This window comes from Pseudorhodobacter wandonensis (assembly GCF_001202035.1).
In the GTDB taxonomy this organism is placed as follows: domain Bacteria; phylum Pseudomonadota; class Alphaproteobacteria; order Rhodobacterales; family Rhodobacteraceae; genus Pseudorhodobacter; species Pseudorhodobacter wandonensis.
This window is the reverse complement of the sequence record NZ_LGHT01000044.1, coordinates 170723-550524: the sequence shown is the minus strand read 5'-3', so window position 1 is coordinate 550524 and position 379802 is coordinate 170723. Positions and strand designations below refer to the sequence as shown.

Genomic DNA, 379802 nt, shown 5'->3' with positions numbered 1-379802 from the left:
GCCTATCACATGAAGGCGGCCCGCTTTCCGGCTTACAAGGACCTTTCCGGCTTCGACTTTGCCGCCAGCGAGATCCGTGAAGCATTAGTCAGACAACTCCATCGTTGTGAGTTCATGGACGCGGCCGAGAATGTGGTGCTGATCGGAGGTCCGGGAACAGGGAAATCGCATGTTGCAACCGCCCTTGGCATTCAGGCCATCGAGCATCACCGTAAGCGCGTCCGCTTCTTCTCGACGGTTGAACTGGTCAACGCACTGGAGCAGGAAAAGGCCCAAGGCAAGGCCGGGAAGATCGCTGAGGCGCTGGTCAAAACCGACTTGGTGATCCTGGATGAGCTGGGATATCTGCCGTTCAGCGCCTCCGGCGGCGCGTTGCTCTTCCATCTTCTGAGCAAGCTGTATGAACGCACCAGCGTCATCATCACCACCAACCTGAGCTTCAGTGAATGGGCCAGCGTCTTTGGCGATGCCAAAATGACCACAGCACTGCTCGATCGTCTCACACATCGCTGCCACATCCTCGAGACCGGCAATGACAGCTACCGCTTCAAGGCCAGCTCCGAAACAGCGAAGAAAAAGCGAAAGGAGGCAACAGCATTGACGCCATCATAACCAGCAGATCATAACGGCTGGGTGGGTCAGATCTCGATGAAAATGCCGGGTCAGTTCTCAATGACAATCAACAGCCTCGCATAGGTCTGCCATTTGTAAAGGGTCCTGTCATTGGCGAGATTGAGCTTTGGCACGCGCACAGCCGCTTCAATCCCAATAGCACCTGGGATTTGATTTTTCTCTTCGTCAGCTGGGTTCCAGAACATGGTTTTGTTGACCATTTCATCCAGCTTTCGGCCATTGAGGTTCGCCAAGAATCCAGTTTTCGTCGTTTTTCACGAAGCGCTGTTCCGCCGCCTAGGCAAGTTGCCCAATTACCGGTGGCGTTGACCCATCTTTGCAAATTTCCGAGCCTGCATTTCGTTTTGAGTGCCTGCATTTGAGGCAAGTTCGATCATCTCAAGTATGGCGTAAAATGTATATTTATTAATTACTTAATTCTGTTTTGAAGCTTGGCAAAGACTCCCTCGAAACCGAAACGAAATCGTTCTTCGAAACCTCGCAGAAATGAATTTTTGCGAGTAATCCCACCCTCACCTCGCCCCCTCCAGAAGGGACCCGATGTTTTCATGGGCCGGTGAGCGCGCCGGTTGAACAGGACCAGCGCCAACACGAGCACGGTGCATCACAAAGGCGAGCAGCACCATCATACAAAAATCCCAACGCTGCGCAGGTCGCATTTAGTCACCAAGCCCCGTCCAATCATTTCCCGAGCCATGTTTGCTTTGATGGCGCTGGCCGGAACCGACCGACCCGACTTGACCCAATCCGCGTAAAATTCGGCAGGCGTCGCGAATTTGGACGCTGGCGCGGGCAGCTTGGAAGCCCCTTCCTGTTCTGTCCAGCGCTGCTTTTCGAGCCAACTGTCAGAACCTGCGATGTAGCGCCTCTCCGTGCCGGAGACCTCATTTGCATAGGAGCGAGCCCCATCGAGAATCCGTGAAATATTAACACCACTCTCGACAGCCTCCAGGAACAACTTGCGGCTTCTGGCCTCATTTCGCTTCCTGGGAAACAAATTCCATAATTCAGAAAATCCATCCGTTATTTCTTTGGTTCCTTTAAGGTTCCTTACAGGTTCCTCTCCACTGGGGTGGAGTTTGTCCCCCTCAAGAGTGGAGTTAGCCCCTGCCGAAAGTGGTGTTTGCTTTTCACCTATCTCCACTGAGGTAGAGTTAGGGCTGTCTCCACTTAGTGAAGTTTGCCCAGTTTCGGCGTTGAAGTCGCAGGCCAAGATATAATAGGTGCGGCGCGTAGATGTTCCGGGGATCGTTGATCGCACGCGGTTAAAATGCCCCGCTTTTTCGAGGCTATTTAGGCATTTGTTTAATCCCGCATTTGATAGAGCCGTTTTTTCTATCAGTTTTTCTTGTGATGGATAGCAGGCCCGCCTCGGGGCTTTATTGGAATTGTGACAATCGCATAGATGGAATAGCACACGAAACTCACCTGCCTTCAAGAGTGGTGGATCAATCCCGGCAAACCACTTAGTCGCTTTGTGGCTCATAGCGCCGCCCCCCGTGTCACGGGTAAACAAAGGCTTGTGCGATCATTCAGTTTTTGATGGGTTTTCAGCACTTCCTCTACCCGTTCTGTAGATTTTCATCGACGCCTCGCCAAATCACAGTGGCGGGGCGCTATGCGTTTATTTGGATGTGGGGTCAGGCCGTTTGAGCCTTGCGCTCTCGTTGGTCTCAATCGCCGCATTCAACGCCCAAGCCTTCTCGATCACCAATTCGATTGTAGGGCTGCATGGCGTTTCGGGCGCTTCACAGATGCGCAATCCTCTGGCGCTTTGCTGGCCTCATGAATAACGTCGAGCCTTTCGGCCATTCTAGCTAGAGTGCAGGATTGGTCCCAAAGCTTTGAAAGGGATTTGTCGGCCATCACGATGCGCGCCCCTGTTCAGCTTGGGCGTTCAACCACGCGATGATGTCTGCCACACGCCAATAACGTCTTCTTCCGATGTAGATCGGACGAGGAAATGCTTTTCCCGGATCATTCAGCCAACGGTGCAGTGTCCTGTCAGACACGCCCCCGCACATATTGCGGACAATCGATGCTGGAATTCTAATGTGCGGTTCAAATAACCGAACGGCGCCGCAAGCCGTCTTGCCGAGCATTGTCTTAGAAGGCTCAACGTCCGCCTTTCGGCGCCCGTCCTGGCACAAGTAAGTACGATGAACCGCAAACCCGCCACTGCCTTCGATTCGCGCAGTTATTGCGGGCTGTCGCGTGCGAGTAGTACCGTGAAACGCTGACGGATGGAATCGGAATGAGTACCCTAAGTCGCAGGTGATGCCACGCCCGCGCAGATAAGCTTCTGCGGGCGAGTTAGTGACCGGCTCCGCAGCGTTCCACAATGCTTCCGCCAGATCGGCCCGCCTGCTTTGCATGTCGCGCTGGTAGAGGCTCCGCCGCCTCAGTTCGAATGGGTTCGGCTGGACGGAAGAGATTGGCCAAATGCCCGTAGCGATAAAGGTCGCATCGAAGGTGCAGTTTGCTCGTTTGAAGTGAAGCAATAGCCGCCCATCGCATCCGTTTGCGCTGGTCAATGCGTTCTGGTCACGGCGCCTATCCAGTTGACAAATTGGACACGCGGCAGTGCCATTGGAGCCGCGCCTGCAGCCCCCTAACGTGGCTGTAATCGCACGAGCATAGTTCGAGTTAGGATCGTTCATCGGGTTTCCTTTTGGGAATTGCCCGGTGCAACCATTGGTGCTAGAAATTGCAAGTCGCCCCCACAGCGTACTTGTTTTCCCCGTACGGTCGCAGCCGGGCGGAGTCATTTATTTTCGATAGAGGGTTCGATCATGCTGCATGCTGCCGCGAGCAAACACACCCTAAAGTCGATAAGTTTAAAAGCAGTTTTCTGAACGCTAAATTGTGAATTACTGGGTGCCATCATGGGGCCACCTCGCGTGCAGCAAGCCAAGCAAGTACGTCCGCTTCCCGAAAATAGCGACGGCGGCCAATGTAGATTGGTCGGGGAAACTTTAATGCCGAGTCATTGATCCAGCGCCACAAGGTCATATCGCTTATATCACCGCAAATTTTGCGAACGTATGCTGCATTTACTCGCCGTTCGCGGATTCTTACTTGTTCCATGGTTTAACTCCGTGTTGGACCATGAAAGTAACATGCCGCGAGCTAGGCCAGCCCGTCCACGGACAAACCCGGAAGCTATTTGTCCCCATGCGCGCGTTGTTTGCGCTTGACAATCTTGCGGACCGCCTCTGGGTCCATACCGTATACTTCAGCTAACTCATTCTCTAACTTCCCACTCGTCCATCCTCGCGCGGCGAAATCTTCCATGAGGCTCAAAATTTCCTGATCGCGCAAGAGGCGTTCCGACGGGGATGGACCTTTTAGCTTTTCACAATACGCGGCACGTAGAAGCGCCGCGATTGCAGGGCCGATCTTCGGTGCGCCTGGCCATTCGTGGCGTTCAGCCGCCTCTGCCAACAGCTCGACGTCGCCGTTCTTAGTGCGACCGTCGAAGGTTTTGGCGTAAGACCGCCACAGAAAATCGAGCAGCTCCGCAGGTGCACTCATTATTAATCTACCAGCGCAAGTAAGTTCTCCGGCGTCTCGACGACCGACAGCACGTGTGAGCTCCAAGCGTCTAACGCACGGCGTTTTTCCTCAGCGTAATTGTGGCGCTGATACACGGCTACGATCCCCCCTCCAGTTCCTGACACGTGGTTTAAAACCGCCTCAGTCACGCGCACGGGAGTACCGAGTCGCGCCATTCCGGTAGCGGCAGTGCGCCGCAGGTCGTGGAATGTCCAGTGCGCAATCTCCACCGGTTCTCCACGTTCCCTAAATGCTATCAAAGCCATGCGCTGGGCGATATGGCCTCGCCCTTTGGAGAATCCGCTTACCGGTGTGGTCCCGTTGGTAGTGAATAATAGCTCGGCGGTGCTAGGCACGCGCTCCTCGCCGGTCAAAATCGCAAGCGCTTTGGCACAAAGCGGCACAGTGTGTGCCAGTCCGTTTTTGGATCTCTGCGCAGGGAGATGCCACAAATCTCCAGAGATCTCGGTGGCCGAAATATGCGCCACCTCTCTAAGCCTTTGGCCGGTAAGGAGCAGCGCTTGTCCGAGGGTACCCCACGGTTGCCCGAGCTCAGCACAAGCTTTCCAGAACCACCTGACCTCAACATCTGAGAGAACGCGAGTACGAGATACCTCCGACAGGCGCTTCACTCCAATAACTGGATTATGGTCGAGCATGTCACGTTCGATACACCAATTGAAAAGGCCACTTAGACGCGTACGAATCCGGTTTGCTGTGATGAGTTTGCCTTCATCCATGATATCATCCATCAATTCTCGAATATCACGCCGTGTGATGGTTTTGATCTCGCGCTTTGCCCACCGGCTCACCACATAGCGATCAAGTGAGCTCTTAGTGTCGTGGCCGCGTTTAAGCCTTACAAGATGGCGCTTGTTATAGAGCTCAACGACCCCGGCCACGGTGTCATCCGGCGCTCCGGCGCTCTGTGCGTCCCTCTGAGCGCGCCTGACTTCTGCCGGGTCAACTCTCCTCTCGATCAATTGGAGCGCCTCGGTGGCCTCTCTGCGTGCGTCTGCCACACTTGTAACTGGCCATCGCCCAAGCGTGAGCTTCTTGGGCTTATGAGCGAATCGATAACGTAAGGCCCAGCTTTTCACCCCAGACGGCTGTACAACGAGATAAAGCCCAGACAATGCCGGATCTGGAATCTCTCGACGCTTGCAATCGGGCTTCAAGTTTTCGACGACCTTTGTGGTTAATGCTTTGGACATAATCAGCTCCGGGGTAACGTGCGGGTAACACAATCCACTGTCTTGGATAGTTACACCACGTTAGCCAAAAGGCCTAACGAATAGTACAAGCATTTGTTTTATTATGTATGAAATCATATTCAATGTGATCTTTTGTTTGCCCAAGATAAGAACAATAATCTGCTTCGGGAGCAGGGGGTCGGAGGTTCGAATCCTCTCGCTCCGACCAATTTCCCGTTTTTTGCGTTTGCAATTGTATGGGCCACGGCGTCTGTTACGGTGGTGCCATGACCCAAAAGACCCTTTCAAACCCGCTTGCACGCCGTCTGTTTTTGCATCGCCATGCCTTGGGCGAGGCCCCGACCGGCACGGGCAAAGGTGCCGATTTGGTTAGGGTGATCGAACAAATCGGCTTTGTGCAAGTTGACAGCATTCGCACGGTCGCCCGCGCGCATGACCTGATCTTATATTCGCGGCGACACAATTACCGCCCCCCCGCGCTGAAACGGCTGTTGGAAAAAGACCGCGCGATGTTCGAGCATTGGACACATGACGCCTCGATCATTCCGGCACAGTATTTTCCGCATTGGCAACATCGGTTTGACCGCGATGCCGAAAAACTGCGCAAGGGCTGGAAACGATGGTTTCGCGATGGATACGAGGAACAATTTGAAACCGTGTTGACCCATATTCGTGAGGGCGGCCCCGTGACCTGTTCGGATGTCGGCCAGGATGAACCGCGCAGCAAAGGCGGTTGGTGGGATTGGCATCCCTCGAAAACCGCCTTGGAATGGCTGTGGCGGACAGGGCAGCTTTCGATTTCCGGGCGCAATAATTTCCAGAAAATCTATGATCTGACCGAACGGGTCATTCCGGATACCCACCGCACAAAAGTGCCGACCCAAGCAGAGCATATTGACTGGGCCTGTACATCCGCGCTTGAACGGCTGGGATTTGCTACACCGAACGAGCTGGCAGCATTTTGGGCAGCTATTTCGATTGCCGATGCCCGCAATTGGTGTATGCGCGCGCTGCGCGAGGGCCGTATAACCCAAGTAGACATCGAAGGCGCCGACGGCACTCTGCGGCCCAGCTATGCATGGCCAAATGTGATTGAAGCCGCGCAGGATTTGCCCCCTGCCCCGGCCCGCATCCGGATTCTGTCGCCATTTGATCCGGCGCTGCGTGATAGAGCGCGGGCAGAGCGGCTATTTGGGTTTTTCTACCGGATAGAAGTGTTTGTGCCGCAGGCCAAGCGCCAATACGGCTATTACGTTTTTCCGGTACTGGAAGGGGAGAAAATCATCGGGCGCATTGATGCCAAGGCGTTTCGCGACGAAAACTGTTTGCGGGTCCAGGGGTTTTGGCCCGAAGCTGGTGTTACGATAGGCAAAGGGCGGATGGCGCGGCTGGAAGGTGCGCTGCAGCGTTTGGCGCAATTCGCGGACTGCGACAACGTGGCGTGGAATGACGGCTGGCTACGTTGCTGAGCATTGTTCCGTTGCCAAGCGCCGGGGGGCTAGCCCCCCGGACCCCCCAGGATATTTTGACCGAAAAGAAAGCATGTATCGGTTTTAGCCCTGCCCCCGCCTTGCATCTTGGGCTGTGGCATGGAACCAAGGATTCTGGCCTTTTGGAAACCATGCCTCGATGATTGCAATATTGTTAAAAACGCTGCCTTTCTTTGCGCTGATCGGGGTGGGTTATTGGGCGGGACGGGTGCGGTTTTTTACGCCCGAAGCAACGGCTTGGCTGACCAAATTTGTTTTCTACTTTGCGCTATCGGCGATGTTATTTCGCTTTGCCTCAAACCTGTCGGTTGCCGAAATCTGGGACGCGCGCTTTGTGGCGGCTTATTTATGGGGCTGTGGTGTCGTCTATGCGATTGCCATGGGGGTAGCGTTCTGGCGCGGGATCTCGGTTGAAGAGGCGGCGATCGAGGCGCAATGCGCGGTGATTGGCAACACCGGATTTCTGGGTGTGCCGATGTTGGTGGTACTGATGGGACCAGAGGCGGCGGGACCAATACTGATGGTGCTATCGATTGATTTGATTGTATTTTCTACGATTGTAACGCTGATTATTACTGGCGTGCGGCAAGGCCGGATGAGCCTTGGGATCATAAAGGCATTGGCGATTGGCCTGTTGAAAAACCCGATGATTGTGTCGATGGCGCTGGGGCTGGCATGGTCGGCCACGGGCTTTGCCGTGCCTGCGCCGGTCAATGATTTCATGGCACTGTTGGGCGGGGCTGCGACCCCCGGCGCGCTGTTTGCGATTGGCGCGTCACTGGCGACCAAATCGGCCGAACGGGTAGCCGTGGCGGGATGGCTTTCATTTTGTAAGCTGGTGCTGCACCCCAGTGCGGTGGCCTTTGCCGCGATTTACCTGTTCAATGTAGCGCCCGGTCCTGCCTCAGTCATGATTGCGGCGGCGGCCTTGCCTGTCGCGGGCAATGTCTACATTCTGGCCCAGCACTTCGGCGTGGCACCGCAACGGGTTTCGGCCTCGATCCTGATTTCGACGGCGCTAAGTATTCTGACTGTGACGATTGTGATGGCCCTTGTAACGGGTTGAAAAGGAACAAAAATGAAGACGATTTCTGAGAACCGCGCTTTTGGTGGCGTACAAGGTGTTTACAGCCACCCGTCCGAGGTGTGTGGATGTGACATGACCTTTGGCCTGTTTTTGCCTGCCGAGGCCGAGCATGAGGCTGTGCCGGTGATCTGGTATCTGTCGGGCCTGACCTGCACGCATGAAAACGCAATGGTAAAGGCCGGCGCGCAGGCTTGGGCAGCCGAGCATGGCGTGGCGCTCATTTTCCCCGATACCAGCCCGCGCGGCGCAGGCATAGCCAATGATGACGCCTATGATCTGGGCCAAGGCGCTGGTTTCTACGTCAACGCAACCGAGGCCCCGTGGGCCACGAACTACCAAATGTGGAGCTACCTGACCGAAGAACTACCGCATCTGCTGTTTAGCGCCTATCCCTTGGACGAGGGGCGGCAAGCGATTACCGGCCATTCGATGGGCGGCCATGGCGCACTGACGATTGCCATGTCTTTCCCCGGTCGGTTCCGCTCGGTCTCGGCTTTTGCGCCGATTGCCAACCCGTCTGCCAGTGAATGGGGCCGCAAACAATTCACCGCCTATCTGGGCAAGGATGAGAGCAAATGGGCACCGCATGATGCGACCCTGTTGATGAAAAAGCGCGGCTTTGACGGACCGATCTTGATTGACCAAGGTGCCTCGGACCAGTTTTTAGACAAGCTGATGCCCGAAGCATTGGCCGAGGCGATGATTGCGGGCCGGCAAAACGCGATGATGCGGATGCAAAAAGGCTATGATCACAGCTATTTCTTTGTGGCGACCTTTATGCAAGATCACATCGCCTTTCACGCGGATGCGCTTTATGACTAAGGCGTTGTTATGACAGTGATCTACATTGACGCCGACGCCTGCCCTGTTAAGGCCGAGGCCGAAAAAGTCGCCACGAGGCATGGGGTGCGGATGATGCTGGTATCGAACGGCGGTATCCGGCCTTCGGCCAACCCTTTGGTTGAAAGCGTATTTGTGGCCGATGGGCCGGATGTGGCGGATATGTGGATCGCCGAGCGTGCGGGTTCGGGCGATGTGGTTGTAACCAGTGACATCCCGCTGGCCGCGAAATGCGTCGAGGCTGGGGCCAAAGTGCTGAAACATAACGGTGAGGAACTGCACGCCCGCAACATCGGGCAGGTGCTGGCGACGCGCGATTTGATGCAGGATTTGCGCAGCGCCGACCCGTTTCGGCAAGGCGGCGGCAAACCGTTTTCCAAGATCGATCGCTCGCGGTTTCTTGATGCGCTAGAGCGGGTTTTGCAGGCGGCCAAACGCCTGTGATCGGGCACAAGATGTCGCCTGCAGAACAGACAAAGCCGGTTTTGGCGGGCCAATTTGACCAATGATAAACACGCTCCCCTTTGATCGCCGCGTTCTTTTGCTGGGCATTGCCTCAGCTCTGGGCGCATCCGTATTTTTCTCGATCAACGACAGTTCGATCAAATTTCTAAGCGGCGGCTATGCTTTGCATCAGATTGTGTTGATCCGGTCAGTGATCGGGATGGCCGTGATGCTGGCAATTGTGCTGCCTGCACGGGGTGGCTTGGCGGTGTTTCGCACGCAACGGCTGGGGATGCATCTGGTGCGGGGCGGTTTTGTTGTCACCTCGAATTTTTGCTTTTTTCTCGGGCTGGCAGCGATGCCGATTGCCGATGCGGTGGCGCTGTTTTTCATTGCCCCCTTGCTGATTACGGCATTGTCAGTGCCGATGCTGGGTGAAAAGGTGGGCGCAAGGCGCTGGATGGCGGTGGGGGTGGGGCTGATCGGGGTGATTGTAATGCTGCGGCCGGGGGCGGGCATTTTCAACCCGACGATGTTGCTGCCGCTATTTGCAGCATTTTGCTATGCGATGCTGCACATGCTGACCCGGCGAATGGGCGCGACAGAAAGTGCGCTGACGTTGACTGTCTATGTGCAACTGACCTTTATCGCGGTCAGCATTCTCAGCGGTCTTGTGCTGGGGCACGGCGGCTTTGCCAGTGACGACAACCTGTCGATCGGGTTTCTGACACGGGCCTGGGCCTGGCCAAAACCAGCAGATTGGCCAATTTTGGTGCTGATCGGCTGCGCCTCGGTTGCAGGGGCTTTGCTTATTACCCACGCCTATCGGTCTTGCGAGGCGGCTTTGGTGGCGCCTTTCGAATATATCTCGATGCCTTTGGCAATCATATTTGGCTTGGTGATTTTTGGTGAATGGCCGGATACGGCAGCATGGGTAGGGATTGCGCTGATTTGTGGCGCGGGGCTTTACACGGTTTGGCGTGAGACACGGGCAAACCCCGACACGCCTCCTCTTGCATCGGCGCCCGGAAATCTGCGATCTTCGGCTTTGGGTGCGGCGGAGGATGAGCATGTGGACCGTTGAGGCAGTGGTTTTTGACATCGGCAATGTGCTGATTGAATGGCAGCCCGAGCGATATTACGACGTCCGCATCGGCACGGCGCGGCGGCAGGCGTTGTTTGCCGCTGTCGATCTGCACGCCATGAACGAACGGATCGATGCAGGCGGGATGTTTCGCGACACAGTCTATGATTGCGCCGCCGCCAACCCCGATTGGGCGCAGGAAATCCGCTGGTGGTATGACCATTGGATCGGGCTGGCCTCGCCCCGTATCGAGCATTCGATCAGTTTGCTGCGTCAGTTGCGGGCCAAGGGTGTTCCGGTCTTTGCCCTGACCAATTTTGGCGATGATGCCTTTTCTTATGCGCAGACCCAGTATGAGTTCTTGAACGAGTTTGACCGAACCTATGTGTCGGGACGTTTGCAGGTGACCAAGCCCGCGCCGGCGATCTATGCCGCGGTTGAGGCTGATTGCGGCATCTTTCCCGAGGCGCTGTTATTCGTCGATGACCGCGCTGACAATATTCAGGCCGCAGCCTTGCGCGGCTGGCAAACCCATCACTTCACCGGCCCGCAAGGCTGGGCCGACCGGCTGGTTGAGGCCGGATTGCTGACCAAACAGGAGGCCATGCCATGACTATCGAAACCGTCCCATTTGAGGCCGAAGCCGTGTTGAAGTGGCACACCCTGACCGACGCGCTAGAGGCCGGGCACCGCCTGCCGCGGGCCGAAGTGGCGGATAGTTTTCTTTATCGTGGCAATGATACGCTGCTGAACCGCGCGGCCTGGATTGACGGGTTGGGGCAATTGGTGAAAACGGCCACGATCTTTCCGGGCAACGGGGCGCATGGCTTGGCCTCGATCAACGGGGCGGTGACATTGTTTTCCGACCAAACCGGCACGCTAGAGGCCTTGGTCGATTTTCATCTGGTGACCAAATGGAAGACGGCGGGTGATAGCCTGCTGGCGGCGAAAAAACTGGCCCGTAAAGACAGCAGAAAGATTTTGCTGGTCGGGGCGGGCGCTGTGGCGGGCACGATGATTGATGCCTATTCCAGTACCTTTGCAGGGGCGGAGTTCACGGTTTGGGGCCGCAATCCGGTGGCTGCGCAATCCTTTGCCGAAGGGCGGGGGATTCAGGCTGCGGCGGATCTGGAAACGGCGGTGCGGGGCGCGGATATTATCTGCACGGCCACCATGTCAAAAGAGCCGCTGATACGGGGCGAGTGGTTGCAGGCGGGCCAGCATCTGGACCTGATTGGTGCCTTCCGGCCGGATATGCGCGAGGTCGATGATGAGGCCATGAAACGGGCGCGGCTGTTTGTGGATTCGAGGGCGACGACGGTGCATCATATCGGAGAAATTATGATGCCGATTGCCAGCGGGGCGATCAGTGAGGGGCATATTGCGGCCGATTTTTATGACATGCCAAAAGGAAGCTATGCCCGCCGATCGGAGGATGAAATCACGATCGCGAAAAATGGCGGCGGGGCGCATCTGGATTTGATGACGGCAACCTATATTTTGCAGGCTTGGCGGGCGCGCTAGGCTGCGTGACCGCGCGCGGACAATTCTTTATCTTGTTGATATTGAAGTGTAATCGCTGCGTTGTTAACGTTTTTTTAACTGGTGAAATGTTGGCTGGGAGTGGGAGTCGGGGTGAACCCCGACCTACGGGGCGTTTATTCGCCTAAGCCTGCCTCGGCGGCGATCTGCGGGCGCGTTCGGTGGCCGATTTCAGCTGGCCACAAGCGGCCATGATATCCTCACCGCGCGGTTTGCGGATAGGCGAGGCATAGCCTGCCTCATGGATGATATCGGCAAAGGCGTGAATGCGGTTGCCCGAAGACCGTTTATACGGTGCACCCGGCCATTCGTTGAACGGGATCAGGTTGATCTTGGCCGGAATGCCTCGGATCAATTCAACCAGACGATACGCATCTTCCTTGCTGTCATTCACCCCGTCGAGCATCACATATTCAAAGGTGATGCGTTCGGAATTGGTCAGGCCCGGATAGGCGCGCAGAGCATCGAGCAGGGCCGCGATGTTCCACTTTTTGTTGATCGGCACCAATTGGTCGCGCACCTCATCGGTGGTGGCGTGGAAGGATACGGCCAGCAAACAACCGATTTCCTGCGCGGTGCGGGCGATTTCGGGCACGACACCGCTGGTGGACAGCGTAATGCGCGGCGGCCAAGGGCGATACCTTCGCCATCCATCACGATATTCATCGCATCACGGACGTTTTCAAAGTTATAAAGCGGCTCGCCCATGCCCATCAGCACGACGTTTGACACAAGGCGCGCTGCCGGATCGGCGTTGGACGCACCCTTGACCGGCCATTCGTTCAGATCATCACGGGCCAGCATTACCTGCCCGACGATTTCACCGGCTGTCAGGTTGCGCACCAGCTTTTGCGTGCCGGTATGGCAGAACGAACAGGTCAGGGTACAACCGACCTGCGACGAGATGCACAGCGTGCCGCGATCGGTTTCGGGGATATAGACCACCTCTACCTCATGCCCGCCCTGGATGCGAACAAGGTATTTGCGGGTGCCATCCTCGGACACTTGGCGGGTGACAACCTCGGGCAAGACCAGTTCAAACTTGTCGGCCAAGAGGGCGCGGAAATCCTTGGACAGGTTGGTCATTTCGTTAAAATCGCGCAGGCCAAAGAAATAGACCCATTGCCAGATTTGCCCGACCCGCATTTTTGCCTGCTTTTCCGGGCAGCCCGCCGCAATAAGCGCCGCACGCAACTGATCGCGCGTCAGACCGATGATATTGGTTTTGCCACCCTCGGGCAATTTGCGCGGGATGGTATGGACATCTTGCGTGATAGGGGCTTGGGCAGTTGGGGCGGTCATGGCGGGCATCCTGATTGGCAAGCGGTGTCTATAACGGATTCGCGGGCAAAAGAAAACGCCCCAGCGCGCATGGCACCGAGGCGTTTTCAAAAGGGATCAAGCGGCTTATTTGCAGCGCTGCTCGGCCTCGGTCATCGCGGCGGTAAAGCCGCTGAGCGAGAAGGTGTCTTTGGTTTGCGTACCACGGGCAGAGCGCGCGGTGACAACGGCCGAAGAACCGGCCTTCATCGCGGCCAAAAGCCCTGCGTCATCCGAGGTGCTTGCTGGCCAAGCCCATTCACCATCGCTGAACAGATCAAACGACTTGCCGTTGATATCGACGTTCACGGTGGACCCCGGCGCAAACGGGTAGCCGCCGGTAAAGGATACTTCGCCCTTGGCGCCCGTACCGGGGCGGAAGGTGACGAACATCAAGATATCGCCGCGGCGGGCCGAAACGGGTTTGCCATCGCGGCTGTTGACCGTTTCTTTGGGCTTGGAAACGCCCCAGCATTCTTTGGGCTGCTGCCAGACGCAGACGCTCCAATCGGTTTTGGCCGAGACGCACTCGGTTTCGGATTGAGCGAAGGCAGCGGAGGCCCCCATCCCGAGCGATGCGCCGATAAGCGCGCCGATGATGTGTGATTTCATGTCGTTCACAGCCTCCAGCTGTTTGATGCCTCTTTGACGGGGCCACCTAGCCTATTACCTTAAGCTTTTCCTGTGGCGCAGGTCGTTTCAACTCGATATTTCATGCATAACGCAAAAAGGGCAGTCCGTAAAAGCCCTATGCGCAGAAAATCGCGCATGTTTGGTAAGGAAACCGTGAAAAGGGGCAGAGAAATGACGGATCCGGTGGCTGTAGCCGAGTTATGGCGTGGTGGTCAGTTAGAAGGAAGGCATCTGGGGCATGCAGTGATTTGCGGCGCGGATGGCGGGATTGAGCAAGCTTGGGGCGATCCGGCGGCGGTGATTTTCCCGCGGTCGAGCTGCAAGATGGTGCAAGCCTTGCCCCTGATGGAAAGCGGGGCGGGCCGTGGGCTGACCGCGCGGCAGTTGGGGTTGGTCTGTGCCAGTCATAATGCAGCGGCGATCCACTCGCAGGCTGTGACGGCCTGGCTGGCCGATATGGGGCTGGGCGAGGTAGATTTGCGCTGTGGCCCGCAAGAGCCGAGGGACCGTGCCGAGCGTGACCGCCTGATCAAGACCGATAGCAGCCCGTGCCAGATCCACAACAATTGCTCGGGCAAGCATGCGGGTTTTCTGATGCTGAACAAGCATCTGGGTGGGCATGCCGAATATATCGAGGCTGACCATCCGGTGCAGCTGGCGGTTAAAGCGGCGCATGAGGAGGTAACAGGCGAGACGAGTGCGGGCTATGGCATCGACGGCTGTTCGGCGCCGAACTATTCGACCAGCCTGCATGGGCTGGCGCGGGCGATGGCGTTTTTTGCCACGGCGCAGGAAGGGGCCGATGCGCGGCAGGATGCGGCGTTCAAGCTGGCGCGTGGCATGATGGGATTTCCCGAGATGGTGGCAGGCGAGGGCCGCGCCTGCACCGAGCTGATGCGGGCCATGAACGGGCGCGTCGCCGTCAAGACCGGGGCCGAGGCGGTGTTTGTGGCGATCATCCCCGAGCTGAAAAAGGGGATTGCGGTGAAGATTGTTGATGGCGGCACGCGGGCGGCGGAGCTGGCGATTGCTGCTTTGTTGGTCAAGCTGGGCGTGCTGGCGGCGGAGCATCCGGCAACGCGCAAGGTGCTGAACACGGTAGAGCGGAACCGGCGCGGTATTGCCACGGGTTCGTTGCGGGTCGCGGATGGCTTTGCCTGAACGGGGCCGGGGCTGACCTTGGGGGAATAAGAAACGCCGTCAGCACCATTTGCGGAGCTGACGGCGTTCTTTTCGGTGTAACGGGTTGGCCCGTTGATCCGGCCTGGGTGGGGGCATTAAGTCCGTGTCACCGAGCCAACCTTGATCGCTACTGGAACCTGTATGGCGGGGGTTCGTGGCGGAATCTGGGCAAGATCGCGGCGTTCCTGAGGAAATTTCAAATTGTGTTTGCGTGCTTGGGTGTCTGGCACGCAGCCCTTTAGGTATTTGGGCCAAGATGAAGCCAAATTTTATTTAAATTTTAGAGGCTTAGGCCAGGTGTGATTAGTTTTTTGCGTTGAAGAAATCAGAGATCTTTTGGGCCAAGGGTTCGGAAATACCGCCGACCGCCATCAGATCGGGGATCGCGGCGCGGGAGACCGCCTTGGCCGAGCCGAAATGCGCCAGAAGCGCGCGTTTGCGGGCGGCGCCGACGCCGGGGATGTCATCCAGCGGGGTGGCCGAAACCGCTTTGGCGCGTTTGGCGCGGTGGGCACCGATGGCCCAGCGGTGTGCCTCATCGCGCAGGCGCTGCACGAAATAAAGCACGGGGTCGTTCATGCGCAGGGCAAAGGGGCGCTGGCCTGTACGGTGGAACTCTTCCTTGCCGTGATCGCGGTCTACGCCTTTGGCCACGCCGACCATGGCGATGTCTTCGACGCCAAGCTCGGCCATGATTTCAGCCACGGCTGACACCTGCCCTGCCCCGCCGTCGATCAGCAGGAGGTCTGGCCACGCATCGGATTTGCGCTCGGGGTCTTCTTTCAGCAGGCGTTCAAAGCGGCGGGTCAGCACCTCTTTCATCATGCCAAAGTCATCGGAATTGGCACCGGCGGCCGATTTGATGTTGAACTTGCGGTATTGCGATTTCAGGAACCCGTCCGCCCCCGCCACGATCATACCGCCAACGGCATTGGTGCCCTGAATATGCGAGTTGTCATAGACCTCTATCCGTTTGGGCGGTGCGTCGAGATCGAATGCCTCGGCCAAGCCTGCCAGCAATTTGTTTTGCGTCGCAGATTCCGACATTTTGCGTGCAAGGCTTTCGCGGGCGTTGCGGGCGGCGTTTTCGACCAGCTCGGCCTTTTCGCCGCGTTGAGGGACGACCACCTCGACCTTGCGGCCGGCGCGTTCGGCCAAGGCCTGCGAGACCAGATCTTCGTTATCGACGGCATGTGACAAGAGCAGCAGCGGCGGTGGCTCTTTATCATCATAGAACTGGGTGATGAACGCCTCGAGAATCTCGGATTCCTCGGCCCCGGCAGGGATGCGGGGATAAAAATCGCGGTTGCCCCAGGATTGGTTGGCGCGGATGAAAAACAGCTGCACGCAGGCCTGCCCGTTTTCCAGATGCAGCGCGATGACATCGGCCTCGGACACGCCGCGCGGGTTGATGCCTTGGGCGGATTGCACCTGCGTCAGCGCCTTGATGCGATCGCGCAGCGCGGCGGCGCGTTCAAATTCCAACGCATCCGAGGCGCTTGCCATTTCGGCCGCAAGATTGGCCTGCACGGCGGTGGTTTTGCCCTCTAGAAACCGTTTGGCATCGGCGACGAGGGTTGCGTAATCCCCAGCGCTGATTTTATCGACACAAGGGCCGGCGCAGCGTTTGATCTGATATTGCAGGCAGGGGCGGGTGCGGCCCGAAAACATCGAGTCGGTGCAGTTGCGCAGCAGGAACACGCGCTGCAACTGGTTCAGCGTGCGGTTCACAGCACCGGCCGAGGCGAAGGGGCCAAAGTAATGACCCTTTTCCGAGCGCTTGCCGCGATGCTTGCGGATCATCGGAAAGGGGTGGTCGGTGGGAATGACGATATAGGGAAAGGATTTGTCATCGCGCAGCAGCACGTTGTAGCGCGGCTTTAGCTGCTTGATGAGGTTCTGTTCCAGCAGCAGTGCCTCGGTTTCGGTGCGCGTGGTCAGGAACATCATCGAGGCGGTTTCGGTAATCATCCGCTGGATGCGCGCCGAATGGCCGGTGATACGCGAATAGTTTGACACGCGGTTGCGCAGGTTGCGGGCCTTGCCGACATACAGCACCTCGCTGGCGGCATTCAGCATCCGGTATACGCCGGGCGAGCCGTCAAGCGTTTTCAAATAGGCCTGAATGACCTCATGACCGGTCGCGATGCTTGGCCCGTCTTGTATCACGCTGAATCATCCTTTCTGCGTCATATCGATTCCCCTTCGTGCTGCAATGATATTGGAGCAAGGGCAAGGGCAAACCTATCCCCGTTTTCTGTGGATAACTCTGTTGAAACTAATCTGTGAAGGCTGTTTTACCCTTGTTTTTAGGCCTCTTCAGCGGTTCGCCTAAAAAATAGGCGATCCTGTAACCCACTGTTATTAAATGTAATTATTTTTTGACCGTGGCAAAGCCCTGATATGAAAGGACAAATCGTCACAAAATCGTAGTACTTGCAGGGGGAGTGCACAACTTGTCGCAGGGTAAGCCGGTGCGCCTATTCCACCCCAAGGATATCGGGCGTTTTCCACCCCAGATGCTGCCCGCCATCAACGCAAATAAGCTGCCCTGTGACCGCAGGTGCATCGAGGAAAAACCCAAGCGCCGCAGTCACATCGGCAGGATTTGCGCCGCGTTTCAGGATGGTACTGGCGCGTTGGCCAGAGAAATGCGCATCGGTTTGCCGCGCGCCTTTTAGCGTGGGTCCGGGGCCGATGGCATTGACGCGAATGGCAGGTGCAAGCGCCTGCGCGGTGGTTTGGGTTAGCGCCCAAAGCCCCATTTTCGCCAAAGTGTAGGTCATAAATTCGGGGGTCAGTTTGCGGACTCGTTGATCGACCATGTTGATGATCAGCGAAGGGGCGAGCGATTCGCCGTTTTCATCGGTCAAGGCGGGCAAGGCCTGCGCGGCAAAGGCCTGCGTCAGCAGGAACGGTGCCCGCAGGTTTGACCCGATATGCCTGTCCCAGCTGCGGCGCGTGGCGCTGGTGATGGTGTCATATTCAAAGATCGAGGCGTTATTGATTAGCACTGTCAACGGGCCACCCAATGCCGCTGTGGCGCGGGGGATCAGGGTTTCCGTTTGGGCATCATCCAGCAGGTCGGCCTGCACGGCGACGGCGTTCTGGCCCATGGCGGTGATCTCGGCCACGAGGCTGTCGGCCTCGGCCTGCGAGCTGGCGTAATGGACGGCGATGTCATGCCCCCGCCCTGCCAGATAAAGCGCCATCGCGCGGCCCAAGCGACGCCCTGCGCCGGTGATAAGTGCACGTGCCATTCAGACCACCAATGACAAAGTATAGGCGGCATAGGCCGCGACAAAGACGATACCCACCGTGCGGGTGATATGGTGACGCATCAGGATGAACGGCACCAGCAGCAAAGACACTGCCGCCATGACCCACAGGTCGTAGTGCAGCATTTGGTCGGGTACAGGGATTTCCCCGACAAAGCCCGCGACACCAATTATCCCCAGCAGGTTAAACACGTTCGAGCCGATCACATTGCCCATCGCCACATCGGCTTGTTTTTTGAACGCCGCGATGATCGATGTGGCCAGTTCGGGCAGCGATGTACCAATGGCAACCAGTGTAAGCCCGATCACGGTTTCCGATATGCCAAAGACGCGGGCGATGCTGGCGGCGCCTTCGACCAGATAATTCGCACCCAGCGGCAGGCCGATCAGGCCCACGACCAGAAACGCGATGATTTTCCACCACGGGGCAGATGGGTCTGCACCTTCAAGATCGTCGGCTTTGGCAGCAATGCGGGCGCTGCGGGCGGTGCGGATATTGTCAAAAATCATCAAGGCCAGACCGGCCAGCAAGATCAAACCGTGCCACCAGGTGATAGGGCCAAGAAAACACAGCGCGATGAACAGCGCGGCCGAGGCCAGCATGGTGATAAACCCGCGCGTGACCCCCAGATCGCTGGAATGGATGGTGGAAATGATCGCAGGAATGCCCAGCACCAGCAGGATATTGGCGATGTTGGACCCGACGACATTGCCCAGCGCAATGCCCGGCGCGTTATCCATAACAGCCTTGACCGACACCAGCAGCTCGGGCGCCGAGGTGCCAAAAGCCACAACCGTAAGCCCGACGATCAGCGGCGGAATGCCCAAGCGCAGGCTAAGGTTAACCGCGCCGCGCACCAGCGCATCACCCGCCAGCACCAGCAGGATAAGCCCTGCGACCACATACCCAATATCCATCAGCATCGACGGGACTATCCTTTTTTAGGGGGAAGACGGTCGCAATCGCAACCTTTGGAGCCGATGATATGACGGCCGCATTTCTTGCAGAGTTTGGGCTTGGCGCGGCGCAGGCCTTTGGGGGCAAGTGTGCCCAGCCAGCCCAATTTGCCGAACATCGCCAAAGTGACGATCACGATAAGGAATATTGTGACGACTTTGATCATTATAAGCCGTAACGCGCCCAGAGCGAGCGGTCTTCGACCTCGGCCAGTGCGCCGGATGCGAGCGAAGCGCCGACCCCGCCAAAGCTGACGCCAAAGCGTTGCAGCAGGGTTTTGCGTTCGCCAATCACGTTAAACACGACCTTGTCGCCGTAAAGCGCCTTCATCTTGGGCACCAGATGCGCCACGCCATCGGCCAGCCCGACATCGACAGCGCCCTGCCCCACCCAGATACCGGCGTTGAACAAGTCTGTCGTCGTAGACAGCCGCTGCCCGCGCCGCGATTTGACATGTTCGATAAAGGCCGCATGGATCGGTTCTTGCATGGCCTTTAGCCGCGCGACATCTTCGGGCTTTTCGGGCAGGAACGGATCGGCCAGCGATTTTGAGGTGCCGGCCGTATGCACGCGGCGTTCGACCCCGTGCTTTGCCATCAGGCCCGGAAAGCCAAAGCTGGCAAAGATGACGCCGATCGAGCCGACGATCGAGCTGTTATCGACCCAGATATTATCGGCGGCACAGGCCAGCCAATAGCCACCCGAGGCCGCGACATCCTCGACAAAAGCATGAACGGGGATGCCCTTTTCATCGGCCAGCCGCCGGATGCGGGCGGCAATCAGGCTGGATTGCACGGGTGACCCGCCGGGCGAATTGATGACCAAGGCCACCGCTGCCGGTTTGCCACGGCGAAAGGCCCGCTCTATTTGCTGTGCAAGGCCTGCGTCGGACAAAGCGGGGCTGAAACGACCGCCGCTTCCGATGCTGCCAGACAGCCGGATAACGGGGACAACGGGCGGTTTTTTCGTGAAGGGGATAAATTTGCGCATGGCCGTGATGTATGCCGCGCAGGCCCTTGCTACAAGAAGGCAACTGCGAATTCTTGCGCAGTGCTGCTTTTTTGCGGTTCGGGGGCGGCGGTTGTGTGGCCAATTGCGCCGCCCCCAGAGGTTAGTTGCCGCCGATGATTGCGCCGGCCAGCAGGGCCACGATGCCGGTTTGGTCGATATAACCGGTTACCTCTTGGCCGCGCGCCTTTTGAAAGCGGCGGATGGCGCGGCGGGATTTTTCATCAAACTCGCCATCGGCGGTACCGGGATCAAAGCCAAGACCGGCCAGACGTTCTTCGATCAGGCGGCGGGTCAGGGGGTTCAGGCCCAGCGCATCCTCGGCGGCTTGGGCTGCGGCGCGGGCCTCGCCTCGGTCACCAACGCCCTCGGCCTCTTGTGCGGCGGCAATGCGGGTTTGGGCCTCGGCAACGAATGCGCCTTGCGGAAATTGGGTCAGATATTCGGTGTAGCTGTCACTTGTGTTGGTCTGTTCGGCCTGTTGCCATGCCGCACGATCGGCTGCGGCGGCCTGATTTTGGCGGGCAAGATCAAAGGCGGCAAGGCGGTTGGTGGCGATATCGGCATAAAGCCCGTCAGGGTATTGGCGCAGATAGGTGCGCAAGCCATCCTCGGCGCCACTGGCCCCGCTGCGTTCCCAAAAACTGCGGTCCTCACGGTCAAGCTGGGCTTGGCGGGCGGCGGCTTCGGCCTCTAGCTCGGCCGCGCGGCGGTCGGCGGCGGCGGCAAGCCGGTCAAGTTCGAGCGCCGACAGATAGCCTGTCGCGGGGGTATTTTGCGCCTTTTGCCAAGCGGTTATGGCGGCGCGGCTGCCGCGGCCCAAGATGCCATCTACGCCGCGCGTATCAAACCCCAGCAGCGTAAGCTGGCGCTGAATGGCGCGGCGCTGGTCGCGGCTGAGGTTCATCGCTTCCTCGGCCGTTTGGGCCAAAAGCGTGGGGTCGTTGCGCAGGCGGGTCAGCTCGGTCATGGCCGCGCGGTAGTTGGGGCTGGCGGGATAGGTTTGCACAAAGGCCTGATAGGCCGCGATGGTACCTGCCTTTTGCGCAGCGGCCCATGCGGCGACCTCTTGGGCGCGGGTTTTCTCGGCATCAGCCGTTTTGGCCGGTGTCACAGGGTTTGCGCTGGCCTGCATCTCGCGGAAGGCGATGCCTTGGGGCAAAAACCCGCTGCCTGTCAGATTACGGGCGCCACGCAGCATTTGCGCAAGGCTTTGGCCGCGTGTTGTCAGCCCTGATTGCGCAAAGCGTGACAGATCGGCGGTGCCGCCCTGTACCACGGCCACGCCTTGCGGAATTGCCAGATCGCCAAGGCCGGCAGTCAGCCCGCGCCCCAGCGGCAGGCGATTGCCATCGGTGCCAAGCATCACCAGCGCCCGCCCCGGCGCAAGGGCCGCGATATCAAACACCGTCGCGAGGTTGATCGCTGTTGCGCCGATGGTGGCCAGCGTCAGCGGATCGGTGGGATCGGGTGACAGAAACCATGATTGGCGGTCGGAATGCGCAAAATCACCGGCCAACAGAATGACCAGCGTATCTGTTGGCCCCAGATCGCGCAAAACCTGCCCCATGCGGCCGCGCAGCGCGTCTGTATCCAGATTGCTGCCGTCCAGCGTGGTGAAACCTGCTGTGTTCAGCGCCCGCGAAATGCGAAACACCTCGCTTGCGACGGCAACTGTGCTGGTCGGATCAACCGGATCATTGCCGATGACAAGCGAGCGATCCTCCGCCCAAAGCGGAGCCGCGCCAAGGGCAAGCCCCATCAAGATTGCAACGGAAAATCTGCGCATAACACTTCCTCCTTTGGGCCGGATTGCGGGCCCTTGATCGTAAGCTTAGCGGTTTCGCGTCAGGTTCAAAGGCCTAACGCCATTCGGGTGGGCAGGGTATGGCGCTTGGGCGATATTTTGCCAAATTCGCGCCTTAGGGTTTGGTGATCGAGGACTGATAGTCCTGTTCCAGATGCGATCTGTCGGCGCGCGGGGGTGTTGGCGCATAGCCGCTTTCTTCGCTATAGCGCACCAGACGCAGATAGGCCCACATACCCAAGCCACCGCCAAGCGCTGCAAGAATAAAGGCGATGGTAACCTGGGCCGTATCGGTCCAATCGGCAGACAGGGCCAGGTAGCCAAAGGCCCAGAACCCCGCCCAAGCGATAACATTGGTGATGGCGATAGCCTTTTTCACAGCGGCTGATGACATATTAACCTCACTTTTACCTGCAACATGGCACGCTTTTGCTGTGATGCAAGGATAGGGGACGTTTTTGCCAACATATAGAAGAAATTGATTATGGGCGTGTCAGCCGGTCACTACGGTCAGGTAGTGGCCTTGGGTTTGCGCATATTGGCCGGTCAGCGTGTAACCTGCGGCAAAGCCGGGCACCGTTTGGGTGAAACGGGCGGTAAAATTGTTGGTGCCAAGGGTGATATGGATCACCTCAAACCCGAACAGGGTTTGAGAGCGGGGGTATTGCGCCTTATAGGCGGCCTCTTTGGCCGAAAAGATCAGCTTGGCGATACGTGCCGCGTCGGGCAAATGCATCAGCGCCGCGCGTTCGTCGGGCAGCAAAACCGTATCCCACAAATTGAAATCCAGCGGGGTTGCCGGTTCCAGATCGATGCCGATCAGGTGCGGTGCCGCAGTGACGGCCGCAAGGCAAAGGCTGGCGCTATGGGTGATCGAGCCGCTGATACCACACGGCCAGATGGGCGCGCGGTTGGCAGCGATAGGGATGGCCTGTTGCGGCAGGCCCAGTTGCGCCATTGCCACGCGGGCGGCTTGGCGGCCCGCTGCAAATTCGCGCTGGCGGGCATCAACGGCTTTGGGCAGCGCCTCGCCGCGCCAGAGCGGAGGCGCGGGTTGGGTCGGGTCGGTTGCGGCCACTGCAATGCTGGCGGGTAAAAGCCCCCTTGCCGTTGCCGTAAGGGCCGCAAGATCGGGCATCAGCCATTCACCCGCGCCCGCATGGCACGGCGGCGCGCCATCGCATCGGCCCGCGCATCTGCCCGTGTCTCTGGCTGTGTGATTTCACCAGCGTCAGTTGCGGACGAAGCAGCGGCGGGTTGCGGCGTTGTGTCTGCCTGTGATTGGGCGACAGGTTTTACGGCCGGATTGGCCGTTTTTTCGATATGCGCGGCAAGGGATTCGAGCACCGGAAAGCGGAAGATGTCGGTGATCGACAGCTTGGCCGCGCCCAATTCGGCCCTGATTTCGCGGTGGGCCTGAACGGCCAGCAACGAATGGCCGCCAATGGCAAAGAAGTTATCCTTGGCACCCACTTTCGGCACACCCAACACCCGCGACCAGATGGCGGCAAGCGCCTCGGCCACGCCGATAGGCGCGACATAGGTTTCCGTGGCAGGAGCAGCGGTGGCCGAAGGAACGGGCAGCGCCTTGCGGTCAACCTTGCGATTTGGCGTCAGCGGAAAAGCATCAAGCGCCACGAAATGCTGCGGCACCATATGGGCGGGCAGCGCGTCGGCAAGTGCGGGGCGCAACCTGCCCTCAGTCGCTGTGCCGCGCAGATAGGCCACAAGGCGCAGATCGCCGGGGGTATCTTCGCGGGCCATAACGACGGCTTGGTCAACGCCGGGTTGGGATTCGAGCACGGTTTCAATCTCGCCCAATTCAATCCGGTAGCCGCGCAGCTTGACCTGATGGTCGGCACGGCCAAGGAAATCGAGCTTGCCATCGGCCCGCCAGCGCACAAGGTCACCGGTGCGGTACATCCGGCCCGCGTGAAACGGGTTGGGCAGGAACCGTTCGGCCGTCAGGTCATCGCGCTGCCAATAGCCGCGCGTCACACCATCGCCGCCGATCCACAGCTCGCCCGCCACGCCCAGCGGCACGGGGGCTTGGGCCTCATCCAGCACATAGACCTGCGTGTTGGCGATGGGCGTGCCGATATTCACGACACCCTGCCCTGCTTGCGCGGCCTCGGTCGTGGACCAGATGGTGGTTTCCGTCGGGCCGTACATGTTTTCGATATGGGCCGACGTGGCCTTATTCAGATCGGCAACAAGGGCCGAGGGCAGCGCCTCGCCGCCCAGCATCAGGGTTTTCACGCCTGCCAGCGCGGCGCGGCTGTCATCGTTCATCGCAATCATCCGCGCCATTGACGGCGTGCATTGCAGATGTGTGACCTTATGGCGGACAAGCTGCGCCGCGATGGAAAAATCATGCGCCTCGGGGCCGGATTGGTTGGACCGGCGCAGCACCTCGGCCAGCGGATAAAGCCCCTCCATCACGGTTTCCGTCGCGATGCCGTAGTCGATCAGGCAGGCCACCTCGGTCACGCCGATTTTCTTCAGGGTTTCCACACGGGCAAGGCAATCATCGACCGTGCCGAACAGGCCCGAATCCTCAAAATACCGTTTGAAGGCAAAGTCGAGGATCGCCTCGTTTTCCTCATCCGACAGGGATTGCAGATCAATCTGCATCGGGTTTTCGACGCCTGCGGGCTTTTTGAACGCGGGAAAGGCCCAGGCGTATTGCTTGATCAGCCCGGCCGCCGAGCGCAGGTAATCCTTCATCGGTTCGCGGGATATTTCGCGCGCGAGTTCGCGGTCACGGGCGATATAGGTGTGCAGCATCAGGGTGACGGTGAAATCGGCAGGGTCATGGCCCGCGCCGCGCAGGGCATCGTGATAGATTTTGATTTTGTCGCCGACCTCATCAACCGATTGCCCAAGCAGGTGGGTCAGGACGTTCGCGCCAATCTCGCCCGCCTCGCGCCATGTGGCGGGGTTGCCGGCGGTGGTCACCCAGATCGGCAGTTCACGCGATACGGGGCGCGGCTGGGTGGCCACGCCGAATGTGCCACCCGAAGCCGTAGGAAAATCAACGGTTTCGCCGCGCCACAAACGGCGCACTTGGTCGATGGATTTGAACATCGCATCGCGGTTGTTGGGCGGCGTATTTTCGGGGCGCAGCACAAAATCATCAGGGTGCCAGCCGCTGGCAATCGCAAGGCCCGCGCGGCCGTTGGTCAGGTTGTCGATGACGCCCCATTCCTCGGCGATGCGGGCCGGATGGTGCAAGGGGGCCACGCAAGAGCCCGCGCGCACGCCGATGTTTTTGGTGACGGCCGCCACCGCAGCGCCCGTGACCGAGGGGTTCGGATAAGGGCCGCCAAAGGCGTGAAAGTGACGCTCGGGCGTCCAGACGGCGCAAAAGCCGTGGGCATCGGCAAATTTCGCGCCTTCCAGCAACATTTCGTATTTCTTGGGGCCGGCGCCATCGTCATTGCCCCAGTAGTAAATCGAAAACTCCATCCCCTTGGCCGAGGTGATGGTGCCGGATGATACCAAGGCGCGGTTTTCATCGGATGAGAGCACCAGCTTTAAGCCGCGCGCCAATGTCCAGAACAGTTCCAACACCGAAATATCGAATGACAGCGAGGTGACGGCCAACCAGACCGAGCCTGCGGCATGGTCAATCCGGTCATCCATGCCGGAGAAAAAATTGGCGACGTTGCGGTGTTCGACCATTACGCCTTTGGGCCGGCCGGTCGAACCAGAGGTATAGATCATATAGGCCAGATCGCCCGCAGTGACGCCGCTGCTGGGGTTATGGTCGGGGGCATCTGCGATGCGGGGATCACTGTCGATGCACAGGGTTTGGGCGGTGCCTGTGGGCAGGCTATCTGCCAGCGCCGATTGGGTGACAATCACCGGCGCGGCGCTATCCTCGATGAACAGCGCGATACGTTCGGCGGGATAGGCAGGGTCCATCGGCAAATAGGCGCCGCCGGCCTTTTGAATGGCCAGCGCCCCGATCAGCATATCAAGCGAGCGGGTAGCGCAAAGGCCCACGAGCGTACCGGGGGCCACGCCCATTGCCGCCAGAACATGTGCGGCGCGGTTGGCACGGCTGTTCAACTGGGCGTAGGTCAGGGTTTTGGCCTCAAACACCACAGCGGTGGCGTTGGGGGTTTTTTGCACCTGTGCTTCAAACGCCTGATGCACGGTTTGGCTGTGGTCATAATCTTTGGCGGTGGCGTTCCATTGGTTCAGGATCAGGTCACGTTCCTCTGCCGGAAGGATGGGCAGATCGGCGCACAGGATTTGCGGGGCGGCGGTTTGCAAGGCGGCGGCTAGGGTGGACAGGCGGGCGGCAAAGGCCGCGGCCTCGGCTGCGCTAATTTTGGCCGCGTCGAAATGCAGGGTGTCGGGCGTCAGCGTGATGGCGGTGCCGCGCACGGGGCCTGTATCCGACAGGCCAATGGCGGGGGTTTGCATGGTGGCAAGCGCAGGGTCACGGCGCGGCAGGTCTATGGCGAACCCGGCAGAGGCCTGCGCGGCGGTCAGTGCCGTGGCAAAGGCGGTTTGTGCCTGTTCAATGGTGCCATTGGCATCAAGGTGCAGCGGCGACCACCCCGACAAATAGGGCGATTGCTGCAAGGATTGCACAGCCAGATCAACCGCGCCCTGCCCCAAGGCCCGCGCAACGCCCAGCGCATTGGCAAAGGGGCTTGCGGCATGCGGCAGGCTTTGCCAATCGGGTGCGGTCGCACTGCGTTGCGGCAGATCAAGCGGCGTAAGGGCGGCCAAAGCGCGGCGCATCGCGCCCTCATTCGGGGCGGCGGCGGCGATGGCTGTGGTAATGGTTTCGCCATCTTCAGGGCTGGCGAGATGCGTGCCCCCCAAGGATTTCGGGCAAACCGCAGCGCCGTTCAGATCGGTCAGCCCCGACAGATGCACAGCCCCCGTGGCGCAAGTGACGATAAGGCCGGCCTCGCTTGCCTCGGTCACGGTGCCTGCTGCGCCACTGCCTGCGGGCAAGGCCTCGGCCTTGGTGACCAGCAGGATACGGCCTGCAACGTCGATTTTCGGTATGGCGAGCGGGTTGGCATAGGTGCCGTGATCCAAACCGCGGACCAATGCCGCAACCTGATCGGCGCTTTGGGTAAAGGTCAGTCGGGCGGCGGCGGCGGGGCGGTCAGCGCGGCGATATTCGATGCGTTGGGTCAGGTCTTGGGCGATGCCAATTGCGTTGGATTCGAGCGCATCCAGCACAGAAGGAAAGCTGTTGATCGCCGCCTCGAAGCACTTGGTGTTCAGCGTCAGCGCGGTGTCATTTGGCGCGATGTCAAACAGGGTTTGGGCAAGGATGGTGCCTTTATCGACGCCAGTAACCATGCGGTGCCATGTGATGCCATGCTGGGACTCATTATTCAAAATCGCCCAGACGGGGGCATTCAGGCCCGCATAGCGCGGCAACGGGCCATCGTGAAAGTTCACCGCTTGGTCAGCCAGCGCCAGTACCGGCGCGGGGATTACATTCAGGTTGGCGATCGAGAGCAGCCAGTCGACGTGCATCCCTGCCAACCGGTCCGCCAGATCTGCGCCTTGCGGCACCACCCGCAGCCCCTGGCCCTGCGCCCATGCCCGCACATCGGCGTTGCGCGTGACCAAGGCGGCGATGGAATGGCCGCGCGACAGCAGCGCCTGTGCGCATTGGATGGTCAGGGATTCATTGCCGATAATCAGGGCACGAGACATCATACTCTCCTTCCTCGCGCGGGGGCGAGGTTACTCATTTATCCGCCGGGGCGCGGGCGGCATTTTATGTTGCGTGCCGGCGGTAAACCAACGCACGGCATGGGCAATCAGATCACGAAGAAAGCGCGGGGGGTCGCCCTTGTCTTTGCGTTGGATCAACAGCCGCAACCGCCAAAGGATAGACCCGAAGATCAGCGATACTGTGGCCAAAACCGCATAGGCCCGGCCATGGGTTTTGCTGAAATAATGCAGCCTGCTGTCAAACCAGTAATCGGGCATTCGCGCCCAGGTGCGCATACCGGTGGAAACCGACCCGATATGCGTGACATGGCTGGTTTGAACATAGTCACAGGTATAGCCCGCAGAAATGACGCGGTGGCACAGCTCGGTCTCTTCGAAATACAGAAAGAACGTTTCGTCAAACAGGCCGATCTGGTCCAGCACATCTTGGCGCATCATCATGCTGGCACCGGCAAGCCAGTCAACCGAGGTTGTGCTATCCGGCAGCGGTTGGGCGACGATATAGCGGCGCAGCAGGCGGCTGATCGGGCCAAAGCGGACCGAGGATTCGAACTCCGCCAGAATAGATGGGAACCGAAAGGCGGTGCGATGGGGGATGCCATCGTCGCCAAGGGTATGGCTGCCGGCAAAGGCCGCAGCAGGATGGGTGTTCAGATGATCATACAGCGCGCGAATGGCGCCTGTATCGGGAAAGGCATCGGAGTTCAGGATATAAACATAATCGGGCCGCGCATGGTCTGGCAGGCCTGCGCGGATGCCCACGTTATTGCCCGCGCCAAAGCCGCCGTTATGCCCCGATTGGATAACACGCACCGGCGTTTGCGCCGTGTCCCAGCCGCGCGCCGCCACCTGCGCGGTAAGGGTTTCAAACGAGCCATCGCCGCTGTCATTGTCAACGATGGTCAAAGCGCCGGGGATGCCTTGCATCGCGCGCAAGGCGGCCTCGGCCGATTGCAGCGTCATATCAGGCGTGCGCCAGTTCAGAATGACGGTCAAAAGGGTTTTCATAGGTTATTCCGCAGCCGCCAAAGAGGATGATACAGGTGATGCTAGCGTATTGGTCTCGGCTTCGGCAATCGCACGGCGCAGGGCGCCTGCCAGCACGCGGACATTGGGTTCCAACACCATGGAATCGTGATCGCCCGGCACCTCGACCACCTGAAGTGCAGGGGCAAAACGGGTTAGGTCATTGTCGTGGAACACATATTCCTTGGCGGCGCTGACCCAGTTGCCACCTGTGACCTGCCAGTGCAGATCAAGCGGCGGGCGGAACAGGGCAGTGGCACCCTTGCGCAGCGGCAAGGGGTACAAAGGCAAGGCGGCGCGGAAGGCTGCCTCGATCGCGGCGTTGTGGAAGGCCCCTTCGGCATCAATCTTGGGGGCGTTCTTTGTGCGCTCCCATTCCCAGCGGGCGCGGGCCCAATCGACCAGATAGGCGGGGCCACGTTTGCGCAGCTCGGCCAGTTTGATGACGGCTTTGTCGGCGCGTGACAGGCCGGGGCGCAGCGGCAGAGGCGTATCAAGCAAGGTCAGCAGCGCCACCTCTTCGCCGGCCTGTTCCAGTTGATGCGCCATTTCCCATGCCGTCAGCCCGCCACCGGAAAAGCCGCCCAAAAGATAGGGGCCATGTGGTTGCACCTGTCGCAGCTCGGCGATGTAATCGGCTGCGGCCTCGGGGATGGTGGTATGGGGCGGCTGGTCGCCATAAAGGCCGCGGGCCTGCAAACCATAGAACGGACGGTCGCCGCCGATCAGCTGGGCAAGGTGGCGCAGGTTCAGCACGTTGCCAAACATGCCGGCAACAAGGAAGAACGGCGTTTTCGGCCCGCCATCGCGTTCATGCATGGCGACCAGATGGGTAAAGCGGCGCTTGGTTTTCGGGGCCTCGCCGCCCGCCTTGGTTGCAGCTTGGCTGTCTTGCGGGCCGATGCGGTCCTCGATCAATTCGGCACAGGCGGCGATGGTCGGTGCCTCAAACAGCACCGAGATCGGGAAATCGACACGGTAGGTTTTGCGCACCATGGCAAACAGCCGCACAGCGATCAGGGAATGGCCACCGAGGGCGAAGAAGTCATCCATCACGCCAACCTGGCCCACGCCCAGCAAGTCTTGCCAGAAGCCTGTCAAACTGCGCTCGATATCATTGCGCGGCGCGATATAGTCGCTGTCGAGGTCGGGGCGGGCAAAGCTTTGGCCTTGTTTCGGGGCTGCATCAACGCGCGCGGTTTGCGCGATCAGGGCGGGCAGATCCAATGAGGACACGATGATTTGCGGCATATCCAGCGCCAATGCACGGGCAAAAGCCTCGGCGCCTTGGGTAGGTTCGATGCCTTGCGACAAGGTATGGGCAAGCCGTTCCTCGGCAGGCGACAGTGGTTTGTCGCCTGTATCGTCAAAGGCCAGTTCGCGCGGATCGGGGGCAGCAAAGGACAGCGCGCCATCCAGTTTGCGGATGGTAAAGCCTGTGATTTCAACGCAAACCTTGCCCGAAGCATCGGCAAGCGTCACGTCGAACACGGCTGTGGCATCTGCGGCGCGGTTCGGTGCGGCATTGCGCACCCAAGAGGTGATGCGCGCGGGCAGCGGGCCGTAAACCCGCACACTGCCATAGGACATCGGCACCCAAAGGTGATCGGGCTGATAGCCCGAAATCAGCCCCATCGCCCAGCCGGTTGCCAGATCCATCAACGCGGGGTGCAGATGCCACGGGCCGGCCTCGGATTGAAAGGCGGCAGGCAGGGCCAGTTCGGCGATACCTTCGCCTGTGCCATAGGCGCGGCTGTTCAGCACCCGCCAGCGCGGGCCAAAGCTCAGATGCGCCTCTTGCGGCGAGGGCAGGCCTTGGCCTGTTTCCGCAGGCGCACAGCGGGCGGCGATGCCTGCGTCGAGGTGTGGCGCGGGATCAGTTAGCGGCAGCAGGCGGGCCTGAGCGTTCAACTGCCAGCCGGTACGGTTTTTATTGGTGATGCCCGAGCGCAGCTCGAACCCGAAGCCTTCATCTGTTGGGGTCAGCGTGGCGCGGATATCCGGCACATCCAGCGGGCGGAAAAAATAGAGATCGCGGATTTCAAAGGTGGTCAGACCTTGATGTGCCATCGCCTCGGCGGCGATTTCCAGATAGCCGGTGCCGGGGATCAGCGCATGGCCCGCCTTGGTGCGGTGGCCATCCAGCACCCAACGGTCCTGCCCCAGATGCGCGGTGAACAGCCGATGCCCTGCACCGTCGAAACTGGCATTATCCAACATCGGCAGGTTGAGGGGCAGCAGAGGGGCGGCGGCCCGTGTTCCCGTGCGTTCGGCCAGTGCCTCGGCCGCCATGCCAACATCGGCCCAAATGCCCCAGTTCAGCGCGGTGACACGGGTTTTGCCGCCTTTTCGCGACTGGGCATAGGCGTTCAGATATTCATTCGCCGCAACATAATCGACCTGCCCTGCAGGGCCGGTAACGGTTGACGTTGATGAAAACAGCACCAGCCGGTCAATCGACCCGTCGGGGAACAGCGCGTCCAGCACCCGCGTGCCATGCAGTTTCGGGGCAAAAACCTCCTCTATCGCGGCGGGGGATTTGCCCAGCAGCGGGCCGTCATCAATCACCCCTGCGGCGTGGATAACGGTATGCAGCGGCCCAAGGGCTTTGGTTGCAGCATCGACCGCTGCACGCATTTCTTGGGCGTTGGTCACATCGGCCGCCAGCACCAGAACCTCGCCGCCCAGACCCTCTAGGCGTTGCAGGGCAAGGATGCGGCGGCTGGTGGCATCCGAGGGGCTGTGTTTGGCCAGATAGGCGGGCCAATCGGCGCGGGTCGGCAAAGGCCGACGCGCGATCAGGGCGATTTTCGCGCCGTGGTCGGTGATCAGCTTTTCCGCCAGCGTCAGGCCGATACCGCCAAAGCCGCCCGTCAGCAGCACCGGCGCACCTTGCGGCATGGTCAGCGGGGTTTCGGGCAGAGCGGCGGGTTTTACGCCCTTCTCCAGCCGTTTTGCCCCGCGCAGGGCCGCCGTATGGTTGGCGGGCAGTGCCAGCAATTCATCCAGCACTTGCGGGACCAGCGCCGCAAAATCGGGTTTGCCACGGCGTGGGCGGGCGGGCAGTTGCAGATCAAGCGTGCTGCAGGTTGCCCCCGGCACCTCGCGCGGGATCACCATTGCGGGGCCTGCGATCATCGCCTTTTCGGGGTGTGGCAGTCCCTCGGCCCGCAGTTGCACCGCGCCATTGGTAAACACTGTAATATGTGGCGGTTGGGCAAGGTTTTCCTCGGCCAAGGCTTGGCCCAGGAACATCAGTGAATAGAACCCCTGTTCAATATTGCGATGGAAAAAGCTGGAACCGGGGCGGAAGGTTTCTCCGTTGGTCACCAGCCAGAAATGCGCGATACGGTCGGGCGTGTTCCCGTGCGCGATAAGGTCTTGCAGCAGCGCGTCATAGCCTTCGCGGCCGCGTTCGGGGGCAAGCCGGTAGCCGCCCTTGCCATCTGCACCGAACGCGTCACCGGGGCGTACGGGGATGACCCTATGGCCGGCTGCGGCCAGCGGGGCAAAGGCGGCCTCGGCCAGACCTGCGGCATCGATGAACACGAGCCATGTTTGCGGGGCGGTCTCATTCAAACCCGCCTCTATATCCACATCGGTTTCGACTGCGCGGGGCCGCCAATGGGTTTGCCAGCCCCATTGCGCCACATCCTGCACCCGCATTGGCAGGTCGGGGGTTGTTGCTGCCGCCTGCCCCGGTTCGATATAATATTGTTTGCGTTGAAAGGCATAGGTTGGCAGTGGCACGCGCTGGCGGGCAGCATCGCCCCAGATCGGCGTCCAATCGGCATCAATCCCGCAGGCCCAAAGCCGCCCGATGGTGGCGATATGCCATTGGTCATCGGGGATGATTTGTTCTGGGTGTCGCAGGGCCGCGATCACTTGGCCCGCAGGCACGCCATTGGCTTGGGCCAGTGATGACATCGTGCGGCCCGGCCCCATTTCCAGATAGACACGGTTGGGGGTTTTCAGCGTCTCCATACAGGCGGCAAAGTTGACAGTGTTGCGCAGATGGGCGACCCAGTATTCGGGGTCGGTGGCCTGTGCGGTGGTTAGCGCCAAACCTGTGCGGTTGGAAATGATTGGCAGTTGCGGGGCATGCAGAGGGATTGATCGCAGGTAATCGCCAAAGCGGGCAAGGATGGGTTCCAGCATTTTGGAATGGGCGGCGATGTCAATCGCGATGCGCTGGGTTTCCACCTCTTGCGCCGCCAATGTTTCGGCCAGCGCCTTTAGCGCCGCATCGGGGCCGGATACCACGCAAAGGCCCGGCGCGTTCACAGATGCCATATCCAGATCGGGTGCAAGCATCGGGCGCAGCTGCGCCGCATCCAGCGGGATTGACAGCATCCCACCCGCGGGCACTGTATCAAACAATGTGCCGCGCAGATGCACCAAGCCGATGCAATCCTGAAAGCTGATTACCCCTGCCAGACAGGCGGCGGTATTTTCACCCATTGAATGGCCGACCAAGGCCTGCGGTTCAACGCCCCAAGACTGGTACAGCTTTGCCAGCGCATATTCGGTGATCATAATCAGCGGCAGTTGCACAGACGGCTTTTTCAGCGCGTCATTTGCTGCACCCTCGGCCCCCTTTTCGGGCAGCCATAGATTGCGGATGTCGTAGTCGAGTTTGGGTTGCAGGATGTCCAAACCACGGTCCATCCAATCGGCAAACTCGGGCTCGGTTGCGTAAAGATCGCGCGCCATGCCTGCATATTGCGCACCACCACCGGGGAACATGAACACCACATCGGGGGCATCCAAGTGGTCATGGTTAAAGATGCGGCGCGGGTCTTTGCCCTCTAGCAGATCAGCGGCGGCGGTGTGGTTTTCGGCCACGATCACGCGGCGTTTTTCAAAGGCGCGGCGACCGTGTTTCAGCGTCCATGCCACATCGGCAAGCGGCTGTTCGGGGTGCGCGCGCAAATGGGCGGCAAGGTTTTTGGCCTGCCCGTCCAAGGCGGCCTTGGATTTGGCAGAAAGCACCAGCAGTTGAAACGGCCAATCGCTGTCGGCGCTCGGCGCGCGGGCGGGGGCTTCCTCAAGCACCACATGCGCATTGGTGCCGCCAACGCCCAGCGAGTTGACGCCCGCACGGCGCGGGCCTTTGCGGTGGGGCCAATCTGTCAGGCGGTCATTGACGCGAAAGGGGCTGGATTCAAAATCAATCGAGGGGTTTGGCGAGGTATAGTTCAGGCTGGGCGGCATTTGGCCGTGGTGCAGCGACAGGCTGGCCTTGATCAGGCTGGCGACACCGGCTGCTGTATCCAGATGGCCGATATTGGTTTTCACCGAACCGATGCGGCAAAACCCGACCTCGTCGGTAGTTTCGGCAAAGGCCTCGGTCAGGGCTGCAACCTCAATCGGGTCGCCAAGGAAGGTGCCGGTGCCGTGGCATTCGATATAGTCGATCGTGTCGGCCGTCACGCCAGCAATCGCCTGCGCCTCGGCAATCGCGCGGGCTTGGCCATCGACGGACGGGGCCAGATAGCCTGCCTTGGCAGAGCCATCGTTATTGACGGCCGAGCCTTTGATGATGGCCCAGATATGATCGCCATCGCGCACCGCATCCAGCGCGCGACGCAGCACAACCACACCCGCGCCCGAGCCGAAAACCGTGCCTTGGGCCGATGCGTCAAAGGCGTGGCAATGGCCGTCGGGCGACAGGATTTCGCCGTCGTTAAAGATGTAGCCCCTGCCTTGTGGCAGTTCTATCGTTACGCCGCCTGCCAGCGCCATGTCACATTCGCCCGTCAGCAAGGCTTGCGCCGCGTAATGCACGGCGACCAACGACGTCGAACACGCCGTTTGCACGTTGATGCTGGGGCCTTTCAGATCAAAGATATGGCTGACGCGGGTGGACAGGAAATCTTTGTCATTGCCGGTGTGGCGCAGCAAAAACATACCGGTGTTTTCAACCAGATCAGGGTTGGAACACAGGTTGAAATAGAAATAGCTGCCCATGCCGCAGCCGCCATAAACCCCGATAGTTCCGGCGAAGGATTCAGGCGGGTGGCCTGCATCCTCTAACGCCTCCCACGCCACCTCTAGGAATTGGCGGTGCTGGGGGTCAAGGATCGCGGCCTCTTTGGGGGAAAAGCCGAAAAACTCGGCGTCGAAATGGTCAAAATTATCCAATGGCGCGGCGGCGGGCACATAGTTGCGGTGGCGCATGCGGGCGGGGCTTTCGCCAGCGGCCAGCAGCTCGGCCTCGGACAACTGGCGGATGCTTTCGACACCGGCGGCAAGATTGGCCCAGTATTGCGAAACAGACCCTGCCCCCGGAAGATGCGCGGCCATGCCCACAATCGCGATATCGTTTTCACCCAGTTCCGTCCGGTTTGCCACGTTTGTCATAATGACCGCCTTGGCCCTTTCACATCGTCAAATACTCGGGGCCTTACGCTGACACCGCTACAACCACTTATTCAATTGTGCCAAATTTACCCCAAACAACGCTATTTGAATACCCGCAACACGCGCGCAGACCGATCATTGCACCAACAGCGACAATGCCGCGGTGATGCCATATTGATGCCGCCTTGGCCGCCTGCGGGGCATCAAAAAGGGGGGATACTGTCTTGAACTGGTTCATGGACAAGAACAGGCCACAGAGATTGGGTCGGTTTTGGAAACAATGCTTGGTGCTTGTCGGGCGGGCACGGGGCGAATCAAATGCGGGTTTGCTCATATAATGGTACGCGGTCTTGGCGATGGGACAGGGCTGGCAATGTGCTGCGCAACCGGGCCAAGCTTGCGTTGGATTGCCAAGGTTTCGGCATAGCCCATCAAGGCCCCCGCCATCAGCCATGTGAACGGGATCAGCGTGGCGTTGGGCAACAGATCGGCAAGATTGGCCGCATAGATCAGCGCAATCCCGCAGGCAAAGGGCGACAGCATTTGTGACCGCTGGGCAAGCGCCTCGCGGCCAAGATAGAGCAGCGGCAAGATCAGCAGGCCAAATTCGCAGATATAGCCCAGCCAGCCATAGGTTCCCAAAACGATGATCCACTGGCCGTCAGGGATGGTTAAGATGCCGCCGGTAATGGGATCAAGGATAAGGTTGCGGCCATATCCGCCCCAACCGAACCACGGCTTTTCCATCGCGCGGGCCAAAAGATCCTCTTCGTTCACGATGCGGAAATTCAGCGATTGGTGGCGTTCGGGATTGATCGACATCGCATAGTCAAGGATGGTATCAAGCGGGATAAGCTGGGCACCACGCAGCAGCGGATAGGTGATGACGATCACGCCCATCATTGCCGCCAATATCAGTTGCCAGCGCCGACCGACGAACAGGATAATCGGGCTGAGCGCCAAGGCATACACCATCGGCCCTACGCTTTTGCAGATATAAAGCAAAAACATCAGGTAGATAAAAACCGCTATGTCGCGCGGCTTGTTCTGGCCGGTTCCGTTGCGCAACATGATCAGCGCCGACATTGCTGCCATCAGCGCAAAGAACGCGACCCACAACCCGTGGGGCATGAACACCAGCGGGCGAAAGCCGTCACCACGCATCGCCTGCAAAAAGTTGTGCTGGAAAAAGCCATAGACCCAGACGTTCAGCTGCGGTGAAAGCCGCGCCTCTAGCAACATCGGCAAGGAATAGATCAGACCGGCCGTCACCAAGGCGCCGACCAACAGCTTCATCGCCAGTTCTGTTCGCAACAACTGCCGCGCCAGAAAGAACGGGATCAGGGCGATGAACTGATAACTGATCGTCGCGACAGAGTCGTACATCCGCAATGCAGGGACATCCTTTGCGACAATCGGAATAATGTCCGGGTTTGTCAAAGCGGTCGCAAACGGGCTGGCAATATACAGAACGATCAGAATCCGGCCAATCGGGCTGCGCGGGAAAAAGCTGACTTTTTCATGCAGCACCCAAATTGTCAGCACCAAGGCGCTAAGGTTGGCAATGGTGAATTTATCCATATCCGGCACGGCGGGCAGGTTGATATTCGCCAGCGGCGGCAACAGCATGTAAGCCGCCAGAATGGACCAGATCAGTGCTTTTTCACGGGGCAAACGATTGAAAAGCACCGCTGCGATAACGGGCCAGACAATCAGCATGATATAGGCAAGTGCGTTGGGCATCGCCGGTGCGTTCAATCTATAGATGCAAAAGCATAAAGCCTGCCGTGGGTTACAATTTTTACGTTAGCACGCGGTGGTATTCTACACTATCCAGCACGTGCCAAGGCGAAAAAGAGTGTTGCTATCTGACACGCCTCGGCGCCCGATTTTAGGGGGCAAAATCAAGGTAACCCATTTATACTTATATGTTTTATCCGTTTTTAGTCAAGTTTGACGCCAAATCCCTGTTTTCGAAACAAATTGTTGCCACTTGCGCGCCTCAGAATAGGCACTAAAGTTTCGCAACGTGGATGCTTGCGTGCTAGGAACGCACCATCGGGTTGAGGATTGCGATTTTGAAGTTTGTTTTTGGCGGTGCCGATATAGCTATCACCCACCCCGATGCAGGTTCGGTTTTGACCGAAGTGGCACAGAGATTGCGTGCCGGAAACGGATTTGCGCTGGCGACCATCAACCTTGACCACCTTGTAAAGCTGGGTGCCCATGCGGGCTTTCGCGCGGCATATGCTTTGCATGATATTGTGGTAGCCGATGGCAACCCGATTGTCTGGCTGTCACGGTTGGCGCGCCGCCCTGTGAGTTTGACCACAGGTTCTGATTTGATTTTACCTTTGGTGCGGGTAGCCACGCAAGAGCGTCGGCCCGTTGTGCTGTTTGGCAGCTCTTTGGCCGCGCTAGAGGGGGCTGCCCGTGCATTGCGCCAAGCAGTGCCCGAGGTGGTGATTGCACATACAATCGCGCCAGAGCTGGGCTTTGACCCAAAGGGAGAGGCCGCCAAAAGCGCGTTGCGGCGGATGGCCGAGGACGGGCCTTGCCTGTGTTTGGTGGCACTAGGCGCGCCCAAGCAAGAAGAATTTGCAGCACTTGGCCGCGAACTTGCACCACAAGTCGGCTTTGCTTCGGTGGGTGCGGGCGTTGATTTTCTGTCGGGGCAGCAAATTCGGGCGCCGATGTGGGCGCGGCGTCTGGCACTGGAATGGCTGTGGCGGGCGATGCAAAGCCCCAAGCGGATGGTGCCGCGCTATCTGAGCTGCGCTGCAATTTTGCCCGGACAAGGCTGGCGGGCGTGGCAGTTGCGCAAAGCCGGTCCGGATGCGGCTACTTATACTCTATCAGAGACGCGCGATTGCGCCGCAACCGTCCCCACCAATAGCCCAAGACACCCTGTGCCTCAGGCAGCTTTCCAAGAACAGAAAAGCCAGCCGCGGCAAACCCAAGACGTGGTGTAAGGCGCAATACCTGCAAAGGCCATGCCAATAGCAAGGCAAGGCCAGCTGGATGCAACAGCCCAAATAGCACAGCCGACACAGGCAAAACCGCCCCCCAAAGCAGGGCGCGGCGGGTTTCAACCACCCAATGGCGCTCGTCCGCGCGGCCGTAACGGGCGGCGCCTTCGGCAAAGGCATGGCCCGCGCGCCGACTGCGCTGCCACCATTGCGACAGCCGCGAAATTGCCGCGTCATGCAGGGTCATCTCGGCATCAATGCGCCAGATCTCGGCCCCGTTGCGGGCCAGCCGCAAGCAGAGATCAGGCTCTTCGCCCGCGATCAGGCTGGCATCAAAGCCGCCGACAGCCCGTAAGGGGGAAACCTGCATCAAGGCATCGCCGCCGCAGGCCAAGGCACGCCCAACGGGGGTATTCCACTCGGCATCAATCAGGCGGTTATAGACAGAGGCGTCGGGAAAACGCTCGCGGCGGCGACCGCAGATGACCACAGCCTGATTGTGGCTTGCCGCAAAGGCCAAAGCCGTCGCCACCCAATCGGCAGCAACCACGCAATCGCCATCGACAAATTGCACATAATCGGCACGCACAAGGGCCAAGCCCGCATTGCGCGCCCGTGCGGCTGTAAAGGGCTGGGCCAGATCAAGCGCCACAACCTCGGCCCCCAAAGCGCGGGCCACAGCGATGCTGCCATCCGTTGAGCCGCTATCAACATAGATCACCCGATCGACCTGCGGGATCAACGACGCGATGCAGGCCTGCAAACGCGCGCCTTCATTCCGGCCGATCACAACCGCCTCGACCCCTTTGGGCCGTGCGGTCGGCGGGCTGTGCTGGAAGGGCTGATCCTGCGGCATTGATTGCTTTCATCCTAATCGCTTTATGCGGTTATAGACCCATTTTGCCGGCCCTTCCAAGACCGCCGCAATATGCCCTGAAGTCTTTTATTTTAAACGGGTATCTGCTAAAGTTGTGCTTCCGGGCGGGGGCTTGGGCGAATCTGAATGCTGTGCATCTTTTGGGTGTCGCTGCTGAACTGGCCTAAGTTTACGCCTGCTTCAAAGCGGGTGCCTTTTTGTGTAACCGCCTGTGTCGGCCACCGTCGCACCGGGCAGCAGGAGCCCGATTTCGTATGGCCAACCACGATATCTTGACGTCATCTGCCAAATGGCAGACGGATTTGGGGCGGGCGCCGATGGATGACGATAACTTCCGCAAAATGGCCGAAGATGCAAAGCGACCGCCCTCGACAGGGGTTTCGGTATTTCGCGCCATAAACACGCCTGCTGCCGCCCCTGCCATCGTCGCTGAAAACGTGACGGCCCTGCCCGGCGCCGCGCTGAACCTGTCGCGGCCCAACCCCGAGCGGGTGTGGGAATCACTTAGTTCGGTGGCGCTGGATGAGGCAGTGCTGATTGGAAAAGGTCTGTTTACGAATCCGCAACAATCGAAATCGACGGGCTATTTTGACATTCTGCGCACGCGCTTGCTGCACGCGATGCAAGAGCGGGGATGGAAGCGGATCGCTATTACCTCGCCCACCCATGGCTGCGGCAAGACCTATATCGCCGCAAACCTGGCCCTGAGCCTGGCGCGCCGCCCGTCAAGCAAAACCGTGCTGCTGGATATGGAACTGCGCCAGCCCGGTTTGGCCAAGGCGTTGGGCCTGACCGATGTCGGCACTATCCGTGATTTTCTGAACGGTGACCAACCGCTGGAAAGCCATTTCAAACGGGTCGGCCGCACTTTGGCGCTGGGCTTGAATGATGCCCCACTTGCCGATGCCTCTGAAATGCTGCACGAACCTTCGACCCGCGCGTCACTTTCCGAAATGATTGCACAACTGGACCCCGAGATGGTGGTCTTTGACGCGCCGCCAACCTTGGTGAACGATGACGTGCTGGCGCTGCTGCCGCAGGTGGACGCGGTTTTGCTGGTGGTTGATGGCACCAAGACCACTGCCGAAGAGGTACGTGCCTGCGAACGGCTGTTTACCGATCAATGCCCTTTGATGGGCGTGGTTTTGAACCGTGCACAAGACCGCAGCCTGCGCCGCTATCGCTATGGCAACATGTAACAGGGTATAGGTATGGGCCAGATTCAAAGCATCGACGAACTTATCGGGCTGCTGCTGCGCCGTCGGCTGATTATCGGGTTGGTGACGGTTTTGGGCATTGTTGCAACCTTGTTTTACGTCATTTCAAAACCGGATGTGTTTGAAAGCACGTCGGTGATTCAGGTGCAAAGCCCGAATGTGGCTACCACGGATGAAACGACAACTGCCCCGCATGAAGGCTCGGCGCAGCGGTTGCAGACCATCCAGCAACAGCTGACAACACGCGATAACATGCTTGCGGTAATCAAACGCCATGACCTCTATGTCGGCTTGCCGCTATCCGACGACGAAAAGGTGCATTTGCTGCGCCTTGCCCTGCGGTTTGAACCGGTCGCAAGCGCTGCAACGGCAGCCTATGGCCAATCGGCCGAGGTTTCGGCCTTGTTGATCAGCGCGCAAGCCGCCACCCGTGCCCAGGCCGCCCGCGTTGCGAATGATTTTGCCCAAGGGATTTTGGATGCCGGCGCGGACAGCCAGGCCGAGCAACTTCGCCAGGCGCTCAGCTTTTTCCGCGAGGAGGCTGCTCGCCTGCAACAACAGATTTCGTCTGTTACCAAAGAGTTAGCGGTCTATCAGTCCCAAAACCTTGATGCCCTGCCCGCCCAACGCGATGCCTTGCGGACCGAGATGACGGGCATTGAAACCGAGTTGCGCAGTTTGGAGCAAGCGCTAGTCGCGGCACGCAATGACCGCGCGATAATCGAACGCAAGCAAGTTCTGCGCGCGACAGACCGCCGCCAGCTTGACAGTCTGATCGCCCAGATTGAGACCCAATCCGCACAGGCCGAGGCCTTGCAGGCGCGACGGACCGAGATATTGGCGATTTTGTCCAAGGCCCAAGACTTTGACCGCACGATCGACAGCTATCAGCGCAACCTGTCCCAACTGCAAAGCCAATATGCCGAGGTTACGCGCAAAAGTGTAAGTGCCGAAACCGACGCCAAGCTGCAGGACCGCCAGCAATCTGAAACCTTTACCCTGCTAGAGCGTGCCGCCGAACCGGATTACCCAATCACCGGCGGGCGGCGCAAGCTGGCGATGGCGGGGGCGATAGCCAGTTTGATGTTTGGCGTGTTTGTCGCCTTTTTGCTGGATCATCTCCGCCCGATTTTGCGCACCCGCACCCAGCTGGAGCGCGAGCTGGGTCTGCGGCCCATCGTGGCAATTCCGGAAATCAAGCAGGCTCGTACCGGCGGGCGCAAATGGTCTGGTGGGTAATCCGTCCGGCAATTCAGTTCTGTGCCAGAAAATCAGCCGCTGTCGCGGTGTTTGCCTTTGGGGCATCGCGACCGCAGCATTTGCCGCAACAGTCTATTTGTGAAAAGGCCCGCGCCATTGGCTTGGCACAGGCTTTTTGAACGCAGTATCGTAATTTTGGGCAGCTTGACAAATCAACGCCGAGCCATATGCCGGTTTGCACCCGACCGGTAATTGACCGGCTGCAAACCGCATTAGTAACCGGTGCAGTTCATCACCACGCCGAGGGTTCGGGACAAGATCTTTACGTCTGTCGCCAGAGATAGCTCGGCATCATAAGCTTCGTCGTAAACCGCGCGCGATTCAAATGTCGTGCCATTGCGACCACCGGTCTGCCAATAGCCGGTGATGCCCGGACGCAACCGGTAATAGGCCGAGCCAGGATACAGCGCTTGCTGGCTCAACATAATCGGGCGCGGGCCGACAAGGCTCATGTCTCCGATCAGAACGTTCCACAACTGGGGCAACTCATCCAGCGATGAGCGGCGCAAAAACCGGCCGAAACGCGTAATGCGCGGATCATTCTTCAGCTTTTGGGTTGTTTCCCATTCAATCCGTGCTTTCGGATTGGAACTCAGATACTCGGCCATCCGGTCATCTGCATCAGTCACCATGCTGCGCAGCTTCCACATGCGGAAATGACGCCCATCCATGCCTACGCGCATTTGGCTGTAAAACGCACCGCCACCATCGCGGCGCACACCCCAAGCCAATCCCAAAACAATCGGCGCAACAACAGGAGCAGCAAGAACGACCGCAGCAATATCCAACGCACGTTTGAACACATTGCGGTACACACCACGGCGCGGAGGATTTGCTTGAAATGCCTTAGGCGAAACTTCCGCCACACGGCCAAGATGCTCTACCCCGCCAGTAACACTGGCAGTTATGTCAGAAAAACTGATTGTCATTTTTTACGCCCCCAACTTCAACCGGAGGTCATTTGGCAGCACATTAACCACAGCCCGACGGTGCTGGCTGAAAGAAGCCAGAGATAAAAACACAGTCAGGCCACAAAGCAATTGAATAAAGCAGACCATAAAACATACTCGGCAGTTACGCCCCCAGTCACACTTTAGCCTAATTTGAGGGGCTTTGGCGAGTAATATTGTCGTAGTTGCGCCATGTTTAGGTCACATTTCAACAAATTCAGCGCGTCTTTTTGTCAATAATCTGGCGAATACAACCTGGGCGGGAAACTCAGGTTTGGAAAAATCAGACTAGACGTTGTAGTGATTCGCGGCTCGGGCACCAATACTGGCGTTGATAGAGCAATTTTTAGGGGAGTCGATCAGGCCGGGGATGGTATCATCACCTGGCCGAGTGTTTCCAATTACGGGAAAGTCTAATTCCAATTACGGCAAAGTCAGGCTGCGCTTATTTGTAGTAATCAACCGCAAAGCCGCGGGAACCGCTGTGTTCTGCCCCATCGGTACGCAGAAAAGACATTGCGATAAAGCCGACAGCGCCAAAAGCACCAAACATGGGATAGGCAATAACTGCCAACCACACTGGGGCACCCATCAACAAGGACGCCATTGAAGCAATCAGTCCAAAGAAGATACCCGAAAGTAGCACGCCGATAACCATTTCAAACCTTTCCCGCCAGATAGCTTTGGCTTTTGTTCGTGTTGCATGTCGGCAGCATGACTTCCCCTGCCTTCTGGTTACTGTGTATTCAGAATATGTCAAGACTCGGGCAATAATAAAGCTACTACACGGCAGCTTGAAATAGTGTGTTAATTTTCGGCCATTTCTCGCTTAATCCCTACGAAATACCGCCTATAGGCACTTACGCGCGGTTCGGGGTTTGCAACGGCGCGGCTGCGCTTTACACGTGAATAATATCAAATCGAGGCGAAATTGTGAAAATCGCTTATCTTATAAACACATATCCACGCGCCTCGCACACGTTCATCCGCCGCGAAGTGCAGGCGCTAGAGAGATTGGGGCATCATATCCACCGCTTTGCGATGCGATCCGAGCGGGAAAACCTGGTCGATCCTGCCGATTTGGCCGAAGATGACCGCACCGAGCATGTGTTGCAAAAAGGTTTGGCACCCGTTTTCTTGGCGGCCTTACGCTGGGCCACAGCGAATCCATCACGATTTGTCAAGGCATTTGCGGCAGCGATTCGCGCAGGAAAACGTGGGGCAGGGCAAACGCCGGGCACCGGTGGTCGGCTGCGCCAGATGATTTACCTGATCGAGGCGGCCTATGTCGCCCAGCGCTGCAAATCCTTGGGCATTCAGCATCTGCATGCCCATTTCGGCACAAACTCGGCTGCGGTTGCGATGCTGGCGTATTTGCTCGGCGGCCCGCGCTATAGCTTCACTGTGCACGGACCCGAGGAATTTGACGCGCCATTGGCCTTGATGCTGGGTGAAAAGGTCCATCACGCGGCGTTTGTTGTGGCGATCAGCAGTTTTGGCCGCAGCCAGCTGTGCCGTTGGGCCGCGCTATCGGATTGGGACAAGCTGCATGTCGTGCATTGCGGGATAGAGCCCGAGAAATTTGCTGTTACCAGCCCGCTGCCCGGCAATGGCCCGCATTTGGTGGCAATCGGGCGCTTGGCCGAACAAAAGGGCTTTTCCCTGCTGATCGAGGCCTTGGCACTGGCGCGGCCCAAGCACCCCGACTTGCGGCTGACATTGGTCGGTGACGGCCCGATGCGCCCTGAAATTGAGGCGCTGATTGCCGCCAAGGGCCTGTCGCAAAACGTGGTGATGGCCGGATGGCAAGACGAGGCAGGCGTGCAGGCGGCACTGGCAAATGCCCAAGCGCTGATCTTGCCATCCTTTGCCGAGGGGCTGCCGATGGTGGTGATGGAGGCGATGGCATCGGGGCGACCGGTGATTGCCACTGCGATTGCAGGGGTGCCGGAATTGGTGGTCGCGGGTAAAACCGGCTGGATTGTGCCCGCAGGCGACCCAAATGCGCTGGCCGAGGCGATTGCAGAGCTTGCGCACACGCCACAAGACAAGCTTGCCGCGATGGGCCAAGCCGCGCGTGAACGGGTGTTTGAACGCCATGATATAGATGTCGAGGCCAAAAAACTTTCGGCGCTGATCGCAGGCCAGCAGGCCTAGCGCCCACGCGTCCAATCCGAATTGCGGCGCCGCGCCTTTACTGCCACCGAAACCGCCGCATAGGTGGCAAAGCCCAGCGGATCGGCCAAAGCACGGCGCAACAGCCCCGACAGGCCAAGCCGCGCCTTGCCCTCTTTTGCCAGAATACCGGGAAAACGCTCGGCAAGCTGCGCCACACCTGCATCTTGCCTGCGCCGCACGCGTGCCAATGCGCCAAACCCTTCGATCATCGGCCAGTAATAGGACGCGGGCACGCCCACCCTTTCATCCGGCATGAATTGCAGCCGCACAAAGGTATCGTCTGAAATAATGTCAGGAAAGGCGCCCCAGCGATTGCGGCCTGCTGCATTCACCGCAAACAGCCCATAGCCCGGGGCCACCGATTGCGCGAAAGGCAAAGTTTGCCAAAACCGCGCATAGGCACGGGTGACCGCCGATTTGGCACGCGGAATAACCGCCCTGCCCGAACCATAGCGCGGCGCGGCAACCAAAAGCGCCTGTTCCAGCTGCACCATCAGATCGGGGCTGACCACCACATCAGCGTCAAGATAGACCCGAATATCACCCCGTGCCGCCGCATCGCCTGCGTTCAGTGCCCCGATCTTGCCGCCCGTTGGCAGGTTGATGACCTGTAAATCCCAGCCCTTTGCTGCGGCCGTTTCGGCAAACCCTTGGGCGCGGGCGGCGGTATCATCGTGGCAACCGTTGGCGACCACGATCACCTCGGCCGATGGCACGCCGTTTGACGCAAACAATGCGGTCAGGCAGGGGCCGATATAGGCTGCCTCGTTGCTGGCAGGGATAATGACGGTTAGCAAGTTGTGCACCCGCGGACGAGCACTTGCCAGCGCGGGTTGTCATCGCCCAGATGCCGCAAGCCGCCCCAGCTGCCCCATTTGCTTGGCGCATAGACATCGACAAAGGCATTGAACGGCGCCGGCGTCAGCTTGGCCCACCCCGCCAACAAGTGGTCATAAAGCGTGCCCATCTGCCGCGAATAGTTCAGATGCTGGAAAAACGCGGTGATCTCGGCATCGTCCAACAACCTGCCATTGGCGACAACATGTGTGCCGCCCTCATACATCATCAGCGTTAGCCCGCGTTGCTTTGCCACGGCGGCGTGATGCGGCAGAACCTCGGTGACAAGATTCGACAGGCTGCCGTCAACCTGTCCCGTGATGGAACCGTTTTCCAACTCGCTTGCGGCAAGGTTGGTTGCCAGATCAAACCGATTGGCTGTGACAAAGTCGGCCTTTGGCTGGCCTGTCAGCCCTTGTTTATCGGCGTTGGCGGCCGCAAATGCGCGGCTATCATCCAGCCAGCCGTGCAACAGCCCCGCCCTGTCATCGCTGCCCAATCCGGCCGAGAAATAGCCGGTCACGGCATAGGCATCAAAGCTGTCGACTGGTTTCTTATGCCCTTCGGCCACCGACAAAGGCGCGTCGAGGATTTGGTCCTCCAACCCTATCCAGCCGGTTTGCGTAGAGATAACGCGGGTCAGGCGGGTTTTGGCGCTGTCGCCAAACACGTCGGCCCAGATGTCAGCCACCTCGGCGGCGCGCATGCCGTAATATTGCACCCAGCAATCATTGGCTTTCCAGCGGGCGCGGCATTGCGCATCGGCCCATGCCGCCTGCGTGAACTGCCAATTCCAAACCTCGTTCGAGTATTCGACCTGCGCATGCAACCCCGGTGCCAAGCCATCGTGCACCACAGTCGCGTAATAGCGCACCAGCGCGTCACTGGCCAAATGCGGTAGCGTGAACCAAGCATCGCTGCGCAATTCATTGGCCAGCGCAACCATCACCTCGACCGGAACACCGTTGACGGCCCAACTAAAGTCGCCTGGCTTTGGGCGGTCCTGCACTTCGGCCAAAGTAGAGTTGTTGGTTGCCATCCAATCCATGAACCGCAGGCCTTTGACGCCGCGGATGCGGGCCAGCCAATCGGGGTTGAACAGCGCCCCGCCATCAAAGGCGGCCAGATGATCTGCACGAACCACCGATATATCGCGGATTGGGTCGGCGGCATCCAAGGCCGAAACCGTCACGACAACGCTTCCCGGCCCCGGCGTGTAGTCAAAACTGATTGCGCCGGGCGTGGCGGCGATGTTTTCTGCCCGCCCTGCCAGTTTTATCTGCCCCTTGCCGCTGTAGCGCAGCACGTAGCTGCCGGCGACCTTGCCCGCATCCGTCGGCAGATCGGTCAGCACCAGCGTAGAGATGCCGACCACATCGGGCGGGAATGCTTTGGGCCAGCCGTTGGCATCCAGATAGCCACCTGCCCGCAACGCATCATATTCCACCCCGCCCCACGCATCCGAAACCTGCCCTATCCACGGGCGTGCGGTTTTCATCACATCGAGAAAGGGCTGTTGGACGGACCAATCGACAACACTGGCCAGCCCCAAAGACAGGCGCGGATTGGTGATCGCGCCCGCCGGATTGGCTGTGCTGTCGGCCTGTTGGGCAAACACGGTGGGTGCGGGAGCGGGTTCCGTTGCGGGCTCTGCCGCAATTGCGGGCGCGGGAACAATCGGTGCGACCACTGTGGGCGCTGCCAATGCGGCGGGCTGGTTCGGCGCGGCAGCAAGTGCCAAGGCCTCTATTCGTGGCAGGTCATCGGCGCGATATTCATTGACAGCGGCCCAAGCGATACGTTGAAACGCTGCGGCCTGCGCGTCGCTGATGGCTGCGCTGCGGCTGATCCAATGGCGCGTCAGTTTGGCGGGCAGGCCCCTTGGGTCTTGCCCCGTAATCACCGCAATATGCACCATAGCAAGGAAATAGAGCGCGCGGTCATCCGGATGGATGTCATCATCAAACAAGGCATCAATGCTGGTAATTTCGGGCATCTCACCTGCCGCAATCGCATCGGCCAGCCGCCCCATTGCTTGCCCCGCAGGGATCAGCCGCACCAAAGGCGCGCCATCGGGGCGGGTGGCATTGGCGGCGGCGGTCGCACCTTCCCACAACGGCAGATCAGCCGTCAGCCGGTCACGCCACGGCATGGCTGCCCCGGCGTCACCTTCGGTCTTTTGCGCCGAGCCGCTGTTCAGGCTGGGCCATGTCTCATAGATATAGACCTGCGTATCGGGCCGCGTTTGCCACGCCAAACCTGCAAATTTCGCGACATATTCGGCTGTGTCGTTCCATTCCACCTGCGCGGCAATCGGGGTCGCCTCGGTCAATATCAGGATGTCTGTTGCGCCTCGGGGCAAGACGCTGCGTGCATCCGCGCGCTCTCCCTCGCGGCTGTTTTCCCAGCTAAAACGCAGCGGCGCGCCGTTTATCACTTGCGCCGAAACGGCTGCGGGCTGGCCCTGCTTGGCCAGACCTGCCTCGATCATTGGTGGCAACGAGGGGCCGACCAGGCTGTGCCCGACAAACAGGATATCCATTAACAGGGCCATCACAGACATCGGCACCCTTTCCTATATCATGCGCGAACCAACCGCCGCAAAACCAAATCAACATCGGGGGTTAGACTGAAACACCTGTCAAAGCATAACCCGAGACAACCTGCCAGACCAGCCGTTGCAGCGGCAAAACTGCCGCTTGTGGCAGTGCCGCGGCCAATTGCCCGTTTGCCAGTGACAAGTCATGCGGCAAGCCTTGGGGGCTGCGGTGGTACAGTACCGCAAAATGGGTCAAGGCGATGATATAGGCCCCAAGATCGTTCAGATGTATCGGGTCAACCGTGCCATCTGCAGCCTTGGCAAACAGATCCTCGCGGCGGGTCAGCCCCGGCACTGTGCCTGCCTCTATCGCGCGCACGGCAGCGGCCAAAACCTGCCCGCCTGGGATAAGGTAAATCGTACCGACCGCCGGATCAGCCATCGCGACGCGCATCAGCGCATCTTGCCACGCCTGCGCAAGATCACTGTCAATGCGGGCAAGCCAGCCCTCGGGATCATCCAGCCGGTGCCATGTTTCATATAGATACAGCCGCGCATCCGGGTTGCCCCGCCGCGCCAGCCGCGCCCAATGGGCAAGTGCGGCGCCGCTGTCGTGGTAGCGGATTGCATCGCGGATCTCGACCATTTCGGTAAAGATGACAGCATCATATCCGGCCTGCCCAAGGCTTTTGGCAGGTAGGTGCTTTGCATGGGCGTTTTCCTGTTCAAAGCCCGAAATGTCGCCGCTGCGGTGTTGGTCAAGGCTGGTCCCCCAGCCCAACTGGCTGGCGTGATGATGGGCCGCAAAGCCCGCCGCCTGCGCCAGTTGATCAAGCATCACCGGCATATCGCGCCCGACAAGGCTGTGGCCCAGATGATAAACCGACAGCCCCTTGCGCGGCGCCGTCAGCGGCACGGCGTAACGCGCGGCAAAGGCATCGGCCGACAACCGTTTCGGCCCTAACCAGCGCGACAGGCCAAACCCCGCAAGCGTACAGGCCGCCCCTGCCAAAACCGCCCGCCGCACCCGGCTGTGCCGTATAACTTTCCCCATCGTCTGGCAAATTTCCCTGTTGCTTTGGTCTAAATCTGGTATCTCTTGGTGCAGAAACCAAGCCTGGGGGGCCAAAAATGATCGGTTTCCATCTTTTGCGCAACCGCAAAGGCTGTACGCGCTACTACCGTGTCGATGTGGCCTATAACCTGTTTGGGGAATACTCGGTGCTGCGCGAATGGGGGCTGCGGGGCAGGCCCGGCGCTGGCACGGGCAACCGCCACGTGACGTGGTTTTCCAATCTGCGCGATGCCTGCCTTGCCGCCGAAACCTGGCAAAAACGTGCGATGCGCCGCGGATATGACCGCTTGATCAACGATTAGGGACAGCAAGACATGACACATATCTGGGTTCGCGCCGAACAGCGCCCGAATGAAGAGCGCGTAGGCATTACCCCCCAAGGCGTGGCCGCGATGCTGGCGGCGGGCTTTCAGGTCACGGTTGAGGAAAGCTCGGTTCGGGCTATTCCGATTGACGGCTACCGTGCCACAGGCTGTGCGATTGCGGCTGAGAACAGCTGGCCCGATGCGCCCCGCGATGCGATCATCTTTGGCCTAAAAGAGCTGCCCGAGGATGGCACGCCCCTGCCGCATCGCCACATCCTGTTTGGCCATGCCTACAAGGGCCAGCCCGATGGCCAAACCCTGCTGCGCCGGTTCAAGGCGGGCGGTGGCACCCTGTATGATATCGAATATCTGGTTGATGAGTCCGGCCGCCGTGTCGCGGCTTTTGGCTATTGGGCGGGCTATGCCGGCGCGGCCGTGGCGCTGAAATGCTGGGCCGCGCAGCAAAGGGGCGGCATCGCCGGCCCCGTGGCGAAATACACGGGCAAGCAGGCATTGCTGGCCGATCTGCACGCCGAACTTGCCGCATACCCCCGCCCCCGTGCGCTGGTGATCGGGGCTTTGGGCCGTGTTGGCACAGGTGCCGCCGATCTGTGCGAGGCTTTGGGTGTGGCTGTCACCAAATGGGACATGGCCGAAACCGCGCAGGGCGGCCCCTTTCCCGAAGTGTTGGCGCATGAGATCTTTTTGAACTGCATTCTGGCCCGCCCCGGTGCGCCGGTGTTTGCGCCAAAAACCGCGCTGACAGACCCGCGCGCGCTGTCGGTCATCGGCGATATTGCATGTGATCCGACATCCGACTTTTCACCGATCAAGGTCTATGACCGCGCGACCGATTGGGCCGCCCCTGCCCTGCGTGTGGCCGAAAACCCTGTGCTGGATGTGACGGCGATTGACAACCTGCCCTCACTTTTGCCCGTCGAAAGCAGCGAGGATTTTGCTGGCCTGTTGTTGCCGTCCTTGCTGGAGCTGGATGATCTGGCGGCAGGCGTTTGGGGCCGCGCGAAAACCCTGTTTGATACGCATATCGCGAAAATCTAGGGCCTTTGCCAAAAAAATATGCGTGGCGAGCGATCCAATACCGGCCTGCCCGCGTATTAGGGTTATGTTTGATTTCACAACGCCTGAAAAAATAGCTGCACAGCCTGCACCGCCGCCCTATGATGGGCGAGAGCCTAAGAATGTGTTGCGCCGGAAAGGGCAGCTTGTGTCGAATAAAGCTGTGCCAGATCAAACGATGACTGAACAAGACGACTGGGGCGCGATGATCCTGCGTGTCAGTGCCAACCAAGACAAAGAGGCCTTTGCGGCGCTGTTTCGGCATTTCGCCCCGCGCATCAAAGGCTTCTTGATGAAGTCCGGCGCCAATGCCGGGCTGGCCGAAGAATGCGCACAGGATGTGATGGCCACGCTATGGCATAAGGCGCATCTGTTTGATCCCACTCGCGCCTCGGCGGCAACATGGGTGTTTACCATTGCCCGCAACCGCCGCATCGACGCCTTGCGCAAATCGCGCAGGCCCGAGCCCGAAGATTTGCCTTGGGGGCCAGAACCCGAACCTGACCAGCACGATGTGCTGGAATTAAGCCAGGAAACCGCGCGTCTGGCCGAGGCGCTTGCCGATTTACCAAAGGCCCAGCGCGACCTGATTTCCCGCGCCTATTTTGGCGAGTTGTCACATAGCGAGATCGCAGCCGAAACCGGCCTGCCGCTGGGCACAATTAAGTCTCGTATACGTCTGGCGCTTGACCGCCTGCGCCATAAGTTAAGCTGAAAGAATGCAAATGCCGATCCGTCATCATATCTCTGACCAATTGCTCATGGCCTATTCTGCTGGCCAATTGCCCGAGGCGTTTAGTCTGGTCATGGCCGTTCACCTGTCGATGTGCGACGAATGCAAGGCGCGTCTGGGGGCGTTTGATGCTGTGGGCGGTGCAGTGATGGACCGTTGTGACGTGGTGGCGATGGACACGGGCAGCCTTGCCGCGACATTGGCCAAGCTTGATATGCCTGTTAAGGGCACGCCTTCGCAGGCCTTGCCCCATGTGCAAAGCAGCCTTCCGGCCCCTTTGGCAGATTACATCGGCGGAGATTTGTCAGCCGTGAAATGGCGCAGCCTTGGCGCAGGGGTACGTCAGGCGATACTGCCAACAGACAATACCGCAAGTGCGCGTTTGCTGTATATTCCGGCGGGAAAAGCGGTGCCAGATCATAGCCATCGCGGCACCGAACTGACCCTGGTTTTGCAAGGCGCGTTCCATGACGAAATTGACCGCTTTGGCCCCGGTGATCTGGAAATCTCCGATGAAGACATAAACCACCAACCGATTGCCGAGGCGGGCGAGGCTTGCATTTGTCTTGCCGCGACCGATGCGCCGTTGCGGTTCAACGCGCTGGTCCCACGCCTTTTGCAGCCGTTCTTTAGAATTTAGGCTTTCGCATTTAGCGGGTGTCGGTCAAGGGGTCAGAAATCGACCGCGATGCCCTTTTTCTCCCAATCGCCATAGCGAACGGCCTCGGGGCCGTTGCGGCCACCCAATTCGGTGGGCAGGGGTGGGGCGGCATCAGCGGCTTTGCGGCGCTCTTCAGCCTCGGCCAGCGCACGTTGGGCGGCAGGAGGAAGATTTGCAGGCGGCAGGTCGTTCATATCGCGGGTTTCATCGGGCATCACACAGCCTTCCTTGTCTGAACATCGGGTTTGATATAGGCCGCAATGAACAGGCAAACAACAGGAACAGCACAATGGCAGTCGATGGAGCAGCCGCGCGCGGCGCAGCAGTGGCCCTTTTGGGGGCGGTTCTGGATGAGGGCCAGCAGTTCAGCCAAGTGATTGACGCAGCAGATGGCCCGCTTGCCGGCCTGCCGCCATCGGAAAAGGCCCGCGCTCAACGGCTGGCCTTGACCACGTTGCGCCACATCGAACAGGCCGACCGCGTGCTGAAACCTTACTTGCGCAAAGCGCCGCCAGATCTGGTGATGAACGCGTTGCGTTTGGGCGTTGTGGAACTGGCGGTTGAAGGCGGGGCCGCGCATGGCGTGGTGAACGCGGTGGTTGATCTGGTCAGCCGTGGCAATCGCACCGGGCATATGAAGGGACTCGCCAACGCTGTGATGCGCAAAGTGGCCGATACGCCCGAACCCTTTGCCAAGCTGCCGCCGCAGCGCATGCCGCAATGGCTGCGCCAACCGCTGGTGCATCGCTGGGGGCGGGATGTGGTCACTGCGATTGAGGCGGTGCAAGGCCAGACCCCGCCGCTTGATCTGACTGCCAAAGGGCAGATGCCCGCGATTGATGGTGCCACAGCCCTGCCCATCGGCAGCACGCGGCTGGCACAGGCGACCCAAGTGTCAAACCTGCCCGGTTTTGCGACTGGCGACTGGTGGGTGCAGGATGCCGCCGCCAGCCTTGCCGCGCGCTTGCTGGAGGCAAAGGCGGGCGAGACAGTGCTGGACCTTTGCGCCGCACCGGGCGGCAAAACGCTGCAACTGGCCGCAGCGGGGGCAACTGTAACCGCGCTGGATATTTCTTCGCCCCGCCTGAACCGTTTGCGCGAAAACCTTGCCCGCACGGGGCTGACGGCAGAAATTATCGCCACCGATGCGCTGCATTGGCAGCCGCCCGCGCTGTTTGATGCGGTGCTGCTGGATGCGCCATGCTCGGCCACGGGCACCCTGCGCCGCCACCCCGACTTGCCGTTTATCAAGGATGACAGCGACATTCCGGCATTGGTCGCCCTGCAAGCGCAACTGATCGACAAGGCGCTGACCTTTCTGAAACACGGCGGGCGCTTGGTGTTTTGCACCTGCTCGCTGCTGCCGCAGGAAGGCGAGGACCAGCTGGCCGCCACTCTTGCCCGCCACCCCACGCTGAAGGTTGAGGCGCCTGCCCTGCAAGGCATTGCCCCCGAATGGATCACAGCCGAAGGCGGGCTGCGCCTGCGCCCCGATTACTGGGCCGAATCCGGCGGGATGGACGGGTTTTTCATGGCACGGCTGCGGCTTCCTGCGTAACGACGTTCAATTGACGGTGACAGCGCGGGCCTGCGCCGCTATGGTCGCCCATAAGCAGACCCCCGAACGGGCGCAGAATTGAGTGGCAGCTATGATGAGGCACCTTGGCTAACCCCGGTAAAAATGGGTTCGCGGCGCGGATGACGCGTTTGCAGAACAGGCTGGCAGCTTGGCGGGCACAGCGCAGCCGTGCCGCAACGGGATTCGCTATACAGCCCGAACCGCGCAGCATCGGCATGTTCGCACGTGGCAAGCAACTGACCGCCGGCAATTTCATGTTTGCAGGCCGTTTGGTTGAGGCACCGGGCCAATCGCTATGGGATGCCCCTACCAAATCGGCTGATTTCTGGGTCGAGGCGCATGGCTTTGCCTGGCTTGATGATCTTGCCGCCGTTGGTGACCCGATCGCCCGCGCGCGGGCGCAAAGCTGGACCTGGGTCTGGATTGCCCAATTCGGCAAGGGCAAGGGGCCGGGCTGGACGCCCGATCTAACCGGCCGTCGGGTGATCCGCTGGATCAACCACGCGGTTTTCTTGCTGCACGGCCGCGGGCCAGAGGACAGCGCGCTTTTCTTCAAGGCCTTGTCGGCGCAGACCGTGTTTCTGTCGCGCCGCTGGCAGGCCGCTGAAACCGGTTTGCCGCGGTTTGAGGCCCTGACCGGCTTGATTTGCGCAGGTGTTGCGCTGACCGGAATGGACCAATTGGTTGCCCCTGCCGTGATGGAATTGGCGCAGGAATGCGATTCGGAAATCGATGATCATGGCGGGCTGCCTACCCGCAACCCCGAAGAGCTGCTCGAGGTCTTCACCTTGCTGACTTGGGCTGCAAAAGCCCTTGGCGAGGCGGGTCAAACCGTGCCCCAGGCCCATCGCGCCGCGATTGAACGCATTGCCCCCACCCTACGCAGCCTGCGCCATGCAGATGGGTCGCTTGCGCGGTTTCACGGTGGCGGGCGCGGGTTGGAAGGGCGGCTGGATCACGCGCTTGCGGCGTCAAACATTCGCGCAGCGGCGGGCAATGGCCCTGCGATGGGGTATTTACGGCTGGCCGCGGCACGGACATCCATAATCATTGATGCCGCAGACCCGCCGGGCGCGGCGGCGGGTGCCTCGGCCCATGCCTCGACCCTTGCGTTCGAGATGACCTCGGGGCGCAGGCCGGTTATTGTGAACTGCGGGTCGGGCGCGCCCTTTGGTGCCGAATGGTACCGCGCGGGCCGTGCCACACCCAGCCATTCCACTTTGACGCTGCAGGGCTATTCCTCCAGCCGTCTGACCCTTGGCAAAACCGAAATCATGGCCGACCGCGCCCATGTTACCCAAACCCGCCCCAGCGAAACCGCCGAAGGCCATGCCTTGCGCCTTGCCCATGATGGCTGGGTTGCCACGCACGGGCTGACCCATTCACGCCTGCTGCTGCTGTCGCATGATGGCCGCCATATCGGCGGGCAGGATGAGCTGAGCGCCATCTCGGACCAAGACCGTGCGCGCGTCGCTGCGGTTATGCGGCGCAGTGCGAATGCACCGATTCGTTTCTCTATCCGCTTTCACCTGCACCCCGATGTTGATGCTGCAATCGACATGGGCGGAAATGCCGTGTCATTGGCGCTGAAAAGCGGCGAGATCTGGATTTTCCGCCATACAGGGGCAAAAGGCCTGTCGCTGGAACCCTCGGTTTACCTTGAAAAAGGCCGTTTGACCCCGCGCGCGTCGAAACAAATCGTCCTTTCTGGCGATGTTGCCGACTATGATGCCGTGATTGGCTGGACCTTGGCCAAAGCACAGGATACTCCGCTGGCCATCCGCGATCTGGAACAAGACGAGTTCCCGATTAAGTCCTGACCCCAAGCTGCCCAAAGGTATTTGCCCATGCCCGCCGATATGCCCGCCACAACTGCCCCCAATCTTGCCCCCGTTAAACGCGCGCTTTTGTCTGTTTCTGATAAGACAGGGCTGATTGATCTGGCCAAGGCGCTGGCGGCCCACGGGGTTGAATTGCTGTCTACCGGCGGCTCTGCCGCTGCGCTGCGCGATGCAGGTCTGGTGGTGCGCGATGTGGCCGATGTAACCGGCTTTCCCGAAATGATGGACGGGCGGGTGAAAACCCTGCACCCTATGGTTCACGGTGGCTTGCTTGCCCTGCGTGACAATGCCGACCACCAGGCGGCGATGGAAACCCATGGCATTGCGCCGATCGACCTGCTGGTTGTGAACCTGTATCCGTTTGAGGCGACAGTGGCCAAAGGTGCCGATTATGACACCTGTATCGAGAATATTGATATTGGCGGCCCAGCGATGATCCGCGCGGCGTCGAAAAACCATGCCTTTGTCAGCGTGGTCACCGACCCCGAAGATTACAGCGCCTTGCTGGCCGAACTGGATGCCAATAACGGCAACACCACCTATGCATTCCGTCAGCGCCTGTCGCAAATCGCCTATGGGCGCACGGCAGCCTATGATGCGGCTGTTTCCAACTGGATGGCCGGAGCTTTGGATATTGCAGCCCCCCGCCGCCGTGCCTTTGCAGGCACCTTGGCGCAAACCCTGCGCTACGGCGAAAACCCGCATCAGGCCGCGGCCTTTTACACCGATGGCACAGGCCGCGCCGGTGTGGCAACCGCCAAGCAATGGCAGGGCAAAGAGCTGTCCTATAACAACATCAACGATACAGACGCCGCGTTTGAACTGGTTGCCGAATTTGCGGGCAAAGGGCCAGCTTGCGCGATTATCAAACACGCGAACCCCTGCGGCGTGGCAATGGGTGCAACACTGGCTGAGGCCTATGCCCGCGCCTTTGATTGCGACCGCACCTCGGCCTTTGGCGGGATTATCGCGCTGAACCAGACGCTTGACGGCCCGACAGCCGAAAAGATTGTGGAAATATTCACCGAAGTCGTCATCGCCCCCGACGCGGATGAAGCTGCCCGCGCGGTGTTTGCGTCCAAGAAAAACCTGCGCTTGCTGACCACCGGCACTTTGCCGGATGCCTCGACCCTTGGCCTTGCCTATCGTCAGGTCGCTGGTGGGTTCTTGGTACAAGACCGTGACGCCGCCAATGTAACGCTGGATGATCTGCGCGTGGTGACAAAACGCGCGCCAACCGATGCCGAGATGCGCGATTTGCTGATGGCTTGGACTGTGGCAAAGCATGTCAAATCCAACGCGATTATCTATGTCAAAGACGGCGCGACCGTGGGCGTGGGCGCAGGCCAGATGAGCCGCGTTGACAGTACCCGCATCGCCGCCCGCAAGGCGCAAGATATGGCCGAGGCTATGGGCCTGCCCAACCCGCTGACCATCGGGTCGGTTGTGGCGTCGGATGCGTTTTTCCCCTTTGCCGACGGATTGATTACAGCAGCCGAGGCCGGGGCAACGGCGATTATCCAACCCGGCGGATCGATGCGCGATGATGAGGTGATTGCAGCAGCCGATGCAGCGGGCCTTGCGATGGTGTTCACCGGTCAGCGGCATTTCCGGCACTAAGATGCGGATGTTCTGGGCGGCCCTTATCGTTTTCGCTTTGGATCAGGCCAGCAAACTGGCCGTGGTCTTTGGCCTGAACCTGCGTGAAATCGGGCATCTGGATATTTGGCCGCCCTACCTGGCCTTTCGCATGGCGTGGAACACGGGCGTCAACTTTGGCCTGTTTTCGCATAATGCTGATGCGATGCGCTGGGTGCTGATCGCCGTGTCGCTGGCAATTACCGCTTGGGTCTGGCGGTGGATGGCGCGGGCAACGCAACCCAAACTGGCACAAATCTCGGCCGGGGTGCTGATTGGCGGGGCATTGGGCAATGTAATTGACCGCGTTGTTTACGGCGCAGTGGCCGATTTTCTGAATATGTCTTGCTGCGGCTTTGAAAACCCCTATGCATTCAATGTAGCCGACATTGCGATCTTTGCCGGCGCGGCGGGCTTGGTGTTTTTCGCGGCCGATGGCAAGACAAAGACGCGAAAGACCCCGTGACGTGCCGATAAGTTTCGGCTAAACAGGGTTCGAATGATTTGAAGGAGGCGGAAATGCTTGCAGGAAAAGGGGTATTGGCTCTCGCAACAGCGACGATGCTAACGCTTGCCGCCTGTTCTGGCGACACTCCGCAGCTGATGCATTTGCACGCTTCGGGTGACGGGCCAGATGAATTCGCGATTTTGCCCACAAAACCACTGCAAATGCCCACCGATTTGAAAGCTTTGCCAGAACCAACGCTTGGCGGCACCAACCTGACCGACCCAACCCCCGAGGCCGACATCGCCCTGGCGCTTGGTGGCCGTCTGCGTGATGGCACAGGTATTCCGGCAGGTGATTCTGCGCTTGTGAACCATGCCGCACGGTATGGCCGTTCGGCCTCGATCCGGCCAGAGCTGGCCGCCGACGATCTGCAATACCGCCGCGATAACGATGGCCGACTGCTGGAACGCCTGTTCAGCGTGAACGTCTATTTCAAAGCCTATGCAAAACAGTCGCTTGATCAGCATGCTGAACTGGAAAGATGGCGCAACCGCGGTGTGCGTACCGTTTCGGCCCCACCTGCCAAGGCGGATGAGTAAAACCTGCGTTAACAACGGCCCCCATTGTGCTTTGAAGGCTTGACCCTGCGGTTGCTGCGCTTAGGTGTAGGCCGGTACGCCGAACGGAGGATTGCCGATGCTGCGCAAACTGTTGATTCCCATTGTCTTGGGGGTGCTTTCTGTTTCCCCGGCACTTGCCGATAAGGTCACAACCTTTACCTTGCCAAACGGGCTAGAGGCCGTGGTCATCGAAGACCACCGCGCGCCCGTCGTGACGCATATGATGTGGTACAAGATCGGGTCAGCGGATGAACCGCGCGGCAAATCGGGCATCGCGCATTTTCTGGAACATCTGATGTTCAAAGGCACAAAAACTGTCGCCCCCGGCGCGTTTTCTGCCACGGTCGAGGCACAGGGCGGCGACGACAACGCCTTTACCTATTACGATTATACTGCCTATTTTCAACGTGTTGCCACCGACCGCCTTGATCTGATGATGACGATGGAGGCCGACCGTATGCGCGGGCTGATCCTATCCGAAGATAACGTCACAACCGAACGCGCCGTCATTATCGAGGAACGCGCCCAGCGCACCGACAGCGACCCAAGCGCGCTGTTTGGCGAACAGCGCCGCGCCGCGCAATATCTGAACCACCCCTACGGCACCCCCGTCATCGGCTGGAAGCATGAGGCCGAAGCCCTGACCCGCGAGGATGCGCTGTCGTTCTACCGCACCTATTATGCGCCCAATAATGCGGTGCTGGTGGTCGCGGGCGACGTGAACCCAGATGAAGTGCGCGCCATGGCCGAGGCCCATTACGGCCCCATCGCCCCCACCCCCGGCCTTGGCGAACGTCACCGCGTGACCGAGCCGCCGCAACTGGCCGAACGCAGGCTGGCCATGACCGACCCGCGCGTCGCACAACCCTATGTTATCCGCAGCTATCTTGCCCCCGAGCGCAACGCCGGCGCCCAAGAAAAAGCCGCGGCCCTGACCGTTCTGGCCGAGCTGCTGGGCGGCAATTCGACAACTTCGCTGCTGGCGCGTGCCTTGCAATTCGGCGACGCGCCCAAAGCGATTTACACCAGCGCCTATTATGATGGTTTGTCACTTGATATCAGCGACTTCGGCTTTGTTGCCATCCCCACCCCCGACACCTCGCTTGCCGATCTCGAGGCTGCTGTCGATGGCGTGTTGGCCGATTTTCTGAAAAACGGCGTTGACCAGACCGCCTTTGATCGCATCAAACGCCAGCTCCGCGCAGATGAGATTTATGCGCGCGACAATGTGGATGGATTGGCCCGCGACTATGGCAGCGCCTTGACCAGTGGCCTGACGGTCGCCGATGTGCAGGCCTGGCCCGATATATTACAGGCGGTCACACCCGAAGACGTCCTGCAAGCTGCGCGCGATGTCCTGAACCGCAACAACGCCGTCACCGGCTGGCTAGAACGCCCGGACGCGCCGAAAGTCGAGGTAACCCAATGATAAAACGCCTTTTCGTTGCTGCGCTGGTGGCCTTTGCCTTGCCCGCGCATGCAGAACTGCCGATCCAAAAGGTTACCTCGCCCGGTGGTATCACCGCCTGGCTGGTCGAAGACCATGAAATCCCGTTTACCGCGCTGGAAATCCAGTTTCGCGGCGGCACCTCGCTTGACCCGGCCGAGCAGCGCGGCGGCGTGAACCTGATGACCGCCTTGCTAGAGGAAGGCGCCGGCGATCTGGATGCGCAGGCCTTTGCCAACGCCCGCGATGCGCTTGCGGCCCATTTCGGCTTTAGCTCGGGCACCGATAGCGTCAGCATTTCGGCGCAGTTTCTAACCGAGAATCGCGATCAGGCGGTTGATTTGCTGCGCCTCGCGATCACCGAGCCGCGCTTTGACGCCGATGCGGTGGAACGTGTGCGCGGCCAGGTTTTGTCCGGCATCCGCGCCAATCTGAAAAGCCCCGAGGCGATTGCCGCCAACAGCTTTGACCAGCTTGCCTTTGGCAACCATCCCTATGGCAGCAACGGCGATGGCAATGAAATGAGCGTGGCCGGCCTGAGTCGCGCCGATATCGAGGAGGCCTTTAAAGGCGCGATCAGCCGTGACCGCGTGTATGTGGCGGCAACCGGCGATATTGACGCAGCCCAGCTTGGTGCCTTGCTTGATACGCTTTTGGGGGGCTTGCCCGCCAAAGGTGCGCCTTTGCCCAAACGGGCCGAATGGCACCTGAAACCCGGTGTTACCGTGGTTGATTTTCCCAGCCCGCAATCGGTCATTTACTTTGGCCATCAAGGCATTAAGCGCGACGACCCCGAGTTTTTCGCAGCCTATATCCTGAACGAAATTCTGGGCGGCGGGCGCTTTACAGCGCGTTTAATGACCGAAGTGCGCGACAAGCGCGGACTGACCTATGGCATCGGCAGCTATCTGGTGCCGCAAGATTACGCCGAACTGATGGTCGGTCAGTTTTCCAGCGCCAATGCCACCACAGCGCAAGCCATTGATATTGTGCGCGCCGAATGGAAGCGGCTCTATGACAATGGCGTCACAGCCGAGGAACTGGCCAAAACCAAAACCTATCTGACCGGCTCGTACCCGCTGCGGTTTGACGGCAACGCGCGGATTGCGCGGATTCTGGTTGGCATGCAGGCCGATGGCTTGCCGATTGACTACGCCCAAACCCGCAATGCCAAAATTGAGGCGGTAACACTGGAAGACATCGCCAAAATCGCGAAACGGTTGCTGAAGCCCGATGATTTGCATTTCGTCGTGGTCGGCCAGCCCGAAGGGTTGCCCAAGCCGTAGAGGCGTTCAAAACAGTGGATAACTGCGCTGGCATGGTGGCAAGACTGCCGCTGCCATGCTAGAAATGGTGGTATGAACACCGCCAGCCCCAACATACACGCCCCTGCGCGCCCGATCATCCGCCAGTTGGACGAATCCGCCATCAACCGCATTGCTGCGGGTGAAGTGGTTGAACGGCCTGCCTCGGCGGTGAAAGAGCTGGTTGAAAACGCGCTGGATGCAGGCGCTCGCCGGATCAGCATCGACTATGCCGATGGCGGCAAAACCCTGATTCGCGTGACAGATGATGGCTGCGGAATGACGGCCGAAGATCTGCCGCTGGCGCTTTCCCGCCATGCCACGTCAAAAATCGACGGCTCTGACCTGCTGAACATCCATTCCTTCGGCTTTCGCGGCGAGGCGCTGCCCTCGCTGGGTGCGGTCGGGCGGCTGACCATCAGTTCCCGCCCCGAAGGCGGTGACGGCATGATGATCGCGGTTTCCGGTGGCCGCATGGACCCCGTGCGCCCCAGCCCGCTGTCACAAGGCACCGTGGTCGAGCTGCGCGACCTGTTCTACGCCACCCCTGCGCGGCTGAAATTTATGCGCTCGGACCGTGCCGAATCGATGGCGATTGCCGAGGTGATCAAACGGCTGGCACTGGCCGAACCCGAGGTTGGCTTTACCCTGCGTGACGTCTCAAACGGCGACACGCGGGTGATGTTTCGCGCCGATCCCGTAACGGGCGACTTTTTTGATGCGCTGCACGGGCGTGTCACCTCGGTTCTTGGCCGCGATTTTGCTGATAACGCCTTGGCCATTGACCATCGCCGTGAGGGGTTGCGGCTGGTTGGCTATGCCGCCCTGCCCACCTATTCGCGCGGGTCATCGGCGGCGCAATATCTGTTTGTGAATGGCCGCCCCGTGCAAGATCGCGCGCTGTTTGGCGCCTTGCGCGCGGCCTATATGGATGTGCTCAGCCGTGATCGCCACCCCGCTGCGGTGCTGAACATCGAATGCGATCCGCAAAGCGTTGACGTGAACGTCCACCCAGCGAAATCCGAAGTGCGCTTTCGCGACCCCGCCCTTGCCCGCGCGCTGATTGTTTCCACCCTGCGCCATGCACTGGCCGAGGCCGGGCATCGTGCGTCCTCGACCGTTGGCGCCGAAACCTTGGGCGCGTTTCAGCCGGAACCCGGCCAACCGCCGCGCGTCTACCAAATGGACAGGCCATCGTCTGGTGCGATTTCCAGCGCCTATGCCTTTCAGGCCCCCACCCCGAACATGGGTTTCGCCGAGGCCCCGACCGCGCGGATAGAGGCGCAAGACATCGCGCAGGCCGACACCGCCCACCCTTTGGGGGCCGCCCGCGCACAGGTGCATGAAAACTATATCATCGCCCAAACCGCCGATGGCATGGTGATTGTAGACCAACACGCCGCGCATGAACGGCTGGTCTATGAGCGGCTGAAGGCCCAGCGCGATGCCAGTGGCATTACCGCCCAGGCCTTGCTTATCCCTGAAATCATTGAGCTTTCTGCCGCAGACACCGCCCACTTGCTGGACGCAGCCCCGGAACTTGCACAGCTTGGTCTGGTGATTGAGGCCTTTGGCGGCACAGCGATTGCGGTGCGCGAAACCCCGGCAATATTGGGCCGCGTGAATGCAACTGCCCTGTTGCGCGATATTCTGGATGACCTTGCCGACCTTGGCACATCCGACCGGCTGCAGGCCCGCATGGACGCGGTTTTGTCACGCATGGCCTGCCACGGGTCCATCCGATCAGGTCGCCAAATGCGGGCCGAGGAAATGAATGCGCTGCTGCGCGAGATGGAGGCGACGCCGCTTTCCGGTCAATGCAACCATGGCCGTCCGACCTATGTCGAGCTGAAACTGGCCGATATTGAAAAGCTGTTTGGCCGCCGATGATAGAGATTGCAGGACAGATTTATCACTGGAACGACCCGCTGGTGTTAGTCATCGCAGGGGTGGCACTTGTAGTTCTGGGGTTCTTCGTGCTGATTCTGCGCGCGACAGGGCAATCGGCACGCGCAACTGAACCTTTGCTGCGCGAAATGGGCTGGCTGGGCCAACGTGTGCAAAACCTGTCCGAAGGTCAGGAACGGCTGGCAGGTGGGCTGAACCATGTGTCGGAAACCCAGGCCCATTCGCAAACTGCCATGCTGCAACTGATGGAAAAACGGCTGGCCGAGGTGCAACGCGGCATGACGGAAAGCCTGCAAGGCACATCAACCCGCACCGCCCACAGCCTTGGCGAATTGCAGCAACGGCTGGCAACCATCGACAAAGCACAGGCCAATATTGAAAAGCTGTCAGGCAATGTCTTGGGGTTGCAGGACATCCTGTCCAACAAGCAAACCCGCGGCGCCTTTGGTGAAATTCAGCTGAATGACATCGTGCGCAAGGCGCTGCCATCTGATGCCTATACAATGCAGGCCACGCTTTCCAACGGCAAGCGTGCCGACTGCCTGATCCACCTGCCCAACCCGCCCGGCCCGATTGTTATCGACAGCAAATTCCCGCTGGAGGCCTATGAGGCACTGCGCCGCGCCGGCACATCGGCCGAACAGACCGAGGCTGCGCGCTTTATGCGCCTTTCCGTGCGTGCGCATATCAAGGCGATTTCGGAAAAATACATCCTTGAGGGCGAAACTGCCGATGGGGCGTTGCTGTTTTTGCCGTCCGAGGCGGTCTATGCCGAGCTGCACGCCAATTTCCCCGAACTGGTGCGCGACGGCTTTGCCGCCAAGGTTTGGATCGTATCACCGACCACTTGCATGGCCACGCTGAACACGATGCGCGCGGTGCTAAAGGATGCGCGGATGCGCGAACAGGCCGGCGCAATTCGCGCCACTTTGCGCCTGCTTCACCGCGATGTGGAACTGGTTGTCAGCCGCGTGGACAAACTGAACACCCATTTCCATCAGGCAAGAACCGACCTTGAAGGCATCAGCACTGCCGCCGAACGGGCCGGCAAACGCGCAGCAAAGCTGGATAATTTCGACTTTGAAGAACTGGCACCCGAGCCCGCACCCCCCGGCATCGGCAAGGCCGCCGCCGAATAACAGACCCTAATGCTTGGCCCCCCAGCTAAGGGACGCATGTTTGCGGGTAAAGTTTTCGGCGATCAAGCCGATGATAAGGATCACAAACGTCACCTTTAGCGGGTACATGTAATTGCTGTAATGCGGGTGATAATTCAAAAAGATAAACCCGCGCCCTTGGTCGATTGTGTGAAACAAAGGGTTCCAATCAAACAGTTTCAGCTTGGACGTCGGCATGGCATTGGCCAAAAACATCTTGCCGCTCGCGATCATATTGGCGCGTTGATACAGCTGGGTGACGATGCTCATGGTTTCGGGCTGCCAAGGCTTTAGCGCCAGAAAAAGCGTCCCGATTGCCGCACCGCTCGCCCAGGAAATTAGCAACATCCCGATAGCACCCGGAAGATCGTGAAATTCGATCGGCTGAATGGCCGCGTGATAGACATAGATCACCACCCCCGCCGACAGCACCTGAATGTAAAGCGAACTAAGCGCGGCCGAGGCAATGGCCACCAGCGTATTCATCGGGGCATGTTTCATCATCGCCGAGGTCGGCCCGCCACAGCCCGCCACCGCCCCCAAGGCCTTGATATGCGTCATATACATAAAAATGCCCGACATCACGTATAGTAAAAAGTCGCCGCGAATGGCATTGCGGCGCAGGCCAAGCACATGGAACATGATATAGAACACACCGACCAGCATGACCGTCTGAAAGATGTTCATCAACAGCCCGATTGCAGGGTTGCCGTGGTTCTTGCGGACGTTTCTGACCGTAGCATGAAAGATCAACTCCATCATGCCGAACGCCGTGCTTACCCGATTCTTTCGGGCCTCGCGCTGAAACATCCTAGATCCTACCTTTGCTCGTGGGCGGCCCTCGTGACTCGCTACTGTCGTTTTTATACCTTGGAATCTTGATGATTCCGTGGCGACAGAAGATAAAGGGCAACACGTGTTTTAACAATATTGTCAAAACCGGTCAAAAATATGGAGAGTATGATGGAATCCACCCCCTTTGTGGCGCTGATGCGGAAACTGGCGCTAGAGGCTGGTGACAAGATCATGGAAGTTTATGCTGCTCCTGATTTTGACGTGCGGGCCAAATCAGATGCCAGCCCGGTGACCGAGGCGGATGAAGCAGCCGATGCCATCATCTCGGCAGGTCTGCGTGCGGCCTATCCCGATGTGACCCTTATCACCGAAGAGCAGGCCGATAGCCATGCCCTGCAAGCCCATACCTTTCTGATCGTTGACCCGCTGGATGGCACCAAGGAATTCGTACAGCGGCGCGGTGATTTCACAGTGAATATCGCCTATGTCGAAAACGGCGTGCCAAAGCTGGGGGTCGTCTATGCCCCTGCCAAGGGCCGTCTGTTCTATACCCGCGCCGATGGGCAAGCCGTCGAAGAAACCGGCGCCTTTCTAAAAGATACGCCCGGCCCGACGCGCGAAATTCACGTATCTACCCCCGATAATGCTGCCTTGATGGTGGTTGCGTCAAAATCGCACCGCGATGCCGCGACCGATGCCTATATCGGCAAATATGCTGTGCGCGATATGACCTCGGCGGGCAGCAGCCTGAAATTCTGTCTTGTCGCCACGGGCGAGGCCGACCTCTACCCCCGTCTTGGCCGCACGATGGAATGGGATACCGCGGCCGGTGATGCGGTGTTGCGCGGCGCGGGCGGGCATGTTGTGCGCTTTGATACGCATGCGCCGCTGGCCTATGGTAAGGCGGGGTGGGATAACCCGTTCTTCATCGCCTATGCGCCGGGCGTGTCATTGAAAAAATGACGGCGCAGCCTGCCAGTCTTATTATTGTCAGCCGCCACCGGCCTGCGGCGCTGAAGTTGGCACTGGCAGGCGTGGCCCAGATGGATCACCCCTGCATTGAGGTGATCGTCGTCACCGATCCGGCCTCGGCAGCGATGGTGCGCGGGTTGGGGATGCAGGTAAAACTGGCTGAATATGACCAGCCCAACATCTCGGCCGCGCGCAATATCGGGCTGCAACTGGCTGCGGCCCCCGTTGTGGCCTTTCTCGATGATGATGCAGTCCCCGAGCCAAGCTGGCTGTCACGGCTGGCCGCACCCTTTGCCGACCCGCAGGTCACAGCGGCGGGCGGGTTTGTTCTGGGGCGCTCGGGCCTTGCGTGGCAATGGCGGGCGATGTGGGTCGATCGTGACGGCTTTGACCACCCGTTTGATGCGGGCACAGATACCAGCCTGCACCAGGGCACCCCCCAACGCGCAATCAAAACCCAAGGCACCAACTGCGCCTTTCGCCGCGATACGGTTCTGGCGCTGGGTGGCTTTGACCCGGCCTATGCCTTTTATCTTGATGAAACCGACCTGAACCTGCGCATAGCGGCCAAAGGCGGGGTAACGGCGGTTGTGCCGGGCGCGGTGGTGCACCACGGCTTTGCGGCCTCGGACCGACGGCGCAAAAACCGCGTGCCGACGGACCTGTTCCAAATCGGCCAGAGCCTCGCATATTTTACGGCCCGCCACGGCCAAGACCCTGCGGCGCTGCAAAAGCACGTGGCCGATCAGCGCGCCCGTCTGCGCCGCCTTGTGTTGCGCGGCAAGTTGGGGCCACATACGGCGCGCAGGCTTTGGGCAGGCCTACAACGCGGAATCGCCGCCGCACAGGGGCAGGCCCCAAACCTGCAGCCGCTTTGCCCGACAGAATCAGCTTTGCTACCCCTGCCCGGCACAGGCCCGCGCACAGGCTGCCTGCTATTTGGCACCTGCGCAGACCGCAGCCGTTTGGAACAACAGGCCAAAGCCGCCCGCGCCACAGGCCAAATTGTCACGCTGATCCTTTTATCACGCGGAATCCGCCCCCATACCCATCGATTTACCGAAAATGGCTGGTGGGAACAGACCGGAGGCCGCTTTGGCAGATCTTTTAGATTCGGTAAGCGCATTGCGTTTAGAAACATGCTAGAACGCCAACAGGAAGAATCTTGCCGCCTTGCGGGCTTGCGACCAGTTGGCACTATCAAAAGCGACTAAAAAAACTTAAGCAGCCGTTAATTGTTTCCAGTGCGTCAACTTTCTGCCGAAATTATACCCCAATTGAATGCGAAACCATGCTCACAGGTTTACAACACACCGAAACAAACTGGGTTAGGTCGAGTCCATGAACAATAGAAAAATTACCAAAGCAGTGTTTCCCGTCGCCGGCAAAGGGACACGCTTTTTGCCCGCAACCAAGTCCATCCCGAAAGAGATCATGACGCTTGTTGACCGGCCGTTGATCCAATACGCGATTGACGAGGCACGCGCGGCAGGCATCACTGAATTCATCTTTGTTACCTCGCGCGGCAAATCCGCGCTTGAGGATTACTTTGACATCGCCCCCGAGCTTGAAGCCACGCTGCGCGATGCTGGCAAAACCGAATTGCTGGAAGTTCTGAGCAAAACCAACATGGACAGCGGCGCTATTTCCTATGTCCGCCAGAACCAGGCCCTGGGTCTTGGCCATGCGGTCTGGTGCGCCCGCCGTTTGATCGGTGATGAACCCTTTGCGGTTTTGCTGCCAGACGATGTGATCGCGGCGGAAAAGCCCTGCCTGAAACAGATGGTTGAGGCCTATGCCGAAACCGGCGGCAACATGGTGGCAACCATGGAAGTACGCCCCGAAAAGGCCGGCTCTTACGGTGTTCTGGATGTTGCTGACGACATGGGCGATATTGTTCGCGCCAAAGGCATGGTTGAAAAGCCAAAGCTTGGCGAGGCCCCGTCCAATCTTGCCGTCATCGGTCGCTATATCCTCTCGCCGAACGTTCTGAACAATCTGAACGACATGAAACGCGGCGCAGGTGGTGAAATCCAATTGACCGACGCGATCGCCCAAGATCTGAACGACGGCGCACCTGTCTATGGCTTCCGCTTCCGCGGCCAGCGCTATGACTGCGGATCGAAAGCCGGCTTCTTGCAAGCAACCGTCGCCTTCGGCCTGTCCCGTCCTGACCTGCAAGACGAGTTTGCCGAATACCTGCATGACGTGATCGACGTGCAAAAGGCGGCTCAGTAAACTCATGGCCTCGACCGTTCGGCTGCTTGATCTTACGCGCTTGGTTCAGCGCTTGGGGAAAGGGCAGCCGACCGGCATTGACCGGGTTGAGGCGGCTTATCTTGCCCATTTCTTGCAGCTGGAAACGCCGGTTTACGGCCTTGTGCGCAGCAGACTGGGCTTTTTGTTGTTGAACAGGCAAGGCATGTCCAGTTTTCAACACCTTCTCTCAACGCGGCAACTTCCGCCCGCAGATCTGCGCTCGCGCCTGACAAGGCGCCGCGACCCGCAGCTTGCCCGCGCCGAAACCGCCACGCGCAAGCTGGCCTTTGCCCGTTGCAGCCCGTGGCGTCTGGCATCGGGCTTGCGGCAGCACCTGCCTGACGGCTTTGCCTATTTCAACGCAGGCCATGCCAATCTGACACTGAAAACCCTTGCCGGCATTAAGGCCGGGGGCGGGCGATTGGCCGTTCTGGTGCATGATACCATTCCCCTCGACCACCCCGAATTTACCCGCCCAGATACCATAGCCCGCTTTGGCGAAAAGCTGGCAGCCGTGGCCGCCAAGGCCGATCTGGTGATCCACACCGCACAGACCACCCGTGCCCTGACAGAGACGCATTTTGCCCGTCTTGGCCGCACGCCACCGGGTGTTGTGGCCCCTTTGGGCATCACGCCGCTTGAACCAGTCCCTGCGCCCCCCCGCCCCCACCCCTATTTCGTGACTTTGGGCACGATAGAGCCGCGTAAGAACCACGACTTTTTACTGGATATATGGCAAGAGATGCACCGCAGCCTTTCCCCCGCTGCGATCCCCCATCTCTTGATCCTCGGGCGGCGCGGCTGGTCGAACGAGGCTGTTTTTAAACGTCTTGATACGCTGCCATTCATCGGCCAGACCGTGTTTGAGCTGCCCGATCTGCCGGATGGCGATGTGGCAAACCTGCTGGCCCGTTCTTGCGGCTTGCTGTTTCCCAGCCATGTCGAGGGTTACGGCCTTCCGCCGCTAGAAGCTGCAAGTTTGGGCGTTGCGGTTATTGTGCCACCTTTGGCAATATATCGTGAAACGCTGGGCAATTACCCGGTTTACGCAAGCCTGGATGACCGTTACTCATGGAGGGATATAATAATCCGCCTGAAAAACAGGCATGAATTAAAAGAGGCGACAGAGCAGAGCAACGCTAAAAGGCCTAACCCTGCGGCCATTATTCCGCGCTGGGATCAGCATTTCAAGTTTGCTTTAAGCTCTTTTTGATAACGATTTAGGCGCAGGCTCATAGTCATCTGCGCAAGTTTAGCACGTCTGGGAAACAACGAGTGAGTATTTTTTCTGCATATAGGTTAAGGTTGGCACGCAAACGCTGGCTATTTCGCGCCTTCCGCAAGCGGCGCGAGATAAAGCCTGTTGTAGGCCGCACCAAGGCGATCAAACCGTCGGACATTTTGCTGTTTTCCACCCTGCGAAATGAGCGTGTGCGCCTGCCGTTTTTCCTGAAATACTACCGTGACCTTGGGGTTAACCACTTTCTGATCGTCGACAATGACAGCGATGATGGTTCGCGCGAATACCTGCAAGAACAGGATGACGTGTCGCTTTGGCACACTAAACACAGCTATAAAAAATCGCGTTTCGGGGTGGATTGGCTGAATTGGTTGCAAAGACGCTATGCCCATAATCATTGGGCGCTGGTTGTCGATCCGGATGAATTTTTCGTCTACCCGTTTTGCGATACCCGCCCCTTGCGCGCGCTGACCGACTGGCTTGACGCCTCGTCGATCAAATCCTTTTCCGCGATGCTGCTGGATATGTACCCCAAAGGCCCGATAGGCGCGCAGCCCTACCAAGAGGGGCAGGATCCGTTCGAAATCGCGCAATGGTTTGACAGTGGAAACTACACGATCAGCCGCAATGGCCAGTATGGCAACCTCTGGATTCAAGGTGGCCCGCGCGGGCGCATGTTCTTTGCCGACGCCCCCGAACGCGCGCCGGCGCTGAACAAGATTCCGCTGGTGAAATGGCAGCGCGACTATGCCTTTGCCTCCTCGACCCATATGCTGCTGCCGCGCGGTTTGAACCTTGTGTATGACGAATGGGGCGGCGAAAAAGCCAGTGGTTGCCTGCTGCACGCCAAATTCCTTGATACTTTTGCCACCAAGGCCGAGGAAGAGATGCAACGCGGCCAGCACTATGCCAACAGCCATGAGTACAAAGCCTATAAGGCCGCGCTGGATGACAGCCCCGATCTGTGGTGCAAGTGGTCTGAAAAATATATCAACTGGCGCCAGCTGGAAATTCTGGGCCTCATGTCAAAAGGAAACTGGGCATGAGTTTGGGTGTTGTCATGCTGTGTCATACCGCGCTGGACCGCGCAGCCCAAGTGGCGCGCCATTGGGTTTCGCGCGGTTGCCCCGTTGTCATCCATGTTGACAAGCGCGTGCCGAGAGCTGAATTCGACCGCTTGCAAGATGCCCTGGCCGATGTCGAGGATGTGCGCTTTTCGGCCCGTTACGCCTGTGAATGGGGCACATGGGGTATCGTCGCGGCAACCCAGGCGGCCGCTGCCACAATGCTGCGCGATTTTGCAAAGGTGCGGCATGTCTATCTGGCCTCGGGGTCGTGCCTGCCGCTGCGCCCCGTGCACGAACTTGTCACCTATCTGGATGAACGTCCGCGCACCGATTTCATCGAATCCGTTACCACCGCCGATGTCGGCTGGACGGTGGGCGGGCTTGATCTTGAACGCTTTACCCTGCGCTTTCCGTTTTCGTGGCGCAAACATCGCCGCCTGTTTGATGGCTATGTACGCCTGCAACGCCGCATCGGGTTTCATCGCAAAATTCCGGCCGATATCGTCCCGCATCTGGGCAGCCAATGGTGGTGCCTGACGCGCCAAACCCTGTCGGCCATTCTCGAAGCCCCCGAGCGTGAGGAAATTGACCGCTATTTCCGCCGCGTCTGGATACCTGACGAATCCTATTTTCAAACGCTGGTGCGGCGCTATTCGTCCCATATCGAAAGCCGTTCTCTGACCCTGTCGAAATTCGACTTTCAGGGCAAACCGCATATTTTCTATGATGACCATCTGCAGCTTTTGCGGCGGTCTGATTGCTTTGTCGCCCGCAAAATCTGGCCCCATGCCAATAAACTCTACCGCGTTTTCATGACCGAGGAAGGCGTGGGCCAAGCCGAAGCCGAGCCGAACCCCGGCAAAATCGACCGCTTGTTTTCCAAGGCGATCGAGCGCCGCACCAAGGGGCGTGCGGGCCTGTATATGCAAAGCCGCTTTCCGAACGAAAACTGGGAAAACGGCAAAAGCGCAGCACCCTATTCCGTGTTTGAAGGCTTTGCCGAGCTGTTTGAAAACTTTGAACCCTGGCTTGGCAAAGTGACCGGCGCGCGCGTGCATGGCCATCTTTTCGCCCACGACAAGGTTGAATTTGCAGGCGGTGAAAGTGTTTACAACGGCGCGTTGCCTTCATCCGCGGCGTTGCGTGACTATAATCACAAAAGCTTTCTTGCCAATTTGCTGTGGAACACGCGCGGCGAACGGCAGTGTTTCCAATTCGGCCCCGCCGACAATCAAGGTATCAACTGGCAACTTGCAGGCGATTCCAACGCGACAATCTCGGTCATTTCGGGTGCTTGGGCGATACCCTTGTTCAAGTCCAACCTGAATTTTTCCGAAATCCGGCAAGAGGCCGCGCGTCTGCAACGACAAGAGCAAGAGCATCTGAATGTGCTGCGCAGCCCGTGGACAAAGGCCCGCACCCGCATCTGGAACCTTGCCGAATTTGTCGAAAACCCGATGGAGCCGATTCAAACCATCGTCGATGAAATCAGCCCGCGTGCGCTGCGCCGCCTGACCGAGGCACCGCTTATGACCGACCTGACCGGTTTCGGCCAATTCCTGCAAAACCTGCGCAATCAGGGCATGCAACCCGTTCTGATGGGCGATTTCCCCTTGAACGACGATTTCCAGCAAAACGCCGTCCGCAGGGGACGGCCCTATTTGGTAAAGTAGCCCCTTGGAACGGAAATTTGATAGCTTTGTCTTGCTTGCCGAGATGCGCACCGGCAGCAACTTTCTTGAGGCCAACCTGAACACCCTGCCCGATACCGCCTGCTATGGTGAGGCGTTTAACCCGCATTTCATCGGCAAACTGAATCAGGAAGCGGCGTTTGGCGTCACCCTTGCACAACGCGAGGCTGACCCAACCCTGTTGTTGCGCCAAATGCGCGCGCAGGGCCCCGGCCTGACCGGCTTTCGCTATTTCCACGATCACGACCCCCGCGTTTTGCCGCTGGTTCTGGCCGACGAACGTTGTGCCAAAATCATCCTGACCCGCAATCCGGTCGAAAGCTATGTCAGCTTGAAAATCGCCCAAGCCACGGGCCAATGGAAGCTGACCCAAGCAAAACGCCTGAAAACCGCCAAGGCGCAGTTTGACGGGCCGGAATTCACCGCCCATTTGGCGCAGTTGCAGGAATTCCAGCTTGCCTTGATGCATGGGCTGCAAACCAGCGGCCAAACCGCGTTTTACATCGACTATGAAGACATCAACGACACCGATGTTCTGAACGGCCTCGCCCGGTTTTTGGGTGTTGATGCGACCTTTGCTGCGCCCGATGACACGCTGAAAAAGCAAAACCCCGAGGATATCTCGGAAAAGGTTGAAAATTTTGAAGAAATGGCTGCTGCCTTGTCGCAGCTTGATCGTTTCAACCTGTCGCGCACGCCAAATTTTGAACCGCGCCGCGCACCGGCCATTCCGTCTTTTCTGGCGGCAGGTTCGGCGCTCTATATGCCCCTGCGTGGTGGCCCCGAAGACGCCGTGACCCAATGGTTAACCGGCCTTGGCCCAATCACCGCCGAATTCAACCAAAAATCGCTGCGCCAATGGCTGCGCAAAAACCCCAATCACCGAAGCTTTACCGTGCTGCGCCACCCCGTGGCCCGCGCCCATGCCGGTTTTTGCAACCGCATCTTGGGCGGCGCTTTGCCACAGATCCGCGAAGGGCTGATCAAAACCTATAGGATTGCTTTGCCAAAGGTAGGTGAGGTGATGTCGCTGCATGATCACCGCCAAGCCTTCGTCGATTTTCTGCGCTTTCTAAAGCTGAACGTCGCAGGGCAATCGGGTTTGCGCATCGACCCGCATTTCGCCAGCCAAACCGCTGTTTTGCAGGGTTTCGCGCAGTTCCAAGGCCCCGACCTTGTATTGCGTGAAGATAGCCTGCCGATGGGCCTCGGCTTTCTCGCCGCTGAAATCGGGGCCACGTGTCCGGCGATCCCCGCCTTGCCCGACCCTTCGCGCGATCTGTTGGCCCAGATTTACGATGCCGAGATTGAGGCCGCGACGCGCGATGCCTATAGTCGCGATTACATGGGCTACGGCTTCAACGACTGGCGCAGTTCCTAAAAATCCAGATCGGCGTAATGCGATGGTGGCGGGAAACCCGGCACCTGATCGGCCAGCAACGGCCGGAACGATGGCCGCGATTTTATCTTGGCATACCAATCTTTTACATTGCTCGACCGGTTCCAGTCGACATCGGAAATATAGTCCAGACAGCTCAGATGCGCCGCAGCCGTAAAATCGGCCAGCGACATTTCATTCCCCGCCAGCCAGCGCCGCTGATCCAGCAACCAGGCCATATAATCCAGATGGTATTTGATCCGGCTCGCGCCTTGCTTCACCGCTTTGCTATCAGGATAGCCCAGCTTCATTACCTTTTTATTCACCCGCTCATACAGCAGGTTCGACGTCACCTCGGAATGGAATTTGTCGTCAAACCAAGCACATAGCCGCCGCACCTCAAACCGGCCGTCCACGTCACGCGGCATCAATGCCGGTGTCGGGAATTTTTCTTCCAGATACTCGCATATTGCCTGACTTTCGGTCAGCATCTTGGTGTCGGTTTTCAAAATCGGCACCTTGCCCGCGGGGTTCCGGCGCAGAAAATCGGCAGACGGTTCCCAATAACGCTCTTCCACCAGTTCCACTTCCTGCTTTTTCTCGGCCAGCGTCAACCTGACCTTGCGGCAGAACGGTGAGAGCGGGAAATGGTAAAGTCGGTTCATCGCGTCTAATCTTTCGGCAAAAAGGAATAGGCCACTTATCTGCCAATTTGCAGAGATTTCAATCCCACTTGCCGATTAAGGCTCAAAACAAGCGGCTCTTCCGTCACTTTGGATGGTGGCCGCGCCGTCAAAAATCGCGGCTGACCGTTTGCGCAGCGCCGCACTCGGCTTTTCGGCATTGCGGTCTTTCGGGTCAGGCAAAACAGCCGCAAGCCGTGCAGCATGTACCGCCGTCAGGTCTGCGGGCTCGACAGCAAAATAGCTGGCCGCAGCCGCCTTGACGCCAAACACGCCTTGGTCAAACTCGGCCACGTTCAGATAAACTTCCAAAATCCGGCGCTTGGACCAGATCATCTCGATCACAGGCGTAATAACCGCCTCTAACGCCTTGCGCGTATAGGTTCGGCCTTGCCACAAAAACACATTCTTAGCGACCTGCTGGGTCAGGGTGGACGCCCCGCGATTGCCACCCGCGTCAATCGCCGCGCGAATGGCTTGCATATCAAACCCCCAGTGCAGGCAAAAATTCGCATCCTCGGCCGCCACCACCGACCGCAGCATCACCGGCGCGATTTCATCCAGACTGGCCCATTCCTGCTTTACCTTGCCAAGGCGCTGCCCCTCTTGCCACATGTAAAACGTGGTTGGCGGGTTCACGACAGAAAACAGCAGCACCAGCGCCACCATTGCCAGCGCCGCGCCGACAATCAGCCGAAACACCCAGCGCATAAGCCATTTCAACAGGCGCGGGCGGGTCGGATTTGGTTTTTTCTGGGTGCGTTTTACCATGCCTTGTTAAGCCATGAAGCCCAGCCGCGATCAAGCGCGGACTGCCCCCCAAACGTAGCCGCAGAAAAGAAAAACCCGGCGAATTGCTCCGCCGGGTTTGAAATCATAGGTGCTTGCGCACTGGCTTACTCGGCCGGCACGGCCTCGCGTTCATCCGAAAGCGGATGCGGCAAATGCACCAGCATTTCTTTCGGGCAGGCTTGCAGGAAATTCGCCCGCTCTTCCGCCCAATCGTTCAGGATCGCCTTGGCCTTAAGGCTGCCGGTTTCGTCAGCATGACGCTGGATCAGGCCTTTCAGCTGCGCCTCCCAATGCGGATGGCTGACGGCACAGGTCACCAGCGTTTCCACGTTCATGAACTCTTCGGCCACGCCGTCGGGATCATAAAGATAGGCCATACCGCCCGACATACCGGCACCAAAGTTGGCCCCGATGCTGCCCAGAATAACTGCCACACCGCCGGTCATATACTCACAACCATTGGTGCCACAGCCCTCAACCACCACCGACGCGCCCGAGTTGCGCACAGCAAACCGCTCACCCGCGCGGCCACTGGCGAACAGATTCCCGGCAGTCGCACCATACAGCACCGTGTTGCCGATAATCGTGTTGGCAGATGCATCCAGCGGGCTGGACATATGCGGCCGCACCGTGATGGTCGCCCCCGACAGGCCCTTGCCGACATAGTCATTGGCGTCGCCATAGACTTCCAGCTTGATGCCCCGCACAGCGAACGCCCCCAGCGACTGCCCACAAGACCCCGACAGTTTCACTGTCAGGTGGTCTTCTTGCAGACTGTTGCGCATGCCAAACCGTTTTACGATATGGCTAGAGGCCCGTGTCCCGATAGTGCGCAGCGTGTTGCGCACGGCATAGGACAGCTGCATCTTTTCACCATCTTCAAAGAAGCGCGCGGCGTCGCGGATGATTTCGGCATCCAGCGTATCCGGCACCGCATTGCGCGGTTTGCTGCGGTCATAGGTGATCCGGTTCGCGCCATCGACGGTAATCAACAACGGGTTCAAATCAAGGTCATCCAGATGCGCCGAGCCGCGCGAAACCTGGCTCAGCAAATCCGCCCGCCCGATCACCTCATCCATTGACCGCGCGCCGATGCTTGCCAAAATCTCACGCACTTCTTGCGCATAGAAGGTGATCAGGTTGACCACTTTATCCGCATTGCCCGTGAACTTTTTGCGCAGCTCATCGCTTTGGGTACAGACGCCTACGGGGCAAGTGTTGCTTTGGCACTGACGCACCATGATGCAACCCATCGCGATCAAGGCAGCGGTACCGATGCCGTATTCCTCGGCCCCCATCATCGCGGCCATCACGATATCACGGCCCGTGCGCAAACCACCATCGGTGCGCAGGGTGACGCGTTCGCGCAGGTTGTTCATCGACAACACCTGATGCGCCTCGGTCAGGCCCATTTCCCATGGCAAACCAGCGTATTTGATGCTGGTCCCCGGGCTGGCACCCGTGCCGCCGTTATGGCCCGAAATCAGGATCACATCGGCCTTGGCCTTGGCCACGCCAGCCGCAATCGTCCCCACACCCGAAGATGACACCAACTTGACCGTCACTTTGGCCCGCGGGTTGATCTGCTTCAGGTCATAGATCAGCTGCGCCAAATCCTCGATCGAATAGATGTCGTGGTGCGGCGGCGGCGAAATCAGCGTCACGCCTTGGGTCGAATGGCGCAACCGCGCGATCAAGGCCGTAACCTTCATCCCCGGCAACTGCCCGCCTTCACCCGGTTTCGCCCCTTGGGCCACCTTGATTTCCAGCTCTTCACAGGCGTTCAGATATTCCGCCGTGACACCAAAGCGCCCCGAGGCCACCTGCTTGATTTTCGCAGACGGGTTGTCACCATTCGCCTCGGGCAGGAAATGCGCGGGGTCTTCACCGCCCTCACCCGAATCCGATTTCGCACCGATACGGTTCATCGCAACGTTCAGCGTTTTATGCGCCTCGGGCGACAGCGCCCCCAGTGACATCCCTGGCGTCACAAAGCGTTTGCGGATCGAGGTGATGCTTTCCACCTCTTCAATCGGCACCGGTTTGCCCAGCGATTTGATATCCAGCAAGTCGCGCAAATGGATCGGCGGGTTGGCCCGCATCGCGGCCGAATACTGTTTCCAGATGTCATAGCTGGTGCGGTCACAGGCCGATTGCAGCATGTGCATCGTCTGCGCTTCCCAAGCGTGCTTTTCACCCGAGCGCCGCGCCTTGTAGATACCGCCGATTGGCAGCACATCCGAACCGCCCAGCCAGCCGCGTGCGTGCACTTCTTCCAGCTTGCGCTGAATGCCCGACACGCCAATCCCGGAAATCCGGCTTTGCATACCTGGGAAATACTCGGCCACCATAGCGCGTGACAGGCCCACAGCTTCAAAGTTCAAGCCGCCACGATACGAGGAAATCACCGAAATCCCCATCTTGGCCATGATCTTCAACAGACCCGCATCGACGGCATCACGATAGCGCCGCGCGGCATCAGTCAGGCTGCCTTCCAGCAGGCCGCGGTCAATCCGGTCGGCAAGGCTGTCTTGCGCCAGATAAGCGTTTACCGTGGTCGCACCGCAACCGATCAACACCGCAAAATAATGCGGGTCAACACATTCCGCCGACCGCAGGTTGACCGAACAGAACGTCCGCAGCCCCTTGCGCGTCAGCCAGCTGTGCACAGCCGAGGTCGCCAAGATCATCGGCATGGCCACGCGGTCCGGCCCTTGGTGTTCATCCGTCAGCACCAAATGCCCGGCACCCGAGCGCACGGCATCCTCGGCATCGGCGCGAATACGCTCCAAGCACTGGCGCAAACGGTCAGGATGCGCGTCACGCGGGAAGGTACAGTCGATCACCGACACGGTATCGCCGAAATGCTCCATCATCGCGTGAAACTCGGCATTGGCGACAAACGGGCTTTCCAGCACCAGAATCTCGGTTTGGCTGCTGTTTTCGTCCAGCACGTTTTTCAGGTTCCCGAACCGCGTTTTCAGGCTCATCACGCGGCTTTCGCGCAAGCTGTCAATCGGCGGGTTGGTGACCTGGCTAAAGTTCTGGCGGAAGAAATGCGACAGCGGGCGGTAGATGCTGGACAGCACAGCCGCCGGCGTATCATCGCCCATCGACGCGATCATTTCCTTGCCGTCTTCGGCCATCGGGGCCAGCACCTGCTCCAGCTCTTCCAGCGAATAGCCCGCTGCAATCTGGCGCTTGCGCAACTCGGCCCCTTTGAATTCGGCAGCCTCTGGCACGTCATGCAGCAGGTTGTTCAGATCAACAACCTTTTCAATCCAGTCCCCAAACGGCTGCGCTGCGGCCAGTTTGTTTTTCAGCGGCGTGTCGTGGTACAGCTTGCCCTCGGCCAGATCGACAGCAATCATCTGCCCCGGCCCAAGCGCGCCTTTTTCACGCACGATATTTTCATCAACCGGTACCATGCCCGCCTCGGACCCTGCGATCAGCAGGCCGTCACCGGTCACAACATAGCGCATCGGGCGCAAACCGTTACGGTCAAGCCCGGCACACACCCAGCGCCCATCGGTCATGGCAAGCGCAGCAGGGCCGTCCCACGGCTCCATCACGGCATTGCAATAGGCATACATATCGGCCCAGGCTTTGGGCATATCGGTCGTGGCTTTGCTCCAGGCTTCCGGCACCAGCATCGTCTTGGTAAACGGCGCATTGCGGCCCGAGCGTACCATCACCTCAAACACCGCATCCAGCGCACCCGAATCGGACGTGCCTGCCGGAATGATCGGCTTGATATCCTCGGCCATGTCGCCGAACGTGTTGGACGCCATACGAATTTCATGGCTGCGCATCCAGTTCACGTTGCCTTTCAACGTGTTGATCTCGCCGTTATGGGCCAGCATGCGGAAAGGCTGGGCCAGCCACCACTGCGGGAACGTGTTGGTAGAATAGCGCTGGTGGTAAATCGCAAAGGCACTCTCAAACCGCTCATCCATCAGGTCAGGATAGAAAACGGCGACCTGTTCGGCCAACATCATGCCTTTGTAAATGATTGACCGGCACGACAGGCTGCACAGATAGAGGCCTGCAATATGCGCCTCGCTAGCCGCTTTTTCCACGCGACGGCGGATGATATACAGCTCACGCTCAAACTGGTCCTGGTCAATATCCTTGTCACAACGGATCAGGATCTGCTCAATTTCCGGCCGCGTTGCATTGGCCTTTTCGCCCAGCACCGTGGTTTCTACCGGCACATGCCGCCAGCCGTAAATGTAATGGCCCATCCGCAGAACTTCGGTTTCCATGATGGTCCGGCAGCGTTCTTGCGCGCCAAAATCGGTGCGTGGCAAAAACACCTGCCCCACCGCGATCAGCTTTTTGGTATCAGGCTCATGCCCCGTGCGCCGCACTTGGTCATAGAAAAACTTGACAGGAATCTGCACATGGATACCCGCGCCATCGCCGGTTTTGCCATCAGCATCAACCGCGCCACGGTGCCAGATCGCCTTTAGCGCGTTGATGCCGTTTTCAACCACTTTGCGCGTTGGTTTCCCTGAAATCGACGCGACAAGCCCAACCCCACAGGACGAATGCTCATCCTCGGATTTATAGAGGCTGTGCGTGTCCATATAGGCGCGCTTTGCTTCCTCTGCGGCCACCCAGGCTGCGTCATAAACCGGTGTCTTTGTCATTGGGTCACTCCTTCGGAAGGATCGAAATTTAAAACTTGGGCGGGCAATTTGCCCTGAAAAGCGCGGCTCATTCGTCCGCCTCTTCGAAATCAGACATCATCTTGGCGTAAACCTCATTGGGCGACATCGTCCAAGGAAAGGCCTCGCCCTGATCATAGGCACTGCGCCAAACGTGGTAGTTATCTTCGAAAACCGCCTCATCCACATAGAACGGGTCGGCCTCCATAAACTCGGCCGTCATGACAACACTTTGCCAGAACGGTGCCATTTCAATCACTTGGCTGCCCTCTTCCGGGCTGCGCACCATCAGGCTCAGCGTTGGTTCGGCTGCCACACCGCCCAGATCGTCGGGCAAATCGATACGGCCTACCCAGATCACAACAGGGTCAAACCCGTCTTGCTCGCTGGTGTAAAACTCGCCGATTTCCAGCTCAATTTCCATGCGCCGCCTCTTTGGAATAGCTGCTCAGGATCGCGTCGCATTCAAACAGTGGCTCGGTGCTGAAAAACCCTGGCTCACCCGGAAAGATGAACTGCAACGGGCTGCCATCCATCGGCACATAGCCGCTGCCATCATTCCATTCCGACGGGCCCGCGAAAAACAGCCGCCAATCCGCGTTGATATATTCATTCCCGCGCGACTTTACGACAGAACCATCCGTCTTGGTCTCGGCAAATTCGAACTGGGTTTCTTGCAGGGTAACCCCGTCAATCACAACCGTTCTACCCGTCAACCGGTCAAAACCCTGCACATCCGAGGCCCCGCCATCATCACGGCGCAGCGAAAAGGCAAAGGTATCCGCCCCGCCCAGCAGCTCGGTAAAAGACGCAGGGTCTGCGGCCCCCGGAACCAGTGTCTGGCGCACCATCGGGTTCATATCGATGCTTTCCACCCACTGCCCCTCCTTGTCGGTGCGGCTGGCAAAAAACAAACCCTCTTGGTCAAAATCGGTGCGCCACTGATCGCCCGGCGCATCCTGCGTGCATTTGTAAAAGTTCGAAACACGGCAGGCGCGCCCTTGCACCGTCAGCCACCCCGTACAGCCTGCGGGCGGCGTAAAACTGCCCGCATGGCCTGCCACGGGCAGCATTATCGCCCCCAAAACCACCGGCATGATGGAGCGGCAGAGCGACAAAATAGCATTGGTCATTGCAGCATCCTTTCCCACTTGGTGGTTGGTGTGGCCGCGCTTATTCAGCGGCAACCACGGCTTCCTGCGCCATATACTCCAACATCGCCTCGGCTGCCTCGCGCCCGTCGCGAATGGCCCAAACCACAAGGCTGGCCCCGCGCACAATGTCGCCGACAGCATAGACGCCTTGCATATTGGTCGCATGAGTTTTGAAATCGGCCTTGATCGTCCCCCAACGGGTCACGCCCAATTCAGGTTGGCCCCACAGCGTCGGCAAGTCTTCGGGCTCGAACCCCAGCGCCATGATGGCAAGATCGGCAGGCTCGACATAATCCGCGCCTTCAATCACTTCGGGCATCTGGCGGCCCGATGCATCCGGCGCGCCCAGACGCATCTTTTGCACCATCACACCTTCAACCCTATCGCCACCGGTAAAGCCCTTTGGCGCCGAAAGCCAAACAAACTCAACGCCTTCTTCCTCGGCATTCTGGGTTTCGCGCTGGCTGCCCGGCATGTTCGCCTTATCGCGGCGATAGAGGCATTTCACGCTTGTCGCCCCTTCGCGAATGGCCGTGCGCACACAGTCCATCGCGGTATCGCCACCGCCGATAACCACAACCCGCTTACCCGCCGCATTCAGCGTACCGTTGTCATAGTCTGGCACATCATCGCCAAAGCTTTTGCGGTTGCTGGCGGTCAAGAATTCCAACGCGGGCACAATGCCCTTGGCGCCAACACCGGGTGCTGCCAAATCGCGCGCCTTGTAAACGCCCGTCGCAATCAGCACGGCGTCATGCTGGCCGCGGATCGCATCAAAGGTCAGGTCTTTGCCAACTGTGCAGTTCAGCACAAATTGCACGCCGCCGGCCTCCAGCTGCTCAATCCGTTGCATCACAACATCTTTTTCCAGCTTGAAGCCGGGGATACCATAGGTCAGCAACCCGCCCGCGCGGTCATAGCTGTCATAAACAGTCACCTGCACACCTGCGCGGCGCAGCACATCAGCCGCCGACAGGCCACCCGGCCCCGCGCCGATAATCCCCACCGATTCCGCGCGCTCGCGTGCCGGTTTGATCGGCTTAACCCAGCCGTTTTCCCATGCCAGATCGGTCAGGTACTTCTCAACCGAGCCAATCGTAACAGTGCCGTGGCCCGACTGCTCAATCACGCAGTTGCCTTCGCACAAACGGTCTTGCGGGCAAATCCGGCCGCAGACTTCGGGAAAGGTATTCGTCGCCTGCGACAGTTCATAGGCCTCTTGCAAACGGCCCTCGGCGGTCAGGCGCAGCCAGTCGGGAATGTTGTTATGCAACGGGCAATGCGACTGGCAAAACGGCACGCCACATTGGCTGCACCGGCTGGCTTGCTCGGCGGCTTTTTCGGCGGCAAAATCACGATAGATTTCGTGGAAGTCCTTGGCGCGCAAGTTTGGCGGACGCTTTTCGGGCATCTCCCGAGAAACATTCACGAAGCGGAGCATCCGTTCCTTGGCCATTCTAAGCGCCTCCCTTTGGGTCTTTTGCTGGGTCGTATTGCGGGTCTTGGGCAATAGCGACTTCATACTTTGCGGCAAAACGGAATAAAAGTCAGCAAGACTGACCTAAATGACAGTATTTTATCGAAATACGTCGACGCCCGCACATTTATAGCAAATAATAGGTAAGCACAGCTTACCTAACCGCTCAATACCCCAATGAAAGCGCAGCCAGGGCCAGCCCGCCCACGATGATTCGCCACCAGCCAAACAGCGCATAGCCATGGCGGCTCACATAACCCAGCAACCAGCGCACAACCAAAACAGCCGCAATAAACGCCACGACAAAGCCTATCACGATTTCATTCACAGCGCTCGCATCCAGCACATCACGGTTCTTATACAGGTCATAGGCAAAAGCGCCCGCCATCGTCGGCATAGACAGAAAGAACGAAAACTCGGCCGCAGCGCGCTTGTTCGCGCCCAACATCAAGGCGCCGACAATCGTGGCGCCCGAACGCGACACCCCGGGAATCATCGCAAGGCATTGAATAAAGCCGATTTTCAACGCCATCCCAAGCGGCAGCTTCATCGCGTCATCATAGCGCGGTTCTGGCGCAAAGCGGTCCACGAACACCAAAACGATGCCGCCCAAAATCAACATGATGGAAATCAGTCGCGGGCTTTCAAACAGCACCGACTTGATAAAATCATGCGCAGCCACGCCGATAAACACCGCCGGCAAAAACGCAATCAGCACCGATAGAATCGTCCGCCGCGCCTCGGCGCTATGCGGGGCGGCGCTAAACACGCCCCACAGCTTTGCCGCGTAAACCGACAAAACCGCCAGCACCGCGCCCAGCTGGATAACCACCTCAAACGTCTTGCCCGAGCTTTCAAACCCGATGAAATGCCCCGCCAGCAAAATATGCCCGGTCGAAGAAACGGGTATAAACTCGGTCAGCCCCTCAAGAACCCCCAGAAAAAGGGCCGCCAGCGTGGTATCAGCCATAGCAGGCCCCTCTCAGGTTCAGATTTTGCGCAGGTTCTTGGCGCTGCCTTTAATCGCAGCATATTGGCCCGAGGGGCGGTAGGGCCAAAGATACTCGGGCAGCATCGAGTCCATCGTCACCGGCTTGATCCCAAGATCGGCAAAGCTTTTTGCCCCCTCATGCACCACATTGTCATGGCGCAGGCTTTTCACCTGATCGCGGGTCAAAATGCGGTTGGCAATCAGCCCACCGGTCACGGCCGACAGCACGTCAAACGACGCACCCATAATGGACGCAAACACAAATGGAATATTCACGATCAAGCGCCGACGCTGAATGACCGCCAACATCTGCTTCATCAAATCGCGGAACGTCGCCACATCCGGCCCGCCCAGCTCGTAAACGCCGGGCTTTGCAACACCTTCGGCGCCCATAGCCGCCGCTTTGGCAACATCATCCACAAAAACCGGCTGAAAACGTGTGTTCGCGCCAACGACTGGCAAAACCGGCCCCATGCCTGCCATGCCCGCAAAGCGGTTAAAGAACCCGTCTTCGGCACCGAAAATAACCGACGGGCGCAGAATAACCGCATTCGGAAACGCCGCCAGCACAGCCGCCTCACCTTGGCCCTTGGTACGGGCATAGGCGCTTTCGGCCGCTACATCCGCTCCGATGGCCGAGATTTGCACCAAATTGCCAACCGATTCTTCGGCTGCAATCCGTGCGATCCGGCCCGCGCCTTCGGCTTGCACGGCCTTAAAATTATTCTTGCCGCCTTTGTCAAAGGTGCCGACGCAGTTCACAACCGCATCCGCCCCCATCAACGCGCGACGCACCGAGGCATCGTCGCGGATATTGCACAAAACCGGCTCTACCTGGCCAACAGCCCCAATGGTCCGCACGAAAAGCGCTTCATTCGGCCTGCGCACGGCCACGCGCACGCGCCAACCGTCTTTTGCCATGCGCCGCGCGATATACCGCCCGACAAACCCCGAACCGCCATAAATTGTGACCAGTTTGCTCATCCGTCTCGCCTCCATCTGGAAAGCTTTCCATCCGATTGCCTGCATATCCCCACAAGGCTTTCCAAACAAGCAACAAAAGACCTGATGATTTTTGTTTAACCCCCGTTGACACCGCCACACGGTCCGGCTACATCGCCCTCACTACCTCCGGCCCAGATGGCGGAACTGGTAGACGCGCACGGTTCAGGTCCGTGTGCCGCAAGGCGTGGAGGTTCGAGTCCTCTTCTGGGCACCAATACTACCAAGAAAACCCAGCAACTTTAAACAGTTGCTGGGTTTCTTTGTTTTCAGACCGATGCAAGGCCCAAGGTCAGGCCCCGCATTTCTCTTTGGCTCAAATATCCTCGCCGAAGGCACGGTTTTTCCCCGAAAAACCGCCCCGCCTTACGGCGCAATCAACGCATCCAACATGGCGCGCGCATTCACCCCATCCCACTCGGCATCACCAATCAGCCGCGCAATTTCTTGCCCCTCGGGGTTCAAAATAACCGTCAGCGGCAGGCCAAGCACCCCCATCTGACGGGCCAGCGCCGATTTGGGGTCCAGCAGCACGGGCAGGCTCTCCACCCCGATTTCCTCAAAAAACCGCGTCACGGCGGCAGGCGGGTTGCGGCCCGTCGCAACAGTTACCACGGCCACATCTTCACCCACAGTCTGCGCCAACCGGTCAAGGCTTGGCATTTCCTTGCGGCACGGTGCGCACCATGTGGCCCAGAAATTCAGCACGACCCATTTGCCCTGCCAATCCGCCAACTCGTGTTCTACCCCGTCCAAATCGGCCAAAACCTCGTCCGGCACCGCTTTGGCCTCTTCATGAAACGACAGTTTGCGCATATCGCCCGCCAGCACGGCCTTGGCCGCAGTCACATCGGCCAAGGCCGGGTTTGCACCAAGCATCAAGGCGGTATAAAGGACGCAAAGACCTATTCGCAGCATTCTCATCTCCTCAGGGGCAAGCCCATGACCAATTCTTCCAAACCCGAAACACCAGCCGCCAACGCCATGTGGGGCGGCCGCTTTGAAGGCGGCAATGACGCCATCATGCAGGCCATCAACGCCTCCATCGGGTTTGACCGCCGCCTCGCGGCTCAGGATATTACCGGCTCTCGGGCCCATGCCGCCATGTTGGCCGCACAGGGTATCCTGACGTCTAGCGATGCCGAGGCGATCCGTGAAGGCCTGCTCACGGTGTTGTCAGAAATTGAAGGCGGAAAATTTCCGTTTCGCGTGGAACTCGAAGACATCCACATGAACGTCGAGGCGCGGCTGAAAGAAATCATCGGCGAACCTGCGGGCCGTTTGCACACAGGCCGCTCGCGCAATGATCAGGTCGCGCTGGATTTTCGGCTGTGGGTGCGTGACCAATGCGATGCCGCAATCACCGGGCTTGAGGCACTGATGAAAGCGTTTCTTGCGCAGGCCGAGGCAGGGGCCGATTGGGTGATGCCCGGCTTTACCCACCTGCAAACCGCGCAGCCTGTCACATGGGGCCACCATATGCTGGCCTATGTGGAAATGTTCGCGCGTGACCGGTCGCGCTTTGTCGATGCCCGCAAACGCATGAACGAATGCCCTCTGGGTGCGGCCGCCCTTGCCGGCACATCCTTCCCGATTGACCGCGACGCTACGGCGGCCGCTTTGGGCTTTGACCGCCCCACCGCCAACAGCCTCGATTCGGTATCCGACCGCGATTTCGCGCTCGAATTCCTGTCGGCCTCCTCAATCTGCGCCATGCACCTCTCCCGCTTTGCCGAAGAATTGGTCATCTGGTCCTCGTCGCAATTCCGTTTTGTCAAACTGTCCGACAAATGGACGACTGGCTCTTCGATCATGCCGCAAAAGAAAAACCCCGATGCGGCCGAATTGCTGCGCTCAAAACTCGGGCGTATTCTGGGGGCAACAGTGGCTCTGTTCACCATCATGAAGGGTCTTGCCCTGACCTATTCCAAGGACATGCAAGAGGACAAAGAGCAAACCTTTGACGCCGCCGACAGCCTGATGCTCGGCCTTGCCGCGATGACGGGCATGGTGGGCGATATGACCGCGCTGCGCGACAACCTGAAAACCGCCGCCGCATCCGGCTTTTCCACCGCGACTGACCTAGCCGACTGGCTGGTGCGCGAACTTGGAATGCCCTTCCGCGATGCCCACCATGTTACCGGTACGCTTGTGGCGATGGCCGAAAAGGCTGGCATTGATCTACCCGACCTGACGCTTGCACAGATGAAATCGGTGCATGACGGCATTCGCGCCGATGTGTTTGATGTTCTGGGCGTAGAAAACTCGGTGCGCAGCCGCATGTCCTATGGCGGCACGGCCCCTACCCAGGTACGCGCCCAAATCGCGCGCTGGAAAGAGGCCCTTGAATGAAACCCCAACCTTACCCGATTGCACCACACGCAGGGGGCGGCGCACCCGTGTTCGCATCTTGATGCGCCCCATCGCTATATTGGCCGCGCTTGTGCTGGCCGGGTGCTCCAGCCCCGGCCTAAGCACAAATATCGGTATTGGCCCCAATGGTATTTCCGTAACCCCGGTAGCAACGGCCAAGATTGCCGGCGCCCGGGTTTCCGTCAGACCCTAAGTCACCCTTTTGAAAAGGTAACCCAATGCGCCTGATTTTTGCTCTTCTCACCCTTTCTGCCCTTGTCGCCTGCGGCGCCGATGGCGAACCCACCGCCCCCGGCCTGCGCGTGTCCGGCACTACGGCGATAGGCGTCACAACCGGCAACTAAAGCGTTCCAAGGATAGCGCAGAACACCCCGATCTCTCGGCACACACCTTGCGAAACAAACCGCGGTTTGAACAAATCGCCGCAGTTTCGCCACAGGCCTTTCGCATTACCACTGCATTTGCGCGGCACCTTTCCCGAAAGGCAAACCGCGCAAACGCAAAGGCTGCATATGACGCACCCATTCGCCATTCTCGGGGCACAACACCCATCGACACAACTGACCCCGCAGCAAATCGTTGCGCGGAAATACAAGGTCAGCACCCTGCGCCAACTCGCCGATATCTATACGCTCAAACTCGGCCCGAATTACCTGACCGCCCGCGAATATTACGCGCATGAGGTGTACCGCCCCGACCTGACCCAAGCCGAAAAACACGCCTTTGTCGGTGAACTCGGGTCAACCAGACTGAATGCGGCGCTGCAAAAACCCAAAGCCGCCAGCCCGCCACTTGCGCCGCTTTGTTCGCGCGACACACTGACCCAACACCCTCAGGTCTCTACCCTAACCGGCAGCCAGACAGTCAGCCGGTTGCGGTTGGTCACCGTTTGGCAAGGCCGTTGCAGTCGCGTGCTTTACGCGCTCTGGACCATTCCGCGCGACCAGACAACGCCGCAAACCGTGCCCCATTCGGGCGGTATGATCGGCGAAATCGACATCGGCAGCGGCAAGGTCCGCAGCATGCGCAAAGGCGTCGGCACCGATACGCAATGGCCAACCAACCACCCTAGAACCGGTGTGCATCTGATGGGTGCAGCACTGCCACACTGGCAATCCGTGCTTGATACGGTGCGCGTCGCCCATAACAGCCAACGCGCCTATGCGCTGCTGGGTTGGGATCTGGCAATTTGCCCCGATGGCGCGCGGCTGATCGGCGGCACCGCAAACCCGCATCACGGGCTTTACCAATTCGCCACCGCACGCGGCATCTTGAACGAAACTTTCGCGCCGGTTTTTGAAGAAATCAAAGCCGCCCACTGAACCACCTGCCATTTCCCCCTTGCTCCGCATCGCGCCACGCCCCAGCATGGCCCGAATGCAAAAGCGGGGATTTCAGATGAACCAACACAGCTCAACCGGCCATAACCTGACCCACAAGGCCGAGCGCGTCGATATGGCCGCCGCCTTTCGCTGGACCGCCCGGCTGAACATGCACGAGGCCGTCGCCAACCACTTTTCGCTAGCCGTGTCAGATGATGGCAAGGATTTCCTGATCAACCCCAATCAGCGCCACTTTTCCCTTATTAAGGCCAGCGACCTGCTGCTGCTGAATGCCGATGATCCTGCCGCACTTGATCGCCCTGATGCCCCCGACCCGACGGCGTGGGGGCTGCACGGATCCATTCACCGCCATGTGCCACACGCCCGCTGCGTGATGCATGTGCATTCGATCTTTTCGACCGTTCTGGCCAGCTTGGCCGACAGCCGCCTGCCCCCGATTGACCAAAACACCGCCACCTTCTTCAACCGTGTGGTGATCGACGAAGGCTATGGCGGATTGGCGTTTGAAGACGAAGGCACCCGCTGCGCCGCCATGCTGCAAAACCCGCGCCATAAGGTCATGGTCATGGGCAATCACGGCGTTCTTGTGCTCGGCTCATCGGTCGCCGATGCCTTCAACCGGCTCTATTATTTTGAACGCTCGGCCGAAACCTATATCCGCGCGCTGCAAACCGGCCAAAAACTGCGGCTTTTGTCGGATGAGGTCGCCGAAGGCGTGGCAAATGCGATGGACCATTATGATGGCCAGGCAGACCGCTTTTTCGACGACATCAAAACCCTGCTAGACAAAAGCGAACCCGATTTTCGCAGCTAGGGCGGCCCTACTTGGCTGTGCGGCCGATACCATGTAAACGCAGGCCAAGGCAGATCGCACCAAAGGGATTATGATGGACCATTTTCAGTATAAATCCGGCAAACTTTACGCCGAAGACGTGGCCCTTGCTGACATCGCGGCCCAGGTTGGTACGCCGTTTTACTGCTATTCCACCGCCACCCTGACCCGCCATTACCAGCTGTTCACCGAGGCGCTGTCGCCGCTGCCACACCTTGTCTGCTTTGCGATCAAATCGCTGTCCAACGTGGCTGTGCTGAAAACCCTTGGCAATCTGGGCGCGGGCATGGATGTCGTCTCGGGCGGCGAGTATCTGCGCGCCAAGGCTGCCGGTGTTCCGGGCGACCGGATCGTGTTTTCCGGCGTTGGCAAAACGCGGCAGGAAATGCATCTCGCGCTGACCGGCGGCATCCGCCAGTTCAACATCGAATCAGAGCCCGAAATGCGCGTGCTGTCCGAGGTGGCGCATGGGCTTGGCATGGTCGCCCCCATCACCATCCGCGTGAACCCCGATGTTGACGCCAAAACCCACGAAAAAATCTCGACCGGTAAAAAGGGCGATAAATTCGGCATCCCGATTTCCCGCGCGCGTGAGGTTTATGCCGAGGCCGCAACCCTGCCCGGCCTGAAAGTTGTGGGCATCGACGTGCATATCGGCAGCCAGCTAACCGCGCTGGAACCGTTTGAAGCGGCCTACCTAAAGGTGGCCGAGCTAACCCACGCCCTGCGCGCCGATGGCCACACGATTGAGCGCCTCGATCTGGGCGGCGGGCTTGGCATCCCTTATACCCGCGACAATAACGCCCCACCCTTGCCGATGGATTACGGCGCGCTGATCAAACGCACCGTCGGCGATCTGGGCTGCGAGATCGAAATCGAACCCGGCCGCCTGATTTCCGGCAACGCAGGGATTCTGGTGTCCGAGGTGATCTATGTGAAAAACGGCGAAGACCGTGATTTCCTGATCGTCGATGCCGCGATGAACGACCTGATCCGCCCCGCCATGTATGGCTCGCACCATGATATCATCGCGCTGAATGAACCGGCTGCGGGGGCTGAACAACAGCCCTATGACATCGTCGGCCCGATTTGCGAATCGGGGGATACCTTTGCCAAGGCCCGCAATCTGCCCGCGTTGCAGGCAGGTGACCTGATTGCCCTGCGCTCGGCCGGTGCCTATGGCGCGGTGATGTCGTCCGAATACAACTCGCGCCCCTTGGTGCCTGAGGTTTTGGTGCATGGCGATCACTTTGCAGTCATCCGCGCCCGTCCAACGTTTGACGAAATGCTTTCTCGCGATACCATACCTGAATGGCTGTGACGCTTCACAGCGCAACAGGCCCAAATCGCCAAGGCAGGTAAATGACGCAATCCCCGCGCGACAGCATCAATGACCAGCTAAAACGCCCGGCTGCCCTAACGCAGGCGGGGCTTTGGGCTGAACGGCTGACGCGCAGTTTCTGGCCACTGTGGTCGGTGCTGATAACGGTTTTGGCTGTTCTGGCCTTTGGGTTGCAAGATTTCGCGCCTTTGCCTGCGGTGTGGGCAGGCTTGGCGGTGGCACTTGTTGCGATGATGGTCGCCCTGTGGCGCGGCTTTCGCAGCTTTACGCGCCCCAACCGCCAAGACGCGCTGAACCGGCTTGATGCCACCCTGCCCGGCCGCCCCATTGCCACGCTTGCCGATACCCAGGCCATTGGCGCCAGCGACCCTGCATCCCAGGCGGTTTGGGCGGCCCATCTGTCGCGCATGGCCCGCGCCGCATCAAACGCCCGCGCCGTCGCCCCCGACCTGCGGCTTGCCTCGCGCGACCGCTTTGGCCTGCGCTACATCGCGCTGACAGCGCTTGTCATGGCGCTGATGTTCGGCTCGCTCTGGCGCATCGCTTCGGTCACCGGCCTCGGCCCCACTCAGGCACAGGCGCTGAACGGCCCCAGCTGGGAAGGCTGGCTTCAGCCCCCGCCCTATACCGGCAAGCCCGCGCTTTACCTCAATGACATCACCCAACCCGCGCTAGAGGTGCCAACTGGCAGCCGCGTACAATTGCGTTTTTATGGCGAGGTAGGAGCGCTTTCGCTGACCCAAACCGTATCAAACCCCGCGCCACGTGATGCCAATGCCCCGCCCCCAACCGCGCATGATTTTGAAATCACCCAAAGCGGCGACATCACCATCAACGGCACAGGTGGCCGCACTTGGGCCATTACCACCAGCATCGACACCCCCCCCAGCATCCGCGCCAAAGCCGACCTGACGCGTGAGGCAAACGGCAGCCTGAAACTGCCCTTCGAGGCCGCAGACGACTTTGGCGTCACCGCGGGCAAAGCCGTCATCGCGCTGGATCTGGCCGCAATTGACCGTCGCTATGGCCTTGCCGCAGACCCCGAAACCACCGACCCGATCACGCTTGACCTGCCGCTGCCGATCAGCGGCCAACGCACCGATTTCACCGAAACCCTGCTGGATGATCTGTCACAACACGTCTATGCCAACCTGCCCGTCATCATCACCCTGTCTGCCAGTGATGCGCCCGGCCAAACCGGCACCGCTGCCCCGATGCATGTCACCCTGCCCGGCAAACGCTTTTTCGACCCGCTGGCAGCCGCCGTCATAGAAATGCGCCGCGATCTGCTCTGGTCGCGCAAAAACGCCCCGCGCAGCGTGCAAATTTTCAACGCCATCACCAACCGCCCCGACGGCCTGTTTTCCAATGAAAAGGCCTATCTGCGCCTGCGCGTCGCCCAACGCCGCCTCGAATCGCAGCAAAACGACCTGACGGTTGCGGCACGCGATGATCTGGCCGCCGCGCTATGGGATATCGCTGTGCTGATCGAGGAAGGCGACCTCAATTCCGCCCGCGAGCGTCTGAAACGCGCTCAAGACCGTTTGAACGAGGCGATCCGCAACGGCGCCGACCCGTCCGAGATTGACCAGCTGATGCAAGAGCTGCGGCAGGCGATGGATGACTACATGCGCCAGCTTGCCCAAGAGGCCGAGCGCAACCCGAATGGCCAAGCCGCCGATGAACAAAACTCGATGGAAATCACCGGCGACCAGCTGCAAGACATGCTGAAAGAACTGCAAAAACTGCTGGAAGAAGGCCGGATGGAAGAGGCCGCCGAGCTGATGGAAATGCTGCGCCAGTTGATGGAAAACATCCAGGTAACCCAAGGCGAAGGGGGCCAAGGCGGCCCCGGCCAGCAAGCCATGAAAAACCTCGGCAACACCCTGCGCGACCAACAAGACCTTTCGGATGACAGCTTTTCCGAATTGCAAAACCCCGACGGCCAAGATGGCCAGCAAGACGGGCAACAAGATGGGCAACAGGGCGAGCAAGGCCAACAACAAGACGGCCAGCAGGGCGAGGACGGTCAACAAGGCCAAGGCGAAAACGGCCAATCCCAACAGGGCCAGAACCAACAAGGCACTGGCGCCGACGGCACCGGCCAAGATCAACGCCAAAGCCTCGAACAGCGCCAACGCGACCTGCGCGACCGCCTGAACCGGCTGAATGGCAATATGCTGCCCGGTGCTGGCACCGAACAAGGCGAGGCAGGCCGCCGCTCGCTGGATGAAGCGGGCCGCGCGATGCAAGATGCCGAACGCGCCCTGCGCCAAGACGACTTGGCAGGCGCTTTGGACAAACAGGCCGATGCCATGCGGGCCATGCGCGAAGGCATGCGCAGCCTGAACGAATCTATGGCGCAAGAGCGCCGCGACAACGGCAACACCAACCAGGGCGAGGCCATAGGCCGCGCCGACCCCAATTCTGCACGTGACCCGCTGGGCCGCGAACCGGGCGAAGGCGCGCGCATCGGATCAGATCGCAATCTGCTGCAAGGCGATGATGTCTATCGCCGGGCGCAGGATTTGCTGGATGAAATCCGCCGCCGTCAGGGCGAGCAAACCCGCCCCGAAAGCGAACGCGACTATCTGAAACGCCTGCTGGAACTGTATTAAACCGTTTGAAAGCAACCGGATACGCGCGCTGCACCGTTGCGTGTACGGCATACCGAACCTTGGGGGCAGCGCACCCCGATCGCAGCAGGCGTTAGCTTTTTGCCCCGCTTGTCAGGTTTTGCAACGCGGCAATCGCATTGCGCATCGCATTGTCCAGCCACACCCGCGCCGCATCAACCCACGCGACATAGCTGGTCATCGCGCCCTCGGCTGCCGGAAATTGCGCAACAATCTTGGGCGCAGCGACATAGGCCGCAACCAGCACCACAGCGATCAGCAACATCAGTGAAAACCCGCTGCGAAAACCGGTGTCAGGGGGGGCGGCACTGTGATCTTTCCCCGAAACCTCTGTATCTTCGCGACGGCGGTTTTCCGAACTGGCGCGCAGGGTAGAGTTGATTTCTTCAATATCGGGCAACAAATCGCGCCGCGCCGTGGGCTTGTCGCTTGTATCCGGTGCGGCCTCTTCGCCTTGCAAACGGGCCAGACGGTCGCGCACGGCCTTGGCGGCACCTGCCGCGCCGGCGGTATCTTGCAACCCCAAATCGGGCTGCGTTTCCAACGGACGCGGGGTTTGCGACCGCCGAACCGCGGTTTCACGCTCGGCCTCTTCGCGCAACACGGCTTTCAGGCTATCGTCCAACGGCCGACGCGGTGCGACGGTTGGCTGGGGCGGGGCATTTCCCGCCGGATGATCCGATGCCGCAGACCCGCCTTGCGCCGCCGACTCTGATGAGGCGTTTCCAACATTTGCTGCCGCGTTGGTTTGCCTTTCGGCAGCCGCTGCCGATTTCCGCGCACTGGCTTCGGCAAGCTTGGCCGATGCCGCCGCCGCTGCGGTCTGCTTTTCGTCATCTGTCGGCTTGTCTGCGTCATGTCCGCTCAAAGGTCGCGACGCTTTGACATAGGCACCAAGCGGGTTCTTGTTGGACGTCCGGGCCGAGGGCTCATGCGCGACAGGCAAAGGGGCCACACGACGCACCGTCGGCACGGCTTTGGCAACCCTCTCCTCTTCCTCAGCCTCACGCTCGGCTTCGATTTCGGGCGGCAGCTGAAACCATGTATGGCCACAGTTCGAACATTGCACATCGCGGCCCTCTTCCGAGATAGCATCCTCGGCAAGCTCGTACTGTGCATCGCAATTCGGACAAACCAGCCTCATTTGCCACCTCTCCGTCCAAAAATTACAAGTTCACCTTAACTTTGTATCCTCGATATTCTGTATATCCAAGCCTTTGTCCTCAATCAGCAACGATTAGGGCGTTGAAACCGCCCCGACTCTGGGCAAAACTGCAACAAACACGCGGCACGCAGCCGCATGATCTGCTGCAAGACGGAGCAATGCGTGATAGCCTTTGAAAATGTTGCCTATTCCTATGGCGGGGGCGAGCTATTGTCCGAAGTCAGCTTGCGGTTGGCACCGGGGTCGTTTCATTTTCTGACGGGGCCATCAGGGGCGGGTAAATCCACGTTGCTCAAACTCTGCTATGCCGAACTTTTGCCCACGGCCGGCCATATCACCCTGTTTGACCGTGATGTCCGCAGCCTGAGCCGCGACGAAGTGGCCTTGATGCGGCGACGCATCGGCGTGGTGCATCAGGATTGCCAGTTCCTCGACCACTTGCCGCTGTCTGCCAATGTCACCTTGCCTGCAATGGTTTCCGGGCGGGATTCGGCAATAGCCGACCTTGACGATCTGCTAAACTGGGTCGGGCTGGCGAAACTGACGGCATCCCTGCCGCCGCAACTTTCGGGGGGCGAGCGTCAACGCGCAGCCCTTGCCCGCGCGGTAATCATGTCACCCGATGTGCTGCTGGCCGATGAACCCACTGGCAACCTCGACTGGGAAATGTCGCTGCGGCTGCTGACCCTGCTGGTCGAGCTGAACAAGATGGGCAAAACCATCCTGATCGCCACACATGACATGAACCTGATCCGCGCGGCAAAACAACAAGTGCCCGCCCGCGTGCTGCGCATTGCCAAACGCCGCGTGCAACTTGCGGGGGCCGATCTGTGAAGCTTTTGCTCCTTGCCGATATGCTGCGTGGCGACAAACATGCCGACCGCGTGGTGCCCCCTTCGGGCCATACAGCGTGGCTGACCAGCTTTACAGCGGCAGCAATGACCTTTCTGGCGGTGTTTGCACTGGCCCTGTCACTGGCTTCGGGCCGATTGGCCGACCGCTGGGGCGATGCGCTGGCCCGCAGCGCCACCATCCGTATCTCTGCGCCGACTGGCCAAATGGATGCGCAAACCCGCGCCGTGCTGGATGTGCTGGCCACGACGCCCGGCATTGCCCGCGCCCGCGCCATGACCGACGCCGAACAACGCGCCCTGCTGGAACCATGGTTCGGCCCAGACCTGCCCCTCGATGCCTTGCCGATTCCACGCTTGATCGAAATTACCGAGGACGACGCCGGCTATGACAGCGAAGGCCTGCGCCAACGCCTGACCGCCGAAGCCCCCGGTGCCGTGCTGGATGACCATTCCCGCTGGCGCAAACCGCTGGTCATGGCGGCCGAGCGGTTGCGGCTGCTGGGGTTGATGTCGATCCTTTTGATTGGGGCGACGATGGCGGCGATGATTATTTTAGCCGCCAATGCAGCACTTGCCGCAAATGCCCAAGTGATCCGCGTGCTGCGGCTGGTTGGCGCGCGTGACGCCTATATCGCCCGCGCCTTTGTACGCCGATTTACCCTGCGTACCCTGGCCGGATCGACCCTTGGCGCAATACTGGGTATGCTGGGCGCGGCCTTGCTGCCCTCGGCCGATGTGGCCGGCGGGTTTCTGACGGGCCTCAGTTTTCAAGGGGCGGGTTGGCTTTTACCGCTGATCCTGCCACCACTGGCGGCACTTGTGGCCTTTGCCGCCACCCGCTTTGCCGCCTTTCGCAAACTTAAGGAATTGACCTGATGCGCGCTGCCCTGACTTACGCACTCCAATGGCTGCTGTCGCTGATTTTCATCATACAGATGTATGTCGCGATGCTGGTGGTGGGCGTTTTGTACTTTCCTTACGCCTTGATCAAACGCGATGGCGCCTTGGCCGCCTGCCATGCCTATTGCGCTTGGGTGCTGTTCTCGCTGCGTATTCTGACAGGTATGAAAACCGAAGTACGCGGCACACCGCCCACCCATCCCGTTCTGATCGCAGCCAAACATCAAAGCTTTCTGGACATTCTGATGATCTTTAACGCCGTCCCGCGCGGACGGTTCATCATGAAAAAAGAGCTGACCTATGCCCCGATTCTGGGCTGGTTCGGCTTGCGCATCGGCTGCATCCCCGTAGATCGCGGCAAGCGCGGCGCGGCAATCACCAAAATGAAAGCCGATGTGAAATCAGGCCTGCTGCATCCGGGCCAGCTTATCATCTACAGCCAAGGCACGCGTGTCGCGCCCGGTGTCAAAGCCCCTTACAAGGCCGGAACTGCGGCGCTCTACCTGCAAATGGGTCAGGATTGCGTGCCTGTTGCCACCAATGTCGGCGTGCTCTGGCCCAAACGCGGTATCATGCGCAAACGCGGTACAGCGGTTGTGGAATTCTTGCCCACCATTGAACCGGGCCTGAAAGGCGCCGCTTTTATGGAGCGTTTGGAACGCGAGGTTGAAACCGCCTCAGACGCCTTGATGGCCGAAGCCGGATTCAAATTTCCCACCTGAAGGGGCCGCCACCTTGGGGGGCATCGAGCCCCCGCGCGGCGGCTTTGGCACCCGGAACCAAAGACAAATCAAGCAGGGATACGGATGCGCCCGTCGCCGATGCGCACCGCCGTTCCCGCCACCCGCACCGATTGCACGCCGCTGGCGTTACAAACCACCGTCAGGCCAATTTCACTGCGTCGCCCCATCTCGACACCTTGTAACAGGGCCAGATGCGTTTCGCCCTCGGCAACCGCCCCTGCAGCCCATAACTGCGCGGCCAAAATCGCACTGGCCGAACCTGTTGCCGGATCTTCGGGAATGCCTGCTGTCGGTGAAAACATCCGCGCCTGATAATCCGCGCCTGTGCCGGGTGTATAAAGATAGGCACTATCCACCCCGCCCGCCGCCATCAGCTGCGACCAGGCAGGCTCAATCGGGCGGGCTTTGGCAAGCACAGACAGGTCTTTGACCGGCACATAGAGAAAACGCGGGCCACCCTGCCACAGACCGGCCACATGCTTGCCAAAACCGATCTCATCCTTGGCAAGGCCCAGTGCTGCCGCCACCACATCAACCGCCACAGCGCCACTGGTTGCGGCATGTGGCGTCACAGGCGCGGTAAATTCGGCCACCGCCGCCCCACCCTGCCGCGAGATCACAACCGGCACCAATCCCGCCTCTTCCTCTAGGATAATCTGCACAGGCCCGTCGCCCTCGGCGCCTTCGGCCAGCAAAATTGCGCAGCCAATCGTCGGATGGCCGGCAAAAGGAATCTCGGCCGTTGGGAAAAAGATCCGCACCCGCGCTGTATGCGCCGGATTTTGCGGGCGCATGACAAAAATCGTCTCGGACAGATTGAACTCACGCGCGATGGTCTGCATCTGCGCATCTGTCAGACCATCGGCCCCCAGAACCACCGCCAAAGGGTTGCCCGCAAAGGGGGTATCCGTGAACACATCCAGCGTGTGAAATTCCAGCATATGCCCCCCGATACCGCGCGAACGCGGGTTAATAATTGGTAAAGAAGACCAATTATATCGTTATAAATCAATGCCTTGCGCAAATGACCGCGCGCGGACGTCAGCTCAGCATTCCGCCATCGCTATCATCCCCCGCCGCCTCTTGCAGGGCATCAAAATCTTCGATCGTGACATGCCGTTTGCCTTCAAGCGAGATCACCTTATCTTTGCGCAGCGCCGAAATCTGCCGCGACACGGTTTCCAGCGTCAGCCCCAGATAATCGGCCATTTCCTCACGCGTCAGCGGCAGGTCAAAAACCAGACGCTTGCTGCCCTGTTTCAAAGCAAGGCTGGCATCACGCCGCGCAATAATCGAAAGCAGGCTCGCAATCTTTTCCCGCGCCGTCTTGCGCCCCAAAAGCAGCATCCATTCCCGCGCAGAATCAAGCTCATCCAGCGTCATTTCCAGCAACCTCTGCCCCACATGCGGGGTCGAGAGCATCATGTCCTCGAACGGCTTTTTCCGGAAACAACACATCACAAGATCGGTCGTCGCCGTCACATCATAGGCCACCGAATCGCGCCCCGGCCGCCCGACGAAATCCGATGGCAACAAAAGCCCCACCATCTGCCGCCGCCCGTCCTCCATCGTCTGGCTTAAAGTGGCCACGCCGCTGACGACCGAGGCCACGAAATCCATGCGGTCCCCCGACCAAATCACCGTTTGGCCTGCCTGATAGCTGCGATAATACTTGATCTGCTCTAACCGCTCTAATTCATCTCCCTCACATCGGGCACAGACCGCGCGATACCGAATGGGGCAATCGCCGCATGCATGTGAAAAGGTGGGTGTGTCGAGCATCGCCATATCGCGTTTCCGATTTGATCTGTGTCAAGGTTTTCAATCTCATTATACGCCACAGATTCAAATATGAACACACACTCAGAACTCAAGCGCCTCGGTCTATTTGACGCGCGTGTCCCGCGATATACCAGCTACCCCACTGCCCCGCATTTCGCGGGCGGAGTTGACGCTGGCCAGTTTGCCAATTGGATCGAGGCCGTGCCTGCGGGCGCCGAAATCTCGCTCTATGTTCACGTGCCGTTTTGCCGCCGATTGTGCTGGTTCTGCGCCTGTCGGACCCAAGGCACCACCTCGGATGCGCCGGTCATTGCCTATGCTGAAATGCTGCGCGATGAGATCGCTTTGCTGCGCCGCCATCTGGCCCCTGGCGTCACTTTATCCCGCCTGCATTGGGGCGGCGGTACGCCAACCCTGTTGTCGCCTGACCTGATGCGCGGCCTGGCCGACCAGATTTTTGATGCCGTTCCGCTGGCCAAAGGCGGTGAGTTCTCGGTTGAAATTGACCCCAATGAAATTGACGCCGGGCGGCTGGATGCCCTGGTCGCCTCGGGTATGAACCGCGCATCGATTGGCGTGCAGGATTTCGACCCCGAGATCCAGAAAACCATCGGCCGAGAGCAGAGTTACGAACTGACCAAGCAAGTCGCTGACATGATCCGCGACCGTGGCGTGGCCAGCCTGAACGCCGATATTTTATATGGCCTGCCGCACCAGACCAACATTCGCATCGCTGATTCGGTGCAAAAACTGCTAACCTTGTCACCCGATCGCGTGGCGTTATACGGCTATGCCCATGTACCATGGATGAGCCGCCGCCAGCAGTTGATCCCGTCTGACAAGATCCCCGCCCCACAAGACCGTTTATCACTGTTTGAAACCGCACGTGAACTGTTCACCTTGGACGGCTATACCGAGATAGGCATCGACCACTTCGCCCTGCCCTCGGACGGTTTGGCCAAGGCCCAAGCTGCGGGTACGCTGCGCCGCAATTTCCAAGGCTATACCGATGATACGGCTGCGGCCCTGATCGGGCTTGGTGCCTCGTCCATCTCGCGCTTTCCACAAGGCTTTGCGCAAAATGCCAGCGCCACGGCGGCCCATACCAAAGCCATCCGCGACGGACATTTCTCGACCCACCGCGGCCATATCTTCACGGGCGAGGACTTGCTGCGCGCCCGGATGATTGAGGCCGTAATGTGCGATTTCCGTATTGATCGGGTTGAGCTGCTGCGCGATTTTGATGTGAGCGCCGAACGGCTTGAGACATTGCTGCAAGCCGCCAAAACCGCCTTTGGCGACATGGTCACACTGAATGACGACGGGCTGACCGTTCCGCCGCACGCAAGGCCATTGACGCGGATGATCGCGCGCAGTTTTGATGAATATGACCACGCCAAGGCACAGCATTCGGCCGCAGTCTAAGCCGTTGGTGCAAAGCCTTCGACAAACGCAACCATGCGCGGCATGCAGACATTCTGCAGGTCGTAATTGTCGACAATCGTTTGGCGCGCGGCACGGCGAAAGGGCAGGAACCGCTCAGGTTCGGCCAGCCCCTGCGCCAACGCATCGGCCCATGCCTTGATATCAAAGAAATCGACCAAGCGGCCATTAACGCCGTCCGTGATCACTTCCTCGACCGGCGCAGTGCGCGAGCCGACAACATAGGCCCCCGCTGACATCGCCTCTAGCATCGACCAAGACAGCACAAAGGGATAGGTCAGATAGGCATGCACGCGGCTGATCTGCATCAGCGCGACAAAATCGGAATAGGGCACTTTGCCCAGAAAATGCACGCGGCCTAGGTCGATCCTGTCCTTGACCTCATCCAGAAAAAACTGTTTCCAGCTTTGGCCTTCTGGTGCAGCCGCACCATAGCTCACGTCATCTCCGCCCACGATCACCACTTGCGCATTTGGCCGGGCGGCCAACACATCGGGCAAGGACCGCACAAAGGTATGATAGCCGCGATACGGTTCAAGATTGCGGTTCACAAAGGTCAGCACCTCATCACCCGTGCGCAACTGCAATCCATTCGGCAGGGTCAGGCTGGCCGCCGCATTCGGCGCCACCAAATCGGTATTCACACCGTCAAAGATCACGTTAATCATCGGGCGCAGGGCAGGCGGAAAGGTGCTTGCCTGCCAGTTCGTCGGCGCGATTGCGGCATCGGCGTGCAACAAGGATTGCCCCAGATGCGCCGCCCGCGACTGTGCGGTCATAACGCCGTCAAAGCCCCCTCGCGAAAACTCGGGGTCAAAACCAACATCGCGATCAACGCCGCGATAGTAAAACTCGGCATAGATGATCAGCTTTGCATCGGGCCATACCTCTTTCAGAAACAGCGTCTCACCCCAGCCGGAATGCCCGATGATTACGTCAGGCACATAGCCATGCTTGTCACGCATTTGCATGCAGGCGCGCGCGGCTGAAACGCCTCGGTCGGTCATCTGCGTAAAATTCCGCCCCAGTCGCGTGGACTTTGGATCAGGCAGCGGCACGTTATGGCGATAGCGCATGATGGGAATTTTGCTGTCGCGTTTGTTGCTGGCATCGGTCAGGGCGCGGCAATCATGCCCGCGGGCCTGCAAGGCGGGTGCCAAATGCAGGAACTGGCCCGGAAAGTTCTGGTGAACGAAGAGGATCTTCATCAAACCGCCTTATGCGCCGCCCTGCCCGAATGCGGCCGCCATCAATGCCTTGGTATAGTCGGTTTGCGGGTTGTCAAACACTTGTGCGCCGATGCCCTGTTCAACCACATCACCCTGTTTCATCACGATGACCTTATGCGCCAAGGCCCTGACAACCCGCAAATCATGGCTGATAAACAGATAGGCAAGCCCCTGTTTGCGCTGCAAATCACGCAGCAATTCCACGATTTGCACCTGCACCGTCATATCCAGCGCGCTGGTCGGTTCATCCAGCAGCACCAGTTTCGGCCGCAAGATCATCGCGCGCGCAATCGCCACGCGTTGGCGCTGGCCGCCCGAAAACTCATGCGGGTAACGCCCCATCGTTGCGGGGTCGAGCCCCACCTCGGTCATAATATCCGCCACCATCTGCCGATGGTCCATGCCTTTGGCGGTGCCATGTACACCCAAACCTTCGGCGATGATTTGTTCAATCGTCATACGGGGCGACAGGCTGCCATAAGGGTCTTGGAACACCACCTGCATCTGCTTGCGCAGGTCGCGCATTTGCTTTGCAGGCCAGTTTTGCACATTCTGGCCCATGAACACGATCGGCCCATCAGATGCGATCAGCCGCAATATCGCCAGTGCCAGCGTGGTTTTACCCGACCCGCTTTCGCCCACAATCCCCAGTGTTTCGCCTGCGTTGATGGAAATGCTGGCCGCGTTCACCGCCTTTACATGCCCCGTCACCTTGCGCAGAAAACCGCGATGAATGGGGAACCAGACGCGCAGGTTTTCGGTGCGCACGATTTCCGCCCCGCCCACAGGCGCGGGTTCGGGGCGGCCTTTGGGTTCGGCCTCTAGCAGCGTCTTGGTATAGGGATGCTGCGGGTTGGCAAAAATCTCGGCGGTCGCGCCTTGTTCAACTATCTCGCCGCCTTTCATCACACACACGCGGTCAGCGATGCGGCGCACAATGCCAAGGTCATGCGTAATGAACAAAAGGCTTAGCCCTTCGGCGCGTTTCAGTTCGGCCAGCAGTTCCAGAATTTGCGCCTGAATGGTTACATCCAGCGCGGTTGTCGGCTCATCCGCGATCAGCAGTTCCGGCCCGTTGGCCAGCGCCATCGCTATCATCACGCGCTGGCGTTGCCCGCCCGACAACTGATGCGGATACGCCCCAAGCCGACTTTCGGCGTCGCGAATGCCAACCTTATCCAGCAGCTCCAAAATCCGCGCGCGGGCGGCTTTGCCGTCAAGGCCTTGGTGCAGCTCAAGACTTTCGGCCAGCTGCTTTTCAATCGTGTGCAGCGGGTTCAGGCTGGTCATCGGCTCCTGGAAAATAAAGCTGATGTCATTGCCGCGCACACGGCGCAAATCGGCCTCAGGCGCGCCGATCATCTGGGTACCGTTATAGATAATCGACCCCGCAACCTGCGCCGAACTTGGCAACAGCGACACGGTGGAAAGGGCAGTCACCGATTTTCCAGACCCGCTTTCGCCCACCAAGGCCACGGTTTCCCCCTTGGCCACTGTAAAGGACACACCTTTGACGGCCTCAATCAGACGGCCGTCCTGACGAAAGCCGATAGTCAGGTTTTCAACGGCAAGAACGGTATCGGTCATTGGAAGGTCTTTCGCGGGTCAAAGGCATCGCGCACGCCTTCAAAGATGAACACCAGCAGCGACAGCATGATCGCAAACACCGAAAACGCGGTAAAGGCGAGCCACGGCGCTTGCAGGTTTTGCTTGGCTTGCAACGTCAGCTCGCCCAAAGACGGGGCCGAGGCAGGCAGGCCAAAGCCAAGGAAATCCAGCACCGCAAGCGAGCCGATGGTGCCAGTGATGATAAACGGCAGCATGGTCAGCGTGGCGACCATCGCATTCGGCAGCACATGGCGGAACATGATCACACGGTCGGAAACCCCCAGCGCACGCGCCGCGCGGACATACTCGAAATTGCGCGCGCGCAGAAATTCGGCCCGCACCACGCCCACCAGTGACGTCCAGCCAAACAGCACCATCAGGCCCACCAGCAGCCAGAAATTCATCCGCCAGATCGCCGCGACGATGATGATGATGTAAAGACTGGGGGTTGAGCCCCAAATTTCCAGCACCCGCTGGAAAATCAGGTCAACCCAGCCGCCGAAATAGCCCTGCACCGCCCCCGCAGCCACCCCGATCACCGAGGTGAGGAACGTCACAATCAGCGCAAATGACACGGACAGCCGGAAGCCATAAATCACCCGCGCCGTCACATCCCGCGCGGTATCATCGGTGCCAAGCCAGTGGTTCGCATCGGGCGGGCTGGGCGCTGCGCGGCCAATATCATTGATGGTGTTAAAGCTATAAGGAATGGGCGGCCACAGCACCCAGCCCTTTTGCGCGCCTTCCAACGTATCCGCATCAAGTGCGGCAAGCGAGGCGTCAGGGTCATCCAGACAGGCCTCAACCCCGCCGGAACGGATCAGGCAGCGCACCTCGGGGTCGCGGTATTTCGCTTCGGTCCGGAAATCGCCGCCAAAGGCGGTTTCGGGGTAAAATTGCAAAAATGGCGCGCGAATTTCACCGCGATAGCTGACCAGCAGCGGCTTGTCATTCGCCAGCACCTCGGCAAACATCGACAGCCCGTAGAGCACCAAAAGCAGCCAGAACGACCAGAACGCACGGCGGTTGGCTTTGAAATTGCGCCAGCGGCGCTGGTTTAGCGGGGAAAGAGCCATTATCCGCGCCCCTCAAAATCAATGCGTGGGTCGATCCAGACATACATCAGATCCGAGATAATCCCTACCAATAGCCCCATGATACCAAAGGCATAAAGCGTGCCAAACATCACAGGGTAATCACGTTCCACCACGGCCTTGAACCCCATTTGCCCCAAACCATCCAGCGAAAAGATCGTTTCAATAATCAGGCTTTGACCAAAGAAGATCGACACAAAGGCCGCCGGAAAGCCCGCAATCACAATCAGCATAGCGTTGCGGAATACATGACCATAGAGCACGCGGCTTTCTGATAGACCCTTGGCCTTGGCCGTCATCACATACTGCTTGCCTATTTCATCCAGAAAACTGTTTTTCGTCAGCAAGGTCAGCGTGGCAAAGCTGGCAATCGTCGAGGCGGTGATCGGCAGCGCCATGTGCCACATATAATCCAAGGCTTTCCCCATCAACGACAGGTCGGAAAACCCCTCGGACGTCAGGCCGCGCAGAGGGAAAATCTTGTAATACGACCCGCCGGCAAAAAGCACCAACAGCAAAATCGCGAACAAAAACCCAGGGATAGCATAGGCCACGATAATCGCGCCCGAGGTCCAGGTATCAAAGGCCGTACCATCGCGCACCGCCTTGCGAATGCCCAAAGGAATAGACACGAGATAGGCTATCAGCGTTGACCACAGGCCCAAACTGATCGACACAGGCATCTTTTCCAGCACCAGATCCGTGACGGAAATAGACCGGAAATAGCTTTCGCCAAAATCGAACCGCGCGTAATTCCACAGCATATCAAGGAAACGCTGCAACGGCGGCTTATCAAAACCGAACTGCTTTTCCAGCTCGGCGATAAACTCGGGCGGCAAACCGCGTGCGCCCAGATACTGGCTGTCACCTGCGGCCTCGGTTCCCGCATCACCGCTACCCGAGATCCCTTGTAGCGCATCACCGCCACCATCCAGCCGCGCCAGAACCTGCTCAATCGGGCCGCCCGGCACGAATTGGATCATCGCAAAGTTGATGATCATAATCCCAAGCAAGGTTGGAATGATCAGCAACAATCGCCGAAGGATATAGGCACCCATACTGCTTACCTGCCAGTTTTTTGTTATTTCAACACGCCTGCAGCCTTTAGCGCGGCGGCCTTTTCGGCGTTATACCACCAGAAGCTCAGCTCGCCCAGCGCATAGGGCGGCAGCGTGTCAGGATGTTCAAAAATGTCATAATAGGCAACGGTATGCTTAGCCTTGAACCATTGGAAAATGGCAAAACGCTCGGCCCGCATCACGCGGTCCAATGCCTTTGTTGCAGTGGTCAGGTTTTGCAACGTGTCGGCGGCCAGAACGATTTTGGTCATCCGGTCCACAGCCGCGCTTTTCAATCCCATGGCGTTAAAGCTGGACACATCCGCCGTTTGCGACCCGTAATACTGCTCTAGTTCGGAACCCGAAAAATAGTTGGTCCGCTGGAAATGGTTGGTAATGTCGAAATCATATTTCGGCGGGCGGGTGCGGTCTTCCATCTGGGCGTTATCGACGCGGGTTAGCACCGCATCCACGCCAAGGCTGCGCAGGTTCTCGACAAAGGGGTTGATGACGCGGTCAAAGCTGGGGCTGTCCTCAAGAAACTCGACCCGCAGCAATTCACCTTTGGCATTGCGGCGCATACCGTCATCGCCAACAATCCAGCCTGCATCTGCCAGCAACGCCGAAGCTTTGCGCAGATTGCCACGGTCCAGCTGCCTGTCCCCCGAAACCGGCGACATCACGGCCTCATCCGTCAGAATGGATGCATCCAGCAACCCGTCATCGACAAGCGGCTGCAACAACGCCACTTCCTCGGGCGATGGCGTTCCCGTTGCCTCCATAAAGCTGTTGTCCCAGAACGAATTGATCCGCGCATAAATTCCGTAAAACAGGGTTTTGTTTGACCATTCAAAGTTGAACATCAGGCCAATCGCCTCGCGCACGCGCGGATCTTGGAATTTCTCGCGGCGCAGGTTGAAAACGAACGACTGGCCGGTCGATTTAGAACCGTCTGCCAATTCGGCCTTGATGACCTGGCCATTTTTTACCGTCGGGAAATCATACCCCGTTGCCCATTTAATCGAGGATGCCTCATTGCGGAAGGTATAGCTGCCGCCTTTAAACCCTTCAAACGCCGCATCATAATCGGAAAAATACTCGATGCGGATTTTATCAAAGTTGTTGGTGCCAACACGCAGCGGATGGTTGGCCCCCCAATAATCGGGGTTACGCTTATAGGTAATCGATTCGCCAACCCGCATGGAATCAAGCACATAGGGGCCAGTGCCGACAAAAGGCGTCATGCTGCTTTCGGCAAGGTCCAGCCCCTTTGCCTCATACTGCGCTTTGGAAAGAATCGGCATTCCGCCCACATCTTGTGGCAAATCGCGCGTAGGGATGCCGGTTTTAAACGTGTATTTCACACGATGCGCGTCCAGCGCCTCGACAGATTCGACCTTGGTCGCAAGGATGGTACGAAAATCCGTCAGGCCTTTGGTCAGGAAAACATTGAAGGAAAAGACCACGTCATTTGCGGTCATTGGCGTGCCATCCGAAAACTTTACGTCATCGCGCAGGTTGAAAATCACCCAAGAGCGATCTTCGGGATATTCAAGACTTGAACAGAGCAGGCAATAACTGGCGCCGATTTCATCATCAGTGCCTTCCAAAATTGCTTCAAACGCTGCCGAAGACAGGGCCGCCGCGCGTCCTTTGATAGAATAGGGGTTCATGCTGTCAAACCCGCCCGAGGTCCATTCCGATATCTCGCCGCCTTTGGGCGCGTCGGGGTTCACATAGGCAAGATGCTTGAAATCCGCAGGGTAGTTTAGCTCGCCAAAGGTTGAAATTCCGTGTGCGGTAATGGTCTCGGACCGCGCTGCCACGGCCGTGGCCGCTAGGGCGAGGATAACAGCACCGCCCATCAGCCCCATTTTCACCAAACCTAGTTCCGCCTTTGCCACCGCCTGCCGTGCCTGCTTCATCGTCTTCCTCCTGCATGCCCCGATGGTTCCGGGGTCATGGCATAGGGCTGTGCCCTGCCAAATTAATCTCGCATCTGGGGATCATGCTAGAATGTAAGCACTAGGGGCAACAAGTTGCGATTGCGTGATAATGCCCGAGAAACGCAAAAGGCCGCCCAAACGGACGGCCCCTGCATAAAAATCGGGTCAGATTATGGCTGGGTAGCCAACCAAGCAATCAGGTTTGCGCGGTCGGTGTCTTTTGGCAAACCGGCAAAGCTCATCTTGGTGCCGGGCGCGTATTTCTTGGGGTTGGTCAAGAAGGCGTCAAGTTTGGCCGGTTCCCATTTTTCGGATGACATCGCCATCAGCGCGTCAGAATAACCAAAGCCTTCTACATGCGCCTTTTCGCGATTAACAACGCCGTTCAAATGCGGGCCGGTGCCGTTGGACCCGTCAACCTTGTGGCAAGCCTTGCATTTGGAAAACACTTTTTCGCCGGCAGCGGCATCAGCCGAGGCATAAAGCTCGTCGAATGTCGGGCCTGCGGCTGCGCCTGCTGCAGGTGCGGCTGCTGCGGTTTGAATTGTATAGGCTTGCGTTGCTTCGCCGCCATGGCCACCGCCTGTGGTATAGAGTGCAGATGCAGCCCAGCCCCCAAGCAGGAATACCAGAAGCGAGCCACAGCCGGCCCCAACTATTTTGGTCATTGTCATCGTGTCGAACATGTCGCGCCTCGCTTCAGCGTGTACTTTGTTCGCTTCTAACCGCTTCCCCTGCCAAGTTTCAAGGTATAGTAGCGCGACCAAACGCCCTGATATTAAATTATTCGACGGAGATTGCCTAAAATGACCGGACGCATTGCCTTTCAGGGGGAACTGGGCGCCTATTCGCACGAAGCGTGCCGTCAGGCCCGCCCCGCAATGGAGGCCGTTCCCTGCCGCACCTTTGAGGACGCGATCGAGGCCTGCCGGTCGGGTGAGGTTGATCTGGCGATGCTGCCGGTCGAAAACTCGACCTATGGGCGGGTGGCCGATATTCACACGCTTTTGCCCGGCTCGGGCCTGCGGATCATTGATGAGGCTTTTGTTCGGGTTCATATCAGCCTGCTGGCCGTTCGTGGCACCAGGATTTCCGAGGTGAAACGCGCGATGAGTCACACGGTTTTGCTGGGCCAGTGCCGCGAGTTTTTGAAAAGCCATGCGATTGCGGCGGTGACAGGGGCCGACACGGCAGGCTCGGCCAAGATCGTGGCCGAGAAAGGCGAGCCCTCGATGGGGGCGCTGGCCTCGGAACTGGCGGGCGAGATTTACGGGCTGGATGTTCTGGCCAGCAAAATTGAGGACCAGTCCAACAACACGACCCGTTTTCTGGTGATGTCGCGCGAGGCCGATCATTCGCGCCGCGCGGCCAAAATGATGACAACCTTTACCTTCCGGGTCCGCAATATTCCGGCAGCGCTTTACAAGGCCATGGGCGGGTTTGCCACCAATGGGGTGAACATGACCAAGCTGGAAAGCTATATGGTGGGCGGGTCGTTCACGGCGACTGAATTCTATGCCGATATTGAAGGCCACCCCGAGGACGCGAATGTAAAGCTGGCGCTGGACGAGCTGAAATATTTTACCTCGGAGCGGGATATCTTGGGGGTTTATCCGGCCGATGCGCGGCGGGACTAAGCGGGGGAAATGACCAAATGTCCGCGCGCGGGCGTTTGTTCAACCAATTGCTTTAAAACGATAAACCCTATTTCGTTAACCAAATATTAGGGTTTTGACCGCAGCGTTCGCAGGCGCTATCATCGGGGCCAGCCCAAGCCGCAGCCCCCTGCCCCGCGGCACGCTGTGAGAGGCCATTTGGATGGACTGGTTACGTCGCATATTACGGCCAAGCCTTGCTGCCGCCAAAGCGCCGCTTGCCGATGGGCAGGCGATGTGGCGCATGGCATCAAGCTGTACCGACCCCAAAGATTTTGCGCGTTTCGAGCAAAGCATCCGCCACAGGTTTCACCTGCATCGCAGGCTTGCCCCCCATGCAATACCCCCCCAAAACACACCGCGACGCCAAGATGAGATATCCTTGCTGGCAACCGACCCAAAGGTGGCTGCGGGCTTTGTGTTTCATGGCGATGGGGTCATTCGTGAAGCCGCGCTAAAGGCGTTGCAAGGGCCGATTGAACTGCCGGTCATAGCCTATGGAATGTTGCGCCGGTTGAACGATTGGTCGCCCGAAGTGCGCGCGGCGGCGGCGGTTGCGGTGCCGCGCTGCTTTGCCACGACAGATAAGGCGATTCTTGCGCCAACCGTTTGGCTGGTGTTGTCACAGGCCCAAAGCTGGGGGCGTTGGTCGGGCAGCCATTCACCCTATGAACGCCGCATCCACGAAAAGCAGGGCGACACGACCCTAAGGGCCGGCGGATATGCGGCCTTTGTGAATATGGTTATGGCCCGCACCGACCTGCTTGCGCTGTTGGTTGACCGGCTTTGCCAAACCCGCGAGGGCGGCACGACACAAGTGTTTCACGCGATGAGCCGAAACCCTGCCTTTGACCCTTTTTTGGTACGGATTGCGCAACAGGCGCGGCAGCCCCATTTGCGGGCCGCCGCAACCTATGGCCTGCTTGCGGGCAAGCTTAACTGGCCGCTGGGGCGCAAAAAACAGGTCTGGGTTGATAAATCTTTGGGTCAATCGCGGCTTGAGCCTGAATTTGGCACGCGGCCTTTGACCAACACTGTCGCGCCTGAACCGATTTTGCGGCACGCCTTTGCCGATAGATCGACGATGGTAAAGCGCGAGGCGTTTGACCGGCTGACTGCGCTGCGGCACCTGCCCGAGCTGGCGCCCCTGATCGACGACTGCCTGACTGCCTTTGCCGAAACCCCTGTTCCGGTTTTGCGCAGCAGGCGCGACTATTTGGCCAAAGTGACCGCGAACCCCGCTGGCGGCAGGGCAGAGGTTTAGGCCTTGGTCGCCTGACGGAAGCGGTCTTCGATATCGGCGGCGGATTGTGACAAGCGCAGTGCAAAGCGGCGGGTGACCTTGGCCTTGGCCAGCTTGAGCGATTGCAAAAACAAGCGCGCGGCCATGGTTCGGGGCTTTACCTCAAGATGCACAGAAACCCGCGTGCGGCGGGGGCCCATTTCGGCCAGCTCAATCCGCAGAACGGCCTCGGCGGGTTGAGCCATGCAGTCAAATTCCAAAACATGCTCGGGCTCTAGCTTTAGCAGCTTGAGTTCCAGATTGCGCTTTTTGGCATGATAGAGAAAGCCGATGCGCCATTCCATTCCGGCGCCGGGCTGTTGCAGGTGATCAAGGCGTTCCACCTCGGCCCCCCGCCGCATGGCCGAGCGTTCCCAAAAATCGAAATCTGTCAGATAGTTGTTCACAAAACCAACCGGGGCCTCAATGTTTTCATGCGCGGTTAGTTTCATGCCGGTTCCTTATGCTTTGGCCGTAATATGGCTTGGACGCTGGTTTTGTCTTGCTAAAACCCATTACCCGATTTTTCCGGCAAGCCAAAGCGTAATCAGATGATGCGCAATCGCGCCTTTGCGGGCGGGGCGAATGGTGGGGTGCTGACCGGCCATCACGTCCATCATGTCTTCGCGCGTGACCCAAAGCGCGGATTCGAGTTCATGCGGGTCGATGGTGATTGTGTCGCTGGTGGCATCGCCAATCAGGCCCAGCATCAAAGAGGCCGGAAAGGGCCATGGCTGGCTGGCGACATAGCGCACATCGCCCACGCTGACGCCGGTTTCTTCAAACACTTCGCGGCGCACGGCGGCCTCGACGGTTTCGCCCGGTTCAACGAATCCGGCCAAGCAGGAATACATGCCTTCGGGCCAGGCAGAATTGCGGCCGAGCAGCACCGAATTGCCGCGCTGAACCAGCATGATAACAACCGGATCGGTGCGCGGGAAATGTTGGGCGGCGCAGGTGCCGCAGGCGCGTTGCCAACCAGCGTTGATCGGTGCGGATTGTGCGCCACAGACGGCGCAAAAGCGGTGGCTGCGGTGCCAGTGCAACACCGCCTTGGCGCTGGCCACCAATTCCGCGGCGCGTGGCGAAAGCTGGGTCATCACGCCGCGCAGTTCCACAAAGGCATGGGTATCGGGCAAACTGGGGTGGAATTGGGCCGAGGCGTCAAAAAAGCCGGCCTCGACCGCTTCGGCACCTGCTTCGGGTGACCAATCTGAAATATCCTGGGCAAAGCGGGCGATGCCATCATCGAGGCCCAGAAACACCGGCTCGGCCCCATGCGCCAGAACCGGATGCCCCGCAGGCACCCAAGCGAGATCGGTGCCATTCAGCACCAGCGGTTTACCCCGCCAGACGGGCAGAACCTGACCGCCGACAGCCAAAAGCCGGGCCATTTTGTCGGGGTCGCCGCGCAATTCGGCAGCGCGGTTCAGACCCGAGTCTGCAAAAGCAATATCAATGGCTGCCTGCATCATATTTACGCCTTTTATCATCGATTTGGCCCTGAATGCCACGCGCGGGCTGTTTACGCAATCAATCGACTTTGGCAGTTGTTTGGTGCCCTTATCGACAAAAACAACCCAAGGAAGAACTATCGCCATGGAAACAACTTTTAGCGCTTGACTGGCTTTTGGCGAAGGTTAATAAATCCCCATCGATGTCAATGAGTAGCGCACCTCTCTGCCGAAAATTGGAAAACCAGTGCTGATTGCTTCGCCAGAACCAACGAAACCGAAAGCTTCTGGAATAGCGCAATTGCGCATTTTGCAGACAACCGATTTGCACGCCCAAATTCTGCCATATGATTATTATGGGGACCGTGTGGCAGATAGTTTTGGGTTGGCACGCACGGCGGCGCTGGTCGATAGTTTGCGCAGAGAGACGGCGAATACGTTGTTGTTTGACAATGGTGACTGGCTGCAAGGCAGCGCTTTGGCCGATTATATGGTCTATGATCGCGGGATGAAGGATGGCGATTTGCACCCTGTCATCGCGGCGATGAACGCGCTTGGATACGATGCGGCGGCGCTTGGAAATCATGAGTTCAACTATGGTCTGCCGTTTTTGATGGCTGCCCTTGGGCGCAGCAGGTTCCCTTTTGTCTGCGCCAATGCCTTGGTGAAAAAGGGCAGCAATGCCCTGCGCGACAAAAGACTTTTGCCGCCTTATGTCATTCTGGAACGTAAAATCCGTGACGGGGCCGGAGAGTTGCACCCTATTAAGGTTGGCGTATTGGGGCTGTTGCCGCCGCAGATTGTCACGTGGGATTCGTCGGTTTTTCGCGGGGCCATTCAGTCGCGCGACATGGTAGAGACAGCGGCGGCGCTAATCCCCGAGATGCGCGAAGCGGGGGCGGATATTATTGTGGCGCTGGCCCATACCGGCATTGGGGACGCACAACACCGTGACGGGATGGAGAACGCGGCCCGCCCGCTGGCACGTCTGCCCGGAGTTGACGCCTTGGTGACAGGGCATATCCATTTGCTGTTTCCATCGCCCAAATTTGCGGGCGTGGACGGCATAGATATTGTGCGCGGCACGATTGAGGGCACGCCAGCCGCGATGGCCGGTTATGGCGGCTCGCATCTTGGGGTGATTGATCTGACCTTGCAGCGCGACGGGCGGGCGTGGATGGTTCTGGACGGGCAATCGCAACTGTTGCCGATTGCCGAGATCAGTGCCCAAGGCTGCAAGCCATTGGTCAAATCGGTGCCACGTATTTTGAATGCCGTTAGCGCCGCCCATCAGGCCACTTTGGACTATATGCGCTTTGCCGTAGGCGAGACCCTCGCGCCGCTGCACAGCTATTTCTCGTTGATAAAGGATTGCCCGACGGTGCAGCTGATATGCACTGCGCAACGCCGGTTCATCGCGGACAAGTTGAAAGGCACCGAACATGCCGCGCTGCCACTACTTTCGGCGGCGGCACCGTTCAAGGCGGGGGGGTGGTCGGGGCCGCAAAACTATACGAATATAAATGCTGGCCCGTTATTCCAGCGTTCGATCGCTGATCTATATTGCTTTCCCAATACGATCTGCGCCTTGCGGGTGAATGGTGCCGATATTGTCGAGTGGTTGGAGCGGTCGGCGGCGCTGTTTCACCACGTTGTGCCGGGCAAACAAGACCAGCCGTTGCTGGACGATGCCTTTCCGGGCTATCAATTCGATGTCATCCTTGGCCTGACCTATGAAATCGACCCGACGCAACCCGCGCGCTATTACGCGAACGGCAAGATGAAAGACCCCAATGCGCAGCGCATTCGCAACTTGCGGTACAATGGCGCGCCCTTGGATTTGTCGGCTGAATTCATCGTCGCCACCAACAATTACCGCGCCAGTTTGAATGCCGAGTTAAGCGCATCACGCCCGCTGCGCGTTGTGTATGAACATTCGGTGACCATACGCAACATTCTGCTGAATGAACTTGCGAACATGTCGCCGCTTTACGCCAAACCAGTCCCAAACTGGCGGCTTGCGCAAATGCCCGACACCAGCTTTGTATTTGAAACCGCCCCCGAGGCCGCGCAGTTCCTGAAGGGTCTGGAAGGTCTTTCAATCGAACCTTTGGGTCTGACAGCAACCGGTTTTGGCCGCTTTCGTTTGCAGATGTGAACAGCAAAAAGCCCGGACATTGCGGCCCGGGCTTTGCAGATTTTATCGCAGGATCAGGCGCGGAATTCTGGGTAGGCTTCCAGGCCAAGCTCGGCTTTGTCCAAGCCCATGATCTCATCTTCTTCGCTTGGGCGCAGACCCATGGTCGCTTTCAGCACGGTCCAGACGATGGCCGAAACGATGAACATGAAACCGGCTACCGCTGCGAAACCAAGGGCTTGTGCGCCAAATGATGCGCCTTGGGTGTAGAACGGCACAGCCATTGTACCCCAGAAGCCGGCAACCAAGTGCACCGGAATAGCGCCAACCACGTCATCGATTTTGGCTTTGTCGAGCATTGGCACAACAACCACAGCGATGATACCGCCGATAGCACCAATCCAGAGCGCGCCGAACAGCGATGGGTCAAGCGGACCAGCCGTGATGGCAACCAAGCCAGCCAGAGCGCCGTTCAAGAGCATGGTCAGATCGACCTTTTTGTACAGTACCTGCGTCAGGACCATTGCAGCAAGCGCACCGGCAGCAGCTGCCATGTTGGTGTTTGCAAAGATGATCGCAACAGCGTTGGCATCGGCCTCGGTGCCCAAAGCAAGCTGGGACGCGCCGTTAAAGCCGAACCAACCCAGCCACAGCACGAATGTGCCCAAGGTAGCAAGTGTCAGGTTGGAACCGGGCATCGGGTGAACGCGGCCGTCTTTGCCGAATTTGCCAATACGTGGACCAAGGATCAAAGCACCTGCCAAAGCTGCGGCACCACCTGCGGCGTGAACCAGTGTCGAGCCTGCAAAGTCGTTAAAGCCTGCAGTCGACAACCAGCCGCCGCCCCACTGCCAAGACGCCTCAATCGGGTACATCAGGCCAGTCAGAATGACGGTAAACACCATGAAGGGCCATAGTTTGATACGCTCGGCCAAAGTGCCCGAAACGATCGACGCGGTTGTGCCGCAGAACATCAACTGAAAGAAGAAGTCCGAACCCGTGGCATAGGCTGCATCGGCAGGGATGTCGCCTTGGATGACGGCGGGGCTAAAGCCACCGATCAGACCGGCAATTGTCCAGGCGTCGCCCGGATACATCAGGTTGTAGCCAACCAACCAGTACATCAAGGATGCCACCGCAAAGAGCGCGATGTTTTTGGTCAGCTGCATGGTCACGTTTTTCGACCGTACAAGGCCGGCCTCGAGCATGGCAAAGCCTGCCGCCATCCAGAACACCAGAAAGCCGCCGATCAGGAACAGCAAGGTATTGAAGATAAAGGCGTTATTGACAGGCGCTGCTGCCTCTTGCGCCCAGGCGGGCAAGGCCGCAACAGCGCCAAGCACCGCCAGACCGAGAATTGATTTCGTGTTCATCATGATTTCCTTCCCCCGCAGCTTAAAGCGCGTCATCATTGGTTTCGCCGGTGCGCACGCGCAGGGCTTGGGCCACGTCCAGCACAAAGATTTTGCCATCGCCGATTTTGCCGGTTTTCGCGGTTGATGCGATGGTTTCCACGGCGGCATCGGCAAGGCTGTCTGGTACGACAATTTCAAGCCGCATCTTTGGCACGAAGTTCACGGCATATTCGGCGCCACGGTAAATCTCGGTATGGCCGGACTGCGAGCCAAAACCCTTGATTTCAGTTACCATCATGCCCCGAACGCCCAGAGTGGTCAGCGCCTCGCGGACCTCCTCAAGCTTGAACGGTTTGATTGCTGCGATAATCAGTTTCACGCGTTTCCCCTTTTCTTGTCCTACCCGGCTAGCGCCCGGCTCTCTGGTTCCAAGGGCATTGGTTTGCCGGTGCCGCACAAGGTTCGGGACGGCCTTTCACGGGGCGGAATCCCTATTGTTGCACAATTTTTGCACTTTTTGCCGCGCGCGCATAATAATTAGGCACAAAAGGAGTCGATTAGCAGGGCGTTAAGGCTTTCACAAACAGACTCGGGCAGGTTATTCTAGCGCCAATAAAACGTGAAAACGCGGAAGCAGTGCAGATGAGCAATTCAGGCAACAGGCCCCCTCCTTTGGTGGCAGATCGGCGTTACAAGACCCCTGCCGGGGGCAAGAAAACGCCACCTCCGCCGAAAGAAAAAGCTGCACGCAAGCCCACACCGCGCAAGAAACCGGTGCGCCGCGGGTTTTCGGGGCTGATCGCGGCATTCGTCGGGCTGATCTGGCGCATTGTCTGGGGCTTTGCCTGGCGGATTGGCGCGGTTGGTGCGCTGATCCTTGGCTTGGTCGTGTTTTATTTCTATGCGCAACTGCCACCGGTGAATGATTTGCTGGATGCGCGGGCGCGCGGCTCGGTGACGCTGCTGGACCGCAATGAAAAGGTGTTTGCTTGGCGCGGTGAAACCTTTGGCGGGTCGAGCTCGGCCGGAACCGTGTCGAAATACCTGCATGACGCGGTTGTCGCGACCGAGGACAAGCGGTTCTATTATCACTACGGTATCTCGCCGCGCGGTATTGCCTCGGCCATACGCATCAACATGCGCGAAGGGCGCGGGCCTTTGTCGGGGAACGGCGGCTCTACCATTACGCAGCAGGTGGCCAAATTGCTGTGCCTTGGTGTGCCATATGACCCGACCAAGTGGAAAACCGAAGGCGATTACGAATCTGACTGCCGCCAAGGGGGCATCGTGCGCAAGATCCGCGAAGTGCCCTTCGCGCTGGCGTTAGAGACGAAATATACCAAGGAAGAAATTTTGACGATCTACTTTAACCGCGCCTATCTGGGTGCGGGCGCGCGCGGGTTTGAGGCCGCAGCCCAGCGCTATTTCGGCAAATCCGCCAAATCGGTTGATGCCGCCGAGGCCGCGATGCTGGCGGGGCTTTTGAAAGCGCCGTCCACCTATGCGCCGACCAACAACCTGAAACGCGCGCAGGATCGGGCGGCCGTGGTGTTGGATTTGATGCAAGAGCAAGGCTATCTGACGATGGCCGAGCATGAGGCCGCGCTGCGCCACCCCGCGACCCTGTCAAAGGCCGCCGAGGCCCGCACGGGCGGGTATTTTGCCGATTGGGTGATGGGCGAAGGCCCGGATTTCCTGACCAAAGACACCACCGAAGACGTGATCATGCGCACCACGCTGGACCAAAAGCTGCAAGAGGCCGCGGAATCGGCGCTGCATGCGGTGCTGGACACCAAGCTGCGCGAAGGGTCGAAAACCGAAGCGGCTGTGATTGTGATGTCGGCGGATGGGGCGGTGCGGGCGATGGTTGGCGGGCGCCATGCGGCCCCCCCCGGCAGCTTTAACCGCGCGACAATGGCAAAGCGGCAGACCGGCTCGGCGTTCAAACCGTTTGTCTATGCCGCAGCAATGGACATGGGCTATAGCCCTGCCGATTACGTCGAAGACTCGCCTTTGACGATCAATATCAAAGGCTCCGGCCCGTATTCGCCGCAAAACTATACCAAGAAATACTTGGGCCTGATTACGCTGACCAAAGCGCTTGAGGAATCAGTCAACACAGCCGCCGTGCGGATATCCGAGGCCATGGGCCGCGATGTGGTGCGCAAAGTGGCGTCAGAGTTCGGGATTGAAAGCGACTTGGCGGCAGGCCCTGCCCTTGCCCTGGGCGCGTCGGAATCGAGCTTGCTAGAGATGACCGGCGCCTATGCCGGCATTTTGAACGGCGGGTCTTCGGTGCGGCCTTACGGGCTGGTTGATCTGCGGCTGAAGGGCGAAGATACGCCGCTGCTGGGTCAGGATGGCGGGATCGGGGAACGGGTGATTTCGCAGCAGGCGGCGGAATACCTGACCTATATGATGTATATGGTGGTACAAGAAGGCACGGGTGGGCGGGCCAAGCTGGGCACCCGCCAAGCTGCGGGCAAAACCGGTACGACCTCGGCCGCGCGGGATGCGTGGTTCATCGGATTTACCGCCGACTATGTGGCCGGTGTATGGATGGGCTATGATGATAACACGCCCTTGGCAGGTGTAACGGGGGGCGGTTTGCCTGCCGAGATCTGGCATGAGGTGATGCTGCGGGTTCATGAAGGCCTGCCCGAGCGTCCCTTGCCGATGCTGATCCCCGAGCCGCGCTTGCCCCCCGGCACGCCATCGCAGGCGCCTGAACCCACCTATCAGCAGCAAGCACCAGCCGCGCAAGCACCACAGGGCGACCCGCTTGCCGATCGCATTTTGCAAGAGGTTTTGGGCATTTTCAACGGAAACTAGGCGGCCGCGGCAGTAGTATGCCGCCGCTGGCCATTGCCTTGCAAAGACCTTGCGGCGTTAGGTCTTTGGAAAGCCTTTAGCGCTATTTTCAGAACTGGACCATCAACGGCACCACGCGTGCCCAGCGGAACCGGAACGCCATGACGCCCAAAGACAACCGCGCAGGCCAACAAGAGCTGTCCGAGGCCAGGCGTACCGGACGTGCGCTCTATGGGGTTATTTTCCTGTTCAGCTTTTTTGTGAACATGCTGATGCTGACGGGGCCGCTGTATATGCTGCAAGTCTATGACAGGGTTTTGACCAGCCGGTCCGAAGAAACCCTGCTGGCGCTTTCGCTATTGGTTGTGTTGATGTTTGTTGCGATGGGGGTTTTGGACCATGCCCGTAACCGGATCACGGCGCGGCTGGGTGCGCGGGTGCAAAACGCGCTGGACCGGCGGGTTTTTCAGGCCGCAATGCGCCGCCTTGCGCTGACGCCAAGTGACCCGAATGCGCTGGCGGCACAGCGCGATCTGGAAGCTGTGCAGCGGTTTTTGTCTTCGCCTGTGCATCTGGCATTCTTTGATATTCCGTGGTCGCCGCTGTTCTTTGGCGCGATTTTTATCTTTCATCCGGTTTTGGGCTGGCTTGCGCTGTTGGGCGGTGCGTGCCTGATCGGCGCAACCTTCCTGAACAAAAGCATTGCACGAGCGCCCCTGATGCTTGCCAATGCGACGCTTGGCCATGCCGAGCGATTGAGCGAGAACCTGAAAGCACAGTCTGAGACGGTGCAGGCGCTTGGCATGGCAGGTGCGACAATCGGCAGATGGGATGCAGCCCGCGGGGCCGCTTTGGCAGCCAGCATCAAGGCCAGTGACATTGGCGGCGCATTTACGGTTACATCCAGAACGTTTCGGCTGTTCTTGCAATCGGCAATGCTGGGAACTGGCGCCTTTCTGGTGCTGAAAGGAGAGCTGGGGGCCGGCGCTATGATTGCAAGCTCGATCCTGATGGGGCGTGCTTTGGCCCCCATTGAAATGGTGGTTGGCCAATGGGCGCTGGTGCAGCGATCGCAAGAGGGCTGGGACAGGCTGGCAGGATTACTGGCGCAACAGCCGGCCCTGCGCACAAAAACCAGCCTGCCACGCCCCCGCGCCATTCTGGACATATCGGCGCTTACCGTGCTGCCCCCCGAAGGCAGTCAACCTGTCTTGCGCGCGGTGGCTTTCACGGTGCTGCCGGGCCAGGCATTGGGTGTCATCGGGCCTTCCGGCGCGGGCAAGTCAAGCCTCGCACGGGCGCTGACGGGTATTTGGCCTGCTGCGGCTGGAAAGATCAGGCTTGATGGGGCAACGCTCGATCAATATGACCCCGACACATTGGGCAGCTTTATCGGCTATTTGCCCCAGAATGTATCGCTGTTTGACGGCACAATCGCCGAGAATATTGCCCGACTGGCGCCGAACCCTGACCCCACCCAAATCATTGATGCGGCACGGCGCGCCGCAGCCCATGATATGATTTTGCAACTGCCAGAAGGCTATGACACGCGCGTCGCAGCAATTGGCGGGCGGATGTCTGGTGGGCAAATTCAGCGCATCGGACTTGCACGCGCCTTGTTTGGCGATCCGATTCTGCTGGTGCTGGATGAGCCAAATTCAAATCTCGACAATGAAGGCTCGGTCGCGCTGAACCACGCGATCAAATCGATGAAGGCCGCTGGCAATGCGGTGCTGATAATGGCGCATCGCCCCCCCGCCATTCAGGAATGTGATATGCTTTTGGTGCTGGAGAATGGGATGCGCAGGGCCTTTGGCCCACGCAATCAAGTGCTGCGAGAGGTGGTGAAAAACCACGGCGACCTTATGCGCGCTTCGCCGCTTGGAGGGGTCGCATGACCAAGACACCATGGTGAAAGGCCCGCAAAAACCCAAGGAGGCACCAAATCCGGCACCTGACTTCTCGGCCCGAAACCCGATAATCGTGGGGTTTATCACATTGTTTTTGCTTGTGGTTTGCTTTGGCGGCTGGGGCGCGGCCACAACTATTTCGGGGGCAATCATTGCCACAGGCAAGATCGAGGTGGAACAAAACCGCCAAGTTGTACAACACCCCGATGGCGGCGTCGTGGCCTCGATCCATGTGGTTGAGGGGCAAGCCGTAAAAGCCGGCGATTTGCTGCTGCGGCTGGATGGTGCCGCCGTAAAGTCCGAGTTGGCCATCGTTGAGGGGCAATTTTTTGAAGCTCTGGCGCAACGTGCCCGGTTAGAGGCCGAGCGCGACGACAGGCCCCAAGTGACATTCATGCCGGAACTGCTTGCAGCCGCAAATCACAGCGCCGAAGTTGCAGGGTTTATCGACGGGCAGCGCAGGCTCTTTCATGCGCGACAAGAGAATTTCGCGCGGCAAATCGATCAGCAATCCAAACGCCGCACCCAAATCGTTAGCCAAATTACCGGAATTGACGCACAAGCCAAGGCGCTGACTTTGCAGCTTTCATTGATAAAGCAAGAGCTTACTTCGCAAAAACAGTTGCAATCCAAAGGTCTGACGCAAGCCGCCCGCGTGCTGGCACTGCAACGCGAAACGGCACAGATCGAAGGCCAGATGGGCGAATTGGCAGCCAATCGCGCACAATCACTAGGCCGCATGACCGAGATCGAGATTGAGAGTCTAAGGCTCGGTACCGCTCGGCGGGAAGAGGCGAACACCCAGTTGCGCGACATCGGCTTTCGCGCGCTAGAGCTTGCCGAACGGCGCCGCGCGCTAAACGAACGCGTGGCAAGGTTGGACATTGTGGCACCGGTATCGGGCATCGTGTTTGGCCTGCAGGTCACAACTCCGCGTGCGGTTTTGCGCGCCGCAGACACCGTGCTTTACGTGATACCACAAGACCGGCCCTTGGTCATTTCGGTGCAGATCAAACCGTTCCAGATTGACCAAATCCGAATCGGCCAGCCGGCACAACTAAGGTTCTCGGCATTTCCGGCCCGCACAACCCCCGAGATTATTGGCCATATTTCCGTGATCTCGGCCGATGTGCTAACTGATCAATACACCCAGATGCCCTATTATCGCGCCGAAATTGTGCCTGAAAAGGATGAGTTGAGCAAACTTGGCGGCCTGACCCTGCTTCCCGGCATGCCGGTCGAGGCGTTTATTCATACCGATATGCGCACGCCTCTGGCCTATCTTTTCAAACCATTCAGCGACTATTTCTCACGCGCCTTTCGCGAAAGCTGACGAGCGAAAATGTCTTGTCCAGCGCGGATGTTCATAATTCCGTCAGGCGGCGAAATCTCTAGAACCCAAGCCAAATGCCTGTGGAACCCGCAGCACACACCACGCTTGCCGCATTTTACATTTCACCAAGTAGAAAAAAACAGCTAGGTATGCACAAACACCGAAAGGACTCTGCATGAATATCTCGTCCCGCCTCGCCGAACGCGGCATCACCTTGCCAAACGCTCCGGCCCCTGCCGCGAATTACGTGCCTTATGTTTTGACCGGCAACACGCTCTATGTCTCGGGCCAAATCAGCCAGAATGCCGAGGGTCTGATCAAAGGCAAGCTGGGCGACACAATGTCCGCCGAAGAGGGCGCCGCCGCCGCGCAGCGCTGCGCAATCTCGTTGCTGGCTCAGGTAAACGCCGCCTGTGACGGCGATCTTTCGCGGCTCAAGCGGGTTGTAAAACTAACCGGCTTTGTCAATTCCACCGCCGACTTCACCGATCAGCCAAAGGTCATCAATGGCGCCTCAGATTTCCTTGTGGATATTTTGGGTGATGCTGGGCGGCACGCCAGATCTGCCGTTTCGGCGGTTTCTTTGCCTTTGGGTGTTGCTGTCGAAATCGAAGGTATCTTTGAGATCTCAGTCTGAGCCCCCAATATCATCTATCTAAAAATATCCTCGGGGGGGGAAGGTTTTGGCAACGCCAAAACCGGATTGGGGGGCAGACAGCCCCCCGCCCCTGCCGGCCAAATAGTGAAACATCATGTCAAACTCTCTGCACCCTGACTTTCTAATCAAGCCAATCGCGCACCGCGCTTTGCACGATGTCACCGACGGCCGCCCCGAAAACTCGCGTGCCGCAATCAAGGCCGCGATTGCAGCGGGCTATGCGATAGAGATTGATCTGCAACTTTCGCGCGACGGCCAAGCTATGGTGTTTCACGATGAAACGCTGGACCGTTTGACAATGGAGACCGGCCCGATCAACCAGCGCTCGTCAACCGAATTGTCCCACATCCCTTTGCGCGGCGGACGCGAGAACATTCCCAGCCTGAAGCAAGTGCTGAAACTGGTTGCAGGCAAGGTACCTTTGCTCATCGAACTGAAGGATCAGCAAGGAGAGCTTGGCCCGACCGATGGCAAGCTTGAACAGGCAACCGCACAAGCTTTGGCCGATTATGACGGGCCGGTTGCGCTCATGTCATTCAACCCCAATTCGGTGATTGTGATGGCGCGGCTGCTGCCAAACGTACCACGCGGCATCACCACTTCGTCTTTTGATCCGGCAGAATGGCAACCCATCGCCCCTGCAGTTTGTGACCGTTTGCGCGAAATACCCGATTATGACCACGCCAAAGCCTGCTTCATTTCGCATGAGGCGCAGGATTTGATGCGCCCGCGCGTGGCTGACTTGCGCAATCAAGGCGCCTCGATTCTGTGCTGGACAATCACTTCGCCCGACGCCGAGGCCAAAGCCCGCGAGCATGCGCATAACATTACCTTTGAGCAGTACCTCGCCCCCTTTCCGACTTGAAACCTGAACCCAGGGCCATAGCTTGATTTCAACGCAATGCCTGTTCAGGATATTCCATGGCCGAGATTGAAATAACTTTGCACAGCGCCTTTTCGGAAATCCCGGCGCAAGAATGGGATGCGCTGGCCTGCCCCGAGGCTGCAAACGGCCGGCCGGCCGACCCGTTTACCACGCATCGGTTCTTGGCGGCGCTGGAAAGCTCTGGGTCGATCGGCGGGCGTTCGGGGTGGCAAGCGCGGCCAATGATGGTGCGCAAAAACGGAAAATCTATTGCTGCTATGCCGATGTTCGTCAAATCGCACTCGCAAGGCGAGTATATTTTTGATCACGGCTGGGCACAGGCGTTTGAACGTGCAGGCGGCGACTACTACCCCAAACTTCAGGTTGCGGTGCCTTTTACCCCCGCAACGGGCCGCCGCTTTCTTGTGTTGGACGGGCATGAGACCGAAGGTACCGCCGCATTGATTTCGGGCGCGACCCAAGTGGCCAAGCAACATGGGCTGTCGTCACTGCACATCACGTTTTGCACCCAAGACGAGGCTACGCGCGGCGAAGAGTTGGGCTTGATGCACCGCATCACGCAGCAATATCACTGGCATAACAACGGCTATGCCGATTTTGACGAATTCCTGGCGGATCTGTCATCTCGCAAACGCAAAGCCATTCGCAAGGAACGCCAAACCGCAAATGGCGCAGGGCTTGCGATCAAATGCCTGACGGGTGACGAAATTCAGCCCGCGCATTGGCAAGCGTTTTGGCAGTTTTACCAAGACACGGGCGCGCGCAAATGGGGCACGCCCTATCTGACCCGTGCGGCCTTTGACGCGTTCCACGACAGCATGCGCGATGATATCTTGCTGGTGCTGGCCTATGACCAAGACACGCCCATTGCCGGCGCGCTGAATTTCATCGGGCGTAAAACGCTTTATGGCCGGTATTGGGGGTGCACCGCAGACTATCCCTGCCTGCATTTTGAGCTGTGCTATTACCGCGCCATCGATTGGGCCATCGCCCATGGGCTGGAACGGGTCGAGGCGGGCGCCCAGGGCGACCACAAACTCGCCCGCGGCTATTTGCCAGTGCCCGTGCATTCTTTGCATTGGGTGGCGAATGATGGTTTTGCCCGCGCCGTGGCAGAATTTCTTACGGCCGAGCGTAACGCGGTCACAGAAGATATCGAGGTGCTGACCAGTTACGGCCCCTTTCGGCATGTACAATCCGAACATCCATAACCGCAAGAGGCCACGATGACCCTGACCCCAAACAAGAAACCCGCCGAAAGGTTGCAAGATCGCAATACGCTTGCGCCGTTACTGGCAAATGGCTGGGCGCAATTGCCCAACCGTGACGCGATCACCAAAACATACCAGTTTCGCAACTTTATCGAGGCGTTTGGCTTTATGACGCGGGCAGCGCTTTGGGCGGAAAAATGGAACCACCACCCCGAATGGTCCAATGTCTATAAAACCGTGGTGGTTACACTTGTCACGCATGACGTGGACGGGCTGACCGAATTGGATATCAAACTTGCAACCAAGATGGACAGTCTTGCACAGGGCTAGCGCCCCATTTCATCTTGGCAAAAATACCTATTCTGCCGCCCGACATCACGCGCAACGCCCAACCGCCTATTCCTGAAGTGCGCGGTAAAATCGAGCCTTTAAAGCCGCACGACCTTGATGGAATTCCCTTTGGCCGAGAGCGCGATTTCCCCCCGACACAAACGCAAGGCATCTTCGCCAAAGGCCTGATTCCGCCAGCCTGCCAGCGCCGGGACCTTGCGCTGCCCGGCGGCAATCAGATCAAGATCCGAGGCCGAGGCGATCAGTTTCGCCGCGACGCCCAATTCCTCGGACTTTGCTTTCAACAATACGCGCAGCAAATCGGCCAAAGCGGGGTTTACCTGCACTTGGTCTTTCTTGGTATCCGGTTTGGGCTGGTCTTCGGGCTTGGCCTCAACCCCGGCCTTTACTGCGGCCAACAGACCATCAGCAATTTCTCCGCGCCGCGCCTCACGCAACAGCAGGCGCGAACGGCCCAATTCCTCGACATTGGTCGGCTTGGTCGAGGCCAGTTCCAACAGCGCGTCATCTTTGATAACCCGGCTGCGCGGCACGTTGTTGCCTTGGGCGTATTCTTCGCGAAACTTCGCCAGTTCTTTGACAATAGCCAGAAAGCGGCCCGAGTTGGTGCGGGTTTTGATCCGCTGCCATGCCTCATGCGGGCGAATGGTATAGGTTTCGGGGTCGGTCAGAACGCCCAACTCTTCTTCGACCCAAATCTGGCGACCGCTTTCGGCAAGTTGCTTGGCCAGAAATTCATAGATCACCCGCAAATGCGTCACATCGGCCAGCGCATAGGTCTTTTGCGCCTCGGTCAGCGGGCGGCGCGACCAATCGGTAAAGCGGCTGGTTTTATCCAAGGGTTGATGCGCGATTTTGCGAACCAGGGTTTCATAGCCGACTTGTTCACCAAAGCCACAAACCATCGCGGCAACTTGGGTATCGAACAGTGGTTTGGGAAAGCAGTTGCCCTCGACGAAAAAGATTTCCAGATCTTGCCGCGCGGCGTGGAATACTTTGACCGTTGCCTCATGCCGGAACAGGTCATAGAGCGGTTCCATTGACATATCCGGCCCTTCGATCGGGTCGATCAGGACGGCATCGCCCTTTTCGCCGGGCAGCGCCATTTGTATCAAACAAAGCTTGGACCAATAAGTGCGTTCGCGCAAAAACTCGGTGTCGATTGTCACATAGGGTTCACGTTTGGCGGCCTCACAAAAGGCGGCCAGGTCGTCTGTGGTGGTAATAGTGCGCATCGGTTTCCTGCTGAAAGCTATTGGCACGGGGTCATCCCGCAGCGTCGCTATAGGGGTGCAATGCGGTAAATGAAAGACCTGCAACGCAAAGTTGCAGGTCTATACCGGACTCATTTTGGTGTTTTAGCCTCAGATCGCGGCCAACAACGCCTCACCACCCGAGATTTCGCAGGCGCCAGGGCTTTCTTCGAGGTGCAGAACCTTGACCACGCCATTTTCAGCCAGCAGCGCATAGCGCTTTGAGCGGGCCATCAAACCAGCGGGCGGCGCGTCAAACGCCATGTTCAGCGCGGCAGTAAAGGCGCCGGTTCCGTCAGCCAACATGTTGATGCCTGCGTTGGCGGCACCTGTCGTTTCGCCCCATGCTTTCATCACAAAGGGGTCGTTAACCGACACACAGATCACCTCATCCACGCCTTTGGCGGCAAAGGCGTCTTTGGTGCGGATAAAGCTGGGAACATGGGCGGAATGGCAGGTGGGGGTATAGGCGCCCGGCACCGCGAAAATCACCACTTTACGGCCTTTGGTCAGGTCAGCCACGCTAACCTGTTCTGGCCCAGCTTCGCCCAGACGCTGCAAATTCACTTCTGGCAGTGTATCGCCTACAGAAATTGTCACGTTGTTCACCCTCATGCGTTGTGTTTCTATCACTGGCAGATATAGGCTGCCATCGGTTGCCCGACCAGTGTGTATATGGTCGTGCGAGGTGTAAAGGGCCAGAAATGAAGCACACTATTGTTATCGGGGCCGGTCAGTCCGGCGCGTCATTGGTCGCAAAGCTGCGGGCTTTGGGCGATACGGGCGCAATTACGTTGATCGGTGCGGAACGCTTGCCCCCTTATCAGCGTCCGCCTTTGTCCAAGGCCTATCTGCTGGGCGAAATGCCGTTAGAGCGGCTGTTCCTGCGCCCCGAGGCGTTTTATGCCGAGCAAAACATAGCGCTGCGCATGGGCCAAACGGTTGATGCGGTTGACACGGCGGCCAAGACGGTTCGGCTGGGCGATGAGGTGTTGGCCTATACCGATTTGGTGCTGACCACGGGGTCGGTGCCACGCCGCCTGCCCGCAAGCATTGGCGGCGCTTTGACCGGTGTGTTCACGCTGCGCGATCTGGCGGATGTCGATGCGATGCAGCCCTATTTTGTGGCGGGCAAGCGTGTGGTGATTGTTGGCGGCGGCTATATCGGGCTGGAAGGTGCGGCTGTTGCGGCCAAACTGGGGCTGGATGTAACAGTTGTCGAAATGGCACCGAGGATTTTGCAGCGAGTTGCCTCGGCTGAAACCTCGGATTTTTTCCGTGATTTGCACCGCGCGCATGGTGTCAAGATAATTGAGGCTACGGGGCTGGAGCGCCTGATCGGCGGCGACCATGTGACTGCTGCGCGCCTGACTGATGGCCGCGAATTGCCTGCCGATTTTGTGATTGTCGGCGTGGGGATTACGCCTGCCACCGATCTGGCGCAGGCCTCTGGCATTGCGCTGGATAACGGCATTGCGACCGATGCTTTGGGCCGCACCAGCGCGCCGCATGTCTGGGCGGCAGGCGATTGCGCCAGCTTTCCGACGCCTGCGGGGCGGATGCGGCTGGAATCGGTGCCCAATGCGATTGATCAGGCCGAATGTGTCGCCGCCAACTTGTTGGGCGCGAATAAGGATTATGTGCCCGAGCCGTGGTTCTGGTCGGACCAATACGATATCAAGCTGCAAATTGCGGGTTTGAATACGGGCTATGACCATATTGCCACGCGGCGGACTGAGGGCGCGGTGTCGTTCTGGTATTACAAAGGCCCGCAATTGCTGGCTGTGGATGCGATGAATGACCCGCGTGCGTTTATGGTGGCCAAGCGCTTGCTGGCGATGGGAAAATCGCCGGAACCAGCGCTGGTTGCCAACCCTGAAACCGAGTTGAAGGCGCTGTTGAAGTAATGCGGATTATCGGTGGCAGCAATCGCGGCACCCATTTGGCCGATATTGGCAAAGGGGACATGGCGGCGCATTTGCGCCCTACGTCCGACCGCGTGCGCGAGGCGGTGTTTAACCTGCTGATCAACGGGCGGCTGGATGGCGGGCCGAATCCGGTTACCGGCGCGCGGGTGCTGGATTTGTTTGCAGGCACCGGTGCGCTTGCGCTGGAGGCGCTGAGCCGGGGGGCAGCGCATGCGACATTGGTGGATGACGGCAAGGCGGCACTGGCCTTGATAAAGCGCAACCTTGAAATCACCCGCCTTACTGCAACGGTTTTGCACCAGAATGCCGTGCAGTTGCCCCCCAATACCGCAGCGCCCTTTACGCTGGTTTTCCTTGACCCACCCTATGGCAAGCAGCTGGGCGAGGCTGCCTTGGCCGCGGCATCCCGTGGCAACTGGATCGCCGCCGGCGCCGTTGTGGTGTGGGAAGAAAGCGCCGCCATTACGGTGCCACCCGAATTTGCCAAACTGGACGCGCGCAAATATGGCGACACCACGATCACCATTTTACGCGCCCCCCAATCCTGAGCCCGAAAGGCCGCATTATGACCCCCAAAGCCATACTTTTCGATTGCGACGGCGTGCTGGTTGACAGCGAGGCCACAGCCTTTGACCTGTTGGCCGAGGATCTGGCCGCGCATGGGCTGCAATTGACACGTGCCGAAATGGAGCAAAAGTTCCTTGGCGGCACGATTGGCGGGCTGTTTACGGTGGCGCGCGGGCTTGGGGCCGATTTGCCCGATACCTGGGTCGATGATTTTTACGCGCGGATGTATGCGCGGCTGGCGCAAGGGACGGCGCTGATCGATGGCGTGGCTGAGGTGCTGGATGCCTTGGACGCGGCGGGGATTACCTATGCCGTCGGGTCAAACGGGTCGGACCAAAAGATGCAGATCACATTGGGCCAGCACCCTGCGGTTATGGCACGGCTGGGCGGGCATTTGTATTCGGGCCAGAGCCTGGGCTGCCCGAAACCCGATCCGGGGCTTTGGCTTCATGCCGCCCGCGCCTTGGGTGTGGCACCCGCCGATTGTGTGGTGGTTGATGACAGCCCGACCGGCTGTACCGGGGCGGCCCGCGCCGGAATGCGCTGCCTTGGTTTGGCCGAGCATGATGACGGTGCGCGGCTGGCCGCCACCGGGGCCGAGGTGATCAGGTCTTTGCGCGACATTCCCGCCAAGATCGGATTGGTGTAAGGTGCCGGACCCGAGAGCACAAAGCCCTCGGGCCTGACCAACCCTTAGAAACCCGACAAAACGGCCGAGCTGAGCGCGTTATGCCGCGGGCTGATCGCTGCATCGGCAACGCTGTTCAACGGCACCGGGTTAGAGCCGACGCCGATTGGCACGCTAAGGCCAATCCGCAATGTGTTCATGTGGCCTGTGCCTGTGACATTGCTGCGCGCAATCTCAACCGATACATTGGTGCCTTCGCGCATGGCGTTCGACAGATCAAAGCTGGCGCCGAGACCAAAGGTCGTAACGCTGCCCAGCGAACTGAGGTTGCTATCGGTCAGACCGCCGAACAGCGTCCAGCTCGGGTCAACCTTGAAGGCGCCACCAAGGCCGACAAAATCCAGATCGGCCGAGGCACCGCCATTCGAAACGGTGCTGCGCACCAAGCTGCCGCCAATGGTGACCTGGTCAGACGCGCTGACACGGCCCGAGATGCCGTAATCCTTTACATCAGTCCCGGCAGGCAAAGAGGGGTTGGTTTTGGTTCTGCCGATAAAGCCCGAAATCTTGGCGGTTTCAACGTCGTAGCCACCCGTCAGGCCGATAGAATGGGCCGTACGATCCCCCCCGAGGCCAGTCACATCGACGCTGGCGCTTTCGCCATAAGCGCCGACATTGAGACCGTTGGAAAACTTGTAGCCGGCATTCAGACCACCCATAAAGGCGCTGACTTTGCCGTTCAGACCGTTGACGGTGCCCCGAAAGCCGGAAATATCGACCCCGTAATGCAAGCCGGTTCCGGTATCATAGTCGAACCGCCCGTCGATACTGGGGGTATGGATGTTCGACCCACCCATGACATTGCTATAGCCGTAGCCGACAGTCGCTGAACCATCCAGCGTTTGCGCCGCGACCACTGCAGGGAGGGCCGCCGCCAGAACGACGGCAGAGATTAAGATGCTCTTCATTTTTACGCGCCTCAAGATGTTATTCTTTTTATGCGATAACAATCTCATACAGCGTGATTTGAAACAAGAGTCGGCGCAGGGTTTTTGCTGCAAACAGGCCCAAAGTGCCTAATATAGCACTGGATTTGCCAGTTTATGGGCTGCGCAAGGCTGCGAAATCACCCCTCAAACGCGGATTTATACACGCCGCCCGGTGACAGGGTGAAAATATCGGCCCCTGTGGCGGTAACGCCAATCGAATGTTCATACTGGGCACTAAGCTTTCCATCGCGTGTGACCGCTGTCCACTCATCCGACAGAACTTCGGTTTCGGGGCGGCCCATGTTTATCATCGGCTCGATGGTGAAAAACATGCCCTCTTCCAGCACGGCTGTCCGATCCTCGATCGAGCGGCGCAGAGCCGAGACTTTGTTGCCCTGCGCGTCTTTGCGGAAATTGGCGTAATGCAGCACATTTGGCGGGGCATGGAACACGCGGCCAAGGCCGTGGCCGCAGAAATCGCGCACCACGGAAAGCCCGTTCTTTTCGGCATAGGATTGGATTGCATAGCCGATATCGCCAAAGGTTGCGCCCGGCTTTACCGCCTCAATCCCCAGCATCAGACTGTCATGCGTCACCTTCATCAGCCGTTGGGCAAAGGGTTTGGCAGTGCCTGCAACATACATCCGGCTGGTATCGCCAAACCAACCATCTTTGATAACTGTAACATCGACATTCAAAATATCGCCATCGCGCAGCACATCATTGGCCCGCTTTGGAATTTTTGCACCCGGAATGCCGTGGCAGACGACATGGTTTACCGAAATGCACGAAGCATGTTTATAGCCGCGATAGTCAATTGTGGCTGACGTAACGCCGCGGCGTTCGACCTCGGCGGTGATAAAGGCATCCAATGCGCCGGTGGTCGCACCGGGTACGACCAAGGGGCCGACCAGATCCAAAATCTCGGCAGCCACCTGACCTGCCGCGCGCATGCCTGCGAAATCGGCATCTTCATAGATGCGAATGCCGTCTTTTGTCATCCGTCCGCGTGTATCGTCCAAAACCTGGCCTCATCCTGATCTCTTTGCGCCAAAATAGGCTTATCAAGGCAAAATGGCCAGAGGCTGCGACAAACTGAGTTTGAAACCACCCTGCCCGCGCCCTATACCGATAAGGGAACAACGCTGAAGGAGCCACAAATGCCCAACCCGACTGCTGCGATGCTGGTCATTGGTGACGAGATTTTGTCAGGGCGAACCCGCGACAGCAACATGCATTTTTTGGCGGGCGAGCTGACGCGCCACGGGATTCCCCTGGCCGAAGTGCGGGTGGTATCGGATGATCGGGATGCGATTATTGCCGCGGTAAATGCGCTGCGGGCGGGGGTGGACCATGTGTTCACCTCGGGCGGTATTGGGCCGACACATGATGATATTACGGCCGAAGCAATTGCGGCAGCCTTTGGCGTGCCGATCAGCAAGCGGGCCGATGCGATGGCGCTGTTGGCCGCGCATTATGAGCGCGCAGGGATGCCATTTAATGACGCGCGACAGCGTATGGCACGTATTCCTGATGGTGCTACACTGATCGACAACCCGATCTCTATCGCGCCCGGTTTTACACTGGGCAATGTGCATGTGATGGCGGGGGTGCCGAATATTTTTCAGGCCATGGTTGCCAGCGTTTTGCCAAATCTGACAGGGGGGGCGCCATTGCTTAGCCAATCCCTGCGCGTCAATCGCGGCGAGGGCGAGGTGGCCGAACCGTTTGGCGCGCTTGCGGCCGAATATCCTGATCTGTCGATGGGGTCGTATCCTTTTACCCAAAACGGCGCGCATGGTACAAATTTGGTGATCCGTGGCACTGACGCCGGCCAGATTGATGCCGCGATGACACGTCTAGCTGCGCTGTTCCCCGCATGACGCCCGCGCAAATTTACGATGTGCTAGAGCATAGTTGGCCTGCAGCGGAATTGCTGCGCAAAGGGCCATGGATGATCCGCAAAGGTCTGGGCGGTGGGCAGCGCGTTTCGGCAGCAACGGCCGAGGCCGAGGTAACAGATGCCGATATTGCGATGGCCGAGGCCGCCATGCAGGCCCTAGGGCAAGAGCCGCTGTTCATGGTACGGCATAGCGATGCTGAATTGGACAAGTTGTTAGAAATGCGCGGCTATCTGCGGCACGACCCGGTGGTGGTTTATGCGACCCCTGTCGCGGCTTTGGCCCAGCCCGCGCCGATGTCGGCCTTTGCCACGTGGCCACCGCTTGGCATTGCGGCCCAGATTTGGGCCGATGCAGGTATTGGCCCCGGCAGGCTGGCCGTGATGGACCGCGCCAAAGGGGCCAAAACCACAATATTGGGGCGGGTGAATGACCGCGCCTCGGGGGTGGCCTTTGTGGCCTGCGTTGGCAAAATCGCGATGTTGCACGCGCTAGAGGTTTGCCCGAGCCAACGCAGACAAGGCGCGGCCAACAACATCATGCGGATGGCAGCCTCATGGGCACAAGATCAAGGGGCTGGGACGCTGTGCCTTGCGGTAACGCAGGCGAATGCGGGGGCGCGTGCGCTCTACGCTTCCCTTGGAATGGAAGTTGTGGGACAGTATCACTACCGGAAAAAACCAACCCATGAGGTGCCGGAGCAGTGACGCGCCATAAGGCCCTATCGAACGGATTTGCGCCCCGATGGCTGTGCCGAGCAGTCACCTGCTGGCTGCTTGGCAGTTCTGTCGCTGCGGCCTTTACGCTGGAATTTCCCGGCCCCGCCACGCCAACCGCAGGACCGACCCTGACGCGTGACAGCTATGCAATGCCAACAGGGGCATGGCGCCCCGAGGGTTTTCCAACGCAAATCATCGATGGGATGGTCGAGCGGGCAGCTTGGCAGGTTGATACACCCGGCCTGAGCAGTCTGGACCTTATGCAACCTTTGCGCGCCCAGTTGATAGCAGCCGGCTTTGAGCCGGTTTTCGAATGTGAAACGATGGCCTGTGGCGGGTTTGATTTTCGCTTTGCAATCGACGTGTTGCCCGAACCGCAGATGCATGTCGATCTGGGCGATTTCAGATTTCTGTCAGCCAAACGCAAAGTGGCGAATGATACCGAGGCCGTTGGTTTGATGGTCAGCCGGTCAGCCAGCAAAGGCTTTGTGCAGATCACGCGGGCGCTGGCCGATGCTGGCCCCCCGCTTTTTGCTGCGACGAATGGCGTGGGCGAAAACCTTGGTCCTTTGACAGGCAATAGTTTGATACTTGCTGCGCCGAACCAACCCCCGCTGTTGCCCGAGGCAGAAGCGATGTCGGACCAATCGCTGTTGATGACGAAAGGGGCCATGGTGCTGAAAGGGTTGGATTTCGGCAGCGGCGCCGCCGATCTGACCGAAGGGCGCTATGAATCACTGGCTGCCTTGGCCGAATGGTTGAAAGAAAATCCGGATAAGACGGTGGCTCTTGTCGGCCATACCGATGCCTCTGGTGGCTTGGATAGCAATCTGTTGATTTCAAAACGCCGCGCGGCCTCGGTTCGCCAAAGGTTGATTGAATCTTATGGCATTCCGCCCGCGCAAATTGAGGCGCAGGGCGTGGGCTACCTGTCGCCGATCGCAACCAACCAAACCGAGGAAGGCCGACGGATAAACCGAAGGGTCGAAGCCGTTTTGACCTCGGTCCAGTAAAGCCCCGCCGTAATTCTTTTGGCAACGCTTTCAATCCGGTTGCCCAGAAACAGACGGTCGCGTTGCGCGATGGCTGGCCGGAACAATCTGTTCTGGAAACAAGATTTTCTGATTGAACAGGCAATTGAGGCTGAGCCTTGGGGTGACCGAAGTAATGCGTACCCGAAAATACCGCGCGCCAAAACCGTTTTCTATTATGAGGACAGGCGTTTCGCGACCCTGTCGGCGGATTGCTGTATTGGGCAAAAATGTTCAAGAAAAGCTCCTGACCAAGGCGCTGGAAACCAAAGCCCAGCCATCGGCGACCACAAAGAACGCAAGCTTGAACGGCATCGAGACAACCGCTGGCGGAACCATCATCATCCCCATCGACATAAGGACGGCCGCGACAACGAGATCGATGATCAAAAAGGGCAAATAGATCAGAAAGCCGATTTCAAACGCCCTTTGAATTTCTGACAGCAGGAAGGATGGCACCAAAAGCGAAAGCGATGCATCGACCGGCGTCGACACTTGCCCCGGTCGCATCGCCTGCATGGTGGCAAAGGTATCGGGGTCCATTCTCGCCGCCATAAAGACGCGGAATGGGGCAATTGTTGACGTCATAGCCTCTTCAACAGGAAGCTTGTTTTCGGTGAGCGGTTGAATGCCCTTTACCCAAGCCTCGGTGAACACCGGCTCCATTACAAACCAGGTCAGAAACAAAGCAAGGCTGATGATCATCATGTTCGGCGGCGATTGTTGCAGGCCGATCGCTTGCCGCAAGATCGACAGGACCGTCACGATGAAAGGAAAACACGTCACCATCACAGCAATGCCCGGCACAAGGCTGAGAACAGTGACCAGTGAGAAAAGTTGTATCACACGCCCAGACAGGGTCGGCCCTTCGCCAAGATCTAAAGTGAATTGCTGGGCCAACGCCGGAGAGGCGAACAGCAATAGCGTCAGCGCCAAGCCCAACGCCTTTGTCATGACAAACCTCCGCGCAGGTTTGCCACCTCGGTCAGGCGAACAGCCAGACGGCCAGCATTTTCGCCTTCCATTTCCTCAAGCTCGCCACGGGCGATCAGGCGGTCACCAACCCAAAGCTCTACCGGGTCATCAACGCGGCGATCGAGGGCCAAAACCGCATCTTTTTGAAGCTTCAACAACTCTCGCACTTGTGGGCGGGCCCGACCAACCGAAATGGTAATTTCTATAGGTACTTGGCTAAACGGGTTTGTCTCTGAAAGATCATCCATTCTTTTTGTCCTTTGTCATTAGATCGAAAAAATCCTTTAGGGCCGCTTTGGTTTCAGCAATGGCGCCATCAAGGTCGATCCGGATTTCGGTTTCGCCGAGCAGCAAGAACACTTGCCCTTCGCCAAGTGTCGGCTCTTCGACAAGCGTAAGAGGAGGGCCATTTGCCTGTTGTAAGAATGGCTCGATCGCGCCGCGGCTTGCAGGATTGAACAGAATTTTGATCGGCAAATCGGCAGTGTTTTTGGCCAGCGGCAGCAATGTTTGCAGGACCGTAGCCCCAAGGGCAGATTTCGCGACTTCTGGTAAAAACTGGCCAACGAGTTCAGCCAATAGCGGTTCAAGCGCGCGCAGAACATGTACGCGTGCCTCATGGTAGGTAAACCCGAGCGATTGCAAATTATGCGCTAGATCGGCCGCTAGCTGGTTTTTCTCTTCGCCTTGCGCCGAAACCGCGTCGTCCCATCCGGCCGCATAACCCTGTTCGTATGACGCAAGCCTGGCTTCGTCGATTGCGTCCAGATCGGCGGGCTCTGCCGCAACCTTGGGGTCACCTGCGGCCACGAAAACTTCCAGCTGCAACGGGGGCATTAGACTTGCTCCTCTTCTTCGGTCTCCATCCAGCCGCGCAGAATCTCGACCGTCTCGCTCTGCCGTTCATCGATCAGACGGCGCAGGCGATCCATCGGATCTGACAGCTTGGCATCTGCATCAAAGTCTTTGGACACGATCGGCAGATCTGGCAAATCATGGTCATCTATTTCACCGGTCAAAACACGCGGAACACTGGCTTGCCGCGGCTCGGCCACATCTTCGTTTGCAGGCAAGGCCAAAGCACGATCGTTACCAATGTTGGCGCTGGCTGGTCTGGCGGTCGCCGTAAGCAGAGGGCGCAAGACGAACAGCCCCAAGATCAGCGCGACAAGCGCCAGAATTGCCACCTGAATGATCGACAACAGGTCAAGCGGGCCAAAAATAGACAACATACTGGCCTCGGCAACAGTCCCGGCGTCGGAAAGGGGCTCAAATTCCAGCGATTTCAAGACCAGTGCATCACCCCTTGCCTCATCCAGTCCCGCTGCCGTTTTCACCAACTCGCGCAAATCAGCAAGTTCTGCTTCGCTGCGTGGCTGCCATGAAACCGTGCCATCCGCCGCAGTTACCTGTGCACCGTCAACCAAGACAGCCACCGAAATCCGCCGCAGGGCACCCGGACTTTTCAAGATTTCCCGTTGGGTTTCCGAAACTTCAAAATTCACCCTTTCGCGCGTCTCGGTAGAGTTGCTTTTGCCTTGGCCGTTATTCGCTGCATCACCGGTCGGCAGGTTGGAGGCGACAGTAACATCTCCGGCGGGCTGGCTTGCAGAGTTGCTGCGCTGTTCCGAATCGGACGATATTGCGACCCGCCCCTGAGGATCAAACTTGCGCTCGGTTATTTGCTCGCGATCCGTCTCTACCTCGATCGAGACCTCAACCACAGCCTTGCCGGGGCCTACCCGGGCAACCAAAAGCCGTTCGATATTGCGCTTCAAATCTTCGGCGCGCGAATCCGCGCCAAAACCTGGGCTGGCCGCACCTTCACCAGAAGGGATAAACCCCGCAACGCTATCAATTACTGACACATCAGCGGGTTGCATCCCGGAAACTGCGGCTGCAACCAGATGACGAACCGCATTGGCCTGCGTTTCGGAAAGGGTGCCAGAGGCAGATGTAACCGTCACACTTGCCGTCGGATGGCGGTCGCGCTGAAAGGGTTGAGATTGCACCTGCGCAATATGAACCCGCGCGGCGCGAATCGCAGGGGCTGCAACGATAGTCCGCGCCAGCTCACCTTCTTTGGCGCGCCAATAGGCCGCGTCAAACATCTGGGACGTTGTCCCGAACCCCGTCAGCCCATCCAGCAACTCATACCCCGCGGCACCTGTTGCGGGCAGGCCTTCGGCGGCCAAAACCATGCGCAATGAATCCCTTTGGGTGGCATCAACCCGAATCGTATCGCCAACGACTTCATAGACAACGCCGCGCTGATCCAGCGCACGAATAACCTCGCCGGCAGCGCTGCTATCCAAACCCGCATAAAGCAACGCCATTCCCGGCGTCGCAGCCATACGGGAAAGGCCAAAAACGGCCAGAAACATCGCGACGGTGGCCCCGACAATAATGATACGGCGCCGCAGATTGAGGGATGACCAAAGCGAAATCAGGTTTTGCATACGAGTTATTTCCTTTCAGGGCTTCTGCCCCTCTCGCATTCAGGTTTCGCGGATTGGTCTTAACAATCGGTTAGTGAACATCGGTTTATATGGAATTTAGATTTAAATGACGGAGCGCCCGATGGCAGAGGCCGAAACCCCGAATGAAGATGAACCCCCTAAAAAGGCGTCAAAACTGCCGATACTGGTCGGTTTGGTATTGGCGCTTGTTCTTGGCGGCGGCGGATTCTATGCGACCTGGTCTGGTATGATCCTTGGCGGGTCGCATGCCGCGCCAGAGGTCGAAATCGCGGGCCCGCTGCCCAATATTGCCTTTGTTCCGGTTGATCCGATCGTGATTTCACTTGGCCCCAAGGCAAGCGCAAAACACCTTCGGTTCACGTCTCAACTTGAGGTAAATAAACCTGCCAGCGAGGAAGTTTCACTTCTTATGCCGCGGATTTTAGACGTATTGAACGGGTATCTCAGGGCCATAGACGTGGCCCAATTAGAAGACCCCTCCGCCTTGATTCGCATTCGCGCGCATATGTTGCGCCGCATTCAAATCGTAACCGGCGAAGGCCGGGTTCGCGATATTCTGATCACCGAATTCGTTTTGAACTAGTTTAGGGAAGACCATGCAACTTATCGCAGATATTCTGTTGGCATCAGGTGCCTTTGGGGCCGCTATCTACTGCTACGTTCTGGCGCAACGGCTTAAGAAACTTCAAACACTTGAAACCGGTATGGGCGGTGCCATCGCCGTGTTATCTGCCCAAGTGGATGACATGACGCGCGCGCTTGAAACTGCGCGCGAGGCCGCCGACCGGCAGGTCAAATCGCTGGAAACCTTGACGCAGCGAGGCGAAGATGTCGCCGGACGGCTGGAACTGTTGCTGGCGTCAATGCACGACCTGCCCGAAGAGCAAAAATCCCCCCCTCCTCCACCGCAGGCCGAGCCTGAAAAACGCTTGCGTTTTGTGCGCAGGAAAGCAGCGAGTGATACCCTGGAGGCGGCAGAATGACCCCGCAGGCAAATCCTAAAACTGCGCGTCGCGGTGGGCGGGGTACACTTGTAATCCTTGCGATGTTGCTGGCTTTTTCGGGGGCCCTGCGTCTGGGTGACGGGCTTGGCATAGCTATTGCACGGGCAACCACCCCTGAAAACGACGCGCATTCTCTGCCTGCATTGGATTGCCCCAAGCCACCGGCCGCGCTGGCCGAAGCCCTTTCCGAGCGGGAAGCACGTGTTTCAGCCAAGGAAACGGCTTTGGAAGATCGATTGGCGGCGCTTGCTTTGGCAGACCAAGCCATTGATATCAGGATGAAAGCGCTTGCCACAGCCGAAGATCAGTTAAACGAAACCCTGGCCCGCGCTGACGGGGCGTCTGAGGCGGATCTGACCCGACTTACAGACGTGTACCAATCGATGAAACCGAAAGATGCCGCAGCCCTGTTTTCAGCAATGGCACCGGAGTTTGCTGCCGGCTTTTTAGGCAGGATGCGGCCAGAAGCCTCGGCCGCAATCATGTCAGGAATGACGCCTGAAGACGCCTATGCGATCAGCGTCATTCTTGCAGGCCGAAACGCAAATGTGCCGAAGAACTAGCGCATCATCAGTCTTTGTTAACCCGACTCTGTCACCCTAATTGCAGATTGAAAACAGGAGCGTGCAATGTTTGGCGTTATCGGACTCGTTGTCATATTCGTGATGGTTTTTGGCGGGTATATGCTAGCCGGCGGTAAGCTGGGGATCATTTTAAAGGCTATGCCATTCGAGATGGTGATGATCGGCGGGGCCGCGCTCGGAACATTCTTGCTTTCGAATGATCTGGTATCGGTAAAACAAACTGCCAAGGATATTGGCAAAGTTTTCAAAGGCCCCAAGTGGAAACCTGCGGATTACAGAGACCTGCTTTGTTTGCTTTTTGAGCTGGTGCGCATCGCCAGAACCAACCCGGTTGCTCTGGAAGAACATATCGAAAACCCTTCAGAGTCTGCAGTCTTCGGTCGCTACCCGAGGATTCAACACGACCACGAATCTGTTGAACTGATCTGTGACACGCTGCGCGCAGCATCAATGAACTATGACGACCCACACCAAGTGGAGGAGGTCTTGGATAAAAGGATGGAAACAAATCAACATCACGCAATGCATTCAAGCCATGCGCTCCAGAGTGTTGCCGATGCCTTGCCCGCGCTGGGGATCGTGGCGGCCGTTCTTGGAATTATCAAAACCATGGGCGCCTTGGATCAACCACCGGAAATTCTTGGAAAAATGATCGGTGGCGCTTTGGTCGGAACGTTTTTGGGCGTTTTTCTTGCTTACGGAATTGTCGGCCCGTTCGCGACACGTGTGAAAACTGTGACCGAAGAAGACAATCACTTTTATCTCTTGATTCGCGAGGTACTGATCGCAAACCTATACAGTCACGCCCCGAATATATGCATAGAGGTAGGGCGTCAAAACACGCCACATCACGTGCGGCCCACGTTCAGCGATCTCGAAGAAGCGATGCGTGCTTTGAAGCAAGACGCGGCATGAAAGCTGTTCTGTTCTTATTGCTTGTGTGGTTTTCAACCGCATCCAATGCGCAAACCGTTGTTGTGCGCTCTGGCGAACACGAAGGGTTTACCAGACTGGTTGTTTCTTGGCCGAATAGTGAACCGTGGCGTTTGTATCGAACCCCTGAAGGTTATGATCTTGTCGTGGATGGCAAGGATGTACGATTTGATTTGACCGATGCCTTTAGGCGCATATCGAACCAGCGCATCGCAGACATGGTCGCAAAGGATGACACACTCCAGCTAGTCCTTTCCTGCGAATGCTTCGCGGCCCCATTTGCTTTGCAAGCAGGTGTTTTGGTCCTGGATATCAAGGATGGCGCGGCCCCAACAGGTTCGGTATTTGAACTGGACCAAGACGGTCGATCAATAGAGAAACAGACCCGCAGGCCGGAAGCGCCGCATCAAATTATCACGAACGCAGACACTGCAAGACCACAGCTGCCGTTTGAAGCCATCGGCGCAATCGCCCAAGCCTCGCGCCTTTCCCCTAGTATTGCTGCCCCCAATTCTTTCATGACTGCCCCTTCTTTGGCGGGTGTAAGGAACGAGTTGCAAATGCAGTTGAGTAAGGGAGCCGCGGCAGGAGTCGTAGAGACGGTTGTAAAAATGCCCGATGCAACGAAACCCAACACGGGGAAAGCATCGAATAGCAATATAAGAATTCAACGCGAAATGGGCGTCGTCGCCGGAACCCTTAGGCCAAACCAAGATGAGATGACTGCGGCAGGCTATGATTGCATTCCAAACGAACACCTGAATGTTGAAGACTGGGCCGACCCGACACAAGTGGTATCTGAATTTGCAAACAACACAACCGATCTTGTGGGAGAGTTTGACCACCCGGAGGTTGGTGCGATTGAACGGGCGATGCGTTATTTTCTAGCTCTTGGATTTGGCGCAGAAGCGCGCCAATTGACCAGCGCGTTCAAGACTTCCCCCGCCGATCGTGCAACGCTCGAAACGCTTTCTTATATTGTGGACCTTGAGCTTCCCCCAGGTTCAGCGTTCGCTGGGATGGAGAATTGTGACACCAATGCTGCCATGTGGGCCGTCCTTGAAAAACAAGAGGTAAAGCAACTTGGTCACATTGCAATCCCCGCAGTTCTGCGGGCTTTTTCGGCACTTCCGATCCATCTGCGGCGCCAACTTGGGCCGGGCTTGGCAGAACGGTTTTTAGCAGCTGAAGACTATTCAACTGCTGCTTCCGTTCGCGATGCCATAAACCGTACATCGCAAGAGCAAGACCCAGCCCAAGCGATGCTGGATGCTCGTTTGCAATTGACAAATGGAGATATAGCCTCTGCCGAAAACCAGCTTTCTCAGTTGGCAGGAACATCGAATCCGACCGGCATCATTGCAACAATCACACTAATCCAAACACAAGTTGAAAGTGGACAGGAAGTATCCCCGAACTTGACGACCACCGCAGAAGCCCAACTTCAGGAGGCGCAAGGCGGAACCAGTGAGGGCAATCTGCGTGAAGCCCTTGCGCTTGCCTATGCTTCACAAAATCGTTTCAGAGAAGCGTTCGAACAGGTTGACAGGTACGACCTGAAAGCCAAAAAAATCTGGGATGTTTTAGGCAGCCGTGGCTCGGATGATGCAGTTCTGACTATGGCGACCTTGGAAACGCGGGACGATAGGCCCGATGTTGCGGTGGAAACACGCCAAAAAATTGCCCGGCATTTGCTGGACTTGGGTTTCCCGGACAAAGCTGTTCTTTGGTTGGAACCAAGTTCAGAACAAGACGAAACAGGCTTGATCCTAGCAGCACGGGCACAGCTAATGCTTAACAATGATTTGGAAGTTCTAAATCTGCTTGAAAATTTGAAAACCCCAGACAGCGACAAACTTAGGGCGCGCGCCTTGGCAAAATTGCAGACAGGTGACGCGGTGGACAAGCTTATCCAGTCTGGCCAAGAAAATGAGGCGGGCATAGCCGCGCGGCAAAAGCGCGACTGGCCTGAGCTGATGCAATTTGACAAGAGCGGAATCTGGCAAGAGGCCGCGGCACTAACAAATACCTTTCAGGGTGTTACCGACAAGCAAGCCTCGGGACAGGCCGTGAAAGAGGGGAGTATTGACACCAAAGGTCCACTGGCCAGAACGCGCGACACATTGAAAGAAAGCGAAGCTGCACGTGCGGTTTTGAATCAACTTTTGGCATCACAGTCTTTGGCAAAACTCAAAACGCAATAGCTTTATGGCCTTGTCGGCGGCTCAAAACTGCAGGACGTCCTTGCCCCAAGGCCAGTGAAGTGCTGTTCTCGACGGTCGCCCATAGCACAGCCCTTGTGCAAGGCATCAGAATTGACTCTGATGACTGGTACAATTGTAGTAAACACAGACCGTTAGCAATTGCCGCAATGTCGCGCGTTCCAGGACTGCGCGCAAAGTCGCCACAGCCCAAAAACCGCTAATTGCAAGATTGGTAAACAGTTTCAGCCTCCGGGTTCTCATCTTTCACAGCACAGGCACGGAAGCTTGTTTCTTTCTTGGCCAAATCAGATTACCAAATCACTATCCGTGGCCCATTTCGATCAGAACACGCCCACTCCAAAATTCGCTACCCACATTGTTCCAAAAAGGAAGACCCTTGATGCCCGCAACCAACATTAGAAAATGGCTTCAGGATCGCCCTGAAATTGAATCCGTTTTTGCCTGTGTCTGCGACCTGAACGGCGCGATGCGCGGCAAGCGCCTTCCCATTGAAAAGGCCAAGGAAATCATGGATGGCGGGCTACGCATGCCGCTTTCTGTGCTGAGCGTGGATATTTGGGGCGAAGACATCGAAAACAACGAACTGGTGTTTGAAACGGGTGATGCCGATGGCATTTGCGAGTACACTGGGCGGCCGATTGTTATGGTTAATTGGACGAGCAGGCCGTCGGCGCTTGTGATGTTCTGGATGGACACCGAAAATGGCGAGCCGTTTCCCGGCGATCCGCGCCGTGCGTTGGCAAGTATTGTAGATCGCTACAAGGCGCTGGGGTTGACACCTGTCGTCGCCACCGAGCTGGAGTTCTATTTGTGCGACCCTTCTGAGGCGCAGCCGCAACCCCCCTGCTCGCCTGTAACCGGCAAAAGGCTGGATTCCGATGGCGCCCTATCGCTGGACGAATTGCAGCATTTTGACGAGTTTTTGAACGATGTCTATGATGCCTGCCATGAGCAGGGCATTCCAGCAGATGCAGCAATTTCCGAGAACGGCGCGGGTCAGTTTGAAATTAACATGGTGCATGTCGCCGATCCGTTGCAAGCGGCTGATGATGCGGTGCTCTTTAAGCGGCTGGTGCATGGTATCGCGCGCAAACACGGTATGGCTGCGACCTTTATGGCCAAACCCTATGGCGACCGGTCGGGCAGTGGATTTCATGTGCATTTCAGCCTGATTGACGAAAACGGCGTCAACATGTTTGACAATGGCGGCGAAGAAGGCACGCCTTTGATGATGAATGCCGTGGCCGGACTGCTGGAAACAATGCAGGAAAACACGCTGACTTTTGCTCCGCACCAAAATTCCTATCGCCGCCTGTTGCCAGGCGCCCATGCGCCGACAAGCGTGGCTTGGGGCTATGAAAACCGCACCGCCGCGATCCGTATTCCAGGCGGCAGCCACAAGGCGCGGCGCATCGAACATCGCGTGGCAGGGGCAGATGCGAACCCCTATCTGGTGCTTGGCAGTATTTTGGGCGGCGCCTTGGTCGGAATTGAGGGCAAAATGGAACCGGCCGCGCCCATTGTCGGCGATGCTTATAGCCAAAAGCTTGACCATTTGCCGCTGGATTGGGCGACTGCCATTCAGGCGTTTCGTCGCGGCCAACATGTGCAGGACGTATTTTCCAAGCGCCTGCAGACAATGCTGGTCGAATGCAAGATGCAGGAACTAAAGCGGTTTTCGCGCTATGTGACCGATTTCGAATATGACAGCTATCTGGAGACGGTGTGATGGCCATTGAAACCTTTGCCAGCACCGGCCAGACCAAACATACCGGCAGCTATTACGCCGCCAGTGCCAACCCTTCACCCGAACGCCCCGCGCTGACTGGCGATAACCAGATTGATATTTGCATTGTCGGGGCGGGGTATTCGGGCCTGTCAACGGGGCTGCATCTGGTCGAAAAGGGCTATAAGGTCGCGATTATTGAGGGCGCGCGCGTCGGTTGGGGCGCGTCGGGCCGCAATGGCGGGCAAATCGTTAACGGGCTGAACGCCAGCTTGCAGACGATCAAAGGCCGCTATGGGCAGGACACCGCGAATTTCGTGGCCGGGCTGGTCCAAGAAGGCGGTGAAATCATCCGAGAACGGGTGAAAACCTATGGCATCCAATGCGATCTGAAACCGGGCAACATTTTTACCGGCCTGACGTCCACCCATATGAAAGAGCTAGAGGCGCGGCGCGCGCTTTGGGCAAGCTATGGCATCAATAACCAAGAGATGCTGGACAAGGCGCAATTGCGTGAACACATCGGGTCGGATGTCTATGCAGGTGGGATGATTGACCACAGTGGCGGCCATATGCACCCGCTGAACCTGTGTCTGGGTGAGGCCGCGGCGTTCGAAAAGCTGGGCGGGGTGATTTATGAACAATCGCCGGTCATCCATACCGACACGGCGGCAGCCAGACCCGTGGTGAAAACCGCAGGCGGCACAATGACTTGCGACACGTTGGTACTGTGTGGCAACGCATATCTTGGCCATGTTGTGCCTGCGTTGACGGCGCGTGTCATGCCGGTTTCGACCCAGATGATGGCGACCGTGCCTTTGGGGGACGACCGTGCCAATGCCCTGTTGCCCACCGATAAATGCGTCGAAGATGTGCGCTATATCCTTGATTACTTTCGCCTTACCGCTGACAAACGGTTGATATTTGGCGGTGGCACGGTTTATGGCGGCACAGACCCGGCAGATGTCGAGGCAAAGCTGCGGCCCGCGATGGAAAAGGTTTATCCCAGCCTGAAAGGCGTCAAGATAGACTTTGCGTGGAGCGGGAATTTCGCACTGTCCTTTAGCCGTGTTCCGCAAATGGGGCGTCTTGGCGCGAATACCTATTTCGCGCATGGCTATTCGGGCCATGGTGTCACTGGCTCGCATACTTTTGGGAAAATACTTGCCCAAGCGATTGATGGCGACAAAACCCGCTTTGACGTGTTTGCAGCGGTGCCGTGGTACCCATTCCCCGGTGGGCGGATGCTGCGGGTTCCCTATTCCATGATCGGGTCGTGGTATTATGCGCTGCGTGACAGGTTGGGTGTCTGAGCCGCGGATTTCAAAGGGTCAGATGCCCCCGCCGGAAAGTTGAGCAATGGATATTTTAAAGCAATCCGAGCTAATCGAGACCCCGTGGAAAAACGGCGGCGGGGTGACGCGCAAGATTGCCAGCGGTATGTTGGCAGAGCGGGTGGTCTGGACGATCAGCCGCGCCGATGTGGCGCAAGATGGTCCTTTTTCAGATTTTGCGGGGTTTATGCGCGTGTTGACCGTGGTTTCGGGCGGGTCAATGACCTTGGAAACCCCGACTGAACAGCTAACCGCTAACCTATGGCAGCCCGTGCGCTTTGACGGTGGCCTGAAAATCCAGTCGCACCTGACGGGCGGGCCATTGACCGACCTGAACTTGATGTTTGACCCATTGTGTTGTGATGGAGAGGTTCGGACGCGTCAAGGCACCTTGGAACACGTGATAAATCGGCCAGAACACGGCCTGCTTGCCTTTCATGTTTTGGCAGGTGAGCCGGTGATAAATGCGACCCGCCTGACTGGGGGTGATACCGCATTCATGCAGCAATCAGCGGCGGCACTTGTGCTGGGGGATGGCGATGCGGTGTTGGAGATCAGGCTGACCTATAGCACGGACAAAACCATCAAGCTTTGCATTGCCAATCGGTAGGCGGCGGTTTCATTGCTTTGATGGGGCGGCCGGATGCACCCTTTGGCAACCGGCCAACCACAGATCGGGCATAGCGCAATGCCCTACAATCGTGCCGTGCCTGCCACTGCCACGCGCAGTAATCGGGCTATTGGCTGTTGGTCATGCCTGCAATCATGGCGCCAAGGGCAACAAGATGAATAAGCATCAAGGCCCTGTCATTCCACAAAACACCAACGGCAAACCAGCCCAGAACGCCAACCAGAAACAGATAGAGGTTCCATGGCGTCCAGCCGAAACCGGTCGCTGTATACCCCATGATCTGAATCGCCGAGGCACCCCATTTGACTGCAAAGACCAGACGTTCGCGTGATGCAGCTTGCAACGTGGCCTCAGACCGCACGGGTAAGCCCTCCATCAAGGCGAATGTTTTGGCCAGTCATATAGCCGCCGCCCGCAGACGCCAGAAATGAGATGAAGGACGACACTTCTTCGGCGCGTCCATAGCGACCCATGGGAATCCGCGCCTTGCGATCTTCGCTTTCTGGCAGGCTGTCGATGAACCCCGGCAAGACGTTGTTCATGCGGATGTTGTCGCGTGCATATTTGTCGGAAAACAGCTTGGTGAAAGCTGCAAGCCCTGCGCGAAATACACCGGATGTTGGAAAAAGCGGGTCGGGCTCGAATGCGGCAAAGGTCGAGATGTTGATGATGGCCCCGCCGCCTTGCGCCTGCATCAAAGGGGTGACGAGACGGGTCGGGCGGATCACGTTCATCAGATAGACTTCCATACCCTGATGCCAATCGTCGTCGCTGATTTCCAACACCGGGCCTTTGGGGCCATGACCCGCGGAATTGACCAAAACATCGACGCGCCCCCAACGGTCCTGCGCGCCTTGAACAAGTGCGGTCAGATCTTTGGCGTTCAGGTTTGATCCTGTCACGCCAAACCCACCAAGCTCGGCGCCGAGCGCCTCACCCTTCCCCGAAGAGGACAGAATACCGACCTTGAATCCGTCTGCCGCCAACCGACGGGCCGCATCAGCCCCCATCCCGCTGCCCCCTGCTGTAATTAGTGCCACTTTTTCTACTGACATTATGATCTCCAAAAATTCCCACTTTCCGTATATCAGGCATTTTTATAGCATACGAATAAGGTTTGATGTTTTGTGACGATAGAAATACTATCGAGGTATGACAAAGCTACCTTCTCTTAACGGGCTTCGCGCCTTTGACGTTGCCGGCCGCAGGCTCAGCTTTCGCGCGGCCGCGGACGAGATGGGGGTGACGCAAGGGGCGGTGGCCCAGCAGGTGCGCCAACTAGAGGCCGACCTGGGGATCGCGCTTTTTGATCGATTGCCCAAAGGCCTGGCGCTGACGACCGTTGGGCGCGGGTATCACAAGAGGATCGCAAGCGCGTTTTCCGATTTGCACGCGGCAACGGCGCAGCTAAAGCCCGAGGTTGGCACTGTGACAATCAGCGTCACGCCGACCTTTGCATCGAAGTGGCTCATCCCAAACCTGCCCGATTTTGCCGAGAAGTTCCCCGAAATAGACCTGCGCATTCTGGCCACCGAGAAAGTATCCAGCTTTCACAGCGATGGCATTGATCTGGCTGTTCGTCAGGGCGAACCGCCATTTGGCGCGACGTTGCACGCCTCTTTGCTGTTCAAACAAGACGTGATCGCCGTAGCCGCGCCGAAACTGATCGAAGGCGAGCAGTGGCCAATCAGTGGCGAAATGCTTTCGCGCATGCCGAAAATCCATGACAGCCACAATCTGTGGCCAAAGCTTCTGGCCGAATTGCATTTAACAGATCAAGGCAAGCGGGGGCTGCGGCTTAGCCAATCCGCGTTGGCTGTGGATGCGGCTCTTTCCGGACAAGGCGTCGCCTTGGTCAGCCGTTTTCTCGTCGCTGGTGAAATCGCAGCAGGCCGCCTTGTAGAAGTCATCGCTGCACCAAACATCGCAGCACAAGATTTTTACCTTCTGACTTTGCGAAGATCGACACCCAATGCAGCGATTGACGCTGTGATGACGTGGCTGACATCACGCGCCAAACATGTCGATTGGCGGTAGGGCGCCTTGCCACCAGTCAGGCACAACGCGGGGAGTGATCAGGTATCTTGGATAGGGGGAATATGTGTTTGGAACGGCTGCAAAACAAAAAAGCCGCCCGAAGGCGGCCTCTTGTAAGCCTTTGGCAAGGCTAAGAAATCTGGAGCGGGCGAGGCGATTCGAACGCCCGACCCTAACCTTGGCAAGGTTATGCTCTACCCCTGAGCTACGCCCGCACTCCGTTCGCGTCGTCTAATCGGTATTCGCAACAGGGGCAAGTGCTTTTCGACGACAACAATCATTAATTCAAGCAAGTAGGCCGCGCAAACCGGCCCGGCAAACCGCTGTTTCACGATATGAAACAAGGGCGTCGCGCCCTAATTAACAGGGGAAAGCAACGCCCCACCCGCGAAATACGCACGAACATTGGCGCATTGAAGGGCAGCCATATCTTTGCGGGTCTCAATCGTGGCCGAGCCCTGATGCGGTTGAAGCACCACGTTGGGCAATGCCAGAAAACGCGGATTAAGCTGCGGCTCGCATTCAAAAACATCCAGCGCCGCGCCGCGAATGCGGCCTGATTCAAGTGCTTCCAACATTGCCATTTCGTCTATAGTCGACCCACGCGAAATATTTGCGATGACCGAATCCGCGCCGAGCGCGGCAATCACGTCGCGCGAAACATAGTTCCGGGTTTCTGCCCCGCCGACAAGTGCGACAATCAAATAGTCGCAATGGGCAGCCAAGCCTTGCGGGGTGGCGTGCCAAACCCAGCCCTCGGGCGTGTCTTTGGGGCTGCGGCTGTGATAATGGATTTCCATCTTGAACGCGACCAACCGGTCAGCAATTTCGCGGCCGATGCGGCCGAGGCCCATAATGCCCGCGCGCCCCCCGCTGAACTTGCGGGCCAGCGGCGGATCGCCTTTGGTTGTCCAGTCACCCCGCGCCAGCCATTCGGCATTTGCCGCCATGTTGCGGTTCAACGAAAGCAACATTCCAATGGCTAGGTCTGCTACATCTTCGTTCAAAACATCAGGCGTATTGGTCACACGCACGCCGCGCGCACTGGCCGCCGCGACATCAATCGCATCATAGCCAACACCATAATTTGCAATGATTTTCAAACCCGGTAGCGCGTCCATTTCAGCGCTGCCAAAGGGGTGATGCCCACGATAAGCCACCGCAGCAATCGCCGCCCGGCGGGATGGTTCGATACTGCTGATGTCCGCAATACTTGCCAGCGCGATCAGATCAAAACCGGGCAATAAGGCAGTAATTTCGCCATCGCCATAGTTTCCAACGACAAGAATGACTGGCAAAGCCATCGCAGATTCTCCTTAAAATTTGGCGCAGATTTTGGCCCGTATGCATCGCAGCGCTCCACGCCCTACAAAGGGCTACGCCACTATAACAAGCAAGCACCTAATGCCAATGCCGACTTAGGTATGGTCAAAAAAGGCAGCTTTACGCCATTCAAACCGTGTTCGACTTTGTACCAAGCCCAGCTCAGCCGTTAACCATTAATCAACCGCAAGGTGAAAGGGTACACCAAGATGTCGCGCCCGTGCGCCAATCGTAATTTTCTACCGTGTAAGGAGATTCGTTTCCGTGATCAGGCAACACCTCTTTCTTTTTGTGGACAAGCTTTCCAGACAGGAAAAAAAGCTGCTCTTTGCTTTGATTGACATCCTGCTTGCGCCGATTGCGTTTCTGGCCTCTTGGATGTTGCTTTACGAGGCATTGCCAAACTCTGCGTTTTTTCAACAATTCTGGCCTGCGGCGATTGCTTTGCAGGCGCTGGCAGGGGCGGCGACTGTTGCTTTGAAATTGCCGAATATAAGGCTGAATAGCTATGAAATATGGGGTATTTTACGAACGGGCTTCATGGCTCTATTGGTCACGCTGGCCTTTGCCGCCTTTGTCGGGGCATCAACTTTGGTTTTTCCGCGATTGGGCATCATCCTGTTCGGCTTGATCTTTTTTCCTCTGGCTGTTGGCGCGCGCTTTGCTTTGTTGCACGTGCTGTTATGGATTCTAGGCGCGGGCAAGCAACGCCAGCGCGTTATTATCTATGGTGCGGGCCGCACTGGGATGCAGTTGCTTGCAGCATTGCGCAACCATCGCAGTATCAGGCCTGTTGCATTCATAGATGACAATCCGGAATTGCGGTCGATGTCGGTTGGCGGGCTGCCCGTTTGCCACTCTGATCGCATTGCCGAACTGGCACAACGCTATGAGGCCCGTCGGGTTTTGCTTGCAATGCCATCCGTCCCGGCAATGAAGCTGGCTCAGATCGCGCGCAAGCTTCAGGCGATGGGCATGACAGCGATGTCTGTTCCTTCGTTTGCGCAGCTGGTTGGGGTCGAAAAGCTGGTTGATACATTGGCCCCGATAGATCCGGACAAGTTTTTGGGCCGGGCGCAAATTGAAAAGTCGATCCCTGCCGCGGAGGAAACCTATCAAGGCAAGACAATTCTGATTTCGGGGGCCGGCGGATCTGTTGGGACGGCACTGTGCCAGCAGCTTTTGGCCCATAAACCCGCCTGTATTGTGCTCTTTGAAATAAGCGAGATTGCGCTTTATACGGTTGAACGCGCCTTGGCCAAACTTGCAAATGGCACTGACGTGCGCATCATTCCGGTGTTGGGCTCGGTTGGTGATGGCCGTTTGGCGCGAGCGATAATGTCAAAGTATAACGTCGACATCGTCTTTCACGCCGCGGCATATAAACACGTTCCTTTGGTCGAGGCGAACCCGATTGCCGGACTGGCCAACAATGTCTTGGGCACCCGCACGCTTGCAGATGCAGCGAACGCAGCAAGTGTCGAAAAATTTGTCCTGATTTCGACAGATAAGGCTGTGCGCCCAACCAACATAATGGGGGCGTCCAAGCGTCTTGCCGAACTGGTTATCCAGGATCTTGCCAAACGACCGAAGTCTACGGTTTTCTCGATCGTCAGGTTTGGCAACGTCTTGGGCTCTTCGGGGTCGGTGATTCCGCTATTCAAGGAACAGATTGCGAATGGCGAACCGGTCACACTGACACATGAAGACGTGACCCGCTTTTTCATGACGATACCCGAAGCGGCGAGGCTTGTTCTGCTGGCAGGAGCTTTTTCTGATGGCAACATGGGAGGTGGCGATGTTTTCGTGCTTGATATGGGCGCGCCTGTTAAAATTCGTGATCTGGCGCGGCAAATGATCGAAGCGGCCGGACTAACAGTGCGTGATGCAGAGCACCCTGAAGGCGACATCTCCATTTTGGTGACGGGTCTGCGCCCGGGTGAAAAGCTGCATGAAGAGCTGTTGATCGGAGCAAAGCTGATAACAACGCCACACCCGAAGATTTTGCGCGCTCACGAACAAAGCCTGACAGAACTGCAGATGGCTTCGGCCCTGCGGGCATTGCGGGCGGCCGTCTCGGTTGGGGATGCCGAGGCTGCGCGAAATGTCGTTGTGGCCTATGCCGATGGCTATCACAGCGAAGAACGACTTTCCGCCGCACAGTAAGATTGCCCTCCTGGGTCGGCGGGCGGTTCAAGACAACTTGACCGTTTTCGCACAACGACAATCCGCCGAGCGAGAGTAGGACATAGTACAATTCTCGCCCGCGTTTCCGGTGCCGGTTTGTGAGGCGCAGTTACCCAGCCGTAGGCCCGGTACGCAGTTCGACAAAGCTGTAGCCCGAGACCCATTTTCGGCAAAGCTTGGGTCAAGGCAGACGGACGGGTGTGTTAAGACCTGGTCGTTTTAAAGAAAATTGACGCCTACTGCGCGCCAAAGGGAGATTCAGGCACATGCGGATTTGGCTACAAATTACTGTTTGCCGCAAAATTTACGAACAGAGCCTAAGCGTCGGTCCATTCTCAGCGTTCGGGGGCGATAATGAACCCGGCTTACAAGCTTCGGGCGCAAGCCAAATGGCAGCTTGCCCACAATGAACACTGTGGCAGAACAAGGATAAGGAACATCGCGAAATCCAAAACTTTTCTGCAAAGTACCTGCGATTTCGAACACATGCGACCTGCGCACATGACACATAAATGAAAATTGCGCCAAGGTGACTGGATTGCCTCCGTTTTGGGAGGGTCATTTTGGTTTGATATGGTTGGCTTACAATGCTATTCCTGCCCGACTAAAGCAAAAGGCCCATGTAAGCATGACATTTTATCGACACTGCTTGGGGGTCTGGAACCGCGCTTCCAATGCCGAAATCGGACTCATTGCTGCAGGCATCGCGTTTTTCGGTTTTCTTGCCATTTTTCCGGCTTTGGTGGCAGTCATCACGATTTGGGGCTTTGTCGCTGATCCAAATGTTGTGCAAACCCAACTTGACCTTGCGGCAAATTATCTGCCGGACGAGGCGTTTGACCTGTTGTATGGTCAAGTGCAGCGCATTCTGGCCACCAATTCTCGAAACCTTGGGCTGGCGACGATATTTTCTACGCTCTTTGCTTTGTGGTCTGCGCGCGCGGGCGTAAGCGCCTTGATTAGTGGCATTAATGCCATTCACGGCCTGCCCAGCCGGAACGGCGTGCACCACGTGCTTCGTGCATTCATCGTCACGTTGGTGCTGGTTGGTCTGGTGCTTGCAGGCATGACATTGGCCGTGGTTATGCCGTTGGTTATGGATTATTTGCCGCTTGGTGCCGCCGCAACCAATACCCTGCGGGCGACAAACTTTCTTGTCGGCGTCATGTTGGTAATGCTTAGTATTGCAATTGCTTACCGGCTTGGCCCAAACCGCCCCCAGCGCGAAAGCAGGCCACCGTTTCTGACCATCGGGGCATTTTTGGCGCTGGCCCTCTGGGTCGCCGTTTCGCGCGGTTTGGTTTTCTATCTTGGCAACTTCACCAATTATAACCAAGTTTACGGGTCAATCGGGGCAGTTGTTGCTTTGCTTATGTGGTTCTATTTGTCGGCATTTGCCGTGCTGCTGGGCGCCGCCGTCGATGCCGAGATCGAAGACAGGCGCCACGTGGCACCTCAATAATCCTTTTGAACGAATATCCCGATTCCGGTTTCACCCGAAGCCGTAACCGAGCTGCGCACGGTCACATTCTTTTTCAGATCAAGGTTCAGGTTGATCTTGCTCTGTCCCTGCTGATCAACCTCAACTTCGGTATAAACCCGTTTGCTCAGGTACTTACCCGCCTTGACCGACACATTCCCATTGGAGTCGGTTGTGAGGTCAAGATCATCCAAGCCAAAGCTCTTGCGCAGGTTCCCGACGATACCGTCACCGCCTTTACCGGCAAGGCTGGCAACGGCTGATGCAAGCTGCGCCGCTTGCAAAGCCGAAATAGACGAAAGATCGCGGCCAAATAGCAGCTGCGCCAAGACTTCTTCTTGCGGCAGTTCGGGGCTTGAGGTGAAGGAAATTTCAGGGTCATCTGCGCGGCCCTTGATTACAACCGACGTGGTGACATCACTGCCTTCATTTGTTGCGTTGATGTTCAGGCTCGGGATCAAATCGCCCTGCAGCAGCATTTGGGCCTCGGTCAGTTCCAACCGCTTGCCCAGAATATCAAGCCGACCGCGGATCAGCTCAAAGGCTCCGCTGGGAATGGGCGCGTTGGTATCGCCGCGCAAAACCACATTGCCACCAAACTCGGCATCAATACCACGCCCGCGCAGATAGATGCTGCGAGGGGCGTCGATTGTCAGGTTCAGGCCAAAGGGCCGAGCAGTGCTGTTGGCCCCATCGCTTGGTCCTAGGTCAATAAGCCCCGCTTTATACCGTGTTCCCTTAACCTTAGCAGGTTCGTTCTTGTGCTTCAGGCCCGGTAGTGACCCGATAGACGAAAACCCCGTGGTCGGCACTTGCAGTTCGGCCTCGGAAATACGAAGCGTTCCGCCGATCACCGCGCCCCCTGTCAGTGGCCCTTTGACAGTCAAGTCGCCGCCAACAGAAACGGTGTAAAGGTTCGGGTCTTTCAACGCAGCATTGCGCAGCGCAACGCGCAGATCAGCCGTGTTCGGGGCCGACAGACCAATGCTGCCATCAACCGTCAAACTGCCGCCGGTGCTGGGGGCAGATGTCATGCTAAGTTGCACAGCATTGCCGCCAAGCGTGACTGTCGATGCGATGTCTTGCAGGCCGAACGGCAATTTCGGTGCCGAAAACCGCCCGCCGCTCAGGCTGCCACGCCCCGATAGCGACGACAGCGCGAACGGCCCGTTCAACCGCAAATCGAACTGGGCCTGTCCGGAAATCGAACGTGCGCCAAGAAATGCGTTGGCCAAGGCTGCTTGGGCCGACCCCGTGATCGCCAAATCCGCGCTGCGAAAGCCGGGGGCAATACGACCCGCTATCCTTGCATCAATGCCGCCCGGCCCCGTGCCTGCCAGATCAAGCGTAACGCCGTTGCCGTTTTCGCTGGCCGTGCCCGAAACGGTCACAGCACCGGGGAAATCAGCGACGATCAGCGCCAGATTGGCCAGCCGCGCCTCAAGCTGCACTTTGCGCTCGGTCTCGGTCACCGTGCCGGTGGCACTGGCCGAAAGCTGCGGGTTTGACAGAGCAGCCGTTTCAATTTCCAGCTTGCGGTCGCGGAAATTCACCGCCGCCTTTACCGTGCTTTGGCCGCGCAACAGCTTGTCGGCCTCGGGGTTGCCGATTGCAAGATTGTCGCCCTGGCCCGACAATTCAACGCGCCCCGCGTCAAGCGTGCCTTTGGCCGTAACCACCGCCTGCAACGCGCCACTATAGGCCGCGCCCATGGGTGAAAGGCTTGGCAAAGACAAATTGGCCGACAGGTCGCTGCCCTTTGGATCATAAAAACCGTCAATATTGGCGCTGATCTGGGGGTTCGAAAGCGTGGCCCTGTCAATCTCGATGTGGCCATCTTTGATGGTGATGGCCGTATCAAGAATGCTGGCGCCTTTCAGCATGCCGTCCGCCTGCGCAACACCAAGGGCAAGATCATTGCCCTGCCCTTGCAGGGTGACACGGCCATCTTTTACCGTGCCCTTGGCCGTCACCATCGCTTGCAGCGCGCCTCCATAGCCCGCACCCAAAGGCGACAGGTCAGGCAAAGACAGATTGGCCGACACGTCACTGCCCGCCGCATCCAGATAGCCGGTTGCGCGGGCATTGATTTGCGGGTTCTGGATGATCACCTTCTCCAGATTTAGCCGTTTGTTGACAATTCCTATTGCAACCGACAGGTTGCTTTCGCCCGCGATCAAAGCATCGGCCTGTTGCTGGCCGATTTGCAGATCAATCGCTTTGCCGTCCAATGTGATGCGGCCATCGGCGGGTGTACCGGTAAAGCTTGCCGAGGCGTTCAGGCTGCCGCCATATTGCGCCCCTAGCGCAGCAAGGTCGGCAAAATTCAGGCTGCCTTTTATATCGCTGTTATCAGTGGCCAATGTGCCCTTGGCACTGGCAACCAACTGCTGTGCCTTGATATTCAGGCTGCGCAGGAATGTCCCTTTTTTCGAGCGGGCAATCGCAAAATCAATCGTCGACCCACCGCGCAACAGGTTATCAACCTCATCAATGCCAACGGCAATATCGGTGCCTTTGACGGCTGCGGTTATGTCAAATTCGCCGCCCAATGGCACGACCTGACCACTAAGGCGAAACGCGCCCTTGCCCCCCAACGGGCGGCCCGCAAGCTCTGACAAGCGCGACAGATCCTGATACTCGGCATCGATAATACCGCGCGAGCGAAAGCCGTTTGCATACACGCCGAGGCGGGCCGACGTGGCGATTTTATAGCCGTCCTCGTTCAGCTCTAGCCGGCCGATGTGAAAGCCGAGCCCACCCTTTTGCCAATCAAAGATCAGCTTGCCTTTGATATTCTGGCCCAAGGCACGGGCAAGGGCCGCGTCTGCCAATTCCACGTCATTAGCGTCAAAATTCAGGGTACCGCCAACGATCGTACCACCGCTGCCTGAACGCCGGTTGATCCGGCCCGAGCCGATAATCTTGGCGTTGCCTATGACAATGTCGCTGCGGTTCATGCCGGTCAGGTTTACCGCCGCGCTCCAGCCTTCGCCTTTGCTTGCGTCAAAGTTCAGGCGCAAATCGGCAGCCGCTACGCGGGTTTCGGCCGCACCGCCAAAGGGTAGAAGCACCGGCTCGCCGCTGGGCAAACCCAGACGCCCCACCAATGTCAGCTTTTGCGGCAGGCCATCGGTGGCGATCACCGCGGCACCATCCAGTTGCAGCGCACGCGCATCAACCGACAAAGCGGTCAGGTCAAGCTGACCAATGGTACTGCGCTGACCCTCGGCCTTCAGGCTGACTTCGGGGCCGAAAAATTCTGCGTATTCAGGCACGAATAGCGGCGCGGCATCGCCGTTCAGGCTAACGGTAAACTTTTGTGCGCCATCTTGCTGGCCCTTCAGCATCACCTCGCCGGCCAGGCGTTTCTGGCCATCGGTTTGCAAATCCAGCGTTGCGGCAAAATCATCCAACGGGCCCGCACCGGCGACTTTCAGCACAAGTGACGGCTTTCCCGGCAGATTAAGCAAACTGCTGGCGATACCGTTGGCGCCTTCGGTCAGGTTCAGGTCAATATTCAGCTGTTTGTCGGTATTGGCATAGCTGGCTTTCAGGGTAAGCGCGCCATCCGGCCCGTCGCCGGTGCGCACTAGCGACAAATCGGTGCTACCTTGGCCGCCGTTCAATTCCAACGCCGCCGAAAGGCTGCCCTCTATTTCTTGGCCAAGCACTGTTGGCCCCAAAAGGATACGCCGCGCCGAAAGCTTTTTGACGCTTATCGAAACTGGAAGTTCGGGCAAGGTAAAGCCCGTTGCCTCGGGGCTGGGAATGGCATCCGGGTCTGGCAAAGGTTTGCGCGCGACGATCACCTCATCAGCGGTCAGTTCGTTCACACTGACCACGCCGCGTAGCAACGAGGCGCGGCTCCAATCCAGCACAACCTTGTTCAAGGTCAGCCAAACGCCTTCGCTGTCGGCAATCGTAAGGCTTTCGACCTGGGCCTGTGATGAAAACGCCCCCGTAAAGCCGGTAACCGTTACCTTGCGACCGCTGCTTGACAGATTATCCTCTAGAAACGCGGTCAGCGTATCACGACCATCGGATTGGGCCAGTGCCGCGAAGGGCAACAAAAGCAGGACTAGTAAAGAAATCAGAAACTTACGCATTAAAAAGATTGTCCTATGCCAACATAGACTTGGGCGCCGCTGCCCCCACCCGAAACCGGCACACCGACATCAAGCCGGATCGGCCCGAAGCCCGTGGCATAACGCAGCCCCAGCCCCGCGCCTGCTTGGCTTAGCGTGCTGCCGCCGAACATCCCTTCGCTGGCAATTTGGCCAAAATCGGCAAAGCCAACAACGCCTATATTCTTGGTCACCTTGGTCCGCAGTTCAAACGAGGCGCCCAAAAAGCCCGTACCACCGGTGCTGCCGCCTGTTGTGGCAGAGGTAAAGCCAAGCGATTGATATTTTTGTCCCCGCACCGTGCCACCGCCGCCTGAATAATACAGATAATCCGGCGACAAATTGTCGATCGACGCGCCAAACACGCCTTTGGCCTGCAACCGTGCCGCAAATGTAACGCGATCATTTTCACCAAAACCACGATAGGCGCGGGCATCCACCTCTAGCTTGACACCCGAGTCTGTGGTGCCGAACCCCAGAAATGGCGACACCTCGGCATCAATGTAAAACCCTTGGGTGGCATCGGTTTTAGAATTGCGCTTATCCCAGTTCGCACCGACAGGCAGCGCAATGTTGCTGTAGTCTTCGGTGACAGAGGTATAGTTGACCCGCGATTTTTCATATTCCAGCCCGACCCGCGCCGTGATTTCACGCGACAGATAATGGGTAAAACCAATGCCGGTTTGCACATAGTCCTGAACATAATCGGTCTCATCCTCATGGCCGAATTTCAGAAAGGCGGTGCCTGTCGTATCTGGGCTGAGGGTTGCCGGGCGATCGATGTTAAAGCCAAGCGCATAATCAACGCCGCTGTTTTGTGCACCAATCTGCGCGATTTCACCTTCGACCTTAAAGCGTTCGCCGCCGCCAAACAGATTGCGATGTAGCCAATAGCCGCTAAGTTTTGCACCCTCGCTGCTGCCAATTTCGGCCCCGAAACTATAGCGGCGGGGCTTTTCTTCGGCCACCTTAAGCGAAACCCCCAACAGATCGGGCGCGGTGATTTTGTCATCTTCGACCAGCGCGACCGAGCTGAACACACCGGTGCGGCGCAGACGCTCGGCGGCATCTTCCAGCTCTTTGGGGCTGAATTGTTCGCCGCTTGGCAGGCCCGCAATCTTGATGATCCGGTTCAGACGCATCCGCTCTTGCCCGCTGACACGCAGCTCGCCAAAGCGCAGCCTGGGACCAGCGGTTACTGCGAGATTTGCCGCCAGAGTATTGGCATTGTGGTCTGCCGTCAGGTCCTGGCCGGTCACATCAGCCAATGCATGCCCCGCATTGCGCCAGCCATCCACCGCCGCCGATGCCGCAGCCGATATGGTATCACTGGCAGCAACGCCTCCGATACGAAACTCCTCTGGCAGCTTGGTATCTGCCGCAAGCGGGGCCACATTTGCCTTTGAAAACGTGAACACAGGGCCAGGATCAATAGTCAGGACAATCGTGCCAATCGAACCCGGCGCCTCTAATGGCGGGATATCGGCCGCCTCACGCCCATCGACCCGAATGCTGACCACAGCAGAATACCGGCCCAAAGCATAAAGCGTGCCCACCAGCCGCCCGTATTCCGCCCTTGCCGAGGCCAAAAGGTCTTGGGGGTTTGCTGTGCCTTCTTCTTGGGCCGCCAACAGCAACGAAGCGCCGCGCAATGCGGATTCAACATCCTTGTCGCCGCCAGTGACGTTAAAATCCAGCTTATCCAATGCCTTGACAGGATCAGGAAATGCAAGCGTGGCGCCAAGCAAAAGCGTCGCCAAGCCCAACCCTTTGTGCCGAAACCACTGCATCCTGTCTCCTGCTCGACTTTATTAACATTCTTACCACATATATTGCATTTTTCGCATAGCGAGACAACGCAAGCAAATAGGGCGTTTTGCCAAATAGGCAAGTTTGGGCCAGATTTTGGGGTTTCTGTTTCAGATATTTCAGGCATATGCTGCGCCGAGGAGGGCCCTATGTACCAATATATATCCTTGTTAGCGCTATTGGCGACAACTTGTTTGCCTGCCCATGCTGAAATGCGCCCCGCACCGCTGAATGATGCCGATTTCAGGCAGCATACGGCGGAGGAGGTGGCTTTGGGGCAACTGCTGTTTTGGGACCCTCTGCTTTCAGGCAATCGTAACATTTCATGTGGCACATGCCACCACCCGCGTTTTGGCACAGGTGATGGCGTGTCGCTGGCCCTGGGCGAAGGCGGCATAGGCCTTGGCCCCGAGCGCAAACCCGACCCGAACGACATGCCCGAGCAGCGCATCCCCCGTAACGCGCCCGCCCTGTTCAACCTGGGCATACTGGACTTGAAAAGCGTGTTCTACGACGGCCGCATAGAAGCAGATGCGACCCGCCCGATCGGCTTTCGTACCCCGCTTGAGGATGAGATGGTCAGCGGTTTTGCCTCGCTATTATCAGCGCAGAGCATGTTTCCGGTACTGTCACCCGATGAAATGGCGGGGCATTATTCGGAAAACGAGATTTCGAAATCCGTGCGCACGGGTCAGTTGACCGGCCCGAATGGCGCATGGCACAAGATCGCGGCGCGCGTGGCCGCCATTCCGGCCTACCAGCAACAGTTTGCCGCAGTATATCCCGACATCGGCGCAGGGCGGGCGATTGATTTTACCGATATTTCCAACGCGATCGCCGCTTTTATCAGCGTAGAGTGGCGGTCGGATTCTGCGCCTTTTGATGCGTGGTTGCGGGGTCAGGCCCCCTTGCCCGCGCTGGCAGCTAAAGGGGCAGATTTGTTTTATGGATCAGCAGGTTGTGGCGCGTGCCACACGGGCCCGTTGCTGACTGACCAAGGTTTCCATGCGATGGGCACCCCCCAGCTTGGTCCGGGCAAAGCCGAACGGTTTGAAACCAACCAACGCGATTTAGGCCGTATTCGCGTAACGAACCGCCCCGAGGATGCCTATGCATTTCGCACGCCTTCTTTGCGCAATGTCACCAAAACCGCGCCCTATGGTCACGCGGGCAGCCATGCCGATTTGCGCGCATTCGTGATGTTTCACGCCGATCCGGCAACGGGATTGGACGCGTATCAACCCCAAGCCGTTCTGCCCGCGTTCACCCCCGCCAAGGATGATTGGGCCGCAACCAATGACCCGGCAGAGCGCCAAGCAATCAAGGCCGCAATCCGCCAGCCCGCGCATCCACTGACTGCGGATGAGACAACCGCAATCTTGGCGTTTCTGGACAGTTTGACCGATTCAACGGCGCTTGCAGGCCGCCTTGGTATTCCGGCCACCGTGCCCAGCGGCTTGCCAATCGACCGCTAATCGATCACGCCATCGGGGCCGAGCGTCACCACGCGGTCGGCCCCCACAGGCAGCCATGCGCCCACCGTGCCATCTGGCCAGATCACCCGAACCTCGGCGCTGTCATGCGCGCCAAGGCCGAAATGCTGCGGCCCCGCTTGGCCCGAGACATGGCCGCCGCCCACGGTTACCTCACGCGCATGGACCTTGTCACCGTACCGCAGTTCAACCCATGCGCCAACGGCTTGGGTGTTGCCCCTTGGCCCGCGCAGTGCCACGCCCAGCCAATGGCCCGTTTGTGCTGTGGTATTTTGCCAAATCTCAATCGGCGCACGGCGGTTGACGACAACAATATCCAGCAACCCATCTGCGTTCAGGTCTGCCAAACCAGCCCCGCGTGACCGGTCAGTCGTGCCAATCCCTGCCACGCCGCCTTTTTCGACAAACACGCCATCTGCACCTTGCATCAACAGGTTGTTCGGGTCGTGAATCGCGTTCGATGGCATCTGATCGACATTGCCTTTGGCGATGAACAGATCATCACGCCCGTCATTATCGACATCGCCAAACTCGGCATGCCAGCCGGTGCTGGGGCGGCCATCATCGCCGCTATAGGGTTGGTGGGCATAGGTGCCCAAGGTAAACGGTACATTTTCAAAGCCATTGCCGGTGTTGTACTGCAACAACTGGTCGCCCATCGAGGTCATCATCACTTCGGGCAAGCCGTCACCCGTAATGTCGCGGCTGGCAATGCCCATACCCCATAGTGAAAAGCGCGGCCATTCGGATTGCGCATAGGGTGCAAGCGGGTTCAGATGCCACATTTCCTCATACCCGCCACGCACGTAATAATGGCGGTCGTTCGAGATGCGCAGATCGGGCGTGCCATTGCGTTTCCAATCCGAAAAGAGCATCGACAAGGCGCAATAGCCGGGCGACAGGATTTCCGCTGCACCATAACCGCCGGATTGGGGGCGATAGAGGCTGTTGGTATCACATGCCTCAAACGGGCCATCGGGACGGCTGCGGTCAACGTAATGGCCAATGGCAAGCGTAGGCCAGCTTTGCCCCTTTTCCCAAGTGGCGGAAAATGCGGTAGACCATTGATCGCCGGTTTGCAGGCGCCATTCGGCAGTGGCGTCATGGAATTTACAATCGGGTTCGCCCTGCAAAAACACATCTGGCCCGACACGCATAACCGCCAGATCCATCATGCCATCACCGTTTATATCCAATGGATAGGCACCCGTTACATCGGTGATCGGGCTGATATCACCTGTGGCAAAGGTTATGTCGCCTTTGGGCGCTGTGGTATTGACCAGCAGCGCAGCAGGCGCTGTGCCCCCCGCCACGAATAAATCGGGCCGCGCATCAGCGTTGCAATCCAGTATTGCCACGCCACCGCCGACAAAATGCTCCCATTCGCCCGCGTAAATCACAGGGGCAGGCAAAGCACCCGCGCGGTTGATAAAACTGGGGTCTGCCAATGCTGGTGTGGCCAAAGCCAAGGAAAGGATGAATAGGGTTTTCATTGCGCCGCCACCTCACGTTGCCCATCACGATTGCCTGCCAGCAACCCTTCGGTTACCGCCGAAAGCGCCAGGGCCGCAGCACCCTGCGCCCACAGCAAATCGCCCCAGGCATGGATTTCTATCGGAGGAAGGGGGCGACCCGTAGCTATGGCAAGATTCTCCATTTCCGCTAAAGTATCGGCCGCATAAAGATAGTCATAGCGCATCCGTTCGCCGCTTAGAATAATCAAGGATGGATCAAACAGGTTGACGACATTCGACAAACCCACGGCCAGATAGCGGCCCGCGCGGCGAAAGATAGACCGCGCCGCCGCATTGCCCGCTTTGGCATGGTCATACAGGCTTTCCAACAAAACATTGATCGACTGGCCATCTTTGCCAACCCAGTTCAGCGCAGTCGATGCTTCACGCGCCAACGCGTAATCGGCGACATAGGCCTCAAGGCAGCCGCGCTGGCCACAGCGACACAATGCGCCGTCCAGCTGTACCTTTGTATGGCCCAGTTCCATGCCCAAGCCATGTGCGCCACGATAAATGCGATGGTTCACCACGACACCCATGCCGACGCCATGCTCAATCGTGACCACCGCAAAATCCGAAAGCCCACGCCCTGCACCGAACCACAGCTCGGCCAGCGTGACCAAATTCGCATCGTTATCAATATGCACTGCAAGACCTAAATGCGCAGTCGCCAAGGCTGCAAGGTTCAGTCCCCGCTCGGCCATGACTGACGACCACATCACCTGGCCCGCGCCGCTATCGACAAACCCCGGCACCCCAAGGCCCAGGGCCGTAAGCTCGGTACGGTTTATACCCGCCTTGGCGCATACTTTATCCAGCAAGGTTTCCATTGCCGCTAGCAGTTGCGGCAAGGCCATCGCACTGGGGGTGCGCTGCACCACCTCATTCGCGATTACATTGCCAGCGAAGTCGACGATAACGGCGGTATGCTCGCGGTCTGACAGCTTCATGCCGGCCACGTAATGGGCGCAGGCCCGCACACCCAAGGCAACGGCCGGCCGGCCACGACCTGCCTCACCTTCGCGCGGCGCGATCACTTCCTCCAGCAATCCCGCGTCGATCAGCTCTGAAACGCCGGTTGTAACCGAGGCGGGGCTGACCCCCAATTCCTTGGCAACCTGAACGCGCGCAATCTGGCCCGCCGCGCGCACGCGTTCAAAGATTTGCTGGCGCAACGGCCGCAACGCATCAGACAAAGCCGGAATGAGCGGACCGCAACCCGGCACAGCGTTTGGGGCAAAGCTATCGTGCAGTTGCGGCATAATTTATTCAATCCTCGAATTTAAAAAGGCAGTCTTTTGCCAGATGGAGCGATATTGTCGCCGCATCGCAGCAAAATCGACTATAAATCCAGCACAACACGCATAGTGACATCTATTTTTATTTTGACAACTGAATTTATTGTGGGATAGAAAGATTTTGTACCGGCGAATCCGTCGGGCCGATCCGCAAAGGGTCGATTCCACAGGGAGGAAACACATGCGTAACGCAATTTTGCTGGCCGTCATGGCTACGGTAGGCTTTTCGACGGCTGCACTGGCCGAAGGCAAGAAAATCGGCGTATCTTGGGCGAGCTTTCAAGAAGAGCGCTGGAAGATTGACGAAGCTGCAATGAAAGCTGCAATCGAAGCTGCTGGCGACACTTACATCTCGTCAGACGCGCAATCATCCTCGGCCAAGCAGTTGACCGATATTGAAGCGCTGATTGCCCAAGGCGCCAACGCACTGATCATCAACGCATGGGACAAAGACGCTATTGGCCCGGCGATTGATAAAGCTGCGGCTGAAGGTATTCCAATGATCGGCTACGACCGCCTGATCGAAGATGACCGCACCTTCTACCTGACATTCGACAACAAAGGCGTTGGCTCGATCATCGCTGAAACCATCAAAGGCGTTCTGCCCGAAGGCAACTATGCCATCATCAAGGGCGACCCCGGTGATCCGAACGCGGCTTTCTTGCTGGAAGGCATGATGGAAGTGATCGGCGCGGATGTTAAAGCCGGCAAGATCAAGATCGTTGGCGAAGCATTCTCGGACGGGTGGAAGCCTGAAAACGCGCAAAAGAACATGGAACAGATCCTGACCGCGAATAACAACGCGGTTGATGCGGTTCTGGCCGAAAACGATGGTATGGCTGGCGGCGTTATCGCAGCTTTGGCAGCGCAGGGTCTTGTTATCCCTGTTGGCGGTCAAGACGGTGACTTGGCGGCGATCAACCGTGTTGCACGCGGCTCTCAGACCGTTTCGGTTTGGAAAGACTCGCGTCAGCTGGGTAAAGCTGCGGGCGAAATTGCTGCGGCTTTGGCTGAAGGCACCGAAATGGGCGCAATCGACGGCGCGTCCAAGTTTAACGGTGGCGAAAAAGGCGTTGAGATGAACGCGATCCTGCTGAAGCCAACCCCGATCACCAAAGATACGCTGAACCTTGCGATTGACGCGGGCCACATCACTAAAGAGATGGCTTGTGAAGGCGCAATGGCAGGTGTTGCTGCTTGCGAGTAATCGCATAGGCCCTTTCCGGCACCAATACGTTGGTGCCGGAATCCCCCCTTTCCTGACATGGCGAATGGTTTGTGAATGGCACCTCGAGGCTCTCGTCTTGGGCAGTTGGCCTGCAACCCATCCCATCTATATCGTTGGACCCGGATATGACCGATACATCCACCCCCAAAACAGACCAAAACGTCTCGTTGTTGAACCGCTTTTTGCGCGCGACAGAAATTGACACGCGATTGCTGGGCATGGTCGGAGCGCTTTTGCTGATCTGGTTTGGCTTTCACTTTTATGGCGCGATTTTCGGCAATGGCGGGTTTTTCCTGACACCACGAAATCTGTGGAACCTGTCAGTGCAAACCTCATCCATCGGCATTATGGCCACGGGTATGGTTTTGGTAATTGTCACCCGCAATATCGACTTGTCGGTTGGCGCGGTGCTGGGCCTGACGGCGATGATCATGGGCCTGTTGCAGGTAAACGTCTTGCCGCCGCTGATCGGTCTTGGCAACCCGTTTATCTGGATTATTGCAGTGATCGTCGGCATGGCGGCGGGTGCCCTGATCGGGGTGTTCCAAGGTTGGCTGATCGCCTATCGCGGCATTCCGGCGTTTATTGTAACTTTGGGTGGTCTGTTGGTATGGCGCGGCTGTGCGTTCCTATCGGCAGGCGGCCGCACGATTTCGCCCGTGGATGAGAATTTTGCCCTGCTGGGCGGTGGCCCCTATGGCGCAGTAGGCGCGACGGGCAGCTGGATTGTCGGGCTTTTGGCCTGTGCTGGTGTAATCTGGATGCTGCATTCAGGCCGCAAACAACGCGTTATGCATGATTTCAAGCTGCGCCCGATGTGGGCCGAGGCATTCCTGGCCGTGGTCGGCTGCGGAGCGATCATTGGCGCGGTGCTGTTGGTGAACGCCTACCCCTGGCCCCGCGGTATTGTGAATGCCTATGCCAAGGCGAATAATATCACCGTGCCACCCGAAGGCCTGTTTATCAGCCATGGCTTTGCCATTCCGGTGCTGATTTTGGTCGCGGTTGGCATTTGCATGACCATTCTGATGACCCGCACGCGCTTTGGCCGCTATGTCTTTGCGATTGGCGGCAACCCCGAGGCTGCGGCGCTGGCAGGTATTAACGTAAAGTGGATGACGCTTAAGATTTTCGCGCTGATGGGTATGCTTGCAGGTCTTGCCGGTGTGGTTGCTTCGGCCCGACTGAACTCGGCCACCAATGCGTTGGGTGTCTTTGACGAGCTGTATGTAATTGCCGCAGCCGTAATTGGCGGCACGTCGCTGGCGGGGGGCTTGGGCACCATCTACGGTGCCATTCTGGGTGCGCTGGTGATGCAAAGCTTGCAAACCGGTATGGTGCTGATCGGGTTTGATACATCAGTCCAGCAAATCGTCGTTGGCTCGGTGCTTGTGTTCGCTGTCTATCTCGACAACCTCTACCGCAAAAAAGTGAAGTGAAGGGAAACGCCATGACCAATAAGGGAACTCCACTGGTCGAGATGCGCGATATCTCGATTTCCTTCGGCGGCATCAAAGCCGTTGATCACGTCACCATCGATCTGCATCCGGGCGAGGTTGTTGGCTTGTTGGGCCACAACGGCGCGGGCAAGTCGACGCTGATCAAATGCCTGTCGGGGGCTTATCAAGCCGATGCCGGCCAGATTTTGATCGACGGCAAGCCAGTGACGATCGGCAACCCACGCGATGCCCGTGCGCAGAATATTGAGACGATTTATCAAACTCTTGCGCTGGCCGATAACCTTGACGCGGCGTCCAACCTGTTCTTGGGCCGCGAAATTATCAGCCCGATGGGTTTCGTAAATGACAGCAAGATGGAGGCCGAAACCCGCAAGATCATGCAGCGGTTGAACCCGAACTTTAAAAAGTTCAACGTGCCGGTTTCGGCGCTTTCGGGTGGCCAGCGGCAATCGGTTGCCATCGCCCGCGCCGTGTATTTCAACGCGCGCATTCTGATCATGGATGAACCCACAGCAGCGCTTGGCCCGCAAGAAACCGAAATGGTTTCGGAACTGATCCAAGAGCTGAAGAAACAAGGGCTTGGCATTTTCCTGATCGAGCATGACATCCATAACGTGATGAAGCTGTGCGACCGCGCGTCTGTAATGAAAAACGGGCAACTGGTTGGAACGGTTGATGTGGATAAAGTGACAGATGAAGACATTCTGTCGATGATCATCCTTGGGAAGAAACCGGAAAAGGCCGCCTGATGTATATCGGCCTTGACCTTGGGACTTCCGGCCTGAAGGGCATCTTGATTGACGTCGATCAAAATGTTCTGGCCGAGGCATCGGCGCCGCTGATGGTGCAACGCCCGCATGAAGGGTGGTCGGAACAAAACCCTGCCGATTGGATTGCTGCGGCCGAAGCCGTGATGGACCAGCTTTCGCCGCACGGGTTAGATGCCGTGCGCGGCATCGGGCTATCCGGCCAGATGCACGGCGCCACCCTGATTGACGCAGCGGATGAGGTAATCCGCCCGTGCATTTTGTGGAATGATACCCGCAGCGCAGCCGAGGCCGCCGCGTTAGACGGCGATCCGATGTTTCGGCGCGTGACGGGCAATATTGTCTTTCCCGGATTTACGGCGCCGAAACTGGCCTGGATCCGCGCGCATGAGCCGCAGAACTGGGCGCGCGTGGCACGGGTTTTGCTGCCCAAGGACTACCTGCGCCTGTGGCTTTCGGGTGAATATGTCGCCGAAATGTCGGATGCCGCAGGCACCAGTTGGTTGGACACGCAAGCGCGCGATTGGTCAGATGACCTGCTGGCGGCAACCGGCCTTAGCCGCGAAAACATGCCACGGCTTGTCGAAGGATCGGCAGCTTCCGGCACGTTGCGACCGGCGTTGGCGGCCCGCTGGGGCCTGCCTGCAGGTGTCGTGATTGCAGGGGGCGGCGGCGACAATGCAGCATCAGGCGTCGGTGTGGGCGTTGTGCGCGCGGGCGAGGCATTTGTATCGCTTGGCACCTCTGGCGTTTTGTTTGCCGCGAATGACGGCTATCACCCCAACGCGGATTCGGCGGTCCATACGTTTTGCCACGCCCTGCCCGAGACCTGGCATCAGATGGGGGTTATATTGTCTGCCACCGATGCGCTGAACTGGTATGCGCGGTTGGTGGGCCAAACAGCTGCGGCCCTGACAGGTGGGCTTGGCACCCTGCAATCGCCCAGCAAGCCCTTGTTTTTGCCCTATCTGGGGGGCGAGCGCACGCCGCTGAACGATGCCCATATTCGTGGCGCGTTTCTAGGGCTAGAGCATGCGACCGATACCGCCGCCGGAACCCGCGCGGTGCTGGAAGGCGTGACCTTTGCCTTGCGCGACTGCCGTGATGCCCTTGCCAGTACGGGAACACGCCTTGAGAAATTGATCGCTGTTGGTGGTGGCTCTCGATCCGACTATTGGCTTGCAGCGATTGCTACAGCACTGAAAGTGCCGGTTCTGGTGCCACAGGCGGGTGACCTTGGCGGCGCTTTTGGCGCAGCACGACTGGCAATAATGGCCGCGACCGGCGCAGGGGCAGAGATTGCCACCCTGCCCCCGATCGCACGGCAAATCGACCCTATTCCATCCCTAACATCGGCATTTGATGCGGGCTATGCCCGTTATTCCGCCGCCCAATCTGCAATTAAGGCACTGAAATGACTGATTTTTTCAAATCCATCCCTGCGATCGCCTATGAAGGCGTTGATAGCCAGAACGAATTTGCCTTTCGCCATTACAACCCGGATGAGGTAATCATGGGCAAGCGGATGGAGGACCATCTGCGCTTTGCCGCGGCCTATTGGCATAGTTTTGCATGGCCGGGCGGTGACCCGTTTGGCGGCCAGACACTGGACCGGCCATGGTTTGGCGACACCATGGATTTGGCACGGCTAAAGGCTGACGTTGCATTTGAAATGTTCGACATTCTGAACATGCCGTTCTTTTGCTTTCACGATGCCGATGCGCGGCCCGAGGGCGCGAATTTTGCCGAAAGCCAGCGCAATCTGGAAGAGATCACCGATTATTTTGCGGCCAAGATGGAGACATCCAAAACCAAGCTGCTGTGGGGCACCGCCAATATGTTCAGCCACAAGCGCTGGATGTCAGGGGCCGCAACAAACCCTGACCCCGAGGTGTTTGCCTATGCCGCAGCGACCGTAAAGGGCTGCATGGACACGACACAACGGCTGGGCGGGCAGAACTATGTGCTTTGGGGCGGGCGCGAAGGCTATGAGACATTGCTGAACACCGACTTGGGGCTTGAGGCTGACCATATGGGGCGTTTCTTGCAAATGGTGGTCGAGTATAAGTACAAAATCGGCTTCAAGGGCGCGATTTTGATCGAGCCCAAGCCGCAAGAGCCATCGAAGCACCAGTATGACTATGACGTGGCAACTGTGTACGGTTTCCTCTGCCGCTATGGTTTGGAAAAAGAAGTGAAGGTGAATATCGAGCAAGGCCACGCGATTTTGGCGGGCCACAGCTTTGAGCATGAGATCGCGACAGCGGCGAGTCTCGGGATTTTCGGGTCGATTGATATGAACCGCAACGATTATCAATCAGGTTGGGATACCGACCAGTTCCCCAACAACCATGCCGAAAAAGCACTGGCGTTTTATGAGATTCTGCGCGCGGGTGGCTATACCACCGGCGGCACCAATTTTGATGCCAAGATCCGGCGGCAAAGCCTTGAGGCCGAAGACCTTATTTTGGCGCATGTCGGCGGGATGGATACCTGCGCGCGGGCGCTGAAATCGGCGGCGGCATTGTTGGAGGATGGCAGCCTAGAGGCGTTGCGCAAGACACGCTATGCAGGTTGGGAGACAGACACCGCGCAAGCGATGCTGAAGTCTGACCTCGCATCGATCTGCACCGATGTATTGGCGCGGGATGTGAACCCGCAACCTCGGTCAGGCAAACAAGAGCGGCTGGAAAACCTTTGGAATAAATTCGTATAGGGCACCTCGTGGCCCGCGACGGATAGGTATTTGGACCAAGATGAAATGCAAGAGGTTGCGTTTCATCCAAACATTGGCCAGAACTTCCATACCAGACAAAGGAGCATAAGATGCCGTATTCACCCGCAGAAGATCGCTATTCCCGCATGATCTATCGCCGCTGCGGCAAGTCGGGGTTGCAGCTGCCTGCGGTGTCTTTGGGGCTCTGGCATAATTTCGGCTATGACACGCCGCATCAAACCAAACGTGCGATTTGCCAGACTGCGTTTGACCATGGCATCACGCATTTCGATCTGGCCAACAACTATGGCCCGCCCCCCGGATCTGCCGAGGAGGCCTTTGGCGATATTCTAGCGACCGATTTCAAAGGGTATCGCGATGAACTGATCATCTCGTCCAAGGCCGGCTATAACATGTGGCCCGGCCCCTATGGCGAGATGGGCAGCCGCAAGTATTTGATCGCCTCTTGCGATCAATCGCTGAAGCGGATGGGGTTGGACTATGTTGATATCTTTTATTCGCACCGGTTTGACCCTGACACCCCGCTTGAGGAAACCATGGGGGCGCTGGACCATATCGTGCGGTCGGGTCGCGCGCTATATGTTGGGATTTCCAGCTATAACTCGCAGCGGACGCGTGAGGCGGTTGCGATTTTGAAAGAGCTAGGAACGCCATGTGTGATTCATCAGCCGAGCTATAACCTGCTGAACCGCTGGGTGGAAAAGGACGGGTTAAAGGACACGCTGGCCGAGCTGGGCGTGGGGTCGATTGCCTTTACACCACTGGCACAGGGAATTTTGACCAAAAAATACCTGGGCGGGATTCCCGAAGGTAGCCGCGCGGCGCAGGGTAAATCGCTCAACCCCGAAACGATCACCGCGCGGGCCCTGGCCTCGGTTAAGGCTTTGGATGCTATGGCACAGGCGCGCGGGCAAACCTTGGCGCAAATGGCGATTGCCTGGGTGTTGCGCGGAGGCGGCATCACGACGGCGCTGATCGGCGCGTCAAAGCCTGAACAGGTGATTGACTGCGCAGGTGCCGTTGGCAACCTTGAATTTACCGCAGCAGAGCTGGCCGAAATTGACCAGATTTCTTCTGAAGAAGACATTAACCTTTGGGCAAAGTCTTCGGCTGAATAATGCAAACGGGCGCGGCGGCTTATCGCGGCTGCGCCTGTAGTATCAATGTGTCGCCAACATAGAACCGCAACGTATTCTCGGCCATTTCATAGCGGGTGATGGCCGCAAGTGCGCGGGTAAACGCAGTTTCCAGATCCATCCGTGCAGGTGGGCAGGCTTTGCGCGTCATTGCGGTGGGGCCGAACGCCAGATCGTTATTTGTTTGGCTAAAGCTGCCGGTGTAGCGATTGCACCCTGAACTGCCCGACACGCTAGGCGCTGCAAAATCGATTGTCACACTAGCCGTTTCAGGCAGCGCTGTACCGCCAAGCGTCACCACCCGCCAATTTCCCGCAAGCGTTGCCACGTCTGCCCGTTGGGCCTGCGGCGCGATGCAGCCTGCCAAGCCAGTTAGTAAAAGGACAAAAGCACGTTTCATCTCGCCCCCTCCGTTATTATGCAATCACTCCAGCCTGTTTAACACGTCTAGGCTGGGGTAGCCATCAGGCACAATGCCCTTGGATTTCTGAAAGCCTTTCACAGCCGCAATCGTGTTCGGCCCCATCTTGCCATCCACGCCCAAAGTGTCAAAGCCGGCGCGGGTAAGGCGGGTTTGCAGATCTAACCGTTCATCCAATGTGAGCGCCCGCAAATCGCGTGGCCAATCTGATTTAAGCCGTGGCCCGCCCTTTAGCATATCAGCCAGATGCCCTACGGCGATCACATAGGCATCGGCGGTGTTATACCGCTCAATCACCTGGAAATTGGAAAAAATCAGAAATGCCGCGCCACGCGCACCACCTGGCAGCAAAACCGATCCTGCACCGTAATCGGGCAAGTCGCCACCATTCACAAGCCGCACGCCTAAGGCCTGCCACGCGGCCACCGGTTTTTTCACGCGCTCGCTGGTTTGGTCATAATCAAACGCGTTGGGCAATGTAATTTCTACGCCCCAAGGCATGTCTTTGGTCCAGCCAAAGCCTGCAAGATAGGCAGCGGTTGAGGCCAGCGCATCGGTCGGGTCATCGCCCCAAATGTCGCGCTTGCCATCGCCGTTGAAATCAACCGCATAGGCCAGAAAGGATGAGGGCATGAACTGCGTATGCCCCATCGCACCAGCCCACGAGCCTTGCATGTTTGCCGCCACTGTATCGCCTGCCTGCAAGATTTTCAGGGCGGCCAGCAGCTCGCCCTCAAAAAACGCCGCGCGCCTGCCGTCATAGGCCAAACTTGCCAAGGATTGGATCGTCGAAGACGAGCCTCGAAACGTGCCGTAAGCGCTTTCCAGCCCCCAAATCGCCGTAACCACCTCTTTATCAACGCCGTACTTCGCCTCGATCTGGTCTAGCACAGCGCGATGTTTTTCCAACGCCGCTTTGCCGTTTCTTACCCGTTCGTCGGATGTGGCGGTATCGAGGTAATCCCAAATGGTTTTGGTGAACTCCGATTGATTGCGGTCGCGGCGAATGACATCCGCATCATAGGAAAGGCCGGTTAGCGCCTGATCCATGACCTGATCGGATATCCCTGCCGCAGCCGCCCGCGCCCGAAACGCCGTCAGCCAGTTTTGCAGCCCTTGGGTATCGGCGACAGCGATTGTGCTTGGCATAGAGGTCTCTTTCTCGGCTGAAACAGGTATGGCGGTCGGGCCGGCGGCTGCAAGCCCTGCGCCCAGGCACCACGCCAAAAAGGGTTGTAACATCCGCATACCGCTGCCTCTTATTCTATTTTGGCAACAGTCTAGCGCCGCTGCCATATTTGGCAACGGCCACGGCCCCATGCGGGCAAGATCGGCAATTATTTGCGCCGCCGCGTCACTTTGCGTTTGATCGCTTTCGCCTTGGCCGCTGCTTTGCCGGGTTTGCGCGGGCCGCCACGGCCACGGGGGGCGCCGCCTTTGGGCAAGGCGCGGTCTTCGATTTCCAGCAGTTCCAGTATCAGACCGCCGGTAACGGGCACAGCCTCGGTCAGGCGCACAGTCACACGCTGGCCGATGCCAATGGTCAGGCCGGTATCGGCACCCATCAGAGTTTGCGTATCGGGATCAAAATGGAAAAACTCGCGCCCCACAGAGCGGATCGGAATAAGCCCATCTGCGCCGGACTCATCAAGTTTTACAAACAGGCCGAAACGCTGGACGCCCGAAACACGCCCCTTGAACGCAGCCCCCACACGGTCGGATAGATAGGCGGCCAGATAGCGGTCAGTCGTGTCACGTTCGGCGATCATCGAGCGGCGCTCGGTATCCGAGATCTGCTTGGCTGTGTCGGCCAGTTCCTCAATATCCTGCGCGGTCAGCCCGTCATCGCCCCAGCGGTGGCCCGCGATCAGCGCGCGATGCACGATCAGGTCGGAATAGCGGCGAATGGGCGAGGTGAAATGCGCATAGTTGCGCAGGGCCAGCCCAAAGTGGCCAAAGTTTTGCGGATTGTAATAGGCTTGGGTCATCGAGCGCAGCATGGTGATATTCATCAGCTCATCAAACTCGGTGTTTTGCGACTGCGACAACAGCTTGTTCAGATGTGCGGTTTTCAGAACCTGCCCCTTGGCAAGGGTAAAGCCCGAGGCCTCGGCCACCTCGCGCAGCGCCTCCAGCTTTTCGGGGCTGGGTTCTTCGTGCACGCGAAACAGCAGCGGGGTTTTCAGCTTTATCAACTCCTCAGCCGCCGCGACATTGGCGAGGATCATGAATTCCTCAATCACCTTATGCGCGTCAAACCGTTCATAATAATCGACCGAAAGCACCTTGCCCTCGTCCGACAAAACAATCTTGCGTTCGGGCAGATCCAAATCCAGCGGCTGACGCTCGGCTTTGGCATGTTTGGTCGTCTCATACGCCGCGTAAAGCGGGCGCAGCACAGGGTCAAGCAGCGGCTCGGTCACCGCATCGGGGTTGCCGTCAATCGCGCTTTGCACTTGGGCATAGTTAAGCGACGCCACCGAGCGCATCATGCCGCGGGTAAAACGGTGACTAAGCTTGCGGCCATGCGCATCCAGCACCATCCGCACGGCCAAACAGGCGCGGTCAACGTTTTCATGCAAGGAACACAGATCGCCCGACAAGGTGTCAGGCAGCATCGGCACCACGCGGTCGGGGAAATAGCTGGAATTGCCGCGCTTTTTCGCCTCACGGTCCAGCGCCGAGCCGGGGCGGACGTAATGCGCGACATCGGCAATCGCGACCCAGACAATATGCCCGCCGGGATTGGATTTATCGGGATCAGGCATCGCCAACACCGCATCGTCGCGGTCGCGGGCATCCACGGGGTCAATAGTCACCAGATCAAGGTCACGCAAATCTTCGCGTTTGCCCATAGGGGCGGGGTTGGCGGCATCGGCCTCGGCAATCACCTTATCGGGGAATTGGTCGGGGATGCCATGCTGGTGAATGGCGATCAGCGAAATCGCACGGGGGCCGGACGGGTCGCCCAAACGCGCGGTGATGCGGGCTTGCGGCAGGCCCATGCGTTTAGGGCCGGTTTGTTCAGCCTCGACCAGTTCGCCATCGCGGGCGTCCATTGTGCCGTCACGCAGCACGCGCCATTCTTTGTCGTTTTTCTTATCAACAGGCACCACGCGCCCGCCTTCGGATTCCGCGCGGAAAATGCCCAGCAGCTTCAGCGGGTTCGACCCGAGTTTGCGAATCAGTCGCGCCTCATAATCATGGTCTTTGCCACCAACAGGTTCCAGACGCGCCAGAATGCGGTCGCCCTGACCCAAGGCCGGATCGGATTTCTTGGTGATAATCAGAATGCGGGGCGCGTCGGCATCCTCGTTCCATTCCACCGCGCTGGCGAACAGGTCACCGTCGGCATCGGGCGCCTCAACCTTCAAAATCGACACCGGAGGCAACGCGTCAGGATCGCGGAAATGGCGCTGCTTTTTGACCAGCGTTCCCTCGGCCTCCAGCTCTTTGAGCATGCGCTTCAGCTCAATCCGCATATCGCCGCCTTTGATGCCAAAGGCCCGCGCGATATCGCGCTTGGAGGTCAGCGTGGGGTTATCAGTGAGCCACTGAACGATTTGCGATTTTGACGGTAATTGTTCCATACCCCAGCCCTAGCACGGCCAATTCGCCGCGTCACGCTGCTAAAGATCAAGCATCATGTCACGGTGCGCAATTCCGGCATCGTCATATTCGGGGCCATAGGCGGTAAAGCCCAGTTTCTCATAGAAACTGAGCGCATGGATTTGCGCGCCAAGTTTGACATGTTTGATGCCAGGCATGTGGCGAAACTCTTCAATCGCGGTGCCGATGATGGCTGCGCCAAGACCGGTGCCGCGCTGCGGTTTCAATACACAGACACGGCCAATTTTGCCCGTATCGCCCGCCACCAGCAACCGCGCCGAGCCGACTGGCTTGTCATCAACCCAAGCCAGCAGATGCACGGCTTCGGCATCGCGGCCGTCCAGTTCTTCGGCCTCGGGCACGCCTTGTTCTTCGATGAAAACAACGCGGCGCAAGGCGTGGCAGGCAGCGATATCTTGGGTTACCTCAATGCGGATGCTCATGCGAAATAATCCGTTAATATGCGGGTATAGATGGCCTTAAGCTGATGGATTTGCGCGACTTCGACACGCTCATCCACTTGGTGCATGGTTTTGCCAACAAGGCCGAATTCTACCACAGGGCAGTGGTTTTTCACAAACCGCGCGTCCGACGTGCCCCCCGAGGTCGAGGCGGCAGGTGTTACGCCAGTTTCGGCCTGCACCGATCTGGCAATCAAAGCCGAAAATTCGCCGGGCGGGGTCAGGAAACTTTCACCTGAGATTTTGATTTTCACGTCAAACTGCACATCGGTTGCGGCCTGCACGGCGGCAGCCTCGGCCCGCAGCCAATCGGAAATCGACGCGCCGGTGTGGCTGTCGTTGAACCGGATATTCACAGTGGCGCGGCAAGCGGCAGGGATCACATTGGTCGCAGGATTGCCGGTATCAATCGTGGTGATGGCAAGGGTTGACGGGTCAAAATGGTCGGTACCGCTATCCAACGGGTGATTTGCCAGCTTGTCCATCAAGCGCACCATTGCGTTCAGCGGGTTGTTTGCGCGGTGCGGATAGGCCGAATGGCCCTGAACGCCACGCGCCGCGAAATGCGCGGTCAGCGACCCACGGCGACCAACTTTCATCATCTCGCCCATCACATTCGGGCAGGTCGGTTCGCCCACAAGGCAAACGCTCATTTGCTCGTTATTGGCGGCCATCCAGTCCAACAGCGCCACTGTGCCATCGGTGGCCACGTCTTCCTCATCGCCGGTAATCGCAAGGATAATGGCCCCATCGGGCGGGGTCTGGCGCACAAAATCGATGGCAGCGGCAGCAAAGGCCGCAACACCCGATTTCATATCGGTGGCCCCGCGGCCATACATCCAGCCGTCAACCACCCCGGCGCCAAAGGGGTCATGCGTCCACGCCGCCACATCGCCAACAGGCACCACATCTGTATGGCCGTTAAAACCAAAGCTGCGGTTCGCCCCCGCGCGGCCCCAACGGGCAAAAAGATTGGCAATGCCACCGCGATCAACGCGGGTACATGTAAAACCGGCCCCGGTTAGCAGCTTTTCCAGCAACACCAACGCACCGCCTTCGGCAGGCGTAACGGAATTGCACCGGATCAGGCTGGCGGTAAGGGCAGCAGGATCAACGGGCAGGGCGGAATCGGGCATAAATGGCTTCCTTGTACGACTAGGCCAAAGACCTGTTGGTCAAGCGATACCGTTTCAGGCGCAGCCGTGCAACTCTCGCTGCAGGTGATCGGCCTGCTGCCCAGCGCGAAACATAGGTAGCGCGGCGGCTGAAGGCCCTTTCGACGGTCAGCCGCGTTTTGCGACCTAGTCGAAAAACGGCGTCATCTGCGCGACAATCACCGAGTTTTCCGACAGGGCGCGGTCCATCAACTCACGTTCGTCCTCGGCGATATCATCGCCCGCTTCCAGCCGCTCTTCGAGGGTGCCATAGCCGGATACGTCCAGCGGCGCCATGTCGGCCTGCTTCAAAATAGCCACGGTTTCGCGCACGGCCTCGGCCTCATCCACACCGCTGGCATAGACCATCAATGCCGCCCCCGTGGCCTTGGCGGGCAGGCCATCGCCTGGGTTGCGCCCCACCTCGATCACCAAAGTATAGACTTGCTGGCGAGACGGTTTCTTGGTTTTTTCTGTGTCATCCGACATTGCAACGCCCCTTTTTCAAACTTGGCCACGGCCTGAACTGGCCTTGCGTACTTGTCAAGCCTGAGCTTGGAACCCGCTTTGCCACAAGACCCGCGAAAGAAAGCACAGCATGATCCGTATTGCCACAAAGGCCGATTTTGATGCGCTTGGCCGCGTGATGTATGAGGCCATTCGGCACGGCCCCAGCGCCTACACCCAGGCACAGCGCGCCGCTTGGATAGACGCGCCGCCTTTGGGGCCCGCGTGGCATGCCAAACTTGCGGCGCAATTTGTGGTGGTGGGGTTTGACGCGGGCAAAGCGGCAGGGTTTATGTCGCTGCACCCTGATGGGTATTTGGACCTTGCCTATATTGTGCCTGCCGCACGCGGGGCAAATATGTTTCAAAGCCTTTATGCACAGATCGAACGACATGCCATCACGCAAGGCCTGCACAGGATTTGGGTAGATGCCAGCCTGATGGCGCAACCCGCCTTTACCGCCGTTGGCTTTGACATAATGCGGCATGACGTGGTCGAACGGGCGGGGCAACACTTGGCCCGCGCAGAAATGCAAAAGCGCCTTTCGGTTTGAAAAACGACGGCTCAGCAAGCGTGATGCATGGTTTGGACCGGCGGCATTAAACCTTGCCGCGACCGATCAGATAGAATTGCGACGCCCCAATATCGCCCGATCCCAGCAGCTCATGGCCCGATTCGGCACAGAAATGCGGGATGTCGATAACCGCAGCAGGATCTGTCGCCAGAACGCGCAAAACGGCACCGGTTTTCATGGCCTTCAAGCGCTTGCGCGCTTTCAGCACCGGCAGCGGGCAGAGCAGCCCCTGCGCATCTAATTCTTCATCCCATTCCATGCCGCTTTCCTTAGGTGAAATGCCGCAGTCTGTCCATTGCCTCGAGAGCCAAGGTGACAGAACATAGCATTTACGGCACTGCGTATGGGAGAGTGTAAACTGCCCCAGACAAAGTTCTGACATCGACCAAACCCCGACGCGGCTTGATACACCGCGCAAAGACCCGGACGCAAAGGACTTGGCAATGACATCGGACCCACAAGACGGCATCTGGAAATCGGGCAAGGGCAAAGGGCGGCGCGCCACAAAGGGCCGCCAGCTTGATGATGCCGCTTGGGATCAGGTCAAAGCCCTGCTTGGCAACCGCCCGCGCCGCCGGGATCTGCTGATCGAGTTTCTGCACCTGATCCAAGACGAATATGGCCAGCTTTCCGCCGCCCATTTGCGTGCCTTGGCCGAAGAAATGCGCCTTTCCATGGCCGAGGTGTGGGAGGTCGCGACCTTTTATGCCCATTTTGATCCCGTGCGCGAAGGCGAGGCCTCGCCACCAGATTTAACCATCCGTGTCTGTGAAAGCCTCTCGTGCGAACTTGCGGGTTCCGAGGCGCTGTTTGAGGCGCTGTCGCGCGGCCACGACCCGGCAAAAGTTCGGGTGTTGCGCGCACCTTGCATGGGCCGCTGCGATACTGCCCCGACAGTGGAAATCGGTCATAACCACATCGACCATGCCACCGTTGCCAAAATTGATGCCGCCATTGCAAACCAGGAATTTTCTCCGAAAATTCCACTGTATGAACCGTTCTCGGCCTATACGGCGGCTGGCGGTTATAAACACCTGACCCAACTGCGCACCAATGGCAATTGGGAGGCGGTGCAAGACCTTATCATGGCCTCGGGCCTGCGCGGGCTTGGCGGTGCGGGCTTTCCGTCGGGCAAGAAATGGGGCTTTGTGCGCGCCAACCCCGGCCCACGCTATCTGGCCGTGAATGGTGACGAAGGTGAACCCGGCACGTTCAAGGACCGCCATTACCTTGAGCGCACGCCACATCTGTTTCTCGAAGGTATGTTGATCGCAGCTTGGGCCGTCGAGGCCGAAAAATGCTTTATCTACATGCGCGATGAATACCCTGCTGTGCTGCACATTCTGGCGCATGAAATCGCCGCGCTCGAGGCAGCCGGCATCGTCCAACCCGGCTATATCGACCTGCGCCGCGGTGCCGGTGCCTATATCTGCGGCGAAGAATCGGCGATGATCGAAAGCATCGAGGGCAAACGCGGCATCCCGCGTCACCGCCCGCCCTTTGTGGCACAAGTGGGCATTTTCGACCGCCCGACCCTTGTGCATAACGTCGAAACGCTGAAATGGGTGGCGCGGATTGTGCGCGAAGGCCCCGAAATCCTTAGTCATACCACCCATAACGGCCGCACGGGATTGCGATCGTATTCCGTTTCGGGACGTGTGGCAAAGCCGGGGGTTTATTTGTTGCCTGCCGGTTCGACCATCACCGATGTCATCAAAGCGGCGGGCGGCATGGCGGCGGGCCATACTTTCAAGGCGTTCCAACCGGGTGGGCCCTCATCGGGCCTTTTGCCCGCCTCGATGCATGATGTGCCGCTGGACTTTGATACATTGCAACCGCATGGCACCTTTATCGGCTCGGCCGCTGTGGTGGTTTTGGGCGACCAAGACCGCGCCCGTGATGCGGCCCTTAACATGCTGAAATTCTTTGAAAGCGAATCCTGCGGTCAATGCACCCCCTGCCGCGTCGGCTGTGAAAAAGCGGTGAAACTGATGCAGGCCGACCGTTGGGACCAAGCACTGCTGACCGAGCTGTCTGCCGTCATGGTTGACGCCTCGATCTGCGGGCTTGGCCAGGCTGCGCCCAACCCGATCAAGCTGGTGATGAAACATTTTGCGGAGGAAATCTAATGTCGGTTACATTCACCCTTGATGGCCGCGAAGTGACCGCCGAAACCGGCCAGACCATTTGGGAGGTCGCCAACGGCCGCGGTCTGATTCTCCCGCATCTGTGCCACAAACCGGCACCCGGTTACCGCCCCGATGGCAACTGCCGCGCCTGCGTTGTTGAAGTCGAGGGCGAGCGGACCCTCGCTGCGTCCTGCATTCGCGAACCTGTGGCCGGTATGGTTGTGCATACCCAAAGCGCGCGTGCGCTTGCGGCCCGCAAGATGGTTGTGGAAATGCTGGTCACCGATCAGCCCGAAGTTGCGCATGACGCCTCATCGCACATGGCCGATATGGTCGCAGCGACAGGCGCCAGCGCCAACCGTTTGCCGAAACTGGAAAAACAACACATCCCGCTGCTGGATGACAGCCACGTCGCAATGCGCGTCAATCTGGATGCCTGCATTTCCTGCGGGCTGTGCGTGCGGGCCTGCCGTGAGGTGCAGGTGAATGACGTGATCGGCATGTCGGGGCGCGGCCAAGACAGCTATCCAACCTTTGACATGGCAGACCCGATGGGCGCCAGCACCTGTGTCGCCTGCGGTGAATGTGTACAGGCCTGCCCCACTGGCGCACTGATGCCCGCGAGCGTGCTGGATGATCAGCAACGTGGCGACAGCAAGGATTTTGACAAGGAAGTGAAATCCATCTGCCCCTTCTGCGGTGTCGGCTGTCAGGTCAGCCTGAAGGTCAAAGACGGCAAGGTAAAGTTCGTCGAGGGTATCAACGGCCCTGCGAATGAAGGCCGTCTTTGCGTCAAAGGCCGTTTCGGATATGACTACATCCACCACCCGCATCGCCTAACCAAACCCTTGATCCGCAAGCCGAATATGCCAAAAGGCCTGAACGTCGACCCCGGCAATCTGCTGACCCATTTCCGCGAGGCAACTTGGGATGAGGCGCTGGATTTTGCCGCCGGTGGCATGGCGCGCTTGCGCGATTCCGATGGTGGCCGCGCAATTGCGGGTTTTGGCTCGGCCAAATGCTCGAATGAAGAGGCTTATCTGTTTCAAAAGCTGATCCGCCAAGGCTTCCGCCACAATAACGTCGATCACTGCACCCGCCTGTGCCATGCGTCTTCGGTCGCGGCGCTGATGGAAAACGTCGGCTCGGCAGCCGTTACAGCCACCTTTAACCAAATCGAAAACTCTGACGTGGCGATTGTGATCGGCGCCAACCCGATTGAGAACCACCCTGTTGCGGCAACCTTTTTCAAACAGTTCACCAAGCGCGGCGGCAAGCTGATTGTCATGGACCCACGCGGCGTTGACCTGCGGCGTTTCGCCAGCCACATGCTGCAATTCCGCCCCGGTTCCGACGTGTCGATGCTGAACGCGATCATGCATGTGATCGTTGAAGAAAAGCTGTACGACAAACAATATATCGAGGCCTACACCGAGAACTGGGAAGCCGAGAAAGCCCATCTCGCGGATTTCTCACCCGAAAAGATGGAGGCCATCTGCGGCATCCCCGCGCAAACTCTGCGCGAAGTTGCCCGCACCTTTGCCACCGCCAAAGCCGCGATGATTTTCTGGGGCATGGGCGTGTCGCAGCATATCCATGGCACCGACAATTCCCGCTGCCTGATCTCTTTGGCACTGATGACAGGTCAGGTCGGCCGGCCCGGCGCAGGTCTCCACCCGCTGCGCGGCCAAAACAACGTGCAAGGCGCGTCTGATGCGGGTCTGATCCCGATGTTCCTGCCCGATTACCAAACCGTCACCAGCGACAATATCCGCCATGCCTTTACCGAGGTTTGGGGATCAGATGATTTCAGCGCCGAAAAAGGGCTGACCGTGACGGAAATCCTTGATGCGGTCCACGAAGGCCAGATCAAGAGCATGTATATTCTGGGTGAAAACCCCGCGATGTCCGACCCCGATGTCACCCACGCGCGCGAGGCGCTGGCAAAGCTTGAACATCTTGTCGTACAGGATATTTTCCTGACCGAAACCGCCAATTACGCCGATGTCATCCTGCCTGCCGCCGCGTTTTACGAAAAATCCGGCACCGTCACCAATACCAACCGTCAGGTGCAAATGGGCCGCCCCGCAGTAAAACCACCGGGCGAGGCACGCGAAGATTGGGCAATCACAACCGAGCTGGCAAAACGCCTCGGCCTCGGCTGGACATACACCCATCCAAGCCAAGTGTTCGCTGAAATGAAGCTGAACATGAAATCGCTGTCCAATATCACATGGGACCGGCTAGAGGCTGAAAGCTGCGTCACCTACCCCAGCCTGTCACCAACAGACCCGGGCCAACCGATTGTATTTACCGATGGCTTCCCCCGCGCCAATGGGCGGGCCAAATTCACCCCCGCCTCGGTGATTTCCCCGGACGAGGTGCCAGACACCGATTATCCGATGATCTTGACGACAGGTCGGCAGTTGGAACACTGGCACACCGGTTCGATGACACGCCGCTCAAAGGTGTTGGACGCGGTCGAGCCCGAGGCGAACTGCTCGCTCAACCCCAAAACCCTGCGCGCCTTGGGGGTAGAGCCGGGGGGGCATATTCGCCTGTCCACCCGCCGCGGCAGTATCACGATCATGGCCCGTGCAGACCGCGCTGTGGCCGAAGATATGGTCTTTTTGCCCTTTGCCTATGTCGAGGCAGCGGCGAATATTCTGACCAACCCTGCTGTGGACCCATATGGCAAAATCCCCGAGTTCAAATTCTCGGCGGTCAAAGTCGAAAAAGCCGATGTCATGGCTTGAATTGGGGGCGTAGGTCGGGGTTCACCCCGACTCTCCTCAGTGTTTCGGCGCGCTGGTTTCCAGCCGCCGAAACAGCAGTGACAGCCCGAAACACAGAATGAAATACAGGCAGGCCGTGGTAATCCACGCCTCAAATATCATTCGGGTCGAGGCGACAAGCTCGACCGTCTTATAGGTCAATTCCTGCACAGAGATCAGCGAGATGATCGAGCTGTCCTTGACCAAGGATATGAACTGATTGGACATTGGCGGCAAAACGCGGCGCAACGCCTGCGGCAACACGATAAACCGCATCTCATCGACCCATGTCATTCCAATTGATCGCGCGGCCTCGCGCTGACCGCGCCCAACCGATTGAATGCCTGCGCGCACAATCTCGCCGACAAAGGCGCTTTCAAACAACGCCAGCACAATCACGCCTGAAATCAGCGACGGAAAGCGCCGCATATCGCCAAAAAAGAATTCCCAGACCGCAATATCATCTTGCCGCGCAATCCCGCGCGCCCAAGACTCCATGTTCAATGCAGAAATAAGCTGCTCGGACAGAAAGAAAAAGAAGATAAACACTACGACCACTGGCGGGATATTGCGCAGCACTTCTAGATAGGTCCGCGCCAACATCCGTATCGCAAGGTTGTTGGCCGTGCGGGCAATGCCCAGAACGGTCCCCAAAACCAGCGCCAAGACACTGGAGTAAAGCGCAATTCTGATCGTGTTGATCAGCCCTTGCAACAACAGGTTGGCATACCAGCGCCCATCATCCGCATCCCAGCGCAGGATATAATTCGGTATACGGTCCCACTGCCACTTGTAATTCAGCGCACCGGAAATACGAAACCAGATCACCGCCGCAAAGGCGATAACCACGGCGGCGATTACATAATCCAGCCAGTGCAGTTTGAAACGTTTTTGCCGCATAGGCCCCCCGAAATGGCCCGGCGCTTCCGCCGGGCCAAACCCTTATTGATCAACCTGATCGGCCCAATCACGGCCTTTGAACCAATAATCGTTACGCTCTTTCAGCCAACCGTTCTTCCAGTTGATCGCGATCCAGTTATTGAAATAGTTGGTCGCATCCGGGTCACCCTTGCGATAGGCAAAGCCCTCACCCGTGGCCAAAAATGTCTGGTCAAACGGCACCGAGACTGTTTCAGGATTTTTGCGTGCCTCATCCGAAGGGCTCGGCTCGGCCATCATCGTTGCATGGGCATTGCCGTTCAGCACCTCTTGGGTCGCGGCCCCATCCTCATCAAACAGCAACAGGTTTGCCTCGGGGAACAATTGCGCGATTACGGTTGCAGGGGTTGCCCCACGCCGCGCGGCAAAGGTTATCTCGGGCTTGTTGTAATCTTCCAGCGCCATGCCTTTGGTCATCGCGGTATTGGCCAGAATGGTCAGGCCCGAATAGGCATAGGGGTCGGAAAAATTCACCGTCAGGTTCCGTTCAGGCGTGATCGACATTCCCGAAATGATCACGTCGAACTTGCCAGCGACCAGCGCCGGAATAATACCATCCCAAGCCGTCGGGATGAATTCGACTTCAACCCCCATATCAGCAGCCAGCTTGCGGCCCACGTCCAGCTCAAACCCGATCAGATCGCCCTTTTTGTCGCGCATAGACCACGGGTTGAACAGCGAAAGCCCGATCTTGATAACGCCGGACTCTTTGATGCTCTCAATCACGCTGGCCTTTGACAGGTCCGCGCGGGCATCTTGCGCAGCGGCCGGCAATGCAAGCCCAGTGGCCAGCGCCAACCCCATCATCATACGTCTTGTCAGTTTCATTGCGGTAACTCCTGTTGGTAGGCTTCATTCACGCACGGTATAGCGCCGTTCAAGGTAACTGGCCAAACTAGAGATGACCAATGTGACAGCCATATAGACCGCCGCAATCGTAAACCAAATTTCAAAGCTCAGATAAGTGTCGGAAATGATATTTCGGCCCACCGTCGTCAGCTCGACCACCGCGATTACACTGACAATTGCCGAAGATTTAATCATGTTTACCACCTCGCCCGTCATCGGCGGCAGCATGAATTTGATCGATTGCGGCAAAATGATATAGCGGTAAATCTGCGCTGTGGTCATCCCGATCGACTTTGCAGCCTCCCACTGGCCACGCGCTACGGCGTTTATGCCGCCACGAAAAATCTCGGAAATCAACGCCCCGTGAAAAACGGCTAGGCACAATACCGAGGCGGCATAGCGATCCAGCCCGAAAATCGGGCCAAAAACGTAGTAGAATACATAAAGCAGCACCAACAGAGGCATGTTTCGCACGATTTCCAGAAAACCGCGCGCCACCGCCCGCCCGACAATCAGATCCGACAGCCGCAACAACGCCACCAGTAACCCAATGGCCAGAGCAAGGCCAAAGGCCAGAGTCGATAGCGTTATCGTCCCGGCCAGCCCCCAAGGAATTTCGCCCAAGGTAATGCCGTCAGCATCACTGGTCAGAAAGTATTTGGGAATACGATACCACTGCCAGTTATACCCCATCGCCTCGGCACCTGTCAGCGCCAATTCGATCAGCCCCCACATGACAAAGAGGTAAATAGCGATCGACGCAGGCCGCGACGAAAGCCCGCGCATCACCCGCTTGCGCAGCGCGACACCCGCCACGCTAATGTTCCAATATCTGGTCAAGGAACATGCGTGCGCGGTTGCTTTTCGGGTTGGTAAAAAATTCCTCTGGCGGGGCGACCTCAACAATCCGCCCCCCTTCCATAAACACCATCGTATCTGCCACGCGGCGGGCAAAGCCCATTTCATGGGTCACGCAAACCATCGTCATCCCTGTGTTGGCAAGCTCGACCATCACCTCCAGCACCTCGCCGATCATCTCGGGGTCCAGCGCGCTTGTCGGTTCGTCAAACAGCATGATCCGGGGTTCCATACACAAAGAGCGCGCTATGGCCACGCGCTGCTGCTGCCCACCCGACAGCTGGCTGGGGTACTTATCGGCCTGTTCGGGAATATGCACCCGTTCCAAATAGTTACGCGCCAAGGCCTCGGCCGCAGCTTTACCCATCTTGCGCACGCGAATTGGGCCAATGGTCAGGTTTTCCAAAACGGTCAGATGCGGGAACAGGTTGAACTGCTGAAACACCATCCCCACCTCTTGCCGCACTGCGCGAATGTCGGAAGTATCATCGCCCAGCTCTATGCCATCGACGGTTATCGACCCTGCATCATGTGTTTCCAACTGGTTGATACAGCGAATCATCGTTGACTTGCCCGAACCTGACGGCCCGCAGACGACGACCCTCTCCCCCGGCCGAACGCTGAAATTGATATCGGTCAACGCCTGAAACGGACCAAAGCTTTTGTCCACATGGCGCAATTCGATGATGGGTTTGCTGTCTGACACAACCGATACTTTCTAATTCAGCGCGGGAGTTGAACATATAGGCAAAGCCGCGCAACTATCCAGTTTGTTTTGCGCAATTGTCAGATATGACATCTGATCGACAAATCGCTTTCCCCGCGTGGGCCGCCAAGCTAGGTTTAATGAATATCAGGGAATGCTGTCGTATTAATGGTAAACCAATCTATACCCTACGAGTTCTGGCGATCTTTCCGGCTGTTCGAAGCACTGGAAGATAGTGTTATAGACAAAATAGCCAAGGCGGCGCAGCGCAGCCAATGGCCCGCGGGTGTTACGTTGTTTCAACGCGGCGAGCCGGGTGAATATCTGGTCGCGCTGACCTCTGGCCGCGTTCGATTGGCTGTGGGATCGCCGCAAGGCAAAGAACTGGTGCTGCGCCACGCCGAGGCAGGCGATATATTTGGTGAAATGTCTTTATTCGATGGCGCCCCGCGCTCTGCCGAGGCAACCGCCTTGATAGACAGCCAAGGCTACAAACTGGCCAGACGCGATTTTGAACGGATCGCCAGGCAAGAACCCAGCCTGAGCATCGCCGCCATGCATTATCTGTGCCGGATGTTGCGCGACACCACCGAACAGCTCGAAAACCTCGCGCTCTATACCCTCGAGGCGCGTGTGGCGCGGTTTTTGTTGTTCACCCTGCGCCAAACGCATGGCGATGACCTGCCATCAAACCCGCTGTTGCTGCTGACAATCAACCAATCCGACATCGCAGCGGTTCTTGGCGCCAGTCGGCCAAAGGTAAACCGCACCCTGCAAGCTTTGCGCGACGCGAATATTATCAAGAAATCTGGTGACGCCTTGGAATGCAACGTCGCCTTGCTGCAAAACATCGCAAACCCGACGCTTGACTAACCCCGCCGCGACGTCGCCACTGCATCACGCGGCAGGGCGAAACCGCGCCGTTGCTGTCTCGCAGCAATAGGCATCTGCCATCGGATACGGATTGCGCGCCAAGGCATCGACCGCGGCAATCACCCGATCCGCCTTTGCATCGTCCATCAGGACCGAAAGGTTCAGCCTGGTCCAACCCGGCTTTTCCATTTCCTCGCCTCGCAAAATGGCCGCACGAATGGCATCTGATTCAGCTGACCCGATCCCAAGCAAACGATGGGCATAGGGGCCGGCACAGGCACAACCACCGCGCGCCTGAATGCCGTAAACATCCGACAGCAAACGCGTAAACAGTTGGTGATGCAAATAACCACCTTTTGCGCTGTCGCGCACCCGGAATGAAAAGATCGGCAACGCCTGCGCATCCATATTGCCCATCAGCACAATATTCGGATTGTCGCGCCAAACGCGCAACGCCCGCGCCCGCAAAGCCCTGTGGCGGGAATTCATCCGCGCCTGCCCGATCGCGGCCTTAACCAAAAATACCAGCGCGGCGCGAATATCGCCAACCACATTCGGCGTCCCTGCTTCCTCTCGCGTGGCGATATCACTGCTGTAATCATGCGCAGTGGGCGAGACAAACTTTACCGTACCGCCCCCGGGCTGAAACATCCGGCGCGAACAAACCGCCGCTTTGCGCACGATCATCACGCCCGATGCCCCCGGCCCGCCGACAAACTTATGCGCCGACACCACGACCGCATCTTTTTCGGCCTTGGTCCCCGCCCGCATATCAATCGGCAAATAGGGGCCGGCGCCGGCATAGTCCCACACTGCCAACGCGCCATAGCGCTTTAGCATCCGCGTCACCGCATCTGCATCGGTCACAATTCCAGTCACGTTCGACGCCGCAGAAAACGCCCCGACAATCAGCCGACCGCGCGCGGCCACCAACGCCGCCTTTAGCGCATCCATGTCCGGCCCGCCCAATGCAGCCTCGGCAATCTCAATGACCTCGGCCCCACTTTCGCGCCATGGCAAGATATTCGAATGGTGCTCATACGGGCCGATCAGAACCAGAGGGTTTTCCCCGCGCGCCGCAGCCTCGGAAACGCCCAGCAGGTGTACCAAGCGGTTCAAGCCTGCCGTTGCCCCCGCCCCAGCAAAGACTGTGGCAAACCCGTCATCCGCACCACATTGCGCAGCAATCACCGCCCGCGCCTCGCGCCGCATCCGCGTCATTGCACCACCGCAATAGGACGCCTCGGTATGGCTGTTGGCATAGAACGGCAGCACCTGTTCCATTACAAAAGTTTCCACCTGCCGCAGCGCCCGCCCCGACGCGACATAATCGGCATACAGCAGCTTTTGCACCCCGAACGGGCTTTCAAATTCGGCCCCTTCGCCAATAACCCCGCCGCGCAACTGCGCAATCACATCGGGTGCGGCAAGGCTGGTGGCGAAATTTTCAATGGCAGAAGGCATCGGCTGTCTCCAAATCAGGGCATTCCCTATCATATCGTCAAGCAGACGGGGTAAACTGCACCTTTTTACATTGCAAAAATCATAAAAATTGGGTCAAATGATCGAATGAATGCCAGTTCTTTAGATCAAATTGACCGCGCCATCCTTCGTGCCCTGCAACACGATGCCGCCCAATCGCAACGCGAATTGGCCGAAACCGTGGGGTTGTCGCAAAACGCCTGCTGGCGGCGACTTAAGATTTTGCAAGATAGCGGCCTGATTGCAGGCCAAACCCTGCGGCTGAACGCCCCGCAAATCGGCCTTGGCCTAACCGTCTTTGTCATGGTGCGCACCCGCCATCACAGCCGCGATTGGCTGGCAATCTTTCGACGCGAAGTGATGAACATCCCGCATGTCATCGATTTTTACCGTATCGCGGGCGACTATGACTACATGCTGAAAATCGTGGCCGAAGACATGAACGCCTTTGACCAGATTTATCAGCGCCTGACTGCCAAGGTCGAGCTGGAAACCGTTACCTCCTATATCACCATGGAGGCAATCGCCAATGCGCGCGACCTGCCGGTTTAGCGGAACCAGAAATACAGGTTAAACAACCCAATGATAACCGGTTGATGCACAAGATAAATGACCAACGAATGCCGCCCGATCCACGTGACCCGCGCCAATAGCGGTGACGCCACTTTGCGCACTAATGGGCCGCGAGACAGCATCAACTGCGCCGCCGACATGCCCAATAGAAACGCGCCAAACCAAGGGAACATCGGCTCATAATCCATGGTTTGCGGAAAGCCGGGTGCAAGCCCTACCCATAGCAGCCACGGTGCATCAAACGCCACATCGCGGTAAAGCTGCGGCACAGCCAGAACCGCAGCAGCCACAAGCAGCGTCACAGCCCAAGGCAGCCGCAAGAATGCCAATCCAAGCAACGAAGCCAGCGCGATGGAATGCAAAATACCAAAGAAAATGAACTGCTGCGGCATTGCAAAATAGGTAGCAAGGGTAATCAGCGCCGCACAGCCTACCAAAATGCCCATCCGCCGCCAGAACGCACCCCACTTTATGCCGCGCTGATGCGACAAAAACAGACTGAACCCCGCCAGCGCCACAAAACTGCCGGCCACACTGCGCGCAAAAACGGCCCAAAAGCCAGTCACGGGGGTGTTGCCGTCGATAAAGCCGAACATGCCAAGATCAAAGGTGAAATGGTAAATCACCATGCCGATGACAGCGACGGTCCGCGCCACATCCAGCCACAAAAGCCGCGTTTCTGTCCTGTTTTCTTTCACTGTCCCGCGCCTTTGCCTGCTGCCACCGCCTTAAACCATCCGATGACAAAAGCCGATCCGCAAAATGCAACACCGCTTGTCATTTCCGCGCTGCCGCGTCACCATCGCGACGAAATCACTTTGGGCAAAAGGCATTCCAATGGCGCAAATCATCCCCTTCGGCCAGCTTGCCGATGGCCGCATCGTGCATCAAATCACCCTGCAAGGTGGAGGGTTGACCGCCCACATGCTGACATATGGCGCCGTGGTGCGCGATTTGCGGCTAGCAGGTCATGCAACCCCGCTCGTCCTCGGGTTTGAAACCCTTGCGCCCTATATCGACTTTCCAGGTTACTTCGGCGCGACGGTTGGCCCCTGCGCCAATCGTATCGGGCAAGGCCGCTTTTCGCTGAACGGCACCGATTACCAACTGGAAACCAATAATGCGCCAAACCACCTTCACGGTGGCAGCAACGGCATTTCGCGCCAGATCTGGACAATCGCCGCGCATACAGACAGCAGCGCCACCTTCACCCTTACCTCGCATGCCAGGGATACCGGCTACCCGGGAACGTTGAATATCAGCCTGACATTTTCCCTCCTCGAAAACGGCGTGATGGATCTGCAAATGCAGGCAACCACGGATGCCCCTACACTGTGCAATCTGGCGCACCACAGTTACTTTAACCTTAACGGTGGCGATATTCGTACGCATAGCTTGCAAATCGATGCAGATCATTACCTGCCGACCGATGCAAACCTGACCTCAACCGGTGAAGTCGCCGAAACGGCTGGCACGCCCTTTGATCTGCACAGCGCCAAACCTTTGGCCGAGGTTTGCAACGCTGTGGCTATTGATACGAACGTCTGCCTGTCACATGGGCCGCAGCCGATGCGCAAGGTTGCTGTATTGGCAACCGAGGCCATCACGCTTCAGGTCAACACTGACCAACCCGGCCTGCAAATCTATGATACCGCACGGGTTAATGTGCCCGTCGCAGGGCTGGATGGCACCACCTACGGCCCCTATTGCGGCTTTGCGATGGAGCCGCAGTTTTGGCCAAACGCCATCAACAACCCCGACTGGGCGCAACCCGTGCTGAATCCGGGCGAGACCTATACCCAACACACGCAATACGTGTTTTCCAAAACTTAGGCTTTGTCCGCACCAAGCCGCCGCTTCTTCAGCGCTTCAAACCCGACAATCACATCCAAAAGTTCGGTTGTGATTTCGGTTTGCCGCAGCGCGCGGGTATCGGATAGCAGTGCATCCAACCTGTCATCAACCGATTGCTCGGCCTGTTGCATCAACGCAAGGCGAGCCGCGTTTTCGGTTACCAAAGCCTCGGCCGCCGCGCGAAACAGGCTGGCAAACAAATGCCCGCGCACCAGCGACATGAACAAGTCATCTGACGGCATCGAAAACTGCGGCAGGCTGCGCGATGCCCAGGGCTTGGCCTGAAAATCGGCAACCATTTCCGGATCAAGCGGCAACAGCCCCACGATCCGCGCCTCTTGCAACCCGTTCTCGTCTCGCGCGAAATAGGCCAATGACACGTCAAGCGGGTGCCCGCCCTGCTGCATCGCATCCAGTTTGCGGGTCAGCAGATTGGCAAGCCGCCCTATCCCATCAACCGAGGCAGGCGGAAAGAACGCTTTACGAACCCCAAGCCCTTGATCCGACAGCGCATCGGCCATTTGCGCGCCGACGCATAAAACCGTTGCGCCCGCAAAACCGCGCACGACATGCGCCGCCAGTGCCTCGTTATAGTTACCGCAGAGCCCGTGGTCCGAGCCGAACACGACCACGACACGCTGCGCATCTTTGCCGGTTGCAGAAAGGGGACCGGACTGCGATAGAAACGCGTGCAGACCGTCCAGCACTGTGGCGTGATAGGCCTCTATCGCGCGGGCGGCGTGCTCATAGGGCGCCGCGTTGATCACGGACAAGGTTTTCATTGTGTGCACAACGCTGCGGATGCCTTTCATGCTGGCACTGCGCCGCGCAAGGGCGTCAAGTGTTTGCGCCATTGCCTGCCTCCACCGTTTTGCGGGCCTGCACGCCTATCGCGACCATCTGCGCCCGCGCCGCATCACTCAACGGCACGTTCTGCGCAATTTGCTTGGCAACATCACCCAGTTCGCGCGCGCCCACCCTGATAGCTTCCATCACTGCAAAACTGTCGGCCTCGCCCAGCGCGTCAAGTTGGCCCTCCATCGCGGCGATCAAAACAGCCAATTGTTCGACTGCCGAAATCGGGTCACGCTCGGCTTGCCGCAAGGATGCACGCACCGCCGCCCCCCGCATCAGCCGCGCGCGGGTTGCATCATCCAGCCGCGTGCCAAAACGGGCGAAATCTTCCAACTCTTCGAATTGTGAAAGGGTCACGCGCAAATTGCCCGCCACCGACCGGAACGCGCGGTTTTGCGCCTTGCCACCCACGCGCGACACCGACACCCCCAGATCGACCGCCGGAAACTGGTTTTTGCGCACCAGACGCGGCGACAGGTAAATCTGCCCGTCGGTAATAGAAATCAGGTTGGTCGGGATATAGGCCGACAGATTTTCAGCCTGCGTTTCGACAATCGGCAAAACCGTGATTGATCCGCCCCCCGCAGCATCGGCAAACTGCCCCGCGCGTTCCAACAGCCTTGCATGAATATAGAAAATATCACCGGGAAACGCCTCGCGCCCCGGTGGCCGACGCAATAGCAGAGACAGCTCGCGATACGACCGCGCGTGATGGGTCAGGTCATCCAAGACCACCAATACATCACGCCCCTGCCCCGCAAAATGTTCGGCCATGGTGAGCGCCGCATAGGGTGCAACATAGGCCAGACCCGCCGCCTCTTCATCGCCTGCCGACATGATGATGGTTCGGGCCGTCATGCCGCCGTCATGCACCGCGCCGATCACCTTGGCCACCGCATCACCGCGCTGGCCAATGGCGCAATAAATGCAAATCACATCTGTCGTTTTCTGGTTCAGAATGGCATCAACCGCGAGCGAGGTCTTGCCCGTCTGCCTGTCACCAATCACCAGCTGCCGCTGGCCAAGACCAACTGGCACCGCCGCATCAATCGCCTTGATCCCAGTCGCCAACGGCCGCGAAATTGCGCTGCGATCCAGGATCTTTGGCGCCTCCGCCTCAACCGGCTGCATACTTTCGGCCTTGATCACCCCCTTGTCATCCAGCGGGTCGCCCAGTGCATCGACAACGCGGCCCAACAGTGCTGCACCCACTTTGGTTTTGACCACCTGATGCGTGCGCATCACAGCCTCGCCCACGGTCACACGGTCGGACGCGCCCAGCAAAACCACACCCAGCCGCCCCGGTTCAAGGTCCAGCACAATACCCTGAACGCCGCAGTCAAAACGCAGCAGTTCATCCGAAAGCGCACGCTCCAACCCTGTGACAATGGCGATGCCGTCGGCAACCTCGGCCACCTGCCCAATCGCGCTCAGGCTTGGCGCTGGTGGCGCGCTGTCCATCAACACCTTCAGCATTTCGTCAACGGCTTGGTCTGTGTGGCGGCTCATTTCGACTGCACTTTCTGCGCGGGTCCATGGGCTAGCTGCTCGGCAACCAAAACATCCAGCCCGTCGATATAGCTATCCACCGTCCACGCCACTTGCGCGCCACCCATGCGCAACATCAGGCCGGGCGCCTGTGCGGCATCAGTTTCAAAACGCACCTGAATATCAGGGAAATGCACCTGCAACGCGGCTGTCACAGCGGTTTCTGCCGCGGGTGACATCGGGTCACGACTGGTCAAAACCGCCGTTTTCGCGTGCCCGATGGCGCGGCCCATATCGGCAATCATCGGCTGGATTTTATGCATCAAATGCAGCGCCATGCGCGCCTCTAGCGTTTCATCCGCTAGGTCGGTCAGCACCCTGCGTGCCACCTGCAACAAGGCCGTGGCCCCCGCATTATGCAGGCTGGCCGCATAGGCGCGCGCCTCGTCAGCCTGATGCGCCTGCCAATTGGCGTGGTCTTTCTCCATCCGCTGCTGCGCCTCGGCCAACAACGCATCGCGCTGCGCCTCGGCCGCCTTGCGCATGTTTTCCTCGATTCCAGATTGCGCAACGTTCAGCGCCCGCGTCTTTTCAACAAACGCCGCCTCAACAGCTTCTGCTTTGGCTTTGGCGGCAACAGCACGGTCCATGCGCGCTGCAATCTCGGCCTCGCGCGCGTCAATGCCATCCAGAATGGGCCGGTACAAAAACCGTTTCAACAGCCAGACCAGCACCAAGAAATTAGCAATCTGGGCCGCAACGGTAATCCAGTCGATAGACATGATCTAGCTACCCGCAACCTTTGCCGCCTCAACCGCCGCCGTCCAGAACGGATTGGCAAAAATCAGGATCATCGCAACCACAAAGCAATAGATCGCCGTAGATTCGATCATCGCAAGGCTGACAAACAACGTGCGCGAAATGGTCGAGGCCGCATCCGGTTGCTGTGCAATCGCGCTTAGCGCTGTCGAGGCCGCACGCCCTTCGCCAAGGGCAGGCCCGATGGCGCCAAAGGCAACGGTCAGCCCCGCCGTGAAAATGGAAATAGCGGCAATAAGGCCAAGGTCAGTCATGGCAAGTCCTTTTCAGATTGGCTTGATGATGGGGTCGCAATGGCGCTGGAAATGTAAACTGTGGCCAAAATCGCAAAGATATAGGCCTGAATCAGGCCGGTCAGCAGCCCCAGCATATCCATCACCACCGGAAAGAAAAACGGCGCAACACCAAGCAAGATAGCGGCGATAACAGCCCCGCTCATCATGTTGCCATAAAGACGGATCGCCAGCGAAATACCGCGCGAGAACTCGGAAATAATGTTGAAGGGCAACATGATAAACGACGGCTCAAGATAGGTTTTCAAGTAACCGCCAAGCCCGCGACTGGCCACGCCAAACATCGGCACCGCAATCAGCACCGAAATCGCCAGTGCGGTCGTGGTGGAAAGCGATGATGTCGGCGGCTCAAACCCCGGTATCACCAGCAACAGGTTGGAAACGGCCACGAACAAAAACAGCGTGCCCGCGAAATACAGCAAATGGCGCGACGGGCCTTCGGTGATTTCCGCTATCTGGCCTTGGATGCCTTGGACGATCACCTCTAACATCGTGCGCCACCGGTTTGGCGGCACATCCGGGCGCAGGTTGCGGGTGATCAGCATCGACAAAACCGACAGCACCCCCGTCACAACCCAAGTGAAAAAGATCGTTGCGTTGATCGGAATACCCCAAAGGGTGAACATGACGATTGTGTCAGGTGAAAGCGTCATTTTGCCCCCCGCCCAGATGCCCCGACGCGCATGTAGGTGGTGGCAAGCAACCGCATAGCCATAAAGGCCAAGGCATATCCCATACCCGCCCAGGGCCCCGCTTGCACCACAACCACCCAGCCCAAGGCCAGCAGCGCCGCAATACGCAACACGGCACTTAGCGCCAAAACCTTAACCGGTGCGGCACTGCGCAAAGCAAGCCGCATTCCATGGGCCAAACCGGCAAAGAAAGCGCCACTTGCCACGCCGCCAATCGCCGCGCCGATCATCAAAACGGTCCAGTCAATCGCAATCATTTGCCGCCTCCTTCCTTGTTAATCCAGCCCGCCGCCAATATCGCCCCCAGCACCACACCGCCCAAGATCAAGGCGATGGTCCAGGAAAACCCCTGCGGTGCCACGCGGTCCAGCCAATGGCCCAAGAACGCACCGCCGACGGTTGGCACCACAATCGACCAACCAATCGCGCCAAACATGCCAATCCCGCGCAAAGGGCTAGGCCCCGGGTTATCGCGCTTGGCCTGCATCCGCGCAGCATGGCGGGCGATATCTTCGCTGGGTTTATCGGGCTTTGGCTTGTCAGTTTTTGGTGTCATGGCTGCGGCCGTTTCAATTCGGCAAAGCGCCTCACCATATCGGCCTCCAGCCGCGATAGGGCCGACCGCGCCTGACGTTCCTCTTCATCCATCTGGATAAACCGTGCCGCGACCGTGGCTTTCAGACTGGCCAAATCCTTGCCCCGCACCCCGCGCAGCGCGGCAATGCTGACCGAATGGCCCTTTTTAACCAGCGTCCCTTCGTCAATGCCAAAGATCTCTTCGCGTCCGTCCACCAATTGCAAGGTCATCACAGACGGCACTAGGGCGGTCACAAAATCCACGTGGTTCGGCAAAATCCCAAAGGCCCCATTGGGCGCCACGGCCGTCAACCGCAAGGCATTGCCTTCAAACAAGGTGGCTGTTGGCAACCGCAGGGTCACCGTCATTTCTGCGGCCATGCTCATATCGCGGCCCCAAGGTCGGCCAAACCGCCGATCATGTAATAGGCGCTTTCGGGCAAATCGAATACGGTCTGAGATAAAATCGTTTCGCAACCGTCCAGCGTGTCCGCAATCGGCACCATTTTGCCCGCGACCCCACTGAAAGAGCCTGTCGTCACAAAAGGTTGCGTCAAGAATCGTTCCAGCCGCCGCGCCCGCGCTACGGTGGCACGGTCAGCCGAAGACAGCTCTTCCAGCCCCAGCATGGCGATAATATCGCGCAGTTCTTCATACTCGGCCAGCGTACGTCGCACGGCGCGGGCAATATCATAATGCCGTTGCCCGACAACCGAAGGCGTCAACATCACCGAGGCTGACGCAAGCGGGTCCACCGCCGGATAAAGCCCCTCACTCGCGCGTTTGCGCGACAACACCACCGAGGCCGAGAGATGCGAAAAAATATGCGCCGCCGCCGGGTCGGTAAAATCATCGGCAGGCACATAGACCGCCTGAATCGACGTAATCGCCCCGCGCTTGGTTGAGGTAATCCGCTCCTCAAACCCCGCCAGTTCGGTGGCCAAGGTCGGCTGATAGCCCACACGGCTGGGCATCCGCCCCATCAGGCCAGACACCTCGGACCCCGCCTGCACAAAGCGGAAAACATTGTCGATCAACAACAACACATCCTGCCCTTTGTCATCGCGAAAATACTCGGCCATCGTCAATGCCGTGTTGCCGATCAGGAACCGCACGCCGGGGGCCTCATTCATCTGGCCAAACAGCATCACGGTTTTGTCGCGCACACCGGCCTCGCCCATCTCGCGGTACAGCTCCTCGGCCTCGCGTGAACGTTCGCCGATGCCGCAAAACAGGCTGACACCGTTGTGGTGCTGCACGGTGTTGTTGATCAACTCGGTGATCAACACGGTTTTGCCCACACCCGCGCCGCCAAACAGCCCCGTTTTGCCGCCCCGCTCAATCGGCGACAAAAGGTCAATCGCCTTGATCCCCGTTTCAAGCATCTGCGAATGCAGCACACGCTCGCTCAACTTCGGTGGCGCGCGGTGGATCGAGCGCCGCTCAACCGCCACAGGCGCAGGGCGGCCATCAATCGGCGCACCAAACACATCCAGCATCCGGCCCAACACGGCCTCGCCCACAGGTACCTTGATCGGCCCACCGGTGGCCGAGACCGCCATCCCCAGCCCCAATCCGCGCACCGGTGCCAAGGCCATTGCCCGCACCACGCCACGCCCGACCAAACCAGTCACCTCAAGTGCGACCTTTCCCGCAAATAGCAAATCATGGATGCGCGGCACCACGCCGTCAAAAGCCACATCCACAACGCCACCGCGAATGGCACAGATGCGGCCATCGGTGGTCCGGTCTAGCTCTGGCTGTGTTTGTGCGGTCATCAATTCCTCAGAACACGCAGGGCGTTGCAGGCCCACTTGCGCCAATTCTAAGGCCCTTGGCCGATGACAAAGTTGATTGAGATCAACCTCACAGATATTTCAACGCTCTATACTGCCCGCAGCACTGGAACACAGCAGAAAGAGCCGCAGGATGGCACATGAAACCAAAGCTGTCGAAAGCCTCAACCCGATACCCGACACCGTCTGGCCAAGCCCTTCGGCAATGCTTGTACCCAAGCGTCAGCCATCTATCAGCATCGAGCAAGGCTTGGACAAAAGGTTGAAAGCCATGCAAGCGCGGTTTACCGGCGGGCTGTCACCCATCGCACTTGCCTCTGCCTATTCAGATTGGGCACTTCACCTTACGGCCTCTCCCGGCAAACAACTGGAATTGCTGGAAAAGGCTGTCAAAAAAACCATGCGCTTCGCCAATTACGCATCGGGCTGTGCGCGCGATGCCAAATCTGGCGCGACCTGCATCACCCCCCTGCCCCAAGACAACCGCTTTCAGGGCGAACACTGGCAGAACTGGCCATTTAACGTGATGTCGCAGGCGTTTTTGCTGAACCAACAATGGTGGCACAATGCAACAACCGACGTCGAAGGCGTGACCCGCCAACACGAAGATGTCGTCACCTTTACCGCACGGCAGATACTTGATGTCTTTTCGCCCTCGAACTTCCCACTGACCAACCCCGAGGTGCTGGCCAAAACCATGGCCCAAGGCGGCATGAATCTGATGCGCGGCTGGCAAAATTTTATCGAGGATACAACCCGCGCCAATGCTGGCCAAAAACCCGTGGGCGCCGAGGCGTTTGCTGTGGGCCGCAATTTGGCAACCACGCCGGGCAAGGTGGTGTTTCGCAACCGGTTGATCGAGCTGATCCAATACGCGCCAACCACCGAAACCGTCCGGCCCGAACCAATCCTGATCGTGCCGGCATGGATCATGAAATACTACATCCTTGATCTCAGCCAACAAAACTCGCTGGTGCGCTATCTGACGGCGCAAGGGTTTACCGTTTTTATGATCTCGTGGAAAAACCCCGATGCAGAGGATCGCGATCTGGGGATGGACGATTATCTGTCCTATGGAATCAGGGACGCGGTCTCGGTTATCGACACGATCACCAAAGGTCAGAAAATTCACGCAATGGGCTATTGCCTTGGCGGGACATTGCTTTCAATTGCCGCCGCAACCATGGCCCGCGACGGCGATGCGCGCTTGAAAACCCTGACCCTGCTGGCCGCGCAAGTCGATTTCACCGAGGCGGGCGAGCTTACACTGTTCATCAATGACAGCCAGCTTGCCTATCTTGAGGATATGATGTGGGACAAAGGCTATCTGGACAGCACCCAAATGGCCGGCGCGTTCCAGCTTTTGCGCTCGAATGACCTGATTTGGTCGCGGGTGATTCACGACTACCTGATGGGCGAGCGGTCCGAGATGACCGACCTCATGGCGTGGAACACCGACGCAACACGTATGCCTTATCGCATGCACTCTGAATATCTGCGCAGCCTGTTCTTGAAAAATGATCTGGCCGAAGGGCGGTATTTGGTTGGCGACAGGCCTGTCGCCATTTCCGATATCCGCGTACCGGTGTTTATGGTCGGGACCGAGCGCGACCATGTTGCCCCATGGCATTCCGTCTATAAATTCAACCTGTTATCTGACACAGACGTCACTTTTGTGCTTACCAGCGGCGGCCATAACGCAGGCATCGTGTCAGAACCAGACCACCCGCACCGCCATTTCCGCCTGCACAGCAAATCCAAAGACGCCCCATACAAAGACCCGGATAGCTGGCTGGCGGAAACTGCCCCAATTGACGGCTCATGGTGGCCTGCACTTGCAGCATGGTTGGAAAAAATCTCGGGCAAGCCGGTCAAACCGCCGCAAATGGGTGCCACAGGCCACGCCCCTCTTTGCGATGCGCCCGGCACCTATGTCATGCAGCAATAATTCGCGGCGATTACAGCGTTATAACTTAGTGACGACCGGAAACCAGGCTCTGGCGCGTGCGCCCGACTGCATGGCGCAAGGGTCAAACAACCCAATTCATCACACTCATCGTGCAACCATACCAAAGTGAAAGTAACGGTGGGCACCATTTTATCCCGCCTTCTTGGCTACGCCACAGAAGCACAAAGATAAAATGGTGAGCCGGTCGGGATCCGAACCCGAGACCTACTGATTAAAAGTCAGTTGCTCTACCAGCTGAGCTACCGGCCCACGTTGGGTGCTAACTAGAAACTCTGGCGCTGGGGGTCAAGCGCTAAAAAGCAATATTTACGACTCTCTAGCAAAAACTTTCACAGGGGCGTATATGCGCGGAATGAAACAGAACACTTCTCCCCTCGGTCTCGCCTTTCTGAAAATGCACGGGCTTGGCAATGATTTCGTCGTAATCGACTCGCGCGGGCGCGGGGCGGTGGTCACACCTGCGCTTGCCCGCGCCTTGGGCGATCGCAATCGCGGCGTGGGTTTTGACCAGCTGGCCGAGATTCGCGATGCCGATGGGGCCGATTTCACCCTGGATTTCTGGAACTCTGATGGCAGCCGCGCCGGCGCCTGCGGCAACGCGACCCGCTGCGTTTCGGATCTGGTCATGCGCCAAACCGGGCAGGATGGCATCAGCTTGCTAACCACGCGCGGCAGCCTGTCGGCCCGCAAAGCAGATGGTATGGTCTCGGTAAATATGGGCCACCCCCAGTGCGACTGGGCCGATATTCCGCTATCGCATGCCGTTGATCCATTGCATCTGCCGCTTGATGGCGACCCTGCGGGCGTTGGCATGGGCAACCCGCATTGCATATTCTTCGTGCCCGATGCCGAGGCTGTACCGCTCACCACTCTCGGCCCCAAGTTTGAAACCGACCCGCTGTTCCCGCAAAAAACCAACGTCGAATTTGCGTCCCTTATCGCCCCGGATCACCTGCGCATGCGGGTGTGGGAACGTGGCGCAGGCATTACGCTGGCTTGCGGCTCAGGCGCTTGCGCAGTTGCCGTTGCCGCCCATTTGCGCGGCCTGACAGGGCGCAAAGTGCGGCTGGATGTTGATGGCGGCACCTTGGAAATAGACTGGCGCGACGATGGCGTCTGGATGACTGGGCCTGTGGCCTATGTGTTCGAAGGCGTGCTTTCATCTGAATTTCTGGCCGCCAACCAATGACAGCCCCCATCTTTTCCACCTTGGGCTGCCGTCTGAACGCCTATGAAACCGAGGCCATGAAAGAACTGGCCGCAAGCGCAGGCCTGTCCGGCGCGGTCGTGGTCAACACCTGCGCCGTCACAGCCGAGGCCGTGCGCAAAGCCAAACAGGAAATCCGCAAACTCGCACGTGAAAACCCGGGCGCTGCGGTTATCGTCACCGGCTGCGCGGCGCAAACCGAGCCCGAAACCTTCGCCACCATGCCCGAGGTAACGCGCGTCATCGGCAACACCGAAAAAATGCTGCCCGAAACCTGGGCCACCCTGCGCGCGCCAGACCTGATTGGCGAAACCGAAAAAGTGATGGTCGATGACATCATGTCGGTACGCGAAACCGCAGGCCACCTGATTGACGGGTTCGGCCGCCATCGCGCCTATGTGCAGGTGCAAAACGGCTGCGACCACCGCTGCACCTTTTGCATCATCCCCTACGGCCGCGGCAATTCCCGCTCGGTACCCGCCGGCGTGGTGATCGAACAGATCAAGCGTTTGGTCGATAAGGGCTTTCAAGAGGTCGTGCTCACCGGCGTCGATCTCACCTCTTGGGGCGCCGACCTGCCCGCCACCCCGCGCCTCGGCGATCTGGTCATGCGCATCCTGCGCCTCATCCCCGATTTGCCCCGCCTGCGCATCAGCTCGATTGATTCGATCGAGGCCGATGAAAACCTTATGCAAGCCATCGCAACCGAACCACGGCTGATGCCCCATCTCCACCTCAGCCTTCAGGCCGGCGATGACATGATTCTAAAGCGCATGAAACGGCGCCATCTGCGTGACGATGCCATCGCCTTTTGTGAAGAGGCCCGCAAACTGCGCCCCGACATGATCTTCGGTGCAGATATCATCGCCGGCTTCCCGACCGAGACTGAAGAGATGTTCGCCAATTCGCTGAAACTGGTCACCGATTGCGACCTGACGTTTCTGCACGTTTTCCCCTACAGCGCCCGCAAAGGCACCCCTGCCGCCCGCATGCCCGCCGTAAAAGGCCCCGAAATCAAATCCCGCGCGGCACGTCTGCGCGCCATGGGCGATGCAGCGCTACAAAAGCACCTTGCCGCGCAAATCGACAAAAAGCATCAAATTCTCATGGAAAGCCCACGCATGGGCCGCACCGAACAATTTACCGAGGTTCAGTTCACCACCGATCGCCCAGAAGGCCAAATCATCATGGCACAGATCACCGGCGTTTCGGCGACAACACTCTTGGCCTAACCCTATCATCTATCCAGAAATATCCTCGGGGGGGCGGAATTGGCAACGCCAATGCCGCGTCGGGGGGCAGACAGCCCCCCGCTTGCGCCGGCAGCAGGCCTTATTGGCGGACCGTATCGCCCAAATCAAGCTTTGGTGACAACTCAACGCGCTCGCCACCAACCAACCCACTCGGATGCAAGCCAGCAATAATTTGCGCTGCCGTCCGGCCAATTTCCAGGCGGCAGGCATCCATCGTCGCCAAACGCCGCGGCAATCCGTCCAACAGCTCAACCCCGTTAAAACCGGCAAGCCCCAACGCATTTGGCACATCAATGCCTTTTTCAAGACAATACAGCAGCCCGCCCGCCCCGATCATATCATTGGAATAATAAAGAAAATCCAAGTCAGGGCTGCGTTTCAAAATCGCCTCGGTCATTTCGCGCCCCTTCAGCAAGGCCGACCCGCCCGAGTAGAATTCGCGATCCGCAAGCTGCATACCCGCAGCAGCTAGGCCTTCCTCCAGCCCCTCCAACCGCTTTCTGGCGCGGTGGTCATAGGGCATCATCGTGCCCAAAAATCCGATCTTTTTGTAACCGGCCGCCAAAATGGCCTCAGCCATTTTCAAGCCCGCGCGGCGGTGCGAAATGCCGACAACGGAATCCACAGGATCGCCATCCACATCCATAACTTCAACAATCGGGATCCCCGCGTTCCCCAACATGGCACGCGCTGCATCGCTATGCTCCAGCCCGGCCAAAATAACCCCCGAAGGCCGCCAGGACAGCATTTCATACAACACAGATTCTTCGCGCTCGGGCAGATAATGCGTAACGCCGACAACAGGCTGCAGGCCCGTGTCCTCCAATACCGTGCTGATGCCGGTCATCACCTCAGGGTAAACCATGTTCGACAATGACGGAATAATGACCGCAACAAGGTTGACCCGCTGGCTCGCCAACGCGCCCGCAATCTTGTTCGGCACATAGCCCAACTGCCGCGCTGCTGCCAAAACCCTTTCGCGCGTGGCTGCCGATACATCGCCCCGACTGCGCAATACGCGGCTCACCGTCATTTCAGATACCCCCGACGCCTCAGAGACATCGCGAAGGGTTAGCGTACGGCGAATGTCGGGGCGGGTTGGATGGGTCACCAGCGATTTGCCTTTTCAGTTATGCGTTAAAGTCTTTGTTATCGCCAAAAGACTGCTTTGTCCAAGGCTCTATATGGGCCCGCAAGGTGCCAACCCTCTACGGTTTGGGCCAGCTGTCGATCACTGCAATAGCCTCTTCTGCTGTCTCGACGAACCGGAATAGTTTTAGATCATCTGCCGAAATCGTACCTGCCTCGGCCAACGCTTCCCAATTGATGATCTTTTCCCAAAATGCCTTGCCAAACAACAAGAACGGCACGGGCTTCATCCGGCCCGTCTGAATCAGCGTCAAGCTTTCAAACATCTCATCCAGCGTACCAAAACCGCCGGGAAACACACAAATCGCCGCCGCACGCATCAGGAAATGCATTTTGCGGATCGCAAAATAATGGAAATTAAAGCTCAGATCAGGCGTCACATATTCGTTTGGGGCTTGTTCATGCGGCAGCACGATGTTCAGGCCAATACTCTGCCCGCCTGCCTCATCTGCACCACGGTTTCCCGCTTCCATCACACCGGGGCCGCCGCCCGTCACAATCACGTTCTCGCGGCCATAGCTCGCCATCGACCGTTCAGTCATGACAAAGGCAAATTTCTGCGCCTCGGCATAATACTTCGACAAATTGGCCAGCGTTTTCGTGCGCGCCTTGTCTTTCTTGGCCGGGTCAGGAATCCGCGCCCCACCAAACAACACAATCGTGCTTTCAATCCCGCGTTCATCCATTACCAACTGCGGCTTTAGCAATTCCAACTGCAAACGCACGGGGCGCAGTTCTTCGCGGCACATGAAATCATTGTCGTTGAACGCCAGCCGATACGCGGGTGCCCGCGTTTGCGGCGTATCCGGAATATGGCGTGCGGCCTGCACATCTTGCTGGCTGTCACGAAACGGGTGTTTACGAGCATCGTCTTTCATCATGTTTCCCTGGTCTGGTCTTGGTCTGCAATTGCGTGACGTATGCACAACGTCTATAGCCTTGGGGCAAGCCTGACCACCGCAAAGGAATATGACATGAGCAATGCCGCCCTTGAGACCGCAATTGAAGCCGCCTGGGACGCACGCGACACGATCTCTCCCGCCACCAAAGGCGAGACCCGGGACGCAATTGAAACAACCTTGACTGCGCTGGATAGCGGCAGCTTGCGGGTTGCCGAAAAACGCGGGTCGGATTGGCATGTGAACCAATGGGCCAAGAAAGCCGTACTGTTGTCATTTCGTTTGACCGATATGCATGAAATTTCCGGCTCTAACGGCGGCAGCAACTGGTGGGATAAAGTGCCATCGAAATTCCAAGGCTGGACCGAGGCCGATTGGCGCCGCGCCGGTTTTCGCGCCGTGCCGGGGTCGATTGTGCGCCGCTCGGCTTATATCGCGCCGGGCGTGGTTCTGATGCCGTCCTTTGTAAATATCGGTGCCTATGTGGATGAAGGCTCTATGGTTGACGGATGGGCCACGGTTGGCTCTTGCGCCCAAATCGGTAAGAACGTGCATCTTTCGGGCGGCGTCGGCATTGGCGGCGTGCTGGAACCGATGCAGGCCGGTCCGACCATTATCGAGGACAATTGCTTTATCGGCGCGCGCTCCGAAGTGGTTGAAGGTTGTATCGTCCGCGAAGGTTCGGTGCTGGGGATGGGTGTGTTCATCGGCCAATCGACCAAGATCGTTGACCGTGAAACCGGCGAAGTGATGTATGGCGAAGTCCCCGCAGGTTCTGTCGTCGTGGCAGGGTCTATGCCATCGAAAAACGGGATCAACCTCTATTGCGCGGTGATCGTGAAAAAGGTTGACGCAAAGACCCGCTCCAAAACATCGATCAACGACTTGCTGCGCGACTAAGTTGACGCGCACCCGGAAACCGCTTTTTTCCGGGTGCGCCTTGGTTTTCCGCCTCCGACTTACCAACGACAGCAAGCGATCCAAGCACCATTTGGCGCCGTAAATCGCGGACCCGCTATCAGCACGCGTCCTGCCGCCAGCGTGAAATTGCTGACAATTTCGCCCTGCCAAAACAAGGCCGAGTCCGTAGAGTGGATGCGCCCGGCTACGGCCCATTGCTGGCGCCATCATTTTGCACATCAGCGGTCGACTTGGCGGTGCCAACCCGCCCCAAAAGGGTATGACAAACCGAAAGCGGTGGTTTTGGGTCACACATGGTTGGCAAGCTCCTGCTCCAACCCACTGCAAATAAACCCCCGCCCTGACAGATGCAAAAAGACATCAACACATCCGCGACCTTTCCGGATTTCTTGTCGTTTTCATCTTATCGGCTGTCTGGCCTCCTTGGAAAAACGTCAACAAACGGTGAATAACACCCAGCTTTATAGCCTCCAAGACATGCACAAAGCCCATCAAAATTGAGAGGCGGCGATCCAAAACAGCCACAGGCTTTTCACCCATCGATGCGGCCTCTGGCAGGGTATAGCTCGGGATCATGATAGAACGCCTCAAAGTTTCACGCCGGAGTTCCATAAACACCGATACCTAACTATCTTGCCGCGAAATGTCGGATATAAGCACATCTTTCACTTCAACGCCGATAATCTTTTGCGACACCTCCAAGAGGGCTTTCCGCAGAAACACCAGATTGGCGCCATCTGTGAACACGCCGTTAAATCCGCCTGCGTTCGCATGGTCAAACATAACCTGAAGCATTGCATCGCGTAGCTTAGGCTCGCGTGCATAAATGCTTTCAGAGGTGCCAATCGTCACCTCCAGGCTTAGCGACATAATGACCAAGGATGTCACGCGCCCTTGTTCGACAACAGGTATAACGAACTGATTGTTCAGCTTTAAAAACTCTGTGAGAATTGGCGCCTCGACCGTTTGGGCCATCTCTGACTCTGCAGTCTCGGCCGTTGGCTTCAAAAACATGCCGCCACCAATGCCCAGTGCAAGCCCAAGAATCGCAAGTATGATCGGAAGAATTTTGGCTTTCATGGCGGTCAAAACGGCAATACTGTTTCAGCGATTTGCTGGCCGTATCTTGGCTGCTGCACATCCGAGATCTGCCCCCTGCCGCCATAGGAAATGCGGGCGCCTGCGATCCGGTCATAGGTAATTTCATTCTGACGTGAAATGTCCGTCGGCCGAACATAGCCCGTCACAATCAGCTCTCTAAGCTCAAAATTCACACGCACCTCCTGCTGTCCCTCAATACGCAAAACGCCATTCGGCAACTCTTCAACAACGGTCGCGGCAACACGTAAGGTTAACTTTTCGTTGCGCTTTACCGAACCTTGCCCCGCAAACGCCGAATCCGACGACGTTGAAACGGCGTCATCCATGCTGGCCCCAGTCGGCAGCTTTTTGTTCAAACGTTGCGGAATGCCAAACAAGGACGGAATCGCCATTGATTGCGATCCGCTCCGGCTTCTGCCGGACGAATTGGAAATTTCCGCCTTGTCATTTATCTCGATGACAACTGTTAAAATATCCCCTCGTTGCCCCGCGCGCCGGTCACCGAATAAAGACCCGCTTTTCGCAGTCCACAGTGATGACGCTTCTGTTGGGCCTGTCGGCTCCGCGAATTCCGGCATAGGGGTCGTGTACATCGCGTGATGCTGATAGCTGCCTTCAACCTGCGAAAAAGAGGGTTCTTTTCCAACCTCGCTCAATTTCGAACAGGCCGACGTCAATAGCAAAGCCAATATAAAAACGCGCATAAATTCTTATCCTCTAAGGGTTTGGCCCGACATAAACAAAACCATCTTCGGCCAGTTGCCCTGTAACTGTTTTGCGGGAAGACAAGTTCATTACACCGACAACATCGCCTAGGCCGCCACGATCCAGCGCCCTTCCTTCGGTCGTAATTTCCAGACCACCCAGATTATAAACCAAGGTGACAATTTGGTTGCGATCTACCAATGCGGGTGGCCCGAGATCATTTCTGTGAATCGGTCGGCCAGGGTAAAGTGTCACCCGCGCCTCAAGCCCGACTGCCTCAACCGGATCAATCAGCGCCCCTGGAATGGCCGCCCCGATCACCGTAACATCTGTTTCTGTAAGCAGCGTCTGCGCACGAATGACGCGCGTGACGGTCAGGCTCTCGGCTAACATCGGCGAGCCCCAAAGTACTAATAGGGTGACAATCTTTAGCATCAGCGCAACTGCGTCGTTGCCGACAACATCTGATCGGCAGCCGTAATGACCTTGGCATTCAGCTCATACCCCCGCTGCGCCTTGATAAGCTCGGTAACCTCCCTGACTGCATCTACCGAGCTTTCCTCGAGATACCCTTGGCGCAAAGTCCCCAAACCAGCTTGGCCTGCAGTCCCCTGCAAAGGTGGACCCGAGGCCGGAGACTCCAGGAAGAGGTTGGAACCCATCGCCTCCAGCCCTTTGTCATTTGTGAAACCGGTCAGCGAAAACTGCCCCAAAAGCTGAGGTAGCACCTGATTGCTGAAATAAGCGTAAACTTCGCCATCCGCATTTATCGATACACTGGTTGCATCAGAGGGAATTGTGATACCGGGGTTCACTTGGTAACCGTCAGCGTTGACAATCAGGCCATCACCGGTGCGTTTCAGCCCCCCGTCGCGCGTATAAGCCGTTGCCCCGGATGGCAAGGTCACCTCAAGATAACCCTTCCCCTCGATCGCGACATCAAGATCACCCCCCGTTGCCGACAGCGGCCCTTGCGCAAGTACGACAGAAACCGAAGAAGCCCGAACACCAAGCCCCAACTGCACCCCGGTTGGCAGCATCGCCCCGTTCTGGGCAGAGACGGTGCCCGGCCGTGAAAGCTGTTGGTAATGTAGATCGGCGAACTCGGCGCGGCGCGTATTATAGCCTGTCGTCGACATATTCGCGAGATTGTTGGACACAACATCCACCCGCATTTGCTGCGCAGCCATGCCGCTTGCCGCGATTTGCAGTGCTTTCATCTTATTCTCCTATCGGCCAAGTGTTTGGATAAGACCGCGCATGCGTTCATCTTCTTTTTCAAGAAAGCCCTGCCCCATCTCATAGGCGCGCTGCACTTCGATCATCCGCGCGATTTCCGAGATTGGATTGACGTTGCTCTCCTCTAAAAAGCCCTGAAGGATTGTCGCGCCCTCTGTCGGGACCACGGAGCTACTGTTAAATATCGTGCCGCCCGCATGGGTCATTTGCAGCGGATCCCCTGGTTGCCAAAGACCCAGTTGCGCAATCGGCTGGCCATTCCCCGAAAGCGTTCCGTCTGTAGAAAGTGCGATGCCACTTACGTCCGGCGGCACGAAAACCGGTGCGCCGCCTGCATCAAGCAGACGGTAGCCATCAGCGTTCACAAGTTCGCCTTCAGCATTCGGTGTAAAACCGCCTGCGCGGGTCAGGGCTTGGCCTTGCGGCGTCTCAACCAAGAAAAATCCTTCACCTTGAATGGCAAAATCAAACGTGCCGCCAGTCTGGGTCAAACCCGCCTGGCGCAAATCCATATGCCGCGTGTCGCCTGTCGCCATCGAAAGCGATGGACCATCTTCAACACGTTGAACATACTCGGAAAAAATTACCCCCTCGCGCCGAAATCCGGTGGTCGAGATATTCGCGATATTATGAGCCACCACCTGCATTTCGCGCATCAGGCCCGATTGGCGCGTCAAGGCTGTGTAGATTCCGCCTTCCATCATTGCCCCCCTGCGATCAAAGGAATTATGCGGTCGGTAAAGAAACTCAGCAGGGTCGATGTCATATAGCTCATCAAGACCCAAAAAACGATCAGCATTGCCCCGACTTTCGGAACAAAGGTCAAAGTCATTTCCTGCACCGAGGTGAGGGCCTGAAACAGGCCAACAGTCACACCCGCAATCAAGGCAACCGTCAGCAGCGGCGCCGAAATCATCACTGCGATCCAGAGCGCCTGCCTCAGGGTATCAAAGATCAGGCTCTCGCTCATACGGGCATCCTCAGAATTTCCTGATAGGCCTCGACAACCTTGTCACGCACAGTCACCACCGTCTCGATCGCGGTTTCCGAGGCAGAAAGGGCCTGAACCAATGCATGCGGATCCGCATCCCCCACCATCGCGGCCTTGGCCGTGGCCTCACCCGCCGCCAAAGTATTGGCAAAGCTTTCGGCAAGTTTTGAAAACCCTGCCGCAGCATCGTCAGACTTGGGCTCAGGAGCCGCAGCCTGACGGGCCTGCGCGTAAGTTTGGGCGGCAATCGACGTTCTAATATCCATTCTGGATCTCCTTTATCTGCGCAAAATTTCGAACAGGCTCTGCGTCATTTGACGCGCCTGATCAAAGAGTCTGAGGTTCGCCTCATAGCTACGCTGCGCTTCGCGCGCGTCAGCAATTTCGATCACCAGATCGACATTCGAGCCGTCGTAGTGACCGGATTCATCTGCCAGCGGGTGGCCGGGATCATAGATTTGAGTCAACTCGCTGCGGTCAAGTCGCACAGGACCGGGGGTCACGCCGCCATCAACAGCATCCCGAAAGCTGATGGTTTTGCGGTGATATCCGGGGGTATCTACGTTCGCGATATTTTCGGATACATGCTGCAGTCGCTGCGCTTGCGCCTCCATTCCAGAGGCCGCGATAGCGAGGCTTTTGATCAGGTCGGTCATCGCTTACCGCCCCCGCCCAAGTGCCAATTTCACCATGTCAGCCGAGCTGCGGTAAATGGAAAGCGCCATATCATGTTGTTGGCGCACTTCTGCGGCCTTCACCATTTCTGCTTCCAGCGAAACCGAGTTGCCATTGGGTGCATCGCCGCCACGCTGAACAACGGCCTCTAGCGGTGCCGCGCCAGCTGCGCCAAGGTGACCGGCCCGCGTAATACGCAGGTTTTCGTCATATTGATCTGCATATGTCGTCGCAAAATCCGGCAGATCTCGGGCCTTATAGCCAGGGCTGTCAGCATGCGCCACATTCTGTGCGATGGCGCCCATACGCGTTCCTGCGTGGGTCGCCAAAGCTTGCGCCATTCTGATAATTTCCAGTTTTTCGAACATCGGGGCTTCTCCCTCGAGGACAGTTCACTAAGGCTTAACGGTGATTCCTTTAGAAAGAGTAAGCGTGAACAGAAAGGGAACCGAATGTCCGAAATTTTTGATAGCCTGCGCGCCCGTGTTTCGCAGATCCCGTTGACCAAACGTTTTGGTCGTATCGCTGAACTGACCGGCGGAACGCTGCGTGTTTCCGGCCTTTCTCAAGGGCTTAGCCTTGGTGACCGCGTCACGATCCATGGTAAATCCGCGACAATCGGGGGCGAGGTGCTGAGGCTGTCAAAAGACGGGACAACCATTTTGCCCGATGGGTCGAGCGATGGTTTGGCAATCAACGATTCCGTAGAAATGGCCGGTCGCGCAGAAATCTCGCCAGACAACAGCTGGATTGGGCGAATCATCGATCCCTTCGGTCAGCCCATCGATGGCCACCCACTTTTACCCGGGCCAACGGCCAAAGCACTGCGCGCAGCGCCGCCCCCACCCGCCGAAAGGCGCGCCTTGGGTGAGCGGCTCGAAACAGGAACCGCCGTGTTCAACACGCTTCTGCCATTGGTCCGTGGTCAGCGCATTGGCCTCTTTGCAGGCTCCGGTGTGGGCAAGTCATCATTGTTGGGAAAATTTGCACGCGGCGTGGCTGCTGACGTGGTTGTCATCGCCCTTGTTGGCGAACGTGGTCGGGAATTGCGAGAGTTTACCGAACGGGTCTTGGGCCCGCAGGGCATGGCACGCGCCGTGGTCGTAACTGCAACATCTGACCAATCGCCCTTGGTGCGTCGCCGCTGCATGTGGACAGCCATGGCCGTGGCAGAGCACTTTCGCGATCAAGGCCTGCACGTACTCTTGTTGGCTGACAGCATTACGCGATTTGCCGAAGCGCACCGAGAGGTAGCACTTGCCGCGGGTGAGCAGGGGAGCTTGCGTGGCTTCCCTCCCTCCACCTCGCATACCATCATGTCATTAGCCGAACGTGCTGGGCCCGGCGCCGACGGTAGCGGCGATATTACAGCTGTTTTTACCGTGCTCGTCGCCGGTTCTGACATGGATGAACCCGTTGCAGACATTCTGCGTGGTGTGCTTGACGGCCATGTAGTGATGGATCGCGCCATCGCCGAGCGTGGCCGATTTCCTGCGATAAATCTTCTACGTTCCGTATCGCGCAGTTTGCCCGATGCCGCAACCACAGCAGAAAATGCGCTCATAACCGAAGCGCGCCAATTGCTTGGCGCATATGAGCGCGCCGAAATGATGATCCAGGCAGGGCTTTATGCAAGTGGCTCAGACCCACTTGTAGACGCAGCAATCAAGGTATGGGCAGCCCTCGACGGCTTTCTTGCCGAAGATGGTACGGCGGGCATTGGAAATAGCTTTAAGCGTTTAGAAGCCTGCCTTGCGCTGGCAAAATAAAGATTTGCCAACGCGTTTCAGCCCGCATTTTGCAGTAAGGAAAGCGCGATTGAGGCTGGCGAAGTCGACGAAAAGCTGGCCAAAGCTTCTGCCCGCAACAAAAACTTGCGGACGAGGCCCTCGATCTTATCAGGATCGCTGAACTGCGAGACTTCATCGCTTCCAAAGACTTTGTTGGCCTTTTCTTTGAAAGTCGATAACTGCACATCAATATCCAGCGAAGAAAAGCTGCTCGGCAGTCCCAAGGCACCCTCAAAAACGCTGCGCAAAGGCTCACTTCCCATAACTGTATACCACTTGGCATCATTGCTAATGCTTCGCGCCGATAGAGTCGCCAGTTCACGTTCCGCATTCAAGCCAAGGCGCAGATTTTCGTCTTGATCACCCACAGCGGTCTCAAACTGCCGCGTGCGATAGGACTCTAGTGTTTTGTCCGCGAAATCAGAAAGCTTGTTGCGCGGAACCGAGTAATCGCCAAACCCAAAAGCCTTTGAAAACGCAAGGTATTGTTTGTCCGACAGCTTGTTCGCCAGCGAGGCACTGTCTATTGCCCCCTCCTCCAGAACCTTCTTGATAAAGAACCGGTTGTCGATGTCGTCATCCAAACCATAGGCACCAAGCGCCACCGACAGAAGCCGCCGGTCCGAAACCAACTCTTCAGCACTATTGATTGACCCGATATTGGCGCGGAAATAATCCTCATCCCGCACCAATTCTGCTGATTTCTTAAAGGCTTCTTGCTGGGCAGGCATTGTCCTTTTCAGGAATGCCCACCCGGAATAGCCACTAAACGGCACGATCGGAGTAAAACTCATGACGGGCAAGCGGCGAACAAACGCTCTTCACGCGGCAACAAACTACGCAGTGCCTTTAGGGCTTGATAATGGTTGTTCTCCAAAACACTCGCCGTCGCTTGGTTTAACTGCAAACGACTATCATGGTCAGTAAGAATCTGGCTCAATTGCTCGATTCCGCGCAGTAGCTGTAGCCTCGCCTGTTCTGGCACTGCATCGCCCGAAAGCACCAATTGCGCGATATAGCAAACCCTCCGCACCGGCGTGGTCACCTCTTCGGGGTGAATCGCATCGCGCAACCTCAGAATATTCGCATTTGGTGTCATGATCGCCAGCTTTGACCGGCGATCTCCATTTTCAATCACCGCACCGTTAATAAGCACCCGCTCATGTGGCCCCAGCTTAAGGACAAGCCCTGTCATACGCTTGCCCCGCCACCGCGAAGCCCGCGCATAACAGCCGTATTGATTTCCACCAAAACCTCTGCGCTTGCCGTTCCGTCCAACACCTTGCGGCTATGTTCTGTTGTAAATTCATAAAGATAGAACAACTGCGCCCGAAGCGCCGATGGAAGTTCATTCCCAATATCGGCAACGTCAACGGCCAATGTGCGCCACATTTTCCCATTGTCATAAAGCGCTGTGACAAGGGCCGAATGGTTCTGTTTGCGCTGCGCCCATGCGGCCGACAAGGCGCGAGTCATGCGCACAAATAATTCGTATTCAACGGCCCTTGCATTTCGGGCAGGGGCATCGGGGCGCGCATAGGCATCACGCGCAAGGGTATTCATCATATTCATAGCGGGTATCCTTCCGGGAATTGGGGGAAATCAGCGAAGCGGTCGGGGTACAAAATTCTCTGTGCCCCGACCGGAACTGCTATTACCGGAACAGTGATAGGATCGACTGTGGCGACTGGTTAGCAATCGACAAAGCCTGAACACCCAGCTGCTGCTGCACCTGCAAAGCCTGCAGGCGGGCCGATGTTTCCTCCATATCAGCGTCAACCATCGAACCAATTCCCGACTTCAAAGAATCCGAAAGATTGCTGATGAAGTCAGACTGAATATCAATCCGGTTTTGTGCCGAACCGAAAGAAGCTGCCGCGTCAATCGAGGTGCTGATCATGGTTTCGATGTTTGAAAGAGCCGCCTTTGCGCCATCTTCCGTTGTCACATCAATCGCATCCAGACCGAACAACCCCCCCGATGCCTCGCCGCCAGAGGTTACAGTAAGGCTCAGCGCACGACCGCCCGTTGCATCATCGACCGCCAATGACCATGCACCTGTTGTCGAGTTCTGCTGAACTTTCGTAGTAAGCCCGGTAACCGCTTCGGAATCGATGGCCGTTTTCAGGCCGCGCGCCACATCCTCCATGGTTTCGCCCTTGCCGGACGTATACGAATACGTTTTGCCAGCAATGCCAACCGTAAAGCTGTTACCATTGACCGGAACAGCCGTAGCGGAAAAGTCGATGGTTTCTGCGCGCTGCTCGACCTTGCTATTGGTCGTGGCGTTATAGGCAAAACCGTTCCTGTTGGTGTTTGTCAGCTGGGTGCCGCCGGTTGTCACGTCCATGCCTTCAAATGCATTGGCATTGAAAATCGTAAGCGTGCCGGTTGCCGCCGAAGCGGTAATGCCTTCCAGCCCCAATGCGTTGATCTGGCCTGCAAAGTTGTCTGCCATCGCCGTGTTCGTGACGATGCCATCAGTCGTATAGTTGATCGACGTGCCGTTGACGTTCAGCGAATAGTTGTTGCCGGTTGCTGTCGCGGCCGCAACGGTAATGACCGCAGATTTGCCTGCTGCTGCTGTGGTCGTTCCCGTAATTGCCGGTGTCGGCGAGGCTGCGGGGGCGGCAATCGAGCCATAGTTAATAGTGGCCGCTGCGGTCGTGCCAACTTTACCCGCGCTGGTCGTAAGATCCATCCGGTTTACACTGATTTGCGACGCGGCAACGCTACCATCGCCCGAACGGTCCAAGGACGACAGAATCGTGACATCATCTGTACCGCTGACCATATTCAAACCGTTGAATTGGGCAGCCCCCGTTACCGATTTGATCTGCGCCGACAATGCAGTAATATCAGCCTGAATCTTTTCACGGTCAACGTTACCTTCTTGTGCTGCAACGATTTTCCCCTTGATCTCGGTCAAAAGATCGGTCGTTGTTTCAGCGGCCTGGCGTGCAACAGAGATCGTGGAAGACCCCAGCGACAAGCTATCGGAAATACCCGAGAACCCCTTTACGTCGCTTTCCATCACTTTCGAAATCGCCCAAACGGCAGCGTTATCCTTGGCGCTGGAAACAGATTGGCCAGTCGAGATCTCATTCTGGATCTGGCTCATATTCTTGTTGATGCCTTTCAGTGTCTGCAAGGCTACCATTGCGCTATTGTTAGTAAGAATCGAAGACATGTTTGGTCCCTTCTAAGGGCCGGCGCTTTACGCTCGGCAATAAAAGCCATCGTCAAATGGCGAGAGGGGCATTTTGCCATTGCCGCAGGAATTTATCCCTAAGGCGCCACCCCGTTTGGGATGCAAGACCATTGATCACTGGAAACTGCTAACGGAGTCCTAAACTTTCAATTCTTGTTCGAAAACAATGGGTTGAATTTTACCTAAGCTTTCTAAAAACCTTCACAAACGGGCTTTGATTGCACCGGAAGGGCCGCCAATCCTTTGTTTTTTGCCTGCATTGTCATAGGTTTGCACGCCAGAGCGGGCCGACACAATCTCGGCCAAACGGCGGCGCGCTGCCCGCACGCCACGCCCGGCGGCCTCAAGCGCAAGCGCATTTTTCCGCGCCATGTCGCGCAAAGCCTCAATCCTTTCGCCTTCCGTTTCGCCGCCCAGATCCGCCAACGCGGCCTCTGTTTGCTTGGCCAACTCGCCAATCGCGGCCAATTCGCCACGCTTTAGCGCTTGTGCTGTATCACCGACCAACTTCTCCAACCGCTGCAATGCGCCCTTACCCATTTGCAGCCCCCCCTTTGGCCGCGCCATCCGACATCGCGCGAAACAACACTTCGGTCAGGCCAATGCCGCCAGCCGCGACCATTGCTTTTGCCTGCTCCTGTCGCAGAAAAGACGAGAACTGCTCCTCACCAATCCCTCCGCCAAAGCTTTCCATCGGCGCGCCAAGGCCTGCATAGCCCAGCATTTCCGTCAAAAAGGCTGTTTCCAGTTCGGCCGCTTTTTCACGCAGCGGATTCGGTTGCGATGTCAAAGCAGCCCGCGTTACGGGCAAATGCAAAGGTAGGGTCATCATCGTCTCCTAAATAAAACGTATTTTCTGCATTCTAGGCGATCGCGGTAAACAACCAGTAACCAGTTGCGTGGATTGTAGGGAAATAGAAAAAAGGAGGCGGCAAAAGCCGATGACCCTATGACCCAGACAGAGCTTTCCATCCTTGCGGCGGCAAAACCGCCCCTTTCCGGGTCAGCCAAAACCGGTGGTCTTGTTGAAGGTGACGGCGCTTTTTTGGCCTATCTAGGGCAGAAAGGCAGGCCTGCGCAGCCCGATAACGCGTGGCCCGCCAGTCAAGCGGCGAACCGCCCGGCACCGATGGCAACAGCCCCCCCAGATGACATGATCTCCCTTTCTACCTTGCCGCAGCAGCAGGACCAAATTGACCCGCACGCACCCATTTCAACTGCCACAAGACCGCTAATTGATGATCCGAATCGCGTTGCGCAGGAACTGGAAGCCGACACATTGACCGCAAATGAAATCACAACCCCTGCTCCTTCCCTGCTCGGCATGCCACTGCCAGCACTCGGGTCAACGGCCCCCACGGAAAATGAAGTCGTAACGACTCAGCAACCCTCGTCAGCAAACGCCTGGCAACGCACTCCCCTCTCTGATGTCAGTGGTACGAATGCCGCCCCTTTGGACGCTCTGGATTTGCCAAACACGCCCGACGTGGTTGTGAATTCTTCACCCAAAACCAGCCCGACTCAGGTGCCGCCCGCCCATAATGCCGGGCCTGCCGAAACAAGTTCACTGACCGCGCCCTTGGCCGATTTACACATGTTCAAAACCTCGGGTCAGGGCGCAGAAACCACTGCGCAAACCGGGGCAAAACAAACCCTGAATCTGCCAAACAACAGCGCCCAGGACATAACAAGCGATTTGGCAAACCTATCCTCCACCGGCCACACAAGCACAGTTGGCGCAAAACCCAATGGGGCAGGCGCAGCGCCTGATCCAGCCAAATTGGCGCAAACCGCTGCAATTCAAGGCCTAAAACTGCCACCTGAATCTGGCCTTTCCCTATCAGGCAGCGGGCAAATCGCCGCCACTCCCCGCGGCGAGGTGACTTTGCTTGCATCGCAACCAGTTCAGCAACCACTGGTAGAGCCGCCATTGCGGGCCCCACAAACGGCAAACTCTGATAGCAACCAGTTCCCTTCACTGCACCCGCAGCTCGCCTCCCCCCAAGTCACGCCCCCCTTGCCCGGCGTGGCCTCGACCTCTGCAATCGCTTTGATGCAGGGCCAGACCTCGCAGGTTCCGACACTCTCGCGGCCTTCATCCCAACCGCCCGAGGCTTTTCAGACAGCGCCGCCTAGCGCACAGGCCCAAACCATATCGAACAGCCCCGAGGCTGCATTGCGCAGCATGCTCTCTGCCGCCGAAACCAGCGTGCGCACGGCGAACACATCTGTTGATGATGCCACCGAACTGGCGTCGAACCCCGACAGAAAGTCTTTATACGCCGGTGTCTTTGCCCCAACTGGTTTCTCGGCACCCCCAGCCCACGCGGCCACGCAACCATCGGCTGCTCAACCCGCCGCGGTGCCTGTTGCGGCTATTGCCGAGCAAATAAAAACCCACTCGGCGGCGGGAAAACCCACGACAATTGAGCTCACGCTTACCCCCGAAGACCTTGGGAAAATCCGGCTGGTGATGGTTCCTGACGGAGACAAAATCCGCATCGTCATTCACGCTGACCGTCCCGAAACGATGGATCTGATTCGGCGCAGCACCGATTCCTTTTCGGCAGATTTGCGCCAGGCAGGTTACAGCAATGCCTCCTTCAGCTTTGGCAGCTCGAATGGCCGACAGCCCGACCAACAGGCCCAAGGCCCCACCTACGAGTCGCCCGCAGACACAGCACCCGTTTCACCTGCCATCACAAAACCACAAGCGAATCGGCCCAGTCACGGCGGCCTTGACCTTCGGGTCTAGGCGCCCACCGCAAGTTAGAAAGAATTACCATGGAAATCACTTCAGCCACAGCACAGGCCACAGCCGTTACTCAACCCAGTTCAAGCGCCTCAATTTCTTCCGATTTTGATACATTTCTAAAAATGTTGACCACACAGCTGCAAAATCAGGATCCACTGAACCCCGTTGATTCTGCCGATTATGCGGTTCAGCTCGCCACCTTTTCCAGTGTCGAACAGCAAACCCTTACCAACCAGAAACTGGACACACTGGCCGGGCTGATGGGCGTTCAGGGCATGACCCAACTCGCGCCGTGGGTCGGACAAGAGGCCCGCAGCACAGCACCCGTCTATATGGATGGCACACCGGTAACCTTGTCTCCCAACCCAAAAACCGGCGCCGATAGCGCGATTCTGGTGGTAAAAGACCAAAGCGGCACAACCGTTGCCCGCGAAACCGTCCCCGTTCAATCCGCGACCTATTCTTGGACGGGCCACGACATCACAGGGGCGAACCTGCCCAACGGCACCTATAGCCTTAGCTTGGAAAGCTATAGCGATGGCGTGCAAATCGCCAATGAGGCCATAGAAAACTATGCCCGGATTCAAGAGGTGCAATCCGGAACAACAGGGCCGCGCCTGATTCTAAAGGGCGGGGTCTCACTGGCGGCCGATCAAATCACCGCCCTGCGCAATGCCAGTTAGTGCCCCCTTGCTCCGCCCCATCCGGACAGGGTAACTTGACGCAACATGAACCTGCACAGCCCCCTCGCCCAGATCTCGGGCTCTGATTTGCGCGACGCTGTCATTCAGGCAGTGCCATCGCTGGATATACCTTGGCAAAAGCTGGCAGGCGGGCGCGTCAATCTTTTGTGGCGCGCTAATGATCTGGTCATCAAGCAATACCAACCCTGCAGCGCAAGCCCGCTTTTCCCCAATGATCCGCAGGCCGAGGCCAATGCGCTGACCTATTTGCAGCCCTTCGGCGCGGCCCCAAAACTGGTAGCGCAGGGACAGGCTTGGTTGGTCTATCAATATTGCCAAGGCGCCGCATGGCACCGAGGCCCCGATCAGGCCGCCAAGGCCTTGGCACAGCTGCATAAAATTCCTGCTCCGCAACAGATGTTTCGCAATGCACCAAACGGCAGCGCCCAGCTTTTGGCGCAGGCCAAAATGATGGCCGCACTCTGCGCATCCCCTTTGCCGCCTCCGCCGCAAGACCCGGGCCTCGCGCCTGGCCCTACCTGCCTTATTCACGGCGACGCGGTTCCCGGAAACTTTATCCAGCATCAGGGCCGGATAACCTTGATTGACTGGCAATGCCCCGCGATCGGCGATCCGGCCGAGGATATTGCGACTTTTCTGTCGCCCGCGATGCAGTGGCTCTATCGTGGCGCCCCCCTAACCGCACAAGAGATAAAGGATTTTCGTAGGGCCCTGCCCGCCCAAACCCTTGCACGCTATGACCAGCTTGCCGCGATATACCACTGGCGCATGGCCGCCCATTGCCTTTGGAAATCCGAGCGTAACGCGCCGGACTATCAGCATGCCCTGCAACTAGAACTGGCCGCTTTACAAGGCTTGGCCCAGCAAAACACCCGCTAAGGCGAGCCCCGCGCCCAACACCATCCAAACCGCCGGATGCATGCCACGGCTTTCTGGCACAGGCTCTTCCGGCTGCGATTGGCGCACCAGCTGCGCCTCGACCAGACGCGGCAGCTTTGGCCCGAACCGCGCCAGCACCATCGCCGTCTTTTGCAAATCGCGCAGCAAGGCCTTTGGCCCCACATTGTCCTTGATATAGCCTTCGACGATTGGCTGCGCGTCATGCCAGATGTTGGTCTGCGGGTTCAAACTGCGCGCAACCCCTTCGACTACAACCATCGTGCGTTGCAACAAAATCAGCTCGGTGCGGGTTTCCATACCAAATCGCTCGGTCACCTCGAACAGATAGGCCAACAACCGCGCCATCGAAATCCGCGTGGCATCCATCCCGAAAATAGGCTCGCCCACCACCCGCAAGGCACGGGCAAATTCATCAATATCGCGGTCGGCGGGCACATAGCCTGCCTCAAAATGCACCTCGGCCACGCGGCGATAATCACGGCGGATGAAACCGTATAAAATCTCGGCATAGACGCGGCGGGTATATTCATCCAGCCGCCCCATAATCCCGAAATCATAGGCAATAATATCGCCATTTGCCGCAACCTTCAGGTTTCCCTGATGCATATCGGCATGAAAATACCCGTCGCGCAGCGCATGTTGCAAAAACAGTTGCAGCACACGCGACGCCAATATCTTGCGGTCATGCCCCGCCGCATCAATCGCGGCATTGTCTGCCAGATTGACGCCCTCGGCCCAATCCATCATCAGAACCGTCCGCCCCGACAGGTTCCAAATCGGCCTTGGCACCTGAAAGCCTGCGTCCTTGGCGGTATTGGCCACAAATTCACCCGCCGCAGCCGATTCCAGCCGCAAATCCAGCTCGCCATGCACAACGCCGTCAAAATGTGCCACCACATCTTTGGGCCGCAAACGCCGCGACGCAGGCGACAAAAACTCGATCACCCCCGCAGCAAAGTAAAACGCGTCAATATCTTTGCGAAATGCCCGCTCAATCCCCGGCCGCAATACCTTTACCGCAACCTCTTGGCCCGTCTCGGTCAGGGTCGCACGATGCACCTGCGCGATCGATGCCGCCGCAACAGGGTCGGAAAACGCCGAAAAAATCTGGTCCACAGGCTCGGCCAGTTCTGCCGCAACCATTTCTTTCGCCACCGAAACCGGAAAGGGCGGCAACTTGTCTTGCAGATATTTCAGCTGAAGCGCCAAGTCATCGCCCACCACATCGGGCCGCGTGCTAAGGATTTGCCCGAACTTGATATAGGCCGGCCCCAGCGCGGTAAGCGCCCGCGTGGCAGGTGGCAAAGCGGGGTCGCCTTTTAACCCCAGCCACTTGAACGGCCAACCCAAAACCCGCGCAACAAAGCGCAAACGCGGCGGCGCCTCAAACGCCTCAAGCACCACACCAATCGCACCGGTGCGTTCAAAGGTGGCCAGCGTGCGCACCAGGCGGATAATATTGTGGGGCCCCCGCACTTACAGCTTCCATCCCGAATGCAGTGCCGCGACACCCATTGTCAGATTGCGGTATTTCACTTGGTCAAAACCGGCCTCGCGGATCATCGCAGCAAAGCTCTCCTGATCTGGAAATTTCCTAATACTTTCAACAAGATACTGATAGCTATCCCGATCATTCGCAATCACCTGCCCCATCACAGGAATCACGTTGAACGAATACAGGTCATAGGCCTTTTGCATCGCAGGGTTGGGCAACTGGCTGAATTCCAGCACCATCAACCGCCCGCCGGGGCGCAGCACGCGGTACGCCTCGCGCAGCGCATCACCAATCCGCGTCACGTTCCGAATGCCAAAGGAAATCGTGTAAACGTCAAAGCTGTTCGACGCAAACGGCAGCGCCATCGCATCGCCAACCACCCAGTTCAGGTCCTGCGCCATGCTTTCGGCCTCGGCCCTCTGGCGCCCTTCGACCAACATGCTTTCGGTCATATCGCACACGACAGCCTTTGCACCCGGCGCGCGTTTCAAAAACCGGAACGACACATCACCCGTGCCCCCCGCCACATCCAGCAGCTTTTGCCCCGGCCGCGGCGCAAGCCAATCCATCATCGCATCTTTCCAGATCCGGTGAATGCCAAACGACATCGCGTCATTCATCACATCGTATTTGCTGGCCACTTTCGTGAACACGCCATGCACCATTCCGGCCTTGGCGCCTTCATCTACGGTTTGAAAACCGAAATGCGTTGTTTTGTCATTGCGATCGGTCATGGCCTGCTCTTTGCACCCTTGCGATTGGTCTCTCAGCCCTCTTTATAGGGTGAAGGCACGGCGCTGCAATGCGCCCATCTGTCCGAAAGGCCGCGCAACATGCCCGAACTGCCCGAAGTTGAAACCGTCCGCCGCGGGTTGGCGCCTGTGATGACAGGCCAAACCATCACCGATGCTGCCGTAAACCGCCCGGATTTGCGCTGGCCTTTTCCAACGCGCATGGCCGAACGATTGACGGGCGCGCAGGTCACAGGTCTGCGGCGGCGCAGCAAATACATCCTCGCCGATCTTTCAACAGGGGAATCACTGCTGATTCACCTTGGCATGTCGGGTCGCATTCTGATTTCGGGCGTGATGCAGGGCGATTTTCATCACGATCACCCTGCGTCGGCCAAGCATGACCATGTTGTCCTGACCATGGGCAATGGCGCGCGGATCACCTTTAACGATGCCCGCCGCTTTGGTGCGATGGATCTGCTGGAAACCGCGCTTGGCGATGCCCACCCCTTGCTGGCCAAAATCGGGCCAGAGCCGTTTGGCAATACGTTCAATGAAACCTACCTGACCCGCGCCCTTGGCGGCCGAAAAACCCCGATCAAAACCGCGCTGCTGGATCAGCATGTCGTCGCCGGTTTGGGAAATATCTATGTGTGCGAGGCACTTTACCGTGCAGGCCTGCACCCTGCCCGCCCCGCCAACGCTTTGCCTGCCACGGCCGTCGCGGGCCTCGTTCCCATTATCCGCGACGTGTTGGCCGAGGCGATAGAGGCCGGCGGATCTTCCTTGCGCGACTACCGTCAAGCCGATGGCGAGCTGGGCTATTTCCAGCACCGCTTTCGCACCTATGGCCGTGAAAATGAACCCTGCACAACCCCCGGCTGCACCGCCACCATCGAACGCATCGTACAATCGGGCCGCTCGTCCTTCTTCTGCCCAAAATGCCAGAGATGACTTGAACCTGCCCCCAGCCCTGTTAGAGAGTCGCGTCCAGGGACAAAGCCAAAAGGACGCGCTAGATGGCCTATGAAACACTGATCGTCGAGATCGAGGATTACATCGCCCAAATCCGCCTTAACCGGCCCGACGCACTGAACGCACTGAACGCGAAAATGCTGACCGAGTTGGCAGCCGTTCTGCAAGCCGCCGATGCCAATGAAAAGGTGCGCTGCATCATCATCACGGGTTCCGAAAAGGCCTTTGCCGCCGGCGCCGACATCAAGGAAATGGCCGAGCAAAGCTTTGTCGATGCCTATACTGCCAATCTTTTCGGCGGCATCAGCGACACCATGCAAGAGATTCGCAAGCCCATCATCGCCGCTGTGTCCGGTTATGCGCTTGGCGGCGGGTGCGAGCTGGCAATGGCCTGCGACTTCATCATTGCCGCTGACACGGCCAAATTCGGCCAGCCCGAAATTAACCTTGGCGTGATCGCCGGATTCGGTGGCAGCCAACGCCTGACCCGTTTTGTCGGCAAGTCGAAATCGATGGATATGCACCTGACCGGCCGCAATATGGATGCCGCCGAGGCCGAACGTTGCGGCCTTGTTTCGCGCGTCGTTCCTGCCAAGTCCTTGATGGAAGAGGCAAAGAAAGCCGCCACCAAGATCGCCGAAAAGTCGCAGATCACCGCAATGGCCGCCAAAGAGGCGGTGAACCGCAGCTACGAATCCACACTGCGCGAAGGCCTGCTGTTCGAACGCCGCCTGTTCCATTCGCTTTTCGCGACCGAGGACCAAAAAGAAGGCATGGCCGCTTTCCTTGAAAAGCGCACCCCGCAATTTCGCGACCGCTAAGGCGCATCAGGGCCAAGTTATCGCGTTTTACCCTTTCCAAACGCGGTATATTGGCCTATACGCCGCGTTGAAATGCGCGTGGGCCCGCTTAAGGCAAGAATCATTTTCGCTGATATGGGCGGAAGTCTTGGGTCTATTGTGCATACCGAAACATAAACGATCCAGACGAATAGGAATTCTGTCCCATGGCTAACACATCCCAGTCCAAAAAACGCGCGCGTCAGGCCGAGGCCCGTTATGACGTAAACAAAGCACGTCGTTCGCGCATCCGCACTTTCCTGCGCAAAGTCGAAGAAGCCATCGCTTCGGGTGACCAAGCTGTTGCAGCAGAAGCCCTGCGCGCTGCACAGCCAGAACTGGCACGTGGCGTTACCAAAGGCGTTCTGCACAAAAACACCGTTGCTCGCAAAATCTCGCGCTTGTCATCGCGCGTCAAAGGTCTGGCAACCCCTGCGGCCTAAGCCAACCGGGAAAGCGACAGCTTCAAAACGTCGCAAAAACCCAATAAAACTTACTAAAAGGGCGCATGTTTCATGCGCCTTTTTTGTTTGCCCGCACCCAAAACATGCCAACACTCTGCGCCGAAAAAAGCGGGCCGTTGCCAAATTACCCACCCCCCTAGATTCGATTCAATCAAATCCCTGTCAACAGCGAAGATCGGTTGCCCTGCCTGCAGACGCGTTGGTAACTTGTCCATGCGATTCACTTCGTCCTGGGGGACAATACGTGGCCGCGTTCTACATGGGTCTGGCAACTTTGCCCCGCTTGCGCGGTGCCTAATCTATTGCGAACCGGTTCGCCTGATACTGGCAGTTGCACACCTGCAGCTCACCAAAATTGGGTAACTGCCGATACAGGCTTTCTGTACCGGTCGTGCGTTTTATGTTCTACGGCCTGCGATGCCTTTGGCGTCCATGCTCCATGACAGATTGTGTCGCTTAAAGATCCTTTCCGGCAACAGGAAAGGGTGGGGAAGATGAACTAGGTAGTGGCATGACGAACGACGGCTGGGTAGAAATTCGGGAAGATCTGCGTAAGCGGGTAGGCAAAGACAATTATGTTACATGGATCGAACCGCTTAAACTTTCCGGCCTAAAGAATGGCGTTGCCAGCTTTGCGGTTCCAACCACATTCTTTGGCGATTGGGTCAAACGCAATTTCGCCGAGCATATTCTGAACCACATGAACCGCGCCGGCACAGAAGTAGAGCGCGTTGAATTCGCCCCTGTGCGCAAGGCGCCATCCAAGCCAGCAAAGCCAACCGATTCGACCTCCGCTGCCCCTCGCAGCAAAACACCGGCCGAGGACAAAGAGGTCCCCGGTGCGCCGCTTGACAGCCGCTTTACCTTTGACAGCTTTGTCGTTGGCAAACCGAATGAACTGGCCCATGCCGCCGCACGGCGCATGGCCGAAGGCGGGCCTGTCACCTTTAACCCGCTGTTCCTGTACGGCGGCGTCGGCCTTGGCAAAACCCACCTCATGCATGCCATTGCCCACGAACTCCAAGCCCGCCAGCCGGGTCTGCGCGTGCTCTATCTATCGGCCGAACAATTCATGTATCGATTCGTTCAGGCCCTGCGCGAACGTCAGGTCATGGATTTCAAGGAACTGTTCCGCTCGGTTGATGTGTTGATGGTCGATGACGTGCAATTCATCGCCGGCAAAGACAGCACCCAAGAAGAGTTCTTCCACACCTTCAACGCGCTGGTCGATCAAAACAAACAAATCGTCATATCCGCCGATTGCGCCCCCGGCGAAATCAAAGGGCTTGAGGAACGGATCAAATCGCGCCTGCAATGCGGCCTTGTCGTCGATCTGCACCCGACCGATTATGAGCTCCGCCTTGGCATCCTTCAGCAAAAGGCCGAATTCTATCATACCCAGTACCGCGATCTGAAAATCGCGCCGGGCGTGCTGGAATTTCTGGCCCATCGCATTTCCACCAATGTCCGCGTGCTGGAAGGCGCCCTGACCCGCCTTTTCGCCTTTGCCAGCCTTGTTGGCCGCGAAATCACGCTCGATCTGACCCAGGATTGCCTTGCAGACATTCTGCGCGCCTCGGACCGCAAGGTTACGATCGAGGAAATCCAGCGCAAGGTGGCCGAGCATTACAACATCCGCCTGTCCGATATGATTGGGCCAAAGCGCGTGCGCACCATCGCGCGCCCCCGTCAAATCGCCATGTATCTGGCCAAGCAACTGACCAGCCGCAGCCTGCCCGATATTGGCCGCCGCTTTGGCGGGCGCGATCACACAACCATCATGCATGGCGTGCGCAAAATCGAAGAGTTGATGACGGCCGACAGCCAGTTGTCGGACGATTTGCAAATGCTCAAGCGCTTGCTGCAAGGCTAAATCGGCGGCAAATCCACACTATCGCATCGATTTGCGGCTTGAACCAAGGTTATCGGCAGCTTATCCCTTGTGGAACGGCAAAAACCCGCTAACTTTGGCCTCCCTGCGGCAGAAACCGCAGAGAGACGCGCCAGCATCAAGACGGGCAAAGGGACGAAACATGAAGATCAGCATCGAACGCGGCACGCTTTTGAAAGCCGTCAGCCAAGCCCAATCCGTGGTAGAGCGGCGCAACACAATTCCAATCCTCGCCAACGTCTTGATCGAGGCCGAAGGCGACAAGGTTTCCTTCCGCGCCACCGACCTTGATATCGAAGTGGTCGACAGTGCCCCCGCTGTGGTTGAACGCCCCGGCGCCACCACCGTTTCCGCCGTTATGCTGCATGAAATCGTGCGCAAACTGCCCGATGGCGCGCTGGTGAACCTGTCCGAAGACGCGGCCTCGGGCCGGTTGACGGTAACTGCGGGCCGCTCAAACTTTAACCTTGCGACCCTGCCGAAAGAAGATTTCCCGGTCATGGCCAGCTCGGAATATTCCAGCAATTTCTCGGCCCCTGCCCCGCAGCTGCGCCGCCTGTTTGACAAGGCGAAATTCGCCATTTCGACCGAGGAAACCCGCTATTACCTGAACGGCGTGTATATGCATGTCTCAACCGGCGAAGACGGCCCGGTTTTGCGCTGCGTTGCCACCGATGGCCACCGCCTTGCCCGCATCGATGCGCCTTTGCCCGAAGGCGCAAACGGGATGCCCGGCGTGATTGTGCCGCGCAAAACCGTGAACGAGCTGCGCAAATTGCTGGACGATGATGACGCCGTGATTGCGGTGTCGGTTTCTGAAACCAAAGTGCGTTTCGCGACCCCAGCCATTTCGCTGACCTCGAAAGTGATCGACGGCACCTTCCCCGATTACACCCGCGTTATTCCTGTGGGCAATACCAAACGGCTGGAAGTCGACGCCTCGGAATTCGCCAAGGCCGTAGACCGCGTGGCCACGGTTTCCTCCGAACGCTCACGCGCCGTGAAGCTGTCGCTGGATGAGGATCGCTTGGTGCTTTCTGTCAACGCCCCCGATTCGGGCGCGGCCGAAGAAGAACTTGCCGTAGCTTACGGCGATGAGCGTCTGGAAATTGGTTTCAACGCCAAATACCTGCTGGAAATCGCCAGTCAGGTTGACCGCGAAAATGCGGTGTTCTTGTTCAACTCTTCGGGCGATCCGACTTTGATGCGCGAAGGTAATGACACCAGCGCTATCTATGTCGTGATGCCGATGCGCGTTTAACGCGCGCAAGGCCCAAACCAAGCGCCGGGGGTTTCACACCCCCGGACCCAAACCAAACGCCGGGGGTTTCACACCCCCGGACCCCCGTGGGATATTTTCACCGAAAAGAAAGACGGGAATGGCAGGTTTTGCGATCACCGATCTGGGTCTGTCGCATTTTCGCAGCCACCGCATGGCGCGGCTGTCATTTGATGGGCGGCCCGTTGCGTTGATCGGGCCGAATGGGGCGGGCAAAACCAATATTCTTGAGGCTGTGTCGTTGTTGTCGCCGGGGCGAGGATTGCGGCGGGCCGGCGCGGATGATCTTTCGCGCAAACCCGAAAGCCTCGGCTGGAAAATTATGGCCGGTTTAACCGGCCCTAGCGCGGCGCATGAGGTGGAAACCGGTGCCGAGGCGGGGCAAACCCGGCAGGTTCGTATCGATGGCAAGCTTGCCACGCAAGTCAGTCTTGCCCGCATTACCCGCATTCTGTGGCTTGTGCCTGCGATGGACCGGCTGTGGATTGAAGCCGCCGAAGGCCGCCGCCGGTTTCTGGACCGGATGACCCTAAGCTTTACCCCGGACCATGCCGAGGCCGTACTGGGCTATGAAAAGGCCATGCGTGACCGCAACCGCTTATTGAGAGATCAGGTTCACGACGCCCATTGGTACCGCGCGCTTGAGGCGAGAATGGTTGAAACCGCCGCCCAGATCGATGCCAACCGCCAAGACACACTCGCGCGGCTTTGTGCTGCCCAGCAGGGTTGCGACACCAGCTTTCCCACCACCGCTCTGGCCATCACCAACCCCGAGGTGACCGAAGATTTCGCGCAGGCCCTGGCCGAGAACCGCCGCCGCGATATGGCTGCCGGTCGTACTTTGACCGGCCCGCACCGCGCCGATTTGCAGGGCGTCTTTGCCGACAAGGGCATACCGGCCGATCAATGCTCGACCGGCGAGCAAAAGGCCTTGTTGATCAGCCTTATCCTTGCCAACGCACGCGCTTTGGCTGCCGATATTGGGGCTGCCCCGATCTTGCTGCTGGATGAGGTAGCCGCCCATCTGGACACCCAGCGCCGCGCCGCGCTTTATGATGAAATCTGCGCTATGGGCGCACAAGCCATCATGACCGGTACCGAGGCCGCGCTGTTTGACAGTTTGGGCCCCCGTGCCCAAAGCTTTATGGTGACCGAAACCGACAACCAATCCTACACCGAGGAGACCCGGTTATGACCCTGCAGCGTGTGACTTTGATTACCCTGGGCGTGGCCGATCTTGCGGCCTCTCGTGCGTTTTATGCGCGGCTTGGCTGGCAAGAACATGGCGAAAGCCAGGAAGGTGTGGCTTTCTTTCAAATGCATGGCGCGGTTTTGGGCCTGTTTCCATTGACCGAACTGGCCAAGGACCAAGGCCGCCCCGATGCACCCCTTGGCACTGGCGCGATGACTTTGGCGCAGAACTTCGCCACCGAGGCCGAGGTTGACGCCGCTTTTGCCGCTGCCGTGGCGGCCGGTGGCGCCGCGCTGAAAGCCCCCGAAAAGGTGTTTTGGGGCGGTTATTCCGGCTATTGGGCCGACCCCGATGGCCACGTGTGGGAGCTGGCGATGAACCCGTTTTGGCCATTGCACGCCGATGGCAGCCTAACCCTGCCATAAACCGCTAAATCTTGTGTCTGGGGCGTGACAATCCTTACCAAAAAGCCTATAAATTGGGCCAGAATTCAAGGAAAGACCGCATGACCAATGACGCGAAAAAGCCGGCCGAGTATGGCGCCGATTCTATCAAAGTTCTCAAAGGCTTAGAGGCTGTTCGCAAACGCCCCGGCATGTATATCGGTGATACCGATGACGGCTCGGGCCTGCACCATATGGTTTATGAGGTGGTCGACAACGGGATTGATGAGGCGCTGGCCGGCCACGCCACTGCTGTTACGGTGAAAATCCACGCCGACAGCTCGGTTTCGGTGCGCGATAACGGGCGCGGCATTCCGGTCGATATGCACAAGGAAGAGGGTGTTTCCGCGGCCGAGGTCATCATGACCCAGTTGCACGCCGGCGGCAAATTCAACAACACCGATGATGATGGCAACGCCTATAAGGTCTCGGGCGGTTTGCACGGCGTTGGTGTTTCGGTTGTTAACGCCCTGTCCGATTGGCTGGAACTGCGCGTCTGGCGCAATGACAAGGAATATTTCGCCCGCTTTGAAAACGGCGATTGCGTCGAACACGTGCGCGAGGTTGGCCCCGCCCCCGGCGAGCGCGGGACCGAAGTGCGCTTTATGGCCTCGGCCAAAACCAACCGCCCCGATGGCACGTTTTCCAACCTCGACTACAGCTTTAAAACGCTGGAAAACCGCCTGCGCGAGTTGGCCTTCCTGAACTCGGGCGCGCGCATCATTGTGATCGATGAGCGCCCCGCCGAAACGCTGCATACAGAGCTGTTTTATGAAGGCGGCGTGCGTGAATATGTAAAATACCTCGACCGCTCGAAAACCTCGATCATGCCTGACCCGATTTATATCATCGGCGAAAAATCGGGCATCGTGGTGGAAATCGCGATGTGGTGGAATGACAGCTACCATGAAAACGTGCTGCCCTTTACCAACAACATCCCACAGCGCGACGGTGGCACCCACCTTGCCGGCCTGCGCGGTGCGCTGACCCGCACCATCAACAACTACGCCCAATCGACCGGTATCGCCAAAAAGGAAAAGGTTGATTTCACGGGCGATGACGCGCGTGAGGGGCTGACCTGCGTGCTGTCGGTCAAAGTGCCCGACCCGAAATTTTCCAGCCAGACCAAGGATAAGCTGGTCAGTTCCGAGGTCCGCGCCGCCGTTGAAGGTTTGGTCAACGAAAAACTGGCCGAGTGGTTTGAAGAAAACCCCGCCAATGCGAAAATCATCGTTGGCAAGATCATCGAGGCCGCTTTGGCCCGCGAAGCCGCCCGCAAGGCCCGCGATCTGACCCGCCGCAAATCGCCTTTGGATATTTCCAACCTGCCCGGCAAACTGGCCGATTGTCAGGAAAAAGACGCCTCCAAGGCCGAACTGTTCCTCGTCGAGGGTGACTCGGCTGGTGGTTCCGCCAAACAAGGCCGCAGCCGCCAGAACCAAGCCGTTCTGCCGTTGAAAGGTAAAATCCTGAACGTTGAACGCGCGCGGTTTGACCGGATGCTCGGCTCTCAGGAAATCGGCACGCTGATCACCGCAATGGGCACCGGCATTGGCCGCGATGAATTTAACCTCGCCAAGCTGCGCTACCACAAAATCGTCATCATGACCGACGCAGACGTTGATGGCGCGCATATTCGCACCCTGTTGCTCACCTTCTTCTTCCGGCAAATGCCGCAGTTGATCGAGGCGGGGCATCTCTACATCGCGCAGCCGCCGCTGTACAAAGTGGCGCGTGGCAAGTCCGAGGTTTACCTGAAAGATCAGGCGTCCCTGGACGACTATCTGATCGAACAAGGCATCGATGGCGCCGTTCTGCGCATGTCCTCGGGCGAGGAAATTGCGGGGTCAGATCTTGTCCGCGTCATTGAGGGCGCACGTCAGTTCCGCCGGATTCTGGATGCCTTTCCAACGCATTACCCGCGCAACATCCTTGAACAAGCCGCCCTTGCCGGCGCGTTTGATGCAGGTCAGGCCGATGCCGACCTTCAGGCCGTAGCCGACAAAGTCGCCCAACGTCTTGACGCTGTGGCCACAGAATACGAACGCGGTTGGACCGGCCGCATCACCCAAGATCACGGCATCCGCCTTGCCCGCGTACTGCGCGGGGTCGAAGAAATCCGCACCCTTGATGGCGCAGTTCTGCGCTCGGGCGAGGCGCGGCGCCTTAGTCAGGTGTCCGCCCCGCACCGCGAAGTCTATGCCGGCAACGAAGGGCATCTGGTGCGCAAAGACCGCAACACCACCATCAACGGCCCGATTGACCTGCTAAAGGCCATTCTGGCCGAGGGTGAAAAAGGCCTGTCGCTGCAACGCTACAAGGGTTTGGGCGAAATGAACCCCGAACAGCTATGGGAAACCACGCTCGACCCCGAGGCCCGCACCCTGCTGCAGGTAAAAGTCGATGACTTGGCCGATGCCGATGACATCTTTACCAAGCTGATGGGCGATGTGGTGGAGCCGCGCCGCGAATTCATCCAGCAAAACGCCCTTAGCGTCGAACATCTGGATTTCTAAACCTGAACGGGGCCGCAGTATTCTGCGGCCCTCGCTATAGGAGGCGACCATGCAGGTACTCACCCGCCCTTGGGGCCAAATGCATACCCGTATCGACGGGCCAGCCAATGGCCCGACCGTGGTGTTTTCCAACTCGCTCGGCACAGATTACCGCCTGTGGGATGATGTCTTGCCGCTGCTGCCTGCGGGCATTCGCACCCTGCGCTATGACAAACCGGGCCACGGACTGTCTGACTTTGCCGATGGTTACAGCCTCGACGACCTTGCCGATGATGCCGCCGCTTTCATCACCGCGCATAGCCAAACGCCGGTTCTGTTCATTGGCCTTTCGGTCGGCGGGTTGATCGGCCAAGCCGTCGCGGCCCGCCACCCCAACCTGATAAACGGCCTTGTCCTGTCCAATACCGCTGCCAAGATCGGCAATGACCAGATGTGGCAAACCCGCATCGACACGATCACCCAGCACGGCATGGCGGCTATCACCGACAGCACAATGCAACGCTGGTTCGCGCCAAGTTTCCAACAAAATCCGCAGCTTGCCCAATGGCGCAACATGCTCGAACGCACACCCGCGCGTGGATACATCGCCACCAGCAAAGCGATTTCCCGCGCTGATTACACCGCCAGCGCGCCGCAAATATCGGTGCCAACCCTGATGATCGCAGGCGAACATGACGGTGCCACACCCCCCGAATTGGTGCAGGCCACGGCAAACCTGATCCCCAATGCACAATACATTGAAATCAAAGGCGCGGGCCACCTGCCCTGCGCCGAACGGCCTGCCGATTACGCGGCCATTCTGACGCCCTTTATCCGGCGCTGCTTGGGCCTCTAACCTTCAACATGCCGCTTAAAGCGGTCTAAAATCGCCTGCCAACCGGCTTTTTGCATCTCAAGCGGATGCGTGTCTTCGGCGTCGAACTCTTCGGTCACGCGCACACCACCCGCGACTGGCACAAATTCCACCCGCAAGGCACGGCCACCAAAAACCGCCTCAATCAGCTTGGGCGCCTCAATCCGCGTGTATTCACCCGCGAAATCAAACCCCATGCTGCCATCCTTCGCCTCCATCCGCGATGTAAACTGCCCGCCCACCCGCAGATCAACCGCCGCCGCCGTGGTGTGCCAATCATCCGAAGCCGCGTTCCATTGCATAATATCCGCAGGCGTCGTCCAACATTCCCAAACCCGATTAATCGGCGCATTGACAGTCGTTTCCACCAGAATCTTCATACCGCACCCCCCAGAAAAACAAAAAGCCCCGCCAAAATACGCGGGGCCTTCTAAAACGCTAGCAGAAAACTTAGTCCTTGGCGCGTTCTACATAGGAATTGTCTTCGGTGTTAATCACGATCCGCGTGCCAACCCCGATATGCGGCGGCACCATCACGCGCACTTTCTCATCGCACAGCGCAGGCTTGTACGAAGAAGACGCCGTCTGTCCCTTTACCACTGGCTCGGTCTCCGTCACCTCTACCACCAGCTTTTGCGGCAATTCGATCGCGATGCAGACGCCGTTAAAGGTTTTCAAAAACACTTCCAGCCCGTCTTTCAAAAACACAGCCGTATCACCGATCACATCCTCGCCCACGGCAATCTGGTCATAGCTTTCCGGCTCCATAAAGTGGAAACCCTCGCCGTCCGCATAGAGGAAATTATACTTGCGCTCGTCCACATGCGCGCGCTCAACCTGTTCTGTCGTGCGCCAACGCTCGGTCACCTTCACACCGTCCGAAATGCCACGCATGTTCACCGAAGTGGTCGGCGTGCCTTTGCCGGGGTGGAAGTTTTCAGCGGTCAAAACAACATACAGCTTGTCGTTCATTTCAACGACATTGCCCTTGCGCAGCGAGGAAGCGATGACTTTCACACGAATTTCCTTGTACTTAAGTCGCCCGTCACCTAATGCGCGGGCCGTTGGCGCTAGGCAATAGCCTATCTTGGCCGAAATCTCCAGATGAAAGGCGCAAAACATGGCAATTCCTGCAAACTGGTGGCACCCCGCCGCACATGAGGGCCGCCGCCCCGCCCTGCTGGCCCGCAATCGCATTCAGTCTGCGCTACGCAGCTGGCTGGCCGAACAGGATTTCATCGAGGTAGACCCAAGCGCCCTCGCCATCAGCCCGGGAAACGAGGCGCATCTCCATGCGTTTCAAACCACCGCCATCGGTAATGACGGCACGCCGCAGCAGATGTATCTGCATACCTCGCCCGAATTTGCGATGAAAAAGCTGCTGGCAGCGGGTGAAAAACGCATCCACGCCTTTGCCCATGTCTGGCGCAACCGCGAACGCGGCGCCTTGCATTCCCCCGAATTTACGATGCTCGAATGGTACCGCGTGGGTCAGGATTACAGTGTGTTGATGGATGATTGCGCCACCTTCCTGCAACTGGCCACCCGCGCCGCAGGCAGCACGAAACTGCGCTATAAATCGCATGAATGCGACCCGAACTTGCCCTATCAGCGCCTCTCGGTCGCTGATGCCTTTGCCGAACACGCAGGCATCGACTTGCTGTCCACCATCCACCCCGATGGCACCACCGATGCGCCTGCTTTGGCCGCCCAGATGACCGCACAAAACCTGCGCCACGCCCCCGATGATACCTGGTCCGACATGCTATCGCGCATCCTGTCCGAGCGTGTCGAACCCCATCTCGGCCATGGCCGCATTACTATGCTTGATCGCTATCCGGTGCCCGAGGCCGCGCTTGCCCGCCCCACCCCCGATGACCCACGCTGCGCCGAGCGGTTTGAGGTTTATGCCTGCGGGGTCGAGCTCGCCAACGGTTTTGGCGAGCTGACCAACCCCACCGAACAGCGCAAACGTTTCACGGCGGAAATGGACGAAAAACAGCGCGTCTACGGCCACCGCTACCCGCTGGACGAAGATTTCCTGACCGCCCTGCCGCATATGCCCGATGCCTCGGGTATCGCGATGGGCTTTGACAGGCTTGTCATGCTGGCAACCGCCGCGCCCAGTATCGACCACGTGATCTGGGCGCCTGTCCCACAGGCTGTTACCAACCCTTAACGTAACACTCTTCGCCCTTGTGACAGCGCAAAGGCGATGCCCAACCAAAAACCTGACCGAAGCACCATTGCGCCAACTGTCCGCCATTCAAACGCAGTGCCAAACAGCACCAAAGCACCGAAAACCACAAATACGGTCAGGGTCGCAATGCCAATCACCCATGCCAACGGCACGGCCCAAGGTTTATGCAAAAACACCCCAACCGCCGCCAGAATATAGAAAAAACCCGCGCAAAAATTGAACCACAACACAATCGGAACAGCATTTCCGACGGCTGCTGCGGCCTGCTCGCCGCCAAACAGCGCCATGCCGCCCGAATAAACCGTCGCCAAACCAAACAATGCGGCAACTACCGCAATAACACTTACCCAGACAGGGTTCTTGCCCATCGGCATCTCCTTTTTGAATAAATGACGTCTGCGTCACTGACCCATTCTAAAGGCAGCGCCAGAAATGTCCTTGATTTCCGTCAACCCTACCAAACTGCAGCACACCACACTTTGCACAGAGGTCGCGCAATCCGGCCACTTACGCCGAAATGCCCCTTCCCCCCGCGCGCCGCCTAGTCTACCAATCATTGCATGAAGTGGACGTTGCCAAATACCCTGACTGTCCTGCGTCTGCTCGCTGCACCCGGCGTTGCGGTCATGTTTCTCTATTTCCACCGCCCTTGGGCCGATTGGTTTGCGCTCGGGCTGTTCATAACCGCCGCAATCACCGATTTCTTTGATGGCTACCTCGCGCGGCTCTGGAAACAGGAAAGCAAATTCGGCACCATGCTTGACCCGATTGCCGATAAGGCGATGGTCGTCATCGCAATCATGGTCATCACCGGCTATTCCGGCATGAACCCATGGCTGATTCTACCCGCCGCCGTGATCCTGTTCCGCGAGGTTTTCGTTTCCGGCCTGCGCGAATTTCTGGGCGACAAGGCCAGCCTGCTCAAGGTCACCAAACTTGCCAAATGGAAAACCACGGCGCAGATGGTCGCAATTGCCGTGCTGTTCCTCGGCACCGGCCTCGCCTTTATCGAAGATGGCCGCCCCCCCCGCGCCGGCGAGGGTGAACTGAAAGCAATTCTCTCGCCTGCTGCAATGGCCACCCATACCGGCATGGTGCTGATCTGGATCGCCGCTTTGCTAACCGCCATCACCGGCTGGGATTATTTCCGCAAGGCGCTGCCCTATCTAAAGGACGACACATGATCGACGTTGTCTATTTTGCATGGGTCCGCGAACGCATTGGTTTGCCGCGTGAACAGGTAGAAACCAGCGCCGCCACCGTCGCCGACCTTATCACCGAACTTTCCGCCCGCGAAGACCGCTACGCCATGGCCTTTGCCGACCTGTCGTCGCTGCGCGTGGCACTGGATCAGGAACTGGCCGAGTTTGACAGCCCGCTTGCAGGCATCCGCGAGGTCGCGATTTTCCCGCCGATGACCGGGGGCTGACCCGATGCGCATCACCATACAATCCGAACCGTTTGATATGGGCGCAGAATCCAACGCTTTCGCCACATCCGCAAAAGGTGCCGGCGCAATCGTCACCTTTACCGGCATCACCCGCGACAATGCGCAGGGCGACCTGCAGGTGATGGAAATCGAACATTACCCCGGTATGACCGAACGCGCCCTGACCGATATTGCCGAAACCGCGATGCAACGCTGGCAGCTTGATGATTGCCTTATCATCCACCGCTATGGCCGCCTTGCCCCCCAAGACCCGATCATGATGGTCGCCACCGCATCACGCCACCGCGCCGATGCTTTTGCCGCGGCCGAGTATCTGATGGATTACCTGAAATCCCGCGCGCCGTTCTGGAAAAAAGAAATCGCCAAATCCGGCGCCAGTTGGGTCGCTGCCCGCGATGTGGATGAGGCCGCGCTAAAACGCTGGTGATTCAGTCAATCGGATGGATCAGCTTGCGTTCCAGCACCCGCAGCACCATCGCCAAATCATGCCCGCGCCGCAGCACCTGCCCGTCCATCCCCACAACCGAATACATGCCTTGGCGGTTGCGCAGCTTGGGCCGCTTTTCAATCCGGTACAAAGGCGTTTCCGCAGTCCGGCGAAACACCGAGAAAACCGCAAACTCGCGCAGCGCCGAAATCCCGTAATCACGCCATTCTCCACAGGCGACCATCCGGCCATACAGCGATAAAATGACCCCCAGCTCGCGCCGGTCAAAGCTAACCTGCTCGGTGATATGCGGGTGGAATGGAATTGGCGGCTCTGCACTCATAGTTCCCAGCCTAGCTGCGTCGCTCTGCAAATCAAGTTAAAGCTGCACCACCGTGCCACCCGCCGCCTCGGCATCCGACGCATCATGCGTCACCATTAGCCCCGGAATGCCACGGCTGCGTAAATGCGCAAACACAAAGCTGCGGATGTCCGCCCGCAATTCGGCATCCAGCCGCGAAAACGGCTCATCCAGCAACAGCGCCTCCGGCTCGGCCAACAATGCGCGCATCAACGCCGCCCGCGCCCGCTGCCCGCCCGACAAGGTCGCAGGGTCACGGCCCGCAAACCCCGCCAAACCCGCTTGCTCCAACGCCTCATCGACCGCCTGCATCCGCGCCGCACCACGGACCGACCGCGCCAACCCAAAGGCCAGATTGTCACCCACCGACAAATGCGGAAACAGCAGCGCATCCTGAAACAAAACCCCGATGCGCCGCGCCTCGGCAGGCTGGGCCAACACATCGCGCCCATTCAGCCGCACCGCACCCGACACAACAAACCCATGCGCCAAATGCCCGCCAATCGCATCCAGCAGCGTCGATTTCCCGATACCCGAAGGCCCCATCAGCGTGCCAACCTCGCCCGCTGCCACTTGCAAGGAAATGGGCGCAAACAACGGCTTACCACCTTTTGGCCCGACCGATACATCTTTCAGCTCAAGGCTCATTCTGCCGCTCCCAACAATCCACGCCGGTTTCTGTACACAAGGGCCGGCACCAACAGCGCCGCGCCATAGGCCAGAAACGGCAACCCTGCCTGCAATACCGCATAAACGCCAACCACACGCCGGTCTGACCCCGACGCCAGCGTCACCGCCTCGGTTGTCAGCGTCGCTATCCGCCCCGCGCCCATGAACAAGGTTGGCAGATACTGCGCCACAGACACCGAAAATCCTATCGCCGCCGCAACCATCAACGGCCGTACCAGCATTGGCAGCTTTACCGAAAACAGCCGCCGCCACGGCCCCGCCCCCAATGCCGCCGCTGCCCGCACATGCTGGCAATCCATCGCGCGCCACGGGTCCGACAAGGCGATCATCACATAGGGAAACACAAACAGCATCTGCGCCCAGATCACCGCCAGCATTCCGCCGCTTATGCCGATGCGCAAGAACAGCACGTTCAACCCGTACAAAAACCCGATCTGCGGCACCAAAAGCGGCAGGTAAATCAACGCCTGCGCCCAGCCTGCACGCGTTCTACGCGCACGGTCCTCACCCTCAAGCCAGGCCACCGCCAACAGCAAAGAGGCAACGGTTGTCGCAACCCCGATACCCAAACTTGCCTGCAACGCCCGCCCCCAACCGACGCCCGGGCTCATCCAGCCCTTCAACGACCAGCTTTGCGGCAAAGCCTGCGGAAACGACCAGCGCCACGCAAACGACCACACCAGTAACGAGATCAGCGCCAGCCCCCCCAGCAGCATCAACCCCGCCACCACAACGCTTGCAGCCCACAGCCCCGGCCCCGCGCGATGCCCGCGCCCGCCGCGCCGCAACCACCAGCGGCCCCAGCGTTTAACCAATCGCTCGGCCATAATCCACGCCCCGACCGCCGCCGCCACGATCCCCGCTTGCAGCAATGCCGCCGCCGAAGCGGGCAAGATCAACGCAATATCCGGCGCCGAAAACCAGCGCACAATCGCCACGGCCAACGTCGGCGGGTTCGATGGCCCAAGGATAATCGCCATATCCACCACCGACAAAGCAAAGGCCAGCACAATGAAAACCGGCAAACGTATCATCGGATACACCTGCGGCATGATCACCTTGACCCAAACAACCCCGCGCCCGTAACCCAGCGCGCGCCCCGCCGCCAAATGCTGGCGCACCGGCAACTGCCCCAGCGCCGACCCAATCACCAGCAGCAAGAACGGCACCTCTTTGATCAGCAAGCCGACGATCAACGCCACGCCCCAACCGTCATTCACCGTCGCCAGATCGGGCGGCCGCACCCAGCCTGTCAGCACAGGCGAAACCATCCGCGCAATCCACCCCGAAGGCGCCAGCATAAACGCAAGCCCGATTGCAAGCGCGGCATGCGGTGCCGCCAGAAACGGCGTCAGCAACCGCCCCATCGCGGCGGGCTGCACACGCCCATGCATCAACGCACAAAACCCGAACGCCAGCGCCAGCGCCAACACGGTAGAGCCCACTCCCGTCACCAAACTCAGCCGCAAACTGGTGCCAAAGCCCGGCAAATGCATCAACTGCATCCACGGCGCGAATGACCATTCAACCGCACCAATCGCGGGCAAAACCCCAAAGGCCGCCCGCGCGGTTTGCGCAAAACCCGCCACAATCGGCAGCACCACACCGCCCAATAAAACAACGGCCACGACAGCCCTTAGCGCGCGGCCGTCACCCTTCATTTCGTATAACGCTCACCCCAGACGGCCACCAATTTGGTCATCCAGCTTGCATGGGGTTCCAAAACAGTCGGCCCCAAATCCTGCAAACTGGGCAAGGCAGGTGACGATGGCAGCGCGGCAAACACCGCCGCTTGCTCGGCACTTAGCTTTGCCGGATCAAGTACCGAGAAACTGCCCAATACCTCGATATTCTGCTGATGCGCCTGTGTGGCGGGGTCGAGCAAAAAATTTGCCACAACCTCGGCCCCTTCGCGGTTGGCCGCATTGTAAGGGATTGCCACGAATGAGATATTCCCGATGCTCCCATCGCGCGGCACAAACACCCGCGCGGTTTCGGGCAACAACCCTTCGGCAATCGCACCCGCTGCCGAAGCAGGGTCGAACGACACGCCAAAATCAACCTCGCCGTCGTTCAGCAACTGCTGCTGCACGGATTCGTTTTCGGGGAATGTCTTGCCCTCGCGCCACATGAAAGGGCGCATCGCATCATACCAAGCCCACAAAGGCGCGGTCGCCGCGTCAAACGCCGCGTCGGTGACAGGCTGCTGCAACGCCGCCTTGTCGGGCGCAAATTCCACCAAAGCCTGTTTCAGAAACGTGGCCCCCATAAAATTGCTGACATCCGGATGCGTCACCCGCCCCGGATGGGTCTGGGCATAATCCAGAAATCCGGCCATATCGCGCGGCAGGTCGGTGACCACCGCGCTGTCATAGGTGAACACAAACCGCGCCAAACGCCACGCAGATTCGTAGCCGTCAACCGGTACGGTAAAATCTACCGCCGCCGCCGCATCCGGCCCCAGATCGACATATTTCGCATTCGGCAGATCACCGGCGAACGGCCCATGCAGCAAACCTTGTTCCTTCATCGCCAGAAAATTCGGGCCGTTGATCCAGATCATATCAACCGAACCACCGCTATCCTTGCCCGCCGCCTTTTCCGAAATCACTTGCGTCACTGCGGTCGCGGTATCGGTCAGCTTCACCTGCTCAACCTTGACGCCGTATTTCGCCTCGGTCTGCGTGCCGACCCAAGCAATAAAGGCATTGGTGCGCGCGTCGCCGCCCCATGCGTTCCAATACACCGTCTGGCCCTTTGCGGCCTCAAGCGTTTGTTGCCAATCGGCCAGCGCCGGTGTGGCGAGGCCCAGCCCAAGGGCCGCAATCAATAGCGAACGCATTATCTATCCTCCATCATAGATCCGAAAAAGCACGCCAACCTTGCAGCCAGCGCAAAACCACCGTCACGCCGCAAGCCGCAGCAAAGCCCAGCGCAAGCGGCAAAAACCACGCAGGAAACAGACACATCAGGGTGAAAACGACGATGGTTTCGAACCCTTCGGTCAGCCCGCCCAAATAGAAAATACCTTTGGCAGGAAAGGCCTCGGCCCGCATGCCGCGCTTGGCCGCGATCACCGCAAAGGCCAGAAAGCTGGACCCCGTGCCGACAAAAGCGCAAATCAACACCGCCGCGGCCAAGGCGTTTTCGGGTGCCGCCAAAGCAAAACCCAAAGGCACCGTGGCATAGAAAAAGAAATCTAGCGCGATGTCGAGGAAAGCCCCGCGATCGGTGGCCCCCACCTGCCGCGCCATGATGCCATCCAGACCATCCGCCAAACGGTTGACCAGAATAAGGGCAAGCGCAAATTCGTACCACCCCATCCACAACGCAGGCAGCGCCAAAAGGCCAATCCCGAAACCCGCAAGCGTAACCTGATCGGCAACTATGCCCCGCGCCACCAATGCCCGTGCAGGCGCTGTCAGCACAGCGCGCAAAGGGGGAAGGAGGGCAGCATCAATCATCGGGCTTTGCCTTTTGCAGGTATCTTTATGGCCTAGCCCAGCGCCGCCCCGTTTGTCAGCCCCCGACAGTGTTACAATCGCGCACAATCCTGTCAGGGCCGCGTGTGCTCAAAGGCCGGAGCCTTCGGCGAGGATATTTGGAGATAGATGATAGGATCAGAGTTTCCCCAGAATCTCGTCCTGGTGTTGACCGAGTTTGGGGGCAGCGCGGTCCAGCGCCAGATCGGCGGCTGAAAAGGTCATCGGCGAGCGGACGCCTGTTAGCCCCTCAGGCTCAATTTTCAGGCCGCGCGCGATGACCTGCGGATCGGCGAACACCTCGGCCAGATCATTGATCGGGCCTGCGGGAACGCCTGCGGATTCGCAAGCGGCCAGCAGATCGGCCTTGCTGCGCTGTTTGGTAGCGCGGGTCAGCGCATCGGTCAGCGCCACGCGGTTGGCGATACGGTCGGCGTTGGTGGCAAATTCGGGCGCCGTGCCAAGGGCGGGCATGCCCAACAGTTCGCACAGGCGGCGGTATTGGCCGTCATTGCCGGTGGCGATGATGATCCAGCCATCGGCGCAATCGAACACGGCATAGGGGGCAAGATTGGGGTGGGCATTGCCCATTTTTTGCGGTGCCGTGCCGGTGGTCAGGTAGTTCATCGCCTGGTTCGCCATGATCGAGGTGGCGACATCCAGCAAAGCCATATCGATATGCTGGCCCGCGCCCGAAGTTGCCCGTTGATGCACTGCCGCCAGAATCGCGGTCGCTGCATAGATGCCGGTGAAAACATCGGTAACCGCAACGCCAACCTTTTGCGGCTGGCCATCAGGCTCGCCAGTGACGGACATCAGGCCAGACATGCCCTGGATGATGAAATCATAACCCGCGCGATGTGCATAAGGGCCGGTTTGGCCGAACCCTGTGATCGAGCAATAAATCAGCCGCGGGTTCACATCGGCAAGACTGGCGTAATCGAGCCCGTATTTCGCAAGACCGCCGACCTTGAAATTTTCAATCACTACATCGGCGTCGGCAATCAGGCGGCGCACGGTGTCCTGGCCTGCAGGTGTACGAAAATCAACCGTCACCGATTTTTTGCCACGGTTGGTCGCGTGGAAATAGGCGGCCGAACGTTCGCCCTCATGATCCACAAAGGGCGGGCCCCAGCGGCGCGTATCATCGCCTTCCGGGGCCTCTACCTTTATGACATCCGCGCCCAAATCGGCCAGCGTCTGGCCCGCCCATGGGCCAGCCAGAATCCGCGCCAGTTCGATGACCTTCAGACCTTTGAGCGGGGCATCCATAGTTTACTTTGCCAATTCAGCGTCAAGCAACGCCTTCAGATCGGCATAGTTCATATTGCTGTGCTTCACCCCGTTCAGAATGAAGGACGGAGTCGAATTGATGCCATCGGCCTCGGTGTCTTTCTGGAATTTTTCCACCATCGCCTGCGCCATCGCTGCATCGTTCAGGCACACGTCCATCGCCGCATCTTCCAAACCTGCGGTCCGGCCCAGGCGGCGCAGGTTTTCGATAATCGCGGCCGGGTCTTGCGATGCGGCCCATTCCTTTTGCGTGGAATAGATCATATCCTGGATCCCGAAATAGCGCAGATCGCCGCCGCAACGCGCAATCATCGCCGCCCAAAGCCCATAACGATCAAAGAACACCTCGCGATAAACGAACTTGATCTTGCCGGTGTCAATATAATCGCGCTTCAAATCCTTGAACACTTCGGAATGGAAATTCGCGCAATGCGGGCAGGTATAAGAGGCATATTCCGTCAGCACGACCTTTGACTCGGGGTTGCCCAGCACCATATCCGGCACTTCAGGCAGTACGGGCGCCGCAGCATCTTGGGCCCAAACAGGGACCGCAGCAACAGCCATTCCGGCGGCAAGGGCGATGGAAAATTCTCTACGGTTCATTGTCTGCCTTTCTTTGATTTCGCCCGAGATAAGAAGTTTTCCGTCAAACTTTCAAGTGCCTCTCTCAACGCATTGTCGTGAACACCCTCTGCCGACCGATGCGCTTCGGCCTTGATCGCGGGGTCCGGCGGCGCTGCTTTCTTGGGTGCATGGCCAAATTCGGCTTGCCCCTCGGCAAAGCCGCTCGGTGCGGTTTGCGTCACCATGATCCGCGAAATCGCGGCATAGCCGTAACAGGCGTTCACCTTTTCCTTGATCGCCGGCAGCTGCATCTGCAACATCGGCCCGTTGGCCGAGGTGGTCAGCAGCGTCAGCGTCGCCCCCATCCCGCCTTTGGCATAGCCCACCTTGACCGGCCGCGTCACCGCCGCCAGATCCTCGCCCACAATCTCGGCCCAGGCTGTCAGCAGCCGCGTCACCGCGAATCCCCGCGCCTCGCCTGCCGCACGAATACGCTCTTTCAACAGCCCCGAGGCCGCCTGAAACCCCCGCGACCTGCGGTCCCTGCCTTGAAATTTGCCGCCACTGGGCTGCTGCATCTGGTCATTTCCTCGCTTGCCCTTATCTTAGCGCAGATGGCCCCGCGTACCAGCAATAAACACCATAAAAAGGCAGTCAAAATGCAACAAGAGGCCGCAGCCCTGCTGCATTGGTACGATGCCAACGCGCGGCAAATGCCGTGGCGCAGCCCGCCAAACAGCGCCCAACGCCCCGATCCCTACCGCATCTGGTTGTCCGAGGTGATGCTACAACAAACTACAGTAGCCACCGTGCGCGACTATTTTAACCGCTTCACCACGCGCTGGCCAACTGTCAGCGCCCTTGCAATGGCCAAGGATGCCGATGTCATTGCCGAATGGGCGGGGCTTGGTTACTATGCCCGCGCCCGTAATTTGCTGAAATGCGCCCGCGCCGTGCACAACCTTGGCGGTTTTCCCGACAGCTGCGAACAGCTGCTGACCCTTCCGGGCATCGGCCCCTATACCGCCGCCGCCGTGGCCTCGATCGCGTTTAACCAGCCTGCCACCGTGGTCGATGGAAATGTCGAACGCGTCATGGCGCGCCTTTTCAACATCCACACCCCGCTGCCCGCAGCCAAGCCCGAACTTACCGCCCTTGCCGCCACGCTTACCCCGCAATCACGCCCCGGCGACTATGCGCAGGCGGTGATGGATCTTGGCGCAACCATCTGCACCCCGCGCAACCCTGCCTGTGGCATCTGCCCATTGCGCCCCTTTTGCGCAGCACAGGCCCAAGGCACGCAAACCGCCCTGCCCTTCAAAACCCCGAAACCCGAAAAGCCGACACGCCAAGGCACGCTTTGGCTGGCGCGCCACCCCAATGGCGACTGGCTGGTTGAACAGCGCCCCGCCAAGGGCCTGCTGGGTGGCACCATCGGTTTCCCCGGCAATGGTTGGGATAGCAAATCCCATCACACCGCCGCGCCCGTCATCGCCAATTGGCAAGAGTGTGGCGAAATCAAACACACTTTCACGCATTTTCACGCGGTGCTGCGCGTGTTGGCCGGCACCACTTCGGCCCAACCAGATCACGGTATGTTTCAGCCCGTTAACCCTGATAATCTGCCAACTTTGATGCGCAAAGCCTATGACCTGGCGTCGCCTGCACTTTTGCCGCGTTGACCAACCCTGTACCGCTGCGCATGATCCCGGCAAAAAAGGTGTAGTATGAAGACCATTCCAGCCGCTGACGTGACCCGCATCCATAATGCCCTGCCGTTCTGGCTCTCGCTGGCACTTGTGCCTGTGGCAATCATTGGCACGCTTTGGGGCGGTTGGTGGGTGGCGCTGATGCCCTTTACTGCTTGGGGCATGTTTTCGCTGCTTGACGTCATCACCGGCCGCAACACCGAAAACGCCGATCTTGAAACACCAGAATCGGGCCTGCAATGGTATCGCGCGATTACCCTGATCTGGTTTCCGGTACAGTTTTCGCTGCTGCTCTGGCTGCTCTATTACGTGCCGCGCGCCGAACACCTCGGCACGTTTGAATCCATCATGGTCTTTTTCGGCATGGGGGTAATTTCTGGTACGATTGGCATCAATTACGGCCACGAACTCATGCACCAGAAATCTGCTGTTGAACGCTGGCTGGCCGATCTATTGCTCGCCTCGGTCCTCTATTCGCATTTTCGGTCCGAGCATCTGCGCGTTCATCACCTCTATATCGGCACCCCGCGCGACCCCGTGACCGCCCGCTATAACGAGGGTTTTCACCGCTTTTTCCCGCGGGTTTTGCGCCAATCGCTGGCCTCTAGCTGGAAGGCCGAAAAGGCGATGCTTGCCCGCCGAAACCTGCCTGCCACCCATGCCAGCAACCCGTTCTGGCGTTATGGCGCGCTGCAAACGGCCATGCTGTTGCTGGCCTTTGCGGTTGGTGGTTGGGTCGGGTTGGCGCTGTTTGTCTTTCAGGCTTTCGTCGCGATCTGGCAGCTAGAGCTGGTCAATTATATCGAGCATTACGGCCTGACCCGCCGCCACCTCGGCGATGGCAAATACGAGCACGTCTTACCCCGTCATTCGTGGAACGCCGATCACCGCGCGACCAACTGGCTGCTGATCAACCTGCAGCGCCATTCCGACCACCATTACAAGCCCGACCGCCGTTTTCCCCTGCTGCAAACCTACGCAATCGATGACGCGCCACAACTGCCCTATGGCTATCCGATCATGACAACCGCCGCGCTGTTTCCACCGCTGTTCAAGCGCGTGATGAACCCCCGTGTGCGCGACTGGCGGCGTAAATATTACCCCGACATCACCGATTGGAACGTCTATAACAAGGCGCTGAACCCGGCGCCAAGGTGATGCGTAACCCGTTAATTTTTGGTTAACGCAAACGGTAGTATCGTTATATTTCAATAGCTTGCAAACATGTCCGCGCGCGGTCAAACACCTAAAAAGGCCCGCCATGCAAGCATAGCGGGCAAGTGGTGTCAGGGGCGGCCCCTGACACAGGCGGTAAACTTTGAAAATCCAGATAGGGGGGCGTTAGTTAGGCCGGCCCTCAGCCATCTCGGCCCGGATTTGCTGGCGCAGAATATCGATGGAAACCATCTTTCCTTCGCGCTTGAAATGCCAATAGGTCCAGCCATTACAGCTCGGCGCGCCCTCCATCGCGGCGCCAACCTGATGGATCGAGCCTTTCACATCATTGCCCACCAGCGTGCCATCGGCCCGAACCTTGGCCTTGAAGCGATTGCCGATCGAATACAATTCCTCGCCCGGGCGCAGCATCCCACGCTCGACAACCTGCCCGAACGGAACCCGAGGCTCCGCCCGTTTAGAGCCGGTAATTTCCAGCGCCGAGGCGTCAAATTTCCGGACCTTGCTGATGCGTTTTTCAGCGACTTTGCGATAGGCTTCCTCGCGCTCGATCCCGATGAAATCACGGCCGAGCATCTTGGCCACAGCCCCCGTCGTGCCCGTGCCAAAGAACGGGTCAAGCACCACATCACCCGGATTGGTCGTCGCAACCAAAATCCGGTGCAGCAGGCTTTCCGGTTTCTGCGTCGGGTGCGCCTTATCGCCGGCATCGTCCTTCAGCCGCTCATGCCCGGTACAAATCGGCAAGACCCAATCCGACCGCATTTGCACGCCTTCATTCAACGCCTTCAGCGCCTCATAGTTAAAGGTGTATTTCGCACCCTCATCACGGCTGGCCCAGATCAGGGTTTCATGCGCGTTTGTCAGGCGCTTGCCGCGAAAGTTCGGCATAGGGTTCGACTTGCGCCAAACCACATCATTCAGCACCCAATAGCCTTGATCCTGCAAAGTCGCACCCACACGAAAGATGTTGTGATACGACCCGATCACCCACAGCGCACCATTCGGTTTCAGCAAGCGTTTCGCCGCTGCCAGCCAGTCGCGCGTGAACTGGTCGTATTTGGCAAAGCTGGAAAACTGGTCCCAATGATCATCAACCGCATCGACCTTGGAATTATCCGGACGGTGCAAATCACCCTTTAGCTGCAAGTTATAGGGTGGATCTGCGAAAATCAGATCAACTGAACCCGCTGGCAGGCTGTTCATCAACTCAATGCAATCCCCCGCAAGGATCTGATTCAATGGCAGAACCTCTGCCTCTGGCGATTTGGTTGGTGTCTTGGTTTTAATCATCATCTTTGCCTCTGCCCCGCGCATTTTGCGTCGTTTTCTTGGGGTTAAAGATGAGTCATTACTGATTCGCCGTCAAATTCTTTATTGAATCAAGGGGTTATAGTTTTTTCTTGATACAAGATATTGTGTACAGGTTTGAACGAACGTCTATGATGCGCGGTGACCCCAAGATTTAGGAGCGCCAACTGATGCTCTTTTGTCGGATATCCGGCGTTTTTTTCCCATCCATAGCCCGGATGCTGTTGCGCCAAATCCACCATGATCCGATCGCGTGTCACTTTTGCCACAATCGAGGCCGCCGCAATCGACAACGACAGCGCATCACCTTTGATTATTGCTTCGGCCTTGCACGGCAGATCGCGGGGCAAGAGATTTCCGTCTATCAGCGCAAAGTCTGGTGGCGTAGGCAGGCCACGCAGCGCACGCTCCATCGCCAAATGGCTGGCGCGCAAGATGTTCAGTGTATCGATTTCCTCTACCGAGGCGTGGGCGATAGAAACTTCGCACATTTCCATGATCGCACCAAACAGGGCCTCGCGCCGCCGTGCTGTCAGCGCCTTGCTGTCGTTCAAACCGGGTGGAACCTGCCCCGGCAGCAGTCGCACAGCGGCGGCAGTCACAGGGCCGGCAAGCGGACCACGCCCCACCTCATCTACGCCGGCGATACACATGGCCCCCCGGTTTCGGGCGGCGGCTTCAAATTGGTCATCTGGGACTTGTTTTGTCATGACGCGACCAAAGCCGATCACGCGGCAAATGAAAAGGGGGCAGAGGCTGCATGCTTTGCGCAGTTCTAACCTCTGCCCCAAGATAGGGCGCGCATCCAAGGGGATCAGCTGCGCGCCCGGATGGCCGCCCTAACGGCGGCGGCCTTGTATGCGAAAACCCGAATTCAGCAGGCAGTTTTGATCATAGGCCGTGCGGCTCCATCCGCGGCCACCGCCAACCGAGATTTCGCACTGGCGTGGCAAGCGCTGATCAAAACCGGCGCGACGCAGGCAGCGCTCGGGATAGACGATGCTGATGTGGCGGCGATCACGCACTTCCATCGCGCACCAACTGGGCAACACCGCTTCACGGCGATGGCGTTGCGGCTCGGAATAGCCACGATGCGGGGTACGATGAACTGGTTGCGCTTGGGGGCGATGAGGGGCCGTGGCACGATGATCATCCTTTGTGTTGATCGCCGACCCCGCAATCGCGATCGCAGCGATGGCCGCCACGGCCTTGGCGAAGTCATCGCTTTGTTGATCAGCGCGGGCCGGAACAGCGGCGGCGGTCATCAATGCCAGAACTGTCGCTGTGGCGGCCAGGGTGGCGGTAAAACGGCGGGTGGCGGTTGTTTTCAGAAAAGCCATGGTGTGATCCTTTCAAATGAGCCAGCACTTGGAAGCGCCGGGGTTGATGGCCTCACACTCGCCCCAACTGATTTTGACAGGCAATGTCGGGGCCGTGTTATCCAATAGCGCCCCGTGTTTTGTGGGTTGATATTGAATAACGCGGCGGTTTCAGGGCAGGTTGGCGGCAGAGGAGATTACAAAACAAATCTCTGAGCAGGAGGATCGCGCGATGTACGTGAAACAAGGATGTGCCGCTTTGGTGATGGGCCTTTTGATGGCCAGCACTGCGCAGGCGGAATGCTATGCAGATTATAAGGCCAAGCAAGACGATCCTTTACGGCTGCATTACGGGGTGATGGCGCTGCCAGACAATGCCTGCAACAAAGAGGCGGCGGCGGGCGTGATTGCGCCGAAGCTGGCACAACAGGGCTGGACACTTTTGAACGTCGTCTCCATTTTCGGGCCTGAGGGTCTTGCCGAAAGGAAAGCCAGTGCGGGTGCCTATTTCCTCTCCTTCTGAAAGCTTGCGGGCGGGTAACCGGGTGGTTGCCGGCGGTATTGCTGCGATTGTTCTGATCTTGCTGGCGGCGGCGGTTTTTCTGTTTATCAACCTGCCCGATGCCAACGCCTTTAATGCGCGGGTTGAGCAGCTTTTCGTTGAGAATGATGGCCTGACGACAGGGGCCGAGATCAAGCTGCTGGAAATTCTGGCCCAGTCGGGCACCGCGTTTTCGGATGTTTTATCCAGCTATCGCGTGGTGATTTTCGTGTTGCTGGTGTTTGCCACGGCTTTGATGGTCGCTGCTTTGGTTTTTCTGGTGACAATCGTGGCGCTGAACCGCCGGATTTCCGCGATTCAGCGGTCGGGGATTCAGGTTTCTAGCCTGCTGATCAGCCGCGAAAGCAACGCGGTTTATATCAATGATCTGGAATTCAAGCTGACCGAGGCGGCGATTGAAACGCTGTCGGTTTTGGCCGAGGCAAGGATGGATGATGATGTGATGACCGGCGCCCAGATTGAGGGGGTGATCTCGGGCCGCGATTCCTCGGATTGTGAGGAGGCTGCGGGGGCGACGCGGGTGAAGCGGCTGCGCGATGCCTTGGGAAATCAGCTGGTTTCAGAATTGCTGGTCAAAACGATTGCCCGCAGGGGCTATGTTTTGGCGGTGGGCAAGGATGTGATCCGGATGATGTAGCGCTGCATGTCCGCGCGCGGCCAATATTGCAAGTACCTGTTATATAATGAATTTCATGTTTTTGTTAACCTTATATTAACCCGTACGCGGCTTGACGCGAACAGGGCCGGTCTATATATCATATAAATTGAATATGACGGGGCCATCATGAAACGCACATTGCTTTTGCTGACACTTACAGGCGCGGCTGTGCTTGGCGGGGTTGCCTATGCCAACCGCTATGCGCTGGAACATATGGTGATGCAGCGCATGCACGGGATGGGCATGGGCCATATGGGCGGCATGGGCATGGCGCATATGTTCAAAGGCGTCGATACCACCCCTGCGGAAGAAACCGAACTGCGCGCGATGTTTGACGGCCATACACAGATCACCCGCAGCGTGGAAAACCTGCCCAAGGGCATCCGCACGGTAACCGAAACCAGCAACCCGGCGCTGCGTGAGCAAATGGTAAGCCATGTGATCGGGATGATTGACCGCGTAGACCAAGGCCGCGACCCCAAGGTGACGATTCAAAGCCTGACACTGGATATTCTGTTCAAAAACCGCGCGTTGATCGTGACAGAAATGGAGCCCACGGAAACGGGGATTATCGTGACCCAAACCTCGGACGATGCCGAGACCGTGGCGGCGCTGCAAAAACACGCGGCCGAGGTATCGGATCTGGCAGCGCGGGGCATTGTTTCAGCGCAAGAGGCGATGATGGCACGCCACCACTAGGCGGCGCTTGCATGGGGGGCGGTTCGCGCCCAAACTCGGGCCAAAAGAGGAGCGCCCGATGAGTGACCAGATTCTGATCCGCCCGCTAACGGCCCAAGACCATGACGCATGGCGGCGGCTGTGGACGGATTACCTGAATTTCTACGAAACCACGGTTAGCGAAGAGGTATATGAAACCTCGTTTGCGCGGCTGCTATCGGGTGACGCGGGCGAGTATAAGGGGCTGGTAGCGGTGGTTGATGGCCGGATTGTCGGGCTGGCGCATTATCTGTTTCACCGCTTTATGTGGACGGTCGAAGATACCTGCTATTTGATGGACCTGTTCACCGCGCCCGAGCTGCGCGGCAAAGGCGTGGCCCGCGCCTTGATAAATGCCGTGCATGTCAGCGCCAAGGCGAGCGGCATCAAGATGACCTATTGGAACACGCAAGATAACAATTACAAAGGCCGGATGCTCTATGATCAGGTGGCGGTCAAGGTGCCGTTTGTCACCTATGAAAAGACCGATTAACCCTGTTCAACCAGCCGTTTCAGCACAGCCGTGCGGGTAAGCAGGCCCAAAAACCGTTCGCCCTCGAGCACCGGAAACACGCGGTAGGGATAGGTTTGAAAGGCCTGCGCGGCGGTCAGAATATCGCTGCTGGCGGCAAGGGTGGTGGGGTTTTCGGTCATGTAATCGGCAACCGTGCCTTTCCATTCCTGATAATAGCTGGCGTTCAGCGCAGGGCGAAAACAGTCTTTCTGGCTAAGGATGCCGCGCAATGCGCCGCTATCATCCAGCACGGCGGCGGCAGGCAGATTGTGTTGTACCAGCAAGGCCACGGCGCGGCGGATCGGCATGTCTGGCGTCAGGCTGGGCGTATTGGTTTGCAACAGGGAGTGCAGGGTTTGCGCGGTCATGGCTGGGGGCCTTTGCGATTGGGGCAGCCTTCGCAGGCGATGTCTTTCAGGCAGGCCATACCGCCGCACGACCCTTTGACAGGCCCGCGCCCGAATAGCGTACCAAGCGCAAGGCCAAGGACGGCGAGAAGGATGATGCCGAGGGCGAGCAGGATTTCCATTTCTCGCGACCCCTAAAGCAAGTGGCGGTCAAAGCCGCCGGTGGTTTGCATGTGCAACCCTGCCTGTGTTGTGAACAGAAACAGCGCGGTGATGCCGTTTGCCGTGGCAAGTTGCGGCGCGGATTCTTCGGCTGCGGCAAGGGCGGTGGCCCAACCATCGGCCAGCATCGCGCTGCTATGCAGCACCGAGACCGAGGCAAGCGTGCCGGTTGCGGGCTGGGCGGAATGCGGGTTGATGATATGGCCATAATCGCGGCCACCCAAGCCATAGCTTTGCGCCCGCAGCCCTGAGGTTGCCACCGACAGGCCTGTGGGCAAGCGCAAGGCCGCAGCGGGGGCGTTTTGGGTTGGGCGCGGATCTTCAATGGCGACATGCCAATCGCGGCCCGAGTGGTGTTGGCCCAGCGCTGCAAGCTCGCCCCCAAGGTCGATCAGGAAAGATTGCAGACCTGCGTCTTGCAAATGCGCGGCCATGCGGTCAAGCGCGTAGCCTTTGGCGATGCCGCACAGGTCCATCGTCAGGGTTGGGCTGGTTTTGTGCAAAGCGGTGTCTGTAGCCGCAAGCCCTTGCCACCCATTGGCCGCGCCCGTGATCGGGCCAAAGCCCCATTGCGCCACGAGCGGGCCAACGCTGGGGTCAAACCAGCCGTTACTGGATTGCGCAAGGGTCAGGGCGGCTTGGGCGACAGTGGTCAGTTGCGGTGAGGCGGGCGCGTCGTAGGGGGCGGTGTTAAAGCGGGTGATTTCGCTGTCATCCCGCCATGGCGACATTTGCCGGTCAATCTGGGCAAGCAGCGCGTCGATGGCGGGGCGATGGCGTTCAGCATCGGTCTGACTGGTGATGCGCCACGCGCTGGCAAAAGCGCGGCCCTGCAGGGTTTGCGTGGGGCTTGCGGCGCGGCTGGGGCCTGTCAGCAGCGTGGCACCGGTTAGGGCGATCATCTGGCGGCGGGTGGGGTGAAAGGGCATCGGGTCAGCCTCCGAAATCGTCGTTAAAGATGGACTGCGGTTCGACCCCCAGTTTCGCCAGCATATGCAGCACGGCAGAGATCATGACGGGGGGGCCGCAGAGGTAATACTCGCACTCCTCGGGCGCGGGGTGGTTTTGCAGCGCGGCGCGGACGGTATCGTGGATAAAGCCGGTCTCGCCCTGCCAGCGGTCGCCGGGGGCGGGGTCGGACAGCGCGGGGGTAAAGGTGAAACCGGGGTTTTGCTGCGCGATGGCTGTGAATTCATCGACATAAAACAGGTCAGCGGCGGTGCGGGCCCCGTAGAAAAAGCGCATCTTGCGGGGGGTGTTTATGCCGATCTGTTCATGGATCATCGCGCGCAGGGGGGCCATGCCCACGCCGCCGCCGATAAAGACCATCTCGCGCGTTGTGGGTTGAACATGGAAATCGCCAAAGGGGCCAGAGGCTGTAACCCTATCGCCGGCTTTCAGCGCAAACAGCCAGGACGACACCACGCCCGGCGGCAGGCTATGCTCGGCCCCTGCGGGCGGCACGGCGAGGCGGATGTTGAACACGGCGCGGCCTTTGTCGGCGGGTCTGTTGGCGATGGAATAGGCACGGGTCACGGCACTGGTTGAAGCCGACCGCAGGCCGGGCCAATCGGCCTGTTGCCAAATGGCGAGAAAGGCGGGGTCGATATCGATCTGGCGGAAATCCAAGGTATAGGGCGGCGCGGTCAGTTGCAAAAACCCGCCGGCGCGGAAATCAAAAGGTTGGTCTGCTGGCAGGTCCAGAACCAGCTCTCGGATTAAAGGGGCAAGCTGGCGGTTGGATACCACGGTGCATTCAAAACCGGTTGCCCCCAGAAACGCCGCTGGCACCGTAACAGCACAAGGCCCGCGCAAGGTGGTTTGGCAGGCGAGACGGATGTTTGCTTTACGCTCGGCCGCCGATAGCACCGCCTTTTCGGTGGCAATCGGTTGGCCCGCGCCCTCACCCGTCACCACCACACGGCAGAGCCCGCAAGTGCCAGAGCCACCGCAGGCCGCCGGAATGCCGATACTGGCCCCATGCAACACGCCCAGCAATTTATCACCCCGCGCGGCGGTGATGGTTTCGCTGCCGTTCACGGTAACGACCATCGCACCCGAGGGGATCAGCCTGCGACGCGTGGCAAGCAAGGCAAGCGTTAGGGCGAGGATAAGGCCAGTGATGATGCAGGCGCCAAGCAGGATTTCGGTCATGATGCCACCATTTGCGCAAAGGCGGAAAAGCCAAGCGACATCATACCCGCAAGGATAAAGGTGATGCCAAGCCCCCGCAGCCGTTGGGGCAGATCGGCATAGACCAGCCGCGCGCGAATGGCACCAAGCATGACCACCGCGACCGCAAAGCCAAAACCTGCGCCAAGGCCGAATACGGTGGATTGGGCAAGCGTATAGTCACGATCTACCATAAACAGGCTGCCTGCCAGAATGGCGCATTGCACCGTCAGCAGCGGCAAGAACACCCCGAATGAGGCGTAAATTGCGGGGAAAAACCGATCCAGCACCATTTCCAACAGCTGCACCGTGGCAGCGATGACGCCGATAAAGGCGATCAGTTTCAGATAGGACAGGTCAGCATCCAAACCCGCCCAAGCCCATGCACCGGGGGCCAGCAGGGTGGTATAGATCAGATGGTTCAGTGGCACGGTGACGCCCATTACCGCGACCATCGCGATGCCAAGGCCCAGCGCCGGTGCGGTTTTGCGCGACAGTGCGATAAAGGTGCACAGCCCCAGAAAAAACGTCAGCGGCATGTTTTCGACGAAAGCGGCGCGCAAGAACAGCGCCCAAAGCTCGGTCATTCCTTGCCCCCCTGTGCATCGGGGGCGAGGTATTCCAGCGGCTCGGACTGATCGGGTAACGCTGTGCGTATGGCCCAAACCAAGCCGCCCAGCAGGAAAAACGCCGAAGGTGCCAGCAGCATCAGGTTTAGCGGCGTGTACCAGCCGCCTTGGTCAATTGTTGGCAGCACTTGCCAACCCAGCAAGGCCCCTGCCCCGAAAAATTCGCGCACCGCGCCAATCACCGTTAGCACCAGCGAATAGCCCAGCCCGTTGCCCAGCGCATCGACCATAGATCGCAGGGGCGGGTTGTGGCGCGAAAAGGATTCCGTGCGCCCCAGCACAAGGCAGTTAGTGGTGATCAGGCTGACAAAAACTGATAGTTTCTGGCTGATGTCGAACAAATAGGCCTGCAAGACCTGATCGATTACAATCACCAATGACGCGACAATGACGATTTGCACGATCAGGCGGATGCTATCGGGGATATGGCGGCGGATCAGGCTGATCGTGCCCGCCGACATCACAAGCGTTGCTGTCAGCGCTGCCGACATGGTCAGCGCAGTCGCCATTGAGGTGGTGACTGCCAGCGCCGAACAAATGCCAAGGATTTGCAGCGTAACCGGATTTTGCCGGATTAGCGGGGCGGTAAGAACCTGCCAAAGGCTGGGGCTTGCGGGCATGACCTAAAACGCCCCCCGCCGGATTGCGGCCAGCAGCGGGCCGTAGCCGTCATCCCCCAGCCAGAACCGCATGATGCGGGTGATCGCGTTTGAGGTGCGGGTGGCACCGGTGATGCCGTCCACCTCATATTCGCTGCCTGCGGTGCCTTTGGCGACGGCAAAGCGCGGCGCGCCGCTGGCATCAAGCGCGGTTTTGCCGCCGAATTGCGACAGCCACGCGGGTTCTTCGATCCGCGCGCCAAGGCCGGGGGTTTCGGACTGGTTGGTGATAGCAAGGCCTGCGATGGTTTGCGTATCTGCACGCAGGGCCAGAATGGCATCAATCGGGCCGTTATAACCGTCACCCGTGATTGGCAGCAGGGCAAGTGACAGGTTGCCATCCGGCCCGCGCAGGAAATAGACCTGCGCGAAGTTAGGGCGCTGGCCAAGGCCTGCGGTATCTTGGGCAGCGGTCAGGCCGGTCCAGTTGCTGCTGTCTTGCAGCGCTGTGGTCAGGTCGGCGGGGGCAATTTCGGCAACTGCGCCTTTGGTAAGGTCGATCACCACGGTGGACAGTGTGCCCCCCGATTGGGCCAGAAGGTCGGACATGCCGGGGATACCTGCGATCAGGGTTTCCAGCCGCGCCTGTTGCTCGGCCGCGCGGTTGGCCGTTTGGATGGGCCGCAAGACGACCGTGGCACCGCTGACAAACAGCGCGCATATGGCCGATACGAGGAAAGCGATGGCAACCGTTTTGGTGCGGCTTTCATTCGGCAGGGCCAAAAGGCGGCGCCACGCGGCAAAGGGGTTCAGGTTAGCCATGACGTTTTCTCCTGCGCGACAGCCAGAATGCGATTGCGGCCTCATCCAGCAAGGGTGCTGCGAGTGAGGTAAGCAGTGCCGCCGAAACGGCGATTTGGGCGGGGGCGGCGCTGTGCCACTGCGTGGCAAACAGCGTAACAAGCGCGGCGAAAAGCGCACCGTTCAGCCAACTGCCGGCGCGGGTATGGGCGCTGGCGACCGGGTCGGTGACCAGCAGGGCGAAGACGATTGCGGTGCTGGGCAGCGCTGCGGTGACGGGCAAGTGGGCAGCAAGTGCCACGCCAAGCACCGCCAGCGCCCCAAGGATCAGCCGCCATGACATCACACCATAAAGTGCGCCGATCGCCAGTGCAGGGATGGCGGCCCAAGCCACGGGTAGCGCGAAATCATGCCAAGGGGCTGTGGGAAAACCAAAGCCGAGGAAGGCGAGCGTGACGGTGGCGGGGTTCAGCACATTGCGCCCCCAGCCGCCAAACACCAGCTCGGCCATGACAGAGCCAAAGCTGATGCCAAGCACGAGTTGCCAAAGCGTCAGATCGGCCGGGGCGAGCATGGCCACGGCGATGGCGGTCACGGCACCGGCAAAGGAGGGCGGTTGCGCACGGGCCAGCATAAAGACAAGGTGCCAGAGGCCCGAGGTTATAAGGGTAAAAGCAAGGCGGCCAGCGGCATCCAACCCGCCATAGGCCAGCCACGCCAGAACCATCGGCAGCATGGCAAGCAGCAACAGCAGGGCGATGATCTCGCGGTCCCAAAGACCTCGTTTCATAGCGCGTCCTCCTCGGCGGCAATTTTGTGCAGAATGGCGCGCAACTGGGTGGCAAGGCGCGGGCGTGCGCCGGTGGCGTAATCGGCAAGCGCGACGTCCTCGGCCAGTAGCGACAGGCCACCAAGGCGGGTGAACCCTTCAGTATCGGCGGTGGCGAGGGCACGGATGAGGGCGGCGGCGGGAACTGCACCGCCAAGCGATTGGTCTAGCGCCGCCGAGGGGATGATTGGCGCATGGCGGGCCGCGCGTTCAAGGGCCGCAGCAAACCAATGCGGGGGCTTGGTGGTGGCACGCAGAGTCGGGAATGTGGCTTGCCGGTCATGGACCCCAAGCCAATGCGCGGGCAGACCTGTCAGGATTGACCCCGAAAGCACCTCATGCGGGCCGGGGCGCAGCAGGGATTGGCCAAGACCGCGCAGATCGGCGCCTTTCTGACAATGCATCATGGCGGGCGCACGCAAAGCATCACCAGATAGGCTGACCAGACGCGTTGCGGGCAGATAACCGGTGGCAAGCAACCCGCCAATATCGGCGACATCTTCGGCGTGGATTTCCCACACCGGGGCGCTGGGGGTGGCGGGGAAATGACGGTGGATTTGCCAGCCGGCCAGACCTTGCGGATGGATGGGACGGATGGGCAGGCGCGTGAAGGTTGCGGGTGGCTGGATGGGGGATGGCTGATGCGCAGGCTCACACAAAAACAGCTTGGCGGGGAAAGCGGTCAGCGCGGCAAGGCCACGGCTGAAATCATCCTCTCGGCCCGCGATGGCGGCCCATGGGGGTGGGGCATCGGGGGTCGTATCAATGCCCATGACAAATATCGCGGCGGGGGATTCTGTGGCGCGGGGCATGCGGCCAAAGGGGCGGCTGCAAATGCTGCGCCACAGCCCCGAGGCCTGCAGCAAGGCAGGCAAAGCGGGGGATTTGGTGTCAAAGGCGTGGCGGTTGCAATGGTCATCCTGAAAGAACACAACCTGCGACAGCCTGCGGCCGGGCCGCAGATCAACCCGCGCGACCCGCCCTGCCATCGGGGCCACCAGCACAATATCAGGCGCAGACCGCAAGCGCAGCACCGGCTGGCCCTGAGCCACCTTTGCATCTTCGGCGACCAGCAGATCGACGCGCAGCTCTTCGTTCGGGGCGGGGGTCAGCGCGGCTTCGGCGGTCAGATTTTCGGTGGCCGTTGTCTGCGCAGGGGCAGCCCCCGAGGGGGGCAAGATCAGCCCGGAAGAAAGCGGCGAAAAGCGCATCACATATCCATCTGACAAAGCCGTGCGGCACAGGCTGCGGCGGCGAGATCGTTGCGAAATTTCGTCATTTCTGATACCATAGTTTTATTCGAAGGTGTACCCGCTGCAAAAAAGGAAGAAATATATGTCATTGAGAATAAAAGATTTATTTGGAATACATGTTTCTTTCGGCCTCGCACTGGCGGTACTGCCCGCAATTGGTGCAGCCCAAGCGCAAACCACCGGCACTTCGCCCGAAATTGAGGCAATCGCACAAGAGCTGGGGCAGTTTGTGAAGCCGCGCTCGGGGCCGTTCAAACCCGATGAGATCAAGATCGCGAACCAGACGGCCATCGCAAACTGGGCGCGGTCGGGCCATTCTGATTCGCATGCCGAGGCCTTTGCGCATTGGGATAGTGAGGGCGAGATTCCACCCGTTTGCGCGACCTGCCATTCGGGTGCGGGGTTTCGCAGCTTTCACGGGTTGGATGGCAGCGCGCCGGGGGTAAAGAAAGGCCCCACACCGGTTGGCGGCGTGGTTGATTGCGACACCTGCCACAACCCTGCCCTGAACAAAGTGACCGAGGTTAAATTCCCCAGCGGCCTGATGCACCCCGTTGCCACCACAGCCGAGGCATCTTGCATGACGTGCCACCAAGGTCGCGCGGCGGGTAATATGATTTCCAAAGCAGTTGCCACGCTGGAGCCCGACGCGCCGAACCCCGAGTTGAAGTTCATCAACCCGCATTATGCCGTTGCGGCGGCGACGTGGTTGGGCGGCTATGGCGGGTCGGGGTTTCAGTATCCGGATAAGGACTATAGCGGCCGCTTTTTCCACGCGCGGCCGGTGGAAACCTGCGTTTCCTGCCACGAACCGCACAGCCTGAAGGTGGCACAAGACGCGTGCAGCACCTGCCATGAGGATAGCAAGCTGGACAATATCCGCCTGTCGCGCATCAGCTATGACGGCAGCGGCGATCTGAAAAAAGGGTTGCGCGCCGATCTGGCCGCCAATGCAGAGCGGCTGCAGGGGTTGATTATCGACTATGCGACCAAGGTTGCGGGCGTGCCGATGGTGTTTGATGACCACCGCTTTCCCTATTTCTTTGCCGATGCCAATGGCGATGGCCGCATAGATGAGCAAAACGGCAATGCTGTTGCCTATAACGCCTGGACACCGCGCCTGCTGCAAGCCACCTATAACTGGAAATTCGTGACCTCGGACAAAGGCGCATTCGTGCATAACCCGCATTACGCGCTAGAGCTGGTGTATGATTCCGCGCAAGACTTGGCGGGGCCGATGGGTCTTGATTTTCAGGCGTGGAATATGATGCGCTAATGGCTTTGGCTGCATCGGCCTGACATCGCGTGCAGTTAAGCGTGCCGTGCTGCACGCCGGAATGTTGCAGCATTTTGGCGATGCTGTGGACGACCATGGTAACAAGCTGCGAAAGCCGGTGATCAGCTTTCCGGTGTGCCGTCGAAAACCCGTTTGCGGGCGTTTTCGATATGGGCGCGCATCGCCTCACGCGCGGCGATCTGATCGCCTGCGGCGATGGCGTTGTAAATGGCGTAATGCTCTTTCTGGACCAGTTGCAGGCGGTCTTTGGGCTTGGTCAGCGACAGGTTGCGGGTCAGGTTCAGGCCGGTCAGGATATTGGCCTTCATCGAATGCCGCGCCGCGGTGAAATACTGATTGCCCGAAGCGTCGCAAATCGCGGCGTGAAAATCCTCATCCGCGTCAGCGCCCAATTCGCCCTGCGCGATACAGGCATCAAGTGCCAGAAGCGCCGCCTTGATCGCGGCCAGCTCGGCATCACTGCGACGCTTGGCGGCGAAATAGGCGGCCTCGCCCTCAACCGCGACGCGAAATTCAAAGGTGCGCTGGATGTCGGCAATAGAGCCGATCGGCGCGAATTCCAGCACCTCGCCATCCGGTTTGCGCGTGACGTAAGAGCCCGACCCCTGACGCGACACGATCAGATCATCGTTGCGCAGATGTTGCAGGGCCTGACGCAGAACGGGGCGTGACATGCCAAAGCGCTGGCTGAGCGCATGTTCGGTCGGCAGCTTGGCACCAACCGCGATTTCGCCATGAATAATCATCGACAGGATTTGTTCATAGGCTTGGTCGGCCAAGGTCCGTGCGGCCTCATGCGCGGTCGGGTCTGTCTTTATGTGCCGCTCGCTGGGCGCCATTGCAAAAGATCCTCTATGGATTTGGGGTCGGTTGAAGGATTGGCGCCGAAGGGAGAAACGCGGCGGTGAAACATTGTGGGGGCATATCGCGCAAATCTGGCCTTCTCAACCGGTTCATGGGCGGTGGATGGTCTGATCCGGCGGACGACCGCCCGTTGACTGCCCAAGGCTTTGCGGCTTGTTGCTTGCCTGTCCGATGCATTTTTGATCTGCGCCCCCTACCCAATACTAGGTAGCAAGACGGAATTGATGCGTCAATATTTGTAATATTTTGCTTTGCAAATCTTGATGAAAAGGGGGTGTTTATGCCGTTTTTATAAAACAAACGTTCGTTTTTCGGCAAAAATCCTTGCCATGCAGGTTAATGAATTTGACAAAAATGACCAAATTATCCTTGACTCTTTACAATTGCATACAACTTAATGCCGCCAGTTTAGGGCCACCCAACTGGGAGCGGCCCGCTGTTAGGGAGGACAACCATGTCAATTTTCAAGAAAACCGTCACTTTGCTATCGGGCGCCGTTCTGGCGACAAGCGTGTTGGCAAGCACAGCCAGTGCGCAGGTCACGCTGCGCGGCGCCAGCATGTTTGACGAAAACCATGCCTATACCAAAACGCTGCGCAAATTTGCGGATCTGGTGAAAGAAAACTATGACGGCGATGTCACGTTCGATTTGCGCCTGAATGGCGAATTGGGCGTAGAGTCGGATTATGTGACCTATCTGAACCAAGGCGTGGCCGTGGATTACACGATCCTCGCGCCATCGAATATGGCGGTGTTCTCGCCGTCTATTCCGTTGATGGATATGCCGTTCCTGTTCCGCGATCTGGACCATTGGAACGCCGTTCTGTCCAGCGACGTTCTGGCCCCGCTTGAGGCAGAGTTGCTGGAAAAAGCCGATATCAAGATCATCGGTTATAACGGTGGCGGCGTGCGCAACATCCTTTCGGCCAAGCCGATCAAGGATATGGCCGAGTTGAACGGCTTTCGGATGCGCGTGATGGGTGCGCCGATTCAGGCACAAATCTTTGCGGCCCTGCATGCGGCCCCTTCGGCGATTGCCTATAACGAAGTGTATAACGCAATCCAGACCGGCGTTATCGAAGGGTTTGAAAACGAGGCTGCCAGCATTCAGAACCTGAAGTTTTATGAAGTGGCGCCGTATTTGACCCTGACCCAGCACGCGATCACCGTGCGTCCGATCGTGATGAGCGGCAAGACCTTCCGCGCATTGCCCGAGGCGCTGCAAGCGGCTGTGCTGAAAGCCGGCAAGGAAGCAGGCGAATTTGGCCGCGAGCTGGAATCGCGTGAAGACGGCGAAAAGCGTCAGGAAATGGCCGATGCCAAGCAGATCACACTGATCCCGTTTGAAGGCCGTGACGAAATGCTGAAAATGGTTGTCCCCGTGCAGGACGCCTATGCAGCCGAGTTGGGCGCGACCGAACTGCTGAACGCAATCCGCGCGAAGTAATTGCCGATACCCCGGGGCAGCGCAGGTTGCCTCGGGGTTTTTTCGTGTTTTGGGCACTAGATTTCGGGGGCGTAAATGGGCGTTGTCTTGGACAAGTTTGCGAATGTGTTGCGCGTTTTGCTGGCGATTTTGATGGGCTCGCTGGCCATACCCGTCGCGATGCAGGTGATTTCGCGGTATACGGGGATTATCCCGACCTATCTTTGGACCGAAGAGCTTTCGACCTTTATCTTTGTCTGGGTCGTGATGATCGGGTCGATGGTGGCGGTTTGGGATGGTATTCATTTTGATGTGCGCGTGACGCCCGATGCCAAACGGCCGTTGATGATTTTGCTGCAAAACGGGGTTGTGCTGGTGCTGATTCTGGTTTTTGCGATGCTTTTTGCATTTTACGGCATCGAATACGCCAAGTTCGGCAGCATCCAGAACTCGGTCATGATGCGGGCCAACCTGATGGTCACCTTTATTTCTGTTCCCATTGCTGGCGTGGTCTGGACCCTGTTTGCGGGGTACCGGCTGTATGAGGCGATTTCAATATACCGCAAATCGCGGGAGGATTTTGTATGATCGTTTCTACCGTTATGGCTTGTTCAATTTTGGTGGGCGGGTTTATTTTTCTGGTCGCAATTCGGGTTCCGGTGGCCTTTGCATTGGGGATTGCGACGATTCCGATTGTGATGATGGATATGCGGCTCACGCCGTTTATCATCATCGACCGGATGTTTCAGTCGTATAACTCGTTCATCCTGCTGGCGGTGCCGTTCTTTTTGCTGGCCGCGAACCTGATGAACTCGGGCAAGGTGACGGATAAGCTGATTGAATTGGCGCGTGTGCTGACGGGGTGGATGCCCGGCGGGCTGGGCCATGTGAACGTGGCCGTATCGATGCTGTTTGCCGGGATTTCGGGGTCTTCGACGGCCGATGCTGCGGGTTGCGGCAAGATTTTGATCCCTGCGATGGTGAAAGAGGGCTATGACACCCGCTTTTCCATTGCGATTACGGCCTGTTCATCGGTGATGGGGGTGATCATTCCGCCCAGCATCCTGATGGTCGTCTGGGGCGGCGTGATGCAAGTTTCAGTGGGCGCGCTGTTTCTGGGCGGAGCCATTCCGGGGATACTGATCGGGCTGGCGTTGATGGCAACGGTGTATGGCTATGCCAAGGTTTACAACTATCCGACCGCCGGCACCCCGACGTTTGCCGAATTCTGGCATGCGCTAAAGGGTGCGGCGCTGGCGATGTTTACCCCGATTTTGGTCATCGGCGGCATTGTTGGCGGTATCGTGACCCCCACCGAAAGCGCGATTATCGCCGCAGGTTATGCGCTGATTTTGGGGATGTTCGTCTATCGCACCGTCAGCGTCCGCGACTTGGGTGCAATTTTGTATGATACAGGCCGGTTCGCGTCGATTTCCTTGTTTGCGATTGGCACGGCCTCGGCCTTTGGTTGGATGCTGTCGTTTTACAACGTGCCACGGCTGATTGTGGCTGCGATGACGGCTACGCAATTCGGGCCATTGGGCACGGGCTTGTTGATCGCAGCGCTGTTCTTGTTTTTCGGCCTGTTCATCGATGCGATTCCGACGATCATCATCTTGGGCACGGTTTTGATGCCGGTCGCGCAAGCGGCGGGGATTGAGCCTGTCAGCTTTGCGATTATCGGGATTGTATCACTGGCCTTTGGATTGGTGACGCCGCCCTATGGGCTGTGTTTGCTGATATCGGCGGCAATTGGCGGGATGAATGTGATGCAGGTCATGCGGGACGTGGTGATCATCTTGATTCCCATGCTGCTGATATTGCTGCTAATTATCATATTCCCCGAGATCGTATTGTGGTTACCGAAACTGCTGATGCCCGGATCATTCCGCTAAGACGGCCTGTGGCACCTTCGGGTGCCACAGAGTTTTTTGGGCCAGAGCGCAATCAAGTCTATACGGCGCAGAATTCCGCCACTAGGCTGTTTGAACAGCGCAAACATACAAAAATAGCCGCTACGGAAATTCGTTATTTGACAATACTTGTCAATCTGGCATACTAGCATACTCGAGGATGGGGATCGATTCCCGCGGCAACAAACCCAAAACGAGGTTCGCCGGGCAATCGAGAGACATAGAACACAGAAGATCTGGGAGGATCGTATGACGTTTTTTAAAAAGATCAATGCAGTAGCAGCAGGTGCGGCGCTGGGTGTCAGCCTTGTTGCGACTGCATCGGGTGCAACCGACTTGCGTGGCTGGAACATCCACGTTGACGACTATCCGGTTTCGATCGCGATGGAATCGTTCATGAAGGAAGTGACCGAGAAAACTGGCGGCGCGATCACTGGCAAAATCTATAACAACGGCGTTTTGGGCGACCAGCCGGATGCGATTGAGCAAGTTCGTCTTGGCGCGATCGATTTCGGTGAATTCAGCCTTGGGCCAATGGGTCAGGCAATTCCTGAAACCAACGTGGTTTCCTTGCCTTTCATCTTTAAAAGCATCCCGCAGATGTACAAGCTGATGGATGGCGAAGTTGGTGAGAAGATCGGCGAAGGCATGATCGCCAAGGGCATGGTGCCATTGGGTTGGTATGATGCCGGCGCGCGCTCTTTCTACAACTCGCAGCACCCGATCAACACGCCTGACGACGTGAAAGGCCTGAAAATCCGCGTGATGAGCAACGATTTGTTCGTGATGATGGTTGAGGCCATGAAAGGCAACGCGACACCAATGGCCTTTGGTGAAGTGTATCAGTCGATCAAGACCGGCGTTGTGGACGGTGCGGAAAACAACCCGCCATCCTACGAGTCGACCAACCACTTTGAAGTGGCCAAGTACTATTCCTTGACCGAGCACCTGATCATCCCCGAGTGCCTGTGCATGAGCAAAGCGACATGGGACAAGCTGACACCTGAGCAGCAGACCATCGTGAAAGACGCCGGTCACGCAAGCGCCTTGTTGCAGCGTGAGCTGTGGCAGGCACGTGAAGCGGCCAGCATGGAAAAAGTAAAAGCTGGCGGCACCGAAGTGAACACGATTGCCGACAAAGCACCCTTCCAGGCGGCAATGGCACCAGTTTACGACAAGTTCATTGCTGACAATCCAGCGCTGACCGATCTGGTCAACATGATCCGTAACGCTGACTAAGCAAAAAAGATGTGTGAAAGGCCCGCTGTTTTAGCGGGCCTTTTGCCGCTTATGCGCAAGCCCCTTCATACATTCGGGTGCAATGATGACAAATACTTCGCCTACCGTTCAAAATATCAGGCTTTTCCTTGACCGGATTAGCGCCGCTTGTTTTTGGATAGCCTCTGTCGCCTTGGTCGTGCTGATCGTAACCTTTGGCTGGCTGGTTTTCGGACGCTATGTTCTGAACGTGACGCCCACTTGGGTAGAGCAGTTGGCCCTGCTGTTAATCTGCTACATCACCTTTTTGGGGGCTGCGGCAGGCGTACACGAAGATACGCATATCGGCGTGACCTTGTTTCGCGATATTGTTCCGTTGGGGCTGCAAAAGATCGTTATGATCGTGATCGATCTGATCGTTGCCGCCTTTGGGGCAAGCATGCTGATCGCCGGCATCGCGCTGATGAAATTTGGTTGGGCGACCCTGCTGCCGATGCTGAACATCCCTGAGAGTTTTCGCACGCTTGCCATCACGTCTTGCGGCGGGTTGGTGCTGTTGTTTGCAGGCACACGGGCGGTTCTGCGCATTCTGACATATCGGGACTGGGTTCCCTCGACCGACGAAAAGGAAGCTTGACTATGGGTTTGGCAATTTTGCTGTGCGTCTTCGGGGTTGGCGTTATCGTCGGCGCCCCGGTCGCATTTGCCATGGGCATCGCGGCGGCGGCGGCCTTTTGGTACGAAGGCTTTCCGATGCTGATCACGTTCCAGCGGGCAACCGCGGGCGTTTCGGTGTTTTCGCTGCTGGCGATTCCGTTCTTTGTTTTCGCCGGCGAGATCATGTTGCATGGCGGTATCGCCCAGCGGCTCGTCAAGCTGGCATCCGCCTTGGTTGGCCACTTCAAAGGTGGTCTGGCCATGGTCAATATCTTTTCCAGCATGTTGTTTGGTGGTATTTCGGGTTCGGCTGTGGCCGATATTTCGGCGCTGGGTTCGCTGTTGATTCCAGTGATGAAAGAGCGCGGCTATCGCCCCGATTTCGCGGTGAACGTGACCGTGACGTCATCGATCGCGGGGATCGTTATTCCGCCAAGCCATAACATGATCATCTTTGCGGTGGCTGCAGGTGGCGGTATCTCGGTTTCCAAGCTGTTTATGGCGGGGGTTATTCCGGGCATTCTGATGTGCGTCTGCCTTGCGGTTGCGGCCTATATTCTGTCGGTCAAGCATAAATACCCGGCCGAGCCCTTTCCCGGTTGGGGCGAAGTGGCGCGCAGCTCGGTTGATGCGCTGCCCGGCTTTATGACGGCTGTGATCATCGTGGGCGGCACCTTGTCGGGTGTGTTCACGGTAACCGAATCCGGTGCGTTTGGTGCGATTTACGCGGTGCTGCTGACCAAATTCTATTACCGCAGCCTGAGCTGGGATGCGTTCATGAAATCGGTCACCGGTGCTGTGCGGACCACATCGATGGTGATGATCCTGATCGCCTTTGCCAGCTCTTTCGCCTATTTGCTGGCGCTGTATCAGGTACCGGCCGAGCTAAGCAACTTGCTGGTGTCGATTTCGGACAATCCGATCATCATCTTGCTGATGATCAACCTGATCCTGCTCATCCTTGGCATGATCATGGACATGGCTGCGCTTATCCTGATCTGCACACCGATCTTTTTGCCGATCGCCAAAGGCCTTGGCATGGACCCGGTGCAGTTCGGCATCATGATGCTTGTCAATCTTGGCCTTGGGCTGTGCACACCGCCTGTAGGCACATGCCTGTTCGTGGGTTGCGCCGTGGGCAAGATTAAGATCGAGCAAGCACTCAAGACGATCTGGCCATTCTATCTGGCGATTTTGGCTGCCTTGTTGCTGGTGACATTTGTTCCCCAATTCTCGCTCTGGCTGCCTTCGCTGTATGAATAAGGCATAGCGATTGTTCTGGGCCTTCACTGGCCCAGAACCCCAAATGCCGGGAATTGCAAAATTTTCGCACTTAATAGGGGGAAATGCAGATTCATTTGGCACCAAAAAAACCCGCATTGCCAATTCAGGCAATATGCTTATCATAACAAACGATAGCCTACCAAGAGTTGGTTTCAGGGCCGTTTTGGTCTCATACCGCCAAGGCCACGATTACAACTGCAGGCTATATCGACCGAATCGCAGATCTCCGCCCAAGGATATCCTTTCTATATGACGTCACTGCAAAACAACCGCTTTTCTGCCACCAAAACGCGTTGTTTAGCCGTTGAACGAAGTCCTGAAATCATGCAGCCCCAATTGTCGGCCTTGCGATTCAGGGCAAACCGTTAGCCCCCACCCCCCTTTTTTACCTGACCATTCTGGAGATGACCCGAATGCCTGAACTGACCCCCGATATTGATGCGATTGAAACCCAGGAATGGCAGGATGCTATTGCGGATGTGATCGAAAAGGACGGCGCCAACCGTGCGCATTTCTTGCTGGACAAGGCCGTACAACAGGCCCGCGCGGCGGGGGCGACCCTGCCCTTTTCGGCGACTACGCCATATCAGAATACACTTGCCAGCGATGATCTGCCCGAATTTCCGGGCGATCTGGAAATGGAATGGCGCATTCGCACGATCAACCGTTGGAACGCGATGGCGACGGTTGTGCGGCGCAACAAGGAAAGCAGCGAATACGGCGGGCATATCGCGTCTTTTGCGTCCTCGGCAGTGATGTATGACATCGGGTTAAACCATTTCTGGCGCGCGAAATCGGCGATTCACGGCGGCGATCTGGTGTTTTTCCAAGGCCATGTGGTGCCGGGGATTTACGCACGGTCGTTTATGGAAGGCCGGATTGATGAGGAAACGCTGGTCAACTTCCGGTCGGAAGTGGATGGCAAAGGCCTGTCATCCTATCCGCACCCGTGGTTGATGCCCGATTATTGGCAGTTCCCGACGGTTTCGATGGGCCTTGGCCCGTTGATGGCGATCTATCAGGCGCGGTTCATGAAATACATGCACAACCGCGGCCATATCGACATGGCCGACCGCAAGGTCTGGTGCTTTCTCGGCGATGGCGAGATGGACGAGCCGGAGTCGCTGGGTGCGATTTCGCTGGCCGCGCGCGAAGGGTTGGACAACCTGATTTTCGTGGTCAACTGCAACTTGCAGCGGCTTGACGGCCCTGTGCGCGGCAATGGCAAAATTGTACAAGAGCTTGAGGGCGAGTTCCGCGGCGCGGGCTGGGAAGTTATCAAGCTGCTGTGGGGCAAAGGCTGGGACGAGCTGCTGGAAAAAGACTCTAGCGGCCGGTTGCGGCAGTTGATGGATGAAACGGTGGATGGTGATTACCAGACGTTCAAATCCAAAGACGGTGCCTATATCCGCAAGAATTTCTTTGGCAAATACCCCGAAACGGCGGCACTGGTGGCCGATTGGACCGACGATCAGATTTGGTCCTTGCGGCGCGGCGGGCATGACCCGGAAAAGGTTTATGCGACTTTCAAACGCGCGACCGAGGTTAAGGGCCAACCGACCTGTTTGCTGGTAAAAACCGTCAAAGGTTACGGCATGGGCACTGCTGGCGAAGGCCAGAACACCACGCACCAGCAAAAGAAACTGGCCGAAGACCAGTTGCGTGCCTTCCGTGACCGTTTCAAGATTCCGGTTAGCGACGAAGACCTGCCCAAGGCGCCGTTTGTCAAACTGAACAACGCGCAAAAGGCCTATCTGGCCGAACGCCGTGCGGCGCTTGGCGGTGCCTTCCCGCAACGGACGTGGAAAGACACGCCCAAGCTGGAAATTCCACCGCTGACTGCATTCAAGGCGCAGCTGGAATCGTCGGGCGAGCGTGAGATTTCAACCACAATGGCCTTTGTGCGCATTCTGACCACGCTGCTGCGTGACAAGAATATGGGCAAGAACGTTGTGCCGATTGTGCCGGATGAAAGCCGCACCTTTGGGATGGAGGGGCTGTTCCGCTCGGTTGGGATTTATAACCCGCTGGGTCAGCACTATACCCCCGAAGACGCCGACCAGATGATGTATTACCGCGAGTCTGAATCGGGCCAAGTTCTGCAGGAAGGCATTAACGAGGCCGGCGCGATGGCCGACTGGATTGCGGCGGCGACATCCTATGCCAACCACGGCGTGCAGATGGTGCCGTTTTTCATCTATTACTCGATGTTCGGGTTCCAGCGTATTGGTGACTTGGCCTGGGCGGCAGGCGACAGCCGTGCGCGCGGCTTTATGCTGGGCGGCACCGCAGGACGGACCACGCTGAACGGCGAAGGTTTGCAGCATGAAGATGGCCACAGCCATATTCTGGCGTCGACCATCCCGAACTGCATCACCTATGACCCGACTTTCCAGCATGAGGTGGCGGTTCTGATCCATCACGGGATGGAACGGATGTATGGCAAGGATCAGGAAGATGTGTATTTCTACCTGACTTTGATGAACGAAAACTATGCCCACCCCGAAATGCCTGCGGGGTCGGAAGAGGGTATTATCAAGGGCCTGTACCGGTTGAAGAAGGTGAAACCGGCCAAGGCGCATGTGAACCTGCTGGGTTCGGGCACCATTCTGGTGCAGGCGATGAAGGCGGCAGAGATGCTGTCGGCCGACTTTGGCGTGACCTCGGATATCTGGTCGGCGACCAGCTTGAACGAGCTGGCCCGCGATGGCCAGGACGCCGCGCGCCACAACCGTTTGAACCCGCTGGGCGACCAGAAGGTGCCATATGTGACGTCAGTGTTGGAGGGTGCGAAAGGCCCGATCATCGCGGCCACGGATTACATGAAGAACTATGCCGAGCAAATCCGCGCCTTTGTGCCGGGGCGGTTTACCGTGCTGGGCACCGATGGGTACGGGCGGTCGGACAGCCGCGTGAACCTGCGCCGGTTCTTTGAGGTGGATGCGAACCATATCGCCGCCGCCGCGATGGTTGATCTGTACCGTGACGGCACGATTGACGAGAAAACGCTGAAAGCCGCGCTAAAGAAATATGACATTGACGGCACCAAGCCGAACCCCCGTTTGGTTTGATCGGGACGCAAAGGAGAAAACAGAATGGCTATTGAAATCCAAGTCCCAGACATCGGTGACTTTAAAGATGTTCCCGTGATCACTGTTTTGGTCAGCGTTGGCGATGTTGTCGCCAAGGAAGACCCTCTGGTCGAACTTGAATCCGACAAGGCGACGCTGGAGGTGCCATCCTCGGCGGCCGGTAAAATCACCGAAATCCGCGTCAAGGAAGGCGATAAGGTTTCGATGGGGTCGGTTATTTTGATGCTGGAGGCATCGGGTGAGGCGGCAGCACCTGCGGCGGCTGCTCCTGCTCCGGCAGCGGCGGCCCCTGCTGCGGCCCCTGCCCCAGCGGCTGCGGCACCTGCTGCGGCGGTGGTGGATAGCGGCTTTGGCAAGGCGCATGCCTCGCCATCCATCCGCGCCTTTGCACGGCAATTGGGTGTTGATCTGGCGGCGATCAACGGGTCGGGCCGCAAAGGCCGTATCTTGCGCGAAGACATCACGGCGGGGTTCAAGAAAACGGCGGCACCTGCTGCTGCGGGCGCCTCGGCGGCTGGCGGCATGGGTATTCCACCGATGCCGGTTATTGATTTTTCCAAATTCGGCCCTGTCGAAGATGTGGAAATGCCACGCATCAAAAAACTGTCTGGCCCTGCCCTGCACCGCGCATGGCTGCACATCCCGCATGTGACCGTTTCGGAAGAGGCCGACATTACCGAGCTGGACGCCTATCGCAAGGAACTGGATACCGCCGCCAAGGCTGATGGTTATCGCGTGACCTTGCTGTCTTTCGTTATCAAAGCCTGCGTTTCGGCGTTGAAAGAGCATTGGGAGGTGAACTCGTCACTGCACCCCGATGGCGACAAGCTGATCAAAAAGAACTACTACAACATCGGTTTTGCGGCTGATACGCCCCAAGGCCTGATGGTTCCGGTGATCAAGGATGCGGACCGCAAGGGCATTGTGCAAATCTCCAAAGAACTGGGCAGCCTGTCGGCGCAAGCGCGTGATGGCAAGCTGAAAGGGCCGGATATGCAAGGCGCGACCTTTACGATTTCGTCATTGGGCGGGATTGGTGGCACCGGCTTTACCCCGATTGTGAACGCGCCAGAGGTGGCGATTTTGGGCCTGACACGGGCGAAAATGGCACCGGTCTGGAACGGCTCGGAATTTGTGCCACGCCTGATGCAGCCGTTGTCGCTGTCCTTCGACCACCGCGCGATTGACGGTGCTTTGGGCGCACGGTTCAACGCATCGCTGAAACATCTGCTCGGCGATGTGCGCCGGTTGATGTTGTAAGGGGGGCTGAACAGATGGAAATTCAAGTCCCTGATATTGGTGATTTCAAAGACGTTCCGGTGATCACCATTCTGGTCGCGGTGGGTGATACCGTGGCCAAGGAAGACCCGCTGCTTGAACTGGAATCCGATAAGGCCACGCTAGAGGTGCCTTCGCCTGCGGCGGGTAAGATTACCGCCATTCGGGTGAAGGTGGGTGATCGCGTGTCGCAAGGCACGGTGATTATCGACCTTGAATCCGCTGCGGGTGATGCGCCTGCCGCGGCCCCAGCGGCAGCTGCGGCCCCCGCTGCGCCGACGGCCGTTGCGCCAACCGGTGCGGCGACGGGTAAGGGTGAGATTCATGCCGAAGTGGTTGTTCTGGGCTCTGGCCCCGGCGGCTATACGGCGGCGTTTCGGGCGGCGGATTTGGGTAAATCCGTGGTGTTGATCGAAAAAGACGACAGCCTTGGCGGCGTTTGCCTGAATGTCGGTTGTATTCCGTCCAAGGCGTTATTGCACGCGGCCAAGGTGATTACCGAAGCCGAGGAAATGGGCGAACATGGCGTCACCTTCGCCAAGCCCAAGGTTGATATTGACAAGCTGCGCGGCTGGAAAGCCTCGGTCGTGACCAAGCTGACAGGCGGGCTTTCGGGCCTTGCCAAGGCGCGCAAGGTGACGGTGGTAAACGGCTATGGCAAGTTTACCGGCCCGAAGATGATCGAGGTTGACGGGCCGGATGGCAAGAAAACCGTCAGCTTTGACAATTGCATCATCGCTGCGGGCTCGGAGCCTGTGGCGCTGCCGTTCTTGCCCAAGGATGACCCGCGGGTGATCGACAGCACCGGCGCGCTGGAACTGGCCGATGTGCCAAAGCGGATGCTGGTGCTGGGTGGCGGGATTATCGGGCTTGAAATGGCCTGTGTCTATGACGCTTTGGGCAGCAAGATCACGGTTGTGGAATTGATGGACCAGATCATTCCGGGTGCCGATAAGGACATCGTGAAACCGCTGCACAACCGCATTGCCGGGCGCTATGAAAACATCCTTTTGAAAACCAAGGTCACGGCAGTTGAGGCGCAAAAATCGGGCCTGAAAGTGACGTTTGAGGATGACAAAGGCGCGGTTACAACCGACACGTTTGACAAGGTGCTGGTTGCTGTTGGCCGCCGCCCGAATGGCAAGCTGATCAATGCCGAGGCCGCTGGTGTGGCTGTGGATGAGCGTGGCTTTATCGCCGTTGATAAACAGCAACGCACCGGCCAGCCGCATATCTTTGCGATTGGCGATGTGGTCGGGCAGCCGATGCTCGCGCATAAAGCCGTGCATGAAGGCAAGGTTGCGGCCGAGGTTTGCGCGGGCCAGCCGCGTTTCTTTGACGCGAAAGTCATCCCCTCGGTCGCCTATACCGACCCCGAGGTGGCGTGGGTTGGCGTTACGGAAAACGAGGCCAAGGCCAAAGGCATGAAGATCGGCAAAGGCGTGTTTCCTTGGGCGGCTTCGGGCCGTGCGCTGTCGATCGGGCGGTCTGAAGGCATTACAAAGCTGATCTTTGACCCCGCAGATGACCGCGTGATTGGTGCAGGTATCGTTGGCCCCAACGCGGGCGAGTTGCTGTCCGAAATGGTGGTGGCGATTGAAATGGGGGCAGATGCGGTTGATCTGGGCCATTCCATTCACGCGCACCCGACGCTATCGGAAACCATCAACTTTGCGGCTGAAATGTTTGAAGGCACGATCACCGATTTGATCCCGCCAAAGAAAAAGCACTAAGCCGACCTGATTGAAGTGAAAAAGGCGCCCTCTTATCCGGGGCGCCTTTTTCATTGCCAACAATCGCTGGTTAAAGCCCGTTGCTTCATCACGCCGCTTTGTGATCGTTGGGGGTTTTGAGGCGCTCCACTTTTACACAAAAATAGGTCTTGCGGCTTTGATCGCATTCTCTGGCCAAGCCTTACCTCAACTTTGAGTGATCACTCAAATATATTGTTGAGCAATCGCTCAAATACGCCTATACCCGTTCTTGCAAAACACCTCTGAAACCCTGAAAGGGAAAATCATGGCGACCTTTAAAATTCACACGATCGAAACAGCGCCCGAGGCTGGCAAGCCGCTTTTGGAAACGTCTTTGAAAAACAATGGCCGCATTCCGGGCCTGCATGGCACGATGGCCGATGCGCCGCCTTTGCTGGCCGCCTATAGCTTTGCCCATCAGCAGTTCATGGCGACGACCCTGACCGACGAAGAGAAAACCGTTGTCTGGCAAACGATCAACGTTGAAAACAACTGCCATTACTGCGTGCCCGCCCATACCGGCATTGCGAAAATGATGAAGATCGATGACGCGATCACCGAGGCGCTGCGCAATGAAACACCGCTGCCGACAGCCAAGCTGGAAGCACTGCGCACGTTTACTTTGGCGATGGTTCGGGACCGTGGTTTTGTTGCCGAAGCCGAGACCCAAGCCTTTCTAGACGCAGGTTTCACCGAGGCGAACATCCTTGAGATCATTCTGGGCGCCGCGCAAAAACTGATGTCGAATTACACCAACCATTTTGCCAAGACGCCTGTCGATCAGGTCTTTCAGAAATTCGCGTGGGAAAAAGCGCCTGCCGAAGCTGCCAAGTGAGGCAAGAACGGATGGTCTGGCGCATGACGCCAGACCGTCTATATGAAACGGATGACCGCACGGTTAACCTAAGGAGCCGCCATGACAGACCCTCTTCGCATCGATATTATTTCTGACGTGATGTGCCCGTGGTGCATTATCGGGTATCGCCAGCTTGCCAAGGCTTTGGCGGCATCGGGAACGGCGCATGAAATCCACTGGCATCCGTTCGAGCTGAACCCGCAGATGCCACCCGAGGGGCAGAACACGCGCGAGCATATCATCGAGAAATACGGCAGCACCCCCGAGCAATCGGAACAATCCCGCCGACAGATGGCCGCTTTGGGCGAAAACCTTGGGTTCACCTTTGCGTGGACGGATGCATCACGGATGCACAACACGTTTAACACCCACCAGCTTTTGCACTGGGCCGAGACACAAGGGCGCAAGCATGATCTGAAAATGGCGCTGTTCACGGCACATTTCACCGATCAGCGGAACCTGTCGGATGATGCTGTTCTGGCCGATATTGCCGCAGAGATCGGGCTGGACCGCGACGAGGCGCTTGCGGTTCTGGATGACCAACGCTTTGCCAATGATGTCCGCAACGCCGAACGCTTTTGGCAGCAGCAGGGCATTTCGGGCGTGCCTGCCGTGGTTTTCAACCGCAAGCACCTTGTCACCGGTGCCCAAGGCGAAGAGAATTATGCCAGCATCTTGTCACAACTTGCCCAGATGAAGGACTAACCCATGGCCCGCGCCGCAAATTATGATCGTGACGCCGCACTTGATGCGGCCATGACCGTGTTTTGGCGCAAGGGCTATCACGCGACCTCGCTAAAGGATCTGGAAGGCGTGCTTGCGATGAAACCGGGCAGTATTTATGCCGCGTTTGACAGCAAGGAAAACCTCTATCTTTTGGCGATTGCGCGCTATTTCGATGCGTCACGCCAAGGGTTTCGCGCCCAGATAGCGAAATATGCGTCACCTTTGGCCGGTTTGGCGGCGCAATTTCAAAACTTCGTCGAACTTGCTGCGGCAGATCCGTCGCGTCAGGCCTGCATGTTGATGAAAACGCTGGTGGATACCCGTGCGACCGACCCGAACCTTGCCGAGGCCTCTCGCGCCTATCTGGACCAGATGTGTGGCGAATTCGCAGAGGTTTTCAGCGCCGCGCAGGATGCAGGTGAAATCGCCAAAGAGGCCGACCCAAAGCGGCTGGCGCGGCGGTATCAGGCCAATATTACGGCGCTGCGGGTCGAATTGCAGCGCGGAACAGCACAGGCCGATATTGCAGACCTTGCCGCGGATATGGCGCAGGAAACCATGCGGCTGGGCAGAGTGACGGGTTAACCGTCAGGGCCTGGGCCACGGTATCAGCGCGCCGCGCCGACAAGTCCTGATTGCAGGCGGCGCTGCCATCGGATTCCGTATACCCGGCGATCACTATCGACACGGACGGGCATCTGTCATAGCGCGAGGCAACCCTTCGCCAGTCCTTCAATCGCCCGAACATGATCTCGATGTGCCACTTGGCGGCGCATGTTTACATGCGCGAGAAGGCAGTTTCGGCGTTTGTAGCGTCGCTCGTCGTATTTCACGGGCTTAGTTCGGGACCCCCGACCAGGGATGCACGGTTTTATCCCCTTGTCTTTAAACGCATTTCTGAACCAATCAGCATCATAGCCACGGTCCGCTGCCCGGCAACGGATCATCGACACGCGGCCTGCCGTGGCTGTTCGGAAACTAGGGCCGCAGACGCTCCATTTGAACCTCTATCAGCCAGAAAAGTTGCCCATTATCAACGCCGTCATTTCGGGAGCTTGAATCACGCAGCGAAGAGAGCCTCAGGCCCAACAATAGGTCCTAACCCGAATGTGTATGGCGCACAGCTTAAAATCAGGTCGACGCGATTTGCTGCAATCATTGCCGAGCACAGAGAGCTGATTGAGGCGTTCCGCGCCAATGACGTAGAACGCGCATCCCGCGCCATCCGCATCCATCTTGAGGGTTCCTTTGCCCAGATGTCACAACAGATGCGGATGATCGGGTTGTCGGATTAAGGCTGGATCACCGGCCCATCCAGCCGCCATCAACAAGCATCACATGGCCATTCATGTAGGATGACGCGTCAGATGCCAAAAACACTGCTGGCCCGCCGAAATCCTCGGGCTTGCCCCAACGACCAGCTGGGATGCGCGATAGAATTGCCGCAGATCGGTCAGAATCATTGCGCAGGGCTTCGGTGTTGTCGGTGTTGATATAGCCGGGGGCAATCGCATTGACGTTCACACCTTTGGCGGCCCATTCATTGGCAAAAGCCATTGTCAGCTGCCCGATACCGCCTTTGGAGGCGGCATAGCCCGGCACCGTGATACCGCCCTGGAAGGTCAGCAATGACGCGGTAAAGATGATCTTGCCCGACCCGCGCTTTACCATCGTCGCGCCGATGTCGCGCGTGATGATGAATTGCGCGTTCAGGTTCACTTCGATCACCTTATCCCACATTTCATCCGGATGTTCAGCCGCAGGGGCCCGCAAGATCGTGCCTGCGTTGTTAATCAGAATATCGATCTGCGGATGGTCGGCCAGCACTTGCGCGACAAACGCCTTTACTGCCGCGCGGTCAGAAAAGTCGCAGGCATAGCCCCAGAATTTGCGGCCCTGAGCCTCGACTGCGCGCGCGACATCTGACCCTGACGGATCAAGTGATGCGCTGACCCCGATGATATCGGCGCCAGCTTCGGCCAGTGCCTCGGCCATACCGCGCCCGATGCCGCGTTTGGCACCTGTTACAAGTGCAATTTTGCCTTTCAGGCTAAAGCGGTCCATTACAGTCATTCTGCGCCCTCGGTCATACGGATCATGGATTTCATGGCATTGGGGTTTCGGGTCAACGTTTCAAAGGCAGATTGTATATCTTCCAGCCCCTGAATATCTGTAATGAAGCTGTCGCAATCGACGACACCTTTGGCCAGCAAGGCCATCGCGGCATCGTAATCTTCGGGCCGGTAGACCCGCGCGCCGATCAGGTCCAGTTCCCGCCAAAAGAACTGGAACATATCAATCACAGGTTTGCTGGCATGGATCGCCACCATAACGATGCGGCCCCGCGTGGCCGCCGCCGCTGTCATCAGGTCAACACCGGGCTGCGTGCCTGACACTTCGAACACGACATCCATGCCCTTACCGCCCGTGGCCGCATGCAAAGCCTTGGCGACATCGCCATCCTTGGGGTTCACAACCGCAAAACCGATATTGCGGGCAAACGCGAGACGGTTTTCATTGATCTCGGATATTGTGACATTGGCCCCGGCCTCGCGCGCAACCATCGCAACCAGCATGCCGATCGGGCCGCCGCCAATGACCAGAACATCCTCACCCGGCTGCACCTTGCCGCGCGCCACATCGTGGCATGCTACGGCAAGCGGTTCGATCAATGCCGCATGCGACAAATCCAGATCATCGGGCAAGACGTGGATTGTATGGGCGGGTACGTTCCATTTTTGTTGAAACGCGCCGGGGCTGTCGATGCCGATGAATTTCAGTTTGTGGCAGATGTGATTATGCCCCGCATTGCAGGCCGGACAATCACCGCAATGATCCAGTGGGCGGACCACGATATGCTGACCGGGCTTGAGCCCTGTCACACCTTCGCCGACCTCAGCGATGATGCCTGACATTTCATGACCGATAGTGCGTTCGAACCCGACGCGCGCATCCATATGGCCCAGATAAATATGCAAATCGGTGCCGCAAATGCCGCAATAGGCGACATCGATCTGCACCTCGCCTTTGCCCGGCGGCGGCGTGGTGACGCTTTCAACAGTAAACGTCTTGTTGCCGCGATAAACGGCTGCTTGGCTGGTCATTAGGTTAGTCCTTTAGCGACGGAGTTGGTTTACGGCCTCAAGTTTAGGCCAGTCGAAAGAGACCCCTGTTCCGGGGGTGTCAGGGGCGATGGCAAGGTGGTTTTCCACCACCAGCGGACGCGTTGTGTAGGCGTCAATCGGGAAGGAATGCACCTCGATCCAGCCGGCATTTTTCTGGGCCGCAACAAGGCTGACGTGCAATTCCTGCATGCCGTGGCTGCACACTGGTACACCTGCCTTTGCGGCCAAAGCGGCGACCTGCAGAAAGCCTGTGATGCCGCCACAGTTTGAGGCATCTGGCTGGATGAAGCTCAGCTTTGATTGCGCGAAGGCATATTCGAATTCATGAATCGTATGCAGGTTTTCGCCCATGGCCAAAGGCATGCCGGTGGCAGCCGCGATCTGGCCATAGCCTGCGTAATTGTCGGGGATGATCGGTTCCTCAAACCACAGCAGGTTGAAAGGTTTGAACGCCTCTGCCGCAGCAATCGCCTGCTCTAAACCCATCGAATAATTAGCATCGACCATGAAGGCCACATCCGGCCCGATCAGATCGCGGACCGCTTTGATGCGGGCGATATCCTCATCAAGGGTGGGCTGGCCGATCTTGATTTTGACGCCGTTGAAGCCCCGATCAATATACCCGCGGACGCTGTCCAAGAGTTTGGGCAGTGGAAAGCCCAGATCTATGCCGCCGCAATAGGCCTTGCATCTGTTGCTTGCCCCGCCGGCCATTTGCCACAGCGGCTGGCCAAGCTGTTTGCCGCGCAAATCCCACAGGGCAATATCGACCGCCGAAATCGCAAAGGATGCAATGCCGCCCCGCGCGACATAATGCACATGCCACTGCATCGCATCATAGAGCGCCTCTACTTCTGTAGCATCTTTGCCGATCAGAAAGGGCGTCAGATCATGCCGGATCATCGCGGCAATCGCATAGCCGCCTTTGCCGCCGGTATAGGTGTATCCCGTGCCTTCCGACCCATCCTCAAGCCGCACTGTCGCGGTGATCAACTCGAAGAAATGATGATCGCCATGCTTGGCATCCACCAACACCTCGGCCAAAGGAACGTGAAACAGCTTAACCTCAACGCTTGCAATTTTTCTCATGCAGTTGCCCCCTTGGCTTTGCGCCCTTTGGTCATGCGAGACTGGAACAGGATGACTGCGAACAGGAACCCGCCCCGGATGACCATTTGCCAATAGGCGCTGAAACTGATGGTCCCACGCCCGTTCTCAAAATTCAGAATGTTAAAGACCAGCCCCAGCAACAACGCACCCGCAACCGTGGCAGGGATAGAACCAAGCCCGCCGGTCAATAGTGTGCCGCCCACGACGACCGAGGCGATTGCCGAAAGCTCCCATGCGATGCCTTCCAAGGGTTGGCCCGCGCCAAACCCCGAGGCCAGAATGACACCCGCCAAACCCGCGCAACCACCCGAGATCAGATAGACCAAAGCCTTGGCGCGGTTCACCTTTAGCCCCATCAAGGTTGAGGCATCCTCGCCCCCGCCGATCGCCAGAATGGTGCGGCCAAGCGATGTCGTTTCCAGAATGATCCAGAGGAATACCCCCACGATTGCCACAATAACGATCGACCAGGGGAACAGGTTGAACACCTTTTCCATACCCATTCGGGTAAAGTTCGACCCCCAATCAACTGCAATTGTGGATGCGCCCGAAATGACCAGCGCCCCGCCTTTGGCCCCCAGCATCGTTGCCAGCGTGGCAATGAACGGCGGGATGCGCAGAACGATGATGCAAAAAGCGTTCAGCGCGCCAAAGGCCACCCCGACCAGCACCGCCAGCGGCAAGGCGACCTCTAGCCCATAGGGTGAAAGATAGGCCGCGACCACCGAGGTAAAGGCGGCAACAGACCCGACCGAAAGGTCAATGCCGCCGGTAATGATGACAAAACACATGCCCATTGAAATTACGATGAACATCGAGTTGTAGTTCAGAAAGGAGCTGACATTATAGGCCCCGCCGAAATTGTCATAGCGCAGCAGCCCAAAGGCGATCAGGGCAAACAAGGCGATCCAGACCGCCACCGATTGCGAGTTGCGCGAGACGTATTTCCGCAGATCGAATGCATCAGAATTCAGCATCTTTATTCCTTTCGTGTCTGCTGGACATAGACGGCAGCCAAAATGATCCCGGCTTTGGCAATCAAGGCGACTTCGTCCTCTACCCCGTTGGCAAGCAGCGTGTATTTGACCAGCTGGATGATGACCGCGCCCAGAATGGCGCCAAAGATTGGCGCGCGACCGCCTTGCAACAACGCCCCGCCAACCACGGCAGCCGCGATTGCATCCAGTTCCATCAGGTTGCCATTGCGGGCAGCATCCGAGGCCGAGTTGATCGCGACGACGATCAGACCCGCCAGACCGGCAAGCCCGGCGCAAATCATGTAAACGCCGATCTTTACCTTTGTCACCGGCCCACCAGCCAAGCGCGCGGCCCGCTCATTCCCGCCAATGGCAAGGACGTAGCGGCCGAAAATGGTGCGGGAAATCACAAGGAACAAGATCACTGCGATAGCAAGCGCCAGCCAGCCCTGAAATGGCAATCCGAGAACTTTTCCTGTGCCAAGATAACTGAAGGATTTGTTGCTGAAGGTTTGCAAATTGCCGTTGGTCAAAACCTGCGCGATGCCACGGCCTGAAATGAACAAGATCAGCGTCGCAATGATCGGCTGCACGTTCAACACGGCAACCATAACGCCATTGAACATCCCACAAGCGCCCGCCACCAGCAGAGGCACAACAAGCGCCGCTGCAATCCCCAAGGCCGGATAGTCCACGCCGAATTGCGATTGAAAGATAAGCGGCGCCAAGGCCCCGGCCAGCGCCATGACGGCACCGACCGACAAATCAATGCCTCCGGTCGCGATAACGAGCGTCATTCCCATTGCCACAATCGCAATGGTGGCGACCTGGCTGATATTTACGAACAGCGTTTGCAATTGCAGGAAATTGGGCGTGAACAGGATGTTGAAGGCCAAGATCACGATCAACGCCACCACACCGCCATGATCGCGCAGCAATGGGCCAATTTGCAAAGAAGTCTGGGTCGGGTTTGATTGGCTCATGCCGTCACCTCATCCGTATGGGCAAGCGCCTGCACCAATTTGTGTTCTGTTATGCCGGGGTTTTTCAGCTCGCCAATAGAGCGGCCTTCGTTCAAAACCACGATCCGGTCCGCGCCTTCTACCAGTTCTTCAAACTCTGAACTGATCAGCACAACACCAAAGCCACGGTCCACATAGTCGCGAATAATCATCTGGATTTCCCGTTTCGCGCCAACATCGACACCGCGCGTCGGCTCATCAAGGATCAGGATGTCCGGCTCATTCGCCAACCAGCGCGCGAGCAGAACCTTTTGCTGGTTGCCGCCCGAAAGCTCGCGGATCGGTTGTTCCATATCGGCGGTTTTGATGCCCAGCGCGTCAATGTATTTTTGCACCAGCTGCCGTTCACGGGCGCGGTCAATCTGGCCATTGCGCGTCAGCTTTGGCAGCAGGGCCAGCGTCAGGTTTTCGCGCACCGACATGCCAGGAATGATACCTTCTGCCTTGCGATCCTCGGTCAGAAACCCGAGACCCGCGCGGATCGCCTCGGCAGGACTATTTGGCGCGCCTGCCCCTTTCAGGGTAATTTTGCCGCGTGTCAGGGCATCCACGCCGAACAGCGCGCGGGCGGCCTCGGTCCGGCCTGCACCCAGCAGACCGCCAAGGCCGACGATTTCACCCCGGTGCAAAGTCATGTCAAATTTGGACAGGCGCGGACCAGTCGCAATATCTTGGGCGGTCAGCAAAACCTCGCCTTGCTTGGCCGCACCGCCACCGAATTCCGTCATCCCCGCTTGTGCGATCTCGTCAGGGTCACGCCCCAACATACCTGCGATCAACTCCAGTTTGGTTGTCTCGGCCAGTTTGACGCAGCCAACAGTCTGGCCATCGCGCATCGTTGTCACGCGGTCGCAAATCTCAAACAATTCGTCCAGAAAATGCGAGACATACAGCACCGAGACACCGGCATCGCGCAGCCCCCGCACTACGCCAAACAAAACCTTCACCTCTGACGCATCCAGCGACGAGGTCGGTTCATCCATAATCACCAGTTTTGCATCTAGCGAGACCGCACGGGCAATCGCCACCAGCTGCTGGATCGCCGTCGAATAACTGCCGAGCGGCATTTTCACATCAATATCAATGCCAAAACGCATCAGTATTTCACGCGTACGCCGATGCGCTTCGCGCCAGTTGATGAATGTGCCCAAGCGTTTAGGTTCATACCCCAGCATCACATTTTCGGTGACCGAACGCAGTGGGACCAAATTTAATTCCTGATAGATTGTTGCAATCCCGGTGGCTTGCGCCTCACGCGGGGTGGTCAAGACACTCTCGGCCCCATTGAACAGTATTGTTCCCCCGTCGCGGTGATAGACCCCGGTCAACACCTTGATCATGGTGGATTTACCCGCACCATTTTGCCCGATCAGGGCATGCACTTCGCCGCGCTCGATCGCGATTGATGCACCTGACAGTGCAGCAACACCGTTGAACGCCTTTCGAATGGCGTTCATTTCCAATAGGGTAGTCATGGCCAAAATCCTTTTGCGCAGGGAAGCGGAAGGATTGCGCAGGGAGCAGCACAATCCCTCCGAACGAGCGTATCTTAGTACGCTTCTGCGATGTGATCGGCCGCGTTCTCTTTGGTGAAGATGCGGTCTTTCACTTGAACCCAAGGTTCAATCTTCTCGCCGGCGGCGTAGCGCTTCATCACGTCACAGGCCAACGGGCCAAAAAATGGCGAGCTTTCAACCGTCACGCCCATTTTGCCGTCAATGATGGCCTGAAGCGCGTCGCGGGTGCCGTCGATGGAAACGATCAAAACATCTTCGCCCGGTTTGCGGCCAGCAAGTTCCAGCGCCTGAATAGCCCCAATCGCCATTTCATCGTTATGGGCATAAACCACATTCACATCAGGATGCGCCTGCAACAGGGTTTCCATGACCTGACGCCCCAGATCGCGGGCAAAGTCACCGGTTTGGCTGGCGACGATTTCAAAGCGTGCATCAGCCGCAAGTGCGTCATCAAAGCCTTTTTTGCGGTCATTGGCAGGGGAAGAGCCTGTAGTGCCTTCCAGTTCTACAACCACGGCCTTTTCGCCTTTGAAATTCGCGATGGTCCATTCTGCTGCACGTTTCCCTTGATCAATAAAGTCCGATCCAAGAAACGCAACGTAATCGACACCGGCGACAGCGGCTGCCGGGTCAACAGAACGGTCGACCAGGAAGGTCGGGATGCCGGCAGCTTTGGCCTTTTTAACTGCTGGGATCAGCGGCTTTTCTTCGCGCGGCGGCAGGAACAACACGTCGATGCCTTGCGCGATCATGCTATCCACGTCGGCGACCTGCTTGGCGGCCGAGCCTGCCGCGTCCGTTGCAATCAGATCCCAGCCGCAGCTTTCGGCGGTATCATGGAACGATTTGGTTTCGGCGATACGCCAAGGGTTATTGGATTCCATTTGGGAAAACCCGACCTTGTACCGCTCTTTTTGGGCAAGCGGCGGCAGGTCTTGGGCAAAGGCCGTAGCTGAAAGGCCAAGGGCAATGGCTGTAACGCCCAGGAACAGATTTCTGCGTTTCATGTGTAGTCCTCCACTAAATGCGCGGGTTCTCCTCCCTGCGCGATTGTCTGGGGTTATCCCCAATTCAAATAGGTAGTCTGCTTGCGCAGATACCCGTCGAACCCGTATTTGCCGTCTTCGCCGCCAAGGCCCGATTGGCCCCAACCGGTGTGAAAGCCTTGAACCGCCTCGCCATTGGCGCGGTTCAGATAAATTTCGCCAAATTTCAGCGCATAAGGTGCGCGGGCGATGTCTTTCAGCGAATTTGTGAATAGATAGGCCGACAGGCCAAAGCTGGTGTCATTGGCATGGGCAATCGCCTGATCAAGATCGTCCACCCGTAGGGCTGTTGCCACGGGGCCAAAAACTTCCTCTTGGATCAGAGGCGAGCTGTTGGACGGCACCTCTACCACAGTGGGCGCATACCAGTGGCCTTTGGCGTAAATGCCGTCTTTCAGCGGACCACCTTTCAGCAATACTTCGCCCCCGTCAGCCACGCCACGCGCGACGATCTCACAGACTTTTTCAACCTCGGGTCCGCTGACCTTTGGCCCCATGTCCACAGCGCTCAGCGGGTCGCCAATGGTCAGGGCCCGCGCTGCATCGGTGAACTTGGCCAAAAATTCATCCGCAATCGCGCGGTGCAGATACATCCGTTCATTGCAGGTGCAAATCTGGCCGCTGTTGGTGAAACGCGCGGTCACGGCAGCTTTGACGGCGGCGTCGATATCGGCATCTTGCATGACGATAAAGGGCGCTTTGCCGCCCAGTTCCAGCCGGATCACCTTGATCGCATCGGCGCCGGCCCGATAAATCTCGCGTCCGGCCCTTGTGCTGCCGGTCATGGTGATCAGACCCGACAGCGGGCTTTCAACCATCGCCTGCCCGACCACCCGGCCGCGGCCGGTTACAACGTTAAAGATACCCGGTGGAAAGCCAACCTGTTCGGCCAACTGCGCCAATGCCAAACCAGAGAAGGGCGTGATTTCATGGGCGAGCAGCACAAAGGTATTGCCGGTCACCAAGGCAGGGCCCAGTTTGCGGGCGGCAAGGGCGGCGGGGTAATTCCACGCGGTCAGGCCGACAACCACACCGTAAGGATGCCGACGAATGTGGATTTCCTCATCACGGTTGTCCGACGTGATGATATCGCCTTCGATGCGGCGGGCATTATTGGCGGCATAGGTCAAAAAGGTGACGACCGCCCCAATTTCGTCCCGCGCCTGCGCCAAGGGCTTGCCTTGTTCAAGCGTAACGATGCGGGCAAGGTCTTCGGCGCGTGCGGCCACGGCATGCGCTAATTTCTGGACAAGCGCTGCGCGCTCAATCGGGGGCAATGCCGCCCATGCGGGCTGGGCGCGATGGGCTGAATCCAGCGCTGCCCGTGCATCTTCGGCAGTGCCATCGGGAATGCTGCCCAACAGCGCCTCATTTGCAGGGTTTTCGACCGCAATTTCGCCCCGTCCGGTGGCATAAACCCAAGCGCCATCGATGAACATTCTGGCGCTGATCTGTTCGTGCGTCGGCATTGAAAGGTTAAACATAGCGCCCCCATTTGGTATGACCAAACTTATGACTAATCGTCAAATCCTGTCAATGAATTTCTCTTAATAATTCGATTTTCCTTATTTGATAGGTTTTTCTTGCGTTTGATGCATAGTTTTGGTCTAATCATACATATCGTTTAATCATCCAAACGCCGCGCCATGCTTGGAGGCTTCGTGCAGAATCAGCCCAATCCGACAAGAGATTCCCGCGCTGCCGATGTTGTCATCAGGCAGCTGGAAGAACAGATCGTCTCTGGTGCGCTTCCCAACGGCAAGCCTTTGCCCGCCGAGCGCGATTTGATGGAAAATTTTGGCGCCAGCCGGACGGTCATCCGCGAGGCAATCTCGACGCTGTCCAGCCGCGGGTTGATTGAGAGCAAGCCGCGCTTTCGCCCGATCGTACGCAAACCTGATTATGAAACGGTGCTGCATGCCACAGGCAACATCGTGCAGCATCTTTTGACCGAACCGGGGGGCGTGAAAAACCTATATGACAGCCGCGTGTTCGTTGAGCGGGCTTTGGTGCGCGATGCCGCCCTTTCCGCCACCAAGGACGATATTGCGGCCCTCAAGGCATCGCTTGCGGCCAATCAAGCCTCTATTCCGGACTCGCTGGCCTTTTATCAAACCGATGTCGCATTTCATGGGGTTTTGTACAGCATCCCTAAGAACCCGATTTTCCCGGCGATTCATGCAGGTTATACCGCTTGGCTGGCACCGCATTGGGTAAAGATGATCCGTTCGCCCGAGCGCAATGAAATGAACTACAAAGCCCATCAAGCTATTCTGACAGCCATACTCGAGCGCGACCCCGCAGCCGCCGAAGAGGCATTGAAATCGCATCTTGTTGACGCATGGGATCACGTGCGCACGACCTTTTCGTCATAGGATTTTGAACATGACATACGATTACATCGTTATCGGTGGCGGCTCTGCCGGCTGTGTGGCCGCAGCACGTTTGGCCGCCGAGAGCGGTGGGCGCGTGTTATTGCTAGAGGCGGGCCACTCGAACCGGCACCCATTGCTGGATATGCCGCCCGGCATTTTCAAAATGATCAACGGCTCCAAATTCATGCGCTACCACAAAACGACGCCGCAGGCGCATCTGGACGGGCGCGTGCATGACATCCCGCAAGGGAATGTGCTTGGCGGAGGCTCATCTGTGAACGCACAGGTCTATATGCGGGGGCGGCCCGATGATTATAACGCGTGGGACGCCATTTTGCGCGGCAACAATGACGGGATTGGCTGGGGCTGGAAAGATGTTTTGCCGCATTTCAGGGGAATGGAGGGCAACAACCGTCTTGCGAATGCGCTGCACGGAACAGAGGGGCCGTTGCAGGTTTCTGACCCCGGTCATATCGATGATATGTCGCGCTGGTTCGTGCAAGCGGTGCAGACCTTGGGTGAACCCTTCAACCCTGATTTCAACGGGCCAAACCAGCGCGGCGTTGGGTTCTACCAATTCACCAACCGCAAGGGAAAGCGCAGTTCCGCTGCCTATGCATTCATCTCGCCGCAGTTGAAGAACCCCAAGCTGACTGTGCGCTTGGGGGCAGAGGTTGACCGGATCTTGATTGAAAATGGCCGCGCCGTTGGGGTTGCGTTCCGCGACAAGCAGGGCCAGCACGTTGCAAAAGCAAGCAGAGAGATCGTGCTTGCTGCGGGCGCCTTGGTCACGCCCAAGATCCTGATGTTATCCGGCATTGACCCTGCCGACCATCTGGCCGAACATGGCATTGACGTGCAGGCCGATCTTGCAGGCGTAGGCCAAAACCTGATCGATCACCCGGAGGTTCCGATCACTGCCTATGCCAACGGTCCCTATGGCTATTATAGGCAGGGCGACGGTTGGCGGATGCTGCGCAATGGTTTGCAGTTCAAGCTGTTCGGCACTGGCCCTGTAACCTCGGCGGGCGTCGAGGCCGGGGCCTTTGTAAACCCGGTGACGCCAGAGGCCCCCCCGACCATTCAGGCCTTTTGCGTGCCGATTGTCTATCTGGACCGCGACGCCCAAGACGCGCTGAAAGATGGTTATGGCATTACGATTACCACGGTTGTTGTAAAGCCGAAATCGCGGGGCGAGGTGCGGCTTGCCTCTGCCGATGCGGCTGCGATGCCAATCGTTTCGCCCAACTTGCTAAAACATCCGGATGATATGAAAACCATGGTAGAGGGGCAGCGCTTTTTTCTGCGGGCAATGGCGGCGCAGCCCTTGGCGCAGCGGATAAAAAACGTCGCTGTTCCCAACCCGGATGACACGTCAGACGCCGCAATGATTGCCCATTGCAAGCGTTTTGTGAAAACCAACTACCATCCGGCAGGCACTGCCAGAATGGGGGCGGATGGGGACCCGATGGCGGTTCTGGATGCACGGATGCGGGTACGCGGGATCGACGGCTTACGCGTGTGCGATATGTCGGCAGTGCCCGACATAAACGCAGGCAACACGAATGCGCCCGCGATGATGCTCGGCGATAGATGCGCAAGTCTGATCATGGGTAAACTGGGTTAGGCGCGCCTGCCCCGTTACCCAATCGATATTCCTGCAGACAACCATTTCACGATGATATTCGTGCCGCAGCCTTTGTCAGACGTTGCTGTATCGCGCGGCCATCAGCCCAATACGCGCATTCGCAGTGGCGCGGCCGAAAGTTATCTTCAAGGCCACATGCCGCGACGCCACTCGAACCCAATCAGCAACCACACCCATCACAAATTTCATACATTATTTTGCGATTTTAATGTTCGATATAGATTTTTCATCTGATTGGCGGCATAGAGATATGGCAACAAAAAGAGGTGCCGGGATGCCATCCAGAAAAAATATGCTGCTGTTTGTGACGGATCAATGGCGCTGGGACACGCTAAACCAGCCGGGACACCCTGCGAAACTGCCAAACCTTCATGCCTTTGCACAGGAGTCCACGACTTTCATCAACGCCTTCACCCCGGTGCCGCTGTGTACGCCAGCACGCGGCAGCCTGTTCACCGGCAAACTGCCGCACCAACACGGCGCTGTGGACAATGTGCAGGGGCGGTCCTTCTATCCAAAGGGCAAGCTTCATCCAGCGCAGGTCACGTTTCTCGAACGGTTGCGCGATGACGGTTATGCGGTGTCCTTTATCGGCAAGTGGCATCTGGGGGATCGGACTTTGCTGGAAAGGGGGATTGCCGATACCGCGCTCAGTGATGGCGGCGATATGGACCTTATGCAAACTGCCGAAATTACCTTTGGCGCGCCGCGCAAATCCCCTTATTATGCGACAATTACCGATGGAATCGCATTGGACGAGGCAAGGGTGAACCTTGCCATCGACAAGCTTGCATCACTTGCGGCCTCGGAACGTCCTTTTTGCCTTGTCGTTTGCCTGCACGGACCGCATTTCCCGCACCACGTGCCGCAACAATACGTTGATCTTTACAATGATTTGCCTGCGGATTTCATGCCCGAGAACTGGTGCCCGCAATTCTCGGAACAAGGAAAGCCAGCGGCACAAGGGGCATTCTATTGGCCGTGCCAGGACACATCACACATGACGCAGGACGACTGGCGCCGCACTGCACAGCATTACTGGGGCTTTTGTTCGTGGATCGATGCGCTGTTCGGGCGGCTGCGCACAGCCGTCAGCCGAAATGGGCTGGATGACAACACACTGATAGCCTTTACAGCTGATCACGGCGAGATGCTCGGCGCGCATGGGTGGTTCGACAAAGGGCCGTTCTTTTATGATGAGGTTATCCGTATCCCCATGATCCTTCGCGATCCTTTGGCCGACCACGCGACTGTGCGCGAAAATTTCGTCAGTTTTCACGACTTGTTCCCTACGATGATCGACCGTGCCGGAAACGGCGCAATGCTGACCAAAGCCGAACGTTCGCGATCATTCTGGCGTTCGACGGCAGACCACGCCTTTCTGGAATACGATGCCTATCAAGGGCGACAGTTCCGGTTTCGAGGCATCCGCGATGTGCGCTATAAATATGTCTGGAGCCCGCATGACATTGCAGAGCTGTACGACCTTGAAACCGACCCACAAGAACGCAGCAACCGCGCAGGCGAACCCGCACTGACCAAGGTTCAACAGGCGTTGCATGACAAACTGTTCGACTGGATGCGGACAGAAGGCGATTGGCTGGCCGGCCCCGGCCATCACCCGCCGGTTGGCAGTTATATCGACGGCCGCGACGCGACCGAACAGCACGACCACGGCCCGATGTAATTACGGCGCGCGATCATAAACCACACGAAACCCCGTATGGCCGCTTGTGCTGTCCGGGGTATTTCCGGTTCGGGCTGCAATACGGTAACGGTAGCAATAGCTGCGATGGCACAGAAACGACCCACCCTTGAGCAATTTCTGCCCCTTTGCCTTGGCGTTGAGCTGCCTTGCCGCGCGCGAGGCGCCGCGCACCACGAACGGCTCGGCAGTCCATTCCCAAACATTGCCGACCATTTGGTGCAACCCGTAGCCGTTCGGTTCAAAGACCAAGACGGGCGCGGGGGCAGTAAAGCCATCGGCACCGGTATCACAGTTCGGGAAACGGCCCTGCCAGATGTTGACCAGATGCGCGTTCTCGTCCGAAGGCTCATCATCGCCCCACGGGAAAGGCACATCGCCAAGGCCGCCGCGGGCTGCATGCTCCCACTCGGCCTCTTTGGGCAAGCGCCCTTCTGCCCAAGTCGCGAAAGCGCAGGCATCTTGCCAGGACACATGCGTCACAGGCAACGCGTCTTGCGCGTCCATCCCTTGCGGTCCAGTTGGCCGCGCCCAATGCGCGCCGTCGATCCGCCGCCACCATTCCAGCCCTTCAATCCCAAGCGAGCCTTCGCCATTGTCCGGCAAATGGCTGTAAAACACGAAAGACCAGCCCCATCTTTCGGCGACAGTGCGATAGCCGGTCGCGGCCACGAATTGCCGAAACTGCGCGACGCTGGTTGCGCCCTTTTCCCACCATAAATCCCGGAGGCGTTTGCGAATCAACGGGCCTTCGCCGTCTGCGATGATCTGCGGCCGATCAGTTCCAACAAGGGCAACGCCCCCCGGCACAGGAACACAGTTGCGCAGATGCACGCCGGAATTGGCCGCCAGAAAAGGCGCCGCCAGACCTGCGCTGCGGCCCCGCGAAGGCGCGCAGCAGCCGATCTTACCCATTGCGACCGCGCCTGCGCATCTGGTCGATCCGCAACTGATCTACCACATGGCGGCCGGCGTCTTGAATATGTTGGTTCAGCACCGTCACGGCTTGTTTCACATCCTTCGCCTTGATGGCGTCAATTAGGGCGCGGTGCTCGTGGATGATAGCCTCTTGTCGCCCGATGGCAATCGGAACGCGCGTGCTGATGGAGCCCAAGATTTCGCGGTGTTGCTTCCAGACACCAAAGGCAACGCGGTTGTAGTGGCGCTCATACATGTATTCGTGGAACGCGTGATTTAACTCGGTATGCCGCGCCTTATCGGAAAAATTGAGCGTCTCAATTTCCGACTGGATGCGTTCCAACTCGGCAATATCCTCGGCGCTGGCCATCGTGGCAAACAGTTTCAGCAAATAGGGTTCCAACTGATAGCCTACTTCTGCCACGTCGCGCACGAACTCCATATCGATGGGCCGCACGCGCGCGCCCTGATTGGGAATGAACAGCACCAGCCCTTCGCCGCGCAACTGCTGCAGCGCCTCGCGGACAGGATTGGTCGAGGTGTTGTGCTGCTTCGCCAGATCCGAGATCTTTAGCCGCGCGTTTGCTTGCAGCGCGCCGGACAGGATGTCATGGCGGATCGCGTCATAGATCGAGCCTTGCGAAGCATCTACCTCGTCTGCGGCAAGGGCAATGGGACCGAATGTGCTCATAAGATCTTCAACCAAATATTCTGGGGCTTTAAGGCTGGCCACCTTATCGCGCATGATTTATATAGATTCGTACATTATTTTTACGAAAGTGCCAAGATGATCTTACCGATTTGCGCAGATGCCGCCAAGGCCGGATGCGGCGAGGGACTGATTTGGGATCCAGACCGTTCCCGCCTGTGGTGGGTCGATATCTCTGGCGAGGCTTTGCACTCTTATGACCCCGCGACAGGGCGGGCCACACGCCTTGCCTTGCCATACCTGATAAGCGCATTGGCACTGGATAAGCGCGGGGGGCTGCTGATTGCCACAAAGCACGGGCTGGGGCGGGTCAATCCCACGACCGGCGAGATCGTTGCTCTGCACGACCCTGAGCCCAATATCCCCGGCAACCGCCTGAACGATATGATCGCCGGACCGGATGGGGCGCTCTGGGTTGGCACGATGTCCGAAGGTGCAAAGGGCGCGACTGGCGCGCTTTATCGCTATCGGGGGGGCCGACCAGATGTGATGATGACCGGAACCACCATTTCAAACGGGCTTGCCTTTAGCCCGGATGGCAAGCGGATGTATTTCATCGACAGCGTGCCAGGCGTTTTGCACCTATACGAAAACGACAGGTGGCACGTACTTCGTCGCTTTGATGACAGTACTGGAAAAGCGGACGGAATGACCGTGGATTCACACGGAACGCTTTGGGTTGCGATTTGCGATCGCGGGCAGGTTCTGGGCATGACGCCAGAGGGCGAGGTCACGGCGCAGATTGACGTTCCTTGCCAGATCGAGACCAACTGCACCTTCGGCGGACCGGACCTGAAGACGCTGTTCATCACCACTGGCACCTTTAGCATGAGCGCAGCCGAAAAAGCCGCCAACCCGCAGGCTGGCGGCCTTTTTGCTGCACAGATGGAAGTAGCTGGTTTGCCACCCTACCGTGTAAACTGGCCGACCGAGTAAGCCATTCGCCCCGCCATTTCCAGTTTGGCGAGGCGAAATATCAGCGCATGCGCAGGCCGCTCTCTGCGTCAAACACAAGCGCTGCTGCAGGGTCGAACGCAATGCGCAACCGCCCGCCATCGGTCGGACGAGAGGTTCCGCGCAATTCTACCACTACAGGATGAGACTCGGTCTGGCCGTCGAACACTGCGAACAGAAGTCCGTGATGATCGACACAACCTACTTCAATGCCCACCGAACGGGGTCCAGCAAGGGCGTAAAAGGGGCGCGACCGCCTGATTGGCTGAACCAAAGACTGTATGAACACCTAGTTTCACGCCATCTGCGACAGCGAAGGACGCCCTGAAGGCGATGCCAATCAAGACGGACCGGCGGGATGCCGAGGGCATTGCGCGCCTGCTTCACCTTGGCTGGTTCCGGCCCGTTCACTGCAAATCCGTCTCGGCGCAAAAGGATCGTGCCGTGCTCGGGGCCTGAAAGGGCATCCAGCAGGCTATGATTGACCTGGAAATGTTTATGCGTGGGCTGTTGCGGAGCTTTAGGTTGAAAGCTGGTGCCATCTTTCGGGACCGCTATGAACACCGATTTCACGAGTTGGCGCATGGCAACTCAATGCTGGAAGCCGCGACAGGTCCTATGCTTCTGGCACGGGCATCCTTGCGAAAGGAGCTGGCGGGATTGGAACGCCTTGCCCGCCAGATGGCTCTGGATACCCCTGCATGTCGTCACCTTATGTCGATGCTCGCTCTCGGGCCATTTCTTTGCAATGCCCTGCCGGGCAACGGGAGTGGGAGCTGTTGTCGCGCTAACCTACAGATCAGCCGTCGATGATCCCAGCCGGTTTTCATCTTCTAAGAGTATTGGCCCGTGGGTCGGCATGACGCCATCACGCAACCAGTCGGGCGAACGCGATGTCTCAGGCAGCATCGTGTTGGCAGCCATCGCGCTGACCACGGACCGAAACATGCACCCCGAGGTGAACTCAGGCGAAGGCCGCGGAGAAAGCAGGACGGCTGAGAAACTAGCTGTGATAAAATCCGCAGTGACGCGGTCGGAAGCGTATATCCAAAGGCCCGCGATTGGGACGTCCCTGTTAAGGAAGTTTTGAGTTTAGACCTTTGCAGGATTGCAGCCCCAACGCCATTATCGATTTTCAGCCCGGAAGCGCTTGCGGGCAGATCTTTTGGGGCGACCACAAGAGGGCCAATCGCGCCGGTTTGGTCAAAGGTCTTGCCCGGCGTCCGTTGGTGGGTTTTACGTTGGCAGTCGCGCAAAGAGCCGTCGTTTAACACTTTATAGGCAAACACCTGGTCGAGCGCGTTTTCTTCAGTAATATAGCGCCCAATTTTACCAATGATGATCATCAGCGCGGCCGCATTAAGTTCGCCGGATTCTGAAACGTCGTAGCCGCCTATCCGAATGTGTACGATACAGCTCACGCTAGGGCATAGACTTTTTCCCGACGCTGCATCCGTCATGTTTTGGTCTTTGGCGTCCTTGATCAGGTAGACACCGTGTCGCCTGCAGTATTTGCCGATTTTTATTAACACGGACAAATAATATCGATTTTTATTGTCAAGAATTTCTGAATCTGTTTACATACGATAAAATAAATGTGCCCATGCGCATGAGACAGGGGTAGGCCCAATGCTTCAGTCCAACTTTCTGACGGACCTATTGGCGACAATAACCAACCGTGCGCAGCAGGCAACCACTGCCCGCGATACCCGCCCGATTGAACAGCTGTGCGAGGTATTACTGTCTGATATCGGTGATGTCTCGGCCACCAAGGTTGCGCGTGCGATTTTGCAGAAATACCGTGGCCTTGATGCCGGTCAGCGGGCCGACTTCTTTCGCCATTTGGCCGATGGCTTTGATATCGACCCCGAAACCGTAGTGGCCCTCGCGCAGCGTTACGGCAAAACCCGCGCGCCCCAAGATCTGGCCGCGCTGATCACACAGGCCGAACCGCGCCGTCAGGAAATATTGCGCCGCCTGAACCGGATTCAGGGGGCTACCGCCGATCTGGTTGCCATGCGCTGCGATCTGTTCGAAGCAATGCGCAACGAGCCGTCTTTGGCCCGCATCGATCTCGATTTCGCGCATCTGTTTGCGTCTTGGTTCAACCCCGGCTTTCTGGTGCTGCGGCGGATCAACTGGAACAGCCCGGCGAATATCCTTGAAAAGATTATCGCCTATGAGGCCGTTCATGCGATTGACAGCTGGGAGGCGTTGCGCCTGCGTTTGGTACCCGAAGATCGCCAGTGCTACGCCTATTTTCACCCCTGCATGCCCGAAGAACCGCTGATCTTTGTCGAAGTGGCGCTGACCAATGGCATCCCCGGGAATATCCAATCCTTGCTGGCCGAAGATCGCGCAGCCGCCTCGGCCCAGCAGATGGATACGGCGGTGTTCTACTCGATCTCGAACTGTCAGGCGGGCCTGCGCGGCATTTCCTTTGGCAACGCATTGATCAAACATGTGGTCGAGGATCTGTCGATCAGCCAACCGCAGCTGAAAACTTTTGTCACCCTCTCGCCGATACCCGGCTATCGCGCGTGGCTTGACGGCCAGCTGGAAACCCTGCCCGTGGCCGAGGCCAAGCCGCTGCGCGCGGCTCTGACGCACCCCGACGACAAAAGCACAGCCCTGCTGCGCCGCTATATCGCGCATTATCTGGTGCATGAGAAACGGCCCGATGGCAGCCCGGTCAATGCCGTGGCGCGGTTTCATCTTGGCAATGGCGCGATCGTGCAAGAGGTTCATCCCCACGGCGATACGTCCGAAAACGGGCAGCGCGGGTCTTATGGTGCGATGGTCAACTACCTCTATGACCCCGCCAAAATTGACCGTAATATCGAAGGGTTCACAACAACCGGCACTATCGCCACCTCGCGTGCCATCACAACCCTACTTAAATCCGCCCCTATCCAGACAAGCAAGGCTGACACATGACCAACGTTTTGTTCGACCCCCTTTTTGGCCGCCACACCGACAGCACCGCCCCCTTTATGTTTGTCGAAGGCGGGGGCACGCTGACCTATGGTGCGTTTGTCACATTGTCTGCCCAGCTTGCAAACGTCTTTGCGGGGCTTGGCTTGGCCAAGGGCGACCGGGTGGCGCTGCAGGTGGCCAAGTCGCCAATGGCGCTGGCGGTCTATGCTGCCTGTGTGCGCAGTGGTTTGGTGCTGTTGCCGCTGAACACGGCCTATACCACCAGCGAGCTGTCGTATTTTCTGGGCGACGCCGAACCGCGCTTGGTGATCTGCGCCGGCAAGGATGCCGCAGCGATGACCGAGATTCTGAACGGCGCAGCCTTGCTGACGCTAAATGCCAATGGCACTGGCAGCCTGTCAGATGCCGCCGCCATAGCCGCCGAAAACCATGATGTGGTGGCTTGCGCGGCAGGCGATTTGGCGGCAATTCTGTATACATCCGGTACCACTGGTCGGTCAAAAGGTGCGATGCTCAGCCACGCAAACCTGCTGTCAAACGCCACGGTGCTGGCCGATCTGTGGCAGTTTACCGACAAGGACGTCTTGCTGCATGCTTTGCCAATCTTTCACACGCACGGGCTGTTTGTTGCGGTGAATGTTGTCGCGCTGACCGGCGGCGCGATGATTTTCCACGCGGCTTTCAAACCCGAGGCCGTGCTGGCCGATCTGCCACGCGCCACGGCCCTGATGGGCGTGCCAACCTTTTACACGCGGCTGCTGGCCGAACCTGCGTTTACCCGCGATGCAGCCGCCCATATGCGGCTGTTTGTATCGGGCTCTGCCCCGCTTTTGGCCGATACCCATACGCAGTTTGAGGCCCGCACCGGTCACCGCATTCTTGAACGTTATGGCATGACCGAAACCAACATGAACGCATCCAACCCCTATACGGGTGAGCGCCGCTCCGGTACCGTTGGCTTTGCCTTGCCCGGCACCGAAATCAAGATCACCGACCCGAACACCGGCGCCGAATTGCCGCAAGGCGAAACCGGCATGATCGAGGTGCGCGGCCCTAACGTCTTTGGCGGCTATTGGCGGATGCCCGAAAAGACCGCCGAAGAACTGCGCGAAAACGGCTTTTTTATCACCGGTGATTTGGGGCAGATTGATCCAGACGGCTATTTGATGATCGTCGGGCGGCAAAAAGATCTGATCATTTCGGGCGGCTACAACATCTATCCCAAAGAAATCGAGGTTCTGCTTGATGCCTTGCCGGGGGTAAACGAATCCGCAGTGTTCGGCGTGCCGAATGCGGATTTTGGCGAAGAAACCATCGCCGTCGTCGTGCCGGAAACCGGCATCACGCTAGACCCGGCCGCGCTGCTGGCAGAAATCACGCCACATCTGGCACGGTTCAAACATCCTCGCAGATTAGAGATCGTCCGAGACCTACCGCGCAACACAATGGGCAAAGTGCAGAAAAACATCCTGCGAAAAACCTATTCCGGCTGAAAACCGGAGGAGGGTACCAAGCTGAAACCCAATCATTTTGAGTGGGAAAAGACGTAGCCCAACTTGAATCCACTCTTTGCAGCGGCCTGGCCTGCACGGCACTGCAATTACCGGCCATGGCGGCCAATACTGATGGCCCGCCGGTATTTTGGAAAGTTTCGCTGCTCGGAAACGCGCGTGCGTTGACTAATGGCATGGCGACCCTGTCAAATTGGGCGGCAGAGGAAACCGATGGTAAATTCCAGATTAAGATTCTCTGTGCGGATCATCTTGGGATCAAGACTTCGGTAACGGGGACGTCCCAGTCAAGGGCTTTTGGACCTACGCATCCGACCCCGTCACTGCGGATTTGATCACAGATTGTTTCCAGGGTCAGGACTCATTCATTCCCGTTTGTCGGCGCACTTCATCGCTGGAAAAGCGAGCAGTGACACGTCTGACCTCTTCTGGCTGAGCGACGCGCAGATGGCGCGCCTTGAGCCCTACTTTCCCAAGTCCCACGGCAAGCCTCGCGTTGATGACCGGTGTGTTTTGAATGGAATAATATTTATCAATCACAACGACTTACGATGGTACGATGCACCGAGTGCATACGGGCCGCACGAGACACTCTACAACCGTTGGAAGCGGTGGAGTGACAAAAGTATCTTCGCGCAGATCATGGTGGGTCTGGCCGCGGAGCACGGCGAGGAGAAGACGGTCATGATCGACACGACCTATCCGAAGGCACACCGGACCGCGACCAGCATGGGCATCAAAAAGGGGGGCGTGGCCGCCTGATCGGCCGGACGTAGGGCGGCATGAACACGAAGCTTCACGCAATTTGCGACAGTCAGGGCAGGCCTCACCACCTCTTCGTCACGGCGGGCCAGGTCAGCGATTATATCGGCGCGCGGGCTTTGTTGAGCAGCTTGCCGAATGTCGATTGGCTGCTCGGCGACCGGGGCTATGACGCGGATTGGTTCAGAGAAGCATTGAAAGGCAAAGGCATACGAGCCTGCATCTCTGGTCGGAAACAGCGGAAGAAGGCTGTGAAGTACGACAAGCGCTGATACAAACGGCGCAATCGGATCGAGATCATGTTCGGCAAACTGAAGGATTGGCGGCGTGTGGCGACCCGATACGATAGATGTCCGAAGGTCTTTCTGTCAGCAATCGCTGTCGCGGCCATTGTCATCTGCTGGCTTATAAACTCAATGAGTCCAGACCCTAGGCATTGATGATTGCGCTGTCGATCTCCGGCCTTGCGGCATGGTTTGGCGTGACGCATTTCTAAGGACTTGCGCTGTCTACACCTTGGTCAAGCCGTTCAACGGTTCCAAGAGCTTGGCAGAGACGAAAACGCAGGTGGCTGGTCAAAGGGCAGCGGTCTTTGGCGGAACTTCTGGCGTCTGCCTCGCTGCTACGAAGCCGTTGTTTCAACAGTCGCCGTTTACGTGGTTAATTTTTCAATGACGTTCTCATCTGTGCCTCTACATGTCTTTCTCGATTTTGAGGTTCGAAATGCGTCCCATTTTGGACGCGGCGTATCGCGGACTGCCCCCCGGTGCGGCACCCTTCGGAACCGCGCCGAGGGGGGCATCAGAGGCCTTTATTACGGCCTCCACTCGAACCCGACTTCCTGTTCGGAAAGCGCCCAAAGCCGCGTCATGACCGGCTTGTCATGGGCATGCGCGTGCAAAGTGCCTTTGCCAACCGGACCAACAAACTCCATGCGGCCGGTGGGGCCATATAGCGCCCGCTGCTGAAGGCCGGTTTCGGTTGCGCACATCACCTCAGGCCACGCGCCTTTTTCAGCCGATTGCACCATAGGCGACAGAGACATCAGGCCAAACAAAATTCGCGTCGCAAGGTTGCCGCTGGTTGCGATCAGCGAGGTCCGGGATGAGCCGGGGTGGCAAACATAGACCTGTACATCCGTCCGGCCCGCCGCGGCCAAGCGATCCTGCAGCTCATAAGCAAACATCATCTGCGCCAGCTTGCTTTGGGAATAGGTCTTGTTCTGATGGTAATTTTTGTCCCAGTTCATGTCGTCGAACTGTATCGTTTTGATACCCATATTGTAGCCAAGACTGCTAACGACCACAATTCGGCCCTTCGTTTCCGCGATCCGTTCGAACAGCAGGCCACACAGCAGAAAATGACCATAATGGTTGGTGCCCAGCATGCTTTCAAAGCCATCCACCGTAAGTTTCTGGGTCGGCACTTGCGCGATGGCAGCATTGCAGATCAGGGCGTCGATCCGGGGAACGGTCTTTAGCACTTCCGCTGCCGCATCGCGCACACTGGCAAGCGAAGCAAGGTCCATGCGGATGAAGCTGACATCGGACTTGGCACCAAACTCTTTTTTCAGGTCCACGACCGCTGCCTGCGATTTCGCGGCCGAGCGATTAAGCATCACCACTTTGGCACTTTTTTTGAGAAGCGTACGCGCGGCTTGAAAGCCTGCACCTGCATTCGCACCGGTGATAAGGTAGGTCTTGCCCGTAAGGTTGCCAAGGCGCTCTGGGGTCCAGCCATTCGGGCCGAATGTGTTGTCTGTCATTTTCGCTTTCCTGCCAGCCCTGCTGGCTATTTTGGTATCGCTATGTTCTACAAGGGCAAATAATGCTCGTAAGCGATCTGAAACAGGCGCATTTGTCGCTTATACTTGCCTGATTGTATCATCCCCGTTGCACAGCCTCACTTTCCTTGGCAACTTGGCGCCATGAGCAAAGCCCGGATAAAACACCTTATCGAACGCCGCCTGCCCAAGGCTGGCCTTGTGCAAACCGCGCTGAAAGGGGTGCAGCTGTTCCGCGTGACCGAACCCGTACCCTGCGTGCCTGCAGTGTATACGCCCACTGTCGTGGCAATCGTCAGCGGGACCAAAGAGGCCGTCCTGGACGGGCAACACCACCGCTATGACAGCAGCCGATACATGCTTTGCCCGATGACCCTGCCGGTCGAGGCGGGTTCGCCGCAAGCTTCGCCCGAAAACCCGCTCTTGGGTGCCATGATTGCATTAGAGCCGCACGTGATGCGGGACCTCGCCATTGAGATAGAGAGTGCAATCGGCACCGCCCGCAAGTCTGGCACTATGCCACCACAGTCACTGGCGTTGGCAGGCTGGGATACAGGCTTTACACAGGCACTGCTTCGGCTGCTGGAACTGCTCGACAATCCTTTGGATGCCAAAGTGCTGGGGCCCGGACGCCTGCGCGAGCTTTACTATGCCGTGCTGAATGGCGAGGCAGGGGCTGCTGCGCGCCGCGCCTTTGGCGTCGGCAACGAAATCGCACGTACCATCGACTACCTGTCCGCCCACCTGAACGAGCCTGTCACCATCGACGATATGGCCAACCACATCGGCATGAGCCGCGCAGTGTTTCACCGGCGGTTCAAAGAAGCTACGACGATGTCGCCGATCCAGTTCATCAAATCGATGCGATTGAACAACGCCGCGATGAGGATCGCCGAAGGCAAGACCGTGAACGAGGCGGCATGGGACGTGGGCTATGCCAGCACGTCGCAGTTCAGCCGCGAATTCAAGCGCCTGTATGGTCAGTCGCCACGCGAATGGGGCCATGCAGTCCAGGTTCCTGCCAGACTGCTGTAGGGCGCGGGCACTTAGCAGTCAAACGGGCCGCCCCTCAGCGTTCCCGTATCTTCTGCCTTACCCGTGCCCAGCCGCCGGGGCTGACGACGAATGACAGGAAAAACCCTGTAAAGAACCCTGCAAGTTCGGCGACCCAATCCCAGCCGCCGCCGAACAGCACGCCGAACAGCAATTGAATACCCATCAACATGCCGATCAGCGAGAAGGCGCGGTATTGGCTGCTGCCGGTGCCTGCGAGGTTGGTCCACAGCAAAAAGGTGAATGCGCCGATAAGCCCGTAGACGGGGGGGTAGCCGCCGATCAGGGGGATGTGGATGAAGGGCAAGGCGGTGTAGGTTAGGGCGCCTGCAAGCGATGCGCCGAAGAATACGACCAACACGGCCCAAGGTTTGAAAACCTCACCCACCATCTTGCCAAGTGCCAGCAGGAATACCACGACGAACAAAGCGTGGGTAAAGTTAAGGTGAACAATCGGGTAGCTGACAAGGCGCAGCAGATGCTCGGGCGGGTAATAGTTGGTTTCGATCATCTGGCGCATGAAATCGGGCGAGAAGGCAAAGCGCTGCACGGCGTCCTGACGCCAGCCGATACCTGTGGCACCACCGACAACGCCGGCCGAGGCAAGGCTGAGCACCAGTTCCATTGCAATGATTGGCAGGGCCAGCAGCCAGATGACGGCGGGCAGCGGGTTTAGCGGGGCGGCGTTATGATCAGTTTGCATCGTGCCTCTTATACTCGGGGTCTGATTGACGCCCCTTTGCGGCAAGGGTAAGCCAGTCGGAACGTAATTTCCAGATGGAGTATTCCTTATGGCCGAGCCGGTCCAAACGCCTCATGCCTTTCCGACACGCATTTTCTCGGGGATCCAGCCTTCGGGTGGGTTGACGCTGGGCAACTACCTTGGCGCGCTAAAACGGTTTGCAGAAAAGCAGGATGAGGGAATTGAAACGGTTTACTGCCTTGTCGATATGCATGCGATTACGGTGTGGCAAGACCCGGTAAAGCTGCGCCAGCAAACGCGTGAGGCGGCGGCAGGGTTTATTGCCTCGGGTGTGGACCCTGCACGATCGATCCTGTTCAACCAAAGCCAAGTGACGGCACATGCCGAACTGGCATGGATTTTCAACTGCGTGGCGCGGATGGGCTGGATGAGCCGGATGACGCAGTTCAAGGATAAGGCCGGCAAGAATTCGGAAAACGTGTCTTTGGGGCTGTTTGCTTACCCCGCGCTGATGGCGGCCGACATTCTGGCCTATAAGGCGACGCATGTACCGGTGGGTGAGGACCAAAAGCAGCATCTGGAACTGTGCCGCGACATTGCGGCCAAGTTTAACAATGATTTCGGCGTTGATTTTTTCCCGATCACCGAACCGGTGATTGAAGGCGCCGCAACGCGGGTGATGAGCCTGCGCGATGGCACCAAAAAGATGTCAAAATCCGATCCGTCTGACCAAAGCCGGATTAACCTGACCGATGACGCCGATATGATCGCGAAAAAGATCAAAAAGGCCAAGACGGATTCCGAGCCTTTGCCAAGCGACCTGGAGGGCCTGAAAGACCGGCCCGAAGCGCGAAATTTGGTGAATATCTACGCCGCGCTGGCGGGGATGAGCGCGGAAGATGTGATACGGGAACATGCCGGCGCGCAGTTTGGCAGCTTTAAGCCGGCGCTGGCCGATTTGGCCGTGTCGGTGATGGGGCCGATTACCACCGAAATGAACCGCCTGATGCAAGACACCGCCGAGATTGACCGGATTTTGGGCGAAGGTGCGGTGCGCGCCGATGCCATTGCCCGCCCGATTGTGGATGAGGTTTATGACATTGTAGGCATGATCCGGTCGCGCAAAGGCTGAATGCCAAAAATATTCTCTGCGCTGTAACCAAGGTAACAGCACAGGGGGCGCGGGGCTGACAGAATCGGGGTGCGGCAAATTTTGGGCCGTGTTGGCTCGGTCCCCCCTGCGCAAGCAGGTAGAGCTAACAATGTTTCGCCTCCGGGTCTGTCCTTGGGCCCGGAGGTAATTTTATGTTTGTCGCGATGTGATTTGGTTAGCACATTGCGAAGTGTACCTACGGCCAGTGTTGGCTCCCTTTTTTGGCACTACGGCTGTAGTTGTTGTTAATTTGGCGGCCTTATTCCCCAAGGAACCGGCCTATCCAGCCGGGTTTGCCAAATCTGGTTTTGCGCCCTTTTCCACTGTCATGGGAAAGGGCGTTTTTTTTGCAATTCTGCAGAGATGCTGTGCGCGGCACGGGGTTATTGCGGGCGGGTGGATCGGATAGAACAGGGTATCGATTGGTAGGAGTACCGAAATGCCCGATACAGGTTCCACCGCATTGCCGCCAAACACCATGATCGGCCATGTACACTTGAAGGTAGCAGACCTTGACCGCGCGCTGGCGTTTTACCGCGATGTTCTGGGGTTTGAAGTGCAGCAGCGTTATGGCGATCAAGCGGTGTTTTTGGGGGCGGGCGGGTATCATCACCATATCGCACTGAACACTTGGGAAAGCCTGGGGGGCCACCCTGCCCCGCGCGGCCATACGGGCCTGTACCACACCGCGATTTTGCTGCCCGATCGAGCCAGTCTTGCGGCGGTGTTGAAACGGGTTTTGGCGGCGGGGATTGCGTTGGACGGCGCAGCCGATCATGGGGTGTCAGAGGCGATCTATTTGCGTGACCCTGACGACAACGGCGTAGAGCTGTACCGCGACCGCCCGCGTGACGAATGGCCACGCGATGCCAAAGGCGCGTTGAAAATGGGCAATATGCGGCTGGATTTGCAGGCGCTTTTGGCCGAAGCGCCCTAAGGGTCAGACACCGCTTTACACGGGCGCGAATTGCCCGTAACTCGGGTGACTTTCATACGTCAGTGGGGCCCGGATGGCAAAAGCAGCGCAGGTTTGTGGCATCGATTTCGGGACGTCGAATTCGACCGTTTCCATTCTGGTTGACGGCGCGTCACGTTTGATCCCGCTAGAGGGGGCGGCCTTGACCATTCCCTCGGCGGTGTTTTGGGATAGCGAGGGCGCCCCGCCCGAGTTTGGCCGCGCCGCGATTGCCGCCTATACCGAGGGCTGGGACGGGCGCTTGATGCGCGGGTTGAAATCGACGCTGGGGTCGCAGTTGATCCATGAGAAAACCCGCGTCGGCAACCGTGCCTTGGCGTTTACCGATATCTTGGGGCGATTTTTCGGGCATTTGCGCGACAAGCTGGACGAGGTGCAACCCGGAACCCGCCATGCAGTGCTGGGGCGACCCGTGCATTTTGTCGATTATGACCCCGAGGGCGACCAAGCCGCGCAAGATGTGTTGGAACGCATCGCAATTTCCAATGGCTTTGTGCATGTCGATTTTCAATACGAGCCGATCGCCGCAGCCCTGCACTATGAGGCAAGCGTGCAAGCCGAGGAGTTGGTGCTGATTGTCGATATCGGCGGCGGGACCTCGGATTTTTCAATATTGAAAGTGTCGCCCGAGGGGCGCAACAAGCGAGACCGTGACGGTGATATTTTGGCAAGCCATGGTATCCGCGTAGGCGGGACCGATTTTGACCGGCTGTTGTCGCTGGCCCAAGTGATGCCTGCCCTTGGCCTTGGATCGATGATCAACAATGGCAAGACGCCGATGCCGCTGCATTATTACCATGATCTGGCGACCTGGCACCGGATCAACCAAGTCTATGCCGGACGGGCGCTGACCGACATGAAGGAAATCCGCTTTGACGCCGACCAACCCGAACTGATTGACCGCCTGATCCGCGTGATCGAGAATCGCAGCGGCCATTCCATTGCGATGGCCGTTGAAGCGGCCAAGATTGAGCTGACCGACACGCTGGCCACACCGATCAGGCTGGCCGAGTTTATTGGCGTGGACACCGGTGCAAGCCGCGGAATGCTGGATGCAGTGGTGCAAAAGCCGGTGACGCGGATTGTCGAAGCGATTGCCGTGGTGCTGGCGCAGGCCGGTATTGAGGCGGCGCAGATCGGGACCGTGTTTATGACAGGCGGGTCATCCAGCTTGCCAGTAGTGCAAAACGCAGTTTGCGATTGTTTGCCGGGGGTGCGCATTGCCACCGGCGATTTGCTGGGCAGCGTTGGTACGGGGCTTGCCTTGGATGCCGCACGACGTTTTGCATGATCGCACAGGTTGGAGGGGCAGAGCCTCCGGCGGGGATATTTAAGGATAGATGATGTGCGGAGCGTGAGCGCCGGTTAACCCCGTTTCAGGGCATTATTGCCAAGCCGTTCCGAATTGGCGCGGGTAGCGTTGCGGATGGGGGCGATTGCAGCGGCTGCGATTTCATCAGGAGAACCGCCACGCAGGGTGGCCTGACCAGCATCGGCTGTCGATCTAAAGATCGCTTCCAGCTTTTCGGTGACCATTTGGGCGTTCTCATTCGGGCTGACCGGCCACAGGCCTGCCATTCCCATAAGGCGCATTTGAATGACGCTGAAAGCCTCTATCGTCATTAATCCGACCTCTATCGCGTTGTCGAATGATGTGGTGCCTTTGGGCATTTTTTTCTCCTGCTCGTTAAGGGGAGCGTATACGAAGTTGAACACAGCAAAAGAGGAAGGCTTTAGAAATATCCGGGATGTTGCATTTAAGAGAAATGCACAGGTCGGACCGTGACAAAATGGCCTGCGGACCAGATGATTGCGAGAAAGGCTGGACCCTGAACAGGCGCAGGGGTTAACCTGCGGCGAAATGCAAGAAAGGCGATCCGATGGCGTTTGGGACCAATATCCGCACTTATTTTGACGGCAAATGGCATGACGGTGATGTGCCGGTAATGCGGGCCTCGGACCATGGAATCTGGCAAGGCTCGTCCGTCTTTGACGGCGCGCGGCAGTTTGATGGCGTGGTGCCGGATTTGGCCAAACATTGTGCGCGGGCCAATGCATCTGCCGAAGCGTTGATGATCACGCCGACGATGACTGCGGCCGAGATGGAGGCGATCGCACGCGACGGGTTGCGGGCCTATGGTGCAGGGCAAGCGGTCTATGTGCGGCCGATGTATTGGGCGCTGGACGGGTCGGATTTGGGGGTTGCGCCAAAGATCGGGGCGACAGGCTTTGCGATGGCACTGGAAGAGGTGGTTATGCCGGACCCAGAGGCCGCGACCACACTGACGCGCACGCGGTTTCGCAGGCCGGTATTGGAGGATAACGTTTGCAATGCCAAAGCAGGGTGCCTGTACCCCAATAACGCGCGGATGCTGGTTGAGGCAAAGTCCAAAGGTTTTGGCAATGCTTTGGTCGCTGACGCAATGGGCAATGTGGCTGAAACGGCAACTGCCAATGTGTTTATGGTACGCGATGGTGTGGTGTTCACCCCGATTGCCAATGGTACGTTCTTATCTGGCATCACGCGGGCACGGCACATTGCCAACCTGCGGGGTGACGGGGTTGAAGTGGTGGAAACCGTGCTGACATTTGACGATTTCCATGCTGCGGACGAGGTGTTTTTATCCGGCAACTTTGCCAAGGTAACGCCGGTTCGTGCCTTTGACGGCACAGAATACGGCATCGGCCCTGTGACACGGCGCGCGCGGAGTTTGTATTGGGATTGGGCGCATAGCACTGGCACATAACAAGGCGCTATCATGTCGCGATATAATTCAGTGGTGTGGTTTTCCCAACCTGCGGCGAATGCGCGCTAGTGACCGGACAATCCATCATGTTGGTGAGGCTTAAATGGGTGATCTCGGCTCGGCGCCAGAATGGCTGATGCGTATACTATTAGGATCGCGGTGGCGAATGTCTTTCGCACCTAAGCCGCAATTATAAATGATGCGGCGCAAGCGGATGGCATAAGTTTGCCGTTGTCTGGTTTCCCAAGGGTAAGGCTTGCCAGCAAGGGGGCAGATGCGCCATGATCTGCGCAGAAATGCGGGGGATATGATGCGCAAGTTTATGGTGGTGCTGGATGACAGCCGCGAATGTCTGAACGCAATGCGCTTTGCAGCGTTGCGGGCGGCACATACCGGGGCCGGGGTACAAATTTTGTCGGTTATCCCGCCAGAAGAGTATCAGCACTGGATGGGTGTCGCCGATCTTATGCGTGCCGAAGCGCGTGAGCGGATCGAGGCGCATTTTGAGGTATTCGCAAAATGGATGCGCGACAAGCAAGGGGTGAATCCCGAATTGGTGATCCGCGAGGGTGACCCCTTGACCGAGATTTTGGCGCAAGTGCGTGATGACCCCGAAGTCGGGATTCTGGTACTGGGCGCCGGAAATGATAAGTCCGGCCCCGGCCCGCTTGTCACCCAACTCAGCCGCAACTCCGGCGGTTTGCCCGTGCCGATTACAATTGTGCCGGGTGATATGTCAAAAGAGCGGCTGGAAAAGATCACCTGATCGCCGCCCCTTCAAGCCATGTCAAATCAGTTTGACCTGCGTGCCAACCTTGGCCAGTTCAAACAGCTGGGCGATATGTTCATTATACAGCCCGATGCAACCATCCGAAGACTCGCGCCCGATTTTGCGCGTGTCATGGGTGCCGTGAATACGGTAATACTGCCATGATAAGTACAGCGCATGTGTACCCAAGGGGTTGGTCGGACCTGCAGGTACAACCGCTGGATACTCCGGGAAACGCTCGCGCATCGACGGCGTGGGCGTCCATGTCGGGCCTTCGACACGCTTGATAACGCTCGTAGTGCCGCGGCGCGTCAACTCTTCGGAAATCGGAACGGATGAGGGCCAGAGCCGGTAGACGCTTTCATCTTCGGACCAGAAATGGACCGCGCGCGATGCGGTATCTGCCAGAATGACGCCGTTTTTGGTGGTGTCAAAATGGTCTTGCCAACGATAGGTACGAAAGGCCGAGGTGTTGTTGCGCGTCTGCGCCAAGGCAAGTCCGGGGGCTGCCAAGGTTAGCGCAGCGCCGGCAGCGCCAATCAGCACTTGGCGGCGGTTCGGGGTGCTCAGGCTCATAGGAAGCTTCCTTTTATTTGCGCAGCTTATTTGCTCTGCGCAACCTAAACAAACCCCTGGCACCTAATGCAAATAACAACTCGATAACACATGCGTGAAGTCGCATATATGCCACGGCCTCGTCTGGTTAGGCACATGCCTCGTCCTGCGCTTTCTGTTCGGCCCAAATATCCTCGCCGAAGGCTCCGCCCTTGGCGCCACTCACGCCCGTTCAAGATGTGGGCGGCCCTGATTAGGGCATGGCGGCAACTCTGAAACCACAATTTCCGGTCGAGCTGTCGGGGTCATTGCGGGTTCGGGAATGCACAAAATAACGGTCACAATAGCTTTCATGACAAAGATAAGACCCCCCACGCTGCACCCGTGCATACCCGCCTGATCCGCTGACGGGGTCCAAAGGCGGGGCGCGATCGGGTTGGGGCAACGGGCCAAAGCTGTCGTCCACCCATTCCCAGACATTGCCAGTCATGTTGAACACGCCGTAACCGTTTGGCTTGAACGCATCAACAGGTGCGGTGCCGATCCAGCCGTCCTCGGCGCTGTTATGTGACGGGAAAACCCCTTGAAAAGTGTTCATCTGATGCCGACCATTCGACGTTTTATCATTCCCCCAGGGAAATTTCTGATTGGCCAACCCGCCGCGTGCTGCACGTTCCCATTGTGCCTCGGACGGCAATGCCAAGCCGGCCCAATTGCAATAGGCCAAAGCATCATACCACGCGATATGGACAACCGGATGGTTTTCACGCCCATTGATACTGCTGCCCTTGCCTTCCGGCGCGGCCCAGCTTGCGCCATCAACGCGGCGCCACCATGGCAGGCCAGGTGGAGTAATCGGAAACTCGGCGGCATTAGGTAGCAGCAAATGAAAGACAAAGCTCCAGCCTTCGGTTTCGGCCACGCTGCGATAGCCGGTCGCCGCGACAAAATCGGCGAAATCGGCATTTGTTACGGCATGAGGGGATATAAGATAGGGGCTAAGCTTTACCTTACGCCTCGGGCTGTCGAGATCGGCGGCAAAGGTCGATTTACGCGTGCCCATTTCGAAAAAGCCACCGGGGATAGGAACCAGTCGGCCACGCAACTCGGCCGAGACTGACGTAGGCGCGCGGGCGATATTTTGTGCACGCTCGAAATAGATTTGGTCTGCGTTCACCGAGGCGTCAGGCTTCGATCCGACGCAACAGCCTTTTTTTATGTCCGAAGCTTCCACGGGCTGTCCTTGCAAATAATCGATTGGTGTTACGCATCCACTCTAGGCCAATTGGCGGCGCGGCGCAGCATCTCATACTGGCGCAGGCTCCTGAATTTAACAACTTGCCTCAGTTTGCGCCATGCCCTGCAACAGGCTTGTGCGTCACAACCGAGGGCCTACCCGAGACAGTGCCAAAAGCGCCAATCCTGTTGTCAAAAGGTTCAGCCCGAACAGCAAGCCAATCACCCAGGACGATGCCGAAGGCCAACCGATGAAAATCAGAAAACTTAGTGCCAAAGTCGCAATCGCGCTGAGCAAGGCCACACCCCAACCCGCATTATGCTGCCGCAAAGACAAGGCCATTGCTGTTCCCAACGCACCTTCGACAAGGAATATCGCCGCCATGACCATGGTCAATGTGCGCGCGCCTGCCATAGGTTGCACCAAGAAGATCAGGCCCAGAACCAGTGTCATCACAGCTGCTGCCAACCCCATCATGCTGATCTGCCCCGATTTGAACCGCAGCCAGAACAAGACACCCAAAGCACCCGATAAAACCAAAAACCACGCAATCAGCTGTTCGACAGCAATGGTTGCCACCTCGGGCCAGATGATACTTGCCACGCCAAGGCCAAGAAATACCCATGCCAAAGGCCGCAGCTTTTGAAGCGGCAAAACGGGGGGAAGTTTATTTACCATGGCCCTGTTCCTTTCGATCTGTCAGGCTTTGCTGCCAAGCATATAGGTTTTTCAAGGCGATACATAGCGCCCAAACCTGTCGCATGGCACCTTTCCAACATCAACAATAGTTAAGTTCGGCAGATCGGCCAAAAGCGGGCCACAAACGATATCCGACCGCGCCTATAACTTGGGAATTTAGTACTCAGGTTTTCAAGACCCGATAGATCGCGGGGATGACAAGCACCGTCAGCAAAGTAGACGACAGCAAGCCAAACAGCAGCGAAATCGCCAGCCCTTGGAAAATCGGGTCGGTCAAGATCACCACGGCCCCGATCATCGCTGCAACCGCTGTCAGCAAGATCGGCTTGAAGCGGATTGCGCCCGCCTCGATCAATATCTCGACATCCGATTTGCCTGCCGCATCGGCATGGCGAATGAAATCCACCAGCAAGATCGAGTTGCGCACGATAATCCCCGCCAGCGCGATAAACCCGATCATCGAGGTGGCCGAGAATGGCGCGCCAAACAGCCAATGCCCTGCGATAATCCCCAGAAACGTCAGCGGAATCGGCGTCAAAATGACAAGCGGCAGGCGGAAAGAGCCAAATTGCGCGACAACAAGAATATAAATCGCCAGTAAGGCCACGGCAAAGGCAGCACCCATATCGCGGAAGGTCACATAGGTTACCTCCCACTCGCCATCCCACAGCAAGGTTGTCGCCTTCTCATCATCGGGTTGGCCGTAAAAGCTGATCACAGGTTTGGTGCCGGGCGCCCATTCCATCGCGTCAAGCGCCTTGCTGACGGCGATCATCCCATAAAGCGGCGCCTCAAACTGGCCGGCCATTTCAGCGGTGACCATTTCAGCATCACGTCCGTTGTGGCGAAACACGGGGAAAGAGGCACGCTCTTCGGCCACGCGGATGACATCGCCCAACTCTACAACGCCCCGCGCGCCGGGCAGAACATTGGCGGGTATCGGCGTTGACAGGAACCGCGCGTCCAGCACTTTGTCACCTTTGGCGCGGGCAATTTCAATCGGGATGGGTTGGCGGCCCTCGGCGCGGTGCGAATAGCCGACCGTGCTGCCGCCGTTCAAGGTGGCGAGCGTATCGAACACATCGCTTTCCTCGACACTGAAAAATTCCAGATCATCGGTGCTGATCGTGGCCCGAGCGCGCCGTGGCTGAATGCCGAAACTGTCGTCCACGTCAACGATATAAGGCACGGATTCAAAGGCCTGCCGGATTTTGCGCGCAGCCTCGCGGCGGGCATCGGCGGTGGGGCCGTACACCTCGGCCAGCAAGGTCGCGATCACCGGCGGGCCTGGGGGTGGCTCGACCGTTTTCACGCTGCTGCCTGCGGGCATCGGCAAGTCGGCCAAACGCTGGCGGATTTCCAGCGCAATGGCATGGCTTGCGCGGTCACGGTCTGCCTTGGGTGACAGATTGATTTGCACATCGCCCAAGTTCGGCTGTGCGCGCAGATAGTAATGCCGCACCAAGCCGTTAAAGTTGAACGGCGCGGCGGTGCCTGCATGGGTTTGAACCGAGGTAACCTCGGGCAGTTGCAGCACCTCACGCGCCACATCTTGGGCCACGCGGTCTGTCGCCTCGAGTGACGCGCCCTCGGGCAGATCGATCACGACCGAGAGTTCGGATTTATTGTCAAACGGCAGCAGTTTGACGGTCACATCCTCGGTATAAAGCAAGCCAAGCGAGCCAAAAGACAGACCCGCCGTTATCAGCAGGAACAAACCGCTGCGCAGTTTGCTGCCCAAAAGCGGGCGGGCCACTGTGCAATAGATGCGGCCCAAAAACCCGCCGGGGTGCCCGCCATAGGTATCGTCATGGCCATGCGCGGCCATTGGTGCGCGGCCCGCCACCTTTACCATCAGCCAAGGCGTGATGATGACAGCGACAAAGAACGAAAAGATCATCGCCGCGCTGGCATTGGCGGGGATCGGGCTCATATACGGGCCCATCAGGCCCGATACAAACAGCATCGGCAGCAAGGCCGCCACAACGGTAAGAGTGGCGACAATCGTTGGGTTGCCCACTTCTGCCACGGCTTCGATCGCGCCATCCATCCGGCTGCGGCCATCTTTCATGCCCCAATGCCGCGCAATGTTTTCGATCACAACAATGGCGTCATCGACCAGAATACCGATGGAAAAGATCAGCGCGAACAGCGACACGCGGTTCAGCGTATAACCCATGATCCACGCGGCAAACAACGTGAGCAAAATGGTGACGGGAATGACAACGGCAACCACAATCGCCTCACGCCAGCCAATCGCGACCCAAACCAACGCAACGATTGAAATCGTGGCAAGCCCAAGGTGGAACAGCAACTCGTTAGCCTTTTCATTGGCCGTATCGCCGTAATCGCGCGTCACCATTACCGCAACCGTATCGGGGATAAGGTTGCCTTCCAGCGCCTCGACGCGATGCAAAATCGCCTCGGCCACCACCACCGCGTTTGCGCCTGCGCGTTTGGCCACGGCCAAGGTCACCGCCGGCGCGCGCGTCACACTGCCATCCTCGGCGCGGCTGACGTTGGAAACGATCATATCCTCGCTGGATGACACAAAGCTGACCTGCGCCACATCGGCAACATAGACGGGCCGCGCATCACGGGTGGTCAGCAGCAGATTGCCGATTTGTTCGGGCGCAACCAGCGTTTCACCGACCACCAGATTGATCTGCTCGCCTTTGTCCAACAATTTTCCGGTATTTTGCGACCGGTTGGCATTGGCAACTTTGGCCGCCAATTGCTGCAGGGTCACGCCATATAGCGCCAGCTTTTCAGGGTCGGGCGCAATGCGGATTTTCTCGGGCACTTCACCCACCAGATAGGTCAGGCCAACATCCTCGGTCTTGGCCACTTGGGTGCGCAACTCGCGGGCGATGCGGGTTAGATCATTGGCGCTGATCCCGGTTGCACCCGGTTTTGGCGCAAGCGTTAGCGACACGATTGCCACGTCATCAATCCCGCGCCCGACGATCAGGGGCTCGGGGATGCCAACAGGAATACGGTCCATATTGGCGCGGATTTTGTCATGCACCCGCAGTACTGCCGCATCGGCTGAGGTGCCAACCTTGAACCGCACTGTGACCATCGAATAGTCATCCTGGGTTTGCGAATAGACGTGTTCGACCCCGTCGATGCCTTTGACGATGCCTTCCATCGGCTCGGTCACCAGCTTTACCGCATCTTCGGCCCGCAGGCCCGGCGCTTGGATATGAATATCAACCAGCGGCACCGAGATTTGTGGCTCTTCCTCGCGCGGAAGGGATGTCAGCGCGACCAAGCCCACCGCAATCGCTGCCAGAATGAACAAGGGCGTCAGCGAAGAGGCGATAAACGCACGCGTCAGCCGCCCGGCGATGCCGAGTTTCGGGGTGTTTGGTGCCTCACTCATTTGCCGAAACCACACGATCCCCGACTGCAAGGCCGGACAGAATTTCGATCATCGGGGCGCCGTCAATGGTCTGGGGTTGGCCCACCACCACGTTGCGCAAGACAGGGCCATCTGCGCCCGCGACCCGCACAAAATCAAGGCCGGTCTGGGTGATAACCGCCGACGTGGGCACCATCAGCGCCATGCGCGTATCAACTGGCAACCGCACCAGAACCCGCGCATCGATAAAGCTTTCTGGCAGATCCTGCACCTCGACATCGGCCACCACACGGCCATTTTCGATCAAGGGATAAATCCGCGCCAGCGTACCTTGGCTTGGGCCTGTCGCTGTTTCAATTTCAATCGCGGCGCCTTGTTTCAAAAAGGCAGCATGCCGTTCGGGTACCGCGATGCGCAGGAAAATCCCGCCGCCGCCGATTGTCGCCACGGCCTCACCCGGCAAGATCACCGCACCTGCCGCAACCGGTACAGACAGCACGCGCCCGGCAATCGGTGCCAAGACAGCGCCTTCAAGCTGTTGTTGTTCAACCACCCGCCGATCCGCAACGACAGCCGCGATCTGACCGTTCAGCACATCTACTTGCGTGCGCAGTGCATCCAACCGCTGCGCCGTTGTGACGCCACGCGCCAGCAAATCCTCGCCGCGTGTCAGTTCGACCTTGGCGTTGTCCAGCTGAGCCGCAAGGGCCTGCTGCTGCGCGTCAATCGCGGCAAGCTGAAAATCGATCTTGGCATCGACAACCTGCGCCAAGACCTGCCCCGCCGTCACGACATCACCTTCGACCACCGCAAGCGATACAACCGTGCCACCCAAACGCGCCCGCGCCGGAATACGGCTGCGCGCCTCGACACGGCCATAGACGGCCTTCCAATCGGTTACAGACACTTCGGCCAGCGGCGTATCCTGCGCAAATACCGGTGCCGAGATTGAGGCCATAACGGCGACTATGGCGATCAAATTTCTCATGTCTGCTCCATTTTAACTAAGGTGGTTAAATCGCGCTTAAAATGCGGCCCCGGGCTTGACGCCCAACCGCTTAAACGCCGATGCCGCAGGGCAGAAACCGGTAAAGGCGGCCTGAATCTGGTTCACGCCGACAAAAACCGTCAGCCAAACGAAATACGGCGATACCCATACCGTCAGCGCCAGTGACAACAGTACCATGAAGCCTGCAAAGGCCATAACTATACGATCGAGTGACATATCATTTTCCTATCTTGGCCCGTTGCGGGTTTGCAACGGGCAGTTGGGGGTGTTTTGCCGCAGGGATGCGGCGCCTAGGCCTCTGGTTCGATCTTGACCTTTTTAAGCTTGTCAATTCCCAGCGCCTGCATGGCCAGCCGTTCATAAAATGGCTCGGACTCGCCACTGCGGATTTTGTGCAGGAAGTACTTTTCAAAGCCGATCTTGGCCAAATGCACCCATTTTCCCGACGACGACCAGTTCACATTGCGCGGCGGAATCTGTGGCTGCGCGACAAAGGCAATGCCACTATCGCCAAAATCGGCAAGGCAAACGGCGTTCCAGGTGGGTATTGCACTTGGCGTTTTGCCTTTGATCAACTGGTCGATGTTGTGCACGGTTGCCGTCACCATCGATTCAATCATAAAGCCGGTTTTCGGCACACCGACAGGCACCGGCGTTTTGCCCACTGGCGGAATGGCCACGCAAACGCCAATGGCAAACACTTCGGGGAATGACGGGTTGCGCTGATAGGGGTCGACAAGGATAAAGCCGCGCGGGTTGGTCAGGCCTTCGATGCCGCGCACCGCCTCGATGCCACGAAAAGCAGGAAGCATCATGGTGAAAGCCTGCGGGACCTCGTGCGATTTGAAAACCGAACCATCCTCGGCAATCTCGGATACCAACAGCTTGTCGGCCTCGACCTTATCGACACGGGCGTTGCAGATCCACTTGATGTGATGCTCGCGCAGCTCGCCTTCCAGCAAGCCTTTGGTATTGCCCACACCATCCAGACCCAAATGGCCGACATAGGGTTCCGAGGTCACAAAGGTCATCGGCACACGGTCGCGCACCTTGGCATCGCGCAGCGCTTTATCAAGGATAAAGGCGAACTCATAGGCAGGCCCATAGCACGAGGCACCTTGCACCGCGCCGATCACCACGGGGCCAGGACTCGCGATCAGCTTGTCCACCGCCTGTTTGGCCATAAGCGCGTGGTCAACATGGCAGACCGATTGGGTATGCGCCTCGGGTCCGAAACCTTCGATTTCGTCAAAGGCAAGCTCGGGGCCGGTCGCGATGACCATGTAATCATAGCTGATCGATTCGCCGTCCAATAGTTCGATCCGGCGTTCGGCGGGGTGCAACCGCTTGGCGCCCTGTGCGTGCAGTGCAATCTTGCGCTTGGCAAAGACCTTTTCCAGATCAACTTCAATCGCAGCACGGTCACGCCAACCAACGCCAACCCACGGATTGGACGGAACAAAGTGAAAGCGGCTGCCTTTGTTGACAACCGAAACCTTATGTTCGGACCCCAGCTTTTCGCGCAATTCATAGGCGGCAATCGTGCCTCCTAGCCCTGCACCAACAACAACGACATGTGCCATTTCAACCTCCCATGAATAGCCGCACCGAGCCCCGTTCAAGCTTGGGCGAATACGATGCATCTATACATTCATATAGTCGCATGTGTGTCGTTGATCTAGATCATATTTGCAGCAAACCATCACTTTTCACGAAATTTATCTATTATCGAAGCAATCGGCAGCGACACTGCGCTCATTGGGCTGTATCACCCGCAAATCGGTCGACTACATTTGAAAGCTCACATGCCCCGAATTCCGCATCACAAAGGCAAGCATACGTTTGTTACGCTTTGGGCTTGGCGCGTACTGGGCGGCGTTTCATTGCTGCTAGGCTTAATCGGGGTTGTTCTACCGCTGCTGCCGACCACGCCTTTTGTCATGTTGGCCGCATTTGCCTTTGCCAAAAGCGCCCCGAATTTGCACAAAAAGCTGCTGCAAAGCCGGACATTCGGCCCTTTGATCACCAAATGGGAGCAAAAAGGTGCCATTGCGCCACGGCACAAAGCGATGGCTGTTGGCATGATGGCGGCAGCTTTTGGTGCCGCAGTTCTGTTTGGCGCGCCGTTCTATGCGCTTGCCATTCAAGTGGTTTGCATGGGCGGCGCGGCTATCTATGTAGTCACGCGACCCAGCGGTTAGCAAAATAGGCGCGAGGTGAAGACCGCCCCGCGCGCACTGGCCTCACACGCTATCAAGCCGGACGGGCGCGCCGGTTTTCATCGAAAGTGTTGCCGCTTCGGCCATCGCAAGGGCTGCAATGCCATCAGCCAATGTGACCGGCATCGGCGTTTTGCCCTGTACTGCGGTTGCAAACGCATCCCATTCAGCCTTGTACGCGGCCATGTAGCGTTGCAGGAAGAAATAGGTAGGCTTTGCCCCGGTTACGCCAGAAGCATTTGATTTCACAACCAGATTTTCCAGCATATTCTGCGCCTGCAACAACCCCTCAGATCCGAGAAGTTCAAGCCGCTGATCATAGCCATAGGCCGCACGACGCGAATTCTTGATAACCGCAATCCGGCCATCGGCATAAGTCATTGTGACAACGGCAGTATCAACATCACCCGCCAACCCGATTTCGGGGTCAACGATCGATGTGCCAACAGCCGAAACCGTGACAGGTGGCGTACCCATGATGAAATTTGCCATGTCAAAGTCATGGATCATCATATCGCGAAACAAGCCGCCCGAGGTTTTGACATAAGAAACAGGTGGCGGCGCAGGGTCGAAAGACGTGATCGACAGCAGCTCGGATTTGCCAATCTCGCCCGCATCGGCAGCCGCTTTCAGCGCCGCAAAGCTTGGGTCAAAACGACGGTTAAAGCCAAGCATGATCGGCTGGCCATTGTCCGCCGTTGCCACAGCACAGGCGCGCGCGCGGGCCAAAGACAGATCGACCGGCTTTTCGCACAGGACAGCCTTGCCTGCCGCTGTCGCGGCCTCCATCAGGTCGGAATGGGTATCGGTAGGCGTCGCGATCAACACAGCGTCGATGTTCGGATCGGCGATGATTTCGTCGTTGCTGCGCACCTCGCACCCGAATTTTGTTGCAAGCCTCTGGGCATTTTCAGGTAGAAAATCCGAGACCGCGACCAATTTACTGGCGGGATGGGCTGAAATTGCGATGGCATGAACGTCAGCAATACGTCCGGCGCCGAGAAGGCCAACTCTGAGCATTTTGTGATCCTTGCTTTGCGGACGATTGGTCCGACGGGGGGGCATGATGGCCAGTATTGCCGCAGAGCCTCATCTTTTGCAAGCGGTTGCATATAGGTTCAACCCTTGACAGTTGGTCAATCAAAAGAAAGAAACAGGCAAGTTCGGACAGACTGCGCCGCTTTACGTGCCTACCCTCGTTTGTAACAGGCCACCATCCTATCTGCGGCGACCCCGCAAGGAGAACCTTCATGAAATTTCGCTTTCCTATCGTCATCATCGACGAAGACTTCCGGTCTGAAAACTCTTCGGGGCTTGGCATTCGAGCAATGGCCGAAGCGATCGAGAATGAGGGTTTTGAGGTGCTCGGCGTCACCAGCTATGGCGATCTGTCCAAGTTCGCGCAGCAGCAATCGCGCGCCTCGGCCTTTGTTTTGTCGATTGATGATGAAGAATTCAGTCCCGGCCCCGATCTTGACCCCGCGGTGGTAAACCTGCGCAGCTTTATCGAGGAAGTGCGCTGGAAAAACGCCGATGTGCCGATTTATGTGTATGGCGAAACCAAAACCAGCCGCCATTTGCCAAATGATATTTTGCGCGAATTGCACGGCTTTATCCACGCATTCGAAGACACGCCCGAATTTGTCGCCCGCCACATCGTGCGCGAGGCGAAAAGCTATCTTGAGGGCATCCAGCCGCCGTTTTTCAAGGCACTGCTCGATTATGCCGAGGATGGGTCGTATTCTTGGCACTGCCCCGGCCATTCCGGTGGTGTGGCGTTTTTGAAAAGCCCGATTGGCCAGATGTACCACCAGTTCTACGGTGAAAACATGCTGCGCGCCGATGTCTGCAACTCGGTTGAGGAACTGGGCCAGTTGCTGGACCATAACGGCGCGATTGGTGCGTCTGAGCGCAACGCCGCACGGATTTTCAACGCCGATCACTGTTTCTTTGTGACCAACGGCACCAGTACCTCGAACAAAATGGTTTGGCATCATACCGTTGCACCGGGTGACGTGGTTGTCGTCGATCGCAACTGCCATAAATCCATTCTGCACAGCATCATTATGACGGGTGCGATTCCGGTGTTTTTGAAACCGACCCGCAACCATTACGGCATCATCGGCCCAATTCCACGGGCCGAGTTTGAGATTGACTCGATCAAGGCCAAAATCCGCGCCAACCCATTGTTGCAAGGCGTTGATGCCGACACGGTTAAGCCGCGCATCATGACGCTGACGCAATCGACCTATGACGGGGTGCTGTACAACACCGAAACCATCAAAACCGTGCTGGATGGTTACGTTGACAACCTGCATTTCGATGAGGCATGGCTGCCCCATGCGGCGTTCCATCCGTTCTATGGCAGCTATCACGCGATGGGCCGCAACCGTGAACGGCCGCGCCATTCTGTGACCTATGCCACGCAATCCATTCACAAATTGCTGGCCGGTATTTCGCAGGCCAGCCATGTTCTAGTGCAAGACAGCCAGTCTGTCCCGTTGGACCGGCATTTGTTTAACGAAGCCTATCTGATGCACACCTCGACCAGCCCACAATACAGCATCATTGCCAGTTGCGATGTGGCGGCCGCGATGATGGAACCTCCGGGCGGAACCGCGCTGGTCGAAGAAAGCATCATGGAGGCGCTCGATTTCCGCCGCGCCATGCGTAAGGTCGATGCCGAGTTTGGCGACGATGAGTGGTGGTTTAAGGTCTGGGGGCCGGACCATCTGGAAGAAGAAGGCATTGGCCGCACCAAAGACTGGGTGCTGCGCCGCACCGATGCCGATGGCGTACAGCAAGCTGATGGCGAGGATTCTTGGCACGCTTTTGGCGATATGGCCCCCGGTTTCAACATGTTGGACCCGATTAAGGCGACCATTATCACCCCCGGCCTGAACATTGATGGCCGCTTTGAAGAAGACGGGATTCCAGCGTCTATTGTGACCAAGTATCTGGCCGAAAACGGTGTTGTGGTCGAAAAAACCGGCCTTTACAGCTTTTTCATCATGTTCACGATCGGCATTACCAAAGGCCGCTGGAACAGCCTGCTGACCGCGTTGCAGCAATTCAAGGATGATTGCGACAAAAACCAGCCGATGTGGCGGGTCATGCCCGAGTTTTGCGCCAAGCACCCGCGCTATGAAAAGATGGGCCTGCGCGATTTGTGCCAGCATGTGCACAAACTTTATGCCAAATATGATGTCGCAATTTTGTCGACTGAAATGTACCTCAGCGACCATACACCCGCGATGACGCCTACGGATGCCTTTGCCCATATCGCCAAACGCACAACCCAGCGCGTACCGATTGACGCATTGGAAGGTCGCATCACCACCAGCCTTGTGACGCCCTATCCACCCGGCATTCCGCTGTTGATTCCGGGCGAGGTGTTTAACAAAAAGATCGTCGAATATCTGAAGTTTAACCGCGAATTTGCCCGCGAATGCCCGGGGTTTGAAACCGACATTCACGGCTTGGTGCAAGAAACGGATGACAACGGCGCGGTGCATTACTTTGCCGATTGCGTGGCCGAATAACGCTAGGTCACGCACCCAAAGGCTTTCACTTGTCAACTGACTAGTGTATTTATTGCGGATGAGAGACAAGCAACGCGATTCCACGCGCGAAAAGATTGTGGAAGCAGCCCTTTCGGCGATGACCGAAACCGGATTTGATGCCGTCAGCACGCGGGCGATTGCCCAGCGGGCCGAGGTAAGCCAAGGGCTGCTGACCTATCATTTCGCAACCAAAGACGCGCTTTGGCGTGCGGCGGCTGACCGCCTGTTTGCGTTACAAGACGAAGCCGTAGGTGATGCGATGCAAGCCGTTGGCCCTGATGCCCCGCCCGAACAACGCCGCGAAGTGCTGCGCCGTTTGGTGCGGTTCAATGCCGAACACCCCGAGTTTTTCCGGTTCCTGATGCTTCAAGGCCCTGAAGATGACGAGCGGCGCACCTGGCTTATCGAAACCCACCTCATGCCGGTTTACACTTGGTTTTCCAATATGATGGGCAATCTTCCCCCCCAAGACATCCCACATGCCTTCTATGCCTTTGGCGGCGCCAGCAGTGTTATTTTCAGCGCGCAGGCCAAATGCAGCGGGCTTACCGGGATTGACCCGAAAGCCGAAGCCACAATTCAACGCCACGCAGATTATTTGACAAACCTTATGGTGCCAGAATGACGCCGAAATTCGTAAATACGGAGCCCCCCGTGAGAGTTTTTCATTCCCGCAGCAGAGCGTTTGCACTGGCAGCTATTGCCACGCTGACACTGCACGCACCCGCCACAGCGCAAACGCTTTTGCGCGTTGCAACCGTTACGGCCGAACGCATCGCCGCCGAAAGCACATTTTCCCTTACCGGTGAAATCGTTGCCCGAGATACGCTGACCGCGTCGTTCCCATTGAGCGGGCGCCTAACGGATGTTTTTGTGACGACCGGCAGCAAGGTGCAAAAGGGCGATGTCCTTGCCAAGATAGACCAAGTGCAACAAGTGCAATCTTTGCGCGCTGCCGAGGCTGGGTTGGTATCGGCCAAAGCCAGTCACCAGCAAGCACGCGAAGAAAGTGAACGCCAAGATGCGCTGCTAGAGCGCGGTGCAACCACCCGCAGCACACGTGACAGCGCCGCTGACCTGCTTCGCGCCGCCGAGGCCCAAGAGGCGCAGGCCCTGGCCGAACTTGACCGCGCCAAAAAGGCATTGGCCGATACAGTGCTGTTGGCCCCCACAGCCGCGACAGTGACTGACCGTCTGGCCGAACCCGGCCAAGTGATTGGCGCGGCGCAAAGCGTGGTCGAATTGGCACTGGGCAGCGATTTTGACGCGGTGTTCGAGGTGCCCGAGGCCTCGCTGACCTCGGCGCCGAAATCACCCGAAGTAGTGCTGTCCGTTCTGGCCACGCCTGAAAAAACCGGCCTTGGCGCTATGCGCGAGGTCTCGCCATTGGTTGATCCCGCCAAGGGAACGGTAAAAGTGACTGTATCAGTCGAATCCCTGCCCGCTGGCCTAAGCTATGGCGACCCTGTACGAGGGACGGTGATAGTTCAAGATGCCGACCGCGTGACCTTGCCGTGGTCATCCATCACGGCCCAAGCCACCGGCCCTGCGGTCTGGGTGATAGACCCAACATCGCATCAGGTCGCGCTGCGCGAAATTTCGGTTTTGCGGTATATCAATGGTCAGGTTGTGCTGAACTCCGGGATTGACGCGGGTGAGATTGTCGTCAGCAAAGGCGCGCAATTGCTGTACCCCGGCCAAACGGTCGACTTTGTGTCGGAGGTTAAGTGATGAAAAAGTCAGGCTTGCTTTTTGCCCTCTTGCTTTTGCCGCTTGCAGCCGCTGCCCAAGAGGCACCGCGGCCAGTCGTTTCAGAAATCATAACCCCGCAATCCGGTTTGCGCCAATCCTGGGTTGGCACTGTTACCGCAAGGATTGAAACCGATCTGGGCTTTCCACGCAGCGGCACCTTGGCCACGCGCCTTGCCAATTTGGGCGATGTCGTTGTCAAAGATCAGGTTTTGGCTTTGCAAGACCCGCAAGATCTGGATGCCGATCTGCGGACTGCACAAGCCGGCGTTACCGTTGCCGAAGCGCAGGCCAATTCGGCCCGCAACGCCGCTGAGAGGGTACAAGCACTGGTGACACGCGGGGTAGATAGCGAGGCTGCGTTGCAAAACGTCACTGCACAGCTTGCCGCCGCCGAGGCGAGCCTAGAGCAAACCAAAGCCACTCTGGTTGCCGCCGAAAATGCCCGCAACAACGCGGTTTTGCATGCCCCGCAAACCGGCATCGTGACCCAGGTTTTTGCCGAACCTGGGGCAACGTTGACAGCCGGCGCGCCGGTGTTGCGATTGGCGGGCACGCAGGACCGCGAGGTTCACATCGATCTTTCCGAAGCGGATGTCGCAGGGCTGACCACGGGCGCAATGTTTCGCGTCCGGCTAGAGGCGAACTTGGCACTGGAAACGACGACCCGCCTGACCTCGATTGATCCGGTTGCCACCCGTGAAACGCGCACCCGTCAATTGCGGCTTGCGCTGGATGAAAATGCAGCCATCGGGTTCCGCCTTGGTGCACTGGTACAAGTGGAACCGATGGCCGAAACGGCGGCCCAATTATCGGTGCCTTTGACTGCGATTGTCGCAGGCAGCGAACCGCCCGCAGTCTGGCGTATAGACCCCCAAACCCGCGTGGCCAGTTTGATTGCGGTGGAAACGGGCGCCACAGCTGGCACGCGCGTTTTGGTGCTGAACGGCCTTTCCTCTGGCGATGAGATCGTCGTCAAAGGTGTCAACTCTATTAAGGACGGGCAAATTGTCGGCCCGCGCGTGCAAGAATGAAGCGTTTCAACCTGTCAGACTGGGCGCTGGAACACCGCTCTTTTGTGTGGTTTCTGATGATCATCAGCGTCATCGCAGGCGTGTTGGCCTATGTGTCAATCGGACGCGAGGAAGACCCGAATTTTGCCATCAAGACCATGGTTATCACAGCGGCCATGCCGGGTGCATCGATAGAAGACACGCGCCAACAAGTCACTGATCGCATTGAGGAAAAGCTGGAAGAGCTAGACACGCTGGATTACACGCGCTCGATCACCCGCCCAGGATTTTCGATTGTTTACGTTAACCTGAAGCCAAGCGTACAAGGCGACGCCGTAGCACGCACATGGCTGACAGTGCGCAATATGATTAACGATATTGCAGGCGACATGCCCAACGAATTTGCGGGTTTCGGCTTTAACGACAATTTCGGCGATGTTTATGGCAACATCTACGCGTTCACCGCTGACGGGTTCACCCCGCGCGAATTGCGCGACAAGGTCGAGCTGATCAAGCGCAAGGTTCAAGCCCTTGACGATGCCGGGAAGGTTGAAATTTACGGCACGCAGGACGAGGTGGTTTATCTTGAGTTTTCGACCGAGCGCTTGGCGGCGCTTGGCCTGAACGAGCAAGCCGTGCAAGCAACGCTGCAGGCGCAAAACGCAATTTTGCCGTCAGGCATTATTGACTCCGGCCCTGAACGGATTTTGGTGCGCGTCGGTGGCCAATTCAAGGACGCGAGCAGCCTTGAAGACGTCAACTTTCACATTGACGACCGTTTCTTTCGCCTGACCGATGTGGCCGACATCAAACGTGGCTACCAAGACCCGCCGTCCGAGTTGTTTCGTTTCAATGGTCAGCCCGCGATTGGCCTAGCTGTTGGCATGCGCCAAGGCGCCAATATCGTGACCTTTGGCGAAGAGCTTTCCGCCGTGATGGATCAGGTGCAGGCCGAATTGCCAATTGGTATCGAAATCCACCAAGTCGCCGATCAACCACATGTGGTCGAGGAATCTGTAAACCACTTTTTGCAAGCTCTGCTTGAGGCGGTTCTGATCGTGCTGGCCGTCAGCTTTATCAGCCTCGGCATCCGTGCGGGGCTGGTGGTAACACTGACTATTCCGCTGGTTCTGGCGATTACCTTTGTGGTCATGGACTACGCTGGCTTTACCCTGCAACGGATTTCACTGGGCGCGTTGATCATCGCATTGGGCCTGTTGGTCGATGACGCGATGATTGCGATTGAAACCATGATTTCGCGGCTAGAGGCCGGTGAAAGCCTGCGCAAAGCCGCGTCATATGCGTGGACATCAATCGCGTTTCCGATGCTGTCGGGCACCTTGGTGACGGTGGCCGGGTTTATCCCGATCGGCTTGAACTCATCCTCGGCGGGCGAATTTACCTTTTCGCTATTCGTGGTGATTGCCGTCTCATTGTTGGTAAGCTGGGTTGTGGCCGTGCTGTTTGCGCCACTGCTGGGCGTTACCTTGCTGCCCGCCAAAATGGCCCATCACAACCCCAAGCCGGGGCGGATGCGCCGCGCCTTTCACGGCGTCTTGCGGGGGGCAATGCGGTTTCGTTGGCTGACAATTGGCGTCACGGTTGGGCTGTTTGCTATCTCGATCTATGGGATGCGTTTTGTCGAACAGCAGTTTTTCCCGAATTCTGACCGCCCCGAATTGGTGGTTGATTTTGCCTTGCCGCAAAACGCCTCTATCGCTGCAACACAGGCCGAGATGGACCGGTTTGAGGCGCTTTTGGCCAAGGATGAAGATGTATTGTTCTGGTCATCCTATGTCGGCCGGGGGGCGCCACGGTTCTTGCTGTCTTATGACACGATGGATCAGTTCGCCAATCTTGGACAGATTGTCATTCAAACGCCGTCAACCGATGCCCGCAACGCCTTGCGCAAACGTTTGGAAACAGCGGCAGCGACCGAGTTTCCGGGCACCGATGTTTATGTAAAGTTTCTGGAAATCGGGCCGCCGGTTGGCCGCCCATTGCAATACCGCATCAGCGGGCCCGATATTAACGTATTGCGCGACAAGGCGCGCGATTTGGCGGCGGTTATCGGGGCAGACACGCGCACCAGCTCTATCGTGTTGGATTGGAACGAACCGGCACGGGTGGTGCGGGTTGATATTGTGCAGGACAAGGCCCGCCAACTGGGGCTGACCTCGTCCGATATCGCATCGGGGCTGAACGCGATTTTCGCCGGACGCACGATTACCGAGCTGCGCGACAACACCTATCTGGTCGATATCATTGCACGCGGAAACGATTCTGACCGTGCCTCGCTTGAGGCACTTTACAGCCTTCAGCTTAGCCGGACTGGCGGCGATGCAATTCCGCTGTCTTCGGTGGCGGTGTTCCGGTTTGATACCGAGCAACCGATGGTCAGCCAACGCAACCGAATGCCGACGATCACGGTGAAAGCCGCGATAAACACCAAAGATCAGCCTGCAACGCTGGTGGCATCATTGGCCGATAAAATCGCGGCGTTCAATGCGGCCTTGCCTGAGGAATATGAGGTGGTCATCGGCGGCACCGTCGAATCCAGTGCCGAAAGTCAGGCACCGATTGCAGCTGTCGTGCCGTTGATGATGCTGATTATGGTGACGCTGGTTATGGTGCAAATGCAAGGGTTCCGGCTGGCGCTTGTTGTGCTTTGCGCGGCACCGCTTGGCCTGATCGGCGTTGTGGCAGCATTGGTCTTGTCGGGGGCACCTTTGGGCTTTGTCGCGATCTTGGGCATTCTGGCACTGGTCGGAATTTTGATCCGCAACTCGATCATTCTGGTGAACGAGATTGAGGTGCTGCGCCGCGCCGGCCGCACCGCTTGGGATGCGGTTTTTGAGGCATCAGACAGCCGCGCCCGCCCGATTCTGCTGACTGCGGCGGCGGCAAGTTTGGCGTTGATTCCAATTTCTCGGCAAATCTTTTGGGGCCCGATGGCCTTTGCAATGATGGGCGGGATTATCGTTGGAACGCTGGTTACGCTGGTCTTTGTGCCCGCACTCTATGTCGCTGTCTTTAAAGTTCCGGCAGAAAACGGCCCCAAGGGCTAGGGCAGCAGGAATAGTCACATCTAAGGCGCAACATTTCAAAATTGAAACAATAGAGCGAAGGGGCCGATGCAGGCCCCTTCAAAGTAATGCGCAAGTCCGGTAAACGGTGCCAATGGAAAACGCGGAACCAACACCGACCAGTATTGCATCCTCCGATCTTGCCGATCTGGTGGCTTGCCCTGTCTGCGACTCGCTCTACCACTTTCCGTCTATCCCGCAGGGCGGCCAGGGGCGGTGCAGCCGATGCCACCATCTGCTGATCGCACCGCGGGCCAATGCCATGACGCGAATAGTGATGCTGGCCGTAACAGCTACGATTTTGATGATCACTGCGATCAGCTTTCCGTTTCTGACGATTTCAACGCATGGGCTTAAACAACAAGCCTCGGTGATTGATACGATTCTGGCCTACTCCGACGGCTTGATGGTACCGCTTTCGCTGGCAATGGCAGGTTTGATCGTTGTTCTGCCATTAACACGGCTCAGCGCGATTTTATACGCTGTGGCGCCCATGGCCCTTGGGCACCGACCGGCGCGTGGCGCGGCACGGGCCTTTCGGGTGGCCGAGCAGCTGAAACCTTGGGCCATGGCCGAGGTGTTCATCGTCGGCGTGGCCGTTGCCTTGGTCAAGGTTGGCGGTTTGGCCACGCTTACAATAGGCCCCGCGTTTTGGGCATTCGCCGCATTGGTGGTCATCACCGTGCTGAAAGACAATTTTATGAGTAGTTTGATCATATGGAAAACGCTGGAAGCGCGCGGGGCTACCTGACCGCGCGAGAAGCGGGTCTGGTCAATTGCACAACATGCGGACGGGTTCATCCGGCTGCGGCGACGGTATGCCTGCGTTGCGGGGCACCTTTGGCCAGCCGTGACACCCAAAGCCTGCAAAAGGTTTGGGCATGGTGGGTCGCGGGGATTATCGCGTTTATCCCGGCCAACACCTATCCGATGCTGAAAACGGCCACTTTGGGCAAGGAATCGGCCAGTACACTGCTCGGCGGTATTCTGGAACTGGTTCATCATGGCTCGATTGGCATTGCAGCGATTGTTTTCTTTGCCAGCATCGTTATCCCGGCAAGCAAGTTTTTTGCCATCGCCTATTTGGCGCTTGGCATCGGGCGGCCTAGCAGGTTGTCGGCACACCGCCGCCACCAGGTTTATGAGGTGGTCGAATTTGTTGGCCGCTGGTCCATGATCGACGTTTTCGTCGTCGCCATTCTGACCGCGCTGGTCCAACTGGGATCAGCAGCAAGTATTCACCCCGGAATCGCAGCGGTTAGCTTTGCGCTTTCTGTGGCTTTCACAATGCTCTCGGCCCAAAGCTTTGATGCTAGGCAAATCTGGGATGCTGACAAGGAACACACTAAATGACCCAACCAACGCTTCCCGATATGGATATTCTACCTGCCAAGCACTCTCCTTGGCGCAACCTGTCTTTTGTGTGGCTCGTGCCGATTCTGGCGCTGCTGGTATCGCTTGGGGTGGCGTGGCAAAACTATAGCAACAAGGGCACGCTGATTACGATTGTATTTCAGGATGCGGCAGGGATTACACCCAAGGACACCACGATCAAATTTCGTGATGTGATCATTGGCGCTGTCGAGGACGTAAAGTTCACCAAAGACATGTCGCATGTCGAGGTAACTGCCCGCATCAACAAGGATGTAGCCGATACCCTAAGCCCCGAGACAATGTTTTGGGTTGTCCGCCCCGAAGTCAGTGCCCGCGGTATCAGCGGGCTTTCAACGGTTTTGTCAGGTGTATATCTTAACGCCGCCTGGACGCCGATCGAGGGCTCAACAGCCCGTGTCTTTGACGGCTTGAAAGAGGCGCCGCTTATCCGCCCCGGCCATGAAGGCACGCGCATCAAGATCCGGTCCAAGAACGGCACCAGCCTGACCCCCGGCGCACCCGTGTTTTTCCGCGGGATGGAGGTTGGTCAGTTGGACACGCCGCGCCTGTCGGAAACCGGCGATAGCACCGATGTTGAGGCGTTCATCAACGCACCCTATGATAAATTCCTGACCACAGACTCGCGGTTTTGGAACATGGCCGGCTTTTCCGTTACCCTTGGGCCTGCGGGGCTTGATTTGAACGTCGCCAGCCTTGGGTCGTTGCTGACCGGCGGTGTGGCATTTGAAAATATCGTTTCAGGTGGCCAACCGGTAACCAATGACACGCTGTTCCGCTTGTTCGCGAATGAAGCTGCGGCACGCGATAGTATCTTTACCCAACTTAGCGCCAATTCGATCAAGATGTCGGTCATTTTCACCGAGTCGGTTAGCGGTCTCGCCTCGGGCGCACCGGTCGAATATCGCGGTTTGCGGATTGGCCAAATCACCGGCATTGGTGCTTTCATTGCAAAAACAGCAACCGGCGGCAGCAAAGTACATATGCGGGCCCTGATTTCAATCGACCCGCAAACTTTGGGGCTAGAGGCCACTGCAGACGCGCAAGCCACGCATGATTTCATTGAAAAACTGGTAAAAGACGGTATGCGGGCGCGCCTTGCCACGACCAGCATTTTCAGTGCCGCATTGAAAATCGAGTTGGCTGATTTGCCCGACGCCGCGCCTGCCGAATTGGCAGATGATGCCGACGGCACGCCGATTATTCCGAGTGTCAAATCCGATCTTCCCGACTTTACCGCAACGGCCGAAGGCGTGTTGCAGCGCGTGAATAACCTGCCGATTGAAGAGGTTATGAACCAAGCTGTTTCGCTTATGGCCGCGATTGAAACCATCGCCAGCGCCCCCGGCACCCAACGCGCACCCGATGCGATCCTGGGCTTGATCGAGGATGCACGTGGGCTGGTCGGCAAGGAAGATACCCAAGCCATTCCGGGCGAATTGCGCGGTGTGATAGCCGATTTGCGCAGCATCGTAGCAGATCTGAAGGAACAAGGCGCAGCCGAACAACTGGCCAGCGCGCTTAAAAGCTTTGACAAAGCCTCGGCCGATATTGCAACCGCCTCGGGTGATCTGCCTGCTTTGATCACCGATTTGCGTGCGATTGCAACCAAAGTGAACGACCTTAAGGCCGAAGAGCTGATCGCCGCCGTAACCCGCGTGATGGACAGCACCGACGCCCTGATCGGCACCGAAGGCGCAAAAAGCATACCGCCTGCCTTGGCTTCGGCATTGACCGAGGTAGAGGCCGCGCTGAAAGAGCTGCGCGAAGGCGGGGCGATTACCAACACCAATGCGGCGCTGGCCTCGGCCCGTAATGCAGCGGATGCTGTGGCAAGTGCTGCAAAGAACTTCCCAGATGTCACGGCGCAACTCGACTCTGTGATATCCAAAGCCGATGCGCTATTGTCGACCTATGGCGCGAAATCCACCTTTAATTCCGAAACGCTTGATCTGCTGCGCGAGCTGAAAGCTGCCGCAAAATCTGTTAGCCAACTGGCCCGCACGATTGAGCGCAACCCCAACTCTCTTATCCTAGGACGCTGATGTGAATATTCGTATAGCTACCATCGCCCTCGCCGCCGCCCTGCCGCTCGCCTCTTGTGGCGACACCAATGCGCGGTTTCCCATTGCTGCCGAAACAGTGCCCTCTGTTGCGAAAACCAAAGTTGCGGTCGGAACTGTTGAAGTGCGTGAAGTTTCGCTGCCTGCCTATGCTGCGGCCTCGGAAATCGTGGTCGAGCAAGAAGGCGGCGCGCTGACAGTGGTGCCCAAGGCCGTGTGGGCCGATGATCCGGTGCGCGGTGTAACCGGCGCTTTGGCGCGGAGCCTTGATCTGCGCTCAACCGCATCCGTCGCAGCCGAGCCTTGGCCGCTGGCCCAATCGGCAGATGTGCAGGTCGAGGTGCGAATTGACCGCATGATCGCGAAACTGAATGGCGAATTTGAACTGAGCGGCCAATTCGCAATTGCCGCGCCGGATGGGGCCATACGCGAATCTGTACAGCGCTTTGCAGTAACTGCGCCTTTGGCCGATAACTCGCCCGCCTCCGTTGCCCAAGCCACGGGTGTGGCGATTGACGCACTGGCCAGCGACATTGTGAAAAAGCTGCGCCGCTAAGGCCCGAATTTGCAAATAAAAAGGCCCGCCTTGATCGGCGGGCCTTTTTCGTGTCGATTGGCCAAATTTAGCTGAAAAGCATGCCGCCGTTGATGTCGACATTCGCGCCAGTGATGAAGGCTGAATCTTCACAGGCCAAAAACAGCACCAAATTCGCAACATCCACGGGCAAACCCTGACGCCGAACCGGGGCCGAGGCTTCGAGATTGCGGCGCACTTCGTCCTTGGTGTGGATATTGTGGAAATCGGTGTCGATCATACCCGGGCAGAGGGCATTTACGCGGATATTCGGGCCAAGCTCTTTGGCCAGACCGCGCGTCATGGTCATAACGGCGCCCTTTGACGCAGCATAGGCCACCGAACCGCCGCCGCCGCCATCGCGCCCGGCTTGGCTGGCAAGGTTCACAATCGCGCCGGTCTTCATATGGGCAAGGCAGGCTTTGATCATCAAGAACGTGCTGGTCAGGTTCAGGTCCATAACCGCATGCCAATGTTCCAGCGACATTTCCGCAATCGTTTTGCGGGCAATCAAGCCGCCAGAGTTGTTGACCAGAATATCTAGGCCGCCAAATTCAGCCACAGTTTTCGCAACAAGCGCATCGACGCCAGCCTGCGAATTCAAGTCACCTTGCAAGGCGAACGCATTTCCACCAGCCGCTTTAATCTCGGCTACAGCGGCATCAGCACCTTCGCTGCTGGAAAAATAGTTGATAGCAACGTTTGCGCCCTCGGATGCCAGTTTGACAGCACAGGCGCGGCCGATATCACGGCCACCACCAGTGACAATTGCCGTTTTTCCCTTAAGTTTCATTGTTTTCCCTGTCCTTTATTATTTCATCACGCAACTGTCCGCGTGGTTTACTTGCCAAGTTTCAGGAAATAGTCAAATATTTCCGGTACGTTGCCTTCGCCCAACCCGGCGTCGACGGCAGCCTGAAGGTTGTGCGAGGTGCCTTCGGCGATTTCCGCGCGGGTACCCAGATCTTCGGCCATCGCAAGGAAATAGCCCAAATCCTTGTTGGCGTTATTGATCGAGAATCCCAGATTGCTGACACCATCAACCGCATAGTTTTTGCAGAACCCCATGAACGGAGAATTCGAAGGACCCGCCGACATGATGTCGTAAAGCTGCTGACGATCAACCCCGGCACGGTCGGCCACGGCAAAGGCCTGACTCATGGTGCAAACGGTCGTCATACCCATAAAGTTGTTGATAAGCTTGGTCGTATGACCAGCACCAAGCGCGCCAAGATAGAACACGTTTTCACCTTGCTCATCCAGCACAGGCTTCACCTTTTCAAAGGTGTCCTTATCGCCGCCGACCATGATATTCAGCAAGCCGTCTTTGGCATGTGCCGGGGTGCGGCCGAGAGGTGCATCAAGCATACCTGCGCCTTTGGCAGCTATGTCAGCACCGATCTTGCGCGTCGAGGCCGGGATGGATGTGCCGAAATCGATCAGAACCGCGCCTTTTTTGATACCTGCCAGAATGCCATCATCGCTATAGACGATCTTTTCAACAACTTCCGACTTGGTCAGGCAAAGCATCACGATATCGCTTGCTGCAGCCAGTTCCTTGGCCGAGGCGGCTTCGCGCGCGTTGCCACGGGCAATGACAGTGTTCACAACATCTTTGTTAAGGTCCATCACAACCAGTTCAAAACCCCGCTTTTGCAGGTTTTCCACCATATTGCCGCCCATAAGGCCGAGGCCGATAAATCCGATGACGGGTTTGGTCATACTGATGTACTCCATTCATTTATTCTTGAGGATTGAGCGTTCAAAGGAAGTCTTCGCGGTGCGGCGTAAAGATATCCAACAGTTTGCCTGCCTCCAGGCAGGTTGCGCCGTGAACAATATTGGGTTGTTTGTAAAGCGAGTCGCCGGCTGAAATCACATATGTCTCGTCACCGACCTTGAATTCAAAGCGGCCCGAAATAACATAGGTAATCTGCTCATGCGGGTGGCTATGAAGCGCCGCAACGGTGCCGGTTTCGAAATGGACTTCGACGCACATTACGTTGTCGTTATACGCGGCAACTTTTCGTGACAGCCCGCCGCCCGCATCAACAAGTTTGTTTTCCTTTGCCGGAAACAGGTTTTTAACAGTCATTCTACGTCTCCGTGAAATAATTTGCGTTTTGGCACTGGCCGTTCTGCGGCCAATGCTTTTGTCGTCGAATATCAGGTATTTGCCAGTTTCTTCATCACCACGCGGAATGTGTTTTCATCCGAGTCCGTGAAATAGAGGTCGGCGTCATAGCCTTGGTCATCAAGGAAGTTGAAAATCCGTTTGGGATCGCTGAGTTTGTAAGGCACCAGCAAGGTTGCAATCCGGTGGCGTGTAGACGCCGTGTAATGCGCCTTCAAGCAGGTGCTGACAGGCAGTCCTTCGTATTCGCTAGGGTCAACGCCAGGAAAGCCGGTTTCTTGGCTCATAACGGGTTTGCCCGCTTCGGACCAAACAACCTGCCCGTAAAAACCCGCTTTTTCGCCGGTGTTGCGGAAAGAAGATCCACCCAACTCGAACGGTTGGTTTGCATGCAGCAGCCAATCCAGCGTAACAGGCGTTTTCGCGTCAACCTTATCGACAATCACGAAATAGCTGTTGCGCACAAAGTAAACCTCGCGCTCGGCCAATGTGACCTCGGGCGACAGGCTTTGATAGGCCGCGGTGGCATCGCCTTTGATATAGATATGGTCTTCGCGCTGTTCGGCCGCCAGAATTTGGCCGGTTGCCGCCATCGCCTTGGATTTATCCTTATCGGCATATTGGCCTTTACCATTGATAAGAATAGCGTTTTTCGAAATCGTCTGGCGCCGCCATTTCTGGTGCATGGTCGAGTTGAAGGCGACGTAATAGCCAGACTGGATCGCCATATCCTCGCCATAAGCGCCCATACAAAAGGCGTTTTGATCGCCGTGGCTGTGGCTGATCGACCCAAAAGGCGACGATTTCATCACAAACTGGATATGGTTTTCGGGGTCGGCCATTGCATGCTGAATGCCAACCCAGCCGATCCCTTTGAACCACCGGAAGCCGCTTTCTGGCGCAGTTGCTTCGACTAACGGATAGTCGGTCAGATAGGTCAGTTCGTCAAAGTTCGTATCCCACCAACCCCAGTTGTAAAACGCCATTTCGGTGCCGGGGTTCAGGCGCGCCAGTTCCTCATTATACCACTGGTAGGCGCCATTGCCGGTAACACCTGCATATTGGCGCAGGTTGATGCCCGTTTTGATGCAGGGCAAATCGCCTTGCGTGCTGTCGTCACCAAAGAAAACGCGACGGCTGTTGGGCGCCTTGCAAAACAGTGGGAAATCACCGGTGTTGCGGAAGAATGGCCGCTTATAGAGGTCGATCCCGGTGTAGGATTTCAAACGGTTCGCGGCCTCGATCAGATAGGCCATGCCCATCATCCAATAGTTCGTACCTTCGGCCCAGCCGCCATCGCTGTCACCCCAAGGCGAGTAAACGGTGGCCAAGAACTCGATGCAATAATCCAGCCACTCACGGGCTTGATCGTCAGGTTCATCACCGCGCAGGGCAATCAGTGCCGGGATAAGCGTCAGGGAAACCGAGCGCACAGCGTGGCTGTCATAGGGGAACAAATGGATTTTCGCGCCGATGATCGCGTGTTCTGCGATGTCGCGGGTGCGCTCCATCAAAGATGCCCGCACCTTGGCGCGCTCTTCCTCGGTCAGGTCGTTGTAAAGCCAGTCATAACCCCATGTCAGCGCATTGGTGACGCGGTAGGCCCATTCATCGGTATAAGCACGTGAGGTGTTACCCATCGGGTCCCATTCTGCAACCGAGAGCAGCCATTCCTTTGCGCGGGCAATCATTTTCGGGTCTTGGGTAACTTGGCCGCCAATCGCCAGATGGCGGATGGCATACATGACCTCTTGCAACTCAATATAGGTCTTCCGCCAAACCGGCGCGGTGCGCTGGTGGTTCGGATAACCTGCGGGTTCGGGCAAGATATCACGGTCCATCCACGGCAAAACGGATTTTTCGTAGAAATTGGCCCAGGCGCAATGGTTCGGATCGGCCTTCACCGCTTTGCGGAAGTCTTCCAAGCGGTCGCCTGTCAACCACAGGCGCGGGTGGCTAAGGGTGGAATTGGCATAGCGGGTTTCGCGCGGTGGCAGCGCCGTTTCAGGAAGGCCAGCCGGAATGGTGAAACTACGGGTGCTGCTCCATGCGGTGGTGGGTTTGCCTGCGCTATCGCAAACAGCATAGGACCAATAGTGACTGCCTGCTTCCAACACCACATCCGGGGTAAAAAAGTTCAGCGGAATGCCTGCAAAAACTTTGGTCGTCTTGGCCGAAAAGCTTGGGTCCGCAGAAATGCGCAACACATAACGCGCGTCATCTTCGATCACTGGCAGCCACGTAAACCGCGGCGGGTTCTCGGTGATGTGGGTCTCGGCTGTCGGCGCGTATTGAATCGTCAAGCGGCCTGCTTTGGGTTCATCAAGTGCGGGGAATGTCTTGCCGGTCATGGGACGTGCTTTCTCGTAAATTCGGGGCGCGATTGGACAGGCGCGGCCAAAGATGGCCACGCCCCATTTCAGTTAGCCCAAGGGCCAATTAGCCGTACTGACGCTTGTAGGCCGAGTTCATAACCTCGATGACTTGGTCGTAACCCATTTTGTTCAGGGTCTCGATGTAAGACGCCCAATCAGCTTTCACGTCGCCTGTACCAAGAATCCAGGCTTGCTGACGCTCTAGCATATAGGTTTGCAGCGATGGCCAGTACTTGTCATAGACAGCCTGTTCGTCTTTGTTGAACGCGACGCCGAGGAACTGGTCAATCAGCAGGTCATTGGCATCATAAAGCTCGATACCTTTGCGGGCGGCTTCCGATGTCCACTGCCACTCATACCGGTAATCCTGGAAATAGCCGCGATAGATTTGCGCGCCTTCCAGATACATCTGGCTGTTCACTGGCGTGTCACTGTTCAGGACTTCTGGTTTATAGGTGGGTTCACCGTTGACCATATCCCAGGTTTTACCCTCAACACCAAAGTTGGCCAGGTTTCGGCCGGTTTCGGTGAACCAGAAATCAAAGTACTTGATTGTCTCAATCGGGTGCTTGTTCTGGTAGCTGATTGCCCAACCGTCTGGCTTGATCGGAATGCGGCGATGCTCTTCCATGCGCACGCCTTTGGCAGATGCCGGCGGCAAGAACGGGATAAAGTTAAAGCCTTCGATTTTGTCTTTCAACGCATCGTTATAGCCCGAAGTCGAGGCAAACCAGTCATGGGTAGACCCACCAAGGTTTTCCGACAACAGATAGTCGCGCGAGGATGACCCACGGGTGAAAATCTCGGGGTCGATCAGACCTTCTTTGTACCACGCGGCCAGATTCGCCATCGCATCGCGATACGCGTCTTGGGCATAGGGGTGCGCAATCTTGCCGTCTTTCACGTAAAAATCGTGGTAAGAGTCAGAACCCGAGGTGCGTGCATCCCAAAGGGTCAGCAAGCGCAGAACTTCTTCCCAATCGCGGGCAAAGTAGGGCACTTCGTCTTTCAAGCCGTTGCCGTTCGGGTCTTGGTCGCGGAACGCGGTCAGGACAGCATGATATTCTTCAACGTTCTGCGGCTGTTTCAAGCCCAGTTTGTCCAGCCAATCCTGACGGATGTACCAAGCGCGGCCAAATTTGCCATCTGGCAGGTACGGAATGTAGTAATACTTGCCGTCATAGGCCGAGATAGCCTGTTGCAGGCCAGGATGGGTATCCCAGAATGCCTGAATATGCGGCGCATATTCTTTGACCAAATCGTTCAAAGGAACGAACGCACCTTCTGGACCGTATTGGTTAACAGGCTGCTTGATTTTGTTACCGCCAACGATGTCCGGCAGATCGCCCGTTGCCAGCAACAGGTTCAAGCTTCGTTGTTGTCCTTGGTGTTCTTACCCGAGGTTTTGTCGATCAGGTAGATCCCGGTCATTTCGCGCGCAGCGGTTTCAACCGGATAGATTTTGGTTGTGTCGCCACCAACGCCATAACCTTGGGCGCGCGGCCAATGCATGTGGATCGTCAGCTCTAGCGGCTTGTCGACGATCTTCAGGTTCTCTTGGGCGAAGGCTGGCGCGGTGATTGCCGTCGTCCCTAGAATGGCGAGTGCCACTGAGAGTTTCTTCATAGTCTCCTCCTCTAAATAAACAGTTATTCTTTCACACCACCCAGCAAGATACCTTTGCTGAAGTACTTTTGCAGGAACGGGTAGATGAGCAGAATTGGAATAATCGAACACACGATGATCGCGGCGCTGACCGTCTCAAACGAATAGGCGGCACTCAGCAAGCTGTTGGCGAATTCTTCGTCGTCCGAAAGATCGGCGATAACCTGACGCAGATACACCTGCAGCGGGATTTTGCCGGTATCTTGCAGCAGCACCATGGCCCAGAAAAACCCGTTCCAGCGCGACACAATGCAAAACAGTGTGACAGTGGCGATGGCGGGCTTGGAAAGCGGCATATACACCTTCCAAAGCACCTGGAATTCATTGGCTCCGTCCATCCGCGCCGCTTCTTCAAACGACTGCGGGATGCCTTCAAAGAAGTTGCGCAGCAGGATGATGTTAAAGCCGCTAACCGCAAAGCCGATGATGATACCGAAATAGCTGTCCAGCAAACCAAGGTCACGCATGTTCAGAAAGAACGGGATCATCCCTGCGTGGAACCACATGGTAAACGCCACCATCAAGTTCCAGAACCGCCGACCGTAAAGTTGGGGCCGCGACAGCGCATAGGCGCCGGGGATGATGAACGCGAGGCTCATCAAGGTGCCGCCGATAGTATAGATGAACGTGTTTTTATACGAATTCCAAAAGGCTGGCTCCGACAAAACACGCTTATAGGCTTCTAGTGTAAACCCGACCGGCGTTAGCAAGACGTTGCCTGCGCGGGCCTCGAACCCTGTACTCATCGACAATGACGCGATGTAGATGAACGGGTACAGCGCCGAGAGGGTGAAGATCCCGATCAGGACCATGTTGAGGATGACGAAAAGTTTGTCACCACGCGAATAGAGGTTCATGTTGGTCATAATCCGTCCCTCCTCACCACAGCGATGTGCGCGAATAGCGCTTGGATATTGTGTTTGCGGTCATAACCAAGACAAAGGCGACAACAGCGTTGAACAGGCCCGCAGCAGCAGCAAGATCGTATTGGCCGCCCTGAATACCTTGACGATAGATGAAGGTGTTAACGACATCGGCGGTCTGGTAGGTCGCGGGCTGGTACAGCAGGATGATCATCTCAAACGACACTTCCAGCATGTTACCGATACGGATGATCAGCATGATGATGATGGTCGGCAAAATCGACGGAACGGTGATTTTCCACACCATTTGCCAACGGGACGCACCGTCAACAACAGCGCTTTCATACAAAGTCGGCGACACACCGGCGATAGCGGCCAGATAGACGATCGACTGGAACCCCGCCTCTTGCCAGATTCCGGTGCCGACAAAGATCGGGCGGAACCATTCGGGTTTGGTCAGGAAGTAAACAGCATCATAGCCAAACCAGCCCAGGACCGTGTTCACAATACCCGCCGAGGGCGAAAAGGCCGTAATCACGATACCTGCGATAATCACCGAAGAGATAAAGTGCGGCAGATAAACGATGGTCTGCGCCGTCTTTTTAAAGGTCTGGTGCAGAACTTCGTTGAACATCAGCGCCAGCAAGATCGGCATTGGAAAGCCAAAGATCAAACCGTAAAAGCTGAGGATAATGGTATTTTTCAGCGCGCGAAGGAATTGATCGTTGCCAAAAAGCGTTTGGAAATGCTCAAGTCCGACCCACGGGCTGCCCGCAACACCGCGAAATACGCTGAAATCCTTGAACGCGATCTGAAGGCCATACATCGGCTTGTACAGAAACACGAGCAACCAGATAATCGTTGGCAGCAGCATAACGTACAACTGCCATTCGCGCTTCAAGTGGTCTTTGACGCGCTGCAATTTGTCAGAGCCGCTGGCATCTTGGGCCTTATGGGCGGTGTCGCTTTTTTCTTGGGTCATTGCTCTATCACCTGACCCGGGAACGTCATGCCCGTTTTCGCATCAAACACGCGGATCAAATTTGGCTCGATCGTAAAGCCCGGAAAGCCGTTCAAGATGTGCATCTGACCAACGGTTTCGGTACGGATTACAAAGGGCTGGCCGGAAAGTGTGGCGTGGATAAGCGCCTCGGAGCCGAGCGTTTCGATCAAATCAAGCTCGATCTTGACACAATCAGGCGCATCTTCGGCGACAACTTTTACAAATTCGGGGCGGATACCCAATATGACATCACGACCGACCGCGTTTTGAAGCGAGGGAATAGCGGCAAGCTGGATCGACTGGCCCTCAAACTCGGCCACAGGGCCATTTTCACCCTTGGCGATCTTGGCCTTGACCATGTTCATCGGCGGCGAGCCAAGGAAACCTGCAACAAAGGTGTTGATCGGGTTCAGGAACAGCTCCATCGGGGTGCCGATCTGTTCAATCCGGCCATCATGCATAACCACGATACGATCAGCGAGTGTCATCGCCTCTACTTGGTCATGGGTCACATAGATGCTGGTCACGCCCAAACGCTTGTGCAACCGTTTGATTTCAGCGCGCATTTGCGTACGCAGCTTGGCGTCAAGGTTAGACAGCGGTTCGTCAAACAAAAACACCTTGGGGCGGCGCACAATTGCACGGCCCATGGCAACACGCTGACGCTGGCCACCCGACAGATCTGCTGGCCGACGTTCCAGATATTCGGTCAGGCCCAGAATGCCACTGACCTCTTCAACGGCTGCGGCAATATTCTCTTTGCTTTCCTTACGGATCCGCAAACCAAAGGCGATGTTTTCGGAAACGTTCAAATGCGGGTATAGCGCATAGTTTTGAAACACCATCGCGACATCGCGGTCTTTGGGTGCAACACGGTTCACGTGACGATCGTCAATAGTCAGATCGCCGCCCGAAATCTCTTCCAAACCGGCGATCATGCGCAAGGTTGTAGATTTACCGCAGCCGGATGGCCCGACAAGTACGACAAACTCTTTTTCCTGAACTTCCAAATCGATGCCGTGAACAACTTTCACCGCGCCATAGGCTTTTTCAATGCCCTTTAAACGAACCCCTGACATGCCGTCTCCCTTTGTCATGGCTCATTCTGGTACTCCTCCCAGTCCGAGCGTATCCGCATTCACCGCCACACTTAGGCTGCTTCCGAAAAACTATTGATTCGTAGTAAATTTAGACTAGCATACTAGTTTAGTATCTAGAATACTAGTATGAAATATTCGCTTGAAGCTGAGTCGCAGAATTTGTGAAAATGGCCATCCGATGGAAACCCGCGCTTCACTTATTCTGCGAATGCTTGCCCTCAATTCTGGTTTGGTCATCCAGAATAGAAAACCTGCCTTGTGACCCTCTGATCGCAGATCAGCGCAGTTCGATAAACGCCGCCAAAACAATAGAACGCTAGCTTTGACACCGATTTAACGTTATTCAATCGACGCTCTGGAGGAAGCCTACGTGATGCCCATGAACCAAATCCGCGATCGTCGCACAACCGTCGACGAGATATTTGAATATTTGAACGAAGAGATATCCTCTCTGCGCTTACGGCCTGGTGACAAAATATCCGAGGCCGACATTGCCGCGCAGTTTGGGGTCTCTCGCCAGCCGGTTCGTGATGCCTTCAGCCGTTTGGCCAACCTCGATCTGCTGTTGATTCGGCCGCAGCGCGCCACCGAAGTCAAACGGTTCTCAGCCCGCGAGATTGAGAAATCGCGTTTTGTGCGCGCGGCGGTTGAGGCAAAGGTGCTGCAGTTCGCCGCCGAGAAATGTGATCAAAGCGGTGCAGATACCCTAGAGGCAAATCTCGTACAGCAACGCAAAGTGATTGCCGAGGGCAATTATCACAAATTCGGCGCGCTTGATTATGCGTTTCACAAGGCGCTGTGCAACATTGCCGGCGTCGATTTTGCCTTTGAAGTCATTTCGCAAGAAAAGGCCAAGGTTGACCGTTTGTGCATTCTGGGATTGTTCAAGAATGAGCGGATGCCGGTTTTGCTGCAAGATCACGAAGATATTGCCAGCGCGGTGAAAAACCGCGACCCAGATGCAGCCGTTGCTGCGGGCATGCTGCATCTGACCCGGCTTGACGGTACGCTTTTGGACATTGCCGAAAACAATGCCGATTACTTTGAAAACGATGTCGACCAAACGTATTAATACGTCTGGTCGATACACCCTAATGAAACGAAATGTCTGCGTGGGTTAACGCTGCAATCACGCCGCGCATTTCTGCAAGCCCGCGCATCCGCCCGATCAACGGATAGCCGGGATGCGTGCCCGAACCGATATCGCTAAGCAATTCATGCCCGTGATCCGGTCGCCATGGCAGGTTGCAATCGGCGCGACCAGCCTCTTTGCGACGTTTTTCTTCGGCCAGCAATGCCGCCACCAAGGCCACCATATCTGTGTCGCCTTCCAAATGCGCCGCCTCTTCAAAGGAACCGTCGGGGTCTTTGCGCACGTTGCGCAGATGGACAAAGTGAATCCGGTCGGCAAACTGTTTAGCAATCAACGGCACGTCATTGCGCGGCCCAGCGCCAAGCGATCCAGAACACAATGTCAGCCCGTTTTCAACCGCGCCCTGTTGCGCCATCACCCAAGCAATATCTTCGGCACAGCTTACGATCCGCGGCAGGCCAAAAATATCGCGCGGCGGGTCATCGGGATGCACACAGAATTTCATCCCCAAATCTTGTGCCGCAGGGATAATTTCGGCCAAAAAGCGGGCGTAATTGGCCTTGATTTCGGCACGACCAATCCCGTCATACAGCTTCAGCGCTTCACGCAGCGCGGGCACGTCATAGCGGTCATAGGCGCCGGGCAGGCCGGCCATGATCGCATCTACCAGCGCATTTCTGTCCTCTTCGGACGAGGCGTCGAACCAAGCTTTCGCGCGGGTTTTCACCTCTTGTGAATACTCTTGCTCTGCGCCCTCCCGGCCCAGCATGTGAATTTCAAGCGCACAGATATGCACTTGGTCAAACCGCAGCGCATTGCCCCCATGCGGCAATGGTTGGCGCAACGCCGTGCGCGACCAATCGATCAGCGGCATAAAGTTGTAGCAAATGGTTTTTACCCCTTCCGCCGCCAAATTCGCCATGGATTGCCGATAATTGGCAAATAGCCCCGTCAAATCACCATCGCCGCGTTTGATCCGCTCATGGATGGGCAGGCTTTCCACGACCAGCCATTCTTGGCCGTGCCCCGCATCTGCCAAAAGCTTTTTGCGCGCGGCAATTGCATCAATCGACCACACCTCGCCATATGGAATTTCATGCAGTGATGTCACAATGCCTTGCGCACCTGTTTGCGCAATCTGGTTCAGTTCGATTTTGTCCAATGGACCGTACCAGCGCCAGCTTTCCTGCATGAATTTGCTCCGTGATGTGTGCCGCTTTGTCCTGCAGCCACTTGGCAACGCGGGATTCGGAGGCAGTAATAGCACGCCAAACTCTTGCATGCTAGTATGCAAGTATGGCAAGCTGATGTGCGAGGAGAATCAATTTGGCACAAATGGACAGCATTGCAGGACTTGATCCCTTGCGGCCAATTACCCCGCAGATAACACAGTTATTGCGCGCGCGTATCATTAAAAACCATCTCGCACCGGGAAACCGCATTTCTGAAACCGAGATCGCCAGCACCTATAACGTCAGCCGCCAACCTGTGCGCGAGGCGTTTATAAAGCTGCAAGAACAAGGCCTGCTCACGGTGCTGCCGCAGCGCGGAACCTTTGTCTCTAAAATCGCCTATCAAGCCGTTCTGGATGCCCAATTCCTGCGCGAAGCGATTGAGGCCGATATATTGCTGATCCTCGCATCGGCACCGCCCAAGGGCCTTGTGGCAAATCTGCGCCAACAGCTGGAAACCCAGCGAGCACTTGGCCCCAATGATGCGGAAACCTTCATCCAGCTTGATGAAACCTTTCACCGCACGCTGGCCGAGGCCGCAGGCAAAGGCGGCGCGTGGAAACAAATTGAGGGTTTGAAATCGCAGATGGATCGGGTCAGGTTCCTGGCCATGAAACAATTTCCGGTAGACAAGCTAATTCGTCAGCACGGCCAGATGGTTGATGCGCTAGAGCAGCAAAACCCGACCCTTGCACAGCGCACCCTTCGTCAGCATCTGCGTGAAGTGCTTAGCGACCTTCCGATCATTATCAAAGCTCTACCCGATCTTTTTGATCTGCCGGATGGCAAAATGCCTGCCCCGCTTAACACGCCCTTACCGGGTTCACGGCCCACATCCAAAGGAAAAAGCAATGACGCTGCTTGATGAAAACCGCCTGTTTCCCACGGACCCTGCCCTGCGCGACATGGCACGCGCCCTATATGATGGCGTGCGCGATCTGCCCATCATCAGCCCGCATGGCCACACTGACCCGCGCTGGTTTGCCGAAAACAAGGCCTTTCCCGACCCCGCGCAGCTGTTCGTCACACCCGATCACTATGTGTTTCGTATGCTCCATTCCCAAGGCATTCCTCTCGAGGCAATGGGCGTGCCGCGCGTTGATGGCGGCGCGACAGAGCAAGACCCGCGCAAGATCTGGCGTTTGTTTGCTGAAAACTTCCATTTGTTCCGTGGCACGCCCTCGCGCATCTGGGTCGATCACGCGTTCCAAGAGGTGTTTGGCGTCACCCAGCGCCTGTCAGCCACCACCGCCGACGCGATTTATGACCATATCGCCGAATGCCTTTCCCGCCCCGAATTCCGCCCCCGCGCCCTGTTTGAACGGTTCAGGATCGAGGCGATTTCGACCACCGAAAGCGCGCTGGACGATCTGCGCTGGCATAAGATGATCCAAGACAGCGGCTGGTCAGGCAAAGTGGTGACAGCCTATCGCCCTGATGCTGTCGTCGACCCCGAGTTTGACGGCTTTGCCGCGAATGTTGAACAATTGGGCGCCTTGACGGGCGAAAACACCGCGACATGGGCAGGTTACCTTGCCGCCCACCGCACCCGCCGCGCCTTTTTCCAAAGCTTTGGCGCCACATCCTCGGATCACGGTCACGCCACTGCCCGCACCGAAGACCTGTCGCAAGACGTGGCCGCCAAGCTGTTTGACCGTGCGCTGCAAGGCAAATGCACGGCGGATGAGGCCGATATGTTCCGCGGCCAGATGCTGACCGAAATGGCAAGGATGAGCCTGGATGACGGGCTGGTTTTGCAAATTCATCCCGGCTCTTCGCGCAACCACTCTGCCGATATCATGGCACGTTTCGGCCGCGACAAAGGCTATGACATCCCGACCCGCACCGATTATGTTCACGCGCTAAGGCCGCTTTTGAACGCTGTAGGGGGCCGGCCGGACCTGACGATTATCGTCTTTACCCTAGATGAAACCAGCATCCCGCGCGAATTGGCACCACTGGCCGGCGTCTACCCCGCGCTAAAACTCGGGCCTCCGTGGTGGTTCCACGACAGCGCCGAAGGGATGCGCCGCTTTCGTGAAACCGCGACCGAAACGGCGGGGTTTTACAACACCGTCGGCTTTAACGATGACACCCGCGCCTTCTGCTCGATCCCTGCCCGCCATGATGTTGCCCGCCGCGTCGATTGTGCGTTCTTGGCAACCTTGGTGGCCACAGGCAGGCTGGCCGCGGATGAGGCGCCCGAGGTCGCACATGATCTGGCCTACCGTTTGGCAAAACGAGCCTATAAATTGTAAGGCTTCAGCTTCCCATTGATCAGGAACCCCCCAAAACTTCGCCGTCGTACAGGTCATGCTTTAGCAACCCGCCACGACAGTTTAAATAACCGAAAGGCCCCGATATGCTAACCGTTGAAACCCGCCACGCAATTCACCAAGACCACGCCAAGGGCATGGATACCGCTGCACTGCGCAAGAATTTTCTGACTGAAGGGATGTTCGCCGATGGTGAAATCCGGCTGGTCTATACCCATTACGACCGCTTTGTGATGGGGGGGGCAGTGCCTGCGGGCGGCAGCCTGACGCTTGATAAAGTTGTGGAATCCGGCACGCCCTCATTCCTTGACCGGCGCGAAATGGGCATCGTGAACATTGGCGGCACTGGCACTGTGCAAGCCGGTGGCGAAACCTATACGATGAACAAAGGCGATGTGCTGTACCTTGGCATGGGCACGGGTGCGGTAACATTTGCAGGCGCAGGCCGGTATTACATCACCTCGGCCCCCGCCCATCGCGCCTGCCCCGCGCGGCTGGTCACTGTGGCGCAGGCCAAAGAGGTCAACCTCGGCGCGCCCGAAACCTCTAACCAGCGCACAATCCGGCAGTTTATTCACCCGCAGATCATGGATAGTTGCCAGCTGCTTGTGGGCTATACTTCCTTGCTGAATGGCAGCGTGTGGAACACCATGCCCGCCCACACCCATGACCGCCGGATGGAGGCCTATCTTTACCACGACATGGCGCCAGATGCGCGCGTTTTGCACCTGATGGGCGAACCAACTGAAACCCGCCATATGTTCATCGCCAATGAACAAGGCGCATTGTCGCCACCGTGGTCTATCCATTCGGGCGCGGGCATCGGGGCCTATACGTTCATCTGGGCGATGGCCGGCGATAACGTCGATTTCACCGATATGGACATGCTGGCACCGGGGGATTTGAAATGAGCAATCCGTTTTCCCTGAACGGTCGCCGCGCCTTGGTGACGGGCGCGAATACCGGCATCGGCCAGGCCATTGCAATTGGTCTGGCGGCGGCTGGTGCCGAAGTAATCTGTGCAGGCCGTCGTGCCTGTGATGAAACCGTGGGTTTGATCGCGGATGCAGGCGGCAAGGCATCATCGCTGCTGGTCGATTTCACTGATCCAATGGCGGGCCAATCCCTGTTCGCAGGCCAGGGTTTCGATATCTTGATCAACAATGCCGGAATAATCCGCCGCAACGATGCCGTTGATTTTGCCGAGGCCGATTGGGATGACGTGATGGACGTCAACCTCAAGGCGCTGTTTTTCACAACGCAGGCATTCGGGCGTGAAATTCTGGCCACGGGCGGCACAGGCCGCGTTGTCAATATCGCGTCGCTCTTGTCGTTCCAAGGCGGCATCCGCGTACCGTCCTACACTGCGTCCAAACATGGCGTGGCGGGGCTGACCAAGTTGCTGGCAAATGAATGGGCGGCGCGCGGCATCAACGTGAACGCGGTTGCCCCCGGCTATATTGAAACCAACAACACCGAGGCCCTTCGTGCCGACCCTGTTCGCAACAAGGCAATCCTTGATCGAATTCCGGCCGGCCGCTGGGGCAATGCTGCCGATATTGCGGGTGCTGTGACCTATCTTTGCTCGCCTGCATCGGCCTATATCCACGGCGCGGTCTTGAATGTTGATGGAGGCTGGCTTGCCCGCTGACCGGTTGACCCGCAGCCCCGCCCCGCGCTCCGGCGTTGGCATCATACACCTTGGCCTTGGCGCATTTTACCGCGCCTTTGGTGCCATTTATGTGGACGAGGCTATGGCCGCCAAAGGCGGTGATTGGGGCATCATCGGCGTCTCCTTAAAAAGCCCGACCACACGTGACGCGCTTGCCCCGCAAGATTGGGCCTATACCTCGGTCACGCTCAGCCCCGAGGGTGAGCAGACAAAGGTCATCGACGTGCTGCAAGATGTGCTTGTCGCACCTGAAAACCCTGCCGCTGTCATCGCGGCCATGGCGGATGCGGCGGTCAAAATTGTCTCGTTGACCGTCACCGAAAAGGGGTATTGCCACAACCCTGCGACCGGCGCGTTGAACCCCGATCATCCGGATATTCAGCATGATCTGGTCAATGCCCTGCCCGTCTCGGCCCCCGGCTTTCTGGTCCGCGCACTGGCTGCCCGCCGTGCCGCAGGCCTTGCGCCGTTCACGATTTTGACCTGTGACAACCTGCCCGAAAACGGCAAACTGGTGCGCGGTGTGGTGCTGCAACTCGCCCGCCTGATCGACCCTGCATTGGCCGATTGGATTGCTGAAAACGCACGCTTTCCGGCGACGATGGTCGACCGTATCACCCCCGCGACAACAGATGCCAATATCGCCCGCGTGACCGAACTGACAGGCAAATATGACGCGGCGCCCGTGCTGCACGAACCCTTCCGCCAATGGGTCATCGAGGATGATTTTGTGGGCGGCCTGCGCCCCGATTTCGCCTCGGTTGGCGTGCAAATGGTTCAGGATGTTACGGCCTTTGAGCATATGAAACTGCGGATGCTGAATGGCACGCATTCCTCTCTTGCGTATCTTGGCTATCTTGCGGGGCATGAAACCATCGCCGATACGATGGCGAACCCCGCCTTTTCCACCTTTGTCGAGCAGCTGTGGGATGAGATAATGCCCGCCGTTGCCACCCCGCCCGGCGTTAACCTGCCCGACTATGCGCGCGCCCTAAAGGCCCGCTATGCCAACCCCGCAATCCGCCACCGCACGTGGCAGATCGCAATGGATGGCAGCCAAAAATTGCCGCAACGGCTGTTGGGCACCTTGGCGCAAAACCTGCAAGCCGGCCGCGCTTGCCCCGGCCTTTGCCTCGCCGTGGCGGCGTGGATGCGCTATGTCGGCGGGGTTGACGAGGCAGGCAATCCGATCGATGTCAAAGACCCGTTGGCCGAAAAGTTGCGCACAATTTCCGCTGCTGCCTCGACACCGACAGAAAAGGTTGCAGCCCTTTTGGCCGTAGATGAGGTATTTCCGCCTGCTTTGGCAGACCGGTTGCGCACCCCCGTCACGGCTGCGGCGTCGCTGCTATGGGCCGTTGGCGCCCAAGCGGCCGTCGCAAAAACCACGGCCTCTCGCCAAACCGGGGGCGCATAACGCGCCCGCTTGCCTAAGGCGCCACTGCATCAATTGATGCGGTGGCGGTATTCCTGCAAATATGCCCAAGAGACATAACCATTAAGCACACTTGGTTGTTTCAACGCAACTTTGCACCAACGGGTACTGCCTGTTTGCTCGCAGCGATTGACCTGCAACACCGTTCCATTCGGAAGGCCTGCGATAACGCGAAAGCCAATCCCGGGGCCTGCGCGCAGTTTCAGCAAATCGCCTTCTTCTACGCCCGCCACAACATAATATCTGCTGAGTCGTCCGTCCGAGGGAACACAGCCGGACATGGCGCCCAACATGATTGCTGCCAATGCGGCAAAGATGGCTTTGTGCATCGTCTTCTCCTGTTTACTGCATTTTTTGTTTTCTGTGTTTTAGGCTGTCGCACCGATCGCTTGCAACACGTGTTTGGGAAAATTCAGCCTGCCGAACAGAACGGCACAAATTTCGGCAATCGCAGCCCCGCCAAAGCTGCCCCTGTCCGGCGCAGCCCTAGGCCGTTTCAGATGCAATAGGGATTTGCAATTCGAACACCGCGCCGCAATCGCTATCAGCAAGGCGCACTTGCCCACCATGGGCCAGCGCCACATCGCGCACAATGGCAAGGCCCAGCCCGCAGCCACCCGAAGCATCGTCTTGGACCCGATAAAAGCGATCAAAGATCCGGTCACGTGCACCAACAGGAATACCGGGTCCCGAATCCTGTACGCGAATTATCGCGCGGCTTTGGGCATAGGTAAGGCGCACTGCAATCTCGCCGCCGTCACGGCAACCATAGCGCAGGGCGTTATCCAACAGATTTTCAATCGCCTCTGACATCATGATCGCGTCAATTGAAACCAAAACCGGTGCACCAACCACCTCAAAGGAAAACTCACATCCTTTGCGCATGCAGTTTTCAGCAAGGGTCAAACACTTCTCTTTCAAAAGCCCAACCAAATCACTTGCCACTCTTGTCTGCAATCCTTTGCGCCCCTGCGCCTTTTCCATCGATAACAGCTGTTGGGTCAGGCGGCCTGTCGCGCGCGCGGTTTCGGCAAGGGCTGCGACCCGTGCGCGCAGTTCGCCTTCATTCGGGGCTGTTTTGGCAGCCTCGGCCTGGGCCTGAATCGCCGCAATCGGGTTGCGCAATTGATGGGCCGCATCGGAAATAAACGCGTCACGCAGGGCAAATGCCTCGGCCAAACGCGCAAAAAGCGCATTCATCGAACTTACCAGATTGCGTACCTCTTTGGGCACTTTGCGGCGGATCGGCCCCAAATCATTAGGCGAACGCAGGGCCACCGCCTCGCGCAATTGCAAAAGCGGGCGCAGGCCAAGGTTGATGCCGAACCACACCAGCAACCCTGCTGAAACCAAGACCGCAGTCAAAAGCGCAATGGATTGCAAAAGCAGCTCCAAACTCAGCGCATCACGTTGATTTACCGTTTGCCAAACATCAACTGTGACCCATCCTCCGAATTGCGGCTCGGCAATGAATTCGCGCAATGTCACCCCGCGCACGCGGCGCCCAAAGCTGAACGAGTCAAAAAAGTAAGGCACGCCTGACAATACCTCGGCATTCGCGGGCAGTGGCGGGGCCTCGGAATAGCCTGTCACAAAACGCCCTTCCGGCCCCTCGATGCGGTAATAAACGGGGTCGCCCAGCGCGTTGGTCAGGGATTCAAGCAGTTTTTCGGTAAGAACGTCCCCTTCGCTTAAAACAACATCCCGTGAAATTGTCAGGGCAACCGCAAGCAGCGTATTATCATAAAGTCGCTGCGACATACGTTCGGCCAAAACAAAACGCATGGCCCCCGCAAGGCACGCCACAATGACCAAGGGAAAGATGATAAGCGCGAAAAGTCGGCTGCGCAGCGACCAATGTTTCATTCGGCCTCGTCATCCATCAAATAGCCCAAACCGCGCGCCGTGCGGATAGACACCCCCGCCCCCGCAAGTTTGCGACGCAAGCGCGAGATCAGCAATTCCACAGCATTCGCCTCAACATCCGAACCGACACCATAAAGCGTGTCAGCAATGCGATCTTTTGAGACGATGCGCCCAGAGTGATCAAGCAAACATTCGAACAACGCCAATTCCCGGCGCGGCAAATCAATCGGGCCATTCGGTCCGGTCAGAATCCGCGCTGTGCGGTCAAAACGCAAAGCGCCAAGCTCGACATAGCCTTTTTGCAGATTGGGGCGACGACGGGCAAGGGCGCGTATGCGGGCCGCAAGTTCATCCAGCTCAAATGGCTTGACCAAGTAATCATCGGCGCCTGCGTCCAGGCCTTCGACCCGATCTGCAAGCTCGCCTCTTGCGGTCAGCATCAAAACGGGAATCGCCTGTCCCAATGCGCGAATTCGGCGCACAATATCAAAGCCTGACAGGTTTGGCAGGTTGACATCAATGATCGCAAGGTCGGCGCTTTCAACAGCCAGAAACGCCGCAGCCTCGTCCCCGTCAGACAACCAGTCGACAGCATGACCTTGATCTTGCAAGGCATTTTTTACCCCTTTGGCAAGGCTGATATTATCTTCGACTAGAACGATGCGCATTGTTTGGCCTGACAGGTTTTCGACAGGATGCACCTTTATTGTGCAGTTCATCAAGTCGTATGACCGGGAGGGTCGTATTACGGCGGATGCCATAAGACGAAAAGGGCTTTGCGCCCTTTGAAATGAAGGTCAGGGAGGACCATTATGACAGGACTTTTGAAAACCACCCGCCGGGGTGCGCTGGGTTTGGCACTGGGCGCGGCAGCAGCCGTTAGCTTTGCAGTACCTGCCGCTGCCGAAGTATCATTTGAAGGCAAGACCATCGAATGGATCATCCCGTTTTCGGCTGGTGGCGGCTCGGACACTTGGGCACGGTTTAACGCACCACTGTTGGGCAAATACCTGCCCGGCAACCCGACAGTTGTAGTGGTGAACGAGCCCGGCGGCGGCTCGACCAAAGGGTCGAACCTGTTTGCAGCCCGCGCCAAGCCTGATGGCTTGACCATTCTGGGCACCTCGGGTTCCACGCAGTTCCCTTACCTTCTGGGCGACCCGCGTGTGCGCTATGAATATGCCGATTGGAAAATCGTTATGGCGGCCCCCACGGGCGGTGTGGTCTACACCTCGCCATCAACCGGCGTGACCAAGACGGATGAGATCGCGAAACTGGTCGGCCAAAAGCTGATTTATGCCAGCCAAGGTGCGACCTCGCTGGATCTGGTGCCATTGCTTGGCTTCAAGATGATGGGCCTTGATGTGCAGCACGTGTTCGGCTTCAAAGGCCGCGGCGATGGCCGTCTGGCGTTTGAGCGTGGCGAGACAAACATCGACTACCAAACCTCGTCTGCCTATATCAAAAACGTGCAGCCTTTGGTTGACGCCGGCACCGCTGTTCCACTGTTCAGCTGGGGCGTGTTGGATGACGACGGCAACTTGGTCCGCGACCCAACCTTCCCCGACCTGCCCGATTTTGGCGAAGCCTATAAGACCATGACTGGCAACGCACCGACAGGTGCCGAGTATGACGCCTATTTTGCCTTCTTTACCGCAGGTTTCCCTGCGCAGAAAATGGTGTTCCTGCCAAAAGATACATCGCAAGAAATTGTGGATGCTTATCAGGCTGCTGTAACCGCTATGAAAGCCGACCCTGATTATCAGGCCAATAAAGAGGCCGTTCTGGGTACATATGAGCAAGTTACCGGCAAAGCCGCCGATGCTTTGTTCAAAAAAGGCACCGTCATTTCGCCAGAACTGCGTAAGCAAGTGGTTGACATGTTGGCCGCTGACTACGGTGTGAAACTGGGCGACGACTAAGTTTATCACCATAAGCGCAGGCCTTTAGCAGCCTGCGCTTTTTTGTTCGGCATCCAGTACGCCAAAGCCCCCCGAAATTTTTTTCCGAAACCCACCCCAATTTATGGGGAAGAGGGAGTCATGCCGTGATCGATACCCTATTGTCTGCCCTTGCCGCGCTGATGACGTTTCAGCATCTGGCCTATATGTTGCTTGGCGTTTCTGTCGGGCTTGTGATTGGTGTTATTCCCGGCCTTGGCGGTATCGCTGGGCTGTCGCTGCTGGTGCCGTTCCTTTACGGCATGGACCCGATTTCGGCGCTGGGAATGTTGATCGGCCTTGTTGCCGTTATTCCCACCTCTGACACCTTTGCCTCGGTGCTGATGGGCATACCGGGCTCAAGCGCCAGTCAGGCCACCGTGCTGGACGGCTTTCCTCTGGCCAAGCAGGGCCAAGCGGCGCGGGCACTTTCGGCGGCGTTTATTTCATCCCTGTTCGGCGGGATTGTTGGCGCAGTGATCCTGACAGGCTTCGTTCTGATCGCGCGGCCGCTTATCCTGATGTTCGGCTCGGCTGAATTGTTCATGCTGGCGCTGTTCGGGCTGTCGATGGTGGCCGTTCTGGCGGGGCGCAGCTTGCCCAAGGGGTTGGCGGCTGCGGCAATCGGTTTGCTTATCGGGTCAATCGGGGCGGCACCTGCCACGGGTGAGTTCCGGATGATTTTCGGCACAGAATACCTGTACGATGGTATCCCGCTGGTCATCATCGGCCTTGGCCTGTTCGCTATTCCCGAAATTTCCGACCTGCTGCGCAAAAACAGCTCGATCGCCGAAGGCAACGCACTTGGCAGCGGCTGGCTGCTAGGCCTGCGCGATTGGTGGGCCAACCTGTTTCTGTCAATTCGCTGCTCGGGTTTCGGCTGCCTGATCGGTGCCATTCCGGGCCTTGGCGGCTCGGTCGTCGATTGGATCGCCTATGGCCATGCCGTGCAAACCACCAAAGACAATCCGCATTTCGGCAAAGGTGATATTCGCGGCGTCATCGCGCCCGAAAGCGCCAATAACGCCATGCAGGGTGGCGCGCTGCTGCCGACAATGCTCTTCGGTATTCCGGGTTCGGGATCTATGGCCGTGTTTCTGGGCGGCATGGTCCTAATCGGGATAGAGCCGGGGCCGTCGATGGTAGGCGCCGATCTGAACATCACCTATTCGATCATCTGGTCGCTGGCGCTTGCCAACATCATGGGTGCAGGCATCTGCATGATGCTGGCGCAACCGATTTCCAACCTGACGCGCATTCCGTTTCACTATCTTGCGCCTTGCATGATCGCATTGATCTGCTTTGCCGCCTTCCAAGCAACACGCGATCTGTCGGACTTGGTGGCCCTGATGGGTATCGGTTTGGTCGGCATCTTGATGAAGCGCTTTGGCTGGCCGCGCCCCGCACTGCTGATCGGTTTTGTGCTGGCACCTCAGGCCGAAACCTTTTTCTACCAAGCGCTGCAGTTCAACGGCTGGGGTTTTCTTATCCGCCCGGGTGTGTTGATCATCGGCGCGATGACCCTTCTCTCGGTTTACTTCGGGCTAAAGAACCGCATCGACGATGTAGGGGCCGAAGGCGAGGTTGTTGTGACCTCGCATTCCAGCCGCAATATCCAGATCGTCTTTGCGCTGGCCGCCATGGTGTTCTTTGGTATGGCGCTTTGGGATGCCGCAGGGCAAAGCACTTTGGGCGGCGTATTCCCCTTGGGTGTGGGCGTCGTTGGTGCCGTATTTGGCGCGATTTTGCTGGTTCACCTGTGGCGCGGGCATTCCGACCACCCGGCCTTCTACGACTATGAGATCGTTGGCGACCATGTCGGCAATGAAGGTAACGGTTGGTTCTGGACCGGTCCCGCATGGATTGGCGGGCTGGTCGTGGCCACGGCGCTGGTAGGGTTTTACATCGCGATGATCGGCTTTTTCATCGCCTTCCTGCGGGTGCGGGCCAAGGCGTCATGGCTGCGCACGATTGTCATCACCGCCTCGGCTGCCGCGTTCATCCTTGGGCTCGCTTATATGCTGTCGCTGAACTTCCCTTCGGGTTGGTTGCAGGACGCTTATGACCTGCCTTGGCCAATCCGATAAGCGGGGGGCAAGCAATGACACAAACAGCAATCCCCTTTCACCTCTTTCGTGGTGGCACCTCTCGCGGGCCGTACTTCAACCGCGCCGATTTGCCCCAAGATCGCGAGACTTTGGCGCAGGTGCTTTTGTCGGTGCTTGGCTCTGGCCATGCGTTAAACATCGACGGGCTGGGCGGCGGGGCAGCAGTGACCACCAAGGTCGCCATGCTGTCGCGCTCGGATGATCCGGATGCCGATGTCGATTACTTCTTTGCCCAAGTGTCGGTGCTGGACCGCACGGTCGATTTCAAACCGACCTGCGGCAATATCCTCTCGGCTGTTGGCCCCGCGGCGATTGAAATGGGGCTGGTGAAACCGGCAGGCGATGAAACCCGCATTCGCGTGCTATCGACCAATACCGGCGCGCGGGTAGAGGCTGTGGTTCAAACCCCCGACGGGGCGGTGAAATACGACGGCGATGCCGCGATTGATGGCGCCCCCGGCACGGCGGCACCGATCTATCTGAACTTTATGGATGTGGTCGGGTCTACCTGCGGCGCGCTTTTACCCACCGGAAACCTGCGTGATGTCATCGACGGGATAGCGGTAACCTGCATGGATGTCGCCATGCCGATGGTTATCGCACGCGCCGCCGATTTCGGGCTGACGGGCTATGAAACGGTCGAAGAACTCGACGCCAACCGCGCCTTTTACGACCGGATGGAACCCATCCGCGTTGAGGCAGGCAAGCGGATGGGAATGGGTGATGTTTCGGGGTCGGTCACGCCGAAATTCGGCCTGCTTGCCCCGCCGCGCGATGGTGGCACGGTGACAGCACGGTATTTCATGCCGAAAAACTGTCATCCGACAATGGCGGTCACGGGGTCGCAATGCCTTGCCTCTTGCGTGCTGACCCCCGACACGGTGGCCGAGGGGTTGTTTGTACCGCCCCAAGGCGTGCCTGCACTGGTGGTCATTGAACATCCGTCAGGGTCCATCGACGTAACGGTTGACTATGAAAACGGCGCAGATGGCTTTGCCCTGCGGTCTGCAGGCTTGTTGCGCACGGCGCGGCTGTTGGCGCGGGGCGAGGTTTTCGTGCCACAATCCGTCTGGCAAGGCCACTAGGTTAAGCCGGTACCCAACGGCGGCCGTTTGCACAGCACGCGGCCGCCGTTTTCATTTCTTGCCCGCCCCAAACAGCTTTGCAGCAAGTGGCGCACCGGTAATCACCAGAATAATTCGCGTCAGATGATGTGTGATGACAAACCCCAAATCCGCACCTGCAACAATCGCCAGCACAGTCATTTCCGCCTGTCCGCCGGGGGCATAGGCCAGAAACGCCTCAACCTTGGGGGCAAAACCGGTCAGAATAACCAGCTCGGCAAAAGCTGCGGCTAGAAATGCGAGCAGGAAAACAAAGGCGACCCCGGAAAAGACCACTTGGCGCAATTCACGCAAAGTAACGCCGACATAATAGACCCCAATAGCCATGCCGATAAAATACTGCGCAGCAAGGATAGCCTCGGCAGGCGGCCGCATATGTATCCAACCCATCAGCGAAAACACTGCCGCCACGATCATGGGGCCAAGGATCGATGCACCGAACAACCCCAGCCGTTCGCCCCCCTTCCAACCAATCAACGCCGCAACCGCCATCAAGGCCAACTCTTGCAAGGGAATGGTAGAGGCAGGCGCACCAATTGGATTGCTCAGCGACACACCATAAAGATTGACCAACAAAATCGGCGCAAGGGTCACAATGATTAGCACGCGCGTGGCGTGAACCAGCGACAGAATGCGCACATTCCCGCCGGCTTCGGCCCCGAATATCACCATATCTTGCAGGCCGCCGGGCATCGCCGCGTAAAAGGCCGTCACCGGATCAAATTTGCATACGCGGGTAAAGAACGGCACACCGATGGCTGCAATCAGCGCGATGTAAATCGGAACCAGCGCTAGGGACGCCGCCATCAGCGGCAGTTGATGCAACAGCGCCGGCGTAATCGACGCGCCAACTGCTACGCCAAGTATGGTGCGCGCCGCGACTGAAATCTGGCCAAGCCCTTTTAGGTGCGCCCCGGCAAGCGCGGCGATCAGACAGGCCGCCATCGGTCCAAACAAAAACGGCAAGGGCAGCCCCACTAGCGTAAAGACAAAGGCCCCCAGCGCAGCAATCGTTACCGTCATCAGGCGTGGGCGCAGGGCATTCAGGCGGTGCATTTATGTGTCCTTTTTCGGCAGGTAGAAACGGGCTTGACGCATATTGTATCCACTTGTATACATCTGGGTACAAAATGCAAGCCGGAGTTTCCATGACCCAACCAGAGCCGAAAATCGAAGATGATGGCCCACAAGGAAACGGGGCCTATCGCCAAATTCTGGCAGACATCCGCGACGGCGTGCTAATGCCCGGCGCACGGCTTCGCGAAACGGATTTGGCAGAACGCTTTGGCATCAGCCGCACCCCCGTGCGCGAGGCTATTCGCCAGCTTGAGGCTGACGGCCTTGTCGCCCATGTACCGCGCCAAGGGGCCACGATCCGCGAGCTGGACTATACCGAGGTGATGGAGCTCTATGAGATGCGCGCCGTGCTGGAAGGCACCGCCGCCCGCCTTGCCGCCCGCGCCGCTTCGGATATGGAGCTGGACGAATTGACCGCGCTGAACGCCGAAATGGCGGGCACCAAAGACACGGCCACAGCATATGAGCTGAACCGCCAGTTCCACATGACTTTGCTGGATGCCGCCAAGAACCGGTATTTGGTCAAATCTGTGAATGCATTGCAAAAAACGCTGCTGATTCTGGGGCCGACCACATTGATCGAACCCATCCGCGCAACCCAGGCCGTGCAAGAGCATGAGATCGTCTTGGCCGCCTTGCGCGACCGTGATGGCCAGTGTGCCGAGGCCGCGATGCGGGCGCATATCGAGGCCGCCCATCGCGTACGCTTGCGCGCTTTGCGGGGCCGTGAACGGCCATTAGAGGGGATGTAAGGATGGCAGCGGCATTGCAAAACCAAGTCTGGGATATCCTTGTTGTTGGCGGCGGCAATGCGGCGCTTTGTGCCGCCATTACCGCCGCCGAAGCAGGGGCCAAGGTTTTGATCCTTGAATCCGCCCCTAAAACCTATCGCGGGGGCAACAGTCGCCATACCCGCAACTTTCGCTGCATGCACCGCGGCCCGCTGTCAGTACTGACCGACAGCTATGACGAGGATGAGTATTTCGACGATCTGATGCGCGTCACCAAAGGCAAAACAGACGAGCCTATGGCCCGCATGGCGATCAGGCAGTCCGAGGATTGCTTGCCGTGGATGGAAGCGCATGGCGTGCGGTTTCAGCCGTCTTTGTCTGGTACTTTATCGCTTAGCCGGACCAATGCGTTTTTCCTTGGCGGCGGCAAGGCATTGGTGAATGCCTATTACAACACCGCCGCCGACCTGGGTGTCACCGTCGCCTATGACGCCGAGGTAACGCATGTGCATATCGAAGGCGACCGCTTTACCCATGTCGATGTGCGGATTGCAGGCGAGATGCAGAAAATCCAGGGCCGCGCGATTGTGCTGGCCTCGGGCGGGTTTCAGTCTGATCTAGAGTGGTTGACGCGGGCTTGGGGGCCTGCGGCGGCGAATTTCCTGATCCGTGGCACCCCTTATAATCGCGGTGTTGTCCTGCGCGATATGCTGGACCAAGGCGCCGAAAGTGTCGGCGACCCGACCCAATGCCACGCCGTTGCCATCGACGGCCGCGCGCCGAAATACGATGGCGGAATCGTCACGCGGCTGGATTGCGTGCCGTTTTCGGTGGTGGTGAACCGCGATGCCGAGCGGTTCTATGATGAGGGCGAGGATGTCTGGCCCAAACGCTATGCAATTTGGGGCCGGCTGGTCGCGGCGCAGCCCGATCAGGTGGGCTATGCGATCATCGATTCCAAATCGATTGATCTGTTCATGCCCTCGGTGTTCCCGCCGATCAAAGCCGACACGATAGAGGACTTAGGCCGCCAGATGGGGCTTGATGGGGCAAAACTGGCGCAAACCGTGGGCGCGTTCAACGCCGCCTGCCAGCCCGGAACTTTTCACCCGACCGAATTGGACGGCGTGGCAACCAATGGCCTGACGCCAGCCAAAACCAATTGGGCCCGCCCAATCAACCAGCCCCCCTTCTACGGCTATCAACTGCGCCCCGGCGTAACCTTTACCTATCTCGGCCTGAAAATTGACAGCCACGCGCAGGTGCATACCGCGCAAGGCCCGCTGGCAAACGTGTTTGCAGCAGGGGAAATCATGGCCGGGTCAATCCTTGGCCAAGGGTATCTGGCCGGTTTCGGCATGACCATCGGAACCGTATTTGGACGCATCGCCGGCGCGGAGGCCGCAAAACATGTCAACTGATCTTATCCAAGAGGCCCGCCGTCAAACCGAGATTTGCAACGCCTGCCGCTATTGCGAGGGGTTTTGTTCGGTCTTTCCGGCGCTGACCCGTCAAAAGGCCTTTGCCGATGGCGATATCAGCCATTTGGCCAACCTGTGCCACAACTGCCGCGGCTGCTATTATTCCTGCCAATACACCGAGCCGCATGAATTTGCGCTGAACTTTCCCGCCGCCTTGGCCGAGGTGCGCCAAGACAGCTGGGAGCGTCTGGCCTGGCCACAACCACTTGCGCGACGATTCCATGAAAACGGGGTTGCGCTGGGTTTGATCGCAGCACTTGCCTTTGCTTTGGTTTTCGCGCTGATCCAGATGCTGCAGCCCGCAAGCGGCGAGGGTTTCTACGCCTATGTCGCCCATAATGCGCTTGTTGCACTGTTTGTACCGGCATTTTTGCTGCCATTGGTGGCGGTCGGGGTCAGTTTGCGGCGCTATTGGCAGGAAACAGGTGGCACCCGCCTGCGCTGGCGCAATGTGCTTGGCGGATTTCGGGCCGCTGCCAATATGAAAAACCTGAACGGTGGCCAAGGACAAGGCTGTAATTTTGAGAACGATGACCGCTATAGCGACACGCGGCGGTGGATGCATCAGGCCGTAATGTACGGCTTCTTGCTGTGCTTTGCCGCAACGTCAAGCGGCACGGTTTTGCACTATGTTTTTGACATGCAAGCGCCCTACGGCTTTTTCAGCCTGCCCAAACTGCTGGGCATTCCAGGTGGCATCTTGCTGACAATCGGCACCATCGGCCTTGCATGGCTGAAAACCAAGGCCGACCCAAAACTCGGCGCTGTGCGTGTCTGGGGTGGAGAGATGGGGTTTATCCTGCTGCTGGGGGCTACAGGTGCCTCGGGGCTTGCCCTTTATGCGGCGACGGGCACGGCGGCTGTGCCGATGCTGCTGGCAATTCACCTTGGCTGCGTTTTGGCGTTCTTTTTACTGCTGCCCTACAGCAAAATGGTGCACGGATTCTATCGCTTGGCCGCGCTTATCATAGAAGATCAAAAACAAAACGCGAAAGCATAGGCGTGGGGCCGGCCCAACATACTATCTCAACGGCAGTTCATATTTAAGAACAAGTACTTAGCAGGGCAAACTCAGGCATCAAGCACGGTGCAATGAAATGTTCAACGCACGCAGCGCCGACAGCCCTTTCTCGGTCAGATCGTCAATGCCCTCGGTTGCCTGGTGAAGCTGTTCAAGGACGGCCTTTGCGCTCTCTATTTCGTGCTGCTCTATTTTCCGCGACGCATGCGAAAAAAAGCCAAACGTCCGAGACTGGCTTTCGCCAATAGAAACAGCTTTACCGAATTTCAGGCCATAGTCAGCGGCGCGGCCCAGCACATTCCCTGAATCCTGATCTGCAAGGTCTGACCAATCACAAATGCCGACGTTCGCGATTGCCCATCTGACAGTCGGATCAATAAAAACCAGACCTTCTTTATTGTAGTAATCGATCCAAACCTGCGGATAGGTTTGATACAATAGGGTCGGATTGGCAAAACGAATACGCACGCCAACAGCGAATCGCCAATCGGTGATTTCACTCAGACGTTGCAAAAGACGACGTATTGTGTCCAATTCGGTCATAGATAGCCAACTTTATTTCTTTGCAAGAACCCACACGACGCCTGATTGCGCCAGCCCAGAGCCTAAGGTCGAAATCGTCAAATTGGAACAGCCTACCGTTATGCGTCTTGAAAATTTCCGAAACCAGTTTGCAAATCTCTCTCCTGCCGGTTGCTACGTTGCACTGCGGGTCGGCTTTTATGCCCCGGAAGATGAGATAAACTTGTTCCCAACGAAATGGATCGACCATTACACGCTTTCAGGTTTGGCACTGATAGACCCGTTTCTGCGATGGTGCCAAATGAACCAAGGTTATGCGCGTTGGGGCGATATTGAAGGCGTGCAGACGCTAACGGATTATCAGACCTTTGGTTTCAATTTTGGCTGCGTTGTCTCTATCTTTGGTACGCCATCCCAGCCAAAGCGCAGCCTTGGCATCTTTGCGCGCAAAGACCGGGATCCGGATAGGGCTGAAATGGCCGAATTGAACAGGCTGCTTCAGGGGCTGCACACCCATGAAACCAGAAAACCGACCAAAGCCCAGCTGGCCGCGCTGCGGTTGTTCGCGCAAGGCTTGCCCCAAAAAGTGATCGCGAATGAACTTGGAATTTCGATCGGTGCCGTAAAAGGGCGCCTGCGCGGTGGCGCCGAAAGGTTAGAGGTTCGAACGCCTGTAGAAGCGGCGTTTTTGGCAGACCGCAGGGGGCTTTTATGATTTACGACCCGTGGCAAGGCATAGCGCCAGAACCTGGTGCCAAGACAAAACAGCCTCTGATCTATATGATGAAATGCACCGCCGAATGAATGACGTTGTTCAATACTTGCCACCAATCGTCAGGAATCTCCCGCCAAGAAAGGATTTGGCATGGAAATCATAGATCTAGGGACGGTGCCGTCGAGCTCGGAAAACTATCTCACGTTCATCGATCAAATGTGCGACACGCTTGAACTCGATTTTGCGTCTTATGCAACCGTAAACCCCGTAACAGGGGTGGTTCATGGCTATGCCAATTATCCGGATTCATGGAAAATGCACTACATGAACCGAAATTTGCACAGGGTTGATCCAACGCTGCACAAGGCCAGTCTAAGCATCGCACCGGTGGATTGGCAGCGCTTTGAACGGGATCAAAAGTTTCAGTCCGTTTTCAAGGCCGCAGGTGATTTCGGCATCACGCCGCAGGGCCTGACTGTGCCCATAAGGGGCCCCTATGGCGACCGTGGTTTGCTGAATGTGACGCGCTCTTGCTCGGTTGAAGAGTGGGACAAACTAAAGCGGCATATTATGGGAAACCTTCAGACCGCTGCCGTTCACTTGCACGATTCCGTCATGCGCACGAACGGATTGGTAAGCGCGCTGGGGTATTCTGCGCTTTCCACGCGCGAGAAAGAAGTTCTGCAATGGACTGCGGCAGGCAAGCTGCAACAGGAAATTGGTGATATTCTGTCCATATCGCACCGCACCGTTGAAATCCATTTACGCTCGGCTCGTGAAAAGCTCGGGGCGTTAACAACTGTGCAAGCAGTCGGGCGGGCAATCGGCATGGGCCTTATCCATCCGCGTTAATGCAGTTATAAGGGATTCCCCGTATTTTCACTGACGGCTTGGTCGTTGATACATCTCCTAGTAGCAAAACAGGAGCATGTATCATGATCTACGTAGTTGATTCGCTTAATGCACATGAATTTTCAGACCTTTTGATCGAAATGCACCAGTTGCGCGCGCGGGTCTTCAGTGACCGGCTCGGCTGGGAGGTCGAGGTGAAAAACGGCATGGAACGCGATGCCTTTGATGATCTGAACCCCGCGCATGTTATCAGCGTTGATGAAACCGGTCGCGTCGTTGGCTGTATGCGTCTTTTGCCGACAACCGGCCCGCATATGCTCTCGGATGTGTTCAGTTGCTTGCTGGATGACGAACCACCGATCCGTTCCGCCCGCGTCTGGGAGGCTACGCGCTTTTGCGTTGATACGAACCTGCCGGGCCGCGGCGTTGCCCGCAATTCCATTTCTTATGTCACAAGCGAGGTGATGATCGGCGCGTTCGAATATGGCATCGCTGCGGGTATTTCAGATGCTGTTGCAGTGATTGATCCTGTCATGAACCGCGTGATGATGCGCTCTGGCAATGCGCCATATGGCTATCTCGGCTCGCCGCATCCAATGGGCAAAGTGACCGCGCTTGCCGCATTGATGGATTGCTCGGAAGAGCGGATCGCGCGCATTCGCGATTTCGCCGGAATTCGTCATGATGTGTTCAAGGAATTTGTACCCGAGGCAGTCCAGTAATGACAGTACACACGCAGCCAACCGAAAACGATTGGGCCGAAAAGCAGCCGCCTGCCCCGTCACATCGCTGGATTGTCCACCTGCTTGCCGAGATGGTCTATTATTCCGAGTCGAATGAACTCCACGACATTGTGGGCCCGTTGACGGATGCTATTGAACAGATAGCTCCGTCGCTGGCGGGCACCGCTCCGACAAACCGTGGCGAAAACAGCATTGCCGCAGGTCAAACCGGTGCTGAACCAAGCAATGTTCTGGATTTCATGAAACGCGCGGCGCGTTAGGGCCGGGATCAACTGGTTTTGCCCGCTCTGGATCACTCAACCCGCAATGCACCGAGGCTAGGGCGACCTATCGCAAAGCCTATCGGCCGCCTGTGGCACGGATTTTTGCAGACTGCCCCGACTTTGGGCAGCAAAACTGGCATTGACCTCCAGATCGCCCTTGCTTGGCTACAGGCCAGACGTCACGAAAACGGCATAAAGGCCGGATAGCATCTTTGGGACAAAACAGGCGGCATGGTGCCGAAACAGATGGAATATGCGCGTTGTGCAACCTTGGTTGGGATGGCCCGGCCACCGGAATAGTTCAAAATCGCAATCGCATGTTGTATTTTTCTCTTGAAGAATCCTTCGGCTCATCTAGGTATTCGCAGATTGAATGAACGTTCATTCTGGTGGTAGACGTGACGCAAAATCAAGAAAAAACCATTTCTTTGGTCGACCAGCGTGTTGCAGGCATCCTTGCCAGTGCGCGTGCGGCCTTTGTGGAAAAGGGTTTTGACGGCGCGTCGATGCAAGATGTCGCCCGCAAAGCCGATATGAGTGTCGGAAACTTTTACCGCTATTTCCCGTCAAAGGCGGCGATCGTCGAAGCCTTGATAATGGCCGATATCGCCGAAATGGAACAAGATTTCGCAGCGATATTGGAACACGCCGATCCGCTGCTGGCCTTACGTTCCGCCATTGCCCAGCGCATTACATCGGCCTGTTGCAACAACGACTCGCAGCTTTGGGCCGAAATTGACGCGGCCGCCCAGCGCAAACCCGAAATCGGAATGGCCTGCGCCCGCATGGAAGACGCCATTGTGGCGCATCTGACCACGCTTTTTGCCCGTGCCACCGGGCAGTCTTTATCCGCCGCGAAACAGCTTTGGACGGCCCATGCCCGGTTTTTGGTAATTCTTGTCAAAGCGGGCTCTTCGCAAGGCCGCGATCTTCCTGAAACCGATGATGTCACGCGGCTTGTCCTGCGCAACATCAACCTGACCCTTGATGAAATTTCTATGACGGCCCAGAAAGGCTGAGTGTATGCAATTCCTGTTTCCCTTTTTTCTAGCCCTTTCGATGCTTGGTTTGGCCCTGCCCGCAGCGGCACAAACGCCCGAGGCAACACCGGCAACGGCAATTGTTTTGCCTGCAATCACTGTATCGACAGTTGAAAACCGCATCTTGCGCGACCGCGCCATCGTTACCGGACTGATCGCACCCGTTGAATCCGTGCAGGTGGCCCCATTGATCGAAGGCCAACCGATAGAGGCACTTTTGGCAGATGTCGGGGATGTTGTGCACGAAGGGCAGACCCTTGCGGTTTTGTCCAAAACCACGCTCGAATTGCAAAAAAGTCAGTTTGTGGCGTCGCTCGCCTCGGCCCGTGCAACGGTCGCGCAGGCCGAAGCACAAATGCTAGAGGCCCGCACCGCCGCAGATGAGGCGCAGCGCATCAACCTCCGCACCGCCGCTTTGCGCAAACAGGGCTCTGCCTCACAGGCCGCGGCTGATACGGCCTCGTCCAACGCTATTTCCGCGACGGCACGCATGACTGTGGCGGCCCAATCGCTGGAAGGCGCAAGGGCGCAAGTTACCCTCGTCAGTGCACAAGCCGACAATATTGATCTGCAATTGCGCCGCACCGAGGTAAAGTCACCGGTCAATGGTGAAATCACACAGCGCAACGCCATTCTAGGCTCTATTGCTTCGGCCGCAGGTGCGCCGATGTTTACGCTGATCCGCGATGGCGCGTTGGAAATGGATGCCGATATCGCCGAATCCGATATTTTGCGCATCGCAGCGGGGCAAAAGGTTGTGCTGTCTCTGGTTGGCACCGATGCCCCCTTGACCGGAACTGTGCGGTTGGTGGAACCAACGATTGATGCCGTAACAAGGTTGGGCCGCGCCCGCATTTCGCTGGATCAACCCAGCCAGTTGCGGTCGGGCATGTTTATTGACGCCGAGGTTCTGGTTGCCGAACGTCAGGCCCTTGCAGTGCCTGTCACCGCGGTCGGACGCAGCGCAGACGGCGCAACAGTCAAACAGGTGCGGGACGGCCTTGTAACACAGGTGCCTGTGCAAACCGGCATCCGCGATTCCGGCTGGGTTGAAATTTTGTCAGGGCTAAAGGCAGGCGATAGTATCGTCACCAAAGCCGGGGCTTTTGTGCGCGATGGCGACCGGATCAATCCGGTTCCCGCCACGAATTAAGGGGGTCTGAAATGAACTTTTCAGCATGGTCCATCCGCAACCCAGTTGCGCCGCTGCTCGCCTTCTTTTTGCTCATGATGCTGGGTTGGCAAAGCTTTAACGCGCTGCCGATCACCCGCTTTCCCAACATTGACGTGCCCCTTGTCGCCGTGACAGTCACGCAGCCGGGCGCGGCCCCTGCTGAAATGGAAAACCAAGTCACCAAAAAGATCGAAGATGCGGTTGCCGGCATCAATGGCGTGAAGAACGTACGTTCGACGGTGAATGACGGTATTTCGACCACTGTGGTCGAATACAACATGGAAACCCCGACCGACAAAGCGGTGCAGGACACCAAGGACGGCATAGACCAGATCCGTGGCGACTTGCCCGGTTCGATTGAAACGCCAATTGTCACGCGCATCGACGTCGAAGGTCAGGCGATTATGACCTTTGCTGTCAGCGCGCCGAATATGTCCTTGGCCGAGCTGTCGTGGTTTGTGGATGATGTGATCACCCGGTCGCTTCAGGGCAGGCCCGGTATCGGCCGTGTCGATCGTTACGGCGGCGCAAATCGTGAAATACGGGTCGAGCTGGACCCGACACGATTGAACAGCTTTGGCATTACAGCCGCACAGGTGAACCAGCAGTTGCGCCTGACAAATGCCAACACCGGTTCGGGGCGGGCCGAGTTGGGGACAGGCGAGCAGGCAATCCGCACCTTGGGCGATGCTGCCACCGTGCAACGCTTGGCCGCGACAAACATCGCCCTGCCCTCGGGTCAGCATGTGCGCCTGTCTGATCTGGGCAATGTCGTTGACACGAATGAGGAATTGCGCAGCTTTTCCAACCTGAATGGCAATCAGGTTGTCAGCTTTGCCGTGTTCCGTGCCAAAGGCGCATCCGAGGTATCGGTCGCCGAGGTGGTGAATAAGCAGCTTGTGTCCCTGCGGGCAAATAACCCCGACGTCACAATCACGCTTGTCGATGAAACGGTATTTTACACCTACGGCAACTATGAGGCTGCGATTCACACCTTGCTAGAAGGGGCACTGCTGGCCATTCTGGTGGTCTTGGCGTTTCTGCGTAACTGGCGGGCAACCTTGATTGCAGCGGTTGCGCTGCCCTTGTCTGCCGTGCCGACTTTTTGGGTCATGGACATGCTGGGGTTCTCGCTGAACCTTGTATCCTTTTTGGCGCTGACGCTGGCCACGGGTATCCTGGTCGATGACGCGATTGTGGAAATCGAAAACATAGCCCGCCACATCCGCATGGGTAAAACCCCGTTTCGCGCCGCGATCGAGGCGGCTGATGAAATCGGGCTGGCGGTTATTGCCACCACCTTTACCATTATCGCGGTCTTCGTGCCTGTATCGTTCATGCCCGGTATCCCCGGCCAGTATTTCCGACAATTCGGCCTGACTGTAGCCATTGCCGTTGCGTTTTCGCTGCTGGTCGCACGGCTTATCACGCCGATGATGGCGGCCTATCTGATGCGCGACAAAGATGCCCATGCCGAAGGCCAAGAAGACGGCCCAATCATGCGCGGCTATCTGCGGATGATCCGGCAAACCCTGCGTTTTCGCTATTTGACCTTGGTCGGCGCCATCGGGGTGTTGGCAGTTTCCATCTACTTCATGGTGCAAATCCCCGGCTCGTTTATTCCGCCAGAAGATGTCAGCCGCATTCCGATTTCGGTCGAACTGCCGCCGGGCAGCACCTTGGAGCAGACTGATAAAACGACACGAGCGATGGTCGATGAAATCAAGGCCATTGACTGGGTGGATAATGTGTTCGTGCTGGGCGGGTCTTCGCCCACTGGCGACCTCGACATTCGCCGTGCCTCTGTCACCGTGCTGCTGGCGCGGCTTGACCATTCGCTTTTGTACAAGCTGTCACAAATTGCATCGAAAACCCCGCTGATCGGCCCCTATATCCCGAAAGTTGAAAGCACAGGCCGAACAGTACCGCAAAACGAAATAGAGGCCGAGATTTTCAAACGTCTGGCCAAAATCCCCGATATTCGCGCCTTTAAGCTGAATGACCGGGGCGAGCGGGATCTGTCTTTCTCTATCCTGTCAACCAATGAGGCCGATCTGAATGAAGCGGTCGGGCGGTTGGAAAAGGCGCTTTCGGGCGAACCGCTTTTGGCCAGTGTTGCATCTTCCGGTGCTTTGCCACGGCCCGAAATCCAAATCAGCCCACGGGCGGATGAGGCAGCACGGCTGGGCATTACCTCGGCGCAAATCGCCGAAGTGGTCCGCGTGGGCACGATTGGCGACGTTGATGCGGCGCTTGCAAAACTGTCCATCGACAACCGGCTAATTCCGGTGCGCGTGCGCCTGAACGATGCAGCCCGCGAAGATCTGACCCGGCTGGGCGCGTTGAAACTGACAACCTCAACCGGCGCCGTCGTACCGCTGTCTACCGTGGCCGATATTGCGATTTCCGAAGGCCCGTCAACCGTGAACCGGCTGAACCGTGAACGCTTGGCGACCATCGGGGCGAACCTGCCAGTAGGTGTTGCGCTTGGCACAGCGACGACGCGGTTCAATGACATCATCGCCTCGGTGCAACTGCCGCCCTCTGTACGCGTCGCCCCCGCCGGCGATGCCGAGGTGCAAAATGAGCTGCTAGCATCTTTTGGCAACGCAATGCTGATGGGCCTGTTTCTGGTGCTGACCGTGCTGATCTTGTTGTTCAGATCGGTGATTCAGCCCTTTACCATTCTTTTGTCATTGCCTTTGGCGATTGGTGGCGTTGCTGCGGCGCTAATCCTGACCGGATCGGCAGTATCAATGCCGGTCTTGATCGGGATATTGATGCTGATGGGGATCGTCACAAAGAACGCGATTCTGCTGGTCGATTTTGCCGTCGAAATGCGGGCGCAAGGCATGGAGCGCGTCAAAGCTGTGATGGAAGCGGGCCATAAACGCGCGCGTCCCATCGTGATGACCTCAATCGCCATGTCTGCGGGCATGTTGCCCTCGGCTTTGGGCGTAGGCGAAGGCGGATCGTTCCGTGCACCAATGGCTACAGCGGTGATTGGCGGGATCATTGTGTCAACTGTGCTGTCACTGGTGATCGTGCCGTCCTTCTATCTGATCATGGACGATCTTAGCCGCCTGTTGGGCCGTCTGTTCGGGCGTCTTATTGGCAAGGCGGATGTTGAAGAAACAATTCCTTCATCCGAAATCCTTGCTGAACGCATCGCCCTGCTGAACGCCGAACAACAATCATTGCGCGACAGGCTGGATGCAATCAGCCGCCCAAAAGCGCTTGAGGCGGCAGAATAAAATAACGCCGCTGCGGTTACCCACCCGCAGCGGCTTTGCACCCTTGGGCGCGGGGTTGCACCCTACTGGCGCGTGTTCGTCGCGATCAGGTGTTTGCTGCCTCACTTCTTTCCGGGGCTGCCGTCAAACTTCTTTTCAAGCGATGCCCAGCAATCGATATAATCTTCTTGCAGGGGTGCCTCATTGGCCGCAAAGCCCGTCAGATGCTGCGGAAAGCGCGTTTCAAACATGAAAGACATGGTTTCACTTAGCCGCTCTGGCGCCAGTTCTGCATTCGACGCCTTCTCGAACGCCTCACGGTCCGGCCCATGTGGCAACATCATGTTGTGGAGGCTCAGACCACCCGCCACAAAACCCTGTGGTTTCGCATCATATTGCCCGTAAATATTGCCCATCAATTCCGACATGACATTCTTATGATACCACGGCGGGCGGAAGGTATCTTCCATCACCATCCAACGTTCGCGGAACAGCACGAAATCGATATTGGCCGTACCGGGGTTGCCCGATGGCGCGGTTAAAACCGTAAAGATCGAAGGGTCGGGATGATCAAACAGAATAGAGCCAACAGGGCAATAGTGGCGCAGGTCATATTTCACCGGTGCGTAATTGCCATGCCACGCCACCACATCCAACGGCGAATGCCCGATTTGGGTTTCATGGAATTGGCCACACCATTTGATCGTAACGGTTGACGCAACTTCACGATCCTCAAAGGCGGCCACTGGGGTTTTGAAATCACGCCGGTTTGCCATGCAATTTGCGCCAATCGGGCCTCGGCCGGGCAATTCAAACTTCTGACCATAGTTTTCGCAAACAAAACCGCGGCACGGGCCCTCCAGCACCTCTACCCGATACACCAAGCCGCGCGGCAGAATTGCGATCTCTTTGGGGGCAAGATCAATGATACCCAACTCGGTGCAAAAGCGCAGGCGTCCTTCTTGCGGCACAACCAACAGCTCGCTGTCAGCCGAGTAGAAATAGGCGTCAACCATGCTTTCGGTGACAAGATAGACATGGCTGGCCATGCCCACCTGTATGTTCACATCACCCGCCGTGGTCATGCTGCGCATACCTGTCAGCCAGGTCAAACCGGCATCTGAATGCGGCACAGGGTCCCAACGATATTGGCCCAGGCTCGTCACATCTGGCACCACATGCGGCGCAGATTTCCAATACGGCAAATCGATGCGCGTATAACGGCCTGAATGCTTTACCGAAGGACGTATGCGATAGCACCAGGTCCGCTCATTCTGGTGGCTGGGTGCCGTAAATGCTGTACCGGAAAGCTGTTCTCCATACAGGCCATAATTGCATTTCTGTGGGCTGTTCATACCTTGGGGCAAGGCATCCGGCAGTGCTTCGGTTTCAAAGTCATTACCAAAGCCCGGCATATAGCCTTGATGCGGGCCGGGCAGTGACGGCGCGATAATCATGTTCGGGGATTTCTGGGTCATTGGAACCTCAACCTATCGGAAAATGAGAATATGGCAGGCATAACGATCGGCAATGCCCGTCACAGTCGACCGGCAATCCAGAACGGCAAATGCCTTTCAAGATACCGCGCAGTGGACCATCGGTCAGCACTTTGCGCAAGCCACACTGTTCCAAACTGATGCCGCCCATTGGCACGATCTGACCAACTCGGCGCAATATATGACTTGCGCTTTGGTTCGGTTCCCCGTGTCGCCGGATGGGCGGTATTTGCCCACGAACTAGGCGTGCAGGTTGAACAGCTGTTCCTCTTGGTCTATCGAACTGAATGTCGTAAACGACGACAACTGGCTGAATGCATCGCAGGCGGCCCGGTGCATCATTGCGTTGGGTATGCTCGAAAGATTGGCACGGCTATTGGGGCTAAAACGAGATGAATATGAAAAACAGGCGTTTTAACTTTCTGAGCCGCCTCACGGATGACAGCTTGCTGTGGCGTTTGCTTTCCGAAAGCTTGCCCGAGCACAAAGGAAAATATGGGGCCGCCATCTTCGCAATGGTTTTGGTCGCTGGTACCACAGCGCTGTCCGCCTGGATAATGGGCGAAATTGTCGATGCCATGACAGACTCCGACAATACGTCGCGGGTCTATATGGTCGCCGCCGGTGTCTTCCTGATTTTCGCGGCAAAAGGCTTTGCCAGCTTTGCACAAACCGTTTTGATGGCCCGCGCCGGCAACCGGATCGTGGCCGAGAAACAAACCTTGCTGTTCAAGCGTCTGCTGCGCCAAGGGATCGGCTTTTTCAACACGACGGAATCCTCTGATCTGCTGCTGCGCGTGACGCAAAGCGCGCAAATGGCACGCAACGTGATTGACGTTGTGGTAACCGGCTTTATCCGCGATTCACTGACTTTGTTTGGGCTGGTCGCCGTAATGTTCTATCAGCAACCCATCTTGTCACTTATCAGCCTTGTGGTTGGCCCGGCGGCGGTATTGGGCGTGCGCATGATCCTGACCAAAGTCCGTGCCATCATGGCGCAAGAAATGGCCGGTCTGGCCGAGATCATCAAAGTCGTACAAGAAACCTCGACCGGCGCGCGGGTTATCAAGACCTTGGCACTGGAAGATCTGATGCAAAACCGTATGGCTAAAGCTGTACGAGAAGTCGAAAAGCGCTCGAACAAGATGGTTCGTCTTGAATCGGCAACCTCGCCCCTGATGGATTCGCTTACCGGTGCAGCCATTGCCTCAATTGTTATCCTCAGCAGCACCAGTATTGCCGGGCAAGCGGCCGGTTCGGCAGGGCAGTTGATGTCATTCGTTACGGCGTTCTTGATGGCGTATGAACCGGCAAAGCGGCTGTCGCGGATGCGGGTTACCATCGAAGGCGGCATGATCGGTGTCCGCATGATGTACAGCCTGCTGGACATGCCTTTGACCCTTATCGAGGCCCCTGATGCGAAAGAACTGGCCACAGGGCCGGGTGAAGTGACGTTGGAAAATGTGTCCTTTGGCTATGTTGACGGCCCATCGGTCATCAAAAACCTTAGCCTGACCTTTGAGGCCGGCAAGACAACCGCGCTGGTTGGCCCTTCGGGTGGTGGCAAATCTACCGTTCTGAACCTGCTCTTGCGACTCTATGATCCGGTCGAAGGCGTGGTCCGCATTGATGGCAGTGACATCCGGCAGGCAACCTTTGCGTCGCTCCGGAAAAAAATTGCCTTTGTGGGGCAGGATACATTCCTGTTTTCCAACACTGTGATCGGAAACCTGCGTGTTGCCCGCCCCGATGCCACCGATGCAGAAATCATCGAGGCCGCCCGCGTGGCCCACGCCCATGATTTCATCGAAAGCCTGCCCAAAGGCTACCAAACGCAGATCGGTGAAAACGGCGCGTTCCTGTCTGGCGGCCAACGGCAACGGCTGTCGATCACCCGTGCGGTTCTGCGCCGCGCACCGATCCTTTTGCTGGATGAGGCCACCAGCGCGCTCGACAGTCAGTCCGAGGCTTATATCCGCGACGCATTAGAGCGCGTCAGTCTGGGCGTAACCACAGTTGTCATCGCACACCGGTTTGCGACCATCATGAACGCAGATAAAATCTGCTATCTAGAGGCAGGTCAGGTAACCGAACAAGGAAGCCTGAAAGAGCTTCTCGCAATGAACGGCGCGTTCAAAAAACTATATGACGCCCAGTTCCGCGAAGAATCCTAAGATCGCAATCCGCAACAATCCACGTGGCGGGCTGCGCCGGTAAAATCGTTCCACCAATCGGGGGCATAATTGCCCCTTTTGAAAAACCCCGAACCTTGGGCCAATTGAAAACAAGGTATTCCGGCGTTGCTATGTTGCCCAGCCCCCCAAGGCCACCCAGCAATGCAGATCGCCCCTGTTCGGAATGCACCCATTGCCCCAAAGCGATTATTGGCGGTTTACCCCGGTATGATGGGCTTCAGTTCCCCGAATTTTCTGAAACTCGAATACCGCCGCAACGCGATTGGTCACGCCAAACTTCTGCATGATATTCGTCATGTATTGCTTTACGGTCTTTTCGCTAATTGCCAGACTTTCGGCAATCTCACGGTTGGTTAGACCGGTTTCCAGCGCCTTGAGAACCTGAATCTCTCTGGACGTAAGAATTGACAAACTATTGCTCAGCGCCTTTTCGCGATGCGGGGTTTGCGCAGCTTGCAGCAATCTTGCCGCAAACGTAGGCGAGACAAAGGTACCCTCTGCCATAATAGTCTCAATCGCGCTAACCAGTTCGGCCGCCCCAACGCCTTTCAGAATATAGCCTCGTGCACCTTCGTTTAGCGCCTGAATTGCCGTGTCAGCACTATCACAGACCGTCAGCATGACACATCTGACCTCTGGCGCGACCTTTGTGATCTCTTTCAGCGCATTCATTCCGCCACCGGGCATATCCATGTCCAGAATCAAAAGATCGGGCCCGTGCTTTATCGCAAGCGCGACTGCATCATTGGCACAACTGCCTTCGTAAACGGCCTTGAACTTCATGTTGTTGGCAAAAACACTTACCAAGCCCTGACGAAAGATCGGGTGATCGTCGACAACTGCTACAGTCAGAAAACCCATGCCAATAACATTCCCGAAACTTCAAAACTCCCATTTCTGGAAGGTCACAAAACAAATAACTTTTTCAATTTGGGTCAAAGAAAGCAAACGATTTACGCCTGCCCCTAGGTTTCGATACGTCACCAAGTATCGACATGTTTAGGCCATCCAATCAAGATAATAATACGATTGTTTCCAAAGCTTTAACAATTACCCATATTTTGAAACATTGTTTCCAAAACGGGATCAATTCACTCGAAATTCGGTTGCAAGCGCTGCTGTTGAAAAGACACATGTAACGGCGGTTCCCGATGGCTCGCGCGCCTCTATTGAGAAACGACCATCCAGTGATTCTGTCCGAAACCGCATGCCCTGCAGCCCGAGGCGAACAGACTTCCGAGATGGGTTTTCCGTATACGGCCCCGGTCCTTCGTCCAATATACGCAGCGTCAGCCTATCATCTTGGCCGGTGACAACCACCTCTTGCATTTTGGCCTCACCATGCTTGAAGGCGTTGCTCAACGCCTCTTGCACAATGCGGCAAAGCGTGTGCGTTGACGTTTCGGAAATTGTCGGGTCTTCGATCTCATATCGGAATGCAACGCGTGTGCCGGTTCTGTTTTCATGCATTCTGATAACCGCGCGCAACGCCGTCTCCAGTGATTGACCGCTTTCAAGGTAAGGCGCGACCAAACCTTCAGAAACCGCGCGGATCTCGGTCATCGCCTGGTTCGCCGAGTCGCGGATATCGGCCAAAAGCTCGACTGCAAGTGCCTTATCCTTGCTGCGCGCCGTCCGCAGATATGTATCCAATTGATCAAGCCGCAGCAGCAGAAAACCGATCAACTGGGCGGCACCATCATGTAGATCAGACCCGAGCCTTCTTTGCAATTTACTGTCGTTTCTGGTCACGTTCATCATCGCATCCTTGATGCGATTGTTCAGGCTCTGATTGGTTTGGTTCAACGTTTCCATTTCGGCCAGACGCGCCTGAAGATCGTCACGCTGTCGGTCGATCGTGCGGCTGCCGGTGCGCACAATCGTCGCCAGAATTGCGAACAATATCATCCCGACAACAGCAAAGATCAGCGCGTTATCCTTTGCCGCGCCCAGCAAGGCCTGCCCCACGTAATCGGCATTCTGATAAAATTCGCCGATGGCTATGATGTTACCCGTCTCAAGATCATAAAGAGGGGCGTAGATCTCATAAAGCCGCTGGCCAAGCATACGTTCCTTTGCGTGCTCGTCCTGCTCTAGGTCGCTAAGCCGCCCCATCACCTTACCCGCAAGCGCGTCTTTCACCTCTTCGGATGAATGCTCCAGGTTCATCTGTTCCTGATCTTCGGCAAAGGCCAGCGTCCCATCCGTGCGCCAGATTTTTACGGTCATGAAATTTCCATGCTCGGAAAAATCATCGCGCAGCCCACGAATGGCCTTGGTTTCTGCGGCAGAAAGATCTGATTCTCTTGCCAGGGATTGAACATGGGGCTGTAAAAGGCTTTGCAGATAGAACGCATGGGTTCCGACCGTCGCATCCAGTATCCGGATTGTTGCCAAACTGTTAACCCAAATCGTTAGCGCAACCATCGAGACCGCAAGCACCCCGCCCAGCGCAAAAAGGAATTGGTTGATTAGACTTACGGCCAAAAACTGGTCTTTGATTTTTCTCGGCGTTGCAATTGTATCTGTCATTTTTTTCCCGCGCGTATGAGACCAACGGAGAGTGCTATCAGACTAAAGTCCTATACAACTATAGGTTTTGCTACAGACCAAAATCCTTAATATCCGGTTAATTTGCCAGACCTAAGATACTTACCCTTATTCGCGCAACTTGCCAAACTTGATGAACAGTGAGGCAAGGATTGCGTGGGGTATATCTTTGCAGGTTGGCAACTCAGTTGCTACGTAGACCTGCTTTCCTATTCAATAAATCTTTGTCTATTTGCATTTCTTCACTGCTGAAGAGGATGTGAATTGCGATGTATTTGTAAAGGCAGTTCGCCAAAGCGCATTTGATGCGCAGATTGAATAATTTTTTTGAACATCATTGCTGGGGGGCAAAATGATTCAAATCGCATTTCCGAAATTCTTAACCCGCTATGAAAGCGCACTGCGCCGCTCGGTTTTGCGCAGCCAACACTTTTTGGCAGCAATAGGGACCAAATTCTTTGGAAATTACCGTGTGATGCAGGCCATTCCCTGCACGGCCCGCCAAAACAGCGTGCCGTTTTTCCGACGGGGCTAAAGTCTTAAAATGGCGCAAGATCGATGCCTTGGCTCGATCAAGCGTCTCAACTCGACTGAATATTTGCCAATTCCGAAGCCACTTTATTACCGCGCATCGTTTTTGGCCTGACCTGAATTCAAGTGTTTAGCGCGTCTGGCTCATTTCGGGGCCGGTGGGCGGCTGGAAATTAATCAGAACTCAAGCTTGGCAGTCTGCGGACTCGGCTACATCGGGAGACAGTAAAATGCCTATCAATACATCCTTGAAGCCCTTTAACTTTAACCTAAGCGATATCGAGTTTGTTCTCGCCCAGGTGAATTTTCTGCCGCTGTTTGATGCCGGCGGCAATGCCATCATTGACTGGAACGGAACGGGCGCGATCTACAACCAAAGCGGCGCCTTGATCTGGGATGGCACCGGCCTTACCCCCCAGCAAGCGCAGAGCAACTGGGGAACCTCTTACGCGCATATCACCGCATCGCAAGGGATCAGAACCAATAGCGGCATTGATAACAATTTGCTGCTGGTCAATCATACTTGGGGCGCAGCCGATGCAGAATTTGTGCGCAAACTGGGTCTGAACTATACCTTTGTCGAACAGGCTTTTGATCCGCTTGCCGTGCGCAACCCTGCCACTGTTGCGTCAGTAACGGCCGGAACCCCGCAGCCAGATCTCTCCGCTGCGCTGGATCTGGTTACACCAACCTCGACCACGACAACTTCGACTGTATCCGACTCTGCCCCTACAACAGCCGGAAGTTACACATCCCCGATCAGCGGCGTCACCTATACGATTCAGTATTTTTCGCGCACCACCCAAGATGTCATCACCGCGACACATGTTATCGAGGGCGGACGCGAGTTTGTGACCTGGAACAAAATCGACATTCAAACCCAGGAACAGACGCAACTCATTATTCTCGATTCCACGGGCGAGCATATCGATTCCACCACCTCGGGCCCGCTGTCGCCTATGACCTCCCACATCTTTATGTCGGGCGGCGAGCTGGATTTGCAGTACCACGGCTTTGCATCGGTCGGCGTAAACAACGCGGCCGATCTTGCAGCTGTAATCGCCCAAGGCTATGCGCCAACTTCGATCAACGGAACCGCGACCGATGCGGCCGTCTGGGAAAGCGGCGCAATTCCTGCCGCCGAAACCGCCGACATCCGTCTTGGCAATGTGATCGACTATACGCCGCGCATGATCACCCAAACAATCACAACCGCCGGCGTTGATATGCTGACGGTTGGCGACTTGTTCGCCGCAGATGCAATTCCCGCAGGGCTTAACCCCAATCACATCGTCTACAACACGATGTACCTGAACGATGGCATCACGCTCAACCCCGCCTACACCCAAGGCAAAGACCCAAGTCTGGCGAATTTCAAACTTGGTGCCGTCGAAGGCGTTGCGATCGTGCAAGACTATGGTATGCTGGCCACGCTTGGCATTGATGATCACCAAAACGCCAACAACACCGAAAGCTTCATCGGATCAACCAATCCGGGCGTGGCGCCAACGAATGGCTTTTTCGCCATTTTTGGCCAGTTCTTTGACCATGGCCTCGATTTCATCGCCAAAAATGGCCAGACCGATGCAGGCACCACCGCCAAGATCAAAATCGCCTTGGCGGTGGATGATCCGCTCTATGGCGTGATCGGCCCTGACGGAAGGCCAACGACTGAAATCACCATTACCCGCGCCACACCACAAGGTGTCGATGAAAATGGCGCACCAACCTATATCAACCACACCTCTCCTTTCGTCGATCAAAGCCAAAGCTACGGTTCGGTTGAACAAATCGGCGCGTTGCTGCGCGAATGGGTCGAAGACCCCAACAACCCCGGCACCTATGTACCGGGTGTCGGGCTTATTGACAGCAACACGCTTGCCAACACGTGGACACGTTGGGATGGCGTCGAGACAAACCAAACACTCGTCACAGTCAACGCGCTGCGCGATCACCTGATTGAAACAGGCCGCGATGACCTGACGTGGGAAGATATCGGCGACGTTCGCAACCGTGACGCAAGCGGCCATATCGACGGTTCCGGCACCTCGGGCCATGCCCTGCTGCTTGATATGAATCCGCGGTTTGACGGCGCGCGCATGGATGCGGCCGATGTGGCGGCAGTCGTCGATACGTCCATCGCAACGCTCAATGCCATTCTTCAGACCGCCGGCCCCGGATCAACCTCACTGGGCGTCTTTTCTCAGGCGGTCAACGGCGACCTGCAGCTGGATCTTGTTGCCGGTGCCATGGGCCCCGGCAGCCCTGCCGCAACTTTCACCGGTGCAAGCGCACTGGCACCCTTTGTGAATTTCGCTGATTTCAGCATCTATTCAACCTTGTTCGGCATGGTTGGCATGGCGGCTGTCGATCATACTGCCGTCAGTGAAATCCTGCTTGCTTCGGTTGGCGATCACTATCTTTCGGGCGATGGCCGGGTGAATGAAAACGTCGGCCTAACCACCATCCACCACGTCTTCCACGAAGAGCACAACTTTCAGATCCAGAATATCGAAACATGGGTTCTGCGGCAGGACGACCACAAGTCAGGTGCAGACCACTCTATCGCTGACGAATGGATGACAGCCGTTACCCATATCAGCACGCCTATTGTTAATCCTGCGCTTGTTGGCGTGGTCGGTGGTCATTTTGAGGCCATCTCGGGCCTGCTGGCCAGCGACATCAATGGCGACATCTATGTCGTTCCAGCCGGTACAACGACGGCGACGGATCCGAACTTTGTCGATTTCATTCGCACGCCACCTATCGTTGACGCCCAAGGCAACCAGCAAAACGGCACACCGATCAGCGCAGTCGGCCTGATGACGCGTGCAGATGGCTATCTGTCCTGGAACTTGGAAAAGGTGTTTGAAGGCACCAGATTGATCGTCGAGACCGAGTATAACCACGTGGCGACCGACCAGTTCGCAGGGGCCGTCACCCCCGATATCGGCGAGTTTGTCGGCTATAACTCTGGCCGCGACTCTTCGATTACACTGGAATTTGCCCAGAACGCCTATCGCTATGGCCATTCGACCCTGCGTGAGACGATCGATGTCATCGACCCCGATGGCGGCCTGACCAGCAAGATCATGAGCTATGCGCTTGAGGCAGCCTTTCTAAAACCCGAGCTTTACGCCGAGCTGGGACCAGACGCGATTACATTGGGCCAGACGCGCCAACAAATGAACGAAATTGACGAATTCATCACGCCTGCCCTCAATCAGGGTCTGCTTGGCATGCCGCTCGACCTTGCCGCAATCAACATCGCGCGGGGCCGTGACATCGGCTTGCCAACCTTCAACGAAATGCGCGTGGCGCTTGATCTCGGTGCCTATACCTCTTGGTCCGATTTCGGCAACAATATGCAGCATAGCGAGTCGCTGGTGAATTTCATTGCCGCCTATGCGCTTGATGGCAATGTCGATCTTGCCCAAGCAATCATTGACGCGTCCAATGGTGACAGCGCTGCCGCCGCTATTGTCGTGACAGAGCTTGGCGGAACCAATGGTGTCGCCGAGGCGATCACTTTCCTGAACGGTGGCAACCAGGACTTCAATCTGATCGACGCATGGCTGGGCGGTTTGGCCGAGGTTCACGTGAATGGCGGCCTGTTGGGCGCAACCTTCAACACCATCTTTGTTGACCAGATTTCCGCGCTGAAAGACGGCGACAGGTTCTACTATCTCTATCGCCTGTTTGGGCAGGAAATGGACGAGCAAGTCAAAGCAGAACAGTTCAAGGATATCGTCGAGCGCACGACAGGTACATCCCATCTGAACGGCAACGTCTTTGGCTATTCCGAGGTGTATCACGATTTTGGCCTGAACGCGACGTGGCCATCCGCAGTAGATCTCTACGGCGCGAATGGCATGGTTCTGGTGCTTGCAGGCAATACGTTTGATCCGGGCGTGACCTATTACAACCAATTGAACGTTGCCTATGCCGGCATTCCGACCGCTGTTAACCTTTACGCCTCAAATGGCACAACGCTTTTGGCAGCGGCAGGCACAGTGCCACCGACCGGCGCGGCCTTTTATGACTCGACAGGCAAGTTTATCGGCGCGTCCCAGCACCGCTATGGTCAGGTGGTTGCCCAACATGCAAATGATGCAAACGGGCTGAACCATGATGGCTCGGTAAACTACGGTGTCGGCATCTATTCCGACGCAGGCGGCACCACCGCCAGCAACGGCCAGTTGTTGACCTTTGCAGGGATCATGGCAGCAGGGGCGCAAAAATTCATTGTGGATATGCGTGTCGCCCTTTCTGTCAGCGATCAGCTTGATGGCGAACCGGGCAGCGGCGCCGACGCGCATGAGGTCATCGTCGGCACAGATTTTGACGATGTCATTTACGCCCGCGCCGGCGATGATGCGGTTTACGGCGATGCCGGTAACGATCTGATTTTTGGCGGCAACGGCGGCGACTATCTGAACGGCGGCGACGGGCATGACACGATCTATGGCGGTGATGGCCCCGAAGTGGCCGATGGCGGCGCGGGTGATGACCTCATCTATGGCGACAGCTCGGAATCGGCTGCAGGTGGCACCGATCTGCTGATTGGCGGCGACGGCAATGACACCATTTATGGCGGGACCGGCATCGACGAATTGATCGGCAATGGCGGTGACGATGTGCTGTTTGGCGGCGACGACACCGACCCCTTCACCCGCGCTGGCGACGGCAATGACTATATCGATGGCGGCGCTTCTGGTGACATTCTGAATGGTGACGGCGGCGACGATCTTATCGTCGGCGGCGATGACCAGGATATTGTCGCAGGTGGTGACGGCGACGACATCTTGCGTCCGGGCCGCCTGTCTCAGGCACTTGGCGGTGGACCAGACGAAGTTTTGGGCGGCGACGGCAAAACGGATACCGGCTTTGACCTGCTTGAACTGAATGATTTTGATGCCTCACCGCTCGGCCAGACTATCGACCTGAACAATCAGGCCAACCCACTGCTTGCCGTGGACGGCATCACGCCAAACGCGGCCATGACACAGGTAGAAGGCGTTATCGGGTCACAAAACGATGACACCTTCATCGGGAACGCGGCGCAAAACGCAGTCGCCATTACAACCGACAACTGGTTCATTGGCGGCAGTGGCAGCGACACCTTTAACGGCAACGATGGCAACGATGTCATCATTGGCGGGTCTATCCGGCTGGACTGGCTGATTGGTCAATACGAAACCACAGCGGGGTCCAGAGCGGCCTATAACAGCTATGACGCCTATCTTGGCGCCTCGCACCGAGTAGACCCGAATGCTGTGCTCAGCGATGGTCTTTTGGGGAACGCGGCGATTGGAACAGAAATGTTCAGCCTGCATTTCACAGAATTCCTGAAATCCAACATGTTCAAGGATTACGTCCTCGGCAATGCCACCCAAGCATTCGATCCGCTGAATCCCGAAGCCTCTGGCACCACGGCAACCGATATCGGCAGCGTAGACCGGGCACTCTATTCCGGCAACCGTGACGACTATACCGTCGAGGTGATCCACTACATGGCGGCTGGCGGCAATGCCGTCGTTGCCTACAAGGTCAGCGACAACCGTACCGCAGCCGACTTCCTGGATGGCAACGGCGCGCCGCTTCTTGACGCGAATGGAAATCTGCTGGCCAACGAGGGCACAGACCTTTTGGTCGGGGTTCAGCAACTGGTGTTTGCAGATGAAACACTGGACTTCGCGCCGCAGTTGGCACTGGTGGGGCAAGCAACGACCCTTGGCCCGCGCGACAATTTCAGCACCCAAAGCTATGCCAATAATGATCCTATCACCACCAATGGGTCGGTAACGCCTTGGGCCTCGGATTGGCAAGAAACCGCAGATGACGCCAATGGTAGTCCTACCGGCGGCCAAATCCAGATTTCAAACAACCATCTGGTATTTGGCCAAGGCAATGGCGCAACGATCGACCGCCAAGTCAACCTTGCCGGCGCCACATCCGCGACCCTGAACTTCAGCTACGACACCAACAGTTTGGACGGAAACGCCAACAGCGGCGAGCGTGTCGATGTCTACTTCGCCGCAGATGGGGTCAACTTTGGTTCACGGATTGGGGTTATCCATTCGGGCAACAGCAATGGAACCTCGATCAATCTGGGCGGTACTTTCACGGATCACGGTGTGTTGCGTTTCGTCGCCAGCGATATCAGCAGCTCTAATGAATACGCATGGGTCGACAACGTGCGCATCGAATACCAAGGCCTTATCGCGCAAAGCGTCAACTTCTCTGATACCTACCTGACAGGGGCCGGGCCAAAGCCGATTGCAAACATGGCCGTGATCACGGACTTTGACGGAACCACCCTTGAATCCGCGCGGGTCGTTCTGACCAATGCGGTCGTTTCCCAAGATCACCTGTCGATCAGCGGCTTTGCCGGCACAAGCGGTACTTTGGCAAGCGGCATTGCCTTTAACATCGTCACCGTAGGCAACCAAATCCGCGTTGATCTTAGCGGAACCGCCGATCATGCCGCCTATCAGAACGCCATCGATCTGGTGCGTTATGACAACAGCGTTTCGGGGCCAAACGTATCACCCGACGGCACGCCGCGCGTGATTGAGGTGACTGTGTTTGATGGCGCCTTCTACAGTGCGATTGCCACAGCCACCATCGACGTGGTTGCAGTCGACTTCCCTGTTGCTGTGGCCGATCATGTCATCACCAACATCACCGGTGGTTCACTTGCTATCGCCAAGGCAGCGCTACTGGCAAATGACACCGATGCCAGCGGTGATCCGCTAACCGTGGACACAATTGGAAATGCCGTCGGTGGCACAGTCTCGCAAAATGCCAATGACGTTGTGTTCACGCCGCCCGCTGGCCCGACCGTTCTAAGCGCCAATTTCGCCAGCAACACCAACGGGTTCACCTATCAAGACAACTACTTTGGCGGCACTGGCCAAAATGCCAACGGTATCCGCGTCACTGCCGGAAATGGCGGCAATAACGGCGCGCTGCATCTTGATCTTGGCGGCGGGAACGGTAGCGCGAATATGAACGGCGCCTTTACCCGCGTGATCAACGTGGCAACGGCGGGCACCTATACGCTAAACTTTGATTACCGCAACCGACTAAGCGGCGACACAGAGACAGGCGAAAACAGCCAGGTCATCGTCTCGGTCAACGGAAATGCCATCGGCAGCAATGGCGTCGTGAATACGCTGCTGGGCCCCAATAACAACGGACCCGATCTTGATACCGGCTGGCAAAGCGTTTCGGTAACCGTCAATCTGCTAGCAGGCAACAACACGCTGGCACTTGGCGGCAATATGACCGCCAACACATATTTCACCGAAGTCGCCGATATTGATTTCGACAACATCCAGATCAGCCAGCCAAGCACACTGACATCCGGTTCCTTCACCTACACGGTTCTGGATCATCCACCGGTTGGCCCCTCAAACGCCAGCATCAGTGCCGCACCGGTTGACATACAGGTACAGGCCGGTCCCACCCTTACAGGGACGGCCGCCAATGAAATCCTGATTGCCCGCGACGAAGCACCAACAGCGGTGCGTGAGGTAGTGGCCCAAGTCGCCTCGAACTCAAACTTCAGCAACAACGCAAACAACAGTTTCTCGTTCGCATTCACAGGCAACGCTTCGGAAACTGAATCCATCACCGAAATCAGAATCAATCTTGGTTCTCTCGGCTTCTTTGATCAATCCGGCGCAGGCTCCAAGGCGTTCAGTGTCGGCAACACCTCTGACGTTGCCGCCTCTGCAATCACTGTAACCTCTGGCGATACGTCGGAACTGGTGCTGACCTTTGCACCGGGTACGTTCCAACAAGGCGATGTTTTGCGGTTCGGCATCGATACCGATAGCGGAACGGCTAACATGGAAAATGGTGAAAACCTTGGGCAGAACAATATTCCATTCAGCGTCAAATTCAGTGATGCAACCACACTAAGCGGCACCTACACCGCAGGCGGTCCGGGAAGCACCGGAACCGTTACGGCGGCCACTGGCCCCAATCCCGGAACAACCATTACCGGCGCAGGGGGCAACGATCAGATCATCGGTGGAAATGCAAACGATACCATCATCTGGAATGTTGGCGACGGAACCGACACCGTTGATGGCGGCGCAGGAAACAAAGACACCTTTGTTGTCAACGGCAATGCCCAAACCGAAACCTACAACGTCATCGCCCCCAATGCGGCACCACCCTATGCGGCCTATGCCCAGGCCGGCCGCGTGGTCATTACCCGCACCGTGGGCGGAATTACGGCAGTCGTTGCCTCGCTGATCAATATCGAAGAACTGGTCTTTAACCTAAGCAGCACAGGCGGCGGCGATGCGACTGTGGCAACGCGCGGCACTTTCACCGGGTTGATTTCCCAAAACACGATTACGATCAACGCCGGCGAAGGCCATGTAATGGTTGACCTGTCGCAAATGACCTCTGACGAACACGTCGTCGTTAACAGCGGCGGAACATATCAGATTGTGGATGGCGACGGCCGCAACCTGACAGTCAATGGTGGCACGCCATCCAACGATAACGCGGCACCCTCCGGCACCGAAACAGGCACCACAAATGAAACCGCGCAGCAAGGCGATGCTTCGCCCGACAGCACGCCTGATGCACCAGCAGACGCCGGCACCACAGACAATCCGGTACCGGCAACAGACACAGCAGATGCCAACCACATCGGGCTAACGCTAACCGGCGACAGCAACGCCAATACGCTGATCGGCAGCGAAGACTCTGACCTTATGTTTGGGGGGGATGGTGCAGATAACATCGTTGGCGCTGGCGGGTCGGACATGTTGTTCGGTGACGGCGGAAATGATCGTATTTTCGGCGGCGAGGGCCATGACGTTATCGACGGCGGTGCGGGCAACGACATTGTCTTTGCCGGTGACGGAAATGACCTGATCATTGCCGAAGCCAATGACGGCAGTGACACCTATTGGGGCGAGGCCGGCACCGATACGCTCGACTATGCCGCAGTATCGGCAAATATCGAAGTCGATCTTGGCAGCGGTTTGCTGGGGCGCGGTCAGGTCGTCATAGGGGCCGAAACCGACACGATCTATGGCTTTGAAAACGTCATTACCGGCGCGGGCAATGACAGGATTATCGCCAACGCTTCGGTAAACGCGATGGATGGCGGCGCCGGAAACGATACCTTTGTCTTCGGCTCGGTCGAGGCGGCAAATGGCGACACGATCTTCAACTTTGCACCTGGCGATAAGATCGATCTAAGCGGCATCGATGCGGATCATGGGGCCGCAGGGCAACAGTCTTTCGTCCTGTTTGCAACAGGCAGCTTCAGTGCTGCAGGTCAGTTGATGGTCACCTTCGAAACCCACGAAGACGGAGAGCATACAATCATTTCCGGCAACGTGGATGATGATACCGAGGCCGATTTCTCAATAGACCTTGTTGGCCGTCATCTCCTTACAGGGTCCGATTTCAGCGGTGTGAACTAATCCGTCAGGGCCGGGCAGTTGGCTGATCAACTGCCCGGCCTACCCAACCTTCAAAAGCTTCCGAACGGTTTTCAAGATTGGATTTCAAGATGAACAACAAGCGCCGCCGCACAATAGCCAGCTCTGAAAAAGTGTCAGAGCGCCTTGGCCAATATCGCAGCCTGATCATTTTCCTGCTTTTTTTATCTAGCCTTATCAATATTTTGGCGCTTACGGGTGCCTTTTACATGCTGCAAATCTATGATCGCGCCTTGACCAGTGGCAGCGTTCCGACGCTGGTGGCCCTGTCTGTTCTTGCCGTTGGGCTGTACCTTTTTCAAGGTATGTTTGACGTGCTGCGCAGCCAGATACTGGTTCGCGTTGGCGCAAGATTTGATGCGCGTCTGGCACCTATTGCCCACCGCGTTTCCATTGAAATGCCGCGCTATGGCTATTCATCTGCCGAGGCGCTGGAACGTGGGCGCGATGTAGACACGATCCGCACCTTTCTGACCAGCGCCGGAACGATTGCATTGCTCGACCTGCCGTGGATGCCGTTGTTTCTGGCTTTCGTCTATCTGCTGCATCCGCTGCTTGGGTTTTTGACCCTCGGCGGCGCTTTCGTTCTGATCTGCCTGACGCTTGCAACGGAAATCATGTCGCGCCGGGCCAGCATGGAAATGCAAAAGGCAACCATCTCGCGCAACAATGTCGCGGATTCCAATGCCCGCAACGCCGATATTATCAAGGCGATGGGTTTTGAACATCGCGCCATCTCGCGGTTTGAAGAGGCAAACGCGCGCCACCTAAACCTGCAAACCCGCACCAGTGATATTGCGGGCACCTTTGGCGGGTTTTCCAAAGTCCTCAGGATGATGCTGCAATCTGCTCTTTTGGGCCTGGGCGCATTTCTGACGATCAAAGGCGAATTGTCAGCCGGTGCAATCATCGCCTGTTCCGTTGCCTCTTCGCGCGCTTTGGCCCCGATTGATATGGCCATCGGCAACTGGAAAGGCTTTGCCGCCGCACGCCGGTCACTCGGCCGGTTGAAAGATACGCTGTCAACAATCGACGATGACGAGTCCACAGTCACACTGCCCGCACCAACCAAAAGCCTGAAAATCGAAGGCGCCACAGTCGTCGCCCCCGGCAGCGGCGCCGTTTTGGTCAGCGACGTAACAATGTCGCTGGCGGCAGGCGATTCCGTCGGCTTGATTGGGCCAAGTGGCGGTGGCAAGACCTCGCTGGTCAAAGGAATTGTCGGTGTCTGGCCGCTTTTGCGCGGGGCAATCCGGCTGGACAATGCCGAACTCAGCCAATGGCGCACCGAACAGCTTGGCAAGCACATTGGCTACTTGCCGCAGGATGTTTCGCTGATCGAAGGCACCGTAGCCGAGAATATTTCGCGCTTTGATCCCGATGCGAGTGACGATGACATCGTCGCCGCCGCACGGGCCGCAGGTGTCCACGATCTGATCGTCAGACTGCCCGACGGCTATCAGACAGGGCTTGGCCCGAATGGCACCGCCCTGTCAGCCGGTCAACGTCAGCGCATTGGTCTGGCCCGCGCGCTCTACAAAGAGCCGTTTCTTGTCGTGCTGGACGAGCCAAACTCGAATCTGGATGCCGAAGGCGAAACTGCCCTGAACGAGGCATTGCGCACTGTACGGGCACGCGGCGGCATTTCTATCGTCATCGCTCACCGTCCAAGCGCCTTGGTCGCAGTCGGGCTGATCGGTGTGGTGCAAGGCGGCAAACTTACCGCTTTCGGCACCAAGCAAGAAATCCTTCAGGACGGCGCCACCGTAACGCCTTTGCCAAAGACCGAGAAAGGCGCTCAAGAGGCAAGAACCGCCCTGCCCAAATCCAGGGGGGAGCAACATGG

Annotated in this window: 340 protein-coding genes, 3 tRNA genes and 7 pseudogenes (2 of these 350 running past the window's edge); 175 read left to right on the top strand and 175 right to left on the bottom strand. The window is 57.8% G+C overall.

The genetic code is table 11. The features are described 5' to 3' along the window. The coding region (istB, locus tag AKU79_RS17540) for an IS21-like element helper ATPase IstB (protein ID WP_050524897.1) at nucleotides 1-612 on the top strand (612 nt) is incomplete at its 5' end. 50 nt (nucleotides 613-662) lie between these two features. Here istB and AKU79_RS17535 read toward each other — a convergent pair. The 6 genes from AKU79_RS17535 to AKU79_RS17520 form a co-directional block, all read right to left on the bottom strand. Next, the gene (locus AKU79_RS17535; RefSeq protein ID WP_156209857.1) at nucleotides 663-833 is read right to left on the bottom strand and encodes a hypothetical protein; all 171 of its coding nucleotides are present in this window, start codon (nucleotides 831-833) and stop codon (nucleotides 663-665) included. A 425-nt stretch (nucleotides 834-1258) separates the two neighbouring features. Further along, nucleotides 1259-2119, bottom strand: coding sequence for a helix-turn-helix domain-containing protein (locus AKU79_RS19390; RefSeq protein WP_156209855.1), 861 nt, complete (start codon nucleotides 2117-2119; stop codon nucleotides 1259-1261). A gap of 379 nt (nucleotides 2120-2498) precedes the next feature. Then, nucleotides 2499-3008, bottom strand: a complete 510-nt coding sequence (locus tag AKU79_RS20070; protein WP_456238888.1) for a DUF7146 domain-containing protein — start codon at nucleotides 3006-3008, stop codon at nucleotides 2499-2501. A 508-nt stretch (nucleotides 3009-3516) separates the two neighbouring features. Then, nucleotides 3517-3645, bottom strand: coding sequence for a helix-turn-helix transcriptional regulator (locus tag AKU79_RS19080; protein WP_231580229.1), 129 nt, complete (start codon nucleotides 3643-3645; stop codon nucleotides 3517-3519). A gap of 150 nt (nucleotides 3646-3795) precedes the next feature. Beyond that, the gene (locus AKU79_RS17525) at nucleotides 3796-4167 is read right to left on the bottom strand and encodes a hypothetical protein (protein ID WP_050524826.1); all 372 of its coding nucleotides are present in this window, start codon (nucleotides 4165-4167) and stop codon (nucleotides 3796-3798) included. 2 nt (nucleotides 4168-4169) lie between these two features. Next, a complete protein-coding gene (locus AKU79_RS17520; RefSeq protein WP_050524896.1) occupies nucleotides 4170-5402 on the bottom strand; it encodes a tyrosine-type recombinase/integrase in 1233 nt (410 codons plus the stop codon). Nucleotides 5403-5668: 266 nt separating this feature from the next. On the opposite strand from AKU79_RS17520, the gene AKU79_RS17515 reads away from it, so the two are divergent. The 7 genes from AKU79_RS17515 to AKU79_RS17485 all read left to right on the top strand — a co-directional run bounded on the left by AKU79_RS17515 (nucleotide 5669) and on the right by AKU79_RS17485 (nucleotide 11871). Next, a complete protein-coding gene (locus AKU79_RS17515) occupies nucleotides 5669-6871 on the top strand; it encodes a winged helix-turn-helix domain-containing protein (RefSeq protein ID WP_050524825.1) in 1203 nt (400 codons plus the stop codon). A 160-nt stretch (nucleotides 6872-7031) separates the two neighbouring features. Next, nucleotides 7032-7958 (top strand): AEC family transporter, encoded by a 927-nt coding sequence (locus tag AKU79_RS17510; RefSeq protein WP_050524824.1) that lies wholly within the window; start codon nucleotides 7032-7034, stop codon nucleotides 7956-7958. A gap of 12 nt (nucleotides 7959-7970) precedes the next feature. Further along, nucleotides 7971-8801 (top strand): S-formylglutathione hydrolase, encoded by an 831-nt coding sequence (gene fghA, locus AKU79_RS17505; protein WP_050524823.1) that lies wholly within the window; start codon nucleotides 7971-7973, stop codon nucleotides 8799-8801. Between the two features lie 9 nt (nucleotides 8802-8810). Then, nucleotides 8811-9263: a YaiI/YqxD family protein gene (locus AKU79_RS17500; protein WP_050524822.1), complete on the top strand. Its 453-nt coding sequence runs from the start codon at nucleotides 8811-8813 to the stop codon at nucleotides 9261-9263. A 61-nt stretch (nucleotides 9264-9324) separates the two neighbouring features. Beyond that, nucleotides 9325-10347, top strand: coding sequence for a DMT family transporter (locus tag AKU79_RS17495; protein WP_082224089.1), 1023 nt, complete (start codon nucleotides 9325-9327; stop codon nucleotides 10345-10347). Then, nucleotides 10334-10960, top strand: a complete 627-nt coding sequence (locus AKU79_RS17490; RefSeq protein WP_050524895.1) for an HAD family hydrolase — start codon at nucleotides 10334-10336, stop codon at nucleotides 10958-10960. The genes AKU79_RS17495 and AKU79_RS17490 overlap by 14 nt, the downstream gene beginning before the upstream one ends. Next, complete coding sequence (locus AKU79_RS17485; RefSeq protein ID WP_050524821.1) at nucleotides 10957-11871, top strand: ornithine cyclodeaminase family protein; 915 nt, start codon at nucleotides 10957-10959, stop codon at nucleotides 11869-11871. Before AKU79_RS17490 ends, AKU79_RS17485 begins: the two co-directional genes overlap by 4 nt. 142 nt (nucleotides 11872-12013) lie before the next feature. On the opposite strand, the pseudogene rlmN reads toward AKU79_RS17485, so the two are convergent. Both rlmN and AKU79_RS17475 read right to left on the bottom strand, forming a co-directional pair. Beyond that, a pseudogene (gene rlmN, locus AKU79_RS17480) lies at nucleotides 12014-13191 on the bottom strand (23S rRNA (adenine(2503)-C(2))-methyltransferase RlmN). Between the two features lie 105 nt (nucleotides 13192-13296). Continuing rightward, a complete protein-coding gene (locus AKU79_RS17475; protein WP_050524820.1) occupies nucleotides 13297-13821 on the bottom strand; it encodes an invasion associated locus B family protein in 525 nt (174 codons plus the stop codon). Nucleotides 13822-14013: 192 nt separating this feature from the next. On the opposite strand from AKU79_RS17475, the gene AKU79_RS17470 reads away from it, so the two are divergent. Beyond that, nucleotides 14014-15003, top strand: a complete 990-nt coding sequence (locus tag AKU79_RS17470; protein WP_050524894.1) for an asparaginase — start codon at nucleotides 14014-14016, stop codon at nucleotides 15001-15003. A 324-nt stretch (nucleotides 15004-15327) separates the two neighbouring features. On the opposite strand, the gene uvrC is transcribed toward AKU79_RS17470, so the two are convergent. The 12 genes from uvrC to AKU79_RS17405 all read right to left on the bottom strand — a co-directional run bounded on the left by uvrC (nucleotide 15328) and on the right by AKU79_RS17405 (nucleotide 36925). After that, complete coding sequence (uvrC, locus tag AKU79_RS17465; RefSeq protein ID WP_156209853.1) at nucleotides 15328-17193, bottom strand: excinuclease ABC subunit UvrC; 1866 nt, start codon at nucleotides 17191-17193, stop codon at nucleotides 15328-15330. A 311-nt stretch (nucleotides 17194-17504) separates the two neighbouring features. Beyond that, nucleotides 17505-18284, bottom strand: coding sequence for an SDR family oxidoreductase (locus tag AKU79_RS17460; protein WP_050524819.1), 780 nt, complete (start codon nucleotides 18282-18284; stop codon nucleotides 17505-17507). After that, nucleotides 18285-19226: a calcium/sodium antiporter gene (locus tag AKU79_RS17455; RefSeq protein WP_050524818.1), complete on the bottom strand. Its 942-nt coding sequence runs from the start codon at nucleotides 19224-19226 to the stop codon at nucleotides 18285-18287. It lies immediately after the preceding gene. Between the two features lie 8 nt (nucleotides 19227-19234). After that, entirely contained in the window at nucleotides 19235-19426 is a 192-nt protein-coding gene (locus tag AKU79_RS19580; protein ID WP_050524817.1) for a hypothetical protein, read from the bottom strand. Continuing rightward, nucleotides 19426-20250 (bottom strand): S49 family peptidase, encoded by an 825-nt coding sequence (locus tag AKU79_RS17445; RefSeq protein ID WP_050524816.1) that lies wholly within the window; start codon nucleotides 20248-20250, stop codon nucleotides 19426-19428. Before AKU79_RS17445 ends, AKU79_RS19580 begins: the two co-directional genes overlap by 1 nt. A gap of 121 nt (nucleotides 20251-20371) precedes the next feature. Next, nucleotides 20372-22057, bottom strand: a complete 1686-nt coding sequence (locus AKU79_RS17440) for a peptidoglycan-binding domain-containing protein (RefSeq protein WP_050524815.1) — start codon at nucleotides 22055-22057, stop codon at nucleotides 20372-20374. Between the two features lie 133 nt (nucleotides 22058-22190). Next, nucleotides 22191-22454: a hypothetical protein gene (locus AKU79_RS17435; RefSeq protein ID WP_050524892.1), complete on the bottom strand. Its 264-nt coding sequence runs from the start codon at nucleotides 22452-22454 to the stop codon at nucleotides 22191-22193. Nucleotides 22455-22568: 114 nt separating this feature from the next. Beyond that, nucleotides 22569-23213 (bottom strand): 4'-phosphopantetheinyl transferase family protein, encoded by a 645-nt coding sequence (locus tag AKU79_RS17430; protein WP_050524814.1) that lies wholly within the window; start codon nucleotides 23211-23213, stop codon nucleotides 22569-22571. Continuing rightward, the gene (locus tag AKU79_RS17425; RefSeq protein ID WP_082224088.1) at nucleotides 23213-27775 is read right to left on the bottom strand and encodes a MupA/Atu3671 family FMN-dependent luciferase-like monooxygenase; all 4563 of its coding nucleotides are present in this window, start codon (nucleotides 27773-27775) and stop codon (nucleotides 23213-23215) included. Before AKU79_RS17425 ends, AKU79_RS17430 begins: the two co-directional genes overlap by 1 nt. 27 nt (nucleotides 27776-27802) lie before the next feature. Beyond that, nucleotides 27803-28801, bottom strand: coding sequence for a glycosyltransferase family 2 protein (locus tag AKU79_RS17420; protein WP_050524813.1), 999 nt, complete (start codon nucleotides 28799-28801; stop codon nucleotides 27803-27805). A gap of 3 nt (nucleotides 28802-28804) precedes the next feature. Beyond that, nucleotides 28805-35182 carry a type I polyketide synthase gene (locus tag AKU79_RS17415; RefSeq protein ID WP_050524812.1) on the bottom strand — a complete coding sequence of 2126 codons (6378 nt, stop codon included), beginning with the start codon at nucleotides 35180-35182 and terminating at the stop codon, nucleotides 28805-28807. 330 nt (nucleotides 35183-35512) lie between these two features. Next, on the bottom strand, nucleotides 35513-36925 hold the full coding sequence (locus AKU79_RS17405; protein WP_050524810.1) for a hypothetical protein: 1413 nt from the start codon (nucleotides 36923-36925) through the stop codon (nucleotides 35513-35515). 404 nt (nucleotides 36926-37329) lie between these two features. Between AKU79_RS17405 and AKU79_RS19075 the strand changes: the two are divergent. Next, a pseudogene (locus AKU79_RS19075) lies at nucleotides 37330-37938 on the top strand (WecB/TagA/CpsF family glycosyltransferase); the annotation flags it as partial. Nucleotides 37939-38023: 85 nt separating this feature from the next. Here AKU79_RS19075 and AKU79_RS17395 read toward each other — a convergent pair. Next, a complete protein-coding gene (locus AKU79_RS17395; protein WP_050524808.1) occupies nucleotides 38024-39007 on the bottom strand; it encodes a glycosyltransferase family 2 protein in 984 nt (327 codons plus the stop codon). A gap of 275 nt (nucleotides 39008-39282) precedes the next feature. On the opposite strand from AKU79_RS17395, the gene AKU79_RS17390 reads away from it, so the two are divergent. Both AKU79_RS17390 and AKU79_RS17385 read left to right on the top strand, forming a co-directional pair. Then, the gene (locus AKU79_RS17390) at nucleotides 39283-40227 is read left to right on the top strand and encodes a CpsD/CapB family tyrosine-protein kinase (protein WP_050524807.1); all 945 of its coding nucleotides are present in this window, start codon (nucleotides 39283-39285) and stop codon (nucleotides 40225-40227) included. A 12-nt stretch (nucleotides 40228-40239) separates the two neighbouring features. Then, nucleotides 40240-41484: a Wzz/FepE/Etk N-terminal domain-containing protein gene (locus AKU79_RS17385; RefSeq protein WP_050524806.1), complete on the top strand. Its 1245-nt coding sequence runs from the start codon at nucleotides 40240-40242 to the stop codon at nucleotides 41482-41484. 233 nt (nucleotides 41485-41717) lie between these two features. Here the strand turns inward: AKU79_RS17385 and AKU79_RS17380 are convergent, their stop codons facing one another. Together AKU79_RS17380 and AKU79_RS17375 are read right to left on the bottom strand one after the other, a co-directional pair. Beyond that, a complete protein-coding gene (locus AKU79_RS17380) occupies nucleotides 41718-42434 on the bottom strand; it encodes a sugar transferase (RefSeq protein ID WP_050524805.1) in 717 nt (238 codons plus the stop codon). 466 nt (nucleotides 42435-42900) lie between these two features. Beyond that, on the bottom strand, nucleotides 42901-43113 hold the full coding sequence (locus AKU79_RS17375; protein ID WP_050524804.1) for a hypothetical protein: 213 nt from the start codon (nucleotides 43111-43113) through the stop codon (nucleotides 42901-42903). Nucleotides 43114-43388: 275 nt separating this feature from the next. Between AKU79_RS17375 and AKU79_RS17370 the strand changes: the two genes are divergently transcribed. Beyond that, on the top strand, nucleotides 43389-44612 hold the full coding sequence (locus AKU79_RS17370) for a glycosyltransferase family 4 protein (RefSeq protein ID WP_050524803.1): 1224 nt from the start codon (nucleotides 43389-43391) through the stop codon (nucleotides 44610-44612). Here AKU79_RS17370 and AKU79_RS17365 read toward each other — a convergent pair. From AKU79_RS17365 to AKU79_RS17355, 3 genes are all read right to left on the bottom strand, one after another. After that, a complete protein-coding gene (locus tag AKU79_RS17365; protein WP_050524890.1) occupies nucleotides 44609-45430 on the bottom strand; it encodes a glycosyltransferase family 2 protein in 822 nt (273 codons plus the stop codon). The two genes, AKU79_RS17370 and AKU79_RS17365, sit on opposite strands and share 4 nt — an antisense overlap. Next, nucleotides 45424-48024, bottom strand: coding sequence for a hypothetical protein (locus AKU79_RS17360; RefSeq protein ID WP_231580218.1), 2601 nt, complete (start codon nucleotides 48022-48024; stop codon nucleotides 45424-45426). The genes AKU79_RS17365 and AKU79_RS17360 overlap by 7 nt, the downstream gene beginning before the upstream one ends. Nucleotides 48025-48094: 70 nt before the next feature. Beyond that, nucleotides 48095-49063, bottom strand: a complete 969-nt coding sequence (locus tag AKU79_RS17355) for a hypothetical protein (RefSeq protein WP_082224087.1) — start codon at nucleotides 49061-49063, stop codon at nucleotides 48095-48097. 77 nt (nucleotides 49064-49140) lie between these two features. Here AKU79_RS17355 and AKU79_RS17350 point away from each other — a divergent pair, with 77 nt between their 5' ends. The 4 genes from AKU79_RS17350 to AKU79_RS17335 all read left to right on the top strand — a co-directional run bounded on the left by AKU79_RS17350 (nucleotide 49141) and on the right by AKU79_RS17335 (nucleotide 51839). Further along, complete coding sequence (locus tag AKU79_RS17350) at nucleotides 49141-49386, top strand: WGR domain-containing protein (protein WP_050524801.1); 246 nt, start codon at nucleotides 49141-49143, stop codon at nucleotides 49384-49386. 12 nt (nucleotides 49387-49398) lie between these two features. After that, nucleotides 49399-50448, top strand: a complete 1050-nt coding sequence (locus AKU79_RS17345; protein ID WP_050524800.1) for a saccharopine dehydrogenase — start codon at nucleotides 49399-49401, stop codon at nucleotides 50446-50448. A 196-nt stretch (nucleotides 50449-50644) separates the two neighbouring features. Continuing rightward, on the top strand, nucleotides 50645-51181 hold the full coding sequence (locus AKU79_RS17340; protein ID WP_050524888.1) for a sigma-70 family RNA polymerase sigma factor: 537 nt from the start codon (nucleotides 50645-50647) through the stop codon (nucleotides 51179-51181). 10 nt (nucleotides 51182-51191) lie between these two features. After that, nucleotides 51192-51839, top strand: coding sequence for a ChrR family anti-sigma-E factor (locus AKU79_RS17335; RefSeq protein ID WP_050524887.1), 648 nt, complete (start codon nucleotides 51192-51194; stop codon nucleotides 51837-51839). Between the two features lie 32 nt (nucleotides 51840-51871). On the opposite strand, the gene AKU79_RS17330 is transcribed toward AKU79_RS17335, so the two are convergent. After that, nucleotides 51872-52054 (bottom strand): DUF1674 domain-containing protein, encoded by a 183-nt coding sequence (locus AKU79_RS17330; protein ID WP_050524886.1) that lies wholly within the window; start codon nucleotides 52052-52054, stop codon nucleotides 51872-51874. A 95-nt stretch (nucleotides 52055-52149) separates the two neighbouring features. Between AKU79_RS17330 and AKU79_RS17325 the strand changes: the two genes are divergently transcribed. From AKU79_RS17325 to AKU79_RS17285, 9 genes are all read left to right on the top strand, one after another. Then, the gene (locus tag AKU79_RS17325) at nucleotides 52150-53418 is read left to right on the top strand and encodes an RsmB/NOP family class I SAM-dependent RNA methyltransferase (RefSeq protein WP_050524799.1); all 1269 of its coding nucleotides are present in this window, start codon (nucleotides 52150-52152) and stop codon (nucleotides 53416-53418) included. Nucleotides 53419-53558: 140 nt separating this feature from the next. Next, nucleotides 53559-55259: a heparinase II/III family protein gene (locus tag AKU79_RS17320; protein ID WP_050524798.1), complete on the top strand. Its 1701-nt coding sequence runs from the start codon at nucleotides 53559-53561 to the stop codon at nucleotides 55257-55259. A gap of 27 nt (nucleotides 55260-55286) precedes the next feature. After that, complete coding sequence (gene purH, locus AKU79_RS17315; protein WP_408002849.1) at nucleotides 55287-56900, top strand: bifunctional phosphoribosylaminoimidazolecarboxamide formyltransferase/IMP cyclohydrolase; 1614 nt, start codon at nucleotides 55287-55289, stop codon at nucleotides 56898-56900. A gap of 1 nt (nucleotide 56901) precedes the next feature. Then, nucleotides 56902-57384, top strand: coding sequence for a signal peptidase II (gene lspA / locus AKU79_RS17310; RefSeq protein ID WP_050524797.1), 483 nt, complete (start codon nucleotides 56902-56904; stop codon nucleotides 57382-57384). 53 nt (nucleotides 57385-57437) lie between these two features. Further along, entirely contained in the window at nucleotides 57438-57965 is a 528-nt protein-coding gene (locus AKU79_RS17305) for a DUF3035 domain-containing protein (RefSeq protein WP_050524796.1), read from the top strand. 97 nt (nucleotides 57966-58062) lie between these two features. Then, nucleotides 58063-59415 (top strand): M16 family metallopeptidase, encoded by a 1353-nt coding sequence (locus tag AKU79_RS17300; protein ID WP_050524795.1) that lies wholly within the window; start codon nucleotides 58063-58065, stop codon nucleotides 59413-59415. Next, nucleotides 59412-60719: a M16 family metallopeptidase gene (locus tag AKU79_RS17295; RefSeq protein ID WP_050524794.1), complete on the top strand. Its 1308-nt coding sequence runs from the start codon at nucleotides 59412-59414 to the stop codon at nucleotides 60717-60719. The genes AKU79_RS17300 and AKU79_RS17295 overlap by 4 nt, the downstream gene beginning before the upstream one ends. A gap of 72 nt (nucleotides 60720-60791) precedes the next feature. Then, complete coding sequence (gene mutL, locus AKU79_RS17290; protein WP_050524793.1) at nucleotides 60792-62627, top strand: DNA mismatch repair endonuclease MutL; 1836 nt, start codon at nucleotides 60792-60794, stop codon at nucleotides 62625-62627. Next, nucleotides 62624-63784: a DNA recombination protein RmuC gene (locus AKU79_RS17285; protein WP_050524792.1), complete on the top strand. Its 1161-nt coding sequence runs from the start codon at nucleotides 62624-62626 to the stop codon at nucleotides 63782-63784. The genes mutL and AKU79_RS17285 overlap by 4 nt, the downstream gene beginning before the upstream one ends. Nucleotides 63785-63790: 6 nt before the next feature. Here AKU79_RS17285 and AKU79_RS17280 read toward each other — a convergent pair whose 3' ends face one another. Continuing rightward, entirely contained in the window at nucleotides 63791-64564 is a 774-nt protein-coding gene (locus AKU79_RS17280; protein ID WP_331458396.1) for an ABC transporter permease, read from the bottom strand. Between the two features lie 201 nt (nucleotides 64565-64765). Between AKU79_RS17280 and cysQ the strand changes: the two genes are divergently transcribed. The 7 genes from cysQ (at nucleotide 64766) to AKU79_RS17245 (ending at nucleotide 73207) form a co-directional block, all read left to right on the top strand. Beyond that, nucleotides 64766-65560 (top strand): 3'(2'),5'-bisphosphate nucleotidase CysQ, encoded by a 795-nt coding sequence (cysQ, locus tag AKU79_RS17275; RefSeq protein WP_050524884.1) that lies wholly within the window; start codon nucleotides 64766-64768, stop codon nucleotides 65558-65560. Next, nucleotides 65557-66783, top strand: coding sequence for a glycosyltransferase family 2 protein (locus tag AKU79_RS17270; protein ID WP_050524790.1), 1227 nt, complete (start codon nucleotides 65557-65559; stop codon nucleotides 66781-66783). The genes cysQ and AKU79_RS17270 overlap by 4 nt, the downstream gene beginning before the upstream one ends. Nucleotides 66784-66910: 127 nt before the next feature. Continuing rightward, the gene (galU, locus tag AKU79_RS17265; protein WP_050524789.1) at nucleotides 66911-67807 is read left to right on the top strand and encodes a UTP--glucose-1-phosphate uridylyltransferase GalU; all 897 of its coding nucleotides are present in this window, start codon (nucleotides 66911-66913) and stop codon (nucleotides 67805-67807) included. 4 nt (nucleotides 67808-67811) lie between these two features. Continuing rightward, the gene (locus AKU79_RS17260; protein WP_050524788.1) at nucleotides 67812-69041 is read left to right on the top strand and encodes a glycosyltransferase; all 1230 of its coding nucleotides are present in this window, start codon (nucleotides 67812-67814) and stop codon (nucleotides 69039-69041) included. Nucleotides 69042-69103: 62 nt separating this feature from the next. Then, complete coding sequence (locus tag AKU79_RS17255; RefSeq protein WP_050524787.1) at nucleotides 69104-70114, top strand: glycosyltransferase family 2 protein; 1011 nt, start codon at nucleotides 69104-69106, stop codon at nucleotides 70112-70114. Further along, nucleotides 70111-71808, top strand: a complete 1698-nt coding sequence (locus AKU79_RS17250; RefSeq protein ID WP_050524786.1) for a DUF5927 domain-containing protein — start codon at nucleotides 70111-70113, stop codon at nucleotides 71806-71808. Before AKU79_RS17255 ends, AKU79_RS17250 begins: the two co-directional genes overlap by 4 nt. A gap of 4 nt (nucleotides 71809-71812) precedes the next feature. After that, on the top strand, nucleotides 71813-73207 hold the full coding sequence (locus AKU79_RS17245; RefSeq protein ID WP_156209851.1) for a nodulation protein NodH: 1395 nt from the start codon (nucleotides 71813-71815) through the stop codon (nucleotides 73205-73207). On the opposite strand, the gene fzlA is transcribed toward AKU79_RS17245, so the two are convergent. The 8 genes from fzlA to AKU79_RS17205 all read right to left on the bottom strand — a co-directional run bounded on the left by fzlA (nucleotide 73204) and on the right by AKU79_RS17205 (nucleotide 83955). Next, complete coding sequence (fzlA, locus tag AKU79_RS17240; RefSeq protein ID WP_050524784.1) at nucleotides 73204-73869, bottom strand: FtsZ-binding protein FzlA; 666 nt, start codon at nucleotides 73867-73869, stop codon at nucleotides 73204-73206. The two genes, AKU79_RS17245 and fzlA, sit on opposite strands and share 4 nt — an antisense overlap. 75 nt (nucleotides 73870-73944) lie before the next feature. Next, a complete protein-coding gene (gene mtgA, locus AKU79_RS17235) occupies nucleotides 73945-74658 on the bottom strand; it encodes a monofunctional biosynthetic peptidoglycan transglycosylase (RefSeq protein WP_050524783.1) in 714 nt (237 codons plus the stop codon). Nucleotides 74659-74783: 125 nt separating this feature from the next. Next, entirely contained in the window at nucleotides 74784-79331 is a 4548-nt protein-coding gene (gltB, locus tag AKU79_RS17230) for a glutamate synthase large subunit (RefSeq protein ID WP_050524782.1), read from the bottom strand. A gap of 67 nt (nucleotides 79332-79398) precedes the next feature. Then, nucleotides 79399-79773, bottom strand: coding sequence for a hypothetical protein (locus AKU79_RS17225; RefSeq protein ID WP_050524781.1), 375 nt, complete (start codon nucleotides 79771-79773; stop codon nucleotides 79399-79401). Continuing rightward, nucleotides 79763-80482, bottom strand: coding sequence for a hypothetical protein (locus AKU79_RS17220; protein WP_231580217.1), 720 nt, complete (start codon nucleotides 80480-80482; stop codon nucleotides 79763-79765). The genes AKU79_RS17225 and AKU79_RS17220 overlap by 11 nt, the downstream gene beginning before the upstream one ends. Nucleotides 80483-80522: 40 nt before the next feature. Then, a complete protein-coding gene (locus AKU79_RS17215; RefSeq protein ID WP_050524780.1) occupies nucleotides 80523-81959 on the bottom strand; it encodes an NAD(P)-dependent oxidoreductase in 1437 nt (478 codons plus the stop codon). 187 nt (nucleotides 81960-82146) lie between these two features. After that, nucleotides 82147-82950: an undecaprenyl-diphosphate phosphatase gene (locus AKU79_RS17210; RefSeq protein ID WP_050524779.1), complete on the bottom strand. Its 804-nt coding sequence runs from the start codon at nucleotides 82948-82950 to the stop codon at nucleotides 82147-82149. A gap of 18 nt (nucleotides 82951-82968) precedes the next feature. Beyond that, complete coding sequence (locus AKU79_RS17205) at nucleotides 82969-83955, bottom strand: complex I NDUFA9 subunit family protein (protein WP_050524778.1); 987 nt, start codon at nucleotides 83953-83955, stop codon at nucleotides 82969-82971. A gap of 150 nt (nucleotides 83956-84105) precedes the next feature. On the opposite strand from AKU79_RS17205, the gene AKU79_RS17200 reads away from it, so the two are divergent. Then, a tRNA-Leu gene (locus tag AKU79_RS17200) sits at nucleotides 84106-84190 on the top strand. A gap of 149 nt (nucleotides 84191-84339) precedes the next feature. Here AKU79_RS17200 and AKU79_RS17195 read toward each other — a convergent pair. Further along, a complete protein-coding gene (locus tag AKU79_RS17195; protein WP_050524777.1) occupies nucleotides 84340-84891 on the bottom strand; it encodes a TlpA family protein disulfide reductase in 552 nt (183 codons plus the stop codon). Nucleotides 84892-84915: 24 nt separating this feature from the next. Between AKU79_RS17195 and argH the strand changes: the two genes are divergently transcribed. From argH to AKU79_RS17170, 6 genes are all read left to right on the top strand, one after another. Then, a complete protein-coding gene (gene argH, locus AKU79_RS17190; RefSeq protein ID WP_050524776.1) occupies nucleotides 84916-86325 on the top strand; it encodes an argininosuccinate lyase in 1410 nt (469 codons plus the stop codon). 239 nt (nucleotides 86326-86564) lie between these two features. Beyond that, nucleotides 86565-86690 (top strand): argininosuccinate lyase, encoded by a 126-nt coding sequence (locus AKU79_RS19385; RefSeq protein WP_156209849.1) that lies wholly within the window; start codon nucleotides 86565-86567, stop codon nucleotides 86688-86690. 168 nt (nucleotides 86691-86858) lie between these two features. Then, entirely contained in the window at nucleotides 86859-87668 is an 810-nt protein-coding gene (locus tag AKU79_RS17185) for a sugar-transfer associated ATP-grasp domain-containing protein (protein WP_156209847.1), read from the top strand. Between the two features lie 76 nt (nucleotides 87669-87744). Beyond that, complete coding sequence (locus AKU79_RS17180) at nucleotides 87745-88503, top strand: class II aldolase and adducin N-terminal domain-containing protein (protein WP_050524774.1); 759 nt, start codon at nucleotides 87745-87747, stop codon at nucleotides 88501-88503. 73 nt (nucleotides 88504-88576) lie between these two features. After that, nucleotides 88577-89842, top strand: a complete 1266-nt coding sequence (lysA, locus tag AKU79_RS17175; RefSeq protein WP_050524773.1) for a diaminopimelate decarboxylase — start codon at nucleotides 88577-88579, stop codon at nucleotides 89840-89842. Nucleotides 89843-89883: 41 nt separating this feature from the next. Further along, nucleotides 89884-92481 carry a TIGR02302 family protein gene (locus AKU79_RS17170; protein ID WP_050524772.1) on the top strand — a complete coding sequence of 866 codons (2598 nt, stop codon included), beginning with the start codon at nucleotides 89884-89886 and terminating at the stop codon, nucleotides 92479-92481. Nucleotides 92482-92572: 91 nt separating this feature from the next. Here AKU79_RS17170 and AKU79_RS17165 read toward each other — a convergent pair whose 3' ends face one another. After that, nucleotides 92573-93643 carry a zinc-ribbon domain-containing protein gene (locus AKU79_RS17165; protein ID WP_050524771.1) on the bottom strand — a complete coding sequence of 357 codons (1071 nt, stop codon included), beginning with the start codon at nucleotides 93641-93643 and terminating at the stop codon, nucleotides 92573-92575. Nucleotides 93644-93826: 183 nt separating this feature from the next. Here AKU79_RS17165 and AKU79_RS17160 point away from each other — a divergent pair, with 183 nt between their 5' ends. From AKU79_RS17160 to AKU79_RS17150, 3 genes are read left to right on the top strand one after another with little or no spacing between them, the layout of a single operon-like run. Beyond that, complete coding sequence (locus tag AKU79_RS17160) at nucleotides 93827-94498, top strand: cell division ATP-binding protein FtsE (protein WP_050524882.1); 672 nt, start codon at nucleotides 93827-93829, stop codon at nucleotides 94496-94498. Between the two features lie 20 nt (nucleotides 94499-94518). Next, nucleotides 94519-95394, top strand: coding sequence for a cell division protein FtsX (locus tag AKU79_RS17155; RefSeq protein WP_050524881.1), 876 nt, complete (start codon nucleotides 94519-94521; stop codon nucleotides 95392-95394). An 11-nt stretch (nucleotides 95395-95405) separates the two neighbouring features. Further along, on the top strand, nucleotides 95406-96140 hold the full coding sequence (locus tag AKU79_RS17150; RefSeq protein ID WP_050524880.1) for a lysophospholipid acyltransferase family protein: 735 nt from the start codon (nucleotides 95406-95408) through the stop codon (nucleotides 96138-96140). A 68-nt stretch (nucleotides 96141-96208) separates the two neighbouring features. On the opposite strand, the gene AKU79_RS17145 is transcribed toward AKU79_RS17150, so the two are convergent. Together AKU79_RS17145 and fnrL are read right to left on the bottom strand one after the other, a co-directional pair. Continuing rightward, nucleotides 96209-97102 (bottom strand): PhzF family phenazine biosynthesis protein, encoded by an 894-nt coding sequence (locus AKU79_RS17145; protein WP_050524770.1) that lies wholly within the window; start codon nucleotides 97100-97102, stop codon nucleotides 96209-96211. 100 nt (nucleotides 97103-97202) lie between these two features. Continuing rightward, the gene (gene fnrL, locus AKU79_RS17140) at nucleotides 97203-97949 is read right to left on the bottom strand and encodes a transcriptional regulator FnrL (protein ID WP_156209845.1); all 747 of its coding nucleotides are present in this window, start codon (nucleotides 97947-97949) and stop codon (nucleotides 97203-97205) included. A 63-nt stretch (nucleotides 97950-98012) separates the two neighbouring features. On the opposite strand from fnrL, the gene hemN reads away from it, so the two are divergent. Then, nucleotides 98013-99368, top strand: coding sequence for an oxygen-independent coproporphyrinogen III oxidase (gene hemN / locus AKU79_RS17135; protein WP_050524769.1), 1356 nt, complete (start codon nucleotides 98013-98015; stop codon nucleotides 99366-99368). On the opposite strand, the gene AKU79_RS17130 is transcribed toward hemN, so the two are convergent. The 6 genes from AKU79_RS17130 to AKU79_RS17105 all read right to left on the bottom strand — a co-directional run bounded on the left by AKU79_RS17130 (nucleotide 99365) and on the right by AKU79_RS17105 (nucleotide 107007). After that, nucleotides 99365-100594, bottom strand: a complete 1230-nt coding sequence (locus AKU79_RS17130) for a glycosyltransferase (RefSeq protein ID WP_050524768.1) — start codon at nucleotides 100592-100594, stop codon at nucleotides 99365-99367. The genes hemN and AKU79_RS17130 overlap by 4 nt on opposite strands. A 9-nt stretch (nucleotides 100595-100603) precedes the next feature. Next, the gene (locus tag AKU79_RS17125; protein WP_050524767.1) at nucleotides 100604-102202 is read right to left on the bottom strand and encodes an ABC transporter ATP-binding protein; all 1599 of its coding nucleotides are present in this window, start codon (nucleotides 102200-102202) and stop codon (nucleotides 100604-100606) included. After that, nucleotides 102199-103299, bottom strand: coding sequence for an ABC transporter permease (locus tag AKU79_RS17120; protein ID WP_050524766.1), 1101 nt, complete (start codon nucleotides 103297-103299; stop codon nucleotides 102199-102201). Before AKU79_RS17120 ends, AKU79_RS17125 begins: the two co-directional genes overlap by 4 nt. Then, on the bottom strand, nucleotides 103299-104375 hold the full coding sequence (locus AKU79_RS17115) for a microcin C ABC transporter permease YejB (protein WP_050524765.1): 1077 nt from the start codon (nucleotides 104373-104375) through the stop codon (nucleotides 103299-103301). The genes AKU79_RS17120 and AKU79_RS17115 overlap by 1 nt, the downstream gene beginning before the upstream one ends. A 23-nt stretch (nucleotides 104376-104398) precedes the next feature. Then, on the bottom strand, nucleotides 104399-106300 hold the full coding sequence (locus tag AKU79_RS17110; protein WP_050524764.1) for an extracellular solute-binding protein: 1902 nt from the start codon (nucleotides 106298-106300) through the stop codon (nucleotides 104399-104401). Nucleotides 106301-106491: 191 nt separating this feature from the next. Further along, the gene (locus AKU79_RS17105) at nucleotides 106492-107007 is read right to left on the bottom strand and encodes a c-type cytochrome (protein ID WP_050524763.1); all 516 of its coding nucleotides are present in this window, start codon (nucleotides 107005-107007) and stop codon (nucleotides 106492-106494) included. A gap of 120 nt (nucleotides 107008-107127) precedes the next feature. Between AKU79_RS17105 and AKU79_RS17100 the strand changes: the two genes are divergently transcribed. Together AKU79_RS17100 and AKU79_RS17095 are read left to right on the top strand one after the other, a co-directional pair. Next, the gene (locus AKU79_RS17100; protein ID WP_050524762.1) at nucleotides 107128-107958 is read left to right on the top strand and encodes a prephenate dehydratase; all 831 of its coding nucleotides are present in this window, start codon (nucleotides 107128-107130) and stop codon (nucleotides 107956-107958) included. 181 nt (nucleotides 107959-108139) lie between these two features. Continuing rightward, entirely contained in the window at nucleotides 108140-109240 is a 1101-nt protein-coding gene (locus AKU79_RS17095) for a hypothetical protein (RefSeq protein ID WP_156209843.1), read from the top strand. On the opposite strand, the gene AKU79_RS17090 is transcribed toward AKU79_RS17095, so the two are convergent. Beyond that, nucleotides 109237-109710 (bottom strand): hypothetical protein, encoded by a 474-nt coding sequence (locus AKU79_RS17090; protein ID WP_050524760.1) that lies wholly within the window; start codon nucleotides 109708-109710, stop codon nucleotides 109237-109239. The two genes, AKU79_RS17095 and AKU79_RS17090, sit on opposite strands and share 4 nt — an antisense overlap. A gap of 63 nt (nucleotides 109711-109773) precedes the next feature. After that, a complete protein-coding gene (gene nudC / locus AKU79_RS17085; RefSeq protein WP_050524878.1) occupies nucleotides 109774-110730 on the bottom strand; it encodes an NAD(+) diphosphatase in 957 nt (318 codons plus the stop codon). A 229-nt stretch (nucleotides 110731-110959) separates the two neighbouring features. On the opposite strand from nudC, the gene AKU79_RS17080 reads away from it, so the two are divergent. Further along, the gene (locus AKU79_RS17080; RefSeq protein ID WP_050524759.1) at nucleotides 110960-112870 is read left to right on the top strand and encodes a bifunctional 2',3'-cyclic-nucleotide 2'-phosphodiesterase/3'-nucleotidase; all 1911 of its coding nucleotides are present in this window, start codon (nucleotides 110960-110962) and stop codon (nucleotides 112868-112870) included. 53 nt (nucleotides 112871-112923) lie between these two features. Here the strand turns inward: AKU79_RS17080 and amt are convergent, their stop codons facing one another. Further along, entirely contained in the window at nucleotides 112924-114222 is a 1299-nt protein-coding gene (gene amt / locus AKU79_RS17075) for an ammonium transporter (RefSeq protein ID WP_082224101.1), read from the bottom strand. A gap of 22 nt (nucleotides 114223-114244) precedes the next feature. Next, nucleotides 114245-114583, bottom strand: coding sequence for a P-II family nitrogen regulator (locus AKU79_RS17070; protein WP_050524758.1), 339 nt, complete (start codon nucleotides 114581-114583; stop codon nucleotides 114245-114247). A 263-nt stretch (nucleotides 114584-114846) separates the two neighbouring features. Here AKU79_RS17070 and AKU79_RS17065 point away from each other — a divergent pair, with 263 nt between their 5' ends. The 7 genes from AKU79_RS17065 to AKU79_RS17035 all read left to right on the top strand — a co-directional run bounded on the left by AKU79_RS17065 (nucleotide 114847) and on the right by AKU79_RS17035 (nucleotide 123343). Next, nucleotides 114847-117036 carry a transglycosylase domain-containing protein gene (locus AKU79_RS17065; RefSeq protein WP_050524757.1) on the top strand — a complete coding sequence of 730 codons (2190 nt, stop codon included), beginning with the start codon at nucleotides 114847-114849 and terminating at the stop codon, nucleotides 117034-117036. Nucleotides 117037-117176: 140 nt separating this feature from the next. Then, on the top strand, nucleotides 117177-118913 hold the full coding sequence (locus AKU79_RS17060) for a type I secretion system permease/ATPase (protein ID WP_050524756.1): 1737 nt from the start codon (nucleotides 117177-117179) through the stop codon (nucleotides 118911-118913). A gap of 10 nt (nucleotides 118914-118923) precedes the next feature. Beyond that, nucleotides 118924-120258, top strand: a complete 1335-nt coding sequence (locus AKU79_RS17055; RefSeq protein ID WP_050524876.1) for an HlyD family type I secretion periplasmic adaptor subunit — start codon at nucleotides 118924-118926, stop codon at nucleotides 120256-120258. Nucleotides 120259-120433: 175 nt separating this feature from the next. After that, complete coding sequence (locus tag AKU79_RS17050) at nucleotides 120434-120895, top strand: RidA family protein (RefSeq protein ID WP_050524755.1); 462 nt, start codon at nucleotides 120434-120436, stop codon at nucleotides 120893-120895. A 115-nt stretch (nucleotides 120896-121010) separates the two neighbouring features. Further along, entirely contained in the window at nucleotides 121011-121781 is a 771-nt protein-coding gene (locus tag AKU79_RS17045; RefSeq protein WP_050524754.1) for a glycerophosphodiester phosphodiesterase family protein, read from the top strand. Between the two features lie 56 nt (nucleotides 121782-121837). Next, nucleotides 121838-123013 (top strand): GNAT family N-acetyltransferase, encoded by a 1176-nt coding sequence (locus tag AKU79_RS17040; RefSeq protein WP_050524753.1) that lies wholly within the window; start codon nucleotides 121838-121840, stop codon nucleotides 123011-123013. Between the two features lie 15 nt (nucleotides 123014-123028). Continuing rightward, on the top strand, nucleotides 123029-123343 hold the full coding sequence (locus tag AKU79_RS17035; protein ID WP_050524752.1) for a 4a-hydroxytetrahydrobiopterin dehydratase: 315 nt from the start codon (nucleotides 123029-123031) through the stop codon (nucleotides 123341-123343). Between the two features lie 98 nt (nucleotides 123344-123441). Here AKU79_RS17035 and rnd read toward each other — a convergent pair whose 3' ends face one another. Then, the gene (gene rnd / locus AKU79_RS17030) at nucleotides 123442-124599 is read right to left on the bottom strand and encodes a ribonuclease D (RefSeq protein WP_050524751.1); all 1158 of its coding nucleotides are present in this window, start codon (nucleotides 124597-124599) and stop codon (nucleotides 123442-123444) included. A gap of 129 nt (nucleotides 124600-124728) precedes the next feature. After that, nucleotides 124729-125217, bottom strand: coding sequence for a peroxiredoxin (locus tag AKU79_RS17025; RefSeq protein ID WP_050524875.1), 489 nt, complete (start codon nucleotides 125215-125217; stop codon nucleotides 124729-124731). 104 nt (nucleotides 125218-125321) lie between these two features. Between AKU79_RS17025 and AKU79_RS17020 the strand changes: the two genes are divergently transcribed. From AKU79_RS17020 to AKU79_RS17010, 3 genes are read left to right on the top strand one after another with little or no spacing between them, the layout of a single operon-like run. Continuing rightward, the gene (locus AKU79_RS17020) at nucleotides 125322-126524 is read left to right on the top strand and encodes an NAD(P)/FAD-dependent oxidoreductase (protein ID WP_050524750.1); all 1203 of its coding nucleotides are present in this window, start codon (nucleotides 125322-125324) and stop codon (nucleotides 126522-126524) included. After that, the gene (locus AKU79_RS17015) at nucleotides 126524-127093 is read left to right on the top strand and encodes an RsmD family RNA methyltransferase (RefSeq protein ID WP_050524749.1); all 570 of its coding nucleotides are present in this window, start codon (nucleotides 126524-126526) and stop codon (nucleotides 127091-127093) included. Before AKU79_RS17020 ends, AKU79_RS17015 begins: the two co-directional genes overlap by 1 nt. 17 nt (nucleotides 127094-127110) lie before the next feature. Beyond that, nucleotides 127111-127761, top strand: a complete 651-nt coding sequence (locus AKU79_RS17010; RefSeq protein ID WP_050524748.1) for an HAD family hydrolase — start codon at nucleotides 127111-127113, stop codon at nucleotides 127759-127761. A gap of 44 nt (nucleotides 127762-127805) precedes the next feature. On the opposite strand, the gene AKU79_RS17005 is transcribed toward AKU79_RS17010, so the two are convergent. Continuing rightward, nucleotides 127806-128708, bottom strand: a complete 903-nt coding sequence (locus AKU79_RS17005; protein WP_050524747.1) for a hypothetical protein — start codon at nucleotides 128706-128708, stop codon at nucleotides 127806-127808. A gap of 158 nt (nucleotides 128709-128866) precedes the next feature. Next, on the bottom strand, nucleotides 128867-129751 hold the full coding sequence (gene map / locus AKU79_RS17000) for a type I methionyl aminopeptidase (RefSeq protein WP_050524746.1): 885 nt from the start codon (nucleotides 129749-129751) through the stop codon (nucleotides 128867-128869). Between the two features lie 138 nt (nucleotides 129752-129889). Between map and AKU79_RS16995 the strand changes: the two genes are divergently transcribed. From AKU79_RS16995 to AKU79_RS16985, 3 genes are read left to right on the top strand one after another with little or no spacing between them, the layout of a single operon-like run. After that, nucleotides 129890-130612 carry a competence/damage-inducible protein A gene (locus AKU79_RS16995; protein ID WP_050524745.1) on the top strand — a complete coding sequence of 241 codons (723 nt, stop codon included), beginning with the start codon at nucleotides 129890-129892 and terminating at the stop codon, nucleotides 130610-130612. Continuing rightward, entirely contained in the window at nucleotides 130609-131337 is a 729-nt protein-coding gene (locus AKU79_RS16990) for a GNAT family N-acetyltransferase (protein WP_050524744.1), read from the top strand. Before AKU79_RS16995 ends, AKU79_RS16990 begins: the two co-directional genes overlap by 4 nt. Beyond that, complete coding sequence (locus AKU79_RS16985) at nucleotides 131334-132362, top strand: OmpA family protein (RefSeq protein ID WP_050524743.1); 1029 nt, start codon at nucleotides 131334-131336, stop codon at nucleotides 132360-132362. The genes AKU79_RS16990 and AKU79_RS16985 overlap by 4 nt, the downstream gene beginning before the upstream one ends. Before the next feature lie 252 nt (nucleotides 132363-132614). Here AKU79_RS16985 and fliP read toward each other — a convergent pair whose 3' ends face one another. From fliP to fliF, 4 genes are read right to left on the bottom strand one after another with little or no spacing between them, the layout of a single operon-like run. Beyond that, nucleotides 132615-133334 carry a flagellar type III secretion system pore protein FliP gene (gene fliP, locus AKU79_RS16980; RefSeq protein WP_050524742.1) on the bottom strand — a complete coding sequence of 240 codons (720 nt, stop codon included), beginning with the start codon at nucleotides 133332-133334 and terminating at the stop codon, nucleotides 132615-132617. Beyond that, the gene (locus AKU79_RS16975; RefSeq protein ID WP_050524741.1) at nucleotides 133331-133603 is read right to left on the bottom strand and encodes a FliM/FliN family flagellar motor switch protein; all 273 of its coding nucleotides are present in this window, start codon (nucleotides 133601-133603) and stop codon (nucleotides 133331-133333) included. Before AKU79_RS16975 ends, fliP begins: the two co-directional genes overlap by 4 nt. Further along, the gene (locus tag AKU79_RS16970; protein ID WP_050524740.1) at nucleotides 133596-134192 is read right to left on the bottom strand and encodes a FliH/SctL family protein; all 597 of its coding nucleotides are present in this window, start codon (nucleotides 134190-134192) and stop codon (nucleotides 133596-133598) included. The genes AKU79_RS16975 and AKU79_RS16970 overlap by 8 nt, the downstream gene beginning before the upstream one ends. Beyond that, on the bottom strand, nucleotides 134192-135814 hold the full coding sequence (gene fliF, locus AKU79_RS16965; protein ID WP_050524739.1) for a flagellar basal-body MS-ring/collar protein FliF: 1623 nt from the start codon (nucleotides 135812-135814) through the stop codon (nucleotides 134192-134194). The genes AKU79_RS16970 and fliF overlap by 1 nt, the downstream gene beginning before the upstream one ends. Before the next feature lie 121 nt (nucleotides 135815-135935). Here fliF and AKU79_RS16960 point away from each other — a divergent pair, with 121 nt between their 5' ends. From AKU79_RS16960 to AKU79_RS16925, 8 genes are all read left to right on the top strand, one after another. Then, entirely contained in the window at nucleotides 135936-136418 is a 483-nt protein-coding gene (locus tag AKU79_RS16960) for a flagellar basal body-associated FliL family protein (RefSeq protein WP_050524874.1), read from the top strand. 13 nt (nucleotides 136419-136431) lie between these two features. Then, a complete protein-coding gene (locus AKU79_RS16955; protein WP_050524738.1) occupies nucleotides 136432-136818 on the top strand; it encodes a hypothetical protein in 387 nt (128 codons plus the stop codon). Continuing rightward, on the top strand, nucleotides 136815-137402 hold the full coding sequence (locus AKU79_RS16950; protein ID WP_050524737.1) for a MotE family protein: 588 nt from the start codon (nucleotides 136815-136817) through the stop codon (nucleotides 137400-137402). Before AKU79_RS16955 ends, AKU79_RS16950 begins: the two co-directional genes overlap by 4 nt. 66 nt (nucleotides 137403-137468) lie before the next feature. Then, a complete protein-coding gene (motA, locus tag AKU79_RS16945; RefSeq protein ID WP_050524736.1) occupies nucleotides 137469-138338 on the top strand; it encodes a flagellar motor stator protein MotA in 870 nt (289 codons plus the stop codon). Next, the gene (locus tag AKU79_RS16940; RefSeq protein ID WP_050524735.1) at nucleotides 138335-140560 is read left to right on the top strand and encodes a hypothetical protein; all 2226 of its coding nucleotides are present in this window, start codon (nucleotides 138335-138337) and stop codon (nucleotides 140558-140560) included. Before motA ends, AKU79_RS16940 begins: the two co-directional genes overlap by 4 nt. Before the next feature lie 400 nt (nucleotides 140561-140960). Next, on the top strand, nucleotides 140961-142310 hold the full coding sequence (locus AKU79_RS16935) for a glutamine synthetase family protein (protein ID WP_050524734.1): 1350 nt from the start codon (nucleotides 140961-140963) through the stop codon (nucleotides 142308-142310). Next, nucleotides 142310-143620, top strand: a complete 1311-nt coding sequence (locus tag AKU79_RS16930; protein WP_050524733.1) for an NAD(P)/FAD-dependent oxidoreductase — start codon at nucleotides 142310-142312, stop codon at nucleotides 143618-143620. The genes AKU79_RS16935 and AKU79_RS16930 overlap by 1 nt, the downstream gene beginning before the upstream one ends. 46 nt (nucleotides 143621-143666) lie before the next feature. Continuing rightward, entirely contained in the window at nucleotides 143667-144251 is a 585-nt protein-coding gene (locus tag AKU79_RS16925; RefSeq protein WP_050524732.1) for a HutD/Ves family protein, read from the top strand. A gap of 127 nt (nucleotides 144252-144378) precedes the next feature. On the opposite strand, the gene AKU79_RS16920 is transcribed toward AKU79_RS16925, so the two are convergent. Both AKU79_RS16920 and AKU79_RS16915 read right to left on the bottom strand, forming a co-directional pair. After that, nucleotides 144379-144648, bottom strand: coding sequence for a DUF6552 family protein (locus AKU79_RS16920; protein WP_050524731.1), 270 nt, complete (start codon nucleotides 144646-144648; stop codon nucleotides 144379-144381). Beyond that, nucleotides 144623-145327, bottom strand: a complete 705-nt coding sequence (locus AKU79_RS16915) for an SDR family oxidoreductase (RefSeq protein ID WP_050524730.1) — start codon at nucleotides 145325-145327, stop codon at nucleotides 144623-144625. The genes AKU79_RS16920 and AKU79_RS16915 overlap by 26 nt, the downstream gene beginning before the upstream one ends. Nucleotides 145328-145424: 97 nt before the next feature. Between AKU79_RS16915 and AKU79_RS16910 the strand changes: the two genes are divergently transcribed. Further along, nucleotides 145425-146309 (top strand): LysR substrate-binding domain-containing protein, encoded by an 885-nt coding sequence (locus tag AKU79_RS16910; protein WP_050524729.1) that lies wholly within the window; start codon nucleotides 145425-145427, stop codon nucleotides 146307-146309. Between the two features lie 140 nt (nucleotides 146310-146449). Here AKU79_RS16910 and AKU79_RS16905 read toward each other — a convergent pair. Together AKU79_RS16905 and AKU79_RS16900 are read right to left on the bottom strand one after the other, a co-directional pair. After that, nucleotides 146450-146524, bottom strand: a tRNA-Gly gene (locus AKU79_RS16905). A gap of 141 nt (nucleotides 146525-146665) precedes the next feature. After that, nucleotides 146666-147613: a 2-hydroxyacid dehydrogenase gene (locus AKU79_RS16900; protein WP_050524728.1), complete on the bottom strand. Its 948-nt coding sequence runs from the start codon at nucleotides 147611-147613 to the stop codon at nucleotides 146666-146668. A 286-nt stretch (nucleotides 147614-147899) separates the two neighbouring features. Here AKU79_RS16900 and AKU79_RS16895 point away from each other — a divergent pair, with 286 nt between their 5' ends. After that, on the top strand, nucleotides 147900-149798 hold the full coding sequence (locus AKU79_RS16895; protein WP_050524873.1) for a polysaccharide biosynthesis protein: 1899 nt from the start codon (nucleotides 147900-147902) through the stop codon (nucleotides 149796-149798). Nucleotides 149799-150447: 649 nt separating this feature from the next. Next, a complete protein-coding gene (locus AKU79_RS16890; protein WP_050524727.1) occupies nucleotides 150448-151281 on the top strand; it encodes a YihY/virulence factor BrkB family protein in 834 nt (277 codons plus the stop codon). Here the strand turns inward: AKU79_RS16890 and AKU79_RS16885 are convergent. Together AKU79_RS16885 and AKU79_RS16880 are read right to left on the bottom strand one after the other, a co-directional pair. Further along, on the bottom strand, nucleotides 151275-155408 hold the full coding sequence (locus AKU79_RS16885; RefSeq protein ID WP_050524726.1) for a translocation/assembly module TamB domain-containing protein: 4134 nt from the start codon (nucleotides 155406-155408) through the stop codon (nucleotides 151275-151277). The two genes, AKU79_RS16890 and AKU79_RS16885, sit on opposite strands and share 7 nt — an antisense overlap. Next, complete coding sequence (locus AKU79_RS16880) at nucleotides 155408-157216, bottom strand: autotransporter assembly complex protein TamA (RefSeq protein WP_050524725.1); 1809 nt, start codon at nucleotides 157214-157216, stop codon at nucleotides 155408-155410. Before AKU79_RS16880 ends, AKU79_RS16885 begins: the two co-directional genes overlap by 1 nt. Nucleotides 157217-157384: 168 nt before the next feature. Between AKU79_RS16880 and AKU79_RS16875 the strand changes: the two genes are divergently transcribed. After that, nucleotides 157385-158710, top strand: coding sequence for a cytochrome-c peroxidase (locus AKU79_RS16875; RefSeq protein ID WP_050524724.1), 1326 nt, complete (start codon nucleotides 157385-157387; stop codon nucleotides 158708-158710). On the opposite strand, the gene AKU79_RS16870 is transcribed toward AKU79_RS16875, so the two are convergent. Next, nucleotides 158707-160221, bottom strand: coding sequence for a CRTAC1 family protein (locus AKU79_RS16870; RefSeq protein WP_050524723.1), 1515 nt, complete (start codon nucleotides 160219-160221; stop codon nucleotides 158707-158709). The genes AKU79_RS16875 and AKU79_RS16870 overlap by 4 nt on opposite strands. Further along, nucleotides 160218-161507, bottom strand: a complete 1290-nt coding sequence (locus AKU79_RS16865; protein ID WP_408002851.1) for an ROK family transcriptional regulator — start codon at nucleotides 161505-161507, stop codon at nucleotides 160218-160220. Before AKU79_RS16865 ends, AKU79_RS16870 begins: the two co-directional genes overlap by 4 nt. Nucleotides 161508-161721: 214 nt before the next feature. On the opposite strand from AKU79_RS16865, the gene AKU79_RS16860 reads away from it, so the two are divergent. From AKU79_RS16860 to mgrA, 6 genes are all read left to right on the top strand, one after another. Continuing rightward, nucleotides 161722-162747 carry a substrate-binding domain-containing protein gene (locus AKU79_RS16860; protein WP_050524721.1) on the top strand — a complete coding sequence of 342 codons (1026 nt, stop codon included), beginning with the start codon at nucleotides 161722-161724 and terminating at the stop codon, nucleotides 162745-162747. Between the two features lie 146 nt (nucleotides 162748-162893). Beyond that, nucleotides 162894-164207 carry a sugar ABC transporter permease gene (locus AKU79_RS16855; RefSeq protein ID WP_050524720.1) on the top strand — a complete coding sequence of 438 codons (1314 nt, stop codon included), beginning with the start codon at nucleotides 162894-162896 and terminating at the stop codon, nucleotides 164205-164207. Nucleotides 164208-164218: 11 nt separating this feature from the next. Continuing rightward, nucleotides 164219-164977, top strand: coding sequence for an ATP-binding cassette domain-containing protein (locus AKU79_RS16850; protein ID WP_050524719.1), 759 nt, complete (start codon nucleotides 164219-164221; stop codon nucleotides 164975-164977). Further along, entirely contained in the window at nucleotides 164977-166413 is a 1437-nt protein-coding gene (gene xylB / locus AKU79_RS16845; protein WP_050524718.1) for a xylulokinase, read from the top strand. Before AKU79_RS16850 ends, xylB begins: the two co-directional genes overlap by 1 nt. Further along, nucleotides 166410-167711: a xylose isomerase gene (xylA, locus tag AKU79_RS16840; RefSeq protein ID WP_050524717.1), complete on the top strand. Its 1302-nt coding sequence runs from the start codon at nucleotides 166410-166412 to the stop codon at nucleotides 167709-167711. The genes xylB and xylA overlap by 4 nt, the downstream gene beginning before the upstream one ends. A gap of 110 nt (nucleotides 167712-167821) precedes the next feature. Then, entirely contained in the window at nucleotides 167822-168850 is a 1029-nt protein-coding gene (gene mgrA / locus AKU79_RS16835; RefSeq protein ID WP_050524716.1) for an L-glyceraldehyde 3-phosphate reductase, read from the top strand. 19 nt (nucleotides 168851-168869) lie between these two features. On the opposite strand, the gene AKU79_RS16830 is transcribed toward mgrA, so the two are convergent. From AKU79_RS16830 to AKU79_RS16805, 6 genes are all read right to left on the bottom strand, one after another. Continuing rightward, on the bottom strand, nucleotides 168870-169268 hold the full coding sequence (locus AKU79_RS16830) for an META domain-containing protein (protein WP_050524715.1): 399 nt from the start codon (nucleotides 169266-169268) through the stop codon (nucleotides 168870-168872). Between the two features lie 24 nt (nucleotides 169269-169292). After that, nucleotides 169293-170531 carry a lytic murein transglycosylase gene (locus AKU79_RS16825; protein WP_050524714.1) on the bottom strand — a complete coding sequence of 413 codons (1239 nt, stop codon included), beginning with the start codon at nucleotides 170529-170531 and terminating at the stop codon, nucleotides 169293-169295. A 95-nt stretch (nucleotides 170532-170626) separates the two neighbouring features. Further along, a complete protein-coding gene (gene rnr / locus AKU79_RS16820) occupies nucleotides 170627-172879 on the bottom strand; it encodes a ribonuclease R (RefSeq protein WP_050524713.1) in 2253 nt (750 codons plus the stop codon). 39 nt (nucleotides 172880-172918) lie between these two features. Next, nucleotides 172919-173341 carry a GNAT family N-acetyltransferase gene (locus AKU79_RS16815; protein WP_156209838.1) on the bottom strand — a complete coding sequence of 141 codons (423 nt, stop codon included), beginning with the start codon at nucleotides 173339-173341 and terminating at the stop codon, nucleotides 172919-172921. After that, nucleotides 173338-174480, bottom strand: coding sequence for a succinyl-diaminopimelate desuccinylase (gene dapE / locus AKU79_RS16810; protein ID WP_156209880.1), 1143 nt, complete (start codon nucleotides 174478-174480; stop codon nucleotides 173338-173340). Before dapE ends, AKU79_RS16815 begins: the two co-directional genes overlap by 4 nt. A gap of 180 nt (nucleotides 174481-174660) precedes the next feature. Next, entirely contained in the window at nucleotides 174661-175002 is a 342-nt protein-coding gene (locus AKU79_RS16805; RefSeq protein ID WP_050524711.1) for a hypothetical protein, read from the bottom strand. Nucleotides 175003-175111: 109 nt separating this feature from the next. On the opposite strand from AKU79_RS16805, the gene AKU79_RS16800 reads away from it, so the two are divergent. Next, complete coding sequence (locus AKU79_RS16800; RefSeq protein WP_050524710.1) at nucleotides 175112-175573, top strand: GNAT family N-acetyltransferase; 462 nt, start codon at nucleotides 175112-175114, stop codon at nucleotides 175571-175573. Nucleotides 175574-175619: 46 nt separating this feature from the next. Here the strand turns inward: AKU79_RS16800 and AKU79_RS16795 are convergent, their stop codons facing one another. Beyond that, nucleotides 175620-175853 (bottom strand): sulfurtransferase TusA family protein, encoded by a 234-nt coding sequence (locus AKU79_RS16795; RefSeq protein WP_050524709.1) that lies wholly within the window; start codon nucleotides 175851-175853, stop codon nucleotides 175620-175622. A gap of 184 nt (nucleotides 175854-176037) precedes the next feature. Here AKU79_RS16795 and AKU79_RS16790 point away from each other — a divergent pair, with 184 nt between their 5' ends. Both AKU79_RS16790 and fdhF read left to right on the top strand, forming a co-directional pair. Continuing rightward, nucleotides 176038-177723: an NAD(P)H-dependent oxidoreductase subunit E gene (locus AKU79_RS16790; protein WP_050524708.1), complete on the top strand. Its 1686-nt coding sequence runs from the start codon at nucleotides 176038-176040 to the stop codon at nucleotides 177721-177723. Beyond that, nucleotides 177723-180479: a formate dehydrogenase subunit alpha gene (fdhF, locus tag AKU79_RS16785; RefSeq protein ID WP_050524707.1), complete on the top strand. Its 2757-nt coding sequence runs from the start codon at nucleotides 177723-177725 to the stop codon at nucleotides 180477-180479. Before AKU79_RS16790 ends, fdhF begins: the two co-directional genes overlap by 1 nt. Before the next feature lie 36 nt (nucleotides 180480-180515). Here the strand turns inward: fdhF and AKU79_RS16780 are convergent, their stop codons facing one another. The 4 genes from AKU79_RS16780 to AKU79_RS16765 are packed head-to-tail and all read right to left on the bottom strand — an operon-like array spanning nucleotide 180516 to nucleotide 183849. Then, entirely contained in the window at nucleotides 180516-181397 is an 882-nt protein-coding gene (locus AKU79_RS16780; RefSeq protein ID WP_050524706.1) for an amino acid ABC transporter permease, read from the bottom strand. Nucleotides 181398-181439: 42 nt separating this feature from the next. Then, complete coding sequence (locus AKU79_RS16775; protein ID WP_082224085.1) at nucleotides 181440-182264, bottom strand: transporter substrate-binding domain-containing protein; 825 nt, start codon at nucleotides 182262-182264, stop codon at nucleotides 181440-181442. A 24-nt stretch (nucleotides 182265-182288) separates the two neighbouring features. Continuing rightward, the gene (locus AKU79_RS16770) at nucleotides 182289-183125 is read right to left on the bottom strand and encodes an amino acid ABC transporter permease (protein WP_231580215.1); all 837 of its coding nucleotides are present in this window, start codon (nucleotides 183123-183125) and stop codon (nucleotides 182289-182291) included. Beyond that, nucleotides 183103-183849 carry an amino acid ABC transporter ATP-binding protein gene (locus AKU79_RS16765; RefSeq protein ID WP_050524704.1) on the bottom strand — a complete coding sequence of 249 codons (747 nt, stop codon included), beginning with the start codon at nucleotides 183847-183849 and terminating at the stop codon, nucleotides 183103-183105. The genes AKU79_RS16770 and AKU79_RS16765 overlap by 23 nt, the downstream gene beginning before the upstream one ends. 168 nt (nucleotides 183850-184017) lie before the next feature. On the opposite strand from AKU79_RS16765, the gene AKU79_RS16760 reads away from it, so the two are divergent. Next, a complete protein-coding gene (locus tag AKU79_RS16760; protein ID WP_050524703.1) occupies nucleotides 184018-184722 on the top strand; it encodes a Crp/Fnr family transcriptional regulator in 705 nt (234 codons plus the stop codon). Nucleotides 184723-184746: 24 nt separating this feature from the next. Here the strand turns inward: AKU79_RS16760 and AKU79_RS16755 are convergent, their stop codons facing one another. Then, on the bottom strand, nucleotides 184747-186186 hold the full coding sequence (locus AKU79_RS16755; RefSeq protein WP_050524702.1) for an aminotransferase class V-fold PLP-dependent enzyme: 1440 nt from the start codon (nucleotides 186184-186186) through the stop codon (nucleotides 184747-184749). Nucleotides 186187-186291: 105 nt separating this feature from the next. Between AKU79_RS16755 and AKU79_RS16750 the strand changes: the two genes are divergently transcribed. Next, nucleotides 186292-186756, top strand: coding sequence for an Lrp/AsnC family transcriptional regulator (locus AKU79_RS16750; RefSeq protein WP_050524701.1), 465 nt, complete (start codon nucleotides 186292-186294; stop codon nucleotides 186754-186756). Here AKU79_RS16750 and AKU79_RS16745 read toward each other — a convergent pair. After that, on the bottom strand, nucleotides 186753-187475 hold the full coding sequence (locus tag AKU79_RS16745; protein WP_050524700.1) for a heparan-alpha-glucosaminide N-acetyltransferase: 723 nt from the start codon (nucleotides 187473-187475) through the stop codon (nucleotides 186753-186755). The genes AKU79_RS16750 and AKU79_RS16745 overlap by 4 nt on opposite strands. 64 nt (nucleotides 187476-187539) lie before the next feature. Between AKU79_RS16745 and AKU79_RS16740 the strand changes: the two genes are divergently transcribed. Next, the gene (locus tag AKU79_RS16740) at nucleotides 187540-188610 is read left to right on the top strand and encodes an aldose epimerase family protein (protein ID WP_050524699.1); all 1071 of its coding nucleotides are present in this window, start codon (nucleotides 187540-187542) and stop codon (nucleotides 188608-188610) included. On the opposite strand, the gene AKU79_RS16735 is transcribed toward AKU79_RS16740, so the two are convergent. The 9 genes from AKU79_RS16735 to atpD are packed head-to-tail and all read right to left on the bottom strand — an operon-like array spanning nucleotide 188607 to nucleotide 195132. Then, nucleotides 188607-189485 (bottom strand): F0F1 ATP synthase subunit gamma, encoded by an 879-nt coding sequence (locus tag AKU79_RS16735; RefSeq protein ID WP_050524698.1) that lies wholly within the window; start codon nucleotides 189483-189485, stop codon nucleotides 188607-188609. The genes AKU79_RS16740 and AKU79_RS16735 overlap by 4 nt on opposite strands. Beyond that, nucleotides 189469-190995 carry a F0F1 ATP synthase subunit alpha gene (locus tag AKU79_RS16730; RefSeq protein WP_050524697.1) on the bottom strand — a complete coding sequence of 509 codons (1527 nt, stop codon included), beginning with the start codon at nucleotides 190993-190995 and terminating at the stop codon, nucleotides 189469-189471. The genes AKU79_RS16735 and AKU79_RS16730 overlap by 17 nt, the downstream gene beginning before the upstream one ends. Beyond that, nucleotides 190992-191756, bottom strand: coding sequence for an ATP synthase subunit B (locus AKU79_RS16725; RefSeq protein ID WP_050524696.1), 765 nt, complete (start codon nucleotides 191754-191756; stop codon nucleotides 190992-190994). Before AKU79_RS16725 ends, AKU79_RS16730 begins: the two co-directional genes overlap by 4 nt. A gap of 3 nt (nucleotides 191757-191759) precedes the next feature. Then, on the bottom strand, nucleotides 191760-192047 hold the full coding sequence (locus AKU79_RS16720) for a F0F1 ATP synthase subunit C (protein ID WP_050524695.1): 288 nt from the start codon (nucleotides 192045-192047) through the stop codon (nucleotides 191760-191762). Further along, a complete protein-coding gene (locus AKU79_RS16715) occupies nucleotides 192044-192739 on the bottom strand; it encodes a F0F1 ATP synthase subunit A (protein WP_050524694.1) in 696 nt (231 codons plus the stop codon). The genes AKU79_RS16720 and AKU79_RS16715 overlap by 4 nt, the downstream gene beginning before the upstream one ends. Beyond that, nucleotides 192736-193035, bottom strand: coding sequence for a hypothetical protein (locus tag AKU79_RS16710; RefSeq protein ID WP_050524693.1), 300 nt, complete (start codon nucleotides 193033-193035; stop codon nucleotides 192736-192738). The genes AKU79_RS16715 and AKU79_RS16710 overlap by 4 nt, the downstream gene beginning before the upstream one ends. Next, the gene (locus tag AKU79_RS16705; protein WP_050524692.1) at nucleotides 193032-193334 is read right to left on the bottom strand and encodes an AtpZ/AtpI family protein; all 303 of its coding nucleotides are present in this window, start codon (nucleotides 193332-193334) and stop codon (nucleotides 193032-193034) included. Before AKU79_RS16705 ends, AKU79_RS16710 begins: the two co-directional genes overlap by 4 nt. Beyond that, the gene (locus AKU79_RS16700; protein ID WP_050524691.1) at nucleotides 193331-193741 is read right to left on the bottom strand and encodes an ATPase; all 411 of its coding nucleotides are present in this window, start codon (nucleotides 193739-193741) and stop codon (nucleotides 193331-193333) included. Before AKU79_RS16700 ends, AKU79_RS16705 begins: the two co-directional genes overlap by 4 nt. Continuing rightward, the gene (atpD, locus tag AKU79_RS16695; RefSeq protein WP_050524870.1) at nucleotides 193738-195132 is read right to left on the bottom strand and encodes a F0F1 ATP synthase subunit beta; all 1395 of its coding nucleotides are present in this window, start codon (nucleotides 195130-195132) and stop codon (nucleotides 193738-193740) included. The genes AKU79_RS16700 and atpD overlap by 4 nt, the downstream gene beginning before the upstream one ends. Before the next feature lie 223 nt (nucleotides 195133-195355). On the opposite strand from atpD, the gene AKU79_RS16690 reads away from it, so the two are divergent. Then, nucleotides 195356-197098 (top strand): alpha/beta fold hydrolase, encoded by a 1743-nt coding sequence (locus AKU79_RS16690; RefSeq protein WP_050524869.1) that lies wholly within the window; start codon nucleotides 195356-195358, stop codon nucleotides 197096-197098. Nucleotides 197099-197292: 194 nt separating this feature from the next. On the opposite strand, the gene AKU79_RS16685 is transcribed toward AKU79_RS16690, so the two are convergent. After that, nucleotides 197293-197368: transfer RNA gene (locus AKU79_RS16685), tRNA-Lys, on the bottom strand. Between the two features lie 103 nt (nucleotides 197369-197471). On the opposite strand from AKU79_RS16685, the gene dapF reads away from it, so the two are divergent. Continuing rightward, the gene (gene dapF, locus AKU79_RS16680; protein ID WP_050524690.1) at nucleotides 197472-198308 is read left to right on the top strand and encodes a diaminopimelate epimerase; all 837 of its coding nucleotides are present in this window, start codon (nucleotides 197472-197474) and stop codon (nucleotides 198306-198308) included. Then, a complete protein-coding gene (gene mtaB / locus AKU79_RS16675) occupies nucleotides 198305-199558 on the top strand; it encodes a tRNA (N(6)-L-threonylcarbamoyladenosine(37)-C(2))-methylthiotransferase MtaB (RefSeq protein ID WP_050524689.1) in 1254 nt (417 codons plus the stop codon). The genes dapF and mtaB overlap by 4 nt, the downstream gene beginning before the upstream one ends. Before the next feature lie 100 nt (nucleotides 199559-199658). Here the strand turns inward: mtaB and AKU79_RS16670 are convergent, their stop codons facing one another. Both AKU79_RS16670 and AKU79_RS16665 read right to left on the bottom strand, forming a co-directional pair. Next, on the bottom strand, nucleotides 199659-200690 hold the full coding sequence (locus AKU79_RS16670; RefSeq protein WP_050524688.1) for a LacI family DNA-binding transcriptional regulator: 1032 nt from the start codon (nucleotides 200688-200690) through the stop codon (nucleotides 199659-199661). Nucleotides 200691-200787: 97 nt separating this feature from the next. Further along, nucleotides 200788-201606 carry an LOG family protein gene (locus tag AKU79_RS16665; RefSeq protein WP_050524868.1) on the bottom strand — a complete coding sequence of 273 codons (819 nt, stop codon included), beginning with the start codon at nucleotides 201604-201606 and terminating at the stop codon, nucleotides 200788-200790. A gap of 96 nt (nucleotides 201607-201702) precedes the next feature. Between AKU79_RS16665 and dapD the strand changes: the two genes are divergently transcribed. Continuing rightward, entirely contained in the window at nucleotides 201703-202527 is an 825-nt protein-coding gene (gene dapD / locus AKU79_RS16660; protein ID WP_050524867.1) for a 2,3,4,5-tetrahydropyridine-2,6-dicarboxylate N-succinyltransferase, read from the top strand. A gap of 381 nt (nucleotides 202528-202908) precedes the next feature. Here dapD and AKU79_RS16655 read toward each other — a convergent pair whose 3' ends face one another. Genes AKU79_RS16655 through AKU79_RS16610 form a run of 10 tightly spaced genes read right to left on the bottom strand, consistent with a single transcriptional unit; the run spans nucleotide 202909 to nucleotide 207600 of the window. Next, nucleotides 202909-203124, bottom strand: coding sequence for a hypothetical protein (locus tag AKU79_RS16655; RefSeq protein WP_050524687.1), 216 nt, complete (start codon nucleotides 203122-203124; stop codon nucleotides 202909-202911). A 48-nt stretch (nucleotides 203125-203172) separates the two neighbouring features. Next, a complete protein-coding gene (locus AKU79_RS16650; protein ID WP_050524686.1) occupies nucleotides 203173-203628 on the bottom strand; it encodes a flagellar basal body-associated FliL family protein in 456 nt (151 codons plus the stop codon). A gap of 5 nt (nucleotides 203629-203633) precedes the next feature. Continuing rightward, nucleotides 203634-204353, bottom strand: a complete 720-nt coding sequence (gene flgH, locus AKU79_RS16645; RefSeq protein ID WP_050524685.1) for a flagellar basal body L-ring protein FlgH — start codon at nucleotides 204351-204353, stop codon at nucleotides 203634-203636. Nucleotides 204354-204366: 13 nt separating this feature from the next. Continuing rightward, entirely contained in the window at nucleotides 204367-204747 is a 381-nt protein-coding gene (gene flgA / locus AKU79_RS16640; protein ID WP_231580214.1) for a flagellar basal body P-ring formation chaperone FlgA, read from the bottom strand. A 41-nt stretch (nucleotides 204748-204788) separates the two neighbouring features. Then, nucleotides 204789-205574 (bottom strand): flagellar basal-body rod protein FlgG, encoded by a 786-nt coding sequence (gene flgG, locus AKU79_RS16635; protein WP_050524683.1) that lies wholly within the window; start codon nucleotides 205572-205574, stop codon nucleotides 204789-204791. 9 nt (nucleotides 205575-205583) lie between these two features. Then, nucleotides 205584-206294: a flagellar hook-basal body complex protein gene (locus tag AKU79_RS16630; RefSeq protein ID WP_050524682.1), complete on the bottom strand. Its 711-nt coding sequence runs from the start codon at nucleotides 206292-206294 to the stop codon at nucleotides 205584-205586. Continuing rightward, the gene (locus tag AKU79_RS16625) at nucleotides 206294-206563 is read right to left on the bottom strand and encodes a flagellar biosynthetic protein FliQ (RefSeq protein WP_050524681.1); all 270 of its coding nucleotides are present in this window, start codon (nucleotides 206561-206563) and stop codon (nucleotides 206294-206296) included. Before AKU79_RS16625 ends, AKU79_RS16630 begins: the two co-directional genes overlap by 1 nt. Then, nucleotides 206560-206850, bottom strand: a complete 291-nt coding sequence (fliE, locus tag AKU79_RS16620; protein WP_050524680.1) for a flagellar hook-basal body complex protein FliE — start codon at nucleotides 206848-206850, stop codon at nucleotides 206560-206562. The genes AKU79_RS16625 and fliE overlap by 4 nt, the downstream gene beginning before the upstream one ends. A gap of 12 nt (nucleotides 206851-206862) precedes the next feature. Beyond that, entirely contained in the window at nucleotides 206863-207240 is a 378-nt protein-coding gene (flgC, locus tag AKU79_RS16615) for a flagellar basal body rod protein FlgC (protein ID WP_050524679.1), read from the bottom strand. Between the two features lie 3 nt (nucleotides 207241-207243). Further along, nucleotides 207244-207600 carry a FlgB family protein gene (locus AKU79_RS16610; protein ID WP_331458394.1) on the bottom strand — a complete coding sequence of 119 codons (357 nt, stop codon included), beginning with the start codon at nucleotides 207598-207600 and terminating at the stop codon, nucleotides 207244-207246. 111 nt (nucleotides 207601-207711) lie between these two features. On the opposite strand from AKU79_RS16610, the gene AKU79_RS16605 reads away from it, so the two are divergent. Continuing rightward, entirely contained in the window at nucleotides 207712-209028 is a 1317-nt protein-coding gene (locus AKU79_RS16605; RefSeq protein ID WP_050524677.1) for a FliI/YscN family ATPase, read from the top strand. A gap of 17 nt (nucleotides 209029-209045) precedes the next feature. Here AKU79_RS16605 and AKU79_RS16600 read toward each other — a convergent pair whose 3' ends face one another. From AKU79_RS16600 to AKU79_RS16575, 6 genes are all read right to left on the bottom strand, one after another. After that, nucleotides 209046-209843 carry a DUF1217 domain-containing protein gene (locus tag AKU79_RS16600; protein ID WP_050524676.1) on the bottom strand — a complete coding sequence of 266 codons (798 nt, stop codon included), beginning with the start codon at nucleotides 209841-209843 and terminating at the stop codon, nucleotides 209046-209048. Continuing rightward, entirely contained in the window at nucleotides 209840-210244 is a 405-nt protein-coding gene (flbT, locus tag AKU79_RS16595) for a flagellar biosynthesis repressor FlbT (protein WP_050524675.1), read from the bottom strand. The genes AKU79_RS16600 and flbT overlap by 4 nt, the downstream gene beginning before the upstream one ends. Continuing rightward, complete coding sequence (flaF, locus tag AKU79_RS16590) at nucleotides 210241-210621, bottom strand: flagellar biosynthesis regulator FlaF (RefSeq protein WP_050524674.1); 381 nt, start codon at nucleotides 210619-210621, stop codon at nucleotides 210241-210243. Before flaF ends, flbT begins: the two co-directional genes overlap by 4 nt. A gap of 82 nt (nucleotides 210622-210703) precedes the next feature. Beyond that, entirely contained in the window at nucleotides 210704-212239 is a 1536-nt protein-coding gene (locus AKU79_RS16585; RefSeq protein WP_050524673.1) for a flagellin N-terminal helical domain-containing protein, read from the bottom strand. Nucleotides 212240-212461: 222 nt separating this feature from the next. Beyond that, entirely contained in the window at nucleotides 212462-212800 is a 339-nt protein-coding gene (locus AKU79_RS16580; protein WP_050524672.1) for a hypothetical protein, read from the bottom strand. Then, complete coding sequence (locus tag AKU79_RS16575) at nucleotides 212793-213089, bottom strand: rod-binding protein (protein WP_082224099.1); 297 nt, start codon at nucleotides 213087-213089, stop codon at nucleotides 212793-212795. Before AKU79_RS16575 ends, AKU79_RS16580 begins: the two co-directional genes overlap by 8 nt. 663 nt (nucleotides 213090-213752) lie before the next feature. Here AKU79_RS16575 and AKU79_RS16570 point away from each other — a divergent pair. Genes AKU79_RS16570 through AKU79_RS16560 form a run of 3 tightly spaced genes read left to right on the top strand, consistent with a single transcriptional unit; the run spans nucleotide 213753 to nucleotide 216598 of the window. Continuing rightward, complete coding sequence (locus tag AKU79_RS16570; protein WP_197087383.1) at nucleotides 213753-215015, top strand: flagellar hook-length control protein FliK; 1263 nt, start codon at nucleotides 213753-213755, stop codon at nucleotides 215013-215015. A gap of 29 nt (nucleotides 215016-215044) precedes the next feature. Beyond that, on the top strand, nucleotides 215045-215698 hold the full coding sequence (locus AKU79_RS16565) for a flagellar hook capping FlgD N-terminal domain-containing protein (protein WP_050524670.1): 654 nt from the start codon (nucleotides 215045-215047) through the stop codon (nucleotides 215696-215698). Nucleotides 215699-215743: 45 nt separating this feature from the next. Next, nucleotides 215744-216598 carry a phosphotransferase family protein gene (locus tag AKU79_RS16560; protein ID WP_050524669.1) on the top strand — a complete coding sequence of 285 codons (855 nt, stop codon included), beginning with the start codon at nucleotides 215744-215746 and terminating at the stop codon, nucleotides 216596-216598. Here AKU79_RS16560 and ubiB read toward each other — a convergent pair. Together ubiB and ubiE are read right to left on the bottom strand one after the other, a co-directional pair. Next, nucleotides 216566-218095, bottom strand: a complete 1530-nt coding sequence (ubiB, locus tag AKU79_RS16555) for a 2-polyprenylphenol 6-hydroxylase (protein ID WP_050524668.1) — start codon at nucleotides 218093-218095, stop codon at nucleotides 216566-216568. The two genes, AKU79_RS16560 and ubiB, sit on opposite strands and share 33 nt — an antisense overlap. Further along, nucleotides 218096-218848 (bottom strand): bifunctional demethylmenaquinone methyltransferase/2-methoxy-6-polyprenyl-1,4-benzoquinol methylase UbiE, encoded by a 753-nt coding sequence (gene ubiE / locus AKU79_RS16550; protein WP_050524667.1) that lies wholly within the window; start codon nucleotides 218846-218848, stop codon nucleotides 218096-218098. It abuts the gene before it with no gap. Nucleotides 218849-218947: 99 nt separating this feature from the next. On the opposite strand from ubiE, the gene mutM reads away from it, so the two are divergent. The 9 genes from mutM to pcaD all read left to right on the top strand — a co-directional run bounded on the left by mutM (nucleotide 218948) and on the right by pcaD (nucleotide 229279). Continuing rightward, the gene (mutM, locus tag AKU79_RS16545) at nucleotides 218948-219799 is read left to right on the top strand and encodes a bifunctional DNA-formamidopyrimidine glycosylase/DNA-(apurinic or apyrimidinic site) lyase (RefSeq protein WP_050524666.1); all 852 of its coding nucleotides are present in this window, start codon (nucleotides 218948-218950) and stop codon (nucleotides 219797-219799) included. A gap of 65 nt (nucleotides 219800-219864) precedes the next feature. Beyond that, nucleotides 219865-220641, top strand: a complete 777-nt coding sequence (locus AKU79_RS16540; protein ID WP_050524665.1) for an enoyl-CoA hydratase — start codon at nucleotides 219865-219867, stop codon at nucleotides 220639-220641. Nucleotides 220642-220826: 185 nt separating this feature from the next. Continuing rightward, nucleotides 220827-221102, top strand: a complete 276-nt coding sequence (rpsT, locus tag AKU79_RS16535) for a 30S ribosomal protein S20 (protein ID WP_050524664.1) — start codon at nucleotides 220827-220829, stop codon at nucleotides 221100-221102. A 532-nt stretch (nucleotides 221103-221634) separates the two neighbouring features. Next, entirely contained in the window at nucleotides 221635-222996 is a 1362-nt protein-coding gene (dnaA, locus tag AKU79_RS16525) for a chromosomal replication initiator protein DnaA (protein WP_050524662.1), read from the top strand. 160 nt (nucleotides 222997-223156) lie between these two features. Continuing rightward, complete coding sequence (gene dnaN, locus AKU79_RS16520) at nucleotides 223157-224275, top strand: DNA polymerase III subunit beta (protein ID WP_050524661.1); 1119 nt, start codon at nucleotides 223157-223159, stop codon at nucleotides 224273-224275. Between the two features lie 118 nt (nucleotides 224276-224393). Further along, nucleotides 224394-225488, top strand: a complete 1095-nt coding sequence (gene recF, locus AKU79_RS16515; protein ID WP_050524660.1) for a DNA replication/repair protein RecF — start codon at nucleotides 224394-224396, stop codon at nucleotides 225486-225488. Then, nucleotides 225485-225910: a VOC family protein gene (locus AKU79_RS16510; protein WP_050524659.1), complete on the top strand. Its 426-nt coding sequence runs from the start codon at nucleotides 225485-225487 to the stop codon at nucleotides 225908-225910. The genes recF and AKU79_RS16510 overlap by 4 nt, the downstream gene beginning before the upstream one ends. 80 nt (nucleotides 225911-225990) lie before the next feature. Then, entirely contained in the window at nucleotides 225991-228444 is a 2454-nt protein-coding gene (gene gyrB / locus AKU79_RS16505) for a DNA topoisomerase (ATP-hydrolyzing) subunit B (RefSeq protein WP_050524658.1), read from the top strand. A gap of 49 nt (nucleotides 228445-228493) precedes the next feature. After that, nucleotides 228494-229279: a 3-oxoadipate enol-lactonase gene (pcaD, locus tag AKU79_RS16500; RefSeq protein ID WP_050524657.1), complete on the top strand. Its 786-nt coding sequence runs from the start codon at nucleotides 228494-228496 to the stop codon at nucleotides 229277-229279. Here the strand turns inward: pcaD and AKU79_RS16495 are convergent. Both AKU79_RS16495 and efp read right to left on the bottom strand, forming a co-directional pair. Beyond that, the gene (locus tag AKU79_RS16495; RefSeq protein ID WP_050524656.1) at nucleotides 229276-229677 is read right to left on the bottom strand and encodes an SRPBCC family protein; all 402 of its coding nucleotides are present in this window, start codon (nucleotides 229675-229677) and stop codon (nucleotides 229276-229278) included. The genes pcaD and AKU79_RS16495 overlap by 4 nt on opposite strands. Nucleotides 229678-229747: 70 nt before the next feature. Then, on the bottom strand, nucleotides 229748-230314 hold the full coding sequence (gene efp, locus AKU79_RS16490; protein WP_050524865.1) for an elongation factor P: 567 nt from the start codon (nucleotides 230312-230314) through the stop codon (nucleotides 229748-229750). A 103-nt stretch (nucleotides 230315-230417) separates the two neighbouring features. On the opposite strand from efp, the gene epmA reads away from it, so the two are divergent. Next, complete coding sequence (epmA, locus tag AKU79_RS16485) at nucleotides 230418-231476, top strand: EF-P lysine aminoacylase EpmA (RefSeq protein ID WP_050524655.1); 1059 nt, start codon at nucleotides 230418-230420, stop codon at nucleotides 231474-231476. On the opposite strand, the gene AKU79_RS16480 is transcribed toward epmA, so the two are convergent. Beyond that, on the bottom strand, nucleotides 231473-231865 hold the full coding sequence (locus AKU79_RS16480) for a hypothetical protein (protein WP_050524654.1): 393 nt from the start codon (nucleotides 231863-231865) through the stop codon (nucleotides 231473-231475). The two genes, epmA and AKU79_RS16480, sit on opposite strands and share 4 nt — an antisense overlap. A 192-nt stretch (nucleotides 231866-232057) precedes the next feature. Between AKU79_RS16480 and pgsA the strand changes: the two genes are divergently transcribed. Genes pgsA through AKU79_RS16465 form a run of 3 tightly spaced genes read left to right on the top strand, consistent with a single transcriptional unit; the run spans nucleotide 232058 to nucleotide 233374 of the window. Then, on the top strand, nucleotides 232058-232681 hold the full coding sequence (gene pgsA / locus AKU79_RS16475) for a CDP-diacylglycerol--glycerol-3-phosphate 3-phosphatidyltransferase (protein WP_050524653.1): 624 nt from the start codon (nucleotides 232058-232060) through the stop codon (nucleotides 232679-232681). Next, nucleotides 232678-232926, top strand: coding sequence for a molybdopterin converting factor subunit 1 (gene moaD, locus AKU79_RS16470; RefSeq protein WP_156209836.1), 249 nt, complete (start codon nucleotides 232678-232680; stop codon nucleotides 232924-232926). Before pgsA ends, moaD begins: the two co-directional genes overlap by 4 nt. 4 nt (nucleotides 232927-232930) lie before the next feature. Continuing rightward, nucleotides 232931-233374 (top strand): molybdenum cofactor biosynthesis protein MoaE, encoded by a 444-nt coding sequence (locus AKU79_RS16465; RefSeq protein WP_050524652.1) that lies wholly within the window; start codon nucleotides 232931-232933, stop codon nucleotides 233372-233374. Nucleotide 233375: 1 nt separating this feature from the next. Here AKU79_RS16465 and AKU79_RS16460 read toward each other — a convergent pair whose 3' ends face one another. The 8 genes from AKU79_RS16460 to AKU79_RS16425 all read right to left on the bottom strand — a co-directional run bounded on the left by AKU79_RS16460 (nucleotide 233376) and on the right by AKU79_RS16425 (nucleotide 240342). Next, complete coding sequence (locus AKU79_RS16460; protein ID WP_050524651.1) at nucleotides 233376-233717, bottom strand: DUF2794 domain-containing protein; 342 nt, start codon at nucleotides 233715-233717, stop codon at nucleotides 233376-233378. A gap of 36 nt (nucleotides 233718-233753) precedes the next feature. Then, the gene (locus AKU79_RS16455; RefSeq protein ID WP_050524650.1) at nucleotides 233754-234383 is read right to left on the bottom strand and encodes an ATP-binding cassette domain-containing protein; all 630 of its coding nucleotides are present in this window, start codon (nucleotides 234381-234383) and stop codon (nucleotides 233754-233756) included. Continuing rightward, on the bottom strand, nucleotides 234380-236053 hold the full coding sequence (locus AKU79_RS16450) for an ABC transporter permease (protein ID WP_231580213.1): 1674 nt from the start codon (nucleotides 236051-236053) through the stop codon (nucleotides 234380-234382). The genes AKU79_RS16455 and AKU79_RS16450 overlap by 4 nt, the downstream gene beginning before the upstream one ends. Before the next feature lie 29 nt (nucleotides 236054-236082). Continuing rightward, nucleotides 236083-237267, bottom strand: coding sequence for an ABC transporter substrate-binding protein (locus AKU79_RS16445; RefSeq protein ID WP_050524648.1), 1185 nt, complete (start codon nucleotides 237265-237267; stop codon nucleotides 236083-236085). A 13-nt stretch (nucleotides 237268-237280) separates the two neighbouring features. Continuing rightward, the gene (locus AKU79_RS16440) at nucleotides 237281-237889 is read right to left on the bottom strand and encodes a CDP-alcohol phosphatidyltransferase family protein (RefSeq protein WP_050524647.1); all 609 of its coding nucleotides are present in this window, start codon (nucleotides 237887-237889) and stop codon (nucleotides 237281-237283) included. A gap of 156 nt (nucleotides 237890-238045) precedes the next feature. Then, the gene (locus AKU79_RS16435; protein ID WP_050524646.1) at nucleotides 238046-239179 is read right to left on the bottom strand and encodes a CaiB/BaiF CoA transferase family protein; all 1134 of its coding nucleotides are present in this window, start codon (nucleotides 239177-239179) and stop codon (nucleotides 238046-238048) included. Between the two features lie 3 nt (nucleotides 239180-239182). Beyond that, nucleotides 239183-239803 carry a DsbA family protein gene (locus AKU79_RS16430; protein ID WP_050524645.1) on the bottom strand — a complete coding sequence of 207 codons (621 nt, stop codon included), beginning with the start codon at nucleotides 239801-239803 and terminating at the stop codon, nucleotides 239183-239185. Further along, nucleotides 239800-240342, bottom strand: a complete 543-nt coding sequence (locus AKU79_RS16425) for a DUF721 domain-containing protein (RefSeq protein WP_050524644.1) — start codon at nucleotides 240340-240342, stop codon at nucleotides 239800-239802. Before AKU79_RS16425 ends, AKU79_RS16430 begins: the two co-directional genes overlap by 4 nt. Before the next feature lie 81 nt (nucleotides 240343-240423). On the opposite strand from AKU79_RS16425, the gene mutY reads away from it, so the two are divergent. Together mutY and AKU79_RS16415 are read left to right on the top strand one after the other, a co-directional pair. Beyond that, the gene (mutY, locus tag AKU79_RS16420; RefSeq protein ID WP_050524643.1) at nucleotides 240424-241446 is read left to right on the top strand and encodes an A/G-specific adenine glycosylase; all 1023 of its coding nucleotides are present in this window, start codon (nucleotides 240424-240426) and stop codon (nucleotides 241444-241446) included. A 45-nt stretch (nucleotides 241447-241491) separates the two neighbouring features. After that, on the top strand, nucleotides 241492-242631 hold the full coding sequence (locus AKU79_RS16415; protein ID WP_050524642.1) for an alkane 1-monooxygenase: 1140 nt from the start codon (nucleotides 241492-241494) through the stop codon (nucleotides 242629-242631). A 183-nt stretch (nucleotides 242632-242814) separates the two neighbouring features. Here AKU79_RS16415 and AKU79_RS16410 read toward each other — a convergent pair whose 3' ends face one another. The 3 genes from AKU79_RS16410 to AKU79_RS16400 form a co-directional block, all read right to left on the bottom strand. After that, nucleotides 242815-243945: a site-specific DNA-methyltransferase gene (locus AKU79_RS16410; RefSeq protein WP_050524863.1), complete on the bottom strand. Its 1131-nt coding sequence runs from the start codon at nucleotides 243943-243945 to the stop codon at nucleotides 242815-242817. An 86-nt stretch (nucleotides 243946-244031) separates the two neighbouring features. Continuing rightward, the gene (locus AKU79_RS16405; RefSeq protein ID WP_050524862.1) at nucleotides 244032-244670 is read right to left on the bottom strand and encodes a ribonuclease HII; all 639 of its coding nucleotides are present in this window, start codon (nucleotides 244668-244670) and stop codon (nucleotides 244032-244034) included. Nucleotides 244671-244799: 129 nt separating this feature from the next. Further along, nucleotides 244800-245300 (bottom strand): hypothetical protein, encoded by a 501-nt coding sequence (locus AKU79_RS16400; protein WP_050524641.1) that lies wholly within the window; start codon nucleotides 245298-245300, stop codon nucleotides 244800-244802. Nucleotides 245301-245511: 211 nt separating this feature from the next. Here AKU79_RS16400 and AKU79_RS16395 point away from each other — a divergent pair, with 211 nt between their 5' ends. From AKU79_RS16395 to AKU79_RS16380, 4 genes are all read left to right on the top strand, one after another. Next, nucleotides 245512-245802, top strand: coding sequence for a hypothetical protein (locus AKU79_RS16395; protein ID WP_050524640.1), 291 nt, complete (start codon nucleotides 245512-245514; stop codon nucleotides 245800-245802). Next, nucleotides 245774-246478, top strand: a complete 705-nt coding sequence (locus tag AKU79_RS16390; protein ID WP_156209833.1) for a winged helix-turn-helix domain-containing protein — start codon at nucleotides 245774-245776, stop codon at nucleotides 246476-246478. The genes AKU79_RS16395 and AKU79_RS16390 overlap by 29 nt, the downstream gene beginning before the upstream one ends. A gap of 147 nt (nucleotides 246479-246625) precedes the next feature. Next, entirely contained in the window at nucleotides 246626-247198 is a 573-nt protein-coding gene (locus AKU79_RS16385) for a hypothetical protein (RefSeq protein ID WP_156209831.1), read from the top strand. 58 nt (nucleotides 247199-247256) lie between these two features. Continuing rightward, on the top strand, nucleotides 247257-247709 hold the full coding sequence (locus AKU79_RS16380; RefSeq protein WP_050524638.1) for a GNAT family N-acetyltransferase: 453 nt from the start codon (nucleotides 247257-247259) through the stop codon (nucleotides 247707-247709). On the opposite strand, the gene AKU79_RS16375 is transcribed toward AKU79_RS16380, so the two are convergent. From AKU79_RS16375 to AKU79_RS16340, 9 genes are read right to left on the bottom strand one after another with little or no spacing between them, the layout of a single operon-like run. Next, nucleotides 247706-248098, bottom strand: coding sequence for a CBS domain-containing protein (locus tag AKU79_RS16375; protein ID WP_050524637.1), 393 nt, complete (start codon nucleotides 248096-248098; stop codon nucleotides 247706-247708). The two genes, AKU79_RS16380 and AKU79_RS16375, sit on opposite strands and share 4 nt — an antisense overlap. Continuing rightward, nucleotides 248095-248259 (bottom strand): (Na+)-NQR maturation NqrM, encoded by a 165-nt coding sequence (gene nqrM / locus AKU79_RS19380; protein WP_156209829.1) that lies wholly within the window; start codon nucleotides 248257-248259, stop codon nucleotides 248095-248097. The genes AKU79_RS16375 and nqrM overlap by 4 nt, the downstream gene beginning before the upstream one ends. 12 nt (nucleotides 248260-248271) lie before the next feature. Then, a complete protein-coding gene (locus AKU79_RS16370; RefSeq protein ID WP_050524636.1) occupies nucleotides 248272-249228 on the bottom strand; it encodes an FAD:protein FMN transferase in 957 nt (318 codons plus the stop codon). Between the two features lie 4 nt (nucleotides 249229-249232). Continuing rightward, nucleotides 249233-250453 carry an NADH:ubiquinone reductase (Na(+)-transporting) subunit F gene (gene nqrF / locus AKU79_RS16365; RefSeq protein WP_050524635.1) on the bottom strand — a complete coding sequence of 407 codons (1221 nt, stop codon included), beginning with the start codon at nucleotides 250451-250453 and terminating at the stop codon, nucleotides 249233-249235. Beyond that, the gene (gene nqrE, locus AKU79_RS16360; protein WP_050524634.1) at nucleotides 250450-251058 is read right to left on the bottom strand and encodes an NADH:ubiquinone reductase (Na(+)-transporting) subunit E; all 609 of its coding nucleotides are present in this window, start codon (nucleotides 251056-251058) and stop codon (nucleotides 250450-250452) included. The genes nqrF and nqrE overlap by 4 nt, the downstream gene beginning before the upstream one ends. Then, nucleotides 251055-251720: an NADH:ubiquinone reductase (Na(+)-transporting) subunit D gene (locus tag AKU79_RS16355; protein WP_050524633.1), complete on the bottom strand. Its 666-nt coding sequence runs from the start codon at nucleotides 251718-251720 to the stop codon at nucleotides 251055-251057. Before AKU79_RS16355 ends, nqrE begins: the two co-directional genes overlap by 4 nt. A gap of 3 nt (nucleotides 251721-251723) precedes the next feature. Further along, nucleotides 251724-252521, bottom strand: coding sequence for an FMN-binding protein (locus AKU79_RS16350; RefSeq protein WP_050524632.1), 798 nt, complete (start codon nucleotides 252519-252521; stop codon nucleotides 251724-251726). Next, nucleotides 252514-253290: an RnfABCDGE type electron transport complex subunit D gene (locus AKU79_RS16345; RefSeq protein ID WP_050524631.1), complete on the bottom strand. Its 777-nt coding sequence runs from the start codon at nucleotides 253288-253290 to the stop codon at nucleotides 252514-252516. The genes AKU79_RS16350 and AKU79_RS16345 overlap by 8 nt, the downstream gene beginning before the upstream one ends. Next, nucleotides 253287-254540: a hypothetical protein gene (locus AKU79_RS16340; protein WP_082224083.1), complete on the bottom strand. Its 1254-nt coding sequence runs from the start codon at nucleotides 254538-254540 to the stop codon at nucleotides 253287-253289. Before AKU79_RS16340 ends, AKU79_RS16345 begins: the two co-directional genes overlap by 4 nt. Before the next feature lie 124 nt (nucleotides 254541-254664). Between AKU79_RS16340 and AKU79_RS16335 the strand changes: the two genes are divergently transcribed. Next, on the top strand, nucleotides 254665-255858 hold the full coding sequence (locus AKU79_RS16335) for a cytochrome c3 family protein (RefSeq protein ID WP_050524630.1): 1194 nt from the start codon (nucleotides 254665-254667) through the stop codon (nucleotides 255856-255858). Between the two features lie 122 nt (nucleotides 255859-255980). Here the strand turns inward: AKU79_RS16335 and AKU79_RS16330 are convergent, their stop codons facing one another. Further along, complete coding sequence (locus tag AKU79_RS16330) at nucleotides 255981-256718, bottom strand: FadR/GntR family transcriptional regulator (RefSeq protein WP_050524629.1); 738 nt, start codon at nucleotides 256716-256718, stop codon at nucleotides 255981-255983. A 479-nt stretch (nucleotides 256719-257197) separates the two neighbouring features. Between AKU79_RS16330 and AKU79_RS16325 the strand changes: the two genes are divergently transcribed. From AKU79_RS16325 to AKU79_RS16270, 12 genes are all read left to right on the top strand, one after another. Next, nucleotides 257198-258190, top strand: coding sequence for a TRAP transporter substrate-binding protein (locus tag AKU79_RS16325; protein WP_050524628.1), 993 nt, complete (start codon nucleotides 257198-257200; stop codon nucleotides 258188-258190). Between the two features lie 75 nt (nucleotides 258191-258265). Next, nucleotides 258266-258757, top strand: a complete 492-nt coding sequence (locus AKU79_RS16320; protein WP_050524627.1) for a TRAP transporter small permease — start codon at nucleotides 258266-258268, stop codon at nucleotides 258755-258757. Then, nucleotides 258754-260064: a TRAP transporter large permease gene (locus AKU79_RS16315; RefSeq protein ID WP_050524626.1), complete on the top strand. Its 1311-nt coding sequence runs from the start codon at nucleotides 258754-258756 to the stop codon at nucleotides 260062-260064. Before AKU79_RS16320 ends, AKU79_RS16315 begins: the two co-directional genes overlap by 4 nt. Before the next feature lie 267 nt (nucleotides 260065-260331). Continuing rightward, nucleotides 260332-261321 (top strand): TRAP transporter substrate-binding protein, encoded by a 990-nt coding sequence (locus tag AKU79_RS16310; RefSeq protein ID WP_050524625.1) that lies wholly within the window; start codon nucleotides 260332-260334, stop codon nucleotides 261319-261321. Between the two features lie 178 nt (nucleotides 261322-261499). Next, nucleotides 261500-261937: a TRAP transporter small permease gene (locus tag AKU79_RS16305; protein ID WP_231580212.1), complete on the top strand. Its 438-nt coding sequence runs from the start codon at nucleotides 261500-261502 to the stop codon at nucleotides 261935-261937. A gap of 2 nt (nucleotides 261938-261939) precedes the next feature. Then, nucleotides 261940-263220, top strand: coding sequence for a TRAP transporter large permease (locus tag AKU79_RS16300; protein ID WP_050524624.1), 1281 nt, complete (start codon nucleotides 261940-261942; stop codon nucleotides 263218-263220). Between the two features lie 434 nt (nucleotides 263221-263654). Continuing rightward, nucleotides 263655-266312: a pyruvate dehydrogenase (acetyl-transferring), homodimeric type gene (gene aceE / locus AKU79_RS16295; RefSeq protein ID WP_050524623.1), complete on the top strand. Its 2658-nt coding sequence runs from the start codon at nucleotides 263655-263657 to the stop codon at nucleotides 266310-266312. A 24-nt stretch (nucleotides 266313-266336) separates the two neighbouring features. Continuing rightward, nucleotides 266337-267593, top strand: coding sequence for a 2-oxo acid dehydrogenase subunit E2 (locus tag AKU79_RS16290; RefSeq protein ID WP_050524622.1), 1257 nt, complete (start codon nucleotides 266337-266339; stop codon nucleotides 267591-267593). Nucleotides 267594-267607: 14 nt separating this feature from the next. Further along, nucleotides 267608-269344, top strand: coding sequence for a dihydrolipoyl dehydrogenase (gene lpdA / locus AKU79_RS16285; protein WP_050524621.1), 1737 nt, complete (start codon nucleotides 267608-267610; stop codon nucleotides 269342-269344). A gap of 286 nt (nucleotides 269345-269630) precedes the next feature. After that, complete coding sequence (locus AKU79_RS16280; protein WP_050524858.1) at nucleotides 269631-270200, top strand: carboxymuconolactone decarboxylase family protein; 570 nt, start codon at nucleotides 269631-269633, stop codon at nucleotides 270198-270200. Nucleotides 270201-270281: 81 nt separating this feature from the next. Beyond that, nucleotides 270282-270926 carry a DsbA family oxidoreductase gene (locus AKU79_RS16275; protein ID WP_050524620.1) on the top strand — a complete coding sequence of 215 codons (645 nt, stop codon included), beginning with the start codon at nucleotides 270282-270284 and terminating at the stop codon, nucleotides 270924-270926. Between the two features lie 3 nt (nucleotides 270927-270929). Continuing rightward, on the top strand, nucleotides 270930-271532 hold the full coding sequence (locus AKU79_RS16270; protein ID WP_050524619.1) for a TetR/AcrR family transcriptional regulator: 603 nt from the start codon (nucleotides 270930-270932) through the stop codon (nucleotides 271530-271532). A 49-nt stretch (nucleotides 271533-271581) separates the two neighbouring features. Here the strand turns inward: AKU79_RS16270 and AKU79_RS20045 are convergent. Further along, nucleotides 271582-271626 (bottom strand): annotated as a pseudogene (locus tag AKU79_RS20045) (hypothetical protein); the annotation flags it as partial. A gap of 6 nt (nucleotides 271627-271632) precedes the next feature. Further along, nucleotides 271633-271876: pseudogene (locus AKU79_RS19820) on the bottom strand (transposase); the annotation flags it as partial. Nucleotides 271877-272056: 180 nt separating this feature from the next. Here AKU79_RS19820 and AKU79_RS19575 point away from each other — a divergent pair. Continuing rightward, nucleotides 272057-272242 carry an FCD domain-containing protein gene (locus AKU79_RS19575; RefSeq protein ID WP_050524618.1) on the top strand — a complete coding sequence of 62 codons (186 nt, stop codon included), beginning with the start codon at nucleotides 272057-272059 and terminating at the stop codon, nucleotides 272240-272242. Nucleotides 272243-272249: 7 nt separating this feature from the next. Here AKU79_RS19575 and AKU79_RS16260 read toward each other — a convergent pair whose 3' ends face one another. The 8 genes from AKU79_RS16260 to AKU79_RS16225 all read right to left on the bottom strand — a co-directional run bounded on the left by AKU79_RS16260 (nucleotide 272250) and on the right by AKU79_RS16225 (nucleotide 281228). Then, a complete protein-coding gene (locus tag AKU79_RS16260) occupies nucleotides 272250-273020 on the bottom strand; it encodes an SDR family oxidoreductase (RefSeq protein ID WP_050524617.1) in 771 nt (256 codons plus the stop codon). Next, complete coding sequence (locus tag AKU79_RS16255) at nucleotides 273017-274051, bottom strand: (R,R)-butanediol dehydrogenase (protein ID WP_050524616.1); 1035 nt, start codon at nucleotides 274049-274051, stop codon at nucleotides 273017-273019. The genes AKU79_RS16260 and AKU79_RS16255 overlap by 4 nt, the downstream gene beginning before the upstream one ends. 12 nt (nucleotides 274052-274063) lie before the next feature. Next, a complete protein-coding gene (locus AKU79_RS16250; protein WP_050524615.1) occupies nucleotides 274064-275161 on the bottom strand; it encodes a mandelate racemase/muconate lactonizing enzyme family protein in 1098 nt (365 codons plus the stop codon). Continuing rightward, nucleotides 275158-276159 (bottom strand): ABC transporter permease, encoded by a 1002-nt coding sequence (locus tag AKU79_RS16245; protein ID WP_050524614.1) that lies wholly within the window; start codon nucleotides 276157-276159, stop codon nucleotides 275158-275160. The genes AKU79_RS16250 and AKU79_RS16245 overlap by 4 nt, the downstream gene beginning before the upstream one ends. 2 nt (nucleotides 276160-276161) lie before the next feature. Then, a complete protein-coding gene (locus AKU79_RS16240; RefSeq protein ID WP_050524613.1) occupies nucleotides 276162-277142 on the bottom strand; it encodes an ABC transporter permease in 981 nt (326 codons plus the stop codon). Continuing rightward, nucleotides 277139-278656, bottom strand: a complete 1518-nt coding sequence (locus AKU79_RS16235) for a sugar ABC transporter ATP-binding protein (RefSeq protein ID WP_231580211.1) — start codon at nucleotides 278654-278656, stop codon at nucleotides 277139-277141. The genes AKU79_RS16240 and AKU79_RS16235 overlap by 4 nt, the downstream gene beginning before the upstream one ends. 74 nt (nucleotides 278657-278730) lie before the next feature. Continuing rightward, the gene (locus AKU79_RS16230; RefSeq protein ID WP_050524611.1) at nucleotides 278731-279705 is read right to left on the bottom strand and encodes an ABC transporter substrate-binding protein; all 975 of its coding nucleotides are present in this window, start codon (nucleotides 279703-279705) and stop codon (nucleotides 278731-278733) included. 53 nt (nucleotides 279706-279758) lie between these two features. Next, complete coding sequence (locus AKU79_RS16225) at nucleotides 279759-281228, bottom strand: aldehyde dehydrogenase family protein (RefSeq protein ID WP_050524610.1); 1470 nt, start codon at nucleotides 281226-281228, stop codon at nucleotides 279759-279761. A 177-nt stretch (nucleotides 281229-281405) separates the two neighbouring features. Between AKU79_RS16225 and AKU79_RS16220 the strand changes: the two genes are divergently transcribed. The 3 genes from AKU79_RS16220 (at nucleotide 281406) to AKU79_RS16210 (ending at nucleotide 285454) form a co-directional block, all read left to right on the top strand. Then, nucleotides 281406-282119, top strand: a complete 714-nt coding sequence (locus tag AKU79_RS16220; RefSeq protein ID WP_231580210.1) for an FCD domain-containing protein — start codon at nucleotides 281406-281408, stop codon at nucleotides 282117-282119. 10 nt (nucleotides 282120-282129) lie between these two features. Beyond that, the gene (locus AKU79_RS16215) at nucleotides 282130-283746 is read left to right on the top strand and encodes a GMC family oxidoreductase (protein WP_050524608.1); all 1617 of its coding nucleotides are present in this window, start codon (nucleotides 282130-282132) and stop codon (nucleotides 283744-283746) included. 295 nt (nucleotides 283747-284041) lie between these two features. Then, nucleotides 284042-285454 carry a sulfatase-like hydrolase/transferase gene (locus AKU79_RS16210; RefSeq protein WP_197087379.1) on the top strand — a complete coding sequence of 471 codons (1413 nt, stop codon included), beginning with the start codon at nucleotides 284042-284044 and terminating at the stop codon, nucleotides 285452-285454. Here AKU79_RS16210 and AKU79_RS16205 read toward each other — a convergent pair whose 3' ends face one another. Next, nucleotides 285455-286387, bottom strand: a complete 933-nt coding sequence (locus AKU79_RS16205; RefSeq protein ID WP_050524606.1) for a formylglycine-generating enzyme family protein — start codon at nucleotides 286385-286387, stop codon at nucleotides 285455-285457. It lies immediately after the preceding gene. Then, nucleotides 286380-287135, bottom strand: a complete 756-nt coding sequence (locus tag AKU79_RS16200; RefSeq protein ID WP_197087377.1) for a GntR family transcriptional regulator — start codon at nucleotides 287133-287135, stop codon at nucleotides 286380-286382. The genes AKU79_RS16205 and AKU79_RS16200 overlap by 8 nt, the downstream gene beginning before the upstream one ends. Before the next feature lie 42 nt (nucleotides 287136-287177). Here AKU79_RS16200 and AKU79_RS16195 point away from each other — a divergent pair, with 42 nt between their 5' ends. The 3 genes and pseudogenes from AKU79_RS16195 to AKU79_RS20065 all read left to right on the top strand — a co-directional run. After that, nucleotides 287178-288035, top strand: coding sequence for an SMP-30/gluconolactonase/LRE family protein (locus AKU79_RS16195; RefSeq protein ID WP_050524605.1), 858 nt, complete (start codon nucleotides 287178-287180; stop codon nucleotides 288033-288035). A gap of 157 nt (nucleotides 288036-288192) precedes the next feature. Continuing rightward, nucleotides 288193-288319: pseudogene (locus tag AKU79_RS19815) on the top strand (IS5/IS1182 family transposase); the annotation flags it as partial. Nucleotides 288320-288368: 49 nt separating this feature from the next. Continuing rightward, nucleotides 288369-288972, top strand: a pseudogene (locus tag AKU79_RS20065) (transposase); the annotation flags it as partial. Here the strand turns inward: AKU79_RS20065 and AKU79_RS19060 are convergent. After that, nucleotides 288887-289399 carry a fumarylacetoacetate hydrolase family protein gene (locus AKU79_RS19060; RefSeq protein WP_231580223.1) on the bottom strand — a complete coding sequence of 171 codons (513 nt, stop codon included), beginning with the start codon at nucleotides 289397-289399 and terminating at the stop codon, nucleotides 288887-288889. The pseudogene AKU79_RS20065 and the gene AKU79_RS19060 sit on opposite strands and share 86 nt — an antisense overlap. Before the next feature lie 283 nt (nucleotides 289400-289682). Between AKU79_RS19060 and AKU79_RS16185 the strand changes: the two genes are divergently transcribed. The 3 genes and pseudogenes from AKU79_RS16185 to AKU79_RS19055 all read left to right on the top strand — a co-directional run bounded on the left by AKU79_RS16185 (nucleotide 289683) and on the right by AKU79_RS19055 (nucleotide 293703). Next, nucleotides 289683-290990: a malonyl-CoA decarboxylase gene (locus AKU79_RS16185; RefSeq protein WP_050524604.1), complete on the top strand. Its 1308-nt coding sequence runs from the start codon at nucleotides 289683-289685 to the stop codon at nucleotides 290988-290990. Continuing rightward, nucleotides 290987-292483 (top strand): malonate--CoA ligase, encoded by a 1497-nt coding sequence (locus tag AKU79_RS16180; RefSeq protein WP_050524603.1) that lies wholly within the window; start codon nucleotides 290987-290989, stop codon nucleotides 292481-292483. Before AKU79_RS16185 ends, AKU79_RS16180 begins: the two co-directional genes overlap by 4 nt. A 465-nt stretch (nucleotides 292484-292948) precedes the next feature. Further along, nucleotides 292949-293703, top strand: a pseudogene (locus tag AKU79_RS19055) (IS5 family transposase). Nucleotides 293704-294077: 374 nt separating this feature from the next. Here the strand turns inward: AKU79_RS19055 and AKU79_RS16165 are convergent. Beyond that, nucleotides 294078-295028, bottom strand: a complete 951-nt coding sequence (locus AKU79_RS16165) for an SDR family oxidoreductase (protein ID WP_050524601.1) — start codon at nucleotides 295026-295028, stop codon at nucleotides 294078-294080. 162 nt (nucleotides 295029-295190) lie between these two features. Here AKU79_RS16165 and AKU79_RS16160 point away from each other — a divergent pair, with 162 nt between their 5' ends. Continuing rightward, nucleotides 295191-296081 carry an AraC family transcriptional regulator gene (locus AKU79_RS16160; protein WP_050524600.1) on the top strand — a complete coding sequence of 297 codons (891 nt, stop codon included), beginning with the start codon at nucleotides 295191-295193 and terminating at the stop codon, nucleotides 296079-296081. A gap of 34 nt (nucleotides 296082-296115) precedes the next feature. Here AKU79_RS16160 and AKU79_RS16155 read toward each other — a convergent pair whose 3' ends face one another. Next, nucleotides 296116-296802: a rhomboid family intramembrane serine protease gene (locus tag AKU79_RS16155; RefSeq protein ID WP_050524599.1), complete on the bottom strand. Its 687-nt coding sequence runs from the start codon at nucleotides 296800-296802 to the stop codon at nucleotides 296116-296118. An 88-nt stretch (nucleotides 296803-296890) separates the two neighbouring features. Here AKU79_RS16155 and trpS point away from each other — a divergent pair, with 88 nt between their 5' ends. From trpS to AKU79_RS16140, 3 genes are all read left to right on the top strand, one after another. Next, entirely contained in the window at nucleotides 296891-297934 is a 1044-nt protein-coding gene (gene trpS / locus AKU79_RS16150) for a tryptophan--tRNA ligase (protein ID WP_050524598.1), read from the top strand. 460 nt (nucleotides 297935-298394) lie between these two features. Continuing rightward, nucleotides 298395-298892 (top strand): VOC family protein, encoded by a 498-nt coding sequence (locus AKU79_RS16145; RefSeq protein WP_050524597.1) that lies wholly within the window; start codon nucleotides 298395-298397, stop codon nucleotides 298890-298892. A 73-nt stretch (nucleotides 298893-298965) separates the two neighbouring features. Continuing rightward, nucleotides 298966-300222, top strand: coding sequence for an Hsp70 family protein (locus AKU79_RS16140; RefSeq protein WP_050524596.1), 1257 nt, complete (start codon nucleotides 298966-298968; stop codon nucleotides 300220-300222). Nucleotides 300223-300296: 74 nt separating this feature from the next. On the opposite strand, the gene AKU79_RS16135 is transcribed toward AKU79_RS16140, so the two are convergent. Further along, complete coding sequence (locus AKU79_RS16135; RefSeq protein ID WP_050524595.1) at nucleotides 300297-300602, bottom strand: hypothetical protein; 306 nt, start codon at nucleotides 300600-300602, stop codon at nucleotides 300297-300299. Nucleotides 300603-300811: 209 nt separating this feature from the next. Between AKU79_RS16135 and AKU79_RS16130 the strand changes: the two genes are divergently transcribed. Both AKU79_RS16130 and AKU79_RS16125 read left to right on the top strand, forming a co-directional pair. Beyond that, complete coding sequence (locus tag AKU79_RS16130) at nucleotides 300812-301678, top strand: branched-chain amino acid aminotransferase (RefSeq protein WP_050524594.1); 867 nt, start codon at nucleotides 300812-300814, stop codon at nucleotides 301676-301678. A gap of 310 nt (nucleotides 301679-301988) precedes the next feature. Continuing rightward, nucleotides 301989-302444, top strand: a complete 456-nt coding sequence (locus tag AKU79_RS16125) for a universal stress protein (RefSeq protein WP_050524855.1) — start codon at nucleotides 301989-301991, stop codon at nucleotides 302442-302444. A 21-nt stretch (nucleotides 302445-302465) separates the two neighbouring features. Here AKU79_RS16125 and AKU79_RS16120 read toward each other — a convergent pair whose 3' ends face one another. The 7 genes from AKU79_RS16120 to AKU79_RS16090 form a co-directional block, all read right to left on the bottom strand. Then, nucleotides 302466-303023: a L,D-transpeptidase gene (locus AKU79_RS16120; protein ID WP_050524593.1), complete on the bottom strand. Its 558-nt coding sequence runs from the start codon at nucleotides 303021-303023 to the stop codon at nucleotides 302466-302468. A gap of 232 nt (nucleotides 303024-303255) precedes the next feature. Then, nucleotides 303256-304179: a formylglycine-generating enzyme family protein gene (locus AKU79_RS16115; protein ID WP_231580209.1), complete on the bottom strand. Its 924-nt coding sequence runs from the start codon at nucleotides 304177-304179 to the stop codon at nucleotides 303256-303258. 201 nt (nucleotides 304180-304380) lie between these two features. Further along, the gene (locus tag AKU79_RS16110) at nucleotides 304381-304917 is read right to left on the bottom strand and encodes an HdeD family acid-resistance protein (RefSeq protein ID WP_050524592.1); all 537 of its coding nucleotides are present in this window, start codon (nucleotides 304915-304917) and stop codon (nucleotides 304381-304383) included. A 184-nt stretch (nucleotides 304918-305101) separates the two neighbouring features. After that, nucleotides 305102-308323 carry an efflux RND transporter permease subunit gene (locus AKU79_RS16105; protein WP_050524591.1) on the bottom strand — a complete coding sequence of 1074 codons (3222 nt, stop codon included), beginning with the start codon at nucleotides 308321-308323 and terminating at the stop codon, nucleotides 305102-305104. After that, nucleotides 308316-309290: an efflux RND transporter periplasmic adaptor subunit gene (locus tag AKU79_RS16100; RefSeq protein ID WP_050524590.1), complete on the bottom strand. Its 975-nt coding sequence runs from the start codon at nucleotides 309288-309290 to the stop codon at nucleotides 308316-308318. The genes AKU79_RS16105 and AKU79_RS16100 overlap by 8 nt, the downstream gene beginning before the upstream one ends. A gap of 36 nt (nucleotides 309291-309326) precedes the next feature. Next, nucleotides 309327-309527, bottom strand: a complete 201-nt coding sequence (locus tag AKU79_RS16095; RefSeq protein WP_050524589.1) for a YgaP family membrane protein — start codon at nucleotides 309525-309527, stop codon at nucleotides 309327-309329. Between the two features lie 74 nt (nucleotides 309528-309601). Continuing rightward, complete coding sequence (locus tag AKU79_RS16090; RefSeq protein WP_050524588.1) at nucleotides 309602-310894, bottom strand: NAD(P)/FAD-dependent oxidoreductase; 1293 nt, start codon at nucleotides 310892-310894, stop codon at nucleotides 309602-309604. Between the two features lie 222 nt (nucleotides 310895-311116). On the opposite strand from AKU79_RS16090, the gene AKU79_RS16085 reads away from it, so the two are divergent. Then, nucleotides 311117-311512 carry a YbaN family protein gene (locus tag AKU79_RS16085; protein ID WP_050524587.1) on the top strand — a complete coding sequence of 132 codons (396 nt, stop codon included), beginning with the start codon at nucleotides 311117-311119 and terminating at the stop codon, nucleotides 311510-311512. Nucleotides 311513-311554: 42 nt separating this feature from the next. On the opposite strand, the gene iolG is transcribed toward AKU79_RS16085, so the two are convergent. Continuing rightward, the gene (iolG, locus tag AKU79_RS16080; protein ID WP_050524586.1) at nucleotides 311555-312550 is read right to left on the bottom strand and encodes an inositol 2-dehydrogenase; all 996 of its coding nucleotides are present in this window, start codon (nucleotides 312548-312550) and stop codon (nucleotides 311555-311557) included. Between the two features lie 230 nt (nucleotides 312551-312780). On the opposite strand from iolG, the gene AKU79_RS16075 reads away from it, so the two are divergent. The 9 genes from AKU79_RS16075 (at nucleotide 312781) to AKU79_RS16035 (ending at nucleotide 324952) form a co-directional block, all read left to right on the top strand. After that, nucleotides 312781-315072 carry an arginine/lysine/ornithine decarboxylase gene (locus AKU79_RS16075; protein ID WP_050524585.1) on the top strand — a complete coding sequence of 764 codons (2292 nt, stop codon included), beginning with the start codon at nucleotides 312781-312783 and terminating at the stop codon, nucleotides 315070-315072. 58 nt (nucleotides 315073-315130) lie between these two features. After that, nucleotides 315131-315718, top strand: coding sequence for a TetR/AcrR family transcriptional regulator (locus AKU79_RS16070; protein WP_050524584.1), 588 nt, complete (start codon nucleotides 315131-315133; stop codon nucleotides 315716-315718). A 29-nt stretch (nucleotides 315719-315747) separates the two neighbouring features. Next, the gene (locus AKU79_RS16065) at nucleotides 315748-316824 is read left to right on the top strand and encodes an efflux RND transporter periplasmic adaptor subunit (RefSeq protein WP_197087375.1); all 1077 of its coding nucleotides are present in this window, start codon (nucleotides 315748-315750) and stop codon (nucleotides 316822-316824) included. After that, nucleotides 316824-317876: an efflux RND transporter periplasmic adaptor subunit gene (locus tag AKU79_RS16060; protein WP_050524582.1), complete on the top strand. Its 1053-nt coding sequence runs from the start codon at nucleotides 316824-316826 to the stop codon at nucleotides 317874-317876. Before AKU79_RS16065 ends, AKU79_RS16060 begins: the two co-directional genes overlap by 1 nt. Continuing rightward, the gene (locus tag AKU79_RS16055) at nucleotides 317873-320923 is read left to right on the top strand and encodes an efflux RND transporter permease subunit (RefSeq protein WP_050524581.1); all 3051 of its coding nucleotides are present in this window, start codon (nucleotides 317873-317875) and stop codon (nucleotides 320921-320923) included. The genes AKU79_RS16060 and AKU79_RS16055 overlap by 4 nt, the downstream gene beginning before the upstream one ends. Nucleotides 320924-321035: 112 nt before the next feature. Then, nucleotides 321036-321692 (top strand): paraquat-inducible protein A, encoded by a 657-nt coding sequence (locus tag AKU79_RS16050; protein ID WP_050524580.1) that lies wholly within the window; start codon nucleotides 321036-321038, stop codon nucleotides 321690-321692. After that, a complete protein-coding gene (locus AKU79_RS16045; RefSeq protein WP_050524579.1) occupies nucleotides 321659-322294 on the top strand; it encodes a paraquat-inducible protein A in 636 nt (211 codons plus the stop codon). Before AKU79_RS16050 ends, AKU79_RS16045 begins: the two co-directional genes overlap by 34 nt. Beyond that, nucleotides 322291-324378, top strand: coding sequence for a PqiB family protein (locus AKU79_RS16040; RefSeq protein WP_050524578.1), 2088 nt, complete (start codon nucleotides 322291-322293; stop codon nucleotides 324376-324378). The genes AKU79_RS16045 and AKU79_RS16040 overlap by 4 nt, the downstream gene beginning before the upstream one ends. A 1-nt stretch (nucleotide 324379) precedes the next feature. Further along, nucleotides 324380-324952 carry a PqiC family protein gene (locus tag AKU79_RS16035; protein ID WP_050524577.1) on the top strand — a complete coding sequence of 191 codons (573 nt, stop codon included), beginning with the start codon at nucleotides 324380-324382 and terminating at the stop codon, nucleotides 324950-324952. Between the two features lie 67 nt (nucleotides 324953-325019). Here the strand turns inward: AKU79_RS16035 and AKU79_RS16030 are convergent, their stop codons facing one another. The 9 genes from AKU79_RS16030 to AKU79_RS15995 form a co-directional block, all read right to left on the bottom strand. After that, complete coding sequence (locus AKU79_RS16030; RefSeq protein WP_050524576.1) at nucleotides 325020-325763, bottom strand: SDR family NAD(P)-dependent oxidoreductase; 744 nt, start codon at nucleotides 325761-325763, stop codon at nucleotides 325020-325022. Nucleotides 325764-325810: 47 nt separating this feature from the next. Continuing rightward, entirely contained in the window at nucleotides 325811-326692 is an 882-nt protein-coding gene (locus AKU79_RS16025; protein ID WP_050524575.1) for an NAD(P)-dependent oxidoreductase, read from the bottom strand. Nucleotides 326693-326732: 40 nt separating this feature from the next. Then, the gene (locus AKU79_RS16020; protein ID WP_050524574.1) at nucleotides 326733-327065 is read right to left on the bottom strand and encodes a cupin domain-containing protein; all 333 of its coding nucleotides are present in this window, start codon (nucleotides 327063-327065) and stop codon (nucleotides 326733-326735) included. 71 nt (nucleotides 327066-327136) lie between these two features. Further along, nucleotides 327137-329455, bottom strand: a complete 2319-nt coding sequence (locus tag AKU79_RS16015; protein ID WP_050524573.1) for a DUF4962 domain-containing protein — start codon at nucleotides 329453-329455, stop codon at nucleotides 327137-327139. 88 nt (nucleotides 329456-329543) lie between these two features. After that, the gene (locus AKU79_RS16010) at nucleotides 329544-330848 is read right to left on the bottom strand and encodes a type 2 periplasmic-binding domain-containing protein (RefSeq protein WP_197087373.1); all 1305 of its coding nucleotides are present in this window, start codon (nucleotides 330846-330848) and stop codon (nucleotides 329544-329546) included. Then, nucleotides 330845-331105, bottom strand: coding sequence for a hypothetical protein (locus AKU79_RS19570; protein WP_197087371.1), 261 nt, complete (start codon nucleotides 331103-331105; stop codon nucleotides 330845-330847). The genes AKU79_RS16010 and AKU79_RS19570 overlap by 4 nt, the downstream gene beginning before the upstream one ends. 23 nt (nucleotides 331106-331128) lie before the next feature. Then, nucleotides 331129-332010 (bottom strand): carbohydrate ABC transporter permease, encoded by an 882-nt coding sequence (locus AKU79_RS16005; RefSeq protein ID WP_050524572.1) that lies wholly within the window; start codon nucleotides 332008-332010, stop codon nucleotides 331129-331131. Between the two features lie 13 nt (nucleotides 332011-332023). Continuing rightward, entirely contained in the window at nucleotides 332024-332989 is a 966-nt protein-coding gene (locus AKU79_RS16000) for an ABC transporter permease (RefSeq protein WP_050524571.1), read from the bottom strand. Then, nucleotides 332986-334089 (bottom strand): ABC transporter ATP-binding protein, encoded by a 1104-nt coding sequence (locus AKU79_RS15995; protein WP_050524570.1) that lies wholly within the window; start codon nucleotides 334087-334089, stop codon nucleotides 332986-332988. The genes AKU79_RS16000 and AKU79_RS15995 overlap by 4 nt, the downstream gene beginning before the upstream one ends. Nucleotides 334090-334483: 394 nt before the next feature. Here AKU79_RS15995 and AKU79_RS15990 point away from each other — a divergent pair, with 394 nt between their 5' ends. Continuing rightward, the gene (locus AKU79_RS15990) at nucleotides 334484-335182 is read left to right on the top strand and encodes a GntR family transcriptional regulator (protein ID WP_050524569.1); all 699 of its coding nucleotides are present in this window, start codon (nucleotides 334484-334486) and stop codon (nucleotides 335180-335182) included. 19 nt (nucleotides 335183-335201) lie between these two features. Here AKU79_RS15990 and uxuA read toward each other — a convergent pair whose 3' ends face one another. Continuing rightward, entirely contained in the window at nucleotides 335202-336395 is a 1194-nt protein-coding gene (gene uxuA, locus AKU79_RS15985) for a mannonate dehydratase (RefSeq protein WP_050524568.1), read from the bottom strand. A gap of 143 nt (nucleotides 336396-336538) precedes the next feature. On the opposite strand from uxuA, the gene AKU79_RS15980 reads away from it, so the two are divergent. The 5 genes from AKU79_RS15980 to AKU79_RS15960 all read left to right on the top strand — a co-directional run bounded on the left by AKU79_RS15980 (nucleotide 336539) and on the right by AKU79_RS15960 (nucleotide 341800). After that, complete coding sequence (locus tag AKU79_RS15980) at nucleotides 336539-337300, top strand: GntR family transcriptional regulator (protein ID WP_050524567.1); 762 nt, start codon at nucleotides 336539-336541, stop codon at nucleotides 337298-337300. Further along, nucleotides 337287-338693 carry a glucuronate isomerase gene (gene uxaC / locus AKU79_RS15975; protein ID WP_050524566.1) on the top strand — a complete coding sequence of 469 codons (1407 nt, stop codon included), beginning with the start codon at nucleotides 337287-337289 and terminating at the stop codon, nucleotides 338691-338693. The genes AKU79_RS15980 and uxaC overlap by 14 nt, the downstream gene beginning before the upstream one ends. A gap of 104 nt (nucleotides 338694-338797) precedes the next feature. Continuing rightward, a complete protein-coding gene (kduI, locus tag AKU79_RS15970; protein WP_050524565.1) occupies nucleotides 338798-339622 on the top strand; it encodes a 5-dehydro-4-deoxy-D-glucuronate isomerase in 825 nt (274 codons plus the stop codon). Beyond that, on the top strand, nucleotides 339619-340362 hold the full coding sequence (gene kduD, locus AKU79_RS15965) for a 2-dehydro-3-deoxy-D-gluconate 5-dehydrogenase KduD (RefSeq protein WP_050524564.1): 744 nt from the start codon (nucleotides 339619-339621) through the stop codon (nucleotides 340360-340362). The genes kduI and kduD overlap by 4 nt, the downstream gene beginning before the upstream one ends. After that, entirely contained in the window at nucleotides 340352-341800 is a 1449-nt protein-coding gene (locus AKU79_RS15960) for a mannitol dehydrogenase family protein (RefSeq protein WP_050524853.1), read from the top strand. The genes kduD and AKU79_RS15960 overlap by 11 nt, the downstream gene beginning before the upstream one ends. Before the next feature lie 29 nt (nucleotides 341801-341829). Here AKU79_RS15960 and AKU79_RS15955 read toward each other — a convergent pair whose 3' ends face one another. From AKU79_RS15955 to AKU79_RS15945, 3 genes are all read right to left on the bottom strand, one after another. Continuing rightward, nucleotides 341830-342147 (bottom strand): SH3 domain-containing protein, encoded by a 318-nt coding sequence (locus tag AKU79_RS15955; RefSeq protein WP_050524563.1) that lies wholly within the window; start codon nucleotides 342145-342147, stop codon nucleotides 341830-341832. Between the two features lie 157 nt (nucleotides 342148-342304). After that, entirely contained in the window at nucleotides 342305-343684 is a 1380-nt protein-coding gene (locus AKU79_RS15950; protein WP_050524562.1) for a sensor histidine kinase, read from the bottom strand. Further along, on the bottom strand, nucleotides 343681-344352 hold the full coding sequence (locus tag AKU79_RS15945) for a response regulator transcription factor (protein ID WP_050524561.1): 672 nt from the start codon (nucleotides 344350-344352) through the stop codon (nucleotides 343681-343683). The genes AKU79_RS15950 and AKU79_RS15945 overlap by 4 nt, the downstream gene beginning before the upstream one ends. A 144-nt stretch (nucleotides 344353-344496) precedes the next feature. Between AKU79_RS15945 and AKU79_RS15940 the strand changes: the two genes are divergently transcribed. The 3 genes from AKU79_RS15940 to AKU79_RS15930 all read left to right on the top strand — a co-directional run bounded on the left by AKU79_RS15940 (nucleotide 344497) and on the right by AKU79_RS15930 (nucleotide 348817). Continuing rightward, on the top strand, nucleotides 344497-345606 hold the full coding sequence (locus AKU79_RS15940; protein ID WP_050524560.1) for a Bug family tripartite tricarboxylate transporter substrate binding protein: 1110 nt from the start codon (nucleotides 344497-344499) through the stop codon (nucleotides 345604-345606). A 125-nt stretch (nucleotides 345607-345731) separates the two neighbouring features. Further along, complete coding sequence (locus tag AKU79_RS15935; protein ID WP_050524559.1) at nucleotides 345732-347711, top strand: tripartite tricarboxylate transporter permease; 1980 nt, start codon at nucleotides 345732-345734, stop codon at nucleotides 347709-347711. A gap of 14 nt (nucleotides 347712-347725) precedes the next feature. After that, a complete protein-coding gene (locus tag AKU79_RS15930) occupies nucleotides 347726-348817 on the top strand; it encodes a 4-oxalomesaconate tautomerase (protein WP_050524558.1) in 1092 nt (363 codons plus the stop codon). Between the two features lie 51 nt (nucleotides 348818-348868). On the opposite strand, the gene AKU79_RS15925 is transcribed toward AKU79_RS15930, so the two are convergent. Next, entirely contained in the window at nucleotides 348869-349912 is a 1044-nt protein-coding gene (locus AKU79_RS15925) for an AbrB family transcriptional regulator (protein ID WP_050524557.1), read from the bottom strand. 92 nt (nucleotides 349913-350004) lie between these two features. Here AKU79_RS15925 and AKU79_RS15920 point away from each other — a divergent pair, with 92 nt between their 5' ends. The 3 genes from AKU79_RS15920 to tcuB are packed head-to-tail and all read left to right on the top strand — an operon-like array spanning nucleotide 350005 to nucleotide 353145. Then, nucleotides 350005-350685 carry a GntR family transcriptional regulator gene (locus AKU79_RS15920; protein ID WP_050524556.1) on the top strand — a complete coding sequence of 227 codons (681 nt, stop codon included), beginning with the start codon at nucleotides 350005-350007 and terminating at the stop codon, nucleotides 350683-350685. A 2-nt stretch (nucleotides 350686-350687) separates the two neighbouring features. Further along, nucleotides 350688-352085, top strand: a complete 1398-nt coding sequence (gene tcuA / locus AKU79_RS15915; protein ID WP_050524555.1) for an FAD-dependent tricarballylate dehydrogenase TcuA — start codon at nucleotides 350688-350690, stop codon at nucleotides 352083-352085. Then, complete coding sequence (gene tcuB, locus AKU79_RS15910) at nucleotides 352075-353145, top strand: tricarballylate utilization 4Fe-4S protein TcuB (protein WP_050524554.1); 1071 nt, start codon at nucleotides 352075-352077, stop codon at nucleotides 353143-353145. The genes tcuA and tcuB overlap by 11 nt, the downstream gene beginning before the upstream one ends. A gap of 78 nt (nucleotides 353146-353223) precedes the next feature. Here tcuB and AKU79_RS15905 read toward each other — a convergent pair whose 3' ends face one another. After that, nucleotides 353224-353709, bottom strand: a complete 486-nt coding sequence (locus tag AKU79_RS15905; RefSeq protein WP_050524553.1) for an autoinducer binding domain-containing protein — start codon at nucleotides 353707-353709, stop codon at nucleotides 353224-353226. 100 nt (nucleotides 353710-353809) lie between these two features. Between AKU79_RS15905 and AKU79_RS15900 the strand changes: the two genes are divergently transcribed. From AKU79_RS15900 to AKU79_RS15870, 7 genes are all read left to right on the top strand, one after another. Next, nucleotides 353810-354403, top strand: coding sequence for a helix-turn-helix transcriptional regulator (locus tag AKU79_RS15900; RefSeq protein ID WP_050524552.1), 594 nt, complete (start codon nucleotides 353810-353812; stop codon nucleotides 354401-354403). A 150-nt stretch (nucleotides 354404-354553) separates the two neighbouring features. Further along, on the top strand, nucleotides 354554-355255 hold the full coding sequence (locus tag AKU79_RS15895) for an autoinducer binding domain-containing protein (RefSeq protein ID WP_050524551.1): 702 nt from the start codon (nucleotides 354554-354556) through the stop codon (nucleotides 355253-355255). Between the two features lie 83 nt (nucleotides 355256-355338). After that, a complete protein-coding gene (locus AKU79_RS15890; RefSeq protein ID WP_050524550.1) occupies nucleotides 355339-355977 on the top strand; it encodes an acyl-homoserine-lactone synthase in 639 nt (212 codons plus the stop codon). Then, nucleotides 355977-356258 (top strand): hypothetical protein, encoded by a 282-nt coding sequence (locus AKU79_RS15885; protein WP_050524549.1) that lies wholly within the window; start codon nucleotides 355977-355979, stop codon nucleotides 356256-356258. The genes AKU79_RS15890 and AKU79_RS15885 overlap by 1 nt, the downstream gene beginning before the upstream one ends. 401 nt (nucleotides 356259-356659) lie before the next feature. Next, nucleotides 356660-357280 (top strand): TetR/AcrR family transcriptional regulator, encoded by a 621-nt coding sequence (locus AKU79_RS15880; RefSeq protein ID WP_050524548.1) that lies wholly within the window; start codon nucleotides 356660-356662, stop codon nucleotides 357278-357280. Between the two features lie 4 nt (nucleotides 357281-357284). Further along, nucleotides 357285-358454: an efflux RND transporter periplasmic adaptor subunit gene (locus AKU79_RS15875; RefSeq protein WP_050524547.1), complete on the top strand. Its 1170-nt coding sequence runs from the start codon at nucleotides 357285-357287 to the stop codon at nucleotides 358452-358454. An 11-nt stretch (nucleotides 358455-358465) separates the two neighbouring features. Then, entirely contained in the window at nucleotides 358466-361729 is a 3264-nt protein-coding gene (locus tag AKU79_RS15870) for an efflux RND transporter permease subunit (RefSeq protein ID WP_050524546.1), read from the top strand. Between the two features lie 101 nt (nucleotides 361730-361830). On the opposite strand, the gene hmgA is transcribed toward AKU79_RS15870, so the two are convergent. Continuing rightward, a complete protein-coding gene (hmgA, locus tag AKU79_RS15865; protein ID WP_050524545.1) occupies nucleotides 361831-363186 on the bottom strand; it encodes a homogentisate 1,2-dioxygenase in 1356 nt (451 codons plus the stop codon). A 52-nt stretch (nucleotides 363187-363238) separates the two neighbouring features. Between hmgA and AKU79_RS15860 the strand changes: the two genes are divergently transcribed. Then, nucleotides 363239-363448: a hypothetical protein gene (locus AKU79_RS15860; protein WP_050524544.1), complete on the top strand. Its 210-nt coding sequence runs from the start codon at nucleotides 363239-363241 to the stop codon at nucleotides 363446-363448. Between the two features lie 154 nt (nucleotides 363449-363602). Continuing rightward, complete coding sequence (locus tag AKU79_RS15855) at nucleotides 363603-365378, top strand: ABC transporter ATP-binding protein (protein ID WP_050524852.1); 1776 nt, start codon at nucleotides 363603-363605, stop codon at nucleotides 365376-365378. Nucleotides 365379-365585: 207 nt separating this feature from the next. On the opposite strand, the gene AKU79_RS15850 is transcribed toward AKU79_RS15855, so the two are convergent. Together AKU79_RS15850 and AKU79_RS15845 are read right to left on the bottom strand one after the other, a co-directional pair. Continuing rightward, nucleotides 365586-366260, bottom strand: a complete 675-nt coding sequence (locus tag AKU79_RS15850; protein WP_050524543.1) for a response regulator — start codon at nucleotides 366258-366260, stop codon at nucleotides 365586-365588. A 225-nt stretch (nucleotides 366261-366485) separates the two neighbouring features. Continuing rightward, nucleotides 366486-367931, bottom strand: coding sequence for a sensor histidine kinase (locus tag AKU79_RS15845; RefSeq protein ID WP_050524542.1), 1446 nt, complete (start codon nucleotides 367929-367931; stop codon nucleotides 366486-366488). A gap of 370 nt (nucleotides 367932-368301) precedes the next feature. Here AKU79_RS15845 and AKU79_RS15840 point away from each other — a divergent pair, with 370 nt between their 5' ends. Next, nucleotides 368302-368484, top strand: a complete 183-nt coding sequence (locus AKU79_RS15840; RefSeq protein ID WP_050524541.1) for a hypothetical protein — start codon at nucleotides 368302-368304, stop codon at nucleotides 368482-368484. Nucleotides 368485-368710: 226 nt separating this feature from the next. Continuing rightward, nucleotides 368711-377938, top strand: coding sequence for a peroxidase family protein (locus tag AKU79_RS15835; protein ID WP_050524540.1), 9228 nt, complete (start codon nucleotides 368711-368713; stop codon nucleotides 377936-377938). A gap of 89 nt (nucleotides 377939-378027) precedes the next feature. Then, on the top strand, nucleotides 378028-379802 hold the 5' portion of the coding sequence (locus tag AKU79_RS15830) for a type I secretion system permease/ATPase (RefSeq protein WP_050524539.1). It continues 13 nt past the right edge of the window; the window shows 1775 of its 1788 coding nt (coding positions 1-1775); its start codon is at nucleotides 378028-378030; its stop codon lies beyond the right edge, outside the window. Next, nucleotides 379799-379802, top strand: partial view of a cadherin-like domain-containing protein gene (locus AKU79_RS15825; RefSeq protein WP_050524538.1) — the 5' end (the start) only. It continues 1886 nt past the right edge of the window; the window shows 4 of its 1890 coding nt (coding positions 1-4); it begins with the start codon at nucleotides 379799-379801; its stop codon lies off the right edge, out of view. Before AKU79_RS15830 ends, AKU79_RS15825 begins: the two co-directional genes overlap by 17 nt.

Coding starts and splice junctions, on each gene's coding strand:
- AKU79_RS17535 (WP_156209857.1), bottom strand. CDS start 833: ATGGTCAACAAAACCATGTTCTGGAACCCAGCTGACGAAGAGAAAAAT.
- AKU79_RS19390 (WP_156209855.1), bottom strand. CDS start 2,119: ATGAGCCACAAAGCGACTAAGTGGTTTGCCGGGATTGATCCACCACTC.
- AKU79_RS20070 (WP_456238888.1), bottom strand. CDS start 3,008: ATGCAAAGCAGGCGGGCCGATCTGGCGGAAGCATTGTGGAACGCTGCG.
- AKU79_RS19080 (WP_231580229.1), bottom strand. CDS start 3,645: ATGACCTTGTGGCGCTGGATCAATGACTCGGCATTAAAGTTTCCCCGA.
- AKU79_RS17525 (WP_050524826.1), bottom strand. CDS start 4,167: ATGAGTGCACCTGCGGAGCTGCTCGATTTTCTGTGGCGGTCTTACGCC.
- AKU79_RS17520 (WP_050524896.1), bottom strand. CDS start 5,402: ATGTCCAAAGCATTAACCACAAAGGTCGTCGAAAACTTGAAGCCCGAT.
- AKU79_RS17515 (WP_050524825.1), top strand. CDS start 5,669: ATGACCCAAAAGACCCTTTCAAACCCGCTTGCACGCCGTCTGTTTTTG.
- AKU79_RS17510 (WP_050524824.1), top strand. CDS start 7,032: ATGATTGCAATATTGTTAAAAACGCTGCCTTTCTTTGCGCTGATCGGG.
- fghA (WP_050524823.1), top strand. CDS start 7,971: ATGAAGACGATTTCTGAGAACCGCGCTTTTGGTGGCGTACAAGGTGTT.
- AKU79_RS17500 (WP_050524822.1), top strand. CDS start 8,811: ATGACAGTGATCTACATTGACGCCGACGCCTGCCCTGTTAAGGCCGAG.
- AKU79_RS17495 (WP_082224089.1), top strand. CDS start 9,325: ATGATAAACACGCTCCCCTTTGATCGCCGCGTTCTTTTGCTGGGCATT.
- AKU79_RS17490 (WP_050524895.1), top strand. CDS start 10,334: ATGTGGACCGTTGAGGCAGTGGTTTTTGACATCGGCAATGTGCTGATT.
- AKU79_RS17485 (WP_050524821.1), top strand. CDS start 10,957: ATGACTATCGAAACCGTCCCATTTGAGGCCGAAGCCGTGTTGAAGTGG.
- AKU79_RS17475 (WP_050524820.1), bottom strand. CDS start 13,821: ATGAAATCACACATCATCGGCGCGCTTATCGGCGCATCGCTCGGGATG.
- AKU79_RS17470 (WP_050524894.1), top strand. CDS start 14,014: ATGACGGATCCGGTGGCTGTAGCCGAGTTATGGCGTGGTGGTCAGTTA.
- AKU79_RS17460 (WP_050524819.1), bottom strand. CDS start 18,284: ATGGCACGTGCACTTATCACCGGCGCAGGGCGTCGCTTGGGCCGCGCG.
- AKU79_RS17455 (WP_050524818.1), bottom strand. CDS start 19,226: ATGCTGATGGATATTGGGTATGTGGTCGCAGGGCTTATCCTGCTGGTG.
- AKU79_RS19580 (WP_050524817.1), bottom strand. CDS start 19,426: ATGATCAAAGTCGTCACAATATTCCTTATCGTGATCGTCACTTTGGCG.
- AKU79_RS17445 (WP_050524816.1), bottom strand. CDS start 20,250: ATGCGCAAATTTATCCCCTTCACGAAAAAACCGCCCGTTGTCCCCGTT.
- AKU79_RS17440 (WP_050524815.1), bottom strand. CDS start 22,057: ATGCGCAGATTTTCCGTTGCAATCTTGATGGGGCTTGCCCTTGGCGCG.
- AKU79_RS17430 (WP_050524814.1), bottom strand. CDS start 23,213: ATGCCCGATCTTGCGGCCCTTACGGCAACGGCAAGGGGGCTTTTACCC.
- AKU79_RS17425 (WP_082224088.1), bottom strand. CDS start 27,775: ATGATGTCTCGTGCCCTGATTATCGGCAATGAATCCCTGACCATCCAA.
- AKU79_RS17420 (WP_050524813.1), bottom strand. CDS start 28,801: ATGAAAACCCTTTTGACCGTCATTCTGAACTGGCGCACGCCTGATATG.
- AKU79_RS17415 (WP_050524812.1), bottom strand. CDS start 35,182: ATGACAAACGTGGCAAACCGGACGGAACTGGGTGAAAACGATATCGCG.
- AKU79_RS17405 (WP_050524810.1), bottom strand. CDS start 36,925: ATGCCCAACGCACTTGCCTATATCATGCTGATTGTCTGGCCCGTTATC.
- AKU79_RS17395 (WP_050524808.1), bottom strand. CDS start 39,007: ATGCCGCAGGATCAGCCCTTCCAGCACAGCCCGCCGACCGCACGGCCC.
- AKU79_RS17390 (WP_050524807.1), top strand. CDS start 39,283: ATGGCCAACCACGATATCTTGACGTCATCTGCCAAATGGCAGACGGAT.
- AKU79_RS17385 (WP_050524806.1), top strand. CDS start 40,240: ATGGGCCAGATTCAAAGCATCGACGAACTTATCGGGCTGCTGCTGCGC.
- AKU79_RS17380 (WP_050524805.1), bottom strand. CDS start 42,434: ATGACAATCAGTTTTTCTGACATAACTGCCAGTGTTACTGGCGGGGTA.
- AKU79_RS17375 (WP_050524804.1), bottom strand. CDS start 43,113: ATGGTTATCGGCGTGCTACTTTCGGGTATCTTCTTTGGACTGATTGCT.
- AKU79_RS17360 (WP_231580218.1), bottom strand. CDS start 48,024: ATGGCCCTGTTAATGGATATCCTGTTTGTCGGGCACAGCCTGGTCGGC.
- AKU79_RS17355 (WP_082224087.1), bottom strand. CDS start 49,063: ATGGGGAAAGTTATACGGCACAGCCGGGTGCGGCGGGCGGTTTTGGCA.
- AKU79_RS17350 (WP_050524801.1), top strand. CDS start 49,141: ATGATCGGTTTCCATCTTTTGCGCAACCGCAAAGGCTGTACGCGCTAC.
- AKU79_RS17345 (WP_050524800.1), top strand. CDS start 49,399: ATGACACATATCTGGGTTCGCGCCGAACAGCGCCCGAATGAAGAGCGC.
- AKU79_RS17340 (WP_050524888.1), top strand. CDS start 50,645: ATGACTGAACAAGACGACTGGGGCGCGATGATCCTGCGTGTCAGTGCC.
- AKU79_RS17335 (WP_050524887.1), top strand. CDS start 51,192: ATGCCGATCCGTCATCATATCTCTGACCAATTGCTCATGGCCTATTCT.
- AKU79_RS17330 (WP_050524886.1), bottom strand. CDS start 52,054: ATGAACGACCTGCCGCCTGCAAATCTTCCTCCTGCCGCCCAACGTGCG.
- AKU79_RS17325 (WP_050524799.1), top strand. CDS start 52,150: ATGGCAGTCGATGGAGCAGCCGCGCGCGGCGCAGCAGTGGCCCTTTTG.
- AKU79_RS17320 (WP_050524798.1), top strand. CDS start 53,559: ATGACGCGTTTGCAGAACAGGCTGGCAGCTTGGCGGGCACAGCGCAGC.
- purH (WP_408002849.1), top strand. CDS start 55,287: ATGCCCGCCGATATGCCCGCCACAACTGCCCCCAATCTTGCCCCCGTT.
- lspA (WP_050524797.1), top strand. CDS start 56,902: ATGCGGATGTTCTGGGCGGCCCTTATCGTTTTCGCTTTGGATCAGGCC.
- AKU79_RS17305 (WP_050524796.1), top strand. CDS start 57,438: ATGCTTGCAGGAAAAGGGGTATTGGCTCTCGCAACAGCGACGATGCTA.
- AKU79_RS17300 (WP_050524795.1), top strand. CDS start 58,063: ATGCTGCGCAAACTGTTGATTCCCATTGTCTTGGGGGTGCTTTCTGTT.
- AKU79_RS17295 (WP_050524794.1), top strand. CDS start 59,412: ATGATAAAACGCCTTTTCGTTGCTGCGCTGGTGGCCTTTGCCTTGCCC.
- mutL (WP_050524793.1), top strand. CDS start 60,792: ATGAACACCGCCAGCCCCAACATACACGCCCCTGCGCGCCCGATCATC.
- AKU79_RS17285 (WP_050524792.1), top strand. CDS start 62,624: ATGATAGAGATTGCAGGACAGATTTATCACTGGAACGACCCGCTGGTG.
- AKU79_RS17280 (WP_331458396.1), bottom strand. CDS start 64,564: ATGATGGAGTTGATCTTTCATGCTACGGTCAGAAACGTCCGCAAGAAC.
- cysQ (WP_050524884.1), top strand. CDS start 64,766: ATGGAATCCACCCCCTTTGTGGCGCTGATGCGGAAACTGGCGCTAGAG.
- AKU79_RS17270 (WP_050524790.1), top strand. CDS start 65,557: ATGACGGCGCAGCCTGCCAGTCTTATTATTGTCAGCCGCCACCGGCCT.
- galU (WP_050524789.1), top strand. CDS start 66,911: ATGAACAATAGAAAAATTACCAAAGCAGTGTTTCCCGTCGCCGGCAAA.
- AKU79_RS17260 (WP_050524788.1), top strand. CDS start 67,812: ATGGCCTCGACCGTTCGGCTGCTTGATCTTACGCGCTTGGTTCAGCGC.
- AKU79_RS17250 (WP_050524786.1), top strand. CDS start 70,111: ATGAGTTTGGGTGTTGTCATGCTGTGTCATACCGCGCTGGACCGCGCA.
- fzlA (WP_050524784.1), bottom strand. CDS start 73,869: ATGAACCGACTTTACCATTTCCCGCTCTCACCGTTCTGCCGCAAGGTC.
- mtgA (WP_050524783.1), bottom strand. CDS start 74,658: ATGGTAAAACGCACCCAGAAAAAACCAAATCCGACCCGCCCGCGCCTG.
- gltB (WP_050524782.1), bottom strand. CDS start 79,331: ATGACAAAGACACCGGTTTATGACGCAGCCTGGGTGGCCGCAGAGGAA.
- AKU79_RS17225 (WP_050524781.1), bottom strand. CDS start 79,773: ATGGAAATTGAGCTGGAAATCGGCGAGTTTTACACCAGCGAGCAAGAC.
- AKU79_RS17220 (WP_231580217.1), bottom strand. CDS start 80,482: ATGACCAATGCTATTTTGTCGCTCTGCCGCTCCATCATGCCGGTGGTT.
- AKU79_RS17215 (WP_050524780.1), bottom strand. CDS start 81,959: ATGGCCAAGGAACGGATGCTCCGCTTCGTGAATGTTTCTCGGGAGATG.
- AKU79_RS17210 (WP_050524779.1), bottom strand. CDS start 82,950: ATGGCTGATACCACGCTGGCGGCCCTTTTTCTGGGGGTTCTTGAGGGG.
- AKU79_RS17205 (WP_050524778.1), bottom strand. CDS start 83,955: ATGAGCAAACTGGTCACAATTTATGGCGGTTCGGGGTTTGTCGGGCGG.
- AKU79_RS17195 (WP_050524777.1), bottom strand. CDS start 84,891: ATGCTGCGAATAGGTCTTTGCGTCCTTTATACCGCCTTGATGCTTGGT.
- argH (WP_050524776.1), top strand. CDS start 84,916: ATGACCAATTCTTCCAAACCCGAAACACCAGCCGCCAACGCCATGTGG.
- AKU79_RS19385 (WP_156209849.1), top strand. CDS start 86,565: ATGCGCCTGATTTTTGCTCTTCTCACCCTTTCTGCCCTTGTCGCCTGC.
- AKU79_RS17185 (WP_156209847.1), top strand. CDS start 86,859: ATGACGCACCCATTCGCCATTCTCGGGGCACAACACCCATCGACACAA.
- AKU79_RS17180 (WP_050524774.1), top strand. CDS start 87,745: ATGAACCAACACAGCTCAACCGGCCATAACCTGACCCACAAGGCCGAG.
- lysA (WP_050524773.1), top strand. CDS start 88,577: ATGGACCATTTTCAGTATAAATCCGGCAAACTTTACGCCGAAGACGTG.
- AKU79_RS17170 (WP_050524772.1), top strand. CDS start 89,884: ATGACGCAATCCCCGCGCGACAGCATCAATGACCAGCTAAAACGCCCG.
- AKU79_RS17165 (WP_050524771.1), bottom strand. CDS start 93,643: ATGAGGCTGGTTTGTCCGAATTGCGATGCACAGTACGAGCTTGCCGAG.
- AKU79_RS17155 (WP_050524881.1), top strand. CDS start 94,519: ATGCTGCGTGGCGACAAACATGCCGACCGCGTGGTGCCCCCTTCGGGC.
- AKU79_RS17145 (WP_050524770.1), bottom strand. CDS start 97,102: ATGCTGGAATTTCACACGCTGGATGTGTTCACGGATACCCCCTTTGCG.
- fnrL (WP_156209845.1), bottom strand. CDS start 97,949: ATGGCGATGCTCGACACACCCACCTTTTCACATGCATGCGGCGATTGC.
- hemN (WP_050524769.1), top strand. CDS start 98,013: ATGAACACACACTCAGAACTCAAGCGCCTCGGTCTATTTGACGCGCGT.
- AKU79_RS17130 (WP_050524768.1), bottom strand. CDS start 100,594: ATGAAGATCCTCTTCGTTCACCAGAACTTTCCGGGCCAGTTCCTGCAT.
- AKU79_RS17125 (WP_050524767.1), bottom strand. CDS start 102,202: ATGACCGATACCGTTCTTGCCGTTGAAAACCTGACTATCGGCTTTCGT.
- AKU79_RS17120 (WP_050524766.1), bottom strand. CDS start 103,299: ATGGCTCTTTCCCCGCTAAACCAGCGCCGCTGGCGCAATTTCAAAGCC.
- AKU79_RS17115 (WP_050524765.1), bottom strand. CDS start 104,375: ATGGGTGCCTATATCCTTCGGCGATTGTTGCTGATCATTCCAACCTTG.
- AKU79_RS17110 (WP_050524764.1), bottom strand. CDS start 106,300: ATGAAGCAGGCACGGCAGGCGGTGGCAAAGGCGGAACTAGGTTTGGTG.
- AKU79_RS17105 (WP_050524763.1), bottom strand. CDS start 107,007: ATGTTCGACACGATGACAATGACCAAAATAGTTGGGGCCGGCTGTGGC.
- AKU79_RS17100 (WP_050524762.1), top strand. CDS start 107,128: ATGACCGGACGCATTGCCTTTCAGGGGGAACTGGGCGCCTATTCGCAC.
- AKU79_RS17095 (WP_156209843.1), top strand. CDS start 108,140: ATGGACTGGTTACGTCGCATATTACGGCCAAGCCTTGCTGCCGCCAAA.
- AKU79_RS17090 (WP_050524760.1), bottom strand. CDS start 109,710: ATGAAACTAACCGCGCATGAAAACATTGAGGCCCCGGTTGGTTTTGTG.
- nudC (WP_050524878.1), bottom strand. CDS start 110,730: ATGCAGGCAGCCATTGATATTGCTTTTGCAGACTCGGGTCTGAACCGC.
- amt (WP_082224101.1), bottom strand. CDS start 114,222: ATGAACACGAAATCAATTCTCGGTCTGGCGGTGCTTGGCGCTGTTGCG.
- AKU79_RS17065 (WP_050524757.1), top strand. CDS start 114,847: ATGAGCAATTCAGGCAACAGGCCCCCTCCTTTGGTGGCAGATCGGCGT.
- AKU79_RS17060 (WP_050524756.1), top strand. CDS start 117,177: ATGACGCCCAAAGACAACCGCGCAGGCCAACAAGAGCTGTCCGAGGCC.
- AKU79_RS17055 (WP_050524876.1), top strand. CDS start 118,924: ATGGTGAAAGGCCCGCAAAAACCCAAGGAGGCACCAAATCCGGCACCT.
- AKU79_RS17050 (WP_050524755.1), top strand. CDS start 120,434: ATGAATATCTCGTCCCGCCTCGCCGAACGCGGCATCACCTTGCCAAAC.
- AKU79_RS17045 (WP_050524754.1), top strand. CDS start 121,011: ATGTCAAACTCTCTGCACCCTGACTTTCTAATCAAGCCAATCGCGCAC.
- AKU79_RS17040 (WP_050524753.1), top strand. CDS start 121,838: ATGGCCGAGATTGAAATAACTTTGCACAGCGCCTTTTCGGAAATCCCG.
- AKU79_RS17035 (WP_050524752.1), top strand. CDS start 123,029: ATGACCCTGACCCCAAACAAGAAACCCGCCGAAAGGTTGCAAGATCGC.
- rnd (WP_050524751.1), bottom strand. CDS start 124,599: ATGCGCACTATTACCACCACAGACGACCTGGCCGCCTTTTGTGAGGCC.
- AKU79_RS17020 (WP_050524750.1), top strand. CDS start 125,322: ATGAAGCACACTATTGTTATCGGGGCCGGTCAGTCCGGCGCGTCATTG.
- AKU79_RS17015 (WP_050524749.1), top strand. CDS start 126,524: ATGCGGATTATCGGTGGCAGCAATCGCGGCACCCATTTGGCCGATATT.
- AKU79_RS17010 (WP_050524748.1), top strand. CDS start 127,111: ATGACCCCCAAAGCCATACTTTTCGATTGCGACGGCGTGCTGGTTGAC.
- AKU79_RS17005 (WP_050524747.1), bottom strand. CDS start 128,708: ATGAAGAGCATCTTAATCTCTGCCGTCGTTCTGGCGGCGGCCCTCCCT.
- AKU79_RS16995 (WP_050524745.1), top strand. CDS start 129,890: ATGCCCAACCCGACTGCTGCGATGCTGGTCATTGGTGACGAGATTTTG.
- AKU79_RS16990 (WP_050524744.1), top strand. CDS start 130,609: ATGACGCCCGCGCAAATTTACGATGTGCTAGAGCATAGTTGGCCTGCA.
- fliP (WP_050524742.1), bottom strand. CDS start 133,334: ATGACAAAGGCGTTGGGCTTGGCGCTGACGCTATTGCTGTTCGCCTCT.
- AKU79_RS16975 (WP_050524741.1), bottom strand. CDS start 133,603: ATGGATGATCTTTCAGAGACAAACCCGTTTAGCCAAGTACCTATAGAA.
- AKU79_RS16970 (WP_050524740.1), bottom strand. CDS start 134,192: ATGCCCCCGTTGCAGCTGGAAGTTTTCGTGGCCGCAGGTGACCCCAAG.
- fliF (WP_050524739.1), bottom strand. CDS start 135,814: ATGCAAAACCTGATTTCGCTTTGGTCATCCCTCAATCTGCGGCGCCGT.
- AKU79_RS16960 (WP_050524874.1), top strand. CDS start 135,936: ATGGCAGAGGCCGAAACCCCGAATGAAGATGAACCCCCTAAAAAGGCG.
- AKU79_RS16955 (WP_050524738.1), top strand. CDS start 136,432: ATGCAACTTATCGCAGATATTCTGTTGGCATCAGGTGCCTTTGGGGCC.
- AKU79_RS16950 (WP_050524737.1), top strand. CDS start 136,815: ATGACCCCGCAGGCAAATCCTAAAACTGCGCGTCGCGGTGGGCGGGGT.
- motA (WP_050524736.1), top strand. CDS start 137,469: ATGTTTGGCGTTATCGGACTCGTTGTCATATTCGTGATGGTTTTTGGC.
- AKU79_RS16940 (WP_050524735.1), top strand. CDS start 138,335: ATGAAAGCTGTTCTGTTCTTATTGCTTGTGTGGTTTTCAACCGCATCC.
- AKU79_RS16935 (WP_050524734.1), top strand. CDS start 140,961: ATGCCCGCAACCAACATTAGAAAATGGCTTCAGGATCGCCCTGAAATT.
- AKU79_RS16930 (WP_050524733.1), top strand. CDS start 142,310: ATGGCCATTGAAACCTTTGCCAGCACCGGCCAGACCAAACATACCGGC.
- AKU79_RS16925 (WP_050524732.1), top strand. CDS start 143,667: ATGGATATTTTAAAGCAATCCGAGCTAATCGAGACCCCGTGGAAAAAC.
- AKU79_RS16920 (WP_050524731.1), bottom strand. CDS start 144,648: ATGGAGGGCTTACCCGTGCGGTCTGAGGCCACGTTGCAAGCTGCATCA.
- AKU79_RS16915 (WP_050524730.1), bottom strand. CDS start 145,327: ATGTCAGTAGAAAAAGTGGCACTAATTACAGCAGGGGGCAGCGGGATG.
- AKU79_RS16910 (WP_050524729.1), top strand. CDS start 145,425: ATGACAAAGCTACCTTCTCTTAACGGGCTTCGCGCCTTTGACGTTGCC.
- AKU79_RS16900 (WP_050524728.1), bottom strand. CDS start 147,613: ATGGCTTTGCCAGTCATTCTTGTCGTTGGAAACTATGGCGATGGCGAA.
- AKU79_RS16890 (WP_050524727.1), top strand. CDS start 150,448: ATGACATTTTATCGACACTGCTTGGGGGTCTGGAACCGCGCTTCCAAT.
- AKU79_RS16885 (WP_050524726.1), bottom strand. CDS start 155,408: ATGCGTAAGTTTCTGATTTCTTTACTAGTCCTGCTTTTGTTGCCCTTC.
- AKU79_RS16880 (WP_050524725.1), bottom strand. CDS start 157,216: ATGCAGTGGTTTCGGCACAAAGGGTTGGGCTTGGCGACGCTTTTGCTT.
- AKU79_RS16875 (WP_050524724.1), top strand. CDS start 157,385: ATGTACCAATATATATCCTTGTTAGCGCTATTGGCGACAACTTGTTTG.
- AKU79_RS16870 (WP_050524723.1), bottom strand. CDS start 160,221: ATGAAAACCCTATTCATCCTTTCCTTGGCTTTGGCCACACCAGCATTG.
- AKU79_RS16860 (WP_050524721.1), top strand. CDS start 161,722: ATGCGTAACGCAATTTTGCTGGCCGTCATGGCTACGGTAGGCTTTTCG.
- AKU79_RS16855 (WP_050524720.1), top strand. CDS start 162,894: ATGACCGATACATCCACCCCCAAAACAGACCAAAACGTCTCGTTGTTG.
- AKU79_RS16850 (WP_050524719.1), top strand. CDS start 164,219: ATGACCAATAAGGGAACTCCACTGGTCGAGATGCGCGATATCTCGATT.
- xylB (WP_050524718.1), top strand. CDS start 164,977: ATGTATATCGGCCTTGACCTTGGGACTTCCGGCCTGAAGGGCATCTTG.
- xylA (WP_050524717.1), top strand. CDS start 166,410: ATGACTGATTTTTTCAAATCCATCCCTGCGATCGCCTATGAAGGCGTT.
- mgrA (WP_050524716.1), top strand. CDS start 167,822: ATGCCGTATTCACCCGCAGAAGATCGCTATTCCCGCATGATCTATCGC.
- AKU79_RS16830 (WP_050524715.1), bottom strand. CDS start 169,268: ATGAAACGTGCTTTTGTCCTTTTACTAACTGGCTTGGCAGGCTGCATC.
- AKU79_RS16825 (WP_050524714.1), bottom strand. CDS start 170,531: ATGTTACAACCCTTTTTGGCGTGGTGCCTGGGCGCAGGGCTTGCAGCC.
- rnr (WP_050524713.1), bottom strand. CDS start 172,879: ATGGAACAATTACCGTCAAAATCGCAAATCGTTCAGTGGCTCACTGAT.
- AKU79_RS16815 (WP_156209838.1), bottom strand. CDS start 173,341: ATGAGCATCCGCATTGAGGTAACCCAAGATATCGCTGCCTGCCACGCC.
- AKU79_RS16805 (WP_050524711.1), bottom strand. CDS start 175,002: ATGTCGGATGACACAGAAAAAACCAAGAAACCGTCTCGCCAGCAAGTC.
- AKU79_RS16800 (WP_050524710.1), top strand. CDS start 175,112: ATGATCCGTATTGCCACAAAGGCCGATTTTGATGCGCTTGGCCGCGTG.
- AKU79_RS16795 (WP_050524709.1), bottom strand. CDS start 175,853: ATGGAATGGGATGAAGAATTAGATGCGCAGGGGCTGCTCTGCCCGCTG.
- AKU79_RS16790 (WP_050524708.1), top strand. CDS start 176,038: ATGACATCGGACCCACAAGACGGCATCTGGAAATCGGGCAAGGGCAAA.
- fdhF (WP_050524707.1), top strand. CDS start 177,723: ATGTCGGTTACATTCACCCTTGATGGCCGCGAAGTGACCGCCGAAACC.
- AKU79_RS16780 (WP_050524706.1), bottom strand. CDS start 181,397: ATGCGGCAAAAACGTTTCAAACTGCACTGGCTGGATTATGTAATCGCC.
- AKU79_RS16775 (WP_082224085.1), bottom strand. CDS start 182,264: ATGAAACTGACAAGACGTATGATGATGGGGTTGGCGCTGGCCACTGGG.
- AKU79_RS16760 (WP_050524703.1), top strand. CDS start 184,018: ATGGTAAACCAATCTATACCCTACGAGTTCTGGCGATCTTTCCGGCTG.
- AKU79_RS16755 (WP_050524702.1), bottom strand. CDS start 186,186: ATGCCTTCTGCCATTGAAAATTTCGCCACCAGCCTTGCCGCACCCGAT.
- AKU79_RS16750 (WP_050524701.1), top strand. CDS start 186,292: ATGAATGCCAGTTCTTTAGATCAAATTGACCGCGCCATCCTTCGTGCC.
- AKU79_RS16740 (WP_050524699.1), top strand. CDS start 187,540: ATGCAACACCGCTTGTCATTTCCGCGCTGCCGCGTCACCATCGCGACG.
- AKU79_RS16735 (WP_050524698.1), bottom strand. CDS start 189,485: ATGGCGCAAACACTTGACGCCCTTGCGCGGCGCAGTGCCAGCATGAAA.
- AKU79_RS16730 (WP_050524697.1), bottom strand. CDS start 190,995: ATGAGCCGCCACACAGACCAAGCCGTTGACGAAATGCTGAAGGTGTTG.
- AKU79_RS16725 (WP_050524696.1), bottom strand. CDS start 191,756: ATGTCTATCGACTGGATTACCGTTGCGGCCCAGATTGCTAATTTCTTG.
- AKU79_RS16720 (WP_050524695.1), bottom strand. CDS start 192,047: ATGACTGACCTTGGCCTTATTGCCGCTATTTCCATTTTCACGGCGGGG.
- AKU79_RS16715 (WP_050524694.1), bottom strand. CDS start 192,739: ATGACGCTTTCACCTGACACAATCGTCATGTTCACCCTTTGGGGTATT.
- AKU79_RS16710 (WP_050524693.1), bottom strand. CDS start 193,035: ATGATTGCGATTGACTGGACCGTTTTGATGATCGGCGCGGCGATTGGC.
- AKU79_RS16705 (WP_050524692.1), bottom strand. CDS start 193,334: ATGACACCAAAAACTGACAAGCCAAAGCCCGATAAACCCAGCGAAGAT.
- AKU79_RS16700 (WP_050524691.1), bottom strand. CDS start 193,741: ATGAGCATGGCCGCAGAAATGACGGTGACCCTGCGGTTGCCAACAGCC.
- atpD (WP_050524870.1), bottom strand. CDS start 195,132: ATGACCGCACAAACACAGCCAGAGCTAGACCGGACCACCGATGGCCGC.
- AKU79_RS16690 (WP_050524869.1), top strand. CDS start 195,356: ATGCTTGTACCCAAGCGTCAGCCATCTATCAGCATCGAGCAAGGCTTG.
- dapF (WP_050524690.1), top strand. CDS start 197,472: ATGAAACAGAACACTTCTCCCCTCGGTCTCGCCTTTCTGAAAATGCAC.
- mtaB (WP_050524689.1), top strand. CDS start 198,305: ATGACAGCCCCCATCTTTTCCACCTTGGGCTGCCGTCTGAACGCCTAT.
- AKU79_RS16665 (WP_050524868.1), bottom strand. CDS start 201,606: ATGAAAGACGATGCTCGTAAACACCCGTTTCGTGACAGCCAGCAAGAT.
- dapD (WP_050524867.1), top strand. CDS start 201,703: ATGAGCAATGCCGCCCTTGAGACCGCAATTGAAGCCGCCTGGGACGCA.
- AKU79_RS16655 (WP_050524687.1), bottom strand. CDS start 203,124: ATGATCCCGAGCTATACCCTGCCAGAGGCCGCATCGATGGGTGAAAAG.
- AKU79_RS16650 (WP_050524686.1), bottom strand. CDS start 203,628: ATGAAAGCCAAAATTCTTCCGATCATACTTGCGATTCTTGGGCTTGCA.
- flgH (WP_050524685.1), bottom strand. CDS start 204,353: ATGCGCGTTTTTATATTGGCTTTGCTATTGACGTCGGCCTGTTCGAAA.
- flgA (WP_231580214.1), bottom strand. CDS start 204,747: ATGTTAGCCGAGAGCCTGACCGTCACGCGCGTCATTCGTGCGCAGACG.
- flgG (WP_050524683.1), bottom strand. CDS start 205,574: ATGAAAGCACTGCAAATCGCGGCAAGCGGCATGGCTGCGCAGCAAATG.
- AKU79_RS16630 (WP_050524682.1), bottom strand. CDS start 206,294: ATGGAAGGCGGAATCTACACAGCCTTGACGCGCCAATCGGGCCTGATG.
- AKU79_RS16625 (WP_050524681.1), bottom strand. CDS start 206,563: ATGAGCGAGAGCCTGATCTTTGATACCCTGAGGCAGGCGCTCTGGATC.
- fliE (WP_050524680.1), bottom strand. CDS start 206,850: ATGGATATTAGAACGTCGATTGCCGCCCAAACTTACGCGCAGGCCCGT.
- flgC (WP_050524679.1), bottom strand. CDS start 207,240: ATGACCGACCTGATCAAAAGCCTCGCTATCGCGGCCTCTGGAATGGAG.
- AKU79_RS16610 (WP_331458394.1), bottom strand. CDS start 207,600: ATGGCGCAAGCTTTGGCGACCCACGCAGGAACGCGTATGGGCGCCATC.
- AKU79_RS16605 (WP_050524677.1), top strand. CDS start 207,712: ATGTCCGAAATTTTTGATAGCCTGCGCGCCCGTGTTTCGCAGATCCCG.
- AKU79_RS16600 (WP_050524676.1), bottom strand. CDS start 209,843: ATGAGTTTTACTCCGATCGTGCCGTTTAGTGGCTATTCCGGGTGGGCA.
- flbT (WP_050524675.1), bottom strand. CDS start 210,244: ATGACAGGGCTTGTCCTTAAGCTGGGGCCACATGAGCGGGTGCTTATT.
- flaF (WP_050524674.1), bottom strand. CDS start 210,621: ATGAATATGATGAATACCCTTGCGCGTGATGCCTATGCGCGCCCCGAT.
- AKU79_RS16585 (WP_050524673.1), bottom strand. CDS start 212,239: ATGTCTTCGATTCTTACTAACAATAGCGCAATGGTAGCCTTGCAGACA.
- AKU79_RS16580 (WP_050524672.1), bottom strand. CDS start 212,800: ATGGGTAAGGGCGCATTGCAGCGGTTGGAGAAGTTGGTCGGTGATACA.
- AKU79_RS16575 (WP_082224099.1), bottom strand. CDS start 213,089: ATGACCCTACCTTTGCATTTGCCCGTAACGCGGGCTGCTTTGACATCG.
- AKU79_RS16565 (WP_050524670.1), top strand. CDS start 215,045: ATGGAAATCACTTCAGCCACAGCACAGGCCACAGCCGTTACTCAACCC.
- AKU79_RS16560 (WP_050524669.1), top strand. CDS start 215,744: ATGAACCTGCACAGCCCCCTCGCCCAGATCTCGGGCTCTGATTTGCGC.
- ubiE (WP_050524667.1), bottom strand. CDS start 218,848: ATGACCGATCGCAATGACAAAACAACGCATTTCGGTTTTCAAACCGTA.
- mutM (WP_050524666.1), top strand. CDS start 218,948: ATGCCCGAACTGCCCGAAGTTGAAACCGTCCGCCGCGGGTTGGCGCCT.
- AKU79_RS16540 (WP_050524665.1), top strand. CDS start 219,865: ATGGCCTATGAAACACTGATCGTCGAGATCGAGGATTACATCGCCCAA.
- rpsT (WP_050524664.1), top strand. CDS start 220,827: ATGGCTAACACATCCCAGTCCAAAAAACGCGCGCGTCAGGCCGAGGCC.
- dnaA (WP_050524662.1), top strand. CDS start 221,635: ATGACGAACGACGGCTGGGTAGAAATTCGGGAAGATCTGCGTAAGCGG.
- dnaN (WP_050524661.1), top strand. CDS start 223,157: ATGAAGATCAGCATCGAACGCGGCACGCTTTTGAAAGCCGTCAGCCAA.
- recF (WP_050524660.1), top strand. CDS start 224,394: ATGGCAGGTTTTGCGATCACCGATCTGGGTCTGTCGCATTTTCGCAGC.
- AKU79_RS16510 (WP_050524659.1), top strand. CDS start 225,485: ATGACCCTGCAGCGTGTGACTTTGATTACCCTGGGCGTGGCCGATCTT.
- gyrB (WP_050524658.1), top strand. CDS start 225,991: ATGACCAATGACGCGAAAAAGCCGGCCGAGTATGGCGCCGATTCTATC.
- pcaD (WP_050524657.1), top strand. CDS start 228,494: ATGCAGGTACTCACCCGCCCTTGGGGCCAAATGCATACCCGTATCGAC.
- AKU79_RS16495 (WP_050524656.1), bottom strand. CDS start 229,677: ATGAAGATTCTGGTGGAAACGACTGTCAATGCGCCGATTAATCGGGTT.
- epmA (WP_050524655.1), top strand. CDS start 230,418: ATGGCAATTCCTGCAAACTGGTGGCACCCCGCCGCACATGAGGGCCGC.
- AKU79_RS16480 (WP_050524654.1), bottom strand. CDS start 231,865: ATGGGCAAGAACCCTGTCTGGGTAAGTGTTATTGCGGTAGTTGCCGCA.
- pgsA (WP_050524653.1), top strand. CDS start 232,058: ATGAAGTGGACGTTGCCAAATACCCTGACTGTCCTGCGTCTGCTCGCT.
- moaD (WP_156209836.1), top strand. CDS start 232,678: ATGATCGACGTTGTCTATTTTGCATGGGTCCGCGAACGCATTGGTTTG.
- AKU79_RS16465 (WP_050524652.1), top strand. CDS start 232,931: ATGCGCATCACCATACAATCCGAACCGTTTGATATGGGCGCAGAATCC.
- AKU79_RS16460 (WP_050524651.1), bottom strand. CDS start 233,717: ATGAGTGCAGAGCCGCCAATTCCATTCCACCCGCATATCACCGAGCAG.
- AKU79_RS16455 (WP_050524650.1), bottom strand. CDS start 234,383: ATGAGCCTTGAGCTGAAAGATGTATCGGTCGGGCCAAAAGGTGGTAAG.
- AKU79_RS16445 (WP_050524648.1), bottom strand. CDS start 237,267: ATGCGTTCGCTATTGATTGCGGCCCTTGGGCTGGGCCTCGCCACACCG.
- AKU79_RS16440 (WP_050524647.1), bottom strand. CDS start 237,889: ATGATTGATGCTGCCCTCCTTCCCCCTTTGCGCGCTGTGCTGACAGCG.
- AKU79_RS16435 (WP_050524646.1), bottom strand. CDS start 239,179: ATGGATGCCCCGCTCAAAGGTCTGAAGGTCATCGAACTGGCGCGGATT.
- AKU79_RS16430 (WP_050524645.1), bottom strand. CDS start 239,803: ATGAACCGTAGAGAATTTTCCATCGCCCTTGCCGCCGGAATGGCTGTT.
- AKU79_RS16425 (WP_050524644.1), bottom strand. CDS start 240,342: ATGCAGCAGCCCAGTGGCGGCAAATTTCAAGGCAGGGACCGCAGGTCG.
- mutY (WP_050524643.1), top strand. CDS start 240,424: ATGCAACAAGAGGCCGCAGCCCTGCTGCATTGGTACGATGCCAACGCG.
- AKU79_RS16415 (WP_050524642.1), top strand. CDS start 241,492: ATGAAGACCATTCCAGCCGCTGACGTGACCCGCATCCATAATGCCCTG.
- AKU79_RS16410 (WP_050524863.1), bottom strand. CDS start 243,945: ATGATGATTAAAACCAAGACACCAACCAAATCGCCAGAGGCAGAGGTT.
- AKU79_RS16405 (WP_050524862.1), bottom strand. CDS start 244,670: ATGACAAAACAAGTCCCAGATGACCAATTTGAAGCCGCCGCCCGAAAC.
- AKU79_RS16400 (WP_050524641.1), bottom strand. CDS start 245,300: ATGGCTTTTCTGAAAACAACCGCCACCCGCCGTTTTACCGCCACCCTG.
- AKU79_RS16395 (WP_050524640.1), top strand. CDS start 245,512: ATGTACGTGAAACAAGGATGTGCCGCTTTGGTGATGGGCCTTTTGATG.
- AKU79_RS16385 (WP_156209831.1), top strand. CDS start 246,626: ATGAAACGCACATTGCTTTTGCTGACACTTACAGGCGCGGCTGTGCTT.
- AKU79_RS16380 (WP_050524638.1), top strand. CDS start 247,257: ATGAGTGACCAGATTCTGATCCGCCCGCTAACGGCCCAAGACCATGAC.
- AKU79_RS16375 (WP_050524637.1), bottom strand. CDS start 248,098: ATGACCGCGCAAACCCTGCACTCCCTGTTGCAAACCAATACGCCCAGC.
- nqrM (WP_156209829.1), bottom strand. CDS start 248,259: ATGGAAATCCTGCTCGCCCTCGGCATCATCCTTCTCGCCGTCCTTGGC.
- AKU79_RS16370 (WP_050524636.1), bottom strand. CDS start 249,228: ATGCCCTTTCACCCCACCCGCCGCCAGATGATCGCCCTAACCGGTGCC.
- nqrF (WP_050524635.1), bottom strand. CDS start 250,453: ATGACCGAAATCCTGCTTGGCGCCTGCATCATCACTGGCCTTATCCTC.
- nqrE (WP_050524634.1), bottom strand. CDS start 251,058: ATGACCGAGCTTTGGGCGCTGTTCTTGCGCGCCGCTTTCGTCGAAAAC.
- AKU79_RS16355 (WP_050524633.1), bottom strand. CDS start 251,720: ATGCCCGCAAGCCCCAGCCTTTGGCAGGTTCTTACCGCCCCGCTAATC.
- AKU79_RS16350 (WP_050524632.1), bottom strand. CDS start 252,521: ATGGCTAACCTGAACCCCTTTGCCGCGTGGCGCCGCCTTTTGGCCCTG.
- AKU79_RS16345 (WP_050524631.1), bottom strand. CDS start 253,290: ATGAAACGAGGTCTTTGGGACCGCGAGATCATCGCCCTGCTGTTGCTG.
- AKU79_RS16340 (WP_082224083.1), bottom strand. CDS start 254,540: ATGCGCTTTTCGCCGCTTTCTTCCGGGCTGATCTTGCCCCCCTCGGGG.
- AKU79_RS16335 (WP_050524630.1), top strand. CDS start 254,665: ATGTCATTGAGAATAAAAGATTTATTTGGAATACATGTTTCTTTCGGC.
- AKU79_RS16330 (WP_050524629.1), bottom strand. CDS start 256,718: ATGGCGCCCAGCGAGCGGCACATAAAGACAGACCCGACCGCGCATGAG.
- AKU79_RS16325 (WP_050524628.1), top strand. CDS start 257,198: ATGTCAATTTTCAAGAAAACCGTCACTTTGCTATCGGGCGCCGTTCTG.
- AKU79_RS16320 (WP_050524627.1), top strand. CDS start 258,266: ATGGGCGTTGTCTTGGACAAGTTTGCGAATGTGTTGCGCGTTTTGCTG.
- AKU79_RS16315 (WP_050524626.1), top strand. CDS start 258,754: ATGATCGTTTCTACCGTTATGGCTTGTTCAATTTTGGTGGGCGGGTTT.
- AKU79_RS16310 (WP_050524625.1), top strand. CDS start 260,332: ATGACGTTTTTTAAAAAGATCAATGCAGTAGCAGCAGGTGCGGCGCTG.
- AKU79_RS16300 (WP_050524624.1), top strand. CDS start 261,940: ATGGGTTTGGCAATTTTGCTGTGCGTCTTCGGGGTTGGCGTTATCGTC.
- aceE (WP_050524623.1), top strand. CDS start 263,655: ATGCCTGAACTGACCCCCGATATTGATGCGATTGAAACCCAGGAATGG.
- AKU79_RS16290 (WP_050524622.1), top strand. CDS start 266,337: ATGGCTATTGAAATCCAAGTCCCAGACATCGGTGACTTTAAAGATGTT.
- lpdA (WP_050524621.1), top strand. CDS start 267,608: ATGGAAATTCAAGTCCCTGATATTGGTGATTTCAAAGACGTTCCGGTG.
- AKU79_RS16280 (WP_050524858.1), top strand. CDS start 269,631: ATGGCGACCTTTAAAATTCACACGATCGAAACAGCGCCCGAGGCTGGC.
- AKU79_RS16275 (WP_050524620.1), top strand. CDS start 270,282: ATGACAGACCCTCTTCGCATCGATATTATTTCTGACGTGATGTGCCCG.
- AKU79_RS16270 (WP_050524619.1), top strand. CDS start 270,930: ATGGCCCGCGCCGCAAATTATGATCGTGACGCCGCACTTGATGCGGCC.
- AKU79_RS16260 (WP_050524617.1), bottom strand. CDS start 273,020: ATGACTGTAATGGACCGCTTTAGCCTGAAAGGCAAAATTGCACTTGTA.
- AKU79_RS16255 (WP_050524616.1), bottom strand. CDS start 274,051: ATGACCAGCCAAGCAGCCGTTTATCGCGGCAACAAGACGTTTACTGTT.
- AKU79_RS16250 (WP_050524615.1), bottom strand. CDS start 275,161: ATGAGAAAAATTGCAAGCGTTGAGGTTAAGCTGTTTCACGTTCCTTTG.
- AKU79_RS16245 (WP_050524614.1), bottom strand. CDS start 276,159: ATGCTGAATTCTGATGCATTCGATCTGCGGAAATACGTCTCGCGCAAC.
- AKU79_RS16240 (WP_050524613.1), bottom strand. CDS start 277,142: ATGAGCCAATCAAACCCGACCCAGACTTCTTTGCAAATTGGCCCATTG.
- AKU79_RS16235 (WP_231580211.1), bottom strand. CDS start 278,656: ATGACTACCCTATTGGAAATGAACGCCATTCGAAAGGCGTTCAACGGT.
- AKU79_RS16230 (WP_050524611.1), bottom strand. CDS start 279,705: ATGAAACGCAGAAATCTGTTCCTGGGCGTTACAGCCATTGCCCTTGGC.
- AKU79_RS16225 (WP_050524610.1), bottom strand. CDS start 281,228: ATGTTTAACCTTTCAATGCCGACGCACGAACAGATCAGCGCCAGAATG.
- AKU79_RS16215 (WP_050524608.1), top strand. CDS start 282,130: ATGACATACGATTACATCGTTATCGGTGGCGGCTCTGCCGGCTGTGTG.
- AKU79_RS16210 (WP_197087379.1), top strand. CDS start 284,042: ATGCCATCCAGAAAAAATATGCTGCTGTTTGTGACGGATCAATGGCGC.
- AKU79_RS16205 (WP_050524606.1), bottom strand. CDS start 286,387: ATGGGTAAGATCGGCTGCTGCGCGCCTTCGCGGGGCCGCAGCGCAGGT.
- AKU79_RS16200 (WP_197087377.1), bottom strand. CDS start 287,135: ATGCGCGATAAGGTGGCCAGCCTTAAAGCCCCAGAATATTTGGTTGAA.
- AKU79_RS16195 (WP_050524605.1), top strand. CDS start 287,178: ATGATCTTACCGATTTGCGCAGATGCCGCCAAGGCCGGATGCGGCGAG.
- AKU79_RS19060 (WP_231580223.1), bottom strand. CDS start 289,399: ATGATCATCATTGGTAAAATTGGGCGCTATATTACTGAAGAAAACGCG.
- AKU79_RS16185 (WP_050524604.1), top strand. CDS start 289,683: ATGCTTCAGTCCAACTTTCTGACGGACCTATTGGCGACAATAACCAAC.
- AKU79_RS16180 (WP_050524603.1), top strand. CDS start 290,987: ATGACCAACGTTTTGTTCGACCCCCTTTTTGGCCGCCACACCGACAGC.
- AKU79_RS16165 (WP_050524601.1), bottom strand. CDS start 295,028: ATGACAGACAACACATTCGGCCCGAATGGCTGGACCCCAGAGCGCCTT.
- AKU79_RS16160 (WP_050524600.1), top strand. CDS start 295,191: ATGAGCAAAGCCCGGATAAAACACCTTATCGAACGCCGCCTGCCCAAG.
- AKU79_RS16155 (WP_050524599.1), bottom strand. CDS start 296,802: ATGCAAACTGATCATAACGCCGCCCCGCTAAACCCGCTGCCCGCCGTC.
- trpS (WP_050524598.1), top strand. CDS start 296,891: ATGGCCGAGCCGGTCCAAACGCCTCATGCCTTTCCGACACGCATTTTC.
- AKU79_RS16145 (WP_050524597.1), top strand. CDS start 298,395: ATGCCCGATACAGGTTCCACCGCATTGCCGCCAAACACCATGATCGGC.
- AKU79_RS16140 (WP_050524596.1), top strand. CDS start 298,966: ATGGCAAAAGCAGCGCAGGTTTGTGGCATCGATTTCGGGACGTCGAAT.
- AKU79_RS16135 (WP_050524595.1), bottom strand. CDS start 300,602: ATGCCCAAAGGCACCACATCATTCGACAACGCGATAGAGGTCGGATTA.
- AKU79_RS16130 (WP_050524594.1), top strand. CDS start 300,812: ATGGCGTTTGGGACCAATATCCGCACTTATTTTGACGGCAAATGGCAT.
- AKU79_RS16125 (WP_050524855.1), top strand. CDS start 301,989: ATGCGCAAGTTTATGGTGGTGCTGGATGACAGCCGCGAATGTCTGAAC.
- AKU79_RS16120 (WP_050524593.1), bottom strand. CDS start 303,023: ATGAGCCTGAGCACCCCGAACCGCCGCCAAGTGCTGATTGGCGCTGCC.
- AKU79_RS16110 (WP_050524592.1), bottom strand. CDS start 304,917: ATGGTAAATAAACTTCCCCCCGTTTTGCCGCTTCAAAAGCTGCGGCCT.
- AKU79_RS16105 (WP_050524591.1), bottom strand. CDS start 308,323: ATGAGTGAGGCACCAAACACCCCGAAACTCGGCATCGCCGGGCGGCTG.
- AKU79_RS16100 (WP_050524590.1), bottom strand. CDS start 309,290: ATGAGAAATTTGATCGCCATAGTCGCCGTTATGGCCTCAATCTCGGCA.
- AKU79_RS16095 (WP_050524589.1), bottom strand. CDS start 309,527: ATGTCACTCGATCGTATAGTTATGGCCTTTGCAGGCTTCATGGTACTG.
- AKU79_RS16090 (WP_050524588.1), bottom strand. CDS start 310,894: ATGGCACATGTCGTTGTTGTTGGTGCAGGGCTAGGAGGCACGATTGCC.
- AKU79_RS16085 (WP_050524587.1), top strand. CDS start 311,117: ATGCCCCGAATTCCGCATCACAAAGGCAAGCATACGTTTGTTACGCTT.
- iolG (WP_050524586.1), bottom strand. CDS start 312,550: ATGCTCAGAGTTGGCCTTCTCGGCGCCGGACGTATTGCTGACGTTCAT.
- AKU79_RS16075 (WP_050524585.1), top strand. CDS start 312,781: ATGAAATTTCGCTTTCCTATCGTCATCATCGACGAAGACTTCCGGTCT.
- AKU79_RS16070 (WP_050524584.1), top strand. CDS start 315,131: ATGAGAGACAAGCAACGCGATTCCACGCGCGAAAAGATTGTGGAAGCA.
- AKU79_RS16060 (WP_050524582.1), top strand. CDS start 316,824: ATGAAAAAGTCAGGCTTGCTTTTTGCCCTCTTGCTTTTGCCGCTTGCA.
- AKU79_RS16055 (WP_050524581.1), top strand. CDS start 317,873: ATGAAGCGTTTCAACCTGTCAGACTGGGCGCTGGAACACCGCTCTTTT.
- AKU79_RS16050 (WP_050524580.1), top strand. CDS start 321,036: ATGGAAAACGCGGAACCAACACCGACCAGTATTGCATCCTCCGATCTT.
- AKU79_RS16045 (WP_050524579.1), top strand. CDS start 321,659: ATGGAAAACGCTGGAAGCGCGCGGGGCTACCTGACCGCGCGAGAAGCG.
- AKU79_RS16040 (WP_050524578.1), top strand. CDS start 322,291: ATGACCCAACCAACGCTTCCCGATATGGATATTCTACCTGCCAAGCAC.
- AKU79_RS16030 (WP_050524576.1), bottom strand. CDS start 325,763: ATGAAACTTAAGGGAAAAACGGCAATTGTCACTGGTGGTGGCCGTGAT.
- AKU79_RS16025 (WP_050524575.1), bottom strand. CDS start 326,692: ATGACCAAACCCGTCATCGGATTTATCGGCCTCGGCCTTATGGGCGGC.
- AKU79_RS16020 (WP_050524574.1), bottom strand. CDS start 327,065: ATGACTGTTAAAAACCTGTTTCCGGCAAAGGAAAACAAACTTGTTGAT.
- AKU79_RS16015 (WP_050524573.1), bottom strand. CDS start 329,455: ATGACCGGCAAGACATTCCCCGCACTTGATGAACCCAAAGCAGGCCGC.
- AKU79_RS19570 (WP_197087371.1), bottom strand. CDS start 331,105: ATGAAGAAACTCTCAGTGGCACTCGCCATTCTAGGGACGACGGCAATC.
- AKU79_RS16005 (WP_050524572.1), bottom strand. CDS start 332,010: ATGACCAACATGAACCTCTATTCGCGTGGTGACAAACTTTTCGTCATC.
- AKU79_RS16000 (WP_050524571.1), bottom strand. CDS start 332,989: ATGACCCAAGAAAAAAGCGACACCGCCCATAAGGCCCAAGATGCCAGC.
- AKU79_RS15995 (WP_050524570.1), bottom strand. CDS start 334,089: ATGTCAGGGGTTCGTTTAAAGGGCATTGAAAAAGCCTATGGCGCGGTG.
- AKU79_RS15990 (WP_050524569.1), top strand. CDS start 334,484: ATGCCCATGAACCAAATCCGCGATCGTCGCACAACCGTCGACGAGATA.
- uxuA (WP_050524568.1), bottom strand. CDS start 336,395: ATGCAGGAAAGCTGGCGCTGGTACGGTCCATTGGACAAAATCGAACTG.
- AKU79_RS15980 (WP_050524567.1), top strand. CDS start 336,539: ATGGACAGCATTGCAGGACTTGATCCCTTGCGGCCAATTACCCCGCAG.
- uxaC (WP_050524566.1), top strand. CDS start 337,287: ATGACGCTGCTTGATGAAAACCGCCTGTTTCCCACGGACCCTGCCCTG.
- kduI (WP_050524565.1), top strand. CDS start 338,798: ATGCTAACCGTTGAAACCCGCCACGCAATTCACCAAGACCACGCCAAG.
- kduD (WP_050524564.1), top strand. CDS start 339,619: ATGAGCAATCCGTTTTCCCTGAACGGTCGCCGCGCCTTGGTGACGGGC.
- AKU79_RS15955 (WP_050524563.1), bottom strand. CDS start 342,147: ATGCACAAAGCCATCTTTGCCGCATTGGCAGCAATCATGTTGGGCGCC.
- AKU79_RS15950 (WP_050524562.1), bottom strand. CDS start 343,684: ATGAAACATTGGTCGCTGCGCAGCCGACTTTTCGCGCTTATCATCTTT.
- AKU79_RS15945 (WP_050524561.1), bottom strand. CDS start 344,352: ATGCGCATCGTTCTAGTCGAAGATAATATCAGCCTTGCCAAAGGGGTA.
- AKU79_RS15940 (WP_050524560.1), top strand. CDS start 344,497: ATGACAGGACTTTTGAAAACCACCCGCCGGGGTGCGCTGGGTTTGGCA.
- AKU79_RS15930 (WP_050524558.1), top strand. CDS start 347,726: ATGACACAAACAGCAATCCCCTTTCACCTCTTTCGTGGTGGCACCTCT.
- AKU79_RS15925 (WP_050524557.1), bottom strand. CDS start 349,912: ATGCACCGCCTGAATGCCCTGCGCCCACGCCTGATGACGGTAACGATT.
- AKU79_RS15920 (WP_050524556.1), top strand. CDS start 350,005: ATGACCCAACCAGAGCCGAAAATCGAAGATGATGGCCCACAAGGAAAC.
- tcuA (WP_050524555.1), top strand. CDS start 350,688: ATGGCAGCGGCATTGCAAAACCAAGTCTGGGATATCCTTGTTGTTGGC.
- tcuB (WP_050524554.1), top strand. CDS start 352,075: ATGTCAACTGATCTTATCCAAGAGGCCCGCCGTCAAACCGAGATTTGC.
- AKU79_RS15905 (WP_050524553.1), bottom strand. CDS start 353,709: ATGACCGAATTGGACACAATACGTCGTCTTTTGCAACGTCTGAGTGAA.
- AKU79_RS15900 (WP_050524552.1), top strand. CDS start 353,810: ATGCGTCTTGAAAATTTCCGAAACCAGTTTGCAAATCTCTCTCCTGCC.
- AKU79_RS15895 (WP_050524551.1), top strand. CDS start 354,554: ATGGAAATCATAGATCTAGGGACGGTGCCGTCGAGCTCGGAAAACTAT.
- AKU79_RS15890 (WP_050524550.1), top strand. CDS start 355,339: ATGATCTACGTAGTTGATTCGCTTAATGCACATGAATTTTCAGACCTT.
- AKU79_RS15885 (WP_050524549.1), top strand. CDS start 355,977: ATGACAGTACACACGCAGCCAACCGAAAACGATTGGGCCGAAAAGCAG.
- AKU79_RS15875 (WP_050524547.1), top strand. CDS start 357,285: ATGCAATTCCTGTTTCCCTTTTTTCTAGCCCTTTCGATGCTTGGTTTG.
- AKU79_RS15870 (WP_050524546.1), top strand. CDS start 358,466: ATGAACTTTTCAGCATGGTCCATCCGCAACCCAGTTGCGCCGCTGCTC.
- hmgA (WP_050524545.1), bottom strand. CDS start 363,186: ATGACCCAGAAATCCCCGAACATGATTATCGCGCCGTCACTGCCCGGC.
- AKU79_RS15860 (WP_050524544.1), top strand. CDS start 363,239: ATGCCCGTCACAGTCGACCGGCAATCCAGAACGGCAAATGCCTTTCAA.
- AKU79_RS15855 (WP_050524852.1), top strand. CDS start 363,603: ATGAAAAACAGGCGTTTTAACTTTCTGAGCCGCCTCACGGATGACAGC.
- AKU79_RS15850 (WP_050524543.1), bottom strand. CDS start 366,260: ATGGGTTTTCTGACTGTAGCAGTTGTCGACGATCACCCGATCTTTCGT.
- AKU79_RS15845 (WP_050524542.1), bottom strand. CDS start 367,931: ATGACAGATACAATTGCAACGCCGAGAAAAATCAAAGACCAGTTTTTG.
- AKU79_RS15840 (WP_050524541.1), top strand. CDS start 368,302: ATGATTCAAATCGCATTTCCGAAATTCTTAACCCGCTATGAAAGCGCA.
- AKU79_RS15835 (WP_050524540.1), top strand. CDS start 368,711: ATGCCTATCAATACATCCTTGAAGCCCTTTAACTTTAACCTAAGCGAT.